We start from the raw sequence: 459,586 nt of genomic DNA, 5'->3' as shown, positions 1-459,586 counted from the left end.
TGGGGGTCACCGACCGCACCGACCCGCAGCAAAGCGTCGATGGAGGCACCCGCTATGTGCTGCAGATGCTGAACCGCCTGCCCGACAGCATCAAGGAACCGGACCGTACCTGGATGGCATTGGCGGCTTACAACGTCGGCCTGGGTCACCTGCTGGACGCCCGGCGTCTGACCAAACGCGGTGGCGGCGACCCGGATCTCTGGCTGGACGTGATGACCTGGCTGCCGAAACTCGCTCAGCGCGAATGGCATGAGCAGACTCGCCACGGCTATGCCCGGGGCTGGGAACCCGTTACTTATGTGCAGAACATCCGCAGCTACTATGACTGGCTGGTGCACCTCTTCCCGACGCCGAACGACCGCCCGGAGCGCAGCCCGATCTACCTGAACGTACCCCTCGCCCTCTGAACCGGGTGCCCCGGACAACACGCGTGCGTGCCATCGCCGCTCAAGTGCGCCGGCGTTCCCGGAAGAATGCCCGAAGCTGTTCCCCGGCCTGCTCGGCCAGCACACCCCCGGTGACCGCGATACGGTGGTTGTGCGACGGGTGCGAGACCAGATCCAACGCACTGCCCGCGGCCCCGGTCCGCGGATCCGGAGCGCCGAACACCAGGCGCGCGATGCGCGCATGGATCATCGCCCCGACACACATCGGGCAGGGTTCCAGGGTTACGTACAGCGTCGTTCCCGGCAGCCGGTAATTGCCCAGGATCCGCGCCGCCTGGCGGATCACGCGGATCTCGGCATGCGCGGTGGGGTCGTGTCGAGCGATCGGGGCATTGTGGGTCCGCGCCAGGCATACGCCGTCCTGCACCAATACCGCGCCCACCGGCACCTCGCCGGCGCGCGCACCGGCCTCTGCTTCCTGCAGCGCCAGCGCCATCCAGTCACGATCCGTGCCGGCGTCTGCCGGGCAAGTACCGGTTTCGGACATGCGATCCGGGCTCAGTTGCCGACCTGCTGCGCCAGTTGGCGCTCGAGGTCTCCCAGCAGCGCGCCCATCGCCGACGACAGCGCCGCCACCAAGGCCTCCGGTGACCGTGTCGCCAGAACCACCGGCTGCTCCAGATCCCAGAGCTTGCTGTCGGTACGGCCCTGCACGAATACGCGCAGGCCCGCGCGGGCCGTTCCTGTACCACTGCCTTCCAGATCTCCGTGCAGCGCAGTGACCAGCACGTCGACCTGCAGGGCCCGCGGATCCGCGCGGGCATCGGTGACCAGGGTTACCGGAGCGCCGGCCTGGGTCCAGCGTTCCCGCAGGATCTGCTCGAAATGCTCGCGCGGACTCAGAAACCATTCGTTGTAAAAGTCCGACTCGTACCGGTACGGTCCGAGGCGGTAGACCAGCCCCTTGCCGGCCACTGCCGGCGCAATGCGCACCGATCCCAGTTCGACTAGCACCGGCGCGCGTTCGACCGGTGCGGGGTCGGGAACCTCCAGCAGGAACCACGCGCGGTCGACGGCCGGCTGCTCGGGCAGCAGGGTGCACCCCGCCGCCGCAAGGGTCAGCCACAGGATCGCGGGAAGGCGAAACCAGCGTCCGGTCATCTCATGGACTCCTTTCGATCGCACTGCGGGGCGGGGGGCCACCGAAGATCGTTCCAGCCGGATTGCGCCGCGCGTCCTCGGTCAGCGAACGCAGCCCCGTGGTAACCGCCTGCAGGTCGCTCAGGGTCGCCTCCAGCTTCTGCTCGTTGGAGTCCAGCCCCCGGTCCAGGCGCGCCACGACCGCCTCGATCTGGGCCGCCAGGCTGCCGATATCGGCCCGCTCCACAGCCTCGCGCAGCGAACGCAGCGTGCTCCGGGTCTCGCCCGGGAGCGCGGCGACGTCCGGATCCTGCAGCAGGCGTTCCGCCGCAACCAGGACTTGGCGGCTCTGCTCCACCGTTGCCCGCAGGTGGCCGGCCAGATCCTCCGCATGCCGGGTCAGGGCCCGCGTATCCAGGTCCGCCACCGTCCGTTCCAGGGCATGCAATGCGGAGATGGTGCCGTCCACCATGCCCTCGATATCGAGCAGGTCGATCCGGCGCAGAACGTTCTCCGCGTACTCCAGGAACTGCAATGCGATGCTGGGTGCAGACGGAATATAGACGCCGTGTGGCTCCCAGGCGATCGGCAGCAGCGGGTGGGTTGCAGGATCCAGGAAGTCCAGTTCGAGGTAATTGATCCCGGTAATGCCCTGTGCGGCCATGCGCACGCGCAAGCCGGATTCAATGAAGGGTTCGAGCACATTCTCGCTGAACAGCGTTTCCCGGGTCGTGGACGCAAACCGGTCGGGCCGGAGCCTGCCTTCCACCAGCACGTAGCGCTTGCGCTCCACCGGCGACACCTGCTGCTCGTACGCCACCGAGGTAAAACCCAGCCGCGTGACCTCGCCGATGGTCACGCCACGAAACTTGATCGGGGCACCGACATCCAGCCCCTGCACCGAACCGTCGATATAGGTCTCCATCTCGATCGTGGGCCGCAGCAGGTTTCCCGTTCCCATCACCACCAGGATCACGATCAGCGTGCCGATGGCGCCGAGTATGAACAGGCCGAGCCGGAAATGCTGTACGGCACTCATGCTGATGACTCCTCCGTTTCCGCCCGCCGCAGGAACCGCCGTACCCAGGGATGCGTGCTGGTGTCGCGCAAGGCCCGGGGATCACCCTCTGCCACGATCGACCGCGTCGCCGCATCCAGCATAATGACCCGGTCGGCGATCGCAAAAATGCTGGGGAGTTCGTGCGTGACCACCACCAGCGTCATGCCCTGGCTCGAGGCCAAACGGCGGATCAGGACATCGAGCTCCGCCGACGTGATCGGATCCAGCCCGGCCGAGGGTTCGTCGAGGAACAGGATCTCCGGGTCCAGTGCCATCGCGCGCGCGATCGCGGCCCGCTTCTGCATGCCGCCGCTGATCTCCGACGGCATGAAATCGCTGTAGGCGGCAAGGCCGACCAGCTGGAGCTTGGCCCGGGCAATCCGGTTCATCGCGGCCAGCGGCAGCCGGGTATGCACCTCCAGCGGCAGGCGCACGTTCTCCAGCAGGTTCATCGACCCGAACAGCGCCCCCATCTGGTACATCACGCCGACCTGCCGCAGGATCGCTTCGCGCTCGCCCCCGTCGGCGCGGCCCATGTCGGCACCGGCGATCAGAATCCGGCCCGCCAGCGGTTGATAGAGACCGATCATGTGCTTGAGCAGGGTGCTCTTGCCGCTGCCGGAACCGCCGAGAATCACGAAAATCTCGCCGCGGCGCACGCTGAAATTGAGTTCCTGCATGATCACCATGGAACCGAAACCCATGGTCAGTCCCTCTACCAGAATGATCGCATCGCCCCGGTCCGCCATGGTCAGATCCCGAAATGGTAGAACAGCACCGCGAACAGCCCGTCGGCGACCACGATCAGGATGATCGCGCTGACCACCGCGCTGGTCGTCGACCGTCCGACCGCTGCGGCGCCGTTGCCCGTCTGCAGGCCGCGCAGGCAGCCGACACTGGCGACCAGCAGCCCAAAGACCGCGGCCTTGAACAGGCCGGAGGCCAGGTCGGTCAGGGTCACGGCACCGCTGACCTGATTGAAGAATGCCACCCAGGGGATCCCGAAGCCGCGCATCACCAGCGCCGCGCCGATCAGCCCGATCAGGTTGGCATAGAGCGTGAGCAGCGGCGCGACGAAGACCCCGGCGAGGATCCGCGGCACGACCAGGAAACGCACCGGGTCCAGCCCCATGGTCCTCAGCGCATTGATCTCCTCGTTTACTTTCATGGTCCCGATCTCGGCGGCAAACGCGGCCCCCGAGCGCCCGGCGAGCAGGATCGCCATCATCAGCGGTCCGAGTTCGCGCAGCAGCGAGATCGCGACGAGATCGGCCACGAAGATCTGCGCGCCGAACTGGCTCATCGCGATCGCGGATTGGAACGCGAGGATCACGCCGAGCAGGAACGCGATCAGGGAAACGATCGGAAGCGCCTGAAAGCCCGCAGCCTCGGCCACCTTCAGCGTATCGCCCCAACGGACCCGGTTCGGCTTCAGGGCCGCGAGCGTAAGCGCCCGGCTGTACTCGCCGATGAACGCGACCTGCTCGTGGATCTCGTGCCCCACCGCGGCCACGTACCCGCGCAGGCGCTGGGTCCAGGGACGCTCAACCACGCTACGGGCCGAACGTGTCGCCGCAGCTTCGCGGTAGGGGCGAAGGTGCCCCTCGATCGCGCCGTCGAGGCCTTCCATCCTGACGTCCACACCATGCTCCGCCCCCAGGTTCTCCACGCTGAACAGCAACGCGGCCCCGGCACCATCGCAATAGCGTACTTCCGACAGGTCGACCAAGAGGCCGCCCCGGGCAGCAAGACCGGCCGTCTCGCGCAGCACGCTCTCCCAGAGCGGGCCGACGCTGTAAGCATCCATCCGCCCGGCGAAGGCGATCCGGGCAGGCGGGCCCGGCTCGACGCGGTAACGCAGATTCGGGTTCGGATCGGGTTCGGGCCTGGGCATCGCTCGCTTCCGGGGATCAACCGTTCATAATGGCGCTCCCGGCCCGGGATTGCCGGAACCCGTGCCGCGAATCCGACTCAACAGGCAGGAGCCCCGAGGAATCCGCATGAACCGACCCGCGCCGGAACTGGATCGGCACGCTCTGCAACGCGTCGAAGACTCGCTGAACCGCGCACTGCTCGGCAAGCCGGAGGCGGTGCGCCTCGCCCTGGTCTGCCTGCTGGCCAACGGTCATCTGCTGATCGAGGACCGGCCCGGAGTCGGCAAGACGACGCTGGCCCACGCGCTGGCCCAGGTTCTGGGGCTGGACTACCACCGGATCCAGTTTACCAGCGATCTGCTGCCCGGTGACGTCGTCGGGGTCTCGGTCTTCGACCAGGCCCATTCCCGCTTCGACTTCCATCCGGGTCCGATTTTCGCGCAGGTGCTGCTGGCAGACGAGGTCAACCGCGCGCCACCGAAGACACAGAGCGCGCTGCTCGAAGCGATGCAGGAGCGGCAGGTCAGCGTGGACGGACGTACCCACCTCTTGCCGAAACCCTTCTTCGTGATCGCGACGCAAAATCCGGCCGAGCAGATCGGCACCCATCCGCTGCCCGAGTCCCAACTGGACCGTTTCCTGATGAGCATCGAACTCGGCTACCCGGAGGCCAGCGCCGAGCGGGCGCTGCTCGAGGGTTCGGCCACCACCGGCCCACTGGCGCCGGTCACCGCAGAAATCGGTCCGGCAGAACTGCTGGACTGGCAGCGCACCGTATCCGCGGTCACCGCACGTCCCGCGCTGCTCGATTACCTGCAGGCACTGCTCCGCGCAAGCCGCGATCCGGCACAGTTCCGTACCGGGCTTTCGCCCCGGGCCGGCCTCGGCTTGCTGCAGGCCGCTCGCGCCCATGCCCTGATCGACGGCCGCGCATTCGTCACGCCCGACGATCTGCGTGCGGTGCTGCCGCCGGTAGCGATCCACCGCATCGCCTCCCGCGAGGCCGAACCGGGCGCGGCCACCGTGTCCCGGCTGCTGGAATGCGTGCCCGTCGACTGATCGGGCGCGCGCGGGCACCCGGCCATCTGCGCGAGGATTTCGTCCGCTGGGTGACCCGGCGCCATCGCGCCGACGGCCGTTGCGCGGCGATCACCCGGGATCGCGTGTACATTCTGCCCACCCGGCATGGCTACATGCTGCTGGCGGTCCTGCTGGTGATGCTGCTGGGAGCCATCAACTATTCCAACAACATGGCCTTCCTGCTGACCTTCCTGATCGCGGGCGTCGGGCACAACGCGATGTGGTACACGCACCGTAACTTGCTCGGCCTGCGCGTAAGCGTGCTGCCCGTCATGCCGGTATTCGCCGGCCAGGTGCCCGAACTGGAGCTGCGCATCGAGGAAACCTCCGGCCGTTCCCGCGAGGCCCTGCAACTGGCGGTCGCGGAACACCGCGGCCTGCCCGCGCATCTTGGCGCCCTGGGCACCACGGACGTCGCCGTGGCACTCGAACGACGTCCCCGGGGCCTTTATCGCCTCCCGCGGCAACAGCTGTCGACGCGATTTCCACTGGGGCTGCTGAAAGCCTGGAGCTGGCTCAGCCTGGATGCCGAGATCCTGGTCTATCCGCAACCCGTGCAGCCGACGACCGTGTTGCCAGCATCCAACGGGGCCATGGGGCCGCACGAAGGGACATTGCGCGTTCCGGATGCGCCACCCGAGGACATCCGCGAATACCGGCCCGGAGACGCCCCCGGCCGCATCGTCTGGAAGGCCGTCGCCCGCACCGGCCGTCTGTTCGTGCGCGACTCGGGCAGCACCGATGCCCGGCCGATCTGGCTCGACTGGACGATGATCCCCGATTCCGAACCTGAGTACCGGCTGTCGGCGCTGTGCCACCTGGTGCTGGAAGCCCATGCAGCCGACGAATCCTTCGGGCTCCGCCTGCCCGGAACGGCGCCGCTGGGTCCGGGCACCGGGCCGGAACACCTGCAGCGCTGCCTGCGCGCGCTGGCGGTGTTCGGCCACCCGGGCGGAATCACCGCGTGAAACACCCGTTCACTCGACCGGCCGGATCGCGCACGGAACTGCTCGGTCTCTGGGCCACGCTCGCGGCGGTTCCGGTCGCCGCCCTTCCGCACGCCTGGGAACAGCCGGGCTGGGTCACGGCCTTCGTGCTCGGCGCGTGGCTCTGGCGGGCGGCGATCCATGCCGGAAACGCCCGTATCCCCGCCCCGTGGGTGATGGCCCTGCTGGTATTGGCCGGCGGTGCATTGACCCTGGCCGAATTCGGCACCCTGTTCGGACAGCAGGCAGGCACCGCGCTGCTGCTGGTGATGGTCGCGCTGAAACTGCTGGAGATCCGGTCCCGGCGGGATCTCGTGGTGACCCTGTTCCTGGCCTATTTCGTCGTGGTCACCACGTACTTCTTCAACCAGTCGATCCAGATCGGGGCCTACTCGCTGGTCTCGGCATGGCTGATCACCGCGGCGCTGATCCAGGTGCACGGCGAACGCAGGCTCGCGGTCACCCGGCTGGCCCGCACGTCCGGGGCGATGATCCTCCATGCGCTGCCGTTCATGCTGATCATGTTCCTGCTGTTTCCCCGCGTCCCGGGCCCGATCTGGGGCCAGCCCGAGCCGGACCGAAGCGCCGGGCAGACCGGTCTGTCCGATCGCCTCGAGCCCGGCGACATCGCACAGTTGCTGGAGAACGAGGCAACCGCACTGCGCGTGCGTTTCGACGGTCCGGTGCCACCCCAGAGCCAGCAATACTGGCGTGCGCTGGTGATGACCGCCTACGACGGACGCCGCTGGTACGCCGACCGGAACCGCCCGGAGATCCGCCCCGACGACCCGGAGCCGGCGGACATCGGGTACACCGCGACGTTGGAGCCGACCCGGGCGCGCTACCTGCCGGTACTGGAATACCCGGTTGGCCTACCGGGACACGCGCAGCTGCAGGACAACCTGCAGGTCACGACGAGGAACCGGGTCGACAGCCGCCTGCAGTACACGGCGTCGGCCCGCCTCGACGACCCGCCGGGGTGGCCCCTGGGGGCTGACGAACGTGCGCGGGCACTCGCCCTCCCGGCCGGAGCCGCGCCCCGGGCCCGTGTTCAGGCCGGACTCTGGCGCGCCACTCACGGTGACGACGACGCAGCGATCGTGCAGGAGGCGCTCGACCTCTTTGCAGGAGACCCCTACCGGTATACCTTACGTCCGCCCCCGCTGCAGGGTGACCGAACCGATGCCTTCCTGTTCGAGACCCGCGCCGGATACTGTGAACATTACGCGTCCGCACTGGCGGTACTGATGCGGGCGGCGGGAATTCCGGCGCGGGTGATCACCGGTTACCAGGGCGGGCGATGGATGGACACAGGCCACTACCTTCGGCTGCGCCAGGCGGACGCCCATGCCTGGACCGAGGTCTGGCTGGAGCAGCGTGGCTGGATCCGGGTAGATCCCACCGCAGCGATCGCGCCCGAGCGGATCGAGACCGGGCTCGGCGGGCTGTTCGGTGACGACGCCGACGCCCCGGCGTTTCTGCGCCGCTCCGGGCTGTCGTGGACCGCACACTGGCGGCTGCGCCTCAGCGACTGGCACGAGCTGCTCACGTTCCGCTGGGAAAGCCTGGTGTTGGCATTCGATCCCGAACGGCAGCAGGAACTGCTCGCGCGCTTCGGGCTCGACGCCACCGACTGGCGCAGCGTGCTGCTGGCGTTAGCGACCGCCTTCGGCGGGCTGGCGGTCGTGGCCGGCGTGGTCACCTGGCTGCGGCGGCCCCGCGGGACACGGGACATGGCGCAGCGTGCGCTGGATCGACTCTCCAGGCGGTTGGACCGCCAGGGTCTGCCGCGCCGCCCGGCAGACGAAACCGCCCAGCACTACCTGGACCGCGTGCGCCGTGAACACCCCGAGCTCGCCGAGCCCCTGTCACGCTTCTCCGAAGCGTATCTTCACCTGCGCTATGCGCCGCTCCAGCTTCGCGAGCGCGAACGGTACCAGGCGCAGCTGCAGCAGGCGCTGCGTGAAGCACGGCCGGGGGGCAAACACCGATCCCACTAGAAAAGGCGCCGCCGGGGTTTTGGCCCCGGCGGCGTCGCTCCCGCCGCTTCCCCGGACGCGGTCCGGGTCGTCAGGCTGCGTCGTGTCGGAAAATAAAGTGGTGTCGCGCCCGGCGCTCGTCCTGGCGGCGCGCCACCTTCTGCACCTCGGGACGGTTGGCGAATTGTGCCAACGTGATCCCGTCCAGGAAATCGTAGAGCTGCTGGCTCAGGTCATCCCAGAGTTCATGGGTCAGGCAGCGCTCGCCCTGCTGGCAGTCCTTCTGCCCCTTGCAGCGCGTGACGTCGACGGACTCGTCGACCGCCATAATGATATTGGCGATGCTGATCTCATCCGCGCGCTTGGCCAGCCGGTAACCGCCACCCGGCCCTCGCACGCCCTCGACCAGCCCCGCCTTGCGCAGCTTGGCGAACAGCTGTTCCAGATACGACAGCGAGATGCCCTGGCAGTGCGAGATATCGGCCAACGTGACCGGCCCGATGCGATCGTGGATGGCCAGGTCCATCATGGCAGTGACCGCGTAGCGGCCCTTGGTTGACAACTTCATAAACGTCGCCTCCGAGGATTGGCGAGGGTTGAGAGAACGCGTTACGTTTCCTACTTCGAATCCGTTCCAGCTTTCTTGACCATCCCGCTCAAGAATAATTCCACCATTTTTGCAGGCCCATGACGAAATCCCACATTTCCACCATGTGATCGTGACGGACGGCATGGGGCACCATGGTCGCCACTGACCCGTCCGATGCTGACGTCAAGGAAATCGGTAGGATTTGGAGCAACGAATCGTCAGGAGGGTTCCGCGCGGGTGAACAGCCAGGCACCCCGGCTTCTCCGCCCGGCGTCCGGGTCAGCGGGAGATCTCGACGATCGAGACCAGCGAGTTCAAGGGTACGCGGGCAAACAGCGTGATCATGTCCTGGTTGCGCAGGCGGATGCATCCGTGCGATGCAGGCGTCCCGATCCGCCCTTCCTCGTCGGTTCCGTGCAGGTAGATATAGCGCGAGAAACTGTCAACCTCCCCGCCGCGGTTCAGGCCGGGTTCCAACCCTTCGAGCCAGAGGATTCGCGAAGTGATCGCATCAAGTGCACTTGATGCGCCCGGATCCTGCAGGATCCGGGCGACGGTGCCGGTCGGCACGCGGCCGCGGAAGATCGTGCCGCAGGGCACGCCGTCTCCGATCCTGCGTGCCACCCGGTGCAGCCCGAGCGGGGTCTGCAGGCTCCCATCCCGGTTTCCGGTCCCGCGCGCCGCGGTCGAGACCGGGAACGTCTCGACCACCCGCCCGTCCTCCCAGACATAGAGGCGCTGTTCGTCGACACGCACGACGAGCACCGGCCGGCTCCAGCCCTGCGGCTCTCGGCCCAGCGCAGCGCTGACCACCTGCTCGAGCCAGCCGGTGCTCGGGGTGCTCGGTTCAGCAGCCGCCACGACCGGAGCCATCCCGGGCTGGCACCAACCACGTCCCTGCCGGCCTCATTTCTTGTTGGCCAGGTCCAGGACCTCACCAGCCACCGATTCGGATACCGTCCCCTCGCCGCGCAGGGACGCCAGGTAATCGAGATAACCGGGCGCGAGGCCGGTCACGTACTCGCCGGTGAATACCGAGCAATCGAAACGCTCGATGTCTCGATTCCCCCGCTGCACCGCCGCGACCAGATCGCCGAGATCCTGGTAGATCAGCCGGTCGGCGGCGATCGCGGTACAGACCGCGTCCTCGTCCCGGTCATGCGCGATGAGTTCGTCCGCGGCCGGCATGTCGATGCCGTAAACATTGGGAAACCGCACCGGTGGCGCGGCCGATGCGAAGTAGACCTTGCGTGCACCGGCCTCGCGGGCCATCAGCACGATCTCGCGCGAGGTGGTCCCGCGCACGATCGAGTCGTCGACCAGCATCACGTTCTTGCCCCGGAATTCGAGGCTGATCGCGTTCAGCTTCTGGCGCACCGATTTCCGCCGCGTCGTCTGTCCGGGCATGATGAAAGTGCGCCCGATATACCGGTTCTTGATGAACCCCTCGCGGTACTTGATCCCCAGTTCGTGCGCCATTTCCAGGGCCACGGTGCGACCCGTGTCCGGGATCGGCACGATCACGTCGATGTCGTGATCCGGCCATACCCTGCGGATCTTCTGTCCCAGCCGTGTACCCATCCGCATCCGGGCGCGGTGCACGAAAATGTTGTCGATCACCGAATCCGGCCGCGCGAAATAGACGTGCTCGAAAATGCAGGGCGTCAGCGCCGTGCTGGCCGAACAGACACGGGTCGAAACCTCGCCCTCGGGGGTGATGAAGATTCCCTCGCCGGGACCGAGATCGCGTTCGAGCTCGAAACCCAGCGACTCCAGGGCCGCACTTTCCGAGGCCACCATCCACTCGACCCCGCCCGCGGTCTCGCGCCGGCCGTAGACCAGCGGACGGATCCCGAACGGATCCCGGAACGCCACCAGCCCGCGGCCGGCGATCATCCCCACCACCGCGTAGGCACCCTCTGCCCGCCCGTGGACGCGCGCGATGGCGTTGAACACCGCGTCGGCGGTCAGACCGTCCTCGAGGAAACGCAGCAACTCCTGCGCAAACACGTTCAGCAGGATCTCGGAATCCGAGTCGGTGTTGATGTGCCGGCGATCCGTAGCGAAAAGCGCCTGTTTCAGTTCCCGCGCGTTGATCAGATTGCCGTTATGACCCAGGGTGATCCCGAACGGCGAGTTCACGTAGAACGGCTGCGCTTCGGCCGAACTCGAACTGCCCGCGGTCGGGTAGCGGACATGACCGATGCCCATGTTCCCGAGCAGGGTTCGCATATGGTCGGCATTGAACACATCGCGCACCAGGCCGTTGTCCTTGCGCAGGTGCAGACGGCCCTGTTCGTCGGAAGTCACGATGCCCGCCGCGTCCTGGCCGCGGTGCTGCAGCACCAGGAGCGCGTCGTACAGCAGCTGATTGACCGCCGCCGCGCCGACGACCCCTACGACGCCGCACATGGAGCCTCCCCGGGGCTGCACCGGACCCGAACAGCCGTCATGCCTCGACTTCCGTGTCCAGATCCCGAAGGCGTTCCTGAATTCCTTCGGGCAGGAGATCGACCAGCCATGCAACGAGGCGTTCGAATTCGGGCACCAGGCGGCTCTGCTGCCACCACGGTTCTTCCGGCACCAGCGTGAGCGAGGCGAGGAAGACCAGCAGGGCTACGATCAGCACCCCGCGCAGCAGTCCGAACACCACCCCGAGGGAGCGGTCCGTGCCGGTCAGGCCTGAGCCACGAACCAGCCGCATCGCGAGAACCCCTGCAATACCGCCGACGATCAGCACCAGGATGAACAGCGCCGCGAAGGCGATACCCAGGCGAAGGGTCGTGTCGTGGACGGCCTCCGGCAGGAGCACGGCCAGATCCCCCGCGAAGCGGATCCCGACCCAGATCGCCACGACCCAGGTCGCCAGCGAGAAGATCTCCCGCACGAACCCCCGGTACAGGCTGATCAGCCCGGATACGACGATGAGTGCGACAAAAACGAGGTCTATCCAGTTCACGCCATTCGACTCTCAATCTATCTGCGTGGTCCCGCGCGGGGACATCGAAGCCACCGCTCCCCCCGACAGTGGGCCGGGAAACGGCCGGTAGTCTACAGCACGCGGGCGGGAGTGCCCACGATCCCGCTGCCGGCGCATGCTTACGCGGCTACGGATGGGCGACGACGATGCCCGAAACATCCACCTTCGAGCGGATCTCGTCGCGCAGCCGCAACGCCTCGTCGCGCTGCACCAGGGGCCCGACCTTCACCCGCCACACCTCGCGGCCTTCCGGCCTCGCGCGCTCGACGAAGGTCGTGAAGCCGGCTTCGCGCAGCCGCTGTGCCTGCTCGCGTGCATTCGTCTCCCGCCCGAAGCTGCCGACCTGAACCGCCCAGCCCACGCGCTCGCGATCTGTCGCGACGGGGGCCGGAGCATGCGGCTGCCGAGCGGCGGCCTCAGGACGCGCAGGGAGCGTACCGGCAGCGGCGGGGGGAGGCGATGGCGGGCGCGCCGGGGTAGGTGCCAACGGCTTCGGCGCGGGGATGGCATCCTCCGGTGGACGCATCGCGTTGCCATCTGCTGCGGCGCGCGGAGCTGCCGGCGACAGGCGGGGTTCGACGAATGCCGGGCGTTCGGGGATCGGCCGTTCGAGGTCATGCATGGCCTCGAAGCCGGCACCGTCAAATACCCAGGGAAGCAGGAGCACCGCCAGAAAAATCAGGACAACGGCTCCAACCATCCGGTAACGCACGGGCGCTTCGGTCGTCATCGGGGAGTGTCAGCCACACCGGGAAGCGGCACGGCCGCCCCATGGAATTCGAAGAGCATGAATTTCACTGCAGGCAGGACCACGGTCATGGTAGGCGGGACCCCGATTCCAACGCTGGGCCGCCGACGGCGGCCCACACCAGCGGGGACCGCCAGTATACCGGTGCAAACCGATTTTTTCCGCGCCCCGCCGGAACCCGTTCACGTTCCCGTATCCGCTCCCGGGGCCTCGATCGCCAGGCATTCCGTCACGGCCTGCACGGTCAGGAACGAGCCGAACACCACCACACGCCCGTCAGGTCCGGCGCATTTCCGCGCGGCACGAACCGCATCGGCCACCGTATCCGCGTGCACGACTTCTGCCCCCGGCAGTGTTCGAAGTTCCTCCGCCAGGATCCCCGGATCGAGCGCACGCTCTCCCGGGATCCGGATCGGGATCCAGACGCCAGCCCGGGACCCCATCGCTTCGAAGATCACCCGACGCCGCTTGTCCGCCATCAGGGCAACGATCGCCACGGTCGAACCGGGCACCGGGTGATCCTGCAGGAAGGCGGCCAGCTCGCGCGCGGCCTGGCCATTGTGCGCAACGTCCAACAGCCATTCCGGACGGCCGGCAATGCGCTGGAGGCGGCCCGGCGGCACCGCCGCCATGCCCGTCCCCAGGCTCTCCAACGTCAAGCGGTCCTGGAGACCCAGCACGTGCAGGGCTGCCAGCGCCGTCGCGACGTTGCGCTGCCGGGCACCCGCCAACCCTGGCGTGATACCGAGCCCGAGCGACCGGCCCGATCCCAGCCAGGTCCATCGGCACCCGGGTGCGGCCGCGTCGAGTCCGAAATCGGCCCCCTGCCGATACACTGTCGCGTGCAGTTCGCGCGCGGTGTCCAGCACGCTCCGGGGCGGATCGGTCTCCCCCAGCACCACCGGGCGACAGGGTCGCAGGATCCCAGCCTTTTCGCGGCCGATCGACTCCCGGTCGGACCCGAGCCAGGCCTCGTGGTCCAGATCCACGCCGGTGATCACCGCGACATCCGGATCCCATAGGTTCACGGCGTCGAGTCGGCCACCCAGCCCAACCTCCAGGATCTGGAAATCCACCGGAGCCTCCCGGAACAGCAGCGCCGCAGCGAGCGTGCCGAACTCGAAATAGCTCAGCGACACCGGCCCGCGCGCAGAATCGATGATGTCGAAGGCCCGGCAGAGCTCGGCGTCGGTCGCCGACCGCCCGTCGATATTGACGCGCTCGTTGTAATGCAGCAGATGCGGCGAGGTGTACAGTCCGACGCGGAACCCCATCGAGCGCAGCAACGCGGCCAGAACCGTCGCTACCGTTCCCTTGCCGTTGGTGCCGGCAACGGTGATCGTCTTCGGGACCGAGCCGCTGCGAAGCCGAAGCGCATCGGCCACGCCGGTCAACCGTTCGAGCCCCGGGTCGATCGCCTTCGGGTGCAGGGTTTCCTGCCAGGCCAGCCAGTCGGTCAGCGTGGGAAAGCGCATGGTCCGCAACTATGCCTGCTCGTGGCCCGTTCCCGGGACACGGCATCGCCGCACACCGCACACCGGGACTCGCCGGACGGCTCCGGTACCGGGCCGACGCACGGGAACGGGACGCGAGTCGCTGAGGAACGACGTAGTCAGGCCGGCCCCTTCTGCTCGGACGCCTGCGCCTGCGTGTCCGCGGGCTCTTCCGGCGCCTCGGATCCTGGGCCGCTCGCGGGTTTGGATGTCGCGGCCGCCGCCGGCGAGATATGGTGCGTCAACATGGCGAGAAGCGACGCCAGCTGCGTGCGCATCTCGCGACGATCGACGATCAGATCGATGGCCCCGTGTTCGAGCAGGAATTCGGAACGCTGGAACCCTTCCGGCAGCGTCTCCCGCACCGTCTGCTGGATCACGCGAGGCCCGGCGAAGCCGATCAGTGCCTTGGGCTCGGCGGCGTTGAGATCCCCGAGCATCGCCAGGCTGGCCGAGACTCCCCCCATCGTCGGGTCGGTCATCACCGACACGAACGGCACCCGGGCCTCGCGCAGCCGCGCCAGCGCCGCGCTGGTCTTCGCCATCTGCATCAGCGAGAACAGCGCTTCCTGCATCCGCGCACCGCCGCTGGCGGAAAAACAGACCAGCGGAATCCGCTCCTCCAGCGCCCGGTCGACCCCCCGCACGAAACGCTCCCCCACCGCGGAACCCATGGAACCGCCCATGAAGAAAAAGTCGAAAGCCGCCGCCACCAGCGGGGCCCCCTCGAGTTCACCGCGCATCACGATCAGCGCATCCTTCTCACCGGTCGCCTTCTGAGCCGCGGACAGGCGATCACGGTACTTCTTGCTGTCGCGGAACTTGAGGACATCCGACGCCTCGATGCCCATGCCGATCTCCTCCCGCGGATTCTCGTCCAGGAAGATATCGAGGCGGCGCCGTGCGCCGATACGGCGGTGATGACCGCATTTCGGGCAGACGTCCAGGTTCCGTTCCAGCTCGGGCCGGTACAGCGTCGCATCGCAGCCCTCACAGCGGACCCACAGGCCCTCCGGCACCGTGCGCTTGCTCGCGTTGTCGGTGCGGATGCGCGAGGGCATCAACTTCTCGAACCAGCTCATGCGTCGTTCCCGTCTTTCACGATCCCAACCGGTGTCAGGCGCTGCTGGCCGGTGTGTTGGCCGAGCGGGCCGCGTCCATCGCTACCCGCATTTCGCGCACCGTCGCCGCCGCGGCAGCGCGGAAGCCATCCGGATCCCCCGGATACTGTTCCACCTGGCGCACGAGCGCGCTTCCGACGACCACCGCATCGGCCACCCGGGCGACCTTGGCAGCCGTGTCCGCGTCGCGGATCCCGAAGCCCACGCCCAGCGGCAGTCCGGTGAGCCCGCGGATCGAATCGAGACGGGCACCGAGCGCGTCGGCATCCAGTGCCTGCGATCCGGTCACGCCCTTCAGGGACACATAGTAGATGAATCCGCGTGCCGCGGCCGCGACGTGCCGCACCCGCTCGCCGGAGGTGGTGGGGGCGACCAGGAAAATGGGATCGATGCCGGCCGTTTCCAGCACAGCAGTCAGGTCGCCGCTTTCCTCGGGCGGCAGGTCGACCACCAGCACGCCGTCCACGCCGGCCGCGGCGGCCGCGGCGGCGAAGGCCTCGGCACCCATGCGTTCCACCGGATTCAGGTACCCCATCAGGATCACCGGCGTCCGGGTATCCTGCTGCCGGAATTCCCGGACCATTTCCAACACGCTGCGCAGGCTGGTGCCATGCGCCAGGGCCCGCTCGCACGCCAGCTGAATCACCGGCCCATCGGCCATCGGGTCGGAGAACGGGACCCCCAGCTCGAGCATCTCGGCGCCGGCAGCGACCAGGTCGTGCATCAACGGCACGGTCACCTCCGGTGCGGGATCGCCCGCGGTGATGTAGGGCACCAGGGCCGCACGGCCGGCGGCACGGATGTCGGCAAAACGCTTGGCAATGCGGCTCACAGATCGATTCCTTCGAGGCGGGCGATGGTGTTCAGATCCTTGTCACCGCGCCCGGACAGATTGATGATCAGGCTCTGGTCGGCACGCATCGCGGGCGCGATGTCCAGCGCATGGGCGATCGCGTGACTCGTCTCGAGCGCCGGGAGGATGCCCTCGGTACGGGTCATGCGGTGGAATGCACGCAGTGCCTCGTCGTCGGTCACCGACACGTAGCGGGCGCGCCCGATGTCCTTGAGCCAGGCATGCTCAGGCCCGACACCCGGGTAGTCGAGGCCCGCAGAGATCGAATGGGTCTCGATGATCTGGCCGTTGTCGTCCTCCATCAGGTAGGTCCGGTTGCCATGCAATACACCCGGCCGCCCGGCACACAGCGGTGCCGAATGATGGCCTGTGGCGATCCCCTCGCCCGCGGCCTCGACCCCGATCAGCGCGACCGACTCGTCGGCCAGGAACGGGTGAAACAGACCGATCGCATTGGAGCCGCCGCCGACACAGGCAACCAGCGCGTCGGGCAGCCTGCCGGTCATCTCCAGGTGCTGGGCCCGGGCCTCACGTCCGATCACCGACTGGAAATCGCGCACCATCGCGGGATAGGGATGCGGCCCGGCGACGGTGCCGATGATGTAGAAGGTATCGTCGACGTTGGTCACCCAGTCGCGCATGGCCTCGTTCAGCGCATCCTTCAGCGTGCGCGAACCGGACTGGACCGCGACCACCTCGGCCCCGAGCAGGCGCATCCGGTACACATTCGGCGACTGGCGCTGGATATCCTCCGCACCCATGTAGACCACGCATTCCAGCCCCAGCCGAGCCGCCACGGTCGCGGTGGCCACGCCGTGCTGCCCGGCACCGGTCTCGGCGATAATCCGATTCTTGCCGAGGCGCTTGGCCAGCAAGGCCTGGCCGATGGTGTTGTTCACCTTGTGTGCGCCGGTATGGTTCAGGTCCTCGCGCTTCAGGTAGATCTGCGCGCCACCCAGTTCCCGCGAAAGGCGTTCGGCATGATAGAGCGGGCTCGGACGGCCGACGAAGTGCGCGAGGTCGGCATCGAGTTCTGCGAGAAAGTCCGGGTCGTGCAGATAGCGCTCGTAGGCCGCCTGCAATTCCTCGAGCGCTCCCATCAGCGTCTCGGCCACGAACCGGCCGCCGTAGGGCCCGAAGTGCCCACGGGCGTCCGGAAAGGCCGCCCAGTCAATCGCCTGTTTCATTTCGCTCACGTTCCACCTGTCTCACCGACTGCACGAATTCCCGTACCCGGGCCGCATCCTTCTGTCCGGGCGCCGACTCGACGCCGGAACTCACATCCACGCCGTAGGGATCGGTCTGCGCCAGCGCAGCACCGACGTTGCCAGCGTCGAGGCCGCCCGCGAGCAGCCAGGGCCGTTCCAGCGCCGCCGGAATCGAGGCCCAGTCGAAACGCTCCCCGGACCCCCCGATCTTGCCGTTGCCATGACTGTCGAGCAGAAAGCCCCGAGCCCGCGGATGGGCATCCATCACCGGACGCGGATCGGCATGCTCCGCCATCGCCACCGCCTTCAGGTACGGAACCCCGAAGGACTCGCAGAAACGCGCCGGCTCGTCCCCGTGGAACTGCAGGAAATCCGGATGCACTGTTTTCAGCACCGCCTCCACGTCCGCATTCGCGGGATCGACGAACAGCGCAACGCTGGCGACGAACGGCGGCAACACCGAGACGATCGCGCGCGCCTGTTCCAGCGTCACCGCGCGCCGGCTCCGGGAATAGAAAACCAGCCCGATCGCATCGGCCCCGCTGGCCGCGGCGTTGAGAGCCTGCGAGAGGTCCGTGAGGCCGCAGATCTTGATCCGGTAACGCATGGTAGCCGCCAAGAGTACCAGAAAGTGGCGATCCCGCGGACAATCCGCGCCGCTCCCCTGGGTCCCGGCTCAGCCCGGATCCTGGCGGCCCACACCCTCCCCGAAGGTCAGCGGCAGAACCGGCCAGACCGGTGCCTGCCCGGCACCGGGCAGACGATGCACGGGATCATAATCCACGCCCACCAGGTACAGACCGCCAGCGGGCGCCGTCATGCCCGACGCACGCCGGTCCCGCGCCTGCATGATCTCGTGGACCCAGTCTGCCTCGCGCCGCCCCTGGCCGATCGGGATCAGCACCCCGGCAATGTTGCGCACCATGTGATGCAGAAACGCATTCGCGTGTACGTCCAGCACCACGTGCCGCCCCTGGCGGTGGACACGGATCGAATGGATGGTCTTGATCGCCGACTGGGCCTGGCAGGCAGCCGCCCGCAGGCTACTGAAATCGTGAGTGCCCACCAGGGCCTGGGCGGCCTCGTGCATCCGCTCGGCGTCCAGCGGATAGCGCCACCAGGCCACCCCCCGCGCTTGCAATGCGGGCCGCACCGACTGGTTCGCAATCACGTAACGATAGCGACGGCCCTGGGCCGAGAACCGGGCATGGAAGTTCCGCGACACCAGACGTGCCCAGAGCAGCGCAACCGGCTCCGGCAGACCCGCGTTGGCTCCCAGCAGCCAGTTCCGTTCGTCCCGGACCGCGGTGGTATCGAAATGGATCACCTGGCCCGTTGCATGCACACCGGCGTCGGTCCGACCGGCGCAGTGCAGATCCACCGGGTGCCCGGCCACGAAACCGAGCGCCTGCTCGACCGCGGCCTGCACGCTGGCTCCGTCCTTCTGCCGTTGCCAGCCGACGAACCCGCTGCCGTCATACTCGACTCCCAGCGCCCAGCGCTGCGCTTCAGCCGTGGCCCCGGGCATCAGGCCACCGGCCCGACTGCAGCACCCCGGAGCGCGATCGCCGACAGGGCGGCCACCCAGAGCAGACTCACCTGCCACACCAGCGCCGCGCGGGTCGTCGCCTGGTCCGTCCCGCCGTTGCGTGGCGCCGGCTCCGGCGCAGAAATACCCGATCCAGGCCGCCCGGTCAGGGCCCGGTCCAGCCCCGTGACCAGGAACTCGCGACCCGCCATCAGTCGGCTCCAGCGGCAGCCGCTGCAGCGCTCGCGAAACTCGCGATAGTGCCGATGCTGGTTTTCGAAGTAGTCCAGGGCCAGGAACAGGCGCCGGGCGAAACGCTCGCCCCGGAACCCCAGCGGTCGCAGCAGATTCAGCCAGCGCAGCAGCCCGGCGATCTGCGCCGGGCGGTCGAACGCAGAGGTCAGCCAGGCCACCCAGCAGACGACCAGTGCCAGCGCGGCAATGCGGATCGCCGCTTCCCCCAGACCGGGCAGCGACGGGAGCATCGCTCCCCATGCGGCATCCACCTGCGACGGGCCCTGCAACCAGCCGAAGAAGACGAGCAGCGACAAGTAGAACCATTTCAGGCGCCAGACCAGGCCCGCTGCACGCTTCCAGGGGAACCCGCCCGCCAGCCAGACGCCCAGCAGCACAAGGAAGCCAGGCAGTAGCGATACCGCCGCGGGGACAAGCACATTAGCCGAAATCAACACCACCCCCGCAATCGCCAGGCTTGACAGCCGGTCGGCGCGTGTCTCCGGCGACAGGTCGGGCGCCCCGGGGCCGGGTGCGTGGATCAGGGCTCTCATGCGCAGATCGCACTCCGCCGGGCCGACCTCACCGGTATTCGGGGAACCTCCGCATTCCCGCGGCGGCGTGCCCGGCCGGTGCGCCGGCTCAGTCGGCACCCTCCTGCCCGAGCCGTTGCCGGATCGCTTCCACCTGCTCCCGCTGCCTGTCCGTCGCCGCGGGCATGATCTCCTCGAGCAGGGCCAGCGCGCCCTCGCGGTCACCCAGATCGGCGAACGCTTCGGCGAGGCTGAGTTTCATGCCGACCTCGGAGGTGTCGTTCCCCTCGCCCTCGGCGGCCTCGGTACTAGCGGCCCCATCCCCCTCTTCGGCACCCTCCTGTGACGGCAGATCCAGCGCCGGGATCCCAGCTCCTTCGTCCCCAGCATGCGGTTCATCCGCCTGCCGGGTCGACGCATCCCCCAGTCCCTCAACGTCGAAACGGAGCAGGTGGGCTTCGTCCTCGTCGTTGCCCGCGCGCTGGCCCGTATCGGACTGCATTTCCGGGCTGGGGCCCTCGGCGGCATCGAACTCCACGCTACCGAAATCCGGCGCCGTGTTCCCTGCCGCCTCCGCAGCGCCGGTGCGCCCGGAACCGTCATCAACATCCGGCACCTCGGGAACGTGCTCCGCAGCGTCGGGCTGCCCGCCGAAGAATCGGGCCTCGACTGCCGCGACTTGCGCGCGCGCCTTCCCGTCCTCCGGTCCGAGCCGTGCACGCACATCTGCCGCAGCCTGACGTACCGCTTCGGCGTCGTTGTTCGCGGCGTGGGCATCGAGCAGGCGCATCCGGTACTCGAGCGTATCGGTCCCGCTCTCAACCGCTTTGTTCAGCGCCGTGATCGCCTGGTCGTTCATTCCGTACGCAAGGTAGAGATCGACATCGGCGAGCACATCGTCGTCGCCCTCGTCCACGTCGATCTCGCCGGACGGAACACCACCCAGCGTGGCCCGGTCAGCAGCCGGTGCGTCCGCCGGCGTACGCGTAGCCGCGGTGCCAATAGCCGCTCCTGCCAGCGCCGCCCCGGCGACCGTGCCGGCACGCGTCTCGCTCGGCTCCTGCAGTGCCCGCTCCGGTGCACCCGGGGCGCCGGCAGCCCGGGCCGCAGCGGGCACGGCGGGACTCCCGGCATCGCCTGCCGGCTGCCGGACCCGCACCGGGCGGAACAAGGCCAGCAACAGCAACAGGAACAGCAAGAGCATTGTGGCGGCCATCATCAACAGCAGCGGGTCGGCCAGGATCCGATCCCGCAATGCCATGTCCCCCGCTGGCTGGCCCGTACGCACGAACTCGGGGCCGGTTTGTTCCTGCAGCTCGCGCATCCGGCTTTCGAGCTGGGCCAGTTCGGTGCTGACCACGTTGAGCAACCGATCCCGTTGGGCCAGTTCCGTACGCAGTGCCACGAATTCCTCGCGCAACTCGCTCATGGCCGCCTGCTGGGAAAGCAATGCCTCCTCGAACATCTGGGAACTTGCCGCCCCGATCGGCTCGCCGAGACTGCCGAGGATCTCGAGCCGATCGTCAACGGCCCTCTCCATCCCGTCCATGTCGCCTGCCGGCAGCCCCTCCGCGAGTGTCGTCTCCACCGCCGGAGACGCATCTTCGTGCGCGCGAACCCGATCCGACTCGGGAGCTCTTTCGTCAGGCGCAGAGGGAATAGCTTCAGCTCCGGTGGGCGGGGCAGTCGTTACGGGCGACGACGAGCGTGGTGCCGTTCGCTCGCGCCACGCCTGGGTCTGGCGCCTGACTTCCGCCCTGGCAGCCTCGGCGCTCCGGGCAGCAACCTCCTCCTGCGTCGGCATTCTCAGCTCGACGTTCGCACGCAGTTGATTGATATCGCCATCGATGAATGCATGGGGATTGGCATCCAGGAGCGCCAGCATCGCCTGTTCCGGCGAGCCCCCGAAATACCCATGATTGCGCACGATCGATAGCAGTGTATCCCCCTGCCGAACCCAGTGAGTCGCCGCTCGCACAGGGTCTGAAGGTGCCGGCTGGTACGCTTGGGGCACGATCGGGGCCCTGCTACGCTCCGGCGCAAAGGCTACAGGCGGATCGAGCAACAGCGAGTATTCACGCAGCACCCGCCCGGCTCTCCAGCGCGCCTCGATCAGCACACCGAGATACGGCTCGCGCACCGGACGCTGCGTCGTCAGGCGGATGATCCGGTGCGTTCCAGAACCCTCGACCGATATCTCCAAATCGGTCGGAAGTGCCCCCCGAACCAAGCCCGCTCGGCGATGATCCTCCTCAGGCGCTAGGCGGAACTCGACGTCCTCGTTCGCCAATGTGCTGCCGTCCGCTGTGACCTGCGCCAGCAGCGGTTGATTCAGGAAGGACCGGACGTCGATCTCTCCGAGACTCATATTCGCCATGGACGGTCCAGCCACAAGCCAACAGCCCAAGGCTACGATGATTCTGCGCACGCCTATCCTCCCTTGCCACCACCCGGCACACTTTCAGCAGGACCGAAGGGCCTGATCTTGCGCCCGACTCCCTCCATCCCGTCCACAGATCAGCCGATGGAATCTCCAGCATCTACGATCAAAGGTATTCACGGACGAGCAATTCGGCTATCTGGATAGTATTCAGCGCCGCGCCCTTGCGTACATTGTCCGAAACGACCCACAGATCAAGGCCGCGGGGATGCGAGATATCCTCGCGGATCCTCCCCACGAACACGCCGTCACGCCCGCTGCTCTCGGTGACCGCGGTCGGATACCCCCCGGGACCCCGGGTATCCAGAATTTCGATCCCCGGTGCTTTCTCGAGCAGTGCGCGGGCCGCCTCGGCGCTGATCTTCGCGCGCGTTTCGATATGCACGGCCTCCGAGTGTCCGTAGAACACGGGTACGCGAACGGTGGTCGGGTTCACCATGATCGCATCATCCTCGAAGATTTTACGGGTTTCCCAGACCATCTTCATTTCTTCCTTCGTATAGCCGTTGTCCATGAATGCATCGATGTGCGGGAGCACATTGAACGCGATCTGCTTCGGGTACACGCTGCATTCGACCGGCTTGCCATTGAGCAGCGCCGCGGTCTGCTGGGCCAGCTCGTCGATGGCTTCCTTCCCGGTGCCGGACACGGCCTGATAGGTGGCGACGTTGATCCGCTCGATACCCACGGCATCGTGGATCGGCTTCAGGGCCACCAACATCTGGATGGTGGAGCAGTTCGGATTGGCAATGATGCCGCGGTTCCGGTACCGCGCGACTGCCGCGGGATTCACCTCGGGCACGACCAGCGGAATGTCGTTCTCGTAGCGAAACTGCGAAGTGTTGTCGATCACCACACAGCCCGCCGCTGCCGCCTTCGGCGCGTACACCGCGGAGACCGAGGCGCCCGGGGAGAACAGCCCGATCTGCACCTTCGCGAAATCGAAGGTGGCCAGATCCTCCACCACGAGTTCGCGGTTCCCGAACGCAACCGTCTTGCCTGCCGAACGCTCGCTTGCCAGCGCATGGACGTTGCCGACCGGAAATGCGCGCTCGGCCAGGATCGCCAGCATCGTTTCGCCCACCGCGCCAGTGGCACCGACGACCGCTACATCAAACTTTCTATCACTCATGGCCTTGCCATCCCAAGTTCAACCGTTATCTCAATTCATCGCCGCAACCAGTGCGTCGCCCATGGCTGCCGTGCCGACCAGTGTACAGCCTTCCGAGACGATGTCCGCCGTGCGCAGTCCCTGGTCCAGCACCCGCCCGACGGCCGTTTCGATCCGGGCCGCCGCCGCCTCGTGACCAAGGCTGTGGCGCAGCATCATCGCCACCGATAGGACGGTCGCGATCGGATTCGCCCGGTCCTGACCCGCGATATCCGGCGCCGAGCCGTGAATCGGCTCGTACAGCCCCGCGCGCTCGGCATTCAGCGACGCTGACGGCAGCATGCCGATGGAACCCGTCAACATCGCCGCCTCGTCGGACAGGATGTCGCCAAAGATGTTGCCGGTGACGATCACGTCGAACTGTTTCGGCGCACGCACCAACTGCATCGCGGCGTTATCAACGTACATGTGCGAGAGCTCCACCTCGGGGTAGTCGCGGCCCACCCGGATCACCACCTCGCGCCAGAGCTCGGAGACCTCCAGCACGTTCGCCTTGTCCACCGAACACAGCCGGCGCCCCCGCTTCATCGCGGCGTCGAACGCCACGCGTGCAATGCGCTCGATCTCGGATTCGCTGTAGATGGCCGTGTTGAATCCGACGCGCTCGCCGTCGCGTTCCTCGACGCCCCGTGGCTGCCCGAAATAGATGTCGCCCGTCAGTTCGCGCACGATCAGAAGATCGAGGCCGGCGACCACTTCGGGCCGCAGCGTGGACGCCTCCGCCAACTGTGAATACAGGATCGCGGGCCGCAGGTTCGCGAACAGGTTCAGATCGGAGCGGATTCCGAGCAGGCCCCGTTCCGGGCGCAGCGGACGATCCAGCGCTTCGTACTGCGGGCCGCCAACCGCGCCGAGCAGGATCGCGTCCGCCTCGCGCGCCATCGCGCGCGTCGTCGCCGGGTAGGGATCCCCGGCGGCGTCGTAACCGGCTCCGCCGATCAGCCCCTCGTCGATCTCGAGATCCAGTCCCTCGAGTTCGGCGACTCGATCCAGCACCTTCAGGGCTTCGTTCACGATCTCCGGACCGATCCCGTCACCCGGCAACACCAGAATTCTCTGCACGCTTCGAGCTCCTAAGTTCAACTGCCTGCTTTTAATGAAATCAAATGCAAACGCATCACAACGGGTCCGTGCGTCAACCCGTCCCGCGCGGACACCACCCCACATGCCGCATCGAGAGCGCCTCGGGGTATCCCCACAGTGGCCCCGAGGCGCTTGCCCCACCCCCGACACGCTGAAGGATGAAAACAAGCCACGGAAACACACGGCAATCCACTGACGAGGCATTGAACGCCCGTCATTTTACGCGTGATCCGTGTCCTGCCGTGGCAGCCTCTTGGGAAGTGCTGATTAAATCGTCATCGCGAGGAGCGAAGCCTTTAGCCGCGAGCGAAGCGTGGCGGGACGTGGCGATCCAAACGGCGTCAGTCCTCCCCACGCCGCCTGCATTATTCGCTGCGCTCACCCTGCGGGCCAGCCTTCGGCTGTTCAATGCGCTGCGCGCATTAATGTCGCGCTTCGCTCGCAATGACAGGACCCTTTGTTCAGCACTTCCCTTGACGTCAACGGGGCATCAGCCACGGTGCTTCCTCGCGCCGGCGCGCCTCGTAGGCGCGAATCCTGTCCGCATGCTGCAGGGTCAGCGCGATGTCGTCCAGACCTTTGAGCAGCCGGTGGCGACGATTCTCGTCGATCTCGAAGTGGAACACCGGCCCCTCCGGCACCCGGACCTGCTGCGCCCGCAGGTCGACCTCGAGCTGCAGACCCGGCTCGGACTGCACACGTCGAAACAGCTCATCGACTTCTCCCTCTTGTAAAACAACGGGAAGCAGTCCATTTTTGAAGCTGTTATTGAAGAAGATGTCCGCGAACGACGGCGCAATCACCGCGCGAAACCCGAAGTCGGTCAATGCCCAGACCGCATGCTCCCGCGACGAACCGCACCCGAAATTCTCGCGAGCCAGCAGGATGGTCGCGCGATTGAACGGATCCTGGTTCAGCACGAATTCCGGGTTCGGGCGCCGCCGCGCATGGTCGGAATCGGGCTCGCCCGGATCCAGATAGCGCCAGTCGTCGAAGGCATTGGGGCCGAAGCCGGTGCGCTTGATCGATTTCAGGTACTGCTTCGGAATGATTGCGTCGGTATCGACGTTGGCGCGGTCCAGCGGGGCTGCGATGCCGCTGTGCACGGTAAATGGTTGCATGGTTCAGTTCTCCAGTCGCGCAGGGTCGATGAAATGCCCGGCGACTGCAGCGGCAGCCGCCAGCGCGGGGCTGACCAGGTGTGTGCGCCCACCCTGCCCCTGCCTGCCCTCGAAATTGCGATTCGAGGTGGAGGCGCAGCGCTCGCCCGGTTCCAGCCGGTCCGCGTTCATCGCCAGGCACATCGAACAGCCCGGTTCCCTCCATTCGAAACCCGCGTCCAGAAACACCTGGTCGAGCCCCTCGGCCTCGGCCTGCTGCTTGACCAGCCCGGACCCCGGCACGACCATCGCGAGCTTGATACTGTCGGCCTTGCGCCGGCCGCGCACCACCGTCGCGGCCTCGCGCAGATCCTCGATCCGCGAATTGGTGCAGGAGCCGATGAAAACCTTGTCGGGGCGGATCCCGTCGACCGGAATCCCGGGCTCCAGCCCCATATACTTCAGCGCCTTGCGCATACCTTCGGCACGCACCGGATCCTTTTCCAGTGCCGGGTCGGGCACATTTCCGGACACCGGCACGACCATCTCCGGTGAGGTGCCCCAACTGACCTGCGGCTCGATCGCCGCGGCATCCAGTACCACCACCCGGTCGAACCGCGCGTCCGGGTCACTGACCAGCTGCCGCCAGACATCGGCCGCCCGTTCGAACAATTCGCCCGCGGGTGCCTGCGGCCGACCGCGTACGTACTCGATGGTCTTCTCGTCGACCGCGACCATCCCGGCCCGTGCGCCGGCTTCGATCGCCATGTTGCACACGGTCATGCGTCCTTCGACCGACAGGCTGCGGATCGCGGACCCGCCGAACTCGATCGCATAGCCGGTGCCACCTGCGGTTCCGATCGTTCCAATGATGGCCAATACCACGTCCTTCGCGGTCACACCCGGCCGCAGCTCGCCGTCGACGCGAACCAGCATGCTTTTCGACTTTTTCTGCCACAGGCACTGGGTTGCCAGCACGTGTTCCACCTCGGAGGTGCCGATCCCGAAAGCCAGCGCGCCCAGAGCGCCATGGGTGGAGGTGTGCGAATCGCCGCAGACCACGGTCATCCCCGGCAGCGTCGCGCCCTGCTCCGGACCGATCACGTGCACGATCCCCTGTCGCAGGTCGCGCATCGGGAAGAACTTCAACCCGAACTCGCCCACGTTGCGTTCCAGTGTCTCGACCTGGGTCCGGGAGACCGGATCGGCGATACCGGCATCCCGGTGCTCGGTCGGGACATTGTGATCCGGCACCGCCAGAACCGAGTCCGAACGCCAGAGTTTGCGCCCGGCCAGCCGCAGACCCTCGAAGGCCTGCGGCGACGTGACCTCGTGCACCAGATGGCGATCGATATACAGCAGCGCGGTGCCGTCCCCTTCCTCGTGGACGACATGCGCCTGCCACAGTTTGTCGTACAGCGTCTGACCGGACATGGTTTCTCCAGCGAGCATCGAACTTCGTATGATAACGTGCCACGCGGTCGTATGGCCGCAGCGCATCCAGGAATACCCCTCCCTCGGCACGGGGAGCGGTTTGGCGAGGGGTCCGCGCGCAGCCTGCGCGCGGTGCACCCGCCCCACCCACTCTCCGGCAAAGGGGGGGCGGCGAGGTACCGACCCTGGGGGGTCAGGTCGCGGTGGCGGGCACCACGTCGACGTCGACACCTGCAGCGACTCCCGCGCGGGACAGGGCGGTCAGCACCGCCTGGACCGCGGCGCCGGCGCTGTCCTCGGCGATCGCGGCACCCGCCGCGCGCTCGCCGTCCACGGTCAGCGCGACCGCCGCCAGCGCCTGGGCGCCGGTGCTGTGTTCCAGCGCATGCTCGTCGAACTCGACCACCTCGATCCGCACTCCGTACTGGCGTTCCAGCGCCACGACCAGCGCGGACACGACGCCGTCACCGCGGGCCGTGAGCCTTTGCACCACGCCGTGCTGCGCCAACTGGACATCGATCTCGACCTGCGCGCCCTGACGGTACAGCCGGTACCCCGTCAGGCTCCAGGACGCGGGCGTCTCCAGGTACTGGCGTTCGAACAGCGCACGCACCGAACGGGAATTGACCTCGGCCCCGCTCTCCTCGGCCTGGGCCTGCACCGCACGGGCGAATTCCGTCGCCAGCCATCGCGGAAGGGTGATGCCGTGATCGCGCTCCAGTACGTGCGCGACGCCACCCTTTCCCGACTGGCTGTTGATGCGTACCACCGCCTCGTACTCGCGCCCCAGATCGCGCGGGTCGATCGGCAGGTAGGGTACCTCCCAGGGCCCGCCCCACCGTTGCCGGTGGGCCATCCCCTTCCGAATCGCGTCCTGGTGGCTGCCGGAAAACGCCGTGTAGACGAGCTCGCCGGTCCAGGGATGGCGCGGGTGCACCGGCAGCGCGGTACACTCCCGGTAGACCGCCTTGATCGCCTCCATGTCGGACAGGTCCACCGTGGGATCCACCCCCTGGGAGTACAGGTTCATGGCCACGGTGATCATGTCCATGTTGCCCGTCCGCTCGCCGTTGCCGAACAGCGTACCCTCCAGCCGGTCGGCACCGGCCAGCAGGCCCAGCTCCGCGGCGGCCACCCCGGTACCCCGGTCGTTGTGCGTGTGCAGCGACAGTACGAAATCATCGCGCATCCGCACATGATCGCAAAACCATTCGACCTGGTCGGCGAATACGTTGGGTGTCGTGACCTCGACCGTCGCCGGCAGGTTGATGATCACTTTCTGGCCCCGATCGGGCCGCCAGATCGCGTTCACCGCATCGACCACCTCGACTGCGTAGTCGGGTTCGGTCGCCGAGTAGCTCTCGGGCGAGTACTGGAAGGTCCAGTCGGTGCCGGGATATTCGGCCGCGATGTCGCGCACCCAGCGCGCGCCGCTCTCGGCGATTTTCCGGACCCCCTCCCGGTCCAGCCCGAACACCTGTTCACGCTGCGCCGGGCTGGTCGAGTTGTACACATGCACGATCGCACGGGGCACACCTTCCAGCGCCTCGAAGGTGCGCCGGATCAGATCCTCGCGCGCCTGGGTCAGCACCTGGATCATCACCCCTTCCGGGATCCGCCCCTCCTCGATCAAACGCCGGGTGAACGCGAAGTCCGGCTGCGAGGCGGAAGGGAAGCCGACTTCGATCTCGGTGAGGCCGATCGCGACCAGCAGATCGAAGAACCGGAGCTTCTGCTCCACCGACATCGGCCGCTCCAATGCCTGATTGCCGTCGCGCAGGTCGACGCTGGCGAAGATCGGCGCACGCACGATGCGCCGGTCCGGCCAGCGCCTGTCCGGCTTCGCGATCCCGGGGGCAGGTGCATACTTGCGATGGTCGAAATCCGGTCGGTTCATGGCGATTCCTCTTGATGTCGTAGACCGCTGGCGGCATCTCGAGCGTGAAAGCTACCGAGCCAGCACCGTCAGTTCCTGTTCGCGAACCATAATATTCGATTGCGCGCGCAATCGGTTGTCCATTTTCTCCACGCAGCGAGCCATTCCGGCATAATATTGCGGAGATAATTTCAATGGCGACATTTCATGTCTACCCCTCCTCGAAATCCCAGACCGCACACGCTGGATCGCACCGATCGCCGGATCCTGGAAGCCCTGCAGCAGGACGCCGGCCTGTCGAACCAGGAACTCGCGGAACGCGTGGGCCTGAGCCCGTCCCCCTGTCTGCGGCGGGTGCGGGCACTTGAGGAAGCGGGCATCATCATCGGTCGGGTGGCGCTGCTGGATCCGAAGCGCCTGGGGCTGGAGCTCACCGCGCTGATCCATATCGGCATGGACCGCCACACGCCGGAACGCTTTGCCGCCTTCGAGGAGAGGGTCACGACCTACCCCGAGGTCCAGCATTGTTTCCTGATCACCGGGCAGACAGCCGACTACCTGTTGCAGGTGGTGGTCCCCGACATGGATGCCTACCAGGACTTCCTGCTGCGACGGATCACCCGGCTGGACGGAGTCAGCAGCGTACACTCGAGCTTCGTGCTGCGCCGCGTGGTTGACCGCACGGCCCTGCCCCTCAGCTACGTGCCGGGCTAAGCTTCATGGCCAGCGGCCACCCTGCAAGATGAAAAGGCGGGCCACGGAAAGCACGGACAGACACGGAAAAAGGATTCGATCCGTTTCATCTTCCGTGATTTCCGTGTCCTTCCGTGGCTGGATTTTCACGCCAACGATCATGTCTTCGGGGGTGAGGCACCCCGAAGGATGAAAATCGGACACGGAAGCACGCGGAAATTGAGCAAGATATTGAATACCTGTCATTTTCCGTGTTGTCCGTGTTCTTCCGTGGCTGTATTTTCACGCTAACTTTCATGGCCAGCGGCCACCCCGCAAGATGAAAAGACGAGCCACGGAAAGCACGGAAAGACACGGACAAGGGGTTGGATCCGTCTCATCTTCCGTGATTTCCGTGTCCTTCCGTGGCTGCATTTTCACGCTAACTGTCATGCCCTCGGCCGCGAGGCACCCCGAAGGATGAAAATACGATTATAAATCAGAGACATACGATTCTAGGGCGGCGTATTTTCACGCTAACTGTCATGGCGCGGGCAGCCACCCCCGATGATGAAAGAGGCGTAGGGCGGAAAAGGCCGAAGGCCGTCATCCGCTGTTCCCACGCCGGGGTTGCCCCGAGCGCCGGGACGGTGCGAATACCGAACCGCGGACGACACTGCCTTACGCCTACCGACCCGAGAGGCGCGAACGTGCGGTTCCGTCACGTTACCCCGCCGGGCACGGGTCAACTGCGTCCCGTGACCCGGCGGGGACTCGGTTCCCGATCATTCCATCGAGGGATTCCAGACCTCCCAGACCCTGCCCACCAGGTCGGGCCCCGGTTTCAGGGTCGGCTTACCGGGCTCCCAGCCCGCCGGCGTCGCTTCCTTGCCGCCGGATGCACGAACGACCTGGTAGGCCTGCACCTGGCGCACCGTCTCGGCGAGCTTACGGCCGACGGGGGGAGTGAGCACCTCCATCGCCTGAATCACGCCGTCGGGGTCGATGATGAAACGGCCCCGCAGCTCGATGCCCTGGGATTCGTCCCAAACGCCGTAGGCACGTCCGACATCCCCTGCCTGGTCGGACGCCATGTGGAACGGGATGCCCCCATCCACCATCTTGCTCAATTCATGTTCGTTCCAGATCTTGTGGACGAAGTGACTGTCCACGCTGACTGCAATGACTTCAACACCCAGATCCTGCAATGCCTGATATTGCGCGGCGACCGCCGACACCTCAGTGGCTCAGACAAACGTAAAATCACCCGGGTAGAAACAGAGCAGCACCCACTTGCCGGAAAAATCCGACAGCTTGACGTTCGTAAAACCGCCCTGGTAAAACGCCGGCGCGGTGAAATCCGGGGCCTTCTGCCCGACTCGTGCAGTCATTCTCGTTGCCTCCTGTGATGGGATGGATTCGGCTGGATCACCCGCTTCGGGAAGCGGGGAATCGGACACCGAGCCCGACACCCGGGCGCACCCGATCGGTTGCTCTTCCATACGACCTCCTCGACTCGTCTGTCCTGACAATAGGGGCACGAATCCAAAGGCATCACACCGCGGACGCTTCCGGGCACCGGCAGCGTCCGCGAATCGTGCCCCACTGCCCGGGGCGGACAGCCCCCCGGGCCTCTGGCAGTATGCTCCCGAATACGGCGTGGCTCAACGAACGCGGGAGCGGGTGACGGCTGCTCCCCGCGCGGAGCACGGAACGGCATCCGTGCCAACGGATGCTCGCAGGAAACGCCCGGGGCCGGCGGTCCGGATCGCGGCCGGGATGAATCGCTCCCGACACAGGTGCCGGGAGCTGACCCGTGGCACCGGGCGGGCGGCCGGTTCACCCGGTATCAGGCGGTATCCACCTGGGTCTGCAGCCAGAACTCGAGCAGCGCCAGATGCCAGAGCTTGGATCCCTGGATGCGCGTGAAGTGCTGGTCGGGCGCGTCGAGCAGGCGCTGCACGTAACCTGGTCGGTAGATGCCGCGCTCGCGTGCCGCCTGCGAACCGAGGATATCGCGCATGAACTCCAGGAACTCGCCGCGCACGTACTTCAGCGCAGGCACCGGGAAGTAGCCCTTCGGCCGGTCCAGCACCGCGTCCGGCAACCGCCCACGCGCGATCTGCTTCAGTACCTTCTTGCCACCGTCCCCGAGCTTCAGGTGCGGCGGCATCGCTGCCGCGGTCTCGACCAGTTCGTGGTCCAGGAACGGCACCCGGGCCTCGAGCCCGAAGGCCATGGTCATGTTGTCGACCCGCTTCACCGGATCGTCGACGATCAGCGTGGTCACATCGAGCGCCAGCACCGCGTCGATGAAGCTGTCGGCGCGATCGGTCTCCAGTGCAGCCAGTTCGGCGTGCAGCCAGTCGCCGGTCACGTCGCCCTGCGGCGGCCGGGCGAGCAGTTCGCGCATCTCCGGGTCGTCGCGGTCGAAATAGTGTTTACGAAAGCGCTCGGTCCAGCCGCCCGAACGCTCCTCGGCCATTTTCGGGTACCAGAAGTACCCCCCGAACACCTCGTCCGCACCCTGGCCCGACTGCACGACCTTCACGTGCTGGGAGACCTGCTCCGCGAGCAGGTAGAACGCCACCGCATCCTGCCCGAACATCGGCTCGGACATCGCCGCCACCGCCTCGGGCAAGCGGCGGAGCACCTCGCTGTTCGGAATCAGCGTGCGCTGGTGGTCGGTCGCATAGCGCTCGGCCACCGGGTCCGAATACTCGAACTCGGAGCCCTTCTCCTCCGGCTGATCCTCGAAGCCCACGGTGAAGGTACGCAGGTTCTGCGCCCCCTCCTCGGTCGCCAGCGCGACCAGCAGGCTGGAGTCGAGTCCGCCCGAAAGCAGTACACCCACCGGCACGTCGGCCACCTCCAGCCGCCGCCGGACCGCCCGGCGCAGCCCGGCCTCGATGCGTTCGCGCCATTCGTCGTCGTCGACCCCCTGTTCCGGGCGCCGCGCACAGAGCCGCCAGTAGCATTCCAGGTGTTCGTGGCCGTCGGCCTCGATCAGCAGGTAATGCCCCGGCTGCAGCTTGCGGATCCCGCGTAGCACGGTGCGCGGCGCGGGTACCACCGCATGCAGCGAGAACAGCAGATGCAGCGCCTCGGGATCCAGCGCGGTATCGACACCTCCGCTGTCCAGCAGTGCCCGGGTATTCGAAGCGAACCGGATCCCGTGGTCCGAGCGCGCAACGTAGAGCGGCTTGATCCCCATGCGGTCACGCGCGACCAGCAGCTTCTGGCTTCTGGAATCGAACAGCGCGAAAGCGAACATGCCGTGCAGCCGGCCCACCACCGCCTCGCCCCACTCCGCGTAGCCCCGAAGGATGGTCTCGGTATCGCCGGTGGAGAAGAAGCGGTGCCCGCGCCGTTCCAGTTCGGCGCGCAGCGTACGGAAATTGTAGATCGCGCCGTTGAACACCAGCGCGAGCCCGGTTGCGGGGTCGAACATCGGCTGGTGCGCACGCTGCGAGAGATCCAGGATGGATAGCCGGCGGTGCCCCAGCGCCACCCGGCCCGCGGCCCAGACACCGTCCGCATCCGGCCCCCGCCGTGCCAGCGCGGGCAGCATCCGCGCGACCGCATCCACGTCCGCGCGCCGGTCGCCCCAGACGAACTCACCCGCAATCCCACACATGACCCGCTCCGCTGCCGTGTCCCCAGAGTGTACCCAACTCGGGGCGACATGGATTCCCCTTCCAGAACTTGGCGGGATGCGCGCCGTGCAGGGGTTACAGTTCCGGCCGGGATCCGCAGCGCGCCAACGACCACCAGTCGGGAAACGCCTCGGCCTCGGGCGAGCGTTCCGCGAATACCGAGCACAGCGCCACCCCCAACCTGCGCGTGGCGGTGCCCGCCCGATCACGATCCGCGAACACCAGCGAGAACGGGAGCACACGGGCGGACCCGGCCTCGAGCGCGACGGCCACCAGGCTGCCCTGGTCCAGCGCCTGCCGGACGAGGCACTCGGGCAGCCAGGCGAACGCGAAACCCGCCTGAACGATATGCAGGGCCGTGGTCATGTGGCCAACCGTCCAGCACTGCTCCGTCCTCGACATGTCCAGTTCGGCCGCACCAATGTCTCTGGAATCGCGCACGGTCACCTCGCGCAATGACCGGAGATCCCGCAGCGTGAATATCCGGCCTTCCTGGGCCAGCGAATGCGCGGGATGGGCCACACAGATCATCCGGGTCTGACCCAGCGGTTCTCCTGGAAGGTCGGACGGAATGTCCGCACCGACCCACAGATCTACCCGGCCGGATCGCAGCAGTTCGGGACCTCCATCGAGCATGGTTTCGTGGACCTGAACACGCGTACCGGGGAACTCCGTCGCGAACCGTTCCAGCGCCTCGATCACCGCAGGCTGCGGCACGACCTGATCGACCGCGAGCTCGATCACCGACTCGATCCCTGCCGCCAGCGACAGCGCCAGACTTTCCATGTCCCGGGCCTCGTCCAGCAGATGCCCGGCGCGGCGCAGCAGTGCCTCGCCCACAGGGGTCAACTCCGCCTTGCGTCCGCGGACCTCGAGTAGCGCGACGCCGAGCTGCGCCTGCAGCTTCTGGACCGCGTGGTTGATGCTGGACGGGCTCTTGTGCACCCGTTCCGCGGCCTTCGCGAAACCGCCCGCTTCCACCACCGCCTTAAGCATGCGCCACTGTTCAAGGGTCACCTTGGGCATAATTGCGATCTCCGCTCGCTTGCACTCCCTGAGCCGAAGCTGGTGGCGCTGTGCCCGCGTCACCGATGCTTCCGCCCATTCATATCGGAATTACATTAAACACTAATATACCAGCAAAGCATACGCTGCATGGGCGCGGTGCAACCGCCACTCCCCACAGACATCGCTTCCTGCCGCCGCATCGGGTTCCGGCCGAACCGGGTGCCACCCCGGCGCTACGGCAGCGTCAGAATCAGGTGTCCCTCCTGCTGTGCGAAATCCAGGTACTTCAGCACACTCATTCCCAGCAGTACCTGATCGCTGCTCATGCCCGGGTTGATATGCCCCGACACGTTGCGCAGTACGAACGGCCCCAGCCCGAGTTCCCGGATGCGCGTGTGGCGGATATCCACCGGGCCGTTGGCCGTCAGCGCCCGGCCGCGGCTGCCGGGCCTCAGCCCCAGGTCATCGGCCAGATGCTCGGGTACCGATACCTGCGTCGCGCCCGTGTCGAGCAGGAACGTCACGGCCCCGCCGTTGATCGTGCCCGGAGCCAGGTACTGGCCCACGTGATTCCGGCGCAGCACCAGTTCCGTGCTCGCACCCTCGGCAATGGCGAGGTTCCGGTTCGGAAACTCCCTGCGCTCCAGGTAGTCGTCGAATACCCACCAGAGCAGCGCGAACACCACGATCCAGCCCAGGGTGATCACGGTCAGACGCAGTGGCCCGGAGCGCCGCGCGCTTCCCGCGCGCGCATATACGCCGGCCTGGACACCGACCGGCGTCGGTTCGACACCTTCGAACCGCGTGCGCTGTGTCCGAATCCAGGCATCGTGATCCCGTCGCCGCCGCGGATCGGACAAGACCTGGTAGGCCTCGTCGATCAACTGTCGGACATGCTCCGCCTGCTGCGGCTGGTCCGGGTGATTGTCCGGGTGCCACTTCCGCATCAGGGAACTCCACGCGGCATGAATCACTTCCGGACTGGCGTTCTCCTGGACCTGCAAGTTGTCGTAGTGGGTTCGAATGCGTCTCACCGGATTGCCTCTTCCTCTGGCCGCCGAGAGCGTCCCAGGAACCTCCCGTACGCGTTGAGACACGCCCGCCGGGTCGAAGTGCCGGCCCCGGATGCACGGGAGCGGCTCACGACCTCCTGTCGAGGTACTGCCGCAGGTCCGCCTCCAGCGCATCCCGGGCTGGCCGGGCCTGCTCGAAGATGTCCTCGAATCGGTGAAAATCGAGCACGCGCACGTCCTGGATATCGGGGCGCACCAGGAAATCGGGGGGTGACTTGCGCAGTTTCTCGCCCAGGATCGCCGCCTGCATGATCTGGAAGGTGTTGAATATGCTGTCCAGCGACGATGGGACCTCGGAACCGTCCGGGGTCCGCGTGCCCAGCACATCGACCGCAATCACCAGGTCGCAGTCGCCCAGCAGGTCGTACGGCAGCGGGTTGGTCAACCCGCCGTCGACCAGCAGCGTGTCCTGGTGGCTTACGGGCTTGAACAGGCCGGGCATGGCCATGCTGGCCCGTACCGCCGGCCACAGTGCACCGGACTCGAACACCACCATCTCGCGGGCCCAGAAGTCCGTCGCCACCACCCGTAGCGGGATCTCCAGTTCCTCGAACGCGGTCACGTCGGCGGTCTCTGCGAGGAACTCGGTGAAGGCTTCCGCCTTCACGAGCCCACCGCGCTCGAACCCCGGCTCGACGAAACGCAGCCAGCGTGTCAGCTCGCGGTCGAGCAGGGCCTGGAACCAGCTTTCGTCGCGTGCCACCGTGACGCGGTCGAGCGCATCGTGGATGTCTTGCGCGGACAGCCCGGCCGCGTAAAGCGAACCCATCACCGCGCCGATGCTCGAACCGGCGATCCGGTGCGGCCGCAGTTCGAGCATGTCCAGCACCTCGAACACCAGAATATGTGCCAGCCCGCGTGCACCGCCGCTGCCGAGCGCCAGGCCGATCCGCGGCTCGGGACGCGCTTCCCCCACCGCCACCCAGGGGGCCAATGCAGCCCCGAGCATCAGCGCCAGGGCCCTGCGGCGACCGCGTGAAAAGCCGTGCTGCATCATGGCATCGCTCTCCTCGAAGCTCGCGAGCATCCGGACCGCCGCAGACAGTGGCCGCCGCAAGGAAGGCCGGCCTGCTGTCCCGGCTCGTCGCGGGCGACCGACCCGCGCACTCAAGCCACCGCGGGGTCGGGATCGCGACCCCAGGTCTCGGATACCACCTGTCGGATGCACAGGATGACAGTATGCAGCGGCGCTGGCATCATTTGAACGCTATTCAAATCTCGGACACGACTCAATCCCAATGGGAACCCGGGAACGCAAGCTGCGGGAACGTACCGCCCGCGAGATGCTGTTCATCGAGACGGCACAGGATCTGATTCGCCACGACGGCCTGCTGAACCTGCAGATGTCGCGGCTGGCGGACGCCTGCGACTACGCGACCGGCACGCTGTACCAGCATTTCGCTTCCAAGGAGGATCTGCTGCTGGCGATCGCGACCCAGGACATGAAACGACGCGCCGCCGCCTTTGCGCGCATTCCGGAGCTCCCCCTCGGCACGCGTGACCGAATGCTGGCGGTGATCCTGACCGACATCGATTTCGGCCAGCGCCACCCGGACTATTTCCGCCTGATCCAGTACGTCAGCACCGAGGTGATCTGGGACAGCGCGTCACCGGAACGACGCCAGCAGCTGCTGGAGGAAGGTACGCCGATCAGCCTGGCCGTGGCGCGCATCGTCGCGGAAGCCGTCGAGACCGGAGACCTCCCGCGCCCGCCCTGGCTGCGCCCGGTCGAGATCGCCGCGGGGCCGTGGTGCCTGAACACCGGGATGCACACGTTGATTCATGCCCACGGACTGCTCGAGGCGTACGCGGTCCGCGAGCCGTATGACCTGCTGCTTTACCACAGCCACGCGCTGCTCAACGGCCTTGGCTGGCAACCGCTCGCGGATCTGGACAACCCCGATGCCCTTGCCCGGCGCAACGAGCAGGTCCGCGGCCTGCTGGACCGCAACCCCGTTTCCGAACCTCCGGCCCCGCCGAATTGACCCAGGCCGTCTACCTGCCACGGAGTCCCTGATGTCCAAACGCTTCGTTCTAATGCTGATCGCAGTGACGCTGGTCTTCGGCGGCATCTTCGGGTTCAAGGCGTTCATCGACAACCAGATCGACGCGTTCTTCGACAGTATGCCGATGCCGACCGCCACCATTACCGCCACCGAGGCGAAGATGGCCCGTTGGACGCCCGAGATCCGCGCAGTGGGTACCCTGGAGGCGGTACAGGGCGCGATGCTCAGCACCGAGGTCGGCGGAATCGTGCGGGAAATCCTGCTGGAGCCGGGGACCGAGGTCCTGGAAGGAGCGATGCTGCTGCGGCTGGATACAGAAACCGACCGGGCCGAGCTGGCGAGCCTGCAGGCGGCGGTACGCCTTGCCGAGCAGGAACTCCAGCGTGCCCGGCGCCTTGCCCAGGAGCGGAACATCTCCGAGGCCGAGGTGCAGCGCCGGCAGACCGAGGCCGAACAGGCGCGGGCCGCGGTTGCGGCGCAGCAGGCGCGCATCAACCAGAAATACCTGCGGGCGCCCTTCGACGGGGTGCTCGGGATACGGCGGGTGAACCTGGGGCAATACGTCTCCCCCGGCGACGGCATCGTGGCGCTGGAGTCGGTAGACCCGATCTACGTGAACTTCATGCTGGCCGAAAAGCGCCTGGGCCAGGTGCGGGCCGGCCAGCCGATCCGGCTGCAGGTCGATGCGTTCGCGGAGACCTTCGAGGGGCGAATCAGCGCCATCGAACCCCGGGTGCGTTCGGGCTCCCGGACCTTCGAGTTGCAGGCACTGGTTTCCAATCCGGAAGGCCGGCTGCGCGCGGGCCAGTTCGCCCGGGTCACACTGGCTTCCGGTGACGCGGAGGAGGTCATCGTCCTTCCACAAACTTCCATTCGTTTCAACCCTTTCGGAAATTCCGTTTTTGTCATTTATGAAGACGATGACGGCCTGCTCCGGGCCCGCGAGCGCTTCGTTCAGACCGGCGAACGCCGGGGCGACCTGATCCGCGTGACCGGGGGCCTCGAGCCCGGCGAGCGCGTCGCGAGCAGTGGCCTGCTGAAGCTGCAGAACGAGACCCCGGTAGAGATCACCGAGCAGGCACGTCCGACCGAGGACGCCGCGCCCGCCCCCGACAACGCCTGATCCCACGCGCCCCCTGCCCACGATTCCAACGGGATACGCCATGCGTTTCACGGATATTTTCATCAGGCAACCGGTGCTGGCCACCGTGGTCAGCCTGTTCATCCTGCTGCTCGGGCTGCGCGCGATCGTCGATCTGAACGTACGTCAGTTTCCCGAGGTCAAGAACGCGGTCGTCACCGTCAGCACCGCGTATATCGGCGCGGACGCGGACCTGATCCAGGGCTTCGTGACCACGCCGATCGAACGCGAGGTCGCGGCTGCCGAGGGCATCGACTACCTGGTGTCGACCAGCGTGCCCGGGATCAGTGTGATCCAGGCCTACCTGCGCCTGGACGATGACCCCAACCAGGCCCTGACCCAGATTGCGGCACAGGTGAACAAGGTCCGCGGCGACCTGCCGACCGAAGCCGAGGATCCGGTGGTGGAACTCACCGTCGGCGAGAGCATTGCCGCGATGTACCTGTCGTTCTTCTCCGACCGGCTCGCGAACAACCAGATCACCGACTACCTCACCCGCGTGGTGGAACCCGAGCTGTCGACCATCGCCGGTGTGCAGCGCGCCGAAATTCTCGGCGGCGAGACGTTCGCGATGCGCATCTGGCTCGATGCCGACCGCATGGCCGCCTACGGCGTCACCGGCCGCGACATCCGGGCGGCGCTGCAGGCGAACAACGTGCTCGCGGCGGTCGGACGCACCCGCGGGCAACTGGTCACGGTGGACCTGACCGCCGAAACCGACCTGTCCCGGCCTGACGAATTCGAGCGCCTGATCGTGCGCGAGGAAGAAGGTGCGATGGTACGGCTCGAGGATATCGCCACGGTCGAGCTCGGGTCCGAGAGCTACGACGTCTCGGTGCGCTTCAACGCCCAGAATGCGACCTTCGTCGGCATCGAACTCTCGCCCGACGCGAACGCGCTGGACGTGATCGCCGACGTGCGCGACGCGTTCCGCGAGCGCATCCGCCCGCAACTGCCCGAGGGCCTGAACGCCGAGATCGTCTACGACTCCACCGATTACATCGAGAGCGCGATCGAAGAGGTGATCGTGACCATCGCGCTGGCGCTGAGCATCGTGCTGGTGGTGATCTATCTCTTCCTCGGGTCGCTGCGCAGCGTCGCGATCCCTGCGGTCTCGATTCCCCTGTCGCTGATCGGCACCTTCCTGCTGATGCTGCTGATGGGGTTCTCGATCAACCTGTTGACATTGCTCGCGATGGTGCTCGCGATCGGGATCGTGGTCGACGACGCGATCATCATGGTCGAGAACGTGCACCGGCACATCGAGGACGGAATGCGCCCGTTCGACGCCGCGCTCCAGGGCGCCCGGGAACTCGCCTGGCCGATCGTCGCGATGTCGACCACGCTGATCGCGGTGTTCCTTCCCATCGGTTTCGTCGGCGGACTCACCGGCACGCTGTTCGTCGAGTTCGCGTTCACCCTGGCCGGCGCGGTGCTGATTTCCGGCATCGTCGCGCTGACGCTGTCGCCGATGCTGGCGTCACGCATCCTGAAGGGCCACGAAGGCGGCCGCCCGGGTGGCCGACTCGAGGGCTGGCTCGACGCGCGCTTCAGCGCTTTGCAGGCGCGCTACCGGCGCCGGCTACACGGCGCGCTGAACGAGCGCTTCACGCTGCTCGCCTTCGGCCTGATCGTGCTCGTATCCTGCTACTTCCTGTTCGTCACGAGTTCCAGCGAGCTGGAGCCACCCGAGGATCAGGGCTTCGTGTTCTCGGTCATGGAGGGCGATGCCTACCTGGGCCTGGATCTGGTCGAGCGCAATACCCGGCTGATCGACGGGTTCCTGGACGAGATCCCCGAGTTGCGGAACATCTTCATCGTCAACGGTTTCGGCGGCGGCGCCACGCCCAGCACCAACGAGGCGATCGCGGGCTTCGTGATGGCGCCCTGGGACCAGCGCGGGCGTTCGACGGGCGAGATTCTCGAGCAGGATCTACAGCCGCGCCTCGACACGATCCCGGCACTCAGCATCTTCGCGGTCGAACCGCCCTCGCTGCCGAGCCCCGGAGGCGGTGGCGCACCGGTCAGCATGGTGATTGGCTCCACCGGTCCGACGGAGAACCTCGGTGAATTCGCCGACGAGATCATCGACCGCGCGATGGCGAGCGGCCGGTTCATATTCATGGACTCGGACCTCGACTTCGACAAGCCGCGGGTGGACCTGAAGATCGACCGCGACAAGGCCGCGCAGATGGGCATCGACATGGCCATGCTGACCGCCGACCTGGCACCGCTGCTCTCGGGCGGCTTTACCGGCCGTTTCGCGCTGGACAACCGCAGTTACCGGGTGATCCCGCTGGTGCAGCGCAGCGAGCGCCTGAACCCCGACCAGCTCGGTGAACTCTACACCCGCACCCGGGACGGCGAACCGGTGCCGCTGTCGAATATCGTCACGCTGGAGGAGACCGTGGTGCCGCGGAGCCTGCGCCGTTTCCAGCAGCTGAATGCGGTCACGCTGTCCGGCGTGCCGCGCCCCGGCGTGACCCTCGGCGAGGCCCTGGACCTGCTCGACGGCATCGCGGCGGAAGTGCTGCCCACCGGCTACACCATCGACTACGCCGGCCAGTCGCGGCAGCTGAAGGCCGAGGGCGCACAATTCGTGGCCACGTTCTTCTTCGCGCTGATCGTGATCTACCTCGTGCTCGCGGCACAGTTCGAATCGTTCCGCGATCCGCTGATCATGCTGATGACCGTACCGATGTCGGTGGCGGGCGCGCTGGTGTTCATCAGCCTCGGGTTCACCTCGCTGAACATCTACACGCAGGTGGGCCTGGTCACCCTGATCGGCCTGATCGCGAAGCACGGCATCCTGATCGTCGAATTCGCGAACCAGTTGCAGAGGAAGGGGCATTCCATGCGCGAGGCGATCGAGGAAGCCGCCAGCCTGCGCCTGCGTCCGATCCTGATGACCACCGCCGCGACCGTGATCGCGATGGTGCCGCTGCTGCTGGCCAGCGGCGCGGGTGCCGGCTCGAGGTTCGCGATGGGCCTGGTGATCGCAAGCGGCATGACCATCGGCACGCTGTTCACGCTGTTCGTGGTTCCCGCGGTCTACCTGTATCTCGCCCGGGATCGCGCGGTGCCGGCTGTTTCAGGGGTCTCTGCGCCCGGCCCGGCCTGAGCGCGGCAAACACCCCGCGCCCGCGGATACGTCATCCGTTCGGCACCTTCCTGTATTTCCTGCAGGACCTCGGCCCGACTGCCGGCGTATCGTTGCTCCCGTTGCGTCCGCCTTTTGCTATGCTCCTGCTCCGGTGCCCGGTCTCTGGTCGGCGCGCCCCGACCGGACGGGCATGTCATGCGACCCGCCGGCAACCAGAACAATACGAGAGGAATGGAGATGTCAATGAAACGTCTGATCGCGGGTGTCGCGCTGCTGCTCGCAGCCCCCCTGATGGCCTCGGCCGATCCGGGCGACTCGCGCTACGAACCGATCGCGGAAGGAGCCGTGATCCACGATCACCAGACGGGCCTGCAATGGATGCGCTGCAGCCTCGGCCAGTCCTGGACGGGCCAGAGCTGCAGCGGGCGTGCCGATCGCTTTACCTGGGACCAGGCAAGGGACCTGAATACCGAGTTCGCCGGCAAGGATGGATGGCGGCTGCCGACGATGGACGAACTGCAGACGCTGGTCGAGTACCGGATGTTCAATCCGGCCATCGATCCCACGGCATTCCCCGAGACGCCGCCGTCGAACTTCTGGTCCTCCTCGGAGGCCGCCTACGACGCGTACTATGCCTGGAGCGTCCACTTCGCGAACGGCTTCAGCAACTGGCGCCACAAGCGCCAGCGCTTCGAGGCAAGACTCGTGCGCGATCCCGAGTGATGCAGTACCCGCACTGCGAGGCCATCACTCAGCAGCAGCCTGAACCGGACAGCCGGCGCTACGTTGGGCAGAATCGAAACAAGCGGGCCCTTTCCGCATCTGCCCATCGTGCTCCGGAACGTCTGGCCGCGCACCGCACCTACCGCACGGGTTACGAACCCCGAATTCGGTGACGTCATCGAAGCGGTTGGTGGGGGCGGCCGGAATCGAACCGGCACGGCCTTGCGGCCAGCGGATTTTAAGTCCGCTGCGTCTACCTGTTCCGCCACGCCCCCGAAATTGCCGCAGGGGCCATGCCGCACGCGGGGTTCGCGGGTGCCCTGCGTGCGGCATGGTAATGGAATCTCCCGCCAGTACCAACGCGCGCCACCGCGAATCCGGCTCAAGAGCCCGCCGATGAATGCCGGATTCACCGACCGTGAGATCGTTTCCACCGGGATCGCCGGGTTGGACACGGTGCTCGACGGGCTGCGCATCGGCGACAACCTCGTCTGGCGCGTCGACGACATCGACGACTACCGGCGCTTCGTACAGCCGTTCGTCGCGGCGGCCAGCGCACAGCGGCGCCAGATCATCTACCTGCGCTTCGGCCGGCATGCGCCGCTGGTGCTGCCCGGACCCGGGGTCCGGACCGTCACCGTCGACGCGACCGGCGGTTTCGAGGCGTTTACGCGTCAGGTCTACCAACTGATCACCGACCACGGACGCGGCGCATTCTACATCTGCGACTCCCTGTCGGACCTGCTATCGGCCTGGGCCACGGATTACATGGTCGGCAACTTCTTCCGCGTGGTCTGCCCGTACCTTTACGAACTCGACACCGTCGCCTACTTCGCACTCCAGCCCCAGAGCCATTCGCACACCACGCTGTCGCGGATCCGCGAGACCACGCAGGTACTGATCGACGTGCACCATGCCCGGGAGGAATGCCATATCCAACCGGTAAAGGTCTGGCGCCGCCAGTCGCCGACGATGTTTCTCCCGCACAGGCAGCAGGGCGAATGCTTCGTTCCGGTGATCGACAGCAGCGACGCCACACACCTCCAGGCAGCGCTTGAACACCGACACCAGCAGGCGAGCCAGCGCCAGCTCGACTGCTGGGACCGCATGTTCCTCGAGGCGACCGAGGCCAGCGCGCCGACCACCGATCCAGTTCGCCGAGTCGCGATCCTGGAGCATCTGCTCACGGTGCTGATCGGGCGCGAGGAACGCATCCTGCAGCTCGCCCGCCGGTACCTGACGCTGGAAGACCTGCTTACGGTGCGGGCGCGCATGATCGGCAGCGGCTACATCGGCGGCAAGGCCGTGGGGATGCTGCTCGCGCGGCAGGCGCTGCTGCACGCGGACCGCGAATACTGGGGCCGCCACCTCGAGCCGCACGACTCGTTTTTCCTCGGTTCGGACGTCTACTACTCCTACCTGGTGCACAACCGCTGGTGGCCGCGGATCATGCGCCAGCGCAGCCCCGAGGGCTATTTCGACGAGGCCCGTTCGCTGCGCGAAGGCATGCTGCGGGGCGAGATTCCGGGCGAGATCCGCCTCGAGCTCGAACGCATGCTCGACTATTTCGGCCAGTACCCGATTCTGGTGCGTTCCAGCAGCCTGCAGGAAGACGGCTTCGGCAATGCCTTCGCCGGCAAGTACGAAAGCGTTTTCCGGGTCAACCAGGGCTCGCCGGACCGGCGCCTGGAAGAGCTGGAGGACGCGATCCGCCAAGTCTACGCGTCGACGATGAGCGAGGACGCGCTGGTCTACCGGCAGCAGCGCGGCCTGGCGCAGATGGAAGAGCCGATGGCGCTGCTGCTGCAGCGCGTGAACGGGCGTTACCACGGCCGCTACTATCTCCCGGACGCCGCCGGAGTCGGCGTCTCGCGCAACACGTTCGCATGGGATCCGGACATGGATCCCGAGGCGGGGATGCTCCGCCTGGTGCTGGGGCTGGGCACCCGCGCGGTGGACCGGATCGAGGGCGACCATGCCTGCGTGGTCGCCCTCGATCAGCCGCACAAGCGCCCGTACCGCGAGCGGAGCGAGACCTACCGGTACTCGCAGCACACGGTCGACGTGCTCGACATCCTCGACAACCGCCCGCGCTCGCTGCCGCTGCGCCAGTTGGTGCAGGCCGCCGCGGAGCTTCCGCTGCGTTGGGTGGCAGAGCGCGACCGAGAGGCCAGCGAACGTTCGCGCACGCTGCCCGGAGGTGGCCCGGTCTGGCGGCTCACGTTCACCCCGCTGTTGCGGGAGACCGCGTTCGTGCCACTGATGCGGCGCCTGCTCCGCGAACTGGAACGGGCCTATGCTTACCCGGTGGACGTGGAGTTCACGGTGCACCTGGCCGCCGACGGGCTACCCTCGGTGAACCTGGTCCAGTGCCGGCCGCTGCAAACCCTGGGCGAAGGGCAGGCTGTGACCTTGCCGGACAGGGTCCGCTCGGCCAGCCTGCTGTTCGAGACCCGGGGGCGTTTCATGGGCGGAAACATCGACCAGCCGATCGCGCGCGTCGTGCACATCGACGGCCCGCGATACAGCGCACTGAGCGTTCCCCAGCGCTTCGCGGTGGCGCGGCTGGTCGGACAGATCAACCGCGCGGTCGCAGACCGCGACGCCGACCCGGTGCTGTTGATCGGTCCCGGCCGCTGGGGCACCAGCAGCCCGGAGCTCGGCATACCGATCCGCTTTGCAGATATCAACCGGGTGGCCGTGCTGGTCGAAGTGGCCGAACTGGGCGCGGGCATGATTCCGGACCTGTCGTTCGGCTCGCATTTCTTCCAGGATCTGGTCGAATCACGAATCGGCTACGTAGCCCTGTTCCCCCAGGAATCCGGAACCGATTTCCGCCCCGCCTGGCTCGACGCCCTGCCCGGCCACTGCCGGCTGCCACCTCCCGGCGACGAGGCCCGCGACCCCGCGGTTGCCGCCGCGGTGCGCGTCTACGACGTGCGCGGTCGGGATCTGCGGGTCGTCGCCGACGTCGTGCGGCAGCACTTGCTCTGCTACGCGAACCCGGCCGCCGGCGCACCCACCGGCTGACCCGTTCCGTGCCGATCCGGAACGCAGGGAAGCCCCTCGGCCGGAACTCACTCGGCGTAGCCGCCACCGGGAATTCCACCGATGGGCCCGCGGGCGAAATAGCTCCCGCGGCCGCGGGGAACGACGGTGACGCCCGACTCGCTGACCTGGAACCGCTGGCGGTCCGTGTCGGGATCGAAACCGATGCGCTCGCCGGGCTGGATGTGGTTGTGGCGGTCGACGATCACCCGGCGCAGCTTCGCCCCCCGGCCGATCCGCGTGTAGTCCATCACGATGCACTCGTCGAGTTCGACGTCGTCCTCAATCACGGCCTCGCGGCGGATGATCGAATCCCGGATACGCACGCCGTCGTGGACGACGCTGGCGGCCCCGAGCAGCGAATTGTGCAGTTCGCCTCCCAACACGCGTGCCACCGGCCCCTGGTAATTGCTCGAGAAGATCGGCCACTGGGGATTGAACATATCGAACACGGGTTCATCCCCGAGCACGTCCTTGTGGGCATCGAAATAGGCGTCGAGCGTGCCGACGTCGCGCCAGTAGACGCGCTGCTCGTAGGACTTGATCCCCGGCACCTCGTTGGTCGCGAAATCGTAGGCGAAGAGCCGGTGATCACGCAGCAGGCGCGGCAGGATATGCCCCCCGAAGTCGGTCTCGCCGTTGCGGTGCGCCTCCTCCAGCGCCGCCATCAGCACGTCGGTGCGGAAGATGTAGTTGCCCATCGACGCGAAGGCACGCTCGGAATCCCCCAGTATCGGGTTCGGATTCGCCGGCTTTTCCTGGAATGCCTCGACACGCCCGTCCGGATCCGCCGAGATGATCCCGAAGCCCCGGGCGTCGCGCAGCGGCACCGGCAGCGCCGCGATGGTCACATCGGCGTCGCGCTCCTTGTGGAAGGCGACCATCTGGCGGATGTCCATCCGGTAGATGTGGTCGGCACCGAACACCACGACCAGATCCGGAGCATGGGTCTCGATCAGCCCCATGTTCTGGTACACCGCGTCGGAAGTCCCCTGGAACCAGCTCTCGCCGCTCATCATCTGCGGTGGTACCACCGTGACGAACTGGTCCGGCAGCAGCGGCGAGATCGTCCAGGATTTGCGTACATGCTCGATCAGCGATTGCGACTTGTACTGGACCAGCAGGTAGATCGTGCGGATCTGCGAGTTCACCAGGTTGCTGAGCACGAAGTCGACGATCCGATAGCGCGACCCGAACGGCACCGACGGCTTGGACCGCGCGGCGGTGAGCGGCTGCAGCCGGGATCCCTGGCCGCCGGCCATGACGAAGGCGATGATTCGGTCGGTCTGCATCTCAAGCACTCCTTCGCGCCCGAGGGGACGCGTACCCTGGTTTCGTTGCACCGGGCCGGCCGATCCGCACCGGATCTGCCCGATGGCGCGAAGCCTAAGCGAACCCGGCCCGCGGAACCACCCAGAGGCCGGTTGACGCGAGTTGACTGTCATCGCCAGCGGCCACCCCCGATGATGAAAGAGGCGTAGGGCGGAAAAGGCCGAAGGCCGTCATCCGCCATCCGGCGCCGGGGTTGCCGCAGGCGCCGGGGAGGCGCGAACGCCGAGCGGCGGATGACGCTGCGCTTTTCCGCCCTACGGATCACCCCGGACGCGCGCCGCGGGTTCTTTCACGTTAACTACACCGACATCCCGGCACCGCAACCTGCCCCTCCGACCGAGTGGCTGCCGCTACGACCCGCCACCCCGGTCGCAGGCAGGCGATCGTCGGCTGCACCGTTCGGGGTGACGGCCGATATCGCGCAGATCCTGCAGGGTGAACTGTCCCTGCCGCAGCCGAACGAAGACTATGAGCAAAGACGTGAGCAAAGAGACTATGGGCTAATCGCCGCATTCAGGCTGTGGCCCGCATGCCACGACCCGGCACCATCGAAGGAGGACATCGCGATGAAGAAGATCCTCGGCGTACACAGCGCTCCGTCCCGGCACTGGGTCGGCGACGGATTTCCAGTGCGTTCAATGTTCTCCTACGAGCGCCACGGGCAGGCGATCAGCCCGTTCCTGTTACTGGACTACGCCGGCCCGATGCATTTTGCGCCGGGGCACCGTCCTCGCGGCGTCGGCGAACATCCGCACCGGGGGTTCGAGACCGTCACCATCGTCTACCAGGGCGAGGTCGAGCACCTCGACTCGACCGGCGGCGGCGGCCGGATCGGCCCGGGAGATGTGCAGTGGATGACCGCCGCCTCCGGCATCCTCCACCAGGAATTCCACTCGGAGGCGTTCACCCGCCGGGGCGGCACGCTCGAGATGGTGCAGCTGTGGGTGAACCTGCCGGCTACCAACAAGATGTCCGCTCCCGGATACCAGCCCTTGCTGGACCTGGACATTCCCGCGATCGACCTGCCGGAAGGAGCCGGAACCGTCCGGGTCATCGCCGGCCAGTTCGAAGAACACCGCGGCCCGGCGAACACGCATACGCCGATGGACGTCTGGGATCTTCAACTCGCGGCGGGTCACCCGCCGGTCCGACTCGCGTTGGCGGACGGCTGGACGTCGATGCTGGTGGTCCTGCACGGCAATGTGCGGATCAACGGCCAGCAGGACGCGGAAGAGGCCCAACTGGTGCTGCTGGACCGCGCCGGCGACGGCGTCGAACTCGAGGCCCGGACCGACAGCACCTTGCTCGTGCTCCACGGCGAGCCGATCGACGAGCCGATCGTCGGCCATGGGCCGTTCGTGATGAATACCACCGAGGAGATCCGCGAGGCCGTACGCGACTTCAGCAGCGGCCACTTTGGCCGGTTGCCAGCCTGATTGCCCGGCACCCGGCGGATCCGGGAATCGGCGTGCCGGCCGCTACCTGCCCACGTCGATCGCGCGGCCCTGTTCGTCGAACCAGTACAGGCAGCCGGGCTTCGCCTCCAGCGCGACCGTCTGGCCGGGTTCCGGCGTCGTCGCACCGGACAGGCGCGCCGCGACCGCCCCCTCGGTCGGACCGACCCCGCCGGGGAGGGTATCGACCATCCGGTCCCCGGTGTCCACGTAGACGATGCGTTCGTGCCCGAGCACCTCGACCGCGCGCACCAACCCCTGCAACTGCACCTCCCGATCCCTGTGTCCATCGACCAGGTCGAGGTCCTCCGGCCGCAGCCCAGCGTAACGCGCCCGCTCCGGAATGCCCCCGGTGGGGGTGACCCAGCGCCCTCCGAGGCGCAGCGCGCGGCCCGCTTCGCGTGCCGCGACACCGGGTTCGAACAAATTCATCGGCGGGCTGCCCAGGAAGCCCGCTACGAACAGGTTCGCCGGCCGCCGGTAGAGGTCAGCAGGCGCACCAAGCTGCTGGATGACCCCGTCGCGCAGCACCGCGACGCGGTCGCCAAGCGTCATCGCCTCAACCTGGTCGTGGGTGACGTAAAGCGTGGTGACCCCAAGCCGCCGCTGCAGCGCGCCGATCTCCGCCCGGATCTGCACCCGCAGGCGGGCGTCGAGGTTGGACAGCGGCTCGTCCATCAGGAACGCGTCGGGCTCGCGCACGATTGCGCGTCCCATCGCCACCCGCTGCCGCTGCCCGCCGGAAAGTTCTGCCGGACGCTTGTCCAGCAGGTCCTCCAGCCCCAGCACCCGCGCCGCCTCGAGCACCCGGCGCTCGCGCTCGCCCCGGCGCAGCGCGCGCATATGTAGCGGGAACTCCAGGTTGCCGCGCACCGTCTTGTGCGGGTACAGCGCGTAGTTCTGGAACACCATCGCGACATTGCGCGCCCCCGGGCCGAGGGCGTCGACCGCGCGCCCGCCGATCCGGATCGTGCCGCCAGTCGCGGGCTCCAGCCCCGCGAGCAGGCGCAGCAGCGTCGACTTGCCGCAGCCGGAGGGTCCGAGCAATACCAGCAGTTCCCCATCCCGGACCCGCAGGTCGAGGCCGGGAATCACCGTGTGGTCCCCGAAGGTCTTGCTCACGTCGCTGAACTCGACTTCCGCCATGCCGCTCCCCACTCAGCCCTTCACGCCGGTGGACGCAACGCCGCGAACGAACCAGCGCTGGAACACGACGAACAGAAGCACCACAGGCAGTACCATCAATACGCCGAACGCCATGATATCGCCCCACTGCAGCGGCGGCAGGGTATAAAAGCTCGCGATTCCCAGCGGCAGCGGGCGCACCGCCTCCGAGGTGGTCATCAGCAGCGGCCACAGGTACATGCCCCAGTGGAACAGGAACAGCACGATCGCGACGCTGGCGAAGGCCGCCTTCGCGTTCGGCAGAACGATCGCGAAGAAGGTCCGCAGCACCCCGGCGCCGTCGACGCGGGCCGCTTCCTCGAGTTCCCGCGGCAGGCCCAGAAAGAAACTGTAGAACAGGAAGATCGCGAGCGGATTGGCAACGAACGGGATCGCCTGCACCAGCCAGTCGTCGCGCCAGCCCAGCCACGACAGCTGGTAGAACAGCGGGATCGCGACCGCCTCGAACGGGATCACCAACACCGCCAGCACCAGTCCCAGCATCGCGCCGCGCCCCCACCAGCGCAGGCGCGCGAGCGCGTAGCCGGCAAAGGCGTTCACCACCAGCCCCAGCCCGACGATCAGTCCGTTCACGATCAGCGAGCTGGCGAGATACAGCTCGAATGGCACCCGCTCGAACACCGCCCGGTAGTTGTCGAGGCCGACCGTGTCCGGAAAGAACGCGCGCAGGGTGCCGGCCTCGGCCAGCACCTGCTCGTTCGGCTTCAGGCTGGCGACCAGCATGAACAGCACCGGCGCCAGGAACAGCAGCGTGAACCCCAGCAGCAGCGCGTAGGCCAGCAGCGCTCGCAGACCGGCCCGGCGCATCACGCAACCTCCCCGCGCTGGCGCAGCAGGCGGCGCTGGATCAGCGCGATGCCCAGGATCACCACGAAGAACACGACGCTCATCGCCGCGCCCATCGCCACGTGCCCCTGGTCGAACGCGGTGCGGACCATCTCGTGGATCACCGTGTTCGACGCCTCCTGCGGACCGCCCCGGGTCATGATCCGGACCTGGTCGAACACCCGGAACGACAAAAGGGTGGTCACGATCACCACGAACACCAGCGGATTGCGCAGCCCCGGCAGGGTCACGTGCAGGAACTGGCGCCAACGGCCCGCACCATCGACCGCGGCGGCCTCGTAGAGCTGGCGCGGGATCGCCTGCAGCCCGGCCAGCAGCACGACCATCTGGAAGCCCGCGCCCTGCCAGATCGACGTCAGCATCACCGCCGGCAGGGCCCAGAACGGCTCGTTCAGGAAATCGCGGGGCTCCCAGGCACCCAAGGTCACGAACCCCAGTGCCGCGTTCAGCAGGCCGTCCGGCCCCGGGGCGAAGATCAACACCCAGACCACCGCGACCAGCGACAGCGGGAACACCACCGGCAGGAAGAACAGCGTCCGGAACACCGCGCGGCCGGCCAGCGGCCGGTTCAGCAGCAGCGCCAACGCCAATCCCAGCGCCGTCTGTACCGGCACCACGACCAGCGCGAACAGCAGGTTGTTCAGCAATGCCCGCGCCAGCCCGGTCTCGGTGAACGCCAGCGTGTAGTTCGAGAACCCGACGAACTCGAGCGGCAACGGGGACGCCATGCGCAAGTTGCTGAACGACAGGACCACCGCCAGACCGAACGGCATGAGCAGGAACACCAGCAGGCCGGACAGTGCCGGGGTCATCAGCAGCCAGGCAGCGGCGCCCTCGCCGGGATGCCGGCGGCTCATCGCGCTGTCCCCGCGACTTCCGGGTAATGGCGGTTATCGCGCAATTCCCGGTCGATCCGCCGGGCCGCCCAGCCCAGTGCCTGGACCGGTTCGGCGCCATGCCGGATATCCTGGAACGCACGCGCGAACGCGTCGCTGATCACTGGGTACGCCGGTGTCCGCGGGCGCGGGCGCGCGTACCCTTCCTCCAACTGGCGGGCGAACAGCCGCAGCGGCCCCCCGGGCCCGTAGAGCTCCGACTTTCGCACTGCGCTGCGGGTCGCGGGAACGCCGCCGTTCGCCTCGCTCATCGCCAGCACTTCCTCGGGGCGCAACAGGAACGCGATGAACGCCAGCGCCAGCTCCGGATCCCGCGCGCGCCGCGTGATGCCCCACTGCCAGGACCCCTGCCCGGTCACCGTCGCCTCGCCCAGGCGCGGCAGCGGCAGCAGCAGCAGATCGTCGCCGAGTGCCGCGTGGTAGCCGGGGAAGTTCCAGTGCCCGCCCCACGCCAGCGCCACCCGGCTCCGGGTGAAGGCTGCGTCGTCGAGGTTGGGATCGACGCGGCCGCGCCGGATCCACGACTGGACCGCAGCCATCGCCGCGACCGACTCCGGCCCATCCAGCGTCCCGCTTGCCAGCCCACCCGGTGCTCGATCAACCAGGTCGCCACCGGCCGACTGCAGCAGCGGCGAGAACGCGTAACTGAACCACTCGCCGGTGTAGTTCAGCTTCAGGTCCAGCACCTGCCCGTCCGGGTCGTCCCGGGCAAGGCGTTCCAGCAGGGCATCGAACTCATCGCCGCTCCAGGCGTCGCCGGGGTCGTCGGGAATCCGCGCCCCGACCGCCCGCAGGCGCGTTCGGTTCCCCCACAGGCCGAGCCCGGAGTCGAACGTGCCGATCCCGTACAACCGGCCGCGGTAGGTGCCCTGCGCGGCGATCGACGGCAGGAGATCCTCACGCAGCCCTGCGGGCAGCAGGTCGTCCAGCGGCCTCAGGTGCCCCTGCCAGGCGTAGCTGTAGAGATACGGCCCGTCGAACTCCAGCAGATCCGGCAGCCGGCCCGCGAGCGCGGCAGCCTGCACCTGCCCGTTGTACGACCCCTCGGGAATCCAGGTCAGGTCCACGCGGACTTCCGGCCGCTCGGCCCGAAAGCGGTCGATCTGCGCTTCCAGCGTGCGCCGTTCCTCTTCGCGGCCCGCATGGGCCCAGATCTCGATCCGTTGCGCGGAGTCCGCGGCCATGCTTCCATGCTCACCATCCCGACCACAACCGGGCAGCAGCGCCACCGCCAGCACCAGCGCCAGAACCGGCAGCGCAGGTACGGGAAGCCGGAATACCGGGGCCAGAGCCGCACGGAAGTCCATATGGGTCATCGTCACACGCGGGTTTCCCGTCTCCGGTCGCGTTCCTTGATGGCATTGGCGCCCAAGGTACCAGAAGCGCGGTCAACGAAGTGGCGGCGCGTGCCGGGCGCGCGCCAGCCGCACGACCCGGTCAGGGTCCCAGGCCGCCGTAGCGAAGCACGCGATCGAGTTCCGCGTCGCTCGGTTCCAACCCGTACTGCTGCCTCAGGCGCCTGCAGATCTCGTCGCGGTCCCGCGGCGGCGGTTCCATATCCCGGATGAATTCGGCCACGTCCTCGACCACCGCCCACGGGTAGAGTACCCAGCGCCACTGGCGGATCTCTCTGGCGATGAAATCGGCGCGATGCCCGGTCTGGGCCTTCTGATGCAGCACTGCGCTGCGCACCTGCGCCGGCGCGAAGCCCTCGACGTGCGGCAACGCGGCATCCAGCGTATCGCCACTGTCGTTCACGTCGTCGACCACGAGCACCTGCGCGCCGCGCACATCGCCGGACAGCGGCACGGTGACCTGCGCCCTTCCGGCCTCGCGAGCCCCGGCACCGTAGTGCTCGACCCGCAGACTCAGCAGCTTTTCCACGTGAAGAAAGTCGCACAAAAAGCGTGCCGGCATGAACCCCCCGCGCGCGACCGCGACCACCGTGTCCGGACGAAACCCGCTGGCGAGAACGGCCTGCGCGAGGCGGTCGCAGGCCTCGACCACCTCATCGAGCCCCACCAGCTGGACCGGTATCACCGAGGGCTCAATCATCCGCGATCACCCGCACGCCCGCCGCCCCCATCCCCCGCAGCGACTGCTGTCCCCCTTCCGGGGTCACCGGCCGGGTTCCTGCCTCGATCAGGAGAACCTCGAAGCCCTCGCGTCGGGAATCACCGGACTCCGGCGGGGTTGAGATCTCGGTCATCATGCGCTGCCACCTTTCGAGATTGTACCTACTTCGACCTCCGCCCCCGTCGGGTCGGTTCTTTTCCCCTCACGCGCGATGCGGGACGTCAGGTACCGGACCCTGCCGCCACGACGGACGCGCGCACGGAGGCCTGGTGCCGCTGTAGCGCGGGACTGACCTCGACCGGATACCCGGGTCCCGCCGGCTGAACGCCCCGGATCGGCGTCGGCAGGCGCTCGACCTGCTCCCCGGCATGGGCTCGCAGCGCATCCAGATCGACCGAGACACCGGGCCGGCGCCGGCCGCCCTGCATCACCGGCTCGAGCAGCGGACGTCCCGGCAGATTCTCGTCGAAACGGGCGATCGTGTCCCCGGCAAGAACCCCGTCGCGCTCCTGCCGGAACACCTGCTTGCGCCCGGGCAGGATCGGCTTTCCGCTCGAGAGTTTCAGGCGCCCCTCGCCCGCGTACTCGGCGAGCTTGTAGGCGATATCGAGGTCCGGGGCGTCGCTGGAGATGCCCATGCTGGTGCCGACGCCGAAGCCGTCGATCGGCGCGCCGTCGCGCAGCAGCCCGTGAATCTCGTACTCGTCCAGCCCCCCGCTGGCGAAGATCTCGACCTGCGCGAGACCGGCGGCATCCAGCATCGCCCGCCCTTCGCGCGCCAATGCGCCGAGGTCGCCGGAATCCAGCCGGATCGAACGCACGCGAAAGTCGGCACCGAGTTCGCGCGCGAGTTCGATTACTCGCTGGATACCGCCGAGGGTGTCGTAGGTGTCCACCAGCAGCACGGTGTCCGGGTAAAGCCGTGCGAACGCCCGAAACGCCGACGCCTCGTCCGCGTGTGCCTGGATGTAGCTGTGCGCCATCGTGCCCAGCACCGGCACGCCATGCAACCGGCCGGCCAGGCAGTTCGAGGTGCCGGCGACACCGGCGATGTGGAAGGCGCGCGCACCCTTCAGCGCAGCATCCAGGCCATGCATGCGCCGGGCGCCGAAATCGACCACCGGACGCCCTTCGGCCGCGATCACCATGCGCGCGGCCTTCGAGGCCAGCACGGTCTGTACGTGGATCTGGTTCATCACCAGCGTCTCGACCAGTTGCGCCTGGGGCAGCGGGGCCACGATCTCGAGCAGCGGTTCGTTCGCAAACACCGGCGTCCCCTCCCGCATCGCGAACACATCGCCGGTAAACCGGAAATCGGCCAACCAGTCCAGGAAGTCGTCGCCGAAGCGACCCAGCGAAGCCAGGTAGGCGAGATCCTCGGCTTCGAAGCGCAGCGCTTCGAGCTGGCCGAGGACCGTGTCGAGACCGCAGGCGAGCAGGAAGTTCCGGCGCGCCGGCAGGCGGCGCACGAACAGCGTGAACACCGCATCCTGCTGCATCCCCTCGCGGAAGTAGGCCTGCAGCATCGTGAGCTCATACAGGTCGGTGAACATGCCCAGAGCGTCGCCGTACGCAAGGCTCGGGGCGGACCCCTGTGTGGTTTCGTGCGTCATCGTCGTGTCCGTTTCGAGGTCATCCGGGCGCCGTGGCCCGGAGTTCGTTGTCGGGTGCCACTGCCGTGTCACCCGGCGAGCATGGCATCGCGCGTCCGCTGATGGATCTCCATCGCCTGCGTGTCGCGCAGCACGAACCGCACCCGCTCGACCGATTGCAGCCCGGGCAGCGTGACGATCACCGTGCGCAAGGCGATCCGGGCCGCGGGCTCGAGCGGAAAGCCGAACGCACCGGTCGAGATCGACGGAAACGCGATACTCCGGGCTCCGGCGTCGTCGGCCTGCTGCAGCGCGTTCCGATAACAGGCCGCCAGCAGCTCGTCCGCCGGTTCATCGTGTCCGAACACTGGCCCGAGGCAGTGGACGACATGGCGGTTCGGCAGGCCGTGCCCGCCGGTGATCACCGCCTGCCCGGGCGCGATCGGCGCAAGAGGACGGCATTCCTGCTCCAGTCCAGGGCCCGCGGCGCGGTGAATCGCACCTGCGACGCCACCGCCCGGGCGCAGCTGTGCGTTGGCGGCGTTCACGACCGCATCCATGTCCGGTTGCTCGGTGATGTCCCCCGTCACGCACTCGATGCTGCCGGCGGGAATGGTCCTGGTCGTCATCGGCGCTCCCTCGATCGCACGGTGGTACCGTCGAAGGACGGCACGGGTTCGCTTCCCCGAAGATAGTCAATGGCCCGGCCACGTGTCACTCGGCCCGGCCGCGGCACCGCCGCCGGTGCAGTGCATCGCGGCACCTGCGCACGATCTATCCGATGGGTGATCGGCCGATCGAGCCCCCCACACCCGGTCCCTCGGTTGACGGTCGCGGCCGTGCGACCGCTAGAATGGCCGGGTATTTTCCAGGAGCCAGGTGATGAAGACGGTAGTGGTAACCGGTTGCAGCCGGGGGATTGGGCTCGAGTTCGTGCGGCAGCTGCTGGCGCGCGGTGACCGAGTCTTCGCGGGGGTACGGCGGCCCGAAAGCGCAACGGTGTTGATGAACTTGGCGGCCGCGGCCCCGGAACAACTGACGGTGCTCCCGCTGGACGTGACCCAGGCCACTCACCGCGCGAACCTGGCGGCCACGCTCGGCAGCCGGGGCATCGATCTGCTGATCTCGAACGCCGGCGTCTACGGCCCGGTTCCGGACCGGCTTGGCGAGACCGACGAGGACGGCTGGCTGGAGACCTTCCGCGTCAACGCGATCGCGCCGCGCCAACTGGTCGAGGCGCTGCTTCCGCAATTGCGCGCGGGGAACCGCCCGTGCATCGGGCTGCTGAGCTCCAAGATGGGCTCGATGGGCGACAACGGTTCAGGCGGCGTCTACATCTACCGTTCGTCCAAGGCGGCGCTCAACGCCGTCGGGGTCAGCCTGGCACGGGATCTCCGGGACCAGGGGATCCTGACACTCGTGCTCCATCCCGGCTGGGTGCTCACCGACATGGGCGGACCCAACGCCGAGATCACGGTGTCCGAATCGGTCACGCGGATGCTGGCGATCCTGGACGGAGCATCGGCGGACGACAACGGGCGCTTCATCGATATCGACGGCAGCACCATTCCCTGGTAGTGCCAACGCCCGCGCCGCACCTCACACGCTCAGCCCCCTCCCGGGCCGCGGCTCGACATCCGGAGGCTGCAGATCCGGAACTTCGGTGGACAGCTCGATTTCGACGGTCTCGCCCTGCTGCCAGTACCGCAGGCGGGCATCGTCTCCGGACGGGGTGCGGCGAACCATCTCCAGGAAGTCCATCGGCGTCTCGGGGACTTCTCCGTTCACTTCCAGGATCAGCGCGCCGGGCTCGAGTCCTTTCGCCGCGGCCTCGCCCGCCACGCGGCTGACCAGCAGCCCCGGCCTATCGGGCAACTCCAGCGCCTCGCGCAGGTCGGGCGTGACTGCGCCCACCGTGATGCCCAGCGCCGTGACCACCGGGTCGTCGGGCAGTGCCTCGAACCCGCGTCCGCGAGTGGCCACCAGCACGTCGGGCGACACCAGGATCTGCGCGCCGGTACGCACTGCAAGCGCCAACGCGTCGCTGGGGCGGCTGTCGACGTAGACCAGATCGTCCTGGTGTTCCAATTGCAGTTCCAGCAACCCGATGTAGGTGCTGCCGACCAGGGCATCGACCATCACCCGCTGAACCGACCCACCGACCAAGCGGATCACATCGGTCAGCAGGTCGTGGGTCATCGGCCTGGGCACGGGAACTTCCCGCAGCGCCAGCAGGATGGCCAGCGCCTCGTTCGCTCCGATGCTGATCGGCACCACGTCGCCGGAGCGGGGTTCGCGGAGCAGTACCACCGGGGAACCGCTGATGCTCTCGACACCGACGGTCGCCAGTTCCACCGGGATCATCTCCTCCAGCGGAACCGTGGGTTCGCGGGCGGCCACCTGAAACTGCACTGCCAACAGCACCAGCAGCAGTGCGACCACGACCGACCGGTCTCGTAGCGGGGTCATCATCGTCACCTCGGGATTCCGTTGTAGGTTTCTGAGTCTTGATTATCACGAAACCTCCTCAGCCAGTGCGACACCGCTCTGCGGCGGTCGTCATTGCGGGCGTAGCGCGGCACTGATGCGCGCAGCGCATTGAACAGCCGAAGGCTGGCCCGCAGGGTGAGCGCAGCGAATACTCCAGGCGGCGCGGGGAGGACCATCGCGGTCTGGATCGCTACGTCCCGCCACGCTGCGCTTGCGGGTAAAGGCTTCGCTCCTCCCGATGACGCTGGTTTCGAAGATGGCCCGGTCCAGCTTACGGAGCTTCCGTGATAATCAGATTCTGAGTTGCGACCGGCGTCCGATCGTTTCGTTCAAGGGCGGTCGCCCCAGTCACATGCCGGCCCCGAAGGTCGAGAAGGTCTGGCTCGCCACCACCCAGAGCAGATACCCACCGTACGCAACCAGCATCGCCGCCGCCAGGATGCTGATCGGCCGGATGCCGCGCTTTTCGGGTACCGGCTCGCCGAGGTTGCGCAGGCGTCGCTCGCGCAGGAACTGCCGCAGCCGCCACCAGGCGAAGGCGATCAGCACGGCCAGTGTCACGATCTTCCAGAACATCCGGATCAGTTCTCCCGGGAAAGTTGGCAATCAGCGCCGGTCATGGTCTCCCGCAGGTGCTGCGACAGGAACGCGGGGATCCGCCGCGCCAGGTAGCGCCTGCCTGTACGCTCCAGAAACCCCGCATGTCCGCCACGCCGATGGCATTCCAGGGTGACCGGCTCGGACAGATCCTCTGGGGCGGGCAGACCATCGGGCGTCATGAACGGATCGTTGGCCGCATGGATCAGCAGGGTCGGCACCCGGATTTCCCCGAGGACGTGGATGCTGCTGGCACGGTCGTAGTAGTCGTCCACATTGGCGAATCCGTGAATCGGGGCGGTGATGCGGGCATCAAACTGCCGGAAGCTGCGCATTTCGTCCAGTCCGGCGCACAGGTCGAGACGCGCGAGCACCCGGCATTTCCTGCGCCACTGCCGCTTCAATTCCTCCAGGATACGGCGCTGGTAAAGGCGCGCCACGCCGCGATTCAGACAGCGCTCGGCGATATGCAGCCGGTACGGCACCGAGACCACGACCGCGCAATCGAGCAATGCATCGGCACCATCACGCGCCAGCGCATGGAGCAGCGCACTTCCGCCCAGGGAAACGCCCACCGCGGCCACCGCCCTACGCGGATACCGGCGGCGCAGTTGCATCACCACCTCCCGCGGGTCGTCCCCCTCTGCCATGTGGTAGCCGCGCAGCTGGCGGTTCGGCTCACCGCCCGCGCCACGGAAATGCATCACGCCGGCCCAGAAGCCGTGGGCATGCAGCGCTCGCAGCAGCGAAACCGCGTAGGCCGAACGGCTGCTTCCGGCCAGACCGTGCAGCAGCAACACGATCGGTCCACCAGGATCGGGCCCCCAGTCCAGCGACAGGAAATCGTCGTCCGGCAGCGTGACGCGCTCCCTGCGCAGCATCGGCCGGCGCCCCCACACCAGCAGGTTGGGCACGATCGTCTGCAGATGCGCGCCGGGCAGCCACCAGGCTGGACGGAACGGCCGTTCCGAATCGGCTTGCCCCATCATGCCACGGCTCCGGCGTCCGGTCGGCCGATCCGGGCACGCGCCGAAGAAGGCCCGCCCGCGCCCGCTCTGGTGCGGTAGATCGACGCCCGCGTCACGGGCGCCACCCTGCCGGTCGCTCCGCGCCGCACTCAACGGTACTGGCGCAGGTACCACCACTCGAACGCGCGCTTGGCCCAGTGGAACATCGGGGTGGCCGGCAGGATCACGCTGCGCTTCTCGGTGCGCTTGACCAGGATCCCGCTGGTCCGGGTATCGACGATGCAGATCAGTTCGGTCTTGTAGGTCTGGCTGGGTGCCTTGTCGGCAAACTCGCCGAGCAGGTTCGCCACCGCGGCCTCGGCCTGCAGATCCGCCATGTGCGCCTGCTTCGGCAGCCAGTCCGGCCCGGGGAAACTGCCCGAGTCCCCCGCCACGTAGACCTTGTCCTGTCCCACCACCTGGCACAACTCGTTCGCTTGCAGCAGCCCACCCTCCGAGCGCGGGAGTTCGGTGTCGTCGAACCAGGCATTGCCGGTCATGCCGGGCATGAACACGATCAGGTCGGCGCCGAACTCGCCGCCCTCGGTGATCACCTTGTCCGCCTCAAAAGCCTTCAGCTTGTGCCCGAGATGGGTCTCGATGTCGCGGCGCTTCATCTCCTTCAGCAGACCTTCCACCGCCTTCGGCCCGAGGCGGTTTCCGGGTTTCGGTGCGGGCGTGAAGAATACGAGCTTGAACCGGTCCCGGTCGCCCCGCTTGCGCAGGTGCTGGTCGATCCCGAACATGAATTCGAATACCGGGCCGCCGCGCATCGCCGAGGGCTCCTTCGGATTCCCGGCGAAGCCGAAGGCGATCGTGCCCCCCTGCATCGCGGCGATGCGATCGCGGATCGCGACCGCCGCCGGCACCCCTTCGCAGGGAGTGATCGAGTGCTCGATGCCCGGCAGCTTTTTCAGGAAGCGGCCGCCGGAGGCGATCACCAGCCCGTCGTTGGGCACCTCGCCGGCATCGGTGATCACCACCCGGCCGCCGTCGCGCAAGCCGGTGGCCGAGGCCTGGTGGTAGTTCACGCCCATGCGCCTGAAGAAGGGGTTCAGATCCACCACGACATCCTCGGGACGGCGCAGACCGGTGGGGATCCAGATCGTGCTCGGGTAATAGACGAGCTCGGGCTTCGGGGCGATCACGTCGATCGTCAGCTCGCGGTCGGCCGCGCGCAGCTTCCGGACGGCGGTCAGGGCACCGAAACCGGCGCCAATCACGGTGATACGGGTCATCAGCAGGGTTCCTTGTGACTGCAACCGCTGCATTGTAGGGGCTCGGGTGCGCGCGGGGCCAATTCCACCGGGCGCCCGACGACGGTCTCGATCGTCCCGTCGCTGCATGGCCCTGCAGGCCTGAACGAACGCCGGTCGTCCGCTATACTCTGGCGCTTCTCCACCTGCAAGCCCATCCTGCGCATGCCGGCCGGCCTGCCAGCCGCTCGGGACCGCCTGAGCGCCATGAAGAGGCGCGTTACCAGGAACTCATGGCGCAGCACCATTACCATTAAGCTTGACGATCTACCCAAGATCGCCGAGACGCTGTGGTATGTCGCCACATAGCAGGGTCAGTGGCTGACCCTGCTCAGGTTGCCGGTGGTGCTAGCGCTGGCGGCCGGCACTACGCTGTTCGGCATACGCGGCTACAAGTCGATCGCCGAACGGGCGCAATCGCTGGGGCAGGCCGCGCGCAGGCGTTTCGGATGCCGGCGCGAGCACGGCCGTTACGTCGTACCCAGCGCGTTTGTGCGCCGCAACTGTCTGGTGCGGGTCGGGCCGCCGGTCAGCGAACACTCCTGGATTCAAAGAGCGATATCCGGCCACTCGGCCATGGGCACGGTCGCGCGCACCACATGCATGCCGGCCTCGGCAAAGCGCTGGAATGCGGCCTCGGCCTGGTCGCTGTAGTCGGCCCCGGGAACCACCACCGGAGAGCAGCAATCTTCCAGCAGGTAGACCCGGTGGGCGAGTCGCGCGTCCCCCTGGAGCACCTCCGACAGCAGATCGTCGATGGTCCAGGCAACGCAGTGGCTCTTCGCCTGGCCAGCGATAATGACCATATCGAACTGAAGCAGCCCGTCAATCAGCTCCTGCTCCTTTGCTGCGATGGGTTCGCCGTCAGGATCCGTAGTCACCTCCGGCCCCAGGACGGAGTAGTGCTCCGTGAGTGGATTGCGCCCCTTGACGCGAAAATCCGGGCGGCTGTGGCGGGCGACCCCGTGGAAAAAAATTGCCTCTTCCACCGCCGAGACCAGGGCATGGCTGATGCCGCCGAGCATGGCGTGATAGGGCCAGACGGTCAGTGCATATTTGCCGCGCGCCTCAAGGGTGCGGACGTAATGGGCCAGGTGGCGCTGACCATCCTCCGGGCTGATACCCAGCGTGGCAGCGAGTGCTTCGTTGAAGCGCCAACGTCCCTGCCTGATATCGTCGATGGCGATCTGGGAGAAGGGCTCCGGATGGCTACCAAATGCGTCGATCAGGAAGAGCGGATGGAAGATCTGGAATGCGGTATGGGTGTCGAGCGTCGGAACAATCTGGGTGATGACCCCCAGGTTGCGGTAGATAAACTGACAGAGGCGCCGGTTGTCGTCCACCGCGCCTTTGCCTGAGCGCCCCCCCACGAAGAGTTCGAACCCGGGAACACAGAAGGTGTTCTGTACATCCACCGCCAGCAAGGCCACACGGCGACGATCGCTGGCGGCCGAGGTAACCCCATGTCTGGCTGCCCACTGTTCGGCCTCTTCGGCGCGTTCACGATAAGGAACTCGCCAGACGGACTCGACGCTCTCGGGGTCGAAATGGGGCGGGATGGGCAGTTCTCGAATGGCCATCGAAGACTCCTTAGCTGGACGAAGCCGCTTCGCGGAGAACAGCAACTGCGCCGCGCGAATTCTAGAATGCAGCCCCCTCATCGCCGAGGGGATGTTCCAGCAAGAACTGTGAGGCTGCACGACCATGAGACCAGCAGCCCCGTCCGACTTCAACCGGCTGCACGAGAGCCACCTCAAGCACCACTAAGGGCCTCTAAGCACCTTAAGCACCTATGGAACGGGAGCGTACCGACAAGAAATCCGGTGCACACCGTCAGGAGGTGGTCCTGGGCATCACGAGTCGCTCACCGCAAGAAGCCTCACCCGAATGCGAACTGGCGACCAACGGCGGCCACAGGCGCTACATAAACGGACCTCCTGCATTTTCCCGGGTGTACCAGGACCCTGCGTCGAGTCTAGAATGACGCCGGTCTCGTCACTGAGGATCCCCCGTCGTGCAGGAACACCCGCTGCTCATCGGTGCGGCCGGTCATCCCGTGACCATCACCGCGCGAATGGCCAACCGCCATGGCCTGATCGCCGGCGCGACCGGCACCGGCAAGACCATCACGTTGCAGGTACTCGCGCAGGGATTCTCGGACATGGGCGTGCCGGTGTTCGTGCCGGACATCAAGGGCGACCTCTCCGGGATTTCCGCCGCAGGCAGTGCCAGCGAACGCGTCTACGCGCGCGCCCGTCGCGTCGGGCTGGACCGCCTCGAGTTCCGCGGCGCGCCCACGATCTTCTGGGATGCACTCGGCGAACACGGCCACCCGCTGCGCCTGACCCTCGCCGACTTCGGCCCGGTGTTGCTGAGCCGGCTGCTGAATCTGAACGACACCCAGACCGGCCTGATGCAACTCGTCTTCCGCGTGGCCGATGACCGGGGATGGCTGCTGCTCGATCTCAAGGATCTGCTCGCGATGCTCGCCTGGGTCCACGACCACCGCCGGGATCTGAACAGTCGCTACGGCACGGTCGCCCCCGCAAGCATCGGTGCGATCCAGCGTTCGCTGCTGGCTCTCGAGGCACAGGATGGCGAACGGTTCTTCGGGGAGCCCGCGGTGACGCTGGACGATTTCCTGCAGACCGATGCCGACGGCAGAGGCGTGGTCAACATCCTGCACGCCGAACGGCTGTACCGGAACAGCCCGCTGATCTACTCGACGCTGCTGCTGTGGCTGCTGTCGGAGCTCTTCGAGCAACTGCCAGAGGTCGGCGATCCCGACAAACCGCGGTGCGTGCTGTTTTTCGACGAAGCCCACCTGCTGTTCCGCGACACGCCGAAGTCGCTGGTCGACCGCATCGAGCAGGTCGTCCGGCTGATCCGCTCCAAGGGCGTCGGGATCTATTTCGTGACCCAGAGCCCGACCGACCTGCCCGAGCCCGTGCTCGGCCAGCTGGGCAACCGGGTACAGCATGCGCTGCGTGCCTTCACGCCGCGCGACCAGCGCGCGGTTCGCGTCGCGGCACAAACGTTCCGCCCGAACCCGGATCTGGACACCGAGGCCGTGCTGACCGAACTCGGCGTCGGCGAGGCTTTGGTGTCGGTACTCGATGCCGCGGGCCGGCCGACCCCAGTCCAACGCACCCTGATCCGTCCGCCCGCGAGCCGAATGGGTCCTCTGACGAATTCCGAACGCCGCGCGATCCTCGAAGGCTCGGTACTCGCGGGCGTGTACGATGAACCGCTGGACCGCGAATCCGCGTACGAGATCCTGCAACAACAGGCCGAGGCCGCGCTCGATGCGGAACGCACCGTCGAGGTCCACCCGCAGCGCCCGGCCAGCACACGCAGCCCGGCCCGCGGCAGCCGGCGCCGGGAGGGAATGCTTGCCGCCACGGCGCGGAGCACGGTCCGCTCGATCGGCACCCAGATCGGTCGGCAGATCGTCCGCGGCCTGCTCGGCTCGCTGACCGGACGGCGGCGGTGATGCGGGCTCGGGCCCGGATCTGTTCCCGGTACTGCCGGAATGCAGACGGACCCGAATGGGCACGGGGGTGCCCCGCTGCCGGGAGCGGGCCTTGACGGAAACCCCGGATCCGTGTCAAGAGAGCATATATTCCCGGCTGGGTTCCGCCGGATTCGGGCAGGTGCGACGAAATGAACGCACCCGGCCGGCACTGGCTAGCGTCGAACACCTCCGGCAATGCCCACGGCTGAACCAGGACAGAACATCGAGGAATCGGTATGCCAGGCTGGAGAGGTAGTATCCACGAGCTGCTGACTGAGGAGCAGCTCAAAACCATCGAGAAATCCCTGGCGGACGCACCCGCAGGTCTCTGCGTCGACAAGCGGGGGCTGCCACTGAACCGCTATCCGGGGATGCTCACCGACCTGGAGCGTAACGATCTGGACGGCTACAAGGTCGTGGCCTCCGAACGCCCCGTCACCGAACGGGGCATGATCCTGATCTCGATCACGCCGATTCCGGAAATGCCGAACGCACTGCTGCGCATCCGGACCGATGACGAACACCAGCAGGGAATCCCCGGCCGCGCGAATGCCTCCCGCCCGGGCCAGCGCGAGGAGGATCTGCAGAAGAAGACCACGTTCCACTTCAGCATCTTCGAGCCCGAGGCGACCCAGCGCCGCTAATGCGACGCCGCAGGAACGGTTCGGCACACGCCGCCGGAGGGGAACGCGGACTGGCGTTGGCCCTGGTTCTCCGGGCGGTCAGGCATGCGGATCGGCCGCACCATGAGATTCGGGTCGGGTGCTGCTGCCCATTCTCGTCTCCAGGGGCATCCTTCCTGGCCCTGGTTTTCGTGCTGCTGTTCTCCGGCGTGGCCTGCGCTGCAACCGGGCCTGCCCTGGCGGCGGACGGCAACTCCGCACTGATCGAGACCTTCCTGGACGACCGCGGCATCGTACAGGTTCGGGAGACGCTGGAGCTTCACGAGGCGGCCTCGGCAGGCGTACTGGAACGTGTACTGACCGCCCCGCCCGGCGCACGGATCATCCTTCGAAGCGCGGTCCGGGTATCCCCGGACGGCCGCGAAACCCCGCTGTCACCCCTCGACGTCCGAGCCGGGCCGAACGGTATCGTCGACACGCAGTCGCGGCTGCGCTGGGCCCTCGGAGATCCCGGTGTGAGTCCCGTGCGTATCCGGATCGAGTACGAACTCGCCGGAGTCCTGCACCCAGCATGGGATTTTCCCCGCGGGCCGGGGGTGCAACGCGCCCGCGACGCGCCGGGTCTGCATAACCCACTGCTTCGCGGGAGGGAAATGCTCGCCACCTGGCGTGATGTTGCGCATTGCCTGGAACGCTGCGTCCGGCTCGATCACGACATCCGGTTCCCGCCCGGGAACGGGCGACCCGTGGTCGACACCGAAGACATCACCTACCGTCTCGATTACGCTGGCGACTGGCGGCCCCTGTTCCCGGATCGCGATCCGACGATCGTCGCGGGCGATCACGGCCAGCGGGTGCAACTCACGTTCGACCACCTCGGATCCGGACCTCCTCCCGGGGTGGCCTTCGTGCCTGCGCTGATCCGCGTGGGATCCATCGTCGCCTTGCCGATCGCGGGGCTGGCCCTCATCCTGTTCTTCACGCTCGCCCGGATCCCGCGCTGGGCGCGGCGCCACATCATCGACCGGGAGCGGTTCGAACGCGAAGTCGTTGCCGTCCCGCCGGAACTGGTGACGACCTGGCTGCACGAGTACCCGCCGGAGGACGCGTTCGCACGAATGCTCGAACGCCTCGTGGCGCAGGGCCGGCTGGAAATGGAGGTTTTGCGACCGGGCACCGAGACGGTTCCGGCCCGGGTCCGGCTGCGCCTCCTCACGGACCCGGATACCCTCCATCCGCTCGAGAGCCAGCTATTGCAGGCGCTATTCGGAACCTCCGGAGAGCTCCGCAGCGACCTGCACCGGGCACGCCACCGCGGCACCGGTTTCGATCCCGACCGGATCACCGCGACCATCCTGCAGCAAACCGCCTTTGCCGGCGACGCAGCGCCGCGTCCGCGCCCGCTGCGCCCGGCCGTCACCGCTCTCCTGCTGGGCTCGGGCCTGGCGCTTGCCGCACTCGACGTCCTCCTGCACCGCCAGTGGCCGGTAGCACTGACGGCAGGCGTGCTGGGCCTGCTCGTGATGGCCGCGACGATGCCGACGCGGTGGTGGCACCCGCTTCGCAGTGCGCTGGCCGCACTCTACTGGCTGATTCCGCTGACCGTACTCACTGCCATTGCGGTGCTGATGCACCTGGCAACGGATAGGCCCCTGAGCCCGGCATCCAGCGCCGGGCTGGCGCTGATTCTGTTATCGGGCTTGCACCATTCGCTGGCCGGTACCCGGGGCTTCGACCCGGCCCTGGAACGACGCCACCGGATGCGTCAGGCTCGCGAATGGGCGCGACGGCAGCTGCAGAGCGCGCAGCCTGAACTGAGCGATACGTGGCGGTTTCACCTCGATGCACTGGGGCTGTCCCGGGAACTGCATCGCTGGCGCCGGCGGCATCTGCCGCGCGAGTCCGGCGATGCGCTCGAACCCGCGACTGCGCCGGCATTCTCCGCCGACCTGCCCACCCTGCCGACTCTGCCCGAGGCCTGGACCCGCGCCTTCCATGTACCGGTCCAGGACGACGACCGGGTACCCTTCTAGCGGCCCGTACGAGCCCACCAGCGCTCGCTCCGGCACACTGCAAAGCCCCCCTGCAAAGCCCCCCCTGCAAAGCCCCCCTGGTTGTTATAGGCTCCTGCGCTCGGTTCAGCCTGCCGCCCCCGTCGCTTCGCCCGAAGGGCGCCAGCACCATGATCGTCAGGCGAGCGTTCGGGCGGCGGTCTGTACCGGGTCCCAGACCGGGGAGAACGGGGGCGCGTAGGCGAGATCGAGGTACACGAGCTGTTCTGCGGTCATCCGCGCGCTGATCGCGCCGGCGAGGGTATCGATGCGCTTGCCGGCACCATTGGCGCCAACGATCTGCCCACCCAGCAGCCGCCCGGTATTGTCTTCGACGACCAGCTTGACCCGAACCTTGGCGGCACCCGGGAAGTAGTGCGCTCGGGTGCGCGCATCAATCGTCTTCGTCCGGTACGCGATCCCCAGGTCGCCCGCCTCCTTTTCCGAGAGCCCGGTGCGGGCGATCTCAAGCTCCCGGAAACGGGTGATCGCTGTGCCCAGGACCCCGGGGAACTCCTGGTCGCCCCCGCTCAGGTTGGTACCGGCGACCAGCCCGTGCCGATTCGCGATCGTGCCCAGCGCGACGAACGCTGGCTGCTCCTTCACCCGATGAAAGGACTCCGCGCAGTCGCCCGCGGCCCAGACACCGGGTGCCGAGGTCTGCATCCGCAGGTTCACGCGAATCGCGCCTGATTCGCCCAGCTCGATGCCGGCGTCCCGTGCCAGGTCCGAGTTCGGCCGAATCCCGAGCCCGACGATCACGATGTCGGCGTCGAGACGGCGCTTGTCGGTCGACACCGAAGATGCCCGCCCGTCACCGTCGGTGTCGATGCGTTCGAGCTTCTCGTTCAGGAACACATGCACCCCGGCATCGCGCATCGCCTCGACGATGCCCTCGGTCATGTCCGGGTCCATCGTGGTCATCACCTGCGGGGCCATGTCGATCAGCGAGACGTCGATTCCACGTTCGAGCAGGGCCTCGGCCATCTCGATACCGATGTACCCGCCACCAGCGATGACCGCGGTGCGCGGCGGGTGTTGCTCGATGTCTTCTAAGACCTCGATGCCGCTCTGCAGTGTCGACAGGCTGAACACACCGTCCGACTGCACGTTTGGCACGTCAGGGACGACCGGGGAGGCGCCGGTGGCGATCAGCAGGTCGTCCCAGGCCTCCCAGAAGCCTTCGCCCCGGTCGAGATCCGTGACCCGCAGTCGCTTGCCAGCGAGATCGATCTCGACGACCTCGTGCCGGATGCGCACGTCGATCTGCTGCTTTTCGCGGAAGACCTCGGGCCTGCGTGCAATCAGCCTGTCCGGGGAGTCGACCATCCCGGCGATCAAGTAGGGCATGCCGCAGGCGGCGTAGGAGGTGTGAGGACCGCGCTCGAAGACCACGATCTCGCGGCCGGGGTGTTCGCGCCGGACCTTGGACGCCGCGCTCATTCCGGCGGCATCGCCGCCGATCACGACCAGCTTTCGATTCTGCATTAAGGACCCTCCCGGTTGCGCGGAGTGGTGGTGACGCGCCGGCTGCGAAGCCGCCCTTGCCAATATCCGGCAGGATCGGCTGCAGCGATGCACCTCGGGTGCGGGCACGCTGGCACCCTCGCCTACCTTGTCCTCGGGCCCCGACCCTGCGCGGGAGGGGGCATCCATCAGCGTTTACACCTGTTGTAGCACCTCCCGGTACGTCTGTTCGGCGAACATGGAGACAGCCATGCGTACGGTCGGCATGCGCACACAGTTGTTGAAAACCTTCGGCCCATGCACGAACAGGATGTCTGGCTTCACGTTCACATGCGGCATGCCGCGCTGGGCCGCGTGGAGGCTTTCCCATTCGACCATCACCAGGTACTCGGCCGGGATCGTATAGCCCTCCCAGACCTCGGCGGTGCGCTGCAGCTTCGCGTCCGGCGTGTCCTTCATGCGTTCCATGATCGACTCGACGGTTGCATGTCCCGATCCCAGGGTCGAGATGCCCACCCGCTTCAGGATCTGGTAGCCGATCATGCCGTTGCTCTCGCGCAGCAACTCCATCGTCCGGATCTCGCCCTCCTCGAACTCGGCCTCCTTGCCAGGCCGGACGATATGCGTTGCGAGCACGGTGACGGTCTCTCCCGAATCCACTGCCAGGTGGCCGATGTCGCGTTCCTGCGCCCGCGCCTGTTCGAACTGGTTCAGCGAAACCAGCCTGGGCAGGTGGCTTGCGACGATCCGGTAGACCGGCTCCTCGGGTCCATCCAGCAGTACGTTGCCGCACTTATCGCAGGCGGTGACCACCACGTCCTCGAAGGTCTCGTGGAACTCCTCGTGCGCGTCCAGGGTGTCCCAGTAGGTGAACTGGTCGATCCAGATGTGCGAGAGCTCCTGCGTCATGTCGGTGCTGGCACCCCAGCGCATGCCCATCGGACAGCTCCCGGTCTGGCGCATCAGGTCGAACCCCCGGAAGCCGGGGGTCAGCGCGGTGGCCAGACACATCTCGGAACTGGCCTGACGCATCATGCGCATCAGGTTGGGGTTGTTCTCGACCAGTACGCGGTTGATCGCCACGTACAACGGAGATTCGGGCTCGGCGTCGAACAATGCCTTGATGTCCGTACTCATGATTTCCCTCGTGCCGGCCGCCACCGAGCTCAGCGCAGGTAGCGGGTATAGGTCAATTCGAACTCGTTCTGGTCCATCTGGATGAAACCCGTCTGGGGACCGGTGTTCGGATTGGTGCCGCTGACCCGCTCCTTCGGCGCATGCATGAACAAGCCGCTGATCTCGCTGCGGTCGTCGAGACGATAGCTCAGACCCACCGTGTAATGCCGGCGGGTCACACCCGGGGCCAGAATGTTGAACAGCGCCTGGGTGTCCGGGACCGGCTGATCGCCGTAGGCCATGCCTGCGCGCAGCGTCAGGTCCGGGTCGACCCGCCATTGCGCACCCAGCTTGTAGGCGGTGATGTCCTTCCAGCCGAAGCCGACCCCGTCGCTGCCGCCCAATGCGCCCGGTGCGATCGGCAGGTCGTTGGGATTGTTGATCGACTTGACGTCGGAATACAGGTAGCGCTGTACGTCGAAGGCCACCGTCACATCCGGCGTAACCTTGTAGGCGAGCCCGACGTTCCAGGTACCCGCGATGTCGAACTTGCCTTCCTCTGCGAACAGCCCGCGGTACTTGTCGAAGCGGCTCATCTTGAGCTTGCTCTGGTAGGACGCACCCAGGCTGAGCTCGTCGGTGATCTGGCCGAGCCAGCCGATACGGACGCCCGCACCGTAGGAATAGTCACGGCCGTTGTTGGTGACCTTGTCCGGGTGGATCGATACCGGACGGAACGGTTCGAGGCCGGTGGCCTTGAAGCCCTGGACGGCCAGGATCGGCGTGACACCGAAGCTGTGGTGCTCGTTCAGGCGACGCGAATAGCTGAGGCCGATCGCCAGTTGCACCAGGTCGATCCCGGTGGGAGAACTCGCCTGGAATTGCTCCGGCGCGTCCGGCGGCGCGAAGTTCTCGAATACCGCGGTCTTGTAGTCGGTGTTCATTCCGCCGTTTCCGGCTAGCGACAGCGTCAGGGAACTGTCCTCGTCGAGCACCCAGTTGCGGGCGAAGTTGGGAATCAGGAACCACTCCGATCCGCTCTTGATACGGCCGGGGGTAATAAAGGCAAACGGGGGCGATTCGAAGTTGTCGTCCGCGGTGTAGCTGCGGTTGGGATTGAACAGCGTGGCCCCCACCGCCCAGACGTCCCCGAGATGGACGAGGCTGGCGGGATTGGTCATCCCCGCCAGCGGATCCTGGGCCAGGGCCGTCCCGGCCCCCCCCATGCCCTTGCTCTGGGTTCCGTAACCGTAGCCGTAATACCCGAACGTAGCCTCCGCAGTCTGCGGGACAACCAGTACGCCCCCGAGCCCCAGCCCCGCCAGCGCGAGACCCAACGCGGTCCTTCGAATGGAACTTGCCACCAGATCCTTCCTCCTATGCATGCGAACTTCCTGATGTAGGCCGGCCGCGATCGGCGCCGGCGAAGTGCGTTGCTGCCGGTCCGCATCGCGGGCGACAGCTTCACGAAAAGCGAACATGGTTACCCGCGCGCCGGCCTGGATGTCAATATGCACCAGGGCAGGGTGTGCGCTACCCTGTTGTCCGGGCGGTGAAAATTGTTTGACGTTATCGGCGCCGCCCGCGACACTTCGGGCAACCCCGGGTAAGATAGCCAAGCGGTTCACGACTAGGGAAATACCGAACAAAGGACCCTTCATTGCGAGCGAGGCGCGGCACCAACACGCGTAGCGCGTTGACCAGCGGCAGCCTGGCCCGCAAGGGCGAGCGGCGCGGGTAATCCAAGCGGCGCCCACGAAATCAGTGCGTAGAGGATCGCCACGTCCCGCCGCGCTGCACCCGCGACCAAGGGCTTCGCTCCTCGCGATGACGAGTGTTCAGCGCTTCCTTAATGATGTCGCCGAACCGCCTCCCACGACCGACGGGAATTCCATGAATCGTCTGACCTTCACCCGACCTGACGACTGGCACCTGCACCTGCGCGACGGCGACGTGCTGCGGACCGTGTTGCCCGACAGCGCACGGCGGTTTGCACGCGCCATCGTGATGCCCAACCTGAAGCCACCGGTGGTCGACACCGAACAGGCCCGAGCCTATCGCGACCGCATTCTCGCCGCGCTTCCGGCGGGGGTTGCGTTCGAACCCCTGATGACCCTGTACCTGACCGAGGCCATGCCGGTCGAGGAAATCGTGCGCGCGCAGGCCAGCGGGATCGTTCACGGGGTGAAATACTACCCGGCGGGCGCGACGACGAATGCCGCCAGCGGGGTCGCCGACCCGCGACGCTGCTACCCGGTGTTCGAGGCCATGCAGCGCCACGGGCTGCCGCTGCTGGTGCACGGCGAGTCGATCGATCCGTCCGTCGACGTGTTCGACCGCGAAGCGGTCTTCATCGAGCGTACGCTGGAACCCCTGGTACGCGACTTTCCCGAATTGCGGATCGTGCTCGAGCACATTACCACCCGTACCGCCGTGCAGTTCGTCAGCGCCGCCCCGGCCTGGATCGGCGCCACCATCACCGCGCATCACCTGCTGCTGAACCGCAACGCGATGTTCCTCGGGGGGATGCGCCCGCACCACTACTGTCTGCCGCTACTCAAGCGCGAGACGCATCGCCAGGCGCTGGTCGCGGCCGCCACCGGTGGCAGTCCCAAGTTCTTCCTGGGCACCGACAGTGCGCCGCATCCTCGCCATGCCAAGGAGTCGGGCTGTGGCTGCGCGGGCATCTACACCGCGCACGCGGCCCTCGAACTCTACGCCGAAGTGTTCGAGGCGGCCGGCGAGCTGGAGCGCCTCGAGGCTTTCGCCAGTTTTCACGGTGCCGATTTCTACGGCCTTCCGCGCAACCGGGAGACCGTAACCCTGGAGCGGCAGGCCTGGGCGGTTCCGGACGAACTCCCGTTCGGAAACCGGCCCGGTGTACCGCTGCGCGCCGGAGAAACCATTGCCTGGCGGCTTGTCGACAGATAATACTGAACGCACATCGAAGCCCGCTGCTCTCTCAGGCGTTCCAGGAGCCCCGATGACGAACCCTACCGCAGGTCTCTCCGACGACGAACTCGACGAACTCGACGCGTTCTTCATGTCCCACGCCGTGCCCGAAGCGGCGATGGATCTGGCGATGTTGGACGGCTACCTGACCGCTATCGCGCTGAACCCGGAACTGATCCCGCCCAGCGTTTGGCTCCCGTGGGTCTGGGACATGGATGCGGGAAACGACGACCCGGCGTTCAACGACAGGGCGCAGGCCGAGTGGATACTGGGCCTGGTCATGCGCCACTACAATCACGTGCTGACGATGGTCAGCGCCGGGTTCCCGGAACCGATATTCGGCCAGCCTATCGCGGCGCAGGGCGGATCCTTCACCATCGTCGAGGAATGGGCGGAGGGCTTCGTGTTCGGAATGTCGACCTTCGCAGACCCCTGGTGGACACAGCTGCAGGAACAGGCGCCCGACCTGCTGGCACCGATCCTGCTGCACGGCACCGACGAAGGCCTCGAAACCCTGGAGGAGTTCACCGAGGAGACGGAGGCCCTGCTCCGCGACGCCCCGGATCAGATCGTGGAGAGTGTGCAACAACTGCAGGACTACTTCGCACCGTTTCAGAAACAGCTCGCCGAGCAGCGTACGAAATCCGTTCGACGCGCAGGGCCGAAGATCGGCCGCAACGACCCCTGCCCCTGCGGCTCCGGCAAGAAATACAAGAAATGCTGCGGGGCCACGCCTGATCCGGCCTAACGGCGAGGTGACGCGACAGACCCGTGTCGACGGGCGCCGCGTCCCGCACCACTTGAAGCGCTCGGCATCGGCGTAGCGCAGCGGGGATCGGTTCCCCTTCCCGATCCTCGCGCGGCCGTGGTCGAGGGCCGGTTTCCGGGATGGCTGGGCGGCCCCGGTTTCCCGGGCGGGTCGCAGCAGGCCTCGTTACCGGAAGCGGTCGGCGGCCTCCCGGAAGGCCCGGGTCATCTCGTCCCAGGCGGCCTCCATCCCGTCGCGCACCCGCCTCCAGGATTCCTCGCCCGCACGCTGCATGTCGCGGAGCCTTTCCTCCAGCGCGTCGCGCTGCTCCCGCATTTCCTTGAGCTGCGCATCGTATTTCAGCCTCATGTCGGCCTCGGCTTCCCGGGCCTTGGCCTCGAGTCTGGCGACCTCGGCGTTCCACTCGTCGATCCTGGCCTTCATCTTCTCGAGATAGGCGTCACGATCACTCATTAGCACTCCTCCAATATCATCCTGAACGTGAAAATCGCGCGTGGCGCGGTCGAGATCGCCCCCTCGCGCGACGGAGAGCGATCATCACGCTACGCGTCCACGTTCATCTCTCGCGGTGGAGCGTATCGTCATGATCGCTTGGCCGCCTGCACGCGGTTCCGATCCCAGGATGCGTCCAAACGCCGGAGCCGCTGGACTTCCCCGGTGCACTATCCTTCGTAACGATGGATCCCGGAAGCATAGTGCACCTGACGCGGGCCGTGACGGGAAGCGCACCACCAACGCCGGACAAAGCCGCCATGAGAACTCGATTGACCTGCAAGCCGGGCATCACAGCCGAACGCCGCTGCCTGCCGGAAGGCGCGGCTCGGGCCGATGCGTTATGAGCCCGCGATTCCGGCTCCTGCTGTTCCTTGGCGTCTTCGTCATACTGGCCGTGATGGCGCTGGTCTGGGGAATCGCGTTACAGGACGAGGACTGGGGGCCGACCCGTGTACGGGCGCTCGCCGAACGTTTCGAAGACCGCGCCTGGCTGCCGTGGGCCGTGTTCGCGGGCACCGTGATCGGCCTGCAGGTCGCGATTCCGCAGCTGGTGCTGGTGCCCGTGGCGGTCATCGTGCTCGGTCCCTGGTCCGGATTCGCAATCGCCTACCTGGGCACGGTGGCCGGCGCGGTCGTCGGCTACCTGGCAGGGCGCTACCTGGGGCGCCGCCCGGTGCGGCGCCTGTCCGGGCCCAGCATGAAACGCCTGAGCCGTTCACTGGCGCGGCGGGGGATCCAGAGCATGGTGGTCATCAACATGCTTCCTGTCGTGTCGCAGACGCTGATCAACCTGCTGGCAGGTACCACGCACATCCGCTTCCGCGATTTCCTGGTCGGCAGCGTGATCGGGATTCTGCCGCCAACGGCGATGGTCACGCTGGCGACGCACCTGCTGCTGCAGGTGGGCCGCATGCCGACCCCCGGCGAGGCCCTGGCACTGTTGCTGGCCGTGTTCCTGACCGCGATGCTTCTCTGGTACCTGACGCGCCGGGCATGGAACTGGCTGTACGGCGCCTGATACGCGGGCTGATGCCACCGGCGCCAGGCATTCCCGATCAGGACAACCGCCGGGCCAGTTCGACGTCCGCGGTCATCCCGTTACGCTCGCTGGCGGCGATCCCCCGCAGCAGGCGCCCGAGGATGTCCGTCCCGGTCATCACCCGCGGCTGTGGCCCCCACAGCAGCACCACGTCGTCCATCACGATGTCATCGCCCGCCTCCCCGGAATAAAGCCGAAACCGCGCAATCAGATCACCCAGCCTGCGCTCGCCGCTGCGCGCCAGGATCGGGCGATGGCAATGCCGCAGCGGGTTGAACCGCGCGGGTTCGAACATCGCTTCGCGGATGAAGTCGTTGGTGCTGAGCACCAGCCTCGGCTCGTTGCGGGCATCGACGATCACGGCCCAGCTCTTTCCGGAGCGATTCACTCGTTGCAGGAAGGGGTCGTCCGCGCGCGGGGAGATCGGCGGAAACACCGGATACGCACCGTCGAACTCGAGCTGAAGCACGCTGGACGGATCAACGGGTTCGCCTTCCGCGTCCAGCGGAACATCATCGAGCTCGAGAAAATTCAACGCCCCCTGGCCCTCCACCCGCGCAATCTCCGACTCGGTCGCCTCCATGTGCAGTTGGATCACCTGGCGCAGATCCCGCTCCGGGTAATAGCGCACGTTCTCGCCACCCAGCCATGCATCCAGGACCCAGGCAGTCGGTCGTGCCACCGGGTACAGCAGTAGCTGGTAGCCGCGCAGGACCGGCGCGAGCAGCGCAGCCATGCGCAGCGCGTTGCGGGTGAAATAGGACTGCGGGATGATCTCCGCAAAGATGGTGATTACCACGGTCGAAAACAGGAAGGCGACCACGCCGCTCAGGACCGAGCCCGAGAGCAGCGCCAGCAGCACGTTCACGCCGACATTGCCCCAGAGGATCGTGACCAGCGCGAAGTTGGAATCCTCGCGCAGATGCAGCACCCGCCGTGCACGGGGATCGCCCTTGCGCGCCGCGATTTCGAGTTCCAGCTTGCTCAGCGAGAACAGCCCCAGGTTGAGGCCTGAAAGCATCGCCGATTGCGACAGGCAGATCAGGATCCCGATCCAGGTCAGCAAAGCCATTGCTTCACCGGGCGTTGCCCCTTGTCCGAGACGCGACGCGACGCCATCAGCGGACCCGTGGCGGCGCCCGGTCTGCCACTCGCCGCAGTACATGCCCCACCAGTACGTGGGTAGCCCACCACAACACGGCACAGAACACCATGACCACCATCAGCCAGGCATGGGGCGACATCCACTCCTGCGGCTCGCCTCCCGGGCCCCAGACCCAGTTCACGTTCCGCTCGGGGCTGGAGAAAAGGAAACTCAAAAGCAGGATCGACAACCCGATCGGAATCCAGAGCTTCCAGGCCGCGCGGTCGTACCCCAGCCTCCACACCAGCCACAGCAGCACGAACGGCAACAGCAGGTGGTAGAGGGAGAGCAGACGCACGAACAGCGCGATCTCGGGGTTGTACATGTAATCGACGACACCCAGCGGCGTGGGACCCAGCAGCAGGAGGCTGCCGAGAAAATCGACGATCCAACCGAGTTCGGGCAACAGAACCGCCAGCAACACCATGCTTGCAACGCGCGCGCTCTCCAACCACGCCGCCAGCAGGCCACCGAGCAACGCCACGTTCGAGAGCCAGAGAAAATTCACGAGCCCGTGCTCCACGCTATACACGGGAACGAGCACCACGATAAAGGCGAGATAGGCAAGCTTGAACCAGAGCGGGATCATCGCATGCTCCACGGTGTGGCGCGCCAGGGCGCTGCGCGACCCACCACCGCGCTGGACGCAACACCAGGCGAACGACAAGACTCGAAGCGTAGCATCTCCCAGCCTCGTCCAGGTCAGTGCTGGGAGCCGGCGATCTCCTCGACCGACACCTTCATGCAGGAGGGGATCACGGGTGGACCGAACTGCGTGAACACGGGCACATCGGCTGCATCGCGGCCGTGACCGAGACACACCCGTGCGCCGCCCAGCGTCGCACGGGTCGGATCGAACACATACCACCTGCCGCCGACGAAGGCCTCGAACCAGGCATGCAGATCCATCGGCTCGAGCCCGTGCAGATAGCCGACGATCATCCGGGCCGGAATGCTCAGACTTCTGCACAGCGCGATACCCAGATGCGCAAAGTCGCGGCAGACGCCGTCGCCACGATTCAGCGCCTCCACCGCGGAGACTGGGGTCGGATCGGACTCCGCCCGGTAGGCCAGGGTGCGGCGGATCCAGGCCGAAATGGCGTGCACCTGGTCGTATCCGGGCAGGCAGTCACCTGTGATCTCGCTGGCGAGTCCGCCCAGCCTGTCGGACTCGCAGTAGCGGCTCGGCGCGAGGTACATCAGCGTCTCGGCGGGGAGATCCTGCACCTCCACGAACGGTGCCCCCGGGGCCTGCTCGACGCCACTGGGTACCTGGACGTCCGAACAGGCTTCCAGGTGGAACGATCCAGCGGGTGCCAGCAGGCGCTGGCAGCGGTTGCCGTACATGTCGGTGTATTCCGCGATCGGGAGGCCGGGCCAAACCGCATAGTGATCCCGGGCCACCCACTGCCGGGTATCGCTGTGCGGGCGCAACAACAGGATCATCGGACTCGCCACAGCAAACTGCATCTCCAGATGGCAACTCACGCGTAACCACATCTCTCGTTTCCTCTGTCGCACTGCGAGCCGGGGACACTACCGGCAATCCCCTGAGCCTGGCGCCACCGGCCAACACCCCCCGCCCCCGAAACCCTGCCGGCGGCCAACCGGACTGCCGCGGTGTCGAAATACCCTGTCCCGGGCGGACCCGCTCGCGGCCCGCGTCCCGCCGTCGTCAAGGCGCGGATTCCAGGACCGAATCGAGCGCGTGCGACCCCTCGGGCAGATACCGGGACCGGGCGACACGTTCCGCCAGCAGCCGCCAGTTCCGGGAGGCGTCGAACAGCTCCCGGAACAGGGGTTCCGCCTCTTTCTCGAACCCGGCGATCGCCATCGCCACGGCCTGCCAGAAAACCAGCTCCTCGTGGGCCGGGGCCATCGACACGGCCGTGGAGAACTCACACAACGCCGCGTGCACGTCGCCATTGCGCAGGTGATGGTCGCCCCGGCTGTTATGGTGAAACGCCTTCTTCAGGGTCACCAGCCGGTTCAGTTCCTGCAGCGGCTGCTCGTGGTCTTCGACCCGAAGATTGAACAGCACGTCGATTGCCGGATCCCCCGATGCCTCTGCACTGACGACGATGACCGCGGCAGAACGCCGGCCGCGCAGGTCGCCCCCCGCCGACTGCGCCGCCTCGAGCGAAACGATCAACCGGTCGACGAGTTCGCCGTCCGCCGCCTCGAAGGCCGCTCCCATCCGCTCCCAGATGCCGACCTCGAGCAGCATGTTCCCCAGACAGGCATACCCGTCCCCGGAGTGGTGACCCGCTTCCGGGATGCAGCGTTCACCCGTGTGGACCGCGACCCCGCCCAGGGTATCGGCTATCGCCGACTGGCGGTACTCCGCATGCGTGTCGCCGCGACGCAGCGCTGTCAGCGCCTCCTGAGCCGACGCCCCCTCGCGGATCAGCCGTAGGCCTTCCACCGCATAACGGGGTTTGGCAAAGGACTGGATGGTCATCGCGGCCACGCCGGCTTCCGCATGCGGGCTCACACTGCCGACGGCGAAATAATGCGACTGCACGGCCACCCCGAGCTGGCCGGTTTCCGTGTCGCGTGCCACCACCGAATAGGTCGCAACGGGCAGCGGCCCTGGCCCGAGTTCGGCACTGCCGAAGACTGCGCGCGGCGGGCAAACGTTGCGGACGGAGTGCAGGCGTCTCATCGGCCCAGCCTAACGATCATCGCGCCACATGGCACCCCGAGAGACAACAATCGCTTACCTGATTAGCAACGAGAGTCAGCCAGGATCACTCTCTGAGCCACCACCGGCCGTACGCTGAGGCTACACCTTGAGCGGAGGGTGACACCATGGCAAAAAATCCCACTGCCCGAAGCGGTCCTTGCAGTTGGCTGACTCTCATTGCTAATCAGGATCGCTTATGAAGCACGGCAATCGTTGCCTTACTCCATCCCCCGCAAGCGCGAGAGGACCACAATGGCCCCGCTCGGACGGCTCAATCACCAGATGCCGGCTCCAACAGACGCAGGCGCTGCGCGGCGATCCGCCCCACCGCCGCCGGCGAGAAGTTCGTGCGGATGGTCTCCCGCGCCGCCTCCCCGATGCGGACGCACAGGGCTGCATCGTCCACCAACCGGCGCATGCATTCGGCAGCATGCGCCACGTCCGGATCGGCCCAGTGGCTCCCCTTGGGGTAAGGGCCGGCCGAGCTCTCGAGGCGCTGCAACCGGAAGCGCACGGGCAGCGAATTCCAGGAGTTCATGAAGTCCATGTTGCCGGACCAGCCGGTAGCAATGACCGGCTTACCCAGATACATCGACTCCGCCAGTGCAAGCCCAAAGCCCTCCGAGCGGTGCAGGGAGACGAAGCAGTCCACCGCGTTCATCAAGCCGATGACCTGCGCGCGGCTCAGGTAGCCCGTGATGAGCCGTACCGACGGATCGTCCTCCGCCAAACGTCGCAGCTCGCCCAGAGTCTCGGGGTCGTGCTCGGCGTTGGCGAGCTTGATCACCAGCCCCACGTCCTTGGGCTGCTCACCGAAAGCCTTCCGGTACGCCCGCAGCACCGCCTGGGGGTTTTTCCGCGCGGCGATACTGAGCAGATCAAACTGGAACAGGAACAGAAACCGGTCCCGCGACAGGCCGACGGTATCGCGGTCTACAGGTGGCGGCTCGCCAAGGTCGATGGCATGGGGGATCCGCAGCACCGGCACCCGCAGCGCCCGGCCGATGGCCTCCTGACAGAAGCGCGAGGGCACCCAGACCTCGTCGAGCACGTCCGCAGAGGAGCGCCAGTGTTCCGGAAAATCCGGCAGCTCCCAGGCCCAATAGCCGATGTTGCGATGGCCGGCGAAGAATCCGGCGCCAAGGGTCTTGTGGGCCACCGGGACCTGGTCCGCGTTCACATGCAGCAGATTGATCCGGTAGACCTGTTCGTCGACCGGTTCGAGCGGCGGCTCCTCCTGCATCCGCGAGACATTGCCGACACGAAAATCCAGCGCAGCCACCGGGTAACCCGCTGCCTGCAAGGCCCGCAGCATGGTGCGGCCGGACTCGCCGACCCCAGAGGCCGCGTGCAGATAACCGAGGACATTGACCCCGCTCGGCAGCCTCGCACCGCAATCCACCGCGCCCTGCGCTGGGCCGCTCTCCGCGGTGCGGAACGCGTGCCGGACGAGCCAGCCATGCAGCAGATGGCGCGTGTTGTAGGGGACGAAGCGGCGCAGCATGGGCCGCGCCCGCCAGGCGATCCTGTAGGCGCCGGCGGCGATCCCTTTCATGGCCCTTGACCGCCGGGGCGCCACGCTTACCATCGGGGTCGTAACGGCCTGCTCCACCGCCGCGCCCCCCCCGTCACACTCCAGTCGCGTGCGAATCGGGCGGACGAACGGCTCGCCGATGCCTGCCTGCTCGGTGGCGCTGCGCACGAACCACTCCGCGAAAGCCGCTGCATGGGCCCCGAACACGTCGGGGAACGCTGCTTGCAGGTCGGGGCGCTTCTCGTACAACCGGTAGGCGACGCGGGTCACCAGCGGCGACTTGCGCCCTGCCAGGGTGGCCGGCTTGTTGAGCTGATGGATCACCTCGGAGGCCCCTTGCGCAGTGTACACGGGCGCCGACAGACGCAATTCCCGGCGATTCCGGCGGAAGATCTCGCGGGCCTCATCGGGTATCCGGATGCCGTTGGCGAACGTGGCGAAGCCATACGGAATTTTCGCGAAGTTGGCCGCGCCGTTCCCGTTGAGAGCCGCGACGTAATCCCGGACCAGCTCACGTACCGACGCAGGCACCGAGACCATAGTGAAGCGGTCCTGATGCTTGCTGAACACCTTGCCATCAATGCTCACCCCGGAGAAGTGGAAAAACAGCAGGGGGCGGCCGTCGACCCGGTAGCCCTCCGCGGTGCGCTCCACACGGCGGTGATTGATGTTCCAGTAGGCGACGTTCCAGCCCGGGTCCCGGTTGATGTAGACTTCCGGGAACATGCTGGGCACCAGTTCCATCCACTTCTGGTCCACGAACAGACCCCGCGGCAAATCTACCACGCACTCGCGCGCCAGCTTGCCCTGCCACCAGCGCAGCATCTCCATGCTGTCCTGCGCTCGACGCAGCGCGAGGAATCCAAGGTTGTAGGTGCCGCTGCGTAGGATCGCCAACTCATTGGGGTGGCGCCCGTCATCCAGCTGCCCCGTCAGGTGCGGGGTCAGCAGGATCTGGCACCGGTCGAGCAAGTCCAGAATCCCGTCCAGGGGAGCGTAGAAGCGGATGTCCGGATCGATGTACACGACTTTGTCGTAGCCGCGCTCGAAGAGGGCCTCGAACACGTACGGCTTGATCGCCGTATTCAACTCCAGGATCGTGTACTGAAAGATGAAGGCGTCCACGTCCCCCAGCGGCAGATCGCGGATATTCAGCAACTGAAACGGCAACTCCGCCGCGTTCACCCCCCCGGGCTCGTCACACAGGCACACCCAGCGGTCTACCCTCGGCGAGTGCTCCTGGACACTGCGCAGCAGGGTCAGGGCGAAGTGCAGGTAGTTCCTGGAGACAATGGTGAACGCGCAGGCGTCACTCGAGCGCCTGTCGGGAGTTTCTCGCATAATTTTCAACCGGATTCTGAGTCTGCGGAACCGCCCATCCCGAGGCGGCCCGGCGACCGCTGCAACGGATCGAGAAGTTCCTTTATGGAATCGATTTCCGCTCGATTCTCGGCGAGTTTGTCCACCAGGTAGCGGTGACCTTCATGGTGTTGGCCAACCAACTGCTCCAGGGAGCGGGTAAGGTGATCGAGCCGCTGATCGAGAGTTCTCAGTGATGCCTCGATGGCCCGCAACCGTGTGTCCTGACCGTTCAAATGGCGCAACAAGTCGTCGGCGTAGCGCCGGCTCACCTCAAGGGCCTCACGCAGACTCTCCTGCTCGCGCGCCGCCGCCCGATGGGATTCGCGCAAGGCCGCATCCATGGCCTGCAACCGTGTGTCCTGACCGTTCAAATGGCGCAACAAGTCGTCGGTGTAGCGCCGGCTCACCTCGAGGGCCCCACGGAGGCCCTCCTGCTCGCGCGCCGCCGCCCGATGGGATTCGCGCAAGGCCTCATGCGCGGTACTGAGTTTCTCACGCACGATTTCGAAACCGTGGCGGATCACAGCGGGCTCCAGCTTCGGCCACCATTTCTCCAGCAGGCGCTGCGCGCTCTCTTGGACACGATCGGCGTCCTCCCATACGCCCGACGTCGACGCGGCCCCGATGCGGTACGCCGCGCTCGATCCACCGAGGCGAACGAAGTCCCCGCGGTCCAGGCATTGCAACCAGAAGTCCCAGTCCTCGTGCAGATCCAAGTTCTCGTCAAAGCGGCAATGACCACGAATGGCGTTTGCCCGGAGCAGCACTGCGTTGATCGGGATGATGTTCTCCAGCCAAAGCCGGGAGGCGTCAAAGGGCTCGTCGAAGACGCCGAGATCTTCGATCCGACCCTCTTCAGTGGTCCGGATCCGGCGCACCCCCGAATAAGCGATCACTACATTGGACTGCTCCTCGAGCGCATCCACCAGCCGCTGGATATGGTTCGGCTCGTACCAATCATCCTCGTCCAGGAAGGCGATGTAGGCGCCCCGGGCCGCATCCAGCCCAGCGTTTGCCGCAGCACTTCGCAACAATCGCCTGTCGCCGCCCACCCGGCGGACGGGATGGGGACCCACCCAGTCGGAGCTGCCCAGATCACCTTGCGCGGCGGCATCAACCAGGACGACCTCAATCCATGGATAGGTCTGGGCCGCGATTGAGCGCAGCGCCTCGACCAACTGCGGCCGGCCGACGCTGCGGACAATCACGGACACCAAAGTGTCCGCCGCGACCAGCTGATTGCGCACGGGCCGCCAGGGTCGCAGCAGGGCTGCGTAGAGACCAGGCCGTTCCTGGCGCAATTCGTCGGCGCTGATGACCTGATACGCCTCCGCCGCCCGTATCCCCTTGGGGAGCGTGCAGGTTCGGAAGCAATTGAGGCCGTCGATGATCTGGCGGTCGTACGGCTGATACGCCAATTGCGAGGGAAAACAGGACGCCGCCCGCCGCTTCGTCTGGATGTGGCGGCTGATATCGAGCAGCCGGTTGGGCATCAGCGGGTTACCAATCTCATACTGCGCCAGATGGACCGGGCGCTGCACCCGGCGCACTGCCTCCATGGCCGCCAGTGCCATCGCCCGATAGTCCGGATGCACCTCATAGTGGGACGGCGCGTAGACCCAACCGGCCCGCTTTTCCTCGATCAACCCGAGCAGTAGCCGTACGAGGCGCTCGCCGTACTCGAGACGCCAATCCGGCTCGTTCAGAAACCGCGGCGCGCCATAGCCCAGTACCCGCGCGGCCGCCTCGGATTCCTCGCGGCGCAAGTGGATGTGGGCTTCCCGTGCAACATCGTCACCCTCCAAGGGGCGGCCGTTGGTAACGATAACGACGGAGACCGTGTCACCGGCCTCCAGATGCGAAAGGATCGCGCCCGCGCAGCCCAGCACCTCATCTTGCGGATGCGGGGCCAGGACCAGTGCATCGCCCTCGCCGAGCCGCTCCAGCGCCTGGTACGGCAGAATATCCCCCTCCCACATAGGGCGATTCCGGTGATCCGGGACATCAACCACTACCGTCCCCGAGGGCGCTTGCCATGTCCCCGATGGCTCCCTTCGGGTCGCTGAACATCCTTGTGCGCAAGGGTGGGACCACCGCCACACCGTAGCCGGCATAGGCGTCGCCCCAGGTGGTTGGCCAGAAAACCGGTACCGAACTGCACCAGGACAGGGAGCCTCTTCCGGGCATACCTGTGCACCACCTCCGGCGTGGCCGCCACCTGCGTCTCATCGGACAGGGACTCTGTTGCGACGCCGCTCTTCATGGTTGCTCACTGCTTCGATCTGTAGCCAGACAGCGGGGCATTATCGGTGTCTGGCCGCCGAACCTCAAGAACTGGCAGAATCTGAGCGAGAACCTCGCCTCCGTGCCTCGAAACGGCTGATTCAACCAACCGCCTCGACCGCTAGGGAAACACTGAACAAGGGGCCCTATCATTGCGCCCGAAGCGCGGCACTAATGCGCGTAGCGCATTGGACAGCCGCAGGCTGGCCCGCAGTGAGCGCAGCGACTAATCCAAGCGGCGCCCACGAAATCCGTACCTCATGGATCTCCAGGTCCCGCCATGATGCGCTCGAGGCTAAAGGCTTCGCTCCTCGCGATAACGAATCAATCTGGACTTCCCTAGTGGCTGCGGTATTGATCCCAATAGCCACATTAGTAGCGAGGTTGTATCGCGCTTCCTGCCTTGTGCTGGGAACCTGGCACTGAATACAGTGCGGTACCAGCACTTGCGTCCCGGTGTCGAACCGGTGAGAAGTGTTTACCGCTTCGTACAGCGCGAAGCGACGATGCAAGGGCACTTCAGATGAGCGAACGCAAGGTATTAAGGCTGTTCCCTGCTCCACAGCAGGAGCAGGATCTCGAAGGGCTTTATCTGGCAGACGCGATCGGACCGATTGATGCTTCCGGCCGGGCCTTCGTCTATACCAACTTCATCTCCAGCCTGGATGGCCGGATCGCGGTGGAAAACCCGCGCAAGGGCCGGCGCACCGCGCCGCCCGCGATCACCAACCCCCGGGACTGGCGCCTGTTCCAGGAACTCGCCGCGCGCGCCGATGCGCTGATCGTCAGCGCCGCGTTCCTGCGCCAGATTCCCGATCGCCAGTTGCAGGATAAGCTCCCGGTGGAACGCGACCCCCGGTTCCAGGATCTTCACGATTGGCGCAAGGCCCGGGACTTGCCGCCGCAACCCGCCCTAGTAGTCCTAAGCCGCAGCCTCGACCCGAACCTTGCCGAACGCTGCAGCCTGCTGGAGCGTCCCGTTTACTTCGCGCTGGGACGCAAAGCGGACCTGGGTAATCGCGAGGCGGTGGAAACAACCGGGGTGCGTATCCTGATCGCCGGCGACGGCGAGCACGTGGAAGGAAAGCCCCTGATCGACGCACTGGGACGCGAGGGGTTCCGGCGCATCTACTCGATGGCGGGACCACGTGTGCTACACGCCCTGCTGAAGGATCGCGTCCTCCACCGGATCTATCTGACCCACTTCCACCGCCTGCTCGGCGGCCAGTCCTTCGATACCCTGCTCGAAGGACTGGCGCTGGACCCGCCCGCAGCCTTTATTCCCCATACGCTGTACTACGATACCCTGGGCAGCGACGGGGTCGGCCAGTTCTTCGCCTCCTACGATATTCGCTGACCTCGACGATCGAGGATTCGCCGGTCGGTCATCGGCGAAGAGCGATAAGGGCCTCCCCCGCTTTCGGCGGAAGGCCGGGGATGCAGAAAGTCCAAGGCCTCGACAAAGCTCCACCGCCCCCGTCACAAGCGCCGCTGCAGAATTCGCAGATCCATCCAGCGCCCAGACTTGCGCCCGGCCTCGGAGATCGACCCGACGACCTCGAAACCCTGGTCGCGGTGAAATTTCAGCCCCACCTCGTTCTCCCCGGTCACACAGGCGATCAGGGAATGCACCCCACGCGCGCGACCCTCGTTCACCAGCGCATCCATCAGCAACTCTCCCAGCCCGTCGCCAGCCGCCTCCGGATCCAGAAAAATCGTGTGTTCCATGGTCCGGGCATAACCCTCGCCGTCGCGGAAAGGCGCGTAGGTCGCAAACCCGGTCACGGCACCGTCCTCCTCCGCGACCAGCCAGACTAGGCCCGCCGTCTCCCGTGCGTCGATCATCCGGGCAACCTCTTCCACCGGGTATTCGTGGTGGTCAAAGGTGAAAACGGTATCCCGGATCTGTGGATTCCAGATCGCCGCCACCGCCTCGGCGTCGCCCCTGTGCGCGTGTCGAATGATCGCGTTGCTTGCCACGCCGGCTCCGATTCCCGTTGAGATGCCCTGTGCACCCCCCCTTGCGCTGAGCATAGATCATCAGGGACTCGCTTCATCACCGTGGGGGCGCTGCCGAATGTCACTAGCATCGTTGCCCCGCCAGAACACAGGCCAAGCGAGAGAGGATGTGGCCGGGATATTACCGAACATCAAGACCCCTTCTGGCCGAGCTGCCGTTGCGCGACACTATCGACGCCTCGGACGGCCACCCGCAATGGAGCCTCCACGCACGCACCCCCAAGCCCGGAACCGGGATCCTTCCGGCCACTGCATGGAGAAATCAGGTGACCGTCGAAATCGCGCTGGTCTTCACTCTCATCGCCGCGGCGCTGTACCTGTTCGCCAGCGAGAAACTGCCGCTGGACATCACCGCGATCCTGATCATGGTCACGCTGATCGCCATCCCGCAGCTGTTCCACTCCCAGTGGCTGCTGGAACGGGGCGTCGACCTCCAGGCGGCATTCCCGACGGTCAGCGAGGGCCTCTCCGGCCTGTCGAGCACCGCTACCGTCACGGTGCTGGCGATGTTCATTCTGTCGGCCGGCATCCAGCGCTCCGGGCTGGTGCACGTGCTGGGCCAGCGCCTGTTTCCGATGGTGGGGAAATCCGAACTGCGCATGATCCTGATCATCGCGGCGCTGGTGGGGCTGATCTCCGGATTCATCAACAACACCGCGGCGGTCGCGGTGGCCATCCCGCTGGTCCTCGACATGGCGCGGCGGCTGAAACTGCGGGCCTCGCGACTGCTGATGCCGGTCAGCTTCTTCGGCATGCTCGGGGGCACGCTGACGCTGATCGGCACGTCGACGAACATTCTGGCCTCGGCGATCCTCGCGGACCACGAGGACTTCGGCCGCCAGATCGGCATGTTCGAGTTCACCCACCTGGGCCTGATCGTGCTCGGTGTCGGCCTGGTCTACTTCGTGACCATCGGCCGCTGGCTGATGCCGAAAAAGGACTTGGTCCGGCTGGGCGATGACGAGAACCGCTTCGTGATCGAACTGGGCGTCCCGGCCGACAGCCCGCTGGTGGACCAAACGCTGAGACAGTACAAATTTGCGCTCAAGGCATCGGTACAGGTGCTGAAGCTCGTCCGCGGCGACATCGTCCACATCAAGCGCGCTGAAGAAATCCGGGTACACCCCGACGACATCATCCAGGTCCATGCCGAGTTGCGGCAGGTAATGGATCTGATCAAATCCGACAAGGTCGAGGTTCTCTCGGTCTCCGGCGAGTCCAGCCGGGTGCGCAGCGACGGCAAGCTGGTGCGTGTATTGCTCCGCGACGCCCGGCGCTTCGAGGGCCGGGAGGTTCGTGCCGCGAAATTCTGGGACCGTTATCAGGCGCGGCTGATCGGTCTGGAAAAAGGGGCGCTGGAAGAGCGCCGCATTGCCGATGAGCCGCTGGAAGTCGGCGGGGTTGCCCTGCTGGAAATCTCGCGCACTGCGCTGACTCGCCTCCGAGATGCGGACGACCTGATGATCCTGGAGGAAAGCCACGATGAATTCGACCGCCGGCGCATGTGGATCGCCGGCGGTGTGATGGCCGCCGTGGTGCTCGGCGCGGCACTGACACCGCTGCCGATCGTGGTCACGGCACTGCTGGGCGTGGTGGCGATGGTCGCGACCGGCTGCGTCGACAAGGAGGACATGTACACCGGGGTGTCGTGGCCGGTGATCTTCCTGCTCGCGGGGGTGATTCCATTGGGCATCGCGATGACCAAGTCGGGCGCCGCCGACCTGCTCGCCGGGCTGCTGGCGACACACGCGGGCGACTGGCACCCGATTCTCGTGCTGATGGCGCTGTACCTGCTGACCACGCTGCTCACCGAACTGGTCAGCAACAATGCCTCGGTGGTGATTCTCGTGCCCGTCGCGGTCTCGCTGGGGCATATCCTGCAGATCGATTTCTTCGCGCTGGTGCTGGCCGTGATGTTCGCCGCGTCGACCAGCTTCCTGTCGCCGATCGGCTACCAGACCAACACGATGATCTACGGCACCGGCCTGTACCGCTTCACCGACTTCGCGAAGGTCGGTGCGCCACTGAACCTCTTGCTCATGGTGGTCACCAGCATCGGCATCTGGTGGCTGTGGCTGGTCTGACGCACCGGCCGGACGCCTCGATCGGAACCGCCGAACGAACGCTGCCCGCAGGGTGAGCCGCGGAAAATCCGAATGACGAGGAGCACCGGCCTGATGAAGTCTTCCTTGCCCGCGCAGAGCTGTGGAAACTCGGTACTGATCCACTCCCAGAGGGAATCTTCGGGATGCGTGCGCAAGCGCTCGACTGCCGCGGCAAACGCGCGGCCCGCCGCCTCGCCACGGAGCGCGCCGAGGATGAACAGCGCATGAAGCAGCGCTCGCCCTCGGGTACCGACAGCGGCGGATCGAAACGGAAGTTCCCCGCGTGCAGCGTCGCCCGGATTTCATCCAGCGCCCCCTCCAGCGCCTGCCGGGCTTCCTCGGGGAGTTTCTCCGGACTGGGGATACCGAAACCCGCTTCCACGCAGTCCGCCAGCGGCACCTCCTCCTCCGGCGTCAGCGCGCAGGCAGTGAGAAACCCGTGCATCGCGGTCTCGGTCTGCAGCGGCTCGACCGCGTGGGTGGCGAGTGTTCGTAGGTGGGATACGAGTGAAGGCACCGTCATCTCCCGTCTTGGATTTCCGCAGACAGTACACCCAAACAACCTCTCCGCGCTGTCGGGTTGAACGCACAATCACACGGGTCTAAACAATGGACAGGAGGAAGAACATCATGCGCTACATCTACATCGCCCTCATCATCCTTCTCACGGTCGTGGTGCTGGTATTCACCTTCCAGAACCTGGGCGCCGTGACCGTCCAGTTTCTGACCCTGCGCCTCACGCTGCCCCTCTCTGCCCTGATCATCCTCGTCTATTTTCTGGGCTTGGTCACGGGTGGTGCGGTCGTATCCCTGGTACGGTCCTGGATCCGCGGTTCGTCCGGAAAGGCGTCCGACCAGGCCAGCAAATCACAATAACGCGACCACCGCGGCGCCTCTGTGAATACCGCTCAGCCTGCGGTGTCCCGTATCCGGGGCTCCAGCGACGCCAGGGTCTGAAACACGGCATCGATCACGTTCTCCCTGCCCGCGAACAGTTCGTCCGGGCCGCCCGCGTGCAGGCTGCTGAACGGCGGCTCGTAGAGCGCGGAGGCGTCCATCACGCCGCGCGCGGTGAGCTGGTCGATCACCATCTCGACGAAGCGGATCTGCTGCGGCGTGAGGCTGCGGTCGTTCAGGAACCGGGAGAACGCCGCCTGGGCTGCCGTGCGGTCCAGGCCGACCAGACCGCGCACGAAATGGGCGAGCGACGGCGACTCGCTGCGGGCCAGCAGAGCCGAGAGCAGCGTCTCCCCGTCCTCCTCGCCGATCTCGACCAGCGTCGTTTCGAGCCCCTTCAGGTCCATTGCGGTCAGCGGCTGATTGGTCCGCAGGCGGCGGATCACGAGGTGATCCAGATGCTGGCGCAGGTAATCGTTGACCTTCTTCTCGTATTGCGCGCCGGTCATCTTCGGGATGGAAACCGCCTCCCCGTCCCGCACGCCCAGCACTTCGTCCTTGAAGTCGGTATAGACGATCGTGCGACTCTTCTTGTCGAGAAACGGAACCAGCCCGCGCAGGCGCAGGCGCAGCTCCTCCAGCCCTGCAAGCGAAATGCCTTCCCAGAACGCGCTTTCCTGCAAACCGGCAAGGTATTCGAGCTGGGCCGCGACCGCCGGAATCGTGGCCTTCTCCTCCAGCAGCATCGCGATCTCGACCACCCGCTTGCGGTGCGGCTCGAACGCGTTCTCGTCCGCCTCGACCAGCGCCAGTTGCATCCGTAGCGCGGTCAGATCGAACAGCCGCGACTCGATGTCGTCGGTCGCGATCTCCGACGGCAGGCCCGCGACCTCGCGCTGCAGCGTCTCGCGATCGGTTTCGCTCAGTCGCAGCGGGCCCAGTGCCGCGAGTGGCCCCTGGATCGGCAATCGCCACGGCCACCCGCTTGGCCCGCTTCTGCCGTCGCGCCGGCAGCACGATCCGCTGCTGTTCCTCCAGGGTGTCGAGCAAGACCCTGCACTCGACCGTCTTCGGCTTGCCGTTGGCGCGCAGCCACCCCAGCAGCTCACAGGCGGTGGCGGCTCGTTCCGTGCGGCTGAGCTGGGGATAGCGGGCGACCAGCCCCCGGATCAGATCCAGTTGCGGTTCCTCGACGACGTCGCAGCAAAAGCGCGGCAGGGGTGCGGACTGGGGCATCGCGTTTCCCGTGGGCGGTTGTCTCCAGCGCCACCCTACTCAACACCGCCGCAGATGTTCAGCGCCCGAACTCGGCTGGGACAAACGCGTAATGCTCCCCCGGATATCACCGTCAAGCACTGGACAGGCCTTTGGATACGATACAGCCCTCTGAACTGCGGAATACACCTCCACAGAAAGATCGTATCCGAGGCCAAGCTCGATCTCTTCATAGTAGCCGACAGCCTCACGAAGTTCGCGCTCAGCTTCAGGGTGAAAACGGAAGCTCATTGAGATTGCTCGCCCCAGATTTTCGCAAACACCTCTTCTCCGGGGACCGTCTCCACATCACCGGAACGAAACTCCTGTAGTCGCTCCTGCGCCACCGAAGCCCATTTTTTATCGATCCTGGATTCGGGCGGGTTGAGACTGCGCAGAAGCGAATCGACCACTAGCGCACGCTCTTCCACTGGGAGAGCCTCTGCTTCATCAATAAGGTCTTTGATCCTCATAGGCCACCTCTCACACTAGTTTTGTTACTGCCGAACGCCAGCGCTCAACCGCGCGAGGTACGAGCGTCGGATGGAGCGCCTTGTTGGGCATGATTTGGGATATGCACCGCTTCCGCATGCAGCTTCAGGCCCAGCGCTGCCATGACCTTTAGGATTGTATCGAACCCTGGAGTTCGTTCCCCAGAAAGCGCCTTGTATAGGCTTTCACGTGATACACCTGCATCGCGTGCCACTTGCGACATACCTCTCGCACGGGCAATATCACCAAGAGCCTTCCTGATTGGCAACGAGAGTCAGCCAGGATCACTCTCTGAGCCACCATCGGCCATACGTTGAGGCTACGCTTTGAGCGGAGGGTGACAGCATGGCAATAAAAGTCCCACTGCCCGAGCAGTCCCTGCGGTTGGCTGACTCTCGTTGCTAATCAGGAGAGCCTTTGCTATAAATGCGGCGTCACCTTCTGCCTCTTCCAAACAGGCCTCTAGATATGCCGCCATTTCTTCAGGCGTACGTAGATGCTCAGCAACATCGTAACGGGACGTAACTGTCTTTTTCATGGACTATCCTACAGATTGCGGGCAAGGCGTAGAGCGGTCTTGATGTCTCTTGACTGGGTCCTCTTATCACCGCCAGCCAACAGGATCACCAACTCACGCCCTTGCTGTTTGTAGTACACCCGGTAACCGGGGCCATAGTTGATTCGCAACTCAGAGACTCCTTCACCTACTTCCGCGGCGTCTCCAGGATTCCCTGCTGCCAAGCGCTCGACTCTCGCCAAAACTCGGGCACGAGCGCGCACAGCCGGTGCGGCGCCATGTGGCTGCGATTTTTCCATCGGCTCACAGGAGGTTGGCTCATGGCGACGGGAAGTCGCGGCGACGCGGAGCGTCGTTTCTGGGACCGTTGCCAAAATCTGCGTATCAAGCAAGGCGTTATGCCCACCGCAGTACGCTGGCACATACAGCGTGCGGAGCAGTTCATTCTGTCGGTTTCCGGACGACGCCTGGCCAATCTGTTTCGACAGGATATGGACAGTTACCCCGGTCGCCTGGGGCAGGATTCGGGGCTGCAACCCCAGCAGTTCCGGCAGGCTCTCGACGCTATACGGAATCTGCATAGCATCGTCGGCACAGAATGGGCCATAGATGTCGACTGGGCGTTCTGGCGCGATTCTGCCAGGACACTGGAAGAGCAGCACGCGACCACGGCACGGCAGCGCGCCCCGGGAATTCCGGGGAGCGTACACCGATATCGCTTTCTCTCACCAATTGATGCGCTCCCCAATTGATGCGATCCGGCTCGACTGAACACGAGTCGTCCCGGCCATCGCTCAGGCAATGGGTGTAGTGTTTCCGACAATGCATCATTCGTAGTGGCTCCAGAGCCGGAGGACTTTCACTACACGCTGCTCCTCGAGCACTTGGTACACCAGACGATGCTGGATATTGATCCTGCGTGAACAGGCTCCTGCAAGATCACCGACGAGCCTCTGGAACGGAGGCGGCTTTCGGTACGGGTCTTCCGCGATCAGCGCCAGTAATTCCTGGGCTTTCGGCTTCAGGCCGCTGGCGGCGAGTTTCTTGGCGTCCTTCTGGGCTTGCCTGGTGTAGACCAACTTCCATGTCACCAATCCAGTTCCTCATCGCATTGTTCAACCGGGGTATCCATGCCCTCGCGGATCGACTCGCGCATGGCAGGCACGGACAACAGGAACAGCGCCTCCTGAATGGCCGCCCAATCTTCCTCAGCCACCAATACCGCCGTGTTTCGTTTGCCAGTGATGACGATCGGCTGGTGGAACTCGGCGGCTTCGTCGATCAGCCGATACAGGTTACTGCGTGCTTCAGTGGCGGTAATTCCGGGCATGGCGCATCTCGATGCAGGTTCAATGGTCCAACAGGGTACGCTTTTCCGTACGTACGTCAAAACGAACGCTTACGGTGGGGCTCCGCGTACCCGGCCAACCGTTCTGCGCGATCCGGCGATCGAACTGATGTCCGTGACCGCGTAGGTACGTAGGTGGGTGACCAAGGTTCGGCACTGCACTCCGGGCATAGCCGCTCGCGCTGCTCAATCGATGTTTTCGTACACTGCCTCGATGGGCACATCGAGTCCGACACTGTCCAGCCGGAGCCTCTCTCCGGGCCGGACAGGGTAGAGCACCCAGCGGCCGTCCGGATCGGGGCGAAAGATCTCGATGCCCATCTCGTCGGGGTCGACGAGCACATATTCGCGCAGGCTTTCGATCTGCCGGTAACAGGCGAACTTACGGCCGATATCGAAGCTCGCCGTCGCCGGGGACAGAACCTCGACGATGAGACTGGGGTGGCGCTTCACCCGCCGATCTTCCGCATCCTCGGGGGCGCAGGTCACCATCACGTCGGGGTAGAAAGCGGCGTCCGCGGCCTCGACGCGAACCTGCACATCCGCCATGAACACCCGGCAGGGCTTGCCGTGCAGGTGCTGGCGCAGGAGGAGAGTCAGATTGATGGCTACCGTGTTATGCCGGTCGGTGCCACCGGTCATGGCGAACACCTCGCCTTCCAGGAACTCGTGACGACCTTCCTGCGTCTCTTCCCAGCGCAGGAATTCTTCGTGGGTCATCGGGATCCGGGGCGCCGCCTCAGCCATCTTTCCGTCCTCGCTCGCCTGGAACTGCAGTATCCCGCCAGCTATTGCCGGGGATCAATAGCCCTGGATTCCGGGGACAGTATGCTTACAGAATGTTCTCTCGCCGACTGTTGCTCTTTGGCACCGGCCATGCGAGCAGCCTCGACTGACCACGCATCACCCCGGCCATCGCACACGCAATCGCACTGTCCCCGGAACGGCGCTATGGCCGCTGCAGTGGGATGCCGTAATCGCTCCAGCGCCGGTCCGACGAGACCGCTACCAGCGCCTCGATACGTGCCTGCGCGATCATCAGCCGGTCGAACGGATCTGCATGAATACCGGGAAGCCTTGGCGTCTCGGTGACATGGGCATCATTGATCGCGAGCAGTGTCGCGCCTGCGCCAAGGCTCTCGTCACGAAAGCTGGCCGGATCGACAGCGAGCTTGCCTAGCCGGTGTTTGATCGCCACTTCCCAAATGCTTGCCACGGACACCACGCAGGGGTTTGCCCCCATGAGATCGCGCGTCTCCTGCCGCAAGCGCGAATCGCCCAGCAGCCACCACAAGATGATCCGGGTATCCAGCAGCAGCTTCACGGGAGGCCGAAGAGCCTGCCGACCTCTTCATCGACCTGCTCGCCAAACGCGGCATCGACATCGATGTGACGGTCTGCCCAGACCCCCCAGCGCTGCAACCCCGGAGCTGCCGCGCAGGAAACCAGCCGCACCTGGGCCTCACCGTGACTGGCGATGATAACCTCCTCACCCGCGACAGCCGCCTTTACCAGTTTCGAGAGCTGGTTCTTTGCTTCAAGCATATTGACTTGCACGGCCAGTCCTCCGCACCCAAGCTTGGAAGACTTGTCATCATGGCCAATCTGGCCAACCTGACCAAGGCATCCCCGCGGAAGCGTCCAGCCCCGGAGAGAGCAGCGTGGCATCCGACGTGGAACGTTCGTAGCGCCCGAGTATCCCTTGGCAACCCCAGAGTGGGAATGGCGGATGACGACCTTCAGCCCTACACGTCCTTCATGGTTCGGGGTGGCCGCTCGCGAGCATGACCGTTAGCCGAGTAGGCCGATAATCCGGCCGATGTCACGACGCAGGGGCGGAATCTTGGTCTGGACAATGTCCCAAACGATCTGATAGTCGATACCGAAGTAGCCGTGAATGAGGCGGTCCCGCAGCCGAGCAATCGGCCCCCACTCCACCTCGGGATGCTGTTCACGAAACTCGGCCGGCAGCTCCTTGCCTCTGGTCCGCACGACGACCGAAGGGGAAATACGCACGGTGCGACTCGGCTTCGTCTGGAGGGATGCAGCGCAGTCAACGCGAGTATATACTGCCATATATATTCTCCGCTTACGGGAAAATCGCCATGACTGAAACCCGACGTGTCAAGCTGTTCAAGAATGGTGCGAGTCAGGCTGTCCGCTTGCCGGCTGAGTTTCGTTTCGAGAACGAGGAGATTTACGCCACCAGGGACGATGCGTCTGGCGACGTCGTGCTGTCCACCCGGCCAGGGGCCAGGATCTGGGCTGAGTTTTTTGCACTGATACGGACCGTTGATATCCCGGACGACTTCATGGCAGAGCGTCCAATGAACATCGTTCCCCATGAACGCGACCTCTTTCAGGACGAAGCATGACCAGCGTTTTGCACATGCTCCATACGGATACGACGAGCTACATCATCAAGGGGCATTCGCCGGTCCTCGAGTCGAGACTCGCCGAAATACCGCCCGATCGGGTATGCATATCCGCCGTCACACGCACTGAGCTGATGTACGGCCTCAAGCGATTGGCACCCGCTCATCGGCTGCATCTGGCGGTGGGCCAGTTTCTCAAGATCGTGCGCGTACCTGCCTGGGGCGCTGACGCGGCGGACTACTACGCAGATATCCGATACCAGTTGACCCGATCGGGCCAGCCGATTGGTGAAATGGACATGATGATCGCTGCCCACGCGCTCGCTGTCGGCGCTGTATTGGTGAGCAACAACACCAGGCATTTCGAGCGCATCGACGCACCATTGGTGTTAACCAACTGGTTGCACGGGTAATACCCTTGGCGTCGCGGTTCAAGGCGACGGCAAGTCCGTGGTTCAACGCGCTTGCGTGTGCTCTGCACCGGCGCTGGCGTCTTGCCCATCACCGAGTACCCGGCTGAATCCGCCGGCGCCGGAGCTGGTCATCACCAGGTATCGTTTGGCCCGTGTCATGCCCACGTACAGCAGCCGGGCGGATTGCTGACGCCCCTCGTCACCGGCGTCCAGTTCTCCGATACCGATCACGATCACGCGCTCGAATTCCAGGCCCTTGCTGCTGTGCAGCGTCATCAGTGCAACGCTGTCGGCCTCGCTGTCGTACGCCTTCTTGCGCGCGCTGTCGCACAGCCATTGATGCGGTATGCCGTCGTGCTGCAGCCGGCGGGCGAGTCGTTCGCCCTGGGCATACCTGTTGTACAGAACCGCGACCTCCTGAAGGTTTACGCCGTTGGCCTGCCATTTGCGGAGGCACGCGGCGGCAAAGTCGAGTTCTTCGGCAAAATCGCCTTTGAAGATCGCGAGGTGGTCGGGCAGCAGGATTTCCCGGCTATCCTCCGGTCCTGCATTGGCGAACTGCTGGTGGGTGATGTTGGAGAGCACGGTGCCCCAGCCGTAGGGCTTCACCAGTTTGCCCTGATAGGGGCCGGCGTGATGACAGAGACTCGGGTCGCGGCAAGTTTGTCGCGGATCGTGGTTCGCGTGGTCGATGTGCAAGCGCAACGGCCGACGATGGTTTCTTGATGTGCATAAAGCACGTTTCTCCGTACAATGTGCACTATAGACACCCTGCCGAAGGAGATGCCGATGGGTAGTGTTACGGCTCTGGCTCCTCAGCGCGCGGAGGTCCTGCGCGAGGCGCTGGTCAATGCCGGCAAGGCATTGGGCCTGACCCAGGCGGAACTGGGCGCGGTGATCGGGCGCGGGCGCACGGACATCAGCAGGGGCAACGTCGATCCGGACAGCAAGCCGGGAGAACTGGCGTTGCTGCTGATCCGCTGCTATCGCGCCCTGTACGTGCTGACCGGAGGGGACGCCGGTGCGATGAAGCACTGGATGCACACGCCCAACCACCACACCGGGGGCGTGCCGGCCGAGCAGATCCGCTCGGTGCAGGGCCTGGTGGGCGTGCTCGAATACCTCGACGCGATCCGGGGCAAGATCTGAGATGCCCGATTGGGCGGCACGCATCGAAGCCGCACCCCGGGTGGCCCTGAAAGGAGAAGTCCTGCGCCTCGTCGAGAGCCAGGAGCAGGTCGCCACCAATCAACTGGTGTCCTCGCTGGAACGCCAGGCGGTGTTGGAAGAGATGCTGGAATCGACCAAACCGCCGCTGCGTCCGGGCACCGAGCGGCTGCATTACCTGCTGGCGACGCCGTTTCGCTATCCGCCGCTACGCCATGGCTCGCGCTTCGGTCGGCGCCATGAACCGAGCCTGTTCTACGGGGCGCTGGGCGAACGCACGGTACTGGCGGAAGCCGCCTACTACCGGTTCGTCTTCTGGTACGGGATGGCCACCCCGCCGCTGCGCAAGCTCGACACCCAGCACACGCTGTTTGCCGCCCGGTACCAGGGGCGTGACGGCATCCTGCTCCATCAGCCTCCGTTCGAGGACAGCACCCCCCTGCTCCGCCATCCCGCCGACTACAGCGCCACCCAGGCATTGGGCACCGCGATGCGCGAGGCCGGCATCGACCTGTTCGAGTACCGCTCGGCGCGGGATACGGAGGCGGGCCTCAACCTTGCGCTCTACCATCCGCGCCCGTTCACTCGAAAGACACCCACCCGGCAGGATGCCTGGCTCTGCCAGTTGACCGCCGAGCACGTGCGCTTCCGGAAAACCGGCGACGGTACGCTGCAGGATTTCGCGCTCGAGCAGTTCCTGCACTGCGGCCGCCTGCCGCTGCCGGCATGAGCGACCGGAAAGCTTCTCGAGCAGCCCGCCACCAAGGTAAATCCGGTGCCCGTCACGCCACCGGGCGACGGACTTCTTCCTCCAGACGGCACCCTCTCGGGCGCCGCATTCCTCTGGCACCTCCTGCGCCATGTCCTCCCCAAGGGCTTCCGGCGGGCAAGGAACTACGGCTTCCTGCATCCCAACCGCAAACGTCTGATCCACCTGCTGCAGGTGCTGCTCAGGTTGCGCCCCGTGCCGATGCCGGCGCCCGTGCGTGCGCGCCCGTGACACGTTGACCATCGGCAGCGACACCCGCCCGCCGAAAAGCTGTTTTCAGATCTCTGCCACCCACCCCAGAAACCGGGCTTGTCCAACAAACGGCTCAGATCGTCGCTCGCTTGGCTCACACGATCTAGTTTTATTCGTTAAGCGATGTGCTGCAAGGTATTGGCAAGATCGCGGCCAGCGGTAGGAGGAGGAAGGGGTTTTCCTTCTTGCTGATAGAGCTCGATGGCTTCATCTACGATCTTGCAGAGCTCCGCAAAAACTTGCTTTTCGTCAGGGCCGTGGCAACCCCCATAGAGCAGACCTGGGGCGCTACCCACAAAGCATTGATCCTCCTCGGACCACTCGACAATTTTGGCGTAAAGGGCACTTTCCTTCATTTCTGAGCCTCCTGGACCGCCTTCTCAACGGCCCTTATCTGGTATTTCTTGGCATCGTCTCCGAGTTTGCCAGAAATCGTCACAGGCTTCGACACGTTTGGATGGACGAAATTCCGGTGGCTCCCCTTGCCTCCACGATCTTCGAAGCCCGCTTGTTTAAGCGACTTAATCAGGTCTCTGACTTTTGGTGGCACGACGTCTCCCCAGCTGATTCATTCAATCGCACAACGACCAAGATCACCGGCGGCAATGGAGCGCAGCGGAATTGCCGTCCAGTGCAGCGCCTTGTGTACGCCCGACATGGGCATGAACTGATGGGGTGAAAGTCCCCTGTAGGAGCACCTGTAGTGTCCGAAGTACGGACGAATGTAACTACTAGACGACGGCAAGGGCAAACCCGTGAGGGGATGTCTGAAGGAAGTCCGAGCGCAAAGGTTCCGGTCAACAAAATGGGTGCCTTACAGCTTCGTGCGGATGCCGAGCACGTCGGGGAACTGCTGCGCCATCTTCACCAGAAAGGCGTTGAGGACTAGGGTGTGCAGGGCGAAGCCGTCGCGCACCGGCAGGTCGGTTTCCTCCGGCCCCAGGCTGTGTTCGGCCTGCGGGAACCGGCTGTACTCCTGGATGCTGGCGATGCGGCTGTGCAACGGCGTGCCGTCGGCGGTGCGCGAGGGCATGTGACAGTCCTGGCAGGACTGCGCGTCCGCGTCCGCGCCGTGCGGCAGCTCGCCGTCGGGCGTCTCGCCGGTGCGGTAGGCGCTGAAGGCCCACTCCGGATAGGTGGTCTGCTCGTAGGTATAGCCGATGATCTGTCCGGCCTGGAGGATCGGCAAGTGCACCGTGTGGCAGCTGCCACAGACCTCGGAGCTGGTGATGCTGGCGTGGTGCTCGGGCGTGTTGCCCAGCGCGTTCTCCATCGGCTTCACCCGCGGATCCTCGAAAGGCCCGATCAGGCGGTCGGGCGCGCCGACCGGGAAGCTGCCGGTGAAGGTGCGTGCGAAGCCGCTGTTGTGCGGGTTCAGCAGGGCCTGGCGCTCCTCGACGCAGGTGTTCTGAGGCTCCGCCAGCAGGCCGGCGGAATCGGGTCCCAGCGCCATGCGGTGGCAGGAGGTGCAGGAGATGCCGTCGCGCGCCAACATGCCGTAGTCGGCCAGCGGTGCGCTGGGGTTGCCGTCGGGCCAGGGCACGGCGTCGACCATGGTGCGGGTGACGTCCTGTGACAGTTCGCTCGGTAGATCAGGAAACCTTTCGTTTTTGTGCTACCCCCACATCAAATCACGCGGTCTCGCTCCGACGCGGACCTGAGGAATGCGTCTCGTCCGGATTCCGATTCGACCCAGCTGTGCGATACCCTGGCCAGACCAGGAGCAGGACGCTGACACCAGTAGGGCAATCGAGGGGTTCGCTGTCAATGGGTACGGGACCGTGCGTGTTCTGGTGACTGGGAGCACCGGCTTCATCGGGTCGCATTGCGTGGCGGAGCTCTTGGGACGTGGCCACGCGGTGCGGCTGCTGGTGCGCAACCCGGCCCGCGTCGCAAGGTCGTCGGCTCCGTTGCAGAAGGAGACACCGGCGTACAGCGTCGGTGACGTGTCGGACCGCGCTTCGGTCGAACGTGCCATGGCGGGCTGCGATGCGGTCCTTCATGCGGCCGCCGTCTATTCGCTTGATGTGCGTGACGCTGACGCCATGCGCCGGATCAATGCAGTCGGCACCCTGAACGTGCTGAACGCGGCCGGGGACCGCGGTCTGGATCCCATCATCCATGTGTCGAGTCATGTGACCTTGTCCCCGACGCACGACGGGTTGCTCACCGCGAATGCTGCGGTCGCGTCACCCTTGGGGGCGTATTCCGCATCCAAGGCGGACGCCGAGCGGGCGGCGCGAAGCTTGCAGGAACGGGGCCTTCCCGTCGTGATCGGCTATCCCGGAGCGGTGTTCGGTCCGCACGATATGCGACTGGGGGAAAGTACCCGATTCCTTTGTGACGTGCTCGCCGGTCGAATGCCGGTGATTCCACGCGGCGGCATTTGCATCGTGGATGTGCGTGATCTCGCGGCGGCCTTCGCTGCCATGCTGGAGGCTCGGCAAGGTCCCAGGCGCTACCTGCTCGGTGGCATTCAGGTATCTTTGGCCGGTCTGGTCGATCTCGTCGCGGAGGTTACCGGCAGGAGGATCCGCCGATGGGTTCTGCCGCCATGGGCCCTTCGTCCGGGTGTTCGGCTGGCTGGCCACCTGCAGCGCCTCCTCCCCGTCAGGCTACCTCTGAGCGAGGAGGGATTCGACACCGTCGTCCGGAATGCGCGGCCCGATGATAGCGCAGCCGCCTGCGACCTCGGATTCTCGCCACGGGATCTCCATGACACCCTTGCCGACACCTGCCACTGGGCGTACTGTCGCGGATGGATCTCGCGACACCGCGTGGGGCGGCTTGCGACAACACGTTAGCGATCCCTATGTGTTGCGATATGTCATATGCGATCTGCTTGGAACGCAGATGCAACAATCCTCTGATCGTTCAGGAGGGCGTGATGTCCCGACACGAGCCGGTTTCCCGATATCCTGGGGAGGACAAGGTTCTCCCGGAAACCCGAGCAGTATCCGCCATCATCATCCCGTTTCTGCTGGCGGCTTTTGTCATTCTCTTTCTCAGATCCGACGAGACCGAGCGCCTTTTTGCATGGCCGATCGGGCCCCAGATGAATGCCATGATGCTCGGGGCGACCTACCTCGCGGGCGTGCTCTATTTCACGGCCGCGCTTTTCGCCCGTCGCTGGCAGCAGATCAAGTTCGGCTTGATCCCGGTGGCTTCATTTGCCGCGTTGATGGGTGTCGCGACCATTTTGCATTGGCCCGCATTCAATCACAGTCATCCGACCACCTGGATATGGGTCGTTCTGTATGCCACGACGCCGTTCCTGGTGGTCGGGATCTGGATACGGAACACGCGCAGCGCGCGCCTGGGTCCGCCGCAGCCGGATGATCATACCTTACCGCCACCCGTTCGACTCCTCGTGGGCATTGTGGGGCTCGTCGGAGTGCTGGCCAGTTTGCTTCTGTTCGTTACACCGACCCTGATGATGGAGATCTGGCCCTGGCGTTTGAGTCCCCTGACCGCCCGTGTCCTGGCCGCACAGTTCGTGGTGTTCAGCCTGTTCGCGCTTGCGGCCTACCTGGATCCCCGCTGGCAATCCCTGCGCTACGTCCTGCGTGCTGAGTTGGCTGCGCCTCTGCTGTTCCTCGTAGCCATGGTGGCCTCATGGGACGACTTCGATACCGGCAATCCGCTCACCTGGGTCATTGCGTTCCATGTGGTGATCGTCTTCTCTATCGGCGTCCCTGCGATGTACCTCTACATGGAGGCGCGAGGCAAGAGGAAGTGAGTGGTTTCCCCGACGCCTGCCGAACTCGCTTTGATCGATAGAGCGCCCACGGCGCAAGCGCATCTAGCGAGTCTCGGGGCGGCCCCGCGGATCCCCGGCCCTGACGGCCGGGCCCGCGCAGGCGCGCCGGTACCAGACCTGGACGATTGCAACGCGAGACCTGACCCCATGCCTCGCAGGAATCGGGCCATCTCGTTGCATTAAGTGGGAGAGCAGTGAATGAGTGGCTGCCACGCCAAGGGCTGATCAGCGTCCGCGATCTGTGGATCAAGGCCCATGGTTACGCTTGATCTCCCCGTGTGCTCCTTTCTCATGAACCGCCCGGTGCGGGCCCGCATGCCGGGTGGTGTGCGGAGGGCGGGTTAAAGACCCGCCCTTACCCAATTGCACCTTGCTCTTCCCGCAGGAAGTTGGTGAAACGATTCCGATACATGTCCGATCACGGATGGTAAAATTTCACTTTTCCAGCTATTGCCGTGATACTAAGCTCTCACAGTCTTCTATATCTCCCTTCGGACGCACTCTGTTCCGCCCTTCAGATTTAGCCGCATACAAACACCGATCAGCGCGCCCAAGCAGATCTTCCGGACTCGAGTCGTGATCACGAATGGTCGCGATGCCAATACTTACCGTGACCTGAAATTGAGCTTCTGGACCACCAAATGCATGGGAGGCCACAGCCTGGCACAATCGCTCGGCCAGTTGGCGAGCCGGGCCCAAACCAGTCTCCGGCAAGACTATGACGAACTCTTCGCCACCCAGTCGCGCAAAATCGTCACTAACCCGAATTTCTGGAGCTACAATCTGCACGAACTCCTTGATCACTGCATCCCCAGTTGCGTGACCATAGCGGTCATTGATCTGTTTGAAGTGGTCCAGATCCATGATTAACACGCTAAGTAAATGATCCAGTCGCCGCGCCCCACCGAACTCTTTTTCCAGGGCCTCCATTATCGCTCGCCGATTGGCGATTCCCGTGAGCGCATCGGTCTTCGACATGCGCCGCAACTCTTCGGTCATGCGATGCAGTTCCGTCACATCACGGTAAAACCAGATACGCCCCCAATAGTCGCCTTCAGGACCGTGCAATCCGCGAGAGTGCCGTTCCAGGACTCTACCATCCTTCATGTCGATACGAACCCCGTGCTCCTCCTTATCCAGGTCCACGTACAGCTCCATTACCTTTTCAACGAATCCCGCAGGATCTTGTAGTTGATCGACAACAGCCTGCAGTGCCGCATCCTTGTCACGGGCATTCATAATTTCCTCGGGTATATCCCATATCTCCAGAAAACGGCGATTCCATGTCTTGATCCTGTTACTGGCATCTACTACTACTATGCCGTCCAGTGATTCATCCAGATAGGCGCTCATCACGGTGGATTGATAGCGCGCTTCCAGTTCCAAGTTCACCTGGGCACTGATCTCGTTAGCCGTGCCAAGTAGTCGGATAACGTTTCCCGCTTCATCAAAAAAAGGTACCAGACTCGTCTGCCAGAAAGTCTTGCCAATGGGAAGGTCCAGTGACTCGCGATAAGCAGTGACGACCTTGCTCTCGACACAGCCGCGATACCTGGATTTTACATCGACTGCCATCTCGGGCGAGAGCAACTCATCGATACTACGCCCGGCCACCACACTGTGTTTCATCCCGGTAAGCTGTTCGTGACGAGCATTGATAGCGGCCAGACGGAACTCACCGGCCGAGGCCACATCAATCACAAAAGCCGCGACACCAAGGTAATCCAGCATTTGGCGCAGTTCATCAGGTTTCCGATTTTTACCGATGTCCTTCATCTCAACCCATACTCAGGTTCGCTGAACGCCATATTACTCTCATTCTGTGGTGTAACGCCCGCAGCACGCGCGGCTTTGTAGTGTAGTGCCAGCACGGAAACCCTGCTAATTTTAAAATTGCTGGACCGCCGCAAATCCACGGGCGGCCGGAGTGCTCAGGAATCGCCAGGCTGAGGTTTGTGTTGGGCACCTGGATGAGAGTCGCTCGCAACGGGGGCGATTCGCGGGCACAGGAAGCCCTGGGTGTGGCCAGCCCTGTGCGATGTTCGGCGTCGATCAAGCCGCTTTGCGGTAGGGGCCACGTCGTCGTTTCTCCGCGTCCCGCTCCTGGCGCCGCAGGATGGCACCGAGGTGCTGGATGTTACGGGCCAGCACCGCCAGGCCCACGTACCGACGAAAGCCGTCGATCCCGTGATCCCGGCAGCGGTCCAGGCCGTGCACCTCCAGCGCGTTGATCGCCGACTCGACCGCGGCATGCTGCCGGCGCAAGGTCGCGAACTCGGGATCCCGCTCCCGTTCCGCTTCTTCCTGGGTGCACCGCCCCTTCTTCGGCAACACCACGGTCCCGACGATCTGGCGTAGCTCGGTCTGGTTGCTCGGGCTGTGGAACCCCTTGTCCATGCTCACCGCGCGCACCAGCGGGAAGCGGTCCCGGGTCTCCTGGACCATGGGCACCGCGACCGCATCGTCGGTGCAGCGTTCCATCACCCGGTGGTGCAGGATGAACCCGTCCGCCTCGACCATCACGCATACGCGCAGGCCCAGCTCCACCGGGACCCCCGCCTTGCCCTTGCTGATCCACTCCGTGTGCGGCTCAAACAGGGACCTGATTAGCAACGAGAGTCAGCCAGCCGCAGGGACTGCGCGGGCAGCGGCCTGCAGTGCGCCGCGGCAACCAGGAGGCGTCCCGGCAATGCGGCCAGATCAAAGCGCCGGTTGAACCGGTAGGCGAAAGCCGCGAGGTAGCGGGGGGCATACTTGGAGAACGCAAAGGCATGGTAACTCCCGCTCAGGCTGGTCTTCAGGTTGCCGAGCACTGTGTTGACCCAGTGGAATTCGGGCAGGTCCTTGGGTTTGCGCCCGGCCACGACCGTCGGTTGGTGCCGGCAACCGGCCATCGTGACCGCGTTGAAACACGCGAGACCATCGGAGTGGACCGTGCTGCCCGGGGTCAGATACGCGCGGGCCCACTCGGTGATGGCCTGGAAGCTGAACCCCGCCACCGGCGTCAGCTTGACCCGCAGGGGACGGCCCGCGTCGGTCAGCGACACCGCCGCCACGAACGGAACCTTGTTCTCCGAGCCTCGCCCGGCCTTGCCACCGGTCCGCTCACCTCCCAGGTAGGCGTCGTCCAGTTGCACGGTGCCGCTGAGCGTGTAGCGCTCTTCCCGCTCGGTCATCGCCTGCATCAGCTTGTGCTTCAGCGCCCAGGCGGTGGGGTAGCTGACGCCCAAGTGCCGTTCCAGCGCCAACGACGCGATCCCGGTCTTAGCCTGGCTGACCAGGTAGATGGCCAGAAACCATGTGGTCAGCGGCAGCTTCGTCCCCTGCATCACGGTGCTGGCGATCAGCGAGGCCTGATGCCGGCAGGCATTGCACTGAAACACCTTGCGCGGGCTGCTGCGCAGGACACAGTGCGCGTCACCGCCGCAGCGCGGACAGCGAAAGCCATCCGGCCAGCGGACCCGCTCCAGCGCCGCTTCGCACTGGGCCTCCGTCCCGTACTGCGCAAGGAACTCCGGCATCGACATCCCAGCCTGAAACTGGATCCGATTCTGTGCCATGGTGCCACCCTCCGCTCGACGTGTAGCCTCAGCGTACGCCCGGTGGTGGCTCACAGAGTGATCCTGGCGGACTCTCGTTGCTAATCAGGAACAGGGAAAACACCTTCTCCTCATGCGGGATGCGTTCGCCCTCCAGGATACGCCGGCGGATCTGGTCGATCTGGCGCCGGGCATGGTCGCTGAACACCGCAATCTCCTGCAGCAGCACGAAATTGGCGGGATCGACCGCGGCCACGCCCGCACCGGTCGCGGCTGAGCGCTGCAGGTGCAGCTCCGCCGCCGCCAGGTAGTCCCGGCACGCCTGCGCGATCGCCTCGGTCCGCGCCTGCTGCCGCTCCGGATCCTGCGAGGTCGAATGCCGCAGGCGCGTCAGCCGGCGGTAGGCGCGCTTGAACTGCCGCTGGTGGTAGGCATGCTGGCGCCACTCGGTCCGAGCGTTCGCCGCGGCCAACTCAGCACTCAGCCCAATCACCTTGCGAATCGCGTCCAGCAGCAGGTTGGTGTCGGTCGGGTAGTGGACATCGGTCTCCACCACGAACGAGTCACAGCGCCCGACGAGACCGTCCGCCAGGCTTTTTTTTAGCGCCCGGTGCCCGGCCCGTACCACCACCTGGTTGATCCGGTCCAGCACCTCGGGGGTGAACCGGCTCAGGTTGTCGCGCACCGTCTGCAAGCCGTACGACGTGTCGTCGTCCCAGCCACTGTGCCCGAGAAACTGCCGAATCGTCCGGTGCTCATTCGCCAGTTCCCGGATCCGGTCGTAATCGGCATTCAAGCCCAGGCGCAACACCCCGAGCACCAGCAGGTTCCACTGCGACATCCCCGGCCGGCCGTTCTCGACGTCGACCTTCTCGGGGCCCGTCTCGGTGCTGCGCTCGGGTACCAGCTCCTCCAGAATGGCGAAAACCTCCGCACGCACCTCCGGGGTCGTGTAGAGGTGCTGCAGTCCGCGCAGGATCTGGGGAATGTCATCGCGGGATCGGGGATCCAGTTCAATTCCGCCGATCGGGAGTTCTCCCAACTGCATTTGCGGTTCGATCACCTTGCGCATCGTGCTTTCATCCGGGGAAGATCGTGTTGGAAACCGAAGCGGGAACAGGCCACCGCCCCCGTCGTCGCGACCCGGCGCACCGGGACCCATTGCCGATCAGCATGTTACCGTCTCCACACCGCAGCGCAAGGCGCTACCTCCGGCTCCCGCTTCACGCCGCGACAATCGTCCACCCCATTGATTTTGCACGTTTTATTGGCTTCTCGTGCAGGCACTATATAACGGTACACTGGAATACGGAAACTTCAGTAGACATGCTTTCGATGGCCAACCTTCACAACCGTTACGACAAGAAGCTCATCTTCCACTTCATATATGATTCGGTACGCACCCTGTCTGATTCGGTACCGCTCTTGTCCTGAAAGCTTTTCACTGCCGACAGGGCGGGGATTTTCCTGCAGCCCCTCTATGCGCTGAAGAATGCGGGCAACATCTTTGTTTGGGATTGAACGAAGGTCTTTAGAGACAGATTTCTTGAATACAAGCTTATAGTTTGCCATGAGCCTTCAAATCGTCCAGCAAAGCCTCATAGCTCATGGTTGGCTCAGAACCCCGTTCCTCGAACGCCGCCAAATCTTCCTGATCCTCAGCCAATGCCGCACGAACAGCATCGTTGACGATATCTGATAACGATCGATGCGTATGCGCAGCTTTCAGCCGCAGCGCCGCGTGTAACTGAGGGTCAAAATAAACCGTAGAACGCTTCGATGTCTCGCTCATGGCAGTCTCCACATATGCTGACATCTTAGCACTGTAGCGTCATAACGCCACGGCGTCAAGGCTTGCCCGGCTAACTTTCATGCCCTCGGCCGCGAGGCACCCCGAAGGATGAAACTACGATTATGAATCAGAGAGATACGATTCTCGGGCAGCGTATTTTCACGCTAACGCAGAGGTGAGCCGCGGGCATCCGGCCATCGGCTCCACCGACGTGTTAGCTTATTTTCTCTTCGATGTCCTGCCCGAACCGCAAGCGGTTTCCATCAGGATCCTCAAGCTGTATCTCCCTCATGCCCCAAGGCTGGCTCACCGGCCCCTGCCCGAGAGTCACTCCGCGCGCCTGAAGCTCCTGCGCTAGCGCGTCCACATCCTCCGCATGAATATAGACGAACGCCCCAGCGCTGCTCTCTGGATGCTCGGTGAGGAAGAAGGTGACCGACCCACGGCTAATGGAGACAAACAACGGAAACCCTGGTTCGAACTGGTGCTGCCAGTTCTTCTGGAAGCCGAGTTTGTTGCAATAGAACTCACAGCTTCGCTCCGCATTGGAGATATGCAGCACTGGAACACTACCGAGCAGGTCCGTTGTCATAGTGCCTCTCCCTGAAAGCTCCGCCGTAGGGACACCGGTTACCCGGCGCCCCCGGCACAGTCCCGGACGTGCAGTTTTCCCGCATCCGGTTCCTCGGGCGTACTCGCTTTCGCGACGGACGATCCCTTACGTAAAGGCCACATGCGCGCGCTGTCTCTCCGTGGGGGAGCATTACGCTTTTGTCCCTAAAATTCTGACCTTCTGCGACCGATATTTCTGGAACACCCGGTCGAAAGTGCCGTTGTACAGCGCGCAGCGCAGGCGCAGCATGCCGTTGCCGTTTGCCACCAGGCACCGGAGCGCTTCAGCCGGGCGTGGCTGATGAACTTGTTGGCCGATTCGATCGCGCCGCTGCCGATCGGCAGGCCTTCGGCCTTGCAGGCGTCGTAGTCGATGCGCTGGCGGTGGTTCTGCAGGTAGGTGATGAGCTTGTCGATCTCGGCTCGGGCGAACGCATCGGCCTGGAGCCGTTGCAGGCCCCAGATCACCGCGTCGACCTGATTCGCGGCCAGCCGCGCCAGGGTGGCTTCCACCCATTCGATGGCCCGGGCGCAGTTCCCGTAGTGGGCATCGGCCACTTTGTGGACGTGTTCCGCGCAGTGGTAGTAGTCGAGGACCGGCCGGCCTTCGGGGAAGCAGGTCTCGAGCGTGTTCCAGACCCAGGCCGCGCCGTCGCCCAGCAAGGCGATGCGCACCTGGTCCTGCGGGATGCGGGCGGCGATCTGCTGGAGATCCTGTTTCATGGCTTCGGCATCCTGGATCTGGTGCCAACTGGCCAGCGGAACGATACGGCCGTCTTCCGGCGCCAGGTAGAGGCGCACGCCTTTGACCTCGCGCCATTTGCCCGGCCCGCGTTTAGTGTTGCGCTTGGCCCGGGACCGCGTCGGGGCATGGGCGCCGTCCAGCGCCACGACCAGCACCGGCCGGTCGTCGGGATCCTTCTTCGCCTGCGCGATGCGTCGGCGGATTTCCTGGCGATCGGGAATCACGGTTTCCAGGTCGGCGAGCTGCACCACCTGCTCGACCCGCTGATGCGCATGGCGGTTGCTGACCGGCACGCCGGTCAGATCGCTGACCAGCTCCGCCGCGCGTTCGTAGGGCATCTCGGTGGCCAGCTTGAGGACCTTTTCCTCGACGTCGTACTGGTGAAAGGCGCGGCTGAGTTCCATCGCCTGATCCAGCGGGTGAAAGCCGACCCGGCAATCGGTGCAGTAGAAGTAGCCGCGTTCCAGGTCGACCGGCCCCTGCAGGGTGTTGCAGCGCTTGGGATCCCGGCGCTTGCGCCGGATCGTTTTGCCGCAGCACGGACAGGGGGCCTGGCGCTGGTCCTGGAGATGGGCGTAGAGCGCATCGGCCAGCGATTGCAGCACGCCACCGAGCAGCTGCGGGCGGGTGCGGGTGAAATGCTGGCTCAGCTCCAGCAGCGTGGGCGGCTTTTCCTGTTCGAACAGGGGCCGCATCTGCTCCAGCCATTGATCGAGTTGTTCATGAGCCATGCGGCGGACCTCCTCCAGCGGGTCGAACTCCAGCACCCGTGCGGCAGCGCAGCCCATCGCCTAGCCCTCCCCGCGCAGCCAGCGCCGGCTGTGCCGGTGCAGGGGATAGAGCCACACGCTTTTGGGCGCGGCGCCATGACGGCGGTGGCGGCGGTCGTCGCGGCCGCGGCCGGTGGTCTCACCCAGCGCCATCCAGTTGGCGGCCCGATAGCAGGCGCCGCGAAAGCGGGAGTCCACCAGCGTTTCGAGCAGCCAGGGGGTGACACCATACTGCGCTGGCCAGTCCGCCACCACCTGCCGGGCACCCCGGGCCAGGAGGTGGCTCGCCAGGTTCGGGACCTGCACCCAGGGCAGGATCAGAAACCGGCTGTTGCACAGCACATGCTGCAAGCGTTCCTGGCGCTGCGCGTCGCTCCAGCCGATCCAGCGATCCCGGCCCTGCAGCCGCCAGGCGGGGCTCGAGTATTGCAGGCAGCCGACCACCCCCTGCGCGGACACGGCGAGATAGCGCAGATGGGCGCCAAAGGGAATGCGATGCCCCCGATAGTGATGCTGCTCGACCAAAGCGCGCCACTGGCGGCGCTGCTCGGCACTGGTGACCGCGTGCAGCTGCAGCGGACCGAGCGCCGCGAGCGGCCCCTGGATCGGCACCGGCGCCGGCCGGTCCTCGGTGGCGATCGCCACGGCCACCCGCTTGGCCCGCTTCTGCCGCCGCGCCGGCAGCACGATCCGCTGCTGTTCCTCCAGGGTGTCGAGGAAGGCCCTGCACTCGACGGTCTTCGGCTTGCCGTTGGCGCGCAGCCATCCCAGCAGCTCACAGGCGGTCGCGGCCAGTTCCGTGCGGCTGAGCCCGGGATAGCGGGCGACCAGCCCCTGGATCAAATCCGTGTGCGGTTCCTCGACGACATGGCCGCAAAAACGCGGCAGGGGTGCGGACTGGGGGCATCGCGTTTCCCGTGGGCGGTTGTCTCCAGCGCCACCCTACTCAACGCCGGCCCAGATGTCCAGCACCGGAACTCTGCCGGGACAAAAGCGTAATGCTCCCCATTCACGGTAACATGAGGTCTTATTCGCATCGAGTCCCATCGACAGCGCGACGTCCAGATCCGCATCAATCTTCCCCGACTTTCCGGACGAACTCCGCAAGCTTGGTATTGAACCGTTCTGGGACCTCCAGAAAAGGGAGATGGCCAATGCCATCTATGTACGACGTCTGCGCGTGCTCGATCAGCTCGGCGGCACTTTCAGACATTCCCAATTCGATGACCTGATCCTCGACGCCATGAAAGAGGAGCACCGGCACGGTGAGCTCGCGCCAATGCCTTTCGTAATCCGCCTCCCGACCGAGCAGCGCCTTGCGAACATGGCGCGGTGTCATCATGTTGTAGGCAATCAAGGTGCGAACCTCATCCTCGGACGGCGCGTTCACGAAAAAGCTATCGATAAAGTGCTTGGTCGCGTCGATGGCCGTACCCAGGTCCGCCGAGGTCATGGGCACCAGATGCTTGGTAGCTGGCCCGAACCACCGGGCTGCGTCATCCATGAGGATCGCACCGACGAACATGAGCCCGCCGATCCCTGCTTCACCGTAATAGGCCACGTAGTCGCCGACGACGCGTCCACCCATCGAAGAAGCCACGAGCACCGGATCCACCAGATCCAGGTTCTCGATGATGGCCGCCACATCACCGGCCCACCGCTTGCTGTCCCGATAATAACCCGCCTCCTCGGGCTTGTCCGACATGCCGTGACCACGCAGGTCGAAAGTGATCATCCGGAATTCCTTGGCAAGCTCCGGATCCTCAACCTGCTGCTCCCAGTTCATATGCGCCTGGCTAAATCCGTGGATGAACAGAATAGTCTGACCCTCCGAGTTGCCCCATTCCTGCACGGACAGCGTGACGTCATCCGGAGCGGTGACGCTATGCGGTGTATAGCTCTTCTCACCGGCACCGGAGGCATTTATCGTCGGCGCGGCAAGCGCCAGCCCGGCGACGAGAACGAGTGGAGGAACTGCTTTCATAAGCTTGCTCCTTGAAAGAAATCTAGTGCTTCGGGGCACGAAGCCCAACGTAGCGCTCAGCCGACGCTGAACCGCGCAGCGGTTGAGCGGTCGGCTGGAGCACCTTGTTGGGCGGGACTGGACGACAAGTACTCCTGAGCCGCGAAGTCATGCGACGGCAAGATAACGAGCTCCGGCAAATGCTGCTTGAGGTCACGTACCTTTTCATACGAGTCAATAAGTTGAGCCTTGTTTCCCGTACCAGGTAGTTGATCCTTCATCAGCAACTCCGCTTCGTACGCCAGGTCACCGATCAGCAGCACTGGTGCTCTGCCCTTGATTCTTGCCAGCATGGAAATCGACCCTGGCGTGTGCCCAGGCGTCGGCAGTAGGATCAGCGAACCGTCATTCATGACGTCATGACAGCCTCCAAACGGTGCCAGGAGAGGATCATGAGTGTGCTCGAAATCCACGACCTGCCACCGGGCGCCGGGACGCTGCACATGCTCCCCGAAGATGAAGTCTCTCTCCGGGTGAGGCCCGGAGAGTTGAGCCCACTCGTTGCGACTGACAAGAAGATCTGCCTGCGGGACCTCTGCAATGCCTCCGACATGATCAAAGTGCAAGTGCGAGACGACGACCTTGCGGACGTCGGCGGCGTCGAACCCCAAACCCGCAAGCTTGTTTGTTATCGTCTCCTCTGCTCGCATCTTGAGCCGAAACAACCTGCGCATAAAAAAACGCCCGATACGGCTATCCACATACGTCGGGTTCGTCAGCACGGCTGTATCCAGCCCGGCATCGAATAAAATCAAACCTTTGGGATGCTCGAGCACAAAGACGTTGAGTGGCACTTCGACCCAGTTGCGCGAGAACAGGACCCACCACATCTGCGGGAGTCTGGTTCCATATCGATGTTCCGTGTGGATGCTCCCGGTACCCGTAGAAAAAACGTGCAGTCCTCCAATAGGGCTATGTTTCTCGGTCATTCGTGACATTTCTCCCTATTCGCCCCCCCCCCCCTGATTTCGGGTGGGTCAATTGCGCCTCCGCCGTAGGAACACCGGTTACCCGGCGCCCCCGGCACAGTCCCGGACGTGCGGTTTTCCCGCATCCGGTTCCTCGGTCGTACTCGCTTTCGCGACGGACGTTCCCTTACGTAAAGGCCACATGCGCGTGCTGTCTCTCCGTGGTTCGGGGGAAGGCGACACCCAACCGCTTCAGCGCCCGATTGAACTGGGCCCAGGTGAAGCTGCTCCGCTTGCCACCGCGACGATTCAGCCACTTGAAGGCACAGCCGATCGCCCACTGGTAGAAGCTGTGCAACGCCTGCTCGTTGCTGCGCAGCCCATAGTAGTTGTAGTGCCCCCCCCAATCTCCGGTTCAACTCCCGGATGAACCGGCGCCCCGGCAAGTGCCGATGGCCCTTGATCCACTCCTTGATCCGCTGCTTGGCGCGTTGCAGACGCTTGCGCGCCGTGCGCTTCATCACCCGCAGGTCGCCGCGGCGATCCCGACTCCAGTACAGCTCGAAGCCGAGAAACGCAAACCGCCGAGGCAGCCCGGGATGAAATCGGCTGAAGCGCAGGATGCGGGTCTTCTCCGGTGCCACGGCCAGGCCGAACTTCGCCAGCCGTTTGGGCAGAACCCGGTAGAACCCCTCGGCTTCCTCGCGATACTGGAACGCGCAGACGTAATCATCCGCATAGCGGATGAGCAGCGCCTGGCCGCGACAACGCGGCCGCACCACCCGCTCGAACCAGAGATCCAGCGCATAGTGCAGGTACACGTTGGCCAGAATCGGAGAAACGATGCCGCCTTGCGGAGTCCCGGCGTCCGGGTGCAACACCTGCCCGTCCGTATCCAGAATCCCCGCCTTCAGCCATTTGCGAATCAGGTGCAGAAAGGCCCGGTCGTCGATCCGCAGGGCCAGCATCCGCAGCAGCCAGTCATGGTCAAGATGATCAAAGAAGCCTTGTATGTCCGCTTCCACGACATGCCCGAACCGGCCATATTGCAGATTGAACCCCAGGTCTCCCACCGCTTCCTTGGCGTCCCGACCCGGCCGATAACCATAGCTCACAGGCAGAAAATCCTGCTCGTAAATGGCCGTCAGCAGCTTGGCGCAGGCGAGCTGCACCAGCTTGTCTTCCAGAGCCGGTATCCCCAGCGCCCGTTCCTGGCCGTTCTCCTTGGGGATGTAACAGCGTCGGACCAGCTTGGTCCGGTAGCGCTTCGTCTTCAGGCGTTCCACCAGGTCCTGTATGCGGGTGTCGAGGTCCTGTCTCGTACACCTGCGCCGTCATCCGATCCACACCACTGGCCGCGTTCTTGTTCAGATCGCGCCAGCATGCGTGCAGGAGTTCGGCGTTCAGTTCCCGGTATAAATCCCGAAAACGGTGGTCCTTACGGGCGCGCGCCCGCATGGCTATTCCCCGCAGGGCGGTTGGCTCGTGTACTCCCAGTCCGTCTGTGTCCGGCATCGAGTTTCCTTTGCGGGCTACGTACTTCCGTGGGGTCCTTCGCCCTGTGGCCGGCTTTCCCGACCGCCGACTACTATGCCCCATAAGACACCCCAAGCGCATACGGACGCCTTCCAGCGCCCTCCCTGGTCCAGACTCCCATCCCACCGCTTTAGGCTTCGGTCTAACCCTGTCTCCGGGTTTCCCCTTGCGTGCCTCAATAACCGCATGCCCTGTCGGTGGCAAGTCCGTCCAGGAGCCCATCGGGGCTTCCCGAGTTCTACGACGTATCTCTTGCCTCGCAGCCACGACCTGTGGACTCCGCCGGACCTCCACACCCTCGCCTTGACGGGTGCTTCTGTGTTGCCTTCGGTGTGCGTTAAAACCCTCGGCGCCCGGAACTGAGCTTGTCGAAGCTGTACCAGCACTTCAGGGTGCGCGATCACCCCTGTGGCCTACAGGATTCTCTGTCTACGCTTAACCTGCCTTGTTCGTCCTCCTTTACTCCGCCACAGGTCCAAGACTCGATACGGGTGGGTGGCTAACCCTTACCCGACGGGGACTTCCACCCCGCAAGATACGCCGAGCTTTGCTCGGCGCGATAACACCACGCATCACCGGCAGCAAAAAGCAGAGCGAGGAACGAGCGACGCTTTTTGCTGTCCGAGTGCATGTGATTGTTAGCCCTTTATTATCTCTGAAAAACCTTCAATACCCGAAGCATCAAAGGGTGTTTTATATAGCTCATTAACCAACCACAGACCACTTTCCGCGATCTTCTGTTTTGGGGAATAGTTGCCAAGCCAGTTTTCTGATGGTCCACAGTTCTTGCACCATGAAACGGTAGAAATTATCTTTGATTCCATTTCTAGTCTTTCTGTCTTATCATTTACCTCAAACACGCAAAATGAGAAGTTGCTTTGAATATGCTGACTGACGCGAAATTCGATTGATTTTTGATACTCAAAGTCAATTAAATGTGCATACTTATCCTTGGCCTTTCTAGTCGTAAGATCCAATTCCCAGAACTCAAGAAACGGATCATTGCTCTGGTTGAGTAATGAGCGACCGATGTGTTTTCTAAAGATGCTCCTGTCCTTGTTCTCATTTAGAAAGTGCTGTTTAAGCCTAGAGCGGAGTTGCTTCTCTCCCGTATGAGTGCCTATTCTAACTATGCGCTCTCCACCATGGCCATGCTCCCCTTTTTCAAACAAGATATAGATTCCATTTACCGGGATATGTGATTCAGAAAAAGGGAAGTTATGCCTTTCAAGCTTTCTGGCTAATACATGTATGGCCTCACATTCCTTGCTCATGCAGTCAGATCCTTGAGGCGCTGGAGCTGTTCGCCAATTCGTAGCCCTTCGAGGGGGACAACAGCATTTTTGATGTGTGGCAACAAATATTTTCGATATTTATCGCCAGCAAGAAATATGAACTCCGCTTCTTCCAAAGAGGCAACGGACCTAAATTGCCGCAAGACGTTGTTTGCCCACTCTTTGATATCAGCGGTTCGCATATTGTTGAGTGTTTGCTCGTATGGCTCAAGTTCTCGCTCTAATTCCAAAAGCCCGTGTTTTGCGGAAAGAACATAGATTTCATTTGGGCTCAAACTATTTGCATATTTGAGATTGAGTTTAAAGAGCGTACTCACATACAGATCTCTTGCCTTTGCTCGATGAGGCAATTTTTGGCTTACACAAGAAATGAGAACTATTTTCTGCCTCATGGCATCACTTGATTGGGCTAACGCGCCGGCTCAGGCGACCGCAAAAGCGGCGGATCGCAATGCGCCGATAATGCCATATAATCCCGGCACACGCAGGGTAGGGTCCTGTTTTTCGGGCCCTGGCCCCAGGATACGTGGCGGTAACTCAGGGAGGAAACGTGGCCATGGAAACGCCCCGTCTACCGCGGCTGCTCGATCAGGTTCGCGAGCGCTGCCGTGTCAAGCATTACAGCCTGCGCACCGAGCATGCTTACGTTCATTGGATTCGCCGGTTCATCGTGTTTCACGGGAAGCGGCATCCGCGCGAGATGGGCGCTCCGGAGGTGGAGGCGTTCCTCAGTCACCTTGCGGTACATGAGAACGTGGCTCCTTCCACGCAGAATCAGGCACTCGCAGCGATCTTGTTCCTGTATCGTGAGGTACTCGGAACGGACCTCCCCTGGCTCGACGGCGTAACACGCGCGAAAAAGCCGCCACGGGTGCCGGTCGTGCTCACGCGCGAGGAAGTGCGTGCGCTGCTGGCGCGCCTTGATGGTGTCCACTGGCTCTTGGCCAGCCTTGATGTACGGGTCGGGGTTGCGGCTGATGGAGGCTTTGCGTCTGCGGGTCAAGGACGTGGACCTGGAACGGCGCGAGATCACGGTGCGCGAGGGTAAGGGAGCAAAGGACCGGCGCACTCTCCTGCCTGCATCGCTGACCGAGCCGCTGCGGGTGCAGCAAGGGCGTGTTCGGCTGCTGCATTCGGCCGACCGCTCCGAACGCCTCGCGCCCGTGTGGCTGCCACATGCGCTGGAACGAAAATACCCGAACGCGGGGCGCGAACTGGCCTGGCAATTCCTGTTTCCGGCAGCGCAGCCTGGAGTCGACCCGCGAACGGGGGTCAGGCGAAGGCACCATTTGCACGAGTCTGCGGTACAACGTGCCATCCGCTCGGCCGTGCGCGCGAGCGGAATTCTGAAGCCGGCCAGCAGCCACACGTTGCGCCATTCCTTCGCGACACATCTGCTCGAGGCGGGCTACGACATACGCACGGTGCAGGAGCTGTTGGGGCACAAGGACGTTTCGACTACACAGATCTACACGCACGTGCTCAATCGTGGCGGTCGCGGGGTCTTGAGTCCGTTGGATGCAGGCGGATGAAACCCAGGATGCACCGCGGTTCACGCTGCCGCCGTTCCTATCGGGGTCGCTTCGACGCTGACGAGCGGGGCTGGGCATGCGATGGTCTCATCCTTGAGCGAGGGACATTGTTGGAAATTTAGTCCGGTTTGCCGAGGGTGGCAAACACAGGCCTCCTGCGGTCACCGCCCACCTCCCGGCGTGGCCCTGACATGGCTCGCGACCGCGCCCGGCGTTCGGCTGCGGCGGGCGCCGGGAGCACCTGATGCAGCACTGGGTCGCCCGCAACCGGGCGTACCTGCGCGGAATGCGCGCGGCGCGCGTGCTGTTCGAGACGCGGGCGGCATGACCTGCGGTCAGGTACCGCGACTAGAGGACAGCAGGTTCTACCCCTCGTCGTTCGTCACTTCGAGCGGCGACTCACCGCCGCCTTGTACGCCGCCAGGCGGTCGCGTTTGTCGACCGCGATGACGATGACACCCATCTTTCTCCATGCACAAGGAGCCACGGCTGGCCGCACTGCCATCTTCAGCCATCTTGCCGGCTGCCACGCTCCGGCTTATGCTGGCTGGCCCCGCGGGTATCCCGGGCTTCAGGAGCCGATCGCATGGCCGAACCACAGCTTTCCGTGCGCAGCGCCAAGGCGCGCGAACTGGCCCACCGGCTGGCCCGCTACGAACGCCGCTCCGTGGCGGAAGTGGTGGAGCGGGCACTGGAGATGTACCAGGCCCGGCAGCTCGGCAACGAGCCGGCGCATGCCTTCTACGAGAGGCTGGCGCGAGATTGTGCGGCCGACATCGATCTCGAGGCACTGATCCGCGAGGAGCGCAAACCGCATACGGGCATCGACCTGTGATCTTCGCGGATACCAACGTGGTGTCCGAAACGCTGCGCAAGGCGCCGGATCGACATGTCCTGGATTGGTTGATTCGTTTCGACGCGGAGGTCGCCCTCCCGACCGTGACCATCGCGTAGATCGCCTTCGGAATCCAGAAGCTCCATCCGGACCAGCGTGCGGCACGCTTGGCGCGCGGCCTCGATGCATGGCGGACCCGGTTCGCCGACCGCATCTTTCCGTTCACAGAATCCGCGGCGCTCGCGTACGGGACCCTCATGGGTGAGGCCAGGCGCCACGGCCGCACGCTAACTGTCATGCCCTCGGCCGCGAGGCACCCCGAAGGATGAAACTACGATTATAAATCAGAGACATACGATTCTAGGGCGGCGTATTTTCACGCTAACTGTCATGCCGCCGGGCGCGCGGCACCCCCGATGATGAAAGATAATGGGCGTGCTGTCGCGTCGGGCTGAGGTCGCGATAATTCTTGATGGCGCCTGACCGCGCACGCTAACTCGACCCGCTGCCCTTCACTCGTACCCGGATTGCCTGGCATGGCCTGGAAGGGTCATGGACAGCGCACGCTAAAAAGAGCCGTCGAGTCCCGACAGGCCGTTGAAGGACGGCGCCCTTGGCGACAGCACATCGTGAAGGATAGTGCGTTTGCCCGAGGAGGTCAGCATGGACATTACCCCGATTCACCGGCGCGTTGTCGGTCTGGATGTGCACCAGAGCAAGATCACGGCCTGTGCGCTGATCGAGCAGCCCGATGGCAGTGTGGCGGTGGAGCACCGGGAATTCGGGGGTTTCAAGCGCGATCGGCGGGCGTTGGCCGAGTGGGTTCGCGGGTTTGACCCGAGGTCGTGGTGATGGAGAGCACTGGGATCTACTGGAAGAGCCCCTATGCGGCCCTTGAGCGTGTGGGCGTCATGGCCTGGGTGGTCAATGCCCGTCACGCCCGAAACGTGCCTGGCCGCAAGACCGACCTCTCCGATGCCCAGTGGCTGGCCACGCTGGCCCGTGCCGGTCTGCTGCGGGCTTCGTTCATTCCTCCGGCCGAGATCCGCCATCTGCGCCTGATCGCCCGGCAGCGCCAGAAGCTGGTCGGGATGCTGGCCGCGGAGAAGAACCGGCTGCACAAGGTGCTGACCGATGCCGGGATTCGCCTGAACGTGCTGGTCTCCGACGTACACGGCGCGTCGGCACGGGCCATGATCAAGGCCCTGCTCGCCGATGCCCCCATGCACGCGATCCTCGACCTCGCCGGCCGCCTGCGGGCTTCCCGCGAAGAACTGTTCGAAGCCCTGCAACCGGAGGAACTGAGCACCAGGCACCGCTTCGTGCTCAACGAGGTTCTGGCGCACATCGAGTACCTCGAGGCCATGATCGCCCGCTTCGAACAGGAACTGCTTGCGGGTCTGGCCCCCTGGGAACCGCAGGTGTGCCTGCTGGAAACCGTGCCCGGCATCGACCGCATTGGCGCCGCCATGCTGCTCGTCGAAATCGGCACCGACATGGCGAGCTTCGGCAACGCGGAACGCCTGGCTTCCTGGGTCGGCATCTGCCCCGGCAACCACGAGAGCGCCGGTAAACGCAAGAGCGGACGCACGCGCAAGGGCAACGCCTGGGTCCGTCGCCTGCTGTGCGAGTTCGCGCAAGCCGCCTCCCGCACCCGCTGTGCGCTCAAGGACAAGTTTTCGGCCTTGTCCATCCGCAAGGGACACAAGCGCTCCATCGTGGCCCTGGCGCACAAGCTCCTGCGCATCGTCTACGCCATGCTCAATCATGCGACCCCCTACCAGGACCGCACCGTCGATTACGAGGCTCTCGTCGTGCAGCGCAACGCGCCGCGCTGGCTGAAGATGCTGGAAAAGCACGGCTATCTCACCGCCACCTGAGCCGCCACACAGGCTCTTCGAGTCCCGCAAGCAGGTATTTGCGCACCGGCATGCGTCACGCCAGAATCTCGCTCGTCCCGACCTCGGGTTCTTTCACGCTAAGCGTACAGGATGGCATGATCGCGGCGATCACGATCGTCAACCGCGGCGTGCTGGCGACCCGGAACATCGCGGATTTCCAGATGATTCCAGAACTTGTACTGCTGAACCCCTGGGATTTCCGCTGACCTGGCCAAGAATCTGGGCACCCACCTTTCTTGATCCCCACCCGCCGTCCCGGGAAGCCTCCAGGTCATACTCCCACGGAAGTGCTTCGGAGCCGGAGGTAAGGACATGCGGCAACCCCGCTTCGCTCAGGTCAGCCTGAGCTACACCCCCCCCCCCTGGTACCACGTCGTGTCGCGCTGCGTCGAGCGGGCATGGGCATGCGATGGTCTCTTCCTTGAGCGGGGACGTTGAATGAGCGAGCCCGGCAGTCCGGGAGCTGCCATCAAGGGCTTCCTGCGGTCCTCGATCCAGCGGGAGCAGCGTGTCGTACCGCGCCGCTACGCGGCCTGGAGCGGCGGGCATGGAACTGTGCCAATGCCGGCATTTGCGTTCCAGTATCGACCGGGTGGAAAGTGCCGCTGGGAGATGGTGTTTTGGCAGGAAGCTCGCCTCTACCATGCATGCCGGCCTACGGCCCGCGCCCGCCGCGGGTTGAAGACTCCGAGCCGCCCAACCCCGATTCGTACCCTTGACTGATGGAGCACGATGCCGATACCCGAGTACTGGAAGCGCGCCTGCGCCGATCTTGCCGGGACTGACCCGGTGATGGCCGCGCTGATCGCGCGCTATCCCGACGCGGTGCTGACGACCCGTGGCGACCCGTTCCAGACGCTGGCGCGCGCGATTGTCGGGCAGCAGATTTCGGTGAAGGCCGCCGACAGCGTCTGGCAGCGTTTCGCGGCATTTGTGGTCTCGGTCCGGCCGGAGCAGATCGTGGCGCTGGAGCTGGAGTCGCTGGCGGCCTGCGGCCTGTCGCGGCGCAAGGCCGAGTATTTGCGGGATCTGGCCGGCCACTTCGTCGATGGCCGCATTCAGCCGGCGCGCTGGCAGGATATGACCGACGAGGCGGTGATCGCCGAGCTCGTCGATGTGCGCGGGATCGGCCGCTGGACCGCCGAGATGTTCCTGATCTTCAACCTGCTGCGGCCGGACGTCTGGCCGGTCGACGACATCGGGCTGCAGAAGGCGGTCGCGCTGCACTACCTCGACAATGAACGCCCCACGCCCCGGACCCTGCGGCGCCACGGCGAGCGGCATGCACCGTGGCGCACGGTTGCCACGTGGTACTTGTGGCGCAGCCTGGATCCGACAGTGGTGTTGTATTGACCCCCCAAATCGCAGAAGCACTGTAGGCCGAAGGCCGTCACTCAATGCGGAGGGCATCTGCTGCACACCGCATCGCTCCCATGTGGGCACAAGGCTGCCGAGTCGGTATCGCAGAAATGGCACAGCGTGAAGGCGTCACGGAGCCGGATCCGGCTGCTTCCGACGTCGATTCCGTACTCCCGCATCTGTTTCAGGACACGCGAAAAAGTCTCCGGCGTCATGCCGAGATAATTTGCAATCAGCTTTTTCTGGAACGGAAGATCGACATCCAACGTATCGTGCCCTGCTTCGATATGGCGCAGCAGGAAATAATATCCGACACGCTGCAAAGGGGTTTTCATGTTCATGCCATCGACCTGATGCATGGTGTTCTTGTAGTGCCGCGCGACGATTCTCAACAGGTTCGTCGCGAACTGTGCGTCATCGAGCACCTGGGCCTTCACGACTCGTTCCGGAATCATCAGCACGACAGAGTTCTCGACGGCCTCGACATTGATAGGCGACGGACCGCCCATGAACATGACGGCCTCCATGCAGCTGTCGCCAGGCTTCAGCATACGAATGGTCGCTTCGTTGCCATTGCTGTTGCTGCGGTAAGTTCGCAGCGCACCCCTGACGGTGACGTAGATGCTGGCCGGTGCATCACCTTGATGGACCAGGATGACACCGGCATCGATGCCATGCAGGGTCGAGTTCGCAATGATTCTTTCCAGGCTCTCCTCGCTGAGACCCTCGAAGATCTGCGGCTTGTCTTCGAACACTATGGTTTTGGAAAGGCTCGCCATTGTCATAAAACCCGTCGGTGATTCCTGTTTCGGCTGAAGACCACACCGCGTTGTGGCTGGATCGGAATCAAGCCAGTCCATCGCTGCACGCTATACACAGCCATCTGGCGCGGCACTCCAGGGATACGGACGGATTTTTCAGCGCCAGCATTCCCTCCACGGCCCATGCCTCGGGCATCGACCTCATCGGTAACCCGCGCGATGCCGGCTGTTGCGCCGAAAATCGCGCCGTCGTGGCACCGGAATCGGGCCGCTTGCCTTACGGGCTGGCACCCGCTGGCATCGCCGCCACCCCTCGCTCCCGTGGGAGGATCGAGGGTGGCGGGTTTGGTTGTAAGGGTAGCGCACCATTCAGCCGACTGGTCGGCATCAGAGCAAGCCGGCGGATCATTCACGTCGGGACCGATGCCACTGACGAGCACAGGGCGCGGGCCCAGGTCGTTTCCCGCAGCGCCCACTAGAGGGCCACGTGGAGAGCGGTTGGTCGGCGCCAACTACCCGTGCCGTCGGTCACCCACTTGCGGGAGCGTGGGCATGGCCGAGATCGAGCGAGTTAGCGATTGCGGTGATGGCCGTCCGGTACCGGGGGGCGTTCAGGTTAGCGAGCAGCACGGTGCTCGCCTGCAGGCGTCGGCAAGGCCAACTGCCTGGGGCAGGGGTCCCGGGTGCGGTGCCACACCGACCCGGGCCACCGCCCCAAGGTCAATGCCGCGCGCGATGAAAATGCACTGGCTGGGCCTGCCCCGTGGGGACAGCGGCCCCGTCGTGCGGACAGATCATCGAGTCGGCGCTCTCGCTATCGGTGATCGGCTCGCCGAAGGGTTCGGCTTTGACACCGAAACGCTGACACTCGTCATCGAGCAGTCTGTCCAGCCATGCGGCCAGCGTGCGGAACGGAGCGGCTGCGTCGTTCCGCTGCAGCCGCTCGCTTAGCACACCGGACCAGCGGCCAAGATGGTCTGAAAGAAAGCTGCGCGCCGCCGCTGCGGTGACGTCGGACGCTTCCACCCAGTCGCTGAGCTGGGCGTAGGCAAGCTTGATGAGCAAGGTGCCGTAGAATTCCAGTTCGGCGGCGAGGTGGTCGGGACGCTCCGGCTGGTCATCCCGGATATCGACGCCGAAAGCCTGGTAGAAGCCGCTGATGTCGGCAATCTCGGCCGCCGGACCCGCCAGGCTACCCGCCCCGCTGTACGCCGCCGAATGCAGCGAACACGGAGTCCGGCCAAGGAACAGGCGTCCGTACTCCGCCTGCAGCAGAGCAGCGTCGGCCTGCCGCCAGGCTGTCGCCACCGCGTCGATGGCATCGCGCTCGGCCGCTCCGCGTACACCGCGGCCCGCTCTGCCCAGCGACTCGAGGGATCGGCACAAAGCCTCGTACCCGCCGGAATCCGGGTAGGAAAACAGGGCGGCGAGCGTTTGGAAACGGTGGGCTCGGGTCAGAATATCCCCGACCTTTTCGTCCATCACGGCGTTCGGTTCGATGCTCATGGGCCATTCCTCGATCCGCAACGGAGTCCAGTTCGACCAGCTCTTGCGGGCGCCCACCTCGTTGTTGTTGCCATCCCACACGGCGAAGGCCACTCGGCTGGTATTTCCTGGCGTCAACCGATCGGGATCCCCCGGGCTCAGATACCGCATGGGTCGGGTAATGGCCACGCGCCAGGTTCCGTCTTCCCACACACCCCAGCCATCCGCCATCTGCAGTGGCCGAACCGTCAGCGTGCCCCAGCCTTCCGCCATCTGATCCAGAACCGGGCTCTCGAACGGCCTGGCGACCGGGTTGTCCAGCCCGAGCGCACCCGTATACGCGCGGGCGTCGGTGAGCCTCAGCACCTCGTCGGGGTAGACATCGACCAAAGCGTAAGGGTAGAGATCGCGTATGTCCGGTTCACCCTTGGCGAGATCCCGCTGCAATGCGGCCCGCCATTGAAGAATGTTCACCTGGGCACCCGCGTGACCCATCATAGGGCTGCTTTGCACCTCGCCCTGCACGGGGAACTGGACAGCCACTTGGTCACCGAAAGTATCCGAGACGATGGTGTCCCTCGGACCGGCGCTCGGCCATTCGATCAGCACACCGATCCACTGACCGTTGTGTGCCGCTCGCGCGGAGATTTCGGTCACCGCCGGCTGCAGGTGCCGTGGCGGGACCACCATCTGTGGCTGCAGAGGCACCCGCACCGACTCGATGCCCTCCCAGAACGCCGCATCGGGATCCTTCAGCGGCCCGTCGGCATCGACGGGAACGGCCCGAATCATGTCGGCGGCCATCGCCGTGGTGACGATCAGCGCCGCAGTCAGCGCCACCGCGCCGGAAGCCAATGTTTTCTGCCACATGAGCATGCCTCCTGTCAGGTCACGTTGGTGCGATAGGTGTCGAAGCGCGCGTCGTAGGCATCCCGCACATACGTGGGCTCGACCATCGGAACGCGCACCAGCTCGGCGCCCTTGTCGTCGTAGCCGATTACTTTGCCGCCCTCCAGCTTGAAGCGATGGATGATCGCCGAGGTGGCACCGAACAGCAGCATCGCTCCGAGCAGTTTGGGGTCCTCGTAGGCGCGGCGATAGGTCTCGATGGCCTGTTCCACGCCCCAGCCGAACATCTGCCGCAGGTAGCGCGGGGGGACGTGCACCGGCGGAATGTAATAGGTGTTCGGCTCGAGCCCGAACTGCGGATACAGCGGCTTGGCAACCTTGGCGAAGTGGATGATGTAGTCCAGCGGGTTGTCTTCGCGCGCCTCGTCCGGCGTGGTGATGAAGCCCTGGAGCCGGATCTTGCCGATACAGGTGATGGTGCACTGGGTTTGCCGATTGTTCTCGATCGCCGGGTAACAGCCAATGCACTTCTCCGAAACCCGGGTCATCGGGTTGAAGAACACCTTCTTGTACGGGCAGGCAGTCACGCATTCGCGGTAGCCGCGGCAGCGCTCCTGATCGAGGAGCACGATCCCATCCTCCTCGCGCTTGTAGATGACCTGCCGCGGGCAGGCCGAGAGACACGCGGGATAGGTGCAGTGGTTGCAGATTCGGGGCAGATAGTACATCCACTGCATGTGCGGCATCTGCATCCAGGCGCCCTGCCCCATCTCACCGGTGCAGTCGTCCTCGCCGATGTTCGGGTAGGCGTAGTCCTCATCCTTGGGTCGATACCCCAGCACGATCTCGCCGTCCGGCGCTGCCTCGAACAGGGTCTTGCCCTTGTACACGGCCTCGTTGACGTCCTGCACACCGTGGCGGTCGAGGATATTGACGTCCCAGCCCAGGGGGTAGTACCCGTAGGGCTTGGTTTCGACGTTGTTCCAGAGCATGTATTCCTGCCCGCGGCCGGCGGTCCAGGCGGTCTTGCACGCGACGGTGCAAGTCTGGCAGGCGATGCACTTGTTGGTATCGAGAATCATCGCAAACTGCCGCTTGGGCCGCACGCCTTCGAAGGGGTACTCCATCGTCCGCCCCAGCTGCCAGTTGTAAACGCTCGGCATAGCAAAACCTCCTCAGGACTGTTCTTTGTCGGATGCAAGGACGTAGGCGCCCTTGAGATATCGTTGCAGCGCCTCGCTCTCGGCCGCGGGTCGAAGCCCGAGGCTCACCGGCCGCCAAAGCCCTTCGCCGCCGATGCCGCCCGGTTCCGCCTTGGTGAACTTGGCCATGGACTCGCGCGGGGCACCGGTGACACAGTGCACGTCCGCGGCGAAACCTTGCCCCTGCACGTGGCTGAAGAGCCTGCGCCACACGAGGCTGTTGGTTTGGTGCGTAGGCTTGAGCCATGACCGGGTAAGGCTCTGGTGGCCGCCATAGCGGAACATGGCCTGGTAGTTGGTCTCCGGGCTCTTGGCGATGCCGTCCTCACGGCCCTCGTGCCCTTGCACGGAGCCGGGCGTCGCCATGTATCCGTTGAACCACATGCGGGTGATGCCTGGGGGCGTCCCCGGGTAGTAGCGGGCCCGGGCCATCAGTCGCGCGACCTTGTACGCGTCCTCCCGGCCCTCTTGCTGCCAGCCGCGGAAAGGGAGCTCTTCCGGATCTCCGTCGATCCAGACGTAATCGCCGTCGGCAATACCGAGCTCCTTCGCATCGGAGGGATTGATGTCAACGTACATTTCACTGGTGCCGGGCATGCGCTTGTCACGGCGGTAGATGTCCCCGAACGGTCCGAACAGCATCATCATGTAATCGGTGTCGATCGGAGTGGTGTGCGCGCCGTGCCGGTATTTCGGCGTGTGGAACACGTAGCGGTAGCCCGCTTCGATCAGCGGATGCTTCGATGCCAGCAGCGAGGCCCCGTCCATCGTCGTGTTGCGCATCTGCCGGTTCTGGTGGCTGCGGTCGTCGGCCGGGATGCCCCAGTCCGCCGGCCGCTTGGGCCGAATCGCCGGGTGCTCCTTGGCCAGGATCGCGCAGGGCTCGTGGAAGGTGGCTTCCGAAGGTTCCCGGTAGACCGCCAGGTTCTCGCCCGCCTCGATGAACTCGGGCTCGGGCCGGTAGAATTCCAGCCGCCCCGTTTTCGTGTACCAGGGTTTGGACTCGGCGACCTGTTCGTAGCTGAACACCCGCGGGTAAGTACGATTGTTCACCAGCGCCGGGATGCCGGCCCGTGCCAGCCCGTTGAGATGGTGGAACTGGTAACCGCGGAGGTTGGCGGAGTGATCGAGGATGCGCTGCAGATAGACGTCGACCCGGTTCTCCTCGACGAACCGCCACAGGTCCACGAAGCGCCGGTCTCCGGTCAGATCGCTCAGAGCGCGGCTCACCAGTAGATAGGTTTCCAGATCGTGCACCGTTCCGTAGGTGCGTCGCAGCGGGGTTGCCGGGAAGATTTGCAGAAAAGGATTGGTGTTGGACGCCGTCATGTCCGGATGCTTGAACTCCATCCAGGAGTCCACCCCGTAGACGATATCGCTGTATTCACACGACGCCGTCCACCACCAGTCGTTGTAAACGACCAGCTCGCACTTGGGAAGGGTGTTGTTCACAACATCGTAATGGCCCTTCTGGTTGCCCAGACTGGAGTTGGAGTTCGTTTGCCAGATGGCCTTGGTAGGGGTCGGGACATGATTACCCGTGGTAATCACTTTGTCGCCGGCCATCATGATGCGCTCGCCGTTTGCCCAGTAGTGCAGCGATTCGTAGCGCAGGGTGCTTCTCCGGGAAACCGGCCCCTCGGGATCGATCTGGACGTTGAAGGGATCTTCTCCCGTCCAGAGCCCGGCGCCGGAGAACAGGCTGACCCGGTAGTTGCCGGCGTAACTGCCGATGTTGCCACCATGCCGGCCGACGTTACCGGTGAGTGCCACCAACAGGAAGATCGCGCGGTCCTTGTTGTCGTTGTTCCAGAACTGGTTCGGACCCATGCCGCAGGGAACCAGCGTCTTTCCGGCATGTTTGGCGATATCCCGCGCGACGCTTTCCACGGATCCCCGCGGCGCCCAGGTGATCGCCTCCACCTGCTCCGGAGTCAGGTTGTCGTCGATGTACTGCCGGGTAAGATCGAACACCGGGCGCACCTCGACCGTCTTGCCATCGACGGTTCGGACACGGAAGCTCCCCTCCAGCGCCGGATCGATTCCCAGCTTGTCGAAGTGGTCGCCGAGCTGATCCGTACCAACGGCGACCGGCTCTCCCGTGGCCTTGTCCCAGACCACGAAATCGGAGAACTCACCTTTCAGCGCATGGGGGATATAGCGGCCGTTCTGCTGATGCACCGGTGGCTCCTCCTCCCCGGCACCCAGCACGTGGGTCCAGTTGTCCAGCTGACGTTCCACGTGGCCGGGAAAAACGTCCCGTGCCTTCAGACCTTCCAGTGTGTCCATGCGCACGAGTGCCGGCAGGTCGGTGTAGCGACGAACAAAATCCTTGTCGTAGATGCCCTCCCGAATGATGACGCCGGCCATGCCCAGGGCGAGGGCGGGATCGGTGCCCGGGCGGATGACCAGAACCTCGTCGCACTTGTTGGCCGTGGCCGAGTACTCCACCGTGACCGCCACGGTCTTCGCCCCCTTGAGCCGTGCCTCCGTGAGCCAGTGGCTGTCGGGCATTTTGGTGCAGATCCAGTTCATGCCCCAGACGACGATCATCTCGGCGTTGTCGGCGTCGTGGAACTCAAAGTCGTTGGTTTGATCTCCGCAGACCATGGTGTGGCCGGGCGGCAGATCGGTGTGGAACGAATATGAATCCCAGGCGCCGGCGCCCTTGGCCTCATCCGGTCCCACGCCGCGGACATGGTGATCGAGCAGGGCCAGGCTGTTGCCCATGCGGAAAGTGCCAAGCAGGCGCGCCGCACCCAGCTTGGCCATGCCTCCCCGCACTTTCATCGTGCGCGTGCCGGCCCCGTCCATCGCATCGATCATCGAGGGGTGGTAACCCTGGGCTTCCAGGTGGCGCCGCCCCTGCTCGCCGGAATAGGTTTCGGCGATACTCCGCAACGTCCGCGCGTGATAATCGGCGGCCTCCTCGTGCGACACCTTGACCCATGAATCCCAGCCGCGATTGAGGAAGTGCTTCGGAGGCATACCGGTCGTCGCATCCCGCGGGAAGCCCTCGTCCACCCAGTCCTTGAACCCCTTGCGCAGGAAGGCTCCCTTGACGCGACGGTCGCCATACAGACGCCGCGTAAGTACGAGCCCCTTTTGGCAGCAGCGGGGATCCCACCGCGCAGATGCTTGGTTCCCCTCCAGATCGGTCGCCTTGTGATAACCGTAGGTGGGCTCGATTCGTGTCAGTACCTTGTTCTTGTAAAAGGCGCGAAGCAGACAATTGTGCGTGTCGTTCGGCGCACAGGTAAAAACAAAAGAGCCGTCACTGCGGTAGATATCGCGATAGATGTGTTCCCAGTTCCTGTCCGGATAATGAGCAAGTGGATTTTCGACGCGTGTCGGCGCCAAATACCGGAACTGCGCCAGCACAGCCCCAGGTGTTGCGACGGCGCCAAATCCTGCCGCACCTGCAAGCTGCAGGAAATGCCGGCGCGACTTGGAAAATTCTTTGGACCGGTCACCCATGTCGACAGCCTCCTCCTCTGGATCTGGGAACCAGTAAAAGCGATACCGCAGCGGGGGAAAATGACTGCAATCAATTCTGCTTTAAAGTTCTTCTATTTCCGGGGCACAAGCCTGCCAAGCGGGGCGACACGACCGCCATATTCTTGCATTCTAATTTAACGCGAAAGCCGCGCATCTCTCCCCTCTCCCGCTTGCGGGACCCGGGGGCCATGAGAGTTAGCACGAGCCCGTCACTCTGCCTGCGCAGAAATGCCCTTGTGACGACCTCGCTGAAGGCTGCACTCGCCACGGCACCCGATCAATGCGACCCTTCCGAATGCCGCTGCGCGCAGCGGGGTACACATTCCCCCGTTGCGCGGCCTATGCTGATCGGGAGTGAACTCCGGGTTTGCGTCCGGGATCGCGTGGGCGGTGCACCGCTGCCTGCTGGTCCGCGATTCCGTGCGTCCGATATCACGCCCGGTTGCCGGGCCGGATCGCGAGGGCACGATGAAGCGGGATTCCAGTGTGAGCAAACCGTTAGCAGCGGTGCCGTTGCCGGGTGAGCCCTACCCGCTCGGGGCCACGTTCGATGGCAAGGGCACGAACTTCTCGCTGTACTCGGAGGTCACGGAGCGCGTGGAGCTCTGCCTGTTCGACGCGAACGGCAGGCAGACCGCCGCGCACGATCTGACCGAGGTCACCGCGCTGTGCTGGCACGCGCGCTGCACGAGGTGAACCGGCTCTCCGCGTTCTGACGCGGCGAAGACCTGCGGATAAATCCCGTGTCCTCGCCAATTCCTCAGACCATCGGAGCGAATGCTTCCGGCCGCCGCGCTTGTGCCCCCGGGCAGCGCTGTGGTAATTCTTTTCGCTTTTAGTCGCACAGGGAGTGTGCGTACGGCTGCATCGCTAGGGTCTGGATGTCCGGGTGCCACCGCCGGTGGCCTTGAAACCCGTGTTAGTCCGGCCCGATTGGGGCGGAGACGTATCCCTCCCCTCGATCGCACCGCGTTTAGCCGCCAACGGCCTCCCTGCGCATCCGGAAACGATCAGGCAAGGGAGTAGCGTCTCCATGGAAGGAACGAACCGGGCAGGTACGCGCGGGCAGGAAAAAACCTCGGCGGGTCAATCGGACGGTGATCGTGGTCCCGCGCGGCGGCGCGGATGGCGGTCCGCGGTCCATGCGCTCGCGCTGTTGCTGCTGATCCCCGCGTGGACCGTGGGCACCCAGGGCAACGAGGACTCGGATCCCATCGGCGCTGGCGTGCAGGAAGAGGATCGCGCCACCACGCCCGGCGCGTCCTTGTGGGTGGGAGCCACGGGCGGTGCCCTGCTCGTCGACGCGGTCGACGGGGCGATCCTCTTCTCGGATTACGGCACAGGGAAACTGAATGCCGTGGCCGTGGATCTGCGACGGGGGACCGCCTGGGCCTATGGCCGCGGCAGCCTGTATGCGCTCGATCCCGGCGGGCAGGTCTCGATGACGATCCCCGTTCACCATGGCGGCCGGGGAAATGCCAACCCAGTGCACCTCGATCTGGCGATCGACGAGGCCAGTGGCGACATCTGGCTGGCGCGTCTTGGCAGCTTGACGGTCTTTGACTGGCGGGGTGTCCAGTTGCTCCACCACCCGCTGGCGCAACCTCTGCGTGCCATGGCGCTGGATTCCGGGCGAAGGACTGCGTGGGTCGCAGGCCCCGACAGGCTCAGTGCCTGGACGCTGCAGGGAGAGCCTGCGGGAGAGGTGCTTCTGGGCGAAGGATTCGATGCCCGCACGATCGCATTCGATGCCAGCCTGGACGCTGTCTGGGTGGGCGGCGCAGGGGGTCTTCGCCGCTATGCGATCGACGGCACGTTGCAGTTCACGCAGGAGGGCAGCGACATCCGGCTTATCACAGCCGACCAGGCGGGGGCCCTTTGGGCAACGGATGGGACCTGGCTGTGGTTGCTGGATGCCTCGGGCCACGAGCATTTCGCCCTGCAGCCCCTGTACGGTACGGAAACGGTGCTGGCGCTGGCGGTCGATCCGGCGGATGGGTCGGCCTGGGTCGCGGGTGCCTCCACGCTGCAGCGGATCTCGGCCCATGGTGACTGGAGCGTCAGCCTGGATCTGCGTACACATCCGTCCTTTCGGGGCCGTGTTTGGGCATTGTCCGCTTATGCGGACGTGACCCCTCCCGAAATCGCGATCGTCGCGCCTGCAGAAAACAGCTTCGAGAACACCGCGAGACCGCCGATCGTGCTGCGGTACAGCGACGTGGGATCCGGGGTCGACCCGGACTCGCTTGCGCTTACGGTGGACCACAAGAATCTCCCGGCCTCCTGTGCGCACGCCGCCGACGGCGCGGAGTGCGTCCCTGAGTCGACCGTTCACGAAGGGGGGGTGACGCTGCGGGCGGTGGTTGCGGACCGTGCCGGCAACGTCTCCGCGTTCGCGGAGCGCCGGTTCACGGTCGACACCATCCCGCCGGTGATCACACTGACGTCGCCAGAGCCGGGTGGCTTCACCAATCAGGTGCAGACCCGGCTGCATGGGCTGGTCAGCGAACCGGTGGAACTGACGATCGAAGGCGAGGCCGTGGCGCTGGGGCTGGAGCACCGCTTTGATCACCCGGTGGAGCTGGTCGAAGGCCCGAACACATTGTCCTTCGTGGCGGTCGACCGCGCCGGGAACGTCGGCGAACTGCAGGCCACGATCGTCCTCGATACGGTGCCCCCGCTTCCGGTGGAGGCCGATCAGGTCCGGGTCGGCGATGTCAGCGCTGGCCAGGTCTCCGTGACCGGCGGCGTGGGCAGTGCCGAGGCGGACGCGCGGATTCATCTGCAGAACACGCACACCGGCGCTGTGGCCAGCAGTCCAGTCGCCGCCGACGGTAGCTTCGCGCTGATCGTTGACGCCTCACCGGGTGAGAGCCTTGAACTCGTCGTGGTCGACCGTGCCGAGAACCGCAGCACACCCGTCGTGCTAGATGTACCCGGTGTAACCGGCATAGACCAAGGCCTTCTGCCGCCGGATCCGGCCACGGTCGCCCCGGCTTTGGATGAAGGCGGCGTTCCGGAGCTGCTGGCCGCGACCGCCTTCCTCTACACCGGGGACAATCCCATTCAGCGCGGAGTGGTGCCCGGAACGATCACCGAGCATCGTGCGGCCGTGCTGCGCGGCAGAGTGACCGCGCGGGACGGGCAGCCGCTCGCCGGGGTGCGCATCACGGTGAAGGACCACGATGACCTCGGCCACACCCTCAGCCGGCTGGACGGCAGCTTCGACATGGCCGTGAACGGTGGAGGCCATCTCGCGGTGCGATATGACAAGCCGGGCTATCTTCCGGTCCAGAGGCAGGTCCGGGTGCCCTGGCTGGACTACGTCTGGGCACCCGACGTGGTGCTGATCCCTCTCGACCCGGCCGTCAGCAGCATCGATCTCGCGGCCGATGTACCGGTCCAGGCCGCCCGCGGCAGCGTGGTGAGCGACACCGACGGCACGCGGCAGGCCACGATCCTGTTTCCGCAGGGGACCACAGCGGAGCTGCGGTTTGCCGACGGCAGCTCGCAGCCCATCACGCGCATGAGTGTTCGCGCAACAGAGTACACGGTGGGGGAGAGCGGAGCCGCGGCCATGCCCGGAGAGCTGCCGCCCACATCGGGTTATACCTATGCCGTGGAACTCTCGGTGGACGAGGCGATGACGGCGGGAGCCACTGAGGTTCGCTTCGACCGACCGGTCCCGGTGTACGTGGAAAACTTCCTCGACTTCCCGGTGGGCGGGATCGTGCCCGCTGGCTGGTACGACCGTGACAAGGCGGCGTGGATCGCATCCGACAACGGCCGGATCATTCGGGTGCTCTCGGTCGAAGGCGGAGCGGCGGTGCTGGACGTGACCGGTTCCGGTGCCGCCGCCACCGAGTCTGAGCTTGCGGCGCTCGCAATCGACGCGCACGAGCGCCGCGCGCTCGCCGATCTCTATGCCCCAGGGCAGAGTCTCTGGCGCGTGCCGACCGAGCACTTCACCCCCTGGGACTATAATTGGCCCTATGGCCCACCTCCGGATGCAGAGCCGCCCCGGGTGCCCGAACCGGAGATCGACGAGCGGGAAGATGAGCCGGACTGCCGCAGTGGTTCAATCATCGAATGCCAGAACCAGGTGCTGGGCCAGTCGGTGCCTGTGGCCGGTACACCGTTCTCGCTGAATTACCGCAGCGACCGGGTTCCGGGGCGGCAGGCGGCGCGCAGCCTCCGCATCCCGCTCAGTGGCAGCCAGGTGCCCGCGAGCCTGCAGCGGATAGATCTGCAGATCGAGGTGGCCGGCCGGCGGTTCCACCAGAGCTTCGCCGGCCACCCGAACCAGGTCCACACGTTCGTCTGGGACGGCAAGGATGCCTTTGGCCGGGAACTGCCGTCCGCCCAGACGGCAACGGTGCGGGTCGGGTATGTCTATCGGGCTGTCTATTACGCTCCCGCGAATTTCTCGCGCAGCTTTGCGGCGACCGGCCTGGGCATTCTTTCCGGAGACCGGCGCCGCCATGAGATCACCCTCTGGCGCGAGTCCCGGCCGATGCTCGGTGCTGTGGACGCCCGGGTCCTTGGTCTCGGCGGCTGGAGCCTGAACGCCCATCATATGTACAGTGCACCCGACGCGGTGCTGTACAAGGGCGATGGGACGCGGCGCAGTGCGAAGGACGTGGGCGCCCTGATCACCACTGTGGCCGGAAACGGGAATGGCACGAATACCGGCGATGGCGGGCCAGCGCTGGAGGCCGGGATCAACGGTCCCTACGACGTCGCGATCGCACCGGACGGCTCGATCTTCCTGGCGGCCGGCGATCGGGTGCGCAAGGTCGACGTGCGAGGGGTGATTTCGACCGTTCCCGGGACCGCCGGCAACTCCGGCATCTTGAACGTCGCGGTGGATGCCGGCGGGTCCGTGTTCTTTACGCGCCGCAACGGCGGACCTCGAATCTTTCGGGCCAATCCGGACGGCACCGTACATCACGTGGCCGGAAACGGGTCCAGGACCTTTGCCGGTGATGGCGGGCCGGCCGTGAACGCGAGTTTCATCGACCCGCGCGGCATCGCGGTCGGTGCCGACGGCAGCCTGTACGTGGGCGACTTCCGCACACACCGGGTCCGGAGGATCGGGCCCGACGGGATCATCCGGACGGTCGCTGGCAACGGCGGCTCTGGCATCGGCGGGATCGGGGGGCCCGCGGTACAGGCACGCATCGACCGGACCTATGACGTGGCGGTCGGCCCCGAGGGAGACCTGTACATCGACTCGCACAATTACACGGTGTTTCGGGTGGGACCCGATGGCATCATCCACCGGGCAGCGGGCAGGGTCTGCAACGGCTTCAGCGGTGACGGAGGGGATGCGACATTGGCCTGCATGGGGCGTGTGAGCGCCGTCACGGCTGCGTCCGACGGTACGATCGCGATTGCCGACATCATCGACAATCGCCGCATCCGGTTGGTGACCCCGGATGGCATCATCCGCACCGTGGCCGGAACCGGACAGTCGGGATTCACCGGCGACGGAGGGCCCGCCGAGCGGGCCACAATCGGGGGCACCGAAATCAGCTTCGGCCCCGATGGCTCGCTGTACCTGGCCGATTCCAGTAACCGGCGCGTCCGGCGCATCGCGTCGAGCCTGGGCGGGACGTTGGGCGGCGCCCGTATGGTCGCTTCGCGGGACGGCAGCGAGCACTATGTTTTCGACCACACCGGGCGCCACCTGCGCACCGTAGACAATGTGACCGGTGCACTCCGTTACGTCTTCGGCTACGACGTTCGCGGGCTGCTAGTGCAGATCGAGGATGGGGATGGCAACCGGACAAGGATCGAACGGGATGCCACTGGAGACGTGGTCGCCATCGTGGGCCCCGATGGTCAGCGTACGGTGGTGTCCGTGGGGGCGCATGGGTACCTCGCTTCGGTCACGAACCCGATGGGAGAGTCGAGCCATTTCGCCTACCGGGCACGCGGTCTGCTGACGGGTCTCACCGATCCGCGAGGCTTCCAGTCCGCCTATACGTACGATGCGCTCGGGCGGCTCGCGGGCACCGGAGACCCGGCCGGCGGCGGTTGGAATATCACCCGCGGGGCCATCGCGAACGGCTATGAGGTCGGAATGACCTCGGCCGAGGGACGCGCCACCCGTTACCGCGTGGAGCAGACGCCGACTGGCAACCGAATGCGCGAGAACCTTCTCCCGGACGGGACCCGGGAAACGCTGGCGTTGAATACCGCTGGGCGGCGCATCTTCACCGCCGCGGACGGCACGTTGGCAGAGATCCTGGAGGGTCCGGACCCGCGCTTCGGCATGAGCAGTCCGGTGCCGTCCAGCGTGACGCTTCGCACGCCGAGCGGACGTGTCCAGCAGACCACGACGCAGCGCACCGCGATGCTGGGACAGGCGGGCGACCCCCTAAGCCATAGCGAACTGGTGGAGATTGTCACTAGCAACGGACGAATGACCCAGGCCCGTTTCAGTGCCGCGGATCGTGTGTGGTTCATCACAAGCCCGCAGGGGCGGCAGCGCAGCATCGAACTCGATGCGCGTAGCCGGATCCGGAGAGACACGATTGCCGGGCTGGCGCCTGTGGCGTACGAACGGGATGCCAGGGGGCGGCTGACCCGCATGATCCAGGGCGCCGCCGGGGACCGGGTCCATGCGTTGAGCTACAACGAATCGGGCCAGGTCGCGACGGTGTCGGACCCGCTTTCACGGACCCGAGGCTACGCATACGATTCCGCGGGCCGTATCGTTCGTGAGACGTTGCCGGACGGGCGCGAAATCGGTTACGTCTATGACCCCGCCGGAAACCCTGCGGCGCTGGTCCCGCCCGGACGTGAGGCGCACCTGTTCGAATACACGCCGGTGAATCTGGAACAACGGTACTTACCGCCGGCCCTTCCGGGCGTGGATACGATCACGCGGTACCAATACAACCGCGATCGCCAGTTGACCGCGATCGAGCGGCCCGACGGGCAGGCGTTACGGTTCTTCTACGATGCCGGCGGGCGCCCGGACAGCCTCCGGGTCTCCACGGGCGAGTACCGGTTCGGATTCCATCCCGAAACTGGACAGCTCGCATCCATTGATTCCCCCACGGGGATCGACCTTGCCTATTCCTGGGATGGCTTCCTTCCCTTGAGTGAGACCTGGGCCGGGACGGTCAACGGGTCGGTATCCCAGTCCTACGATCACAATTTCTGGGTCACGCAACGGTCGGTGAACGGCCAGGGCATCGCCTACCAGCACGACAGCGACGGACTCCTGATCGGGGCGGGTGACCTGAGCCTTGCACGCGATCCCGGAAACGGGAGAGTCATCGGTAGCAGCCTGGGCCTGGTGAGCACGGCACTCGACTACAATGCTTTCGGCGAGATCGTTTCGATCCGGGCGGCGGGCGCTACGGGCGTGTTAGCCGAGTTCGGGTATTCCCGCGACGCCGTCGGCCGTGTGATCGAGGAGACGGCTCTGATCGAAGGCGGCCTGACGAGGACCTCCTACTCTTATGATGTCGCGGGGCGGCTTGCGACGGTCTCCCGAGATGGCACTGCAGTGACGTACACATACGATGCGAACGGCAACCGCACGCACGTGAACGGTCTGCAGACCGCCGTCTACGATGGTCAGGACCGTATGCTGGCCTACGGGCAGGCGCAGTTCGAATACTCGGAGAACGGCGAATTGGCAAGCAGGACGGACGGCGGCGTGCAGACACGGTATGTGTACGACGAAGTCGGCAATCTGCAGCAGGTACACCTGCCCGGGGATCTGCGGATCGAATACCTGACCGATGGGCGCAACCGGCGGGTGGGCAAGCGGGTGAACGGCGCTCTCGTCCAGGGCTTCCTGTACCGTGACCAGCTGAATCCGATCGCGGAACTGGATGGCTCGGGACAGGTGGTCAGCCGTTTCGTGTACGCCGAGCACGCCCACGTGCCTGACTATATGATCCGCGATGACGCGACCTACCGGATTCTCTCTGACCAGCTCGGGAGCCCGCGCCTGGTGGTGAACGTGGGCACAGGGGAGGTGGTCCAGCGGATCGATTACGACGCCTGGGGCAATGTGCTGCAAGACACCAACCCTGGTTTCCAGCCCTTCGGCTTTGCAGGTGGTCTGCTGGATCAACACACGAACCTGGTCCGTTTCGGAGCCCGGGACTACGACCCCAGCACGGGCCGCTGGACCGCCAAGGACCCCATCCGCTTCGCCGGCGGCGACCCCAACCTCTACGGCTACGTCCTCAACGATCCTCTAAATTGGCTCGACCCACATGGGCTTTGGTCAGTAAGTTTAAATGCTTTTGCGGGCATTGGCGGGGGTGTCATATTTGGTCGCAATGATACTGGTACATGGTTTATGGGTGGGCAATTGGGAGTTGGGATTGGTGGGGGCGGTGCGCTTGATCCATTTGATCAAGGGCCGACAGGCGGGGCAAGGACGGATGGGCCATATGGTGCGGCATGCTCGACCCTGAAGCCCCCCTCAACCGGGTTTAGCGCGGGCGGATCCATTGGGATCGGCGGATCGTTTGGCGGCTCCAATTTCACTTATGGAGGTGGCGGTGGCTACAACTTTGATGGCACTGGAAGTTCTTATGGCGGACAGGTAGGGCTTAACTCAAGCCTGAACCCGATACACAGAAGAGGTCTCGGGCTCTCGGCAGGAGCAGCGGGTGTCATTAATGTAATAGGATGGTGGTAATACAGATGTCTATTATGATCAGCTCATTTCTCGAAATGCCATTTGCTCTAAAACTGATGTTTATCGCAGGCCTGCTTTCTCCTTTGCTAACTCTCGGCGCAACTCTAACGGGATCAATCATCCCGAGTGGTGATCCTGCGTGGCAGTACGGCGCAGCCAAGAACCTGTTCGAGTTATTCGTGATTGTTGGTCTTATGGTGCCTGCTTCCATCTCGGCTATACTTCTTGCCAGACGCTGGCGTAGCTCGCGGTTCTTGTTCGTTGCATCGTATTTTATTGCTTGTGTCGCCCCCTTTTCTATAGAATCTTTTCGTGAAGAATTGCACGATACAAGTGCGTATGTACTAGCGGCTATTTTTACAAGCGTCGTTATTCTTTTTTACATATTATTCTCTAGGCGTGTCAGGGTGTATTTTCAAACATCAAGTGAGCATGCATGAGTCACTCCCTTGCAATATACCTGAGCCCTGGATGGCCTGTTCCGCAGGGCTTGCAGGATCCAGCATCCGGCCCGTGCCCACCGGCCGCCGTACTTGTCGTTCAACTCGGCCGTGACGGGTATTTGAAGGAGTTTACGGGCACCGTCTACCCTTCCACCCGCCCGTCCGACACAATGCGCGTGCATCCGGACTTTTTCTACCGCGTCTGTCCCACCGCCTCGCTGGCAAGGTTCAGAAAAAGCCCTCCCAGATTCCGGGTTGATCCTTGTGTATGTGCCCTGCTCTTCGACCCCGGCGAGTCACGGACATCAAGCCCTACCGTGCCCGCGCTGTTGCCTGCCGCTCTCCCAATGGCGTCGGCGCCACAAAATGGCTTCTTCGAGGATCTATCACACAACCCGCACACCCCCTGTGTACGCTTCGCAGCCGGCGTCACCCCGCGCCAGTCGGGAGAGAAGTACGGCACGCGCGCCCTTAGATCCAGGCTTAGCTGATTCGGTGCTTCCGTGGGACGTGGCCGTTTCGGCGTTTAGACCAGCCTATAGTTCACGCTTCCGCAAGCCCCCTACGATCCCGAACGATCGCCTTCCCCTGTACTGCCCCGCATCCGGGGCTTTAGCAGCGTGAATCGTTGTGCCTCCTGCGTCGGCACAACCTATGCGATTCCGGTGTTGGTGGCAGGAGCCGTCTGGCAGGGCATGCATCCCTGTGTCCCCCGCCCTTCCGAGCCCTTTCGTGCGGGAGGGAGCGGGCGTTCCATCGCGCATTCCCCCGTTCGACGGCCTATGCTGATCGGGAGTGAACTCTGGGTTTGCGTCCGGGATCGCGCGGGCGATGCACCGCTTCCTGGTGGTCCGCGATTCCGTGCGTCCGATGTCACGCCCGGTTGCCGGGCCGGATCGCGAGGGCACGATGAAGCGGGATTCCAGTGTGAGCAAACCGTTAGCAGCGGTGCCGTTGCCGGGTGAGCCCTACCCGCTCGGGGCCGCGTTCGATGGCAAGGGCACGAACTTCTCGCTGTACTCGGAGGTCGCGGAGCGCGTTGAGCTCTGCCTGTTCGACGCGAACGGCAGGCAGACCGCCGCGCACGATCTGACCGAGGTCACCGCGCTGTGCTGGCACGGCTACCTGCCGGAGGTCGGGCCGGGGCAGCGTTACGGCTACCGGGTATACGGCCCCTGGGATCCGGACCGCGGCCACCGCTGCAACCCGGCGAAGCTGCTGCTCGATCCCTACGCCAAGGCGGTCGACGGCCAGGTGCGCTGGAACGAAGCGGTGTTTCCCTACCCCTTCGACGATCCCGAGGGGTCGGTGAACGAGGACGACAGCGCGGCGTTCGTGCCGAAGTCGGTCGTGATCGACCCCGCGTTCGACTGGGAGGACGACCGCCATCCCTGCACCCCCTGGCACGAGACGGTGATCTACGAGACGCATGTGAAAGGCTTCACCGCGCGTCACCCGGACGTGCCCGAGGCCCTGCGCGGAACCTATGCCGGGCTCGCCCACCCGGCCGCGGTCGAGTACCTGACCCGGCTCGGGATCACCGCGGTCGAGCTGATGCCGGTGCACCAGTTCATCCACTACGCGTTCCTGGAGGAGCGCGGGCTGCGCAATTACTGGGGTTACAGCAGCATCGCCTATCTCGCGCCGCACAACGAGTACGCCGCCAGCGGCGCGGACGGCGGCCAGGTGCAGGAGTTCCGGAACATGGTGAAGACGCTGCATCGGGCCGGCCTCGAGGTGATCCTGGACGTGGTGTACAACCACACCAGCGAGGGCAACCACCTCGGCCCGATGCTGAGCCTGAAGGGCATCGACAACGCGGCCTACTACCGCCTGATTGCCGACAACCCGCGCCATTACCTGGACTACACCGGCACCGGCAACAGCCTGAACATGCGCCACCCGCACGTGCTGCAGCTGATCATGGACTCGCTGCGCTACTGGGTGCTGGAGATGCACGTCGACGGCTTCCGCTTTGATCTCGCCGCGACGCTGGCGCGCGAGTTGCACGAGGTGGACCGGCTCTCCGCGTTCTTCGACGTCATCCAGCAGGATCCGGTGATCAGCCAGGTGAAGCTGATCGCCGAGCCCTGGGATCTCGGCGAGGGCGGCTACCAGGTCGGCAACTTCCCACCGCTGTGGTCCGAGTGGAACGGGAAGTACCGCGACACGGTGCGCGATTTCTGGCGCGGCGAGGACCAGACGCTCGGGGAGTTCGCCTACCGCCTGACCGGCAGCTCCGACCTCTACGAATCGTCGGCACGGCGCCCGCACGCGAGCATCAACTTCGTCACCGCGCACGACGGCTTCACATTGCGCGACCTGGTGTCCTACAACGAGAAGCACAACGAGGCCAACGGCGAGGACAACCGCGACGGCGCGGACTACAACCGCTCGTGGAACTGCGGCGCCGAAGGGCCGACCGAAGACCCCGAGATCAACGCCCTGCGCCGCAGGCAGCAGCGCAACTTCCTGGTCACGTTGCTGCTGTCCCAAGGCGTACCCATGCTGCTCGGCGGCGACGAGATCGGGCGTACCCAGCAGGGCAACAACAACGCCTACTGCCAGGACAACGAGGTCGCGTGGTACGACTGGGAGCAGGTCGACGAGGACCTGCTGGCGTTCACCCGCCGGCTGATCCGGCTGCGGCTGGAGCACCCGGTGTTCCGGCGCCGGCGCTGGTTCCAGGGCCGCGCGATTCATGGCGACACGGTCAAGGACATCGCCTGGTTCAAGCCGGACGGGGAGCAGATGGCGGAGGAACACTGGGGAGAGGGTTTCGCGAAATCGCTCGGCGTGTTCATCAACGGCCGTTCGCTGACCGCCCCCGGTCCGCACGGCGAGCGGATCGTCGACGACCGCTTCTTCCTGATCTTCAACGCCCACGATGACCCGCTCGACTTCGTGCTTCCGGGGCCCGAGTGGGCGGACATCTGGATCCTTGAACTGAACACGGACACCGGTTGGGTCGAAGCCGAGGAGACCGTGCCGGCCGGGGCAACGCTGCGGGCCGCGGCACGCTCGGTAACGGTGCTGCACTGTGTCTGCTGAATCCGTCATCGCGACCTACCGGCTGCAGCTGCACCCGGGGTTCACGCTCGACGACGCCGCCGGTGTCGTCCCCTACCTCGCGCGGCTGGGCATCAGTCACGTCTACCTGTCGCCGTTCCTGCAGGCGGCGCCAGGCAGCACGCACGGGTACGACGTGGTCGACCCGTCGCGGGTGAACGCGGAACTGGGCGGCATGGAGGCGTACGAACGGCTGTGCGCGACACTCGAGCGCGCCGGCATCGGGCAGATTCTCGACGTCGTGCCCAACCACATGGCAGTGGCCGGGGATTGGAACCCCTGGTGGTGGGACGTGTTGGAAAACGGGCCGTCGAGCCGGTTCGCCGGCTACTTCGACGTCGACTGGGAGGCGTCAGAGGAACGCTGGCCGAACAAGGTGCTGCTGCCGGTGCTCGGGAATCACTACGGGCGGATCCTGGAGGCGGGCGAACTGCAGCTTCGCTATGCGGATGGGCTGTTCACCCTGCATTACCACGAGCACCGGTTTCCGCTCGATCCGTCGTCGCTGGGGGATCTGCTGCATCGCGCGAGTGGCCAAAGCGGCATCGAACTCCTCGGCTTTCTGGCCGAATCCTGCACGCGCCTGCCGCGGCCGCAAGTCACCGCCCGCCGCGCGGTCGAGCGGCGCCGGCGCGATCAGGCGGTGATCCGCCGGCTGCTGGATGAGGCCTGCCGCAGCGACGCCGAGGCCCGGGCCGCGATCGATGTCGAGGTGGAACGGATCAACGCCGACCCGGACATACTGGACGCGTTGATCGACCGGCAGAACTACCGCCTGGCCTGGTGGCGGACCGCCCGGCAGGATCTCGGCTACCGCCGCTTCTTTGATATCAATGATCTAGCCGGACTACGTGTCGAAGAAGATGAGGTCTTCCAGGCCGTGCACGCCCTGCCGATCCGCTGGGTACAGCAGGGTATCGCCCAGGGCCTGCGCATCGACCATCCGGATGGGCTGCGCGATCCGGCGCAGTATTTCCACCGCCTGCGCGAGGCCTGCTCCGGCGCCTGGATCGTCGCGGAAAAGATCCTGGAACCCGGCGAGGCGCTGCCCGCCCACTGGCCGATCGCGGGAAGCACCGGCTACGACTTCCTGAACCGCGTGCAGGGCCTGTTCGTCGACCCACGTGGCGAGCCGCCACTGACCCGGCTCTACGAGGAGGTCACGGGCGAGACCGCCGACTTCCCGGCCCTGGTCTACGAGAGCAAGCGGCAGGTGCTGCGGGAACTGCTGGGGAGCGAGATCCATCGGCTGACGTCGCTGTTCGTCGCGGTCTGCGAACGCCATCGCCGGCACCGGGACTACACGCGGGACGAATTGCAGGAGGCTCTGCTGGAAGTCGCCGCCTGCTTTCCCGTCTACCGCAGCTACGTGGTCCCCGGCAGCGAGGCTGCGGAAACCGACGCCGCCTGCACCGGCGAGGCCATCGAGCAAGCCCGGGGCCGGCGCGAGACGCTGGACCAGGAGTTGCTGGATTTCCTGCGCAGGCTGCTGCTCCTGCAGATCGAAGGGGACCTGGAAACCGAACTCGCGCTGCGCTTCCAGCAACTCACCGGGCCAGCCATGGCCAAGGGCGTAGAGGACACCGCCTTCTACCGGTATCACCGCCTGGTGGCGCTGAACGAGGTCGGGGGTGACCCTGCCCGGTTCGGGATCTCGGTCCCGGACTTCCACCAGGCCTGCATGCAGGCACTCGACCGGCACCCGGAGGCGATGCTCGCGACTTCCACCCACGACACCAAGCGCAGCGAGGACGTGCGCACCCGCCTGCTGCTGCTCTCCGAAATGCCGGGCCACTGGGCCAGCCAGGTGCGTGACTGGTTCGGCCGCAACGCCCGCTACCGCTCCGGCGAATGGCCGGACGCCGGGACCGAGTACCTGTTCTACCAGACGCTGGTCGGTGCCTGGCCGATCGAAACCGACCGCGTGAGCACGTACCTGGAAAAGACCATGCGCGAAGCCAAGCGGCACACGCGCTGGACCCAACCCGATGCCGACTACGAGCAGGCGGTGCAGAAGTTCGCGGCGGCCGTGCTCGCGGATCCAGAGTTCCGGAAGGAACTCGAGGCCTTCGTCGAGCCGCTGATACCGGCGGGCCGCATCAACGGCCTGGCCCAAACGCTGCTCAAGCTCACGACGCCCGGTGTGCCCGACTTCTACCAGGGCACGGAACTCTGGGATCTCAGCCTCGTCGACCCGGACAACCGCAGGCCGGTCGATTTCGGGCAGCGAAGCCGCCGGCTGTCCGAAATCGACACCCTGTCGCCGGCCGAGATCCTCGCGCATGCCGATGAGGGACTCCCGAAGCTTTGGGTCATTCGGGGGGGGCTGGCGCTGCGCCGGCGATACCCCGAGTGGTTCGGCCCGGAAGGTCGCTACCAGCCGCTGGATGCAACGGGCGAACGCGCCGCGCACGCGGTAGCGTTCCTACGTGGCGCAGGCGCCGTGGTGCTGGTGCCGCGCCTGCTCCTCGGGCTCGGCGGCGACTGGGGCGACACCCGGCTGACGCTGCCGCCGGGACGCTGGCACAACCGCCTGTCGCACCAGACGATCGACGGCGGCAACCGCTCCGTCGCGGAGATCCTGGGCGGTTTCCCGGTGGGCCTGCTGGAACGCGAGGAGGCGGCGCGATGACCGTGCTGCGGGTCTGGGCGCCGGATGCCGAGCAGGTCGTGCTGGAGTGCGGCGGCACCGACACGCCGATGGCATGCGGGGACGGCGGCTGGTGGACGCTGGAAGCGTCGCCGCTTGCACACGGCGTCGACTACGGCTTCCGCCTCGATGGCGACGGCCCGTTCCCGGATCCGCGCTCCCGCTGGCAGCCCGAGGGCGTGCACGGGCCGTCGCGCTGGGTGGACCATACCCGCTTCGAGTGGAGTGACGCCGGCTGGCAGGCCCCGCCGCTGTCGGCGGCGGTGATTGCCGAAATCCACGTCGGTACCCTCACCCCGGCCGGCACCTTCGACGCGGTGATCGACCGGCTCGACCACCTGGTGGCACTGGGGATCACGCACGTCGAGCTGATGCCGGTGCAGGAATTTCCGGGGACACGGGGCTGGGGCTACGACGGCGTCGACTTGTTCGCACCCCACCACGCCTACGGCGGACCCGACGGACTGAAACGACTGGTCGACGCCTGCCACCGCCGGGGCCTGGCCGTGCTACTCGACGTCGTCTACAACCACCTCGGCCCCGACGGCAACTACCTGGCGCGATTCGGCCCCTACTTCACCGATGCCTACCACACCCCCTGGGGCGACGCGGTCAACCTCGACCGCGCGCACAGCGACGAGGTGCGGCGCTTCTTCCTCGACAATGCGCGGATGTGGCTGCGGGACTACCATTTCGACGGCCTGCGCATCGACGCGATCCACGCGATCGTCGATACCTCCGCGACCCACTTCCTCGAGGCGCTGTCCGCGGAGGTTCGGCGCCTGGAGGCCGAGCTCGGCCGCCACCTGGTGCTGATCGCCGAGAGCGATCTGAACGATCCGCGCACCGTGCGCCCGGTGGCGATCGGGGGTCACGGACTCGACGCCCAGTGGAACGAGGACTTCCACCATGCCCTGCATGCTGCGCTGACCGGGGAATCCGGCGGCTACTACGCAGACTTCGGCCGGCTGGCCGACCTCGCCCGCGTGCTCACACGCGGATTCGCGTACGACGGCGCGTACTCCCGCTACCGGCGGCGCAACCACGGGCGGGCCGCGACCGGCGTGCCGGGCCGGCGTTTCGTCGGCTGCCTGCAGAACCACGACCAGGTCGGCAACCGCGCCGCCGGCGAGCGCAGCAGCCACCTGCTGTCGCCGGAGCTGCTGAAGGTCGGGGCCGCGCTGGTGCTGACCTCGCCATTCGTGCCGATGCTGTTCCAGGGCGAGGAATGGGGTGCAACGACCCCTTTCCTGTACTTCACCGACCATTCCGACCCGGAACTGGGAGCTGCTGTGCGCGACGGACGGCGCAAGGAGTTCGCGGCCTTCGGCTGGGACCCGGAGGGCATCCCCGATCCCCAGGCGCGCGAAACCTTCGAGCGGTCGCGGCTGGACTGGGACGAACGCTCGCGGGCGCCGCACGCGGAGCTCCTTGAGTGGCACCGCAGACTCATCGCGCTGCGCCGCGGGCATCCGGCGTTCGCCGACGACCGGCTGGAGCCGATACGGGTACATTTCGACGACGGGCGCCGGTGGCTCGTCATGCTCCGCCCGGGTATCGTGGTGGCCTGTAACCTGGCGGGCGACGCGCAGCGGCTGGACTGCCCGGAGGCCGCCGGCTGCGGGGTGCTGCTCGGCTCGAACCCCGGCGTCGCACGCGAAGGCAGCACCCTGGTGCTGCCGGGTGAATCGGTCGCGGTGCTGTGCGACTGAGCCCACGTACCCTCGACGCTGGAAAACGATCCATCCGGTCACCTGTTGGAGGACACGATTGAGTGACGCTGATGCACCCCCGAGCTTGCGGGACGGCTATCTGCCCATCGAGGAACACGGGCTGATCGGGGACGGCGGCACGGCGGCGCTGGTCGGCCGCGACGGCGCGATCTCCTGGCTCTGCGTGCCCCGGTTCGATTCCGACCCCCTCTTCTGCGGATTGCTGGACCGAACGCACGGCGGCGCCTTTGCGGTGACGCCGGAGCCATTGACCGGCGCGATCCAGCGCTACGAGGCGGATACCGGCGTGCTGGTGACCGAACTGACGGGGCCCAATGGACGCCTGCGCGTGACCGATGCGCTGACCCTGCGCGCCGGGGCCGACCTGTCCGAGGACGTCGCGGCCGGCCGCGGGGAGCTCCTGCGGTTGATCGAGGTGATCCAGGGCCGGGTGCGCCTGCGTGTTCGCATCGAACCCCGGGGCGGCGCCGCGTGCTATCCGCATGCGGGCGGCCTCGGGCTGCGCTTGCCGCGCCGGCCGGAGCTGGAGCTCCATCTCGCGTCCTCGCTGCCGCTGGAAGACGTCGACAGCACCCACGAGCTCACCGCTGGCGTCCGGCATCACCTGCTGCTTTCCTGGGGCGCCCCGGGCCACCGGTTCCATCCGAAGTCGCCGGAGGAACTCCTCGCGGACACGATCGCGGTATGGCGGAACTGGATGCGCCACTACCGCTACGACGGGCCGCAGGAGCCCCTGGTGCGCCGCGCGGCCATCACGCTCAAGCTGATGGACCACACCGCCACCGGCGCGATGATCGCCGCGCCGACCTCGTCGCTGCCGGAGGCGATCGGCGGGCCGCGCAACTGGGACTACCGCTATGCCTGGATCCGCGACGCGGCGTTCTCTGTCTATGCGCTGGGGCGGATCGGGATGGGGCACGAGGCCGCGGGTTTCCTCGGCTGGGTGCTCGACGCGGTCGACCGTGCCGGCAGGCCGCGGGTGCTCTACGACGTCGACGGTCACCCGCCGCCTCCCGAGTGTCTGGACAGCGCCCTGGAGGGATACCGCGGATCGGCCCCGGTGCGCTGGGGCAACGCGGCGGCCGAGCAGCGCCAGCACGACGTGTTCGGCGAGATCCTGGACTGCGCGTATCGATGGGTGCGCTGGGGCGGCACACTCGACGCAGCGCTCTGGGCACGGCTGCGGCGACTCGTCGAAGCCGCAGCCGCGGAATGGCAGACTCCCGACCACGGGATCTGGGAGGTGCGCACCCCGGGCCGGCCGTTCACCTACTCCGCGTCGTTGTGCGCGGTGGCACTGGACCGCGGCGCACGGATGGCGCAAGGCAATGGACTGGAAGGAGACGCCGAACGCTGGCAGGCCGAGGCGGCGCGCATCCGCAACGCGATCCTGGAACACGCCTGGGATCCGCGGTTGCAGTCGCTGACCGAGCACCTCGGCGGCGGCGGAATCGACGCCAGCCTGCTGGCACTGCCGCTGCGTGGCGTCGTTCCCGCCGACCACCCCAGGATGGTGGCGACCACCCGGTCTGTGATACGCCGGCTCGGCGCCGGCGACGGTCTGTTGTACCGCTATCTCCCCGACGAGTCGCCGGACGGCCTGCCGGGCCACGAGGGCGCATTCCTGTTGTGCAGCTTCTGGCTGGCAGACAATCTCGCCGGGCAAGGGCGTCTCGACGAAGCCGTCGACCTGTTCGATTCGCTGTGCGCGCGAGCCAATCCGCTGGGCCTGCTGCCGGAACAGATCGATCCGTCGACCGGGGCCTTCCTCGGGAACTTCCCGCAGGCCTTCAGCCACATGGGGTTGATCTCCACCGGCATCAACTTGCGCCGGGCGCGAACGAACCGGGCCAACAGCTGACCCGGGGCCGCCCGGCCCCGAGCTTCGGCTCCCGCCGTCGGGGGATTGCGCCATGACCGCGCCACCTGATCGCACCGCGGTGCACCACCCGCCACCGCTGCCGGACCACCGCCTGCGGAAGCAACGTTGTGGAAACGGTGCTCACCCGCGAACGCCGGTAGCACGGGGCGTATCGATCCAACGCCATGGGAGCATTACGGATTTGTTCCAATGGGTGACGAACCTGCTCGGCGACCCCTGGTCCCGGCGCGCCTGCGGCGCGTTCGCGAGCAGGCTCGCTCCTACGCGGTCCAAGGCAGCGCTTATCGGTCTGCCTGGATGAGCCAGAACAATCCGGTAATGCTCCCAACGCCATCAGCCGCCCGGTTCAGCCCTTCTCCAGCTCGGAACGCACCTGCAGAAAGTGCAGGAGATCCTTCAGCGCCAGAATACCCACGATGCGATCACCCTCGGTCACGATCAAGCGGCTGACCCGGTGACCCTGCATGCGCTCGAGCGCCTCGTTCGCATCCTCGTCGGCAGACACGGTGGCACCTTCACCGGCCTCGCGACAAACCTCCCCGATGCGCGTGTCATCCCACGCCTCCCGGTCAACCTGCCTGGCCTCGCGCAGCCCCGCATGGCCCACGAGCCGGCCGCCGCGTTCCACCGGAAACAGGTCGAAGGCATGGTGGTAGACGTAGTGCTCGACGAAATCACGAATGCTGGTCTCGGCAGGCACCGTGACCGGGTCGGTGGTCATGAAACGGCGCACGCTACGCCCGGCCAGTGCCTGCTGCATGAGCAACTGGCGATAGCCGGCACCGGCGGCCGCATGCACGAACAGACCGATCAGGAACCACCACATGCCGCCGATGAAGTTGCCGGCCACAAAGCTCGCGATCCCCAGCGCGACCAGCAGCAGCCCGAACCCCTGGCCCATGCGCGATGCCCAGCGCGTCGCCCAGCGCAGATCCCCTTTCAGATGCCAGAGGGCAGCCCGAAGCACCCGCCCGCCGTCCAGCGGAAACCCCGGCACCATGTTGAACACGGCCAGCAGCAAGTTGATGAAACCCAGGTAGTACGCCACGCCGGCGAGATGCTCCGGCACGCCCACCGCGTGCATGCCGGCGCCGAGCAGGTAGAACGCCACCGCGAGAAACAGGCTCGCGATGGGCCCCGCGATCGCCATCCAGAACTCCACCCGCGGCTCCTTCGGCTCGCCGACCATCTGCGCCATGCCGCCGAACAGGAACAGGGTGATCCCGCGGACCCGGAGCCCGTAGCTGCGCGCCACCACGGAATGGCTGAGCTCGTGAAACAGCAGCGAGAAGAACAGCCCCAGCATGCCCACCAGGCCCATCAGCCAGTACACGGCTGGCGCCAGCTCCGGGTAGAAGTGGGGGAACAGGCCCTCGGCGAGCGACCAGGTGATCAGCAGGGCGAGAAAGAGCCAGGTGACATTGGCTCGTATCTCGAACCCCAGTACCCGAAACAGGCTGAAGCTTTCACCGAACATGCAGACTCGTGGCTGGCACCGAGGCAGGATCCGAGACTGAGCATAGCAGGACTCGCCAAGGCGCACGGGACCATCCTGGTCGGCGAATTCCTGGATCGGCACCTTCGATCTGAAGTTTCCGCTGAGCGGACACCGGCATCGCCTAGAAATCCCTCGGTCGAACGTTCCACGCCGTTCGGGCCAGGACACGTTCAGAAACAGCACCCCGTCAGAAACAGCACCCCGTCGTCAAGCCGGAAGTCCATCCTGGCCCCATCGGGTAGCGTCCGGGCCGCCTGTACCTCGATCGCATCAGGAAGCCCGGCGCGCTCGGCACGCAGCGCCCGTTCGTCGGGAAGGGGGTGCGCTACGGCGCGGACCGTGAAGGGACCGTGATCTTCGCCAACTTCATGCTGGAGAACAGCTGGTTCGCCGCCATGGACAGCGCGCGCCCACGACTTCGCCTTCAACAAAGCAGTGCGGCGGAGAGTCCCGGCTCGATCCCTCTCGCTCCGATCTCGAGCGCCTGCTGGATGCCCTGCAAGGCCATGGGGGTAGCTGCAGTCACACTGACAGGCAGTGAGCCCACGACCCGTCCACGGTGGCTTGAAGCCGTGGCGGCCGTCAAGGACCGCGGGCTGGCTGCGACCCCGGTGACCAACGGTGCCCTGATGACCGACGCAGGCATTTCGCGCCTGTCGGAGTTGCGGAGTCGCAGACTCCGGCGTGCTCGAGCTCAGTATCGATCCCGCGGATAACGAACGCGCTCCCGAGTGCCTCGCGTGCCGTGCCGCCTGGGTTATACCCGGGGCACTGCTGCGAGGCCGGTTCCCGGAAAATGCAAGGGCGTTGTCCCGTCAACCCTCCGACGCGCGTGTGCTCCCGGCAGGCGCCCCCGGCGCCAACCACTGGTATTTCGCCCGGTCCGGGATGATGTTCCGGATGCCGCCCCTGGGGTCTTCCACGTCTCCCGTGTAGCGCGGGATGAGGATGATGTGCAGGTGGTCGATGCTCCTTCCCGCCGCCCGGCCGTCGTTGTTGCCAATGGTGTAGGCATCGGGCCGCTGGTTCAGAAAGGGCGATTTCAGCACCGTTTCGATGTGGTCCTTCGGTCGCTCCCGCAGATAGTCGCGGTTCTGCATGTTCCGGTACAGGTCGTGCCTGTCGGTCGTTTCAATGGCCTGCCGGACTCCGTGAATGGCGTCGAAGTAGTCCGACTGCTCCGTTTCGTTGAGTTCGAACAGCGAGACCACGTGCCGCCGGGGAATGACCAGTGCATGCCCCGGATTCACCGGGTTGGTGTCGAAGATGCCGACGAACGAGCGGTTTTCGTAAATGAACGGGTCGGTCAAGCCGGCGGAAACGCGGCAGAAATAACAGTCCTGGCGAGGTTGGGCGTTGATCATCGGATAACCTGGGCGGCTTTGCATCAGAATAGAGGCGGCCGATTCTAGTGGATTCTCGCGCCGTTGTGCTCCATCCCCCGACCTGATTATCACGGACGCTCCGCAAATTGGAACGGGCCGTCATCGAAACCACCGTCATCGCGAGACCGGATTATCACGGAAGCTCCGCAAGCTGGAACGGGCCATCTTCGAAACCAGCGTCATCGCGAGGAGCGAAGCCTTTAGCCGCGAGCGCAGCGTGGCGGGACGTGGCGATCCAGACGGCGATGGTCCTCCCCGCGCCGCCGGGATTATTCGCTGCGCTCACCCTGCGGGCCAGCCTCCGGCTGTTCAATGCGCTGCGCGCATTAGTGCCGCGCTGCGCTCGCAATGACGACCGACGCAGAACGGTGTCGTGCTCGCTGCGGAGGTTTCGTGATGATCCGGCCGCCCTCAGCCTGCAGCAATCCGATTCCGGGGCCCCAGCGACGCCAAGGTCTGGAATACCGCGCTGATCACGCTCGAAGACGAGCCGCATCAGCAACGTCGGCGGACTACCCGGCGGCACGAACCAGCCCAGCGCCGCCAGCCGACATCAAGCCCGTGTCGCGTCAGAACGCAAAGCTGATCAGGTCAGGCGGATGGCGGGCTCGTCCAGCGCTGCGGCCTGTTCGCGCAGGGTCAGGATGTGGTCCTCCCAGTAGCGCGTGGTGTAGAAGACCGGGAAGGCCTGGACAAAGGCGGGATCATCGGCGCGGCGTGCAAGCCAGGCCGCGTGGCGCAGGATGCGCAGCGTGCGCAGCGGCGTGATCAGCGCCAGTTCCCGCGGGTCGAAGCGCACGAAGGTCTCGTAGCCCTCCAGCAGCGCCAGCATCTGGGCCGACATCTCCTCGGCGTCGCCGGACAGGAACATCCACAGATCCTGTACCGCCGGCCCGGTGCAGGCGTCATCCAGGTCCACGAAGTGAGGGCCGGACTCGGTCCACAGGATGTTGCCGGGGTGGGTGTCGCCGTGCAGGCGAATCATTGGCACGGGCCCGGCCTCGGCGATGCGGTATACGATGCGATCGAGGACATCCGCGCTGAGATCCTCGTAGACCGATTCCAGCTCGAATGGCAGACGCTCGCTAACGAGCACGTCCTCGCGCGCGATCTCGCCGAGTTCGGCGGCGTCCAGTCGCTCACGTGCATGGAAGCTCCCGGCGCGGCCGACGGCATGGATGCGGGCAATGAAGCGCCCGATGCGCACGAGATTCTCGCGCTGCTCCAGGTCAGGGCTACGCCCACCTTGCCGAGGGTACAGGGCGAACAGGAAACCCTGATGGCTGTGCAGCGTCTCCCCCGTCGCGTCGAGCAGCGGCGCGACGACCGGAACCTCCTCCGCCGCAAGTTCCAGCGCGAACCCGTGTTCCTCGCGGATAGCCTCCTCGGACCAGCGTCCCGGCCGATAGAACTTCGCGACCACCGGCACCGCGTCCTCGATGCCGATCTGGTAGACGCGGTTCTCGTAACTATTGAGCGCAAGCAGCCGTCCGTCGGCGCGCAGCCCGGTGGACTCCACTGCATCCAGGATGACCTCCGGCTTCAGGCTGGCATAGGGATGGCTGCTCATGGGGACAGTCTACGTGGCACGGAACCGGCTGCGCGACACACCCCTGCCCAGACCAGGTTGCGCGGATCGATTCAGCCCAACCGGCGATGCGCCCGCACTACCGGCACAGATGCAGCAGCAGTCGCCTGGCCGCGAAGCCCCGGACCTGCCGCCGAAACTGCTGTTCTCGGACGTCGAAGTGCGGGTGCTTGGCGACTTCACTCAGTCCCGGCGCCGACCACGACCCACGAGTCTCCAAGCAGCCGTCCGGGAAGTCGCCACCCTGGGCGGCTACACCAACCGTAAACACGACCCACCGCCCGGACACCAACTGATGTGGCACGGCTACGCCAAACTCACCACGATGTCCTTTGCCTACGCTTTGAGAGACCTGATTATCACGGAAGCTCCGCAAGCTGGACTGGGCCATCTTCGAAACCAGCGTCATCGCGAGGAGCGAAGCCTTTAGCCGCGAGCGCAGCGTGGCGGGACGTGGCGATCCAGACGGCGATGGTCCTCCCCGCGCCGCCTGGATTATTCGCTGCGCTCCCCCTGCGGGCCAGCCTTCGGCTGTTCAATGCGCTGCGCGCATTAGTGCCGCGCTTCGCTCGCAATGACGACCGACGCGGAGAGGTATCGCACTGGCTGAGGAGGTTTCGTGATAATCAGGTTGAGAGATGAAATCGGATGACGATGCCCTGCATCAATTGGTCTGCGCAACTTGTGGGTAAAGGGCAGACCTACCCGCCCGCCTCGATGGAAAGCACCGTGAACGCGCCGTCGATCCGGTCGGCGGTCATCCGCAACCGGTCGCCCGGGGAAACGCCCTGCAGCAGCGTCGGGTCGGCGACCTCGAACACCATGGTCATCGGCGGCATGTCCAGATTCGGGATTTCGCCATGCCTCAGGGTGATCTTGCCGGCGTCGGGGTTGACCCGGCGAACCTCTGCGTCGAACTTGGGTAATACAGTCTCGGCCAGCGCCGCGGAAGTCATCAGGACAGCCGTCATCAGCACGGTCTTGCGCAGAAATCGATGCATCGTGGGGTTCTCCTGTTCGATGTGAGTCGATGTTTCAGTGGGTATGAGCGTGTGCTGTGACCGTTTCTGCCTGATTGGCAGCGGCCGCGGAAGGCGGTCGAGTCACCGAGAGGTTCCCGACCATCCCCGCTTGATAGTGACCGGGTATGAGGCACGCGAACCGGAATTCCCCCGCCCGGTTGAAGGTCCACACCAGGTCGATAGTTTCGCCGGGGGGCACGTGCGCCATGTACGGCTCGTCGTGTTCCATGTCCGGGAACTTCAGCATCCACTCCGCGTGGTCGCGCAGCGACGCCTCGTCACCGATGACCAGTTCATGCATCAGGGCCCCGGCATTCGTGACGGACAGCCGGACGGTCTCGCCTTCCTTGAATGAGAGCTGGTCGGGCGCGAAGCGCATCTCGTCGGTCATCGTAACTTCGATCTGCCGGGTCGCCTCGCCAGGGTCGCCGGCGATGCCCCACGCCGTCTGCTCCTTGATCACAGGGCCGGATTCGCTGTGAACGGACCCCTGCTCACCGTGGGCCAGAACATCCGCGGAAAGGCCGATAAGCAATGCCAGCGGGGTAACGATCAACGCGCGTAGTCTCATGGTATCGCTCCGTAGAGTGTAAGAGTCGGGTGGTACAGGTTGGATGTCGCGGCAAGGTCACCGGTGTCCATGGGTGCCCACACCCGGTTTCCGGACCTGCACCTCCAATGCGGTCCGATGCAGATCGGGCACCTCACTCCGGTTCAGACGCTCCGACGCAAAGCGTTGCGGCTCGGGAAGCTCGCCCGTCCATTCATAGGCCTGGGTGCCCGCGGGCTGCTCGTACCAGCCCGGATCAGAGTAGTCACCCGGCTTCTGGTCACTTCGTACCTTGAGCGTGGTGAACATGCCGCCCATGCCGATCGGGCCGTGGGGTCCGAATCCGGCCATCATCGCCAGCGTCTCTTCGGGCAGCATCATATGCATGTCCTTCATGTCGTTCATGCCGCGTTCACCCATCACCATGTAGTCCGGCACCAGCCGCTGGATCCGCCCGACCAAGCCACGGTGATCCACCCCGATCATCGTCGGCACGTCGTGGCCCATCGGGTTCATCGCGTGGTGGCTCTTGTGGCAGTGAAAAGCCCAGTCACCCTCGGAATCGGCGAGGAACTCGAGCTGGCGCATCTGCCCGACCGCAATGTCCGAGGTGACCTCGGGCCAGCGCGAGCCCGGCGGGGTCGGTCCGCCGTCGGTTCCGGTCACCTCGAATTCGTGGCCGTGCAGGTGGATCGGGTGATTGGTCATGGTCAGGTTGCCGATCCGGATCCGGACACGGTCACCCAGGCGGACGTTCATCGAGTCAATGCCCGGGAAAGCCCGGCTGTTGAAGTTCCAGAGATTGAAATCCAGCATCTCGTTGACCCGGGGGACCACGCTGCCGGGATCGATGTCATAGGCGTTCAGCAGGAAGCAGAAGTCGCGGTTTACGTCCTCGATCCAGTCGTGCTTCTGGCGCGGGTGGGTGACCCAGAAACCCATCATGCCCATCGCCATCTGCACCATCTCGTCGGCGTGCGGGTGGTACATGAAGGTGCCCGGGCGCCTGGCGACAAACTCGTAGACGAAGGTTTTCCCGACCGGGATCGCCTTCTGGTTCACGCCGGCCACGCCGTCCATGCCATTGGGCAGGCGCTGGCCGTGCCAGTGGATCGTCGTGGGCTCGGGGAGCCGGTTGGTCACGAACAGCCGGACGCGGTCTCCTTCCACCACCTCGATGGTCGGACCCGGGCTCTGCCCGTTGTAGCCCCAGAGTCGCGCCACCATCCCGGGCGCGATCTCGCGTTCCACCGGCTCCGCGACCAGGTGAAACTCCTTCACGCCATGGTTCATGCGCGATGGCGCGGTCCAGCCGTTGAGCGTGACCACCGGGTTGTAGGGCTGACCCCGGTCCGGCGAGCGCGGAGGCGCGGTCTCGGCGGAGATCCGGATCTCGGGTTCCGGCAAGGCCGCGAGCGCCACCTTGCTCACACCGGCTGCGGCCACCGCTCCCAGTGCCGCACCACTGATGAATTCACGTCGGTTCATGGTTTCAGTGTCCTCCTGCGTCTGCTCTGCCCGCGACGCGGAGGCTGCCCGCGTCCGGCCCCGGGTATTCGGCGCCTGCAACCACGGCCTGCAGATTGGCATGTGCCAGCCAGAAGTCTCCCAGCGCTTGCACTGCGGCACTGCTGCGTTCCACGCGATCGCGAGCGCTCGCGAGCAGGTCCCAGGTGCTGTCGAGCATGCCGTTGTAGCGCAACAGGGTCTCCTCCTGGAGGTCCTCGCCAAGCCGCTGGTTCTCGTCGGCGCGGCGCGCAATGTCATATGCGACCTGGTATTGGTGGTAGGCCTCGCGAACCTGCGAACGGATGGTCACCGCGAGCGCCGCCGCCTCTGCCGCGGCACGCGCGGTCTTTTCCGCGTCGTGCCCACGGGGCAGCTGCCGACGCTTGAGCACCGGCGCTCCTTCGATCGGGTGGGCCAGTGGATCCCCGTTATCATTCCCCGCCGCTACCGCGCGAGAGAGCGCATCTTCCGCGGCCTCGGTCCACATCGACCAGGTGCGGGAACCGACAGCGCGCTGCGAACGCTCCGCCTCGATTGCCGCCAGGCGCAGCGCCGGGTGCGTACGCAGGGCCCGGGCCTCCAGGCCCTCGCCGCTCAACGGCTGCGTCGGCAGCGGCGGGAGTGCATCTGGCAGCGCGAAATCCAGGCCGTCGCCCCAGAGCCCAAGCTTGCGGACCAGTGCCTCGCGGGCACTCATCGCCTGCTGCCGCGTCTGGGCCAGCTGGATTCCGGCGTCGGACAGGCCAAGCTGCTCGCGCAGCAGCCGATCCTGTCCCCAGTTACCCACCCGGGTCATGCGTGCCGCGAGTTCTGCCGCAATCTCGGTTGCCTCGAAGGCCTCCCCGGTCCGGCGCAGACCCTGCTCGGCCGCCACCGCCTGGATCCAGGCCCGCTGCACGTCGCGGGCGAAAGCGGTCGCCGCGATGTCGGCCCGCGCCCGTGCCAGCGCATTCATGTCCTCGGTGGCGAAAAGGTCCGGGCGGTTGCCGAACGCGATGCGCACCGCCGCCGACATCGAGAGATGCTCACCGGCGGGCAGCGGCTCTGCGAACGACGGCGGCGGGTTCTCGGCCTCCCAGCGCAGGATATCGATGTGGCCGCGCGTGAACTCACCCACTGTTTCATTGGCGGTGCGCCAGTCCTCCTCCGCCATCGCCGCCTCCGGGATCAAGGGCGCGGGCAGTGTTTGCACCATGGGCGCGGGAACTACAGCGTCAGGGTCGTGAGGCTGGCTGCCAACCGCGAGCCCTGGGGCCGAACCGGCAGACAGCAGCAGCATCGGAACTGCAAGTCGTCGCATTTCTGCAGTGCTCCTTCGGATGGTGTCAGGATCGGGGCCGGGCTCTGCTACACTCGGCGTGCAACAGGCATCCGGTTCCAGCGCGCAAGAGCATGGCAGGCAGCGACTTACGGCAGGATGACCGCAGAATTACATTCGCGTCATGTTCGACCGGCCGAGTCGTTCGCGCCCGTTGCGGGCACAGCGCCAGAACACGGGTGCCAGGAGGCAGGCGGCTCGGGACAAGACCCGGTGCCAAGGCAGAGCCACCGCGGCACCCGCCACCCAGGCCAGTACCCGACTGATGTGCGTCACCGCAACCTCCCGAGCAGGCGGTCGTAGATCACGTGTGTTCGTGGATCGTTCAAGCGCATTTACCCGTCATCCGGAAAGATCCTTCTTGCGCCGGAGATACTCCTCGCGGTCGATCCGACCCTTGGCATACTCCTCGTCGAGCAGTTCACGTGCGCTTTTGGTGCTGCCGTCTGCGCCGCCACGGGATCCACCCCGAAACGCGGTGAGACCCCAGACCACCAGCAGAAAGGGGAGTAGCCAGAGGAGGAGCAATCACAGCCCTCCGCCGCCAAAGCCAAACCCGTGTCCGAATCCTTCTCCCATGCTTGCCTGCTCCAGGTGATTTGCCTGACCCATAGTGTGTTGAAATCTGTCGTCTACCGAATCCGGGCGCGCTTGAGCAGCATCGAGTTGCCGATCACCGAAAGCGAACTGGCGGTCATGGCAATGACGCCGATCATGGGATGCAGCAGGCCGACGGCGGCCATGGGGACGGCTACCACGTAGCAGAAGAAGGCCCAGAACAGGTTCTGCACGATCTTGCGAAACGTCAGCCGCGAGAGCCGGATGGCCTCGACCACCTTGGTCAACTCGCCGAACACCAGGGTGACGTCGGCGGCCTCGATGGCCACGTCCGCGCCGGCACCGATGGCGATCCCCCTGACCGCGACATTACATCTCTGTCAGCTTTCCACCATTCGCCGTGGGCGATGGCAGACTATGAGTCAGCCAGTACCACACCCCGGGGCCGCGGCGTGAAGATTCTGATCATCGAGGACGAGCCGAAGACCGGTGATTACCTGCGCCAGGGACTGACCGAAGCCGGTTTCGTGGTCGACCTGGCGCGCGACGGGCTGGAAGGGCTGCATCTGGCCACCACCGGCGAGCATGACCTGCTGGTGCTGGACGTGATGCTGCCCCGGATGGACGGCTGGGCGGTGCTGCAGGCGTTGCGCCTCGCCGGACGCGAGATGCCGGTCCTTTTTCTGACCGCGCGAGACCAGGTCGAGGACCGGGTGCACGGGTTGGAACTCGGCGCCGACGACTACCTCGTCAAGCCGTTCGCCTTTTCCGAGCTGCTCGCCCGGGTGCGCAGCCTGTTGCGCCGGGGCAAGACCAAGGAGCCGGAGGTGCTGACGGCCGCCGACCTCGAACTCGACCTGCTGCGTCGCCGCGCCACCCGCGCCGGCGTGCGTATCGATCTCACAGCCAAGGAGTTCGCACTGCTGGAACTGCTGCTGCGGCGCAGGGGCGAGGTGCTGCCCCGGTCGCTGATCGCCTCGCAGGTCTGGGACATGAACTTCGACAGCGACACCAACGTGATCGAGGTCGCAGTCCGGCGCCTGCGGGCAAAGGTTGACGACCCCTTCGAACCGAAGCTGATCCGCACCGTTCGCGGGATGGGCTACATACTTGACCCGGACGCGGCGGCATGAATCGGATGACAGGAGGGAGGCTGTCGCTGACCGCGCGCGTGGCGTTGCTGTTCGCGTTGTTCTCCGCGGCGCTGCTGCTCCTGGTCGGCCTCGTCGTGGAACGCTCGGTCACCCGCCATTTCATCGAGCTCGATGAACACGAACTCTCCGCGAAACTGGGCGTGATCGGCAACCTGATCGGGCGCACCACCTCGGAGGCCGCATTCGCCAGCCTGCCGCAGCGGCTCAGTGATGTGCTGATCGGACACGAGCTGCTCGAGGTACGGATCACCGATGGCGGGGGCCGCGAGCTGTACACGACACCGGGAGGCTTTGCGCCGGAATGGAGCGCGCAGGCCCTTCCTGCCGGTACCACGCTGGTCCGCGAACTGGGCGGTATCCGCTACGTCGGACGTCAGGAAACCTTCACCGCGCCCATGCCCGAGCCAACGGAGTTGCGCGTGCTGGTGGCGATCGACACCTCACACCATGTGCAATTCCTCCGGCAGATCCGACATCAGCTCTGGCTCGGCATCCTGCTGGCCGCCGTGCTGGCCGCAGGCCTGGGCTGGTTTGCGTCCTACAAGGGACTGGCGCCGCTGCGGCGAGTCACGCTGGCCGCCAGCGGGCTCTCGGCCGGACGGCTCGGCGAGCGGCTGCCGGAAGGAGACGCACCAGCCGAGATGCTGCAATTGCTCCGCGCCTTCAACGGCATGCTCGACCGGCTGGAGGCTGCGTTCCGTCGCCTCAGCGACTTCTCGGCCGATATCGCCCACGAGCTGCGCACTCCGGTGTCCAACCTGATGACCGAGACCCAGGTCGCGTTGTCGCGTGCCCGCAGCGCCGAGGACTACCGCGAGACGCTGCATTCCAATCTGGAGGAGTTCGAACGCCTGGCACGGATGATCGGGGACATGCTGTTCCTCGCCAAGGCCGACAACGGACTGTTACCGCGGCCCGCGGAAGCGGTCGCACTCGAGGCCGAGGCGCAGGCGCTGATGGAGTTTTACGAGGCACTGGCAGAGGAAAAGCGCGTCACGCTGCGACTCACCGGGGCTGCGACGGTCGTCGGCGACCGCCTGATGCTGCGCCGCGCGCTGTCCAACCTTCTTTCGAACGCGTTGCGGCATACACCCGCGGGCGGAACCGTAGAGATCCGGATCGCAGTTGTGGCCGGAGGCATCACGCGACTGTCGGTGAGAAATCCCGGGCCCACCATCCCGCCTGACCGGCTTCCGCTTCTTTTCGACCGCTTTCACCGCATCGACCCATCGCGATCCGCGCAGGGCGGGGGCGCAGGTCTGGGCCTTGCGATCACCCGCTCGATCATCGAAGCCCACGGCGGACGCATTGACGCCGAATCCGCCGAAGGCATCACCACCTTCTCGATCGACCTGCCACCAGGCCGGTGATCGTCCATGCCCGACACGGAGGAGACCGTCTTGACCATTCGAACCACCCTGCCCATCGGAATCGTCAGCATCGCGTTGCTGGCGGGATGCAGCGATCCCGGAACCCCCGGGACCGACACCGCCGCCGCTCCGGAACCCCAGGCGCAGGCACCAACGGGCACCCCGCCCGCCCAGCGCACCGAGTTCCGGATTCCACCCGAGACGTTCGAGCCCGATCCGGCTGCGGGATTTTCACTGTTCGCTACGCACTGCGCCGCGTGTCATGGACCCGAGGCACTGGGGACGGACCAGGGTCCGCCACTGATCCACCGCATCTACGAGCCCTCGCACCATTCGGATCTCGCGTTCTACCGGGCCATCGCGCTTGGCGTGCATCAGCACCACTGGGAGTTCGGCGATATGCCGCCGGTACCAGGTGTCACCGGGGAAGGCGCGGCACACATCATCGCCTGGATCCGTACAGAGCAGCGCGCGGCGGGGATCGAATGAGGCAACCGCCGCCACCTGGCATTGCGCCCTTTGGCCGCGGCAGCCCATGGGATTGATGCGTCCGGCCACCCTGCCGCGAGCCCGCTCGTCTCAGGGTGGCGGGGGTCTCCGCCACCGCGGCTTTCGCGCTTGCCAGGTTGCGACGAAGAAGGCGGGCGCAAACACCAGCACGAGAAACACCACCGCGGGCGACAGGCGTTCCAGCGCCTGGGACAAGCCCAGAAGCACTGCAAGCCAGGACAGGAGCGCGAACAGGATCCCGGCGACCAGCGTGAAGAGCGACACGAAGATCAGGTAGGCGGCCAACGGTCTTTGATCGGGATGCCGAATACGCCGTACCAGCGGAATGGCCAGGATAAAGAAGGCGATCCAGACGAAAAGTGCCAGGAAGAACGTTCCATTTTCCATCAGGGTATGCCTCGGTGTGTCGAGGGGAACCCGCAGCCTGCGGGCCTTGATATTTCCGGTGACCGCACCGGAATCGGAGAATCATTTTGCCCTCGATCAGGATGCGCGAGGCCGATCGCGGTTGCAAACGCAGCATGCGTCGACCCTGGCGGCCGGGGCCATTCCCGGCGCACAGGTACGGATGGCGCTCAGTACGGGGCTCCGGGCCTGCCGTTCTCTTCCAGATGCTCGAGTCTCTCGCGGGCGGCCTCCCGTCCCAGCGCAATCACCGGGGTGGCACGATGGAATTCGTGGACCATGCAGGTGTTCTTCGGGATGCTGATCACGAGGTCGGGGCGGAATACCGCGAGGTGATGCCGGGTGATGGCCGCCTGCATCGTTTCCAGCGAGCGCATCAGCACTTCCGAGAGCGCCATGCCCTGGGCCGCGGACGCACCGTTCATGCCGAGCGACTCGACATAACCGAGCATGCGCCGCAGCAGGCCGGAGTTGTCACTCTCCTCATCCGGGTCCGCTGCGGATTCATCGGGTGCCGGTCCGTTCACATCGACGACGATGGTCAGGTCCGTCAGCGTGCGCAGCGTCGGTGCCACCGGCACCGGGTTGAGCAATCCGCCGTCGACGAGCGTCCGGCCGCGGTAGCGATGGGGTGCGAAGACCGCGGGGATCGCGATGGAGGCCCGGATGGCATCGAACAGCGAACCGTCGCTCATCCAGACTTCCTTTCCGCGATGGATGTCGACCGCGACCGCGGTGTAGTTGATCGGCAGATCCTCGATGTCGCGCTCGCCGACCAGGTCCCTCAGCTTGCGTATCAGTTTGTCGCCGCGAATCAGCCCGCCTCCGGAAAACGACCAGTCGAGCAATCCGATGACGTCGGTCTGGCTGAGGCCCTCGACCCAGTCGGTATACGTCTGCAGTTCCCCCAGCGCGTGGATGCCGCCGACCAACGCGCCCATCGAGCTCCCCGAGATCGCATGGATCTCGTAGCCGCGGGCCTCGAGCTCCTGGATCACGCCGATATGTGCCAATCCACGGGCACCGCCCGAGCCCAGCACGAGTGAAACGCTCCGGGCAGCCTGCTCCGATTGCCGTGCCATCGTGCCTCCCTCGCTTGCACGTCTGCCGATTGTTCTCCTCCCTGGATCGCGGGTCCAGTCCCGATGGAATCACGGCATCGCGGTTCCGCCGGGACGTAGTGCCGGCACTCGCGCGGTCCACGGCGCCGTCCGAGCGCGCGCAGTCGTGGAAGACGAAGCGCTGACGTCCGGCCTCGGGATCCGCAGTTTCGGCTACGGTTTGCCAGGCTTTTGATGCAGCGCACCAAGACCGGCGTGCCAAGTGAGTATCGACGAACTTATCCGACACGCCGAGGAACGTGCGCCCACGGACCGCCGCACGAGCATCGGCAGCCTATAGGCAACCACACGCCCCCTCGCCCGCGATGGCGCGCCATCGCAGCTGTAAACAGTCGGAGGCTGCTGGCCACGGCTCTTAGACCGATGACTCGCCCAGATCCTCCAGCGCCGACTGCAGGCTCTTCACGATCTCGCGTTCGTCGGTGCCGTAGGTCTCGGGCGAGACCGGATCCCCGATGATCACCCGCACCCTCTTGCCAGGACGTGGGAAGTGCCGTCCCGGCGCCATCACCTCCCGCGTGCCCTCGATCCAGACGGGCACCACCGGTACCGGCTGCGCGGCCAGGACCAGCCCGATACCGGGGCGCAGGCGCTGGAGCCTGCCGTCCGGAGAACGCTGCCCTTCCGGGAACCAGATCAGGCTGTGCCCACGCTTCAGGCAGGCCGCGGCGAGGGCCAGGCTCCTGCGCGGTGCGGAACCGGGGTCGATTGGCAGGACGTGGGCCGTTCGGCTGAAGGCCCGGGAGAACCGGTTGGAGAACAGGTAGGCCTCCAGGCCGGCCCAGTACAGCGACTCGAGCTGCTGCCTGCTGAGGGCCGGCAGCAATGCCAGCGGGTCCACGAAACTCAGGTGGCGCGGTGCGATCAGGAAGGGTCCGTCGTCCGGCAGACGTCCTTGCACGTCGACACGCACCAACAGGCGCGACAGCAGCCGCACAGGCCCCAGCAGCGCGCGGCCGACGGAGCGGCGGGCCGGGCCGAGGGGCTCGAGATCCTTCCTCTGGTCATCGACGAGGAGCGACTCCGGATCCTCGAGCTGTTTTTTCAGTTCGCCCCTACCCTCCTTGGCTTCGGAAGCGCCGGCGGCCTCCTGCAGGAGCTCCCGGACCGTTTCGACGCGTTCGATCGCCGAGTCGTCGAGGTCGATCCCGGCGCGGTCCTGCAGCGCAAGCGTCAGGTCCACCCAGCTCAGTGAATCGATCCCAAGTTCCTCGGCGAGGCTACTGTCCGGGGTGAGACGGATATCGTGAAAACGCTCGGCCAAATAGTCCCAGGTACGTTCCGCGCCCGGGTCGGAAAGCAGCTGCTGATCCTCGGGGGCCATCGATTCCGGCGACACGGGCTCCGGACGCGCATCGGAAACGGTGTCTTCCTTGCCCAGTTCCTCGAACAATTCTTCGAGCTTGTGCCGGCGCAGCTTGCCGAGGCGTGTGCGCGGCAGGGGATCGAGCGCAACGCGCACCACGCCGGGCCGATGATGACTCGGCAGTTCCTTCGCCGCCTTCTTCACCGAGTCCTTGACCCGCTTCTCGAGGTCCTCGCCCGTGACCTCACGCAACAGACGGGACTCCGGAACCACGACCGCCGCCAGGCGATCGTCGTGCGCAAGAACGCCGGCCTCGCGGACCTCGTCGATGGCCTGAAGTGCCTCCTCCGCGCGTTCCGGATCGACGTTCTCGCCACCGGAAAGCACGATCATCGAGGATTCGCGACCGTGCAGGCGCAGGTAGCCGTCGTCGATCTCCCCCGTGTCCCCGGTACGAAACCAGCCATCGTTATCGAGGACCGCCTTGGTCTTATCCGGAAGATTCAGGTAACCCGCAAACACGTTCGGACCCCGGGCCATCACCTCGCCGCGCCCGTCCGAGGAGCCGGAATCATCGATGGCGAGCTCCACACCCGGAAGGGGAAGCCCTGCAGCCTCCAGCCGCAAACGGTCCGGCGGATTGTAGGCCAGGATCGGAGAGGTCTCGCTGAGGCCGTAGCCGGTGGCCACCTCCCAGCCCAGCGCCTGCAGGTTGCGTCCGAGGCCCGGATCGAGCGCAGCACCACCGGCGACTACCAGGCGCAGGCCCGGCGCCAGGCGATTGTGCAGGCCCTTGAACAGGCTCCGGCCCACGCGCAGGCCCAGCCGGTGGCGCGCGAGCTTCGACATACCCAGTATGAGGCGAAACAGGAGCGCCGGGATTCGGCCGCGTGCCGAGACCCGATCTTCCAGTGCCTTCCATACGGCCTCGTAGAGGCGCGGCACTCCGAGCATCACCGTCGCCTCGCCGTCGCGCAACGCGCGCACGATTTGGGGGCCCACCAGGGAGAAGGGCACGATGATCGTCGCCCCGATCGTCAGCGGAACCAGGATGCCGACCGTGAACGGATAGACGTGGTGGAACGGCAGCGGAACCAGGACCCGGTCCTGATCATCGGCGAGTTCCTGCGCGCACAACGCCTCGACGTTGCTGGTCAGGTTCCGGTGTGTCAGCGGCACGCCCTTCGGGGGACCCGTGGTCCCGGAGGTGTAGAAGATCACCGCGACATCGTCGGATTTCGCGACTGCCGCCGCTGGTTCGTGCTCGAAAAAACCTTCCCACGCATCCGAGGCATCCGCCGCGGCATCGATGAGATAGGTCCGTGCATCGCCCAGATCCTCCGGCAGGCGATCCCGGAACTTCGCGGTCGTGACGATGAATTGCGGCTCGGAATCGGTAAGGACATGCTCCAGATCCTCGCGCGGCATCTGGGTATCCAGCGGCACCACGACACCCCCTGCATTGATCACGCCCAGCGCGGCGATCACCCAGTCGGCGCTGTTGGGGGCGAAGATCACGGTCCGGCCACCAGGCTCCAGTCCAGTCTCCTGGAGGCCGGCCGCCAGGCGGCCCGCCCGTTCGAGCAGCTCGGCACGCGAAGTCGTGTCGAACGCGTCGCGACTCATTGCGACTACCGCCGCCTGATCCCCCGTCACCGAACGGGAAGACACGAGTTCGTCGATGGTTTGAGCATTCATCCTGGAACCTCCAAGGGGCGCCGCTACGCCGGCCGCTGCTTACCTGTCCTCTACGACACTGCCGAAATGCAGCCGCCGCGTAAACGTGAACGGGCGCGCTGCTCCCGTCCGGGGCGACCTGTAGGACGGCAAGGCACAGCGTCCTCCGCCGTTCGGCGTTCGCACCGTCCCAGCGCCCGCGGCAACCCCGCCGCCGGATCGCAGATGACGGCTTTCGGCCTCTTCCGCCCTTCGCTTCGTTTACGTTCAGGGGTGCCCGCACGCGGCGTGACCGTTAGCACGCCGCATGGGGCTCTCCCGTGCCCAAGCGATTCTCGTCACGCACGCGCTCGTCCGGCTTCAGCAGCCGGAACCCGCAGCGGTCACCAGGGGCCAGCTCACGGTAATGACCGCGGTAGGCCACGGTGATCGAACGAGTGGTGTACGCTCCACTGCGGATCTCCAGCCGATCGTGGTCGGCCTCCACTTCCAGCGTCTGGTTCCGGTAATGCAGCCGCAGCTTCACGCAGCGCAGTTCGGGAGGGAACGCGGGGTCGAAGTGCAGCACGTTGCCTCGCAGGCCGATGCCGAGATAGCAACGCTGAACCAGGTCCACGCTCCCGGCCATCGCGCCGACGTGAATGCCCTCGGGGGTCGTGCCGCCCTGGATATCCGCGATGTCGCTGTCCAGGACGCGCTGGAAGAGATTCCAGGAATGCGATCGGTCGGACCGCGCCATCACCCAGGAGTGCACCAACTGGCTCAGGGTCGATCCATGTGACGTGCGCGCCAGGTAATACTGGACGTTTCTCGGAATCGTCTCCGGATCGAACGGGTAGCCGAGCTGCTCGAAGAGCAGTGCAAGCTCCTCGGCCGAGAACAGGTAGAACAGCATCAGCACATCGGCCTGCTTGGAGAGCTTGTAGCGGTTCGGTGAATCGCCTTCGGCTTCCAGGATCCGGTCGAGGCGCTGGATGTCGCCGTATCTTTCCCGATACCCGTCCCAGTCGAATTCCTCGAGGTCTTCATAGCCCTCGAACTGGCTGATGATCCCGTTCTGGTGCATCGGCACGCGAAGCTTCCGGCTGATCTCGTCCCAATGCTCCAGTTCTTCATCGTCCAGACCCATGCGCTCCCGAAGCTCCCGCCAGCGCATCTCCGGCAGCACGTCGATCGCATCACGCGCCCGCGTCAGCACCCAGGCCGCCATCACGTTGGTGTAGGCGTTGTTGTCCACACCGCCTTCGGCCTCGGGGTCAGCGTCCGGGTAGGCGGTATGGTACTCGTCCGGCCCCATCACGCCCTTGATCTCGTAACGATCCAGCGCGGAGTTGTACACCGACGCGCTGGCCCAGAACCGTGCGATTTCCAGCAGCATCTCCGCCCCGTAGAAGTTCATGAATTCGTGGTCATCCGAGGCCTGGAAGTACTGCCAGACGTTGTAGGCGATCGCCGAGCTGATATGCCGCTGCCGGTGGGAGATGTCCGGGAGCCACCGGCCTGACGCCGGGTTCAGGTGCAGCCGCTGGGTTTCCTCGCGACCATCGCTGCCACTCTGCCATGGAAACATCGCCCCCCGGTAGCCGGCCTCCGTGGCCGCCTGCCGGGCTTCACCGAGGCGCCGGTGGCGATAGCGCAGCAGCGCGCGCGTCAGCATCGGAATGCGCAGATTCAGGAACGGGAAGATGAACAGCTCATCCCAGAAGATGTGTCCGCGGTAGGCCTCACCAGTCCAGCCGCGGGCGGGGACACCGGCATCGAGATCCACCGAGTGCTTCGAAGCGGTCTGCAGCAGGTGGAAGATGTGGACGCGCAGCTTGAGTTCGGTGGCGGGCGCCCCGTCATCGTCGAGGGTGATATCGCACTCGCTCCACAGGTGTCTCCAGGCCATTTCGTGCCGCGTACGAATTGCGTCGAAACGGCCGGCGCGTCCGAGCGCCCGCAAAGCCTCGATCCCCGGCTCCGAGATCGCCCAGTCGCGGGACGAATACAACGCTGCGATTTTCTCCACCCGGATCGTTGCCCGCTCGGGCAGGTCAAGGACGATCTCCTGTGCCACGCCCCGGTCGTCGGTCAGCGTGCACCGCTCGGCATCGATCTCGAAGCCGTCCCGATAGATGCGGGTACAGGCGGCCTGCGCAAGCCCGAGCAGCGACTGACTGGTGCGCGTGCGCAGAAACACGGTGTTTTCGCCCCGATGGTCCGCCTCGATGATCTCGAGATGGCGGTTTCCGAGGCCCCGGTAACGTGCGACGCCATCGTTGACCACGCCGCCGTCGAGGGAGGAGCGCACGGTGATCGGTCCCGACCAGTCCTCAGCGGTCACCTCCACGCAGAGCGCAGCGATATGGGGCGAGGCCATGCTGACCAGCCGGCATTCACGCCATACCGTCATTCGACCCTGCGCATCGCGAAAACGAAGGTTGCGCAACAGCAGCCCGCGGACAACATCGAGTTCCTGTTCAACGGAGAGGATCTCCGTGTCGTCGAACCGGAACCAGTTGCCGTCGCCGACACGAAAGGTCAGCGGCAACCAATTCGGCAGATTGACCAGATCCTCGTTTTCGATCCTGCGGCCGGCGACGTCACTGGCCAGGCGGTTGTAACCGCCGGCGAGGTAGGTACCCGGGTAGTGCACATCATCGGCTTGCGCATAGGCCGCGGCGCCGCGCGTCGCGCAGTACCCGTTGCCCAGCGTGCAGAGCGCCTCTCGAAGCCCCTCCTGCTGCGGCCGGTAGCCCGAGTAACGAAGCGACCACTCCCCTTTCTTCAGCTCGCGCATCGTCGCTGCCCCGGGCGCCTGCGCGGCCTGGAAGCCGGTCAGCGACTGCAGGAGGCGTTTCACCCCCCGGACGTCGCCCACGGCGTAGTCGGCTGCGGTAGGGCGGCTTTCGTCGTGACGAACCGCGACACAGATTCCCTGCCCTGCGAGCGTCCGGAACGCGTCCTCGTCGGTGAGATCGTCGCCGACGTAGACCGGAACGATCTCGGCGCCCTGGCCGTCGAGTTCGCTGAGCACCCAACGCACGGCCTCGCCCTTGTTCCAGTGGATGTCAGGGCCGATGTCGAGGACCTTCTTGCCGCGCCCCAGACGCAGCTTCGGGTGTTTCTCCAGAACCTCGCGAACGGCGGAAGCGAGCCGATCCACGTCGGCGGACGCGACGCCGCGGTAATGCACGGCGATCGAGAAACGCTTGCGTTCCAGCGAATGGCCGTCGATATAGGCCAGCCGCTCCTCCAGCGCCTGTTCCGCCGCATCGAGTTCTGGCAGGAACTCGCGGCCCTGCTCCAGCCCCGGACTGACACCCCTCGGCCCGGCGATCTCGAAACCGTGGCTGCCCGCCAGCCAGACACACTCGAGCGCAACCAGTTCACGCAGTTTCCCCAGATCGCGTCCACTCACGATCACCACGGGGCAATGGCGGGCGAGTGACGCGACCGTCGCGCGCATGTCCTCGGCCAGGAACGCCCTGGTGTGATCGTCGACGATGGGCGTCAGAGTGCCGTCATAATCCAGAAAAACCGCGGGACGCCCGGTCTTCAGACGGTCGAGAAGCTCGTTTTCATGATCCAGGGCGCAGGGCAGGGTCTCGAGCGTGCGCAGCTGCAGGCCTTCCGCGCCGCTGTAGCGAAGCTCGCCCAGGTCGCGGACCACCCGCTCGGCGCCGGCCTGGAGCAATTGCTCGGCATGATCGTCACGAGACACGCCGATCACGGGCCAAAAACCGCCGCGCACGCCCGCTTCGACACCGATGCCGGCGTCCTCGAAGACTGCACAGGCCTCGGGCCGGACCCCCAACCGCCGGGCCGCCTCCAGCAACATGGCCGGATCCGGCTTCCCGGGGATACCGAGCCTCAGCAGGTCGTTCCCGTCCACCTTCACGACGAAATACCCGCCGAGGCCGGCGCTGCTCAGCACCGCCTCGGCATTGCGACTGGAGGAGAACAGCGCGGCCGGGACACCCGCGCTGCGCAGGGCATCGAGCAGCCTCAGGGTTCCCGGGCACGGCCGCACTCGGTTCTCGTCCAGCCAGGCGTGGAAATACTGATTCTTTCGCTTGCCGAGGCCCGCGACGGTCTCCGCGTCCGGCCCATCGTTGTCGGTACCGGCCGGGAGTTCGATGCCGCGCGAGTCGAGAAAACTGCGGATACCCTCGGCACGGGGCCGTCCATCCACGTGCCGGCGGTAATCGTCGCCCACATCGAAGGGTTCGAACGCTTCTCCGCGTTGCTCCGCGCGCGCCTCGAGAAACCCGTCGAACAGGCGCTTCCAGGCAGCAGCGTGGGCCTGCGCCGTGTCCGCCACCACCCCGTCCATGTCGAACAGCGCGGCATTGACCTTCGCCCTCCATTCCGCCCGGTTGCTCATCGGGGCCTCCGGCTACATGGAATTGCGCTCCGGATCGCGGCGATGATGCCGCAGAAGCCGGGATTCCGCGCCGTCACCGGCACAGCGCTGGCATCCAGGCGCCAGCCTGCGCATTGACAGACTTCGCCTGAACCCCAGTCTCTTGCTGGGACCCCTGGTGCAGCTGCGAACGGCGTTACACGCACGGCCCCACGGCCCGGACAAGCGGTTGCACTTCCGGGGCCACCCGCCACCGGCGGTCAGGGTTTCCTGACATCATTGTAGCCCACCATCGGAGGGGTTCCGTTGAACATCTCTGAGATGCCCCGCAACCTCGGGACGGCTATCTGCCGATCGCGGATCACGGGCTGATCGGCGATGGTGCGAGGACCGGCACGCCACCGCGCTGTCAGTGGCGCGGCAACAGCCCGCACGGCGGTTGGCTCCCGAATCCAGTGGGCGAGACACCCCTGACCCTGCGCACCTTCCTTCCACTGCTGAACTTCACGCGAGCCATCGCAGTTAGAGGCCCGCCGTGTGACCCGAGTCAGGCTGCGTCTACCTTGTTCACGGCCCCATCCCGCTGGCGCCGTCGAACCAAGGCCTTCTCGGCCTCGACCACCACGAACACCACAAGCCCGAAGGCGATACAACGCATCCACGCCTGTGCGTCCAGCGGCTCGGTCCCGAACACGACGTTCATGAACGGTGCATAGGTGAACAGCAGCTGCAGCACGATTGCAATGCCGATCAACAGCAAGGCGACGCGGTCACCGAACAGCCCGTTCAGTGTGTACGACGGTGCGCAGAAGAAGCGGGCGCTCAGCAGGTAGAAGATCTCGCCTACCACCAGGACGTTCACCGCAAGGGTACGTGCAAACTCGAGCGTACTGTCGGCACGCGCCTGCTCCTGCTGGAACAGCAGACCCGTGCCGAGCAGCAGCAGGCCACCGACGACGACCACGCGCCACAGCATGAAGCCCGTCAGCAGCGGCTCGTCGGTGCGCCGGAGCCGACGCTACCGCCGGCAGCCCCTCGGGAATCGAGGCGACCGCGATTGTCACCACCGCCAGCAGCATCTCGCCCCAATCGCGGCCCCAGACCAGCACACCGACAAGGAAGGCGCCGCCTGAGAATAATATATCTGTGATTTATGGCGTGAAAATACGCCGCCCGAGAATCGTATGTCTCTGATTTATAATCGTAGTTTCATCCTTCGGGGTGCCTCGCGGCCGAGGGCATGAGAGTTAGACCGGTAGTTGACCCCCTCTGTCAGGGCTTGGACGCACGCGTCCCAGTTCTCGCGGTCAGGAGTCGTCCTCCAGGCTGCCGCGCCAGGCGAGGTGAACCGTGTAGACGCCAACCAACACCGAGGCCAGGCCGGAAATCACGAAAATGTGGCCGGGTTTGGCACCCAGCGGCCCGGTGAGGATCCAGAACAGCACGGGTGCCACGAGCATCGCGGAAAAGGCCAGGAAGTTGCTTGCGGCGATGAAACGGGCGCGCCTCCTCGCGGGACTTTCATTCTGGAGGTAGGCGGAGATCGGCACGATAAAGAAACCCGCGCCGATTCCTAGCAGAAAGGAGAGGACCAGAGTAGCGGCATAGCTGTCGCCCGCGAGGAAAAGGAGGACGCTGAACACGCCCGCGGCAAGCATCCCCGCGGGCACGTGCCGCATCTCGATCCGGCCACCGGCCAGGTGGCCTGCGAGGATGCTGCCGACGCCGATGCCCACGGCCAAGAGCGTGAGGATGATGCCAGTGCGCATCTCGCCCACCTGCAGCTGCAGCTCGGCGAACATCGGTACGTTAAGCTGGTACAGGGTCCCAAGTGCCCAGAACCAGGCAATACCCGTCACGACCAGGAACAGCACGCGGAAACGACGTATTTCCCCGATGGCCGCCGCAACATCGGCGAATGCATTCAGACGGAAGGGGGCCGGATCACCCCCGGCCCTGGTATGGGGCACAAACAGGCTCGACACCAGACCCACAAGGGAGAGGAGCACGATCACCGTCGCAGGAATCCACAGCGCGTCTCGGGCCCATTCCATGATGAATCCAGCGAGCGCGGTCCCCAGGATGATCGCGAGGAAGGTCCACAGCTGCATGTGGCCATTGGCCCTCGAGAGCTCCTCCTCGCGCACGATCTCCGGGAGGATTCCGAACTTCACCGGACTAAAGAACGTGCTCTGCAGCCCCATCAGGAACAGGGCGACGAAAAGACCCGGCATATGGTGCAGCGTCAGCATCAGGGCCGCGGTCATCAACACCACGGCCTCGGCCACCCGGGTGCCGACAATGACGGCCTTCTTGCTGAATCGGTCCCCGACGTATCCCGCATACGGCGAAAACAGCACGAAAGGAAGCAGGAAGATGAAGCCGATCAGGCTGTAGTAGAACGTCCCATTCCCGTCGGCGACGTATACGCGCAGTGCGAGGAAGATGAACACAAGGCGGAAGAAATTGTCGTTCAGGGCATTGATGAACACCGTGATCATCAATGCCGCGAAACCGTTTGTCCTGATGTCCGAAGAGCCGGCCATGCAGTAGGTCCTCATCAGGCATGCGGTTACCGAAACCGGGCGGGATCCACCGGCGGGTCATCAATCATACGGCACCCCTGCCCGGTCCACCCCGGTTCCCTTTCCTGCCCAGAGGCATGCGCCCTCTCGGGATGATCACGGGGTACTCGTCGCCAGGGCCTGACAGAGGTCACAGCGCTTTGCTGGTTCGACCACCGCCCAGACGTCGGGGCGCCGCGAAAAAATTCACGCCTGGCCTTCCTGCACCTTGCCCTTCAGGATCTCGCGGATCCCCTCCACCTCCAGGGTTTCCTGCTCCTTCAGGGCCTCGGCAAGCGTTTCGAGCGCCCCACGGTGTTTCTCCAGCGTCTCCCGCGCGCTGGCCTCGATGTCACCCAGCAGTTTTCTGATCTCCTCGTCGATCGCGGCTGCGGTGGACTCACTGTGCTCGCGCTCATGGCCGAGTTCCCGACCGAGAAAGACCTCCTGTTGGTGCTGGGGAAACGACACGGGACCGATGCGCTCGCTCATACCCCAGTGCGCAACCATTCTTCGCGCCAGGCGCGTGGCCTCGCGGAGGTCGTTTTCCGCTCCATTGCTCACCTCGTTGAAGACGATCGATTCCGCCAGCCGCCCGCCGAACATCACTGCGATCTTGGCGCGCAGATAGGACTCGCTGAAGTTGTACCGTTCCTCCTCTGGCACCTGGGCCGTCACCCCGAGGGCGCGCCCGCGGGGGATCACGGTGACCTTTTCGAGCGCATCGGCCTTGGGCAGCAGGTACGCCAGAAGAGCGTGTCCCGACTCGTGGTACGCAACGATCTGGCGATCCCGATCCGACAGTCCGTGCTCGCGGGTTTCACCGACAAGGATGCGGTCCCGGGCATCGGAGAAACAGGCCCAGTCCACCTGCTTCAGCCCTCTGCGCCCGGCGAACAGCGCCGCCTCATTGGCGAGGTTGCGAAGTTCCGCACCCGAGAAGCCGATGGTTCCCGCGGCAAGGCGGTCGAGGTCCACGTCATCGGCAAGCGGGATCGACTTCGTGTGCACCTTCAGGATATCCCGGCGCGCCTCCCGGTGCGGGTTCTCCAGGGTAATCTTGCGATCGAAACGGCCGGGCCGGAGCAAGGCCTTGTCCAACACGTCCGGCCGGTTGGTCGCGGCGAGCACGACCACGGACTCATCGCCCTCGAAACCGTCCATTTCCGACAGGATCTGGTTCAGCGTCTGCTCCCGTTCATCGTGTCCGCCGCCCATGCCAGCGCCGCGGGAACGCCCGATGGCGTCGAGCTCGTCGATGAAAACCACCGACGGCGCCTCCTCCTTGGCTCGCCGGAACAGGTCCCGAACCCGGGAGGCCCCCATACCCACGAACATCTCGATGAACTCGGAACCGGTGATGTTGAAAAACGGAACACCGGCCTCACCCGCCACCGCCCGGGCGAGCAGCGTCTTGCCGGTGCCGGGTGGGCCCATCATCAGGATTCCGCGCGGAATCTGCGCCCCGAGCTCCTTGAAATGAGAGGGGTTCTTCAGGAATTCCACCACCTCAATGATTTCCTTCTTCGCGTTCTCGGATCCGGCCACGTCATCCATGCGGGTGTCGCTATCCTCGCTGTGTACCCGTTTCGCGGTGGACTTCCCGAATCCGAACGGACCACCGCCCCCGGCCATCGCCCGCTGCTGCACGCGGCCCCAGAACCACACCAGCAGCGCCAGCAGCAGCAGAAATGGCAACGCACGAACCAGCATCTGCTGCCACCACGGCGGTTCCACGGGTTCCGCTGCGATATCGATGTCGAATTCCTGCAGCTCTTGCAGCAAGGCCTCGCCCGCCAATTCGGGACGAACCGTCTCGAACGAGCCGGGTTCGTCCACCTCCAGCGCTTCGCGGCCGGCCTCCGTCAGTCGGCCCCGCACATCCTGCCCGCGCAGGGTCACTTCCCGAACGTGCCCTTCCTCGATCGCGCGTAGAAACTCGCTGTAGGTCAGGACCGTGTGGTGGGGCTGCTCGCGCTCGTCGATCCAGTGCAAAACCAGGAGAATCGCGAGCGACAACCAGACGAAGATCAGCCATTTCTCCCATACGCCGTTGCGGGTACCCTTGCCATCCCCGGCGCCCCCGATCCAACCGCGCCCCCGACCGCCTTTCGATTCCTCTCGTGAGTCTCGCTCGCGTCCCTGATTCATCGTGGTGGGTTTCCTCCCGCGGCCCCTATAGGGGATTGTTCCTATACTCATAGGTCAATCGTCATTCCGCCATGTTCCATTCTCCTCCGGATCGGACCCGCGCGTTCATCCGGCTCTCGGGCCCCGGGTGCTCGGCCAGCTGTCGCAACTTGCCTGCGTGGGAATGATCCCGACGCCGATCAGGCCCGGCACCGGGATGGCGGCCATGGGATCCGAGAGATCAGGGGACACCGGTGCTCTCCGGCTGGTCCCGCCACAAGAGAAATGCACCATGCCCCAACTGATCCTGCTGCGGCACGGAGAGAGTTCCTGGAATCGCTCCAACCTCTTCACCGGCTGGAACCGACGTCGACCTGACCGATACCGGCAGCCAGCAGGCGGCCGATGCCGCCGCAGCTCGACCCGAAGGATCCCCGTTTTCCCGGGCACGATCCGCGGTATGCGGAGGTACCGCGAAAGTGGCTGCCGCGCGGCGAGAGCCTGGAGGACACCGTGTCACGCATGAAACCGGCGTGGGAGGGGCCCCGTGGTGCAGGCCCTGAAGAAGGGCCACACGCCGCTGGTGTCGGCACACGGCAACTCGATCCAGGGCATGGTGAAGATGCTGGACGGGATCGCGGACGCGGCCATCCCCCACGTGGAGATCCCGGTTGGCGTACCGCTCGTCTACGACCTCGACCAAGAATTGCGGCCGAGGTCGAGCCGTTATATCGGCAACCTGCCGAACGGTGCAGAGTTACCGTGCGACATTGCCCGCCGTATGGAAGCGGCTGAGTGATCCGGTTCGGGGTCGGGGGGTCGGGGGGCTCGGGCCGGTGCTCCATTTTCGGGACGCCGTCCATCACCGTGATCGTTCTTGTCGGCATGGGGCGAGTCACGCCACTTGGAAATCATCGAACCTTCGAAATCCCGGAGACGTTCCCTCGCCTTCGCAAGGCACTGCTCCACTAGATAGAACCCCTTTCCCTTCACTTCGTCAAAGCTCAGGAGCTCATGGAGCTGATAGTCGGCGTCGATCTCGACCTTCCCTCATCTTTAGCATGTTGAACGGATCGGCACCGATGATGAAAACGTTCTGTGCCACATCGACTCCTGAAGGTGTGATGTCATGCAGTAGCGGCTACTGTGTGCCGGAGGGTCTAGCTGCGGCCGCGGGATTGCGCTGGATCCTGATCGAATACGGCGCCTCAAGGCTTGATTACTGCGAATATCCGAGTTTGCCGAGCAACATCCACGGCATCCGCGTCCCTCGGTTCAGCGCCAGAGTGCCGTAGCGGCCCTGACCCGGCCGCTACACAGGCGGGTCTGGTTCTCGATCTCAGGGTCCACGAATCTTGTCGACCGTCACACCCATCGGCGCCCGCACGGGGCCGTCGGCCGTCCCGTCGCGGCTTTCCGGCCGGAGCCATGGCCGCCCGTCAGTCGAGTACGAAGGTTACCTTCAAATCGACCCGGTAGCTGGTGATCTTGCCGCTCTCCACCCGGACCTTCTGCTCCTTGACCCAGGCACCACGGATTCCGTGCAGGGTCTCGGACGCTCGCTCGATTCCCTGGCGGATCGCATCTTCGAAGCTCTCGGTGGATTCCGCCGTGATCTCCGTCACCTTTGCTACAGTCATGGTCGTTCTCCTCTTCTCGCTGGCACTCTTGAACGCCGGAATGCGTCAGCCACGTCTATCGCGCAGCTCCGGACGTATCCAGGCCGAGTGACGGGGCATGGTTCCATCCCGACACCGCGAACGACGGTTGGCGTGCGCAGCGGTCGACCCAGCCTCTTGACCCGATACTCACTGGAATATAGTGGGGTTATGGGCGTCCAGCCACCGGCGTCCAGCCACCGGCCGGGGCGTGTGCTTTCCCTGGAAAAGGCGTGTGGTCGACCCGTGTGGGCGGATGCCGGCAACGGTGCCATCCGATGTTCAGGCGCGGGGCCGGTCTGCCGGCGGCTGCCACGGCCACCGGCCCTCGATCTCGAGGAAGAGCGAGAAACTGAGCACGATTCGCAGGAAAATGATGATGGCTAGGCTCCCCAACGCCTCGAGGGTCTGATCGACCACCACCGTCCGAATGATATCGCCGGCGATCAGGAATTCCAGACCCACCAGGATCGAACGCCCCAGACCCACCCGGAATTCGTGGTAGGCGTGCCCGCGTTCGTCATCGATCCAGCATTGACGCAGAAACCGGCCGATCGCGATGACACTCCCGATCACGATCACCAGGACGCCGATGCCCTCCAGCGTCCAGCCGATGGCCCCCACAGTGGTCTTGAAATGTTCCAGCATGGCCCGCTAGTGGTGCTCCGTATCGCCTCGCCGCCAGCCGATTGTCGCATCCGGACAGGCGCCGTTGCACGCGCCGGCACCGCGGCCCGGCAGGAGATCGCACACGTCGACCTGCCCCGGGGCCGTGATACTGTGTCTGCGGACCGTCGTTAGCGGTCCGCGCACCTCCCGGAGGACATGAAGCCATGCAACTCTATCGCTGCCAGTCCTGCGGCCACCGCCTGTACTTCGAAAACGTCGTCTGCACACGCTGCGGACGCCCGCTGGGCTTTCTGCCGGACCGTCTTGAGATCTCCGCCCTTGAGCCGGAGGGCGGCAACGTCTTCACCGCGCTGGCGGCACCGCCGGGCGGACCGCGTTACCGGCTGTGTGCCAATTCCGCCGACTACGGGGTCTGCAACTGGATGGTGCCGGAGCACGAGCAGGATGCCCGGTGCGCCTCCTGCCGCCTCAACCGCACGATTCCGAATCTGGACATCGCTGGCAACAAGAACCTGTGGCAGACACTGGAATCCCAGAAACGGCGCCTGGTCTACAGCCTGATCCGGCTCGGTCTTCCGGTGCAGCCGAAGTACCGGGATCCCGCGGGGCTCGCGTTCGACTTTCTCGCCGACAGCGAGCCCAGTTTCCGCGAGACCGGCGCGGTTATGACCGGCCATGCCAACGGCTTGATCACCCTCAATATCGCGGAGGCGGATCCGGTCACGCGCGAGCGGATGCGTCGGGACATGGCAGAGCCGTACCGGACGATCCTCGGACATTTCCGGCACGAATCCGGCCATTACTATTGGGACCGGCTGGTCCGGGATACCCACTGGCTAGGTGAGGTACGGGCCGTGTTCGGAGACGAGACCATGGATTACACGCAGGCACTGGAAACCCACCACGCACGGGGCGCCCGCGCGGATTGGCAGCAGCGCCATGTCAGTGCGTATGCCAGCAGTCATCCCTGGGAGGACTGGGCCGAAACCTGGGCACACTACCTGCATATCGTCGACACGCTGGACACGGCGCGGCACTTCGGCGTGACCGTCGGTAACGGCCTGGACGAGACCGGGTCACCGCAGACAGCGCCGGCCTTCGACGCCTACGCGCCGGGCGACTTCGCGCCGATTCTCGAGCATTGGCTGCCGCTGGCCTTCGCGCTCAACAACCTGAACCGAAGCATGGGCCACGCCGATGCCTACCCGTTCGTCCTCGCCCCTCTCGCGATCGAGAAGCTGAAACTGGTGCACCGCATCGTTCAGGATCCACTAACTGTCATGGCCAGCGGCCACCCTGCAACATGAAAGGGCGAGCCACGGAAAGCACGGACAGATACCAACAGGGTTGGATCCGTTTCATCTTCCGTGGTTTCCGTGTTCTTCCGTGGCTGTCATTAAAGCCGGAACGCCCCCGCGCAGGTCGGATCGCAGACCCCGATCAGCGCATGAACACATGCCCTTCCTCCTGCTGCAGCCGAATGATCTCCGCGTCGGCCATCGGCACCACGCGCACGAAGCCGTGCATGTCCTCCGGCTCGAAGCCTCGCGCGCGCGCCGCTGCGCGGCATATCCGGAACTCGATCGGTCCCGCCTGCGTCAGGCTCTGCGCGCGGCGCATCAGCTCCCCGTACTCGCCGTAGTTCTCGATACCGAAAAAGCGGATCTCGTCGCCGTGCAGCACCAGCACGATCGAGGCATCGAACGGATCGGCCTCGTAGACATTGTTCAGAAAGCTGACCCGGTCGAGAATCCGCTCGAATCGATCGGGGTCACCCTCGGCCACGTCGTACACGACCTTCTGGGGTGCGTACTCGATCGCTTCGGCACTCGCCTGGCCCCAGGGCGCCTGCCCCTCGCCGGCCTGCAGAGAGGGGGTCCCCAGCCCCAGTACCAGCATCGTTCCCAGAAACCAGCGTGTTGCCTGCCACATAGCGTCCTCCTGCGTGTTGGGTTGCTCGGTCCCCCGCCACGGGCCCGCGAATGCCACGACACATGGTCTGCACCGGACCCCGGTTCCCTGGCGTGTGGGTACAGCCTGTCGACGCCGCAACGAATCCCCGCATTCCCGATCCTGGTCCGGCGCGGCGGCACCTATAATCAGACTACCCGCCCAGCCGATCGCAGGCTTCTGCAACCACGACGAGGATCATGGATACCACGACCGCGGATTCCGTGCTGGCCAGGCTCGCCGATGACGAGGGCAGGGATCTCGCCGACACCCTCCGGCTGCTGGTGGACTGGCTGCGCCCTGCGCCGCACCAGCGCCACCTCGCAGCCCCGGTAATCGCGCGGATCGAGGAGCTCGTGGTCGCCCTGCGCGCGGATCCCGGACGGCGCCAAGTGCTGCGCGAACGCCTCGAGCAGGGTCTGGAATCAGCCCGACACCTGACCCTCTACACGGGCATCGGCCTGTTCTCCCGTCGCGGTTTCCTGCGAGAACTCGTCGAGCGGATGTACGAGCGGGTGAACCCCAGGCCGATGGAGCGCCGCGACCTGAAGGACGTGCTCGCGTATGTGTTTCACCAGCCCAGCGACGCGGACTGGGTGTCCGCGCTTCCCGACGATGCCTGGTGGCGGCTGTTCGAGGCACTTGGCTGCGGCGCGGAAGAGCATCCGGTCGTGCTCCAGCGAGCGCGTGACGAGATCCTCTACGCCCTCGAGATGCTCTCGATGTGGATCGCCGCGGAGGAACTGGAGCCCGAGCTGCTGCGTCTCGATCCGTCGATCGCCGAACGCAACTCCGCGTTCGTGGCACAGCAGCGGGAACTCGGCCGTTTCATCGAGGCGTACCGCGCCTGGCTCACCGACCCCTCGCTGGCACGCCACGACGACCGCCATGCCCGGGTGCTACTCGACCAGTGTCGGGAACAGATCGCCCGCCTGCGCCGCCGTGCAGTCACCCGCGGCAGCAGCGTCTCGCTGACTCACTTGCTCGAGCGGCTGGATCAGACGCTCGCACGCATCGAACGGCTGCTGGACATGCTCGACCCGAGCGACCCGACGGCTGCCCGCAGCGCCTGGGCGACCCTGTTCCGGGAATTGGTCGCCGCCAACACCCGCCGCTACAGCGTGCGCACCCTGTGGCAGGAAAACATCGGTCTGCTCTCGCGCAGCGTGACCCAGCGGGCCAGCGAGACCGGCGAGCACTACATCACCCAGAACCGCGCCGAGTACCTGGAGATGTTCCGTTCGGGCGCAGGCGCGGGCCTGATCATCGCGCTGATGGCGCTGATCAAGATCCAGGTCGAGGCGCTCGATCTCGCCGCCGGGGCCCAAACCTTCTGGGTCAGCATGAACTACGGCCTGGGATTCGTTCTGATTCACATCCTGCATTTCACGGTCGCCACCAAGCAGCCGGCGATGACCGCCGCGCGCCTCGCCGCCGCGATCGAAGAAAGCGACCGCGGCACCGCCAGCCCGGCGAAGCTGGCCGACCTGCTGATCCAGGTGGGCCGCTCGCAGTTCATCGCGGTGCTGGGGAACGTGAGCATCGCATTGCCGGTGGCGGTTCTGGTCGGGTGGCTCTACGCCCTGGCACTGGGATCGCCCGTGCTGACACCCCAGGGCGTCGAATACCAGCTCCATCAATTGAGTCCCGTGGCCGGTCTCGCCCTGTTCCATGCGGCAATCGCGGGGGTATGGCTGTTCGTCGCCGGCCTGATCTCGGGATTCTTCGACAACCGCTGCGCCTACCTGGAACTCCCCGATCGACTGCGCGGCCATCCGCTGCTGCGCCGGCTCCTGTCCGAGCGCAGGCGCGACCGCCTGGCCAACTTCGTGGCGCACAACTATGGCGCGCTGTTCGGCAACTTCTTGTTCGGGGTGCTGCTCGGCGTAACCGGCTACATCGGCTACCTGCTCAGCCTGCCTCTGGACATCCGCCACGTCGCATTCGCCTCGGCGAACCTGGGCTATGCCACCGCAGTGCAGATGCCGGGTGTGTTCGAATGGCTGTTCTATCTGGTGCTGGTGCTGCTGATCGGTGCGGTGAACCTCTGGGTCAGCTTCGGGCTCGCGCTGTATGTCGCGCTGAAGGCCCGCGGCACCCGCATTGGCGCACTGGACCGGGTGCTGAAGGCCTACGCGCGTCGCATCCGCGAACGCCCGCGGGAATTCCTGCTGCCGCCGGCCCAGGTGCGGGAAGCGAGCGACGCGTCGGGGAAAGACCGCCAGGACTGAAACGGGAGCCATCATGAACCTCGAGAAGGTGATTTTCGGATTCTTCATCATTCTGGCGCTGACGCTGAATTTCGGCTTCGTGCTGGGCGAGATCGACAACCCCGCACACCACAACGTCTACGAGCTGTTTGCCGCGATCGTGGTGAATCTCGTCGCCACGCTGCTCAAGTTCGGCGACCGCACGCAGACCGGTGCGCTGCTGCTGGCGACATCGCTGGTGGCGATCCTGCAGCTCTTCGCGGCCGCGGTCGTTTGGGGCTACGCGGTGAACATCAGCGCCACCGGCCTCGACGCGATGATGATGGCCAGCATCGTCTCGCTGGCCGCGGGCGCGATGATCGCGAATGTCATCTCGGTCGTGTTGCTGATCGCAGACACCATCGTGCTGCGCCGCTGAGCCCGCCATGGACAAGGTGCTGTCGTTGTTCCTGCGGCGGATGCGCGCGCCGCTGCTCGCGCTCACCGCGGCCTACAGCATCTCGGTCACGGGACTGGTGCTGATCCCGGGAATCGACGATCAGGGAGAGCCCTGGCGCATGGACTTCTTCCATGCGTTCTACTTCGTCAGCTACATGGCCACCACCATCGGCTTCGGCGAGATTCCGCATGCCTTCAGCGAAGCGCAGCGGATGTGGACCACGGTCACCGTCTACCTCTCGGTGATCGCCTGGCTGTACGCGATCGGGAAAATCCTGACCCTGGTGCAGGATCCGACCTTCAAGCTCGCCGTCTCGCAGCAGACCTTCGACCGCAGCATCCGCCGACTGCGCGAACCATTTTTCATCGTCTGCGGGTACGGCGACACCGGATCGCTGCTGGTCCGGGCACTGCTGCGCCGGCGCAAGCGCGTGGTGGTGATCGACCGCAACCCGGACTGCCTCAACGACCTCGCGCTTTCGGACACCGACATCTTCGTCCCAGGCCTGATCGCCGACGCCAGCGTGTCAGCCCGGCTGCAGTCGGCGGGGCTTTCCAATCCACTCTGCCAGGGCGTGGTCGCGCTCACCGACAGCGATGAGGCGAACCTGAAGATCGCGATCACGGTAAAGCTGCTGAATCCCATGCTGCCGGTGATCTGCCGCGCGGAAAGCGCCGACACCGAGCGGAACATGCAGTCCTTCGGCACCGACCAGGTGATCAACCCCTTCCACACCTTCGGAGACCGGCTGGCGCTGGCACTGCACTCCCCGGCGCATCATTTGCTGCATCAGTGGCTCAGCAGCGTACCGGGCAGCGATCTGCCGATGCCGCTGTATCCGCCGCGCGGGCGCTGGATCCTCTGCGGCTTCGGCCGCTTCGGCAAGGCGGTGCACGCGGGACTCTCCGGGGAGCAGGTCGAAGTGGTCGTGGTGGAGGCGGACCACGAAGGCACCGGCTGCGCCGAGGACTGTGTGCAGGGGCGCGGCACCGAAGCCGAGACCCTGCGTGAGGCCGGAGTGGCAAGCGCCGCCGGCATCGTTGCCGGCACCAACAGCGATACCAACAACCTGTCGATCCTGATGACCGCGCGCGATCTGAGCCCCGAGCTGTTCATGGTCGGCCGCCAGAATTCCGACGGCAACGGGGCGCTGTTTGCCGCGGCCGAGCTCGACCTGGTGATGCGGCACAGCGAGACCATCGCCGAGGCGATCCTGTCGCACCTGACCTCGCCGCTGCTGCCGCTGTTTCTGCGCCGATCGCGAGATCAGGACAGCGACTGGGCGAACGAACTGATCAGCCGAATCGGCGCCGTCACCGGTGAAAGAGTACCGGCGGTCTGGGCGGTGCGCCTGGACCGGGACACGGCTCCGGCACTGCTGGAACGGCTGCGGACGGCGCCGGTCACGCTGGGCGAATTGCTGTCCCACCCGCACCAGCGCGAGCGCCGCCTGCCCTGCCTGGCGCTGATGCTGCGCCGGGGCGCGGACCGGCAGCCGCTGCTGGCGCCCCAAGACAGCGAGACCCTCGGCGAAGACGATGAAATCCTGTTCTGCGGCCGCGGCGAGTCGGCGGCCCGCATCGCCCGCGAACTCCAGGACCCGCATGCTCTCGAATTCCTGCTGACCGGCCGTGACCGCCCACAGGGCTGGCTATGGCGCCGTCTGGGCAGTACCCCAAGGCCCGGGGCGGGTGGTACCTTACCGCCTTCCTGAATCAACCTGGGAGTTATCCGAGATGTCCAGCGTACTCATCAGCGTGATGGTCGGCCTGCACGCCCTGTCGGCCGCCGTCTGGGTCGGCGGCATGTTTTTCGCCTACATGGCGGTACGCCCGGCAGCCGCCAAGCTGCTCGCGGTACCGGAGCGCACCACGCTCTGGCAGAACAGCTTCGCCCGGTTCTTCCCCTGGGTATGGGGCATCGTCGTGATCCTGCTGGCGACCGGCTTCTGGTTGATTTTCGGGGTGTACGGCGGCATGGGGAATGTCGGCGCCCATGTGCACTGGATGCTGCTGCTCGGACTGGTGATGATGGCGATCTTCGCCCATATCTACTTCGCTCCGTACCGGCGCATGCGCAAGGCCATCGCCGCGCAGGACTGGCCCGAGGCCGGGCGCCGGCTCGGGCAGATCCGGATGTTCATCGGGATCAACCTGGTGCTCGGCCTGATCACCATCGCGCTGGGCACCGGCGGGCGGTACTGGTAGCGCCCACCACGCCTGGCGGCGGATCCGTCAGGGCTCGCATCCACGCCCAGCACCATCGCGAGGGTACCCCTGAACCCGCCGGACACGGCGTAGCGCGCACTGATCCGTGCGCGCCGCCGGTACTGCGCATAAGACCCGGGATTCCGGCAACGGCGCAGGCGCAACGCCGGGCGACGGCAACGCGGGCCAGGGGTGGCTTCGCGGGCACTCAGCCCGTACGCTGCCGGTCGCCTGCGCGCGCGGAGCCGGTGGCGGCAGCGCTGCCATCGCCCGGCAGCCCGAGAGCGGCAAGCACCACACACCTCGCCGCGTCCGCCAGTTCGCGCCGGGTCGAGTGTTCGGTGACGGGCAGCGGGGGCAACAGATGAACCTGCACTACCGTGCGCGGCCGGCAGAGGATCCGCCACGCGTGGACCAGGAACCATTCTCCATCCACAAAGGCCGCCGCTGGCGGGGAGCCGTCGGCGCCGCGTTCATGCTCGAGCGCCACCGGCTGCACCGGGGTACCGGTTGCCACCGCCGCCGCAAACAGGCGCGGATGAAAGCGCCGCACCTCGGCACCGGTCGAGGTGGTGGCCTCGGGAAACAGCACCACGCGCTGGCCGCGGGACAGTGCCTCGGACATGTCCCGCACGATCTGCGAGGCATGGTGTGCGCCGCGATGGATGAACAGGGTACCGTTGCGGCGGGCCAGCCAGCCGATCAACGGCCACCGGGCGACTTCCGCCTTCGAAAGGAACCGCACGTCCATCACTGCACCCAGCACCGGGATGTCCAGCCAGGACACGTGGTTGGACACCACCAGTGCCGGACCGTCCGGCGGCCGTCCATCGACGCGGATCTCGACCCCGGCGAGTTCCATCGCGCGCCGGTACCACCGCCACCGGACCTCCGCCATCCGCGCCTCGCCCGCCGGGCCGAACCCGTATCGCAGGCTCAGCCAGAGCCCGTACAGCAGGTACACAAAGATTCTGAGCAGCCTGTAACTGCCCCGCAGCTTGCTCGCCATGGATCCCCCGGTGGCGGCCGGAATCGGCCCGCGCAGGAAGTGTCGATGGTAACGCTGCACGGGCGTCGTGACACCCACATGATGAACCCAATACGGCGACCCGCGCATGATCGCTCGCGGACTTGCCAATGCCCGCAAGGCACCGCACGCGATCGCCCTCCGGCGCCTGCCCCGGCCCCAATCCCCGACCATGCTGTGCCCTGCCAGCACGACCTACGCTGCCGGCGGGCGGACCGGGGAGGCACCACCCCGAGTTGTGCCGTCGCGCACCACGCCCGGCACCCGACCGGCCTCGGCGCTGGGCGTGCCCGCCCTCAGCGTGCCGCGGCCTTCAGCTTGGCGCGGATGTCGTCGGTCAGCCACTGGGCTTCGGCATGCGCGTCGCGGGTCGCCGGGCTGTTCATCCACCCGAGTTTGACCCGACGACCGTCGCCGAGCCACAGGCGCAGGTAGAAATACGGGGTTTCCGGCGAGGGGGCGATCACGGGTTCGACCCGGGCGATATCTTCGGGGGCGTACTCCCGCCAGCGACCCAACCCCGCGAACCGGTTCCGGACCAGCACGCGTCCCGGCTCGATCACCAGCCGAGTCGAAGCCGTCCACATCTGCAGCGTGATCAGCGTCAGCACCAGGGGGAATAGCCATCCCCACAGCGAGGATGCGGCGATCACGCTTCCGGGGACCTGGCTGTAGCCGTAGCCCGCGAACACCAGCAGCGTGACGACGGTCATCACCATCGCTGCCCGTCTGGCCCTGCCGGGGGCCCAGTAGTATTCGGTGGCGCCCGCATCCGAGGCCATGATGCGCAAATCCAGCGCCGCGGCCGGATCGAAGGCGGGTTCGCGCTCTTCGCGCGATTCGCCCTGCCGCGAGTCGGACGCCCGTCGCGTCTCGGTAACAAACACCGGAACATCGAAGTGGGCGTGATAATCGACACCAGGCACTGACGCAGCGACCTCGACGCGCCAGAGGGTGCCGTCTTCGGAACCGAAGACCGTGGTCGGCTGTCCGTCGTGTGGAATCGGGAAATCCACCGGGATCACGACCCCGCCCTCGCGCCCTCGCGACAGTTCCTCGGTACCGAGTTCGCGATCCTGCTCCCACAGCTTCCGGTAGTGGGTTCGGCGCTCCTTGCCCGAGCGCTCGGTGGTGCGCTGGTAGTTCACCAGGCGCAGGGTCACCCGTTCACCGGGCTGCAGTTTCAGCCGGGTATGCACCTGCCCCTGCAGGCTGCCGCCGATTCCCCCTGGCGGCGCACCCAGCTCGAAGGTCGAGACGCCATAGCGCAGGTAGCTCAACGTGACGTGGACTGCACCGCCCAGCAGAAACAACCCGATCAGCGGGAACACCAGGATGAACAGTGCTGCCCACTCGCCGGTTTCGAGCCCTTCGCGAACGACCAAGTACGTAGCCGGAAACGCGACCGCGTTCCAGATCAGCGCCGCCACCCAGAGGCCGAGCCCACTCTTGTCGCTGTGCCGAATGCGCCTGCTTGCCCAGTCCGCGCGCCACATCCACGGCTGGCCGGGATAGCGCCGTTCCACGGCGCTGCGCGTAGCGCGTGCCGCCTGCCGAGCCCGCCAACCCACGAACCCCGCTGCCAGCCCGATCACCACGACTCCAGCCACGATGGCTTCGAAAATTCCGGGACCGCGGGTTCCGAAGAATCCGCCGGAGAATCCCAACCACAGTGCAGCCACCGCCGGCAGAGACGCCAGGACGAGCAGGCCGATCAAGAATTTCCTGTGCCGAAGCTTCGCGGTTCCAGGATCCGCGCCAGGCCGCATACGCATCTTTTTTCTTCCTTTCGTATCTGCCGGTCGGCTGCCAACGTCCTTCGCTGGCGGTCTTCGCGCCCATTTGGCCGCGCCAGCATGCCCCGCCTGCGGTCCCCGGCGACGACCGCGACCGGCCGACCCGCGCGAGTATCGCCGATCGTAGCGCTGAACGAACGGTTTGACAGCGATTGGCCAGCAAAGAGATGCACCAGCGCTTGCGCGGTGGTCCGATCCCGGACGGACAAGGCCCGGCACCGGGGTGACCTCCGGTCAGGGCAACGGGCCGGTATACGGTCCGGTCTCGGTGGGCAGCTCTTCGGCATCCCAGAGCCGGATACCACCGGCGACGTTCACCACGTCGGAAAAACCCATCTCCTCGAGCACCACCGCCGCGAGTGCCGAGCGGGCTCCGGTCGCGCACAGCAGCGCCACCGGACGATTCCGTGCCTCGCTCAGCGCCCGGATCCGATGGCGGCTGCCGGGTTCGGCCGCCCCCTCCAGCAGGCCCCGGGGGATCAGCAGCGACCCCGGAACGTGCAGGCGCCGGTACTCGTAGGGTTCGCGCACGTCCACGACCAGCCAGGGCTCGCCGGCCTCGATGGCTGCGTGCAGATCGCCGGGCGTCATCTCGCGGATCCGCGCGCGGGCCTCGGTAACCAGGTCCGCCAGGGTTCTGCGGGCCTTCGCGGGCCTGGAAGGTCGGGACCGGGTCGTCACAGTGCCGCCAACAGCGACTCCAGATCGTACTCCGGCGGTGCGCAGGCCGTGCCCCGACAGAGGTAGGCGACCACCCGGTCGGGCGCGGTGGGATGGCCGCACTTCCCCGCCAGCGCCGGCGGCAGGCCCTGCCCGTTCGTGGGCAGCGCGAACGTCCATGCCGGCGGCCGCCGCTCTCGGATCGCACGTTGCCAGCTGGCGGTCACCGCATCGGGCCCGCGCAGGATCACCAGCGGCGGCGGATCGCGGTGCAGATCGAGTGCCCGCAGGAGGCTCATGTGTCCGAGCGGGGACTCCTCCATCATCGGGCCGGCATTGGTGAGCGTGCGCTCGACCGCGTCGAGGTAACGCGGTTCGACCAGCAGGTATCCGAGCTGCAGCAAGGCCTGCGCGGCAACGCCGTTGCCGGCGGCGATTGCGTCGTCCGCGTATACCTTCGGGCGCTGGATCAGCGCCTCGTGGTCGACTGCCGTGTAGTAGAAACCGCCGTGCGCAAGATCGGCGAAGTCGCCCAACAGCCCGTCGGCCAGTGTCACCGCCCAGTCCAGCCACTCGGCACGCCAGCGTACGCGCAGCAGGTCGAGGCAGGCCGCCAGCAGCAGCGCGTGATCGTCCAGGCAGGCGCGCGGCATCGGGGTGTCCGCCCCTTCGCGGTAGCTCGCATACAGCCGGCCGTCCCGCCACAACAGCCTTCGCACCGCCTGCAGCGCGGTTTCGGCATGGTCCAGCCATTCCGGCTCGTCCAGCGCTTCCCCGGCACGTACCAGGCCCGAGATCATCAGCGCGTTCCAGGCACCCAGGATCTTGTCGTCGCGGTGCGGACGCTCGCGCCGTTCGCGCGCCTCGAGCAGTCGCTCCCGAGCCGCCTGCAGCAGCGCCTGCGCGGTGTCGGGTGCCAGATCGAGCGCCGCCGCGGCCGCGTCCGGTTCCTCGGCCTCGCGCAGGTGCCAGCGGCCCTCGAAGTTCGGCGGGTGATCGAGGCCCCAGACCCGGCTGGCCAGGCGCCACTGCTCGGGTTCCAGCAGCCCCTGCACCTTCGCGCGTTCCCAGACGTAGAAGCGGCCTTCCTCCCCCTCGGAATCGGCATCGAGGCTCGAATGGAACGCGCCGGAGCGATCGTGCATCTCGCGAAGCAGCCAACCCACGGTCTGGTTGGCCACACGCCGGGCACGGGCATCGTCCTGCACCGCTTGCCGCGCGTACAGATCCAAGAGCGGTCCGTTGTCGTAGAGCATCTTCTCGAAGTGCGGGATCATCCACTGCGCGTCGACCGAGTAGCGGTAGAAGCCGCCGCCGATCTGGTCGAACACCCCCCCGCGGGCCATCGCAGTCAGCGTCTGCTCCAGCATCGCCCCGGCTTCGGCGTCACCGTGACGCGTCGCATGCCAGGCAAGCCATTCCAGGGTCGCCGGATGGGGAAACTTGGGCGCGCCGCCGAAGCCGCCGTACTCCGGGTCGTAGTGGTGCCTCAGCTCCGCGCGCGCCCGGTCTAGCAGGCCGGCGTCGGGAATCGTGCCGCCTTCGGGGTTGTACATTCGCGTCATCGCCTGCTGCAGCGCAGCGTTCTGCTCGGCGATCTGCTCGGGATGTTCCTGCAGGAAATCGGCGACACGCTCGAGCACGTCGACGAACGCGGGAAGGCCGTGGCGGGCGCGGTCCGGAAAATACGTTCCGGCGAAAAAGGGCACCTGGTCCGGGGTCAGAATCACGGTCAGCGGCCAGCCGCCCGGACGCCGGGTCAGCAGCATGTGCGCATTCTGGTAGATCCGGTCCAGATCCGGCCGTTCTTCGCGATCGACCTTGATGTTCACGTAGCGCGCGTTCATCACCCGCGCGGTTCCCGGATCCTCGAACGACTCGTGCGCCATCACATGGCACCAGTGGCAGGCCGAGTACCCGATCGAGAGCAGGATCGGCCGCTGCTCGTCGCGCGCCGTACGCAGCGCCTCCTCGCCCCAGGGATACCAATCCACCGGGTTGTCCGCATGCTGCTGCAGGTAAGGGCTGCTGGCCCGGGCCAGGCGGTTCATGGGGCTCCTCCGGGTCGTCTGGTGCGAAAAACGGATCGCCTTCGGCGCAGGTTCGGTTTAGACTGCGACGTTCCACCAGCCATCGCAAGCGCCCATGCCCGTCCACCCGTTTATCGATCCGGTCGCGATCACCCTGGGTCCGTTCCGGCTCCACTGGTACGGGCTGATGTACCTGGTCGGCTTCCTCGCCTTCTGGTGGCTGGGCACCCGCCGTGCTCGACGCCCGGATTCCCTGCTGACGCCCCACCAGGTCGGCGACCTGCTGTTCTGGGGCGTGCTGGGCGTAATCGTCGGCGGGCGTCTGGGTCACGTATTCATCTACAACTTCGACGGCTTCCTGCAGGACCCGCTGATGCTGTTGCGGCTGTGGGAGGGCGGCATGGCCTTTCACGGCGGCCTGATCGGGGTACTGCTGGCGGTCGCCTGGTACGCCCACCGTCTCGGCGTGTCGTTCCTGCGGCTCGGCGACTTCGTCGCACCGCTGATTCCGATCGGCCTCGGCGCCGGGCGGATCGGAAACTGGATCAATGGCGAGCTCTGGGGCAAGCCCACAGACCTGCCCTGGGCGATGGTCTTCCCGGCCGCGGACTACCTGCCACGCCACCCGTCGCAACTCTACCAGGCCTTCCTGGAAGGCCTGGTTCTGTTCACCGTGCTCTGGTTGGTGTCGCGCAAACCGCGGCCGACCGGCCTGATCTCGGGGCTGTTCCTGGCGCTATACGGAAGCTTCCGGTTCCTGGTCGAGTTCGTCCGGGTGCCGGACGCCCACATCGGGTATCTCGCGTTCGGCTGGTTGACCATGGGACAGGCCCTGTCGGCGCCGCTGATCCTCATCGGGCTGGCGCTGATCCTCTGGTCGCGCCGAACCCCCGGACAAAGGGCCACGGCATGAAGCCGTATCTGGATCTGGTCCGCCATATCATGGACCATGGCGTGGATCGGCCCGACCGCACCGGCACCGGCACGCGCTCCGTGTTCGGCCACCAGATGCGCTTCGACCTTGCGGCGGGATTTCCGCTGGTCACCACCAAGCGCACCCACCTGAAGTCGGTGATCCACGAGTTGCTGTGGTTCATTCGCGGCGACACGCGCCTGGACTACCTGCACCGTCACGGCGTGCACATCTGGGATGAATGGGCCACCGACGACGGCGGCCTGGGTCCGATCTACGGGGCACAATGGCGCCGCTGGCCGACCCGGGACGGCGTCGTGGACCAGCTCGCGGAACTGGTCGAGCAGCTGCGCCTGCGACCCCATTCCAGGCGGATGCTGGTGTCGGCCTGGAACATCGCCGACCTGCCAGACGAGGCCCACACGCCGCAGCAAAACGTGCGCGCGGGCCGGATGGCGCTGGCTCCGTGCCACACGCTGTTCCAGTTCTACGTGGCCGAGGGCCGGCTGTCCTGCCAGCTCTACCAGCGCAGCGCGGACGTGTTTCTGGGCCTTCCGTTCAACATCGCCTCCTACGCATTGCTGACTCTGATGCTGGCGCAGGTGACCGATCTAGCGCCGGGCGACTTCGTGCACACGCTGGGCGATGCGCACCTGTACCTGAACCACTTCGAGCAGGTGCGCGAACTCCTCGAACGGGCACCGCTGCCGCCGCCGACCCTGCATCTGAACCCCGAGGTCCGCGACCTGTTCGCATTCCAGTTCGAGGACTTCCGGCTGGAGAACTACCGGAGCCATCCCGCGATACGTGCACCGATCGCGATATGAGGGATCCAGATGGGATCGATCCGAGACTGGAGATCATCGTCGCGATGGATCCGGACCGGGTGATCGGGCGCGACAATGCGCTCCCCTGGCACCTGCCCGACGATCTGCGCCATTTCCGGCGCTTGACCACCGGCCACACCGTGGTGATGGGGCGCCGCACCCACGAATCCATCGGTCGGCCACTGCCCGACCGGCGCAACCTGGTGTTGACCCGCCAGCCCGGATGGGCCGCCCCGGGGGTGGAGGTCTTTGCGGCCTTCGAGGAAGCCCTGGCAGCGGCGGACTCCGGCCGCGTGTTCGTCATCGGCGGTGCGGAACTCTTCAAGGCGGCGCTGCCCCGCGCCGCAGTGCTGCACCTGACCCGGGTCCACGACCGCCATCCGGGGGACGTCCGGTTCCCGGCGTTCGGCGACGACTGGACGCTGGTCTGGGAGGAGGACCACCCTCCGGACGAGCGCCACTCCAGCGGCTTCACGTTCCAGCGCCTGGAACGCAGCGCCTGAACAGCGAGTCTCAATACTGCTGCGGACGGGAAGGCACCCTGCGGCCGAGAACCCGACGGCCGCGTGACCTTCCGGCGCCCGATGTTCTACCCTGCCGATGTGGCGAAACGGGCAGCTCGCCCGGTGGCTCGCCGCAAGGAGACGGAGATGCCCTACCTGGCCTGGTCCGACGAGCTCGACACCCACATTCCGGAACTCGACGCCCAGCATCGCGTGATGATCGACCACGTGAACCGGCTGGGCGCGGCAGCATCCTCCGGCTCTTCAAAACAGGTTCGGGAAGCGATGGACGCGCTGGCCGACTGCGTGCACCAGCACTTCGAGTTCGAGGAACGGGTGCTGGAGATGATCGACTTCGCGGGGTTGGAGGAACATCGCCAGACCCATCGAGAGATCCTGGCGGAACTCGACGATTATCGCGCCCGCCTCAATGCCGCGTCCCCCGCGGAAGCCGAGGAGTTGGTGGACACCCTTGGTCCCTGGGTCGTCGAACACATTCGCCACGATGACGTGGACTTCGGGCCGACCGTGCGCGAATGGCTCCGCGACGCCGCCCCGCCTGACGACCCGTTCCGGAAACTGGTCGGCGATACCTGAGGCCGCCCGCACCGACCCCCGCTTCCCACCGCGGGGAGCGCCTTTGTTGCCGCTGCAAGGACGAAGCGGCGGGCGGCGAACCATGTCAACCGGGCACGATCGCCCGCGAGTCGCCTACCGCCCATGCCGCGGGCGTCTCCCCGACGATGAAAGACGTGCTGGCGCGGAAGAGGCCGAAAGCCGTCAGCCGCCAGCCGGCGTTGGGGATGCTGCGGGCGCCTGGGCACTGCGAACGCCGTGTGGCGGATGACGCTGCGCTATTCCGCCCTACGGGACACCCGGAACGCGACGCGGGTTCTTTCACGCTAACGATCATGTCTTCGGGGGTGAGGCACCCCGAAGGATGAAAATCGGACACGGAAGCACGCGGAAATTGAGCAAGATATTGAATACCCGTCATTTTCCGTGTTGTCCGTGTTCTTCCGTGGCTGTATTTTCACGCTAACTGTCATGCCCTCGGCCGCGAGGCACCCCGAAGGATGAAACTACGATTATAAATCAGAGACATACGATTCTAGGGCGGCGTATTTTCACGCTAACTCGCCTTCGGCCCCCGCCAACGGATGCCCCCCGGCAGAAAGTTCAGCACGACGAAGGCCAGCATCGCCGCCACCACGATGCTGGGGCCGGTGGGCGTATCATGCGCGAACGAACCCCAGATCCCAGCCAGTACGGCCAGCACACCGAAACCGGCGGCGAACAGCGCCATCTGCTCGGGAGTACGCGCGAAACGCCGTGCGGTAGCGGCGGGGATGATCATCAACGACGTGATCAGCAGTACCCCAACCACCTGCATCGCGCTGGCGATCACCAGCGCGATCAGCAACATCAGGCCGAGCCGTACCGGCAGGACCGGCACACCTTCCACCCGCGCGAGTTCCTCGTGCACGGTGATCGCGAGCAGCGGGCGCCACAACGACAACAAGAGTACCAGCGCCAGCAACCCGCCGATGGCGATGGCGAGCAGATCTCCGCGGCTCACCGCCAGGATGTCACCGAACAGATAGGCCATCAGGTCGACCCGCAGGCCCTCGACGAACGCGACGGCCACCAGGCCGAGCGACAGCGCACTGTGGGCCAGGATCCCCAGCAGCGTATCCGATGCCAGTTCCTGCCGCCGCTGGAGAAACACCAGGATCACGGCCACTGCGACGCAAACCAGCGTCACCAGCAGGTTCAGGTTCAGCCCCAGCAGGAAGCCCAGTGCAACCCCCAGCAAGGCCGAGTGGGAGACGGTATCGCCGAAATACGCCATCCGGCGCCAGACCACGAAGGCACCCAGCGGCCCCGCAACGACGGCGACCATCACACCCGCGAGGATCGCCCGGGTCAGGAAATCATCGAGCACGATCGGGCCCCTCTTCGGATCGGTCCACCGGGTGCACCTCGCCGGCAAGATCGTGCACGTGGTTGTGATGGTGGGTATAGATACCAATTCCGCGCACGCTTGCATCGGGGAACAGGCGCTGGTACTCGGGATGCCGGCTGACTTCCTCCGGCCTTCCGGTGCAGCAGACATGCTGATTGACGCAGACCACCACGTCGGCGGCGCCCATCACCAGGTGCAACTCGTGCGAGACCATCAGCACCCCGCATCCGGTCGCCTTGCGCAGACGGTCGATCAGGTCGAACACCTCCCCCTGCCCAACCACGTCCACCCCCTGCGCCGGCTCGTCCAGAACGAGCAGATCCGGATCGGAGAGCAGTGCCCGAGCCAGAAGCACCCGCTGCATCTCGCCTCCGGAAAGCGTCTGCACCGGTGCATCGAGCAGACCGTGTACGCCGACCTGCCGCAACACCTCGCGCAGACGGACCAGCGGCGCACGATGGCGGAGCGTCAGGAAGCGGCGCACCGACAATGGAAGGATGGGGTCCAGTTGCACCCGCTGCGGCATGTAGCCGATCCGGATCCCGCGACGGCGTACCACCCGGCCGCCGGTGGCAGGCCAGAGACCGAGCAGCACCCGCAGCAGGCTGGTCTTGCCCGCGCCATTGGGACCGATCACCACCACCACCTCGCCGCTGCGGACGGTCAGGGAGACGTGGTCCAGAATGGATCGACCTGTGCGTTCCAAGCTGAGCGCGACGCCTTCGATCAGAGGGGTGCCCTCGGAAATCGGTCCCGTTCGCGCGTACCGGCTAGCCTGGCTCATATTGATATAGTATAACGTTTTCTGTGCGCCGTCGCGGGTCGGCGTGCACCTTCCCACAACCCCATCGATGGAGACCCTACAGCATGCAAATCGGCAAACTCCCGGGAATCGGGGCCATCGTGTTCGCAATCGCGCTGGCCACATCGACAGTTCAGGCCGAGACACGGACCGTAGTTGCATCCATTCTACCGGTACACAGTCTGGTCGAGGCACTCGTCGACGGTGTGCACGACTCTGAGCTGCTGATGCCGGCAACCGCCTCGCCGCACGGCTATGCCATGCGCCCGTCAGAGGCACGGAGGCTGCAGAACGCGGACCTGGTGGTCTGGGTCGGTCCCGACCTCGAGACCTTCCTCGAACGTGCGCTCGCCGGACCGCGCGAAGGGCGCAAGGTGATCACCCTGATGGAGGATCTGGAGCTCGCGTTGCTGCCCACCCGCGAAGGCGGGGTCTGGGAGGCACACGCACACGACCATGGGCACCACGACCATGGGCACCACGACCATGGGCACCACGACCATGAGCACCACGACCATGAGCACCACGACCATGGGCACCACGACCATGGGCACCACGACCATGGGCACCACGACCATGGGCACCACGACCATGAGCACCACGACCATGAGCACCACGACCATGAGCACCACGACCATGAGCACCACGACCATGAGCACCACGACCATGAGCACCACGACCATGAGCACCACGACCATGGGCACCACGACCATGAGCACCACGACCATGAGCACCACGACCATGGGCACCATGACCATGGGCACCACGACCATGGGCACGGGGAAATGGATGCGCATGTCTGGCTGTCACCGGAGAACGTCCGACGGATCGCGATCGGCCTGGCCCGTGAACTGGCGACCTGGGATCCGGCCAATGCACAGGCCTTCGAACGCAACCGCGACCGCCTGCTGGACCGGATCGACGCGCTGGATTCGGACCTGCGCGCACAGCTCGAGCCCGCCCGTGACCGGGCATTCATCGTGTTCCACGATGCCTACCAGTACTTCGAACACCACTATGGACTCCGCGCGGCCGGATCGATCACCCTGGATCCGGCGCAGTCGCCCGGGGCTCGCAGGGTCCAGGAACTGCAGAACCGGATCGCCGAAGATGACGTCGTCTGCCTGTTCACCGAGCCACAGTTCCGACCGGCGCTGGCACGCATGCTGGTCGAGGGCCGCCCCACGCGCCTCGGTGAACTCGATCCACTGGGGAGCACGCTCGAGCCGGGTCCGGACGCCTGGTTCCAGTTGATGCGCCAGCTCGGGGACGACATGAGCCGCTGCCTCGAAGCCCCTGCCTCCTGAGCCGGAAGCGGCGTAGGCCGGGCCGACGCTGGGCAGGAGGCACGACACCCGGGGCCGGGGCGGCCCGGCCATCGAGGCTGCCCCGGGGACGTCGGGCCTTTCCCGACCGCCGCGTTGTCGTGCCTGCGGCACAACCTGCCGAAGGGATCCTTAGCGTTCACCACCGCGGAACGCGCTGCGCCTTGTCTCTGTTACAACACGACGAGCAACCAGACGACCACCGCATTCACGAAACTGAGCAACACCGCGGCGGAACCCATGTCCTTGGCTCTTGCGGAAAGCGCGTGCAGTTCGCCCCCGAAACGATCGATCGCCGCCTCGATCCCCGAGTTGAGCAGTTCCACGATCAGGATCAGGATCAGGCTGCCGAGCAGCAGCGCGCGCTCCACACCGACATCGGTCAGCAGAAAGGCCGCCGGGACCAGCACCAGACACAGCAGCAGTTCCTGCCGGAACGCCTCTTCGTGGCGGAACGCCGAGCGAAGGCCGTTCCAGGAGTAGCCGAAAGCCCGGAGGATGCGGACCCACCCACGATGATTGCCGTACGCCATGCGCCGATTCCGTCCCCTGCCCTGCCCTGCCCACTGCGAGGCAAGACACCCCGCAGTCAAAAGCCACAGCATAGCGCGCCTGCAGCCCGACCGCGTTACGCCCCGATGACAGCCGCCGGAGCAGAACTCAGGCGTCGGTACCCGTTCGCGGGCGGGCAGCCTCCTCCGAGGCCTGTTCCTCGCCAACCTGGTAAACCACGTCCAGGCGCTTCGCGGCTGCGACCTCGTTGAAACGCCGATTCGGCAGCCGGTGCGGGGCCCCCTTGATGGCGTCGATGTCCACCCGGGACTCGTCGAGCACCGCGACCATCGCGGCGACGAAGCCATCCAGCGTCTCCCGGGATTCGGTCTCGGTGGGTTCGATCAGCAGGCACTCGGGCACCAACAGCGGGAAATACGTGGTCGGCGCGTGGTAGTCGTGATCGAGCAGGCGCTTGGCCATGTCCATCGCGGTCAGGCCGGTCTCCCTCGCCTGCCGCTTCAGGGTGACGATGAACTCGTGGGTCGCGCGCCGTTCGGGAAACGCGAGATCGAAGCCCGCGCGCTGCAGCTCCGCCATCAGGTAGTTCGCGTTCAGCGTCGAGTACTCGGCGACGCGGATCATGCCTTCGCGCCCGAGCATGCGCATGTACACGTACGCGCGCAGCAGCACTCCCGCGTTCCCGGCGAACGCGGACAGCCGCCCGATGCTCTCCGGGAACGCGTCCTCCAGGCCCTGACGGTAGATACCCGCGTCGTCGCGAATCACGACCGGCACCGGCAGGAACGGCAGCAGCCGGGTGCTCACACCCACCGCACCGGCACCCGGCCCACCTCCGCCATGCGGCGTCGAGAAGGTCTTGTGCAGGTTCATGTGGATCACGTCGAAGCCCATATCGCCGGGACGCACCTTGCCGAGGATCGCGTTCAGGTTGGCGCCATCGTAGTACAGCAGCCCCCCGGCATCGTGAACGATCGCCGCGATCTCGTGGATGTGCCGTTCGAACACCCCGAGCGTCGACGGGTTCGTCAGCATGATCCCAGCGGTCTGCGGCCCGACCGCGTCGCGCAATGCGTCGAGATCGACGTCGCCGCTGGCATCGGTCGGGATCTCGCGTACCCGGTAGCCACACATGATCGCGGTCGCCGGATTGGTGCCGTGGGCGGCATCGGGCACGATGATCTCGCTGCGGGCATCGTCACCGCGCGCGCGGTGGTAGGCTCGGATCATCGCCACGCCGGCGAACTCGCCCTGCGCACCGGCCATCGGCGTCAGCGACACCCCGTTCATTCCGGTCACCTCGCGCAGCATCTCCTGCAGCTCGAACATCGTCTGCAGAAAGCCCTGGCTGTGCTCCGGCGGCGCCAGCGGGTGCCGGTGCAGGAACTCGGGCAGCATCGCGAGGCTGTTGCAGGCACGCGGGTTGTATTTCATCGTGCACGAACCCAGCGGGTAGAACTGAGTGTCGATCGAGAAGTTCTTCTGCGACAGCCGCGTGTAGTGCCGTACCACGTCCATCTCGGAAACGGCTGGAAGCCCGGCCGGGGACTGCCGGCGCAGGGTGTCCGGAATTCCGGTGTCTACCCCGGTGCTGCGCGGTGCCTGGGCAGTGGCGGCCCGCCCCGCGCGCGAGCGATCGAAGATCAGGCTGGAGTCATACTGGGTCATGCGACAGATTCCGGTGTGATGGTTCCCGACGGTCACGGGAAGCCGTGTATCGAAAGGACGAGCCCGTCGGCTGGCGGCGGATCATCGACCGTCCCGGCGGCCGATGTGCCGACGACCGGCAGGGCGCCGCTGGCATCGCTGGCGTCGCCCTTCAGGGGCACTTCGGCGGCCATCGCGGCGTTCCAATGGGATGGGTGCGGACAGCATCATACGGCCCCGGTCGCGCGTGCCGCAGCCGCCGCGAGCCGGTCAAAATCGGCGTCGGTCTTGGTTTCGGTCGCACAGGCCAGCACGCAGCCGCGCAGGTCGGGATAGTCGTGTTCCAGCGCATACCCGCCCAGCACGCCCTCGCCCGCCATGCGCGCGAGGATACCCGTCGCGTCCGGACCGAAATCGAACACCCGCTCGTGGAAATGGTGGCCCTCGAAGCGGGGCCGGATTCCCACTTCCGCCAGGCGCTCGCCGAGCGCGCGGGTGTGGGTCCAGCAGGCCTCGGCGACCCGGGTCAGCCCCGCGTCACCCAGCAGGGCCATGTGGATCGTCGCTGCGGTGACCACCAGCCCCTGGTTGGTGCAGATGTTCGAGGTGGCCTTCGAGCGGCGGATGTGCTGCTCACGCGCCTGCAGCGTCAGCACGAAGCCGGGACGGCCGTCGGCATCCTCGGTGCGACCCACGATGCGCCCGGGCATCTGGCGGATGTGCTCGCGACGTGTGGTCATGAAGCCGAAGTACGGGCCGCCGCTGGACAGCGGCGCTCCGAGCGGCTGACCCTCACCCACCACGATGTCGGCGCCGCGGTCACCCCACTCGCCGGGCGCTTTGAGCAGGGCCAGCGACACCGGGTTGACCACCGCGATCACCGGCACGCCGCGGGCCTCGGCCCAGCGGGTCAGGTCGTCGACGTCCTCGAGTACTCCGAAGAAATTGGGCTGCGCAATCACCAGCGCGGTGATGTCGTCCTGCTCGAACCCCGCCAACCGCTCGGGATCAATGCCACCGTGGCGCTCGTCCCAGGGCAGTTCGGTGAGTTCAATGCCCTGGTTCCCGACAATCGCACGCACGACCGCGCGGTAGGCCGGATGCAGCGCACCCGGCACCAGCACCCGGTTGCTCTTCGAGCGCCGGTTGATGCGCACCGCCATCAGCACGGCTTCGGCCAGCGCCGACGCCCCGTCGTACAGCGACGCATTCGACACTTCCATGCCGGTCAGCCGGCTGATCATCGTCTGGTACTCGTAGATCAGCTGCAGCGTGCCCTGCGAGGCCTCCGCCTGGTACGGGGTATAGGCGCTGTAGAACTCCCCGCGCGTCGCGATCTGCCAGACGGCTGCCGGGATATGGTGCTCGTAGGCGCCGGCGCCGATGAAGCTCAGCGGCATGCCGTCGCGCCCGGCCCGATCCCGCATCAGTCGCGCGATCTCCATTTCCGCCATGCCCTCGGGGATTCCGGACAACGGTGGGGCCCGCAATTCCGCGGGGATCTCGTCGAACAGGTTGTCGATCGACGCCACGCCGATATGTTCCAGCATCTGGCGGGTATCGTCTTCGGTGTGCGGGATGAAAGGCATGGGCAGTTTCTCGGGCAGATTCGGGGGTCGGTTCAGACACGCCCGGGGCAGCCCGCGGATGCAGCACCCGGCGCCCGGGTGCGCGTCGGGTCGCAGCGCTGCGGATCCGGGGCCGGACCGCGGGACGGCAGGTTCATTCCTCGCTGGCTACCAGTTCGGCATAGGCGTCGGCGTCCAGCAGTGCATCGAGGCCGGCAGGATCGGTGGGCTGGACCCGAAACAGCCAGCCCTCTTCGAACGGCGATTCGTTGACCCGTTCCGGGCTGTCGGTCAGTTCCTCGTTGACTGCCACCACCTCGCCGGACACCGGTGCGTAGACATCGGATGCGGCCTTCACCGACTCGACGGTCGCGCAGGGTTCACCGGCCTGCACCTGCGAACCCGGTTCCGGCGCTTCCACGAACACCAGGTCGCCCAGCAGCGTTTGTGCGTGATCGGTGATCCCGACGGTCAGCGAACCGTCCTCCTCCTGGCGCACCCACTCGTGGCTCTTGCTGTATTTCAGATTCGTTCTGGTTTCGGTCATCTCGAATTCCTCGGGTAGCTTGAACAGTTGCGGTCCCGGCCGGGTGCCGTCCGCCGGGGCGCGGAACGGGAGTCGCTCTCAGCCGATCTGCGACTTGCCGTGGCGTACGAATACCGGCTTCACCACCCGAACCGGATGCGGCTTGCCGCGCAGATGGGCGGTCAGCGTCGCGTTCGCGGAAGCCGCCGGAATCCGGGCCAGCGCGATGGACACGCCGAGTGTGGGCGAAAAGCTGCCGGAGGTCACCACGCCATTCCCGGCCTCGGTTTCGATACGCGTGCCGCCGCGCAACACGCCGCGGCCCTCGAGCACCAGGCCGACCAGCTTCTCCGGCACACCCTCGGCCCGCTGGCGTTCGAGTGCCTCGCGCCCGATGAACGCGCGGTCCTCGGGCTCCCAGGCGACCGTCCAGCCCAGATTCGATACCAGCGGCGTGGTCGTGGTATCCATGTCGGTGCCGTAGAGATTCATGCCGGCCTCCAGGCGCAGGGTATCGCGGGCCCCGAGACCAACCGGGCGCACGCCCGCGGCGAGCAGCGCCTCCCACAGGGACTCGGCCGTCGCGGCCGGCAGCATGATCTCGAAGCCGTCCTCTCCGGTGTAGCCGGTCCGGGCCACCATCCAGTCGTCGTTCCAGACCGCGCTGAACGGCCGCCGCTCTCCCGCCACGCGCAGGTCGCCGGGCAACAGCGGCAGCGTCCGGGAGACCGCATCGGGCCCCTGAACCGCCAGCAGCGCGAGTTCCGCCCGGACCTCGATGCGAACCGTCGCAGGGTCCGCTAGCGCCCGCATGTGCGCGATATCGCCCTCTGCCGTCGCGGCATTCACCACCGCCCGATAGCTCTCATCGCCCCGCAAATACACGATCAGGTCATCCAGGACCCCGCCCTGCTCGTTCAGCATGCAGCTGTACAGCGCGCGCCCCTCGGACTTGAGCTTCGCGACGTCGTTCGCGAGCAGCCGCCGCAGGAAGTCTTTGGCCCCGACCCCCTGGATGTCGACGACCCGCATGTGCGAGACGTCGAACACCCCGGCGGATTCCCGCACGGCGCGGTGTTCCTCGAGCTGGGAACCGTAGTGCAGCGGCATCTCCCAGCCGGCAAAATCGACCAGGCGCGCACCGGCGCGCTGGTGGGCGGAATGCAGGGCGGTGGTTTTCAGGGTCATCCGGACTCCTTGCAGCATGGCATCGATCGCAACGAAAAGGGCGGCCGACAGCGTTCGCCATCGGCCGCCCCTCTGTCCTGAAACCTGAGAGTTTGCGTTGCAGGCAACGCCCCCTTCGGTGGGCCGCATGCGGCCGCTCTCCAGAGTCTGCCTGAGTACACCTCCCCGGTCCTACAGCCTGAGCGATTCCGGGCGGACGTTGCGCCTTCGGCGGTCATCCACGATACGGATGACTCTCTTCCAAGGAGGTGCGGCAGCGGGGTGCACCCGCAGCCGGCAGTTGCGGCAAAGTCTAGACCAATACGGCGCCATCGCGAAAGCCTGCCCGATCGCCATGGGCATCCACTTGCCCGGCATTCATCGCAGGCATCCGCAGGATTGCCGCTTAAGTCCCTGAGGCATTAACACATCTGTCACTTTTCCACAGTACCTGTGGATAACTCTGTGGAAGAGTTGTCGCCAATCCCCTGCAGCCCCTATGGCTGCTCGACTGGAATCAAACTGGCCAAAACTTGACCAAAATACGCAAGTAACTGTTTTTTCGTTAATTCAAAGGCCTCTAATGCTGCTCTGCGAAAACCACCGGCGACCCTTACTGCAGATCCACAAGTGACTCCGAGGATGTGCATAAACAGGAATTGCAAGCCCCGGAAACCGGCATCTTTCCGAACGAAGAACAGCCGATATGTGCCGATTACGCGGCCCCGCGATTCGCGGCTACCCCACCGCTCAAAGCCCGAGTGCGCGCAGCGCGAAGAAACGCTTCAGCAGGTCTCTACGGTCGGTCTGCCGCACACCGGCCGCCCTCAGTGCGGTCACGACCGGCTGGCGCGACCCGAACAACCAGCGCAGGCCTTCCATCGCCCGCAGCATCGTCTCGTTCTCGAGACGCCGGCTGCGGGTATATTCGCGCAGCGCATCGGTGCCGGCCGGATCGCCACCGGCTTCGTTGGGCAGCGCCTCGAGCAGCGCCTGCACGTCGGCGAACCCCAGGTTCAGCCCCTGTCCGGCCAGCGGATGGATGGTATGAGCGGCGTCGCCGACCAGCACCAGTCGCCCGCGTGCATAGTCCTGCGCCTGCCGGCCCACCAGCGGGAACAGGTGGCGTGGCGACACCGACTCGATCGTCCCGAGCCGCCCGCCGAACGCGTCTTCCAGCGCCCGGGCGAAGGCGTCGTCGTCGAGCGCCATTACCGCCTCCGCCGCGTAGTCAGGCTGGGACCAGACGATCGAGCAGCGACCATCGGCCAGTGGCAGGAACGCGACGATCGCGTCGTGATCAAAGCGCTGCCACGCGGTGTCTTCGTGCGCGAACCGGGTACCCACCGTCGCGACCACACCGCTGGCGTGGTACGGCGTGCGGCGCACCGCAATCCCGGCGCGGGTCCGCAACGGCGACTCGCCACCGTCGGCGGCCACCAGCAGACGCGTTCTCAGCACGTCGCCCCCCTGCAGGTGCAGGTCGACCCGGTCCGGGCGCCAATCGATGGCCCGCCAACGCGTCTCGGCACGCAGATCAGCCCCGTTGGCCTCAAGCGCCTCCCAGAGGCTCGTTTCCAGCGCCAGCAGTTCTACCGTCCACCCGAGCGCGGGCACGCCGAGATCGTCGGCATCGAAGCGGATCGCCGCGGTACTGTGCGCATCCCAGACCTCCATCCGGTAGAAGGCATGCCCGCGCCGGTCCAGCACCGCCCGCGCAACGCCGAGATCCTCAAGCAGGCGCATCGAGGCCGCGTTCAGGGTCGCGACCCGGGTCACCGGAGTCCCCCGGGGGAACCGGGGCCGCGGCTTGCGCTCGACCAGCGCCACCCGCCAGCCGGCCTGCAGCAGCCCGAGGGCGGTAGCGGCACCCGCGGCGCCACCACCAACCACCACACAATCGAATTCCCCGCTGCGCCCAATCATGCCGGCGCCCCGCGCGAACGACCGGTCGCTCCGCGCCGCGCCGCCGCCTTCCGCGCCGCAGGCAACGCGCGCAGGAGATGACGCGGCTGCGGTTGCAGGCCCATCGCCTGGGCGGCGAAGAATCGCCGCAACGGTTCCAGGCGGTCCAGCGCCAACATGCCGGCCCCGAGGACATGTGGCATCAGCCCCCCGTCCGCCAGCATGCCACGAGCCAGGAAATCGGTGGCAGCGGCTACCCGGTCGATGTCCGACTCGCGTGCGGCGGCGTAGGCCGCAAGCACCTCGCGGGCACCCGGGTCATCCGCGCGCAGGATCCCGGCAGCCAGTGTGGCGACGTCGCGCAGCGAAAGGTTCAATCCCTGCCCGGCAACCGGGTGCAGTCCGTGGGCCACATTGCCCACCAGGGCCAGGCGTTCAGCGTACAGCGACCGGGCCCGCACCTGCTCGAGCAAAAAGCGGCCGACCCGACCGGCCGCCTGCAGGCGCCCGAGGCGCCAGCCAAAATGCCCCTGCAATTCCGCGACGCGCTCGAACTCGGAAAGGGCCTGACGCCGGTCACAGACGTCGGTGGGCGCCACCCAGATGACGTTCATCCGATCGTCGGACTGCGGCAGCAGGGCCAGCGGCCCCTCGGGCGTGAAGCGTTCAAAGGCGCGCCCCTGGTGCGCACGCGCCGGCCGCACGTCGAACACGAGTGCATCGGCATCGTAGCGTCGGCGCAGCACGTCGATTCCGGCGGCGGCGCGCGCGGCCGAACGGATGCCGTCGGCCGCCACAATCAGGCGGGCGCTGATGCGCTGATCACCATCGGCGCCGGCCACCACGGCCTGCCGGCGTCCCCGCTGAGCCGGCGCAAGACTCTCGAACCGGGTCTCTTCCAGCAAGCGGACACCGGCTCGGGCCAGTTCACCGGCCAGAACCGCGTCGATGCGAGCGGCGGGCACGACCTGCCCCAGCGCCGAAACTCCCTGGCTGTCGGCGTCCATCGACACGGTGCCCAGAGTGCCCTGGCGGCTGACGTGGACCTCGCGGATCGGCGTCGCGAACGGCTTCAGCGCCGCCCAATAGCCGAGATCCTCGAACAGTGTCACCGAGCCTGCGGACAGCGCGTATCCCCGGGTGTCCGGGTTCGAACCGGCGTCCGGGCGCAGCCGCCCGCGCTCGGCGAGCAGTACACTGCGACCGGCGCGCGCGAGGATGCAGGCGAGCAGCGCCCCGACCGGACCCGCACCCACCACCAGCACGTCGCTGCGCAGCATGCCTGCAGCCATCAGCGCATGCCGGGGCCGGCCGCTGCCGGGGCGGCCGCGCAGCAGGCCTCGACCGCAGCCACCGTCTTCGGGCAATCGGCACTCAGCACCTCGTGCCCGGACCGGGTGATCGCGACGTCGTCCTCGATGCGGATGCCGATGCCGCGGAACCGCTTCGGTGCACTGGCGCGCGGGCCGAAATACAGGCCCGGTTCCACCGTCAGCACCATGCCGGGTTCGAGCAGACGCCAGGCCTCGCCGATCCGGTAATCCCCGACGTCGTGCACGTCGAGCCCCAGCCAATGCCCGGTCCGGTGCATGTAATACGGCTTGTAGGCCTCCTTGCGAATCAGGTCTGCGGGCCGGCCCTTGAGCACGCCGAGCGCCTTCAGGCCGCGGGTAAGCACGCCCACCGCCGCGTCGTGCGGATCGTTCCAGTGGTTGCCGGGAACCGCCTTCGCGATCGCGGCGGCCTGGGCCTCCAGCACCAGTTCGTAGACTTCGCGCTGGGCGGAGGTGAACTGTCCCGATACCGGGAAAGTGCGGGTGATGTCCGACGCGTACCCCTGGTACTCGCAGCCGGCATCAATCAGCAGCAGGTTCCCGTCGCGCAGCGTGGAACGGTTCTCGACATAGTGCAGGATGCAGCCGTTCTCCCCGCCGCCCACGATCGAGTGATAGGCCGGTTCTGCTCCGTGGCGGCGGAACTCGTGCAGCAGTTCGGCCTCGACCTCGTACTCGGCCATCCCGGGCCGGCAGGCCTGCATCGCCCGGACATGCGCACCCGAGGAGATGTCCGCCGCATGGCGCATCATCCGGATCTCGCTGGCCTGCTTGAACAGCCGCTGCTCGTGCAGATGGTGCTCGAGCGCGACGAATTCGCGCGGTGCCCGTACCCCCGCACGCACCTTCGCGCGGACCTGGTTGACCCAGCCGAACAGGCGCTGATCCAGCGCCTCGCTGTGGCCGAAGGGCGCGCACAACGTGATCCGGTTTTCCATCAGCCCCGGCAGAATCTCGTCCACGTCGCCGATCGGGAACGCGCAGTCGGCGCCGTAGCCGGAAACCGCCCCGTCGGGCCCCGCCCGGCGACCGTTCCAGGTCTCCATGTCCGGATCACGGTCACGGCAGAACAGTACATATTCCCCGGCCTCGCGCCCCGGCACCAGCACCGCAATCGCCTCCGGCTCGGGGAACCCGGTCAGATAGAGGAAATCGCTGTCCTGCCGAAACGCGTATTCGACGTCGCGGTTGCGCAGACGCTCAGTGGCCGCCGGGATGACCGCGATTGCCTGGTCTCCGAGTGCGCGCATCAGGCGCTGGCGGCGACGGACGAAGTCCTTCGAAGGGATCTGCGGTGTCTTCATTGCATCGGAATCCGAGTCCGAGGTGCGGCAGGGGCGAACTCGTCGGCCAGCAGCATGACCCCCACGCGCACGTATTCAGCAAGTTCCGCCAGCGCCTGCTCGTGCTCCTCGGTGGCGTCGGGCTCCGGAGCAATGCGCGCGATCTCGGCAAAATCCCGGAGCAGCTCGGCCGCCTGCGGCGAAGGCGCCTGTCCGGTGGGTCGCGGCGTCTGTCCGAAACCGCCGAGAAAGCCATCGACCCATTCGCCCAGCGCCCGGGTACGCACCTCCAGCTCGGCGTCGTCACCCGGTAGCATCGGCTCGAAACTCAGTTCGGCGTCGTTGAACGCGCGCAGCAGATCGAGCCGCAGGGCTTCCACCGCTCGCGGCAGTAGCCCTGCCGCAGCCGTGCTCAAAGACTGCGCCTCCCCCAGCGCCCGCTCGAGCGTCGTACCCGTCGCCCCGGGGTCGGCAACCAGACATCCGGTCAGCAGACCATGAGCGGTCGGTGCCGAGCACGGCAATCCCGCAGACCGGAGCAGTTGTTCCAGCCCGTCCAGGTCGGACTCCCGCGGCGCGGTCATTCAGAAGGCCTCCAGACGTGCTTCGTAGGGAAACAGCAGCAAGCGGTAAATTCGCTCGCCGAACTGCATGTGCGCAAATTCGGGTTCACCAAGCCGGATCTCCGAACTGCCGCTCGCGGAGACTGCCCGCAATCCGAAATGGCGGCCCTGGATCAGATCCTCCAGCAGGCGCTCGAGTTCATCGCGTGCAATGCTGCCGGTGTTATCCACGATGCGGCAAGGCCTGCCATTGTGTGCGATGGCATCGATCACGGTGGCTCCGGGGCCTGGCGGCGGTATCTCGGTCATCCTGCGGCCGTGTTCCGGGTTCGCTGACCCGTCGTGTCATTGTCGCTGGCACGCCGGGTACCCGCAACTTGGCCATCACCCGCGAACGCCGCGATCCCGACCGTGCATGCACGCGGTTCTTCGCGGAATCCGCGAGCCTGTTGGCATTTGCCGCAATCCCAGTTGACGCTCCGCCGCCGCCGCTCCTAGACTCGCGGTACTGCAAGCCTCCTCAAGCAAAGCCACCCAACCGAGGGCCGGGAACACATCATGGACACCACCCATCCCACCGAGGTGGACACCGCCGTTGATCGGCTCGAGAAGGCCGTTGCCCTGCTCGCCGACCGCTACGAAGCGCTATACGAGGAAAATCAGCTCCTGCACGAGCAACTGCGGCAGTTGCGCGCAGAACGCTCGGCCGCCAAGGAACGCACCGAACAGGTCCGGCACCGGGTCGAGGGCATGATCTCGCGCCTGCGTACCATGGAGCATCCCGAATGAACCGTCCTGCCGAACCGGTCCGCGTGAGCATCCTGGGCAAAGAATACCAGGTCGCCTGCCCCCCCGAAGAACGCGCCGATCTCTACGCCTCCGCCAGCCTCCTCGACGAGCGCATGCGCGCCGTACGGGATGCTGGCCGGGTGGTCGGCGCCGACCGCATCGCGGTGATGGTTGCGCTGAACCTCGCACACGAAATGCTCCAGTGCCGCCGTGACCTCGAGCGCTTGGAGACGCGGACCCCGGAACGCCTGAAGGCACTGGCCGAGGCGGTCGAGAAAAGACTGGGGGACACTGCACGAAACGGCACGAATGGTTCATAATGCGTACTCGGGCGTGTTCCTGCGGCGTTCGTGAATGGCCTGGTGGTACCCTTGAGCCTAATCGTCAACCACGGGAATCAGGCACTTTCGGGTGGTTGTGCATGTCCGCCTTGAGCGGAAAGCCTGTAAACCCGCAGTCCTTTCCCACCTGAACCACTGGTTCAAGGTCGATGGCCACCACGGCGCACGCGGTGCACGCCCCCCCGAATTCGGATCTCCCGCCCGCTCCCATCGAAACCCGGGAGGGCGCGGATTCGATCCGCCGTCGGCTGCGCCGCGAGCGCGCGGCGCTGTCCGATGCCTGCCTTCGGGAACATTCCCGGTCGATCTGCGAACATGCCCGTCGCTGCCTGCGCTGGCTGCGACCGGGCACACTCGCCGGCTATTTCGGCATTCGCGGCGAGATCGACCTGACCCCACTGCTAATCCAGCAGGCAAGGGCCGGCGTGCGCATTGCGATGCCCGTGCTCGACCGCCACCGTACCGGCCGCATGCATTTCCGCAGCTGGCATCCCGGCGAGGCGCTCTGCCGCAACGCATTCGCCATCCCGGAGCCTTGCCCGGCGGCGCGGCGCATCTGGCGTCGGGAAATCACTGCGGTGCTGGTGCCGCTGGTGGCCTTCGACGCGCAGGGACATCGCATCGGCATGGGTGGCGGTTACTACGACCGCTACTTCGCCCGCCGCCGCCTCGGCCAGAGCCGCCGGCCGCGGCTGATCGGCGTCGCCCACGACTTCCAGCAGGTCGCCGGCATCGCAGCGCAACCCTGGGACGTCCGGCTCGACGGCGTGATTACCGAATCCGGCTGGCAGTTCTTCTCAGCGGACTGAATCACGCCGATTTTCGTCTCGCCGCGCGCGGATTTCGCCCCCATCCCGGCGGTTTCTGGTAGACCATCGACCCGGATACCATGACTTCCCCGCCACCCACAGCGACCGAGGAAACCCGATGGGCTACTGGCTGATGAAGTCCGAACCCGATGTCTTTGGCATCGACGACCTGGAACGCGTCGGCGTGGAGCCCTGGGAAGGCGTACGCAACTACCAGGCGCGCAACATGATGCGCGACGAGATGAAAACGGGCGACCTGGCCTTCTTCTACCACTCGAATACCACGGTTCCCGGCATCGTCGGCGTACTGCGGATCCACCGCGAAGGCTACCCGGACGACGCTGCATTCGATCCGGATCACAAGTACTACGACCCGAAGAGCGACCCCGACAACCCGCGCTGGTACCGGGTCGATGTCGCGTTCGAGGAGAAATTTTCCGAAGTGATTCCGCTGTCCTGGCTGAAGCAGCAACCCGAGCTCTCCGACAGTCCGCTGGTACGCAAGGGCAACCGCCTGTCGATCCTGCCCATCACCGAGGCTCAGTGGCGGTTCATCATGGACCATGCTCACCGCCGGTAGACCGGACCAGCCGCAGCGTGCCAGAACGCCCTGGCGCAATCCGAAACCGGGCTCCCCGGAATCCAGGCGCCGGATGATGGCGACCACCCTTTTCTACCTCCCGCACATCCCCCACGCCCAGCGGTTGCGGCTGGCGCTGGGCGCAAAGCGATTGAACCCCGCACTCCGCCGGCTGGACTGGTTCGACGACGAGACTTTTTTCGAGCTGGGGATCGCCCGTCAACCCTGCGTGCTCCAGACCCCCGATGGCCGCGTGCATACCGACAGCGCGGAGGTGCTGGCCGCCATCGACGACTTGTTCCCTGACTCTCCCCCGCTGCGGGAAGGACTGATCACCGAGGCTGCCTGGGCCGCGCTGCTGGACTGGCGGCAGTGGGTGGACACAATCCTCGAACGCCTGTACGCACCGCTGGCTCCGGGCTTCCACGGCATCGGCGACCAACCCGACGCGATGGCGGACTTCAGGGCATGGACACGGCATCGACTCGGCGCGGGGCTGGAGGAACTGGCAAACGACCGGTATGCGGGCTACGCCCGCTTCGCCCGACTGAGCCGGCTGTCCGAACTTGCCCGGCACCTGGCGCGCGAACGCTTCTACCTCGGCCGGCTCAGCGTCGCGGATTGCCTGCTGGCCGCCGACCTGTATCCGCTGCAGATGCACGATGGCATCCACCTGCCGATCAATCTGCTGTACTACCTGAACCGGGTCGAGGAGGCCTGCGGAGTCCGGCTCGACCACGACCGGATCGCAGCGTGAACCCCGACCCCATCGACCGGAGGCAGCAACACGATGACCCTGGAACGACTCCTTGCCTACCTCGACCGGCACCTCGATCACCGCTTCCTGGACGGTGGCGCCGCCGCCACTCTGGCGAAGGCCCGCGCGGGCACGCACTGCGACCCGATTGCCGCCGAGATCCTGGCGGCGCTGATGGACGGGGCTGGCGCCGACAGCCCGGGTACCGAACTCGACCGTGCCTCGGCGGTGAAGGCGATCGGGCCGATACGCCTGAAGTACATGCACGACGACGCCCCGGTCGAGGGCTTTCGACTGGTCGAGAAGACCGTCGTGACCATCGACGCCGCCTACAACGAAGAGGCCCTGGCCGCCAGGAAACACTGAGAGCCCCCTGCCGTCGAGCACAGCCACTTGAATCACTGTCGGACGTTGTGCCTTCGGCACAACCTACGGCAACTGCGGTAGGGCGGAAAAGGCCGAAGGCCGTCATCCGCCGAACGGCGTCCGCGCCGCAGGATGGCGGATGGCAACTTCGTTCTTCCGCCCAGGTCACCCCGAGACGGGAGCAGCGGGTTCTTTCATGCTCACGCCCGCGGCGCTACGCGCCTGCGCCGGCAGCCAGTTCGCCGGGGCCGGCACCGGGTGCGGGGAGCACCAGTCGGAACGCCGTGCCTTGCGGACCCGAATCGACGAGGGTCAGGTCGCCGCCATTGTTGCGGGCAAGTTCCCACGCGATCGCCAGCCCCAGTCCCCCGGTCTTGCCGGCCACCGGCGACTTTTCAGCGAACAGACAGGGAAGCATGGCTTCCGGCAGACCCGGCCCGTTATCCCGTACCACGATGGTCGTCCAATCGTTACCGCTGTTTCCGGTCAGCAGGATTCGGGTGCTGCCGGCCCCGATGGCATTGCGGATCAGGTTCATCAGGATGCGGAAGATCTGGTCGTAATCGGCGTCCAGCTCCATGGTTTCCACATCCGGGGCCTCCAGCCGTACCGCCGCGACCTCTTCCGGCCCGGCGGCTGCGTGTAGCTCGGAGACCAGATCGCCCAGCGTGAAGCGTTCGCGCCTGGGCTTCGGCTCGCTGGCGCTGCCGGCCTCCAGGGTTCGCTCACACATACCCAGGGCGCGATCCACGGAGCGGGCAATGATCTCGGCGCTCTGCCTGACCAGGGGATCCTCGTGCCGTCGCAGGCGATCGCTCATCAGCCGCGAGGCCACCATCGTGTTACGCAGGTCGTGAGTCACCTTGCGGATGGAACGACCGAGCTCCGCGAGTTCCGCATCCCGGCGGTCGTGCACAATCGCCAGCACGAACGGGCGGCCGGCGATCCGCACCAGCGTCGCGCGCACCTGGGCGGGAATGAGTCCGCCGCTCTTGACGCGGCAGGCGAGGTCGTCCGCGACCCATCGGCCTTTGTGCTTCACCGCGGACAGGAACGCATCCAGCCGGGGAATCTCGTGCGGATGGATATCCGCCGGCGTAAGGGCTGCGAGTTCATCAGCGCTGTAACCCAGGAACAGGCAGGCCGCATGGTTCGCACCAACGATCGCTCCCTGTTCGGGGTCGATCAGCAGTGCCGGGTCGTAGAGCTCCTCGAACAACTGCGCCACGGCGTCGGTTGTGTTCACGCTGAGAGACTGGCTGGAAAGCGAGTCGATGAGGATCATTGAGCGCCGGCCGGTTTCGAGGCGGGCCCAGCGTAACCCCGACCCCGAATCCGCGTCCAGCAGGCCACCGCGCCGCGGCGCCAGCGGGCCATCCTGCGCGCAGACCCGATGGCCGGATCAGCAACACCCGTACGCCATCCGGCACAAACAGGAACACGGTGTGGCCACCGCCGCTGTGCGCCAGCGGGACTGCGTTGCCATCGCAACGCAGTCAGCGGTATTCCGGGTCGATCCGGGTGCGCGCCAGGTTGTTCGCATAAGTGGCCAGGGTGAAGGCAGCGACCACGGCGATGATCTCGAGCAGCTCCTCGAACGCCAGCCCCCGTTCCTTCAACAGCGCCACTTCTGCCTGTCCCAGGCACCCCGACTCGGCCACCAGGCGCCGTGTCGCAGCCACCAGCAGACGATGACGTGGATGGTCGGGTTCGAACCCATGCAGCACGGCCTCGATGCTGCTGTCATCGACCCCGCACGCGCGTGCCTCCTTCGTCATCACGCCCCGGCAGTAGTTGCACTTGTTGTGCATGGCGACTTCGAGAGCCACTACTGCCTGCTCGTCCCGCGCAAGGCACCCATGCCGTTCCAGCGTTTGCTCGAAATACACGAAGGCGTCCAGCGCGACCGTGCTGCGCGCGAGCATCCGATACAGGTTGGGTACGGTATCGTCGAAGACGTCGGCCACCTCCCGCAGGATCTCGTACGGTTTTCTCTCAGCCACGTTACAAGCCTCCAGCGCATCGAGCCCTCGCCCTGAAGCGTCGCCCAAACGCGGCAACCACGCCATCGGTAAAAACCGCTAGCCCGTCCAGCACCGGACACCAGATGCCGCGTCGCGATCCGCGTGGCGCGTGGGCTCACGCAGTCGTCAGGGGCCGGTCCTCGTGGCGGGGTTGCGTTGCTCGCCGGCCCCGGCGGTCAGCAGGCGCAGGATCAGTAGCGCGAAGTCGCGCTGATGTTCGGGACTGTCCAGCACCTGCATCGAGAGTTTTTCGTGGTCGGTCATCGCGTCGAGCACGGTGTCGGTAACGCGTTTCGGGAACAGGCCATGCATCACCTGGTCCGGGCTGTGGTTCTCGACCTGGGCCATCACGGCGTCGTCGCGGCGGATGCGGTCGGCGATGCCGTTGGCGAACTGGAGCTTGTCTGCGTCGCTGACTTCGGCGCCGAACAGTTCGTTGAGCTGGTCGATGATCTCGGAAAGGCGTTTCTTTTCCGGGTCGTGGGGCTTGCCGGAACCGACGTCGGTGACGGGCTTCAGCCCGCTGTAGTCTCCGCCCTCCTCCGCCAGATTCAGACGATGTTCGGCGCGCTTGTTCAGCCGGTAGTGGGTCAGCTCGAGTTCGTCGACGTCGATCGGGTCTTCTTCCAGGTTCTCGATGCGCAGCAGCGGGTGCAGCGCACGGGCGTACACGCAGAGCTGTTCCAGCTCGCGGTCGTCGAAGTCGACGATCTGTGACAGGAACTCGTAGCTGCGCACGAAGCTCTGCAGGTTCTTCCGAAACAGGTCGAGCTCGTCTCGGGTGGTGTGGGCGTCCTTCAGCTCCTGTTCGGCGCGGTGGAGGCCGGCCTTGTCGCCGTTGCGCTCGGCGAGCGCCTGCGCGGCCTTCCAGGCCTGGATCCGTTCCAGCACGGCCTTGTACCGGGTCGTATAGCGTTCCTTTGCCGGCTGGCAGTAGTAGCTGAGTTGGCTGGCGCCGGCCTTTGGATCGAAGAAGGCGCGCGCGAAGTTCTCGACCTCGTCCCAGTGGTAGATGCCGGCGGCGTCGAGGCTCTTCTGCAGGTCGTACACGACATTGGGGTCGGAGACATCGGCCAGCTCGGCCTTGTTGTAGTACGGGCGGAAGGCCGCGAGAACGTCTTCTGCGTCGTTGAAGAAGTCGAGGACGAAGGTATTCTCCTTGCCCGGAAAGATGCGGTTCAGGCGCGAGAGGGTCTGCACGCAGTCGACGCCCTGGAGTTTCTTGTCCACGTACATCGCGCAGAGCCTGGGCTGGTCGAACCCGGTCTGGAACTTGTTGGCGACGATCATCACGTTGAATTCGGCGGTATCGAACGCCTCGGCCAGGTCGCGGCCCTTCAGCCCCGGGTTCAACAGCGCGCTGGTCTCGGTCACCTCCTCGGGGATCACGTCGTCCGGCAGTACGGTGCCGGAGAAGGCAACCAGCGCGTGGATGCCCGGGTAGCCCCGGTCCTGAATGTACTCGCGCATCGCCAGCATGTAGCGCACCGCCTCCTGGCGGCTGCCGGTCACCACCATCGCCTTCGCCTGGCCGTCCAGCAGATGGCGCACGTTGGCGCGGAAGTGCTCGACGATCACCTCGACCCTTTGCGCGATGTTGTACGGGTGCAGGCGCACCCAGCGGGCGATCCTGGTCGACGCCTTGCGCGACTCGACCTCCTGGTCGTCGCCGTGCGGGTGCGCCAGCTTCCAGGCGGTCGAGTACGTAGTGTAGTTCTTCAATACGTCGAGGATGAAGCCTTCCTCGATCGCCTGACGCATGGAGTACAGGTGGAACGGCTCGGGCTTGTTGTCCTTTGATGCCGGCCGCTCCGGGTTCGGCGGGCGGCCGAACAGCTCCAGCGTCTTCGCCTTGGGCGTGGCGGTAAAGGCGTAGTAGCTGATGCGCTCGGCCGGCTTGCGCGCGGCCACGGCTGCGTCAAGCAGCTCCTCGGCGCTGATCTCCTCGTCCTCCGGCATGTCGGTGCCGAGGATCGCTTTCAGCTTGGTGGCGGAGGAGCCGGTCTGCGAGGAATGCGCCTCGTCGGCGATCACCGCGTAGCGCCCGGCGGCCAGGTCAGGGCGCCTGTCCAGCGCGTCGAACAGCGCCGGGAAGGTCTGGATGGTCACGATAATGATGCGCGTCTGCTCGGCCAGCGCCCCGGCCAGTTGCTCCGACTTACTCTGGCTGCCGACATCGCGGGTGATCGGCCGCACCACGCCGTGGGCGTGGTCGAACTGGTAGATCGTGTCCTGGAGCTGGCTGTCCAGCACCGTGCGGTCGGTGACGACCACCACCGAGTTGAACAGCTTGCCGCCCGCGTCGTCGTACAGCGCGGCGAGCTGGTGCGCGATCCAGGCGATGGAGTTGGACTTGCCGGAACCGGCGCTGTGCTGGATCAGGTAGCGCTGCCCCGCGCCTTCCTCGCGCGTCGCCTCGATCAGGCGGTTCACCACGTCCCACTGGTGGAAGCGCGGGAAGATCAATGCCTCCTTCTTGCGGCGCTTGCCGTGGAAGTCCTCCTCGGTCTTCTGCTCCAAATGCAGAAAGCGGCCGGTGATCCGGAGCCAGGCATCCGGCTGGAACACGCGCTGCCACAGGTAGCCGGTCGCGTAGCTGTCCCGGTCCGGTGGTGTGGGGTTGCCGGCGCCGCCGTCCTCGGTGCCCTGGTTGAACGGCAGAAAGACCGTATCCTTGCCGTTCAGGCGGGTGGTCATCGCCACCTCGTCCTGGCTGACCGCAAAGTGCACCAGCGCCCCGCGCCTGAAGGTCAGCAGCGGTTCCAGCTTGCGGGTGACCGGATCCTTCACCGGGCGGTCGAGCCGGTACTGGCGCTTCGCGTTCTCCACCGACTGCTTGAACTCGCTCTTCAGCTCCAGCGTGGCGGTGGGGATGCCGTTGACGAACAGCACCAGATCCAGCCGCGGGTTGTACTCGCCGCTGCGCGCATGCGGCGAGTACGAGACCTCCGGCACCACCCGCAGGCGGTTGGCACGGTAGCGCGCCACGGACTCGGGGTTCATCTCGTGGTCGGGCCGGAAGCTGCACAGTTCCAGCTTCACCCCCGGCGTCTTCACCCCGTGGCGCAGCACCTCCAGCGTGCCGCCACGCTCCAGCTCGCGCGTGACCGCGCGCACCAGGGCCTTCTGCGGATCCTGCGGGTTCTTGGCGGCGAACTTCTCCCAGCGCTGCGGCCACGCCTCCTGCAGGTAGGCGACGAGATCCTCGGTGTACAGCGCATCGGCGGCGTCATAGCCGCTGGCCGGAGCGGTCAACCAGCCATCGGCGGTCATCGCGTCGATGATGTCCTGCTGAAACCGGGCTTCCCTGCTGTCCGCCATCATGCACCCCGTTCAATCTGCCCCTGTGATCAACCGGCAGCAGTCACAGCGGTTCTCGCGTCTTCTGGAATCGCGGATCGAAAAGACGCAATCGGTGAGGCGCCTCGGCGAACCCGCCGGGGCCTTTTGTTTTCCGGCCCCCACACTCCCCCGGCCCGCTCAACCGGCCTCGCGTTCCCAGGCGTAACGCACCTTCAAATCGTTCATCTGGTGCCACTGCAGCAGCCCTTCCTTTTGCAGCCGGCCGACCACAATACCCGGGGCGATGCCGATTTTACGCGCAAATTGCACCACGGCGGCCGGCGACAAACTGGAGCCTGTCAGCTCGCGCCAGCTGGCCGGCGGAATCAGGTGATTCTCGGCAAAGGTGTCGGCTTCGCGTTCTTCCTTGCCATCGAGCTCGCCTTCCATGTCCACGAAGGCCACGCGCTTGCCGTGCAGCAGCAGATGAGCGGCCTCATGAAAGAACGAAAACCAGAGATGGTCGTTGGACTTGTGCCGCAGACTCAGTGCAATCAGTGCCTTGTCGGGACTCAGCCAGCGCGCGGCACCACTGACCGGGCAGCCCCGGGGCGCCTCGACAAACACGACGGCAACCCCGGCCCTGCGACACTGTTCCACCAGCGAGGGCACAAAGGCCTCCGGGCTGGATTCGCTGGTCAGCGCCCGCGCGTGTTCGAGCGCCGCCTCGAACCGTTTCCGATCGAAGGGTTCGCACTCGATCCTGGCCGCCAGCCGCTCCGCCTGACGGAACCACGCCCCTACCGCCGGCCCCTTGCGCTCGAAGGTCGGCGACGCCCGGAACGCCGCAGCCCCCGTGGCGTAGCGCTCGCGCCAGGCATCCACCGAGGCCACCCCAAAGAATGCGAGGCACTCCGCCACCTGCTGACCCTTGTTGGAAAAGCGCCGGATCCAGCCGAGCCGGACCATCTCGCCCACCGGTAACTCCTGCAGCCAGGAGGCCTGCGTCGCCAGAGCCTTCAGCTCCTGCTGCCGCGTCAGCGCCTCGCGATATTGCGCCTCGCGTTCCAGCCAGAAACGCGCGTTACCGCCCAGCACCCGTTCCAGACGCAGCGCGGTCTCTTCGGTCAGCGGCACCTTCCCCTTGATGAGCTGGTTGACGTGCTTGGGACTGTAATCCATCCGCTGAGCGAACTCGCGCTGCGCCCAGCCCTGCTCTTCCAGCAGGTCGGCGATGGTCTCTCCGGGCGGAGAGACCCAGTCCGGCACTCTGGCCTGCGCAAATTCAGTCATGGTAATCACCAATCCATACAACAACGACGCGATCCACCGCCGCCCACGCGATCCCGCCGTCCGGCATCCGCGGCCAGGGTTGCTCCGCGGGCTCGAAACACAGCCGGACCTTCTTGTTCAGAGATACGGCGAACCAGCCCTCGCGGTCGCCCTTCAACGGGTGCGGATGCCCGGCCACCAACTCGGTCGGATTGCTCACAGCGAACAAATCCGCCAGACGAGCGCGCAGCTTGCGTGCGCAGTCGTGTCCGAGTTCCTTCCGCGCCTTGCGTTCCTGCAAGCACAGGGCCTCCAGTCGCGCGTCCTTGTATTCGAGTTCCACGCCGGGATCCGTCCTTGATCATAGACATGTTTACCCATTCGGTAAACCATTTTAAGCGGCTAAAGCCGCGATTCGCTCGTTCGTTCTCGTTTTCCGCCACCCCCTTGTGCCACGGACCCAGCTAGTGCGTGCCGCCCCGGGTGTTACCGTCGAACGGCCTGTTGGCGGCTTCCGCCTGGAGGCGCTCGACCAGCCACAGCTTGATGATGGACTGGCGGGTCACGCCAATGCGCGCCGCCTCACGATCCAGCGACTCCACCACCCAGGCGGGAAGGTCGACGTTGATGCGCTTCTGTTCCTGATTGACGCGACGCGCCGACGCGAGGTCGAGCTCGCCCACGATGTCTTCCTGCCCGTCGTCGAATTTCTTGTCGAAGTCTTCAGCTTTCATAGAGCTCAACCTCCTTCCTGCGGGAGCACCTGACGGACATCCGGCGAACGCGGCTTTCCCCTGCAGGTAACGGCAGCCGCGCCGTTGCCCATTATTGCTCTTCAGGGCTCGCGGCCACGCTCACTACCTGGTCCTGCCATTCGCCGTAGGTCTGGCCGGTCTCTTCGTGTTTCCATTCGGTGCGGCCGTTGGCCGCCCGTCCCACCACCATGGCCGCGGCGGCGCTGGGGCTGGAAAACGCGTAGTCGCGGGAGAATCGCAGCAGGCCGCTACCATCCTCGACCAGTACGCCCTCCTCGCGCAGTTGCTGGTGCAGGCGCTGGTAGTGGTGCCCCGGAGCGACCCACTCCGCCCGGGCCTGCGACCCTTCCAGCACGAAGAACTCGCCCTCAGCGTCCTGTCCGTGGGCCGTGATGCCGTATTTCGGGAAGCTCAGGCGGAATCGCGGCGAGGCCGCCGCTTCGCCACCGTCACCGGCGACGCCTTCCACCGCCTCGCGGGAGGGCGTGCGGCTGGCGTCGCGCAGGAACTCGAAGCCGAGCACCGGGAGTACCGTGCGGATCTGTTCCAGGAAGAAGGCCATGTCGGCCTGATCCGCCTCGGGCAGACCAATGTAGTCGTGGCGGGTGCCGTTGAGCAAGATGCAGCGGCCGACGCGATGGGCCTGCTGGATCAGCAGGCTCTCCAGGTACTTCACGTGAGCCTTGGTCAGGTTCTGGTCCTTGCTCGTGATCAGGCAGACCTTCTCCCAGAAGTCCTTACCGCCCTGCTCCTCGGTGCGGTTGTGCTGCTTGAGCCGCTTGGCGACATCATCCGACTCACCGATGTACACCTGCGGGCGGGCGCTGTTCTCCGCATCCGGTCCCACCAGAAAGTACACGCCGGTGCGCCCGCACTCGGGCCGCTGCACCAGCTCGCTCAACTTGCCGCGCGGCCCGGTGAGCACATGCCCGGTCCAGTTCATGATCTCCGCCGTCAGCAGCCCGTGCGGCGTGCCGTCGACCAGGAACAGGCGGATGCTGCGCCCCTGAGTCATGCCGCACCGCCCTGCGCCGAATACCCGGCCGGCTCCTCGGCAGCCATCGCCAGCTCCGGCTCTTGCGTCTCGAGCCCGGCCAACCAGCCGCGAACGTCGATCTTGCCGGTGACGGCTGCGGAGATGAGTGCGGAGCGCCGTTCTTCAAGGGCACCTATCAATTCCACTACATCAGTTTCAAGTCGGTCGAGATCGGCCAGCACTCTGTGTAGATACGACGCTATTTCGCCCTGCTCTTCGACTGGAGGGAGAAGGCAGAAGCTATCACCTATCCGATCCTGCCCAATGTTTGGGTCTTTCCTTGAGCTCTCGGCCCCCACCATCCAGTAAGGGCGGTAGAATTGGAGATACCGATGCAGGTAGCTTGCGAGATGTTTTTTGCTAGGTAGAAATGCGCACAAAGCCTGATTTATTGCGGCATCAAAACCAAGCAGACCATTCTTTCCTATCGTCCCATCTCCCCCATACATAGCGATAAGGACAGACCCTTTCGGCACGACTCTGCAGGATGTTTCTATTAACGCCTTTTCCGTTACCGATACTTTATACTCAGCAATCACGCCATCGTTTAGATCCAGACTCCTTAGCCATGGAATATCTCCACCGAAATATTCTTCGTAGCGCGATGAAGAGGGCGTCCCTCCACTAGTAGTAAAAAAGTGCCACTTTATTTTCCCGACCCTCCAATGTGCCGGCACCTCACCCAGCCATTCGACGCCGGAGTCCTTCATGGGCACGTTGGGGTCGAGGCCCTTGGTGACGGCGTGGGAGATTACCGCCAGCCGCTTCTCCTTCAGCAGCTCGATCAGCCGCCGCTGCTCCTCGATCAGCGCATCGATCTTCCCGGTCTCGTGGTCGAGGAACGCGGCGATTTCATCCTGCTCATCGCGAGGAGGCCAGGCGATGGCGAACTCGCGGAGAAAATCGTCCGGAACGCGCTTTTGCCCGCCAGCCCCGTACATATGGGATTCGCCTAGCCAGCGGAATGGCTCCGAAGTGACGACACGGAACAGATAGGTACTCGTGGTGACCGGGCCCCGTGGCCGAAGCACGGTCAGTTCTGTCGTGCCAAGCCCGACTCCATTGGTCAGGCCGCGCATGATGGCGGCCTTACCGTTCTCGAAGCAGGGAGTGATCTTCGCCACAGCCACGTCGCCTTCTCGGACGTAGGTGTAACCGTCAATCACATCCTGCAGCGCACGGGTCTGGTCGAGGACCAGGGAACCATCGTCTCCCACGGACTCCATCGGGATGAAACTTACCGGCGTCTCTGCCGGCAAGGATCGAATCTCGGATTTCGACGGGTTCAACTGCGCCACGTAACGCAGCCTCTTCACCTCCCAATGCGCCGGCACCTCGCCCAGCCATTCGACGCCGGAGTCCTTGTATCGCGGGTAACGGGGAAAGGTCATCGGTCTATCCCGCCCAGCTCACAGAGGCGGCGCCCCAGTTCGCTCCAGCCTTCGGAATTCGAGAGATCGAGATTGTCGGCTGACTCGTCGCCAGTACTCAGGTCCAGCCCATGCCACTCTCCGATCTGCCGGTCCAGATCAATGTCGAGGGTGATCTCGCGATCACCGGATCGCCATTCGAGCTGAACGCCGCCTTCGGCCGTCGGATAAATCCAGGGCATGGGGAGTTCATCGGGGTAGTACGTCTCGAATTGCCGTGTCAGCCAGCTGAGCCCCGAAGCAGATGGCGCCCGCCCGTGTGTGCCATCCAGCCATCCATGCGACAAGGAACGAAACGGGCTGAAGGCTTCCCAGTAACGACCGGGCGGTCGGCTGGAAGAGACCGTCATGACCAAATCCTCCGGACACAAAAAAACCCGCCGATTTGTGCGTACCCGAAAACGGGCATAGGCATGGCAGGTGTGTTGCATAACAACTCCTGATTATCACGGAAGCTCCGCAAGCTGGACTGGGCCATCTTCGAAACCAGCGTCATCGCGAGGAGCGAAGCGACGTGGCGATCCAGAGGGCGATGCCGCCCCCGCGCCGCCTGGATTGCCGCGCTTCGCTCGCAATGACGACCGACGCGGAGAGGTATCGCGCTGGCTGAGGAGGTGTCGTGATAATCAGGTAACAACTGACACGCGCTACACCGAGTCGTCAACTGCTCAGCGCGCCGGCTAATCGCTGACTGGCTCCGGATTGCCGCCCTCACCCCGACAGCTCCTCGATCATCTGCTTGATGCGGGTGGTGACAGCCTTCAGGTCGGCGTCGATCTCTTCCAGCGGGCGTGGGGGCTGGAACACGTAGAAGTGGCGGTTGAAGGGGATTTCGAAGCCGACGATGCCGATCTCGCCGTCCTGTTCGTCGCGTTTGTCCTGGTCGATCCAGGCATCCGGTACGTGCGGCTTCACCTCGCGCTCGAAATATTCGAACACGTCCTCGCCCAGCGGGACGTTCTCGGTGTCGCGCAGGTCGCTGTCCGGTTCCGGGGTGCCCTTCTTGTCGGTGCAGATGTCGGCTTCGGGGTCGCGCTCGCTCAGGGCGGTCCACAGCGCCTTCAGCGCGGGTGCGGGCAGTTTCACGTCCAGCGCCTGCAACTGGGCGGTCAATTCGCTCAGGAAGGCCTCGCGGTGGGTGTACACGCGCTCGGCGTCCAGCCGTTCGCAGGCGGCCTGCACGCCCAGGCGCGTGGTCGCGCCGAGCTTCTGGATCGGCTTTTCGGCCAGCATGCGTTCGATGCGCTCGGGGCTGGCCTGGAAGTTCAGGCGCAGCGGCCGCTCAACCGTGATGCGGCGGTAGCCGAAGGCATCGACGGGGAAGATCTTGCTGTTGTCGCTCTCCCCGAACGCGCCGTAGCTGCGCACGATCGCGTCGATATTGGCGTCGTCGATGTACTGGCGCTTGGAGCCGAGCGACTTGCGCATCTTCGCGTAGCGTTGGGTGGCGTCGATGAGCTGTACACGGCCACGGCGCTCGGCCGGCTTGCGGTTGTTCAGCAGCCAGATGTAGGTGGCGATGCCGGTGTTGTAGAACATGTCGGTGGGCAGGCCGATGATGGCCTCGACCATGTCGTGCTGCAGCAGGTAGCGGCGGATTTCGGACTCGCCGCTGCCGGCGCCGCCGGTGAACAGCGGCGAGCCGTTGAGGACGATGCCGATGCGCGAGCCACCCTCGCGCGGGTCGCGCATCTTGCTGACCAGGTGCAGCAGGAACAGCAGCGAGCCGTCGGACACGCGCGGCAGGCCGGGGCCGAAGCGGCCGTTGAAGCCCTGGTGCTGGTGCTCGTCGGTCACCTGCCTCTGGACCTTCTTCCACTCGACGCCGAACGGCGGATTGGCGAGCATGTAGTCGAAATGTTCTCCCGCGTGCTGGTCGTCGGAGAGGGTGTTGCCGAGCCTGATGTTCTCGACTTTCTGGCCCTTGATCAGCATGTCCGCCTTGCAGATGGCGTAGGACTCGGGGTTCAGCTCCTGCCCGTGCAGCGACACGCTCACGCCCTGGCTGATCTGCTGGATGTACTCGTCGCTCTCGGAGAGAAAGCCGCCGGTGCCGGCGGCCGGATCGTACACGGTGACGATGCCGTGCGGCTTGAGCTTGTGATCCTGCCCGGTGAGTACCAGCGAGGTGGTCAGGTGCACCACGTCGCGCGGGGTGAAGTGTTCGCCGGCGGTTTCGTTCGAGCTTTCCGCGAACTTGCGGATCAGTTCCTCGAACACCAGCCCCATGCCGAAGTTGGACAGCCGCGCCGGACGCAGGTCGATCGCGGCGAAGCGCTGCACGACCTGGTACAGCAGGTTGTTGCTGGCGAGCTGCTCGACGTAGTCCTCGAAGTGAAAGTGGTCGAAGATCTCGCGAGCATGACTGCTGAACGCCTCGATGTAGCTCATCAGGTCTTCGCCCGGCTGCGTATCCGACAGACTGGCCAGCGACAGCGGCGATGTATTGAAGAACGGCTGATCGGCCGCGCGCAGCAACAGCAACTCGCGCAGGGAATCCGACTTGCCTGCATGCTCCCGGGCCTCCGCGAGCACCGCGTCCTTGGTCGGCTCCAGCACGCACTCGAGCCGCCGCAGCAGCGTGAACGGCAGGATCACCCGCCCGTACTGCGACTGCTTGAAGTCCCCCCGCAGCAGATCGGCCACCGACCAGATCCACGCCGCGGTCTCCGAATGGTTCTCCGTGTTCAAGCCCTGCTCCCCTGTTCGTTCTTCACTGTGCCCAAACCACGAACCCGCGACGCACTACCGCGTCGCCGTTCAGGCTCCGAGGTGGGCGGTCCTTTCCAGACGTTTTCCGAAGCGAGTCGAAATCCAGGCCTTGCAGGTTTACCTCGGGGCGACACTGACCACCGCGTGCGGGTGCCACCGAGCCTGGCGTGCCCCCGATCGCGCGTCGGAACGGCCGGTTGATCCTGCGCGGGCGTTACCGTCCCGATGCGGCGAGGTTCCAACGGGCCGACGGCGACGTTTCCGGCCCGACCGTTGGCGGGGCACCAACCGCCCCCGCTACGGCCGGAAACCCCGGATCAGCGGCTGGAAGGCGGCAGGCGCGCCCCCGCCGGCGCCAAGCTGTTCGAGACCGGTGCCGGACCTGACGTAGTACCGCGGTGCGCCGAAGCCCTCGCCGGCAGGAAGGTGGCCCGGCGATCCATCGCGGGCATCCCTCGAACACATCAGCGCAGGAACAGGGGGTAGGCCGGGTTGTCGGACTCGTCCCACCACGCATACCCTAGCTCGTCCAGGAAGCGCCGGAAGCGTTCGCCATCAGCTTCGGGCACCTGCATGCCGACCAGCACGCGGCCATAGGCGGCACCGTGGTTGCGGTAATGGAACAGGCTGATGTTCCAGTTCGCCCCCATCCGGGTCAGGAAGTTCAGCAATGCCCCAGGGCGCTCCGGAAATTCGAAACGGTACAGCGTCTCGTTGTCCACATGGCTGCCGTGGCCGCCGACCATGTGCCGCAGGTGCAGCTTCGCGACTTCGTTGTCGGTCATGTCGAGAATCGGGTAGCCATCCGCGCGCAGCCGGTCCAGCACCTCCTGTTTCTCGGCGTCTCCGCGCTCCAGCTTCAGGCCCACGAACACCTGCGCCTCGTTGTCGTCGGAATAGCGGTAGTTGAACTCGGTAATGCCGCGCCGGCCGATCGCCTTGCAGAATCGGCGGAAGCTGCCCGGCCTTTCGGGAATGGTGACCGCGAACACGGCCTCGCGATGCTCGCCGATCTCGGCCCGCTCCGCCACGTGGCGCAGGCGGTCGAAGTTGATGTTCGCACCGCTCAGCACCGCCGCGAGCCGCGCGTCCTTCAGTCCTTCCCGCTCGACGTATTTCTTCAGGCCGGCGACGGACAATGCCCCGGCCGGCTCCGCGAGCACGCGGGTATCATCGAACACGTCCTTGATCGCCGCGCAGATCTCGTCGGTGTCGACCAGCAGAACCTCGTCCACGTGCTCGCGTGCCAGCCGGAAGGTCTCCTCGCCGACCTGCCGCACCGCGGCACCATCGGCGAAAATGCCGACCTGGTCCAGCGTCACGCGGTAGTCCTGGCGCAGCGCCTCATACATCGACGGCGCGTCCTCGGGCTCGACGCCGATGACCCGGATATCCGGTCGCAACCGTTTGATGTACACGGCCATTCCAGCCACGAGCCCGCCGCCGCCCACGCAGACGAACACCGCGTCCAACGGATCGGGATGCTGGCGCAGCAGTTCCATCGCGACCGTGCCCTGACCGGCGATCACCGCCGGGTCATCGAAAGGATGGATGAACGTGTAGCCGTGCTTCTCCTGCAGCATCCGGGCATGGGCCGAAGCGTCGTCGAAGGAGTCGCCGTGCAGCACCGTCTTGCCACCCAGGCGCCGCACCGCATCGACCTTGATGCCGGGCGTGGTCACCGGCATCACGATCACCGCCTTGATCCCGAGACGAGACGCGGCCAGCGCGACGCCCTGCGCGTGGTTTCCGGCCGATGCGGCGATCACGCCGCGCGCCCGCTGCTCGCCGGACAGCTGCGCGATACGGTTGTACGCCCCGCGGAGCTTGAACGAGAAGACCGGCTGCAGATCCTCGCGCTTGAGAAAGACCGACGATCCGATGCGCTCGGACAGACCGGGCATCCGGTCCAGGGGCGTTTCCCGCGCGACGTCATACACCCGCGCGGTGAGGATGCGTTCCAGATAAGGGTATGTCATCGACATCACGATACCATGCGGCAGCCGCCGGCCAGTACCGCTTGCCGGCGCCCTTGGACAGGAGCAGGCCCGCTGGGTATGCTCGTTCGGTTCGAACGACCTCCGGATGGGACCATGACACAGGACGAAATGAAAAAGGCCGTCGCCGAAGCGGCCGTCGAGTTCGTGCAGGGTGGCTGGGTGGTGGGCGTGGGCACCGGTTCCACGGCCAACCACTTCATCGACGTACTCGCACGCATGAAGGGCAAGATCGACGGCGCGGTCGCCTCCAGCGAGGCCAGCGCCGAACGCCTGCGCGGGCACGGAATCGAGGTGCTGGACCTGAACAGCACGGGCCCGCTGCCGATTTACGTCGACGGCGCCGACGAGGCCACGCGCCACCTGCACCTGACCAAGGGCGGCGGCGGCGCGCTCACGCGCGAGAAGATCGTCGCGGCGGCTTCGGATCAGTTCGTCTGCGTGATCGACGAGACCAAGCAGGTCGACTACCTCGGAGCATTCCCGCTGCCGGTCGAGGTGATCCCGATGGCCCGCAGCCATGTCGCCCGCATACTCGCCGGCATGGGGGGCAACCCGGTTCTGCGCGAAGGCTTCCGCACCGACAACGGCAACGTAATCCTCGACGTGCACGACCTGCGGATCATGAACCCGGTGGAACTCGAGAGCGAAATCGACCACATCGCCGGCGTGGTCAGCAACGGCCTGTTCGCGCGCCGGCCGGCCGACGTGCTGCTGGTCGGGACCCCGTCCGGGGTACAGACGATCACCGGCTGAACTTGCGCCCGCCGCGATCCGGCGTTTGCGCTTACAACCATCCCGCGTCGGCCGCGTCGGCACGGCCGCAATCGGTCTGATCGTCCCAGGTCAACGACCTGTAATCGAAGTCGCCCTCCAGCAACGGCTTCACGACCATGAAATACGGCGACAGATCGAAGTCCCGCGGCGCGAACAGGCTGTGATGGCGTATGTGCAGGATCTCGCGCACCCCCTGCCCGCAACGTCTTCGATCCTCGTCGTCGAGGATCTCGATGCGCGGCAGGATCGGGTAGCGCACGCTCTGGAACGCCTGGGCGATCAGCGTGGTGCAGATGGCCCGGGTGGGGTCGCCGCTGCCCAGGGCGAGCATCTTCCGGCGCATGAACGTCGGCACCGGCGGAATCGGCAACAAATAGCGCGCAAGATCGACAATGTTCTTCAGGTCGTACGCGAGCCCCAGCCGCGCAACCGCGTACTGGACCACCGCCTCGCGGTCCTCGGGGCGCAGGCCGACCGGCCGGCAGATGCGGGTATTGAGATGCTTGTAAGTTCCCAGCGGAACGGCGATCACCCCGCGCTGGAGGTCGGCCTCGATCAGGGTGGGCGCGGTCTCGGGATCGAGCCCCTGGCCCATCACGTCCCCCACGTACAACGCCGCGTGCGACCACGTCGACTGGGTCAGGTACTTGATCGCGGTGCTGACCCGCGTATCGCCCTCGACCAGCAGCACGTCCGCCGGCTGCAGTACCCGATGGATCTGTTCCGAAGAGATGCTGGTGAAAGGCACATGCCGGCTCAGGGGCTGGTTCAGATAGCTCGCAAGCCAGCGGCCAACGGTTCGAAGCGGGTTTTTCATGGCTCGACCTCTTCAGAGCTTCCACCCCGGAGCGCCTCGCCTGACCGGTCCCGCGGACCGGGTCGCGAGGGCACTCAGTGCCGGTCGTAGAGGGACTCGACCACGTCCCCGTAGCGGTTCAGGATCTCGTTGCGGCGCAGCTTCAGGGTCGGTGTCAGCAGACCGTTCTCCAGCGTCCAGGGCTCATCCATCAGGGCGATCCGGTGCAGTCGAACATAGCCCGGGAAATGCGCGAGCCGCGGCTGCAGCGCCTCGAGCGCGCGTTCCTCCACAGCGGGATTCCGGCGCAGGGCCCTCGCGCCTTCGTTGGCTGATCGCACCGCCGGTTCCAATCCGGCCGCCCGCGCCAGTTCCGGGAGGGCCGCTTCCCGGAGCACCACCAGTGCGCCGAGATACGGGCGGGAATCCCCCACGACCAGAACCTGCTCGACCAGCGGGCTGCCCGCAAGCGCCTGTTCGACGTCGGCCGGCGCCACCTTCTCGCCGTTGGACAGAACCAGGATGTCTTTCAGGCGGCCTGTGATCGTGATGTGCCCCCTGGGCCCGATGCACGCGCGGTCGCCGGTGTGAAACCAGTGATCGCCGTCGATCACCTGCCGTGTCGCATCCGGGTTGTTCCAGTAACCCATCATTACAGACGGGCTGCGTGTGAGGAGTTCGCTTTGAGAGCCGACCCGCACCTCGACGCCGGGCAACGCCGGGCCCACCGTCGTGGGTTCGTTGTCCTCGAGCCGATTCACCGAGATGACCGGGCTGGTCTCGGTCAGACCGTATCCCTGCACGATCGGAACCCCAAGGCTCAGAAAGAACCGGCCGACTGCCTCCGGCAACGGCGCACCGCCGCTGATGGCGAAGCGCAGACGGCCGCCGAAACGGACGCGCACCCGTCGCGCGACCAACCGGTCCAGCAGCGGATGCAGCAGCCCGTCTGACCAGCGCCGGCGCCCCCGGCCCTGCTCGTGCAGGAACGCCTCCCATCCCGAAGCCAGCGTCCAGGCGAACAGGCGCTGCCGGAGCCTGGGACCGGCCTCGACCCGTTCAAGGATTCGTTCCTGCGCGCGTTCGAAGATCCGCGGCACCGCGACCAGGATCGTCGGCCGCACGGTCAACAAATCTTCGGCGAGCTGCGAAATCGAGCGCGCGTAGGCGACGGTCATCCCGGCCGCGATCGGGGTGTAGTAGCCGACGGTGCGTTCCAGGGCATGAGAGAGCGGCAGGAACGAGAGCATCCGGTCACGGCTGCTGACCTGCACCGCCCGCAGGCAGGCTTGCACGTTGAACAGGAAGTTCCGGTGCGAGAGCATCACGCCCTTCGGCGGCCCCGTCGTTCCCGACGTGTAGACGATGCTCGCCAGCGCCTCCGGCCGGGTGTGGCCGTGCGCGACCTCCCCGGCCACGTCGGGCAAAAGCCGTCCGGCTAACGAGAGGTTCGCAGGGCGCGGACCCTCCGGATCCCGCAAGGCGACCACGGCGTCGAGCGTCTCCAGCACCGTGCGGATCGTCTCGAGCGCCCGACATTGTTCCTCGCCCCCGATCAGGAGCATGCGGGCCCCGGAATCCCGGAGGATGAATCCCACGTTCTCCGCGCGATCGCTGGTGTACAACGGGACCGTCACCAGCCCCAGACCGAGCGCGGCCTGGTCGAATACCGCCCACTCCCGGGAGTTCTCCAGCATCATCGCCACCCGGTCGCCGGGTTTCAGCGCCAGGGAACGGAGCAGCTGCTGCCAGCGGGCCACGTCGGCTGCGAAGTCCTGCCACGTGAAGCTGCGCCAGGTCCCGAGTGACGGGTCGAACTGCAGGTGTGCGGGCGCGTCGGGACTGCGCCGCACGCGTTCGCGCAAGACCGCGTCCAGCGTCGTTCGCGGCCCGAGCGCGATGGACGCCGCATCCCGGGTGCGCTCAGGGAGGTGCAGCTCCCTCCTCCCCGGGCCCTGCCCGGTGAACAGGCCGACCAGAGAGCCCAGGTGTTTCATGGGTCCCCTCCGGTGTTCAGGGCGTCCCATCCCGGGTCCGGGCTGAAGCGGTCGCCGAGACGCTGGCGCAGCGCCAGCAGGCGCTCGTGCAGCCCGCGTGGCCCGCTCTCCCGGATATGGCGCAGCGGTCCGCCCCGGAAGGGCGCGAAGCCGGTACCGAACACCACACCCGCGTCGAGCTCGTCCGCCGAGGCCACCACGTCCTCGCGCAGGCAGGCCACCGCCTCGTTCAGCAGGCGCAGAATCAGACGATCCTGCTGTTCCCGCGTGAAGCCGGGTGCCCTCGCTCCACGCGGGCGCGTCAACGGCCAGTGATAGTAGCCCTCGCCGCTCTTGCGCCCCAGCTGACCGGCCGCGACCCGCCGCCGCAACGACTCGGGCACCGGCGTCCTCAGGAGCCCGGACATCTTCTCGGCCACCGACAGGCAGATATCGAGGCCCGCGGTGTCCGCGAGTTCCAGCGGGCCCATCGGCATGCCGAATGCGGTCGCCGCACGGTCAACCGTCTCGGCACGCACCCCCTCTTCGAACAGTGCCACGGCCTCCAGCAAATATGGCATCAGGATGCGGTTGACCAGGAAGCCCGGGTTGCTGCGCACGGGCACCGGCACCTTGTCGAGGTGGCGGGCCAGCGACTGGGCCGTGCGCACCGCTTCGGGGTCGGTTTCGCTACCGTGGATGACCTCCACCAGCGGCATCTTTGCCACTGGGTTGAAGAAATGCAGGCCGACCAGTCGCCCCGGTGCGTCCATCCCGGCGGTCAGGGTTTCCAGCGTGATGCTCGATGTATTGGTCGCGAGGAGGGCCCCTGGCTTCATCTGCGGGAGCGCCTGCCGATAGACCGCCTGTTTCGCTTCGACGTTCTCGACAATCGCCTCGAGGACGACCTCGGCGTGGCGCACGCCGTCCCCCGCCACGTCCGGGATCAGGCGGTCCATTGCCTCGCGCACACGCAGCGGGTCGCGCAGCTTCCGTTCCAGGAACTCCCGGCCCCGCGCCAGGGCCCGCGCCAGCGGTTCCGGCGCCTGGTCCTGGAGACTGACCCGGAGGCCGTGCGACGCGGCCCAGGCGGCGATGTCGCCGCCCATGACCCCGGCGCCGATCACGTGCAGGTGACCAGGCCGTGGCGGCGGGTGATCGCCGGCACTCCTGAGCCGTTCCCGCAACAGAAACAAGCGCATGAGATTCTGCGCGACTCGCCCGGTCAGCAGCTCCGGCACCGTCTCGATCTCGCCCCGGAGTAACGCCTCACGTTTCCCGGCGTTTCGGCGCCAGTGATCGATCAGCGCGCCAGGCGCCGGGTAGTGCGCCGGGTCCGCGTGTCGGCCCGCGGCACGCCGCATCCGCGCGGCCGCGAGCGAGCGCAGGCCGGGCCAGCCGGCCACCTGCTGCCAGCCGGTGGCCCTGCGCCGGCGCGGCGGGCGTTCGAGCAGCCGACGTGCCGCGGTCTCGAGATGACGCCGCGGCACGCAGTCGTCCACGACGCCGAGCTTCCGGGCGGCCCGGCCGGATACGCTGCGACCGCTCAGCATCAGGTCCATCGCGGCCAGGTGGCCCGCGCGCTCGATCGCGCGCGCCGTGCCGCCGAACCCCGGGAAGATGCCGAGGCGGATTTCCGGAAAGCCGATCCGGGTCTCCGGTTCCGAGGTCGCCACCCTGGCGGTGCAGGCCAGCGCCAACTCGAGGCCGCCCCCCAGGCAGTAGCCGTGGACCATGGCCACGCTCGGGAACGGTAGACGCTCGAGGTGCTGCAGGATCTCGTGCGCACGACGCATCAGGGTCCGGGCCTGCCCCGCGTCGCGCAGCTCTGGAAACGTCTTGACGTCAGCGCCTGCGACGAAGCCGCCGGCCTTGGCCGAGCGGATCAACAGGCCCACGAGCGGTTCCCGCTCGCAAAGCGTCAACGCCTGCTCCAGCTCTTCGAGCGTTTCGGTCCCGAGGGTATTGACCGGCGTCCCCGCCTGATCGAAGGTCAGCCAGGCAATCCCGTCGTCCGATCGGTCCAGTGTCCAGTGTTTCATCAGGATTCTCCCGGTACGCCCGCGTCTGTTCGTTCGAGCAGCACCGCACCACCCTGCCCGCCCCCGATGCAGAGGCTGGCCACGCCGCGTTGCGCGCGGCGCGCCTCCAGCGTGCGCAGCAGATGCCAGGTGATCCGCGCGCCGCTGCTGCCCACGGGATGTCCCAGGCTGATCGCACCACCGTCGACGTTCAGACGCTCGGGGTCGATCGGGACCATGGGTTTGTCCCGCCCGAGTTCGCTTCGGCAGAAGTCCGGGTCGACCAAGGCCCGCAGACAGGCCAGCACCTGCGCCGCAAACGCCTCGTTGATTTCCCAGTAATCGATCGCCGGGATTTCCAGCCCCGTACGCGACAGCAGCCGCTCGATCGCATACGCGGGGCCGAGACCCATCTGGGCGGGGTCCAGGCCGGCCCAGGCGACATCCACGACCCGGGCCCGGGCAACGAGTCCGTGGCGTTCGACCGCGTCCGCCGAGGCCAGCAGCATGCAGGCTGCCCCGTCGGTGATCTGGGCCGAGTTTCCCGCGGTGACGCTGCCGTGAGGCCGGTCGAACGCGGGATGCAGTTTCGCGAGGTTCTCCAGCGAGGAATCGGGCCGCAGCCCGTCGTCCCGGTCAACGATCCGACCCTGGTGATAGAGCGTCACGAGTTCCGGAGCCATCCGGCCGGAATCGACCGCAGCGCCAAGACGCCGGTGACTCTCCACCGCGAACGCATCCATCTCGGCACGGCCAATCCCGAAGCGGGCAGCCAGAACCTCGGCCGTCTGGCCCATGCTGAGACCCACGACCGGGTCCGTCAGCCCGCGCAGCAGGCCGATCACCGGCTTCAGGTGGCTGGGGCGCAGCCTCGCCAGTTCCCGCAACCGGCCCCATACGCCACGCGTCCGGCTGAAGCGGCCGAGCCAGGCCACCATCTCCGGACGGTACAGCACCGGGTGATGGCTCATCGCCTCGGTACCCCCGGCGAGCACCAAATCGGCCCGCCCCAGCGCAATATCCTTGGCTGCGGAGTCCAGCGCCTGGAGTCCGGAGGCGCAGTTGCGCTGTACCGTCCATCCGGGTACACGATGGCCGCAGCCAAGGCGCAGCGCGATGACGCGCCCGATATTGGCCTCGTCCGGCCCAGAGGCCACGCAACCGAATACGACTTCGTCGAGATCGGTCGCCCGCAACGGCTGGCGCAGCAACAGCGCCCGTCCTGCAGCCACCGCGAGGTCCGAGGCGCGAAACGCTCCCGGCGCGTCGCGGACCTTGAGGTAGGGAGTGCGCAAACCATCGACCAGGTAGACCGGGCGTGCGCCTGACCCCGTGGTGAGTGTCGTCATCGTCCTTCTCCGCTCGTCGTGCGAATGGCGCTCAGGCGGCTTTCCGGTTCAGCACCTCGGGATTGATGCACCCGCCTGTGCACCGCCGCTTGGCCGGTGCCGCTCGAAAACGCTGGGAAATCGTCGACCTGCACCAGTTCATCGACCAATGCCTCGTGCGCGTTCAGTGCCTGCCAGTCGGATTCCGGGATCAGCCCACGCTCGAACGCCTCCTGCGCCAGCGGCAGCCGGGCACGGGCCTGGAGGCCGTGCTCGCGGCGCAGCGCGGCCAGCCTCCGTTCCAGGGACTCCAGCGCTGCGGCCTGCTGGAAGGCGGTTTCGAGCAGGCGTGCCGGCGCCTTCGGATCTGGTGGCACGAACAGCCCTCGGGTCAGGCGGTCACGGGCCTGCGACGGCGCGAGCAGAACGCCCGCGGCTTCATGGTCGGCGCGGTCGGCCGGCGCGGAGAACACCATGCCAGTCGGAAAACAGAGCACCCGGAGCAACGCCGCCAGTGGCCGGCTGGGCAGGTTGCGGTACAGCGAACGCAGGCTTTCCTGCATGCGGTACAGGCTGTCCTGCAGTGCCCAGCGCACCAGCGGATAGTCCTCGGGCGGCTCGCCGTCGTCGTGGAAGCGCTTCAGCACCGCCGACGACAGGTACAGTTCGGAGAACACGTCGCCCATGCGCGCCGACAGGCGTTCGTGTCGCTTCAGTGCCCCACCCAGCGTCATCATCGCCGCGTCGGCGGCCAGGGCCAGGGCCGTGCTCATCCAGGTCAGCGTCTGGTAGTAGCGGCGCGCACGGCTCGCCGGTGCCCGGGCGAAACGCCCGCGGCTCAAGCCCAGAACGAGGCTGCGACCCACGTTACCCAGCAAGAAACCGACGTGTCCGAGCAGCGCGCGGTCGAATTCCCGCAGGCCCTGTTCGGAATCGGGGTGGTGGACTGCCCGGAACTCCTTCAACACCCAGGGGTGGCAACGGATCGCACCCTGGCCGAAGATGATCATCGAGCGCGTCAGGATGTTCGCGCCCTCGACGGTGATCGCGACCGGAATCGCCTGGTAGGCACGCCCCAGCAGGTTGCGCGGACCCAGGCAGATGCCGCGCCCGCCCTCGATGTCCATCGCGTCGTTGATCACCTGACGGTATTTCTCGGTCAGGTGATATTTCACGATCGCGGAGGCGACGGCCGGCCGCTCGCCCTGCTCCAGCGCCGCCAGCGTCAGCAGGCGTGCGGCCTCCATCTGGTAGCCGCGACCGGCGATGCGCGCGAGAGCCTCCTCGACCCCCTCCAGGCGGCCGATCGGCAGGTTGAACTGGCGGCGCACCCGGGCATAGGCGCCGGTAAACCGGGCGGCGCTCTTCACCGCGCCCGTCGACAGCGCCGGCAGAGAGATCCCGCGACCCTCGGAGAGCGACTCCACGAGCATGCGCCAGCCCTGACCGATCCCCGCCTTGCCCCCGATCACCTGCGTGAGCGGCAGAAAGACATCGCGCCCCCGATTGGGGCCGTTCATGAACGGGATGTCCATGGGGATGTGCCGGCTGCCGATCTCGATACCCGGGGTGTCGCGCGGCACCAGCGCAACGGTGATGCCCCGGTCGACCGACCCTCCCAGCAGGCGGTCGGGATCGAGGCAGCGAAACGCCAGGCCGATCAGGGTCGCGACCGGTCCCAGCGTGATGTAGCGCTTGTCCCAGTTCAGGCGCAGACCCAGCACCTCGCGCCCCTGCCACATGCCGCGGCAGACGACACCGGTATCCGGAATCGCGCCCGCGTCCGACCCTGCCTTCGGCGAGGTCAGCGCAAAGCACGGGATCTCCTCGCCGCGGGCCAGACGGGGCAAGTAGTAATCTCTCTGTTCGTCGGTCCCGTAGCGCAGCAGCAGTTTCCCGGGCCCCAGCGAGTTGGGCACCATCACGGTCACCGCCGCGGTCACGCTGCGGGTGGCGATCTTCATCACCACCGCCGAGTGCGCGGCGTGCGAAAACCCGAGCCCCCCATAGCCCTTCGGAATGATCATCCCGAAAAAGCCACGCGAGCGGATGAATGACCAGGCCTCGGCGGACAGATCGTGATCGTGGTGGGTCACCTGCCAGTCGTCGACCATCCGGCACAATGCCTCGACCGGACCGTCCAGAAACGCCTGTTCGTCGGCCGCGAGCTGCGCGGGGGGCGTCTCGAGCAGCCGCTCCCAGGCAGGTCGGCCGGAAAACAGCTCCGCGTCCCAGCCGATCGTGCCCGCCTCCAGCGCCTGCTGCTCGGTTTCCGACAATCTCGGCAGCACGGTGCGGAAGCGGCGCAGTAGCGGGGCCGTGAACCAGCGCCTGCGCACACCGGCATTGGCGGCGACGCCGACCAGCGCCCATCCGGCCAGCAGTGGGATGGTCAGCGGATTCAGCGGATCGAACACCGCGAGCAGACCGATTGCGACCAGCGTCAGAAACGCCCAGACCCAGGTCCATGCCGGTGCGCTGCGGTAAAGCCAGAACGTGATCAGGATCAGGACCACCAGTGCAGTCAACGTCAGCAGCATCGCCGTTCTCCTACCCGCCTCATCCGTTCGGCCACCGGCACAAATCCGGGCATATCTGCATTCAACCATCACCCAGTCGCTGCGGGAATACGCGAAAGCCGCAGCCCGAACGGTGCTCCGTCAATCGTTTGGACGGCCGGAAGACCCACTCCATTTCATAGCCTTTTCATAGCCTTTTCGTAGCCATTTCCACGGATGATGTCGGCCGATGGATGAACCAGACTGGGAGGACACGCCCATCGTGCGTTGCACGCTTCACATGCGCCCGCACCCCAAGAGGCCCATCATGACGAAGACTTTTCTGGTTCTGCTGAGCACCGTGTTCCTGTTCGGATGCGCCACCCACGGTGGCCAGCACCACGGAACCAGTCATCATCTGGTCACCACCGCCGCCGTGTCCGGCAGCCACCATCGCGTCGGACTGCACCATCGCGCCCGTCACCATTCCGGCCGGGCCCGTCTCGGACATCGCCACGGACACCACCATGGCCACCGCTCGGGGCTGCACAGAAGCCACCCTGGGTTCCACCGCGGAATCGTCTTTCCCGGCCACCGCGCCGCCTCGCACCCGCAGCTGCGTCACCGTTACCGGCACTAGCAGCCCTGTCGGACTTGAGCTGCTAGAGCGGCCAGATCACGACCTGGCTCCCCGTTGATGCACGGGTTTCGGTTCCGCGGTTACCCGACACAGGCAGCGCGGGCATCGTGGTGTTCGACCACTCACCCGGCCCGAGCAGGACTGCCGATCATCTTGCACGCGGAACCCGCCCTTCGAACACTTCTGTCACGCGCACTGCTCCTGGCGCCGCTTACACCGCGGCAGTGCCGGAAAGCCCGGCCGATACCACCGCTTTCAGCGATGATAGACGGCTTGGGAACCGACAGCCCGGTTGGAGAACCGGAGGATGCATCAGGATTGAGGCCGACTGCCGCCGGTTCCGAAGCTGCGGGAACAACACACACGCGTTTACGCAATGCCGCGTATCACCTTTGTGCCCGCGGTTTCATATCCTGAATCCGAATCCCCGCAGAGGAGGAAATGGCGATGAGGCAATCACCTACCTGGATGCCCCGTGCTCCCGTTTTTCTCGCCGCAGTGCTGGCACTACTGCTCAGCGCCGGGCTCCAGGCGGCGGGTAGTCCGGCACCGAAAGTCCTGGCCGTGCTGATGTATGCGGACTGGTGTCAAAGCTGCAAGATTCTGGATCCGAAGCTTCAGGCGGTGCGGGCAGAGTTTAACCAGAGCGACATTTTGTTCCTGCGCTTCGATTTCACCGACGAGGGGACCACCCACCAGTCGAGCATGCTGGCGCAGACGCTCGATCTGGGCGAACTCTATGAGAGAAACGGCGGAAGGACTGGCTACATGGCGCTCGTCGATGGCGCGACGGGCGCGATCGTGACACTGATAACCGCGGGGCACTCCGAAACGGACATCCAGAATCTCTTGCGCGAAGTCGCGGGGGGCTGACACTCGGCTGGCGCGGTGTTCCGCGCCGCCTGCTGTCACCGCCTGCCCGGTGTTGGGCAGGTTCGAGATCCGGAGTGATGCATCGTTCGCGTACTCACGGTGACGGCAGGCGTGCCAGCGGTGCCAGAACCCTGCCCCGGCTTCGCGGGCGCCCGACACTTCCGCCCTGGAGCATGGACCAGACCGTCAAAGCCCGATCAGCGCGGCATGGAGCCCGTCGGCGCGCACCCGGGACAGAAGATCCACGGGACGCACCCGGCCAGGTTCGTAGTCCACCACCAACAGGTGGCGGCGGCGTTCGTGCATGCAGACACTGATCACGCCTTCATGCAGCGAAAGCGCCCGCTCCATCTCGTGGATGCGGTCACTGTTTAAGTCTTCGTCGATATGAATCAGCACGTCCGCTTGGTTCATGGCAATCGCCTCTCGTGTGTTGTTGGGCACTTCGAACGATCTCCTCCTACCCGATGCATCAGGAACGATGCCGAAGGGTGTCGAGGCTCAGCATCGTGTCCGAATCCCGCAGCAGGAATAGCGCCACGCAGGCCGCCAGCATGGGCCAGGCGGCGAAAAAGAGCAGGTTGTCGAACGCCGCCAGGTACTGCTGCCAGGAGGAGAACGTCGAGACTGCATGCATCGCGAGCACCAGTCCGTAGGTCCAGGCCCGGTACAGCCCGGCCACGAAACCCAGCACCACGATGAGCTGCAGTACGCCGATCACGGCCAGCGCACCCGCGCCGAGGCCTTCCAGATGATAGAAATGCTCAAAGACCCGCGCCGCGTGATCCGGTGCCACGAACTTGTCCAGTGTCCAGACGAACATCACGACGAAGACTCCGAGACGCAGCAACAACAGTGACACCCTCAGCCGTTTCTGCAATTCCATGACCATCGTTCCCCCTCGGTTTTCGATGCACTCGCTTCAAGGAAAGACCCAAAGGCCGGGGGGCGCACTACGTAATATCCGATAACCGCAGCGTGTCGGGTCGTTCGAAAGCTGCGCCCCTGCAGCACCGGTTCCTGCGTCGCCGGAACGGCCTGCCCCGGAACGATGAGTCGTCCACGCAGGGGGATCGCCTGCGTCGATGTGCGCAAGCGGTGCGCCGTCACACCGTCTGTTCGTGCGCACCCGCGCACGAGGTGCCCCCGGACCCGGGACCCCGCACGCTCGCAGCCTCGGAACCTACGAATTCTTACGTAGGGATCTGCGATCGCCCCGGTGATTAACTGTTCTCGACGAAACGATTGGTCACCGCCGCTCCGCGTGATGCGGCAGACCGGGAAGCCAAACCAACTGAACGGGATACGACAAAGATGAAACGATTGGCTCGCTGGATGCATGACGCGCTCAACAGTACACGCAGCGTGGACTTTCTCGGACCCCTCGCGCTGCGCCTGTACCTTGCGCCAGTGTTCTGGGCTGCCGGCACCAACAAGCTGGACGGGCTGCTGCCGAACGCGGGAACCGTATCCTGGTTCGGCAATCCGGACTGGGGGCTGGGCCTGCCGATGCCGTGGCTGATGGCCTTCCTCGCCGCCTATGCCGAGGTCCTCGGGGCGATCGCGCTGCTGTTCGGGATCGCCATGCGCTGGTTCTCGATCCCGCTGATGATCACGATGGTCGTCGCGGCTGTCACCGTGCACTGGAAACACGGCTGGCAGACGATCTCCGACCCGATGATGTGCCTGTTCAACTGCGGTGCGACCGAGGAGGCCGCGGTTCGGCTGGATCGGGCCCGCTCGATCCTTCAGGAACACGGTAACTACGACTGGCTGACCCAGAGTGGTAGCTTCGTGATCCTGAACAACGGCATTGAAATGGCCGCCACCTACTTCGTGATGCTGCTGGTGCTCTTCTTCTACGGCGCCGGACGGTATCTGAGTGTCGACCATTACGCGGCGCGCTGGCTGCGCCGAGACTGAACAACAACCAGAAGCCGCATGCAAGCGGACGCTTCAGCAACACCGTTCCGATCACCTATGATCGTCACATTCGAAAGGAGAATCACATGAAAGACCATCTCTTCAATCGCAAGACCCTCGCCGCCACCATCGGCACCGCCGCCGTCGGCCTCGCAATGGGCAGCACGCCGCTGTTTGCCGCGACCGACCTCGGCCAGGGCTATCAGGTCAGCCAGTCCTCCACGGCGCTGCAGAAGCTCGCTCAGGGCAGCTGCGGCGAAGGCACCTGCGGCGGCGCTTCCGGCGAGAAGGAAACCGAGGGTAGCTGCGGCGAAGGTCGCTGCGGCGGTGCCTCGGACGACAATGGCGATGACAAGGACACGGAAGGCAAGTGCGGCGAAGGACGTTGCGGCGGCTAGGACGACGTGATCATCAGGGCCGCCATCGTGTGATGGTCGCGCCCTATCGTCATCGCGAGGCACGCAGTGACGTGGCGATCCAGGCGGAGTCTGGATCGCCACGGGCCTTCGGCCCTCGCGATGACGGGCCACGGGCCTTCGGCCCTCGCGATGACGGGCCACGGGCCTTCGGCCCTCGCGATGACGGGCCACGGGCCTTCGGCCCCCGCGATGGCATATCTGAGGATACGGCAATTGCCGGCTTAACCATCACGGTGGCACTCACGACGACGGCTTGGAATCAGTTACTTATGGAGTCAACGCCTATGAATCACCGGTCGGAAGTGCGTGGCGCGGGGCTGGGTCTGCGGCGGTCTCTGCTGAGCCCCTTCGCGCAGGCGCCCGGATCCCGCGACCGGGTCGATTTCCTCGAAGTCGCCCCCGAGAACTGGATGCATCTCGGTGGCGCCCTCGGGCGAACCTTCCGCGAGTGGACCGAAGCCAAACCCTTCGTCTGCCACGGGCTATCGTTGGATATCGGCGGGCCGCGGCCACTGGACCGGGACTTCTTGCGGGACCTGCGCAGTTTTCTGGACACCCACGGGATCCGCGACTACACCGAGCATCTGTCCGCCTGCGGCGACGAGTTCGGCCATCTGTACGACCTGATGCCGATCCCGTTCACCGAGGACGCGGTACGCCATGTCGCCGAGCGGGTCGGCGTCGTGCAGGATCTTCTGGGCATGCGCATTGCGCTGGAAAACGTCTCCTACTACGCGCAGCCCGGGGCGGAGATGAGCGAGGCGGAGTTCGTGACTGCGGTCATCGAGACGGCCGACTGCGGCCTGCTACTGGACGTGAACAACATCGTCGTCAACGCGATCAACCATCGCTACGATCCGCTGGATTTCCTCGACCGCGTGCCGCTGGACCGCGTGCGCTACCTGCATGTCGCCGGGCACCACGAAGAAGCACCCGACCTGCGCGTCGACACCCACGGGGCCGACATCTGCACCGACGTCTGGGCATTGCTGGACGAGGTCTACCGGCGCCTGGGACCGGTGCCGACCCTGCTCGAGCGCGACTTCAACTTCCCTCCGCTTCAGGACCTGCTCGCCGAAGTCGCCCGCGTGCGCGCAATGCTCGAGGCAAGCGAAGCGGTCATGGAGGAACGCCGCCGTGCCTGAACTGGACTTTCGCGAAGTGCAGCGCCGATTCGCGGCTCATCTGCGCGACCCCGAACGCCATGCCCCACCCGCGGGTATCGAGGAGCGCCGCCTGGCGATCTACCGGCGGCTGTTCATCAACAACATCGAGGATCTGCTCGGACGGGCGTACCCGGTGTTGCGCAGCCTGCACGGTTCGGAACGCTGGGCACGGCTGACTCGCGACTTCTATCGGGAACACGGATGCCACACACCGTACTTCCCGCGTCTGGCCGAGGAGTTTCTTCAATACCTGAGCACGGAACGAACGGCGCGCGAAGACGATTTTCCTTTTCTCGCCGAACTCGCCCATTACGAACGCGCCGAGGTGGTCGTGGCGCAGCACGAAGATGACCCCGACCATGCCACCGGCAGCACGATTGATCCTCTGGGCGATCCCTTCACCGAGGTTCCGGTACTCGCTACCGCCGCGCGCTTGCTGGCCTACGAATACCCGGTCCAACGGATCGGCCCCGACTTCGTCCCGGCCAGCCCCGGCGAACACCCCACATACCTGGTGGTGTTCCGCGACCGCGACTTCCGTACCGGGTTCATCGAGCTCAACCCATTGAGCGCGCGCATCCTCTGGTACGTGCAGAACGATCCCGCGCCGGGAGCCGAACTGGTGCACCGGGTCGCCGCCGACTTCGACCTTGCACCCGGCGAAGAGCTCCTGCGCAGCGCCGAGGAACTGCTGCGGCACTGGCTGCAGCGCGGTGTACTCGCGGGAACCCGTACCGATTCCCCGGCGACCTGAGCCTGCCGCCTGCTCTGCGGGCGCGAACGGCAAGGTGCCGCCGCCCAGCCGCACCACCGAATTGCAGGCTGGAAGAGGCTGTAGGGCGTGATCCGCCGGGCTTACGGGAGACGAAGGCTTGCCACCGTTCCCAGCGCAGCGCGCATCTCGTTGATGCTCGGCGGCTTCGCGTCCCTTGGTTCGCCGTAGATACCGGCGCAGGTCAGCCGTCGGACGTCGGGCTGGTTCTCGCTGGCGAGCCAGAGATGGTAGCCCTGCCAGGTTCGGTTGTAACCGGAATCCCCGCCAATTCCTCCGCCCAACATGGCCACCTCGACCGACGGCTGCGATTGCGCGACCGAGGCCGACGTGCGCTGGACACGGCGGACGACGAACCGCCCCGCTTCCACGGTCTGAACGCGGTTTCGATCGAGGGTGTTGATCTCGAGGTTGCAGCTGGTGTTGTACCAGTCACGGCCCGGTGCCACCCGGCCGCGCACGAACCACACCCGCGTGGTGCCCGGCGGAATCGCGACCGGCTGATGCAGTTCGATCACCGAGCCCTCGGGCACCAGGTAGTAGGGGGAGGCGGGGTCTTCTTTCACGTCGACGAGGGCGCACCCGATCAGACCGGCCGCCAGCCCGATGGCAATGAGCGTCTTGAACATCGTGACCTCCTGACGAAGCACCCGCGATCACGCGTTGGCCCGGGATTGCGCGACTTCCCGCGCGGCCTCCGACGAACCGGGAGCCTGTACCTTGAGTTTGGGTCGCTCCAGGTCCGAAGTACAGCAGGGATACGCTTCCCGCGCCATTGCCGCAAGCACCTGGTGGGGGTGCTCCCAACACCGGGCCGTGAGCGTGGGGAGGGCGATGGGCCCTTACCGCAGCCGCCGCCCGCACCGCTGTGTTGTCGCCGAGTGGGGCTTCTCCGAGGCGATGGTGCGGGACCGTATACCGCGCGTTGGTGGACGGGCCCGTCCCACGGCGACCGGGCCTCGCCCGGGGTTCAAACAAACAGATTGACATCGGCCTTCTGGGCCACGGGCAGGAAGCTCGCGGCACCGACCCAGTCGGTGATCTCCGGAATGAAATCGCGTTTCTGCATCCCGAACAGCTCGACCGTCATCTGGCAGGCGATCAGCTTGACCTCCGCCTCGACGCAAAGATCGCGCAGTTCCTCGATGCCCGCCACGCCCTTGTTGCGCATGGTCTTCTTCATCAGGCCCGTTGCGGCCGCCTGAAAGCCGGGGGTCGACATCAGCAGCGTAGGTACGTGCAGATTCGTGCTCTTGAGCCAGTCGGGGCCGAACGGCAGCTTCAGGGGCATCGCGGGGTTGCCCATCGGAGACACTTTCAGGTCCAGTTCCTTCCTGAGCAGGTTCAGGCCATAGAAGGTAAAGAAGATGGACACCTCCCAGCCCAGCGCAGCTGCCGTGGAAGCGAGAATGAACGGCGGATACGCCATATCCAGCGTACCCTTGGTTGCGATCAGCGTCATGCTGGGGACATGCGAAGCCTCGCGTTCGGCCATCTTTTGCTCGAAACGACGGTCGAACCAATCGTCGAGGGCGGCGGGATCGTTCGGATTGGGCGCAGGGGCCGGGATTGCAGTGGCGTTCATGACGGTACCTCATCGATTGGGATTGGGATCGTGTTCGTGGAACTCGGAAAGGGCTTGCGGTGCGTTGGGGGCCGGACCACGGAATCATTCAATCGCGCGGCCCGGTCCCGCACCGATGCGGGGCCGGGCGGTACGCGTTACGGTCGATTAGCCACCCACGCCCACCTCATACCAGGGCGTGGGGTTGATCGGGCAGCGGTAACGAAACCCCTCGTCGGTGATCGTGACCCGGCTGGTCCGGGTCTCGCCCGGATCCAGGGGGAACATGTCGAGTTGCTCGTGGGTCCGGCCCGACTGGATCTGGAAGCCGACCAGCTTCCCGGCCTTGTTGGTGACCACGAAGTCGTAGGTTCCGGGCTTCAGGCCCGCCAGGGTTTCCTGCGCAGCAAAGTAGCCGTTGTACTGGTCGAGGTGAATCGTGGTGATGCCGTTGCTCGTCTGGGGTGTACCGGCGGCGGCCGTGCCGCCGAGGGCGAGCGCGAGCACCACGAGGGCGAAAAACTGGAGGATGGGTTTGCTGTACATGGTGAGTCTCCGTCAGTCTGGGTGGTCATCAATGCCATCGCACTTGCATCAAGCGGCGACGGGTCCCATTGTCGACCGGACACGCGACACGATATATGTCCTGAAATCGCTGATTCATGTCAGAAAGTCTTGAAGACGACCTTCTCCCGGAGATCCTCGCCGAGTACCGGCTGCACGCGAGGGTGTGGGCGAACCCGCGCGTCTGTGGGGCCTGGCGCCTGAATACGACGGGGCTGCACCGCGCCGGATTTCACCTGGTTGCCAGCGGCAGGTGCTGGCTGCACCTCGCGGATGGACAACCACCGCGCGCGCTCGGGCCCGGGGATCTGGTGTTCCTGCCCCGGGATACCTGGCACGTCCTCAGCCCCGAGATCGAACTCGACGACTACGACACCCGGCTCGAAACCGAAGGCGATGGGCCGAGAACCGAAATCATTTGCGGCGCGGTGGAGTTCGACGATCCGGCGGGGGAGAGCTTGCTGCATGCCGTGCCCCCCTGCGTGCTGATCCGCGCCAGCGAAGGACACCAGGATTTGCGCCTGCAGCTGCTTGCACGACTGATGGCGACGGAATCGCAGGCCGAAAGCCCCGGCAGGCAAACCGTTCTCGACCGGCTCTCCGACGTATTGCTGATCCTGGTGCTGCGCCATGTCATGGCCGCAGGCCAGGTCCGGGCGGGTCTGCTCGCGGGCCTCGCAAACCCGCAACTACGGCGGGCGCTGGTGTGCATGCACCGCGACTACCGTCACCCCTGGCAACTGGACGAACTGGCTGCGCGGGCGGGTCTCTCGCGCAGCGCTTTTGCCCGGCAGTTCCTCGAGGTCGTCGGCGACACGCCGATGAACTACCTCGCACACTGGTGCATGCACCAGGCAGAGCTGCTGCTGCAGGACCGGCGCCGCTCGGTCGCCGAAGTGGCTGAAACGTTCGGCTACGCGTCGGAAGCCGCGTTCCGGCGAGCGTTCAAGCGCATCCGCGGTCGCGGCCCGGGCGCGGTGCGCCGGCTCGCCCCAAGGAAGCCGGAGTCACCAACCGCCGGGGTGGATCCCCGGAGGAACCGCTGAACGCGCGTCAGCCCGAGGAGCAAATGGCCTGCAGCCGCAAGCACGGCGTCGCCAGTTCCAAGGCGAACTCGACATGCGGCGGAGCCTGTGGGCCGGGTCTGATGAACGGCTTCGACACGAATGGATACGAAGCACTCTTGGCGCTTACCTGAACCGGGTTCAAGGGAGCCTCCCTCCGGCACGGGAATCCTCGCCTCACGATCCGGCCTGACATTCCGGACCTTCGTCCGCAACCCGTATCCGATTACGACCGTCGTGCTTCGCCTTGTAGAGCGCACGATCTGCGCGCTTGAACAGCGCAGCGGACCCGTCATCCGGCCCCAGCCATCCGGCAACTCCCACGCTGGCGGTAATCGGTGCAACGCCCTCTGGCCTCGACATTTTCCCGATCCGTCGGCGAATTCGTTCTGCCAGGCGCCTGGCGGAATCCATTCCAGTGGCCGGTACCAAAACCGCGAATTCCTCACCGCCCCAGCGGGCCACCGTGTCCACCCCTCGTGCTTCGGCGCGCAGCGATGCAGCCACGGACCTGAGCACATCATCACCGACAGCATGGCCGAAACGGTCGTTGACCCGCTTGAAGTGGTCCAGATCGACGATCAGCAGCGACAGAGGTTCACCATACCGGGCCGAACGCAGAATCTCGCGTTCCAGTTCCTGGTCGAATGCCCGACGATTGGGGAGGTCGGTCAGCGAATCGGTGAACGTCAGGCGTTCCACCTCCGCAGTGCGCCGCGCCAGTTCACGATGGGCCTTCGCGAGCATGCGTTCCTTCGCCGCATATTCATCAGTGAGACGGAACAACTCCACCCGGAGGTTCCGGTCCGCTGCGATATCCCGCTCACATGCCACCAGTAACTGGTACCCCACTCGATACACCGTTCCCAGCCAGGTGTCCGAGTCACAGTCCACGTTGCCCACGGTCATCAGTCCCCGATACACCAGACCGGTCCCGGCCTCGTCGGCCATGCCGTTCAGCTCCGCGAGTCCCGGATTCACGAACACCACCGCCGGATCCCTGCCGTCGGGCATGCTTTCCAGCAGGTGCCGGAACCCGCGGTTCGCCTCGACGAGCGTGCCGTCGGCCTCGAACAAGGCCAACAATGTACTGATGGAATCGTTGAGGAAGCGCATGACCTGCGCGCGCGGTGTAATCGCACCCACGAGCCTACCGATCGTCACGGCCCGAGATCCGGAACCGACGCAACGCTCGGGTAGCACCCGTCCAGACCCAGACGCGGACACAAGAACCCGAGACCGGTAAGCCCCGGTCCCCCGGCAATGATACGGGGAGGGCCCGAACCCAGTCGCTCCCGAATCCCGGCGACCACGTCCTTCAGTATCGGAATCTGCCGTCCAAGCGACAACGACAACGCCACCAGATCGGGGCGGGTACTCTCCACATGCCGCACCAGGTCTCCCGTCGGCGTATCCCCGCCGAGAAACTCTACGGACCAGCCCTTGAGCTCGAAGGCATCCGCGAGGATGCGCAAGCCCAGTTGGTGGTAGTTGCTGGCCACACAGGCCAGCAACACGGAGCGTGGCACCGGATCCGCGAACGGCGCGTTCACGAACTCCCGCACCAGAAGCTTCTGAATGACTGCGCTCGCCAGGTGCTCCTGGGCGACACTGATCTCGCGCCGTTGCCACATCTCACCAATGGCGCTCATCACCGGCTGCACCAGCCCTTCCGCCATCCGAAGGTAACCACATTGCCGGGTGACTCCGGATACGATCCCGGACGCTCGAACCGCGTCTCCGGCCACCAGTGCGGACATCAGTTGCTGCCGCGTCGCGGGAGCCACATCGCTGTCGGTCGAGTGTGTCGGCGCAATACCGCCCGCTGCATCCGCCGATGCCACCCCGCCGCTCGCCAGTGACTGTATCCCTGCGGCAAGGATGGGCGCCACTTCAGCCCACTGCTCGCTGCTCAGCCGCTTCCTGAGCACGGAGGCCAGCCCCTCGACGGAGAGCTCGACGGAATCACCGGGAACCCCGTAGCTACGCATCAGATCGACCAGCCACGAAAGGTAATTCACAAACGGGCCCGGATCCCCCACCGCGACAGCACCCAGGAGAAAGTCCAGGTGCCAGTTCAGGTCCGCGCGGCAACGTACTCGCCCCGCCTCGCCCCACGGTGCGAGGTGCTCGCCAATCCGGTCGTAGATGTACCGCGTGCCGTGATCCAGTGCTTCGGCACGAAGGTTTTCGATCGCCCGCTCGACTCCGGAGGGAAGTGTGTCCATTCGGCCACTCACTCGGCGACCAGTTCCATATACGTCAGGCTGCGGCTGCCGGGCTCGAGTTTCAGCCCCCTCGGCATCCATGCATGCGACTCACGCAGATGGTCGGCGTGCCAGCGCTCGAAGCTCTCGCGGTCACGCCAGAAGGTGATCAACCAGAACTCGTTAGTCCGCTGATCGGGGGTGAGCACTTCAAGGCGAATGAAGCCCGGGTGTGCGTCCACCAGCCTCGGTCGTTGCCGGAAGGCCTCACGAACCATTCCTTCCTGGCCCGCAATCACGCGAAACCGGCTCATTGCAACGAACATGGCGCATACTGCCTCACGCAGGGCACGTCAGAATCACTCGCCTACAACACTCCGCCGAATACTAGCAGAACCCACGCGATCGGGCCGAAGCCAGAGCGCTGTGCAATTCTTCGTGTGCGTCCGGTCGCGCCATCGACCAACGCGAGCATCGGCGCCGCCACAACACCAGCTTGGAAGATCGATGGACACGAAGCAGTCGTGGCGATTACCTAAGGGGCGCTGATTCATTCGTCATCGCGAGGCCTGATTATCACGAAACCTCCTCAGCCAGTGCGATACCTCTCCGCGTCGGTCGTCATTGCGAGCGAAGCGCGGCACTAATGCGCGCAGCGCATTGAACAGCCGAAGGCTGGCCCGCAGGGTGAGCGCAGCGAATAATCCAGGCGGCGCGGGGGGGACCATCGCCCTCTGGATCGCCACGTCCCGCCACGCTGCGCTCGCGGCTAAAGGCTTCGCTCCTCGCGATGACGCTGGTTTCGAAGATGGCCCAGTCCAGCTTGCGGAGCTTCCGTGATAATCAGGTCGCGAGGAGCCCTCGTCCGGGCCCAGCCACCCGGCGACATCCACACTGGTCGTAATCGACGTTCCCCTGGCACAGACATTCTTGCGATATGGCTTGCTTCGTATCCGTAGATTCCACAATTGACCTGTTCGGAAGATGGTGTTGTTGTTCCTCTTAGGTGTGGATTCATGCGGACGATGCCCGCCAAGGATCCAGATCGCGGTTCTGCGATCGGCCCTTCCGCGTCCAGAGGCTGTATGAGCATTGATTTTCTGCACAGCATTCGGCTGCAACTGGCGATCCTGCTGCTCGGCCTGGTCGCGGTGGTCGTAGCCAGTTCGGGCTATGCCGTGCATTCGGCTCAGATGCGCCAGCAGGAACAGGTGGTGCTCGCCACTGCCGCCCGCCTCGAACACGCCTCGCACCTGATGCGCGAGCAGGCGATGAACTACCTTGCCACCCCAGCCCGCGACTACTCCACCTACTTCAGGGACGTGAAGCTCTACTACCAGGATCTCCTGGCACACCGGGAAACCCTGGACCAGAACCTCGGCCCTGACGGGCGCCTGCTGGCGGCGAGGGATGGGCTCGGGACCGCAGACCACCCGGCTGTCCTGCAGGCGGCCCGGGTCTGGGCGGATTTTCGCACCGGTCTGGACGGGGCCTTGGGGGACGTGCCCGAGGAGCCGCGGCTGGAGTGGGGTGCAGAGTACGTGATCGAACACGCTCCCCGGCTCGAGGAAGCCACCGCGGCGCTGCATCGGGCCTTCGAGGAGGCCGCCCGAGCTGGCCTGAACTGGCAGCGGCGCCTGGTGCGTGTTGCGGTCATCACCGCCTTGTTGATCATGCTGGGCGCGGTGTATTGGCTACATACGCGGGTGCTCCGCCCCTTGCATCACGCGGTGGGAGCCTTCGAGCACGTTTCCCAGGGGGATTTCGGCCATCAGGTACCGGTGCCAAACCGCAACGAGATCGGCCTGATGGTCGAGTCCTTCAACAGCCTGTCCTATCGGCTCCACGCGTTGTTTCAGCTGATCGACAAGGTACAACAAGCCGAGGATCCCGAATCCGTACTGACCTCAGTATGGCACGAGCTCGAAACCTTCATCCCGCTCGACTGGGCAGCGCTGTTGAGCGTCACCCCGGACCAGTCGGCCGGTGTGCTCGAGCACGCAGTCCTCGACGGGCGTTCGACACCCCCGAGTGAGCGCTACTTTCCGCTCGCCAACAGCCAGCTCGACGCCGCGCTGGCGGCCAAAACCCCCCTGCGTATCCCGGATCTGCAGCAGACCGGTGGCGGGGTTCCGATGGCAGCCTTCGAGCGCACCCTCATCGAGCAGGGCCTACGCTCCGTCCTGCTCCTGCCGGTCAAGGGCACGCACCAGCACACGGGCCTGCTGGTACTGGCGTCGCGCCAGCCCAACGCCTACCTGCTCTCCCACCAGCAACTGATCACCAACCTCGCGGGGCTGATCGGCCACGCCCTGCAGAAGACGGTGGCCATGGAGAAGCAGTAGAAGTTGAGTGCCGGCCAGCGTTCGGCGAATCTGGCGCAGAGCCGCGCCGGAGAGTCGACATCGTGCAAGGCCATTCGGCAACGCCGGGGATGCAGGGCGAAGCATCCGCTCATGAGCGGTCTACGAATCTTGCTCGTCGAACTCGGCTCAGCAGCAACCGCCTATCTCCGACAGCCTGCCAGGCTTGCCGTTTTCGGGCATCTGGTTCATGCGCCGAGACCCACCACTTGTGGGGCGGCCACCACCATGGATGCAGGCCAACCCCTTGCGGGATCCTTCCGCTCTTGTATTAGGCTTGCGCCATGCAAGCCGAAAGGACAGCCGCCATCCCCGACCTCGGCCCGGGTGCACTCTGGCCGCAGCTGCTCGCATGTGAGCGGCATGCCCTGGCCCGCGGTGCCCTGCAGCCGATCGAAACCGAGCAGAACCGGCTAGAACGCGACGGCGTGACCTGGCTATTGCGCCGGGTGTCGAGCCTGGCGCGCAAGGCGAAGGACAGGGAATGCGGACACGCCCAGCGCAACGCCAGACCGCCGAATCCGTTCCTGCCACCCGAGCCGGACCTCACCATCGGCGCCGTGGGACCCAGACACCTGTGCATCTTCAACAAATTCAACGTGATCGAGCATCACATCCTGCTAGTCACCCGGGAGTTCGAGCATCAGGAATGCCTGCTCACGCCGGCTGACCTCGCCACGCTGGCCTATTGCCTGCGCGAACGGGAAGGGCTGGGCTTCTACAACGGCGGCAGGGTGGCCGGTGCCAGCCAGCCACACAAACACCTGCAGTGGATCCCGCTGCCGCTGGATGACACCCGCCCAGCCGTACCCATTGCGCCGCTGCTGGATGCCCGGGACGCGCCCGGGCGAATTGGGCAGTGCCCGTCCCTGCCGATCCCGCACGCCTTCGTGCGCCTGGAATCGGCTGCACTCGATGCACCCGAGGCCCTGTACCGGTACTATGCCGGATTGCTGCAGACCCTCGGCTTCGAAGCGCTCAACCTCGGCGGCGAGATCCGCCAGTCCGCCCCCTATAACCTGCTGCTGACCCGCGACTGGATGCTGGCCGTGCCGCGCACCCGGGAACACCATGCAGGCATCTCCGTTAATGCACTGGGCTTTGCCGGTTCACTGTTCGTGATGCAACCCGAACAGCTCGACCAAATCGCGGCGGCCGGTCCCCTGGCGCTGCTCCAGGCGGTGACGGCCTGATCGCCAGTGCGCGATCAGGCCGGCAGCCACCATACACTGTGTCTTATGATCTCAGCCCTCAGTCCTCTAGCGCCGGTTTGGACCGACCCCGAGAACCGATGCTCCTGGCGCAGCAACACGGCCACCTGCGCGCCGGGGCTTGAAGCCTGCCGCATGCACCGAGGCGCCCGTATCCGAGCGGAGGGGGGCGGGCCGACATGGCCAGATCGGTAGCGGGATTCCGGTGCGGGCGACGGTTCGCATGGGGCCGCGGGGGCCCTGTTGGCGACCGGCGCCCGAACATCCGCGGGGAGCCTCGCAGAGCACCGCATTGTTCTGTATCGCTTGACGCATTCGTGCCCGCATCGGGAGCTGGTGTACAGCCATGTGGTTCCCGCTATGGCTTCACTCTTGGCGCCTGGGGCTGGATACTCGCCGTCCTGCTGATTGTGCTGGTCTTCCGCGCTGGTGCGGCACAACCCGCTGACGGCGAGTGGTCCGTCTTCGGATACGGAGGGCAGTGGAGCGCCAACAACATTGGGTCCATCCTGCGCGGGCGAACCGAGTTTCAGGATACCTACGTCGGAGTGGCGGGAGCGAGCCGCACCCTGTACGGGTTCCGGGAATCACTGAGTCTGGAGCTGGAAGCCAACGCCGGCGTCCACACCGGGCTGCAGCATCACTCGGAGGTAAACACCGCGCTGCTCCTGCGTTGGCGGCCATTCCCCTGGAACCGGTATCTGAACACTTCGGTTGCCTTCGGGCTCGGCCCATCGTATGCCTTCCGCACGCCGGAAGTGGAACAGCATCCCCGCCGTCCCGCTGCGCGGCTGCTCGTGTTCATGCCAGTGGAGATCACGTTCGCCCAGCCCCGCACCCGGAATCCCCGGTGGGAACTGCTGGTTCGAATTCACCACCGGTCCGGGGCATTCGGGCTTGTCAGCGACGCCAGGGGCTCCAATTTCGTCAGCGCGGGAGTCCGCTATCGTCTTGGGGATGACGCGGATCTCAATTCGCGTGAAAGTCGCGACCATGCCCGCGCGCCCCGGTAGAGCGTGCCTTGCACGCGAACGCGCCGCACGCGTGCCTGGCGCTGGCGGCCAACGGCATGACAGTTAGCCCCGGACGGCTGAGCCACACCCCCGTCAGCCACCCATCACCGGCCCGGGCCGGAGCAGGCGTTCATGGAGCAACGTGACTACGTTGCAGCACCATCGGCGCCCTGGTCACCCACTGATTTCATCCCGGTCAGACAGTCCGTTTCTCAAGAGTATGCACCGCCGCCGTGGGCAAAGTCCGGATCGAGCGAGTGGACCCATCAGACGAGCGTTCGCACGGCATCTCCGGGGATGCGCCTCGCGGTCGGCGGGTGATTTGCCGGCGTCGATCCACTATCCTGCGCGTGCTCAACACGTTTCGAGGAGTCCTCATGCCTTTGATCAAGCCCTTCCCCGGCCTGCGCCCGGCCCCGGGGCGCGCCACCGAGGTGGCGGCGCCGCCGTACGATGTCATGAGCGCCGAGGAGGCGCGCGCGATGGTCACGGGTCGACCCTGGAGCTTCCTGCACATTTCGCGCCCGGAGGTCGACCTGCCCGAGGACACCGATCCGTACGCGTCTCAGGTCTACGCCAAGGCCCGCGAGAACCTCGACCGCATGCTGAGCGAACGCGTGCTGGCGCGCGATCCGGAGCCGCACTACTACGTGTACCGCCTGACGATGGACACACACGTACAGACCGGGCTCGTCGCCGCCGCGTCGGTCGACGCCTACGACAGCGACCGTATCAAGAAACACGAGTTCACCCGGCCGGTGAAGGAGGACGACCGCGTACGCCAGATCGAGGCGCTGACCGCCCAGACTGGCCCGGTCTTCCTGGCCTATCGCAGCCAGGCCGGGATCGACACGCTGCTCGCGCGGCTGAGCGCGGATACCGCCGAGGTCGACGTCACGCTCGACGGCGTGCGTCACGAACTCTGGGCGGTGGCCGATGCCCCCGTCATCGAGGACCTCACGGCAGGATTTGACGCCCTCGACGCGCTCTACGTGGCCGACGGCCATCATCGCTCCGCCGCGGCGTCGCGCGTGGCCGCAACGCGCCGCGCCGGGAACCCGGCGCATACCGGCGACGAGTCCTACAACTACTTTCTCGCCGTCATCTTTCCCCATGACCAGCTACGCATCATGGACTACAACCGGGTGGTTCGAGACCTCAACGGCCTGGAGCCGGAGACCTTCCTAGAGCGCGTGGCCGAGCGCTTCCGGATCGAGCGCAGTGCGGAGCCAGTGCGGCCCGCGCGCCACGCCGAATTCGGCATGTACCTCACCGGTACGTGGTATCGGCTCACGCTCGACCCGCGCCATGTCCCGGAGCAAGACCCCGTACGCCGCCTCGACGTCAGCCTCCTGCAGGACAACCTCATCGAGCCCATTCTCGGTATCGCCGATCCCCGGCGCGACGAGCGCATCGGCTTCGTCGGTGGCATCCGCGGGCTCGAAGGACTGGTGCGCCACGTCGATGACGGCGACATGCAGGTGGCCTTCTCCCTCTTCCCCACCCGTATGGAGGATCTCATGGCCGTCGCCGACGCCGGCGAGGTCATGCCCCCCAAGTCGACCTGGTTCGAGCCCAAGCTGGCCGACGGTCTGGTCTCCCACGTGCTGGACTGACTCGAGGGCCCCCCTGCCCCTCCGTCAACGCCTTGGGTCACTGTAGCGCGTCAGGAAGTACGCGATGGTCTCTGTGCGGATCTTGATGGAGCCAGAAGGCCGGTTCTCGTCGATGTCCTTGAAGCAGAAGTAGGGGGTTCCGGAGCGCTCCACGATCTCTTCGACGGCGGTGTAGACCGGGGCGTCGTGGCCGCACTTGAAGCTGGAGAGCTCCACGGCGACCAGGCTGGGATGGCGGGCGACATACTTCGCAGCCCAGAGCTTGCGCGAGCTGTTCTCCGAATAACTGTTCTTCCAGACATCGGCGATCTCCAGCGGAGAAGCGATCTCGCCGGCGCGGACCTCGGCGCCGAACAGCCGCTCCAGGATGTCGGGGTCGGTGGGCAGGGCATCCTGCCAGAGGACGGGGTAGCCGTGACGTTGCAGCTCGTCGACGATCTCGTGGTGCACGCCGGGGTCGTTGTGATAGGGGCGAGCGAGCACCACCACGCCGATGCCGCCGTCGCGTTCCAACTGGTCCAGGGTCTCGCGCTGGCGCCGGCGCAGGTCGACGTACTGGTCCTCCATCGCCCCTAGCCCCTGGTCCACTGCGCGGCGAGACTCCTCTTCGGTGATGCCCAGTTCCTCGCCCCAGTCCCATACCATCTGCCGGGCGCACAGGGCCGGCTCGTCCAGATTGAGCAGGGTCTTCTTGAAGCGGATACCCCGTTCCCGGAACAGGTCGCCCTCCTTTACGAATGCGGCGTGGGTGGCCTCGGCGGTCGCGACGGCGGTGGGGCACGCGCTGGAGGCCTGTATCCCGTGCAGGTGGCTGGGAAAGCTCTGGACCATGGGGAAGAAAATGTGTGTGAGCGGCCGGTTGCGGCGGTGCTTGCGCACCAGCAGGTTGTGCACGTGGGCGATGCCCAACTTGCTGGGGTAGCAGGGGTCGATGGCGCCGCGCTTGGCTCCCTGCTTGTAGAGCTCGGCGTCCGTGTAGTCGGAGAAGACCAGATTGCGGAAAGGCACCCCCAGGCTGGTGAAGTAGCCGATGAAGAAGGGGGCGTGGGAGTAGAGATTGAGCACCCGCGGGATCCCGATGCGCACGACCTCGCGGCGCTCCATGGCCGCCCGGCGCGCCAGTTGCCGGCGCCGCAAGGGGTGGAGCAGTGACGGACACGGCAGCGGGTCGGCCACATCGTCCACCTTCACCTGGCGGAACATCTGGCGTGCAGCAATCTCCACGAAGTTGGGCGCGCGCTCCTTGGCGGCATCCATCGCCGCCTTGATGCGGCGCATGTGCTCCACGTCCTCCACCTCGCCCTTTTCGCAGGTGGCGACGATGAGCCGCTCCCGGCCGCGGCCCGTGACCACATCGATGAAGGTGCGCAGGCACTGGTTCTTGCAGAAGTTGCAGCGGGTGGATTCGTCCCGGCGGGCGGTGTAGTCGATCTCGCGGCTGCGTTCGAGCCCGATGAACTCGGTGCTGCGCCCCTCGCGCCATAGCCGCCGCGCCTCCAGGGCGGCACCGATGGCGCCGGACTCCCCGCAGTGGCGGTGGACGTGGATCTCGCACTCGGCACCCTGCTTGCGAAAGCGCTCCCGGAGGAAGTCCACCTGCGCCTTCACCGCCGCCAGGTTGCGCTGGGTGCCACCCTGCAACACGAACTTGCGCCCGAGCAAGGCGGGGTTGGGGATCTGCGCCACGTAGTGCCAGATGTTCTTGGGTAGCACGGCGGCCAGCCCGGCCATGATCTCGTTGGCCTGCCAGCCGCGGCGCTGGAAATCGACGATGTCCGACTGCATGAATACCGCGCAACCGTAGCCGAACTCCGGCATGGCGTCGGCGCTGAAGGCAATATCGGCGTACTCCTCCACGGGGAAGCCGAAGCCGCCGCCGGTGGCCTGCAGAAAGTAACCGTTGCCGGCGGAGCACTGGGTGTTGAGCTTGAAGTCGCGCACGCGGCCGTCCTTGAGGAAGATAAGCTTGATGTCCTGACCCCCCACATCCACCACTACATCCGTATCGGCGTAGTGGTGCAGGCACGCCTGGGTGTGGGCTACCGTCTCCACCAGCGCGGTGTCGGCCTTCAGCACGCCCTGCAGGATATCCTTGGCGTAGCCGGTGGTGCCGGTGCCAAGGATCTTCAGTGCCGCACCGGCGTCGGCCACCTGGCGGTGGAGGCGATCGATGATCTCCACCGTGTCGGCGATGGGGTTGCCCTGGGAGAGGCGGTACGCCTTCGCCAGCACCTGGCCGTCGGTGTCCATCAGCACGCCCTTGGTGGAGGTGGAGCCGCCGTCGATGCCAAGAAACGCCTCCACCATCTGGCCGGGCCGGAAGGTAGCCGGCTGCCAGGGTTCGGGCCGGAACTCGTGCAGGAAGGCGTCCAGCTCCTCGGTGCCGGCAGCCAGACCGCCGCGTCGACCGCCCTCGCCACGCGCTGCCCGGCGGCCGTGCTCGAGCTGCCAGCACAGCAGATCGGTACCGTGGTAGCGGCCGATGTCCGCGTCGTCCGCCACCTCCTGCCGGCCGAACAGGGTGGCGCCGAGGGCGGCAAAGTACTCGGCATTCTCCGGAGTGATGATGTAATCGTCGGGATCGCCCTCCGGGTCGGGCAGGGCGACGTTGCGCTCCTGCCACAGCGCCTTCAGGTTGTGCCGCCAGCACTCCTGCAGGCCAGTCAAGAAGGTGTTGGGACCGCCCAACAGCAATACCGAGGGACGCAGGGTGTGGCCGCGGGCAAGCACCGAGAGGTTCTGCTGGATGATGGATTCGTAGAGCGACGCCATCAGGTCGCCGGCCGGCACCCCCTGCTTCTGCAGGGAGTTGATGTCGGTCTCGGCGAACACCCCGCACTTCCCGGCCACCGGATGGAGGGTTTGGCCGCGGTAGGGCATCCCCGGCAGAACCTCCGGCGGGATGTCGAGCTTGGCGCGGATTTTGTCGATGACGGCGCCGGTGCCGCCGGCACACTTATCGTTCATTGAGGGGATCTTCTTCTTGCCGCGCTGGCCGAGATCCTTGTAGATGATGATCTTGGCGTCCTGTCCGCCCAGCTCCACCACGCTCTGCACCTCGGGGTACAGCGCCTCCACCGCCAGGGAGACGGCGTTGACCTCCTGCACGAACTTGGCACCGATCAGGTCCACCAGCGCGCCGGCACCGGAGCCGGTGGCGAAGAGCCGAAGGGCCGTGCGCGGCGTGTCGGGGAAGGCGGCCTCGATGGCCTGCAGAAAGTCGAGCACGGTCTCCGCCTGGCGGGTCTGGTGGCGCCGGTAGTCCTGCCACAGGGTGGCATCCCGCGCCGGGTCCACTACCAGCGCCTTCACCGTGGTGGAGCCCACATCGAGGCCGATCATCAGCCCCTCGGGGTACGCCTCCGTGGGCCGAAAGGGCTCGTTGGGCGGCACAGGGCGCTCGGCGCCGGGGCGAGCGATGAAGCGTACCGGCAAGGTGTCGCCCTCCGCCGGGCGCGAATCATGATCGCATGCTTCTGCGCCGCAACAGCTCATGCCGTCGTCGCCTCCCGGCGCGGAACCCCATCCCGATCCATCAGCGCCCCCACATGGAGCACGAAGTTCGCCGCGCGACCGATCACCCCAGGGTAACGGGGCACGCGCTGGATAGGATCACGCAGCGCCGGGCGCACCGCCACATAGGCGCGGATGGACTCCAGCGATCGGCCAGCGCGCGTTACGGCCTCCTCGAACTCGCGTTTGCATTGCGACTTCGCCTCTCCCAGCGACATCTGCACCCGGGAGTAGGCATTGATGCTGCCCTCGCCGGAGGTCTCCACCGGCAGGTAGTTGAGCTCCGGGTAACGGGCCATCACCGCCGCCTGGGCGCCATCGGACTGGGTGGAGGGCATGCAGCCGAAGGGCTTGAGCGACAGCGTCATGTGTGCGAGGGAGCGGCTGAAGTAGTAGATGTTCTTGGCCACCTCCAGGTAGCCCTCGCCGCCGCTGGCGCGGATGTTGTAGAAGGGGTGGCCCACCCGCTGCATCTCCAGCTGGTCTGCCAGGGGCTGCACGGTCCCGCCCAGCGCCTCACGCATGCGGTGGTACTCCCGCGCCAGCAGCCGCTCGCCGGCGCTCACCAACAGGCGGTCGCGGGCGCTGCGCATGCGGTGGCCCAGGCGCGCCAGGGGCCCTCCGTCCGCCAGACCGGCCCGGTCGCCCAATGCGACACGGCGCTGATGCAGCAGGTAATCGATCCAGGTGGCCACCGGCTCTACCAGGACCTCCGCCCCCTCCCGCTCCAGGAAATCGAACATCTGGAAGTTGCCGTCGCCCTCGGTGGTCTGCGCCCAGAATTCCCCGGTGACCTTCACCACCGGTTTCGGGCGGATGTAGTCCACCTCCACCTCGGAGGCGACGATCTCCCGGCAGCGGCGCAGCGGCGCCAGGTGGGCGTCGCCGCGCACGCGCTCGAGCAGCCTCTGGATGTCCCCCGCGCGATCGATCGGCAGCAGCGCACGCAGGGCGCGCGCCGGGAGGCCGGGGCGAACCCGGTGGTCCCGCTCCCGCAGCGCGTCCTCGCACACGGCCAGGCAGCGCTCCCGCGCCCGTGCCACGGCCTCCGATTCGATGGCGTAGGGGCGCAGGTGAAAGAACAGCGCATTTAGCAGGTCACCCATGAAGACAGCGTCGAGCAGCGTGGTGAAGAGCTGCAGATTGACCTCGAAGCCATCGCCGGCAGTGCGCTGCTCGCCGGCACCGGTCTGGTCGAAGATCAGAACCCGGAAGCCGTCGAAGCCGGCGTTGCGCAGGGCGAGCCGATACTCGGCCTCGTCCATGCCGAAGCGGCACGGCCCGCAGGTGCCCACGGTAACGAAGGCGTGGTCGGCGAGGATGCGCTCGGTGGGGAGCCCCTCCTCGTCGCGCAGGCGCACCAGCTCGTTGATCAGATTGCCCACGGTGAAATAAGTGGGGTTGCACTGGCCGTTGTTGCCGTACTCCTTGCCGGTCTGGAAGTCCATCTTTTCCGGCACCCGCAACGGCCGGGCCCGATAGCCGAGTCCGTTCAGGCCGGCGGCCATCAGCCGATCGTGAGCTGTCGTGAGACCGTTGAACAGCAGCGTCACCCGTTGGCGCTCATCACGGGTGAAGGCATTCTCCGTCGGCCGCTTGAAGTGCGCTGTAGTGCTCGTCATAGCCGAAGGCCCCGGGCGGGCAGCGCCGCCCCAACCGTTCGCTGCGCTTGATTTCGAATACTAGTCTAGATCGTTGACGACAACTTACACAGACTTGGCCGCGTTCGTGCCAGCATGTACGCTGGGCCCTGACGATGTTGCCTTGTTCGCAAATGATTGATTTTACACCGTGGGCACGTTTGTTTCTCAAGAGGTTCGACGGTCGGACGTGCGACACCAAGAAGCGCTCGCTCGGAGAGCGAAGGCTCCGCAGCCTTCCTCGACTGGCTCGTGCGGCAAGGGTCGCTATCGGGAGACGCGTCGCCGAGCGAACCAGGTTCGGGCGAAACAAGCACGGGCACCCGGCTCGGGCGAACTGTACGGCGAAGCGCGCGCCGGAATGCGTCACACGGTGCTGGTGCCACCCCCTGCTCTCACGGCAAGCCCGGCCTGCGAACAGCGGTTGACTGCCGACGGCCTCTTTTCCTGCGCTTCATTCATCGTCCGTCGTGGCGGGCCGTGCCAAGGCAGTTGGTTCGCGAGAGCGGAACGAACCATGGTCTGCCCCATTGGTTGGACAAAGCCCGGTCGCCGGGAGATACGCATAGCGGCTCCATTCGATGGCTCACCTCCGCGGCTTCCATTGATGCCGGCGATGAACGTGGCGTAACCCGAATCGCCGCCTTGTTCGCCGTCGAGCGAAGCTCCGAGCGCGAAGAGCCAGGCAAGCGAGTCGTCTTCGGTCGCCAGAAAGCCGTCGAGGCTGCTCGCGGTATAGTAGATCGTCTTCATCGCGGGGAATCTCAGACGCCGTGGTAAAACCGCACGGCGCCCGACCCAAAGTTTCGTGCTTCGGGAAACCGGTGGCACTCGCGGGCTTCCGGGATGCACCGAGCATTGGTTGCTGCACCCGAAACAGCGTCCTGATTATCAATCAAGTCGCCGCAAGTGGCGACATACAGCGAAATGGGAAGCCATTGATGGGCTTGGGTGTGGGATTCGTGGTGCTGGCGGCGTTCTTCTGGGGGTTGTCAGGCGGGATCGGCGGCATCCTGATGGCCGACGGCTGGGACGCGTTCGTGGTGTCGTTCTACCGGGGCGCAATCGGCCTCCTGTTCGTGCTTGCCTGGCTCGCCTGGCAGCCGCGCGGTAGCGGGCTGGCGAGTGGTCGGCTGTGGATCTGGTCGGCCGTGGCCGGTCTGGGGGTAGCGGGCAACTTCGCGTTCTATTTCGTGAGCATCGCGCACGGCAGCGTGGCGGTGGCGGCGACGCTGATGTACTGCGCCCCGGTGTTTGTCTACCTCGTATCCTTCGCCCTGAAGCTGGAAACCCCCACCGCGCTCAAGCTGGTGGCGATTGCGGTGGTGATGGTCGGCATTGTGCTGCTCACCCAGATCTACGATACCGACGCGGGCGGCGTCACTCTCATTGGCGCCGGGGCGGGCCTGCTGGCCGGACTGTCCTACGCGGTGTTCATCTTCGGCTTCAAGTACGCCGGTTCGCACGGCAGTCCGCAGGCGGTGCTTTCGATTGCCTTCGGGGTGCTCGTCATCCTGCTGATGTTGCCCGGGGATAACACACAGATGGTGGCCGCACTCAGCACACCGGACTGGCCGCTGTTCGCAGCGCTTGGCGTGTTCGGAGCGGGCTTGTCGTTCGCTTTCTACATCAACGGGCTCAGGCATACGGCGCCGGCCGTGGCCTCCATCGTGGCCATGATCGAACCCGTCACAGCAACGCTGTTCGGTGTCGCGCTGCTCCATGAAAGCCTGGCTTTCGTTCAAACGGTCGGGATGGCTCTCATCCTCGTCACGGTGACCGCGCTCAGTGTATCCTCGCGCGCCGCACCGCCCGCGCTTGTACGGGAGCGGGACTCCGAGTAAGCCCAGGATCCGCCTTTCGGGCGCCGTCACCGGGCCTTCGGGGAAGATACTGGCACCTGGTTCGCGTAGTCGGGTTGCTGATGGTACGAGTGTGGCAGGACGTGGCGATCCAAACGGCGTGAGTCCTCCCGACGCCAGATGGATGATTCGGTGGGCACACAGGGTGTGCGCACCTGCGGCTGTTCAATGCGCTACGCCCATGAGTGCCACGCTACGCTCGCGATGACCACCGAGACGGAGCGCTGTCGTGCTCGCTGCAGAGGTTCCGTGATAATCGGCCTCCCATCCCCGGCCTGGGGCAGGCGTTCACGCAGAAACGCGACGGCGGCGCGGTACGTAGGCGCGTTGGTAAATTGCTGATTTCACTGCACCGTGCTAGCATGCATCTCAAGAGGCACGACAGTTGATCCTCCTGACGTCTCTTGGACTTCTCGCTACACTCGACCTTGGGCTGTCGGGTGCGCTGAGTGCATGCGTCCGGAGCTTCGCCCGCAATGACAACCGCCGTGAAGCAGCGTTTAGCTCGCTGCGGAGCTTCCCTGACAATCAGGAAACAAGGGTATCAACGATGCAGAAATGGGTTTCCGTGCTGTGGCCTTCCTTCGTGATGTCGGCGGTGGCAACCACCATCGTTTTCCTGTTCCTGAGTCCCGCGCAGCTCGCGCAGAGCGGTGGACCCGCGCTGACGACGCTGGGCTATTACTCCGTCACCTTCCTGTTTCTCTGGGCGACCACTGCGGGGACCACGCTGATCTCGTATTTCTTCCAGCGCCCGCCCGAGAGCTTCAACCCGGACTGAACGGAACCAGAAACGGCTGCCCGCTGCACCCGCCGCTCCCCCGATGGCGTACCAACAAGGAAGCGAGGTGGCGGTAACGCCGCACTGTTACCCGACCAGGGGTGAGTTCCATCCCTTCTGCGCGGATGATGCGTCAACCGGTGCATGCAGACACCGTGGCCTCGCCTCCGAAGCCGAGGCGTCCGAGACACGCGGGATCCTGCGCCAGCTGCCGCGCAACGAGGTACCCCGCGATCGTCCAGGTCTGGTGCCGGCGCGCCTGCCGTCCGACCAGGCGACCACTGCGGCCATCGTAGTACTCAGCCCACTCGTCCCGGACGAGCCGGGATTCGGCGGACTCGAGCGCGGATTCGATCAGATCTGCGTCGCCGGTGCGGGCACAGGCCGCGGCCAACAGCCACAGCAGCACCGGCCAGTTGCCACCGTTGTGGTAGGACCAGGCGCGGTTTTTCGGATCCATGCCGGTCAGCGCCACCCAGTCGCTACCGTCCAGCGCCGGATATGCGAGTTTCAGCGGCACATCCCCCACGAGGTCGTCGCGCCGTGCACGCAGCAGTTGCATGAACGCCACGGACTGTGCGTCCGACGCCAGGCCGCTCGCGACGGCCAACAGATTCCCCTGCGCGAAATAGCGGTAGTCCATTCGCCCGGGCCCCAGGTTTCCCGCGAAGTAGCCACCGGTTTCCGGCAGCCAGTCCATCAGCCAGTGCGGAATGGTCTCGGGGTAGATGTTGAACTTGTTCACCGCGCGCTCGCCGTATTCCTCGACCCCGTAGCGGTAGATGCGATTGACCTGGTCGAGATCCAGCCAGTAATAGGTGCGGATGTGGTAGGCAAGATGACCTCGCCGCTTGCGCACCGCGTCGATGTAATGGGCGTTCTCCTCCACGTCGGCCAGCAGGGCCTCGGCCGCCGTCAGCGCCGAGTAAAACAGCGCCTGCACGTCGATCGGATAGCCGTAGACACCCATCCGGCGGTCGATCATGAACGATCCGTCCGGCACCAGCATGGTCGGAAACATGTCGAAACGGGCGGTCAGGCACAGGTCCAGCACCCCGCGGATCGCGCGCTGCACCTCGTCGCGCCGCGCCAGCGCCGCGTCGTCGGTGCTGTTCACGTAGGCGTGCAGGATCATCAGCCACCACAGGCCGGAATCGACCGGCGGTACCCGGGCAATGGCCTGTTCGCCGAAATCGGCCACCACCTGTTCCCCCTTCTCGCCCGCGACCACCTTGAAGCTGGCCGGCATCAGGCCTTCGCCCGGCTGGAAACAGTCGAACTGGCGCTCGGTCTGCTGCAGGCGGACCATTTGCAGCAGGAAGCTGGCGACGATCTCAGGCTTCCCCGCGAGCAGGTAGGCATAGGCGGAGACCGCGAAATCCCGGGTAAACACCTGGTCGTAGTTGACCTCCTGCACGATGGTGTCGCGCGCGGCGACGGTACCCACCGGCCCGCCGTCCAGGCGCACTACCGACGCGTCTAGCAGCTTCCACGCACTGTCCCTGACCGACTCGTTCATTGCTGCCCCCCTCTGATCGCGCTGATAACGACGCCGCCAAGACTACCAAACCCGGGAGCTCATGGAGCCTCATCCCGGTCACTGGATCACGATCAGCTTGCGTACCTGCATGTCCCGCAGCGTGTGGGGAATGCCGCCGACACCAAGGCCGGACTCGCGCAGCCCGGCGAAGGGCATCCAGTCGACGCGGAAGGCGGTGTGGTCATTGACCATCACCGCCGAGGCGTCCAGGCCATGGGCGGCCTGCATCGCGGTGGCCATGTCGCGGGTAAACACCGCCGCTTGGAACGCCCAGCGCAGCCCGTTGGCCCGGGCCGCCGCAGCGTCGAGATCATCGAACGGGTAGACGCAAACCACCGGGCCGAAGACCTCGTCGGTGCTGACCCTGGCATCCGGGGCCGGATCCTCGAGCACGGTGCAGGCATAGGTGCTGTTCGACCGCGCCTCGCCGCCCGCGAGCACCCGCGCACCACCGGCCTCGGCCTCGCGCACCCAGTCCTCGACCCGCTGTACATCGGCCTCGCGGATCAGCGGACCCACCTCCGTATCCGGAAGCGTCGGGTCGCCGATCCGCAGCCGGTCCGCCGCATCGGCCAGGCGCGCCGCGAACTCGCCGGCGATTGCGCGGTCGGCGAAGATGCGCTGCACCGACACGCAGACCTGGCCGGCGTGGTAGAACCCGCCTTTCGCGAGCCTGGGGATGGCGGCATCGAGATCCGCGTCGGCGACAACGATCACCGGCGCAGCACCGCCGTGCTCCAATGCACAGCGCGTACCCGGCGCCAGCATCGAGCGCAGCTTCCAGCCGACCTTCGCGCTGCCGATGAAGCTCAGGAAACCGACCCGTGGATCGGTCACCAGGCGCATCGCCACGTCGAGATCGCGGGTCATCAACGCCTGGCACCATTCTTCCGGCAACCCGGCCTCGCGCAGAATCCCCACGAAGCGGAAGCACGACAGGGGCGTATCCTCCGCGGGCTTCGCAATCACCGGGCATCCGGCGGCCACGGCCGGACCGACCTGGTGCGCGATCAGGTTCAGCGGGTGGTTGAATGCGCTCACGGCCACCACCACGCCGATGGGCTCGGGCATGGTAAAGGCGTGCCTGCCGGCGGAGGCTGTGTTGATATCCATCGGCACCACCTCGCCGCCGTCGGTGCGCAGGCACTCCACGCACAGGCGGATGCTGTCGATCGACCGGGCCACCTCGACCCGTGAATCGATCAGCGGCTTGCCTCCCTCTCGGGCCGCCTCCAGCGCCAGTGCTTCCGCGCGCTCGTGCAGGATCTGCGCGGTACGCTCCAGGATCTCGATCCGGCGATGCACCGGAAGCCAGCCGCGGCGGTCTCTGAACAGCCGGTACGCCGTGTCCAGCGCCTGCCCGACCCCAGCCTCGCCAACCGTCTCCACCTCGGCGATCGGCATCCGGTCGAACGGCGCGAACACCGTCAGACGGCCGGCGCGCTCGTGTTCGCCAGCAATCAGGGATTCGAAGAGCTCGGGCATGGGCACCTCCATCAGGCCTGCGTTACTGTAAAACAACCACACTTGTGGAGCGGGCAATGAATAGCACGGAAGAGCGCAGAGGCTGTGCAAGTGTTCCGGCCGCCTTTGCTCGGTGGAATCGAAGCACACTCCCGAGCGACAATTCGCGGCCCCCGTGGGTTGCGTTGCGCCAAGCGCCGACTGTCTTGGCGGTCCAGATAGGGTGTTTGTTCGCACAAGCCGATTCTTGCGGAATACTTGCACAGCCTCGCAGCGTCATCCGCCGTTCGGCGTTTGCACTGCCGCGGCGCCGGCTGGTGGATAACGGCCTTCGGCCTCTTCCGCCCTACGCGTTTTTCATGGTCGGTAGGCCGCTCGCGCCATGACCGTTGGGAGCGATACAGGAACCTCAGATCGCGCGGCTCCGGGCCTTGATCTCCTGGTTCAGAATGCGGTCGTTGTCGCTGTAATCGACCGGCACATCGATCACGTGCAGCCCGGGCGCCGCGAGGCAGAAAGCGATGAGTGGCCGCAGCGCATCCGCGGACTCGACTCGATGGCCGTACGCTCCGTACGCCTCTGCGTAGCGCACGAAATCGGGGTTCCCGTAGGTCAGGCCGTAATCGTCGAAGCCCATCGCGGCCTGCTTCCAGCGGATCATTCCGTAGGCGTCGTCGCGCAGCACCAGCACCACCAGGTTCAGCCCCAGGCGCACCGCGGTCTCGAGTTCCTGCGAGTTCATCATGAAGCCGCCGTCGCCGCAGACGGCGATCACAGGATGGTCCGGATACACCATCTTCGCGGCCATTGCCGAAGGCAGCCCCGCGCCCATCGACGCGAGCGCGTTATCCAGCAGCACCGTGTTCGGCTGCCGTGCGCGGTAGTTGCGGGCGAACCAGATCTTGTAGATCCCGTTGTCCAGCGCGACGATCCCGTCGTCGGGCAGCGCCGCGCGGACGTCGGCCACCAGCCGCTGCGGATAGACGGGGAAACGCGCATCGTCCATGCCCTCGCGCGTGTGAACGTCGAGGTGCCGCCGCACTTCCATGAACCGCGAGAAATCCCAGTGCGGCTGCGGCCTGACGGCTTCGGTCAGGCGCTCGACACTGCGCGCGATGTCGCCGATCACACCCTGATGCGGGTGATACACCGCGTCGATCGCGGCCGTCACGTAGTTCACGTGGATCACCCGCGCCGTCCCGGCCCGGGCGGCCTCCTCGACGTGTGGCGGGGCATTTTCCGGGCGGCCCATGATGAACGGGGGCTTTTCCACCACATCGTGACCGACGTTGATGATTAGGTCGGCGGCCTCGACCGCGCGGTGCAGGAAATCGTCGCCGGAGAGCGCGGCATTGCCCAGAAACAGCGGGTGGCGCTCATCGACCACGCCCTTGCCCATCTGCGTGCTGAAGAACGGGATGCCGGTGGCTTCGACAAACGCCGGGAGCGCGCGGCAGGTCTGGCGCCGGTTCGCACCGGCGCCGATCAGCAGCAGCGGCTGCCGTGCCGCTTCGATCATTTCCACCGCCGCCGCGATCGAGCCGTCGCTGGCCCAGGGGGCCTCGAAGCGGCTGCGTGGGATCACCGGCGCGTCCGTCTCCTCGCGGGCGATATCCTCCGGCAGTTCCAGGTGAACCGCCCCGGGCCGCTCGTCCTCGGCCCGGCGGAAAGCCTCACGCACCCGAGCGGGAATGTTGGCACCGCTGCTGATCTGGCGGGTGTACTTGCTGATCGGGTGCATCATGTCGACTACATCGAGGATCTGAAACTCGCCCTGCTTGCTCACCTTGATCGGCTTCTGGCCAGTGATCATCAGCACCGGCATCCCCCCGAGCTGCGCGTAGGCGGCGGCAGTCACGAGGTTGGTGGCCCCGGGTCCGAGCGTGGCCAGGCAGACTCCGGTCCTCCCGGTCAGCCGCCCGTAGGTGGCCGCCATGAAGCCGGCCGCCTGCTCGTGCCGGGTCAGAACCAGCCGTATCGACGAGGCCCGCAGCGATTCGAGCAGGTCCAGGTTCTCCTCCCCGGGAATCCCGAAAACGTACTCGACACCCTCGGATTCCAGGGCCTTCACGAACAGATCCGATGCCTTCATAAGTGGCTTACCCTGTCGTATTGCCGCATCGTGCACGGGAGGTGCGGATCCCCGCGGGGATCCTCGCTCCGGGTCAGGCAATGGCGCGGCATGAAACGTTCCGGGTCGGCTTCTTCCAGATGCACGGCGAACGCCTCCGGCGCCTTCGCCGGGTCGCGCAGCACCCCGGCCGTCAGGTACGGGTAGATCCGGTCGTAGCGCCGGATTTCCGACTGCGTCACGCGCCGGTAGATATGGGTGCGGTTGAGCTCCGAGGTATGAAACAGGCCCGCGGACGCGATCAACTCCGCGGTGGCGTGCACCGTCTTGGCCTGGAACTGCGCCACGCGCTGTGCCTTGTCGGCGACGACCAGGCCCCGGTACAGCCGCGGATCCTGCGTCGCGACACCGGACGGACAGCGGTTGGTGTTGCAGATGAGTGAGTGCACGCAGCCGAGGGCGAACATCATGCCGCGCGCGCTGCTGCACAGGTCGGCCCCGACCGCGAGATTTTTTACCAGGTGAAAGCCGGTCAGGATCTTGCCGGACGCGATCACCCGGATCGAGGAGCGCAGGTCGAAACCGGTCAGGCAATCGTCGACGAAGGCCAGTGCCTCGCGCAGCGGCATGCCCACCGAGTTCGCGTACTCGAGCGGTGCGGCCCCGGTACCGCCCTCCCCGCCGTCGACGGTGATGAAATCGGGCACGATTCCCGACGCGACCATGGCCTTGCAGATCGCGACGAACTCGCTCTTGCGCCCGACCGCCAGTTTGAACCCGACGGGCTTGCCACCGGAAAGCTCGCGCAGCCGGGCGACGAATTCGAGGAGCCCGAGCAGCGAGTCGAACACGCTGTGCGCGGGCGGCGATTCCACCACGGTGCCGGGTTCCACGCCCCGGATCGCGGCGATCTCCGGGGTGTTCTTCTCCGCCGGCAGGATGCCGCCATGCCCCGGCTTGGCACCCTGCGAGAGCTTGATCTCGATCATGCGCACCGCGGGCCACGCCGCCTTTTCCTCGAACAGCTCGCCGGAGAAGCGGCCGCGCGCGTCCCGGCAGCCGAAATAGCCGGTGCCGATCTGCCACACCAGATCGCCGCCGTGCTCCAGAAGGCAAGGTGCGAGCCCGCCCTCGCCGGTGTTCTGCGCAAATCCACCGAGGGCCGCGCCGTGGTTCAGGGCCAGGATGGCGTTCGGACTCAGCGCGCCGAAGCTCAGCGCCGAGATGTTGAAAATGCTGGCCCGATACGGCTGGCGGCAGTCCGGCCCGCCGACGTCGACCCGCAGGTCCAGCACGTCGGAGGCGCGAATCGCCGCTACCGAGTGGCCGATCCATTCGTAGCCGTGACGATAGACATCCACCCGGGTGCCGAACGGCACCGTCTCCAGTTCCCCCTTGGCCCGCTGATAGACAATGCTGCGGAACATGCGGTTGATCGGAACACCGTCGGTGTCGGACTCGACAAAGTACTGGCGCATGAACGGGCGCAGCGTCTCCATCAGCCAGCGGGCGCGCCCCAGTAACGGGAAGTTGCGCCGGATCGAGTGGCGCGTCTGGAGCACGTCGTACGTTCCCAGTGCCAGCAACGGCACGATCAGGACCGCGGCCCAGGCCACCGGCGGCCAGAACCACCACCCCACCGCAAGAAGCAGCAGCGAGGTTCCGGCAAACACCAGGAATCCGATGTACACACCGACCCTCCAGTCCGTCGATTCTGCGCCGCGTTCCCATCGATGCCACGGAACGCTCGGGTCGCCCAGTGGGCCCTGCGCCCGGAGGACCCGTAATCGGCAAGCACCGGGACCCGACAGTGTCGTGCCCGAAAGCGCCTTATGAACCATGCAGGATAGGGACCCCGATCCCGCCGGAACATACGGGTTACCACGAGGTGTGCGCGACCGGGCGGGTCCGCGAGATCTCCCGCACACGCCAGTGACCATTGATCCGTCGGTTGCGGCGCAACGCTGATCGTCCGTTCTACCGACCGGCCCAATCCCGGGCAGTGGGTTCGTTCACGTTCACACCTTCGATTGCAGTACGATCACCGAGCGTTCGGTCCCGTACAGCTGCCGCGGCCGGGGTTCGTAACATTACGTACCCAACGGGACCGCGGTTGCGGCTATTCTGCGCAGACGAGGCCCACGACACCGCGTGTTCTGGAAGACACCGCTTCACGGGGCACTTCGATATGGCGGCGCGCATCGCCAACGGGCGCGCAGCGTGCGCAATCCTGGATTGGAGATCCGATGCCCATGCCCGATGTCTCGTTCGCACTGCTAACCGGCACGCTGGTGGCGCTGGCGGTTGCCAGCTTCATGCTCGCACCGCGCGCGCGCACCGCCGAGGGCTTCTTTTTCGGGACCAGTCCTGCAGGCGTGGCACCCGGCGTCTGGACGCTGACCTTTTCCCAGGTCACGACCTGGATCTTCGCCCGTTCGCTGCTGAACGCGGCGATCCTCGGGTATTTCTTCGGCATTGCCGGGGCCCTCGCCTATACGGCCTACTACCTCTCGTTCCTGACCGGAGCCTGGATCGTCGACCGGCTGCGTTTCGAGCGCGGTGCCCGGAACATCCAGGGTTTCCTGCACCAGCGCTTCGGCCGCATCGGCACCGGCAGCTTCAACTTGCTGGTCGGCGTACGGCTGGTTTCCGAGGTCTTCGCGAACCTGCTCGTTGTCGGGATCGTGTTCGGGGCCACCGGCAGCCTCGCGTATACCGTGGCGATCCTGGCCGTCGCGGGCGTAACGCTGGGCTACTCGATGCTGGGCGGGCTGCACGCTTCGCTGCGTACCGACGTGCTGCAGTTCGGGATCCTGACGGCGCTGCTGATCGTGTTGTTTGCCATGATGCTGCTGGTTCCCGAGTTCGCCCCGGGTGCCATCCTGGCGAGCAGTCCGGAACTGGTCAGCCCGGGCTGGATCCTGCTGTTGGTCGCGCTGATCCAGGTTCCGAGCTACCCGCTGCACGATCCGGTGATGATGGACCGGGGCTTCCTCGCGGACCGCGCCACCACCCGCCGCAGCTTCGTTCACGCGTTCTGGATCTCCGCGCTGCTGATCCTCGCCTTCGGCCTGCTTGGGGTATTCACCGGCCTGCACCGCTCCGGCACCGAGGAGTTCCTCGACACGCTGACCCGCCTCCTGGGCCAGCCCGCGGCACTGCTACTCGGCATCGCGCTGGTGGTTTCCGCCGCGTCCACGATGGACTCGACCTTCGCCAGCACGGCGAAGCTCACGGTGATCGACATGAACCTGGGCCGGCGTTCCAGCACCCACGGCCGCGTCGCGATGGCCCTGTTCGCCGCGGCGGGCCTGCTGATGGTGTTCTTCGGCACCCAGGATCTGTTCGCAGCGGTCGCGGTCAGCGGCACGGCCGCGCTGTTCCTGACCCCGGTGATCGTCTGGAGCATCGCGTTCGATCGCGAGGTGGCTCCGGCGGCACTCGTGGCCGCGGTCGCGGCCTCCTTGACCGGGGCCGTGCTGTATTTCCTGGAGAGTTCCGGACACGTCGCCTGGATCGAAGCGCTGACTGGGATCGGCCACGATTACAGCAAGCTGCTGCTGCTCAACCTGGTGGCGCTGACCGTCGGCTTGACGGCGTTCGCGTTGGGCGATCGGGGACCGGCCCGGAGGCCCGTGTGAACCCGGTGCCGGGACCCCTCGCGCTGCGCGCCCGGTCCTGCACCACCGGCTACCGTACCCGGGCCCGCGACCTCGCCCGGCTGGAGCCGCAACGCGCGGAAGTCGCCTACATCATCGGCGGGCTCTACGGAAACCTCGAGGCGCTGGATGCGATCGAGGAACTCGCCGCACGCGAGACCGCGGCGGGCGGACCGGCACCCCTGCTGTGCTTCAACGGCGACTTCCACTGGTTCGATGCCTCGCCCGAGTGGTTTGCCGAGATACAACGCCGGGTGCTCGTCCACCGCCCCTGCCTCGGCAACGTCGAGATGGAGCTTGCCGACCCGCAGCCCGGGGCCGGCTGCGGTTGCAACTATCCGCGCTCGGTCCCGGAGGACACCGTGAGCCGCTCCGATGCGATCATGGCCCGGCTGCAGCGACTGGTGCACGATCACTCGCTCGATGTATCCGTGCTGCGTCCTCTTCCGCGGCAGTTGCGCGTCGAAGTCGGGCCGCTGCGAGTCGGCGTGGTGCACGGCGACCCGGACAACATCGCTGGCTGGGGGCTCGAGCTCGCGGCGATGCCACCCCCGGGAAGTCTTTCGGCGACTCTGGAGACCTGGTTCGACGAGGCCGACGTCGATGTGCTGGCCAGCAGCCACACCTGCCGATGCTTTGCCCAGGCTTTCCCGGGATCGCGCGCGGTGTTCAACAACGGTGCGGCGGGAATGCCCAATTTCACTGGCGACCACCGGATCGTGATCACCCGCATTGCGCGCCGCCCACCCACGCTGCCCGCAGGCTCGGAGGTACTCTATGCCCGCGATTTCGGCAGCATCACCGTGTCGGCGCTGGCACTTCCATGGGATCGCGAAACCTTCCTTCGGCGCTTCGACCGGGTGTGGCCCGCAGGGTCTCCCGCCGCCCAGTCGTATCGGCAGCGCATCCGCCGGGGGCCTCCGCACATTCGAGAAGAAGCTAAACGGCTGGCGCCGTCCGCAGACCAAAGAATCCTGGCCAAGGCTGCGGCGATTTCACGCCGATGAACGCAGGGCATGTCCCCGTCACCATGGTTCCAGACCAGCCACGCCACGCCACGCCACGCAAGGGAGAACACCATGTTCCAGCGAATGATCGCGCTGGCGTTCGCCACCCTCGGGCTGAGCGGGTCCGTTCAGGCGCAGCCCGCCGTGGATGGGCTGATCGTGCTGCCCAGCCCGCATGCCGCGGGCCAGGCCTTCGGCAGGGCGTGCCCTGTGTCAGGGCGCGACCCGGCTCGACATCGGGTCACCTGATCCCTCGACCCGACCGCCCACCCCTAGCAGCCAACGGATGGCACTGCGCTCTCATCCTCCCTCCAAGCCGCCCCAATCGGGATCAGCCGCTTCGTTCACGTGAACCTGGGTAGCAGATGATACGAGCCGTTGCCCCGTTGGCGCGGATTCCGGGCTGCGGTTTTCACGTACGCATTCGTGCGTAGTGCCTTGTGGCGGCTGAACTGCTTTAGTCGTGTTCAGCTCACCGCGAAATCTACCCGCCAGCCGGAACGGGGCACCCGGACCCAACCCGGGAGGAACGGACGTCCTGAACCCCGGGCACGCAGACGTGGGAAGACCGCCCAACCCTGGATGTAAGGAGGCAACAATGTTGAATCGACCCGTTTCGCGTCGTTCGGTTCTGCGCGGCGTCGTCGGCCTCGGCGGCATGGCCCTGATCGGGTGTTCCGGTCCTATGGTGACCGGCAACGGTCCGGCACCGCGTTTTCCGGTGCTTGCGGGACAGCGCCATGCGCCGCTGGCGCTGGATGTCTATGCGGGCGACCTCCGGGAAGCCGGGGTGGCTCGCGACGCAATCCCGCGAATCGAAAACCCCGAGTTCATCAGCGCCAGCACGGGCAGCGCGTGGCTCGACGATGACGACATCGTCTTCGGTTTCGTCCACGCCGGCGATGCCCGGGCGTACCCGCAGCGGATCATGGTCTGGCACGAGGTCGTGAACGACACGGTCGCGGGATTGCCGGTCGCGATCACCTACTGCCCGATGGTGGCGGATATCCTGTGCATCGAACGAGGTACCGAGGTATTCGCAGTGTCGGGCAAGTTGGTGAACAGCAACCTCACGATCTACGACAACCAAACCCTGTCGTACTTTCCCCAGATGTTCGGAATCGCGGTCAAAGGCGAGCACCATGGTCGCGCACTGGTCGAGCGTCCGGTCGTCTGGACCACCTGGGGGCAATGGCGTGCACTGCATCCGGAGACGCGGGTCATGGCCCAGCCGACCCAGTGGGGACGCGACTACAACCGAGACCCCTACGGCAGCTACAACCCGGTCTCCGGCTACTACGCCGAGCACGAACCGCCGATGTTCACGCCGATCAACAGCGATGACCGCGCACCGCCCAAGGCGATCTTCGTCGGCGCCCGGATGTCCGACCGCGCGGTGGCGTTCAGCCTGGACCGGCTGCGGACCGAAGGACGACTCGAAGTCAACGCGCACGGCGAAGACTTCACCGCGCTCTACGACTCCGCCCTCGATACCGGCTATATCTATCGTGGACGCATGTCACGGACGCCGGCATTGTCGGGCGGGTTCCCGGACCGGATTGCCAGCGGTGCAATCGACGGAACCGAGCCGGTGAACGGCTTTCAGGCCAACTGGTTCGCCTGGGCTGGGTACTATCCGGACGTGGTGGCGGTGCTCTGAAAGACTCACACCCGCGACGGGGGATCCGGTGCTCGCCACGGGCACCGGATCCATCACAGGCTGTCGATCGCGGCGAACTGCCAGGGCATGAGCAGCCCCAGCCATGAAAGAAGCGTAGGTACTCCGTGATCGGTCAAGCCGCGCAGGTTGTGCCGACGCAGAAGGCACAACGACCGACGCAACCACAGCCCCAGACCCCGAACCACCGCCAACGCCCACGACGTTGTGCCGGTGGCACAACCTACGGGACATTGGCAGATACACAAGGCTGGAAGAAGCCGAAGGCCGACATCCGCCATTCGGCGCCTGGGTGGCGGCGGGTGGCGGCGGGTGCCGGAGCGTCGCGGGCACCGGGTGCCGCCGATATGGGCCTGGCTACCGATCCGCTGTCCCACCTCCCGAATACCCCGCCGCGCGACGAGTACGCCCGCTGGGATCGAACTCCGACCTCGGGCGCGCGCCTCGCCATCCATCATCATCCAGCCGACCGGAAATCCGCTCGGAATAAGAAAACACATATATGTTTCATAGGGTTCGGTTTTCCCCTAGCAAATCTTACGGAGGGTCATTCCGGTCTGCAGATGGTTCAATTGTATTCAAGTTCATCGTAGATGGACGGAAGCACAGCTGACCGGATGCAACAGATCCGGCCAGCCCGCAAGACCCACAGCCGACTCGATGGAGATGACCATGAAACACCTCAAGATCGTTGCACTCGCCGCACTGTTGATGCCTGCGATGGCCGCAGCGCAGTGGTCCACACACGGGGCCAACGGCCTGCCGATTCCGGGTGCCACCGACCACCCGGGACTCGCAGGGATCGTGACTTCGGGTGGCAAGCCGGTTCAGGCCTACTACCAGAAGAACCAGCCCGTACCCGGGGCTGACGATCATCCCGGAATGACCGGGACGGTCCCCAGCGCCGGGAAGCCGGACCAGCCGTACTACACGAAGGACCAACCGATCCCGGGTGCGGGCGATCACGCTCCGCTCGGCAGGACGCGCATGTGAGCCGTGCGTGTGCCCCGGCCGCCCCGACCCACCGGGCGGCCGGTGGCTACCGGCCACGACAGGAGCCCCCAAGTACGGTCGACAGGCCGCTCACGTGCGGCTGATGGTCAGTGCGGCAACTTCCGGTCCTCCAACGTTCGTGGTACCCGCCCCCCGAAGCGGGCGGCTTGCACGGGCACCCGCGTTCGCAACCCGCTGCCCTTGCCTACGTGTTCTTGCGTAGGGTCTTCTGTGGTCGGGTATGGCCTACTGTCACCAAGCTCATCATGAAACGTACAGGCCGTACAGGCCAAGTAGTAGCGACAATCGGTCAAGGCCACGATGAGCGGCCGTTTCGGCGACATCCAGCCATCGACACGGCGAAAGAGTCGAGAGAGTACGAAAGCAGCATGGCAACCGCTTGTTCGCCGCACCTAGCCGAGAGGGCCTGACCATCCCCATGACAGACCGGGGAGAAACCACCATACAAGACGACCATAACGCACGGCTCAAGGAGATCCCGATGAAACATCTGAAGACATTCGCACTTGGCGCACTGCTGTTTCCCGCGATGGCCTTCGCCCAGACGGCCAGTGCGGATACGTACTACCAGCCCGGGCAGCCTGTCCCCGGAGCGGACGACCACCCGGCACATAGCGGATCCATGCCCAGCCGCGGCAAGCCCGACGAGCCGTACTACCGGAAGGATCAGCCGATTCCCGGCGCCGATGACCACCCGGGGATGACCGGGGAACAGGAGGCTGGCGAACCCACGGGCGATTACTACGACCGCGGTCAGCCGATCCCCGGTGCGGGCGATCACCCGTCATTCGACCGGTAGGCGCACCATTTACCCCGCCGATGAACACCTGCAGGCCAGCGGCCCCTGAACCACGGGCCTGACACCCTGCCGATTCGGGATCCCATCGAGTATCCAGGGTCTCGCAATCGGCTGGCCTGCGGGGCGACCACTCGCCCCACCGCACGGGATAGACCTCGCAGACCCGGTGCGCGGGCCCGGATCCGCTGTCTTCGGCTGGCAGCACACTTCCCGCCGGCTTGCGGAATATCCGCGCGAATCAGGATATCGAATGCCGCCAGTGCGATCGAAGCGGGCACTCCGGAAACCGAACGAAGGAACCGCGCCTCCCGTTCCTATTGCCGCCGCCCCCTAAAAAAAAAAAGGGTGCCCCGAAGGGCACCCCAGCGCTGCAGCAGCAATGGCCGCTTAGAAGCTGTGACGCAGGCCGATACCCAGCTGGGTTTCTTCTTCGGCACCACCGAAGGTGCTGCTCACCTCGTCGTCATACCAGACGTTAGCGAACACCTCGGTGCGGTTGCTGAAGTGGTAGCTGGCGCCAACGGCGAAGTTCGTCAGGTCATCGACAGGCCCGTTGTCGAAATCGCGGTACTGCACCGCGGCACGCAGCGACACCTGCGGGGTCACCTTGAAGGTCACCGGCAGGGTCACGACATCGGCGATGTCGTCGATATCCTGGTACAGCAGGCCAACGGTACCGGCGCCGAAGTCGTAGCTGCCACCGATCTGCCAGTTGGTGTTGCCCGGAACGATCTGCTTGCCGCCGCCCTGGAAGAGACCGAGGCTGTTCGCATCTTCCACTGCGGCAGACACAAAGATCGGACCCTGCTTGTAGATCGCGTTCAGCGCGTAGTAGGACTTGGCCTTAACGCCCATGGGCTCGACCGTGGCGGAAACGGTCAGGCCGTTGAAGCTCGGCGTGGTGTAGTGCACGCCCTCGGCACGCCCCCAGCTGAACGGACGGTTGTTCAGGTCGGCCAGCGTATCGGTGAAGGCCCGGAACGGCAGGGACGCCAGCTTCATGGCGCTGTCGCTACGGCCAAGCAGCACGCGGCCGAAGTCACCCTGCAGGCCCACCCAGGCCTCTTCGTTCATGGAATAGTTCTGGTTCGCGAACGAGGTGTTCTTTCCACCGAAATTACCCTGGAGGCGGAAGATACCCTGCATGCCGCCACCGAGATCCTCGGCACCCCGCACGCCAAGACGCGTGCCTTCGGTCGAGTGGACCAGGTTGCGATCGTTTCCATCCTCGATGGCACCGACTTCGTACTTGACCTGGCCGAACAGGGTGGTGTCGGCGGTGGCGATGGCCGGAGCAGCCACGAAGGCGGCGACGGCAACAGCGAGAAGTTTCTTGTTCATGACGTTGTCTCCCAGGACAGTTGAAAACAGGTTTGAAACACGGTTAGCGGGTATCGCTCAATGCCATTCCGTGAATGACAGGTGTTTTATATACGCTACGGTGTCGCATTTCAACCCTTTTCTGATAAAAAAGTGACACCGAGGGGGTGTTTGTCTCTCATGCGCAACACTTTGACCCCGAAATCGACCGTTTCGGGCCGGACAACCGTGGTCGACCCGATCGCGGCCAGCGGCATCGCGCCAGCGCAGCAACGCACCGGTAGCGCCCCTAACGAACCGCCGCGGTGCACTCACCCCGGGCCGTGGCCCGCAAGCGGGGGAGCGAGCAAGCCCCTTACCCTCCCGCGGGGAAAAGGCCGAGGGGCACGCATACGGCCCACCCCGCTCACGGTCGCCGCGCAAACTCCAGGGCGCGGGCGGCCACCCCCGATGATGAAAGGCAATCGACCAGAGTGCTTCGGCGGTGCGTTGGCGCTTGGGGTGGCCGCTACGCTGGAATCCACCGTGTGCGAACGAGCCTCGCTCGCGAAACGGCGTTGGGGTGGCCGCCAGCGCCAGGGGCGCGCCTGCGGCGCGTTCGCGTGCAAGGCACGCTCCCACGAGGGGCCCGGGCATGGTCGCGACCTTCAGGTTAAAGGTACGTCATCACCGCCCAGGCGAGCGCCTGCAGCACCAGCCAGGCGTAGATCGCCGCGACGACGTCGTCCATTACGATCCCGACGCCGCTGTGCCAGTGCCGGTCGAAGTAGCGCGCCGGGAACGGCTTCACGATGTCGAAGAACCGGAACAGCAGGAACCCGACCAGCACCCAGACGAGCCCGGCAGGGGCGAACGCCAGCGTGATCAGCATGCCGGCCCATTCGTCCCAGACGATGCCGGGGTGATCGTGTACTCCCAACCGCCGGGCACTCTCCCCGCAGATCCAGAACCCGGACACCGTGACCAGTGCCACCACACCCAGATAGGCCCAGTCCGGAAGCCCGATGATGGCAAAATACAACACCAGCGCCGCCGCCGACCCGAACGTGCCGGGCGCCCAGCGCGCGAGCCCGCTCCCGAAGCCGAACGCGAGCAAGTGTACCGGATCCCGGAACACCAGGGATGCGGGCGGATGGGGCGGTCGGGGCATCGGCAGCTCCGGCAGTTGGCGTGCCGGGCTTTATACCCTACCCCAATGCAGGCGTTAAGCCCGCCGCGGCCGAACACCGGGCCAGAAAACGCCTGCCCGCGCCGAAGCCGAGCATAACGTGAAAGAATCCGCGTCGCGCCCCGGGTGGCCCGTAGGGCGGAATAGCGCAGAGACCGTGAAAGAATGGGCACCGATGCTAGGGAGCAGGCGTGAAACGCACTGGGACGAACGGAGCCGCGCGTGGACGGTGCGAGCCGCTAACGGTCCCGGCCATGGGCCACGGGTCATCGCGACCCCAGAACGGCTGGCAGAGGCGCTCGAGGAGCCCGTACCAAGCCGCAAGAAAGCCGCGCGCAACGCCCCGCGCCTGGCAGTAGGCGATGAAGGCCGCAACCCCAGGATGCTGAGCACGCGGCGGAAGTTGTAACTGTGCACGATCATCGCCATCTCACCGCGCACCTTGTCAAACCCCCGTACCAGGAAGTGGTCCCACCCCAGCCAGCGCTTCAGGGTTCCGAACGGGTGTTCGCAGAGCGCCGCGCGCTGGCGCATCACCTGCGGCGCCGCCGCCATCCGTTCCCGATGCCGCTCCACCGCCTCGGCGTGCTCGGAGCGGAGAATCTCCCGACGCTTGCCGGCCGGCGGCAGGCACTGCGCCTTCAGAGGACAGGACTGGCAGACCGACGCGCGGCTGCGATAGCGCCGGTAGTTCACGCCGTTACGGGTATCCGGCTGGCCGTACGGATGCAGGGCTTCCCCACCCGGACAGCGGTACCGGTCCTGCTCGGCGTCGTAGACAAACTCCCGGGCGCTCAGACGGCCGGCCCGCTCGGCCGCACCGGTCTTCTCCGGAACCGGCACATACGGCACGATGCCCCGCGACGCGCAGGCCGCGATGTCGGACTCGGTGAAATAACCGGCATCCGCCAACACCTCGAGCGGCTGTGCGGCTTCCGTGGTCTGCCCATCGAGCAGCATCTGCCGGGCCTGTTCCGCCATCGGCACCAGTTGGCCCAGGTCGTTTCCGGCGTTGGTGACCTCGTGGGTCAGGATCAGGTGGTGCTGGTCATCGACCACGCTCTGCACGTTGTAGCCGGTCACTTTCTGCCCGTTCTTGCTCAGGCGCCGGGCGTCCGGATCGGTCCGCGAGATCTGGGTCTCGCCGGTCCGGGCCAACTCCTCGAGTTGCTCTCGCCGGCGCTGCGCGCGCGCCTGCAGATCCGCAAGCTGCTGCGCGCTGACCGTTGTCGCTTCGGCCGCCGCTGCGTCGGCGTCCCTCGCTCCAGCGCTGCCAAGTAGCCGTCGATGTCCTGTTCCAGTGCGGCCAGCTCCGCTTCCAACTGCTTCTTGGTCTTGACGCTGGCGGCACTCGCATTGCCGTGGAAGAAGCTCCCGTCCACCCCCACCCGGGTCCCGCTGATCAGCCCCAGCTCCCGGCACAGCAGCACAAACTCCCGGTTCGCCGCCTTCAGTGCCGCGGCGTTGTTCTTACGAAATCAGCGATCGTGTGATAGTTTGGGCGCAGCCCGTTCAGCAACCACATCACCTCGAGGTTGCGGCGGCACTCGGCCTCCAGACGCCGGCTGGAATGCACCCGCTCCTGATAGCCATAGAGATACAACTTCAGCAGATCGCCGGGCGCGTACGCCGGCTGCCCCACCGTGAGCGCACCCCCGGCATGCCGAAAGCCCAACCGCTCCAGGTCCAGCATCTCCACGTAGGCCGCGATCGCCCGCACCGGATGGTTCGCCGCCACGTAGTCGTCCACGCACGCCGGCAGCAGCAGCGGCTGCTCTCCCGACGGCCCTTCCTTGTACCGCCGCGACCGGGGCAACGGCGGGCGCGGCTCCGGACCGGCCGCCGCCGGGGGTCCACCGTCCTCCGGGGACGGCCACAGGGTCAACGCTTCCGGTGGTGCAGACTCAGGCTCGCTCAGCATCGGCTTTCCTCAATCGCCCCATGCACGTGGGGGGGGGCATCACAGCGTGCGCCAATTCTACCAAGCCCCCACCCCCGAACCCGAGACTCGGGGCGAATACTTTCACAGTCTCGCAGCGTCATCCGCCACTCGGCGTTCGCACCTCCCCGGCGCCTGCGGCAACCCCGACGCCGGCCGGCGGATGACGGCCTTCGGCCTTTTCCGCCCTACGCCTCTTTCATCCTCAGGGATGGCCACCCGCGCCATGAGAGTCAGTGCCGGACGACAGCCGCTGCGCGTGCGCATCCCGCCTGGGCCGAACGGCGCATCGGTCTCCCCGGCGACCGGGACGGACTGCATGCGAACGGTCCAGAGCTTCAGTCCGGACGAAAGTGGTCGAACCCCCGTTGCGCGAGCGGAATCGGGGTTCCCGACGCGTCCAGCACCTGGATACCCCCGCCCTCGACGAACTCCCCGATCACCGTCAGCGGCAGTTGCAGCGCGGCCGCGAGCGGTCGCAGTTCGCCCCGCTGCCGCGCCGGCCAAGCGAACAGCAGTTCGTAGTCGTCGCCACCGGACAACGCCGCGGCCAGGGACGGCCCCGACGGCCAGTCGGCCAGCAGTGGATCCCGCGGCAAATCATCTGCGCTCAGGCGTGCGCCGCAGCCCGAAGCCGTGCACACGTGGCCCAGATCGGCCAGCAGGCCGTCCGAGAGGTCGATAGCGGTGCGCGTGCGCCCGCGCAGCGTTCGCCCCAGCGCCAGCCGCGGTTCGGGCCGGAAGAAGCGCTTGCAGCGGGAATCCTCAACCGCGGGCGGCTCCCGCCTTGCAGCACGCCGCTGCTGCTCCAATTGCAGGCCGGCAAAGGCTCCTCCCAAGGATCCGCTGACGACGACCAGGTTGCCGGGCTGGGCACCGGTGCGCCGTAGCGCCGCGCCGGCCGGCACCTGCCCCAGCACTGTGACGCTGATCGCCAGCGGCCCCCGCGTGGTATCCCCCCCGATCAGCGGCACGCGCAACTGTTCGGCAAGTGCCCCCCAGCCCGCCGCAAACTCCTGCAACCAGTCGGTATCCACCCTGGGCAGCGTCAGGGCCAGCAGGGCCCCCAGCGGCTCCGCGCCCATCGCCGCGAGATCGCTCAGCGCGGCGGCAAGCGCCTTGTGCCCGACCGCGGCAGCCGGCTGGTCTTCGAAGAAATGAGTACCGCAGACCATGGTATCGACGCTGACAGCAAGCTCCTGCCCCCGCCGCGGTGCCAGCAGCGAACAGTCGTCGCCGACGCCGAGGGCAATCCCCGGCCCGCGATCACGCCCGGTGAAGAACCGGTGGATCAGTTCGAACTCGGAGAGCAGGCGTTCAGACATGGCACGGTAGCGTTCACGTGAAAGAACCCGGGTCCCGTCCCGGGCGACCCGTAGACCCGTAGACCCGTAGGGCGGAAGAGCGCAGCGTCATCCGCCACACGGCGTTCGCAGTGCCCAGGCGCCCGCGGTACCCCGGGCGCCGGCTGGCGGATGACGGCCTTCGGCCTCTTCCGCCCTACGCCTCTTTCATCGTCGCGGGTGGCCGCCCACGCCATGACAGTACGCAGCGCACCGCGTCCGCGGCTCGCCGGGCGGCACGGCATGCGCATCGACGGGATGCCTGCATCGCGCGGCATTCAGGAGCCACGGGGCTTGCCGCGCGGCGCCGGCCTGGCGGCGCGCTCGGCACATCGAAGATCGCGGGACAGTGCATCGAGCACCCCGTTCACGAACCGGTGGGACTGCTCCGCACCGAACTTCTTCGCCAGATCGACCGCCTCGTTGATTACCACGCGATACGGCACATCGAGCCGATCCGACAACTCCCAGGCACCGAGCCACAGCAGTGCGTGCTCGATCGGGTCGAGCTGCGCCAGCGGCCGGCCACCAAGCGCTGGCGCGAGCAGCCGGTCGAACTCGGCGGCCCGAGACGTGACACCCATCAGGATTTCGCGGAAGTATTCCGCATCGGCGCGCGCGTGTTCCTCGTCCTCGCGGAACTCGGCCAGGATATTTCTGGGATCGTCCTGCGTCAGCTGCCAGGAGTACAGCGCCTGCATCGCGCGCCGCCGGGCTGCCCGGCGGGCGTGGATCTGCCGCTGGTGATCGTGTCGACTCAAGGGAATACCACTTCCTGCTGGTTCAATCTGCTGATTCAATCCGGCACCGGTGACCGACCAGGGGTCGGCGGCCGGCAATTGCGGGCGCCCAACCGGCACCCCGTCGCCTGCGGCCGGCCGGCTGCCCCCGGGGCATCCCCCGGCGCTCGCTTCCAATCAATCCGCGGGCCGCAGCTGGGCCATCAGGCTGACCATCTCGATCGCCCCCAGCGCCGCGTCGACTCCCTTGTTGCCGGCCTTGGTGCCAGCGCGCTCGATCGCCTGTTCGATCGAGTCCGTGGTCAATACGCCGAAACTGACGGGAAGGTTCTCGGCCAGCGAAACCATCGCCAGACCCTTCGCCGCCTCGCCCGCGACGTAGTCGAAATGCGGCGTCGCGCCACGGATCACGCAGCCGAGCGCGACCACCGCGTCGAACTCGCCGGAACGCGCCATCGCCTGCGCCGCGAGCGGCAATTCGTAGGCCCCCGGCACGCGAACGATCGTCATCTGCGCGTCGGCCACGCCGTTGCGCCGCAGCGTATCGACCGCGCCCTCGAGCAGGCGCTCGACGATCAGGCTGTTGAAGCGGGCCAGCACCAGGCCGTAGCGGGCCTCGCCGGCGGCGGTAAACCGCCCTTCGAGAGTCTTGATGTTGTGCATGAAGCTGTCCTTGATCGAATCCGACGCCGCGAGGAAGCGCGGCATTGTACCACCGCGTTCCCCCCCATGCCCCGGTCGGATCGGCCGCGAACACCGCGTCCGCGCGCCCCGCTGCTCCCAAACCGGGGCCAGCGCGGCAGATCGTGTCGTCGCTGTCACCGATTCGTCATCGCCCGGTCATAAGCCTGACAGCATCGGGGCGCATGGTGCATGGGTATGAACTCAGCACTTCTCAAGCCCCGCCCCGCGCGCGACCTCGCAGCCGACGCCACCGGGCCTCGCCTGCGGGTCTGTGTGGTCACCGAAACCTGGCCGCCCGAGGTCAACGGCGTCGCCATGACCATCCACCGGCTCGTCGCCTGGCTTGGCGGGCGCCATGACGTGACCCTGGTGCGGGTACGCCAGCGTGGGACGGACGCGGGCCTCCAGATTCCCGGGGTCGAGACCGTGCTGATGCCCGGGGTGCCGGTGCCCCGCTATCACGGCCTGCGGATGGGCACGCCGTCGGTGGGCCGACTGAAGGCGCTCTGGCGCAACGACCGCCCGGATGTCGTACACATGATCACCGAGGGTCCCCTGGGCTGGTCGGCGGTACGCGCCGCCACGGCCCTCGGCATTCCGGTGGTGAGCGATTTCCACACCAACTTTCACCAGTACGCGACCCATTACGGGCTCGGCCTGTTCCAGCGACCGGCACTGAGCTATCTGCGCGGACTGCACAATCGAACCCGCCTGACCCTGGTGCCGACGCGGGCGCTGGCCGACGATCTCGAACGCCGCGGTTTCCGGCAACTGGACGTGCTGTCCCGGGGAATCGACACCGAGCGTTTCAGCCCGTCGCGGCGGCGCGACGAACTGCGGCGATCCTGGGGCGCCGGGCCGGAGGATCCGGTGTTGCTGATGGTCAGCCGCATCGCGCCGGAAAAGAACCTGCCGCTTGCGCTGCGCGCGTTCGACGCGGCCCGCGAGGGCGTCCCTGGCACCCGTATGGTGGTCGTCGGCGACGGGCCCGCGCGGGCCGCCCTGGCGCGAGCGCACCCGGAGGTTCTGTTCGCCGGGATGCGGACCGGAACCGACCTGGCCGAACACTACGCCTCGGCTGACATTTTCGTTTTTCCGAGCCGCAGCGAGACCTTCGGCAACGTGACGCTCGAGGCCATGGCCAGCGGCCTGGCGGTCGTCGCGTTCGACTATGCCGCGGCGCGCGAACACCTGGCGGACGGCCGGAACGGCCGGTCGCTCCCGACCACGGACGATCCGGGCTTCATCCAGGCCGTCGCCGACCTGGCCGCCGATCGGCGGGAAACGCGCCGGCTCGCCGCAGCGGGCCGCGGCACCGCGCTGGAGATCGACTGGTCGCAGGTCTGTATCCGCTACGAGGCGCTGCTGCGACGCGCCACGGAGAATCCGGATGATTGAACGCCCGCTCACGCCGTCTCCCACGCTGGCACGCATGCGCGCGCTGGACCTGACACTGTGCCAGTGGCTGAACCGCGCCAACCGGCGCGAGGCCATCGGCCGCTTCTTCGCACTGTTCAGCCGCCTCGGCGACGGCGTGTTCTGGTACACGCTGATGCTGGCGCTGCCGCTGGTCCACGGATTCGGTGCGTGGACCGCCAGCGTGCACATGGCGCTGACCGGGCTGGTCTCGCTGCAGATCTACAAGTGGCTCAAGGCCAACACCAGCCGCTCCCGGCCGTTCATAGTCAGCGACCGCATCGTCCGCCGGGTGCCACCCTTGGACGAGTACAGTTTCCCCTCGGGCCATACGCTGCACGCGGTCGCGTTCTCCATCGTGCTGCTGAGCCACTACCCGGAATGGTTCTGGATCGTGGTGCCGTTCACCGTATTGGTGGCCGCATCGAGGCCGGTGCTCGGGCTGCACTACCCCAGCGATGTGCTCGCCGGCGCCGTGATCGGTGCAGCGGTGGCGTCGCTCTCGGTGCTGCTCTTCGCCGCACTGGCCAGCTGAGCCGACACGCCGGCACCCTTAATTCCAGCCCCTCCGGCGGCGAGCTGGAGCGCACGCAGCTGCGGCATCTTCTTCTGCTGGTGATCCTGCATCCGGCGCAGGATGTCGTCGAGCACACGCAGCGCGGTGACGATAAACGGTCCCTTGTTCAGCATCACGCATTCGGCGCGCACCGACATCGCGGCGTCGCTCAACTCCGGACGGGATGCCGAACCCGTCTTCGCAAGGCTCTCGAGCACCTGAGTGGCCCAGACGACAGGGACGTGGCCGGCCTCGGCCATCCACAGCAGTTCCTCCTGGATCTCGGCGAGGCGCTCGCCCCCGATCTCCACCGCGAGGTCGCCACGCGCGATCATGATCGCCAGCGGATGCCTGCCGATGGCACTGAGCATGATATCCGGCAGGTGACGCAGCGCTCGTTCTGTTTCGATCTTGGCGACGATGCCGAGGTCGCCGGCGCTCCTGCGTTTGAGTTCCTCCATCAGGGCGCGCATATCGGAGGCGGTTTGCACGAACGAGAATCCCACCAGATCCCCATGGCTCACCACGAAATCGAGGTCCGTGAGATCCTTTTCGCTCAAAGGCCCCAGCTGCAACTGCGCACCGGGAAAGTTGATGCCCTTGTCGGCCTTCAGGCGAAACCCTTCCGGTGGCGCGTGGGTGACCTTCAGCAACGCCGACCGTGAATCCGATTCGACCACCACGGCGCCGAGCTTGCCATCGTCGATCCAGACGGCCTGACCGGGCGACAGGCATTTGAGCACGCTCGCGGCCGTCACGCCGATCCGCGCCGGCTCGACGACCCGCCCGTCGGCGTCGAGGCGCGCGGGCCGACCGGGCAGTTCGGGCCTGGTCAGGTTCAGTGCGTCGCCGAGCTGCAACACGATCCGCATCGGCCGGGTCCGGTGCCCACCCAGGTACACCGGTTCGGCATCAACGGGCGCCCAACGGCCGTTCGCCCTGCGCATCAGGCGCATCGAGGTTCCGGGGCCGATCACCGCGCGCCTGGGACAGCGCGCGAGCCAGGTCGAGTCGTCCAGTTCACGTTCGACGATCAGTTTGCGGGTCTTGCCTCGAAGGTCGCTGAACGACAGCCGATCCCCCGGCGAGAGCATCGCCAGCACCCGAGGGTCGACGGTCATCGTCGGCGGCTGGCCGCTGGCCGGCGGTTCCACCGCGGTCGCCGACTCGGGCGCCAGCCTGACCGCGACCGGCTTGCGCCCACCGGAAAACGCGTCGCGCTGCGGGCGCAGTTGCGTTGCCGCGGGCTCGTCGGCCAGCGGACCGGTACGGACCTTGTGCCCCGCAAGGTCCATGACCACGCGGCAGTCGCGACCGACGACCCGCTGCGCCTGGCGGATATTGTCGATCATGCGCCGCCAGACCGCCGGGCTGTCGTGCGCACAGTTGATGCGGGCGCAGTCCATACCCGACTCGAGCAGCGCACGAACCAGCTCCCCGTCCGATGCGGCCGCGGTGGGCATGGTCACCATCACGCGCGCCGTCCGCCCAGGCCTGGGCAGACCGAACAGGGTCCGTGTGTTCAACGCAAGCAATTCGTTACCGGCATCGAAACCCGGTGCGGGCGGCGGCTCGAGCATCGGCTCCGGCTCGGCGCAAAGGCCCGAGAGCACGCGGATCACCTCGTCGATACTGGCCAGCACATGCGCTTCGACGCGACCAAGCGATGACAGCCCCTTCCGCGCCAGGCGCAATTGTAGCGGGCGCAGGTCCCGGCAGCGCATTGCGAGATACTGCGCGAGGTTGCACGCGCTTGCCGGGAAGTCTCCGCTTTCTTTCCGCGCAGCGAGTTCCTGCAGGCGCGTGGCTGCGCCATCGACGACCTGCTGGCGCAGCGCGTGCATTTCCTCGAGGAGCGCGCGGTACTCACCGTCGACGCCAGGCTGGTCAAGATTCGTCATGGCCCGGGCTTATACCAGCGCTCCATGACGCCGCGATGACGGCACGCGGGTGGCGCCCATTCCTCGAGAGCCCATTCCTCGAGAGCTGCTTCATCGGGCGTTCACGCAACGATCAACCCCTTGTCACAAGCGTTCGGCACACTCTGGGGTTCATTCACCCCCAAGGGCATGCGCATGCCGCACCTGGCCGAATACGGTTCCCGGACCCCGGCTCCCCGCCAGCCGCTGCTGGTAGCAGAGATCGCCGCGACACCGGCCGACGTGCTGGCGTCCCAGCAATTGCGCTTCAGCGTGTTCGCGCAGGAGATGGGCGCCCGATTGGCCAGCGCGGATCAAGGCATCGACCGTGACCGCTACGACGATTTCTGCCAGCACCTGCTGGTCCGCGACGCAAGCACGGACGAGGTGGTCGCCAGTACGCGCATCCTCAACTCCGACGATGCCCCGGCAGCCGGCGGCTTCTATTCGCAAGACGAGTTCGCGCTGGGCAGGATGAACGAACTGCCCGGCCGCGTGATGGAGGTCGGGCGAACCTGCGTGCACGCCGATTACCGTACGGGCCGGGCGATCAACGCACTCTGGACCGGGCTCGCCGGTTTCATGACCGCCCATCGATTCGACTTCATGATGGGCTGCGCCAGCATCCCGCTGCCACAGAACGATCCGTCGGTCCACGCTCTGCTGCACCAACTCTACGAGAAACACCTGGGGCCGCCCGAGTACCGGGTGGTACCGCGGCATCCGGTCCCGCAGCTGCAATGGCGCGCCGGTACGCCGGCAGATCCTCCGCCATTGTTGAAGGCGTACCTGCGCCTCGGCGCGTGGGTTTGCGGCGAGGCCTGCCACGACCCGGACTTCGGCGTCGCCGATGTGTTCATCCTGCTCGACGTGCGCCGGGTGCCCGACCGGTACCGCCGACACTTCCTGCGAGGACCGGTGCCGTTCAGCTGACACCGACCGGATCGACCCGCATCGGCAGCGCAGGCCGGTCACGATCCAGATCGGGTTCGTGCCGCGCGCGCCTGCGCGGATGGCGGGCAGCGCGGCCGGTTTCACGATACCCTGTAAACCCGGCCCGGATCGGAATGCCTCCGGTCAGGGGTGTTGTCGATCCTCGCCCCCTGCCCTGCGCCGATGGAAACCCATGCGTGTCCTGATGCTGTCGGATGTGTATTTTCCCAGGATCAATGGCGTGTCCACGTCGATCCAGACATTCCGGCGCGACCTCCGGTCGATGGGGCACGAGGTCGACCTGATCGCACCGGCGTATCCCGGCACGGAGCGCGAGACCGAGCCCGGTTCAGAAAAGGTTCAACCGCACGCCATGCCCCGGTAACGCGCCCGAACGACGCTAGCGCGGTCTGGACTGACGGAGCCGCGCGATGCGCTCACTCGACTGCCGTACCGCCTTCGTGTCGGACGTTCATCTCGGCACCCGCGACTGCCGCGCCGACTACCTTCTGGACTTCCTGCAGCGCCTCGACTGCGAGCGGCTGGTGCTGGTCGGCGACATCTTCGATCTTTGGGCGATGCGCCGGCGGGTGTTCTGGACGACGGCTCAAGCAGCAGTCCTCGAACACGTGCTGGCACTGGCGGACCGGGGCATCGACGTCGTCTACATTCCCGGCAACCACGACGAGGCCCTGCGCAGCCTGGTCGGCAGCGAAATCCGCGGGGTGCGCATCCTGCGCGATCTCGAACACCGAACGGCCGACGGGCGCCGGTTCCTGGTCAGCCACGGAGACCAGTTCGATGCCGAGGTCCGTCACAGCCGGCTCCAGCATCTGATGGGCGACCTCGGGTACCAGGTGCTGCTGCGGCTCGGCCGCTGGGTCGACCGATTCCGACGGCTGCTGCGACTTCCGTACTGGTCGCTGTCGGCCTGGGCCAAGACCCGCGTCGGGCGAGCCCGCGACTACATCGGCCGCTTCGAGGCGGCCGCGTCGCGCGTCGCGCGCGACCGGGGATTCGACGGCCACATCGTCGGCCACATCCACAAGGCCGGGATCCATTCCCGCGACGGCGTGCTGTACTGCAATACCGGCGACTGGGTGGAGCACTGTACCGCGCTGATCGAAGACCACGGCGGGTTCCTGCACCTGGTGCACTGGTCGGACCACGTCCGGCTGGACGCCAGCGACACGGTGCAGACCGCTTGCGACTCGCAACTGCCGCCACTGCCCCCCGAACTGGCCTGGCTCGGCGCGCTTCCGGATCCAGTCACGCAGCGGCCCTGAATCGCTCGCTGGCTGAGGGATTCGTCCAGCCCCGAGGCATGGCCGGTGCCGGCGCGCCCACGTCGTTTCGCAGTCTGCCTACGCGGCGCCCGGAGGACGGCCGATTCGTTTCGTCTGCCAGCCACCGAGGCAAGCACTCCTCTCTGGAAAACCTCCAGCCACCTCCTATACTCCTGACTTACGGGGTTTTCGCGGCAGCGGCGGGGGTTTCTCCGAACCGTCGCCGCTCTGCCCTGTAACGAACCGCGGGCCGGTTCCACCGGCGAGCCGCCGGTCCGGCCGACCACAATGAGGGCACAAGCCCCGCCGCACCGAGTTGCGAGGAGGAGGAGTCGATGCAAGTCACACGACGAACGTTCTTGAAGATATGCGCGGCGGGGATGGGCAGCTCCACCCTCGTCGCGCTGGGCTTCTCGCCCACGGAACTGCAGGCCTCGGTGCGCAGCTTCAAGCTGGCGCGCACGACCGAGGCCCGCAGCACCTGTCCCTACTGCTCGGTGAGCTGCGGGGTGATCATGTACAGCCTGGGAAGCGGCGCGAAGAACGCCCACCCGGCGCTGATCCATATCGAGGGCGACCCGGACAACCCGGTGAACCGCGGCACGCTATGCCCGAAGGGTGCCGGCCTGATCGACATGATCAAGAGCCCGAACCGGGTGCTGTACCCGGAAGTGCGCGAACCAGGTTCGAACGAATGGACGCGGATTTCCTGGGACGAGGCGCTCACGCGCATCGCGAAGCGGATGAAGGAAGACCGCGACGCGAACTTCGTCTCCCGCAACGACAACGGTGAACTGGTCAACCGCTGGAACACCACCGGCCTGCTGGCCAGCTCCGCCGCCAGCAACGAGGCCGGCTACCTGACCGCAAAGACCGCGCGCAGCTACGGGATGGTGACCGTCGATACCCAGGCTCGCATTTGACACGCTCCGACGGTGGCCAGTCTGGCCCCGACTTTCGGACGTGGCGCAATGACGAACCACTGGGTCGACATCAAGAACGCCGACCTGATCATCGTGATGGGCGGCAACGCCGCCGAGGCGCACCCCTGCGGCTTCAAGTGGGTTACGGAGGCGAAGGCCAACCGTGGTGCGAAACTGATCGTGGTCGATCCGCGCTTCACCCGCTCCGCCGCGGTTTCGGACTACTACGCTCCGATCCGCGTCGGCACCGACATCGCGTTTCTTGCCGGCGTGATCAACTATCTGCTGACGAACGACAAGATCCAGCACGAGTACGTGCGCCACTATACCAACGCACCGTTCATCGTGAAGGACGAGTACCAGTTCGAAGACGGACTGTTCTCCGGCTACGACGAGGACGACCGGCGCTACGACCGGGCAAGCTGGGGGTACGAGATGCGCGACGATGGCTTTGCGCGCGTCGATTACAGCCTGCGTCACCCGCGCTGCGTGTTCCAGCTGATGAAAACGCACTTCTCGCGTTACACGCCTGAACTCGTCAGCCGGATCACCGGCACCCCGGAAGACCGCTTCCTGCACATCTGCGAAGCGATCGCCGAGCATTCCGCGCCCGACAAGGTAATGACCATTCTGTACGCACTTGGCTGGACGCAGCATTCCAAGGGCTCGCAGAACATCCGCACCATGGCGATGATCCAGCTGCTGCTGGGCAACATCGGCATGCCGGGCGGAGGCGTGAACGCGCTGCGCGGCCATGCGAACGTGCAGGGCATCACCGACATGAACCTGGTCACGACCAATCTGCCGGGCTACCTGAACCTGCCGAACGACCAGCACCAGGACTTTGGCGAATACATGGAGCTGAAGGCCCTGAAGCCGATCCGTCCCGATCAGATCAGCTGGTGGCAGCACTACCCGAAGTATCACGTGAGCCTGATGAAGGCCTGGTACGGCGACGCGGCCAGCGCGGACAACGACTTCGCCTACGACTACCTGCCGAAGATCGACCGGCCGTACGACGTGATGCAGATGTTCGAGCTGATGCACACCGACCAAATGAACGGGTTCATCTGCCAGGGGTTCAACCCGGTCGCGGCGGTCTCGCACAAGGCGAAAATGACCCAGGCGCTTTCGAAGCTGAAGTACTTGGTGATCATCGACCCGCTGGTCACCGAGACCTCCGAGTTCTGGCGCAACTTCGGCAGCTACAACGACGTCGATCCCAGCCAGATCCAGACCGAGGTGTTCCGCCTGCCCTCCGGGCTTTTCGCGGAAGAAGACGGCACCTTCACCAACTCGGGCCGAGTCATCATCTGGAAGGAGAAGGGCGCGAACCCGCCCGGCGAAGCCAAGCCGGACCGCGAGATCATCGCGCGCCTGTTCCTGAAGATCCGCGAAATGTACCAGGCGGAAGGCGGCGCATTCCCGGACCCGATCCTGAACGTCTCCTGGCCGTACAACAACCCGGAGGTGCCCGATTCCGGCGAACTCCTGCGCGAGATCTCCGGAAAGGCGGTCGCGGACGTCCGCGATGCCGATGGACGCATCACGATCCCGGCCGGACAACAGGTGGCCGGGTTCGCGCAGTTGCGCGATGACGGCAGCACCGCCTGCGGCAACTGGCTGTACAGCGGCGCATGGACCGCGACGGGCAACATGGCCGCAAGGCGCAGCACCGCAGACCCGTCGGGCCTCGGCGTGTACCCCGAGTGGGGCTTCGCCTGGCCGGCCAACCGCCGGATCCTGTACAACCGCGCGTCGTGCGACATGGACGGCAGGCCCTGGGATCCGCGGCGTGCGCCGGTGGCCTGGGACGGCCAGCGCTGGAGCGGGCCGGACATCCCGGATATGCGCCCGAACGCGGCACCCGAAGAAGAGGTGATGCCGTTCATCATGACGCCGGAGGGCACGGCGCGCCTGTTCGCCGGCATGAACGAGGGACCGTTCCCCGAGCACTACGAGCCGTTCGAGTCCCCGCTCGGGTACAACCCGCTGCACCGCGACAACCTGAAGGCGACGAACAATCCGGCGGCACGGGTCTTCGCGCAGGACTGGGCGAGTTTCGGCGACGCCGACGAGTTCCCGTATGCGGCGACCACCTACCGGCTCACCGAGCACTTCCACTTCTGGACCAAGCACGCGCAGTCCGCCGCCGTCACCCAGCCGTCCCAGTTCGTCGAGATCGGCGAAGCCCTGGCGCAGGAGAAGGGGATCCGCAGCGGCGACGACGTGGTGGTGATGTCCAACCGCGGCGAGATCACCGCCACCTGCGTGGTGACCAAACGCATCAAGCCACTCAATGTCGACGGCAAGGTCGTCCATACCGTGGGAATCCCGATCCACTGGGGCTTCGCGGGGCTGACGAACAGGGGCTACCTGGCCAACGTGCTGACCCCCTACGTGGGTGACGCCAATTCGCAGACGCCCGAATTCAAGGCGTTCCTGGTCGACATCGAGAAAGCCTGAGGAGGTGCGCCATGTCATCACTGCAATCGCTTGATATCACCGCACGCTCCGCCACGAACCGGACCCCTCCCAGTATCCGGGAGGAGGTCGAGGTCGCCAAGCTAATCGACATTTCCAAGTGCATCGGCTGCAAGGCGTGCCAGGTCGCGTGTGCGGAATGGAACGACCTGCGCGAGGAAATCGGCACCAACGTCGGTGTCTACGACAACCCGCTGGACCTGACCCCGAGCACCTGGACGCTGATGCGCTTCGCGGAGGTCGAGCCCGAGGAATACGAGTTCGAGTGGCTGATCCGCAAGGACGGCTGCATGCACTGCGCCGACCCGGGCTGCCTGAAGGCTTGCCCGGCCCCCGGCGCGATCGTGCAGTACGCGAACGGAATCGTCGACTTCGTTTCCGAGCACTGCATCGGCTGCGGATACTGCATCGCGGGCTGTCCGTTCGACATCCCGCGGATCTCGCCGAAGGACAACCGGGCCTACAAGTGCACCCTATGCTCCGACCGCGTCGCGGTGGGCATGGAGCCGGCCTGCGTCAAGGTCTGTCCGACGGGGTGCATCACCTTCGGCTCCAAGGAGGACATGAAGAAACATGCCGACGGCCGCATCGCGGATCTGAATTCCCGCGGCTACGACCAGGCCGGGCTGTACGACCCGCAGGGCGTGGGCGGCACCCACGTGATGTACGTGCTGCAGCACGCCGATCAGCCGGAGCTTTACCAGGGACTGCCGAAGGATCCGAAAATCAGCGCGGCGGTCGATTTCTGGAAGGGACTGGCCAAGCCGTTCAGCCTGGCGCTGCTGGGCATCGCGAGCCTCGGGGCCTTCGTACACTACTTCGCCGTGGGCCCGAACGACGCGGAGGAAGACGAGGACGAAGACGACAAGACCCGGTCGGCGGCCGCCACGGACAAGGAGGATTGAGCCATGAGCGCCAAACCCAAACTGATCCAGCGCTACACCTCTAGTGACCGGGTGAACCACGGGCTGCTGGCCCTGAGCTTCATTCTCGTCGCGATGTCCGGAATGGCATTCTTCCACCCGTCGCTGTACTGGCTGTCGGCGTTCTTCGGCGGCGGCGAGTGGGCCCGGGTTCTGCACCCGCTGCTGGGCGTGGCCATGTTCGTGTTCTTCTTCATTGCAATGGTCAAGTACTGGAAGCACAACCTGCTGACCGGCAACGACTTCAAGTGGTTGGGGCGGCTCGGCGACGTGATGAAGAACCGCGAGGAGAACCTGCCACCGATCGGCAAGTACAACCCGGGCCAGAAGCTGTTGTTCTGGACCCTGGTGGTGACGATGATCCTGTTGCTGCTGACCGGCATCGCCTTGTGGCAGCCCTGGTTCGCCCCGCTGTTCCCGATCGGGGTGGTCCGCGCCGCGGCGGTGATCCACGTGATCAGTGCCGTGGTGCTGCTGCTCGGCATGATCGTGCATATCTACTCCGCGATCTTCTGGATCAAGGGATCCACACGGGCGATGCTGCGCGGCACGGTCACCGAGACATGGGCGCGCAAGCACCATCCGCTGTGGTACGAAGAAATGACCTCGGGGCAGAAAAAGTGAGTGCAGTCATTCAACCGGGCGAGATCCGCCCACCGGCGCAGGAAGCGCCTTTCGTGCGGCCCGCCGACCGGAAACACGTCTTCCGGCGACGGGCCGACCGCCTCCTCCAGCTGGCGAGCGATCACCCGCTGGAGCCGTTCCTGATGTTCGTGGCCTCGGTCGCACGGGCACAGCAGAACGCGCTGGATCAGCTGGACGCCGCCAGCGTGTCGCTGCCCCCGGAGCTGTCGCTGGCCGAGCAGCGCCGGCGCGGCGAACCGGTTTTCAGCGCATGGTCATCGCGGCTGGAACCGGTCTGGCATGAAGTGCTGACCGGGATCCTGGCCGACGTCGAAACCGCTGCGCCAGCGCCGACTCGGGCCGCGATCGACACACTGCGCGGCATGGACCGCGCGGAGTTGGGCACCGTCGCGCGGCAAGTGCTCGAAGGGAATCTGGCGATGGCCGATCCTGCACGGACGCCGTTGATCGCGGCGGCACTGCAGGTCTACTGGACACATCTGGCCACGGCCCTGCCCGTGGAGGACTTCGGCGTCATCCGGTCCGACCCGGAACCCCACGCGGGCCATTGTCCGCTCTGCGGCAGTGCCCCGGTCGCGAGCGTCGTGCAGATCGGCGGCACGCAGCAGGGTCTGCGCTACCTGCACTGCTCCCTCTGCGAGAGCGAATGGCACCTGGTGCGGGTGAAGTGCTCCAACTGTGACGCGACCACCGGACTGGAATACCTCGGTCTGGAAGGCGACAAGGGAGCGATCAAGGCCGAGACCTGCCACGAGTGCCACAGCTACCTGAAGATCTTCTACATGGAAAAGGACTTCGAAGTTGACGCGGTCGCCGACGATCTCGCGAGTCTCGGGCTGGATCTGTTGCTGGCAGAGGAAGGCCACCTGCGCAGTGGGCCGAGCCTGTTCTTCATTCCCGGCGAGGAATCCGCCAACGCCAGCTAGTGGACCATGCTGGAAATACATCGCCCGACACGCCGGCGCTGCGTTGGGCCGGTTTGAAATGGGTTGGCTATCCCTGCAGGTGCTCCGGCGCGCCTCGCCGTGCTTCGTAGGCACCGAACTTCCCGCATGCCTTACCTACCGAATCCCGGGTCACGCACGCAACTCACACCGGGGCCATCCTGGGCCATCCTGGGACCGAATTCGTCATTGCACGCCGCGGGATGGACGCTACCGGTGAAGGGCGTCGCTGGAACGCTGGCGGCCCGAGGGCGCACCGACGCGCATGCCGCAGGTGGAAGGCAGACGAAGACACTTCCATTCGATCCTATCGAATGGAAGGCGACAATAATATTTTCATCTTCCTATTTTTTCGATTCACTTACCAGTGCATTGATCTGGATCACAGCTTTCGGCGTATTTCGATCCGGCTAGTGCCTCCTATTGACCTGGATCAAGAAACGACCCCTTACGAAAGCGCGCAATGCGGGGGTCCATCGACGCAGAAGCGAGGATCACGCGCATGCCATCGTTCTTCGAGAATCCAGTCAGCCGCCGCGCCTTCCTGGCAGGAACCGGTGCGCTGGGTGTCGCAACGGTATTTCAACTCAACCCGATCACACAGGGCCTGGTGCGGGCCGGGCTTGCCCACGCCGCGGACGCGGTCCCGGGTTCCGGCAAGTGGGTCCCGACCGTCTGCCAGGGCTGCACCACCTGGTGCATGAAGGAAGCCTACGTGCAGGACGGCCGCGTATTCCACGTGCGCGGCAACCAGCACTCCAAGATCACCGGCAAATCCGGCTGCGTGCGCCAGAGCATGGCGCTTACCGAACTTTACGACCCCGACCGGGTGCGCTACCCGATGAAACGGACCAATTCGAAGAAGGGCCGCGGGGAGGATCCGGGCTTCGTGCGCATCACCTGGGAAGAGGCGATGGACACTTTCGCCGAGAAGCTGATAGAACTGCGGCGCAAGGGCGAACCACACAAATACATGACCACCCGCGGCCGCTATGGATTCATGAGCGGCGTGATGCTGGCCAACATCACGCGGATCATCGGCTCGCCGAACGCCATCACCCACTCGGCCATCTGCGCCGAGGCCGACAAGTTCGGTCCCTATTTCATGGAAGGCAACTTCGGCTACCGCCAGTACGACATCAAGAACAGCCGCTACCAACTCTGCTTCGGCGCCGACCCGATCGCCGCCAACCGCCAGGTCTCCTTCGCGACGCGTGAATGGGGCAACATGCTCGATCAGGCGAAGGTGGCGATCGTCGACCCGCGCTTCTCCTCCAGCGCGCAGAAGGCCGACGAATGGTTGCCACTCAAGCCCGGAACGGACTCAGCGCTGGCGCTGGCACTGGCGCACGTGATCCTGGTCGAGGGCCTTTGGCACAAGCCCTTTGTCGGTGACTTCTTCGACGGGCAGAACCGCTTTGTCGCGGGCCAGACGGTGGACCTGGAAACCATGATCGAGCCCGAGGAAGCCGCCGCCGCGGAGCCCGAAGCGACCCAGGTCAACGAAGGAGACTCGGCGGAGGGCGTGACTGCAGAACCCGCAGCTTCGAGACCGACCGCCGTTCCCACCTTTAACGAGCTCTACACTCACGGTCTGGTGCAGTGGTGGAACCTGGAACTCAAGGACCGAACCCCGGAGTGGGCGGCCGAAATCACCGACCTTCCGGTCGAACAGATCGTACGAGTCGCCCGTGACCTTGGGGCGGCGGCTCCGAACGTGGGTATCTGGCTCTCGCGCGGGATGCACATGAACACCCGTGGCGCGTACAGCTCGATGTGCGGGCACGCCCTGGCCGGCCTGCTTGGAGCGGCCGAAAACGAGGGTGGCAGCATGCGCTTCAGTTCGCGCCCGACGGCGTCGCTGCCGGATGGTGCCGCGTATCGTGATGATCTGGCCAAGGCCGGGCTCGCGATGGAGATGATCGACCGGCGCGGTCGCCTGGAGTTTCCGGCGCTGGCCCGCGGCCGCTCCGGCGGTGGCGTGATCAGCTCCCAGCCGGCCAACTCGATCCTCGAGGAAGACCCCTACGGCATCGAGATCCTCTACGCGAGCTGGAACAACTTCGTCTATGCACAGCCGCATGCCCAGGAGTGGGAAGAGGCGATGAAGAAGGTGCCCTTCCAGGTCCACTCCACGCTCAACCTCGCCGAACAGTCGATGTTTGCCGACATCATCCTGCCGGCGTCGCACAGCATGTTCGAGCGCTGGAACGTGGTAGCCAACTCCGGCAACGGCTACGGCGTCGTCGGCATCCAGCAACCGATGGTCAAGGTCGGCGACATCCGCCAGGACGAGTCCGAGATTCCCTGGCTGCTCGCCGAAGCACTGGATCGCAAGGGCTTCAGCGCGCCCTTGGAGTATCTGAAAAACGAGTTCATCGACCCGGAGACGGGAGCGCATCCCAGCAACGGCGACGAACTGGGCCTGATCATGGTCAAGATGATGACCAAGCCCTTCTGGGATTTCAAGTCCACCGTCGGTGGTACGAAGTTCAACAGCTGGGACGAATTCCTGAAGGTGGGCATGTGGACCAGCGACCATTATCCGTTCCAGTCGCGCTGGGGCAACATGGGCACGAAGACGGGCAACTTCGAGTTCTACTCCGAGACTCTGAAGGAAGCGCTGCAGTCGCACGCCGACCGGCACAACACCGACATCGAGCATGTGCTCGCCACATGCAACTACGAGGCGCGCGGCGAACTGGCATTCATTCCACATTACGAACATCCGTTCCGGCACGGCAGCGAGGACGAGTTCCCGATGCTGTTCGTCGACCACAAGCACAAGCTCAACCGCGAAGGTCGCGGCTGCAACCACTACTGGTATACCGGCGAGCGCGATGTCGAGCCGGGCGACCTGAAATTCGGCGATGCCGCCAAGATCAATCCGGTCGATGCGGAACGCCTGGGCATCCAGACCGGCGACACGGTCCGCCTGACCTCGGTCTCGGGCAGCATCACCTGCACCGCGAGCGTCTGGGAGGGCGCACGCCCCGGTTGCGTGGTCAAGGCCTTTGGCATGGGCCACTGGGCCTATGGTCGGCATGTGTCCACGGACTTTGGGCACTCGGCGATCGGCGGCAACAACAACAACGAACTGATCCCACGCGACTTCGACCGCCTGTCCGGATCCTCGGTGTTTTCCGGCCAGATTGGCGTTCGTGTCGAGAAGGTCTGACAGCCGAAAATTGCCAGGAGAGTTCAGTCATGGGATATGGAATGGTGATTGACCAGCAGCTCTGCGTCGGCTGCGCCGCTTGCACCATCGCGTGCAAGATCGAAAACAACACGCCGGTCGGCTTCAACTGGTGCGACAAGATCACCCGCACCAGCGGGAAGTTCCCTGCCGTGCGCTACGAATACATCTCGACGATGTGCAACCACTGCGACAACGCGCCCTGCGTGAAGGCTTGCCCGACCCAGGCGATGTACAAGAACCGAGACACCGGCCTGACGCTGCACGACCCGAAGAAGTGCATCGGCTGCAAGGCCTGCATCGTCAACTGCCCGTACGGCGTGATCAGCTTCAACTGGGAAAGGCCGCACAAGGACTGGGCCGAGAGAGACCGTCTGGCCGAGGGGTGCTTCTCTCCCCGGGAGATGGTCGAGGAAGTCGGAGGCGAAGGCTCTCCGCACGGCAACCCGGAGCGCGGAACGACCTACCCGGTTGTCCGTCCGGCCGGCACGGTGGAGAAATGCACGTTCTGCGACCACCGGCTGGCGAAGGGTCTGGCCCCGGCCTGTGTCGACGCCTGCCCCTCGGGTGCACGGCAGTTCGGGGACATCGACGATCCGAACAGCGAGGTAAGCAAGCTGGTTGCGAAACACGGAGGCAGGGGGCTGCGTGAAGAACTGGGCACCCGGCCACGGGTGATTTACATCCGTGACTACAAGCCACAGCGCCGTTTCGAACCCGCTCGCCCCGCCGGCGAGAATCAAGGAGCGTGATCCATGAACTCCAACGTCAGTGTGAAAGATTTTCTCACACCCACCTGGACCCTGATCGCCGTTGGACTGGTAGCGGGCGGTGCTGTAGGGCTGTACGAGATGTTCTTTGGCCACCTGTTCGCAACCAACAGCGCATTGGTCTGGACACTACCGCTGATCACCTACATCTTCCTCGCGTTGATGAGTACCGGGGTCTCGCTGGTGCTGGCCTACGGGCTGATCATGGACGATGAGGCCATCACGCGGCATACGCGGGCCCTGCTGATCTTGGCCATCGGGATGCTGGTCGGAGGCTTCACCGCGCTGGCCACGGAACTGGGCTCGCTGCTGAACATGGTCTGGATCCTGCTGTCGCCGAACCCGAGTTCGCCGATCTGGTGGATGGGCACGCTGTATTCCATCGAACTGGTATTGCTGTTCGTGAAGCTGGTGATGGACCTGAAAGGGCGCCATGGGGTGTTCGACCTGCCGCTGGCCTGGGGCACGCTGCTCATCGCTGCCGCCGCGGCGATCACTATCGGCGCGGTGTTCGGCACCGTGATCGGGCGTCCGGACTACCACGGGGCCTTCCTGTCGGTGGTCACGCTGGTCTCGGCGCTGGTCAGCGGCACGGCCGCGATCGTGCTGCTGCGCCCGCAAAGCACGCTGACCGAGACTGTCGGGCGCATCTTCCGGCAGACCGCGCTGCTGCTCGCGGCGCTGTTGCTGATACGCGTGGCCTACGAGGCACACAGCACCGTTGCCGGAATGCTCGGTTGGGCGAGCATCTCGATGCTGGCGCCCTTCATTATCGCGGCCGCGCTGCTGCATCTCGCCCCGCGTCTGCTCGCGCTGCTGGCCATCGTGGCCGTGCTCTGGGTGCAATACAGCTTCATCATCACCGGGCAGCTCGTGTCGCTGGGGCCGACCGCTGACTGGTACGGCGCGGTCCAGTCCTATCGGCCGAACCTGCCGGAGATCCTGATCCTCGTGCTGGGTATCGCCGTCGCCGCCGCGCTGATCAAACTCGGCGAACAGTTCCTGATGAATGACCGGAACCAGGCCACGAACTGACCTGCGTCCCCTGCCCCCTCCCTTCCCCGGCCCCTCTCCCGCAAGCGGGAGAGGGGCCGGGGGTGAGGGTGAGTGCACCCGCAGCCAGGCAATGCACTTCCCCCTCCCCAGCCCCCGTTCCGGGAGAGGGGTTTGCGGTGTGTGCCGCCATTGTCATCGATCGCATCCCACGGGATACTCGGGCGATGAACGTATCCGCACCCGCTCGAACCGCGCTGCTGACCGCCGCAGTGCTCGCACCGCAGTTCGGGACCACTGCAGAAACGAACGATCTGACCCTCGCCAATGCCCTTTCGGCCTACCTTGCCGACCGCCCGATCGAGAACTACCTGCTGCAGCCCGAAGCGCTCCCGGCCGACCAGACGCCTTCGGGGCCTCCTGCGCCCGAGAGTAGTCGAGCAACTGACGACGCAGTTGACTACCTGCGGCCGGTTTTCAGCGCGCAGCGATCGCGAGGCAAGCACGATGCGCCCCCCACAGTCTCAGACCCATCGGGGACATTACGGGCACGAATACCATTGGTGCGACCATTTCGCCGATGAAGACGAAGCTTACCATCACCCTGCTGGGACTCTTGATCTTGCCCGCGGCCATTTGGCTCGTGATCGCGCTGCTGCCGGATCCCCCGTACGAGCGTCTGAACAACGCCGCACTGGAACAGAAGGTCCGGGACGGCGCGATGATCATCGACATCCGCCGCCCGGACGAGTGGCGCGAAACCGGCGTGATCGAGGGCAGCTACCTGGTCACCGCGTTCGACGAACGGGGGCACCTGACTCGCGAGTTCCCCGCTCTGTTCGGCCAACTCACCGATCCGCAACAGCCGGTGGTGCTGATCTGCCGCACCGGCAACCGCACCGATGCGCTGGCCCGGCTGCTGATGGAACAGGCCGGCTACCAGCAAGTATACAACGTCTCGAGGGGCATCACGTCGTGGATCGCGGCAGGCGGCGAGGTAAAGCCCTGTTCTGTGCGCGGCACCGACCTGCGCTGCTAGCCGCCCATGCGGAAAGTGCTGTTTCATCCGTCATCGCGCGGAGCACAGCGTGGCGGGACACGGCGATCCATAACTGGCCTCCAGCTTCATCGCCTTCGCCGCGACCCATCTGGTATCCCTATTCTGCGCCGGCCGGCTGGTGGATCGCTTCGGTGCGCACCGCTTGCGGCGTTGGCACCTCGCTCCCCTGTTCCTGGCGCTTCTGGCCCTGAACCAGGAAGGGCTCTGGCTCGCGCCGATCGAACTTGGCCTGGCGGGCCTCGGCATAAGTGTTGCGAATACGCTGATGGGGGTGATCTGGACCGAGCTCTACGGCACCACACATCTCGGAGCAATTCGTGCGGTGGCGCAGGCCGCGATGAACTTCGCAACGGCCGCGGCACCCGTCACGGTCGGCGTGCTGCTGGACTTCCAGTGGTCGATGGAGGCGGCCGCCCTGTTGCTGGCGGCCTATGCGGTATTGGCCTCCGTGTTGGCATGGTGACATCTGCGCCGGTAAGGTTACGCGCCCGAAAGCCCGACCGGCCCTGTCATATCTGAAATCACACACCATCCAACCCCGGCACAGCGCGAAGAAGAAGCGCGTCTGGCCGAGGTCACCCGTCGCCTGCAGCGCTCGCTGCAGGTCGCGAACACCCGCCTGCAGCACTACGCCCGCGACATCCAGGAGCAGAAGACCGACCTCTGGGAAATGCGCGACGAAATGGACCCCATCGAGAAGATCGCGGTCCGCGAGTCGATCGAACAGGCGGTGCGCAGCGGGGACGAACACTCAGCCTCGAGCCTATCCAGCCCACGCCCCGCGTCTGCCAATCCATTGTAGGGAATGACGCCGCGCAGCAACTGTCTCGTGGCGTCTCTGACGTCATGGCACCGTTCCTGGCATCAGTTCACCAAAGCCACCGACTTGATCAGCGCGTAGACGTCCGCGCCAGGTTCCAGGGCGAGTTGGTCCACGGCCCAGGGTGTGACCTCGGCCAGCAGTAACTGACGGTCCGCGGTGCGGGTGGCCACCACACAGCGGCCCGCACGGGGCGTATCGATCCGCTCTACGCGCACCTTCAGGTGATTCTGGATGCTGATCCGCCGCGGGTCATCCAGCGCCAGGCTGACGTCGCGGGCCAGGATTCGCACCCGGATGGCCTGGCCCGCGGGTTCCGCCCCACCGTTCGGAAGCCACAGCCGAGCCGTCTCAGCTCCGAACGGCCGCAGCCCGTGTTCGTTTACCGGGCCGAGCGGGCCTTCCAGCACTGATACCGCTCCCTCTTCAGCGAACAGCGGCGAATCGGGGCGGGCGAGCGCCTGGCGCAACGGCTCGCTGCATTCGACCTGGCCGTCGCGCATGAAGACCACACGGTCGGCGAGGCGCTCGACCTCGTCCGGCGCGTGGGTGACCAGCATGATCGGGACGCCGGCCTCGCTCGCCATACGCGACAGGAAAGGCATGATCTCGCGCTTGGTCTGGGTGTCCAGTGCTGCCATCGGCTCGTCCAGCAACAGGAGTTGCGGACTGGTCAGCAGCGCCCGGCCGAGCGAAACGCGCTGGCGCTGGCCGCCGGAGAGCTGGTCGATCGGGCGGTCGAGCAGATCGTCGATGCCGAGCATGTCGGTGGCCTCACGCAGCTGCAGCCGCCGGGCTTCCCGCGGCGTGCGGTTGTAGCCGTACAGCAAGTTGCCGCGCACGGACAGGTGCTGGAGCAGGCTGTGCTCCTGGAACACCAGCCCGATACGACGCCTGTGCAGCGGCATGAACTGCCGCCCCTGCTGCCAGACCCGCTGGCCAAAGCGGACCTCGGCACCGCGCACCTTCTCCAGCCCCGCAATGATGCGCAGCAGCGTCGTCTTCCCGCAGCCGGAACGCCCGAACAGGGAGGTAACACCCTCGAGGGGCAGATTGATGTCGACATCAAGCGTGAAGCTGCCTCGATCCAGACGCACCCGCACCGACAGCGTCATACCTTCGCCACCTCGAAGCGGCGCGTGATCGTGTAAACGACGAACAGCGTGAAGAAGGCGAACGCCAGCAGAATTGCCGACAGGCGGTGCGCGGCCTCATAGTTCATCGCCTCGGCGTGATCGTAAATCAGCACCGACAGAACCTTGGTCTCCCCTGGAATGCTGCCTCCGAGCATCAGGATCACGCCGAACTCGCCGACCGTGTGGGCGAAGGTCAGAGTGGCGGCGACCACGAAACCGCCGCGGGTCAGTGGCAGGATCACGGTGAAGAAACGGTCCCACACGCCGGCGCCGAGGCTGCTCGCGACCTCGACCGGGCGCGGCCCGAGATTCTTGAAGGCCTCGGTCAGCGGCTGCACCGCGAAAGGCATCGAGTACAGCACCGAAGCCACCAGGATGCCTTCGAAGGTGAATGCGAGGTGATGCAGGCCGATGGACTCGAGCGCTCCCCCGACAAACCCCCGCGGACCGAGCACGATCAGCAGGTAGAAGCCGAGCACGGTCGGGGGCAAGACGAGCGGCAGGGCGACGACGGCCTGCACCGCCACCCGCACGACCGAGCGCCCGCTCGCCAGCCACCAGGCGATCGGGGTGGCAATGATCAGCAGGATGATCGTAGTGTACAGGCAGAGCTTGAACGTCAGCTCAATCGCCTGCCAGTCGGCCGGTCCGAGTCCCAACATACCGTTACCCTCTGCCCCGAAGCGTAGGGCGGAAAAGGCCGAAGGCCGTCATCCGCCGAAGGGCGCCCGGGATAGCCCCTGGGTGTGGTGGTGACGATGGAGGCCGCATGGTGGATGACGCTTCGCCCGTCCGCCCTACCCGTCACTGTCGCTGCCGGGCATCACGAAACCGTAGCGTTCCATGATCTCGTGGGCTTCGTCGATCTCCATGTAGCGGGCGAAGCTCTTCGCGGCGTCGTTCTCCTTCGCGCGCCTGGTGACGATGTAGGCCTGGCTCAACGGATTGTGCAGCCCGTCGTCGATCAGGTAGTAGGGGTGCATGGCCAGCGACGGAAACCTGGCCAGCGAGAGCGCGATGATCCCGACGTTGGCGGCCCCGGATTCGACCATCTGAGCGGTATGGGCGATGTTCTCGCCGAAGACCAGCCGCGGCTGCACGGCTTCCCACACCTCGACCGATTCCATCGCCTCCTGCGCACGCAGGCCATAGGGCGCGTGCGACGGCTGCGCGATCGCGACGCGGCGGATCCTGGGATCGGTCGGAAGATCCTCGAGCCGGAGTTCGGACGCATCGAGCGTATTGCTCCAGATCACGATCCGGCCGATGGCATAGACCTCGGGTTCAGTGGCCGTGAGGCCGGCCTCCTTCAGACGTTCGGGGAACGCGATGTCCGCTGAGAAGAACACATCGTAAGGGGCACCGTTCATGATCTGGGTCGTCATCTTCCCGGACGAACCGTAAATGACGTTGAACTCGTGATCCGGATGCTGCTGGCGGTAGAGCTCCGCGATGTCGTCCAGCGCGAAACGCAAATCCGACGCCGCCGCGATGGTGAACCTCTCCGCATGGGCCGCGCTCGCGAAGACGATCGCGACGGTGGCGAGAACAAGCAAGAACGGGTTTTTCATCGCTCACTCCTCGGTTTGGCAGCAGTTCGGTGGTTAGGGAGTTATCGCACCAGCCTACGGACACGTGTCGCTTGCTCTGTATGGGATCAATCCGAGACGGCGAGAACCACGTGGGGGGCTTTGATCAGGGCACAGACCCGGCCGCCCTCTTTCAGCCAGCCCTCATTCACGGCGTCCATGGTCACGATGGACGTGAGCGTCCTGCCGGCGGAGAGATCGAGCTTCACCTCCGCATTCACCGCACCGGGCTGGACCCGGCTCACAATTCCACAGAGACGGTTGCGGGCGCTGAAGCGCATCCCTTCGACGTCCTCGCACAGAATCACGAACGAGGCCTTGATCAACGCCTGCACCTCGCGCCCCTCCCGCAGCAAGTCCAGGGACTGCGCCGCCTCGTGCGTGACCACCGAGGAAATCTCGATCCCACCCCCAATGTCGACGGTGATCACGTCGTTGACCGCCCCCTCGGTGAAGCGGGCCACCTTGCCCTGGAACTGGTTTCGTGCCGATGTACGCATGGCCATTCTCCTGATGAAGCTCCAGCCGTCCGGAGGCTCCTTCAGGCCCAGGTGTGCCAGTTGCTCGCGCATCACGTCGATGAAGCGCTGGTACTCGTGTTCCGCGGCCCGGTACTGGCGAGTCACCCGTTTTCCGTACTCCGTCAGCCGCGTGCCACCGCCGTGCCGGCCGCCGACCTGCCGGATCAGCAGGGGCTCGTCCGCGAGGTTGTTCATCGCGTCGATCGCATCCCAGGCGGTCTTGTAGCTCATGCCCATCTTCCGGGCAGCGGCCGAGATCGAGCCCGTGGCGCCGATCTGCTCCAGCAGTTCGATGCGCCCGAGGCCAAGGAAACCCTTGCCCTCAATGTTCAGCCAGAATCGGCCGTCGACGTCCGGTCTCACGATGCGGCTCCCCGACCCAGCTCGTTATGTTCAAGTGACTATACCGGACCCGTACCTACACCGTCAGTGGGCAGCTCCTCTTCGTTGCGGTCGACAAGTTCATCGACAGCTTCGACTACCGCGAGCCGGTGCATCACGTGGTGCTGGATCTGCGCCCCGTCTCGCCCTGGGACAGTTCAGCGGTGGCGGCAACCGACGAGGTGGTCCGCAAGTTCCGCCGCAACGGGATGGAAGTCGAGGTCATGGCCCCGCTGGGTGCGGGGCGCGAACGGCACGACCGGCTGGCGCAGCACGACAAGGGCGTGGCTCTCAGCGCGGGCGGGGGCCACCGAGGCGATATTCCAGCCGAACCCGCGCCAGGCCGCGCGGGTTATCGCCGTGGCCATGTGCTACCTTCCCATAAGGGGAACATCCCGGCTGCGGGTTGCGGGCGCCCGAATGGACGCACCCAGGGTGAACGGCACGGCGCATTTTGGGGGACATCATTTCGCGATGAAGTCATCGGCCTTCCGGGGTGAAGCCCCGCCACGCCCGCCGCTGCACCTATGCCACTACCCCGGATCCCGGGAGATCCCGGCCCGCACCCTGGACAACAGGGGAACCCGTAGCCGCGAAACGACGTGACAAAGGCCCGTCAGAGGCCGACAGGTACACGGCGTTCCCGCGATTTGACCACCGATGGAGGACTTGCACGATGCTTTCGATGGACACGCTGAACCGCCAGAATCACGAGATTGCCGAACTCACCAAGGTGCTGGCACACCTGATCCGGGAGCGCGAACTCTGCGATACCGCAATCGCAAGCAGCCTGCTCGACCGTTACGTCGCGCGCGTGCAGGAACACTTCGAGCGCAACAACACCCAGATCTATGGCGAATTGCTGACTCACCAGGACGTCGCGGTCAACAACACGGCCCGTCGCTTCCTCGAGGGCGAGAAGGAAATCAAGAAGCTGTTCAACGATTTTGTCGGCCATTGGTGCCGTCGCGGGCTGCATATCGACAACCACGAGCGCTTCACCTCCGAGGCCGAGGACATCTTCCGGCTGGTCTCCCGGCGCATCCAGGCCGAGTGCGAGGAACTCTACCCGCTGGCGCGGCGCGTCGACCAGGGAACTGGGATGGCGCAACACGCCTGAGGGCGCCCGCCGCCGCATTCGCTGTTCGGGCACTCGAACCGCGGGGTGACCCCCCCCGGCTCGCCCGGCGAACACCCAACCGGTACGGCGAGACGAACGCGCGCCGCGCCCGTCGGACACGGCGTCCGACGGGGTGTCGTTCAATCCGTCAACGAGGACCTATTCCACGTTACCCGCACGCCAGCGCCGATTGGTCGGGAACTCCTCGTAGGCCCGGATCGGGGCGTAGTCCATGGTCGTGCTCAGGCGGTGCAGCCCCACGACCGCTTCGATGCGGATGATCTGCTCACCATATCTCGTCAAAGAACAGGAGCGTCGGGGCCCAGTGGATGTCCAGTTCCCGTCCCCAATCGCGCGCGGTGGTGCGGATTCCCGCTGGCGCGACCACCGGTGTCTCGGCATCCAGATCGAGTCGCACCGCGTCGAAGCGGTCGAAACTCGAGATCAGTCTAGAGTACAGCTGCTGACTTCGCAGGTATTCCTCCCGTTTGCCCCGGCACCTGCCGCGCGGAGACGCCCGGCACCGACCCGTCGCGAGGCCCTCAGCTCATTGCCCGAGACTGCTCAGGAAACGCGGCGGGTCGGCGAGGAAGCCGGGCTGGGGTGCGTTCATGCCTTGCCCCTTCCTGATTATCAGGGAAGCTCCGCAAATTGGAACGGGCCGTCATCGAAACCACCGTCATCGCGAGGAGCGAAGCAACGTGGCGATCCAAACGGCGTTAGTCCTCCCCGCGCCGCCTGGATTATTCGCTGCGCTCACCCTGCGGGCCAGCCTTCGGCTGTTCAATGCGCTGCGCGCATGAGTGCCGCGCTACGCTCGCAATGACGACCGATGCCGCACGGCGTCGCACTCGCTGCGGAGGTTTCGTGATAATCAGGTGCCCCTTTCCTCGCCACCGCAACACGAGGCAGCCGGAGTGATCCTGAACTCCCGCGCCGGCTGTGGCAGTCCTGCCCAGCGCGCGAGTTCGCTTCGGGTCGGGTAGCGGCCGGTCAGCGCCAGCCATCCATCGACCAGCACTACCGGAAGTGCCTCCTCACCCGAACGCTCCAGGATCCGGCGCACGACCTCGTTCTCCACGGAGGCCATCGGCTGCGAGATTGATTCGATCGATTCGCAGGCCGCTGCGCGCGGCCCCGGCCACGTCGAACGCGCGGCAGACTTGCCGGGCGGAAGAGCGCAGGGCATCCCCCGAAAGGCATCACCAGCCCCCCTGTGCCCACGACCACCGCGGCGCCAAACGGCTTTGGCCTCTTCCGCCCTACGCTTCACAGCCTCTCTACACCGGACACCGGGGCGCTTTCCTGGCCGCCGCTGGCCCCTGCGTCATGAACGTCAACGTAGGAACTGCAGCCACCCCGACAGCCCGAGCAGCGTGACCAGCAGCACCGGCGGGGTGATCACAATGCCGATCAGGAAGTACTGTTTCCAGGTGATCACTATGCCCTTGCGCGCGAGCACGTGCAGCCACAGAAGGGTCGCCAGGCTTCCGATCGGCGTGATCTTTGGGCCGAGGTCGGAACCGATCACGTTCGCGTAGACCATCGCCTCCTTCACCAGTCCGGTAACATTGGCGTCATCGATCGACAGCGCCACCACCATCACTGCCGGCATGTTGTTCATCACCGAGGAAAGGAACGCGGCGATGAACCCGGTCGCCAGCGCGGCCGCCGTGACGCCGTAGTCGCCCACCCAGTCCAGGATGCGCGCGATGTCGGCGGTCAGCCCGGCGTTGCGCAGGCCGTACACCACCAGGTACATGCCGATCGAGAAGATCACGATCTGCCAGGGGGCGGTCTTGAGCACCCGCCTGGTCGAGATCACGTGGCCGCGCGCCGCGACCACGAGCAGGATCGCCGCGCCCATCCCAACGATCGCCGAAATCGGCACCCCCTGCGGCTCGATCACCAGGAAGCTGAACAGCAGAAGCCCGAGCACCCACCAGCCGGCCCGGAACACCGCCGGATCCTTGATGACCTCGTGCGGCCGGCGCAGCTGCGTGTAGTCGTAGCGCAGCGGAATCTGGCTCCTGAAGAACAGCATCAGCACCAATAGCGACGCCGCCACCGACATCACGTTCACGACCACCATCACGGTCGCGTACTCGACGAAGCCGATGCCGAAGAAGTCCGCCGACACGATGTTCACCAGGTTCGAAATCACCAGCGGCAGACTGGCGGTATCCGCGATGAAACCGGCTGCCACCACGAACGCGACCGCGGCCACCGGGCTGAACCCCAGTGCGCGCACGATCTCCAGCACAATCGGGGTCAGCATCAGCGCCGCACCGTCGTTCGCGAACATCGCCGCCACCGCCGCACCGAGCAGCACGATGAACGCGTACAGGCGCAGGCCGTTGCCACGCCCCCAGCGCGCGACGTGCAGCGCGGCCCATTCAAAGAACCCCGCCTCGTCCAGCAGCAGCGAAATGATGATGATGAACACGAAAGTCAGCGTGGCGTTCCAGACGATGTCCACCACGATCGGCACGTCCGAGAAACTCACCACGCCGGTCGCCAGCGCGACCGCGGCGCCCCCCAGCGCGGACCAGCCGATCCCGAGCCCCCTGGGCTGCCAGATCACGAGCGCAATGGTGACCACGAAAATGACCAGGGCGGTCAGGAGCATGGCGGATCCTTCGGCGGGAGGTGGAGGGAGCGAGAAGTGCGATGGTCGATGCAGTCAGTCGTGGCGTAGGAACGGATTGCAGCATTCCGGGTGTGCACGCAGGCAGCGCAGAAGGTCCAGCCGCGAGATCATCCCGACCAGGCGGCCATTGTCGAGCACCGGCAGGGACTTCACCCGGTGCTCGATCAGCAGCCGGGCGGCGACGGCCATGTCATCGGACGGAGCCACAAAGGCAGGATTACGGCTCATTACTTCGGCCGCTGTCGCGCCCTCGGCCGGGTTTGGCTCCGGCCCGTTGGGGCGGAAAACGGATTTGTAGAAGGACTCGCGCCAGAACGACCCCCGGTCCTCGACGCGCGCGTCGGCGACCCGGTGAATCAGGTCGCCGGTGGTCACCATGCCCAGCAACACACCGTCCGCGTCCACGACGGGAACGCCGTTGACGCGCCGTTCGACCAGCAGGTCGACGAGCGCATCCACCGGCATTTCGGAGGGCACCGTAACCGGGGCGGGGGTCATCAGTTCGCGAACGCGCATCGGACTCTCCTGGCTAGTGGCGATACCCACAGGGAGCCTCGGGGTGCCGAGCCTGCCCCACAGGATTTTAGGAGTCCGGGCTGATGCCCGGCAAACCGACCGGAAACAGGGACCGCTCGCCCCCTTCTACCGCTCATCGGATGCATCCGACGGCGACGAGCATCGAAAGGCCGGAATCGAGGATTGCGGTAAGCACACCGCACCACAAGCGAGCGCCGTTGCCCACCGACGGCCTTTGGTTGACCCAGATCATGATCGCGATTCTGCCGCCAACCGATGCTGGCCGCTGGAACCGAAGGGCGCCGGTCGTCAGAATGAGGCAGGCAACCGCCGAGGAGATGCCGATGCGCCGTGTGGAACGCGTGCTCGTGTTGCTGGCCGCCCTGCTCTCGCTGTTGGGACTCCCCGCGACGGCAGCGGCCGATTCCCCGGAAACCGGGGCGCGGATGTACGTCTTCTGGTCCGAGACCTGCCCACATTGCATCAACCAGAAGCCTTTCCTGCGCGAACTGGAACAGCGCTACCCGGAACTGACTGTCGACGAACGCGAGATCTCGCGGACGCGGGAGCATCATCGCCTCTTCATCGGCCTCGCGCTCGCTCACGGTATCGATCCCGGATCGGTGCCGACGATCTTCCTCGGCGGAAAGGCATGGATCGGCGACGGACCCGATATTCGCCGCGAGATCGAGGCGACGGTGCAGTCCGAGATTGCGCAAGTGGCAACCGAGGCGCAGCGCGCCCCAGAGGCAGCGGCGATCGAAGCGATTCCGGAGCAGCGCCCCGTCTCGGCCGTTCCTCCGGCCGCGCGCAACCTCGACATCCCCCTGCTCGGGTCGGTGAATCTCAGCGTGCAGCCCGTGGTGCTGACAACGGCGCTGATCGCCTTGATCGACGGGCTGAATCCCTGTTCGCTCTGGGTACTGGCCCTGCTTCTGGGATTGGTGATCCACTCCGGATCGCGCGGGCGCATCGCGCTGGTGGGCATCACTTTCCTGACCACCACAGCCCTGATTTACGGAGCATTCATCGCGGGCGTGTTCAGCGTGCTCAACTATGTGCTGTACCTGACCTGGGTGCAGTGGCTGGTGGCCGCGTTCGCGCTGACCTTCGGGTTGGTGAACATCAAGGATTACTTCTGGTTCCGTACCGGCCCCTCGTTCACCATTGCCGAGAGCCACAAACCGGGCATCTACAAGGGTATCCGCGGCCTGATGGACCGGCGTCTGACCGGCCTGAGCCTGCTCGTGGCCACGATCGTGATGGCTGCGGGCATCGCGCTCGTCGAACTCCCCTGCACCGCCGGTTTCCCCGTGGTCTGGAGCGGGATCGTCGCCGACCAGAACATCGCCGGGCTGGCCTTCCTGCTGCTCCTGGGCATTTACCTGTTGATCTACCTGCTGATCGAGCTGGTCGTGTTCGTCGCCGCACTCGTCACGCTGCGAATGGGCCGGTTCGAAGAGAGCCACGGACGGGTGCTGAAACTCGTCGGTGGATTGATCATGGTCGCCCTCGCGCTGGTCCTGGCGCTGAACCCCGAACTGATGAACGACGTCGGCGGTACGCTGCTGGTATTCGCGGGCTCCCTATTGCTGGCAGGAATGATCATCCTGGCGCACCGGCGCTTCGCCGCGGCCTGAACGACGTCCCGGCCAGCATCAAGCGAAGCGACTCCCGTCGCGCGCATGCGAGACGAATCCGCTGGGACCGGATTTCGAACAGCCCAAGACTGGTTCCAAGGGCGCAGGGCGGGATGCCCGGAACAACAGGGCGCAGGGCGGAGATGAGGGCGAGTGTAACCCGGCGCTGCACTGCGCCTCCCCAGCCCTCGCCCACAAGTGGGGGGAGTTCTGGCCGCAGAAGAATCCGCGGTGCCGGGTGGGGGCGCGACTCCCGGGGACAAGCTCAGTCGACTTCCCAGGCGATGGTGCCGAGCACCGTGAATCCGCCGAACGCGTCCGGCTCGACGACGACTATGTCGCCCGGCTCGGTCTGCCGGAACGTGATGGTGTTGATGTTGCTCCGGTGGGTCACCATCACGAGGTTCCCATCCCCCTCGAAATCCCCCATCCGCTCGCGGACGTCCTCCATCAGGAATTCCGCGTCATCCGCAGGCAGAGCTTCCGCGAGGTTCAGGGCGTTCCAAGCCTCGTATCTCCCAAAGGCCAGCTCCCCGGTCTCACGGGCACGGCAATACTGGCTGCTCAGCACCCCATCAACGGCCACTTCATGGTCCTGGAACCGATCCCCCAACACCCTTGCCTGATCACGCCCGGCCTCCGTCAGGTTCTGCTCCTTCGAGCAGTCACCGTCCTCGGCCAGGTTCATCGAGACCTCTGCACTCGCCTCCTCGGTCGCGGCGTGCCGAATCATTACGACCTTGCCGCCTTCGGCGAGGGCGTTCCACAGAACCCCTTCCTCACCGGCAGCAACAGCTCCCGCCGCCAACATCAGGGTTGCAGCCGCAACCAACGATCCGAGAAACGGGGGCGTCAACGAACGTTTCATAAGAATTTTCCTCTCTTGGCGGATGATGTTTGCCGACTGCTGGGTCCGCATGGTGACGGTTGGCGGGAGCCATATCGGATCACGTCTCATGATCCGCGGCGATGCGCTCCGTGCTCACCAGGGGCGCCCCCTTCCTTCGGACGGTCGCGCCTTCACGCCAAAACTCGCCCGCGTTGTCCCGGCCCTTCTACCATGCAGCCATTAGGGTAATGGGACGCACGAGTGAGCAGACTATTCCGCAACGCTCGCCAACCTCCCGCCCCGGATTCAAGAGCGAACGAGCAGTCGGGGATGAACACTGGCAGCCTGTCGGACTTGGTTGCCCGTAGCGAGCCGCGTGGGAGAGCGAGGGAATTTTTTCATGATTTCGAGGCGCATGGTGGTTCTCTCTAACGAGAAATCAGAGACAAATGCACCGCTCTTCCCACCGGCGCAGTAGCAGCAGCCCAAGTCCGACAGGCTGCCAGGAACAGGAACAGAACGGGGTCACCTCACCCAGTCCTACCGCCGTGGAACGCGCCGCCACCTTCGAGCGGCCCCGCACGTAGCACCGTACCTGCTCCGGACTCACAAAAGGCGCGCATCCACCCCATGATGTAGATCACTACGACCAACAGGAAGAAGATCTTCGGATGTCCATCACGAAGAAACACAGTGCGGTCCCGAAGCGCGTCTCGGCCGACAAGCCCAGCACGCCGTAAGCGAGCCAATCGACGAACCATTGGAAGGAGTCAGTCATCATCGGCGCTTCCTGGAATCGGTGTGTGCGCGGCGGGGTGCATCACCACCCGGTCGTCATTGGAGTGCGCCAGAGTCGCCGGCCGGATGTGGACCTGCCTGCCGGGAAGGATATCGGCGAGGAATTCGTCCATACTCGTGCTCCCTTCCGGAAGCCGGCCTGCCGACGCGCGGCACTGCGGTGCCCGGAGTGCCAGAGGTGCCGCCTGGCGGCGCACCCTCCGGCAGCTTTGGCGGGCGCGCCTCGACACCAACCCAAGAGAGGATTCCGCAACGATGCATCTTCGAACCACCACCCCATTCAAGTGGGCCGCGTTGCTCGCCGGCCTGCTGCTGTTCGCCACCGCCGCCAAGGCCGACCGGCCCGGCTTCCTCGTCGACTCGACCTGGCTCGAGGACCACATCGATGACCCATCGCTGGTGCTCCTCGAGGTCCGCTACTACCCCAGCCGGTACTTCAGCGTCGGCCACATCCCGGGGGCCCGGCAGGTCCAGCGCTTCGCCGACCTCGGCGACAATCACGCGGTGCCGGTGATGCGCTACCCGTCCATGGAGGCGTTCCAGGAGACGCTGCGCGGCTGGGGCGTGAACGACGATTCGCTGGTCGTCATCTACGACGACTCGCGTACCGCGCTGGCCTCGCGGATCTACTTCCTGCTGGATCTCTACGGCTTCGACATGGAGCGCGTGAAGATCATGGACGGCGCCACCACGGAATGGGAGGCCTTCAACGATCTCTCCACCGAGCCCCCCGAGGTCACCCCCGGCAACGTGACCCTGGAGCCCGCCCGCGAAGGGCTGGTGATCGAGTGGACCGACATCTACCGCGACGTGTACTCGCTGCGCAACCCCAACATCGTGCTGCTCGATGCCCGGCCGGAAAACCAGTACACCGGCGAGGTGATGAACGGCGCGGTCCGTGCCGGACACATCCCGGGTGCGGTCAACGTCGAGGGCCTGCAGGGCACCGACGGTCAGAAGTGGCGCCCGCTCGACCAGGTCGCCGCGATGTACGCGGACATCCCCAAGGACAAGACCGTCTACGCCTACTGCCACGACGGCTTCCGCAACACCATGGCCTACATCCAGCTCAAGGCGCTGGGCTACGAGGACGTACGCCTCTACAACGGCGGCTGGGCCCACTGGGGCAACGAATTGTCGCTGCCGGTGGTGATGGGTGACGAACCCTGGGACGCCGCGCACGCCCTTTGAGCGGATGAAGACAACAGGTAACCCGGGCGGGATTCTAGCGATCCTGCCCGGGTTCTTGCGCAGAAGGCGCCGTTGGTTCCCGATCCGGCAACCCGGAGGGCGCAAGAACGCAGCGTCATTCGCCGCGGTACCGGGGAATGCGCCAGGGGTCGGAACAACCAGGGGTCGGAACAACCCTGACGTGAGAAGGGCGGATGACAGCCTTCGGACTCTTCCTCCCTACATGGAGCGAATACCGCCGTTGCGCGGACCGCGCCGAGCGGGGTTAGCCCTTGTCGGGTTCCAGGGCCGGGATGCCCAGGCGTTTCATGCGTTCCCAGAGGTTCTTGCGGCTGATGCCCAGGGCCTCGGCGGTTATCGTGATGCGGCCTTCATTTGCGGCCAACGCCTTCTCGATGTAGCCCCGCTCGCAGGCGCGCAGGTAGCCGTGAAGGTCTGCACTGCCAAAACCCTCCACCTCCACGGGCCCGGTGATGACATCGTCGAACAAGGCCTCGAGCATCAACTGGTCACCGGCGCTCAGCACGCACGCGCGCTCGATCGCGTTCTTCAGTTCACGGACGTTGCCGGGCCATTCGTGGGTCAGCAGTGCCTGCTCCACCTGCGGCGATAGGTGCTTGACCGGCTCACCGCCACGCCCGCCCGCTTCCGCGAGAAACCGGCGGGCCAGCCACGGAATGTCGTCGCGCCGCTCACGCAACGGCGGGATGCGCAGGTGAATCACGTGAATGCGATAGAACAGGTCCTCACGGAACCGCCCCGCCTGCACCTCGGCGCGCAGATCCCGGTGCGTGGCGCAAATCAGACGGAAATCCACCTCCCGGCTGCTGCTGCCGCCCACACGCGTGACCTGACGGTCCTGCAACACGCGCAATAGCTTGACTTGCATCGCCAGCGGCATGTCGCCGATTTCGTCCAGGAACAGTGTCCCGCCATGGGCCTGTTCGAAGACGCCCGGACGGCGCTGCAGCGCCCCGGTGAACGCGCCCTTCTCGTGTCCGAACAGTTCGGCTTCCAGCAGGGACTCGCTCAGTCCGCCACAATTCACGGCCACGAACGGGGCACCGGCGTCCTCGCCCAGGCGGTGCAGTTCCCGGGCCACCACTTCCTTGCCCACGCCCGATTCGCCGGTGATCAGCATCGTGGTCGCATGGCGCGCCAGCCGTGGCAGCAGGCCGGCCAAGTGGCGCATTACCGGTGACACGCCCAGGCGCTCCCCGGCTGCATCGGAAACCATGGGTTCCAGGTAGCCCTGAAGCCGCTCGACGAGCACGTCAAGGTCGAAGGGCTTGGTGATGTAATCGGCCGCACCCTGCTTGAGCAGCCCCACCGCGCGGTCGATGGCGCCAAAGGCGGTGATGAACAGCCATGGCGGCATCGCCACACCCTCGGCGCGCAGTGACTCGAACAGCGCATCGCCCGTTCCGTCCCGCAAGCGGATATCGCTGACGACCACTGCGTATTCCCGGGTTCGCAGCGCGGCCCCGGCACTGGCAATGTCCCGGAACCAGTCGTGTTCCAGCCTCTCGAGAGCAAAGCGGTCGCAGAGCGACTCTCCCATGATCGGGTCATCCTCGATCAGGCAAAGCCGTGGTGCCGGCATCATGCCGCCGCCCTCGCCGGCGGCAGGAACACGTCGAAGCGCGTGGTGCGATCATCGCCGCTCTCCACCTCGATCCGCCCGTCCATCTGGCTCACCAGCTGATAGGTCACCCACAGCCCGAGGCCGCTACCGGAGGGCGAACCGCTCACGAAAGGCTCGAACAATCGCTCCATCTGCTCACGGGGAATCGGGTCGCCACGATTGACCACGCTCATCTGCAACCCGTCCCCCTCACGTCGGAGGCTGCAGCGTACGGTGGCACCCGGATCGCTCGCCTGGACCGCGTTCAGCAACAGGTTCATCAGGATCTGGCGCACCTGCGATGACGGCAGGTCGAGACGTCCCTCGATCCGGTTGTCCCATTCGATCTCCACCTTCCGCTGCTGGGCATCGGGACTCACCAGTGTACGCACATCCTCGAGATCCTGCGGTTCCAGCGCGTGGCTGGTCACCCGGGCCTCGACCAGCAGGGCGCCGACCGTATCCCGGATCTGGTTCAGGCCCCGATCCAGCAGCGACAGCGTCCTTGCGGTGAGCGGATCCACATCGCCGTGCCTGCGATGCGTGCTGATCGCGTTGAGCATGCCGCCCAGCGGATTGTTGATCTCGTGCGCGATTCCGGCGGTGATGCGCCCCACGGTGGCCAGGCGCTCGCTGGCCAGCATGCTCTCCTCCAGCGCCTGCTTCTGGCGCAACTGCGTCAGCAGCCGCCGGAACTCCCGCCCGAGGTCACCGATCTCGTCCCCGGAGTTCGGCAGGTCGCAGGCCTCGTCCGGCGGGAGACGTTCGCGCATCTGGCTCATGCAGTGCGACAGGTGCACCAGCGGCTGCACCACCCGCCGTCCCCACCACCAGGTCAACGGCAGCAGCAACAGCAACATCACCAGCAGCACCAATCCCGCACGGGTGACAATGCTCAGGAATCGCGGGATCAGCAGTGCACGCGGGTACGCAAGAGCCAGGCTGCCCAGGATCATGCCGTCGAAATGGACCGGCAGCTCGAACAGGAAATGATCCGCCCCCCGGGGGGTCAGGATGCGGAAGCCCTCGTCGTCCCGAATCCCGCCCCCGCTGCGCAGGTAGGCGAACGGCGGATCGAGCTCCCCCACCGGGGTCCCCAACCGGTAGCGCCGCGGCTCGGTGGATACATAGACCCGCTGGTCCGCGTCCAGGATCAGCACCGACTCCACCGCCAGCGGCCAGGGATCCTCGGGATCGAAGGGTGCGTTGATCAGCGCGTGCGCCCGCCAGAGGTCGTCGTGCAGCAGCGGCTGGACCAGGGTGGCCGCGAGGAGGCGCGCGGTGCTCTCGGCCGTCTCGAACAGATCCTGCCGGCCCTGCTGGTATTCGCGCAGCAGGATCGCGCCGGTCAGCAGGAGCGCGGTGGTGAGCACCAGCAGCGAGGCCTGCAGCGGCAGGCGGTAGCGCAGGCTCAGGTTGCGCAGCATCAGGTCAAGCACGCTGGAGTTCCTCGGCCATGAACAGGATCTCGTCGTAGTCGCTGCGATCCCCCTTCGCGAAACCGCTGAGGCCAAGTTCCGTGAGCAGATCCCGGCCCTGAGCGTCCGCGTGCATGCCCAGGAACACGCGCGCAAGCAATGCGTAGCGATCCGGTGCCAGGTGGATGCTGGTGACCAGTGGAGGAAACGCGAACTCGGGAGACCGTTCGATCACGCGGGTGCGCCTGGTGATCTCCGGGTGCAGTCGGTTCAGCATCTCCCAGACGAAGCCATCGACCGCACCCGCCTGGGCCAGGCCCACCGCCACCGCCTCGACCACATGTCGGTGCGACCAGGTGAAGAACGTTCGGCGGAAGAATTCCTCGGGACGCAGGTCGAGCATCGATAGCACGTACTGCGGGAACAGGTGGCCGGAGTTGGACAGCGGATCCGAGAACGCGAAGATCCGGCCTTCGAGATCGGTCAGGCTCCGCGACGTGAGGTCCTCGTCCCAGACGAGGATGTAGCTCCGGTACAGCGGCCGTCCCTCGACCAGGGGTACGGCCAGGAGCCGCAGCCGATCGGCATTCAACGCGTACGGATAGCCGCACAGCCACGCCACGTCCAGTTCGCCGTGCAATACGAGTTCGGTGACCTCGCGGTAACTCGCCCGCTGCACGAACTGAACCGGGGCTTCCAGCCGCCGTTCCAGGTACTGACGCCAGCGCTTCAGGAACTCGACCTGGTCGTCCAGAAAAACCGGCGTCAGCCCGATCCGGAAGGTCGACCGCTCCTGCCCTGTATCCGCGCCCAGAATCGCCGGCAGCAACAGGCCCGCTGCGAGGACATCACGCCGATTCATCGCTGGAAGGGCCCGGCGGGGCGTCTTCGAAAATCCGCGCACCGGTCAGGCTCAGGGCAACGCTCTGCAATTCGACCCGCTCGTGCGGACTGTGCGGGTGCAGCACCCAATGGTTCTCGGGATCGCGCCGGTAGAGGTCCAGCGCCCCCGTGATGGGGTCGATCAGCAGGTATTCCCGCAAGCTCGGCAGCAGCCGGTACGCGGCGAACTTCGCCCCCCGGTCGAAGGCCTCGGTACCGGGGGAGAGTACTTCCACCACCAGCACTGGAGCAGCCTTGTAGAGGCCCCGGGCGCGGTCGGCCTCATCGCAGGTCACCATTACGTCCGGGTAGAAGAAGGCGTCGGCCGCCTCCACGCGCAGCTTCATGTCGGAAATGAAGCTGCGGCACGGCCCGCCGCGCAGGTGTTCGCGCAAGGCCGACGCCACGTTGAGCGTAATCGTCACATGCCCGTCCGAGGCCCCGACCATCGCGAAGACCTCGCCGCGGAAGTACTCGTGCTTCTCCTGCTGCTCACCCTCCCAGGCCAGATAGGCCTCGGCATCCATCCAAACCGCCTGTTGCACGCCCATCGAAGCACCCCGCAAACGCACACCTCCATTCATGGTAGCGCATGCACGATGGACACGGCCGAGTCACCCCCGGTTCGAAGCGCGCGTGCACACGAACCCACAGCCGGCGCCTGGCGCAACCCCGCGGTCGGTCGTCCAGCACCGTTACTACGCGGTAACGATTGACCTCGAAGCGCAAGCCCGGCCTCGTTACCCATCGGTAACCGCAGGTGCCGGGCCGGCCCACAAATCCTGCCCCGAGCCTACAAAAATCCTCTGCAAATCCGACAGTTTTACGCATCCGACCGATGCTGGGCATGGCATTTGCTGCTGACTTCGTCGAACCCAAGCCCGCAGGGGCCCGAGCCGAATCGATCACCAATGACCGACCCCCTTCGACAAGCCCAGTACACGCGGCTGCATCCGGAACGCACGCTCTGGCTGAATGCCCGGGAGTGCCTGGCGCTGCGCTTTCCGCATGCCGGCTGCAACGCCTGCGCGGACCAGTGCCTCCTGGGGGCGCTATCTCTGGCTGCCGATACCTGGGCACTCGCCGACGGCTGCGTCGGCTGCGGCCGCTGTGCAGCCCGCTGTCCGACCGATGCGCTCACGATCACCGGCTTCGACCGGGACCCGGCCACGCCGCGACCGGGTGAACCGCTGTACGTCGACTGTACCCGCGTACCCGCCGCGAGCACACCGGAACGCGGCCTGCGCGTACCCTGCCTCGGCGGGCTGGGCACGGATGCCCTGCTGCAACTGGTTGCACGCAGTCCAGCGGGTGTCCGACTGCTGGACCGCGGGCTCTGCGTAGGATGCCCCGCCGGCGACGATCCCTGCCCCCCGGTAACCGACGCGCTGGAGACGGCCAATGCCCTGCTCGCGGAGGTATCGGCGTCGCCCGAACCCCGCATCGCAGTCGAAGCCCGTATCTTGCAGGCAGCACCCCGGTCCCCGGGACCTGCAAGCGACCTCCACCGCAGTGGCGTAAGCCGGCGCGGCTTCTGGAAAGCCCTGGCTTCGGAGGGCGTGCGCGTCCGGTATGCCGGGAACGAACCGATACCTCCGGCCAGCATCGGCAATGCACCGCCACCGGATGGGCGCGCCCGGGTCACCCCACGCAAACGTCTGGCCCTGATCGCCCGGCTCAGGGCACTGGACGAAACGCGAACCCGACCCCTCCCCGCCGGTCTGCGTCCATCGCTGGCCATCGCGGGAACCTGCCGGGACCACAGCCTCTGCGTGCGCCTGTGCCCCACCGGCGCGTTGGAGATTCAGGAATCCACTTCCCGGAAGTCTGTCCACTTCGAACCGGACCGCTGCATCGAATGTGCCGCCTGCACCCAGGCCTGCCCGGAAGGCGCCATCGCCTGGCAGCCAACGGCGCACGACTTCGCCACCGGACCGCGGACCCTGATCACACACGGGACCCGGACCTGCTCCGAGTGCGGCGCCGATTTCGTCCAGCACGGGAGGGACGAGGACGACGGGGCACTGCCAAGCTGCCCCACATGCCGGAAGTCACGGCAGCTGATGCAATCGGTCTTCTCGGACCTGTTTGCCAGCCGCAACGGCTGAGCCGAACCGGGGGCAAGCGGACCCACGCAATGCACCGCCAAGACACTCAAGGGAAATCAATGAAAAACGATAGCACCACAACGACACGGCTTTCCGGCCACACAACCATCGGCTGTTGAGGAGAGAACCGCGATGAAGCTATTCGAAACCCTGATGAACCGGCGGCGCTTCCTGAAGACCAGTGCCGCGGCGGGTGCGGCGGGTGCGGCCGTCGCCGGCATCGGTGGCCTGCCTGGGCTGACCCCGGTCAAGGAGGCCCACGCCCAGCCCGTGCGCGGCGAGACCCGAGTCACCAAGAACATCTGCGGCCAGTGCCCGGCGCGTTGCGGCATCGACGTCTACACGACCGCCGGGCGGGTGCACGCGATCTACGGCGACCTCGGCAACCCGATCGCCAACGGCAAGCTCTGCCCAAAGGGACACCTGGGCACCTATTTCCTCTATGACCCGGACCGGTTCAAGGGGCCGATGAAGCGCACCAACCCGCGCAAGGGCCGGGACGAGGATCCCGGTTTCGTGCCGATTTCCTGGGACGAGGCGCTGGACACCATCGCGGCGCGGTTGAACGACCTGCGCGACCGCGGCGAGTCCTTCCGCTTCGCGCATTTCTACGGCCGCGGCTGGGGCGCCTCGGACGCGGGCCTCTATGGAGATTTCGGGAAGCTCTATGGCACGCCGAACTCCGCGATCGGCCATGCCTCCATATGCGCCGAGGGCTCCAAGCGTGCCAAGCAGGCGACCGACGGGAACAACTCGTATAACTCCTACGACTACCGGAACACCAACTACATCCTCAACTTCGGTGCCGCCTTCCTCGAGGCCTTCCGCCCGTACAACTACCTGATGCAGGTCTGGGGCCACATGCGGACCAAAAGCCCGCAGACGCGCGTCACGACCGTCGATGTGCGGATGAACCCGACGATGGCCGCCTCTGACCGGGCGGTATACATCAAGCCCGCGACCGATGGCGCCATGGCGCTGGCGATCGCCCACGTGATGCTGACTGAAGGGCTTTGGGACCAGGAGTTCGTTGGCGACTTCCGCGACGGGCGCAATGCGTTCCGGGCAGGAAGGCCGATTCCCCGGGGCAGCTTCGAGGAGCGCTGGGTCCGCGGTATCGAGGAGTGGTGGAACGACGAACTGAAGGACCGCACGCCCGAGTGGGCCGAGAGCATTACCACCGTCCCGGCACGCACCATCGTGACGGTCGCACGCGAGTTCGGGACCACGCGCCCGGCAATGGCGATCATGGAACGGGGGCCGACCTCGCATACCAACGGCACCTACAACGGCATGGCGATCCACGCGCTGAACGCCCTTTCGGGCTGTCTGTTTGCCGAGGGCGGCATGTATTACCAGATGGGCCCCTCCTACGGCCCGCTGCCGGTGAATTCCGACGACTTCATGGACGACTATGCGAAGGAGATCCGCGGCAAGTATCCGCGCATCGACAAGGCCGGCACCGCGGAATGGCCAATGGCCGGCACGATGATCCAGGAAACCGCAGAACACCACCTGAAGGGCGATCCCTACAAGCTCGACACGGCGATGTTCTTCTACACCAACCCGATCTGGACGGCGCCGGACCCGAAGGTATGGGAGGAGGCCCTGAAGGACGTGTTCATCATCGACACCTCCCCGTTTCCCGGCGAGACGGCGATGTACGCGGACATCATCGTGCCGGAACCCACCTACCTGGAACGGCTGCAGGATTCACCCACCTACCCGTTCGAGGGCTGGCCGATGGCCGCGCTGCGCGTCCCAGCCGTCGACCCGATCTACGACACCAAGCATTTCGGCGACACGCTGATCGAGATCGGCAAGCGGATCAAGGGGCCGACCGGCGATTTCTACAAGGCGCTCGACAACGTGGAAAATGTGCTCCGCCACCGCGCGAAGGGCTTCGAGAACGACCCGGGCGACAATGGTGTACGGGACTTCGAGAGCTGGAAGGCAAAGGGGGTCTGGTACAAGAAGCCCTACCACTGGCGCCAGTTCCGCGGCGAGTTCTACGAATGGGACGGAGAAGGCTACAACCGGCAGATGACGCCGGAGGAGGTCAAGGAAAAGCTGATCAAGACTCCTTCCGGAAAGTTCGAATTCAAGTCAGGCTTCCTGGAGGCCCATGCCGATTACATCCAGCGTGAGCTGGGCGTTCCGGCGCGCCGCGTCGGGCTGCCCCAGTGGGTGGAACCCACTTCCTCCGGCGAGGGCGATCTGTACTTCGTCACCCCGAAGACGCCGATGCATGCCGAGGGCCGCAGCGGCAACATCCCGCACGCGATCGCGCTGATGCAGCCGGTCGCCGGCGGCCGGACGACCGTCTACCTGGAAATCCACCCCGAGACCGCCCGCGCCCGCGGCATCCGCAACGGCGACAGGGTGCGTATCCGCTCCAACCTCGGATTCGTCGAGGCGTACTGCCGTTACGTGGCCTCGAACCGGCCCGACACGCTGGTGATGCCGATGGAACACGGCCACTGGGCGCAGGGCCGCTGGGCCCGCGGGCGCCTGCCCGGCCACTCCGGCGAAATCACCGAGAACGTCTCCGACCCGATCTCCGGCCTTGCCAGCTACTACGCCGGCATGGTCACGGTGGAACGGGCCTGACCCTGCACGAATCGAGAGGAGCTGAATCATGGCGAAGTGGGGAATGGTCATCGACCTGGACAAGTGCACGGGCTGCCAGGCCTGTACCACCGCATGTTCGATGGAGAACAACACCCTGCCGGGCGAGAACTGGCAGGACGTTCTGTATTACCACGAGGGGCAGTACCCGAGCGGCCAGATGAAGTGGCTGCCGCGCCCCTGCATGCAGTGCGAGAACCCGTCCTGCGTGCACGTGTGCCCGACCCGGGCGACCTACAAGGACATGGACGCCGGCGGCATCGTGTTCGTGGACTGGAACAAGTGCATCGGCTGCAAGTACTGCATGATCGCGTGCCCGTACGGCGTCCGTTTCTATGCCGACGAGAAACCGCTGCTCGAGCCCGACCTGCGCGCGATCTTCCCCGGCGAGGGTGGCCAGCTCTGGAGCCCGCCGTACCAGAACCCGGAGGAGGACTGGCGCCGCGGCATCGGGGTTCAGCCTCACGGCGTGGTATCCAAATGCACCTTCTGCTACCACCGGGTCAGCAAGGCGCCTCCAGGCACTCCTGATCTGGACGAGGACGATCCGATGCTGAAGGAGTACGTGCCGGCCTGCGTGCGCACCTGCCCGCCGAAGGCGCGCTTCTTCGGCGACCTGGACAACCCGTCCAGCCAGGTGAACCGGCTGATCGGCGACAAGCACGGGGTACGCCTGCTCGATCACACCGGCAACCGCCCGCAGGTCTATTACCTGGGCGCCGGCGCCGGCATCCCGGCCTTCACCCCCAAGACCAAGAGCTGAGGGAGATGAGAAATGAGTAACGAAGCCGTACTGCAGGACGCTCCCCGGGGTGGCGGGATGCCGATCCTGACCCTCCTGATTGCGCTGATCGCCATCGGTCTGGGTGTCTATACCTCGCTGCCGCTGTTCAGCGAGGGCCATGCCGCTTTCAACACCAGCAGCAACGTTGTCTGGGGTCTGCCAGTGGTCGCGTATGTGTTCCTGGCCCTGTCCTCGACCGGGCTGGCGATGGTGTCCTCTCTGGCAATGGTGTTCGGGTGGAAGGACTTCTACCCGATCGCCAAACGCTGCTTGTGGCTCGCGGTCACGGTACTGATCGCCGGTTTCATCTCCCTGGCGCTCGAACTGGGGCATCCCTTCCGCATGCTGTGGGCGATCCCGCTGAATCTGCAGATTCAGTCACCCCTGTTCTGGATGGGCGTCTGGTACCTGATCGCGCTGATCTTCATGATCGTGAAGCTGGCACTCCTGCACCGGGACGAGTGGAGCACATCCCGCAGCCGGACCGTCGGCATCGCCACCTTCGTGTCCGAGAGCCTCGCTGCCGTCACGTTGGCACTGGTGTTCGGGATGATGGCCATGCGGCCCTACTGGTACGGCAGCTTCGTGCCGGTGTATTTCCTGGTGACTGCGGCGTTGAGCGGCGTGGCGTTCGCCACCCTGTTCGCCTTCTTCGCCCATCGCCTCGGGACAACGTCGATGTCCGCACGTATGAAGCACCTGATGACAGACCTGATGCCGAAGATCTTCGCGGCGCTGCTGGGCACGGTACTGGTGCTGGCTGTCGCCCGGGTGATCACCGGCCTTTGGAGCAACCAGCCCGAAATCAGCCTGGTGACCCGGCACTTCGTCGATTCACCGTGGTTCCACGTGCAGTTGTGGCTGGGCATGGTCCTGCCCTTCATCCTGCTGCTGATGCCGAAGCTGCGGGTGCAACCTCTGATCCAGGTCCTCGCCTCCGTGCTCGTCCTGCTCGGTGTATTCATCGGGCGCTACGAGTACATCGTCGGCGGCCAGCTGATTCCGCTCTGGAAGGGGACCTGGTACCCGGATCTGATCGCCTACACCCCGTCGCTGACCGAGTGGGGCATCGTGATCTTCGGAGTCGGGGTCGGGCTGCTGATCTACGCGGTCGGTACCTGGATGTTCCGCCTGGACGACGCGCCGGCGGACGCCCGCTAATGCTCATGGGGCCACCCCTGACCATGAAAGGCAATCGACCCGAGGGCTGGTCTCCGGGGCGCGTTCGCGTGCAAGGCACGCTCCCACGGGGCACGGGGCACGGGGCACGGGCACGGGGCACGGGCACGGGGCACGGGCACGGGGCACGGGCACGGGGCATGGGGCATGGGGCATGGGGCATGGGGCATGGGGCATGGGGCATGGGGCATGGGGCATGGGGCATGGTCGCGACGTTAACGCTAGCTGTCATGGCGCAGGCCACCCAGACCATGAAAGAAGCATAAGGCGGCAGACCGCATCGTCATCCGCCGCGGGGGAGGGGATGCACAGAGGCTCGGGGCAGCACCGGGGTCCGAACGGCAGATGACGGCCTTCGGCCTCTTCCGCCCTACGGGTGGGCGGAATCGGGAGCACGGATCTCTCACCTCAACCAGACGACCTGACAGCTATCCGAAGGAATGCACATGAGCCTTAACGCAGCTATCGAAATCCAACCCAGCTCTGACCTGGGCGACCTGACCGCTGGGGACCCAGACAAGCTGCTTCCAAGGGCCGAGACCTACCTGTGCCTGGCCCGCGCATTCTTGCCACCGTCGACACCGGGCATGCTCGAGGCCTTGCGCCAGGATCTGCTGGAAGACCTGACAGGACTCCATGCCGAGCTGCCAGCCTCCGCGGCGACACCGGCCCGGATCGAGAAACTGCGTACCGCACTGGCCGAAATCCCGGACGATGAGTCGCTGCTCCGAGAATACAGCCGCCTGTTCCTGACGCCACCCGCCCCGGCCATGCTGAACCTCGGGTTCTACCTGGATGGCGGCATCATGGGCGGATCGACCCGGCAGATGGAGGCGTACTACCAGCGTCACGGGCTCGAACGCGACCCGAATTTCCGCGACCTGCCGGACCACCTGGCGCTGAACCTCCAGTTTCTGGCCTGGGTGCTCGCCAGTGCCGCGGAATTCGCTGGCAACGACGACGCTGCCGCGCTGCAGGCGCTGCAGGACGCCCGCAACCTGATCGCACGCTTCACCCTTCCCGGGGTCAACGCACTGGCCGGCAAGATCCTGCCGGCACTCGACTCACATGGCCTGGGCCCCACGTATGCCGAACTGACACGCTTCGTTGCCGACGTGCTAAAGCGGGATCTGGCATTTCTGTCGGAACGGCCGCCCGCCCCCCCGCCTTGGGAATCGACTGCCGATCCCGAATCGGAACAGGAACAGGAACAGGAACCCGATGCTGCGGCGGACAGCAATCCCGACGCCCGCCTCGACTGCCGCATCTGCGGGAGCACGTTCGTCGCCGGGGCGGCCCTGACCGGCATGATCGCCCGCCTCGAGGCCCAGGGCCTCGCGACCGAACACCTGTCGGTATGCCCGGATTGCCGAGCGGACACGATGGGAATGCGCTCCCTTACACCACCGTCGCCGAAGCGATAACGCCTTGTCCCGTCGGAGACCCGCCACGCTGGCACCCGCCGTGATCCTGCTGCTCATTGCAGGCCACGTGTCGGCCGGCCTGGATATCGACCCGTACCTGCCTCCGGTCGAGCCGGACCTGACCGACGAGGAGCGCGAACGCCGCCAGGAGGCCGTGCAGCGACAGATCGAAGAGGCACGGCGACGCGCCGAGGAGCAGGCGCGGCAGGAGGCCGAGGCCCGCCGACAACGGGAAGCGGAGCTCGCAGCACGCCCCTACCCCGTGCGCCTGACCGAGGCACGCTGCCTGGGCTGCCACCGCATGGACGACCTGCTGGAGCGCCCACGGACGCGCCTCGGATGGGAGCTCGTGGCACTACGCATGCAGCGGTTCAATGGTGCGCACCTGGAACCCGGCGACCGCGCGGTGATCGCCGCGCATCTCGCGCGGACGTATCCGGCGCCCATCTACCGCAGGGTGGTGGAGCCCCTGATCCTGATCGCGATCCTGCTGGTGCCCTTGGTGGTATGGTGGCAATGGCATAAGCGCCGCCGCCCCGAATCCCGTTGAGATCCCCACAGGAGCCCACCTGATGCACATCGTCACGGACAGCGTCGTCACGGTCCGCTACCGCTTCAGCGACGAGAACGGCGAGACGGTGGACGACAGCGAACGCAGCGGCCCGATGGTCTACCTGCACGGCCGCGCGAGCGTGCTGCCCGCAATCGAAGCGGCACTCGCTGGCCAGCGGAAGGGCTTTGCCAGCTCACTGACGCTGAGCCCGGACCAGGCGTTCGGCGCCCACCGCCCCGAACTCGTGTTCGAAACCGTGCGCGAGAACCTGCCCCCCGGTACCAAGCTGGAACCGGGGACACCGCTGTACAGCGGCACCGGCGACCGCCCGGCCTTCCAGCTTCGCGTCGTCAGACTGACCCAACGCGGCGCTCTGCTCGACGGCAACCATCCGCTGGCGGGGAAAACCCTGCGGGTCGAGCTTGAGGTTCTCGACCTGAGACCTGCAACCACCGAGGAACTGCACTCCGGCCGGGTGGCCGTGCCGTCAACCTGACCACACCGAAGTACAGTCAACGTGGAGCACCTGATTGGGGAGCGGTAGCATGAAGCCTTCCATCGCATTAGCAGGAACACCGAGAGACGATCCAGCAGATCGTGGCCCGTCACCATGCCCGCAATCCCCGGATGTTCGGCTCGGTGCTACTCGGGGAAGACATCAAGGGAAGCGATCTGGACATCCTCGTCGACCCCACTGAGGAAACCTCGCTGTTCGACATCGGTGCGATCCGCGCCGAGCTGAGCGACCTGCTCGGTGTCGAGGTGGACGTGCTGACACCAGGAGTTCTCCCGGACCGGTGGCGAGACGACGTCCTGACCCGGGCACGCTCGCTGTGACCCGGCGCGACGCGCTGACCCTGCGAGATTACCTGCAACCTATTCAGCAGGCTCTGGAACGAATCGATCGATCCCTGCGGAAGATCATACAATCGTCCCGCAATCACTTCGGCACGGTCGGGGATGCCGCGCAAACGACCACGGGAATACCGCCGCCCGGTGTCGCGTCCCTCGTCGGACGCCACGACAAAGGGAAGGATCCATGCACCGCTCACTGTTCACCCTGTTCTTCAGCAGCGCGCTGGCGCTACTTGCGTTTTCCACCGCGACCGTTCAGGCGGACACCGATCGGTCGATCGACGAGATCCTGAAGCCGCTCCAGTTGACCGACCGGGTCTACTACTTCTACGGCTCCATCGAAGGACGCTCGCCACTCAATCAGGGTATGAACAACAACGTCGGCTTCGTGGTCACGGACACCGGGGTCGTCATGCTGGACAGCGGACCCAGCGCAAAGGTCGCCGAGCGGATCGCGCAGGCGGTCGCCGGTGTCACGGAACAACCGATCACGCACGTGATCAACCTCGGCAGCCAGGATCACCGCTGGCTCGGCAATGGCTGGTTCCGTGATCAGGGTGCGGAGATCGTGGCACTGCACCGGACCGTACAGACCCAGCCGGAGTTCGGACAGTCCCACCTGCAGCGCTTGATCCGGACGCTTGGCGAGGAAGCGATGGCCGGCACCGAACCGGTGTCGGCAGCCGAACCGGTCGATGCCGACGAGCACCGCCTGGAGGTCGGTGGCGTGACATTCGACCTGCTCTTCGTTGCGAACGCGCACTTCCCCGGCGACATCATGGTGCACCTGCCCGACGAGGACGTGGTGTTCACGGGCGATTTCGTCTACACCGAGCGCATAATGGGCATCCAGCCGAACAGCGACCCGGTCGGCAAGCTCGAGAACTTCCGCAAGCTCGAGGAACTGAACCCCGCAATCGTCGTTCCGGGACACGGGGCAGCCACTGACCTGGCCACGGCCCGGCGCGACGCAGGCGACTATCTCGAGGTCATCATCCGCGAAGTGCGTACCGGACTCGAGAACTGGGAGACGCTCGACGAGACCGTCGATCGCCTCGCCGACCTTCCGGAGTTCCAACACCTGCTGCACTACGACAACTGGCACCGGACCAACGTGAACCGCACCTACCTCTTCCTGGAAGCCGAGTAGCGGACCCCACGGCTCGGATCAACCCGGCGGCTCCAGACGTTTCCCGGCGCCGCGGTGGGCGCAATGCGGCACTCCGCGTGGCGTGTCCGGTAGCACAACGCCCCTCCTGATTATCACGGAAGCTCCGCAAGCTGGACTGGGCCATCTTCGAAACCAGCGTCATCGCGAGGAGCGAAGCGACGTGGCGATCCAGAGGGCGATGGTCCCCCCGCGCCGCCTGGATTGCCGCGCTTCGCTCGCAATGACGACCGACGCGGAGAGGTATCGCACTGGCTGAGGAGGTTTCGTGATAATCAGGACGCCCCTTGAGCCGACGCGCGTCATCCAGTTCGGGCAAGCGCCGGGGATGCTGGGTCATTCCCTCACGGGTGAGCGCCACGATCGCATTTTCCGTCGGCCGGGTTCAGTACGAGAAGCCGAGTGGGCCGCCCCCGAACCCGGTTCCCAGCAACGGGCCGTCCTCGGGCAAACTCCCGGGCGACTGGCACGACCGGCGAGCGTCGTGTAGCGTTCTCTGAATCAACTCCGCGTCAGCCTCCGATACGTGCCGCGTGACGGCCGAGGAGAACCGATGAATCCGCCTGCCCCACCCCGAGAACCCGTCGACGACGCGAATACCGCCACCCGGCCACGCCCGCCCTCGGTCGACCGGCTGCTGGCACACCCCGATGCAATCGACCTGCAGCAGCGGCATGGCCGGCAGCCCGTGCTCCTCGCGCTTCGCGCCCGCCTCGACGAACTCCGGGCCCGCGACACACGGGATCCTTCCGACTTCGAGCCGCCGCGTCTGCTCGCCGGGGTTCGCTCCCGGCTCGAGCGCGACGCTGCGCCGCGCCTCCAGCGGGTCTTCAACCTGACCGGCACGGTGCTGCACACCAACCTGGGCCGTGCGCCGCTGCCTGCCGAGGCGGTGAATGCGGCAGCGCTGGCTGCGGCCGGCTCCTGCAACCTGGAGTTCGACCTGGGCCGGGGGCGGCGCGGCGACCGCGACGACCTGATCAACGACCTGATCCGGGAGCTCACCGGAGCCGAGGCCGCCACGGTGGTCAACAACAACGCGGCCGCGGTGCTGCTGGCACTGAACACGCTCGCGCTGCGCAAGGAGGTCGTGATCTCGCGCGGCGAACTCGTGGAGATCGGAGGCGCGTTCCGCATTCCCGAGGTGATGAGTCGCGCCGGCTGCCGGCTGGTCGAGGTCGGCGCGACCAACCGTACCCACGCGCGCGACTTCGAGGCGGCAATCGGCCCGCGTACGCGCCTGTTCATGAAGGCGCATACCAGCAACTACGCAATCGAGGGGTTCACCGCCGCGGTTGCCGAGAACACGTTGGCACGGATCGCCCACGACCACGGCCTTCCGTTCATGATCGACCTTGGCAGTGGCACCTTCGTCGACCTGGCGCAATGGGGACTGCCCCACGAACCCACCGTGCAGGAAGCCCTGCGCAACGGCGCGGACGTGGTGACCTTCAGTGGCGACAAGCTGCTCGGGGGTCCGCAGGCCGGGCTGATCGTCGGCCGCGCCGATCTGATCGCCCGTATCAAGAAGAACCCCCTCAAACGGGCGCTGCGCGTCGACAAGATGACGCTCGCAGCACTCGAAGCCGTGCTGCGGATTTACCGCGATCCCGACCGGCTGACCCAGCGGCTCACGACGCTCCGCCTGCTGACCCGGCCACAGGCTGAAATCCAGGTCCTCGCGAAGCGCCTGCAGCCGTTGCTCGCGACCGCGTTCGGGGAACGGTTTACGGTGACGCTGCAGGCCTGCGCGAGCCAGATCGGCAGCGGCGCGCTACCGGTGGACCGGCTGCCGAGCGCCGCGCTGGTCCTGCGCCCGCACCGATCCGGACGCGGATCGGGAACCGCGCTGAAGCGGCTCGAGCGGGAACTGCGCGACCTGCCCTCCCCCGTGATCGGCCGCGTCCACGATGGCGCGCTGTGGCTGGACCTGCGCTGCCTCGAGGACGAAACGGGCTTTGCGGCCCAGCTCGCCGGCGCGGAGGCCCCCCGGCCATGATCGTCGGAACCGCAGGTCACATCGATCACGGCAAGACGGCGCTGGTCAAGGCCCTGACCGGGGTCGAAGCCGACCGGCTGGCCGAGGAACAGGCACGCGGGATCACGCTGGACCTCGGGTACGCCTACCAGCCGCTGGCATCGGGCGAGGTGCTCGGCTTCGTCGACGTGCCGGGCCACGAGAAGCTCGTGCACAACATGCTGGCCGGCGCAACCGGCATCGACTTCGTGCTGCTGGTGATCGCCGCCGACGACGGCCCGATGCCGCAGACCCGCGAGCACCTGCAGATCCTCGAACTGCTGGGCCTGAATCGCGGCGCGGTCGCTCTGACGAAGACCGATCTCGCCGATGAGGCACGGCTCGACGCCCTGCAGGGCGAGATCCAGGCTTTGCTGGCACCGACCGGGCTGGCCGGGGCGCCGGTGTTCCCGGTTTCGGCGCTGACGGGGACCGGTGTCGACGCGCTGCGCACCCACCTGCACGCGAAGGCAGCGGCGATTCCCCCGCGACCGGCCGCCGGCCGCTTCCGCCTCGCCATCGACCGGCGCTTTACGCTGAGTGGTTCGGGCACCGTGGTCACCGGCACCGCGCACGCGGGCCGGGTGCGGGTCGGCGACGAGTTCGTGCTATCGCCGTCGGGCCAGCCGGTGCGCGTGCGCGGCATCCATGCGCAGAACCGTCCAGCGGAAACCGGCGCCGCCGGGCAGCGCTGCGCGCTGAACCTGACCGGGCCGGGGCTGGAGAAGGACGCGATCGCGCGTGGCGACTGGGTCTTGCATCCGGAACTGCACCGGCCCACGGCCCGGATCGACGCGCGGGTGCGCGCGCTCGCCGACGCACCCAAGGCACTGCGGCACTGGAGCCCGGTACACCTGCACCTGGGATCCGCACGCCTGATGGCCCGCGTCGCGGTACTCGAGGGCGATGCCGTCGAGCCGGGCAGCGAGGGCTTCGCGCAGCTGGTGCTCGAAGGCCAGACCCACGCGCTGCGCGGCGACCGCTTCGTGCTGCGCGACCCGTCGGCGCGGCACAACCTCGCGGGCGGGGTCGTGCTTGACGACCGGCCGCCTGCCCGCGGCCGCCGGCGCCCCGCCCGCATCGCGCTGCTGCGCGCACTCGCGTTGGACGACCCGGCCGAGGCACTGGCGGCAATGCTGCCGCATGCCGAGCGCGGCCTGAATCTGCGCGATTTTGCGCGCATGTGGAACCTGGAGGACGCCTGGGCCGCGGCACAGGCAGCCGGCACAGGGCTGCGCGCGGTGGAAACGCCCGCCGGCCCGGTCGCGTTCGCCCCTGAACACTGGGACGCGCATCGCCTGCGCACGCTGGCGATGCTCGCGGAGGAGCACCAGCGGCACCCGGACCGCCTGGGCCCGGACCGCGAAAGGCTGCGCCGCCTCGCGGCACCGCTGCTCGAAAGGCCGGTGTTCGGGACGCTGCTGGACGAGATGACCGCCGCGGGCGAGGTCGTGCTGAATGCCCCGTGGATCCATCTCCCCGGACACCGGGTGATGCTCGCACCCACCGACGAGCGCATCTGGCTCGAGGACATCCGGCCGTTGCTCGGCGTCACGCCGTTCAACCCGCCCCGGGTCCGTGACATCGCCCGGGCGCTGCGGCTCGAAGAGGACCGCGTGCGCCGGCTGATGCGCCAGCTCGCGGGGATGGGCGAGGTCTACAAGGTCGCGCACGACCACTACTACACGCGCGCCGCGGTCGCCGACCTGGCCGCGATCGCCCGCGAGCTGTCCGAGCTCGAGGGCAAGGCGCTCGCGGCCCCGTTCCGGGACCGCATCGGCACCGGCCGCAAGGTGGCGATCCAGATCCTCGAGTTTTTCGACCGCATCGGCTACTCTCGCCGGGTCGGCGACGAGCACCGGATCTTTCCGGACTCGCTGCTGAGGCTGCGGTAAGTGATCGCCGTGCAACACGGCGGATGACGCTGCGCTATTCCGCCCTACAGGGCCAAAGTCGTAGGGCGGAAAACGCCGAAGGCCGTCATCCGCCGAAGGGCGCCGGGGCTTCTCCGGCGCAGATGTACGCGCGGACCTGGGGCAACCCCGCCACCGCGCGGATTTTCGGGCCGATGCTGCCCCCGGCAGGCGTCGGCTCAGTCGCCCGTGTGGCGCAAGACGTGGTCGGTGAAGGAAGGGCTTCGTGCCCGGTGGTGCGGCCGGTCTTCAAAACCGGTTGGGGCCGTCAGGCGGTCCCGGGTGGGTTCGACTCCCGCGCCCTTCCGCCAACCGATTCTCCCGACCTGGGATGTCCGGGCGGACATCGGTCAGGTCGTCGCCGGTCCGGCGCGAGTGCTTGATCGAACAGCAGCCCGGGAAACCCGATTCGGTCCGTGGATCGCGACCTTGTCTGCAAGGAATTCCCGCGCCTTTCGATTCCCGAGTGAACCACCACCGAGGAGCGACCCATGCAACGATTCCTGACCGTCCTGCTGACTGCCGCCGCCCTGCTCGCCGCCGGCTTTGGAAACGCCAACGCCGATACCCAGCATCCGCAACGCCTGATCATCACCGCGATTCCCGACGACGGCGACGCCGACCGCATGCGCGAGAACTTCGGCGCGCTCGCCGCCCACCTGGGCAACGCAGTCGGCATCCCCACCGAGTACATGCACGTCGAGAACTACGCGGCCAGCGTGACCGCGCTCGCGACCGGACGCGCCCACGTCGCCTGGCTCGGGGCGGTGACCACCGCGCAGGCGATGATGCAGATGGGCGAGGACAACCTCGTCGTTCTCGGCACCCGCGACATCGACAAGGGCTTCGTCACCTACTTCGTCGCGCATCACGGCTCCGGCATCGAACCGGTGGCGAATCTCGGCGAACTGGCGAGTGCCGCGCAGGGCCGGAACTGGACCTTCACGTTCGGCAGCCGCAGCAGCACCTCGAGCCACCTGATGCCGCGCAAGTTCTTCATCGAGCAGGCGGGCCTGCCGCCCGAGCGCGTGTTCCGCACCGTGGCGTACAGCGGCAGCCACGATGTGGTGATGCAGATGGTCGCCAACGGCACCTACACGCTCGGCGCGATGAACTACGCGTCCTGGGACAAAGCCAGCGAGAACCTGCAGCAGCAGGCGCCGGTGGTCTACGAAACGCCCGAATTCACGAACTACGCGCTGGTCGCCCGCGCTGATCTCGGACCGGAACTGATCAGCCAACTGCGCGCCGCCCTGCTCGACACCGACAGCACGCCGGAGGGACGCCAGATCCTCGGCTACCTGAAGGCGGGCGAGTTCATCGATGCCGACCTGTCCGAGTGGTTTGACTACCGCGACCTGCTGGAATCCGGAATCGGCGTCGGCGGCTGAACCAACGCCGAACGGCGGATGACGCTGCGCTCTTCCGCCCTACAGGGCCAAAGTCGTAGGGCGGAAAAGGCCGAAGGCCGTCATCCGCCGCTCACACGCCCAGGTTGCGATGGGCGCCGAGGTAGCGCGAGCGCCGAACGGCGGATGACGCTGCGCTATTCCGCCCTACGAGTCACAGGGACGCGAACAGTGCAGTCTTTGCACAGTAGCGGCATTCCGGGGCACGAGGCCGCCCGGCGGCACCGGCACCGGAAGCTGCGGTGGCCGGTCCGACAGGTACAGGCGATGCAGAACGTGGACAGCCTTTCCGAAAACCGCACCGCGCCCGAACCGGTCGGCCGAATCGACGTCTTCCGGCTCGACGGGGTCGCGCGCACCTTCGGCGGCCAGCCGGTACTCGCGGACATCGACCTGCGGATCGCGCAGGGCGAGCGGGTCGCGATCATCGGCCCATCCGGGGCCGGCAAGACCACGCTGTTCCGCCTGCTTTCGGCGGTGCTGAAGCCCAGCACGGGCCGGGTGCTCGCGCTGGGACACGACACGCGTCGGCTGCGCGGGCGCGCGCTGCGCCGCCTGCGCCGGGACATCGGTGTGCTCTATCAGAACGACAACCTGATCCCGCACCTGCGCGTGGTACACAACGTGCTGATGGGGCGAATCGGGCACTGGGGGCTGGCCCGGACGCTGCTGTCGCTGTTCTGGCCGCAGCAGCTGCCCGCCGCGCGTGCGGCGCTGCAGGCGGTGGAGCTTCCCGGCAAGCTCTGGTCGATGCCCGGCGAGCTATCGGGTGGCCAGCAGCAGCGCGTGGCGATCGCGCGGTTGATCGTGCAGCGGCCGCGGGTGATGCTGGCCGACGAGCCGGTCAGCCAGCTCGACATCCGCCTCGGACGCGAGATCATCGGCCTGCTCGCCGGCGTTGCCAGCGAACTCGGCGCGACCCTGCTGGTGAACCTGCACACGCTGGAGCTGCTGCACGAGCATTTCGACCGGGTGATCGCCCTGCGCGACGGACGCCTGTTCTGGCAAGGAACGCCCGATGCGATCAGCCGCGACCTGCTGCGCGAGCTCTACGGGGCCGAATACCGGGCGCTGAGCCTGGACCAGGTCGTGCACGACCGACCCGTTCCCGTGCAGTCGGGGGAGCCGCCCGGATGAGCAGCGTGCTCGAGTTGCCGGGTGCAGGACGTTACGCCCGGCGCCGGCCCTGGGGCCACTTCGTCGGCCTGGTGGTGATCGCACTGCTGGTACTGGCCTCGTTCACCGCGGCCGAATGGGATTTCACCGCGCTGATCGACCCGGAGGAACGGGCCCGGGCGCTCGGGCGGATGGGCGCGTGGCTCGCCGCGTTCGGCTCGCCGGACTTCAGCCACGAGTTCCTCGCACGCAGCTGGGGACTCACGCTGGAAACGCTGTCCGCGGCGGTGCTCGGCACCGCGCTCGCAGTGGTCTTCGGCTTCCTGCTCGCGATGGCGTCGTCGCGGGCGGTCGCGGTGGGCGAGGAACGTGCGACCGGATGGCGCCGGAACTTCGCGCTGCGCAGCCCGTCGGCGGCATTGTGTTCGCTCGCCCGCCTGGTGCAGGACGTGCTGCGCGCGGTTCCGGACTTCGTCTGGGCGATCATCCTGGTCGCGCTGATCGGGCTCGGCCCGCTGACCGGGGCGCTGGCACTCGCGCTGAACATCTCAGGCATCCTCGCCAAGGTCTACAGCGAGCTCTGGGACAGTGTCGACGAACGCCAGTACGAGCAGGTGCGCGCCAGCGGCGCCGGTCGCATCAAGGTGTTCTTCTACGGCATCCAGCCGCTGGCCTCGCGGGCGGTGCAGAGCTTCACGCTGATGCGCGCCGAATGCGCGATCCGCAACGCCGCGGTGATCGGCGCCGTCGGCGGCGGCGGGCTCGGTGCGGAGATCTGGTACCAGATCCGCTTCGGCGCCTGGGACAAGGTCAGCACCCTGATCCTGTTCACGCTGGCGCTGACGCTGACCGCCGACCTCGCGAGCAACTACATCCGCCGGCAGCTGCGCAGCGACCCGAACCACCCGCGCGCGATCAAGGCGCGCTCGGTGTTCGCCGATCTCTCGCGGGCCTGGATCGGCACCGGCTTCGCCGCGCTGATCGTGGTGTGGTCGGTCTGGTTCATGGGCTGGGGCAACACCGCGGGCCCGAACGGCACCGCGAAGAACTTCCTGGAGCCCGCCGGCGAGATCCTGTCCGGCGAAGCCTGGAGCAAGCTCTCGTTCTTCGAGCGCCTGCTGCGCCCGGACCTCGACCTGCCGGCGCTGGGCCTCGGCGACCCGGTCAAGGTCGAGGCCAGGGAAGCCGCCGGACAGACGGTGTCGCTGTTCAGCGAGTACCCGCCCTGGCAGTTCTACCGGCCCGCCGCCTGGGTTGCATGGGAACAGCAGCTCGACCAGTGGTTCGTCTGGCGGGTGATCAAGTCGTCGACCGTGCCGCTTGCGATCGCGATCGTCGGCACGCTGCTCGGCGTGCTGGGCGCGATCGCGCTGACCTACCCTCACACGCTCGCCTTCCAGCTCGAACCCGCGCAGTTCACCGGGGAGACCACGCACCCGCTGGTGCGTGCGATCCGCTTCGTCCAGCTCGTGCTCGCTCGCGCCACGGGGCTGATCTCCCGCGGCGTGCCCGAAGTGATGTGGGCCTTCCTGTTCATCGCCTTCTTCGGCCCCGGGCTGGTCGCCGGGACGATCGCGATCGCGATCCACACGATGGGCGTGCTGGTGCGCGTGTTCAGCGAGAGCGTCGACAACATCCCCTACCGCCGCTTCGAGCAGGGCTTCGCGGGTTCACGCGTCACCTGCTTCGGCATGGTCGCCGCCCCGACTTGCCTGGCGCGAGTGGATGACCTACAGCTTCTTCCAGTTCGAGAGCAACGTGCGCACCGCGGTCGTGCTCGGGCTCGTCGGCGTCGGCGGGCTGGGCTTCTACTTCAGTTTCAACTTCGAATGGTTCCGCTTCGAGAAGGCCAGCACCTACCTGCTGATGATCATCGCGCTGACCATCCTGATCGACCGGATCTCCCGCTGGCTGCAGCTCTCGCGGGTGAACCGGTGAGCGACGCCCCTGCGGACTTTCTCCCCTCTCCCACTCGCAAGAGAAGCTCTGAAAATGTACGAGGTATCGATGCATGACGACTGACGAGATCACCCATTCCACCCGGCTGACCTCCCTTTCCCACGGAGGCGGCTGCGGCTGCAAGATCGCACCGAATTTGCTGCAGGAAGCACTGTCTGGCATCGTGATGGGGTTCCCGCACGCAGACCTGATCCAGGGCAGTGCCAGCGCGGACGACGCCGCCGTATTCCGAATCAACGACGAACAGGCGCTGGTCGCAACCACTGACTTCTTCATGCCGATCGTCGATGATCCGTACGACTTCGGACGCATCGCCGCGACCAACGCCCTGTCCGACATCTACGCGATGGGCGCGACGCCCACACTGGCGCTGGCGATCGTCGGCATGCCCGTGGACAAGCTTCCGCTCGCCATGATTCGCCGGGTCATGGAAGGCGGTGCAGACGCCTGTCGCGAGGCCGAAATTCCGCTTGCCGGCGGCCACTCGATCGACTCGGTCGAACCCATCTACGGCCTGGCCGCAGTCGGGCTGGTACATCCGGATAGGCTGAAGCGCAACGACCGCGGCCAGCCCGGCGACCGGCTCGTGCTGGGCAAGGCCCTCGGGGTAGGTGTGCTCGGCAGCGGGGTCAAGGAGGGCAAGCTCGACGCCGACGGCTACGAAGCCCTGATCGAGACGACCACCCGTCTCAACCGCCCGGGGGTCGCCTTCGCCGGCATGCCCGGCGTGCACGCGCTGACCGACGTCACCGGCTTCGGCCTGCTGGGCCATCTGCTGGAAATGTGCCGGGGTTCCGGCTTGGGCGCGCGCGTCGACTTCCTCCGCCTGCCATTACTGCACGACGCCGTGACGCTGCTCCAGCAGGGCGTGGGCCCCGGTGCGATCGGGCGCAACTGGCAAAGCTACGGACACGAGGTCAATCTCGACCCGGCACTGCCCGACTGGGCCGGGCGGATCGCCTGCGACCCCCAGACCAGCGGTGGCCTACTCGTGGCCTGTGCTCCCGAGGACACCGCCCGGGTCCTGTCGATTTTCCGTGAAGAGGGATTCACCGACGCGGCGGTGATCGGCGAACTGGTGGCGGGTGCGCCCCGGGTGGCATTGCGATTGGGCCGTGGTGCTCCGGAGTGATTCCGCACGACGGGTGGCAGCAACCAGGCCATCGCGTACCGGACGTCGGTCGGGTACATCGAGGCTGGCGCGGCACAGGGCAACGGCAATGCGGATGGTAAGAACCCTGCACGCGAATGCTGGAACTGTTTCGCGGCATCCCCTACTGTTCTGCAAAGCGACGGAGGCTTGAGCCGATCGTGTTGCCCACCGGGGGTTCCGGTCCCCGTCGAGCCGTTCGCCGCGTTCACCGAGAAGTGCCCGTCCAACATGAGCACCCCTGCTGCTTCCGCATCGGAACCTCGATCCGAAGTCGGACGCGGCACGTTGGAGCCGTTCTCAAGGCCCTCGCCAGTGCCATGGGTTCAGCATGCGGACACCCATCGGCTCGAAGTCAGCCGTGTTGCGGGTCACCACCTGCATGCCGTGCACGAGCGCGGTCGCAGCGATCAGGCCATCGCGTATCGGGTGTGGGTCCGGCACATGAAGGCCGGCGCTGCGCAAAGCCACCGTGATATCGACCGGGAGAACCCGGCCGTCGAATGCTGGCAGTACGTGTCCGCTGAACCAGGCGCGCAGCACAGCACCTTGCGCCGCGTCCCGACGTTCGGCAAGCAGGATGCCAACCTCGATCTCCTGAATCGTGATCGCGGACAGATACAGGTCGGCAGCGTCCACGTTGTCGGCCCATGCAGCGACGCAGGAATCGGCCTTTCCCGCACGAACCTTGCGCAGCTCCGAGACAACGTTGGTGTCGAGGAGGAACATCAGGACAGATCGGCGGCTCGTGCCACATCGCGCGCCTCGCGTAGTTCCAGATCCACCTCATCGGCACCCGGCATGGCCAGCAGGTCGGCAATCTTGCGCTGTCCGGCCGTCAAACGCCGGTATTCTTCAATGGTCAGCAGGACATGCGCGGGACGGCCGCGGTCGGTGATGAACACTGGACCCTGGCTGGCAGCCCGCTTGGCCTCGCTCGCGCGCTGATTGAACTCGCGGCTGGAGAATGTCGTGACGATCATCCGCAACCCCCGGTTTTAATGTCACTACGTTACTACCCATGACCGTGCCGCACAAGCCGGGGTTCGCAGACGCTCGAACCGTTGCGTGGCGTCTCCTCGAAGCGGGCCCTGCCGAGATTGCTTCTTCCTGAGTGGCGATCTCATCCATGAAGCCCATGGCAAGAACATCAACGGACTCTGGACGTCAATGTGCAGCTGCCCGAAGCGCTGCAATGCACACTACTATGTACATTCCTGCCTATGGGCCTGACCCCGGATTCGATCACCGCCGTGCTGGTCAGGCTCGATTCCCGTGCAGCCACCTTCCAGGTGCAGAGCTACGTCAACAACTTCCGGGCGGAACCGCTGCTGCCCATCCTGCCTGGCGTCGCACTGCACGAACTCTGGTCCCTGATGGGTGTTGCCGAGCATGCGCTGCTGCTGGTCTCCACATTCGTGGTCATCGTGGGCCTGATCGGCATGCTGGCGGTGATGCTCGCCGGCCTGAACGAGCGGCGGCGGGAAATGGCGATCCTGCGCTCCGTGGGGGCCCGCCCGCGCCAGATCTCCCTGCTGCTCGCATGCGAAACCCTATTCCTGGCGGTCGCCGGGATCGCCATGGGGATGGCGCTGCTGTACCTCTCGCTGTACGTGGCGCAGCCGATCGTGCAGGCGCACTACGGCATTCACCTAGCGATCGCCCCACCGGGCACCCACGAAACTCTGCTGCTGTCGCTGGTTCCTGGCCGCGGCCTTCGCAGTGAGCCTGATCCCGGCCCTTCGGGCGTACCGCACGGCGTTGGCCGATGGACTCGTTCCGAAGATCTAGTGAACATTACCCCCGCGAATCGGGAATGACATCACGGGTGGTTGGCCCTGTCACCCCTGCCTGCAGTTGCCAACCGCGGACCCACCAGACAGGGAGCCCAGCTCCCCCGCCCCGTGTCCAGCCGCCAACGGATCCGATGCAGTTGCGCGCAGAATACGCCGCAACGACCCTTCGAGTTCCCGGATCGGACACTCGAACTCGAGAGAGCGGCAGATCCCCGGAATGCCGGCGTACGGAAGGCGCTGGACGTCGAGCGAAGCCGGACGGTCCAGCGTGTCCCGACGGTAGTGCCTCGCCCGTCCCCAGTGACCGCCCGCTTCTGGTCGGCTTGGGATCTCCATGGCCGGTAGTGGCAGTAGTCGGCCCTAACCCGTCACCAGACCGTTTCGGCGCGAACGACCGGTTCCAATATAATTGAGGTCATTCAGAACACCCCGTACCCTCCGTTCGCGATTCACCGGGTGTAAGGCTCGGGCCGCAACGCCCTGGCCGGCTTTCGCCGGCTGGGTTTCCGCGGCCCGCCTTCCGAACCGGACCTGCGACTCTCACCGCATCCGGCTCTCCATGTGTTCATGCCGACAGCGCCCAGGGTGTAAGTATCCTGGCCCCGCGGTACGCAGCGGCCAGGGTCGGCCGTTGCCCATCGGTGCAGCTTGGTCTGCATCGCAAGTACCCGTTCCCGTGCGGTTTCCCACTCAAGGTCTGGTGCGCCGGTATTCACCAGCGGTCTCCTTGCGATGTCAAATCGCTGCGAACACACTGGAGCCCTTCGCCATGTACGCGGCTTTCCCGCGCTCGGACTACTACGGCCCCTCCGCCCCCTACAGACAGCGTCAGCGGGCAACGCGCTTCCCCTTCGTCGCGGACGACGGTCTGGACTGCCTGTAGGGTTCCCACGTTCACTTTCCGCCGTTCACAAGGTGAGGTGCCCCGCTATACCCCCGCAGCTTCGCTGCCGCTACGCCGCAGGCTTTCACGGCAGCCTCCCGGCCGGCGACATCTTGACCGACGAGGGAGTTCACCACGACACAGTCGTGGCTGCGCGCTGCAACCCAGCCCATATCCGTCAGGTTGGAGCTGTTGGTTCTCTCTTGAGAGGTTTTACGCCACGGGTTCACTTTCGTTACACCTTCCTCGTTTGCTCGCCGGACCCACGGCATCTGACGATGCTGCCGCGTCCCGGCTTTGTCAGGGCTGCTTGCCACCCTTACTGGCGTTCCCCAGTTCGGGCTGCCCTCAGCTTGTCCTCGGCTGTTGCGACAGCCGAGTCGCGACGGTCTCGCACCGTCGCACGGTCAGAAAGCGCCTCGTGGCGCTCAATGCCTCAGCACCAAATCACTTTCCCCACACTCAGTAGCGTGCGATCCGACAGGACATCCACACCTGCTCCCGATCTAAAACAATCATGCACCCTTAATCCTCCTGCAACGTGCGATGCTTCCACTACGCGCCGCGGAACCGGAATCCTGTACCCCCTAAGGCGCCAGAACGCCGAACTTCACAAAAGACACAACCGTTCCGCCATCCCTGTCCGCCGCCAGTATACGCCCACATACTACCCCGGACGCCCCGCTCTTTCGCCCTGATCCGGCCCCTTCGCGACCCGGTCAACAGACACACAATCTTACTCCCCAAGCCAACGTTCCTGGATCACGCCCTATTGCGTAAATCGCCCCTACCGCGAGGCTATGCTAAATTTACGAGTCTTCCCGGAGTCAAGTTCTCGCTGAATGTGTCTTGCCGACGGTCCGCCGCCCTCGTTGGTAAATCTTGCCCCGGCCTCGCCCCTACCGAACGCATGGACACCGGCGATGTTGCCTTTCTCTGGACCACTAGCAATTACCACCGGAGATCCCGAATCACCCTTCCAACCCCGACACCTTGTGTACACAATTGATCCGGTGACGGTCCCACGGCATCCCCAATCCATTGTAATAAAACTGCCTTCATTCACATGGGCGGCATAGCCAGCCCGCACTACCCTCACACTACCGTCTGCACGTCCCAGATCCCGAAGGGCGCCTTCCGAAGCGAAGGTCAGCCCGTATTTGATTCTCCACGGGATATCGCTACCTTTATACGTCAAGATCGCCCAGTCATTTCCCCAATCCGCTGTCCACATGTTCTGAGCGGTCTCAACCTCAAAGGATCCTGTTATGATTTCCGATTCACGCCCATAGACAGCCGTATAAGACCTTCCGTCGGGCGAAACAATTCCCTCGATACCGAGGTATTCCCACGACAGCCGAATCGACTGAGCCCAACCTTTCTCTCGGTCATGAAGACAGTGTTGTGCGGTGAGAATCCGTCCGTCGCGAATTGCAGCGGCCGTGCAAAACCCTTCTGTACCATCCTTATACTGAGAAGTAATTCGAAATAAATGACTAAAATGCTGCAAGGAATTTTGCGACTCCAACGAACCAAAAGGATGCCATGATCCGATGCGCGGCACGATAATCCTGACGCCGTCGTCGTCAAATCTTCCGTCCACACCCTTCTTCCCTTGAGTAAGCGAGTTCAGCCTCGCAACTTGGGACGAATGCTCTTTCTGCACATCATCAATTCGACTAATATGCGAAGTTAAGATTTCTGACGACCATTGGGTGAATAACTGCCGCCCCTGCACGGGGTCAAATCGATTGACTTCCCGCACCCCGTATGCCGCCACGGCTCCCATCAGTACAGTTCCGATTAACGCAGATCTCTCCGCTCTCCTGCGTTCCTCTTCCGCCTTCGCAATCTGCTCACTAATCCACGCTCGGTCGGCTTTCTGGTACTGCGCCACACTTTCCTCAATCGACTTGCTCGCCTGTTGAATGAGAGACACAGCACCCGAAATATCTTGATCCAAAACCGACGCAGGAGCCAGCTTCGTCATCGCGCGCACAGTAAGATACTTCGCAGGCAGAAGGGATTCCTTGGACAAATAGGGGCGCGACGTGCTGCGCGAATAGGGGTAATGTGGGCTCGCAACCGCCCTAGTGTATAACGATTGAACGCAGTGATCATAGGCCGCAAGCTTCGCATTAACTAGGTCGCGAACATCGGTATCACGCTGGAAGTCATTCCAGAGAAGCGTAAGGGATTTTTCATCGCGTTCGTTACATTCCGACGACACCTTATGTATGTATGGGATAGATTCACTCAACCCTGCTTTCCGTAGCATTGAATACTGGTCGTCTGTCAACTTCTTCGGAAACGCGGTCGCAAACTCGTCATAGTTTAGCCTCGTTAGGCGAGCCCCCATTGCCGCTAATTCGGCGACCAAATCCAAGTTTCCCTTTCGAGCTGCCGTGAGAATCAAGCGCTGGCCCAATTCCTCGTTGCGCTGAAACATATCGGTGGGCCATTGCTGTGGTTCCCGGGCTGCCAGTCGGTCCAAAGGATGAGAGTTATGAATCGCCAATTCCAAGGGGGTCTTCCCATCGGCGCATGGCCGAGAGAAGATAGACGGATTGGCGTACATGGCTTGGTGGCTCTCTGAGAATGGCTCGCCTACCCGTTTGCAGAGAACGGCAAGCTGCTCGGCTTCGGGTGAAATGCTCCATAGCCTGCGTTGAACCGAAGAATCCATTCGGGTGGCGCTTTCCAACGTCTTGCGGGAGACAGGGCCTTTCGCACCGTTGTCTAAGAGAAGGACTACGACTGCCCCGTTGGAATTCGCTACAGCGTTTTCCAATGGAGATACCGGATCACGTGCCGAGCCATTGGGGTTGGCGCCGCGTCGCAGAACATCGGCCACGCTCTCTTCGTCATGAACCAGAAGTGACAGCACCGATCGTCCATCCTCGCATGATAGTGGCGGCCTAGAACCGGTCCGCAGTGCCAACCAAGCAACGGCTCTAGAAGAAAGACTGGATGCCTCGCAGAGCATCAACCGTTGCGCACGAGGAGTCAAGGTGCGACCCAGCAGTGCGTGTGCGGTCGGGTCTTCGCTTTCCGCCAGCCATTCAATCGCGTCCCAACGTTCCAGTTTATCGTTCGGCCGATATTGCTGGACGATGTTCAATGCCTCTGCTGAGCGCGCCTTAGCTGCGACCTCCAGAATCGTGTTCGTCGTACCTGGGCAGTTCCGAGGGAGATTTTTGGCGGCTTTGGCGAACTCGGAAAGAAGTTCACCGTTGGGAACGCCCGTCACGAGGCGATGACAAAATGCTTCAACGTAGTCTTTTGAATTAATCCCTTGACCAGCAATACTCGCTCGCAGGGCTCTAACAGACTCCGAAGTCCCTTCGTTCAACGCGAGTTTAGCAATCGGGACGCCAGTGCTTGATACCTTTCTTGGATCTGCCCCCAGAACTAAAAGGGTATCCTCCGCATCTAGGTGGTTAACTACAGAAACCTCTAGGGGAGTCCTGCCATTGGCAGCCGAGCGGTTTACGTCGAATCCAGACTGAATTAAGACCTGCGGATCATTGTTGCTGACGACTGCCGCCAAGATCAGGGGTAGTCCACTGCATTCTAGGTCGAGCGGCAGATACATGTCTTGAAAGTCACTGATATCCCAGCGAACTTCGTTTGGCTCCCCAAAGACCCTGCATAAGAATGTGTGGAATTCTTCTTCCTCGAACGCATCGAGTCGAGCGCCGTGTTCGAACAAGACCTCTAATATGTCGGGATTTAGTGTGGCGCTCGCATTGTACAGCGGGAGCGCACCACTTTGATCTCGGAGGTTAGGGTCGGCCCCTTTGTCCAAGAGCAGTCGGACTACCGCTACGCTTTGCCGTTCAATCCCTACGTTGAGAAGAGAATTGCCCGACGACGTGTTAGAGTTCGGATCCAACCCACTTGCTAGGGATAACCGAAGGGTATCTTCAGAAAAGCCGGAGGCCACCATTAGCTGCGCGCATCCGAAAGAGTATGACCCCACCAAAAACGCCAGAACGACCGTAGCCAATCTGTGTAACAGCACAGGCCTAGGCGGCGTTAGATGGTTGCAGCGAGATCGCACCCGCATTGGCTCAGGACGGTCGTTCTTGTTTCCCTCTACACCTGTCGTGTTCTGCATCGCCCCCCTCCCGCCACAAAAGATGAATGCATCTTCCATAGCACCAATTCCCGACCTTTTCACTAGGAACACTTCTCATCGTACGCGGGGCCGCCGTAACCCATCCTCGTCCAAGATTCGCGGTAATCCGTTTACGTGGCTCCAAGCCTTTATGTAGAACGAGAGCCAAAAAGGGCGAAACCCCCAAATGGGGGTATCGGGATCCAGAGGGCGAGGACGCTCGTCGCACTGGCGCCCAGGCCCAGGGCGTCCTTCGGACCAGTGGGCACACGGGCGAAATCCTTTTCGCTGTCCCTTCGAAAGGCATAGGCATGCGCGTCCGATGCGGGACGCCGCGTTGCACACCACTTCGCCGGTATCGCCGGTGGGGAACTTCTGCTATATTTAAGCCAACAGCGGGGCACACGACCGAAAGGATCTTCAGCGATCTGCGAGTCGCGCTACCCAGCAATCGGCATGGCTTTTTTGGTGGTGACATGCACGACGGGAGGAAGACTCGTGTTGCGCCAGAACGCTCTCAACACGGTGATCGACGACATCTATCAGGCCTCCGTCGTCGGCGACTGGCAGCGTGTCTTGCGACCCGTGCTGGAGTTGACCGGCAGCTCGGCGGGCGCCTATCTGGGGATCCACAAGCCGTCGAGGGAGATTGCTTTTTGCGAAGTCCTCGACATCCCCGAGCCAATGCTGCGTGAATACGATGCGGAGTTTATCCGTCGTGATCCCCGCGTGGTGTATGCGATCAAACATCCTGAGATGCACATCAACCACGACGCGCAGCACATGACCGAACGGCGCCTTTGGAAAAGCGAGTATTTCGAGTGGTTGGCGGGTTACCGCTTCCGCTACTACCTGAGCCTGCAACTGCTGGACGAGGTCGACTTAACCTGCCATTGCAGCATTCAGCGGCACCCGAGTGATGGTCCGGCGTCACCGGAACAGCTTCGGGCGGCCAAGCTTCTACTGCCACACATGCGTCGCGGCCTGATGCTGTACCGCGCCGTGTTGCAGCAACATGGGGTCGCCACCACAGCACTGGGCCTATTGGAGACGAAGTCGGATCCGGTCTTCCTGTGTGCTCCGGACGGGCGGATCGTTTGGCGCAACCGGGCGGCCGCGAAGTGCCTGAACACACGGGAGGTTCCACTCATGGAGAACGACGGCTGCCTACAGCCAAGGGTTCGCCAACAGTTGGCTTCTTGGCGCAACTGGCTCGCTCAGGCGGCACGTGCTGCCGAAGATCCTTTCGCGAATATCCAGCCACATTTCGCGCTGCGCCGCCCAGAAACAGACACGCCGGGTGCCATCGCGACGAGACCGTCATGCCGAGCCACGGTGCACCCCCTGCCCTCTCCCGCAACCCTGTTTCCGGATCTTCGTGCACCGCGACTCGCCATCACTCTTCAGCCCGCCCAGCGCGACGTGACTGTTGATTCGGCGATGCTGCACGAACTGTTCGGGCTCACGGCCCGCGAGGCGGACCTAGCCTTGCAGATCACCCACGGACGCACCGTCGCCGAGGCTGCTCAGGCTCTGGGTATCACCAACGAGACAGCTCGCGGCTATCTCAAGCGTGTGCTGCACAAGACCAGCACGCGGCGGCAGGCCGAACTTGTTGGGCTGTTGGGTTCGCTCGGCATCGGTGCGTTTACGGGTGGTGGCCGCTCGCAAGAGAAGGATGGTGGTTCGCCACAGAGGGTGTGATTGAGGCGTCCCAGGAAGATCGGTTGGGGCGGTCTCCTCCGGCAGGTTCGGCCCCCGGTTGTAGCGCACCTAACCAGAGGCAGGAGAGCCGGTCTGGGTTTTTTGGACAGGTCGATAAGTGATGGGGCCGTCGGTATCTTTGGCGCAGCCGCGCCTGGAGAAGACCATGAGACGACCCCGATGCAACCATTCCCCGCAGTTCAAGGCCAAGGTCCCCTTGGCCGCCCTGCGTGGTGACAAGACCCTGACCGAGCTCGCCGAGCAGTTCGACGTGCACCCCAACCAGATCACCCAGTGGCGCCAGCAGGCGACGGAGAACATGGCTGCGGCCTTCGACCGCGGGGCCGGTGATGCCGCAGCCGAAAAGACCCTCAAGGAGCTCCACGCGAAGATCGGGCAGTTGACCCTGGAAGTGGATTTTTTGGAGCGGGCGTCCGGCAAGGCTCGGTGGCCGGGCGCAAGGCGATGATCGAGCCGGAACACCGGCTCAGCATCACGCGCCAGTGCGCGCTGCTGGGGCTGTCGCGGTCGAGCGTCTACTATCGGCCGGTGCCGGCACCGGCGGAGGACCTCGCGCTGATGCGCCGGCTCGATGAGCTGCACCTCGAGCATCCCTGGATGGGCTCGCGCAGCCTGTGCGACCAGTTGCAGCGGGACGGGCATTCCGTGGGCCGGGATCGGGTACGCCGGCTGATGCGGCGCATGGGGCTGCATGCGCTGTACCGCCGCCCCAGAACCACGATCCCGGACCAGAGTCACCGGATCTACCCGTACCGGCTGCGAGGCCTTCGCATCGACCGGTCCCACCAGGTCTGGGCCGCCGACGTGACCTATTTGCCGATGGCCCGGGGCTTCCTGTACCTGGTAGCGATCATGGACTGGCATTCGCGCAAGGTGCTGGCCTGGCGCCTGTCGAACACCTTGACCGCGGACTTCTGTTCGAGGCCCTGGAGGAGGCCCTGTGGCGTCACGGCACCCCCGAGATCTTCAACACCGATCAGGGCAGCCAGTTCACCAGTGAAGCCTTCACCGGCATGCTCCGGGACGCGGGCGTAACCATCAGCATGGACGGAAAAGGCCGCTGGATGGACAACGTCTTCAATGAGCGGCTGTGGCGCTCGGTCAAGTATGAGGAGGTATACCTGCATGCCTACGCCAACCCGGCTGAGGCCCGGCAGGGGCTGGACCGGTACTTCCACTTCTACAACCAACGCCGGACCCATCAGGGACTCGACCGCAGGACCCCGGATGAGGTTTACTTCCAGACCAATGGGCTGAGGGAAGCAGCCTGATATCCGATGACCGATGACCCTCACTTATCTTTCCCGATCGGTTGTCCAGCCCAACCCGACCATCTCTTTTTTCCACGAGGGCCGAGAGCCACTTGTGCCCCAATGGTCATGGGCTGGTCGAAGGAGCCCCCGTTTGGGGGTTGTACCAGCCCGAGAACAGTGCCAAAACATGATCAGGGCGGCACGTGACTTGTTGCGCTGCTGCGCCGAGCCTCCCACACAGGCAAGTTGGAAGAAACAGACCGTTCTTCATTCTTGAATTGTGCTGGGGCTATTTGTGAACCCGGTGTTGTAAAGGAGAGCGCCACATGATTCGATCATTAACTGTTGTTGCGATGCTGTCACTAACTGCAGCCCCTGCTCTTGCACAACAAAGGTGTCCTGCGGGAACTATGGGATGCACCGTGGATAACGCTGGTTATCAGATCCAAAATCGCGTCAACCAAGGAGCGAGGGATGTCTGGACTGGTAGCAGTCCATACGGCCGTGCCGGTGAGGTCGGCCGGACAGTTCGAGACTGTGTTAACTGCGGATTGGAGGCGCTTGGCGATGGAATCAACAGGGCAACAGGTAGCGGAAGCGGCAGTGCGAGCCGCGGCAGAGGTCAAGCGATACAATAGGTGTGAAATAACTATGTATACATTCGCGAAAATCTAGGAGCAAAACCCCCAACAAGGTGAGCACGGTTCGTGAACGGTCCGTGCTCACCTTGTCCAACACACGCGGCAGGTGAAGTGGTCGGTCTTGACGGATATCGTCTCCTGAGAAGAAAGCAGTTCAGATTGCATGCCGTAATCGCTCAGGGCTTCCGCCGGGCCGCAGGTTTAGAAGGGACCAATAGAGCGATCGGAACCACGGAAGGGGCGTCGGTATATCGAGGCGCAAAAAAGCTGCGATCGCTCGCAGCAGCAGGCGCAGGTTCTGACCGGCCGCGCACAGAATCCCATGCATCGCGTCCCCTGCCGTGCCCTTTACCCGGTTGCGGCCCATCAGTCCGTCTACCTTCCTGCGCGCGATAAGTGCCTCGATCACGCTGCGCCGGAAGCCCAGCGCACACCGCAGATATCCGCGCTCGGCTTTACCACACACTCTTCCCTCAATTCCATGCACCACCAAAAACACCCGCCGTCAACGTCTTGGTGCCCAGTTCGTCAAATCCACCCTTAGTCCTCGTTGACGCTGTTCTCTAGACCGCGCGTTGAGTTGCATTTCCGCATCAAAACGTGTCGACTCCCACGAACAATAACTCAAGACCGGTCGTTCGAATCCGTATACCTCTAAGAGCCACTGCTCAAAGCTTGTCGGTATATTGGGAACATCGATAAGACTACGACCTTCGTACACTCCGGTAAAATAGACCACCGACTGAGTCGCGCTGCCGGACTCGCACCAGATGAAAACACCGCCGGCGGCCGCGGATCTAGACATCAAAGTGATGAAAAACGCAACGCCAATTCCCAGGAGTCCAAGTCCTCTGGTTCTATTCGTTCTCTGTCTCATTTTTCTTCTCTGGCCTCCTCGTAACGCGACAGTTGCTAAGCTAAATGGCGTTCCACTAACAGCGGGATGCGGTGGCGTAGGGAACGTAGTGACTTTCGAAAGCCGCCTTAGTACTGTTTACTTCTTCGGAGAGCCCCAGCGCGGTTGAGTCCATAGATCGGTGGCGCTACTTATTCGGCTGTCGGAACTGCCACTCCCCGCTCTCAGATACGTAGGCGAAAGGCATTGCAAAGTGGGTTTACCAATAGCCGGTTTAGTAGCCCCTCAAACACGTTGGATTAGCGAGACGCAAGTCTGCGGCTTGCTGCCAGTGGGCGGTGGCATCGCCACCCAGAACGCGTTCCTCGAACTCTAGGGCACCGACGGGTTGGTGTTCAGCAGCAGCGACTGCTGTCATCAGCAATAGACCCGCTAACGCGGTTGCGGCAGGGACTCGTCGTCGGGTCGTCTTATTTATCATATTTCCACTGACCTCATTTCGATTTTTTCAATCGGTTGGCCCAGCAACAGGACCTCAACTGCCCTATTGTGGCGTCTTCATATTCAGGTTAATCAAATCCGAATGCACGTATCCGTACTGCTACCCACTGAGAGATCCCAGGATAGCCCTGCCACATCAGAACCCCGGTATCGTTGTGACCGGATTGAGTCGCTGCGATGACTCTATGTAAAGCGAGGTCCAAAATGGGCGAAACCCCCAAACGGGGGTATCTGAATTCAGCAATCGGAAAAAACTGGGGCGGAGCAGCATCCTTTCCCGAAACAGATCAACCACCACGCGCAAGACGTGATCGCATCGCTTCAACCCGAAGCGGGGTCAAATCGTGTTGAGCGAGCCAAAGACTTGCTCGAAGGATGTGGACGCATAAACCTCGTAATGGCCTCGCCCCGACCAAACGTGGGCTCGAGCTCTCGGCAACGCTTCGGACAGCCGCACACCGTGGTTCACGGGGACGTTGCGATCTGCATCTCCGTGCCAGATGTCCACTGGCTGCGTAACTTGAGACAAGTCGAATCCCCAAGGCGCGGCGATGAGGGCGAGGTCTCGAGCGGTGCCCCCAACGCCCTGGCACAATCCTTCAATGAGCGCGCTGGAGAAATCTGTGCGGGCTGCTGGATCAGCGAAGACGGCCACATCCGCGGTCGGCAAGCTCTCGAGGAGTTGTTCAGCGAGCGCGCTCGGGTCCGCGGCTATTGGCGCAAGCGCTTCGGCCAAGACCTCATACCCTGCACGCCCGAGCATCCAAATTTCCTGGTTTTGCACGGCCATGCCGTCGAGAAATTCCGGCCCCGTGAACGGAGCCGGACATCCGACCACCACAACCCTGTCTACATGAGTCGGTAGCGCGGCAGCTCCGGCGAGTGCGAAGACTCCACCCCCAGAAAACCCAAGGAGGCTGAACCGATCCAAGCGCTTTCGCAGCGTGTTCGAGATCCTCTACCCAAGCGGCCACCGATTCGAAGTTCTTGGGATCCGACGCCCCATACCCGGGGCGCTCGATGGAGATGAGCCGAACGTTGAGATGGGTCAACAAGGCTTCGTGATGCGCGAACTCGACGCACGCGCTCGGAATCCCGTGGAGATGCACCACTGGCGAGCCTTGATCAGGGCCCAACTGCCGCACACGAACATTTCGTCCATCCGGCATGGTAACTAGTGAACACGTCTGCATGCACGAATGCCCTTTTCTATCGACAGGGTCTCGGAGTTGCGCTAGAAGATACTAGCACCCACCTGGCGCATTCCGATGGGAATCACACGGCCATCCAGCGAGCCGAAGCGGCTCAGTGACGTTATCGAGGCCATCTACGATGGCGTCCTCGATTCATCTCTTTGGCCAAAGGCAATCGAGCCCGTGCGTGCGTACGTCCATGCGGACTCAGCGTTGCTGCGGGTCTACGGGAAGCATTGGGGGTCGGTTCTTCAGTCGATGAGCACAGGATTCGATCCCGCCTTTCAGGAAGCCTATCGCCTGGATTTCATTCATGAAGATCCCATCGTCCCGGTCCTGGAGGCGCTTCCGCCAGGGAAAATGGTCATTCTCGATCAGGAGCTTCCGTTCTCGCAGTTGCAACGGACACGCTTCTACCAAGAGTACATGAAGTCCCAGGACAAACGTCATGTCCTCGGTGGTCCTTTGCTTCGTGTGGGGGACTCCAGCGTAATGATCGGCTTCCAGCGGGCTCACGACGCCCCGGCCTTCACGCTCCGCGAGCAACAGCGCGCGCAGGCACTGGTGCCCCACTGGGTGAGGGCTCTCAAGCTCGCGGATCGCCTCCGCCGAGAGCAGTTGCATGCAACAATCAATGAGACCCTGTTGGGAGAGGCGGCGCCAGGCTTGCTCCTGTTCGACGCCGATGGGCGTGTGGTTTTCCAGAACCCCGCGGCACAAGGCCTGCTGTCACGCCAGGAACAACTCGTTATGCGCAATCAGCGATTAAGCACGAGAAACCGGCAGCTACAGAGTTGGCTGGATACAGCCCTCATTGTAAGAAACCGCAAAGACCGGCCGCATGCTTGGGAGGGCTCTTCTGCACGTTTCACAAATCCCGATCAACGTGAAGATCTTGCGTTGGCTCTGCTTCCATGGCGGGGCGACGTGGCCTTGGCACATAGTTTCACGGAAGCAGTGACGGCGGGCATCCTGACACCGCTCCGACCACCGGGGTCTTTTTCTGTACCCATGATTCAAAGCCTATTCAGTCTGAGCCTTGGCGAGGCACGGTTGGCCGAGGCTTTGACACGAACCGGATCTCTGGCCCAAGCCGCCGCGGAGCTTAGGATCCAGATTTCTACCGCAAGAGATCGTCTCAAGTCGGTCTTCCGAAAAACGGGGTTCGATTCTCAGGTCGCCCTGGTCACTGCCATTCTGCGGAGCCCCGCGCATTTGCATTCGGCTACATGAATCTGATCTGCGGCAAGCAGAGCGCGAGCACGGTGTTCCAGATTGCAACGGTAATACAGCGCCTCTTTGGCACATGGGTCCAGAAAGACGTTGGTCCAACGGCGGCTTTCAGAGGACTTCCCGACGCTTGCAGACCTGGTTGGAGTGACCGTTCAGGGTCGCGAACGGTCTGGCCCCAGCCGCACCCGCTTTCCGCAGCTTCACCCACGAGGTCCGTTACCCGTGCTACCCGCCTTGGTGCCCCCCCCTGAGCCGGCCGTCAGCGGCTCCACCGCTTCCGTTGACATCGCGTTCACTTCGCTTTCGGTTGACGCAAGTTCTTCCCGCCTCGTACCTTAGCCATACGGACCGGATGGTTGACAAAGAGGCTCAACTGCCGATCCGGATCAGGAGTTGTCCGTGCACACTTGGGCGCTTGAGTCTTCGCAAACCGATCACCGGCCCGCCTTATGGGCGTGTGTACCCGGAATCAAAACAAAATAATATAGGAATGGAGGAACCCGATGTTGAGCAAGAAACCCGCCGTTGCACTCGTGTCAATACTGGCCGCCAGCGCGGCGTCCGCAGACTGGACCCTGAACAACGCCAAGTCCGCGCTGTTCTAGACCGTTCGCCGCGTTTTCCGGTGTTCTCCGAGTTTCAGGGCGCCTCCTATCCGGAGCGCTACAACATTCTCTGCCAGCGGCTGATGCAGGAGCAGCTCTACTCCGCAGCCTCGATCATTGCGTCAGCCCGTACGGCTTCCGCTGATGGCGCGTACGTCGAGCTAAATGGCATGACCGGGCTGCGCACCTTCGTGACGGAGCTGGCCGGGCACATTGCGGCGGAGGCGGCGCGGTCATGACTGTAGACCTTGCCTGTTTCGCCAACCGCCGGCGGTGCGTTCCTCTTGCGGTACGTACCCCGCCGAATATCGGGGGCTGACCATGCTGGACGCGGCAATCCTTCCGGCCATCACGCATGTGTCCTTGCCGGCCCGGTACGATATCGATTTCAAGATCAATGGGCTTCACGTTCGGCATCTGGCTCACCCGGAGAAGGTGATCGACGCAACAGTCGCGCCCTTCCGGTCGCGCGGCGCAAACTGCCGCCGTGTTCTTGCGACTGGCGAGGACGGGAGCCAACACGTCATCGAATTTGCCGCTTTTCGCGATACCTACGATCTTCTGATTACCGGCAGCGTTCGGGCGCAGAGCGGCGCAACCGACGGCACGAAGCTCGTTCTGGAATCGGCGCGCTTTCGCCAGCCGCCTTCCCTACTCGCGGATTTCGCACATATCCGGGATGAAGTTTACCGTGGCTGGCTCTCAGGTATCCGGTACAAGCGCGCACTGCCCGCCCTCGACGGACAGCCGGCACAGGACGGCCTGAGACTTCCCCAGATCGGGGCGCTGCACGCCATCGCTTCGCATTGGACGCTCGGTGCCGATCCTGCGGTGCTGGTCATGCCCACGGGTACGGGCAAGACCGAAGTGATGATCGCTGCGCCGCTCGCCGCGCAGAGCGAGCGCGTTCTCATCGTCGTTCCGACTGACGCCCTGCGGCAGCAAACCGCCGACAAATTCCTCTCATACGGACTGCTCAAGAAGATCGGCGTGATCGATGATATCCCATTGCCGGTTGTGGCAGCGCTGTCGTCGCGGCCGGACCGGGCGCATTTTGATGCGATCAGGGCCTGCAACGTCTTGGTTACCACGATGAGTTCGATCGGCCTTGCGGACCCGGACACGCAGCGGGAGTTCGCGAGCCTGTTTAGCCACATCTTCTTCGATGAGGCGCATCACATCGAGGCGGCCACGTGGAAGCGCTTCCGGAACCACTGCACTGCGGCGCACACCCTGCTCTTTACGGCAACGCCTTTCCGTGAAGACGGCAAACCGATTGAAGGGAAGATCATTTACAATTTCCCCCTGAGCGCTGCGCAGGATCAGGATTATTTTAATCCAATCCGCTTTGTTGAGGTGTTCGAGCCGGATGAGCGGCAGTCGGATTTGAAGATCGCCGAAGCGGCGGTTGCGCGTCTGCGTGAAGACCTGGCCGCCGGATACGATCACATTCTCATGGCGCGGGCCGGAAAGATCGAAGATGCGGAAACTATCTACCGCACGATCTATGCGCGCCACCACGTCGACCTGAACCCCGTTCTCCTTCACAGCAGATCGCGCGGCAAACGCGCCATTCTCGACGCTATTCGCGGTGGCCAGCACAGGATCATTGTCTGCGTGGACATGTTTGGCGAGGGATTTGACCTTCCGAACCTCAAGATCGCCGCCCTCCACAGCATTCACAAGAGTCTCGGAATCACACTTCAGTTCGTCGGCCGGTTTGCGCGCACGTCGTTGCGCATCGGCCCCGCGACATTCATTGCCAATACCGCCGAAGACGGTGTGCCCGAAGCGTTGGAAAATCTCTTTCACGAAGACGCGGACTGGAACCAGCTACTAGCCGATCTTAGCTACGACGCAATCGATCCGCAGGCAAAACTTTCCGAGTTGGTGGCCAACCTGGAAATCGTCGGCGCGGGACAAGAGCTATTGGAAATTTCGACGCTGGCGCTGAGGCCGAAGATCAGCGCGCAGGTCTACCGGACGACAGAGTTCCATCCCGAGCGCTACGAACAGGCCTTTCGAGCGAAGCAGCGTATCTACCAGCCGCAGATCAGCCGCCGCGACAACATGCTCGTTCTCGTCGTGAACCAGCGCGAAAGCATCGACTGGACCGATTCCCGCGACATCGAGACCGATAGCTGGGACTTGGTATCACTTTAGCTGCCTGAAAAAAGTGGCACAGGGGGCTGGCGTCACGGCGCATCTGCTGGTAGCGTGTGGTGCCCATGGGACAGAGCGACAGGGTGCTGCTGCGTTACCGAGGCCGCGATGTGCGTGCCGAGGATCTCGCGACGATTCGCGCGCAGATCGCGCAGGCGGCCACGGCACAGGGAGCGGCCCGCGGTCGCAGCGCGATCGCCCGACGACTGTGTGAGGGGTGGGACTGGCGGCAGGCGAACGGGGCGCTCAAGGAGTACGCCGCGCGGGATCTGCTGCTGCGCCTGGAAGAGGCCGGGCACATTCAGTTGCCGCCGCGATTGCGGGAGAAGAACAATCACGCGGTCCCGGATTATCGGCAACGGCCGCTGTTCGAGGAGCGGCCGCTGGCCGGGCGGGTGGATACCTATGGGGCGCTCGAGATCCGCGCGGCCGAGGGGCCCGAGCGCTACCTCTGGGATTATCTGGTCCATCACCACCATTACCTGGGGCGTCCCAAGCTAGTGGGCGCGTACCTCAAGCAATTGGTGTGGCTCGACGGGCAGGTGGTGGCCTGCCTGGGTTGGGCCAGTGCCGCCTGGAAGGTCGATTGTCGGGACCGCTGGATCGGCTGGACGCCCGAGCTGCGGCGCCAGCGTCTGGTCGGGGTGGTGAACAACGTCCGCTTTCTGATCCTGCCGTGGGTGCGTGTAGAGCATCTGGCCTCGAAGGTGCTGGGGCAGTCGCTGCGCGGGCTTGCCGCCGCGTGGCAGGCCCGGGTGGGGCAACGCATCGTGCTGGCGGAGACCTTCGTCGATCCGGCGCGCTTTGCCGGCACCTGCTATCGGGCGGCCAACTGGCAGTGCCTGGGCCAGACCCGGGGCCATGCCAAGCGCGGCAATGCCTACCGGGCACATGCCGTGTCCAAGGACGTCTGGGTGCGGCCGCTGACGCGCCGCTGGCGGCCGGCGCTGCTGGAACCATGACCCGCGAGGAGGCCTGTGCGCTGCTCGACGGGCCGCGCGAGGTGGCCGTGGCCAAGATCCTCGAACTCGCGCACAAGGCCGAGCAGTGGGACCGGCAGTCGGCCCCCGACGCAGACCCGCTGCAACCCTCGGCGACGATCGCCTCGTTCCAGAAGCCGGCGGCGCCACGGCGCCGACGCAAGCCCGGGCGCAAGGCGGGTCATCCCGGGGCTTGCCGGCCGGTATCGGAGACCATCGATGCGCAGGTGGAACACCAGCTCGAGACCTGTCCTGACTGCGGACACCCGGTCGGGCCCGCCGTCCGCTCCCACACCCGCCTCATCGAGGATCTGGAACCGGGAACCGTCAAGACCTGTGCGCACACCGCCCACGGCCACTGGTGCGGCCATTGCCGCAAGATCGTCACGCCCACGGTCACCGCCGCGCTGCCGCGCGCGACGCTCGGCCTGAACCTCGTCATCTACAGCGCCTGGCTGCATTACCGTCTCGGCATCAGCGTGGGCAACTTGGTCACCATTCTCCAGCAGCTGTTCGGGCTGCGCGTCAGTGCCGGCGGACTCACCCAGTCCTGGATCCGGCTCGGCCAGACACTGGCGCCTTATGGGGTGCAGCTGGAACAGGCGATCCGCCAGGCCGGTGTTCTGCACGCCGACGAAACCGGCTGGCGGGTCAACGGCACCACCCACTGGCTCTGGGCCTTCTGCACCGAAGACCTGGCCTACTTCCGGATCGAACGCCGGCGTAATGCCGAGGTGGTGTATGCCGTTCTGGGCGAAATCTTCGACGGCCTGCTCGTGTGCGACTTCTACGCTGCCTACAACGCGGTCGAGACCTGGGCCAAACAACGCTGCCTGTTCCACTTGTTCGCCGAACTGCGCCGGGTCGATCAACGCAATACCTCGATTCCCTGGCGCGACACCCGGCGCCGCATCCAACGCCTGTTCCAGGATGCGATCCGGCTGAAGCTGCGCCGCCCCGAACTGGAACCGAGCGTCTACCAACGCCGCAAACGACGCCTGCACCAACGCCTCGACGAACTGATCGCCACCTCGTTCCAGGATAAAGATGCCATGCGCTTGGTCAAACGCCTGGGCAACTTCCGCGGCGAACTGCTGACCTTCCTGGATCATGATGACCTGCCGCCCACCAACAACCGCGGCGAGCAAGAGATGCGCAAGCCCGTGCTGACCCGCAAGGTCTGCCAGCAGAACCGCTCCGAAGCGGGTGCCGAAACGCACGCCCTGCTGCTGTCCCTGTTCCGCACCGGCGAACTGCAAGGACACGAGCCGCTTGCCTTCGTGCGCCGTCTGACCGAGGCTGCCATCGCTGGGAAACCCCTCGAACTCGTCCGGCCCGCACCGGCCGCCCAGGCCGCCTGAGACACCCCACCCCTCGGCGCATCCGGCGCCAACCGTTTCAGGCAGCTAAAGTCATACGGGACTTGTACATCGCCTATTTCGATCCCAAGCAGAAACTACTTTACATCCACTCTTCGCGCAAGGGTAACGCAACCGAAGGACTCGCAAAGGCCATTTCGCATGAGCCTATCCTGATTCACGGCGAAGAGGTGTTCAAGTCCTTTGGTGGACTCAAACGCCTAATCCTTCACAGCGTCGGATTGTCGAGCCGGAGCAAGAACGTCCGTTACCAGATGTTCGCAGGCCTCGACGTGCGCAATGCGATCGACCCCGTCCTCCAACAGGACAAAATGAAGTCAAATGTCACCGGCGTCGGCTACGAGGAGGGCAGGCGGCGGACGGTCGGGTGCTCACGCAAGGGAAAAATCTGGTCGATGTCGTCCGGTTCGCTCGCGCACTGGCGGAGCTGGTGTGATGAAATCCGCGTCAAGCTGACGAACGCCGACGCGCAGCCGAACGACTTTCTCAAATACACCCTCGTACCCTCGGCGGTGAACGAGCTGCCGGATGTCCCCGCCCTATTGGTGGACTGGCCGGACCAGCTATTCGAGTCATCAAATTTCCGGTTCGAGGTTGCGACGCAGGGCGGCGGTTCGCACGATTTTCACGATTGCCAGCTCGACCTGCTTGAGTGGGATGCGGGAAACAGATTCAGGTTTGCGCTGCGAGCCGGAGAGGACGTGGAGAGCGTTCTCGAATTGGCCATTCAAGTTCCAGCGGAAGGCGAGAGCACGTATGTCGTCAATCGCATTGGCGGGACTGCCGTGGAAGTTCAGGCAGCCGGCCAGCGCTGGGACGTTGCGGCCTTCTTCAATGCGAATCCGCCGCTCGTGAGGCTGTCGGACGGATCACAGCTTGCGGGCAACATCCTGCTCAAACCGCGGGAGGATTTGGCGGACACCTATGACCGCGACCTGATCCAAACACTCGGTTGGGATGGGATCGACCTTACAGCAGAAAGCCGATGGAAGGACGGCCAGCTTCGCGGCAATTCCATCCAGCAGCGTTTTATAGAGCACCTGGAAGCGGGTCTCGCCACCTTCATCATCGATGATGACGACACCGGCGAGAGTGCGGACATCGTGGCAATTGAAGAAACTGCCGACACGATCAGGGTTTATCTCTGGCACTGCAAGTACGCGGGAGGCGCCGACGTGGGCCGGCGCGCCGGCGACCTTTACGAAGTGTGCGGTCAGGCGCAGAAGTCCGTGAAGTGGACATGGAACCTCAACACGCTCGTTAAGCACCTGGTCAAAAGAGAGACGGAGCACCGGCGAGGCAGGCCGACCCGGTTCATACGCGGCACGGCAGGTGAGCTGGTCACCTTGCGCAAGGGCGCGCGGCGCAAGTTCGTTACCTTCAGGGTGGGCATTGTTCAGCCGGGCCTGTCCCGCCGCGTCGCTCCAGCCGAACATCTTGCGATCATAGGCGCGACCAACAGCTTCATTCAGACGGTGACAGATCATCCGCTTCTGGTTTGCGGAAGCACCTGAGCTGCGGCATCGCGACTAAAATCCGTACTTTTCCTTTCGTAGCTGGAACGCTCGTTCACCGCCTTCCATGATCCGCTTTATAGCCTCGCGGACATGCGGCACGTCGATGGCGCCCTCGCCAGCGATTTTGCCGAGCGACTGGTCGCCGGCTTTGCGGTAGTCGCACCACACCACCAGTTCGGCATCGTCGTTCACCACGAGGTTCGCGTTATGGCTTGCAAAGCGATCTGGCGAAGGATAGGAAATCCAACCGCCTTCGCCGCAAGATCCCTTCGCCCCGGGGCATGTCAAGTCGCAACGAAGCCCCGTCGGAGCCGCGTCGGCAGCCTATGCAGCCGAAATCGGCCCACCAAGGGGTGGCGAGACGGTTTTTCCGGTGGGCGATGGGTTGGGTTGTAGAAAGCTGGCAACGGCGGGGCCGGCAGCCCAGGGGGGCTGCTTTACCAGGACACCCGCTGGTCGTGCTCGTACTCCGGCACGGGCTGGGCGTAGGGATCGCCAGCGGAACCTGCCTCGGCAACGATGGCATGCTCCGTAGCGTCCTCGTACCACTCCGGCGGTGCCCGCGCCCCGACGGTAAGGGGCTGCGCATTCCGGCGAAGGTGACCGCCGATTCCGCTGATCGTGACCGGCTTGCCCATCGGTAACCCGCTGGAGCGGGTTTTTTACTTGGAGCGGTCACGATCCGTCAACGGGGCGGTGCGCTTGCGCATGGATTCCCCGGTGAGGGCGATGCGGTGCGCACCGTGCAGGAGCCGGTCGAGGATGGCGTCGGCGAGGGTCGCTTCGCCGATGTACTCGTGCCAGTGCTCGGTGGGCAGTTGACTGGCGATCAGGGTCGCCCGGCGGCCGTGGCGGTCTTCGATCACCTCCATCAGATCCTGGCGCTGCGAGGCGGTCATTTTCTGCATGCCCCAGTCGTCGAGTAATGTGGAGCTAAACATTACTCGACTTATGTGCAGCGGTTAGTAATGTGGAGTCCCGCAGCCAGTCTCTGGTGTGACGCGGGCTTTAGCCTCGGCGACTCCACATAAGATCGTCACAACCTCCTCAGCCATCCGATCAGGTCGACTTGGGTCCGAGCCCCGCTTGCGGCGGGAGGAGCCAACGCTTCCGGAAAGACCTGGGCAAGCGCGTGGCGCTTCAAGTCCAGATCGGCGCGTGCGTACTTCATCGTTGTGTTGAGTGTGGAATGTCCAAGCCATTGGCTGATCGTCGCGAAGTCGACGCCCGCCTTGAGCAAGTAAATCGCCGTGGTATGGCGGAGCGAGTGCGGGTGGATCCGCTTTTCCTTCAAGGTGTTTGCGGTGGCCGTACTGGCCGCGACGTACTTGTTGAGCAGATAGCGGACGCCGAAACGTGTGAGCTTGCCACCGCGCCGGTTCGTGAACAGCGGTCCATCAGTCGTTTCACCTCTCGCTGGGTGCTGCGCCAGCGCTTGCATCAGAGTCGCTGTAGAGGCCCAGATGGGGCAGATGCGCACCTTGCCGCCTTTGCCGTGCAGTCGGACTTGGTATGGTGGCTCAGTTCGAACATCGCTCAGCTTGATGTCGAGCACCTCCTGGACGCGGGCTCCGGTATTGAGCATCAGTGCGAACAGTGCGTAGTCGCGCTGCCCCGTCTCGGTAGAACGGTCAATTTGCGCAAGGACCGCTTCAGTCTCCGCCGATTCCAGATACTCGATCGGCGCGTTCCTGGCGCCTCGTTTAAACGGTAGCCCCAGCACGCGCTGCATCTCAGCGAGATGCTCGGGCGACTCGGTCGCGAGGAAGCGAGCAAAAGTGTGCAGCGCGGCCAGCCGGGTATTGCGCGTGGCGATGCTGTTGTGGCGTTCGATCTCGAGGCTCATCAGGAACTGCGCCACGTGTTCAGCAGTGAAGACATCGAGATCGAGATCCTCAAGGTGACGGCCACAGTGCGCGGACACGAACCGCAGAAACAGGATTAAGGCGTCGCGATAGCTGCGAAGGGTGTGCACACTCATGCCACGCAGCGTTGGCAGATACTCGCGGAAGAACTTCTCGACGCATAAGCCGAGCTGGTTGGGGCGGATGCGCTTCATGATGTCCCTCCGCTGATCAGATGACCGAAGTGAGCCTCGAAGCGATCGCTGGCGGCCGCGGCGATATCCGGCATCCACTTCAGGTAGTAGGCTGTCGAGACAATCGACACATGCCCCATGTATATCGCGAGCTTCGGCAAGTTGGACTGCACGTCGGCGCCCTGCCGATACCAGCGCAGCAGCGCGCCCACGGCGAAGCTGTGGCGAAAGTCGTGAACCCGTGGCTGACGCCCGTCCGGACTCTGGACATTGGCGGACCGGATCAACAGGTGCAGGCCGCGGCTCAGGCCGGTGCCGGTATAGGGGCGCAGGCCACCTTTGCAGTTGCAGAGCAGCGGCGAATCGGGCGACGTACTTAACGGTGGCACCAGCCGCTGGCGCAGATAAACGCGAAGCTCGCGCCAAGCGTCGGGCGACAGCGGCACGAAGCGGGACTTGTGGAATTTCGACTCGCGAATCCGCAGTACGCCCGCTTTCGGATCGGCATCGGCCACGGTCAGGCGCAGCAACTCTCCCCGGCGTAAGCCAGCGCTATAGAGCAGAACGACAGCCAGCCGCAAGACCGCAGGTAGAAGCGGCGAGCCCGGCGTCGGCTGTTGGTGCTCAGCAATGGCGAGCATCTCGGCCACGGCATCCGGGCCAAAGATCACCGGTGCGCAGTGCGGGCACGGCGGCGGGAAGAGATGGATGTCCGGTACGAAGCAGTTCGGCTCGGTGCGTTGCCGATAGAGGCAGAAATTGCGCACCTCACGCTGGCGGTTCCGCCGGACGTTAGCGGTCAGCCCAGCGAACGACTTGCACCACGCGTTGAACAAGTTCTGATCAATATCCGCGGCCCCGCGGTCGTGCATCAACTGGAGCAGCGATACGAGCACTCGCTCTACACCGAGATAGCTACGCCCGAGCGCGCGCTTCCACTGCAAATAGCGGTCGACGATGGGGTCGAGGGGGGTGCCGGGACGCGGGGGTGCATTCATGCCCGGCTCCTGATCCTAGCGGTCGCCAGTGATGGTAGCGGCAGCCCCACCTCGCGCAGCGCCTTGGTCTGTAGCCTCAGATAGACGCAGGTGCTCTCCAGGGTATGGTGGCCGAGCAGGTCACCAATCGCCTTGATGCCGACACCATGTTCGAGCAATCGCATCGCAAAGGCATGACGCAGGCTGTAGGACGAACTGCCCTGTAGGGGCAATCCGCTCTGCCTCGCGCGCTTTTCATAGACGTCGCACAACGCCGTGTGCTTGATCGGACCGGCGGGCGAGCGTCCACGCAGGAAGAGTTGCGGGAGAGCGCTGCCCGGTCGTCCACACCGGAGATAGCGCTTCAGGACGCGAAGCGCTTGGTCGGACAGTGGCAGCACAAGCACCGCGTGGGTCTTGCACTGCTCGACGTGCAGCGTTTTGTTCGCCCAATCGATCGCGGTCAGCGTCAAGGCCACGACCTCGGACGGGCGTAGCCCGTAATACGCCATCAAATAGAGCATCGCGTGGTCGCGGCAGCCGAGCGGATCGGAGCGGTCAATCGAGTGCAGCAACTTCCGAACGAGATGCCAAGCCAACGCGCGCGGCGGCAACTCGTCTCGATAGCAACGCGGCGTATCGATGATGTCGAGGCGCGCGCGCAGTTCGCCCCGGTCATGACAGAACCGGAGGAAGGCACGCAACCGGGCGATCGTGTGCTGGAGAGACTGACGCTTGACCCGCTGCCCGGCGGCGGCGACAAACTGTTGGACCGTCTGCGCGGACAGTTCTTGGAGTGAAGCGTCGGCCGGCACGGCCTCGGCAAGAAAGGTTGCAGCGCTCGCCAAGTGCTGACTGGCCGTGCTGGCAGCTAACCCGCGCGTCTCCAGCAGATGATGCCGGTACGCATCAAGAAGGGGCGCAAACCGGTTGCAATCGGGCTCGACGATCAGCCGGCCACGGGCAGCGAGGAAGCGTTCGAATGCGCGCCGAGTTCCGGAAAACAGGGGTTGCTGGCGGCTCGCCGCAAACATCGTGGTGAGTTCGGCGATCGAGAACACGGCATCGGGCGTGACCGATCCGCGGCCTTCGAGGACCTGCTTCAACCTGCGGACATGGTCATGCGCCGGATCGTGCGCGTAGCCGGTGGACACCAGCCATTCGGCAAAGCCTGCGAGCCAGTCGGCGACTGGCGATTCGAGATAGCGCCGGTGATACTTGGGGAAGAGTGAGGTAAGCATGGTGGCCTCCACGTTCATTGGGGTGGAAGACCACGGTACGCCTCGGTCACCGAATTAATGTTGAGTGCCGATACGGCGATACGTTGCCACTCGCGGCGTGTACTGGCTACTCCACATAACTGGCCGCTGCACATAAGTCGAGGATCAGCAGCTCGGTCTTGAGCAGTTGCTGCATCACGCGCGGGTAGGAACCGTCGCCGTGGGCGATGCGCAGTTGCTCGAACAGCGCCGGCAGGCGCAGGTAGCGCACCGAGAGCCCCTGCCGGCAGGCCTGATTGCCGAAGGCGCAGGCGAGCCAGGTCTTGCCGCAGCCGGTGGGACCGGTCAGGCAGAGGTTGTGGGCCTGACGCACCCAATCGAGTTGCGCCAGTGCCGCGACCCGCGGTTTCTCCAGCCCGCGCGGGTGGCGATAGTCGATGTCCTCGATGCAGGCGTGGACCCGCAGCCGGGCCGCCTTGAGCAGGCGGTCCAGGCGGCGGTTCTCCCGGTGCAGGATCTCCCGCTCCAAGAGCAGGGCGAGGCGTTCTTCGAAGGCCAGCTCCTGGGTGACTGGCTGTTCCCGTTGCTGGCGCAGGGCGTCGATCATGCCGGTGAGGTTGAGCTGGCGCAGTTGGTCGAGGGTCTGTTGTGCGAGCATGGCGAGTCTCCTCAGTGGTAGTAACCGGCGCCGCGGACGTTGGCGTGCAACGGCAGTTCACGTTGCCCATCGCGGTCCGTGTCGAGCGGCTGCTGGTCGAGACCGTTCTTGAGGATCGAGGCGATGCTCTGGTAGCTCACGGTGCGCACCGCGAGCGCCCGCTGGCAGGCCTTCTCGAGGCGCTGACGGCTGTACCGGCGACCGAGGTTCAGCAACCCCAGGCAGGCGCGGTAGCCGTGTTCGGGATGCGGCCGGCCTTCCAGCTGGCGGGTGATGACCTCGGCCGTGCACGGGCCGATGTCCTGGGCCCAGCGCAGGAACCGGCCGGGTGACCAGTCGCGGTGCGCCTGGTGCGACTTGGGCATGTGCTCGAGGCAGGTGGAGAAGCGGCCCTGGCCGGTACGGGGGTGCGTGGCGACCCGCTGGCCCTTGTGCAGGACCTCGACCGTGGTGGCGGTCAGGCGCAGCTCCAGCACCTGACCCACCAGGGCGTGGGGCACGCTGTAGAAGCGCCGATCGACCTCGACATGGTAGTCGATCCCGGGCTTGGCCTTGCGCCACTCGGCGTACACGTACTCGGTGGTCGGCAAGGGCTTGAGGGCGGGACGATCGAGCTGCTCGAACAGGTCCTTGCGGCTCTCGCTGCGCCGCTGGAAGGGACGCTCGTTGAGTGCCGGCAGCAACGCGGCGATCGCACGGTTCACCTCGGCCAGCGCGAAGAAGGTGTGATGGCGCAGACGCGCCAGGATCCAGCGCTCGACCACCTGCACGCCGACCTCGGCCTTCGCCTTGTCCTTGGGCTTGTACGGCCGTGCCGACAGCACCGCGGTGCCGTAGTGCGCGGCCATCTCCGCGTAGGTGGCGTTGATCCCGGGCTCGTAGCGGCAGGCCTGGGTGACCGCGGCACGCAGGTTATCCGGGACGAGCAGTTGCGGCACCCCGCCGAAGAAGCGCAGCGCGCGCTGGTGTGCGGCGATCCAGTCCGGCAGCGACTGGCTCCAGGTGGCCTCGGCGTAGGTGTAGCTCGAAGCCCCGAGCACTGCGACGAAGACCTGTGCCTGGCGTATCTCGCCGGTGGCGCGGTCGATCACCTCGACCGTGGGCCCGGCGTAATCGATGAACAGCTTCTCGCCCGCCCGGTGATGCTGGCGCATGCTGCGCTTCTGCGCCGCTCGCCACTGGTGGTAACGATGGCAGAACTGGCTGTAGCGGTAGGCCCGCTCGCCGTGCACGGCGGCATACTCGCTCCACAGCAACTGCAAGGTGACGCCCTTGCGCTTGAGCGCCTGATGGAGGCCGAAGTGGTCGGGCTCGGCGAAGGCCGCGGGCTTGGCCACGGGCGGGAACAGCAGCCCCTCCAGCCGGGCCTCGTCCAGGTCGGCGGGCAGGGGCCAGGTCAGCCCGTGGGCGGCGGCCAAACTCACGTACTTGCTGACCGCACCCTTGGAGATCCCGCAGGCCTGGCCGATCTGGGCGTGGCTGAGCCCGCCGGCGTGTTTCAGACGCAATACCTCGGTGATTTTCTTCATTGGAATCCTCGCTGCCGGCACCGCTCACCCCCTGGTTCAGAAAAGGACGCGGTTATGCCGGGAAAAGTGAAAGAATTCCAGCGAGTTGAATGAGATTCCGGGGGAACGTGACCGCCGTTCCGGGAACGTGACCGCGAATTCCGGGCAAAAGCCCGGAATCGGTCACGTTCCAACGGAATCACTGGTCACGTTGCCCCGGAATGGCCGGTCACGTTCCGGCGGAATGAGCGGTCACGTTGGTCCGGAATACGCAGGGGCGGGGTGGCGGGTTCGCCGATGTGCTCCAGGATGGCCCGAACGTCCACCGCCTCGGTGACGAAGCCGATAATCCGGATCTCGGCCCCGCACCGCGGGCAGGTCAGCGGGAACGCCTCGTAGATGCGCGCCAGCAGCATCGCCCAAAGGTAGCGGGCGGGAGACCGCCGGATCGTCTCGGGCGGATCCTTCGCTGCGGTTTTCACCGCCCGGTGGGGTGCCAGCACGGGCGCCATGGCCGCGGGCGCGAAAGAGGTGACGGCGGGGCGAAGCGGTGAGTTTGGGGCGAGTACGCCGTAGTACCGATGGCGATGCTGCCGGGGCGGTGGAACCCCGACTGATCATTTCCAGCGGCGAGAGGAGGACGGGAGCAGTAGCGCGGCAGACGTTCCAAGCCGTGTCGATCGTCAGCCTCGATGCACACGCTCGCGTCCAGCGAGAACCCGCCGCCGTGTGGTACTCGATCGCATTCAGAAAAATGCGCGGGGCACTGTCGACCACGACGACGGATGGGCAGCGTCGGCTTCACACTCCAAAGGGGGTACTGATCTGTTGCCGGCGACTGTCTGGAAAGGGTCGGGATGAGACAACCCGTCGGCGGCAACACGATGCTGTTTCGTTACCTGACGGGCACCTCGTGGCTGCGGCTCAGGGCTGAAGGCGGTGTGACTGATCGAATTTGCCGGCCCAAGAAAGGGTGCCGCCCGTGCTTGGGCAACCACCTGCCTGATCCAGTCGAGGATCCCGGCCTCGTTCGCGCGGATGTCGTCGGGTGAGATCAGCTGACTGATGCAGGGCGACGCCCCTGCACCCGTTTGCCGCTAGGCGGCCTTGCCGTGGCGCGCACGCCAGAGATCGTAGTCGAGCTGCATTCCCGCCCAGACTTCGGCGCGTCCGCCACGTTCCACACCCAGCCAGCGTTCGATGCGCAAGGCCATCTCGGGCGAAATGCCCGCGTGACCGTGCAGCACACGGGACAGCGCCGCCCGCGTGACACCCAATTCCCGGGCCGCAGCCGTCACCGACAGGTTCAGCGTCGGCAATACGTCATCGCGCAGGATCTCTCCGGGATGCGGCGGATTGTGCATCGTCATCGTGACTCTCCTCAGTGATAATCCTGATAATCGACCAGGATCGCATCACCGTTTTCGAACTTGAAGGTCAGCCGCCAGTTACCGCTGACCGAAACGGACCAATGCTGCGACAAGCTGCCCTTCAGCGGGTGCAAAGACCAGCCTGGCAGATTCATGTCCGGCGGGCCGCTGGCCCGGTTCAGGACAGCTAGTTGGCGCGACAGCTTTGCAGCATGCCCATTCTGGATGCCGGCCTTGGAGCCGGTCTCGAAGAATCGCTGAAGACCCTTGTGCCGAAAGCTCTTGATCACCCCGATGATCGTATAGCAATGCTATACATCGTGCAAGGGGCCGCCCGCTCCTACCCTGGTTCCTGAGCGCGGCCTCACTGCTGCCGATGCATGTGAAGCGCCACGAACGAACGCGGGAATCAATCAGGCAACCATCTAGCGTTTTCCGGAGGCAAGCCATCGTGAACCAGGCCGTGCTGGAGCGGCCGCTCGCGTGGCCACTCCAGCCGCTCACGACGGGCGCCTGTGAGACTGCTCCGGGTCGACTCCAGTCAGTCTGGTAGCGGAATGAATTCCTCCTCGTCACCCGGCACCAAGGGATAGCGTCCTGCGCGCCAATCGGCTCTCGCCTGCTCGATGCGTTCCTTCCGGCTCGAGACGAAGTTCCAGTCGATGAACCGTTCTCCCACTGATTCGCCGCCGATCAGGGCAATGCGCGCGTCGGTATCGGCTTCGACGACAACGCTCCAGGCTGGGTACAGGACCGCCATCGAGTGCTCGGGAAGGATCCTGCGACCGAGGCGCAGTGCACCGCTGACCACATACAGCGCGCGCTCGGAGGTCTTGGGCAGGGTCAGGCACTGGCCCGCCTTCAGGCGTGCTTCCACGTAGAGGGTGTCGGCAAAGGTTCTTACCGGCGAGATCACGCCGTAGGCGGAGCCCATCATCACGCGGAGCGGCACGCCATCAACCGTGCACATGGGAATGTCGGAACTCGGGTAGTGGTGGAAGGCTGGCTCGATCTCCTCGTCTGCCTCGGGCAACGCGAGCCACAGCTGCAGGCCGTGCAGCCGGTGCGCGGTGCCGGTGACCTCCGGCCGTTCGCGCTCGGAATGCACGATACCGCGCCCGGCGACCATGAGGTTGATGTCGCCAGGTACGATCGGCTGCACGCTGCCGAGCGAATCGCGGTGCAGAATCTCGCCTTCGAACAGGTAGGTCACCGTGGCGAGGTTGATGTGCGGGTGAGGGCGTACCGTGATGCCCTGTCCTGGCGGGAAGTCGGCCGGCCCCATGTGATCGAAAAAGATCCAGGGGCCGACCATCGTGCGTTTCGCGGTAGGCAGCAGCCTGCGCACCGAGAATCCGCCCAGATCCTTTTCACGTGCTTGCAGCAGCATCTCCACTGCCTCTTCGCCACGTGCCGATTCGCGGCCGTGCTCGCCCTGCCGATCCGTGTCGCGCATCGTCATGTCGGCCTCCATGGTGGTGGAGGGGCTTGCTGCCCCTGCGTGTTGGCACTCCTGCCTGCCCTGTGATCATAGCCGAGCCACCTGGAGTGAATCCCTCCGCAGCCTCCTGCAACTCTCTGTGGTTCATTGCGGGTTGGAACCGTCAACCTGGAAGGTCATCAGTGCGCCCAACTGGACGGGTCGCGGGGAAGCCGCCCGTCCGGGTCGTTCACGGTGACCGAGTTGCCATCCGTAGTCGGCCCGGCACCTTGCCCGGTGGGCCGCCCCCTGCCGAGAACTCCGGGTCGGTTCACCACCCGAGATGGCGCAGGTGGATGCCTTCCCAGTCGATCGCGTCACCCGGCATCAACGTGACCGGCGCAAGGGCGACAGACCCGGCGTCGACAGGCTCGAGGAACAGGCGCACGCTGCCTTCCGGCGAGAGTTCAAGCAGGTAGATCCTCAGCCCGGCCGCCGACAACTCCCCGACCTGCCAAGGCCACAGTGCGACGCGGTTACGTCGGGGCCCCCACTGCCCGTCCCGCCAGAGAATCTCCACGGGCGCCGCCACCGGCTCCGGTTCCGGCGGGTGCCGGTCCAGGTCGTCCGAAACCCACAGGCGCACCGTTCCATCGGGCACAGGGAGCCGTTCACGCGCGTCGAACCACGCGGTCACGGCAGCCTGCGGCACGTCCAGCTCGTGACCCGCCAGCTCCAGCCGAAACTCACTGATCGCCGGGAAGACCCGGCCGAGTTCCCGTATCAGGATGTTGGCCCCGTTCCAGTCACGTTCCGTGGAACGAACCTCCGCGGCGGTGACCGGGCTCGGACTCTCGACACAGCGCCCGATCCAGATCCGATCGCCCAGCGTCCGGCCGCACAGCTCCCCGGTTCGGATGTGCGGCGGCAGACTGTGCAGGAGGCCGTCCAGGTCCATCTGGTCGGGAAGCGGGCTCAGCCCGGCGGCATCGTAGTCGATCTTCAGTGCCTGCGCGCCACGTTCCGCACCGGCCTGCGGCCAGTCCATGGATGCCAGGATCTGGTCATCCCGATGGACCTCCAGGTATACGCGGTCGACGTTGACGCGCTCGACCAGGCGATCGGCACCTCCCGGCTGCATACGCCCAGCGTCCCCGGCCAGAGCGCGAAGCGGCGCGAGCTCGCGGTGGTTGCCACCCGACCCGTGCTCGGGCCAGGCAACGAACAGGGAGAGCACGCTGCCGTCGTGCTCGAAATGCATGCTCGCGCCATCGGGCAGCGTGCGGCTCGCGAGTTCCTCGACCGCTTGGGGAAGTCCGGCGCGCTCGGCCTGCAACGCGCGTTGTTCCTGCAATACGCCCTGGATGGGCAGACCGGCAAGGCTGGCGAGGGCCGCCACCGCAACTCGAGCAAGGAAGCGTCCGCGCCCCTGTGCCAGCCAGTGTTCACCCGGGTGCCGGTAGAGCACGGCAAAGGCCACAGCCGGCAGCCACCATCCCAGACTGATGATGATCCCAAAGCCGATACTGTCCCAACCGGAGACACCAATCGCGGCGCGGAACCAGTACACGACGCTCAGGAACACCGCTACCAGCGCAACTGCCACGAGATCGCCGAAGGATCGATCCAAGGTGGCGAGCGGCACTCGGGCGAAAACGAGGTTGGTGGCCGCGGCAAGACCGATCACACCCAGAAACACCGCCAGCAGACCCTCGCGCAGGATGGCTGATGGCACCAGGGCCGCAAGCGTCGCAAACACGAGGATGAGAACAATCGGATAGAGCCAGGTCGAACCGTGGCTGCCCCGGAGCCTGGCAGAATCTGGATTCATCGCCTTCACGCTGCCCATCCCGTTCGCGCACGCAGCGAGACCATAGCCCGGTCGACGAGCCACGGGAAGGCGGTGAACGACCGAACGGGCCGGACCACCGTGACAGCTCGCTCGGCTCCCGCTACAGTCACGGTCAATTTCGTGCCCAGGCGGCCTCCGGTACCACACGCTTGGTCGCGGATCCCGCGGTTTCCGAAGGAGTCATGATGGCCATTCCCCTGCTCCCGAGCACTTCCCGCGTCCTGAACATCCTCGCTGCTGTGGTGCTTCTGTTCGCTGGCACCACCGCGCAAGGCGGCGAGGCCACCTACGCCGATCCGGCCGGGCACTTCACCCTTGCCCATCCCGACGATTGGAAGGTCGCCGGCAGCCCGGGAGAGGTGGAGCTTTACGGAGACCGGATCGCCTCCTCCATGCGATTCATTGTCCACCCGCTTGAGGGCTTGCCAACGCACGATCCCGACACACTGATCGAACTGATGCTGGAAGGCATGTTGACGACGTATCGCGATGTGGAACGCACCGGCCCCAAGACGGCCACCCTCGCGGGGCAGACGATGACGCTGATTCAGTTCCAGGGTATGTCCACCCGGCCGATCACAGTCGCGCGGGAGGGCGCGCTGTACCTCACCACCACCGGGACGCACCTCGTCGCCGCCGACTACAGCATTCCGCAAGCGGCGGCCGCCGAGATCCTGCCCCAGGTCGAGGCCGTACTGGAAAGCTTCACGCTGGCCGACGGAAATCCCGGCCTGTAACCGGCTGGAACCCCATCACGGCCGCACGCTCGGCCCCGTTGACGGACCGCGACCGCTCCAAGCAAAAAACCCGCTCCAGCGGGTTACCGATGTGCACGCCGGTCAGGATCAACGGAATCGGCGGTCACCTTCGCCGGAATGCGCAACAGTGCCGTTCCGCCGAGGGTGTCGGGTTCCAGGTGGTGACCCTGTGAGCGGCCAATCCCGCGTCATGTTAACGCTCATGGCCTCGGGCCACCCCTGACCATGAAAGGCCATCGACCCGAGGCTTGGTCTCCGGGGCGCATCGGCGTTTGGGTAAGCCGCCACGCTGGAATCGACCGCGTGGGAGCGAGCCTCGCTCGCGAAATGGCGTTGGGTGGGTCGCCAGCGCACGGCGCGCCTGCGGCGCGTTCGCGTGCAAGGCACGCTCCCACAGGGGGCGCGGGCATGGGCGCGACTTTCACCGCCCATGCAGATCTACGCGGAGATGATGCCGATGCTCCAGTCCGGAACGTTCGACGTCGCCCATCTCGATCCGTGGCTGCGCGGGTATGCGTTGGCCGAGGGGTGATGCAACGCCGTAACAGCGGCATCAGCGGATGTAGGCTGCGGTCGCGTAACGGCGCATCATCCGGTGACTGTTGAAGTCATAGGCATTCTTCGCGATGGCCCCCTGCATCACGCGAATCCATCCCTGCCTGTCGCCATGGAACTGCGGCAGCACGTCATCGCGCAATGCGTCGTACAGGGTCTGTCCGTCGTCGTGGTTCGCCTCTACAGAGGTCCGCGAACTCACTGCCCAGCCGGTCACGCCCTCGATACAACCCTCCGTCCACCAGCCGTCGAGCACGCTGAGATTCGGCACACCGTTCAGGGCCGCCTTCATGCCGCTGGTACCCGATGCCTCCAGCAGGCGAGGCGGGGGGGGGGGGGGGGCAGCGAGACATCGATTCACGAGGTCAGGGGTGCCCGAGGCGCATGTCGTGGTTCGGCAGGAACACCTTGCGGATCGCCGGGAACTGCGTGGCGTTCATCATGCGGTCCTCGGGATAAGGGCTCTGCCGCGGTATCCGGGCGGTGCGCCTTGGCGGCCATGGGGCTCGCGGCCGCCGTTCGGCTAATCCGTGGCTGCGGTCACGCGGGTCGGATCGACTTCAGACGCGGGCTCCGAGACCGGCTCCCGGCGACAGTACAGAACGGTGGAGTACCCCAGAACATTGGCGCGCGCGGACCAGACGACCTGCAGGCCGGTCCGGCGCAGAAAGTCTTCCCGGTCCAGTTCGGCGCTGTAATTCACCAGCCGGTGCAGCGGCCGCAGCGCCACCTCGGCCCAGCGGATCAACCTCGATTCCGTTCGGAAGTGATTCACAATCACGACAGCTCCGCCCGGACGGCAGACCCTGACCATCTCCGCGACGACCCGTTCCGGTTCCGGCGTCACCGACACAACGTACATCGCGACAACCGAATCGAAGCTGGCATCCGCAAGTTCCAGCTTCCGCGCGTCCATCACGCGCAGTTCCGGTCGGGGCTCGAGAAGGCTCCGAGCCGCCCGACGCCGCGCCTTGTCGAGCATTTGGGGTGCGATGTCGATCCCGACCACCTCCACCCCCCGTGGATACGCGGAGAGTGACAGGCCCGTACCAATGCCGACTTCCAGCACCCGGTGGCCCGGATTCAGGCCCATGCCCCGGATCGCCGCTCGTCGCCCCGGCTCCAGGACCTTTCCGTAGAACGCATCATAGAGGGGCGCGAATGCCCGGTAGGCTCGGCTCACCTGGTCGCTGGATTGCATCGGCGCTCCTCTGTGTACGGTTGGCCGGGCTGCTGATGAGCTCGCGGTGGCCGGGCTGCGCGCCTGGGCTCCGCCCGGCACCGCGTACATCGTTCCGCGCACGCCTGCTATTGCGCTACCAAGCGGCCTTCGACAGACCGGGTCACCGGGGACGCATTCTCGAACTCGTCCATCGGGGCGTCGAGCATCAGGGTGTCCTCGCAGAAGTTGCCGGCCCGCGCGCAGGCTTCGGCAAAGGACTCGTAGAAATCACCGCCGCGGGCCAGGAGGTCGTTGGTCACGATCCGGTACGTTTCGCCGAGCGACAGCAGAGTACCGGCCACATCGACGGACGTGACCACCCCACCCGTACGAAGCGCATCGGGGCAGGGCGCAGGCGGCAGGACCGGCGGGTCGGGCTGGATGTCCGCGACGCTCGCATTGCAGTAACGAACGGTCATTCCGGCAACCTGGGGCCAGGCGCCCGTCGAACGGATTGGGTTCTCGTCTGGGTCGCAGGCCCAGGTGAGCCCGCTGCCCCGGGCCCTTCGCGCGACGCGGCCGATCCGCTACGCCTTCTCTGCGCCCTTGACGACCGCCTCCATCTCGCTCAGCTCGATGTGGCGCACGTCGCGGCCTTTCACGAAGTAGATCGTGTATTCGCACATATTCCGGGCATGGTCGCCGGCACGCTCGAGCGCACGCGACGCGTAGGTCAGATCCAGGATCCGCGTGATGTTGCGCGGATCTTCCATCATGTAGGTCGCGTTCTGGCGCAAAATCGCCTCGTGGTCATGATCGATCGCGAAGTCCTGGCGCACCACTTCCAGCGCCGCGCTCGCATCCATCCGCGCGAAGGCATCGAGCGCGTCGTGCAGCATCGTCACCACGCGCTTCCCCATCGTGTCGATATCCCGGAAAAGCTGCTTGCGCGGCCGGTCGCTGTCGGCCTGCCGGATCGCCATACGCGCGATCGCCTCGGCCAGATCGCCGATGCGCTCGAGGTCGGTGATGGTCTTGATCACCGCGACCACCAGCCGAAGATCCATTGCCGCCGGCTGGCGCCGGGCGAGGATTTCGACGCAGCGCTCGTCGATGCTGACTTCGAAGCTGTTGACCCGCGAGTCGTTCTCGGCAACCTCCTGCGCGACCTGGGTGTCGCCATCGATGAAGGCTTGCAGCGCGTTGCCGAGCTGGGTTTCGACCAGTCCGCCCATCGCGAGCACGCGGTTCACGACCTCCTCGAGTTCGGCGTCGTACCGATGCGAGTAATGACCGCCGATGCGCTTGTTGTCCATCCCCACCTCCCGTTGTCGTCAGTATAAACGCCAAAAACGTACGCCCGCGGCCCGAGCGACCGGTAGACCCGTAGGGCGGAAGCACGCAGCGTCATCCGCCACACGGCGTTCGCAGTGCCCAGGCGCCAGCGGCGCCGGATGCGGATGACGGCCTTCGGCCTCTTCCACCCTACGCCCCTGCGCAGCGCCCCCGGTCGCCGGTCAGCCGTAGCGACCGGTGATGTAGTCCTCGGTCGCCTTCTGGCTCGGGTTCGTGAACAGATGCATGGTGTCCGCGTACTCGATCAGTTCGCCCAGGTACATGTAGGCGGTGTAGTCGGAGACGCGCGCCGCCTGCTGCATGTTGTGGGTCACGATCATGATCGTGTACTGCTGCTTCAGTTCCTCGACCAGTTCCTCGATCTTGGCGGTCGAGATCGGGTCCAACGCCGAGGTCGGCTCGTCGAGCAGGATCACCTCGGGCTCGATCGCGATCGCCCGCGCAATCACCAGTCGCTGCTGCTGGCCACCGGACAGGCCGAACGCGTTGCCCTGCAGCCGGTCCTTCACCTCGTCCCAAAGGCCCACGGCCTTGATCGAGCGCTCGACGACTTCGTCCAGCACCCGCTTGTTCTTCACACCCTGCAGACGCAGACCGTAGGCGACGTTTTCGTAGATCGTTTTCGGGAACGGGTTTGGCTTCTGGAACACCATGCCGACGCGTCGGCGCAGCTCCGCGACGTCCGCGCCCCGGCGGTAGATGTTCTCGCCGTGCAGGTTGATTGCGCCCTCGATTCGGCAGCTATCGACCAGATCGTTCATGCGATTGAAACAGCGCAGCAAGGTCGACTTGCCGCAACCCGAGGGTCCGATGAACGCGGTGACCCGTTTCGCCGGGATCTGCATCGTGATCTGTTTCAGCGCCTGGCTGTCGCCGTAATACAGGTCCAGGTTTTCAACCGTGACCGCGATTTCCTCGTCGGCCAGCGAACGAACCTTGCGGGTCGTACCTTCGAACAGGCCGGAGGCCATGCTGGTCGCGGCGGGGCTTCTCTGGCTCATTTGATTCTCCATCAACATAACGATATCTCTTGCGGGAGCGGAAAACCCGACCTTCAGTCGCTTTCCGCGCGGTATTTCTCGCGCAGGTGGTTTCGAATCGTGATCGCCGTCAGGTTCAGAACCAGGATCAGCAGTACCAGGATCAGCGCGGTCGCATACACAAGCTGCTCGGCGGCTTCGGCGTGCGGGCTCTGGAAGCCGACATCGTAGATGTGGAAGCCGAGGTGCATGATCTTGCGCTCCAGGTGGATGAACGGGAAGTTCCCGTCGATCGGCAGCGTCGGCGCGAGTTTCACCACGCCGACCAGCATCAGCGGCGCGACCTCGCCTGCGGCTCGCGCAATGGCCAGGATCAGCCCGGTCATCATCGCCGGAGTCGCGAGCGGTACCACGACTTTCCAAAGCGTTTCACCCTTGGTCGCGCCCAGCGCCAGCGAGCCTTCGCGGATCGTCGACGGGATGCGCGCAAGCCCTTCCTCGGTCGACACGATCACCACGGGCAAGGTCAGCAGCGCAAGCGTCAGCGACGCCCAGAACAGGCCTGGCGTGCCGAAGGTCGGCGACGGCAACGCCTCCGGATAGAACGTTCGGTCGATCGCCCCGCCCATGAAATACACGAAGAAGCCGAGGCCGAACACCCCGAACACGATCGACGGCACACCGGCCAGGTTGTACACCGATATGCGCACGGTCTTCAGCAGCGGACCCTGCTTCGCGTACTCGCGCAGGTAGATCGCGGCGAGAATTCCGAACGGCGTCACGATGATCGACATCACCAGCACCATCACCACGGTGCCGAAAATCGCCGGGAAGATGCCGCCTTCGGTGTTCGCCTCGCGCGGATAGCCAAAGATGAAGTCGAAGAAGTCCTGGACGTAGAACCAGACCTTCGCCGGGACCGACATGTTGTTCGGCTGCCAGGCCTTGACGACGTCGGCGACGCGGAGGGTGACTTCGCTACCGTCCGCCGCCCGCATCACGATGCTGTCTCGCGCGGCTTCGTCGTAGAGCTGGTTCAACCGTTTTTCGAGTTCCGCATACTGCACCTGCAAATCCTGCCGGCGCAGATCGAGTTCGGCCTGGTATTCGTCGGTCAGCGTGCCGCGAAGTTCCGCGCGCCGCTGGTCGAGTCGCACCCGCTCGATCTGGAAGTTGATGCGGCCGATCGCGCCGCGCTCGATGCTTCGAATCTCGCCCCAGAGGTCGCTGACCCGGCCGACCCGCTCCTGGAATTCGTCCCAGAGTGCGTCGCCGACCGCGACGGTGCTGCCGCGCTCGAGCAGGCGCAGGGGCACGCCGTAGAAGTCACCCCATTCGCGCCGTTCCAGAACCGCCATGTTCTTCGGGTAGCGCCATTCGCCCATGAAGTCGTCGACGAAATAGGCGAAGTCGCGGCCGGTCACGTCGCGATTGCCCAGCTTCAGCAAATGCCGGGTGACAACCAGCTGGTCCTCGGGGATCGGCACGCCAGCATCGCGCATCGCCGCACCGGTCAGCGTCTCGGAACGGCGCAGCTCGCCGACCACCACGACCGGATCGGTCCCCGGCAGCTCATAGGTGGTCTCGACGACCGGATGCGGCCAGAACGCGCCGAAGCCACGCACCAGGATCAGCGCGATCAGCCCGAACACCATCACCATGCTGATCGTGACCGCGCCACCGTTCAGCCAGATCCAAGGGGAGCCGCTTTTCCACCACTGTCTCATTTCGTCATCCTCGATCCGGATCTGGCTTTAGAGCGACGCATAGCGCTTGCGCAGCCGCTGGCGAACGATTTCGGCCGCGGTGTTCAGCAGGAAGGTGAAGACCAGCAGCACCAGCGCGGACAGGAACAGCACCCGGAAATGCGTGCTGCCCACCGCGGTCTCGGGCAACTCGACCGCGATGTTGGCCGCGAGTGTCCGCATGCCTTCGAACAGGTTGAAGTTGACCACCGGGCTGTTGCCCGAGGCCATCAACACGATCATCGTCTCGCCGACCGCGCGGCCGAACCCGATCATCACCGCGGAGAAGATCCCCGGGCTCGCGGTCAGCAGTACCACGCCGGTGACCGTCTGCCACGGGGTCGCACCCAGCGCCAGAGAGCCGTTGGTCAGGTGCCTGGGCACGTTGAAGACCGCGTCCTCGGCGATCGAGAAGATCGTCGGGATCACCGCGAAGCCCATCGCCATGCCGACGATCAACGCGTTGCGCTGGTCGTACGGGATCCCCACGTCGGTGAACCACTGGCGCATCGAGCCGTCGAAAAACGCGACCTCGATCCAGGGGCTGCTGGTGACCACGATCCAGCCGGTCAGGATCACCACGGGCACCAGCAGCGCCGCCTCCCAGCCCGACGGAACCAGACTCTTGACCCCCTGGGGCAACCGCGACCACACGAATCCGGCGATCAGAACGGCCAGAGGGAACAGGATCACTCCCGTGATCAGGATCGGCAGATTGTTTTCGATATAGGGAGCGAGCCAGATTCCGGCCAGGAAGCCGAGGATGACCGTCGGCAATGCCTCCATCAGTTCGATCGACGGTTTCACCACACGCCGGATCGCCGGGGCCATGAAGTAGGCAGTGTAGATCGCGCCCATGATCGCGAGCGGCGTCGCCAGCAGCATCGCGAACAGCGCCGCCTTCAGCGTGCCGACGGACAACGGCACGATGCTCAGCTTGGGTTCAAACGCGTCGTCGGCCGACGACGACTGCCAGATGAACTCGGGCTCGCCACGGCCCTCGTACCAGACCCGGCCCCAGAGCGCGCTCAGCGTCGTCTGCGGATGCGGATTGTCGATCGCCAGCACCCGCAGCACGTCGGAGTCTTCGGTTTTCACCAATGCCCGCCGGTTGTTGGGCCCCATCGCGAGACGCGCGACCGGAACATCCGACACCGACTTCATCGCCAGCGTGACGCTGGAGGTGGCGAAATGCAGGCCAACGCTGCCATCCTCGGCCCCGGTCAGGAATCCCTTGCGGATGGACTCGGGCTCGATGAAGGTGACTGGGGCATCGTGACCCCGGAAGCTGCGGATGAACGTCATGTGCGACTGGCCGGACTCTTCGTCCCGGACCAGGAACCACTGGCGCACGCTGCCGTCCGAGCCGCCAACGATCAGCGACCGCGAGCCGACCAGAAACTCGGAAGCGGTGACCCGGGCGCCGTCGCCTACCAGTTCGATTTCCTCGATCAGGACCGGATTGTTCCGATCGACGATATTGAAATTGAACAGGTGTCCCCGATCGTCGATCACGAACACGTTGCGCAACGTTTCCGGCAGCAGGATCTGCCGGACCGGGCGGCCGAGCGAAGGGAGGTCGTAGTCCGATCGGCGGATCTCGACCTCGCCGGTCATCATGTTGCGGCGCGTCGAAAACAGCGCCATCGCGATCTCGCCTTCCTCGGTGCCGCCGGCGACGATGTAGCCGCCGCGTCCTTCGACCACAGCGAGCGCCGAGTAGTCCTCGACCAGGCCCGCACCGATGCGGATCGGTTCGTCACCGAGTGGATACGACAGCTCCGGATGGATATGCCGAACGCCGCCCACGAAGGTCTGTGGATAGTCGACCTTCACCGGCAGAACGCCGCCGTCCGAATAACCGAACACGAACAGGCTGCGGCGGCTTTCGGCGCGATCGAACGCGGTGATCCGTTCGCCCTCGGGGGTGGGCACTTCGAGGCGCTCGAGCACTCCGCCGGTATTGGCGTCGAAGAAGGTAATCGTCCCCGACTTCGAAAAGCGCGCACCGATCTGCTCGTAGCGGTCGAGCGTCAGGTGCAATGTGGGTGCTGGGACCTCGTCGCCCGGCACCGTGTATTCGGTTTCGACTCCCACGCTCACGGGCTTGAGCAATGGGAACGTCTCGTAGAACAGATAGATGAAGATCAGTGCCAGCGCGAAGATGACGCCGAGTCCGCCGGCGCCGACTCCGTAGCGCGAGAATCCATCCCGAAACGCCCGAATCTTGCGCAGCTTCTGTCGGCGTTCCGCATCCGGAAGCAGAGAACCTTCCGGAAGAGCGGAGTCGTTGGTCACAGCAGACATGATCAACCTCTGGTGATTTACTGATACTCGGAGATAGCAATGGGCCCTGGCACCAGGGGTACCAAGGCCCATTGCGGGTTACCGGACTGTCCTCAATCGAGGTTGAATTCCGTCCGGAACCGTTCCGCGGCATTGGCCGACAGCGTCACGTAGCCGTCACGGTGCACGACGCCCTGGCCTTCCTTCGACAGCACGAGGCGGAAGAACTCGCGCTCGAGCGGATTCCAGCCGCTCTCCGGGTTCTGGTTGGCCGCGATGTACAGGAACCTCGCCAGCGGGTAGTCGCCGCTGGCGGCATTGTCGCCGCTGGCCTCGAAGCCGTTCAGCGGCACCACGCGCACGCCGGCGGTACGGTAGCCGATACCGGAATAGCCGATGCCACCCAGCGTCTGCTCGACGCCGCGCACCACCGCGGAGGAACCCGGCTGCTCGTTCACGGTTGCCTTGAAGTCGCCACCGCACAGCGCGTTCTCGCGGAAGAAGCCGTAGGTGCCGGAGACCGCGTTACGGCCGAAGATGGTGATGTCGCGGTTGGTCCAGCCACCGGTCAGACCGACGTCGCCCCAGGTGCTGATGTCACTGTCGTGACCACAGGCACGGGTCGCCGAGAAGATCGCGTCGACCTGTTCGACCGAAAGGTTCTCGACCGGGTTGTCCTTGTTCACGTACACCGCAATCATGTCCACCGCGACCGGAACCAGCGTCGGCGGGTAGCCGTGGCGGTCTTCGAACGCACGCATTTCGGAATCCCGCATCGGGCGGCTCATCGGACCGAAGTTCGAGGTCCCCTCGGTCAGCGCCGGCGGGGCGGTCGAGGTACCGGCACCCTGGATCTGAATGTTCACGTTCGGGTAATGGTTCGCGAATTCTTCGGCCCACAGGGTCATCAGGTTGTTCAGCGTATCGGAACCGACCGAGCTCAGGTTTCCGGAAATGCCGGACACGCGCTCGTAGCTCGGCAGGTTCTCGTCGACGTCGGCGGTCGCCACGGAAACGGAAACGCCCAGGGCAGCGACAACGCCCAGGACCAGGGATTTCTTCATCGTCATGATCAGGATTCCTCAGTTGGAATGGTCGTCACGAACTGGGCTGGCTGAGAGGCCGGTGCCTTCCATTCGCGGCCGGCAGTATGAAAGCGCTCGGTCACAACTATATGAATGCGAGATGACAACTTTGTGACGACGCCGGACCGGTGACGCTGCTATCGGGCGGCCAGGGGGAATTCGGGCGCACGCTGCACATCATGGATCTGCAGATCCAGGCGCCGGAATTCGTTCGCGCTTCCGGCACCCTCGATGACGCTGATACGGGCCGGGGTCAGCGCTCTTTCGATCCAGCGCCAATCGCCGAGCTCGACACACACGGTTGCACCCGTTTCCGGATCGTGGAGTCCGATGGCCCGCGGGCGTTGCATCGAGTCGAAGTCCAGCGTCACGCGGCTTCCCGTTTCGGGCAACACCCCCTCCCATGCCGAGCCCTCCTCGATGACCTGCCACTGCACGCCGCGGTCGACGAACCAGCACCAGGGCGCAAGCGCACGTTCGCCAAGCGCCTGTGCCCGAAGCGCAAGCGGGGACGGACCGCACCCGGGGCACTCGATCCGGAACAGCCCCAGCCACCAGTAGCTGCTGGAGATTCCTCTACCGTCGACCCGATGGATCTCGACGATCCAGCCGAACCGTCGCAGGCCGACCCGCCGGATCTGCGCCCAGCCGCCGCAGGGAAGAAGGAAGCTCTCGGCCGACACCGGCCGGTCGCGATCGTCGCTGTCGTAGCGCAGGCGCCCGGACGCATGTATCACCAAGGGGCCGAGCCCAACACCCCGACCCACCAGCGCGGTGACCAACCGGCGGGGCAGTTCTCCACGAACATCTCCGAACCGGGCCTGCATGCCGTGGCGCACCTGTTCCTGCGCGAAGTCCGCCACCGCCGACAGATAGTCCGCCTCGACCTGCAAGCGAATTCGCCGTGCGCGCAACCAGAGCAGCGTCAACGCCAACACGACGCCGACGGCCAACCCAAGCAGCCACGGCACAACCATCCACAGAGCGCTTGCGAAACCGGTCACGAGCCCGCCGACTGGTTCCGCGTCAGCGCAGGCCGGGAACCGGGCGTTCCCATTCCTCGAGCTCACGCGGTGGATCGGGCATCACGATGGCGAGCAGCTCCAGCTCGAAGACCAGCGTTTCCTCCGGGCCGATCCGGCCACCCCCGGCGCGCCCGTAGGCGAGTTCCGGCGGCACCACCAGCCGCAGCCGTGTCCCCACCGGGATCGACACCAGCGCTTCGCGCCAACCGGCAATGGTGCGCTCGATCGGCACAGTGGCCGGCTCGTTGCGGCGCCACGAGTTCTCGAACTCGCGGCCATCCAGGTGCCAGCCACGGTAATGCACCCGCACCCAGTCGTCCTCGTCCGGCACCGCACCCTGCCCTTCCCGCAGTACCTCGACCTGAAGCCCGTTGTCCCAGACGACCACTCCAGGCCGCCGCACGTTCTCGGAGCGGTAGGCCAATCCCTCCTCGGCGTTCATTTCCGCAAGCAGGATGCGCTCTTCGATCTGTTCCGGGGTCAGCCCGCAGGAGCGGGCACCCAGAAACACGAACACCAGTGCCAGCAGGCTGATCAGGATGACCTTGAGCATCGGATCACCGCCTTGCGACCGCCCAGTCGACTGCGCGCTGCCGCGCCTCGCGCAGCGCTTCAGGGGTGAGCTGTTCCTCGAGCACGAGACGGATCCGGTTGCCGAGGTCGTCGCCGTCCGCCGCGGACAGACTGGCCCACTTGGTTGCGCTGACGGGGTCGGCCTCGACGCCCCGCCCCTCGGTGTACATCAGCGCGAGCCAGGCCTGCATCCTGGGGTGCCCCTGCTCGGCGCCAATCCGGGTGTATCGAGCCGCCGCTTCATCCTCGACCGGGTGGTCGCCGATTCCCTCGATATAAAGCCGGGCCAGAAAATACGCGGCGAGCACCTGACCCTGCCGCAGCGCATCTTCGAGCAGTTCCCGTGCCTCGAACACCCGCTCGGGTGCGCGACCACCCTGCGCATCGGCGATCAGCACCGAGGCCCAGGCAATCTGTGCCGGGGCGTAGCCGGCGTCGATCGCGCTCCGAAACCACCTCTCGGCCTGGACGCGGTCGCGGTCCACACCCTGGCCGCCGAGGTACATCCAGCCGAGCTTCACCGCGAACTCCAGCGCCCCGGCCTTTGCGGCGCGAGCGTACCATTCCGCGGCGCGTTCGCCGTCCTGCGGCACCCCCTTGCCCTCCTCGTGCATCCAGCCGAGGGTGCTCATCGCGGTGGGAGAACCGGCCTCGGCCGCTTCGGTTAAAGCCTCGCGCGCCGCATCCCAGTCCGGCGGATCGAGCGCAAGGTAGGCATGGGCCCGCGTCTCGGCAGCGTCCGGTTCGGCAGCCGATGCCGCAGAATGCAGCGCCCCAACGCCGAGAGCGGCGATCAGCCCCGGCAAGAAAAGCCGCCGAATACTCCGGCGGGTCCAGTCGATCAAGTTACGGCACATCGATCATTCTTCCATTCAAGAAAACGAACCTGCAGGGCACGAAAACGCAGCGGCATCCACCACGCAGCGTCGGCACCGCCCCGGTATTGCCGATGGTGGATCACGGCCTTCGGCCTCTTCCACCCTACCCCGGGGCGCGAGTGCAATGGGCATCCGGTCATGGTCCGGCGCCGGCATGCTCACGCTCGGCAAGGGACTGGCGCAGCAACTTCGCCGGGAACACGCAGGTGAACCGGCTGCCCTGGCCCGGCGTGCTGCGGATGCGCAACTGGGCCTCGTGCCGCATCAATACGTGCTTCACGATCGCGAGTCCGAGACCGGTGCCGCCGCGACTTTTCGAGCGACCGTTGTCGACGCGATAGAAACGCTCGGTCAGACGATCGATGTGCCGCAGCTCGATGCCGATCCCGGTGTCCTCGACCTCGAGGTATCCGGCCTGATTATCGGATGACCAGCGCAGCGAGATCCGACCGCCCTCCGGCGTGTAATGGACGGCGTTGAACAGCAGGTTTGCGAAGGCGCTCCGGAGTTCCTTTTCGTTGCCCAACAACAGCAGCCCGGGCGTGGCCTCCAGTTCCAGCTGGTGCTGGCGCGCGCCCGAGAGTACACGCGCCTCGTCGATCAGGCCCGGCAACAGCGCCGGAACATCCACCCAGCGTCCGTTGCGGGGTGCGCCTCCGGTTTCGAGCCGAGCCAGCAAGAGCAGATCGTCGACCAGGTGCTTCATCCGTTCGGCCTGCTCCTGCAACAGGCGCACCGACCGGCCAAGCTCCGGGTTGCCACCGACCTCCTCGTCGAGCGTCTCAGCCACCCCGTAGACTACCGACAACGGCGTGCGCAGCTCATGTGAAACATTGGCGACGAAGTCGCTGCGCATGGTTTCGAGCCTCTTCATCGCCGTGGTGTCCCGCGCCAGCAGCAGATAGCGCTTCCTTGCGTAGGGGATCAGCCGGATTTCCAGCCAGATCCGTGCATCGGCTGGCGATGGCAGCGAGAGGCTGTGCGCTTCGTGCACGTGCTGCGCCAGAAACGACACGAACTCCGGGTGGCGCACGATGTTGGTGATCCGCCGCCCCTCGTCGCGCGGCCATTGCAACCCCAGCAGGTCCAGTGCGGCCTGGTTGCACCACTCGATGGCATAATCGCCTCGCAGCACCACGGTCGCGTCCGGCATCGCCCTGATCGAGTCGCGATAGTTGCGGACCAGATTGCGCCGGCGCTTGTCCCGCTCCCGGCTGCGGCGGCGCATTCGGTACAGTCCGTCGAAGATTTCCCCCCACAGCCCCAGCGACCGGGGCGGATCCAGCTTCCGGGTCAGGCGCAGCCAGCGCTCCAGGCGCCGCAGGTTATGGAAGTTCCAGGCCAGTGCCGCAAGCGCACCGAGCAGAAACACCAGCAGCCATTGCGCGGTCCACCATCCGATCAGAAGCAGACCCAGCAGTGCCAGCGCCGAGCGGGCCAGCCACAGGGGCCACGGATTTCGGGGGATCATCGCTGGCCGAATGCCGGTTGCACCGGGCGATTACCCGAGCACACAGGAACGACGCCCGCGCAATGCGCCGGGACGCGGTTCAGGGCTGCCTGGAAAAGCGATATCCGGCACCGCGGATCGTTTGTACCAGGGCATCATGACCGGAACCCGACAATGCAATCCGCAGGCGACGGATATGTACATCGACCGTGCGCTCCTCGACGTAGACGTTGGTACCCCATACGTTATCGAGCAATTGCCCGCGCGTGAACACTCGATCCTGGTGCGTCATGAAAAAATGCAGCAGGCGGTACTCGGTCGGGCCGACTTCCACGTTCGCGCCATGGGCGGTCACGCGGTGGCTCACGGGATCCAGTCGCAGCCCGTCGACCTCCACCGGCTCGTCGCTGCTGGTCGGGGTGGTTCGGCGGAGTACCGCCCGTATGCGCGCGATCAGCTCCCGCGGGGAGAACGGCTTGGTCACGTAATCGTCGGCACCGACTTCGAGACCCTTGACACGATCCTCTTCCTCTCCGCGCGCGGTGAGCATGATGATCGGGATGTTCCGGGTGTGCGGAGCACTCTTGAGCGACCTTGCCCACTCGACCCCGCTGACATCGGGCAGCATCCAGTCGAGCAGGATCAGATCCGGCAACTGCTGCAGCAGTGCCGCGCGCGCCTCGCGCACGTCGGCCGCCTCGATCACGTTGAATCCTGCCTTCTGCAGCGGGACGGCGAGTACCTCCCTGACCGCCGCGTCGTCCTCCACCAGGAGGATGTCGAGTGCCATGATCGTCTTCCGGTCTGTAACGTACCGGCATTAGATAACAGGTACGTTACACAAATTTTACAACGAGCACCCGACCGACTGCGCGCGGCTATCGCCGCACCATCGCCTGCGACACGATCTGCGCGTCGGACACGCTGGGCCTGCTGATCGTGTTCCCGGGGATCGCGCCGCGGCTTCCCGACGCAATCGGCTGGTAGCCAGTACAGGCGCGAACGCAAGCCGCTCGGGCAGCCGCGGCCCCGTGGTCACCAATAGCGATGTGGGCCGCGGCTGGGCAATTCCGTATCGCAGCCGGCCGTTCATGCAGTCGTGGCACCAAAGCTGCTAGCGTGACCGGGTGTGCAACCGGAGGCATCGCATTGCCGTACAACGAACAGAGCATTACCTCGGTCCGGCGCTGGTCGCCCAAGACCTTCAGCTTCACCACCACGCGCCCCGAGGGATTCCATTTCGAGAACGGCCAGTTCGTGACGCTGGGCCTGCGGCGCGAAGGCAGGCTGATCCCGCGTGCCTACTCGATCGTGTCCGATCCGCGCGAGCCGGACCTCGAGTTCCTGAGCATCCACGTGCCGGACGGCCAACTGACCAGCCAGCTCGCCGAGCTGGAGGTCGGAGACAGTGTCTGGATCAACAGCAAGGTCACCGGCTCGCTGACGCTCGATCACGTGCTGCCCGGCCGCAACCTCTACCTGCTGGCCACCGGGACTGGAATCGCACCGTTCATTTCCCTGATACGGGGCGATCAGGTCTTCGAGCATTTCGAACGGGTGATTCTGGTGCATAGCGTGCGTACCGCGCCGGAGCTCAGTTACCGACAGGAGATCGAACACCGGGCCGGCGACCGGCTGCGCTATGTGCCCACAGTGACCCGAGAGGCGCACGCGAACAACCGGCGCGGTGCCGAACTCTTTCGCAACGGCGAATTGTTCCGGATGCTGGATCTGCCGCCCGCAGACCCGGACCAGGACCGGGTGATGCTCTGCGGCAACCCGGACATGAACCGCGAGATGACCGATTTCCTGAAGGCGGCAGGCTGGACGATGACCAACTACAAGGGCGTCGGCAACTTCACCGTGGAACAGGCCTTCGTCGGAACCCGGGCCGGCGACTGAGGGCAGGCGCGCGTCTCAGCAGGCCCGGACCAGGCCGAAGAACTGCCGGTCCGCGGTGAGGATGTGCCGCAATACCAGATCCTGTGCCAGGAATTCGACCAGCGTCGCCACCGAAACCGGGCCGTTCCGAACCGCCGCCTCGACCTCGCGCGCCCGGCGCAGCAGTGCCTGATGCGCCTTGCTGTGCCCTTGCAGGCCCGGGAACCCGCAGTCCTCCAGAATCCGCTCCTCGTGCCCGAAATGCCGCTCGACCTCGCGGACCAGGGTTGACACGGCGTCGGCCAGCCGATCCGGCTCGGAGCGGGACGACAGCGCCTCTGCCAGTACCCGGTTCGCCAGTTCGAACAGCCGGCGATGTTCCGCATCGATCACCGGATGGCCCGAGGCGTAGTCGCTCTCCCAGACCAGTTCCACGAGCGATCGGGTTCGGGCGGATCCAGCAGCTGGATCCGCTGCCGGACGCAGCGGGTCGACGACCACCCGGTCGCGTCCCTCGGCTTTCGCGCGGTACATCGCCCGGTCGCAGCGGTCAAACCATTCATCGCTCGAGCCCTCGGGCAGATACTCGGCAACGCCGAGGCTGACCGTGACCGCACCCACCACCGGAAAGGGTTGAGCAGCAACGACCTGGCGCAGGCGCTCGGCCAGGACCGCGGCGCCAACAGCGTCGGTTTCGGGCGCCAGCACCACGAACTCCTCGCCGCCCCAGCGATAGAGCCCATCCGTGAGCCGAAGCACGTTCTGCACCCGGCCGACCAGTTTCTTCAGCACCTCGTCGCCCACCGAGTGGCCGAATCCGTCGTTGATCCGCTTGAAATGATCCACATCGAGCAGGATCTGGGAGAGGGGCTGACGATACCGCGCAGCACGCGCCGTCTCGGATTCGACCGTTCGTTCGAGGTGCATCCGGTTCCAGGCGCCGGTCAGACGATCTTTCGTGCTCAGGCGTTCCAGCTCCCGCAGCCGTTCCTGCAGGATCTCGACGGCCCGATCCCCGTTCTCGAGGATCAGCATCAGGCGATCGCCCAGCGGCAGCACGAACGCACCGACCCTTTCGCCGTCGCCATTCGTGTTTGGCAAGGTCACGTTGGACGGCGCGTCGCGCGCGGCCAGCCCCGCGATCACCTCCGGGGTCAGCGCCTCGGTATCCATCTCGGCCGAGAACCGCCGGTTGACCAGATCCACCGAACCGGCACGATGTACCACGGCCACGGCCAACGGCAGGTCCATCAGGGTATCGATGGTGCTGTGATCCTCCAGCCAAGTGCTGACGGACATCGCGAACATCCTCCGATCGGTGGATCCAAGGCGACGGCCCATCCTCCATTCTCCATTTCAGCGCCGTTCGAGGGACAGCATAACGACCCTGCGCACGTGATCCGCACCTTGGGCACAGGCTACACCTTAACGCAAGAAGGCCCGCACTGCTCGGGGGTACACGGCGCGGCCCGTTCTCGCGAAAGTCTCTGGCGAGCGGAGCCGTTCGCGCCACCCGACAATGATGCGCGGGGCACCATGACAGAATTGCCGCAGGTTGTGCCGACTCAGGAGGCACAACAACCCACGCCGCCAGCACCCTCGCCACGCGGCAGCCGGCGCTGCAGCGCCGGCCCGAACGCAAACAGCAGCGTCGCGAACAGCAGCAGCCAGGGCACGATCCCCCGGAACGCCGCGTCGGTCGTGGCCAGCAGCAGAACGGCCCCCGCGGCCCCGCCCCCGGTTGCGAGCAGTAACACCGCGCGCAGCGACAGGCCCGCCGGCGCGCGGATCAGGTTGCGGTCGCTCCAGGCACTGGCGATGTACCCCGGAAGCAGCGCGGCGGTTCCGGTGGCATTCGCGGGCACCGGCGGCACGCCGACGAACACCAGCGCCGACAACGTGATAAAGCTCCCGCCTCCCGCGAGGGCATTGATGCTTCCCGCAAAGAACGCGGCCACCGTGACCAGCAGCAGCGGGCCCCACTCCAGCGCCATGTCCTCACCTGCCCGGATTCGGGCCCGGCACCACCCGCTGGCAGCAATCCGGGACCGGCACCGGGTGCGGGCTCAGGACGGCAGATCCCGCGACTTCACTCCGTCCACCGGCCGGTCGCTGACCTCGGCGCGGTAGAACCACTCGTTGCCCGGAAGCGCTCTAGGGTTCGGAAACACGATGAAAGCATCGGCCGGCGAGCGGACCACCTCGCCATCCGCGCGAACGCCGATGGCCTCGCCCGCACAGACCCGGTCGAAACTCTGCCAGGGACGTGCGAATCGGTCGTCCGGATGGTCCCGGTCGATGACCTCGACCAGACGCAGAATCTCGAGGTCGGCACGGGGCGGCGGCGGGGGCAGATCCAGCATCTCAAGGTGCGCCAGCGCCGCCAGGATCGCGCGATAACCCACCTCCGGGGCCTCCGGATCGTCATGCTGGCCACATTCCAGTGTCACCCCGTACCCCCCGTGGCCGCGCATGTACTCGGTGGTCCCGATTCCGTAACTCGGATCGGTGCTGAGCATTTGGGCGCGCAGGCTGGCATTCGGATTGCGCATCCGCCGCGCGACACCCCGCGCATAGGTATCGAGCCAACCCTCGACGACCCGTCGCGGCCCCAGGCGCCGCACCAGCGCCTCCTCTGCCGCGGCCTGGCGGAACGGCTCGAGGCCGGACGCGTTGTCCTGCGGACCGAGCATCACGAAGGGTTCACCCGGAGTGTGGAACGAGTGCAGATCCAGCAGCACGTCGTGCCGGGCGAGCAGCGGCGCAAGCCGGTTCGCAACGCGATCTTCGAAGTCTTGCGGGTCTGTGGTCACCCGGAAATTGCGGTTCAGGTTGCGCTCGCCCATGCGTTCCCCGCGCTGGTACGCGAGCGGATTTGCAACGGGGACCAGAGTCAGCGTGCCGCGCAGCAGCTGCCGTTCGACACGTTCCAGTTCACCGGCCAGACGCAGAATCGCACGGGGACCGCAGGTTTCGTTCCCGTGCACCGCTCCTAGCACGATCAGACGCGGCCCCTCGTGCAGACCCTCGTAGGCCATCGTTCGCAGCATGGTCGGCGGGGAAGTCGCGGGGTTCGATACCATCGGAACACTCCATCAGCAGTCGTGACGGCGGGCACCCGGCCCGCCTGCAGGCGTCATGATAGCGGCTCCTTCCCCCGCAGTGCCCGGGCAAGCCACTGCATACACTCGGCGACCGGCAACGGGCGGGCGAACAGGAATCCCTGGCCGGTACGGCAACCCCTTTGCAGCAGGAAATCACGCTGCGCCCGGGTCTCGACGCCTTCTGCCACCAGCTCCAGGTGCAGGTTGCGGGCCATCGCGATGATCGCAGAGGTGATCTCCTGATCGTCCGGATCGTCCGGCAGGCCGTCCACGAACGCGCGGTCGATCTTGACCACGTCCACCGGGAACCGCTTCAGCGCCGCAAGCGACGAGTAGCCGGTTCCGAAATCGTCGATCGCGACGCGAACGCCGAGATCTCGGAGCGCGACCAGCACCCCGGTTTCCGGCCCGCCGCCCTCCATCAACGTCGTCTCGGTGATCTCGAATTCCAGCTGCTCTGGCGGGAACCGGGTCTCGTCCAGGATCTCCCGGATCCGGCCGAACAGACCCTTGTGACCCCATTGGACCGCGGACAGGTTGACTGCCAGCCGCATCGCGGCCCCGCCGGCATCCAGCCAGCTGCGCCCCTGGCTGCAGGCCTCACGGAGCACCCAGTAGCCCAGCGGGATGATCAGACCGCTGTCCTCCGCGATCGGGATGAACTCGCCCGGTGGCACGATCCGCCCTTCCGCGCTGCGCCAGCGCACCAGCGCCTCGACCCCCACCGGGGTACCGGTCGCGAGTTCCACCTGGGGCTGGTAGTGGAGCAGCAGTTCGTCGCGCTCGATCGCACGGCGCAGCCGAGCCTCCATACTGAGCCGCAGATTCGCCGACCGGGTCAGCGCCTCGGTGTAGAACTGGTAGGTGTTGCGGCCCTGCGACTTCGCCTGGTACATCGCGGCATCGGCATGCTGGATCAGTTCGGTCACCGTGGCGCCATCGTCCGGAAACAGGCTGATGCCGATGCTGGCGCTGACGAACAGTTCGCGGTCGTTCTCCATCGCGAACGGCTCCTCCAGGAGTTTCAGCAATACATCGGCCAATTGTCCCGCGGCATCGGGATCACCCAGCTGCTCAAGGGTCAGGAGGAACTCGTCGCCGCCCAGCCGCGCCAACGTGTCCTGGTCCCGCAGGCGCCCCGAAAGCCGCTGGGCGACCTTGACCAGCAGGCGATCCCCCACCGGATGGCCCAAGCTGTCGTTGATGGTCTTGAAGCGATCGAGATCCAGAAACAGCACCGCCACCCGATCGCGGTTGCGGCGCGCCCGTGCAATCGCCTGCTCCAAGCGGATCTGGGCCATCAGGCGGTTCGGGAGATCGGTCAGCGGGTCGTGATGCGCCAGGTGCTCCAGTTGTTCTTCGGTCCGCTTGATCTCGCTGATGTCGGTAAACACGCCCGTGTAGTGGATGGGCCGGCCGTGCTCATCGAGGACGCGGCTGATACTCAGCCACTGCGGATAGACCTTGCCGTCGCGCCGCCGATTCCAGATCTCGCCGCGCCAGTGCCCCTCCGCCTGCACGGACTTCCACAGGGCCGCGAAGAACTCCGGGCCATGGCGCCCGGATTGCAGGAAACGAGGATTCCGGCCGACGACTTCCGCCTCGGGATACCCAGTGATCTGCGTGAACGCGGGGTTGACCGAGACGATTCGCGGCGACAGATCGGTGATCATCACGCCGTCCCGGGTGCTCTGGATCACGGCCGCGGCCCGACGCTGCCCCTCGGCGGCCCGCCGGCGTTCGATCGCGGCACCGATGCTTGCCGCCACGATCCGCAGAATGTGTTCCTCGACACGGCCCCAGGCCCGATTGCGGGTCACCGCGTCGAACCCCAGGAACCCCCAGAAACGCCCCTCGACCAGGATCGGAACGACCAGCATGCTCGAGATCTCCTGGGGCTCGAGCCACTGACGCTCGTTTGCGGGAAAATCGCGGACGTAGCCCTTGATCAACTCGCCCTTGCGCAGATGCTCGTACCAGCGCGGCAACGTCTTGACCAGATCGACGTTCTGCAACTCGGGGTTCTGCAGCTGGGGCGTCACGCCCTCGCGCACCCATTCGTGCCGCTGACTGCAGATTGGACGTTCCGGGCTGCAGGCGTCGTGCGATTCGAACACATACACCCGATCGGCTCCTGCAATCGATCCCAGCGCGGCCAGTGCCTCCTCGATGACCGCCGCGACATCCTCCTCGCGCAGCAGGTTCAGCGTCATCGCCGCGACGATCTGGAGCGCATGCTCACGTTCGCGCAGCGCCTGGGCGGAACGGCTCTTGTCCACCGCCAACCCGGCGATGCCGGCAAACTGGCCCAGCACCTGTTCCTCGCGGTCGGTCGGCCCGCGGCGTTCGCTGCCGAATGCGGCCAGCGCACCGATGACCTGCCCGTTGCCATCCTGGAACGGTATCGCCCAGCAGGTCCGGCAACCCGCTGCCAGCGCCGCCGAGACGATCGCCTGATCGATCGACGCGTCGTCCAGGTCATCGAAGTAGACCGGCTCGCCGCTGGCGACCGCCAGCGCGCAGGGCCCTGGCGTGCTTTCCGCCATGTGCACGACCAGCCCTTCGGGCAGGCTCGGGGCTGCACCGAAACGAAGTGTATCTTCATCGTCCGCGTCCCCCAGCAGGATCGCGGCCCGCAGCCCCGGATATACGGCCTCCAGCCGCGTGCAGATCGAGACCAGCAGATCCTCGAGGGCACCACCCGACACCAAGTCGCTGAAGACCTGCACCCGAGCCTGTTCCAGCAGACGGTCGGCGACTTGCGCGGTAACGTCCACCAGCACTCCCTGCAGCAGCATCGCTCCGCCTTCGGCATCCCGGATGAGCGAGGTCTGGTCGTCGATCCAGAGCCAGTGTCCGTCGCCGTGCTGCAGCCGGTATTCCTGTCGCCAGCGGTCCGGACCCTGCGCCAGATGCCGGGACACGGCCGCCGAGACCCGCGCACGATCCTCGGGATGGATCAGGTCGACATGGTTCAACCGACCCGTGGCCAGATGCAACGGGTCGTGGCCCCATGCCCGGATGTTGTCGCTGACGAAGGTCACCGGCCAGCCATCGGACGCCTGCCATTCCATACCGACCACCGGAGAACGATCAATGAGCTGGGCCAGCCGTCGGGCGTCACGGGTGACCTCGGCCTGACGGACCAGAACCTGCCGCACCAGCACGAACAGCAGCAACGCGGTCACCGCAACGAAGAACCCGCCCTTCAGACTCTGCAGGCGGCCGAGACGCACGGCATCACCGTTGGCCAGCAACAGCAGCAGGTGGTCGGAAAACAGGATCCAGAGCAGCGACACCAGCCCGTATATCCCTGCGACCAGAAGGGCCATCCGTAGTGCTCGCCGTTCATCACCGCGCTTCATTCTGCCCGCCATCCCTTCGGTCCATGCTGCCCCTTTCCCTCCGCGGACTACCCCGCCGGGCAACCGCATGCGCGGCACCCGCCGAGCAAGTACACTCCCACATCGACCCCGGAGACACGACCACGGAGTGTTACCCTGTTGGTCCGCTCCGGGCGATTCCTCCCAGGCGGAGCCAGACCCCTGACATGTTCAAGAATATCGGAAAACAGCCCCGAGGCACCCGTTTCCCCCGTGCCGAATTGCTGGCCGGGCTCAAGCGGAATGCCGATGGCCTGATCCCCGCCATCGCACAGCAGCACGACACCGGCGAAGTGCTGATGATGGCCTGGATGAACGACGAGGCCCTCGAGGAAACCCTTGCGACCGGGCGTGTGTGCTATTTCTCGCGCTCCCGCGGGCGCCTCTGGCGCAAAGGCGAGAGCTCGGGTCAAGTGCAGCACCTGAAAGCCCTGCACATCGACTGCGACGGCGACACACTGCTGCTGCGGGTGGACCAGACCGGGCCCGCCTGTCATACCGGGCGTTCCAGCTGCTTCTTCCTGCGAGTGGACGGCGACGAGGTCGTGATCACCGCGAACCCGCTGATCGACCCGGAGACCCTGTACGGCGGCACCGGGAAAACGCCGCCCGGGGCCACGTCCGGAGGGTCGAAATGACGAAGACCCTGTTCCTGCACAACACCCTGGGCGGAGCGCTCGAGCCCTTCGTTCCCGGCGACCCGGAACGGGTCACGATGTATGTCTGCGGGCCGACCGTATACAACTTCGTACACATCGGCAACGGCCGCCCGATCGTGGTGTTCGACGTGTTGTTCCGCGTGCTGCGGGCGCTGTACGGGGCGGATCACGTGCTCTACGCGCGCAACATCACCGATGTCGACGACAAGATCAACCAGGCCGCGGCCGAAAACCACGAGGACATCGGCGTGCTCACCGCGCGCTACGCGCACGCATTTCACGAGGACGTGGCCGGGCTGGGCGCCTTGCCACCGACGCTGGAGCCGCGCGCCACCAAGCATATCCCGCAGATGATCTCACTGATCGAGCGCCTGATCGCGCGCGGGCACGCCTACCTGGCGGACCACCATGCCCTGTACGCGGTGCATTCATACCCCGGGTACGGGCGCCTGTCCGGCCGCAGCCTCGACGACATGCGCGCCGGTGCCCGCGTCGAGGTGGCGGAATACAAGAAGGATCCCGCGGACTTCGTGCTCTGGAAACCGTCGAAGCCCGGCGAGCCCGCGTGGGAGAGCCCCTGGGGCCCAGGCCGGCCGGGCTGGCACCTGGAGTGCTCGGCGATGATCGAGACGCACTTGGGCGACACAATCGACATCCACGGCGGCGGGCATGACCTGGTGTTCCCTCACCACGAAAACGAGATCGCGCAGGGTTGCGGCGCCCATGGCGTCGAATACGCGCGTTTCTGGGTCCACAACGGGCACGTGACCGTCGACGGCGAGAAAATGTCCAAGTCGCTCGGCAACTTCCGTCTGCTGCGCGAACTGCTGGCGGCCTACCCCGGTGAAGTGCTGCGGCTGGCACTGCTCGCCCGACACTACCGGGCACCGCTGAACTTCTCCGAGCGCGGCCTGACCCAGGCGCGCAACGCGTTGAACAGCATGTACCGGGTGCTGCGCGACCATGCCGGCACCCCCGCCGCCGAGGCGGACGGACGCGAGTCACCGGTCTTCGAGGCCTTGCTCGACGACCTGAACACCCCTGAGGCCATCGCCGAACTGCACCGCATGGCCGACGCACTGGCCAGCGCGACGTCGCCGGACGAGGCCGCCCGGCGCAAGGGGGAACTCGTCGCTGCCGGTGAGACGCTGGGACTGCTGCAACAGGATCCCGGCGCCTGGTTTCACGCGGGAGCCGACACGGGTCCGGATGCCGAGTGGATCGAGCAGCGCATCGCTGAGCGGCAGGCCGCGCGCAAGGCACGCGATTTCGCACGCTCGGATGCGATCCGCGACGAGCTCGCAGCCGCCGGGGTCCAGCTGGAAGACACGGCGGAGGGCACGCGCTGGCAGCGCACGGAGGCGGTATCAGCCGAAGAATCATGAGCCGGCGCGGGCTGCGCCCCCCAAGCCCCGGCCGCTGGCTGACGTTGGCGGCGCTGCTGCTCGCGGCGGGCCCGGTGCAAACGCATCCGCATGCCTGGATCGACCTGCGGGTCAGCCTGCACTTCGAACCCCGGGGTGACCTGCGGGCGATGCGGCAGGAATGGATCCTGGACCCCACCTACAGCCACCTGCTGCTGCAGGACATGGAAGCCTCCCATCCAGGACTGGATCTGGACACCGCACTGGACGAGATCGGCACCCGCATGCTCGCGGATCTGCGCGACTACGACTACTTCACCGAGATGCGCCGCGCCGGTGATCGGCTGGCCATCCCCGATGCCCGCGAAGGGCGCCTGGAGTGGCGTCAGCGGCGCCTGCATCTTTCCTTCGAGCTGCCGCTGCAACAGCGGCGCCCGGATGCGGAGACGCCGCTCGAATACCGGGTCTACGATCCCGGTTACTGGATCGAAGTGCTGCACGACCCGGATGATGTGATCCATCTAGACGGCGGGCAGGGATGCACCACGCGGATGGATCCGCCGCGCCCCGAGCCCTGGCTGGTCGGCTATGCCGCGACGCTGGACCGCAAGCAGCGCACCCCGGTCGAGGATCTCGGCCGGGCATTCGCCGAACGCGTGCTGATCCTCTGCGACTCCTGACCACACGATCCGATCCACGGTAGCCCGATGCGACGCTGCAAACGCTCACCACTTTTCTCCGGCCATCCACTGCCCGCGTTGATCGGGGCAGCATGGCTGCTGCTGTTTGCGCTGCTTGCACCCATGCCGGCCGTGTCCAGCCCGTTCGCATCCGCTGCCCCGGAAGCGACCGAGCAGCAGGCCGGGGTCATGGAACGCGTATCCGGCTGGATCATCCAGACGCAGCGGAACCTGCACCGGCAGCTCACCGGGGTGCTGCACCAGCTGGACGAGGCGCCCACCGCGCGCACCGCCGGGGCGCTGATCCTGGCAAGTTTCCTCTACGGCATCTTCCATGCCGCCGGCCCCGGACATGGCAAGGCCGTGATCAGCACCTACCTGCTGACGCACCCGCACACGCTGATGCGGGGCATCGGGCTGTCGACCGCAGCCGCACTGATGCAGGGCGTCACAGCGATCGTCGTGGTGCTGATGCTGATCGGTGTGCTCGGCTGGCTCGCACGCGACGCGATGGGCCAGGTGCGCAGCCTGGAGCTCGCGAGTTTCCTGCTCGTGGCACTGCTCGGCCTTTGGCTGATCGCCCGCGCGCTGCGCGCGATCTGGCGCTTGCGGCGGGAGGCGCGGTCCGCTGGTGTCGGCCTGCCGGTCGGGGCTCCACGGGCGACTCCCGACAAGGACGACCCTTCCGCTCCACGGTTCGCGCGCATCGCCCCGGACGAGACCGGTCCTTCCTCAGCACCCCGGCTGGCTCCGGCCCCGGGCGGCCCGGGCCATGTCCATCACCCGGGTTGCGGCTGCGGCACACCGCACCACGTCGACCCGACCCAGCGCGGCCCCTGGTACGCGACGGTGTTCGCGGTCGGGATTCGCCCGTGCTCGGGAGCGGTGCTGGTAATGGCCGTGTCGTATCTGCTCGGCATCTGGGCCGCGGGGATCGCGGCGGTGCTGGCCATGTCGCTGGGCACCGCGATCACGGTATCGGTCCTCGCATTCCTTGCGGTCCAGGCCCGGGACTGGACCCGGCGCCTGCTGCGCCCCACCCCCCTCTCCGGACTGCGCTACGCTGGACCCGCGGTCGGCCTCGCCGGCGGCGCGGTGATCTTCTTCGTCGGCTGGACATTGTTCCAGGGCACGCTCGCGATCGAACCCGTGCGCCATCCGCTGGGACTCTGACCCGTCGGCTGGCAGCAGTGGCGTTCCTGTAGCACTATGGGCGCCTCCAGCCGCGAACGGCGGAGACACCCGGCACCCGACAGCGACCACAGGAGCACCATGACCACGACCGTGATCACGCCGGAGCGCGCGGGCAGCCTGGCGGGGCTGTTCCGGGAACGCGTCGAGGCCAGCCCGCACAAGGTGGCCTACCGGCAGTTCGACGCAGCCCGGGGCTCCTGGACGCGAAGCACCTGGGCCGAAATGGCGTGCGAAGTCGGGCGCTGGCAGATGGCCCTGAAACGCGAGGGACTGGAACCCGGCGACCGGGTGGCGATGATGCTGCGCAACTGTCGCGAATGGATCACGTTCGACCAGGCAGCGCTGGGGCTGGGCCTGGTCACGGTTCCGCTGTACACCGACGATCGTCCGGACAATGTCGCCTATATCGTCGAGCAGGCCGGGGTGAAGCTCCTGCTGCTGGAGGACAGGACGCAATGGCAACGGCTGCTGCCGGTGCGGGACCGGCTACAGACGGTCACCACAATCGTCTCGCTGCGCGGTTTCGATGACGACAGCGTCCCCGGGGACCCCCGCCTGACAGCCGCTGCCGACTGGCTGTTCGGACTCGAAGGTGACCTCGTCACGCGGCTGGAGGAACCGGACAGCCTCGCCACGATCGTCTATACCTCGGGAACCACCGGGCGCCCGAAGGGCGTGATGCTGTCCCACCGCGCGCTGCTGTTCAATGCGCACGCGGCTTCCCGGTGCGCGCCCCTGGGGGGCGAAGACGTCTTCCTCTCGTTCCTGCCGCTGTCACATACGTTGGAACGCACCGCGGGGTGTTTCCTGCCCATGGTCGTCGGCGCGGAGGTGGTGTTTGCGCGCTCGATCCCGCAGCTCGCCGAAGACCTGCGGGTCGTGCAGCCGACGGTGCTGGTGTCCGTGCCGCGCATCTACGAGAGCGTCTACGCGAAGATCCAGGCCGGCCTGAAGCAGAAATCGGCTCTGGCCCGGCTCCTGTTCCGAACCACGGTCGATGCCGGATGGGCGCGATTCGAACACATCCAGCAACGTGCCGGCTGGTCGCCCCGCCTGCTGCTTTGGCCGTTGCTCGGGCGCCTGGTCGCGCACAAGGTACTGGAACGCCTGGGCGGGCGCCTGGAGTACGCCGTCTGCGGCGGTGCGCCGCTGCCCCCGTCCATCGCTCGCTTCTTCATCGGACTGGGGCTGCCGGTGTACCACGGCTACGGACTCACCGAGGCCAGCCCGGTGGTCACGGTGAACCGTCCCGATGAAAACCTGCCCGCGTCGATCGGCAAGCCGCTGCCGGGCGTCGAGATCCGGATCGGCGAGCAGGACGAACTGCTCACCCGCAGTCCCAGCGTGATGCTCGGCTACTGGCGGGACGACGAGGCCACCGCAGCCACGATCGACCCCGACGGCTGGCTGCATACCGGCGACAAGGCGCGGATCGACGCACAGGGCTTCGTGTTCATTACCGGGCGCATCAAGGACATCATCGTGCTCGGCAACGGCGAAAAGGTGCCGCCCGCCGACATGGAAATGTCCATCCAGCTCGACCCGCTGTTCGACCAGGTACTGGTGATCGGCGAGGGGCGTGCGTTCCTGTCCGCGCTGGTGGTGCTCGATGCCGCCGCCTGGCGCGAGTACGCACGCGAGCTCGACGTGAACCCGGACGGTGACGACGACCTTCGCAGCCGTTTCGTCGAACGCAGTCTGCTGGCACGCGTGCAGGCACAGCTCAAGGACTTTCCCGGCTATGCGCGGATCCGGCGGCTGACGGCATTGCGCGAGCCCTGGACGATCGACGATGGCCTGCTGACCCCCACGCTGAAGATGAAGCGCGAACGCATTCTGGCCCGCCACCGGGACGACGTGGAGCGGATGTACGCGGACTACGCGGAAAGCTGATCTTCTGAAGCGCGCCAGAACCGAACGGGTGGTCCAGCGATTCAGCGTGCGAGTACCCGGTCGATGCGCGCCACGGCCTCGGCGAGGCGCTCCCGAGGCTGCGTGTACGCGACCCGGAGATGGTCGGCGCCGCTGCTTGGACTGAAGTCGGTTCCGGGCGTGAGCGCGACCGCGGCCTCCTGCAGCAGCCGGGCGCAGAGTGCATCGGAGTCGAGGCCATGGCCGGTGCTGTCGGCGTAGATGTAGAACGCGCCCCCGGGCCGCGCGCGCACCGGCAGCCCCAGCGACGGAAGGGTCGACAGCAGGAAGTCGCGGCGATCACCGAGTTCCCGCACCTGGGCCTGCAGCAACGCCTCGGTCTCGGGATCGAAGGCCGCGAGCGCCGCCTCCTGGGCGAGCGTCGACGGGGCCACGAACAGGTTCTGCGCCAGCCTGCGTACCGGCTCGGTCCAGGTCTCGGGAACGATCATCCAGCCCAGCCGCCAGCCGGTCATCGCGTAGTACTTGGAAAAGCTGTTCAGGATCAGCGCGTTCGGCGCAACTGCGAGCGCGGTCTGCGGCGGACCGTCGAATACCAGCCGGCTGTAGATTTCGTCGACGATCAGCACCCCGTCGCGGGCGCACACCGTTTCCGAGATCGCGGCGATCTCGGCAGCGGGCAGCAGGGTGCCGGTCGGGTTCGACGGTGATGCGAGCATCACCGCCCGGGTCTCCGCGCTCCAGGCCGCGGCGATATGTCCCGCGGTCGGCTGAAAGTCCTGTTCCGCAGTGACCGGGAGCAGCTCCGCGCGCGCACCCAGCGCATGCACGAACTGGCGGTTGCAGGCATAGCCCGGGTCAGGCAGCAGCACGCCGTCACCCGGGTCGGTTCCGGCCGCGAGCGCCAGCAAGATCGCCGCCGACGCACCCGCGGTCACTACCACCCGCTCGGGATCCAGGTCCAGCCCGAACCGGCGCCAGTAGTCGTCCGCGATCGCCCTGCGCAGCGCCGTAGTGCCGTGCGCAGCGGTGTACCTCGTGCGGCCGGCGGCGAGCGCCCGCTGCGCGGCGGCCACGATCGGTCCGGGCGTCGGGAAATCGGGTTCGCCCACCTCCAAGTGGATCACGTCGGCGCCCGCCGCCTCGCGCTCCTGCGCCTGCGACAGAATCTGCATCACCCGGAACGGTTCCAGCGCCTGTGCTCGCGCGGACAACGTCGTCATCGGTCGCCCTCAGCGCCGCTTCACGTGCCGAAGCAGCCGCTTGCGCTTGCGCTGCTGGCGTTCGGTCAGCACGTTCCTGCGCCCGGCAAACGGGTTCTTGCCGCTGCGGAACTCGAGGCGCAGCGGCGTGCCGACCAGCCCCAGGTGCGTGCGGAAGAAATTTTCGAGGAAACGCCTGTAGCTACCCGGAAGCGACTCGGTCTGGTTGCCGTGGATCACGATCACCGGCGGATTCTGGCCGCCCTGGTGCGCGTATCGCAGCTTGATGCGGTGGTGCCCCACCAGCGGCGGTGCATGCTCGGCCACCGCCGACTCGAGCAGACGCGAAAGCCGCGGCGTGGACAGCTCGGCGAACGCGCTGGCGTAGGCCTCGCGCACGTCTTCGAGCAGGTGGCCGACATTGGTGCCGTGCAGCGCCGAGACCAGCCGCATGCGCGCGAAGCGCAGAAAGCCCAGCTTGCGCTCGAGGTCGACGCGCACGCGTTCGCGCAGATCCGGTTCCAGCCCATCCCACTTGTTCACCGCCAGCACCAGCGCCCGGCCCGCATCCAGCACCATGCCCAGCAGGTGCGCATCCTGATCCGCGATCCCCGCCTGCGCGTCGAGCACCATGATCACCACGTGCGCCGCCTCGATCGCCTGCAGCGTCTTGACGACACTGAACTTCTCGACCGTGTCCTGCACGCGGGCCCGGCGCCGCACACCGGCGGTGTCGATCAGCGTGTAGTCCTGGCCGTCGCGCTCGAACGGAATGAAGATGCTGTCACGCGTGGTTCCCGCGATCGGCGTCGCGACAACCCGTACCTCGCCCAGCAGCCGGTTGATCAGCGTGGACTTGCCGACGTTCGGGCGGCCCACCAGCGCGACGCGGATCCCGGGCCAGCGGTCCAGCGCCTCGTCGGAACCGGGAACGGCGGCCCCGGCCACTTCTCCAGCGTCCGCAACCAGCGTGTCGCGCACGCGCTGCATCAGCCCAGCGACACCACGCCCGTGCGCGGCCGCAATCGGTACGATGGCACCCAGACCCAGAGCATGGAACTCCGCGGTCGCCGAGTCGATGTCGAGTCCGTCGGTCTTGTTCGCGACCAGGAGGGCGCGTGCGCCCTGAGCGCGGAGATCGCGGGCGATCGCCTCATCCTGTGCGGTCAGGCCCGCGCGCGCGTCGACCAACAGCAGCACCAGGTCGGCCTCGCCGACCGCCTGCCGCGTCTGCTGGGCCATCGCCGCGTCCATCGCGTCGTCGTCGCCCGAGAGTCCGCCGGTATCGACGACCATGTACGGGAAGCCGCCGACGCGGCCGATCCCGTACTGCCGATCACGCGTCAGGCCCGGGAGATCCGCGACCAACGCGTCCCGGGAACGGGTCAGCTGGTTGAACAGCGTGGACTTGCCTACATTGGGTCGCCCAACCAGGGCGATCACCGGTATCATCGCAAGGGTCCGGAGCGCCGGGTCGGACAGCCCGGCACCGGAAGCGATCTCAGTCATCGCCGACGCGCGCACGGACCGCACTGAGTTGGCCATTGGCGGCCAGCACGTACAGCACGCCGTCACGCAGCACCGGCCGGCTCACGATCGCCCCCGAACCTGGACGGGTGCGTGCCACGATGCCGCCGTCGCGGACGCTGAGCCAGTGCAGATAACCCTGGTAGTCGCCCACCACGGCTTGGTCTCCGACCACCACCGGCGCGGTCAGGCCGCGCAGACGCAGATCCCGCTGCTGCCAGAGATCGCCGCCGTTGCGCGGATCTAGGCCCCAGACGTGACTGTCGCTCGCCGTCATCACCAGGGTCTCGAGTTCGGGATCGATATCACCACCCTGATAGGACGAGAACTCCCGGGCCCAGATCAGGTCACCGCTGTCCAGCGCCACTGCGGCCAGCCGGCCCTGGTAGGTGGCAGCGAAGGCCACGCCCCGGTACAGCGGGATGTGGCCGTCGGCATCGATCAGGCGTTCCAAATCCGAACGCCCCGACGGTACCGCCAGCGTCGCCTCCCACAGCGCGTTCCCGCGCCCGGCCCCGAGCATCATCATGCGCCCGTTGTCGAAACTCGCGAGCACCCGCCCGGGCAACATCAGCGGCACCTGGGCACCACGCAGGCTCAGTGCGGGCGTCGTCCGCAGCACGGTCCACTGGGCGGAACCCGAGGCCGCATCCAGCGCATGCAGACGTCCATCGTTGGTACGCGCGACCACCAATCCGCCGGCCACCTCCGAGATCCCGAGCACCTCGCTCGAGAGTTCGGCACGCCAGATCTCATCGCCATTGTCGAGGTTCAGCGCGATCGCCTCGCCGTCCAGCGTGCCGACGACGGCGACGCCGCCGCCGACACCGACCCCGGACGAGATGCGCACATCGCGCAGCCGCGTCTCCCAGCGCGGGCTGCCCGAATCACGGTCCAGCGCGGTCACACGCCCCCTGGCATCGGCGGCCACCACCAGACGGTCGGTCACGCCCGGCTGCACCTGCCAAAGGTAGCGGTCACCACTGCCTCCGATCGAGCGCGACCATAGTGTTACCGGGTTACCCAGCGCCGCGAACTCCGGTAGCGGAGCGGGCGGTTCGGTCGTATCCCTGGACCACAGACCACAGGCCGCCAGAGACAGGACCAGCACGGCCGCCAGCGAAAGACGCAGCGCAACGGAGATCATGGCGTCGGGTTCCCCTTATGCGGACAGTTCATCGAGCTTCAGGCGGAGATATTCGGTATTGTGCCCTGCCGCGAGGGCCTCTTCGTAGAACTCCCGCGCACGCTCGGTTTGCCCGCGGGCCCGGGCAACGTCACCGTGGAGTTCGGCCCGCAGACCGGCGAACGGCTCGTCACGGATCTCGCCCAGCAGCGCCTCGGCCTCATCGAACCGTTCCCCAACCACCAGGTGCCGGACCAGGCGCAGAGTGACCACCTGCCGGTAGCCCTTGTCGCGGGCGGCCTCCCGTGCCTGTTCCAGGGCATGGATCGCGCGCTGGTCATCCTCCTGCCGTACCGCCAGATCGGCGATCAGCGACCACCCCATCGCGGCATACGGGGTACGGCGCCCCTTCTCCACCAGTTCCGTGGCCAGGGCGGAAGCCTGCGCATGCTGGCCGGCATTGACATGCGACAGCACCGCCATGTAGATCTCCGAAGCAACCTCGGCCTTGGAGGCCTGACGGTCGGTCCACCAGTTCCACCCGAACAGTCCGGCGATGCCGAGCACCAGCCCGCCGATCACGGCCGCACCGTTGTCCGACCACCATTTCTTGATGGCCTCCGCTTTTTCCTCGTCGGTGAGGTAACTCATCGTCTGTTTCCTCCGGAGTGATTCCGGTTCATCGGTCCAGCCGGGCCTGCATCAGGGCGGCCAGGTCGTCCTGGGACACGGTCAGTTGACCCGCCCCGGGATCGCGCAACGCCTTGACCACAGCGGTACCGGCAGCGATTTCGTCCGGTCCGAGGATCACCGCGTAGCGAGCGCCGGTCCTGTCCGCCTTCTTCATCTGCGCCTTGATGCTGCCGCCACCGCAGTTGAGCACCAGACGCAGCCGGGGCAGCGTATCTCGCAAGCGCTCGGCCAGCACCAGCGCCTGGATCCGGGCATCGTCGCCGGGTACCACAAGATAGATGTCGGGGCCTTCCGGCGCCGGCGCCGCGGACTGCCCGGTCAGCAGGCTGACCAAGCGTTCGAGGCCCATGGCCAACCCGATCGCCGGAGTAGCACGCCCGCCCAGCTGTTCGACCAGGCCGTCGTAGCGCCCTCCGGCACAGACAGTCCCCTGCGCACCAAGTTCGTCGGTGATCCACTCGAACACGGTATGGGTGTAGTAATCCAGGCCACGGACCAGCCGGGGGTTATGGGTGTACGCGATCCCCAGCGCATCCAGATGCGCACGCAGCCCCTCGAAGTGTGCACGCGAGTCGGCGTCGAGATCGTCCAGCAGCGTCGGCGCCTCGCGTGCGATTGCCGCGGTATCCGGATGCTTGCTGTCGAGCAGACGCAGCGGGTTCTCGTGCAGGCGCCGCAGCGCTTCCGGATCCAGACCGTCCCGGCGCGCCTCGAAATAGCCGATCAGGCGTTCCCGATACCGAAGCCGGCTCGCCGGCGTACCGAGTGTGTTGAGCTCGAGGCGCAGGTTCCGGAGACCGAGCGCTTTCCACAGCCGCGCGGTGAACGCCAGCATCTCGGCGTCCACGTCCGGCCCCTGCAACCCGAAGACCTCCATGCCTACCTGGTGGAACTGCCGGTAGCGCCCCTTCTGGGGCCGCTCGTGCCGGAACATCGGCCCCTGATACCAGAGACGCTGTACTTGGTTGTGCAGCAGGCCATGCTCGATGCCTGCGCGCACGCAGCCCGCGGTGCCCTCCGGCCTCAGGCTGAGCCGGTCGCCGTTGCGGTCCTCGAAGGTGTACATTTCCTTCTCGACGATATCGGTGACATCACCGATGGAACGCGCGAACAGTTCGGTGAACTCGACCGCCGGAAGGCGGATCTCCTGGTAGCCGTAGGCATCGAGCAGCGCACGGAGCCGCCCCTCGAGGTGCTGCCACACGTGGACGGTTTCGGGCAGGGTGTCGTGCATCCCCCGGATCGATTGGATCGCCTTCATGGTTGGCAGCTCCTACCACCCCCGGTACGGGTGCGGGCGACCATCATTCGACTTCCACGCTGAATCGGGCGGTGCGGTCGCCGCGCGTGTGCGGCGCCAGATCGAGGGGCGCGGCGTCGCGCACCAGGCGCACGCCCGGTGCGTTGCCCAGCACCACCCGCGCCGGCAGTTCCACGACCACGCGCTGCTCGTCGCCCGCATGGTAGATACCGCGAAGTTCGACGCGGTCGGATGCCGAACGGACTTCCACCCACGAGGTGTCCTCGAACATCAGGCTCAGAACGGCGCTCTCCGTGTCCGGCCGCGCCACAGCGGGTTCCAGCGCTTCTGTCACCGCCGTATCCGGTACGGGCACTTCCGGCGAAGGCGCGTCAGTCTCGACCCCGGGGGGCGTCGCGGGAGCCGGGTCGGTGCCCGCGGGCTCCGGTTGCCGTGGTGGCGCGACCGTTTGCGGCGCTGCCGGGGAGCGCGCGCCCGCCGGCGCGGGATCCTGAAGCGGCGGAGCGGTCTCCAACTCGGCAGACGGTGCAATCGGCCCCGAAAGCGGCTCCAGAACCAGGGGCTCGGTCACCGGGCCCGGGGGTCGTCCATCCTCTCCCCGGGTGACGCCGATGCCTTCGTCCGAGGGCACTGCCGGGGCAGGCGATACGCCGGCAAGGGGCTCGTGGTCGGGCGCCACCGGTTCAGGCGGCGCGGACGCGAACCGGGACGGAATCTCGCCAACCCAGGTCACGAGGCGGGCCAGCGGATTCGTTCGTTCCGGCTCGCCCTCGGTCCAGGCATAGATGCCGAGGCCGAATGCGGTCACAAGGATCGCAGCCACCATCGTGTACCAGACCGCCCCGCTGAGCCCCCAATGCCCGGAAGGGTTGCGCTGCACCGTGGGCCGTACCACCGGGTCGGCATATCCCATCCCCTCGTAAGCCCGGATCCAGCCCTCGGCGTCGGCCCCCAGTTCCCGTGCAACCGCACGCAGGTAGCCGCGCACATACGCCGGGGGAATCGAATCGAAGCGGTTGGCTTCCATCGCCTCGATGATGCGTCGTGACAGGCGGGTACGCATCGCAAGGGTCCCAACGTCCAGCCCGCGACGTTCGCGGGCGCCGCGCATGCCCGCGCCCGGACTGCCGGCAAGGGGGTCCTGATCTCCTGTCGGTGGCGTCGGCTGAGGCACGCGGGTATTCAACCCACCTACCGCCGGTATGCCCGCGTCGGATGCGTCGGGAGTCGGCACCCGGTCCCGCTTGCTCCGGTCTGCGGAAAGCCCGGTCACGACCGCTGCGGCATACTCGTCCTCGCTGCGCGGGTTGCCGCTGTGCAGCCGCGTGCCGGCGGACAGGTCGCCCGTGTCGTCGACGTCGTCGAGATGCCCGAACACTGGCTCCTTCTCCCTGCGTTCAACCACGGCCCGGTTCCTCGCGCAGGAGTCTTGCCGCCTCGTCGCTGTCCCGGAAGTCCCGCTTCAGGCGGTCGGCGCAGCGCCGCGCATCCTCGGCATTGCCCAGCTGCCTCTCGGACTGGTAACAGAGAAGCAGCGACTCCGGCGTCACGATCCCCTGGGCCTCGAGCCGGGACAGGAACGCCCGGGTCTGGAACGGCCGCCCGTCCTCGAAAGTCAACAGCGCCAGTTCGTACAGGGCATCCGGGAATTGCGGATCGATCCGGAGTGCTTCGCGCATGCGTTCTTCCGCTCGTTCGGTGTCGCCGGCACGCGCATGACATTTCCCTGCGTTCAGTAGCGCGACAGCGCGCGCGGAATACGACGGGTTGGCGGTCGCCCGTTCCAGCAATTCGAGGCCCTCGCGAACCTCGCCCTGGCGGCAGAGCAGATCGCCCAGGTTGGTCTGCACATAGGGGTCGCGGCGATCCAGCGACAACGCGCGCCGGTAATGTTCCTCGGCAGAGTCCAGCGCCCCCTGCCGTTCGCGCAGCGAGGCCATGCCCAGATGCGCCAGTGCGAGGTTGGGATTGAACTGCAGCGCGCGATCCAGCGAGCGCTGGGCCTGGGTCAGCTCGTTCTGACGTAGGTAACTGATCCCCAGCTCCGCGTTGATCTCTGCTGCCCGACGCTGGTCCACCGAGGCCTGCGGCTGCAGTCCCGCGCAGCCTGCGAGCAACCCAGCGGCCAGCAGCCAGGATCCGGTGGCGAATGCCCGGCCGCCCGACCGTAGCGCGTGCAGCCGGCTCATGCGCGGACACCCATCGGCTGCGGAAGATCCGCGTGGAGCCGGATCATGCGCGCTCCGCGTCCGCTGCGGTCGGCGACCTCGCCGACCAACTGCCCGCAGGCTGCATCGATGTCGTCGCCGCGCGTCCGGCGCACGATCGTCACGAAACCGGCATCGTCGAGCAGCTTCTCGAACACGCGCACCGCGTTCGACGACGGCCGAACGAACGGAGAACCAGGGAAAGGATTAAACGGGATCAGGTTGATTTTACAAGGAACATCCCTGAGCAGCGCCATCAACTCCCGCGCATGCCTGGGCTGATCGTTGATCCCAGCCAGCAGCACGTACTCAAAGGTCACCCGATGGTGCCGTGCCCCGTCACGGGTATAGCGCCGGCAGGCATTGAGCAGCTCGTGGATCGGATACTTGCGATTGATCGGTACCAGGCGGTTACGCAGGGCGTCGTTCGGCGCATGCAGGCTCACCGCCAGCGCCACGTCGGTGGCCGCACCCAGGCGATCCAGCGCCGGCACCAGGCCCGACGTGCTCACCGTGACCCGCCGCTTGCTGAGCCCGTAGGCGTTATCGTCCAGCATCAGGTCGATCGCGTCGACAACCGCATCGAGGTTCGCCAGCGGCTCCCCCATGCCCATGAACACCACGTTGGTAACCGCCCGCGAGCGGCCTTCCGGAACCGGAACACGCTGGTTGGCCAGCCACAGCTGCCCGATGATCTCGTGCGCGCTCAGGTTGCGGTTGAACCCCTGCTGCGCGGTCGAGCAGAACGTACAGTCGAGCGCACATCCGACCTGCGAAGAGATGCACAGCGTTCCGCGGTCGTCTTCCGGGATGTAGACGGTCTCGATAGCGTTCCCGTCCGCCAGACGCAGCACCCACTTCACCGTACCGTCATCCGAGCGCCGCTCCAGCGCGATCTCGGGCAGTTCGACAGCCGCCAGCAGACCAAGTTGCTCGCGCAGCGTCTTGGAAAGGTCGGTCATTGCGGCAAAGTCGGTGACGCCACGCTGGTGGATCCATTTGACCAGCTGGGTCGCACGAAACCCGCGCTCACCCCAGCTCTCGAACTGGCCGGCAAGGCGCTGGCGCGGCATTCCCAGCAAATTCAGTCGGTTGGCGGGCGATACTGACATGGCTTCTGTTCAGGCAGCGAGAGCGCTAGTGTAATGCACCGAAGGCTCGAGCGCATTCGCGGCCACCGGCAGACGGTGCTTGACCGCCAGACCCGCTGGCCGTATCCGACCGGACCCCGGGGTACATACCGCCATCAGGGACCCGGGGCCTCTTCCCGCTAGCGGGTGCGTGGACAAATGGCGCTGTCGTCGAAAAAGAAGGCGATCTCGGTCTTCGCGGTATCCGGGCCATCGGAGCCGTGGACTGCGTTCTCGTCGATGCTGGTCGCGAAGTCCGCCCGGATGGTTCCCGGGGCCGCTTCCTTCGGGTTGGTGGCGCCCATGATGTCACGATGCCGCCGAATCGCATCGTCACCTTCCAGCACCTGCACCATCACCGGACCCGAGATCATGAAATCCACCAGATCCCGGAAAAACGGGCGTTCCTGGTGCACCGCGTAGAAGCCCTCGGCCTGGTCGCGGCTCAGGTGCAGCATGCGCGCGGCCACGATCCGCAGCCCCCCCTTCTCGAACCGGCTGTAGATGTCGCCGATCACGTTCTTGGCGACCGCGTCGGGCTTGATGATGGACAGGGTACGCTCCTGGGCCACAGGTGATCTCCTCGATGGTGTTTGAAAACAAGAACCCGCCAGGCGGCGGGTCCATAACGCTGCAATCGCGGCGTAGTCTAGCGGCAGCCCGGACGCAGGGCAACGAACCGGACGCAGGCAGGCCCCGAACTCGCGCGAGGATGCGTTGGAACGGGTTATGACCGACGTTATCGGGACTTGGAGCCAGTGTCGGCCGAGGCCGCGATCGGAATGGCCGCCTGGCCATCGCCGGATTCCGGTACACGTTCGCGCGCCGCGCGCGCCTCCCGATACCGGTGCAGCACGTCGGCCAGCGAGCGCTCGCTCAGGAAGCTTTCGACCTGTTGGCTCAAGTCAGTCCACAGGTCATGCGTCAGGCACTGCGAGCGATGGGTACAGTTGGCCTGCCCTCCGCAACGGGTCACGTCCACCGGTTCGTCAACCGCCAGGATGATCTCGGCCACCGTGATCGCGTCGGACCGGCGACTCAGGCGATAGCCGCCACCGGGCCCCCGGCTGCTGCTCACCAGCCCCTTGCGCCGCAGGCGCGCGAAGAGCTGCTCGAGGTAGGAGAGCGACAGGTGCTGCCGCCTGGCCACGTCGGCAAGGGACACCGGCCGCTGCTCCGCATGCATCGCGACATCGAGCATTGCAGTCACGGCGTAACGTCCCTTCGTGGTCAGTTTCATCGCGGTCACGCACTCCGGTATCCAGGCAGAGAATGGTACCGAATGGAGTCGATCAGGTATTTCCCGAGGTCTTGCGTGGGGGAATTTCGCACTCCTCGGGTTCAAGCCCCTCGAGATCGCAGTTGGAAATCGGATGCAGTTCTTCATCGGCCCCGATGTCGATCCCCGCCTTTTTCAGCGCTTCACAGGCGCGTTCCATCCGCTCGTCGACCTCGTGCAGGTGATCCACGATCCGGTGAATCGCGTTGGCCACCGGGTCCGGCATGTCGCGGGTCAGACCGTAGGCATCGAAACCCATCCGGTCGGCCATCGCCTTGAACCGAGGATTCGGCTCCGGCCGTGGACCGAGCACCCGCGCGGGGATCCCGACGGCCGTTGCGTCGGCGGGCACGTCTCGCAGCACCACCGCGTTCGACCCGATCCGCGCCCGCGTCCCGATGTGGACCGGCCCCAGCACCTTCGCGCCGGCACCGATCACCACGCCATCGTCCAGCGTCGGGTGACGCTTGCCCTTGTCCCAACTGGTCCCGCCGAGGGTCACCTGGTGGTACAGCGTGCAGTCGTCGCCGATCTCGGCGGTCTCCCCGATCACCACACCCATACCGTGGTCGATGAAGAAGCGGCGCCCGATCCGTGCCCCGGGGTGAATCTCGATGCCGGTAATCAGGCGCCCGACGTTTGCCAGCACCCGGGCCAGCCAGCGGAGCTTCCAGCGCCAGAGTCCGTGGGCGAGACGATGCACCCAGACGGCATGAAGGCCGGGGTAAGCCGTGAACACTTCGAACGAGTTCCGCGCGGCCGGGTCGCGAGCGAATACACACTGGATGTCTTCACGTAGCCGCTGGAACATGGGGAGCGCCATCGCAATCGGGACAGGATTCTACGATATCACGACCCGGTTCGCGGGCGTCCTCCACCGCGTTCCGTGTGCGTCAGGATCCCGCGCAGGATGCGCACCTCGTTGGCCGTGAGACCGGCACGCTGATACAGATGCCGCAACCGGCGCATCAGGTGGCGCGGTTTCTCCGGATCGAGGAATTCGATCTGCACCAACACCCGCTGATAGTGCTCGAACAGGGCCTCCATTTCGGCCTGCGTCGCGTGGCGTTCCACGCCGCCGCCGGGCGCGCTGCCGGAATCTCCCACCAGCGCCGCGGTCCGGCAGGCGTACGCCAGCACCTGGACGGCGGCCGCAAGATTGAGCGAGCTGAAACCTGGGTCGGTGGGAATCTGCACAAGCGCGGTGCAGCGATCCAGTTCGGCGTTGGTCAGCCCGCTGCTTTCCCGGCCGAAGACGAGCGCCACGGATCCCCCGGATGCACGGGCGATCAGTTCCCGCGCCGCCGGCTCGGGATCGAACACCGGCACCGAATGGCCGCGCCGCCGGGCGCTGGTTCCGACCACCCAGACGCAATCGGCGACCGCATCCTCAAGCCGCGTCAGCACCCGGGCCCGCGCCAGCAGGTCGTCCGCGCCTGCCGCCAGTGCTGTCGCCTCGGCTGCGGGGAAACGCTGCGGATCCACCAGTACCAGATCCGACAACCCCATGGCCTTCATCGCCCGGGCCACGGAACCGATGTTACCCGGGTGCGATGTACCCACCAGCACCACACGGATGCGGCCGAGTTGATCCTCCATGGCGCCGTACACTCCCCCTGTTACGTGATCCGGAAGGGTTCATCGGGGCTACCGGCGCCGGGATGCCCCGCCCCGCGGCGGAGATCCGGATGACGGTCCCGGTGCGCGGCCGGCGGGACAGCGCATGGTCGCGGGAGCGGCGAGCGCCGAACGACGCGCGGCGCCACAGCCCAGAAATGGTACGCCGAGATGCGAACGCCACGGGCCGGCGGCGTCCTGACTGCTGCACCGGAACCGCTGCAGCGTCGCGAATCCCTGAATCGAACGCCCCCGCCCGGGACCGGAACGCCAGTTGGCCGCACTCAGTCGTCGGCCAGGGGCCGCGTCGGTCCATCGCCGGCACGGGGGCCACTGGCAGCAGCGGCCCCCAGCAGCGACTTCAGCGCCCGCGTGAAAGCCTGCGCGGCCTCCGGACCGTCGATCGCCACGACCTGGTCCTGGGCCCACTTGCGGTTGGTCGGGCCAAGCACATCGGTGACCCGGTCTCCGAGCACGCAGAGCATCGAAAACCCGGGGCCTTCCTGCTCGCTGTAGCTGCACTCGGCATAGAGGCCCGTGCGTTCGTTCAGCTTGTCGATGAACTGCTCCCGGTATTGCCCCGGCCCCTGGGCATCGCTGCGGTTCTCATCGACCAGCCCCGACAGCCGCAGCGCCATCGCCGTGATGAAGCGGCCGCGCTCGTCGTCGTCCAGCCGCTCGTAGGCCACGCGATCCGCCACCAGCACCAGGAAGGCGACGAACTCTTCGATGATGTCCAGCCGCTGGGCCCGCGACGTCGTCTCGAACCCCTCGTTTTCGAGGTTCAGCACGCCGTTGCAGGCGGCGCGCCACGCGTTCGACGCAGCCGCGGTCGCCAGATCCTCAAGACTGCGCTCGCGTCCGCCCTGCTTCCACCGCCCCCTCAGGCGCAGGCTCATGCGGCCTCCCGCAACCGGGCGTGGACCCCGTCCCAGAACTCGATTCGCGCCTCCAGCGCAGTGCCGGCCGCAGCTCGGGCCTCGGCGAGCCTGGTCGGGTCCCCGGCGCACAGCAGATCCAGCATCCGCAGCGACATCGGCCCGTGAAAGTCCTCGTCGAGGTGGATGTGCCGGTTGAGATAGAAATGGAACTGCGGGGCCGCGCCGGACCCGACCCCCATCTCGCGCAGGAAGCTGCGGAACATCCCCGGAATCACGTGTTCACGCCCGAGGGCCAGCGCGGCGGCCACCACGTGCGGCTTGCCACTGGCGATGAAGTCAAAGGTGGAACGCATGAAACGGGCCGCCGGTTCCGGTGCGATCCCCGCAGCCAGCGCTGCATCGATCCCCCGTTCCGAGGCCATCGCCACGAATCGCCGCGGGCGTTCGGGATCCGCACCAAGTTCCTCCATCGCTTCACAGTACAGTTCGAAGTGACTCATGTGGCGGTCCACGCCGCCGGGACCCGGCACCGCGTCGGACTCCTCTTCCAGCACGAGTTCGTTGATGAACCGGCGTACCGCGGCATCTCCGCTTGGCGTCCACGGCTGCCGCACTGGTGCCAGATGCCCTTGCAGGTACTTGATCAGGGACATGAAATCCCAGACCGAATAGACATGATGTTCCATGAAATGGCGCAGCGCATCGAGATCGCGCAGACCATAGACCGGATGCTCGTCGAGGCGCTTGCGCAGCGGCTCGAGAACCTTCGGGTCGAAACCGGTAGGCTGGGGCATGGGGATACCCTGGGCGGTGGGCATTGCGGGGCAAGACGGCAACGTGGAGGTGCCGGGAACACGGTGGATGCGGCCCGGTTGCATACCGTCCGCATCCATCCGGTCGGAACTCAGCGGTGCGAGCCCTTATCCTCGTGGGCAATATCCACCAGCTGCATCGCGATGTCGCGATAACGCTTGTGGTAGCCATGAAGGGGATGACCCTCGGGCGCAATGTAGTAGTCGACCGGATCGACACCGTTCTGGTGCTCGTATTCCATGAAACGCTTCTGCATTTCCAGCATTTCCTTGATCAGTGCCTGCTTATTGCTCATGGTTGCGTGTCTCCAAGGTGGTGGGGTGGCAGTCGCACAAACCCCGTGGCCAGCGCGACTCTAACACCGGCCGACGGGGCGCTTAACCTCCCTTAGGGGATAGGTCGCCGGCGCGGGGTTGCGTCAGTATCCGCCCTTGCGCCGGCTCTCGGGCAGGCCGGCGATACGGCCACCCTGCTTGCTGGGATCGAGCGGGAAGAGGTCATAGACGGTCTTGGCATCGACGCTCTTGTCGCTCCAGAGCTGCTGCATGGCCTTGACGATGGTCCGCGTGTTGGGCTGGTTTTCGCCATTGTTGACGTACTCGTCGCGAAGGTAGCGGATCAGGTCCCAGTGCCGCTGAGTCAGCGTGATGCCTTCCTTCGCGGCGATGGCTTCCGCAACCTTCTCGCTCCAGTCCGACAGTTCCTCGAGATACCCGTTCGCGTTCGTGGCGATGGTGTTGCCATCGACTTCCAGACTCATCTGGTCTTCCTCCCTTGACTTCGGTCATACAGGTTTCACGGTGGGTTCGGGATCCGTCCCCGGGAAACTCCCCCGGGCAGCCCCAGATCCCGGATACTGCTACTGCGTTGAAACCGCCGGACACGCATGCCGAGGCCCGGCGGAGCATGCCTCACAGATGACGGGCACCCCGGTTATCCCGCCCCGGGAACCGGCGCAATGTCCTTGTGCCCGATGAACAGGCCACAACCCAGCGCCTGATCGGATCCGACGCCGCTGCGCTGCAGTCGCAGCGACGACTGGGCGTCGAGTTCCGCGACCATCAGGCTGCGCGTGTGCAGCAATCCGCCCGGCACCCGCAGCACGTGACTCAGGCCACTCAGCAGCTTGGAAGCCGGCACGCCGATGCGCCCCAGTTCGGCCGCCATCTCGGCAAGGAACGCCGGCTCGTCCTGTTCCGGATCCGCAACGACGTGGCGGGCGAACACCACCGGCAAGGGTTCCAGCGGAATCACATTCATCGGCCCCACGCCGATCCCGAACCCCGACACCTCGAGCGTCCGGCCGATCAGCGTCGCGGCCTCGTCGACGCGCGCCACGGGCACGCGCAGCCGCAGCCGGGCCCGCCGGGACAGGTGCAGCAGGTCGCGCTCCGGATCCTGCGGACGCATCCACCCGTTGCCGGACTCCGCGCCGTGAATCAGATGCACGCCCGCGTGGTCCTCGGTGCCCAGCCAGGGCAGCAGCTCGAGCAGCGCCGAAGACAACGCATGCGCATGATCCAGAGGCAGGCGGGGGCAGTCGATCCGATACGCGACGTCGACGACGTCACGCAGCCCGGCGAGTTCGTCCCGCGGCGAATCGTCCCAGAACATCCCGGCTCCCATTCAGCCGCTCGCCGAGGTAAAGGCCGCCTCGATGCGCTCCTCCCAGTCCATCGGCGTGTCCGGGAACGGGGGCCGCACATCGGAACTCAGGAAGCGTTCCCCCTCGCGGGCACGCTCACGCACGAGTTCCAGCAGCTGTTCGAAGGATTCGAGATCCTGGTTCTGCATCAGCATCTCGCTCAGCCAAATCATCGCAATACCTCAGGTTTCCGCCACACGGTCCAGGAATCGGACACGGTAGACCAGTCGCTGCCGGCCGCCCTCCGCATCGTCCCGGAACCCCGTACGGTTGTGCAGCACATTATTACAAAGGAGTCCCTCGCCGGGTGCGAGCCGGCACCGGAACACCGGAACGTCTTCCGACTCGAGCATCTGCGTGATCCGAGCGGCCGCCTCCCGCGTCGTTGCGTCGTCGCGCCAGCGCACGTTCCGTCCGCGCGCGGTATAACGCATGTGCAGCGCCCCAGTCGCCGGATCCACGCTGAACACCGGACCGGTCCGCTCCGGACGCAGCACCTGCCCATCCTGGACATTGGCGGGAATCGTCAGTGCCTCGGGGTGCATCAGCGCCGCCAGGTACTCGGGATAGCGGTCGCGCAGCGCAATGTACAGCATCTCGTGGTCGACGAGTCCGTTCTCGCCACCTTCAGCCGCATCGCGTGCGCAGTGCAGCAGCATCGCGCGGATGGTCCGTGCCGACTCGTTGTAGTAGCCGTCGCAATGCCAGCTCAGCGGGCGATCGGTATAGGGGATGTAGTCGGCCTGGTGACCATTGCCGTCGCTGACCTGCAATTCGCTGACCCCGTCGTCGTCGGCACACAGGTGCTCGTCGACGCGCTCCAGCCCCAGCGCCCGCCCGAACGCACGCACCGACCCTCGGTCGGTGCCGGGCGCCCGGCACCGGTAGATCACCATGTTCGCCCGCTGGATCGCGTCGGTCAGCGCCGCGCGTTCCCCGGCGCTCGGGCGGGCGATGTCTTCCACGTCCACCGTCACCGCGCCCAGCGCTTGCGGAAAGCGGCGCAGCTTGTCGGCCCGCCAGCGTCGATAGGCTGCATCGTCACCGAGGTCAAAAGGCCTCCCGGCGGGCGCAGCGTGCTGGTGTTGAGGTGTGGCACTGGTCATCATTTGTTCGACGCGTTATGGTCTTCTGGCCGCACATCGAGCCGACCATCGGGCGCGGACCTCCCGAAAGCAGGACGCGGCCTGCGGTGGGCGCAGTGTAGTGCGCTGCAGGATCACCACAACTATCCTTCCGGGATAGAGGGCTTTCCGGCGGGCGGATGGCGCCCCGACCCCGCCGCCGACGCGGAATTGATGCGGGCCGGGCGACCCCGTCGCGACGCCTCGACACCGCGCCTCGGCATTCCCCGGGCCCCGTATATCTCGGGAGGGATAGAGCCCCCCCATTACCCTCCCCCATGAGTAGGATGTTTTCGCCGCTCGCTGGATCCTAGAGTAACCGACCGTGTGACGAGGGATCCTCGCCGCGGGATCGCCTCCGCAGTGGCAAAAGCGGCCAAGCCGAACCCTCGACGACGGGCTCGAACCGGCTAAACTATCGCAACGTGTCGACCCGAGTGACTCGAGCCGGCCCGCATCCAGAACCCGAACAAGGAGACCGCCATGGCGAACCAACATCATCCGACCCCCATGCTCGACGAGTTGGAAAACGGCCCCTGGCCGAGCTTCATCTCGGGAATCAAGCGCCTTCGTGACGAACATCCGGATGACCGGATCAAGAACGTGAGCAACGACCTGCTGGGTCAGCTCGAGCATTCCTACGAAACCCGCAAGGGCTACTGGAAGGGCGGCACGGTGTCGGTATTCGGCTACGGTTCCGGGATCATCCCGCGCTTCTCCGAGGTCGCCAAGTCGTTCCCCGAGTCGCGCGAGTTCCACACCGTGCGGGTACAGCCGCCGGCCGGCAACTTCTACACCACCGACATTCTGCGCCAGCTCGCCAACAGCTGGGAGAAGTTCGGGTCGGGCCTGGTGACCTTCCATGGCCAGACCGGCAACGCGATGTTCATCGGCGTGAACACCACGAACACCCAGTCCTTCTTTGACGAAATCAACGAATACGGCTTCGACCTCGGCGGCGCCGGCCCCTGCGTGCGTACCGGCATGTCCTGTGTTGGCGCGGCGCGCTGCGAGCAGTCCTGCGCGAACGAGCAGCGCATCCACCGCACGCTGCTGAACCGCTTCACCGACGACGTGCACCGCCCGTCGCTGCCGTACAAGTTCAAGTTCAAGGTGTCCGGCTGCCCGAACGACTGCGTGAACGCGATCGAGCGCTCCGACTTTGCGGTGATCGGCACCTGGCGCGACGACATCAAGATCGACCAGGAAGAGGTCAAGAACTTCGTCGCCGAGTACGGCCGCGACAAAGTCCACCTGGACGTGATCAACCGCTGTCCCAGCAAGTGCATGACGCTGAACGAGGACAACACCCTGTCCATCGACAATGGCAACTGCGTGCGCTGCATGCACTGCATCAACGTGATGACCAAGGCACTGTCCCCCGGGGACGACCAGGGCGTGACTATCCTCGTCGGCGGCAAGCGCACGCTGAAGATCGGCGACCTGATGGGTACCGTGATCGTGCCGTTCATGAAGCTCGAGACCGAAGAGGACTACCAGGGTCTGGTCGAACTCGCCGAGAACATCATCGACTTCTGGGCGGAGAACGGACTGGAACACGAGCGCTGCGGCGAGATGATCGAGCGCATCGGCCTGGTGAACTTCCTGAAGGGCATGGGCCTGGAGGCCGACCCGAACATGGTCAACCATCCGCGCCTGAGCTCCTACATCCGCATGGACGAGTACGACGAGGCTGCGGAGAACTACCTGCGCCACAAGATGGAACAGCGGCAGGCCGCCGCGGGTTGATCCCGCGGTTCTCCACCCTGACCGAACCCAACGCATTAGAGAGATAGCGGGAGTAATCGATGTCACAACCAGCCATGCGTCCGCCGATCGAATCCGGTTGCCCGGACGGTTTCCAGTACATGCATCCGGTGATGCGCCGCAACTTCGGCATGTGGAAGTACCACGAGCATCCCCGGCCCGGCGTCCTGCTTCACGTTTCCGACATGGGCGAGAAGATCTGGACCGTCAAGGCCGGAACCCAGCGCATCCTTGACGTGTTCACGCTGCGCAAGCTTTGCGATATCGGTGACCAGTACGCCGACGGCTACGTGCGCTTCACCATCCGCTCGAACCTCGAGTACATGGTCGCCGACGAGGCCAAGGTCGAGCCGCTGATCAACGCACTGGAAGATGCCGGGTTCGTCGTGGGCGGCACGCGCAACTCCGTATCGATGATCTCGCACACCCAGGGCTGGCTGCACTGCGACATCCCCGGCACCGACGCTTCCGGCGTGGTGAAGGCGATGATGGACGAACTGATCGACGAGTTCCGCAACTGCAACATGCCGAACCGCGTGCACATCACCACCTCGTGCTGCCAGATCAACTGCGGCGGCCAGGGCGACATCGCGATCAACGTCCAGCACACCAAGCCCCCGAAGATCAACCACGACCTGGTGGCCAACGTCTGCGAACGCCCGTCGGTCGTCGCCCGCTGCCCGGTCGCCGCAATCCGCCCGGCACTGGTGAACGGCAAGCCGTCGCTCGAAGTCGACGAGAAGAAGTGCATCTGCTGTGGCGCCTGCTACCCGCCCTGCCCCCCGATGCAGATCAACGATGCCGAGCACACCAAGTTCGCGATCTGGGTCGGCGGCAACCACTCCAACGCCCGCGGCAAGCCGACGTTCCAGAAGCTGGTCGCGTCCGGGATTCCGAACAACCCGCCGCGCTGGCCGGAGGCCACCGCGATCGTGAAGCGGATCCTGAAGGTGTACCAGGAAGACGGTCAGGACTGGGAGCGCATCAACGACTGGATCGAGCGCATCGGCTGGCCCGCGTTCTTCGAAAAGACCGGGCTGCCGTTCACCCGGTACCACATCGAGAACTGGCGCGGCGCGCGCAACAGCCTGAACGCGTCGACCCACATCCGGTTCTGATCCGGGCCGAATCCCCGACCCGGCAGAGGTTGAACCGGCGGCCCCCAGGGCCGCCGGTTCGTCAACAGGCTCAACAGGAATGCACCGAATGAAATACGGAATTCTGGTCAACGAGGGCCCGTATCAGCACCAGGCCTCGGACACCGCCTACCAGTTCGCGAAGGCCGCGCTCGACAAGGGCCACGAGGTCTTCCGCGTGTTCTTTTATCATGACGGCGTGAACAACGGCACCCGCTTCGGCGTGCCACCGCAAGATGACCGCAACATCACCACGCGTTGGACCGAAATGGCCGAACAGCATGGTGTCGACATGGTAATCTGCATCGCCGCCGCACAGCGCCGCGGTCTGCTCGATGAGGGCGAGGCCAAGCGTCAGGGCAAGGACGGTGACAACATCGCCCCCGGTTTTCGGATCTCCGGCCTCGGCCAGCTGATCGAGGCAGGGATCCAGTGCGACCGCCTGGTGGTGTTCGGCGACTGACACCGCAACGGGCCGACCCGCACCGGCCGGCTTCGTGCTGGTGCGCCCGCATCCGGGGAGCCGGCCACGCAACCATCATCATCGAAGGTAGAACGAAATGTCAGAACCTTGGGAAGAAGAAGGTCCAGGCACGATCAAGAAGTTCATGTACGTGAACCGCAAGGCACCGTACGGAACCATCTATGCGCTGGAATCGCTGGAAGTCGTGCTGATCGCAGCCGCCTTCGAACAGGACGTCAGCATGGTCTTCCTGGACGACGGCGTGTACCAGCTGAAGAAGGGGCAGGAAACGCAGGGAATCGGGATGAAGAACTTCTCGCCCACCTACCGCGCCCTGGAGGGCTACGACGTCGAGAAGCTCTACGTCGAAGCCGAGTCACTGGCCGAACGTGGACTCTCCGAGGATGACCTGCTGGTCCCGGTCGAGGTCATGGGGCGCGAGGCCCTGACCGAGCTGATGGAAGAGCAGGACGTCATTCTGAGTTTCTGAGGGAGTTGTCATGAGCATGCTGCACACCGTCAACAAATCGCCGTTCGAGCGCAATACCCTCGCGTCCTGCCTGGGTCACGCGAAAGCCGGTTCCGACATCCTGCTGATCGAGGACGGCGTCTACGCGTCCGTCCGGGGTACCTCCCACGAGGATATGGTCCGTAGTGCCGTAGGTCAGCACAATGTATTCGTCCTCGGGCCGGATCTGCTCGCCCGCGGCATGAACCCCGAACAGCTCATCGAGGGCATAGCGGTCGTGGACTACGGCGATTTCGTCGACCTGACCGCAAAGCACGACAAGGTTCAGGCTTGGCTCTGAGTCCGGACCGGTCCGCACATCCATCCGAAACGCAAGCAAACAGGAGTCTCTCATGCCAATCGAAGTCAACGGCAAGACCTACGAAACCGACGAAGAGGGCTACCTCGCCAACCTGAACGACTGGAACCCCGACCTGGCCACCGCGATGGCCAAGGCCGACGGTGCCGACCTCGACGAAAACCATTGGGAAGTCATCAACTTCCTGCGCGAGTACTACGAGGAATACCAGATTGCCCCGGCCGTCCGCGTGCTGACCAAGGCGATCGGCAAGAAGCTCGGGCCGGACAAGGGCAACAGCAAGTACCTGTACGAGTTGTTCCCGTACGGCCCCGCGAAGCAGGCCTGCAAATACGCCGGGCTGCCGAAGCCGACCGGCTGCGTCTGAACCATCTGCACGACCCCTCCGGGTGGGGTCCCACCCCACCCGGTTTTCCTGACCCGGAGGATTGCCCGTGTTTGTCACCGTGCTCTTTGCCCTGCTCTTCTATGCGGCCACGGCCATTTTTCTGGCCGGGATCGGCATGCGCATCGCACGTTATGCACGGACACCGGCACCGCTGAAGATTCCGACTACCCCGGCGCCGACGACCCGTGGCGGTGTCGTGCTGCGGATGGTGACTGAAGTCGTGCTTTTCAACAGCCTGTTCAAGGCCAACAAATGGATCTGGATCTTCGGCATCGTGTTTCATGTTGCGCTTGCACTGGTGCTGCTGCGCCACCTGCGCTACTTCCTCGATCCCGTGCCCGCCTGGGTCGTGATGATTCAGCCCTTCGGCAAGTATGCCGCGTTCGCGATGGTGCTCGGACTCGCGGGACTCTGGGCCCGACGGGTTTTCGTGGAACGCATTCGCTACATCTCCTCGCCGTCGGATCACCTGATGCTGGCGCTGCTGCTGGGCATCGGCCTGACCGGCCTCGCGATGACCTACCTCTGGCACGTCGACATCACCGCGGTGAAGCTGTTCTTCACCGGACTGATGCGGTTCGACTTCAACCCGCTCCCCGCGCACCCGATGCTGCTGCTGCATCTGCTGCTGGTCGCCGGGCTGATGATCATTTTTCCGTTCAGCAAGCTGCTGCACGCGCCGGGCGTATTCTTCAGCCCGACCCGCAACCAGGTCGACAATCCGCGCGAAAAGCGCCATCTCACGAACGTGAAATGGATGGTCCGGAGCGAAAAACCCGCGGCGAGCGCGGATCAATAACCCGAACGGCGCCCCTTAGACAGGAACCCGCACGATGGCCAATTTCGATACCCCGGAACTCACCGAAAGCGATACCGTGGAGATCCCCGCACTGAAAAGCGGGGTCATGTCCCACAGCAAGCCTTTCGTTTCGAAGGAACAGTTCCAGGAACCGCTCGGCTTCCCCGGCGAGCTGGTCGACAACTGGAAGGACGTGGCGGTCAACAAGCTCGGCGAGCTGCTGCAGACCAACCGCGCGCTCCAGGTGTTCATGGATTCCTGCGTGAAATGCGGCGCCTGCACCGACAAGTGCCACTACTTCCTTGGCACCTCCGATCCGCGCAACATGCCGGTCGCCCGCCAGGATCTGCTGCGCAGCGTCTACCGCCGCTACTTCACGCTCCCGGGGAAGTACTTCCCGAAGCTGGTCGGTGCGACCGACCTGACCGAGGACGTGCTCGACCAGTGGTACAGCTACTTCCACCAGTGCTCGGAGTGCCGCCGCTGCTCCGTCTATTGCCCCTACGGAATCGATACCGCCGAGATCACGATGGCCACCCGCGACATCATGAACGCGGTCGGCAAGGGCCAGAAATACAGCAACGAGATCATCGGCAAGGTCTTCAAGATCGGCAACAACCTTGGCCTGCCGCAGCCCGCGCTGGAAGACACCCTGCTCGGCCTCGAGGAGGACGTGAAGGATGACACCGGCATCGACGTGCGCTTCCCGCTCGACGAGAAGGGCGCCGAAGTCCTGGTGGTCACGCCGTCGGCCGACTTCTTCGCCGAGCCGCACATCGACGGTCTGATCGGGTATGCGAAGGTCTTCCACGCCGCCGGCATCTCCTGGACGTTGTCGTCGCACGCGTCCGAGGCCGCGAACTTCGGTCTGTTCATCGGCTCCGGCGAAAACATGAAACGCATCGCGATGCGCATCCGCGAGGCAGCGCTGGACCTCGGCGTGAAGCGCATCGTCTTCGGCGAGTGCGGCCACGCCTGGCGCGTGGCCTACAGCTACCTGAACACGCTCGCCGGTCCGTTCGACTTCCTGGATCCGCGCTACCCGGTGCCGCAGCACATCTGCGAGTTCACCTACGACCTCATCCAGCGCGGCGTGCTGACGCTGGACAAGAGCCGCAACGACCACCGCCGGGTGACTTTCCACGATTCCTGCAACGTCGCCCGTGCCTCCCGCATGGGCGACATGCCGGGCGGGCAGTTCATCATTCCGCGCGAGATCATCAAGGCCACCTGCAACCATTTCTACGACATGGCGCCCGACACCATCGGCGAAGGCACGTTCTGCTGCGGCGGCGGCGGGGGTCTGCTGACCGACGACCTGATGGAACTTCGGGTCAAGGGCGCACTGCCCCGCATGAATGCACTGAAAGACGTGGTCGACGAACACGAAGTCACGCACATGGCCGCGATCTGCGCAATCTGCAAGAGCCAGTTCAGCAAGGTGCTGCCCTATTATGGCTTCCAGATGGACCAGATCGTCAGCGTCCACCAGCTCGTCAGCGACGCCCTCGTTCTCGACGCCAAACAATAACCACGAACCGAAGCACAGTCGGGCCATGGCCCGATTCCACAGGAGACACGGCATGGCAACTTCAAGCGAAGACATGAAACTGACTTTCCGGAAGTTCCGCGACGGCGACCACGAGCGCCGCGACTGGAAGGAGGCCATTTTCGAGGGCGACCATTCCCACAAGTGCCCGGTCTACGTGCACCGCACTCCGCCCTGCCAGGGCTCCTGCCCGGCGGGCGAAGACATCCGTGGCTGGCTGCAGATCGTCCGCGGCATCGAGAAGCCCGCGGGCGACATGAGCTGGCAGGAATACGCGTTCCGCCGCGCGACCGACGCCAACCCGTTCCCGTCGGTGATGGGCCGGGTCTGCCCCGCCCCCTGCGAATCCGGCTGTAACCGCAACGAGGTCGAGGACTTCGTCGGCATCAACTCGGTCGAGCAGTACATCGGCGACACCGCGCTGGACGAAGGCTTCACCTACGATCCCGCGCCGGCGCTGTCGGGCAAAAAAGTCGCGATCATCGGCGGCGGCCCTGGCGGCATGTCGGCGGCCTACCACCTGCGCCGTCGAGGCCACGCGTCGACGATCTTCGACGACCACGAAGAGCTGGGCGGGATGATGATGTACGGAATCCCCGAGTATCGCGTTCCCCGCGACCGGCTGCGCGCGGAGATGAACCGCATTCTGGCGCTCGGCGACATCGACCTGCGTCTGAACACCCGTGTCGGTAAGGACGTCTCGATGGAAGACGTCGAGAAGGAATTCGATGCCGTCGTCTGGGCCGTCGGCTGCCAGACCGGACGCCCGCTGCCGGTTCCGGGTGCGAACGCGCCGAACTGCATCGCCGGCGTCCAGTTCCTGTCCGCGTTCAACACCGGCCGGCTGAAAGTGCTGCCCACCGACAAGATCGTCTGCGTGGGTGGCGGTGACACCTCGATCGACGTCGTGTCCGTGGCCCGCCGCCTCGGCAAGATCGAGACCGACAACCCGGTCGACAATCCGGAAGACGCGATCCACGGCTACGTCGCGCACGACTCCGCGACCGCCGCGGTGCGCACCGGCGCCGAGGTCACGCTGACCTCGTTGTTCGCGAAGGAGAAGATGACCGCAGCCGAGCACGAGGTGCAGGATGCGCTGCGCGAGGGCGTGACGATCCTCGACGGCGTGATCCCGGTCGAGGTCGTGCTGAACGACAAGGGCCGCGCGACCGGTCTGAAGATGGCCAAGTGCGAGTTCGAAGGCAACACGCCGAAGCCGATCGACGGCACCGAGTTCGTGCTCGAGGCGAACCTGATCATCTCGGCGATCGGCCAGGGCGGTGACCTGACCGGCCTCGAGGCACTCGACAACGGCCGGGGCTTCATCAACAGCGACAAGTTCTACCAGGTGCCGGGCAACGAAGGCCACTTCGTGATCGGCGACATCATCCGTCCGCACCTGCTGACCACCGCCATCGGCCATGGCCGCATCGCCGCGGACAGCATCGATCACTACCTGCGCCACGAGGAGCCGATCAAGCGCCCGCGCGTCGACGTGCACCACTTCAATCTGCTCGGCAAGCTGAAGGAGACCGGTCTGACGCCCGAGGACTACAGCGGCGAGCAGCTCCGCGGAACCTCCGACAGCCGGTTCGCGGTGCACAACTACGAGGACCGCTCGGCGCACGAGATCATCTCGCACGAGAAGCTGTTCAAGGGCCACTTCCCGTTCACCCCGCGCAACCGCCGCCAAGAGCACGGTCCGGACGCCAGCGAAGTCATCGGGCATTTCGAGGAGCGAATGAAATCGCTCAGCACGGAAGACGCGCAGGCCGAGGCCAAGCGCTGCATGAGCTGCGGCATGTGCTTCGAGTGTGACAACTGCGTGATCTACTGCCCGCAGACTGCGGTATACCGGGTGCCGAAGAAGGAGTCCGCAACCGGCCGCTATGTAGCGACCGACTATGCGAAGTGCATCGGCTGCCACATCTGCGCCGAGGTCTGCCCGACCGGCTACATCGACATGGCCATGGGTGAGTAACGTGCGGCGCAGATTCACCCCGTTTGGCCTTCCCCTGCCAGCCCTGGTGCTGGCAGGGCTGGCCCTGACGCTTGCCGCCTGCGGCAAGGTGGAAGTCCCGGCACCGGAACTGCTCGCGGAAGCCCGTGGCGATCAATGCGTTGAGGACACCGACGTGATGCGCCGGGATCACATGAAGATCCTGATGCACGAACGCGACGAGGCGAAACGCTTCGGCCGGCGCAACCCCGACCACAGCTTCGTCGGCTGCATCGACTGCCACGTGTCTCCGACCGCAAGCCGTGACGACCCTTCGACCCACTTCTGCCTGGCCTGTCACCAGTTCAACGCGGTGAAGATGGACTGTTTCCAGTGCCACACCGACCGGCCGTCGGACAGCGCGCCGATGCCGCGCCAGAGCGCGGACGCCGACGGCCTGCTCGAAGGCCATCTCGCGGCGCAGGATGCCGGCGGGCCACTGTCCGTCCAGGAGATATCGACACCATGAGCAACGAGAGCAGCGCGAAACTGTCGCGACGGCAGTTCATCACCGGCGCCGCCGCGGCGGTGGCCGGGCTGACCGTCGCCCCAGGCGTCTTCCTGCTGAAACCCGCGGACGCCGCCAGCCCCAATTCCGATAAGCCACGCTGGGGACTGCTGATCGACACCAGCAAGTGCGCCGACGGCTGCACCGCCTGCGTGCGCGCATGCCACGAGGAAAACGGCGTGCGCAGCCTCGGCCGGCCCAAGACCGATGCCCAGTGGATCCGCAAGGTGAACCTGACCGACCAGGCGTCGGGCCACGAGCACTCGCTGCCGGTGATGTGCCAGCACTGCGAGCACCCGCCCTGTGTCGATGTCTGCCCGACCAAGGCGTCGTTCATCCGGCCGGATGGTATCGTGCTGGTGGACAAGCACACCTGCATCGGCTGCCGGTACTGCATGATGGCCTGCCCCTACAAGGCCCGCTCGTTCATTCACGAGCCGCTGACCGATCAGAAGCCACACGCTCCGCGCGGCAAGGGCACGGTCGAGAGCTGCACGCTGTGCGTCCACAAGGTCGATCGCGGAGACGGGACGACCGCCTGCGCCGAGGCCTGCAACCGGGATGGACACGGCGCGATGGTGTTCGGCGACCTGAATGACCCGGACAGCGAGATCTCGCAGCGGCTGAAGCAGTACGGCAGCACCGCCATCCGAGCCGACCTGCGCCTGAACCCGGGCGTACGCTATCAGGGAATCTGAGACCGATGAGTCAGACCACAATCAAGACCCATTTCCGGGAGATCGAAGGGCGCAGCCCGCTGTACCTGGCGTTACTCGGCGGCCTGCTCGTGCTGGTCGGGCTCGGGCTCCTCGCCGCGTTCATGAAGGGGACGTACGGGCACCACATCACCGGCATGAACAACCAGGTGGTCTGGGGCCTGCCCCATATCTTCGCCATCCTGCTGATCGTGGCGGCGTCAGGGGCGCTCAACGCGGCCTCGTTCGCTTCGGTGTTCGGACGCGTCGTGTACAAGCCTCTGGCCCGCGTTTCCGCGTTGCTTGCGATGACGCTGCTGATCGGCGGCCTGGTGATCCTCGTGCTCGACCTCGGCCGGCCGGACCGGCTGATCGTCGCGATGACGCATTACAACTTCAAGTCGATCTTCGCCTGGAACATCTTCCTGTACACGGGCTTCCTCGCCATCGTCGCGGTCTACCTCTGGTTCATGATGGAGAAGCGCATGAACCGCTACGTGCCGGTCGCCGGCTATGCCGCGTTCCTCTGGCGGCTGATCCTGACCACCGGTACCGGCTCGATCTTCGGATTCCTGGTCGCGCGCGAGGCCTACGACGCCGCGATCCTCGCGCCGCTGTTCATCGCAATGTCGTTCTCGCTGGGCATGGCCGTGTTCATCCTGGTGACCCTGGCCAGCTTCCTGGGCACCGGCCGCCCGCTCGGTGACCTGGTCCTGCGCCGCATGAAGAACCTGCTTGGAATCTTCGTCGCTGGCGTACTGTACTTCGTGCTGGTCTATCACTTGACCAACCTGTACGCGACGCGGCTGCACGGCATCGAGGCCTTCGTGCTGCTGCACGGGGGCATCTACACCTTCCTGTTCTGGTTCGTGCAGATCCTGATCGGCAGCCTGATCCCGCTATTGCTGCTGTTCCACCCCGTGTGGAGCCAGTCGCGCAAGGTCATCGCCGCGGCGTCCGGCCTGGTGCTGGTCGGCGGCTTCGCCCAGCTGTACGTGATCGTGGTCGGAGGCCAGGCCTATCCGCTCGAGCTGTTCCCCGGCTACGACATGAGCAGCGCATTCTTCGACGGCGTGGTCGCCGGCTATACGCCGTCGCTGGTCGAGTGGATGCTGGGCATCGGCGGCACCGGATTCGCGTTCCTGCTGTTCGCGATCGCGCTGAAGTTCCTGCGCTTCCTGCCGACCAGCCTCGCCGACGACAAGGTCGATCCGCACGCTGCCGGCGTCTCGACCGCGACGCGGCCGGCGACCGCCGGGGCATGACCCCGGGCGGTGCGCCCGCGGCGAGCCGCTGAGCATGGCGCGAGTGCTGATCTCCGCCGCGCACAAGTCGTCCGGGAAGACCACGATCTCCACCGGCCTGTGCGCGGCGCTCGCCGCGCGCGGGCATCGGGTGCAGCCGTTCAAGAAGGGCCCCGACTACATCGATCCACTGTGGCTCGGCCGGGCCGCTGGCCGGGCCTGTGTCAATCTCGATTTCAACACCATGTCGCACCAGGAGATCCGCGAGGCCGTCGGCACCCGGACCGACCCGGACGATATCGCGCTGATCGAGGGCAACAAGGGGCTGTACGACGGGCTGGACCTCGAGGGCTCGAACAGCAATGCCGCGCTCGCCCGGCTGCTACAGGCTCCGGTGGTGCTGGTGATCGACAGCCGCGGCATGACCCGGGGCGTGGCTCCGTTGCTGCTCGGTTACCAGGCGTTCGAACGCGACATCCGCATCGCCGGCGTAATCCTGAACCGGGTCGGCGGTAGCCGCCACGGCTCCAAGCTGCGCGCGGTGATCGAGCACTACACCGACATCCCGGTGCTGGGCATGGTCTCCGCGAACGCGGACCTTCAGATCCTGGAACGTCACCTCGGTCTGATCCCGAGCAACGAGCACGCGACGGCCGACGCGCAGATCCAGCGCCTCGCACGGGCGATCGCAACCGAAGTCGACGTCGAGCGGATCGGCGCGCTGGGCCAAGAGGCTCCGCCTCTGCCCCGTGCACCCACCGCGGCCACCGGATCCAGCGGGGCGCGTGTCCGGATCGCGGTCGCCCGTGACGCGGCCTTCGGTTTCTACTACGCGACCGATCTCGAGGCACTCGAGCAGGCCGGCGCGGACCTACTGTTCTTCGACGCATTGCAGGACACGGCGCTGCCGCCGGCAGACGGCCTGTTCATCGGCGGCGGGTTTCCCGAGAGCCGCATGCGCGAACTCGAAGCCAACGCATCGATGCGGGAGTCCGTGCGCACCGCGATCGAATCCGGCCTGCCGGCCTACGTCGAGTGCGGCGGACTGATGTACCTGGCCCGGGGCATCACCTGGAACGGAGAACGCTGCGCGATGGCCGGCGTATTGCCCGGCGAGGTGGTGATGCATGCCCGGCCCCAGGGCCGCGGCTATGTGCGCCTGGAAGAGACCGGCCAACTGCCCTGGCCGCCCGCCGATGCGGCGCCCGGCGTCACCGGCGCCGCTCCGTTCGCGTTCGGCGCGCATGAGTTTCATTACTCGGCACTGGAACCGATGCCCTCCGATACCGTCTATGCCTACCGGGTACTGCGGGGGCACGGGGTCGACGGCAGCCACGACGGCATCGTGTACCGCAACCTGCTGGCCAGCTACAGCCATCTGCGCCACAGTGCGCAGAATCCCTGGGCCGACCGTTTCGTCGCCTTCGTACGCGACGTGGCCGCGGGCCGACCGGGGCGAACCCACAACGGAACAAGGAGCAACGCATGATCACGATCACCCCTGCGGCTGCGAAGCAGATCAAGGAGTCGGCCCAGCAGAACGGCCTTGAGGGGGCCTCGCTGCGCCTCGCGGCGAAACGCACCCCGGACGGCGGCATCGATTACGGCATGGGCTTCGAGGAACACGAGAAGGACAGCGATCTGACGTTCAAGAGCAGTGGCGTGAACCTGGTGATCGAACCGGGCAGTGTCGAACTACTGAAAAATGCCGTGCTCGATTACGTCGAGATGGAACCCGGGGAGCACCGCTTCATCTTCATGAACCCGAACGATCCGAATTACAGTCCGCCGGACGGACTCAACGCCCCGCCGCTGAAGGACTGACGTCTGCCGCGGGACGCGGTCCCGCGATTCACCCCCGGCACGGTGCACCAGCCGGCGCCGGGGTTGGCCGCCGCCACCGACCGCGGAACGCGCTCGGGAGCCGTCAGACCTCCGCCCACATCCGCATCAGGTTCGCGCGGATCCGGCCGGTCCGGCGCGTCAGTTCGCCCTCGGGGTCGCTTTCGCGGAGAGCGTCCTCCACCTGCTGGAGATCGAACAACAGCCGCCGGCGTTCCGGCTCGCGCACCATCGATTCAGCCCAGGCCACCGCGACCAGCCGCTCGCCGTGGGTGACCGCTGCCACCCGGTGCAAGCTCGATGACGGGTAGATCACCGCATCGCCAGCCCCCAGTTTCACCTGCCGCTCGCCGAACTCGGTTTCGATCACGAGTTCGCCGCCGCCATAGGCGTGCGCCTCGTTCAGGAATACCGTTACCGAGACATCGGAGCGGTAGCGGCCGCCCTCCGGCCCCATTACCGGATCGTCCACATGCGGGCCGTAGCTCATGCCCGGTCGATAGCGCGCGAAGAACGCTCCGGACAGGCGCCGGGGCTGCGCCGCCGCCTGGAACTGCGGGTGGTGGTACAGCGGGAGCAACACCCACTGGTTCAGCTGCGCGATGCGCTGGTCTTCCGGATCGGCCTCCTGGTTCTGCTTCACACGGCGCGCGTCGCCGCCCGCCGAGACCCGACCGTCGACGAACGGCATGTCCGCCAGCAGGGTCCGCACGCGCTCGAGTTGTCCGGCATCGAGAACCTTGGACAGGGTGATCAGCATCGTCGCTCTCCGCGGTGGTGCCGAGGACATGCCGCCCGGCGCTGCAAAATGCGGCTCAGGTCCGAACCCGCAGGTCCGGCTGCAACGCCTCCAGCTGGTCGTCCTCGACCGGCCAGGTGTTCGGGGCCTCGTCCAGTAAGCGGCGCGCGACGGCCAGCCAGTGTTCGCGTGCCGGGCCCACTTGAGCCTTCAGCACCGCCAGCGGCGCACCGTCCACCCAGCGGTCGTAGGCGGCGCGCAGCTGCGGGAACAGCAGCGCGCGCATACCCGTCAGATTGGCGAAGTAGAAGTGAATGGCGCCATCCGTCCCGTCGTCCAGCAGCGCCGGGAGTGTGGTCAGGCAGTCGGCCAAGTGGTCCCGCACTGCCCGGGCTACGACTTCGCCCCGGCTGCCCGCGACCTCCAGCACGCGTTGCTGCCAGCCCGGCCCCAGCCGCTGCCCCGCGAGCACCTCGCCGACCTCGTGCCAGACAGCCGACTCGACCTCGCTGTCGGTCATTCGCTCCAGCGTTTCGGGCTCCGCCGCGTCGTAGCCGTAGGCGCGAAGCGCACGCGCCAGCGGATCGTCCGCCGGCGCCCCGCGCATCTGCCAGGCCTCGACCGTCTCGAACAGTAACCGGCGCACCGACTCGCGGCGCACGAAAATCAGATCCCCGCGCGACATCGCCGGAGGCGCCGCCAGATCACGCGCGGTTTCCTCGCCGACCACGTAGACCCGGTAGCCGTCGAAATCCTCGCGCCGCAGCAGCGCGCCCAGGAAGAACAGCGGACGCGCCCCGCGCCCATAGCCCGCCCCGTACACCAGCCCGTGCGGATCCAGGCGGCGGTTCACCGCATCCTGATCGAACGGGTCGTGGCGTGCCGCACCGAGCGGCAGAGCCCCTGGGGAAAGCCCTTCCAGCTGTTCCCAGCCCTGCTCGCGGCGGCTTACCCAGTCGCCCACCTCTTGGTGATTCAGCGCGGCCGAGAACGGCAGGCGCCGCTCCCAGCGGTAGAACTCGCGCATCTTCAGCAGGTACGTGCACAGGGAATAGTTCCCCGCATGCTGGGCGTCGGCGATGTCGCAGTTGCGCTGCACCGCCGCGCGCAGTTCGCTCAGCCCTTCCCCGGAAAGCACGGATTCGAAAGTCGGTTGGGTCATCGGTGACTACGCCCCTGCTGTTGGGCCCCGGTCTGCGCGCACGTGCCCATACCCCGCTTGCCTGCTGCGGCTGCCAGTGCACGCGCCCGGCGGCGTTGCGGCACCCGGAAACGCCCTGCGCAGGCCCCGCCAGGCACGCGGGCTCCTGTGCACCCCGCGCCCCGCTGCACAGAGGTTCAGGGTCGTCCCGCCACGGCAGGGGGTATGGTCACAAGTGCTGGACGTATTCTGACCGATGGCCCGGAGCATGAAAACCCACCCCTGCCGCCAGTGCGTGTTCCACCCGACACCGTCTTCCGTCGTCCTGGTCACCGTCGTCCTGGTCACCGGAAGCCGGCGGGCGATCCGTGTGGGTTTCGCGAAGATTCTGCGGAAACTCGCTAGAATCCCGGCCCATGAACGCCCATCCTGCTGCGGCGGCCCGCATCCAGGCGCGCGTGCGCTGCATCACTTTCGATCTGGACGACACCCTCTGGCCGGTGATGCCTGCGATCCACCGCGCCGAGGCGCGCTTCTACGAATGGCTGCAGGGACACGCCCCGCAGGTCTGTGAATGCTATACGCCGCAGGCACTGATCGACGCGCGCAGCCGTTTCATGCAGGCCGCACCGGCATCGGAGCGCCACGACCTGACCCGGCTGCGCAAGCGCTGGCTGCGCGCCCTCGCGCTGGAGACCGGCAGCAGCCCCGCACGCCTGGAATCGGAAGGCTTCGAGGTCTTCTGGGAGGCCCGCAACGAAGTCGACCCTGACCCCGAAGCCGCGTCGGTGCTGGAAACGCTGTCCCGCCATTTCCGGATCGGTGCCGTCAGCAACGGCAACGCGGACGTGTTCCGCACCTCGCTCGGACCGTACTTCGATTTCGCCTTGCCGGCGGCCGAGGCCGGTACTGCCAAGCCGGACCCTGCGATCTTCCGCGCGGCCGCCCGCCGCGCGGGGGTCCGCCCCGAATCCATGCTGCACATCGGCGACGACGCCGTCTGCGACGTCCTGGGTGCGCGCAACGCCGGACTGCATGCGGGCTGGTTCAACCCCGGCACCGAACCCTGGGCGCACCGCGAGGCCCGGCCGGACATCACCTTCGGCCGGCTGGGCCAGATACCGGTCCGGCTCGGATTGATCAGGCCTGCGCCGTTGCGGCCATAAGCCGCTCCAGCCGGTCGACGTCCTCCGGGGTGTCCACCCCGGCGGGCACCGGCGCATCGACGATCCCGACCTGGATCCAGGCGCCGATGGCCAGCGCGCGCAGTTGCTCGAGCTGTTCGATCCGCTCCAGCGCCGCGGGCGGCTGCTCGGTCAGCTGCCGGAGGAAGCCGACCCGGTAGGCATAGAGCCCCAGGTGCCTGCGCGCCTGCGTCAGGTCGGGGCTGTGCCCGGCGTGCGCGGCCTCGCGGTCCCAGGGAATCGGCGCCCGCGAAAAGTACAGCGCCCGACCGGCGGCATCGGTCACCAGCTTCACCTGGTTCGGATCGCGCAGATCGTCGGCGCTGCGGATCGGAACCCCGAGGGTCGCCATGTCGGCGCCGGGATGACGCGCGAGCAATGCCGCGAGTTCGTCCAGAAGCGTGCCCGGTGTCAGCGGCTCATCGCCCTGCAGGTTGACCACGCAGGTCTCATCGGGCCAGCGCTGCTGTGCCGCGACCGCCGCGATCCGGTCGGTTCCGGAGGGTAGTTCCGCCGGCGTCCAGCAGGCCTCCGCACCACTGGCACGGGCCACGTCCAGCACACGGGCGTCGTCGCTGGCGACGATGACGCGCTGCGCGCGGCTCTCGCGCGCACGCGCGACGACATGGGCGATCAGCGGACGCCCAGCGATCGCGACCAGCGGCTTTCCGGGCAGCCGGCTGGACGCCATCCGGGCGGGAATCACGACGATGAAGGGCTCGGCGCTCATGCCGCTCCCGGAGCCAGCGCCGTGCCCGCCGCCCTTGCGTTCACCCGTGGCCGGCATCACTTCCCGCGCCAGCGCTTCTTCTCTTCTTCAGACAGTACGCGGGCTTCCTCCTCGAGCATCACCGGGATGTCGTCCCGAATCGGATAGGCCAGTCCAGCCGCCACCGAGATCAACTCGTTCGCTTCGCGGTCGTAGTGGAGCGGTCCCTTCGTGACCGGGCAGACGAGAATTTCGAGCAAACGCTTGTCCATCGTGATTACCCCAGGTATTTCAGCCGTATCATGGATTCCAGGCGCCTCAAGAGCGCCGGTTCGAAGGCGGGATCGGGCCGCGCCGACACCGGCCAGTACCAGTGGCGCTCATCGGCAAACTCCCGGCATTTTACGGCATCCTTCTCCGTCATCAGTACCGGGTGCTGGTCATCGAAGTCGATGTCCCGAGCGTGAAAGCGGTGGTGGTCGGGGAACGGGTGCCGGATCACGTCAACGCCCGCGGCCTCCAGCGCGGTGAAAAAGCGCTCGGGATCGGCGATGCCCGCCACCGCGTGGGCCGGCCGGCCGGCAAACTCGCGCTGCGGACGCTGGACGCCATGCCGGCCCACGCTCGATACCGTGCCCGGCGTTTCCAGGCGCATCGCGTACTCGCCGCCCTGCGGGCTGCCGCCGGTGACTACGACGAAATCGGCACACGCGACCGCGGACCCGGGTTCGCGCAGCGGCCCTGCAGGCAGACACAGGCCATTCCCCAGGCGGCGTTTGCCATCCAGCATCAGGATGCTGATATCACGCGGAAGCCGGTGGTGCTGCAGGCCGTCGTCCGAGATCACTACGTCCACTCCCTGCGCCGCGAGTGCACGCGCGGCACGCACCCGGTCCCGGTCGACCCAGACGGGCACGCCGGTGCGGCGGGCCAGCAGAATCGGCTCGTCACCGACCGCCGACGGGTCCGCACCAGGGTGCACCGGGAGACTCGCGTGCGCGTTGCGGCGACCATAGCCGCGGCTGACGATGCCCGGCCAATAGCCGGCCCGCTTGAGACTCTGCGCCAGCCAGGCGGTCATCGGCGTCTTGCCGCTGCCTCCCACGGTCAGGTTGCCGACGACGATCACCGCCTTCAGCGGCAGCACCACGTGGCGCTGGGTGTCCTCGAGCCGGCTGCGCCGCCAGCCCGCGAGCCCGGCATACAACAGCGACAGCGGAAACATCGCGGCCGCGAACGGTCCGCGATGACTCCACTGGCGCCACAGCCACTGCTCTACCATACCCAGACCCGGTCCATCAGTGCCGCCAGGTTGCGATCGACCTGGCGCCGCTCCGTCCAGAAGCGGCGCCGCGCCGCATCGCCGAGGCCGCGCCTGCGTTGTGTGTCGCCACGCAGTGTCTGCCAGTGGGCGAGCACGCGCTCCGGCTGCACGAGCGCCGACACCGGCAGATCCGCGATCGGCGACGAGACACCCATGCTGACCGCGGAACCCGCGGCCAGGGCCTGCCACAGCGCGCCACGCGACGCGCCCGCAAGGTGGATTCCATCGGCGGCACTCGCCGCAGCGGCCCACCAACGCCGGTCGTCCAGATGCACTACCGTCCCGCCAGGCAGCGGCCGCCGATCCCAGCTGCTCGCTGCCAGCGTAGCCGTAGCCGGGGCGCCGCCGTCTTCCAGGCTGACCAGCAGGATGTCGTCGGCCAGCGGGGCGGCGCGCCAGTGGGCCCACCAGGCGTCCCAGCCGGCGCTGTCGCCATGCCACCACCAGAGTCGGCGCGTGCCCCCGCCCGCGAGCGTGCGCAACACTACGTCGGCCCGGGCCTCGGCGAACCGGGCCTGCGGATCCGCCGCCGGCAGCAGGTCCTGCACCGCCCCGGATCCCTGCCAGACACGGTATTCCGTGGCGGACAGTGGCCACGCCGCGGTTACCCTCGTCCGCGCCGGGCCGGTGCCGATTGCGGCCACCGGCGCCGACAACCGCTGCAGCAGCGTTTCCGGAGGTGCCGATTCCGCCAGCAGGACGCCCGCGGGCCGGAACCGGGCCAGGACGCGGCGCACCACCCGCGGCCGGTCACTGGGCCCGTAGCCGAGACCGACCCGAGGCCAGGACCGCAAGAGGGCGCGCAACAGATCGGGATCATCGCGTTCGAAGGTCAGCACGATGCGAACGTCACGGCGCCGGTCGCGCACCGCCCCCAGCAGTTCCACCCCCAGTTGCAGTGCCTCCCGGCTGGCCCCTGCCTTGATCCAGATCAGTCGACCGCGTCCCTCCGGCGGGCTCAGAAAGCCCAGCCGGGCGCGCGCCCGGCGCCGGTCGCCGGCCCGGTGATCGCGCCATGCCGCGCGCCACACCGGCCAGAACCGGGTCCCGTATCCGGGATCCGCCACGACCACCGACTCTACCCCGCCTCGGCTTCGCGGAACTGGAGCCGGTACAGGTGCGTGTAGATGCCGTCGCGGGCAAGCAGATCCGCATGCTGCCCCTGTTCGACGATGCGTCCCGCATCGAGCACCAGGATGCGATCGGCGTGTTCGATCGTCGACAGGCGGTGGGCGATGATCAGCGTCGTTCGGGTATGCATCAGATTGGCCAGGGCCGCCTGCACTTTGCGCTCGGACTCGTTGTCCAGCGCCGAAGTCGCCTCGTCCAGGATCAGCAGCGGCGCGTCCCGCAGCAGGGCCCGAGCGATGGCCAGCCGCTGCCGCTGGCCACCGGACAGCAGTACCCCGTTCTCGCCGATTTCGGTATCGAACCCGTCCGGCAGCTGCTCGATGAAGTCCAGCGCATGCGCCGCCGCCGCAGCCTCGCGGATCTCGTCCAGGGTCGTTCCGACGCGACCGTAGGCGATGTTGTTCGCGACCGTGTCCGCGAACAGCGTGACATGCTGGCCCACGTAAGCGATCTGGCGGCGCAGATCGCGCAGGCGCAGATCGGAGAGATCGTGGCCGTCCAGGAAAATCCGCCCCCGGGTCGGCTGGAAGAACCGCGGCAGCAGGTTGACCAGCGTCGTCTTGCCGCTGCCGGAGCGTCCGACCAGCGCCACATTCTCGCCGGGCTCGATCGCCAGGTCGATGTCCTTCAGCACGTCCGGGCCACCGGGCTCGTACCGGAAGCTCACCTGCTCGAAGCGCAGCGCCCCGCGGGCACGCTCCATCGGGGTATGTCCGGTATCGCGCTCCGGCACCTCGTCGAGCACGGCGAAGATGTTCTGGCCAGCCGCGATGCCCCGCTGCAGGGTCGCGTTGATCGTGCTCAGACGCCGGATCGGGGTCAGCAGCAGCAGCATCGCGGTCAGGAACGAAACGAAGGTTCCGGCCGTGACCTCGTCCCCGAGGGTGTCGGAAGTCGCCATCCAGATGATAAAGGCCAGCACCAGTGCAACGATGAACTGGATGATCGGCACATACGCTGCCTTGACGCCCTCCATGCGCATGTGCAGCCGGCGGTTGCCTTCGTTGATCCCCTCGAAACGTTCGCGTTCGAAGGGTTCGCCGCCGAAGATCCGAACGACCCGATGGCCCTCGATCACTTCCTGGGTCACGTGGGTCACGTCGCTCATGTTGCCCTGGATACGGTGCGACAGGCGCCGGAACTGCCTCGTGACCACGTTCACCAGCAGCACGACCGCCGGCACGATCACCAGGACGGTCATCGTCAGCGCCGCACTGAGGTAGAGCATCCAGGCGAGCAGCACCAGAATCGTCAGGCTGTCCTTCACCAGCACGCTGAAGCCATCGGTCGCGGCACTGGCCACCTGTTCCACATTGTAGGTAAGGCGGGAAATCAGCTCGCCGCTGGACTGGTGCTGGAAGCGCTGCACCGGCATCACCAGCAGACGCTCGAACAGTTCCGTGCGCAGGCGTTTCACGACTTGGCGGCCGACGTAGCGCATCGAGTAGGTCGCACCGAACTCGGCGACGCCGCGGACCGCAAACAGGCCGATCAGCAGCAGCGGGATCCAGCGCGAGAGCTGGCTCTCGTCGGCACCAAAGGACTCGTCCATCAGCGGCTTCATCAACGCGGCGAACCCCGCCTCGGTCGCCGCCATGATCACCATCGTGACCGTGGCGGTAATCAGCAACGGCCAGTACTGGAACGCGTAGGACAGCAGGCGCCTGTAGACGCGCCACCCCGTGTCGTAACCTGCCCGCTCCCGGTCAGTCATCATCCGCAACCCGGCCGATGGTCGCGATCGAGACCGCAGTGATCCCGAGACGGCCGACCACATCCAGCGCGGTAACCACCGACTGATGGCTGGCATGCGCATCGGCCCGGATCAGCACCGGATCCCCGGCCCGGTCGCGCAGCACCTGCTCCAGCATCCGTTCGAGCGTCTCCGGACGGCGGTTCACGAGTTCCTGCCCATCGACGTAATACTCCCCGGTCGCATCGATCAGTATATCGATCCAGGCACGCTCCGCGAGCGCCGGCTCGCGGTCGGCCGACGGCAGCTGCAGCTGGATGTCGGCGTGTCGGTCGAAGGTGGTCGAAACCATGAAGAAGATCAACAGCAGGAACACCACGTCGATCAGCGGTGTCAGGTTGATCCCCGCCTCGTCGTCCCTGCGCCGCCGGAAATTCACGCACCGACCCCGACCGAGGCGCTGCGCTCGCCGTGGATCACCTCGACCAGTTTCACGGCCTCCATTTCCATCTCCAGTACGAGTTCATCGACCCGCCCGCGGAAATAGCGATGAAAGATCAGCGTCGGGATCGCAACGCCGATGCCCGTCGCAGTGGTCACCAGGGCCTGCGAGATGCCCCCGGCCAGATCCCGGGGGCTGCCGACCCCGACGTCGGTAATCACGGTGAAGACCTCGATCATGCCCACCACCGTGCCCAGCAGACCCAGCAGCGGCGTGATCATCGCGATCGTGCCCAACGTATTCAGGAACCGCTCGAGTTCGTGCGCCACGCGCCGGCCGGTTTCCTCGATGGTTTCCTTCATCACCTCGCGCGAATGGTTCTGCGCGGCCAAGCCGGCCGCGAGCACCTGACCCAGCGGCGAGCGGGCACGCAGGCGCTGTAGCTGGATCTCCCCGCCGGGGCCGCTGCCCCGAATCTGTTCCCAGACCGTCAGCAGCAGGCCACGCGGCACCACCCGGGCACGGCGCAGCGACCACAGGCGCTCGAGCACGATGGCCAGCGCGATTACCGAACAAAGCAGGATCGGCACCATCAGCCAGCCACCTGCCTTCACGATCTCCAGCATTCGGATCTCCCAAGAACACGCACAGGACACCGACGCCGGTGCCCCGATCCATCACCGACCCGGCACGCAGGCCGTAGACCCCTGCATGCAACGGTACCGGAACCCGTCCCGGCGCCGGGCGATGGTGCGTTGCAGAGTCAACTGCGGTGCCGTCGCGGCACCCGGGCGCAGCGCGCAGACGCCATGCTCTGGCGTCCGGAGTGCTGATGATACCCACTGCCCCGATCCCACGAAACTCGACACCGGGATCACTCACGGGTGAACAGCGCCATCGACTCGACGTGCGCGGTATGCGGGAACATGTCCATGATCCCCGCGGCCTCGAGGCGGTAACCGAAATGCTGCACCAGTTCGCCCGCGTCGCGGGCCAGCGTCGCCGGGTTGCAGGACACGTAGACGAGCCGCGGGATCGCGCGCGGCCCCAGCGCCTGCACGACCGCCGCGGCGCCGGCACGCGGCGGATCCAGCAGCACCCGGTCGAACGACTCCTGCAGCCAGGCCGCATCGGCCAGCGCCGGGTCATCAAGGTTGGCGCGCCGATAGCGGGTGTTGCCGATTCCCTGCGTCTCGGCATTGGCACGCGCCCGGTCGAGCATCGCCGCATCCCCTTCCACGCCCAGCACCTCGTGCGCCCGGAGCGCCAGCGGCAGCGTGAAATTGCCCAACCCGCAAAACAGGTCCAGCACGCGCGACTGCGGTGTCAATGCGAGCAGATCGATCGCCCGGCGCACCATGTCCCGGTTGATTCCGGCGTGCACCTGGATGAAATCCAGCGGCTGGAAATCCACGTGCAGCCCGAGTTCCGGGTGGGTGTAGCGCAGCGCTGCGTCAGGGCCGGCGTGAAAGTGCACGGTACCGGGTCCGCCGGGCTGCAGGTACAGTTGTACGCCCTCGGCATCGGCAAACGTGGCCAACCGATCCCGATCCTGTGCCGACAGTGGCTGCAGATGGCGGAACACCAGTACGGTGGTGCCGACGTCATCCACCGCGGCCTCGATCTGGGGAATCCGCTCGCGGGCATCGAGTCCGTCGATGAACTCCCGCAACTTCTCGATCCGCCCTCCGAGCGCCGGGTGCAGCACCGGGCAGTCGCGCATGTCGGCCAGGTAGCGCCCGCCCCGTTCGCGGAAGCCGACCAGGGTTCCGCCCTTTTTCGCGACATACTTGACCCCCAGCCGGGCGGTGCGCCGGTAGCCGAGATCGGCCCCGGTCAGCGGTTCCAGCCGGCGCTCGGGCTGCACATGGCCGATCCGCGCCAGCGCCTCGAACAGGCTGCGTTCCTTCAGGCGCCGCTGCAGCGCGATGTCGGCATGCATCAGCCGGCAGCCGCCGCAGATCCCGAACCAGGTGCAGCTTGGCTCGACGCGCTCGGGCGCGGGTTCGAGGACCGCTTCCAGGCGCGCGATGTCGAAGTTGCGCTTGCGCCCGGTCTGCACCGCGCGCACCCGCTCGCCGGGCAGCGCACCGTCGACGAAACAGGCCTTGCCCCCGCGCCGGCCGACACCCTGCCCGTCCAGGGTCAGATCCTCGATCACCAGTTCAAAGGGATTGTGGTCGATCTTCATGTACTTCAGGAAACGGGGGATGCGCCGTCCCAGGCAGCGAGAAAAGCATCGAGGTTCGGGCGTCCGGCCGTGGCGAGGTAGTCGCGCAGCTGCGCTTCCCGGCGCCCGTGCATCTCGGAGCTGAGCCCGCCGCGCATCCGTTCGAAGCGCAGGTAGACCAGGTAAGTGTTCAGTACGTCATGTTCCACGTAGTCGTGGATGCACTCGCGGTCGCCGTCGCGCCAGGCAGGCCAGACCTGGCTGCCGTCCATCCCCAGCTTGCCGGGAAAGCCCAGCAGCGACGCGATCATGTCCAGCCCTGCGCAGGCACGGGCCTGGTAGGCGGCGAGCACGTCCATCAGATCGACATGGCGCCAGTGGAAACGGTTCAGGTAGTTGTTGTACCGGAAGCTGCGATCGTCGTCGCCCTGGTCCCAGTAGCGCGGCGCCTGCACGCCGTGCAGCAATGCCCGATAGTGCAGCACCGGCAGGTCGAAGCCGCCGCCGTTCCAGCTGACCAGCGTCGGCGTGCGCTTCTCGATCACGTCGAAGAACTGGCGCAGCACCTCCGCCTCGTCCTCGGTATCGCGCCCGAAGGCCGAAAGTTTCATCTGGTCGCCGCCCTGATACAGCACTCCGATCGACACGACCCGGTGCAGCGGGTGGGCCAGGAACTCCGAGCCGGTCTTGATCCGGCGCAGCGCGAACAGGGCCTCGGCCACCTCGGCGTCCGACAGACCGTCGAAATCGTGCAGCCGCCGGCCTCCCTCGATGTCGGGAACCGTCTCGAGGTCGAAGACCAGCACTGGCCCGCTCATGCGGGGAACACTCCGGTCGAGATGTAGCGGTCGCCCCGGTCGCAGACGATCGCCACCACGGTGCCACCCTCGACCTCCGCGGCCACGCGCAATGCCGCGGCGACCGCGCCGCCCGACGAAACGCCGGAGAAGATCCCCTCGTCGGCCGCCAGGCGGCGCATCGTGGTCTCGGCATCGTGCTGGCTCACATCCAGCGTACGATCGACCCGCGCGGGCTCGAAGATCGAGGGGAGATATTCCTTCGGCCAGCGCCGGATTCCCGGGATCGAGGATCCTTCGGTCGGCTGCACACCGACGACCTGCACCGCGGGGTTCCGCTCCTTCAGGTAGCGCGAGGTGCCCATGATCGTGCCGGTGGTGCCCATCGAGGACACGAAATGCGTGACTTCGCCACGGGTGTCGCGCCAGATCTCGGGGCCGGTGCCATGGTAATGGGCGTCCGGGTTGTCGGGGTTCGCGAACTGGTCCAGCACGCGGCCACGGCCTTCGCGCGCCATTTGCTGGGCCAGGTCGCGGGCGCCCTCCATGCCCTGCTCACGACTGACCAGCACGATCTCGGCGCCAAAGGCTTTCATCGCGGCACGCCGTTCGGCGGACATGTGCTCGGGCATGATCAGGAGCATCCGGTAGCCCTTGATCGCGGCCACCATCGCCAGCGCGATCCCGGTGTTGCCGCTGGTCGCCTCGATCAGCGTGTCGCCCGGGTGGATCTCGCCGCGTTCCTCGGCCCCCAGGATCATGTTCAGCGCCGGACGGTCCTTCACCGAGCCCGCCGGGTTGTTGCCCTCGAGCTTCACCAGCACTGTGGACGGAAGGCCCGCTGCAAGGCGCTGCAGGCGCACCAGTGGCGTATTGCCGACGAACTGTTCCAGCGTCGGATAGGAATGGGGGCTCGAATGCGTCATGGTGCGACAGTATACCGGCATCGACGCCGACGCGAGGCGTGCGCCTACGACGTGGACTCGGCGTCCGTTCCGCCTTCCACGACCACGAAGGCCTGGGCGTATTCGTGCTCGTCGCTGATGCTGAGATGAATACGGGTCACGCCCAGGCGCGCCGCGGTGCGCGCGGCCGCACCCGTCAGTTCGAACTCCGGCCGCCCCCTCGCATCGTGCGCGACGCGCACCTCGTGCAACGCCATGTCGCGGCCGATCCCACAGCCCAGGGCCTTGGCCAGGGCCTCCTTCGCGGCAAACCGGCGGGCGACAAACGCCTCCGGACGCATCACGGGCAGCTCCGCCTGCTCCTGCGGATGCAGCACCCGCTGCAGCAGCCGCGCCCGGTGGCGCTGCAGCATCGAACCGAGGCGTTCCACCCGGACCACGTCGGTCCCGACCCCAAGGATCATCGCAGCGGATGCCCGGACACGTCAGTTCCCACTGCGGCGCGCGGCATCCATGATGCTGCGCATGTGACTCACCGCCTCCGGAAGGCCCGTGAACAGCGCGCGCGCGATGATCGAATGGCCGATATTCAGCTCGTGAAACAGCCGATGGGCGGCAATCGGCCGCACGTTGTCGTAGTCCAACCCGTGCCCCGCGTTGATCACCAGTCCCATCTCGTAGCCGGCGCGCGCCGCATCGAACAGGTCGTGCAGCAGCCGTTCGCGATCGTCCGCGGTCGTGGCGTTGGCGTAGGCGCCGGTGTGCAGCTCGACCACCGGCGCACCGATCGCGACCGCAGCCTCGAGCTGGCGGATATCCGGCTCGACGAACAGGGATACCTCGATTCCAGCGGCGGTCAGCGGCTGCACGAACGGGCGGAGCCGCTCGCGCTGGCCGTGTGCGTCCAGACCACCCTCGGTGGTGAGCTCCTCGCGCCGTTCCGGCACGATGCAGCAGGCCTCGGGCCGCAGCTTAAGCGCAATGGCCTGCATCCCCCCGGTCGCCGCCATCTCCAGGTTCAGCGGCCGCAGCAGCCGCGGCTTGATCCCGAACACGTCGTCGTCCTGGATATGGCGCCGGTCCTCGCGCAGGTGCAGCGTGATGGAATCGGCTCCACTGGCCTCGGCGAGACGCACCGCGTGCATAAGATCCGGATAGCGTGTCCGGCGCGCCTGGCGAATGGTGGCGATGTGGTCGAGGTTGACCCCGAGCCGGAGGTGGCCGGGATCGCTGGCGGTGGCGGAACGCATGGGGCAGTCTTCCTGTGAACGTGAAAGATACAGCCACGGAAGAACACGGACATCAGGAAAAATGAAGGGTATTCAACGTCATTTCGGTGTGTTTCCGTGTTCATCCGTGGCCCGAGGTCATCCCTCGGGGTGGCTCGCGCCCCAGGGTATGACAGTTAGAGCAGACGGCGGGTGTGGATCTCCCGGCCGTCCAGGTGTGCATCGATCAGGCGGCGCATGAAATCACGCGCCGCGCGCTGGGCATTATCGGGGACGCCGGCACCGCTGGCGAGCGCGAGCAGTACCGCGCCCGGCACCGCACCGGGGCTGTTCCAGGGCAGCGGACCGCTCAGCCCCTGCTCGGGCCGGTAGGCGTAGTGCGCGGCCGGATTCACACCCTCCGACGCGAGGTGCTCGAGTCCCGAATCCACCAGGCACAGCAGCGACCACTCCGCAACGCGTAACGGATGCTCCGGTCGATCGGCGGTCAGCAGGCCGCCATAGGCCTTCTCCAGTACGGCCACGATCCCGCCTTCCCCAGCATCCCGGGGAATCAGTCGGAGCACCAGTTCGTTCAGGTACAGTGCGCAGACCAGCGCGCGCCCGGCCAGCGGGAACACCCGCCGCTCTTCGCCCACCGCCAGGTTCGGCAGTTCGCCGCGCCCGCGCCACGCCACGTCCAGCAGCACGAACGGCCGCAGGCTTCCGGTACGGCCGCGCGCCAGCACGGTGACCCGCCCGGCGCTGGCAGTAATCAGTTCCAGGACGCGGCTGTTCTCCCGAAACGGGCGGGCGTGCAGCACGAAGCCCGGCACCAGTTCCCTTTGCCCGCCGGTCACCGCGTTTCGTCGATGCCCAGTTCGCGCAGCGCGCGTTCACTCTGCGGCCAGCCAGCCTCGACGCGCACGGTCAGGCGCAGCATGATCTTGCGTCCGAGCAGCGCCTCCAGTTGCTCACGGGCGGCCTGCCCGACCCGTTTCAGCATGTGGCCACCCTTGCCGATCACGATCCCCTTCTGGCTGTCGCGTTCGACCAGGATCAGCGCATCGATGTGGGTAATTCCAGGGCGGTCCTCCCAGCCTTCCACCCGCACCGCGACCGCGTAGGGAACCTCCTGCCCGAGGCGTTCGAGCAGGGCCTCGCGGATCATCTCCTCGGCACGGAAACGCTCAGAGCGATCGCTGAGCTGATCCGGGTCATAGAGGAACGGCCCGGGCGGCAGATGCCGGCGCAACTCGTCGACCAGCCCCTGCAGGTTCTGACCGGTCCGTCCGGAAAGCGGCACCACGCCGAGGTAATCGTACTCCAGCGCCCGTACATCGATGAACGGCAGCAGCGCGGACTTATCGGCGACGCGGTCGACCTTGTTCACCACCAGCAGCGCGGGCCGGCCCGAGGCCTGCAGCAACCTCAGTACGTGCTCGTCGCCAGCGTCGAAGCGCAGCGCTTCGACGATGAAGCAGACGACATCTGCCTCTCCCAGTGCCTGCACCGCGGTCCGGGTGAGCAGCTGGTTCATCCGCTTCCGGGGCTCGACATCGATGCCCGGCGTATCCATCAGGACCATCTGGTCGGCACCCTGCGTCACGATCCCGAGGATCCGATGACGCGTCGTGTGCGGCTTGCGCGTGATCGCGGCCAGCTTCTCCCCGACCATGCGGTTCATCAGGGTGGTCTTGCCAACGTTCGGTCGCCCGACCAGGGCCACCAGCCCGCAGCGTGTAGCGTTCGTTTCCCGATCCGTCATCGCAGCGGTTCCCGCCGCAGCCGGTCCAGCGCCGCCTCGGCCGCCGCCTGCTCGGCCCGGCGTCGGCCGGAACCGGCGCCGCGCTGTCCCCAAGACTGGCTCGGCAGCCAGACCTCGACCACGAACTGGCGCCGGTGATCCGGACCGGACACCTCCAGCACCCGGTATTCGGGCAGGGCCTCGCCACGCCCCTGCAGCCACTCCTGCAGGCGGGTCTTCGGATCCTTCAGGGACTCGGCGCTCGGCAGGTGGGCCAGCCGCTCGGCATAGAGCCGCAGCACGAACGCGCGGGCTGCCTCGAAGCCCGCGGCATGGTAGGTGGCACCGATCAGCGCCTCGAGCGTGTCGGCGAGGATCGATTCGCGGCGCTGGCCGCCACTTTTGCGCTCCCCTTGCCCGAGCGTCAGCGCCCCCTCCAGACCGGCACCGCGCGCGAGTTCCGCGAGCGCTGTCCGGTTGACCAGCGCCGCGCGCAGGCGTGTCAGGTCCCCTTCCGGGGCGTCGGGCAGGCGTTCGTACAAGGCATCGGCGATCACCAGACCCAACACCGCGTCGCCGAGGAACTCCATGCGCTCGTTGTGACGACTACCGGCGCTGCGGTGGGTCAACGCCTGCTCCAGGGCGTCACCCGCACGCAGCGCCTCTGGAAGCAGGCTGCGAAAATCGCCCGCACCGATCGCTGCTGCAGGGCGCGCGTGTGATCGAGACTCAGCCCGGGACAGTGGCATTGGCAACGCCGTGTGCACGCAGGGTCATGGTCAGGGCGCGAGGGTTTCGCGGCGGTTGAAATTGGCCACCAGATCGAGGTTGCCGAAAAACGGCCGGCGCACCTCGTAGGACAACAACATGTAGCGCCCGCCGCCATCCTCCTCGAACGTGAAGTTTTCGCGCTCCACGTTGTCGTAGATCGAATTGATCGTGAAGCGCCGCTCGATTTCGTTCCAGATCTGGTGTGGAGTGCGCTCCGCGGCACCCGGTGTCTTCGCGACGTCGATCACGATGCTGCGCACCGTCCAGTACTGCATGTAGTCCTTGCCCATGGTCAGAACGAAAGTCCCGATCAGCAGGGCAAACAGCAGAAGCGCAATCACCGTCAGCACACCGGCGCCCTGCATCTGTCGTCTGCTTGTCATCATTGCGGCCGCCCCCGCCGTCTCGAGTCAACGAATCCGATTGCCGATCCGGGAAAAGTCCCAGTGCCCGCCATTGTAATCCCAGTTCAGCCAGATGAAGAGCGCGCGGCCGACCAGCAGATCCTCGGACACGAAGCCCCACATCCGGCTGTCGTTGCTGTTGTCGCGGTTGTCGCCCACCATGAAGTAATGCCCTTCGGGAACCCGCACCGAGCCACTGAGCCCCGGGCTGCCCTCCCACATCAGGATCTCGTGCGGGGTGTCACCAAGGTGTTCGCGGTAGCGCAGTGCGCCGGTCATCATGCTTCCCGAACCTACGCCGGTATATGTGCCGAGCCGCTCGGTTTCCTGCGGCTCGCCGTTCACGTAGAGCGTGCGATCGCGGAACTCGATCACATCGCCCGGCACGCCGATCACCCGCTTGATGTAGTCCTCGGCGGGATTGCGCGGGTACTTGAACACCGCGACATCACCCCGTTCGGGCTTCCCGCTGTCCAGGATCACGCTGCGGGTGACGGGCAGGCGCACGCCGTAGGAGAACTTGTTCACCAGGATGAAATCGCCGACCAGCAGCGTCGGCATCATCGACCCCGACGGGATCCGGAACGGCTCCGCGACGAAGGAGCGCAGCACCAGCACGATCAGCAATACAGGAAAGAACGAGCGCGAGTAGTCGACGTACCACGGCATGCTCCTGCGCCGGTCGACGCTGCCCAGCCGCCGGAGCACGGCCCAGCCCAGCCAGATCAGCCCCGTCACCAGCGTGCCCAGCACCAAAATCAGCTCCAGGCTGAACGTCATAGCATAACCCTGTTGTGGTGAACGAACCCGCTGTCCCAGGGAACCCGCGCTGCCCAGTGGATCACCCCTGCTTCTCCCCGGTCGACAGCACGGCCAGGAAGGCCTCCTGCGGCACATCGACGCGGCCGATCTGCTTCATGCGGCGTTTGCCCGCCTTCTGCTTCTCCAGCAGCTTGCGCTTGCGGCTGACATCGCCGCCGTAGCACTTCGCAAGGACATTCTTGCGCAGCGCCTTCACCGTCGAACGGGCGATCACCTTGGAACCGATCGCCGCCTGGATCGCGACCTCGAACATCTGGCGTGGGATGATGCCACACATGCGCTCGGTCAGTTCGCGACCGCGCGTCTGGGCCTGGTCGCGGTGCAGGATCACCGATAGGGCATCGACCCGCTCGCCGTTGATCAGAATGTCGACCCGGACCAGTGGTGCCGCCTGGAAACGCAGGGGCTGATAGTCAAAGGAGGCATACCCCTTGGTGGAGGACTTGAGGCGATCGAAGAAGTCCAGCACCACCTCGGACATCGGCATCTCGTAGGCGAGTGCAACCTGCCGCCCGAGGTACTGCATCTTCGTCTGGACGCCCCGCTTCTCCTGGCAGAGCGTCATCACCGCGCCGACGAATTCCTGCGGCACCAGGATGTTGGCCAGGATCACCGGTTCACGGATCTCCGCCACCTCGTTGGCAGGCGGAAGTTCCGACGGATTGTGCACCGGCACCACTTCGCCGTCGGTCTTCTCGACCTCGTAGACCACCGTGGGCGCGGTAGTGATGAGATCCAGGTTGTACTCGCGCTCCAATCGCTCCTGCACGATCTCCATGTGCAGCATCCCGAGGAAACCGCAGCGGAATCCGAATCCCAGCGCCTGCGAGGTCTCCGGCTCGAACTGCAGGGAGGCGTCGTTCAGGCGCAGCTTGTCCAGGGCGTCGCGCAGGTCGTTGAAGGCCTCGGCGCTGATAGGGAACAGCCCGGCGAAGACGCGCGGCTGCACCTCCTGGAAACCCGGCAGCGGGGTGGTGGCCGGGTTCTGCGCGTCGGTGAAGGTGTCGCCGACCTTTGCCCCGGTGATGTCCTTGATGCTCGCGATCACATAACCGACATCGCCGACGTCGAGGAACGGCCGGTCCACCGGCTTCGGGGTGAACACGCCGACCCGGTCCACTTCGTAGGCACGTCCGACCGACATCGCGATGATCCGGCGCTTTGCGTGCAGCTGGCCGACCTTGACCCGTACCAGCGCCACCACGCCGAGGTAGTTGTCGTACCAGGAGTCGATGACCAGCGCCTGCAGCGGAGCGTCCGCACGGCCTTCCGGCGGCGGGATCCGACGCACCAGTTCCTCCAACAGTTCCGGCACGCCTGCCCCGGTCTTCGCAGAGACCTGGATCGCGTTCGCCGCCTCAATACCGATCACGTCCTCGATCTCAGTCGCGACCCGGTCGGGCTCCGCGGCCGGCAGATCGATCTTGTTCAGTACCGGCACGACCTCCAGGCCCTGGTCGATCGCGGTGTAACAGTTGGCGACGCTCTGTGCCTCGACACCCTGGGACGCATCGACCACCAGCAGCGCACCCTCGCAGGCGGCGAGCGAGCGTGAGACTTCGTAGGAGAAGTCGACATGCCCAGGTGTGTCGATGAAGTTCAGCTGGTAGCGCTGGCCATCAGCCGCGTCGTAGAACAGCGACACGCTCTGGGCCTTGATGGTGATGCCGCGCTCGCGCTCGAGATCCATCGAATCCAGCACCTGCTCGGCCATTTCACGCTCGGTCAGCCCGCCGCAGACCTGGATGAGTCGGTCCGCGAGCGTCGACTTGCCATGGTCGATATGCGCGATGATGGAAAAGTTGCGTGTCAGTCGGGTCTCAGTCATGCCGGGTCAGCTCGTCGATCAGTGCGGACGTATCGAGGTAGTGGCAGCAGAGGATCTCACCGTCCACCGCCAGCACCGGGACCTTCGCATTGAAACGGGCCACCAGGCGTGGATCTTCATCGATGTCGATACGCTCAAGCGCGAAAGTATACCGGCTTTCGAGCACGGAAAGCTCTGCGTGCATCTGCTCGCAGAGTCCGCAGCCTTCCCGGAAGTACAGCGTCAGGCGCGGGACCTGCTGGCAACCGGTCCCGCCGGAATCGGGCATGGTCAGCCGCCCGCGGGCCCGGGCTGCCGCCGGCGGGTTCCGGCAGCGCCCCGGTACGGCCCGGCGATCACGGGTTGGGAATGCGCAAGGCGATGAACACCGGGTTGCCGTCGCGGTGGATCAGCACGGCAACCGAGCGGCCCGGCTCTGCCGCGTTCGCCTTTTCCTCGAGATCTTCCGGCGAACTCACCGCCTCCCCCGCGAACTGCGCGATTACGTCGCCGGCGGCGATCCCGGCGGCGCGCGCCGGGTTGCCGGTGACCCCGCGCACCCGGACCCCGGTCTCGCCCAGACCTAGCGCCGAGCGCTCTTCGGCACCCAGCGGCTCGATCTGCATGCCGAGCAGGGTCTGAGGTTCGGTGGCACGCGGCGGCATCCCTCGACCGGCCGCAACCTCCTCGGGCAACGCATCGATCGTGACCTCGATCACGATCTCCTCACTGCCGCGCCGCACGTCGACCTCGACCTCGGAATCGACCGGGGTACGCCCAACGATCGGCGGCAGAGCACTCGAGCGCGGCACGTCGATGCCGTTGAAACGCAGGATCACGTCACCGGTCCGGAATCCCGCCCGCTCGGCGGGGCTGTTCGGCTGCACCTGTGCGACCAGGGCACCCGTGGGGCGCGACATGCCGAAGGAATCGGCAAGTTCGCGCGTCACCTCCTGGATCAGCACCCCCAGCCAGCCGCGAGTCACCGTGCCGGTCTCGCGCAGCTGCTCCGCGACTTCGACCGCCATCTCGATCGGAATCGCGAACGAGAGCCCCATGAACCCGCCAGTGCGGCTGTAGATCTGGGAATTGATGCCGACGACCTCGCCATCCAGATTGAACAGCGGCCCCCCCGAGTTTCCAGGGTTGATCGCGACGTCGGTCTGGATGAACGGCACGTAGTTGTCCGAGGGCAGGCTGCGCCCCTTCGCACTGACGATGCCGGCCGTCACCGAGTGATCAAAACCGAAGGGCGAGCCGATCGCAAGCACCCACTCGCCGACCCGGAGCCGTTCAGAGGAACCGAGTTTCAGCGTGGGAAGGTCATCGGCGTCGATCTTCAATACCGCCACGTCACTCTGGGGATCGGAGCCCACGAGTTCCGCCGTGAATACGCGCCGGTCCGACAGCCGGACCACGATCTCCGAGGCCCCTTCGACCACGTGATGGTTGGTCAGAATGTAACCGTCCGCCGTGTAGATGAACCCGGAGCCCAGCGATGCGCGCTCACGTTCGAAGGGCTGCGGCATACCCCGTTCGCCGAAAAACCGTTCGAGCAGGTCGCCAAAGGGCATGCCTTCGGGGAGCTCGGGCATCTCTCTGCCTCCCTCGGCGGACGCGCGCTCCCGTGTAGAGGAAATGTTCACGACTGCCGGACTGTATTCCTCGGCCAGCGGCACGAAGTCCGGGAGCTGGCCCGCGGCTACCGGGGCCGAGAACGCGATCAGCACAACCGCAAGTACAAACCAACGATAGATTTTCATATTCACCTTCAGGGTCCGTTGAGTACCAGTCTAGAGGGCGGGCAGTGGCCCGAGTTCCCGAACCCGGGAAACTGCCGCGTGCAGTGGTCGCAGGACGGCGGCATCGCCGCCGTGCCGGACGACGCCCACGTATCCCTCGCTGTACGACGACCGGTCGGCCGTCACTTCCCGCCCGGAACCTGCGTCCGGACGGACTCCACCCCCAGCAAAATCGGTTCGAGTCGCCGGCCCTGGCCGCGCAACCAACGCCGCACACCGACAAGCCCCGCCGCGAATCCCGCCGCGCCCGCGAGCACGAGCCAGCCTTCCGCAATTGCCGGCACGGCCCAGCCTGCAGCCACCGGGACAGCGATCAGCCCGAGCAGCGGCAGCAGGTACATTGCGAAGGCACTCGAAACGAGGGCACGGTCCTCGACCCCCAAAATCACCCGATCACCGCTGTGCAGGCCGTGCTGATGATTGGGCAGCCGCAACTCCAGCGCCCGACGCCCGAGCACCTCAGCCAGCACACCATTGCCGCACCCGCTGCGCGCCGAGCAGGAGCCGCAGGTCGATTGGCGCTGCATGCGGACGGTGGCCCACTGTGCGTCGGCCGCCAGGACCACACCCCGCTCCTCGATCCAGGCCGTCATCGGCAGAACGATCAGGGCCCCGGCCCCGCACCATCGTCACCCAGGTAGCGTGCAGACCCGGCGATCCATTCCACCGTCTGCCTCGGCACCTCGCCCACCACCGTCAACTGGTGTCCAGCCAGCGGCCTGGCCACGGCGTGCGTCGCCCCGGAGCGCGTCGCGCCCTCGAAGGTTTCCGACACCTCGCCGGACACGTCGACATAGACCGACACGGTTGCCAGACCGTCACTCAGCACAAAGTGCAGCGACGGCGGCGCATTTGGGCCGAAAGAGCGCTCGGTCGCGATCACCGGCGCAAACCCCGGCGGAAGGTCCTCGAACAACCACTTCTCGTGGGCCGCCTCCTGCAGCGCATCCTCGGACGGAACACGTACATCGATATGCCGCGCATCGCATCCCCGCGCCTGCAGGGCGTCCTCGAACACCACGTCGAGGAACTCCAACTCGGTGAAGACCATCCGCTCCAGCAACTGTCCGCTGGCGTCGATCAGTTCGCTCAGTAGCGGCAACCCGGTTTCGCGATGCAGGCAGTACTTGTGACTGTAGCGCAACTCGTCCCGGGCCTTCGCATGCAGCAGGTAACAGGGGAAGCCGGCGATGCGGTCGAACCCCGGCGATTTCAGGTGATAGCGGTCATTCGCCCGGACCAGCGCCCCCGCGATTGCAGGGGGCCATTGCGGCGCTCCTTCACCCGCACCCTCACCCTCGGCGCGAGCGCCTTTCAGGACGCTCAGCCGGTCTACCGACCGGACCACCTCGCGGGCGGAACCGGTCAAGGTTTGGAGACGTTCCCGGTAACCGCCCTCTTCGGCCGCATGCACCACCCGGACGGTATCGATCCGGTCACCCCGCTGGAACACGAAAGTCCCTTCGTAGCTCTGCAGGTGCAGGCTTTCGGTCATGCGCTCCAGCCAGCGGACCGGATCGCCCTCGTCACCGACGGAGGCAGCCGGCAGGACCAGAAGAAGCATGACCGGGAGGTTGCGTACCCAGCCCCACATCCGCCGCTACTCGCCGTCCACTGAGTTACGAACCCGGGCGAACGCCGAGGATCCCGGAGCCACCAACTCGGCATGATTCTCGAGGTAGCGCGCGAAGCGCGGATCCGGCGCCACACCGCCCTCATTCTCCGCGGCCAGCGCTTCCGGCTCGGCATCTTCGGTAGTTGCGACCGGTGTATTCTCACCTCCGCCCACGACCATCTGCAGGCCCAGCAAGGTCACCATCGCTACCGCTGCCGCGACACCGGCGCCCGCAACCGGCCTGACCCAGCGTGCACGCGAGTTGCCGCCGGCTGCCACACGGATCGGTGCCTCGTCGGCGAGCTCGTCGCGGATACGATCGACGAAATCCACCGGCGCCACCTGGCGCAGGCCTCCGCGCAGACCATCCCCGATCAAGTGGTAGCGCGCCCAGGTTCCACGATCCCCGTCCGACTTCAACAGCTCACCCACCAGCCGGCGGGTTTCGAACGCATCGGTCTCGTTGTCCACCAGCGCGGAAAGACGCTCGGCTTTGCTCACTTGCTTGTTCATCATCGCTCGCTCAATCGTTTAGCAGCGGACGCAGGGTCCGGTCGATGGCTTCTCTGGCTCGAAAGATGCGCGAACGGACGGTCCCGATCGGACATCCCATGGTCTGGGCGATCTCCTCGTAGCTCAGCCCTTCCAGTTCGCGCAGCGTAATCGCGGTTCGCAGGTCGTCCGGCAAACGCTCGATGGTGCGTTGCACCGCTGCCTGTATTTCCTCTGACAACAACTCCCCTTCAGGGGTTGCACTGTCCTTGAGCGCCGAATTGCCACCGATCTGCTCAGCGTCCTGGGCGTCCACCTCCGCTTCAGGCCGCCGCCTTCCCTGGGCCACGAGGTAGTTCTTCGCGGTGTTGATCGCGATCCGGTACAACCAGGTGTAGAAGGCGCTCTCGCCCCGAAAATTCGCCAGCCCCCGGTAGGCCTTGATGAAGGCCTCCTGCGACACGTCGAGTGCCGCCGCATGGTCGTGCACGTAGCGCCCGACCAGATTGATGATCTTGTGCTGGTACTTGAGGACCAGGATGTCGAATGCTGCCTTCTCGCCACTCTGAACGCGCTTGACCAGGGCCTCGTCGGAAGCCTTCTCGCTCATGCGGAGACTCCCGCCCGGAGCCCGGACTCCGGTAATCTTGGCTGCATGGACCCTGTAACCATGGTGAAGTTCGTCTTGATTGCCCCAAGCGTCGCGGCACGCGGTCGGCTGCCGGCAAAACAACGCCGGAACGTTACCTGAGCCATGGCCGCAACACAAATGGATCCGCCGGTCGAGCGCTTCGACGTGCTGATCATCGGAAGCGGCGCCTCGGGCCTGACCGCGGCACTCCATCTCGCACCGTTCCGGCGCGTGGCCGTGCTCAGCAAGGGGCCTGTGGACGAGGGCAGCACCCGCTACGCGCAAGGGGGCATCTCGGCGGTGCTGGACAAGGCCGACTCCTTCGATGCCCACATGGCCGACACCCTCGACGCCGGCGCCGGCCTGTGCGAGATCGATGCCGTGCGCCGCACCGTGGCCGCCGGTCCCGAGGCGATCCAGTGGCTGCTCGGACTCGGCGTGCCGTTCACCCGCGAGGCCCACGAGGGGCGCAGCCGCCTGCACTTGACCCGCGAGGGCGGGCACAGTGCGCGACGGGTCGCCCACGCGGCCGACGCCACCGGCCAGGCGATCGAGGACACCCTGGTACACACCCTCCGGGAGCGTCCCCGGATCGACGTGTTCGAGCGGCACATGGCGGTGGACCTGATCGTGCACCGCGCCGGCGGCAGCCCCCGGGTCATCGGCGCCTATGTGCAGGATGGCACCACGCGGCAGGTGCAGACCGTGTTGGCACCGGTCGTGATCCTCGCCACCGGCGGCGCCAGCAAGGTCTACCTGTACAGCTCCAACCCCGACGGCGCGACCGGGGACGGAATCGCGATGGCCTGGCGCGCCGGCTGCCGGGTTGCGAACATGGAATTCATGCAGTTCCATCCCACCTGCCTGTTCCACCCCAGGGCCAAATCCTTCCTGATCTCGGAAGCCGTGCGCGGCGAGGGCGGGCACTTGCTCCTGCCCGGCGGCGAACGGTTCATGGAACGCTTCGACCGGCGTGCGGAACTGGCGCCGCGCGACATCGTCGCCCGCGCGATCGACCACGAGATGAAGCGCCTCGGCATCGACTGCGTGTACCTGGACATCAGCCACCGTCCACCGGAATTCGTGCGCGAGCACTTCCCGACCATTCACCAGCGCTGCCTGGAATACGGCTTCGACATGACGACCGAACCGCTGCCGGTGGTGCCGGCCGCGCATTACACCTGCGGCGGGGTGATGGTGAACCGGCACGGACAGACCGACCTCCCGGGGCTCTATGCCGCGGGCGAAGTCTCCTACACCGGGCTGCACGGCGCCAACCGGATGGCGAGCAATTCACTGCTGGAATGCCTGGTCTATGCGCGGGCCGCGGCCGACCACATCCTGTCCGTTCCGGATCCGCTGCGGCCGGAGTCCCTGCCGCAGCCGCCGAACTGGGACGAATCGCGGGTCACCGATTCCGACGAAGAGGTCGTGGTGTCCCACGACTGGGACGAACTCCGCCGGCTGATGTGGGACTACGTCGGGATCGTCCGCAGCCTGGACCGACTGCTGCGTGCGCAGCGGCGCATCCGGGTCCTGATGGAAGAGGTACACGAATACTACAGCCACTACCGCATCACGCCCGACCTGATCGAACTGCGAAACCTCGTGCTGGTCGCCGACATCATCGTGAAGAGCGCGCTGGAACGACGGGAAAGCCGCGGGCTGCATTACGTCCGCAATTATCCGGAGCGCGATCCGGCACTCGACGGCAAACCCACGGTGCAGACGCCGCCATCATCGGCGGCGCACCATCCGGCCTGATCCTCAAGATGCGGCACAACGCACCCGGCGGCACGCAACGCGCTTCTTCGATTCAGTCCCTCGCGAGCCAAGGAACCCGGGCTCACACTGACTCACCGAAAGGATCGCGGGATCGCGATCCACACACGGCCCGATGCGCTGGCGGGCAAGGGCAACAAATCCGCCCGCTCACCCCGCCGGGCGAATGTCACTGCAGTGAACCCGTCTATCTACTCCGCCTCGGGCCGGCCAGCCGGCAACCGGATGAAGTGCTCGCGGTAATGACGCAGTTCGGCGATCGAGTCCCGGATGTCCTGCAGTGCCTGGTGCGTGGCCTCTTTGTTCGAAGATGCGAGCACCTGCGGCGCCCAGCGCCGGGCGAGTTCCTTCAGCGTACTCACGTCCAGATTGCGGTAATGGAAGTACCTCTCGAGATCAGGCATACACCGGGCCAGGAAACGGCGGTCCTGGCAGATCGAGTTGCCGCACATCGGCGACGCATTGCGCGGCACCCATTGCTTCACAAACTCCAGCGTCGCATGCTCGGCGCCGAGCTCATCGGTCATGCTGTCGCGCACGCGTTGCATCAGTCCGGAGGCCCCGTGCGTTCTGCGGTTCCAGTCGTCCATACGCACCAGCACCGCTTCCTGCTGGCGCACCGCGATCACCGGTCCCTCGGCGAGCACGTTCAGATCCTTGTCGGTGACGATCGTCGCAACCTCGAGAATCAGGTCCGAATGGGGATCCAAACCGGTCATCTCGAGGTCTATCCAGATCAGGTTATCGGCATTCTGGCCCATGCGCTCTCCCTCGAATCGTTCGCCAGTCTATCATTCAGTGCCGGATCCGGGATCGGGTCCGGCACGCCCACTGCAAAGGAGAAGGTCCTATGCGTTATCTTGGAACCGCACTCGGTACACTGTTCGTCGCGACCACCTTCGCCGCGCCGTCCCAGGCCAGCGACGTCGGGCTAGGCGAGAAGCTGCACCAGGAGAACTGCGTGTCGTGCCATGTCAGCATGGTTGGCGGCGACGGATCGGAGCTATATACCCGCCACACCCGCGGCGTGGAGTCGTTCGATTCGCTGGTCACACAGGTGAACCGCTGCAACGTGAACCTCGGGACCGGCTGGTTCGACGACGAGGTCGAGGCCGTCGCGCACTATCTCAACGAGAACTACTACCAGTTCTGAGCGCCGGGAGGGCCTGTAATGAGCGACCTGAAGAACCGGCATTGCGAGCCCCCGGAACGATTCCCGGGGCCGATGAGTCCGGCCGACCGCGATGCGATGCTGAAACAGCTCCACCCCGAATGGAATCTGGATAGCGACCAGGGACCGATCTCACGGCGGCTGCGTTTCGGCAATTTTCACGAAACGGTTGGCTTCGTGAACGCGGTCGCGTGGATCGCGAACCGCGAGGACCACCATCCCGATCTCGAGGTCTCCTATAACCAGTGCGTGGTTCGGTTCACGACCCACGCGGTGAACGGGCTGACACTGAACGACTTCGTCTGCGCCGCACGCATCGATGCGCTGCTCGAGTAGACCGAGTGCCGGTCGCCCCGGGAGTGGGCCTCGTGCGGCGCGGTCGCTGGCACGATGGCGCGGCTACCCGGCCCGGGGAGCATTGAAGCCTTCCCCGGGCCGGGCACCGCTCGGGTGATGTGCATGGCTACGCGACAGCCCGGAAAGCACGCGGCCTCAACTACCGCTCCGCTGCGGGTGATCGCACGCTATGGCAGCGAAGTGGACGTGCTCGATACCCGGCAACGGGTGCAGCAGCGTGCACGACTGCGGCGCAAGACCGACGATGTGGTCTGCGGTGACCGCGTCTTCCTCGAGGCCACGGAAGCCGCAGTTGCGCGGCGTGCGGACCGTCACAACCAGTTGACCCGCCGCGACGTTTCGAACCGGCCCAGGACCATCGCAGCGAACATCGACCGGGTGTGGATCGTGATCGCGCCGCGCCCCGAGGTGCCGTCGTTCCTGGTCGACCGGTTTCTGGCCGGCATCGTCAACCTCCCGGCACAGCCAGGAATCCTGGTGAACAAGTGGGACCGCGCCGACCTGCAACGCCCGGCGGCCTTCGACGCGTTGCTCGAGAACTACCGCTGCCTGAACCTGGACCTGCTGCGCGTCAGCGCACACACCGGGTACGGGCTCGATCGGCTCCGCACAGCCGCTCGCGGCCACAGCAACATCCTGGTCGGGCAGTCGGGAGTTGGCAAGTCCTCGCTGATCCAGGCGTTGCTGCCGCGCGAGGAACTGCGGATCGGAAATCTGGGGCATTCGGGAGAGGGCCGGCACACGACCACCACTGCACGCTGGTACGAGGCCGAGGGAGGGGCATGGATCGACTCCCCCGGAGTCCGCGACTTCACCCCGGAAATCAGCAGCACCGCGGAGCTGGTGCGGGGTTTTCCCGACCTGGCCGCTTTCGCGGAACGCTGCCGGTTCCGGGATTGCACCCACCGGGCCGAACCGGGCTGCGCGGTCACGGTGGCCGTCGCGGACGGCGGCCTGCCCGCACACCGGCTGGAGGCCTGGCACGAGTTGTTGCAGGAGATCGGCGCGGGCGGGCGCCTTATGCCGGGGAATCGCGGCGCACGCCGTTGACCCCACCGGAGCGCGGCCGCGTCAGAAATTCAGCCCCATCTCGAAGCCGACCACCGACTGGCTGCTACCCGCGCCGCCACGGAAACCGAGGCCGTCGCTCAACCAGTCGTCCGACGACGAACTCAAGCCGTAGTCGTCGTAGAACACGCTCAGCGACATTTCGGTCTGGTTGCTGAAACGCAGTCGGCTGTCCAGGCTCACGTAACCCGCGCCGCGACCGGAGTCGCCGCGGTGGCCGTACAGCGGGCTGGCCGCGTCGCCTTCGCCGAGCAGTGGATAGCGCACACCGACGCGAACGCGGCTGCGCAGGCTACCGGATTCATAGGTCGGGCCGGTGCTGAAATCAGTGACCATGAACGAACTGCGATCACCGAGCCCCTGCTCGAGGTCGAACGGCTGATCCCAGGTCGGTGCGTACATGCCCAGGCCCAGATCGACACCGTATCCGAACCCGCTGCCACCGAACCGGTGCCGATAGCCGCCGCTGGTCTCCAGCGACCGCTCGGCAAGGCCGGGCGCCGCCGCGGACGGCAATCGTGTGGAACGCACTTCCAGGTTCAGCGCAGAGCCCTGCTGCACGTCGTTCCGGAACCCGGGACGCAGCCGGTCCGCCGAGGTAAACGCATCGAGATTCGTACGGGCGTCGGCGCCAGGGGTGTAACCGAGCGAATACAGCGAGCGGGAGTCGGCATGCACGGCGCCCGAGGCCAGCACGAACGGCAACACGCCGAGCACCAGCCGAAGCGCGAAACGGGTTGTTCGATGGCATGCGTTCATCTGTCGTGTTCTCCCTGCAGGACGAACGTCACTCCGGAGCGCCCTGCACCTCAAGTATAACCCCTTTTTGGTCAGCCCGGGGGCCAGGACAGCCGCCGCCCCCCCAGGACATGCAAGTGTATATGGTAGACCGTCTGGCCTCCGTCCGGGTTGCAGTTCGTCACCGTCCGGTATCCCGATTCGGCGAAACCCAGGATTCTGGCGACCTCCGCCCCCGCCAGCATCAGGTCGCCGAGGATCGCGCGGTCCGACTCCGAAGCGTCGTTCAGAGTCGCGATGTGGCGGCGCGGGATCACCAGCGCATGCCCGGGCGCCTGCGGATTCAGATCGTGGAACGCGAGCACCGTGTCGGTTTTCAGGATGATCCGCGCGGGGATCTCGCCGGCCACGATACGGCAGAATACACAATCGCTCACGCGTCACCTTTGCAGTTGGGACGTCCCAGGGACCCGGTTTTATATCAATATTCGCGCCGGCCCGACAAGGCATGGGCGAGCGTGCCGGCGTCCAGGTACTCCAGTTCGCCCCCGGCCGGCACGCCCTGCGCGATCCGCGTGGCTCGCACGCCGTGACGTGCAGCCATCTCGGCGAGGTAGTGCGCGGTCACCTCGCCTTCCACCGAGGCATTCGTGGCCAGGATGAGCTCGCGCACGGGTTCATCGTGCAGCCGCTGCTCCAGCCGGTCCAGCCCCAGTTCCGAAGGGCCGATGCCGTCGAGCGGCGAAAGGCGCCCCAGCAGCACATGAAACACCCCGCGGAAATCGGTAGCCGCCTCGATGGCCAGCACGTCGCCCGGGGTTTCGACCACACAGATCACACCCGGGTCGCGCGAGGGGTCGAGGCAGCGCGCACAGGTATCGGCAGCCGTCAGCGTGCGACAGCGGGAACAGTGTCCGACCGTGTCCGCAGCCACCTCCAGCGCTCGGGACAGCCGGCGAGCTCCCGCTCGATCGCGTTCCAGCAGATGCAGCGCCATCCGCCGCGCCGACTTGTTGCCGACACCCGGCAAGCAGCGCAGTGCCGCGATCAGTTCCTCGAGGGCGGGCTCGGTCGTCATCGCTGCACGAGCAGCACCAGCGGCCCGGGAAGCGGGGTCAGAACGGCAATTTCATGCCGGCGGGCAGACCCATCCCGGCCGTCAGCCCGGCCATGCGTTCCTGCGCCGCCGCCTCGGCCTTGTGCACGGCGTCGTTCACCGCTGCTGCCACCAGGTCTTCGATCATGTCACGATCATCGTCGAACAGGCTGGGGTCAATGGTCACCCGGCGCACTTCGTACTTGCCGGTCATCACGACCCGGACGAGACCGCCACCGGCCTGACCGTCGATCTCCATATTCGCAAGCTCAGCCTGCACCTTCTGCATGTCTTCCTGCATCTTCTGGGCCTGTTTCATCAGGCCGCCCAAACCACCTTTCATCATTTCCTGCTGCTCCTGCTCAACGGCATGTCGAAGCCTGTTTCATGGAAATCGCGCGACACCGAGCCGCCGCGTGCCGCCATCCTACGACGCCGGCGGGGCGCCCGCGTCGGGGCGGTCTTCCTCTTCCGCCACGACCACCCGGGTCACCTCCGCGCCGAAGGTTTCCTGCAACGTCTGAATCACCGGGTCGGCACGGAGTTCCGCCTCGGCCCTAGCGTGACGGTCGGCCGCGTCCGCCGCAAGCCTGGCCGCCGGGGTACTGCCCGACGGTGCCGCCTGCTCACGGAGCTCCAGGCTGACCTGGTACCCGAGCACCCGGCCCAGCGCCTCTGCTACCCGTGCACGGGTTCGCGCCGTTCCCAGCATGCGGTGGGCAGGCTGAACGGCAATCACCACCCGTTCGGATCCGCATTCGAGCAGGTCGGCATGCAGCGCCAGTTCGCGTGCCGGTCCGGCGGGAAGCGAACCGGCGAAGGCATGCCAGTCCAGCCCTGCCGCGACGCTCGAACCCGGGTCAGGCGCCGTTCGCTGTGCCTCGGGTGCAGGCCCCTGCTGCGTGATCGCATGCGAATTCCCGGCCTTCGAAGCCGGTGCAGCGGCGGTCTCACGGGCGACCCGCTCGCGCACACCGCTTTCGGACCCGCCCGCGCGGGGGGGCGCCCCGGGCGCCCCGGCGACGGGTGTGACCGGCGTTGGCGATCGCGCCGGCGTACCGGTCGCGGCGCGCGCCGCCCCCCGCTCCGGCGCCGCCCCGAACGCGGGCGCCGCCCGACCGGCGCGGCGCGTGCCGGAATTCCCCGCACTGTCGCCCACTTGACTGTCGCCCCCTTGCACGTCCGGCGCAGGCCGGAAGGCCAGCATGCGCAACAGCGTCATCTCCGCCCCAATCCTGGCGTCCGGCGCGTACGGCAGATCACGCGCCCCGTGGAGCAGGATCTGGTAGGCAAGCTGGATGTCCTCGGGCGCCTCGCGTGCCGCGGCCTGCTGCGCCCAGCGCGACGCAGGGTCGTCCGGCGTGCCGGCAGCAGCCGCGCCCGGTTCCTGCAGCAGCACCTGCTGCACCGCCACGCCATGCACCAGCGCCGCGAGTTCCTCGAGCAGCCGCGCCCAGTCCGGGGCCAGTGCATCGAGCTCCCGCAGCAACCCGAGCATGCGTGCCCCCTGCACCGCCCAGACCACGTCGAGGAGTTCGGTCAGTCGCGACCTCGGCAACAGGCCGATCATGTCGCAGACCTCGGACTCGCCCAGCTCGTCGCCGGAGTACGCAATCGCCTGGTCGGTGAGGCTCAGCGCATCGCGCATGCTCCCCTCGGCGGCTTCTGCCAGCCGCAGCAACGCACCCGGTGCCGCGGCCACGCCCTCCGACGCCAGAACGCGTTCCAGGTGCTCCGCGATCAGCGCCGCCGGCATCGGCTTCAAGTTGAACTGAAGACAGCGGGAGAGCACGGTCACCGGCAGCTTCTGGGGGTCCGTGGTCGCCAGCAGGAAGATGACGTGCGGCGGAGGTTCCTCGAGCGTTTTCAATAGTGCGTTGAAGCTCTTTTCGGAGAGCATGTGCACTTCGTCAACGAGGTACACCTTGTAACGCCCCGATACCGGCGCGTACGACACGTTGTCCAGCAGTTCCCGCGTGTCGTCGACCCGGGTGCGCGACGCCGCGTCGACCTCAATCAGGTCCAGATGCCGCCCCTCGGCAATCTCCACGCAGGGCCGGCACTGGCCGCAGGGCGTCGCAGTAACGCCCGTCTCGCAGTTGAGGCATCGGGCCAGGATGCGCGCAATGGTGGTCTTGCCGACCCCCCGGGTACCGGAAAAGAGGTAGGCGTGGTGGATGCGTCCGCTGCTCAGCGCATTCACCAGCGCCCGCACCACATGCGGCTGGCCCACCAGGTTCTCAAACCGGCTGGGGCGCCATTTTCGGGCCAGCACCTGATGACTCATCTTGTTTCCGGAACCCCCGGCCTGCGCGGCTGAACGTGCGCGAAAGGGCGGCGGCCCGCACCCGCCACACCCCGGCGCCCGAGTCGGCTGCTACCGTTGCTCCCTTCCGGGCCTGGCGGGGTTCACAGCCTATCGTCGCGGGGGGACCGACACGGACCACCATAACGCATGTGCCCGCAAGAGCGGGCGAACCCGAGAGCTTCCCGGTTTCGCGCGTTCCCGTCAAATGCCACCAGCACTGAAACCGGACATCCCGCCCCAGCGCAGGGCACCACACTTGCCCCGGAGTGTTAGTTCACGACTATCTTACCGTTCTTTTTATTTGATTGGAGGTATCGCCATGCAGCCCGTAGTCTGAGCCTCGTTCCAGCCACGGCTGGACCCGAAAGATTTCGAACCCATACCGTTCATTCGATTGAGGAGACATCACCATGACGCTGCAAGCACGCGAAGGTCAGCGCGTACCCGAAGTCACATTCCGCTGCCGCAAGGACAACGAGTGGAACGACATCCGCTCCGCAGACATCTTCAAAGGCCGCAACGTCGTCGTGTTCGCGCTGCCGGGCGCTTTCACGCCCACGTGTTCCTCGGCCCACGTTCCCCGCTACAACGAGCTGGCGCCGGTCCTGAAGGCGCAGGGCATCGACGAGATCGTCTGCATCTCGGTGAACGACGGCTTCGTGATGGAGGCCTGGCAGGCGGATCAGTGCGCCGAACGCATCACCTTCATTGCCGACGGCAACGGCGAGTTCACCGACGCGATGGGCATGCTGGTGGACAAGTCCGACCTCGGCTTCGGCAAGCGCTCCTGGCGCTACTCGATGCTGGTGCGCGACGGCGTGATCGAGAAGCAGTTCATCGAACCCGACGAACCAGGCGACCCGTTCGTGGTCTCCGATGCGGATACCATGCTCGAGTACCTGGCGCCGAATGCTGCCCGGCCCAAGGACGTGGTGCTGTTCACCAAACCGGGCTGCCCGTACTGCAAGGCCGCGAAGGACGACCTGCAGCAGGCCAGCATGGATTTCGAAGAGATCGTGCTCGGCCGCGACGCCAGCCTGCGCAGCTTGCGGGCCGCAACCGGCGCGATGACCGTGCCTCAGGTCTTCGTGAACGGCGAGCGCATCGGTGGCTCGGAAGAGCTGAAGGTCTGGCTGGACCGCGCGCGCATCCGCCCCGCGGCCTGAGCCGAAGCGCGCCGGGACCCGCGTTTCCGGCGCGCCATCCCGGCCTTTGGGCCGCCCGAGCGCCACTCCGGTAAAATGCCGGCGAACCATTGACACAGGTGCCCCGCGACCCGGGGCACGCTCATTCGCGAAGTCCAACGGGAGCCCACATGGAACAGTACGACATCATCGTGATCGGCGGAGGCAGCGGTGGTCTCGCGGTCGCCGAGCGGGCCGCCGGCCACGGCGCCCGCGTCGTGGTCTTCGACCCGAAGCCCCTCGGCGGCACCTGCGTGAACGAGGGCTGCGTGCCCAAGAAGCTGACCTGGTACGCCGCCCACCACATCAGCCACGCCCGCCACGCTTCGGAATTCGGCGTGGATCTGCAATCCTCGGGCCTCCGCTACCCGGATCTGGTCCAGCGCCGGCACGCGTTCCTGCGCATGCTGAACGACTACTGGTCCGGCTACCTGGAGCGCCTCGGCGTGGACTACGTGCCGGAACGGGCACAGCTGCTGGACGAGCGCACGGTCAGTGCCGGCGGCAAGGAGTACCGCGGCGAGCGTGTGGTGATCGCCACCGGCGGCGAACCCATCGTTCCGCGCATGCCCGGACATGAGCTGGGTGCGACTTCGGATGATTTCTTCCAGTGGGAGGATCTCCCCAGGTCCATCGCGATCATCGGTGCCGGCTACATCGGGCTGGAGATGGCCGGCATGCTCCGCGCGTTCGGCGCGGAGGTGACCGTGATCGCGATGGAGGACCGGGTGCTGGAAATGTTCGACCCGATGGTCAGTCACGTGCTCGAACGGCATCTGGAGGAACAAGGCATCGAACGCCGTCTGGGGGCCACGGTGAAGGGTCTCGCGGGCGAAACCGGCGCCGTCCGCGTGCAGATCGCCGACGGCAGCGAAGCCGGCCCGTTCGAACGGGTGCTCTGGGCGGTCGGGCGCTCGCCAAGGACCCGCGACATCGGGCTGGAGTCGGTCGGCGTGGAACTGCGTCCGAACGGGACCGTGCCGGTGGGCGAGTGGCAGGAGACGAACGTCCCCGGCGTGTTCGCGCTCGGTGACATCATCGGCAAGGGGCCGCTGACCCCGGTCGCGATCGCCGCCGGCCGGCGGCTCGCGGACCACTGGTTCGCGCCGGAACGCGACCCGGTCCCGGTCGACTACAGTCAGATTCCCACGGTGACTTTCACCCACCCGCCAACCGGTGCAGTAGGCATGACCGAACCGCAGGCGGTCGCCCGGTACGGCGACCAGGTGCACGTGTACGAGACCGAGTTCGGTGGCCTCGCGCGGGCCTTCGCCGAGGGTGACATCGCGCCGATCTCGATGAAGCTGGTCTGTGCCGGCGACGACGAGCGGGTGGTCGGCATCCACATGGTCGGCGACGCAGTCGACGAGATGCTGCAGGGCTTTGCGGTCGCGGTGCGCATGGGCGCGACCAAGCGCGACTTCGACCTAACCATCCCGATCCACCCAACCAGCGCCGAGGAACTCGTCACGCTGAAGGTGTCCCGCCCCGGCCAGAGCGACCCGGTCGCGAACGCCGCCTGACGGCCTCGAACCCGTACCGGCCGAGAGAGGGTCCGTTATGGGCCTGCGGGGTCGCGCTTTCCCGGGCAACGCTTCACGGCGCCTGATCCCACAAAAGGGGACCGTGCACGGTCCCCGCTGCGTGACGGCAGATGACGAGGTTCGACATCGCGGCACTGGAACGGGCCTATGCTGGAGCCCGGCAGAACGCCGGCCAGGGCGGCGGCACACCGACGCTCCGGTGCGGAGCGTCCCGTCAGGGACGGGCGAACAGGCTGTCGTCTTCGCTCGCGTCGGCACGGCTGGTAGCGTGCTCCGAAGTACCGTCCGAATCGCTCGCCACCAGGCGGACGACCAGCGCAGCGATGGCAACTGCCGCAACAACACCGATGAGGGTAAAATTGTCGAAGTACATGATGACTTCTCCTGTAAGGGTTCCGCTTCGCTATCGAGGCAGGCCGCTTCTCCGGCGATCGGCAGCCGCGCCAGGGGCGGCGCGCCACCCGATTCGGGCCGAAGGCATCCTGCACAGGCTCCACCATACGGGTGCCCTGTTGCATAAGAATGTCCTGTTGTTCTGACTTTGTAACAGTGTGTTTCACCCGCAGCGCCGCGGCCGAAAGATGCGCACAATAGGCCCATGGAGACGACAACCCCCGCCCGCATCCTCGTAGTCGACGACGACCCGGGTCTGCGCGACCTGCTCCGGCGCTACCTGGAGGAGCAGGGCTACGAAGTGGTGGCCGTGCGCGACGGCGTCGAGATGGATCGTGCGCTGGCAGACGCGGCCTTCGACCTGCTGATCCTCGATGTGATGCTGCCGGGCGAGGACGGCCTGTCGCTGTTGCGCCGCACGGTGAGCCGTCAGGCGCTGCCGGTGATCATGGTTTCCGCGCGCGGCGAGGATGTCGACCGCATCGTCGGTCTCGAGGTCGGGGCCGACGACTACATCGCCAAGCCGTTCAACCCGCGGGAGTTGCTTGCCCGGGTGCGCGCCGTGCTGCGGCGGCACTCGGCCGCAACCGAGGACGAGGCCAGCGGGGAGCCGGAAGGAATATACCGCTTCGGACCCTTCGAGATGCACGTCGCCTCGCAGCGCCTGCTGCGCAACGGCGAAGAGGTACCCCTGACCACGGGCGAGTTCACCCTGCTGCGGGTACTGACCGAACACCCCCAGCGCGTGCTGGACCGCAACACCCTGCTGGACCTGATCAAGGGCTACGAGCACCAGCCGTTCGACCGCAGCATCGATGTTCGGGTCGCCCGGCTGCGACGCAAGATCGAGGACGACGCCAGCCATCCGCGCTACATCCGCACCGTCTGGGGGCGCGGCTACCTGTTCGCCCCCGATGGCAACGAGGTTTCCGAATGAGGTGGCTGCAGGCCGTCTCGCCCAGCTCGATCTTCGTGCGCACCACCGGCATCCTGCTGGTCGCCTTCCTCACCTTTGCGGTGCTGATCCTGGGTACCGTCGCGCACTTCACCATCCTGCCTCTCGCACGAAGCGCGGGCGACGACCTGGCAGCGCTGATGCTGCTGTCGGCGCGTAGCTGGGCGGAGATCCCTCCCCCGGCCCGACGTGAATTCAACGACCGCCTGCTCCGCAATCACGGCCTGCGCATCACGGACCTCAGGGAAACCCTGCCGCCGGCAGACAAGCTGCCCGCCCCCTACCTCGCGTTCGTGCAGGAATCCCTGTCGCGCCGGGTCGGCTTCGACGTGCCGCTGCGTCCGCAGCAGCGCGATGGCGAGCGATGGTACTGGGCCGACCTGTCCATCGGCGGCCAGAACCTGCGCATCGGGCTTGCCCACGACCGCATCGTGACCCGGCGCCTGGAAGGCGTGCTGACGGTCGCGGTCATCACCGTGCTGCTGGTGTTGATCACCTCCATATTCATGGCTGGCGGCACCACCCGGCGCATACGCCGCCTGTCGGCCGCGGTTGCCGATGTCAGCCAGGGACAGCTGCCCGAACCCCTGCCCGAGAAGGGGCCACGCGAGGTCCGGATGCTGGCCCGGAACTTCAACACCATGGCACACGAGGTACGCGAACTGCTCGCGAACCGGACCACCCTGCTGGCCGGCGTATCCCACGACCTGCGCACGCCGCTCACGCGCATGCGACTGTCGCTGGAGATGCTGCGGGAAATACACGACCCGAAGCTGATCGATGGCATTTGCGACGATCTCGAGGCGATGGACCGGATCATTCGGCAGACACTGGCGCTGAGCCGGGATCTGGAGACTCGGGAGGAACAGACCGTCGACCTGGTCGCGCTGCTGGAACAGATCATCGCCGATGCCTGCCGCAGCGAAGGCGACATCAGCTGGAGCAGCGCACCCGCGTCCTGCAGCCGGCATCTGAACCCGGTGGCACTGCAGCGGGTGCTCGCCAACCTGGTCGAGAACGCGGTCCGCTACGGCGAAGGACAGCCGGTCGAGGTGGCGCTCGAGTGCGCGCCGACAGTCGTCATCCGCGTGCTCGACCGGGGCCCCGGTATTCCCGGCGACCAGCTCGAGGCGGTGTTCCGCCCGTTCCATCGGCTGGAGGCCTCGCGCAGCGCCCAGACGGGAGGCAGTGGCCTCGGTCTCGCGATCACGCGCCAGCTGGCCAAGGCCAACGGCTGGGACGTCTCGCTGCATCCCCGCGAGGGCGGAGGCACCGAGGCCCGTGTGGTGCTGCCGAACACACGCAGGTGACGCAGTCGCCGCCGCTGATGCTGAGTTCACGACCCTCGGGATCGTTCGCCGGCAGCGCCCGCGTACGGTCCGCCAACAGGTCGATCAGCGGCTCCCCGAGCAGGAAGACCCAGGGTTGCGTGTTGTGGCTCGACGGGGCAAGCACCGCCTGCCCTACCAGCGCGACGGCATCCTTGTCCCAGGGGGTCAACTCCGCCATCTTCAGCCCTCCGCCTGCCCGTATCCCGTTACCGTAAAACGATAACCCGATTCGAACCGATGTTCCGCAGCGTGCTCATCCGCGCGCAAGCGCGACGCGAAGACCTGCGCCAAATGCAGCAGCATGATCGCCCGGTGCGCGATATGCAGTGTTCCAGAGAACAAGTACCCTTTCGGAACGCCCGTTCCACAGCCGATCACTGCAATAGCATGGATATTGCTTAGAGCCGAACGCTGGCCAGGTGTAGCCACGGCGCGCCCCGGGCACGGTGGCCGTACCACCCCGAGCGCTGGCGGCGCCCCCATCGCCGACGCGAACGCCCCAAACAGCGCGCCGTGGACACCTGCCGGCACCTGCATCCACCATGACCGAGGAGAATTCACCGATGCATCTCCGATCAGGATCACCCGGACTGCTGTACAGCCTCGTGCTGGTGCTGGCAACGATGGGCAGCCCTGCCGTCACTGCCCATCATACTCCCGGCCACCACGGGTCCGCGCACGCGGACTGCGACTGCCCGCCTGGAATCGAGCTCGACGCGCCGGCGTGGGTGCGGCTCACGCCCCCGGGCGTGCCCAATAGCGCCGCCTACATGACGCTGCGCAACACGACCGACGCCGATATCCGGATCCTGGCAGGAGAATCCCCCGCCGCCCGCGTCACCGAACTGCACGACCATGTGCAGGATGCCGAGGGCGTGATGCGCATGCGCCAGGTGGATGCCATCACCATCGCCGCGCAGG

The 459,586-nt window shown here is 65.9% G+C and carries 404 protein-coding genes, 2 tRNA genes, 2 other RNA genes, 19 pseudogenes and 2 riboswitches (2 of these 429 running past the window's edge); of the genes and pseudogenes, 162 read left to right on the top strand and 265 right to left on the bottom strand.

Features of this window, described 5'->3' with window-relative positions:
- A protein-coding gene (gene mltF / locus TVNIR_RS05765; RefSeq protein WP_015258047.1) for a membrane-bound lytic murein transglycosylase MltF crosses the window boundary here: on the top strand, positions 1-407 show its 3' end. 1,054 nt of this gene lie to the left of the window's left edge; 407 of the gene's 1,461 nt are visible here — the last part of the coding sequence; its start codon lies off the left edge, out of view; its stop codon occupies positions 405-407.
- Between the two features lie 40 nt (positions 408-447).
- Here mltF and tadA read toward each other — a convergent pair whose 3' ends face one another.
- The 5 genes from tadA to TVNIR_RS05740 are packed head-to-tail and all read right to left on the bottom strand — an operon-like array spanning position 448 to position 4,480.
- Entirely contained in the window at positions 448-933 is a 486-nt protein-coding gene (gene tadA / locus TVNIR_RS05760) for a tRNA adenosine(34) deaminase TadA (RefSeq protein WP_015258046.1), read from the bottom strand.
- 11 nt (positions 934-944) lie between these two features.
- A complete protein-coding gene (locus TVNIR_RS05755; RefSeq protein ID WP_015258045.1) occupies positions 945-1,547 on the bottom strand; it encodes a PqiC family protein in 603 nt (200 codons plus the stop codon).
- Between the two features lies 1 nt (position 1,548).
- Positions 1,549-2,565 carry an MlaD family protein gene (locus tag TVNIR_RS05750; RefSeq protein ID WP_015258044.1) on the bottom strand — a complete coding sequence of 339 codons (1,017 nt, stop codon included), beginning with the start codon at positions 2,563-2,565 and terminating at the stop codon, positions 1,549-1,551.
- A complete protein-coding gene (locus TVNIR_RS05745) occupies positions 2,562-3,335 on the bottom strand; it encodes an ABC transporter ATP-binding protein (RefSeq protein ID WP_015258043.1) in 774 nt (257 codons plus the stop codon). The genes TVNIR_RS05750 and TVNIR_RS05745 overlap by 4 nt, the downstream gene beginning before the upstream one ends.
- Positions 3,336-3,337: 2 nt before the next feature.
- Entirely contained in the window at positions 3,338-4,480 is a 1,143-nt protein-coding gene (locus TVNIR_RS05740; protein ID WP_015258042.1) for an ABC transporter permease, read from the bottom strand.
- Between the two features lie 106 nt (positions 4,481-4,586).
- Between TVNIR_RS05740 and TVNIR_RS05735 the strand changes: the two genes are divergently transcribed.
- The 3 genes from TVNIR_RS05735 to TVNIR_RS05725 are packed head-to-tail and all read left to right on the top strand — an operon-like array spanning position 4,587 to position 8,526.
- Positions 4,587-5,519, top strand: coding sequence for an AAA family ATPase (locus tag TVNIR_RS05735; protein WP_015258041.1), 933 nt, complete (start codon positions 4,587-4,589; stop codon positions 5,517-5,519).
- Positions 5,501-6,508, top strand: coding sequence for a DUF58 domain-containing protein (locus TVNIR_RS05730; RefSeq protein ID WP_015258040.1), 1,008 nt, complete (start codon positions 5,501-5,503; stop codon positions 6,506-6,508). Before TVNIR_RS05735 ends, TVNIR_RS05730 begins: the two co-directional genes overlap by 19 nt.
- Positions 6,505-8,526 (top strand): transglutaminase TgpA family protein, encoded by a 2,022-nt coding sequence (locus TVNIR_RS05725; protein ID WP_015258039.1) that lies wholly within the window; start codon positions 6,505-6,507, stop codon positions 8,524-8,526. Before TVNIR_RS05730 ends, TVNIR_RS05725 begins: the two co-directional genes overlap by 4 nt.
- Positions 8,527-8,596: 70 nt before the next feature.
- Here the strand turns inward: TVNIR_RS05725 and iscR are convergent, their stop codons facing one another.
- The 18 genes from iscR to TVNIR_RS05635 form a co-directional block, all read right to left on the bottom strand.
- A complete protein-coding gene (iscR, locus tag TVNIR_RS05720) occupies positions 8,597-9,073 on the bottom strand; it encodes a Fe-S cluster assembly transcriptional regulator IscR (protein WP_015258038.1) in 477 nt (158 codons plus the stop codon).
- Between the two features lie 300 nt (positions 9,074-9,373).
- A complete protein-coding gene (locus TVNIR_RS05715; RefSeq protein WP_043739433.1) occupies positions 9,374-9,967 on the bottom strand; it encodes a L,D-transpeptidase in 594 nt (197 codons plus the stop codon).
- 33 nt (positions 9,968-10,000) lie between these two features.
- Positions 10,001-11,506, bottom strand: coding sequence for an amidophosphoribosyltransferase (purF, locus tag TVNIR_RS05710; RefSeq protein ID WP_015258036.1), 1,506 nt, complete (start codon positions 11,504-11,506; stop codon positions 10,001-10,003).
- 37 nt (positions 11,507-11,543) lie between these two features.
- Positions 11,544-12,053 carry a CvpA family protein gene (locus TVNIR_RS05705; RefSeq protein ID WP_015258035.1) on the bottom strand — a complete coding sequence of 170 codons (510 nt, stop codon included), beginning with the start codon at positions 12,051-12,053 and terminating at the stop codon, positions 11,544-11,546.
- Positions 12,054-12,201: 148 nt separating this feature from the next.
- The gene (locus tag TVNIR_RS05700) at positions 12,202-12,804 is read right to left on the bottom strand and encodes an SPOR domain-containing protein (RefSeq protein ID WP_043739432.1); all 603 of its coding nucleotides are present in this window, start codon (positions 12,802-12,804) and stop codon (positions 12,202-12,204) included.
- A gap of 200 nt (positions 12,805-13,004) precedes the next feature.
- Positions 13,005-14,297 (bottom strand): bifunctional folylpolyglutamate synthase/dihydrofolate synthase, encoded by a 1,293-nt coding sequence (locus TVNIR_RS05695; protein ID WP_015258034.1) that lies wholly within the window; start codon positions 14,295-14,297, stop codon positions 13,005-13,007.
- Positions 14,298-14,434: 137 nt separating this feature from the next.
- Positions 14,435-15,397 carry an acetyl-CoA carboxylase, carboxyltransferase subunit beta gene (accD, locus tag TVNIR_RS05690; RefSeq protein ID WP_015258033.1) on the bottom strand — a complete coding sequence of 321 codons (963 nt, stop codon included), beginning with the start codon at positions 15,395-15,397 and terminating at the stop codon, positions 14,435-14,437.
- A 34-nt stretch (positions 15,398-15,431) separates the two neighbouring features.
- A complete protein-coding gene (gene trpA / locus TVNIR_RS05685) occupies positions 15,432-16,268 on the bottom strand; it encodes a tryptophan synthase subunit alpha (RefSeq protein ID WP_015258032.1) in 837 nt (278 codons plus the stop codon).
- A complete protein-coding gene (gene trpB / locus TVNIR_RS05680; RefSeq protein WP_043739430.1) occupies positions 16,265-17,476 on the bottom strand; it encodes a tryptophan synthase subunit beta in 1,212 nt (403 codons plus the stop codon). Before trpB ends, trpA begins: the two co-directional genes overlap by 4 nt.
- Positions 17,460-18,104 (bottom strand): phosphoribosylanthranilate isomerase, encoded by a 645-nt coding sequence (locus tag TVNIR_RS05675; RefSeq protein WP_015258030.1) that lies wholly within the window; start codon positions 18,102-18,104, stop codon positions 17,460-17,462. Before TVNIR_RS05675 ends, trpB begins: the two co-directional genes overlap by 17 nt.
- 69 nt (positions 18,105-18,173) lie before the next feature.
- Positions 18,174-19,025 (bottom strand): tRNA pseudouridine(38-40) synthase TruA, encoded by an 852-nt coding sequence (gene truA, locus TVNIR_RS05670; RefSeq protein WP_015258029.1) that lies wholly within the window; start codon positions 19,023-19,025, stop codon positions 18,174-18,176.
- Positions 19,025-19,813 carry a hypothetical protein gene (locus TVNIR_RS05665; RefSeq protein ID WP_015258028.1) on the bottom strand — a complete coding sequence of 263 codons (789 nt, stop codon included), beginning with the start codon at positions 19,811-19,813 and terminating at the stop codon, positions 19,025-19,027. Before TVNIR_RS05665 ends, truA begins: the two co-directional genes overlap by 1 nt.
- An 88-nt stretch (positions 19,814-19,901) precedes the next feature.
- Positions 19,902-22,169 (bottom strand): FimV/HubP family polar landmark protein, encoded by a 2,268-nt coding sequence (locus TVNIR_RS05660; RefSeq protein WP_043739427.1) that lies wholly within the window; start codon positions 22,167-22,169, stop codon positions 19,902-19,904.
- 169 nt (positions 22,170-22,338) lie between these two features.
- On the bottom strand, positions 22,339-23,364 hold the full coding sequence (locus TVNIR_RS05655; RefSeq protein WP_015258025.1) for an aspartate-semialdehyde dehydrogenase: 1,026 nt from the start codon (positions 23,362-23,364) through the stop codon (positions 22,339-22,341).
- A gap of 30 nt (positions 23,365-23,394) precedes the next feature.
- Complete coding sequence (gene leuB, locus TVNIR_RS05650) at positions 23,395-24,465, bottom strand: 3-isopropylmalate dehydrogenase (RefSeq protein ID WP_015258024.1); 1,071 nt, start codon at positions 24,463-24,465, stop codon at positions 23,395-23,397.
- 500 nt (positions 24,466-24,965) lie between these two features.
- Positions 24,966-25,607: a 3-isopropylmalate dehydratase small subunit gene (gene leuD, locus TVNIR_RS05645; RefSeq protein WP_015258023.1), complete on the bottom strand. Its 642-nt coding sequence runs from the start codon at positions 25,605-25,607 to the stop codon at positions 24,966-24,968.
- 3 nt (positions 25,608-25,610) lie between these two features.
- Positions 25,611-27,020, bottom strand: coding sequence for a 3-isopropylmalate dehydratase large subunit (gene leuC / locus TVNIR_RS05640; RefSeq protein WP_015258022.1), 1,410 nt, complete (start codon positions 27,018-27,020; stop codon positions 25,611-25,613).
- 193 nt (positions 27,021-27,213) lie between these two features.
- Positions 27,214-28,917 carry a 2-isopropylmalate synthase gene (locus tag TVNIR_RS05635; RefSeq protein ID WP_015258021.1) on the bottom strand — a complete coding sequence of 568 codons (1,704 nt, stop codon included), beginning with the start codon at positions 28,915-28,917 and terminating at the stop codon, positions 27,214-27,216.
- Positions 28,918-29,103: 186 nt separating this feature from the next.
- Between TVNIR_RS05635 and TVNIR_RS05630 the strand changes: the two genes are divergently transcribed.
- Positions 29,104-29,610, top strand: coding sequence for an Lrp/AsnC family transcriptional regulator (locus TVNIR_RS05630; RefSeq protein ID WP_015258019.1), 507 nt, complete (start codon positions 29,104-29,106; stop codon positions 29,608-29,610).
- Positions 29,611-30,353: 743 nt separating this feature from the next.
- Here TVNIR_RS05630 and prxU read toward each other — a convergent pair.
- The 5 genes from prxU to TVNIR_RS05600 all read right to left on the bottom strand — a co-directional run bounded on the left by prxU (position 30,354) and on the right by TVNIR_RS05600 (position 36,332).
- A complete protein-coding gene (gene prxU, locus TVNIR_RS05625) occupies positions 30,354-31,070 on the bottom strand; it encodes a thioredoxin-dependent peroxiredoxin (protein WP_248843767.1) in 717 nt (238 codons plus the stop codon).
- A 347-nt stretch (positions 31,071-31,417) separates the two neighbouring features.
- Complete coding sequence (locus TVNIR_RS05615) at positions 31,418-33,205, bottom strand: N-acetylglutaminylglutamine amidotransferase (protein WP_015258017.1); 1,788 nt, start codon at positions 33,203-33,205, stop codon at positions 31,418-31,420.
- Between the two features lie 94 nt (positions 33,206-33,299).
- Positions 33,300-34,250 carry a LysR family transcriptional regulator gene (locus TVNIR_RS05610; protein ID WP_015258016.1) on the bottom strand — a complete coding sequence of 317 codons (951 nt, stop codon included), beginning with the start codon at positions 34,248-34,250 and terminating at the stop codon, positions 33,300-33,302.
- A gap of 215 nt (positions 34,251-34,465) precedes the next feature.
- A complete protein-coding gene (locus TVNIR_RS18880) occupies positions 34,466-35,266 on the bottom strand; it encodes a TIGR02281 family clan AA aspartic protease (RefSeq protein ID WP_015258015.1) in 801 nt (266 codons plus the stop codon).
- Positions 35,267-35,372: 106 nt separating this feature from the next.
- Entirely contained in the window at positions 35,373-36,332 is a 960-nt protein-coding gene (locus TVNIR_RS05600) for a patatin-like phospholipase family protein (protein WP_015258014.1), read from the bottom strand.
- A 211-nt stretch (positions 36,333-36,543) separates the two neighbouring features.
- Here TVNIR_RS05600 and TVNIR_RS05595 point away from each other — a divergent pair, with 211 nt between their 5' ends.
- From TVNIR_RS05595 to TVNIR_RS05580, 4 genes are all read left to right on the top strand, one after another.
- Positions 36,544-37,290: a TetR/AcrR family transcriptional regulator gene (locus TVNIR_RS05595; RefSeq protein WP_015258013.1), complete on the top strand. Its 747-nt coding sequence runs from the start codon at positions 36,544-36,546 to the stop codon at positions 37,288-37,290.
- Between the two features lie 31 nt (positions 37,291-37,321).
- Positions 37,322-38,434 carry an efflux RND transporter periplasmic adaptor subunit gene (locus TVNIR_RS05590; RefSeq protein WP_015258012.1) on the top strand — a complete coding sequence of 371 codons (1,113 nt, stop codon included), beginning with the start codon at positions 37,322-37,324 and terminating at the stop codon, positions 38,432-38,434.
- Between the two features lie 40 nt (positions 38,435-38,474).
- Positions 38,475-41,573, top strand: a complete 3,099-nt coding sequence (locus TVNIR_RS05585; RefSeq protein WP_015258011.1) for an efflux RND transporter permease subunit — start codon at positions 38,475-38,477, stop codon at positions 41,571-41,573.
- Positions 41,574-41,792: 219 nt separating this feature from the next.
- Positions 41,793-42,278 carry an Lcl C-terminal domain-containing protein gene (locus TVNIR_RS05580; protein ID WP_237251760.1) on the top strand — a complete coding sequence of 162 codons (486 nt, stop codon included), beginning with the start codon at positions 41,793-41,795 and terminating at the stop codon, positions 42,276-42,278.
- 188 nt (positions 42,279-42,466) lie between these two features.
- Here TVNIR_RS05580 and TVNIR_RS05575 read toward each other — a convergent pair.
- A tRNA-Leu gene (locus TVNIR_RS05575) sits at positions 42,467-42,553 on the bottom strand.
- 121 nt (positions 42,554-42,674) lie between these two features.
- On the opposite strand from TVNIR_RS05575, the gene TVNIR_RS05570 reads away from it, so the two are divergent.
- Positions 42,675-45,308: a PEP/pyruvate-binding domain-containing protein gene (locus tag TVNIR_RS05570; protein ID WP_043739424.1), complete on the top strand. Its 2,634-nt coding sequence runs from the start codon at positions 42,675-42,677 to the stop codon at positions 45,306-45,308.
- A 47-nt stretch (positions 45,309-45,355) separates the two neighbouring features.
- Here the strand turns inward: TVNIR_RS05570 and TVNIR_RS05565 are convergent, their stop codons facing one another.
- The gene (locus tag TVNIR_RS05565; RefSeq protein WP_015258007.1) at positions 45,356-46,618 is read right to left on the bottom strand and encodes a glucose-1-phosphate adenylyltransferase; all 1,263 of its coding nucleotides are present in this window, start codon (positions 46,616-46,618) and stop codon (positions 45,356-45,358) included.
- Positions 46,619-47,224: 606 nt separating this feature from the next.
- Between TVNIR_RS05565 and TVNIR_RS05560 the strand changes: the two genes are divergently transcribed.
- Entirely contained in the window at positions 47,225-48,094 is an 870-nt protein-coding gene (locus TVNIR_RS05560) for a pirin family protein (RefSeq protein WP_043740266.1), read from the top strand.
- Between the two features lie 42 nt (positions 48,095-48,136).
- On the opposite strand, the gene TVNIR_RS05555 is transcribed toward TVNIR_RS05560, so the two are convergent.
- The 8 genes from TVNIR_RS05555 to TVNIR_RS05525 form a co-directional block, all read right to left on the bottom strand.
- On the bottom strand, positions 48,137-49,258 hold the full coding sequence (locus TVNIR_RS05555) for an ABC transporter ATP-binding protein (protein WP_015258004.1): 1,122 nt from the start codon (positions 49,256-49,258) through the stop codon (positions 48,137-48,139).
- A 12-nt stretch (positions 49,259-49,270) separates the two neighbouring features.
- A complete protein-coding gene (locus TVNIR_RS05550; protein ID WP_015258003.1) occupies positions 49,271-50,104 on the bottom strand; it encodes a carbohydrate ABC transporter permease in 834 nt (277 codons plus the stop codon).
- Positions 50,104-51,000 (bottom strand): carbohydrate ABC transporter permease, encoded by an 897-nt coding sequence (locus TVNIR_RS05545; protein ID WP_015258002.1) that lies wholly within the window; start codon positions 50,998-51,000, stop codon positions 50,104-50,106. Before TVNIR_RS05545 ends, TVNIR_RS05550 begins: the two co-directional genes overlap by 1 nt.
- The gene (locus TVNIR_RS05540; RefSeq protein WP_237251795.1) at positions 50,997-52,355 is read right to left on the bottom strand and encodes an extracellular solute-binding protein; all 1,359 of its coding nucleotides are present in this window, start codon (positions 52,353-52,355) and stop codon (positions 50,997-50,999) included. The genes TVNIR_RS05545 and TVNIR_RS05540 overlap by 4 nt, the downstream gene beginning before the upstream one ends.
- Before the next feature lie 121 nt (positions 52,356-52,476).
- Positions 52,477-53,094: a phosphoribosyltransferase gene (locus tag TVNIR_RS05535; RefSeq protein WP_043739421.1), complete on the bottom strand. Its 618-nt coding sequence runs from the start codon at positions 53,092-53,094 to the stop codon at positions 52,477-52,479.
- Positions 53,087-53,251 (bottom strand): hypothetical protein, encoded by a 165-nt coding sequence (locus TVNIR_RS19675; protein WP_015257999.1) that lies wholly within the window; start codon positions 53,249-53,251, stop codon positions 53,087-53,089. Before TVNIR_RS19675 ends, TVNIR_RS05535 begins: the two co-directional genes overlap by 8 nt.
- 85 nt (positions 53,252-53,336) lie before the next feature.
- Complete coding sequence (locus tag TVNIR_RS05530) at positions 53,337-54,728, bottom strand: nicotinate phosphoribosyltransferase (RefSeq protein WP_015257998.1); 1,392 nt, start codon at positions 54,726-54,728, stop codon at positions 53,337-53,339.
- 68 nt (positions 54,729-54,796) lie between these two features.
- Positions 54,797-55,336, bottom strand: a complete 540-nt coding sequence (locus TVNIR_RS05525; RefSeq protein WP_015257997.1) for a macro domain-containing protein — start codon at positions 55,334-55,336, stop codon at positions 54,797-54,799.
- A 253-nt stretch (positions 55,337-55,589) separates the two neighbouring features.
- On the opposite strand from TVNIR_RS05525, the gene TVNIR_RS05520 reads away from it, so the two are divergent.
- Positions 55,590-56,285, top strand: a complete 696-nt coding sequence (locus TVNIR_RS05520) for an SDR family oxidoreductase (protein WP_015257996.1) — start codon at positions 55,590-55,592, stop codon at positions 56,283-56,285.
- Positions 56,286-56,306: 21 nt separating this feature from the next.
- On the opposite strand, the gene TVNIR_RS05515 is transcribed toward TVNIR_RS05520, so the two are convergent.
- From TVNIR_RS05515 to TVNIR_RS05490, 5 genes are all read right to left on the bottom strand, one after another.
- Positions 56,307-57,179 (bottom strand): bifunctional nuclease domain-containing protein, encoded by an 873-nt coding sequence (locus TVNIR_RS05515; RefSeq protein WP_211263180.1) that lies wholly within the window; start codon positions 57,177-57,179, stop codon positions 56,307-56,309.
- A gap of 366 nt (positions 57,180-57,545) precedes the next feature.
- On the bottom strand, positions 57,546-57,773 hold the full coding sequence (locus TVNIR_RS05510; RefSeq protein WP_015257994.1) for a hypothetical protein: 228 nt from the start codon (positions 57,771-57,773) through the stop codon (positions 57,546-57,548).
- Positions 57,774-57,778: 5 nt separating this feature from the next.
- Positions 57,779-58,783: a YheT family hydrolase gene (locus TVNIR_RS05505; protein WP_015257993.1), complete on the bottom strand. Its 1,005-nt coding sequence runs from the start codon at positions 58,781-58,783 to the stop codon at positions 57,779-57,781.
- A 128-nt stretch (positions 58,784-58,911) separates the two neighbouring features.
- Entirely contained in the window at positions 58,912-60,039 is a 1,128-nt protein-coding gene (locus TVNIR_RS05500; protein WP_043739419.1) for an NAD(P)/FAD-dependent oxidoreductase, read from the bottom strand.
- A gap of 566 nt (positions 60,040-60,605) precedes the next feature.
- The gene (locus TVNIR_RS05490; RefSeq protein ID WP_015257991.1) at positions 60,606-61,637 is read right to left on the bottom strand and encodes a cysteine hydrolase family protein; all 1,032 of its coding nucleotides are present in this window, start codon (positions 61,635-61,637) and stop codon (positions 60,606-60,608) included.
- Between the two features lie 434 nt (positions 61,638-62,071).
- On the opposite strand from TVNIR_RS05490, the gene TVNIR_RS05485 reads away from it, so the two are divergent.
- The 3 genes from TVNIR_RS05485 to TVNIR_RS05475 all read left to right on the top strand — a co-directional run bounded on the left by TVNIR_RS05485 (position 62,072) and on the right by TVNIR_RS05475 (position 66,227).
- A complete protein-coding gene (locus TVNIR_RS05485; RefSeq protein WP_015257990.1) occupies positions 62,072-63,550 on the top strand; it encodes a helicase HerA-like domain-containing protein in 1,479 nt (492 codons plus the stop codon).
- A gap of 257 nt (positions 63,551-63,807) precedes the next feature.
- Positions 63,808-64,215, top strand: a complete 408-nt coding sequence (locus TVNIR_RS05480; RefSeq protein WP_015257989.1) for a hypothetical protein — start codon at positions 63,808-63,810, stop codon at positions 64,213-64,215.
- A gap of 56 nt (positions 64,216-64,271) precedes the next feature.
- Positions 64,272-66,227, top strand: a complete 1,956-nt coding sequence (locus TVNIR_RS05475; RefSeq protein ID WP_237251759.1) for a hypothetical protein — start codon at positions 64,272-64,274, stop codon at positions 66,225-66,227.
- 156 nt (positions 66,228-66,383) lie between these two features.
- Here the strand turns inward: TVNIR_RS05475 and TVNIR_RS05470 are convergent, their stop codons facing one another.
- The 3 genes from TVNIR_RS05470 to TVNIR_RS05460 form a co-directional block, all read right to left on the bottom strand.
- Positions 66,384-67,733, bottom strand: a complete 1,350-nt coding sequence (locus tag TVNIR_RS05470) for an FAD-dependent oxidoreductase (RefSeq protein WP_015257987.1) — start codon at positions 67,731-67,733, stop codon at positions 66,384-66,386.
- Positions 67,734-67,907: 174 nt separating this feature from the next.
- Complete coding sequence (locus TVNIR_RS05465; RefSeq protein ID WP_083499370.1) at positions 67,908-68,849, bottom strand: sulfur oxygenase reductase family protein; 942 nt, start codon at positions 68,847-68,849, stop codon at positions 67,908-67,910.
- A 29-nt stretch (positions 68,850-68,878) separates the two neighbouring features.
- Entirely contained in the window at positions 68,879-70,192 is a 1,314-nt protein-coding gene (locus tag TVNIR_RS05460; protein ID WP_157092202.1) for an OmpP1/FadL family transporter, read from the bottom strand.
- Between the two features lie 529 nt (positions 70,193-70,721).
- On the opposite strand from TVNIR_RS05460, the gene pyrC reads away from it, so the two are divergent.
- Complete coding sequence (gene pyrC / locus TVNIR_RS05455; RefSeq protein WP_015257983.1) at positions 70,722-71,759, top strand: dihydroorotase; 1,038 nt, start codon at positions 70,722-70,724, stop codon at positions 71,757-71,759.
- Positions 71,760-71,811: 52 nt separating this feature from the next.
- Positions 71,812-72,528, top strand: a complete 717-nt coding sequence (locus tag TVNIR_RS05450; protein WP_015257982.1) for a UPF0149 family protein — start codon at positions 71,812-71,814, stop codon at positions 72,526-72,528.
- A gap of 186 nt (positions 72,529-72,714) precedes the next feature.
- Here the strand turns inward: TVNIR_RS05450 and TVNIR_RS05445 are convergent, their stop codons facing one another.
- A complete protein-coding gene (locus TVNIR_RS05445; RefSeq protein ID WP_015257981.1) occupies positions 72,715-73,002 on the bottom strand; it encodes a sll1863 family stress response protein in 288 nt (95 codons plus the stop codon).
- Positions 73,003-73,384: 382 nt separating this feature from the next.
- Here TVNIR_RS05445 and TVNIR_RS05440 point away from each other — a divergent pair, with 382 nt between their 5' ends.
- Positions 73,385-74,062 carry a TVP38/TMEM64 family protein gene (locus TVNIR_RS05440; RefSeq protein WP_015257980.1) on the top strand — a complete coding sequence of 226 codons (678 nt, stop codon included), beginning with the start codon at positions 73,385-73,387 and terminating at the stop codon, positions 74,060-74,062.
- 37 nt (positions 74,063-74,099) lie between these two features.
- Here the strand turns inward: TVNIR_RS05440 and TVNIR_RS05435 are convergent, their stop codons facing one another.
- From TVNIR_RS05435 to TVNIR_RS05410, 6 genes are all read right to left on the bottom strand, one after another.
- Positions 74,100-75,155, bottom strand: a complete 1,056-nt coding sequence (locus TVNIR_RS05435) for a DUF21 domain-containing protein (protein WP_043739414.1) — start codon at positions 75,153-75,155, stop codon at positions 74,100-74,102.
- Between the two features lie 46 nt (positions 75,156-75,201).
- On the bottom strand, positions 75,202-75,816 hold the full coding sequence (locus TVNIR_RS05430; RefSeq protein ID WP_015257978.1) for a hypothetical protein: 615 nt from the start codon (positions 75,814-75,816) through the stop codon (positions 75,202-75,204).
- Between the two features lie 113 nt (positions 75,817-75,929).
- Entirely contained in the window at positions 75,930-76,727 is a 798-nt protein-coding gene (locus tag TVNIR_RS05425) for a transglutaminase domain-containing protein (protein WP_043739410.1), read from the bottom strand.
- A gap of 175 nt (positions 76,728-76,902) precedes the next feature.
- A complete protein-coding gene (locus TVNIR_RS05420; RefSeq protein ID WP_157092201.1) occupies positions 76,903-77,892 on the bottom strand; it encodes a DUF1028 domain-containing protein in 990 nt (329 codons plus the stop codon).
- Between the two features lie 292 nt (positions 77,893-78,184).
- Positions 78,185-80,788: a glycosyltransferase gene (locus TVNIR_RS05415; protein ID WP_015257975.1), complete on the bottom strand. Its 2,604-nt coding sequence runs from the start codon at positions 80,786-80,788 to the stop codon at positions 78,185-78,187.
- A gap of 5 nt (positions 80,789-80,793) precedes the next feature.
- The gene (locus TVNIR_RS05410; protein WP_015257974.1) at positions 80,794-82,788 is read right to left on the bottom strand and encodes a PIG-L family deacetylase; all 1,995 of its coding nucleotides are present in this window, start codon (positions 82,786-82,788) and stop codon (positions 80,794-80,796) included.
- A gap of 827 nt (positions 82,789-83,615) precedes the next feature.
- On the opposite strand from TVNIR_RS05410, the gene TVNIR_RS05405 reads away from it, so the two are divergent.
- On the top strand, positions 83,616-84,449 hold the full coding sequence (locus TVNIR_RS05405) for a RibD family protein (protein ID WP_015257973.1): 834 nt from the start codon (positions 83,616-83,618) through the stop codon (positions 84,447-84,449).
- Positions 84,450-84,571: 122 nt separating this feature from the next.
- On the opposite strand, the gene TVNIR_RS05400 is transcribed toward TVNIR_RS05405, so the two are convergent.
- Entirely contained in the window at positions 84,572-85,072 is a 501-nt protein-coding gene (locus tag TVNIR_RS05400; RefSeq protein ID WP_015257972.1) for a GNAT family N-acetyltransferase, read from the bottom strand.
- A 146-nt stretch (positions 85,073-85,218) separates the two neighbouring features.
- Between TVNIR_RS05400 and TVNIR_RS05395 the strand changes: the two genes are divergently transcribed.
- A complete protein-coding gene (locus TVNIR_RS05395; RefSeq protein WP_237251758.1) occupies positions 85,219-87,195 on the top strand; it encodes an SLC13 family permease in 1,977 nt (658 codons plus the stop codon).
- On the opposite strand, the gene TVNIR_RS21225 is transcribed toward TVNIR_RS05395, so the two are convergent.
- Positions 87,158-87,739, bottom strand: a complete 582-nt coding sequence (locus tag TVNIR_RS21225; protein ID WP_418081273.1) for a UPF0149 family protein — start codon at positions 87,737-87,739, stop codon at positions 87,158-87,160. The two genes, TVNIR_RS05395 and TVNIR_RS21225, sit on opposite strands and share 38 nt — an antisense overlap.
- A 107-nt stretch (positions 87,740-87,846) precedes the next feature.
- On the opposite strand from TVNIR_RS21225, the gene TVNIR_RS05385 reads away from it, so the two are divergent.
- Positions 87,847-88,092, top strand: coding sequence for a LapA family protein (locus tag TVNIR_RS05385; protein ID WP_015257970.1), 246 nt, complete (start codon positions 87,847-87,849; stop codon positions 88,090-88,092).
- 32 nt (positions 88,093-88,124) lie between these two features.
- Here TVNIR_RS05385 and TVNIR_RS05380 read toward each other — a convergent pair whose 3' ends face one another.
- From TVNIR_RS05380 to TVNIR_RS18860, 5 genes and pseudogenes are all read right to left on the bottom strand, one after another.
- On the bottom strand, positions 88,125-89,081 hold the full coding sequence (locus tag TVNIR_RS05380; protein WP_015257969.1) for a type I restriction-modification enzyme R subunit C-terminal domain-containing protein: 957 nt from the start codon (positions 89,079-89,081) through the stop codon (positions 88,125-88,127).
- A 534-nt stretch (positions 89,082-89,615) separates the two neighbouring features.
- Positions 89,616-89,840 (bottom strand): addiction module protein, encoded by a 225-nt coding sequence (locus TVNIR_RS05375; RefSeq protein WP_043739403.1) that lies wholly within the window; start codon positions 89,838-89,840, stop codon positions 89,616-89,618.
- Positions 89,841-89,884: 44 nt separating this feature from the next.
- Positions 89,885-90,127, bottom strand: coding sequence for an addiction module antidote protein (locus TVNIR_RS18870; protein WP_211263151.1), 243 nt, complete (start codon positions 90,125-90,127; stop codon positions 89,885-89,887).
- A 150-nt stretch (positions 90,128-90,277) separates the two neighbouring features.
- Positions 90,278-90,397, bottom strand: a pseudogene (locus TVNIR_RS20500) (helix-turn-helix domain-containing transcriptional regulator); the annotation flags it as partial.
- 8 nt (positions 90,398-90,405) lie between these two features.
- A complete protein-coding gene (locus TVNIR_RS18860; RefSeq protein ID WP_083499367.1) occupies positions 90,406-90,675 on the bottom strand; it encodes a type II toxin-antitoxin system RelE/ParE family toxin in 270 nt (89 codons plus the stop codon).
- A gap of 21 nt (positions 90,676-90,696) precedes the next feature.
- On the opposite strand from TVNIR_RS18860, the gene TVNIR_RS05370 reads away from it, so the two are divergent.
- Positions 90,697-91,128: a hypothetical protein gene (locus tag TVNIR_RS05370; protein WP_052316617.1), complete on the top strand. Its 432-nt coding sequence runs from the start codon at positions 90,697-90,699 to the stop codon at positions 91,126-91,128.
- Positions 91,129-91,203: 75 nt separating this feature from the next.
- Here TVNIR_RS05370 and TVNIR_RS05365 read toward each other — a convergent pair whose 3' ends face one another.
- From TVNIR_RS05365 to TVNIR_RS05340, 6 genes are all read right to left on the bottom strand, one after another.
- Entirely contained in the window at positions 91,204-91,467 is a 264-nt protein-coding gene (locus tag TVNIR_RS05365; RefSeq protein WP_015257968.1) for a Txe/YoeB family addiction module toxin, read from the bottom strand.
- On the bottom strand, positions 91,464-91,706 hold the full coding sequence (locus TVNIR_RS05360) for a type II toxin-antitoxin system Phd/YefM family antitoxin (protein WP_015257967.1): 243 nt from the start codon (positions 91,704-91,706) through the stop codon (positions 91,464-91,466). The genes TVNIR_RS05365 and TVNIR_RS05360 overlap by 4 nt, the downstream gene beginning before the upstream one ends.
- Positions 91,707-91,910: 204 nt before the next feature.
- Entirely contained in the window at positions 91,911-92,471 is a 561-nt protein-coding gene (locus TVNIR_RS05355) for a Uma2 family endonuclease (protein WP_043739400.1), read from the bottom strand.
- Between the two features lie 202 nt (positions 92,472-92,673).
- Positions 92,674-93,048: a type II toxin-antitoxin system VapC family toxin gene (locus tag TVNIR_RS05350; RefSeq protein WP_015257965.1), complete on the bottom strand. Its 375-nt coding sequence runs from the start codon at positions 93,046-93,048 to the stop codon at positions 92,674-92,676.
- Positions 93,045-93,269, bottom strand: coding sequence for a type II toxin-antitoxin system Phd/YefM family antitoxin (locus TVNIR_RS05345; RefSeq protein ID WP_237251756.1), 225 nt, complete (start codon positions 93,267-93,269; stop codon positions 93,045-93,047). Before TVNIR_RS05345 ends, TVNIR_RS05350 begins: the two co-directional genes overlap by 4 nt.
- A 246-nt stretch (positions 93,270-93,515) precedes the next feature.
- The gene (locus tag TVNIR_RS05340; RefSeq protein ID WP_211263150.1) at positions 93,516-93,740 is read right to left on the bottom strand and encodes a HepT-like ribonuclease domain-containing protein; all 225 of its coding nucleotides are present in this window, start codon (positions 93,738-93,740) and stop codon (positions 93,516-93,518) included.
- Between the two features lie 89 nt (positions 93,741-93,829).
- Between TVNIR_RS05340 and TVNIR_RS05335 the strand changes: the two genes are divergently transcribed.
- On the top strand, positions 93,830-94,099 hold the full coding sequence (locus TVNIR_RS05335; protein WP_015257962.1) for an antitoxin: 270 nt from the start codon (positions 93,830-93,832) through the stop codon (positions 94,097-94,099).
- Positions 94,096-94,512, top strand: coding sequence for a PIN domain-containing protein (locus TVNIR_RS05330; RefSeq protein ID WP_043739396.1), 417 nt, complete (start codon positions 94,096-94,098; stop codon positions 94,510-94,512). The genes TVNIR_RS05335 and TVNIR_RS05330 overlap by 4 nt, the downstream gene beginning before the upstream one ends.
- A 42-nt stretch (positions 94,513-94,554) precedes the next feature.
- On the opposite strand, the gene TVNIR_RS05325 is transcribed toward TVNIR_RS05330, so the two are convergent.
- A complete protein-coding gene (locus TVNIR_RS05325; RefSeq protein WP_237251755.1) occupies positions 94,555-95,211 on the bottom strand; it encodes a 3'-5' exonuclease in 657 nt (218 codons plus the stop codon).
- A gap of 90 nt (positions 95,212-95,301) precedes the next feature.
- Here TVNIR_RS05325 and TVNIR_RS05320 point away from each other — a divergent pair, with 90 nt between their 5' ends.
- The 3 genes and pseudogenes from TVNIR_RS05320 to TVNIR_RS20160 all read left to right on the top strand — a co-directional run.
- On the top strand, positions 95,302-95,661 hold the full coding sequence (locus tag TVNIR_RS05320) for an MbcA/ParS/Xre antitoxin family protein (protein ID WP_006748086.1): 360 nt from the start codon (positions 95,302-95,304) through the stop codon (positions 95,659-95,661).
- Position 95,662: 1 nt separating this feature from the next.
- Complete coding sequence (locus tag TVNIR_RS05315) at positions 95,663-96,409, top strand: RES family NAD+ phosphorylase (RefSeq protein ID WP_015257960.1); 747 nt, start codon at positions 95,663-95,665, stop codon at positions 96,407-96,409.
- A 90-nt stretch (positions 96,410-96,499) separates the two neighbouring features.
- Positions 96,500-96,676: pseudogene (locus TVNIR_RS20160) on the top strand (transposase); the annotation flags it as partial.
- Positions 96,677-96,816: 140 nt separating this feature from the next.
- Here the strand turns inward: TVNIR_RS20160 and TVNIR_RS18855 are convergent.
- The 3 genes from TVNIR_RS18855 to TVNIR_RS05300 form a co-directional block, all read right to left on the bottom strand.
- Positions 96,817-97,056: a hypothetical protein gene (locus TVNIR_RS18855; protein WP_083499366.1), complete on the bottom strand. Its 240-nt coding sequence runs from the start codon at positions 97,054-97,056 to the stop codon at positions 96,817-96,819.
- Complete coding sequence (locus TVNIR_RS18850) at positions 97,053-97,250, bottom strand: type II toxin-antitoxin system HicA family toxin (protein ID WP_083499365.1); 198 nt, start codon at positions 97,248-97,250, stop codon at positions 97,053-97,055. The genes TVNIR_RS18855 and TVNIR_RS18850 overlap by 4 nt, the downstream gene beginning before the upstream one ends.
- 264 nt (positions 97,251-97,514) lie before the next feature.
- Positions 97,515-98,255, bottom strand: coding sequence for a hypothetical protein (locus TVNIR_RS05300; RefSeq protein ID WP_015257958.1), 741 nt, complete (start codon positions 98,253-98,255; stop codon positions 97,515-97,517).
- A gap of 238 nt (positions 98,256-98,493) precedes the next feature.
- Between TVNIR_RS05300 and TVNIR_RS05295 the strand changes: the two genes are divergently transcribed.
- Both TVNIR_RS05295 and TVNIR_RS05290 read left to right on the top strand, forming a co-directional pair.
- Entirely contained in the window at positions 98,494-99,504 is a 1,011-nt protein-coding gene (locus TVNIR_RS05295) for an NAD-dependent epimerase/dehydratase family protein (protein WP_211263149.1), read from the top strand.
- 83 nt (positions 99,505-99,587) lie between these two features.
- Positions 99,588-100,439, top strand: coding sequence for a hypothetical protein (locus TVNIR_RS05290; protein ID WP_015257956.1), 852 nt, complete (start codon positions 99,588-99,590; stop codon positions 100,437-100,439).
- A gap of 468 nt (positions 100,440-100,907) precedes the next feature.
- Here TVNIR_RS05290 and TVNIR_RS05285 read toward each other — a convergent pair whose 3' ends face one another.
- The 14 genes and pseudogenes from TVNIR_RS05285 to TVNIR_RS18825 all read right to left on the bottom strand — a co-directional run bounded on the left by TVNIR_RS05285 (position 100,908) and on the right by TVNIR_RS18825 (position 114,072).
- Positions 100,908-102,236 (bottom strand): sensor domain-containing diguanylate cyclase, encoded by a 1,329-nt coding sequence (locus tag TVNIR_RS05285; RefSeq protein ID WP_083499363.1) that lies wholly within the window; start codon positions 102,234-102,236, stop codon positions 100,908-100,910.
- Between the two features lie 276 nt (positions 102,237-102,512).
- Positions 102,513-103,061: pseudogene (locus TVNIR_RS05280) on the bottom strand (transposase); the annotation flags it as partial.
- A gap of 5 nt (positions 103,062-103,066) precedes the next feature.
- Positions 103,067-104,020: an IS1595-like element ISTni3 family transposase gene (locus TVNIR_RS05275; protein WP_015257952.1), complete on the bottom strand. Its 954-nt coding sequence runs from the start codon at positions 104,018-104,020 to the stop codon at positions 103,067-103,069.
- 88 nt (positions 104,021-104,108) lie between these two features.
- Positions 104,109-105,071, bottom strand: a pseudogene (locus TVNIR_RS18845) (ISNCY-like element ISTni4 family transposase); the annotation flags it as partial.
- A 245-nt stretch (positions 105,072-105,316) separates the two neighbouring features.
- Positions 105,317-105,571: a type II toxin-antitoxin system RelE family toxin gene (locus TVNIR_RS18840; RefSeq protein WP_083499362.1), complete on the bottom strand. Its 255-nt coding sequence runs from the start codon at positions 105,569-105,571 to the stop codon at positions 105,317-105,319.
- The gene (locus TVNIR_RS05265) at positions 105,558-105,791 is read right to left on the bottom strand and encodes a hypothetical protein (RefSeq protein ID WP_058933121.1); all 234 of its coding nucleotides are present in this window, start codon (positions 105,789-105,791) and stop codon (positions 105,558-105,560) included. Before TVNIR_RS05265 ends, TVNIR_RS18840 begins: the two co-directional genes overlap by 14 nt.
- 214 nt (positions 105,792-106,005) lie before the next feature.
- Complete coding sequence (locus TVNIR_RS05260) at positions 106,006-106,383, bottom strand: bleomycin resistance protein (protein WP_043739386.1); 378 nt, start codon at positions 106,381-106,383, stop codon at positions 106,006-106,008.
- Positions 106,384-106,568: 185 nt separating this feature from the next.
- The gene (locus tag TVNIR_RS18835; RefSeq protein ID WP_015257950.1) at positions 106,569-107,936 is read right to left on the bottom strand and encodes an ISKra4-like element ISTni1 family transposase; all 1,368 of its coding nucleotides are present in this window, start codon (positions 107,934-107,936) and stop codon (positions 106,569-106,571) included.
- Between the two features lie 3 nt (positions 107,937-107,939).
- Positions 107,940-108,761 carry a Druantia anti-phage system protein DruA gene (locus TVNIR_RS05250; RefSeq protein ID WP_015257949.1) on the bottom strand — a complete coding sequence of 274 codons (822 nt, stop codon included), beginning with the start codon at positions 108,759-108,761 and terminating at the stop codon, positions 107,940-107,942.
- Between the two features lie 229 nt (positions 108,762-108,990).
- On the bottom strand, positions 108,991-109,902 hold the full coding sequence (locus TVNIR_RS05245) for an alpha/beta fold hydrolase (RefSeq protein ID WP_052316615.1): 912 nt from the start codon (positions 109,900-109,902) through the stop codon (positions 108,991-108,993).
- A 56-nt stretch (positions 109,903-109,958) separates the two neighbouring features.
- Positions 109,959-110,771 (bottom strand): N-acyl homoserine lactonase family protein, encoded by an 813-nt coding sequence (locus TVNIR_RS05240; protein WP_052316614.1) that lies wholly within the window; start codon positions 110,769-110,771, stop codon positions 109,959-109,961.
- Positions 110,772-110,866: 95 nt separating this feature from the next.
- A complete protein-coding gene (gene ltrA / locus TVNIR_RS05235) occupies positions 110,867-112,135 on the bottom strand; it encodes a group II intron reverse transcriptase/maturase (protein WP_015257946.1) in 1,269 nt (422 codons plus the stop codon).
- Between the two features lie 888 nt (positions 112,136-113,023).
- Positions 113,024-113,659, bottom strand: coding sequence for a GIY-YIG domain-containing protein (locus tag TVNIR_RS18830; protein ID WP_083499359.1), 636 nt, complete (start codon positions 113,657-113,659; stop codon positions 113,024-113,026).
- The gene (locus TVNIR_RS18825; protein WP_083499358.1) at positions 113,656-114,072 is read right to left on the bottom strand and encodes a DUF6884 domain-containing protein; all 417 of its coding nucleotides are present in this window, start codon (positions 114,070-114,072) and stop codon (positions 113,656-113,658) included. The genes TVNIR_RS18830 and TVNIR_RS18825 overlap by 4 nt, the downstream gene beginning before the upstream one ends.
- 164 nt (positions 114,073-114,236) lie before the next feature.
- On the opposite strand from TVNIR_RS18825, the gene TVNIR_RS21380 reads away from it, so the two are divergent.
- From TVNIR_RS21380 to TVNIR_RS05215, 6 genes and pseudogenes are all read left to right on the top strand, one after another.
- On the top strand, positions 114,237-114,728 hold the full coding sequence (locus tag TVNIR_RS21380; protein ID WP_015257945.1) for a phage integrase N-terminal SAM-like domain-containing protein: 492 nt from the start codon (positions 114,237-114,239) through the stop codon (positions 114,726-114,728).
- Positions 114,658-115,212, top strand: coding sequence for an integron integrase (locus tag TVNIR_RS21375; protein ID WP_083499357.1), 555 nt, complete (start codon positions 114,658-114,660; stop codon positions 115,210-115,212). The genes TVNIR_RS21380 and TVNIR_RS21375 overlap by 71 nt, the downstream gene beginning before the upstream one ends.
- Before the next feature lie 586 nt (positions 115,213-115,798).
- Entirely contained in the window at positions 115,799-116,047 is a 249-nt protein-coding gene (locus TVNIR_RS05225) for a type II toxin-antitoxin system VapB family antitoxin (protein ID WP_015257943.1), read from the top strand.
- Positions 116,048-116,710: 663 nt separating this feature from the next.
- Positions 116,711-117,927: pseudogene (locus tag TVNIR_RS05220) on the top strand (IS110 family RNA-guided transposase).
- Between the two features lie 333 nt (positions 117,928-118,260).
- Positions 118,261-118,356, top strand: a pseudogene (locus TVNIR_RS21220) (Type I secretion system protein TolC); the annotation flags it as partial.
- 324 nt (positions 118,357-118,680) lie between these two features.
- Positions 118,681-119,301, top strand: coding sequence for a DNA-3-methyladenine glycosylase family protein (locus TVNIR_RS05215; RefSeq protein WP_015257940.1), 621 nt, complete (start codon positions 118,681-118,683; stop codon positions 119,299-119,301).
- 41 nt (positions 119,302-119,342) lie between these two features.
- Here TVNIR_RS05215 and TVNIR_RS05210 read toward each other — a convergent pair whose 3' ends face one another.
- From TVNIR_RS05210 to TVNIR_RS05195, 4 genes are all read right to left on the bottom strand, one after another.
- On the bottom strand, positions 119,343-120,167 hold the full coding sequence (locus tag TVNIR_RS05210; protein WP_211263147.1) for a Crp/Fnr family transcriptional regulator: 825 nt from the start codon (positions 120,165-120,167) through the stop codon (positions 119,343-119,345).
- 621 nt (positions 120,168-120,788) lie between these two features.
- Positions 120,789-122,423 (bottom strand): ethylbenzene dehydrogenase-related protein, encoded by a 1,635-nt coding sequence (locus tag TVNIR_RS18800; RefSeq protein WP_015257938.1) that lies wholly within the window; start codon positions 122,421-122,423, stop codon positions 120,789-120,791.
- A gap of 14 nt (positions 122,424-122,437) precedes the next feature.
- Positions 122,438-123,565 carry a 4Fe-4S dicluster domain-containing protein gene (locus tag TVNIR_RS05200; protein ID WP_015257937.1) on the bottom strand — a complete coding sequence of 376 codons (1,128 nt, stop codon included), beginning with the start codon at positions 123,563-123,565 and terminating at the stop codon, positions 122,438-122,440.
- Between the two features lie 12 nt (positions 123,566-123,577).
- Positions 123,578-127,081, bottom strand: a complete 3,504-nt coding sequence (locus TVNIR_RS05195; RefSeq protein ID WP_015257936.1) for a molybdopterin-dependent oxidoreductase — start codon at positions 127,079-127,081, stop codon at positions 123,578-123,580.
- Between the two features lie 489 nt (positions 127,082-127,570).
- Between TVNIR_RS05195 and TVNIR_RS05190 the strand changes: the two are divergent.
- The 7 genes and pseudogenes from TVNIR_RS05190 to TVNIR_RS05165 all read left to right on the top strand — a co-directional run.
- Positions 127,571-127,780: pseudogene (locus TVNIR_RS05190) on the top strand (glycoside hydrolase family 13 domain protein); the annotation flags it as partial.
- A 355-nt stretch (positions 127,781-128,135) separates the two neighbouring features.
- A complete protein-coding gene (locus tag TVNIR_RS05185) occupies positions 128,136-135,776 on the top strand; it encodes an NHL domain-containing protein (RefSeq protein WP_083499356.1) in 7,641 nt (2,546 codons plus the stop codon).
- A 5-nt stretch (positions 135,777-135,781) separates the two neighbouring features.
- On the top strand, positions 135,782-136,216 hold the full coding sequence (locus TVNIR_RS19660) for a hypothetical protein (RefSeq protein ID WP_157092197.1): 435 nt from the start codon (positions 135,782-135,784) through the stop codon (positions 136,214-136,216).
- Between the two features lie 912 nt (positions 136,217-137,128).
- On the top strand, positions 137,129-139,270 hold the full coding sequence (gene glgX, locus TVNIR_RS05180; protein WP_043740239.1) for a glycogen debranching protein GlgX: 2,142 nt from the start codon (positions 137,129-137,131) through the stop codon (positions 139,268-139,270).
- Positions 139,260-141,920: a malto-oligosyltrehalose synthase gene (gene treY / locus TVNIR_RS05175; RefSeq protein WP_015257931.1), complete on the top strand. Its 2,661-nt coding sequence runs from the start codon at positions 139,260-139,262 to the stop codon at positions 141,918-141,920. The genes glgX and treY overlap by 11 nt, the downstream gene beginning before the upstream one ends.
- Entirely contained in the window at positions 141,917-143,650 is a 1,734-nt protein-coding gene (gene treZ / locus TVNIR_RS05170; protein WP_015257930.1) for a malto-oligosyltrehalose trehalohydrolase, read from the top strand. The genes treY and treZ overlap by 4 nt, the downstream gene beginning before the upstream one ends.
- A 58-nt stretch (positions 143,651-143,708) precedes the next feature.
- On the top strand, positions 143,709-145,532 hold the full coding sequence (locus TVNIR_RS05165; RefSeq protein WP_043739372.1) for a glycoside hydrolase family 15 protein: 1,824 nt from the start codon (positions 143,709-143,711) through the stop codon (positions 145,530-145,532).
- 367 nt (positions 145,533-145,899) lie between these two features.
- Here the strand turns inward: TVNIR_RS05165 and TVNIR_RS05160 are convergent, their stop codons facing one another.
- Positions 145,900-147,030: a site-2 protease family protein gene (locus TVNIR_RS05160; RefSeq protein WP_043739369.1), complete on the bottom strand. Its 1,131-nt coding sequence runs from the start codon at positions 147,028-147,030 to the stop codon at positions 145,900-145,902.
- Positions 147,031-147,362: 332 nt separating this feature from the next.
- Here TVNIR_RS05160 and TVNIR_RS21215 point away from each other — a divergent pair.
- Positions 147,363-147,489, top strand: a pseudogene (locus TVNIR_RS21215) (VOC family protein); the annotation flags it as partial.
- A 377-nt stretch (positions 147,490-147,866) separates the two neighbouring features.
- On the opposite strand, the gene TVNIR_RS05150 reads toward TVNIR_RS21215, so the two are convergent.
- The gene (locus TVNIR_RS05150; RefSeq protein WP_015257927.1) at positions 147,867-148,415 is read right to left on the bottom strand and encodes an HIT family protein; all 549 of its coding nucleotides are present in this window, start codon (positions 148,413-148,415) and stop codon (positions 147,867-147,869) included.
- Positions 148,416-149,022: 607 nt separating this feature from the next.
- Positions 149,023-150,006, bottom strand: a complete 984-nt coding sequence (locus TVNIR_RS05145; protein WP_015257926.1) for a serine/threonine protein kinase — start codon at positions 150,004-150,006, stop codon at positions 149,023-149,025.
- On the opposite strand from TVNIR_RS05145, the gene TVNIR_RS20485 reads away from it, so the two are divergent.
- On the top strand, positions 150,005-150,454 hold the full coding sequence (locus TVNIR_RS20485) for a hypothetical protein (protein ID WP_237251753.1): 450 nt from the start codon (positions 150,005-150,007) through the stop codon (positions 150,452-150,454). The two genes, TVNIR_RS05145 and TVNIR_RS20485, sit on opposite strands and share 2 nt — an antisense overlap.
- Before the next feature lie 271 nt (positions 150,455-150,725).
- On the opposite strand, the gene TVNIR_RS05140 is transcribed toward TVNIR_RS20485, so the two are convergent.
- The 6 genes and pseudogenes from TVNIR_RS05140 to TVNIR_RS05115 all read right to left on the bottom strand — a co-directional run.
- Positions 150,726-151,025 carry a copper-binding protein gene (locus tag TVNIR_RS05140; RefSeq protein WP_015257925.1) on the bottom strand — a complete coding sequence of 100 codons (300 nt, stop codon included), beginning with the start codon at positions 151,023-151,025 and terminating at the stop codon, positions 150,726-150,728.
- 34 nt (positions 151,026-151,059) lie between these two features.
- Positions 151,060-151,617 (bottom strand): cupredoxin domain-containing protein, encoded by a 558-nt coding sequence (locus TVNIR_RS05135; protein ID WP_043739361.1) that lies wholly within the window; start codon positions 151,615-151,617, stop codon positions 151,060-151,062.
- Between the two features lie 57 nt (positions 151,618-151,674).
- Positions 151,675-153,084: a multicopper oxidase family protein gene (locus TVNIR_RS05130; protein WP_015257923.1), complete on the bottom strand. Its 1,410-nt coding sequence runs from the start codon at positions 153,082-153,084 to the stop codon at positions 151,675-151,677.
- Between the two features lie 4 nt (positions 153,085-153,088).
- Positions 153,089-154,300 carry a TolC family protein gene (locus TVNIR_RS05125; RefSeq protein WP_237251752.1) on the bottom strand — a complete coding sequence of 404 codons (1,212 nt, stop codon included), beginning with the start codon at positions 154,298-154,300 and terminating at the stop codon, positions 153,089-153,091.
- A 465-nt stretch (positions 154,301-154,765) separates the two neighbouring features.
- The gene (locus TVNIR_RS05120) at positions 154,766-154,951 is read right to left on the bottom strand and encodes an SHOCT domain-containing protein (protein ID WP_237251751.1); all 186 of its coding nucleotides are present in this window, start codon (positions 154,949-154,951) and stop codon (positions 154,766-154,768) included.
- Between the two features lie 104 nt (positions 154,952-155,055).
- Positions 155,056-155,337 (bottom strand): annotated as a pseudogene (locus TVNIR_RS05115) (heavy metal translocating P-type ATPase); the annotation flags it as partial.
- A 96-nt stretch (positions 155,338-155,433) separates the two neighbouring features.
- Here TVNIR_RS05115 and TVNIR_RS05110 point away from each other — a divergent pair.
- From TVNIR_RS05110 to TVNIR_RS05100, 3 genes are read left to right on the top strand one after another with little or no spacing between them, the layout of a single operon-like run.
- A complete protein-coding gene (locus TVNIR_RS05110) occupies positions 155,434-156,114 on the top strand; it encodes a heavy metal response regulator transcription factor (RefSeq protein ID WP_015257919.1) in 681 nt (226 codons plus the stop codon).
- The gene (locus tag TVNIR_RS05105; protein ID WP_015257918.1) at positions 156,111-157,505 is read left to right on the top strand and encodes a heavy metal sensor histidine kinase; all 1,395 of its coding nucleotides are present in this window, start codon (positions 156,111-156,113) and stop codon (positions 157,503-157,505) included. Before TVNIR_RS05110 ends, TVNIR_RS05105 begins: the two co-directional genes overlap by 4 nt.
- Before the next feature lie 30 nt (positions 157,506-157,535).
- Positions 157,536-157,994: a c-type cytochrome gene (locus TVNIR_RS05100; protein WP_015257917.1), complete on the top strand. Its 459-nt coding sequence runs from the start codon at positions 157,536-157,538 to the stop codon at positions 157,992-157,994.
- Positions 157,995-158,084: 90 nt separating this feature from the next.
- On the opposite strand, the gene TVNIR_RS05095 is transcribed toward TVNIR_RS05100, so the two are convergent.
- From TVNIR_RS05095 to ftsH, 7 genes and pseudogenes are all read right to left on the bottom strand, one after another.
- Positions 158,085-158,402, bottom strand: coding sequence for a hypothetical protein (locus TVNIR_RS05095; RefSeq protein ID WP_015257916.1), 318 nt, complete (start codon positions 158,400-158,402; stop codon positions 158,085-158,087).
- A 188-nt stretch (positions 158,403-158,590) separates the two neighbouring features.
- Positions 158,591-159,502 (bottom strand): patatin-like phospholipase family protein, encoded by a 912-nt coding sequence (locus TVNIR_RS05090; RefSeq protein ID WP_043739354.1) that lies wholly within the window; start codon positions 159,500-159,502, stop codon positions 158,591-158,593.
- Positions 159,503-159,896: 394 nt separating this feature from the next.
- Positions 159,897-162,545 (bottom strand): AMP-binding protein, encoded by a 2,649-nt coding sequence (locus tag TVNIR_RS05085; RefSeq protein WP_015257914.1) that lies wholly within the window; start codon positions 162,543-162,545, stop codon positions 159,897-159,899.
- A gap of 274 nt (positions 162,546-162,819) precedes the next feature.
- Positions 162,820-166,893: a trehalose-phosphatase gene (gene otsB, locus TVNIR_RS05080; protein ID WP_015257913.1), complete on the bottom strand. Its 4,074-nt coding sequence runs from the start codon at positions 166,891-166,893 to the stop codon at positions 162,820-162,822.
- A gap of 526 nt (positions 166,894-167,419) precedes the next feature.
- Positions 167,420-167,875: pseudogene (locus tag TVNIR_RS05075) on the bottom strand (cation transporting ATPase C-terminal domain-containing protein); the annotation flags it as partial.
- A 304-nt stretch (positions 167,876-168,179) separates the two neighbouring features.
- Positions 168,180-169,418 (bottom strand): MFS transporter, encoded by a 1,239-nt coding sequence (locus tag TVNIR_RS05070; protein WP_015257912.1) that lies wholly within the window; start codon positions 169,416-169,418, stop codon positions 168,180-168,182.
- 225 nt (positions 169,419-169,643) lie between these two features.
- Positions 169,644-171,638, bottom strand: a complete 1,995-nt coding sequence (gene ftsH, locus TVNIR_RS05065) for an ATP-dependent zinc metalloprotease FtsH (RefSeq protein WP_157092195.1) — start codon at positions 171,636-171,638, stop codon at positions 169,644-169,646.
- Between the two features lie 475 nt (positions 171,639-172,113).
- On the opposite strand from ftsH, the gene TVNIR_RS20475 reads away from it, so the two are divergent.
- Positions 172,114-172,365 carry a hypothetical protein gene (locus TVNIR_RS20475; protein WP_052316612.1) on the top strand — a complete coding sequence of 84 codons (252 nt, stop codon included), beginning with the start codon at positions 172,114-172,116 and terminating at the stop codon, positions 172,363-172,365.
- A gap of 640 nt (positions 172,366-173,005) precedes the next feature.
- On the opposite strand, the gene TVNIR_RS05055 is transcribed toward TVNIR_RS20475, so the two are convergent.
- Both TVNIR_RS05055 and TVNIR_RS05050 read right to left on the bottom strand, forming a co-directional pair.
- The gene (locus TVNIR_RS05055) at positions 173,006-173,206 is read right to left on the bottom strand and encodes a dodecin family protein (protein ID WP_015257910.1); all 201 of its coding nucleotides are present in this window, start codon (positions 173,204-173,206) and stop codon (positions 173,006-173,008) included.
- 300 nt (positions 173,207-173,506) lie between these two features.
- The gene (locus TVNIR_RS05050; RefSeq protein ID WP_015257909.1) at positions 173,507-173,872 is read right to left on the bottom strand and encodes a DUF1622 domain-containing protein; all 366 of its coding nucleotides are present in this window, start codon (positions 173,870-173,872) and stop codon (positions 173,507-173,509) included.
- A gap of 185 nt (positions 173,873-174,057) precedes the next feature.
- On the opposite strand from TVNIR_RS05050, the gene TVNIR_RS05045 reads away from it, so the two are divergent.
- The gene (locus TVNIR_RS05045) at positions 174,058-175,161 is read left to right on the top strand and encodes a zinc-binding metallopeptidase family protein (RefSeq protein WP_015257908.1); all 1,104 of its coding nucleotides are present in this window, start codon (positions 174,058-174,060) and stop codon (positions 175,159-175,161) included.
- A gap of 133 nt (positions 175,162-175,294) precedes the next feature.
- On the opposite strand, the gene TVNIR_RS05040 is transcribed toward TVNIR_RS05045, so the two are convergent.
- Positions 175,295-175,786, bottom strand: a complete 492-nt coding sequence (locus TVNIR_RS05040; RefSeq protein ID WP_006748047.1) for a DsrE family protein — start codon at positions 175,784-175,786, stop codon at positions 175,295-175,297.
- 218 nt (positions 175,787-176,004) lie between these two features.
- Here TVNIR_RS05040 and TVNIR_RS05035 point away from each other — a divergent pair, with 218 nt between their 5' ends.
- Genes TVNIR_RS05035 through TVNIR_RS05020 form a run of 4 tightly spaced genes read left to right on the top strand, consistent with a single transcriptional unit; the run spans position 176,005 to position 180,660 of the window.
- Positions 176,005-178,035 (top strand): site-specific recombinase, encoded by a 2,031-nt coding sequence (locus tag TVNIR_RS05035; protein WP_015257907.1) that lies wholly within the window; start codon positions 176,005-176,007, stop codon positions 178,033-178,035.
- A gap of 13 nt (positions 178,036-178,048) precedes the next feature.
- Entirely contained in the window at positions 178,049-178,432 is a 384-nt protein-coding gene (locus TVNIR_RS05030; protein ID WP_006748045.1) for a DUF6394 family protein, read from the top strand.
- A 7-nt stretch (positions 178,433-178,439) separates the two neighbouring features.
- Complete coding sequence (locus TVNIR_RS05025; protein WP_015257906.1) at positions 178,440-180,167, top strand: NAD-binding protein; 1,728 nt, start codon at positions 178,440-178,442, stop codon at positions 180,165-180,167.
- 22 nt (positions 180,168-180,189) lie between these two features.
- Positions 180,190-180,660 (top strand): CopD family protein, encoded by a 471-nt coding sequence (locus TVNIR_RS05020; protein ID WP_015257905.1) that lies wholly within the window; start codon positions 180,190-180,192, stop codon positions 180,658-180,660.
- A 208-nt stretch (positions 180,661-180,868) separates the two neighbouring features.
- On the opposite strand, the gene TVNIR_RS05015 is transcribed toward TVNIR_RS05020, so the two are convergent.
- From TVNIR_RS05015 to TVNIR_RS05000, 4 genes are all read right to left on the bottom strand, one after another.
- Entirely contained in the window at positions 180,869-181,669 is an 801-nt protein-coding gene (locus TVNIR_RS05015) for a lysophospholipid acyltransferase family protein (protein ID WP_043739349.1), read from the bottom strand.
- Between the two features lie 314 nt (positions 181,670-181,983).
- Positions 181,984-183,405, bottom strand: coding sequence for a hypothetical protein (locus TVNIR_RS05010; protein WP_015257903.1), 1,422 nt, complete (start codon positions 183,403-183,405; stop codon positions 181,984-181,986).
- A gap of 312 nt (positions 183,406-183,717) precedes the next feature.
- Positions 183,718-184,074: a rhodanese-like domain-containing protein gene (locus tag TVNIR_RS05005; RefSeq protein WP_015257902.1), complete on the bottom strand. Its 357-nt coding sequence runs from the start codon at positions 184,072-184,074 to the stop codon at positions 183,718-183,720.
- Positions 184,075-184,160: 86 nt separating this feature from the next.
- A complete protein-coding gene (locus TVNIR_RS05000; protein ID WP_015257901.1) occupies positions 184,161-186,194 on the bottom strand; it encodes a thioredoxin domain-containing protein in 2,034 nt (677 codons plus the stop codon).
- A gap of 94 nt (positions 186,195-186,288) precedes the next feature.
- On the opposite strand from TVNIR_RS05000, the gene lgt reads away from it, so the two are divergent.
- The 4 genes from lgt (at position 186,289) to TVNIR_RS04980 (ending at position 189,013) form a co-directional block, all read left to right on the top strand.
- On the top strand, positions 186,289-187,086 hold the full coding sequence (lgt, locus tag TVNIR_RS04995) for a prolipoprotein diacylglyceryl transferase (RefSeq protein ID WP_015257900.1): 798 nt from the start codon (positions 186,289-186,291) through the stop codon (positions 187,084-187,086).
- A complete protein-coding gene (locus TVNIR_RS04990) occupies positions 187,083-187,913 on the top strand; it encodes a thymidylate synthase (RefSeq protein ID WP_015257899.1) in 831 nt (276 codons plus the stop codon). Before lgt ends, TVNIR_RS04990 begins: the two co-directional genes overlap by 4 nt.
- The gene (locus TVNIR_RS04985) at positions 187,910-188,416 is read left to right on the top strand and encodes a dihydrofolate reductase (protein WP_015257898.1); all 507 of its coding nucleotides are present in this window, start codon (positions 187,910-187,912) and stop codon (positions 188,414-188,416) included. Before TVNIR_RS04990 ends, TVNIR_RS04985 begins: the two co-directional genes overlap by 4 nt.
- Before the next feature lie 147 nt (positions 188,417-188,563).
- Entirely contained in the window at positions 188,564-189,013 is a 450-nt protein-coding gene (locus TVNIR_RS04980) for a bacteriohemerythrin (RefSeq protein ID WP_157092194.1), read from the top strand.
- Positions 189,014-189,548: 535 nt separating this feature from the next.
- On the opposite strand, the gene znuB is transcribed toward TVNIR_RS04980, so the two are convergent.
- Together znuB and TVNIR_RS04970 are read right to left on the bottom strand one after the other, a co-directional pair.
- Positions 189,549-190,361 carry a zinc ABC transporter permease subunit ZnuB gene (gene znuB / locus TVNIR_RS04975; protein WP_015257896.1) on the bottom strand — a complete coding sequence of 271 codons (813 nt, stop codon included), beginning with the start codon at positions 190,359-190,361 and terminating at the stop codon, positions 189,549-189,551.
- Positions 190,351-191,166, bottom strand: a complete 816-nt coding sequence (locus TVNIR_RS04970) for an ATP-binding cassette domain-containing protein (RefSeq protein WP_043739347.1) — start codon at positions 191,164-191,166, stop codon at positions 190,351-190,353. The genes znuB and TVNIR_RS04970 overlap by 11 nt, the downstream gene beginning before the upstream one ends.
- A gap of 83 nt (positions 191,167-191,249) precedes the next feature.
- Between TVNIR_RS04970 and TVNIR_RS04965 the strand changes: the two genes are divergently transcribed.
- A complete protein-coding gene (locus TVNIR_RS04965; RefSeq protein WP_043739344.1) occupies positions 191,250-192,491 on the top strand; it encodes a zinc ABC transporter substrate-binding protein in 1,242 nt (413 codons plus the stop codon).
- A gap of 191 nt (positions 192,492-192,682) precedes the next feature.
- Here TVNIR_RS04965 and TVNIR_RS04960 read toward each other — a convergent pair whose 3' ends face one another.
- The 11 genes from TVNIR_RS04960 to TVNIR_RS04915 all read right to left on the bottom strand — a co-directional run bounded on the left by TVNIR_RS04960 (position 192,683) and on the right by TVNIR_RS04915 (position 203,324).
- On the bottom strand, positions 192,683-193,042 hold the full coding sequence (locus TVNIR_RS04960; protein ID WP_015257893.1) for a diacylglycerol kinase: 360 nt from the start codon (positions 193,040-193,042) through the stop codon (positions 192,683-192,685).
- Positions 193,043-193,169: 127 nt separating this feature from the next.
- On the bottom strand, positions 193,170-194,690 hold the full coding sequence (gene gcvPB / locus TVNIR_RS04955) for an aminomethyl-transferring glycine dehydrogenase subunit GcvPB (RefSeq protein ID WP_015257892.1): 1,521 nt from the start codon (positions 194,688-194,690) through the stop codon (positions 193,170-193,172).
- A gap of 32 nt (positions 194,691-194,722) precedes the next feature.
- Positions 194,723-194,863, bottom strand: a complete 141-nt coding sequence (locus tag TVNIR_RS19650; protein WP_015257891.1) for a hypothetical protein — start codon at positions 194,861-194,863, stop codon at positions 194,723-194,725.
- Positions 194,864-194,896: 33 nt separating this feature from the next.
- Positions 194,897-196,258 carry an aminomethyl-transferring glycine dehydrogenase subunit GcvPA gene (gene gcvPA / locus TVNIR_RS04950; RefSeq protein ID WP_015257890.1) on the bottom strand — a complete coding sequence of 454 codons (1,362 nt, stop codon included), beginning with the start codon at positions 196,256-196,258 and terminating at the stop codon, positions 194,897-194,899.
- 133 nt (positions 196,259-196,391) lie between these two features.
- Positions 196,392-196,784: a glycine cleavage system protein GcvH gene (gene gcvH, locus TVNIR_RS04945; protein ID WP_015257889.1), complete on the bottom strand. Its 393-nt coding sequence runs from the start codon at positions 196,782-196,784 to the stop codon at positions 196,392-196,394.
- Between the two features lie 78 nt (positions 196,785-196,862).
- The gene (gene gcvT / locus TVNIR_RS04940) at positions 196,863-197,951 is read right to left on the bottom strand and encodes a glycine cleavage system aminomethyltransferase GcvT (protein ID WP_043739341.1); all 1,089 of its coding nucleotides are present in this window, start codon (positions 197,949-197,951) and stop codon (positions 196,863-196,865) included.
- A 62-nt stretch (positions 197,952-198,013) separates the two neighbouring features.
- A riboswitch (glycine riboswitch) is annotated at positions 198,014-198,105 on the bottom strand.
- A gap of 2 nt (positions 198,106-198,107) precedes the next feature.
- A riboswitch (glycine riboswitch) is annotated at positions 198,108-198,204 on the bottom strand.
- Between the two features lie 476 nt (positions 198,205-198,680).
- Positions 198,681-199,856 (bottom strand): FAD-dependent oxidoreductase, encoded by a 1,176-nt coding sequence (locus tag TVNIR_RS04935; protein WP_043739338.1) that lies wholly within the window; start codon positions 199,854-199,856, stop codon positions 198,681-198,683.
- On the bottom strand, positions 199,853-201,127 hold the full coding sequence (locus TVNIR_RS04930; protein ID WP_157092193.1) for an FAD-dependent monooxygenase: 1,275 nt from the start codon (positions 201,125-201,127) through the stop codon (positions 199,853-199,855). Before TVNIR_RS04930 ends, TVNIR_RS04935 begins: the two co-directional genes overlap by 4 nt.
- On the bottom strand, positions 201,127-202,473 hold the full coding sequence (gene pepP / locus TVNIR_RS04925; protein WP_015257885.1) for a Xaa-Pro aminopeptidase: 1,347 nt from the start codon (positions 202,471-202,473) through the stop codon (positions 201,127-201,129). The genes TVNIR_RS04930 and pepP overlap by 1 nt, the downstream gene beginning before the upstream one ends.
- A complete protein-coding gene (locus tag TVNIR_RS04920) occupies positions 202,470-203,036 on the bottom strand; it encodes a UPF0149 family protein (RefSeq protein WP_015257884.1) in 567 nt (188 codons plus the stop codon). The genes pepP and TVNIR_RS04920 overlap by 4 nt, the downstream gene beginning before the upstream one ends.
- Positions 203,037-203,324 carry a hypothetical protein gene (locus TVNIR_RS04915; protein ID WP_015257883.1) on the bottom strand — a complete coding sequence of 96 codons (288 nt, stop codon included), beginning with the start codon at positions 203,322-203,324 and terminating at the stop codon, positions 203,037-203,039.
- Positions 203,325-203,573: 249 nt separating this feature from the next.
- Between TVNIR_RS04915 and TVNIR_RS04910 the strand changes: the two genes are divergently transcribed.
- The 7 genes from TVNIR_RS04910 (at position 203,574) to TVNIR_RS04885 (ending at position 206,657) form a co-directional block, all read left to right on the top strand.
- Positions 203,574-203,804, top strand: a complete 231-nt coding sequence (locus TVNIR_RS04910; protein ID WP_015257882.1) for a hypothetical protein — start codon at positions 203,574-203,576, stop codon at positions 203,802-203,804.
- The gene (locus TVNIR_RS04905; RefSeq protein WP_015257881.1) at positions 203,801-204,124 is read left to right on the top strand and encodes a cell division protein ZapA; all 324 of its coding nucleotides are present in this window, start codon (positions 203,801-203,803) and stop codon (positions 204,122-204,124) included. Before TVNIR_RS04910 ends, TVNIR_RS04905 begins: the two co-directional genes overlap by 4 nt.
- Positions 204,125-204,137: 13 nt before the next feature.
- Positions 204,138-204,323, top strand: a non-coding RNA gene (ssrS, locus tag TVNIR_RS18780) — 6S RNA.
- Positions 204,324-204,354: 31 nt separating this feature from the next.
- Positions 204,355-204,954, top strand: a complete 600-nt coding sequence (locus TVNIR_RS04900; RefSeq protein ID WP_157092334.1) for a 5-formyltetrahydrofolate cyclo-ligase — start codon at positions 204,355-204,357, stop codon at positions 204,952-204,954.
- 118 nt (positions 204,955-205,072) lie between these two features.
- A complete protein-coding gene (locus TVNIR_RS04895) occupies positions 205,073-205,534 on the top strand; it encodes an EVE domain-containing protein (protein ID WP_015257879.1) in 462 nt (153 codons plus the stop codon).
- 73 nt (positions 205,535-205,607) lie between these two features.
- Positions 205,608-206,291: a glutathione S-transferase family protein gene (locus TVNIR_RS04890; RefSeq protein WP_015257878.1), complete on the top strand. Its 684-nt coding sequence runs from the start codon at positions 205,608-205,610 to the stop codon at positions 206,289-206,291.
- Between the two features lie 33 nt (positions 206,292-206,324).
- Positions 206,325-206,657, top strand: coding sequence for a hypothetical protein (locus TVNIR_RS04885; RefSeq protein WP_015257877.1), 333 nt, complete (start codon positions 206,325-206,327; stop codon positions 206,655-206,657).
- Between the two features lie 214 nt (positions 206,658-206,871).
- On the opposite strand, the gene TVNIR_RS04880 is transcribed toward TVNIR_RS04885, so the two are convergent.
- The 11 genes from TVNIR_RS04880 to ilvA all read right to left on the bottom strand — a co-directional run bounded on the left by TVNIR_RS04880 (position 206,872) and on the right by ilvA (position 221,147).
- The gene (locus TVNIR_RS04880; RefSeq protein ID WP_237251750.1) at positions 206,872-207,903 is read right to left on the bottom strand and encodes an ATP-binding protein; all 1,032 of its coding nucleotides are present in this window, start codon (positions 207,901-207,903) and stop codon (positions 206,872-206,874) included.
- Between the two features lie 250 nt (positions 207,904-208,153).
- Entirely contained in the window at positions 208,154-208,660 is a 507-nt protein-coding gene (locus TVNIR_RS04875) for a carboxymuconolactone decarboxylase family protein (protein WP_015257875.1), read from the bottom strand.
- 147 nt (positions 208,661-208,807) lie between these two features.
- Positions 208,808-212,002, bottom strand: a complete 3,195-nt coding sequence (locus tag TVNIR_RS04870; protein ID WP_211263179.1) for a type I restriction endonuclease subunit R — start codon at positions 212,000-212,002, stop codon at positions 208,808-208,810.
- Positions 212,003-212,161: 159 nt separating this feature from the next.
- Complete coding sequence (locus TVNIR_RS04865) at positions 212,162-213,256, bottom strand: helix-turn-helix domain-containing protein (protein ID WP_043739334.1); 1,095 nt, start codon at positions 213,254-213,256, stop codon at positions 212,162-212,164.
- Entirely contained in the window at positions 213,249-213,578 is a 330-nt protein-coding gene (locus tag TVNIR_RS04860; RefSeq protein WP_015257872.1) for a type II toxin-antitoxin system RelE/ParE family toxin, read from the bottom strand. Before TVNIR_RS04860 ends, TVNIR_RS04865 begins: the two co-directional genes overlap by 8 nt.
- 121 nt (positions 213,579-213,699) lie before the next feature.
- Positions 213,700-213,969, bottom strand: coding sequence for a type II toxin-antitoxin system BrnA family antitoxin (brnA, locus tag TVNIR_RS04855; RefSeq protein WP_015257871.1), 270 nt, complete (start codon positions 213,967-213,969; stop codon positions 213,700-213,702).
- 91 nt (positions 213,970-214,060) lie between these two features.
- Positions 214,061-215,005: a GIY-YIG nuclease family protein gene (locus tag TVNIR_RS04850; protein WP_015257870.1), complete on the bottom strand. Its 945-nt coding sequence runs from the start codon at positions 215,003-215,005 to the stop codon at positions 214,061-214,063.
- A complete protein-coding gene (locus TVNIR_RS04845) occupies positions 215,002-216,417 on the bottom strand; it encodes a restriction endonuclease subunit S (RefSeq protein WP_015257869.1) in 1,416 nt (471 codons plus the stop codon). Before TVNIR_RS04845 ends, TVNIR_RS04850 begins: the two co-directional genes overlap by 4 nt.
- Positions 216,414-216,806 carry a hypothetical protein gene (locus tag TVNIR_RS19645; protein WP_157092192.1) on the bottom strand — a complete coding sequence of 131 codons (393 nt, stop codon included), beginning with the start codon at positions 216,804-216,806 and terminating at the stop codon, positions 216,414-216,416. Before TVNIR_RS19645 ends, TVNIR_RS04845 begins: the two co-directional genes overlap by 4 nt.
- 361 nt (positions 216,807-217,167) lie before the next feature.
- Positions 217,168-219,147 carry a type I restriction-modification system subunit M gene (locus TVNIR_RS04835; protein ID WP_015257866.1) on the bottom strand — a complete coding sequence of 660 codons (1,980 nt, stop codon included), beginning with the start codon at positions 219,145-219,147 and terminating at the stop codon, positions 217,168-217,170.
- Between the two features lie 485 nt (positions 219,148-219,632).
- A complete protein-coding gene (ilvA, locus tag TVNIR_RS04830) occupies positions 219,633-221,147 on the bottom strand; it encodes a threonine ammonia-lyase, biosynthetic (protein ID WP_043740226.1) in 1,515 nt (504 codons plus the stop codon).
- 114 nt (positions 221,148-221,261) lie between these two features.
- Between ilvA and rpiA the strand changes: the two genes are divergently transcribed.
- The gene (rpiA, locus tag TVNIR_RS04825) at positions 221,262-221,921 is read left to right on the top strand and encodes a ribose-5-phosphate isomerase RpiA (RefSeq protein WP_015257863.1); all 660 of its coding nucleotides are present in this window, start codon (positions 221,262-221,264) and stop codon (positions 221,919-221,921) included.
- Positions 221,922-221,952: 31 nt separating this feature from the next.
- Here the strand turns inward: rpiA and TVNIR_RS04820 are convergent, their stop codons facing one another.
- The 5 genes from TVNIR_RS04820 to TVNIR_RS04800 form a co-directional block, all read right to left on the bottom strand.
- Complete coding sequence (locus tag TVNIR_RS04820; RefSeq protein ID WP_015257862.1) at positions 221,953-222,759, bottom strand: C40 family peptidase; 807 nt, start codon at positions 222,757-222,759, stop codon at positions 221,953-221,955.
- 74 nt (positions 222,760-222,833) lie between these two features.
- Positions 222,834-224,735, bottom strand: coding sequence for an AMP-dependent synthetase/ligase (locus TVNIR_RS04815; RefSeq protein ID WP_015257861.1), 1,902 nt, complete (start codon positions 224,733-224,735; stop codon positions 222,834-222,836).
- Positions 224,732-226,756 (bottom strand): 3-hydroxyacyl-CoA dehydrogenase NAD-binding domain-containing protein, encoded by a 2,025-nt coding sequence (locus TVNIR_RS04810; RefSeq protein ID WP_015257860.1) that lies wholly within the window; start codon positions 226,754-226,756, stop codon positions 224,732-224,734. The genes TVNIR_RS04815 and TVNIR_RS04810 overlap by 4 nt, the downstream gene beginning before the upstream one ends.
- Positions 226,756-228,084 carry an acetyl-CoA C-acetyltransferase gene (locus TVNIR_RS04805; RefSeq protein WP_015257859.1) on the bottom strand — a complete coding sequence of 443 codons (1,329 nt, stop codon included), beginning with the start codon at positions 228,082-228,084 and terminating at the stop codon, positions 226,756-226,758. Before TVNIR_RS04805 ends, TVNIR_RS04810 begins: the two co-directional genes overlap by 1 nt.
- A complete protein-coding gene (locus TVNIR_RS04800; protein WP_015257858.1) occupies positions 228,081-230,603 on the bottom strand; it encodes an acyl-CoA dehydrogenase in 2,523 nt (840 codons plus the stop codon). Before TVNIR_RS04800 ends, TVNIR_RS04805 begins: the two co-directional genes overlap by 4 nt.
- Before the next feature lie 286 nt (positions 230,604-230,889).
- Here TVNIR_RS04800 and TVNIR_RS04795 point away from each other — a divergent pair, with 286 nt between their 5' ends.
- Positions 230,890-231,201 (top strand): hypothetical protein, encoded by a 312-nt coding sequence (locus TVNIR_RS04795; RefSeq protein WP_157092191.1) that lies wholly within the window; start codon positions 230,890-230,892, stop codon positions 231,199-231,201.
- Between the two features lie 441 nt (positions 231,202-231,642).
- Positions 231,643-232,074: a thioredoxin domain-containing protein gene (locus TVNIR_RS04790; protein ID WP_083499353.1), complete on the top strand. Its 432-nt coding sequence runs from the start codon at positions 231,643-231,645 to the stop codon at positions 232,072-232,074.
- A 186-nt stretch (positions 232,075-232,260) separates the two neighbouring features.
- On the opposite strand, the gene TVNIR_RS04785 is transcribed toward TVNIR_RS04790, so the two are convergent.
- On the bottom strand, positions 232,261-232,488 hold the full coding sequence (locus TVNIR_RS04785) for a hypothetical protein (protein WP_015257856.1): 228 nt from the start codon (positions 232,486-232,488) through the stop codon (positions 232,261-232,263).
- A gap of 58 nt (positions 232,489-232,546) precedes the next feature.
- Complete coding sequence (locus TVNIR_RS04780) at positions 232,547-232,960, bottom strand: hypothetical protein (RefSeq protein ID WP_015257855.1); 414 nt, start codon at positions 232,958-232,960, stop codon at positions 232,547-232,549.
- A 428-nt stretch (positions 232,961-233,388) separates the two neighbouring features.
- Here TVNIR_RS04780 and TVNIR_RS04775 point away from each other — a divergent pair, with 428 nt between their 5' ends.
- The 4 genes from TVNIR_RS04775 (at position 233,389) to TVNIR_RS04760 (ending at position 236,336) form a co-directional block, all read left to right on the top strand.
- Complete coding sequence (locus tag TVNIR_RS04775; RefSeq protein ID WP_015257854.1) at positions 233,389-233,997, top strand: HvfX family Cu-binding RiPP maturation protein; 609 nt, start codon at positions 233,389-233,391, stop codon at positions 233,995-233,997.
- An 86-nt stretch (positions 233,998-234,083) separates the two neighbouring features.
- Positions 234,084-234,395 (top strand): HvfA family oxazolone/thioamide-modified RiPP metallophore, encoded by a 312-nt coding sequence (locus TVNIR_RS04770; RefSeq protein WP_006748004.1) that lies wholly within the window; start codon positions 234,084-234,086, stop codon positions 234,393-234,395.
- A gap of 305 nt (positions 234,396-234,700) precedes the next feature.
- A complete protein-coding gene (locus tag TVNIR_RS04765; protein ID WP_211263146.1) occupies positions 234,701-235,561 on the top strand; it encodes an HvfB family MNIO-type RiPP peptide maturase in 861 nt (286 codons plus the stop codon).
- Positions 235,554-236,336: an HvfC family RiPP maturation protein gene (locus tag TVNIR_RS04760; RefSeq protein ID WP_015257852.1), complete on the top strand. Its 783-nt coding sequence runs from the start codon at positions 235,554-235,556 to the stop codon at positions 236,334-236,336. Before TVNIR_RS04765 ends, TVNIR_RS04760 begins: the two co-directional genes overlap by 8 nt.
- Before the next feature lie 101 nt (positions 236,337-236,437).
- Here TVNIR_RS04760 and TVNIR_RS04755 read toward each other — a convergent pair whose 3' ends face one another.
- The 3 genes from TVNIR_RS04755 to TVNIR_RS04745 all read right to left on the bottom strand — a co-directional run bounded on the left by TVNIR_RS04755 (position 236,438) and on the right by TVNIR_RS04745 (position 238,464).
- Positions 236,438-236,983, bottom strand: a complete 546-nt coding sequence (locus TVNIR_RS04755; RefSeq protein ID WP_015257851.1) for a hypothetical protein — start codon at positions 236,981-236,983, stop codon at positions 236,438-236,440.
- A 341-nt stretch (positions 236,984-237,324) separates the two neighbouring features.
- Positions 237,325-237,849, bottom strand: coding sequence for a sulfur carrier protein DsrE2 (gene dsrE2, locus TVNIR_RS04750; protein ID WP_157092333.1), 525 nt, complete (start codon positions 237,847-237,849; stop codon positions 237,325-237,327).
- A 237-nt stretch (positions 237,850-238,086) separates the two neighbouring features.
- A complete protein-coding gene (locus tag TVNIR_RS04745; RefSeq protein ID WP_015257848.1) occupies positions 238,087-238,464 on the bottom strand; it encodes a hypothetical protein in 378 nt (125 codons plus the stop codon).
- A gap of 116 nt (positions 238,465-238,580) precedes the next feature.
- On the opposite strand from TVNIR_RS04745, the gene TVNIR_RS04740 reads away from it, so the two are divergent.
- The gene (locus tag TVNIR_RS04740; RefSeq protein WP_043739318.1) at positions 238,581-239,528 is read left to right on the top strand and encodes an AraC family transcriptional regulator; all 948 of its coding nucleotides are present in this window, start codon (positions 238,581-238,583) and stop codon (positions 239,526-239,528) included.
- A gap of 195 nt (positions 239,529-239,723) precedes the next feature.
- Here TVNIR_RS04740 and TVNIR_RS04735 read toward each other — a convergent pair whose 3' ends face one another.
- The 3 genes from TVNIR_RS04735 to TVNIR_RS04725 are packed head-to-tail and all read right to left on the bottom strand — an operon-like array spanning position 239,724 to position 242,067.
- A complete protein-coding gene (locus TVNIR_RS04735) occupies positions 239,724-240,710 on the bottom strand; it encodes a GGDEF domain-containing protein (protein ID WP_015257845.1) in 987 nt (328 codons plus the stop codon).
- Positions 240,707-241,774: a cobalamin-dependent protein gene (locus TVNIR_RS04730; protein ID WP_015257844.1), complete on the bottom strand. Its 1,068-nt coding sequence runs from the start codon at positions 241,772-241,774 to the stop codon at positions 240,707-240,709. Before TVNIR_RS04730 ends, TVNIR_RS04735 begins: the two co-directional genes overlap by 4 nt.
- A gap of 8 nt (positions 241,775-241,782) precedes the next feature.
- Positions 241,783-242,067, bottom strand: a complete 285-nt coding sequence (locus TVNIR_RS04725; protein WP_169794288.1) for an antibiotic biosynthesis monooxygenase family protein — start codon at positions 242,065-242,067, stop codon at positions 241,783-241,785.
- Positions 242,068-242,838: 771 nt separating this feature from the next.
- Here TVNIR_RS04725 and TVNIR_RS04720 point away from each other — a divergent pair.
- From TVNIR_RS04720 to TVNIR_RS04705, 4 genes are all read left to right on the top strand, one after another.
- Positions 242,839-244,098 (top strand): HAMP domain-containing protein, encoded by a 1,260-nt coding sequence (locus TVNIR_RS04720; protein WP_015257842.1) that lies wholly within the window; start codon positions 242,839-242,841, stop codon positions 244,096-244,098.
- Between the two features lie 302 nt (positions 244,099-244,400).
- A complete protein-coding gene (locus TVNIR_RS04715) occupies positions 244,401-245,309 on the top strand; it encodes an ATP adenylyltransferase family protein (protein ID WP_015257841.1) in 909 nt (302 codons plus the stop codon).
- A 566-nt stretch (positions 245,310-245,875) separates the two neighbouring features.
- Positions 245,876-246,340 carry a hypothetical protein gene (locus TVNIR_RS04710; protein ID WP_015257840.1) on the top strand — a complete coding sequence of 155 codons (465 nt, stop codon included), beginning with the start codon at positions 245,876-245,878 and terminating at the stop codon, positions 246,338-246,340.
- 377 nt (positions 246,341-246,717) lie between these two features.
- Positions 246,718-247,956 carry a DUF1015 domain-containing protein gene (locus tag TVNIR_RS04705; protein ID WP_043739313.1) on the top strand — a complete coding sequence of 413 codons (1,239 nt, stop codon included), beginning with the start codon at positions 246,718-246,720 and terminating at the stop codon, positions 247,954-247,956.
- A 24-nt stretch (positions 247,957-247,980) separates the two neighbouring features.
- Here TVNIR_RS04705 and TVNIR_RS04700 read toward each other — a convergent pair whose 3' ends face one another.
- The 3 genes from TVNIR_RS04700 to TVNIR_RS20155 form a co-directional block, all read right to left on the bottom strand.
- A complete protein-coding gene (locus TVNIR_RS04700) occupies positions 247,981-251,298 on the bottom strand; it encodes a BadF/BadG/BcrA/BcrD ATPase family protein (protein ID WP_043740211.1) in 3,318 nt (1,105 codons plus the stop codon).
- 149 nt (positions 251,299-251,447) lie between these two features.
- Positions 251,448-253,091 carry an activator of (R)-2-hydroxyglutaryl-CoA dehydratase gene (locus tag TVNIR_RS04695; protein WP_083499350.1) on the bottom strand — a complete coding sequence of 548 codons (1,644 nt, stop codon included), beginning with the start codon at positions 253,089-253,091 and terminating at the stop codon, positions 251,448-251,450.
- Between the two features lie 384 nt (positions 253,092-253,475).
- Positions 253,476-253,862 carry a hypothetical protein gene (locus TVNIR_RS20155; RefSeq protein WP_015257836.1) on the bottom strand — a complete coding sequence of 129 codons (387 nt, stop codon included), beginning with the start codon at positions 253,860-253,862 and terminating at the stop codon, positions 253,476-253,478.
- A 188-nt stretch (positions 253,863-254,050) separates the two neighbouring features.
- On the opposite strand from TVNIR_RS20155, the gene TVNIR_RS04685 reads away from it, so the two are divergent.
- Together TVNIR_RS04685 and TVNIR_RS04680 are read left to right on the top strand one after the other, a co-directional pair.
- The gene (locus TVNIR_RS04685; RefSeq protein WP_015257835.1) at positions 254,051-254,953 is read left to right on the top strand and encodes a DMT family transporter; all 903 of its coding nucleotides are present in this window, start codon (positions 254,051-254,053) and stop codon (positions 254,951-254,953) included.
- 568 nt (positions 254,954-255,521) lie between these two features.
- Complete coding sequence (locus TVNIR_RS04680) at positions 255,522-255,752, top strand: hypothetical protein (RefSeq protein ID WP_015257834.1); 231 nt, start codon at positions 255,522-255,524, stop codon at positions 255,750-255,752.
- Between the two features lie 133 nt (positions 255,753-255,885).
- On the opposite strand, the gene TVNIR_RS04675 is transcribed toward TVNIR_RS04680, so the two are convergent.
- The 4 genes from TVNIR_RS04675 to TVNIR_RS04660 form a co-directional block, all read right to left on the bottom strand.
- Positions 255,886-257,271 carry a glycoside hydrolase 100 family protein gene (locus tag TVNIR_RS04675; protein WP_043739311.1) on the bottom strand — a complete coding sequence of 462 codons (1,386 nt, stop codon included), beginning with the start codon at positions 257,269-257,271 and terminating at the stop codon, positions 255,886-255,888.
- A gap of 78 nt (positions 257,272-257,349) precedes the next feature.
- Positions 257,350-258,777 carry an aldehyde dehydrogenase family protein gene (locus tag TVNIR_RS04670; protein ID WP_015257832.1) on the bottom strand — a complete coding sequence of 476 codons (1,428 nt, stop codon included), beginning with the start codon at positions 258,775-258,777 and terminating at the stop codon, positions 257,350-257,352.
- 388 nt (positions 258,778-259,165) lie between these two features.
- Positions 259,166-260,848 carry an acetolactate synthase large subunit gene (locus TVNIR_RS04665; RefSeq protein ID WP_015257831.1) on the bottom strand — a complete coding sequence of 561 codons (1,683 nt, stop codon included), beginning with the start codon at positions 260,846-260,848 and terminating at the stop codon, positions 259,166-259,168.
- The gene (locus TVNIR_RS04660) at positions 260,845-262,518 is read right to left on the bottom strand and encodes an FMN-binding glutamate synthase family protein (RefSeq protein WP_015257830.1); all 1,674 of its coding nucleotides are present in this window, start codon (positions 262,516-262,518) and stop codon (positions 260,845-260,847) included. Before TVNIR_RS04660 ends, TVNIR_RS04665 begins: the two co-directional genes overlap by 4 nt.
- Before the next feature lie 555 nt (positions 262,519-263,073).
- Here TVNIR_RS04660 and TVNIR_RS04655 point away from each other — a divergent pair.
- The 6 genes from TVNIR_RS04655 to TVNIR_RS04635 all read left to right on the top strand — a co-directional run bounded on the left by TVNIR_RS04655 (position 263,074) and on the right by TVNIR_RS04635 (position 268,984).
- Entirely contained in the window at positions 263,074-264,468 is a 1,395-nt protein-coding gene (locus TVNIR_RS04655; RefSeq protein WP_237251749.1) for an SLC5/6 family protein, read from the top strand.
- Positions 264,465-265,493: a metallophosphoesterase family protein gene (locus TVNIR_RS04650; RefSeq protein WP_015257828.1), complete on the top strand. Its 1,029-nt coding sequence runs from the start codon at positions 264,465-264,467 to the stop codon at positions 265,491-265,493. The genes TVNIR_RS04655 and TVNIR_RS04650 overlap by 4 nt, the downstream gene beginning before the upstream one ends.
- Before the next feature lie 72 nt (positions 265,494-265,565).
- Complete coding sequence (locus TVNIR_RS19635; RefSeq protein WP_015257827.1) at positions 265,566-265,742, top strand: hypothetical protein; 177 nt, start codon at positions 265,566-265,568, stop codon at positions 265,740-265,742.
- Positions 265,743-266,091: 349 nt separating this feature from the next.
- Positions 266,092-267,153 (top strand): DUF3179 domain-containing protein, encoded by a 1,062-nt coding sequence (locus TVNIR_RS04645; protein WP_015257826.1) that lies wholly within the window; start codon positions 266,092-266,094, stop codon positions 267,151-267,153.
- 690 nt (positions 267,154-267,843) lie between these two features.
- Entirely contained in the window at positions 267,844-268,164 is a 321-nt protein-coding gene (locus TVNIR_RS04640) for a hypothetical protein (RefSeq protein ID WP_015257824.1), read from the top strand.
- A 502-nt stretch (positions 268,165-268,666) separates the two neighbouring features.
- Entirely contained in the window at positions 268,667-268,984 is a 318-nt protein-coding gene (locus tag TVNIR_RS04635) for a hypothetical protein (RefSeq protein ID WP_015257823.1), read from the top strand.
- Between the two features lie 387 nt (positions 268,985-269,371).
- On the opposite strand, the gene TVNIR_RS04630 is transcribed toward TVNIR_RS04635, so the two are convergent.
- The 4 genes from TVNIR_RS04630 to TVNIR_RS20460 all read right to left on the bottom strand — a co-directional run bounded on the left by TVNIR_RS04630 (position 269,372) and on the right by TVNIR_RS20460 (position 273,393).
- Positions 269,372-270,325 carry a porin gene (locus tag TVNIR_RS04630; protein WP_015257822.1) on the bottom strand — a complete coding sequence of 318 codons (954 nt, stop codon included), beginning with the start codon at positions 270,323-270,325 and terminating at the stop codon, positions 269,372-269,374.
- A 631-nt stretch (positions 270,326-270,956) separates the two neighbouring features.
- Entirely contained in the window at positions 270,957-271,454 is a 498-nt protein-coding gene (locus TVNIR_RS04625) for a phosphatidylglycerophosphatase A family protein (RefSeq protein ID WP_015257821.1), read from the bottom strand.
- A 54-nt stretch (positions 271,455-271,508) separates the two neighbouring features.
- Entirely contained in the window at positions 271,509-272,630 is a 1,122-nt protein-coding gene (locus tag TVNIR_RS20465; protein WP_052316611.1) for a transposase, read from the bottom strand.
- 292 nt (positions 272,631-272,922) lie between these two features.
- A complete protein-coding gene (locus tag TVNIR_RS20460) occupies positions 272,923-273,393 on the bottom strand; it encodes a transposase (protein WP_015257819.1) in 471 nt (156 codons plus the stop codon).
- A gap of 54 nt (positions 273,394-273,447) precedes the next feature.
- Here TVNIR_RS20460 and TVNIR_RS20455 point away from each other — a divergent pair.
- Positions 273,448-273,645 (top strand): annotated as a pseudogene (locus TVNIR_RS20455) (hypothetical protein); the annotation flags it as partial.
- Between the two features lie 104 nt (positions 273,646-273,749).
- Here TVNIR_RS20455 and thiL read toward each other — a convergent pair.
- The 3 genes from thiL to ribH form a co-directional block, all read right to left on the bottom strand.
- A complete protein-coding gene (thiL, locus tag TVNIR_RS04605; RefSeq protein WP_015257818.1) occupies positions 273,750-274,736 on the bottom strand; it encodes a thiamine-phosphate kinase in 987 nt (328 codons plus the stop codon).
- A 296-nt stretch (positions 274,737-275,032) separates the two neighbouring features.
- Positions 275,033-275,515, bottom strand: coding sequence for a transcription antitermination factor NusB (gene nusB, locus TVNIR_RS04600; protein WP_257720612.1), 483 nt, complete (start codon positions 275,513-275,515; stop codon positions 275,033-275,035).
- 156 nt (positions 275,516-275,671) lie between these two features.
- Positions 275,672-276,157, bottom strand: a complete 486-nt coding sequence (gene ribH / locus TVNIR_RS04595) for a 6,7-dimethyl-8-ribityllumazine synthase (RefSeq protein ID WP_043740204.1) — start codon at positions 276,155-276,157, stop codon at positions 275,672-275,674.
- Between the two features lie 282 nt (positions 276,158-276,439).
- On the opposite strand from ribH, the gene TVNIR_RS04590 reads away from it, so the two are divergent.
- Positions 276,440-277,576 (top strand): glycosyltransferase family 4 protein, encoded by a 1,137-nt coding sequence (locus tag TVNIR_RS04590; protein WP_211263178.1) that lies wholly within the window; start codon positions 276,440-276,442, stop codon positions 277,574-277,576.
- A 34-nt stretch (positions 277,577-277,610) separates the two neighbouring features.
- On the top strand, positions 277,611-278,129 hold the full coding sequence (locus tag TVNIR_RS04585) for a phosphatase PAP2 family protein (RefSeq protein WP_043740202.1): 519 nt from the start codon (positions 277,611-277,613) through the stop codon (positions 278,127-278,129).
- On the opposite strand, the gene TVNIR_RS04580 is transcribed toward TVNIR_RS04585, so the two are convergent.
- The gene (locus TVNIR_RS04580; RefSeq protein ID WP_015257813.1) at positions 278,042-280,051 is read right to left on the bottom strand and encodes a pyruvate kinase; all 2,010 of its coding nucleotides are present in this window, start codon (positions 280,049-280,051) and stop codon (positions 278,042-278,044) included. The genes TVNIR_RS04585 and TVNIR_RS04580 overlap by 88 nt on opposite strands.
- A gap of 168 nt (positions 280,052-280,219) precedes the next feature.
- Between TVNIR_RS04580 and TVNIR_RS04575 the strand changes: the two genes are divergently transcribed.
- The 13 genes and pseudogenes from TVNIR_RS04575 (at position 280,220) to TVNIR_RS04515 (ending at position 294,689) form a co-directional block, all read left to right on the top strand.
- Positions 280,220-281,002, top strand: a complete 783-nt coding sequence (locus TVNIR_RS04575) for a GNAT family N-acetyltransferase (RefSeq protein ID WP_015257812.1) — start codon at positions 280,220-280,222, stop codon at positions 281,000-281,002.
- Between the two features lie 193 nt (positions 281,003-281,195).
- A pseudogene (locus TVNIR_RS04570) lies at positions 281,196-281,369 on the top strand (glycosyltransferase); the annotation flags it as partial.
- A 64-nt stretch (positions 281,370-281,433) separates the two neighbouring features.
- Complete coding sequence (locus TVNIR_RS04565; protein WP_015257811.1) at positions 281,434-282,288, top strand: UDP-2,3-diacylglucosamine diphosphatase; 855 nt, start codon at positions 281,434-281,436, stop codon at positions 282,286-282,288.
- A gap of 335 nt (positions 282,289-282,623) precedes the next feature.
- The gene (locus TVNIR_RS21370; protein ID WP_015257810.1) at positions 282,624-283,211 is read left to right on the top strand and encodes a molybdopterin-dependent oxidoreductase; all 588 of its coding nucleotides are present in this window, start codon (positions 282,624-282,626) and stop codon (positions 283,209-283,211) included.
- Between the two features lie 12 nt (positions 283,212-283,223).
- Positions 283,224-285,677, top strand: a complete 2,454-nt coding sequence (fdnG, locus tag TVNIR_RS04555) for a formate dehydrogenase-N subunit alpha (protein WP_083499348.1) — start codon at positions 283,224-283,226, stop codon at positions 285,675-285,677.
- 11 nt (positions 285,678-285,688) lie between these two features.
- Positions 285,689-286,600, top strand: a complete 912-nt coding sequence (gene fdxH, locus TVNIR_RS04550; RefSeq protein WP_015257808.1) for a formate dehydrogenase subunit beta — start codon at positions 285,689-285,691, stop codon at positions 286,598-286,600.
- 3 nt (positions 286,601-286,603) lie between these two features.
- Positions 286,604-287,242, top strand: coding sequence for a formate dehydrogenase subunit gamma (locus TVNIR_RS04545; RefSeq protein WP_015257807.1), 639 nt, complete (start codon positions 286,604-286,606; stop codon positions 287,240-287,242).
- Positions 287,239-288,189: a formate dehydrogenase accessory protein FdhE gene (gene fdhE / locus TVNIR_RS04540; RefSeq protein ID WP_015257806.1), complete on the top strand. Its 951-nt coding sequence runs from the start codon at positions 287,239-287,241 to the stop codon at positions 288,187-288,189. Before TVNIR_RS04545 ends, fdhE begins: the two co-directional genes overlap by 4 nt.
- 520 nt (positions 288,190-288,709) lie before the next feature.
- Positions 288,710-291,385 carry a molybdopterin-dependent oxidoreductase gene (locus TVNIR_RS04535; RefSeq protein WP_015257805.1) on the top strand — a complete coding sequence of 892 codons (2,676 nt, stop codon included), beginning with the start codon at positions 288,710-288,712 and terminating at the stop codon, positions 291,383-291,385.
- Between the two features lie 29 nt (positions 291,386-291,414).
- Positions 291,415-292,155: a 4Fe-4S dicluster domain-containing protein gene (locus TVNIR_RS04530; protein ID WP_015257804.1), complete on the top strand. Its 741-nt coding sequence runs from the start codon at positions 291,415-291,417 to the stop codon at positions 292,153-292,155.
- 3 nt (positions 292,156-292,158) lie between these two features.
- Entirely contained in the window at positions 292,159-293,208 is a 1,050-nt protein-coding gene (locus TVNIR_RS04525) for a polysulfide reductase NrfD family protein (RefSeq protein ID WP_015257803.1), read from the top strand.
- Between the two features lie 538 nt (positions 293,209-293,746).
- Positions 293,747-294,205, top strand: a complete 459-nt coding sequence (locus tag TVNIR_RS04520) for a rhodanese-like domain-containing protein (RefSeq protein WP_015257802.1) — start codon at positions 293,747-293,749, stop codon at positions 294,203-294,205.
- A 139-nt stretch (positions 294,206-294,344) separates the two neighbouring features.
- A complete protein-coding gene (locus TVNIR_RS04515; RefSeq protein WP_015257801.1) occupies positions 294,345-294,689 on the top strand; it encodes a permease of the major facilitator superfamily in 345 nt (114 codons plus the stop codon).
- A gap of 401 nt (positions 294,690-295,090) precedes the next feature.
- Here TVNIR_RS04515 and modC read toward each other — a convergent pair whose 3' ends face one another.
- From modC to TVNIR_RS04495, 4 genes are all read right to left on the bottom strand, one after another.
- Positions 295,091-296,161, bottom strand: coding sequence for a molybdenum ABC transporter ATP-binding protein (gene modC, locus TVNIR_RS04510; protein ID WP_015257799.1), 1,071 nt, complete (start codon positions 296,159-296,161; stop codon positions 295,091-295,093).
- A complete protein-coding gene (modB, locus tag TVNIR_RS04505; protein WP_015257798.1) occupies positions 296,158-296,844 on the bottom strand; it encodes a molybdate ABC transporter permease subunit in 687 nt (228 codons plus the stop codon). Before modB ends, modC begins: the two co-directional genes overlap by 4 nt.
- A 135-nt stretch (positions 296,845-296,979) precedes the next feature.
- Positions 296,980-297,753, bottom strand: a complete 774-nt coding sequence (gene modA / locus TVNIR_RS04500; RefSeq protein WP_015257797.1) for a molybdate ABC transporter substrate-binding protein — start codon at positions 297,751-297,753, stop codon at positions 296,980-296,982.
- Between the two features lie 86 nt (positions 297,754-297,839).
- A complete protein-coding gene (locus tag TVNIR_RS04495; protein WP_015257796.1) occupies positions 297,840-298,655 on the bottom strand; it encodes a TOBE domain-containing protein in 816 nt (271 codons plus the stop codon).
- A 44-nt stretch (positions 298,656-298,699) separates the two neighbouring features.
- Here TVNIR_RS04495 and TVNIR_RS20450 point away from each other — a divergent pair.
- Both TVNIR_RS20450 and TVNIR_RS04485 read left to right on the top strand, forming a co-directional pair.
- Positions 298,700-298,978: pseudogene (locus TVNIR_RS20450) on the top strand (STAS domain-containing protein); the annotation flags it as partial.
- Between the two features lie 371 nt (positions 298,979-299,349).
- Positions 299,350-299,793, top strand: a complete 444-nt coding sequence (locus tag TVNIR_RS04485; protein ID WP_015257794.1) for a hemerythrin domain-containing protein — start codon at positions 299,350-299,352, stop codon at positions 299,791-299,793.
- A gap of 159 nt (positions 299,794-299,952) precedes the next feature.
- On the opposite strand, the pseudogene TVNIR_RS20445 reads toward TVNIR_RS04485, so the two are convergent.
- The 4 genes and pseudogenes from TVNIR_RS20445 to TVNIR_RS04470 all read right to left on the bottom strand — a co-directional run.
- A pseudogene (locus TVNIR_RS20445) lies at positions 299,953-300,217 on the bottom strand (thioredoxin); the annotation flags it as partial.
- A gap of 450 nt (positions 300,218-300,667) precedes the next feature.
- Positions 300,668-300,883 carry an arsenic metallochaperone ArsD family protein gene (locus TVNIR_RS04480; protein ID WP_052316609.1) on the bottom strand — a complete coding sequence of 72 codons (216 nt, stop codon included), beginning with the start codon at positions 300,881-300,883 and terminating at the stop codon, positions 300,668-300,670.
- A gap of 246 nt (positions 300,884-301,129) precedes the next feature.
- A complete protein-coding gene (locus TVNIR_RS04475; protein ID WP_015257790.1) occupies positions 301,130-302,422 on the bottom strand; it encodes an arsenic transporter in 1,293 nt (430 codons plus the stop codon).
- A 54-nt stretch (positions 302,423-302,476) separates the two neighbouring features.
- Complete coding sequence (locus TVNIR_RS04470) at positions 302,477-302,959, bottom strand: CBS domain-containing protein (RefSeq protein WP_015257789.1); 483 nt, start codon at positions 302,957-302,959, stop codon at positions 302,477-302,479.
- A gap of 344 nt (positions 302,960-303,303) precedes the next feature.
- Here TVNIR_RS04470 and TVNIR_RS04465 point away from each other — a divergent pair, with 344 nt between their 5' ends.
- Entirely contained in the window at positions 303,304-304,599 is a 1,296-nt protein-coding gene (locus TVNIR_RS04465; protein WP_043740187.1) for a glutaredoxin family protein, read from the top strand.
- Positions 304,600-304,864: 265 nt separating this feature from the next.
- On the opposite strand, the gene TVNIR_RS04460 is transcribed toward TVNIR_RS04465, so the two are convergent.
- Entirely contained in the window at positions 304,865-305,557 is a 693-nt protein-coding gene (locus tag TVNIR_RS04460; RefSeq protein WP_237251743.1) for a histidine phosphatase family protein, read from the bottom strand.
- 641 nt (positions 305,558-306,198) lie between these two features.
- Positions 306,199-306,339, bottom strand: coding sequence for a hypothetical protein (locus tag TVNIR_RS19625; protein ID WP_015257784.1), 141 nt, complete (start codon positions 306,337-306,339; stop codon positions 306,199-306,201).
- A 142-nt stretch (positions 306,340-306,481) separates the two neighbouring features.
- Here TVNIR_RS19625 and TVNIR_RS04455 point away from each other — a divergent pair, with 142 nt between their 5' ends.
- Positions 306,482-307,417 (top strand): sulfurtransferase, encoded by a 936-nt coding sequence (locus tag TVNIR_RS04455; RefSeq protein ID WP_015257783.1) that lies wholly within the window; start codon positions 306,482-306,484, stop codon positions 307,415-307,417.
- Between the two features lie 265 nt (positions 307,418-307,682).
- On the opposite strand, the gene TVNIR_RS04450 is transcribed toward TVNIR_RS04455, so the two are convergent.
- The 4 genes from TVNIR_RS04450 to TVNIR_RS04435 are packed head-to-tail and all read right to left on the bottom strand — an operon-like array spanning position 307,683 to position 311,892.
- The gene (locus TVNIR_RS04450) at positions 307,683-309,023 is read right to left on the bottom strand and encodes a sigma-54-dependent transcriptional regulator (protein ID WP_015257782.1); all 1,341 of its coding nucleotides are present in this window, start codon (positions 309,021-309,023) and stop codon (positions 307,683-307,685) included.
- Positions 309,020-310,480, bottom strand: coding sequence for a sensor histidine kinase (locus TVNIR_RS04445; RefSeq protein WP_015257781.1), 1,461 nt, complete (start codon positions 310,478-310,480; stop codon positions 309,020-309,022). The genes TVNIR_RS04450 and TVNIR_RS04445 overlap by 4 nt, the downstream gene beginning before the upstream one ends.
- Positions 310,473-311,321, bottom strand: a complete 849-nt coding sequence (locus tag TVNIR_RS04440) for a substrate-binding domain-containing protein (protein WP_015257780.1) — start codon at positions 311,319-311,321, stop codon at positions 310,473-310,475. The genes TVNIR_RS04445 and TVNIR_RS04440 overlap by 8 nt, the downstream gene beginning before the upstream one ends.
- Positions 311,308-311,892: a Uma2 family endonuclease gene (locus TVNIR_RS04435; RefSeq protein ID WP_043739304.1), complete on the bottom strand. Its 585-nt coding sequence runs from the start codon at positions 311,890-311,892 to the stop codon at positions 311,308-311,310. The genes TVNIR_RS04440 and TVNIR_RS04435 overlap by 14 nt, the downstream gene beginning before the upstream one ends.
- A gap of 360 nt (positions 311,893-312,252) precedes the next feature.
- On the opposite strand from TVNIR_RS04435, the gene TVNIR_RS04430 reads away from it, so the two are divergent.
- From TVNIR_RS04430 to selD, 16 genes are all read left to right on the top strand, one after another.
- Positions 312,253-313,449, top strand: a complete 1,197-nt coding sequence (locus TVNIR_RS04430) for a 4Fe-4S dicluster domain-containing protein (protein WP_015257778.1) — start codon at positions 312,253-312,255, stop codon at positions 313,447-313,449.
- Positions 313,450-313,581: 132 nt separating this feature from the next.
- Positions 313,582-316,059: a molybdopterin-dependent oxidoreductase gene (locus TVNIR_RS04425; protein ID WP_015257777.1), complete on the top strand. Its 2,478-nt coding sequence runs from the start codon at positions 313,582-313,584 to the stop codon at positions 316,057-316,059.
- A 28-nt stretch (positions 316,060-316,087) separates the two neighbouring features.
- On the top strand, positions 316,088-316,840 hold the full coding sequence (locus TVNIR_RS04420) for a 4Fe-4S dicluster domain-containing protein (RefSeq protein ID WP_015257776.1): 753 nt from the start codon (positions 316,088-316,090) through the stop codon (positions 316,838-316,840).
- A gap of 12 nt (positions 316,841-316,852) precedes the next feature.
- Positions 316,853-318,022, top strand: a complete 1,170-nt coding sequence (gene nrfD, locus TVNIR_RS04415) for an NrfD/PsrC family molybdoenzyme membrane anchor subunit (RefSeq protein ID WP_015257775.1) — start codon at positions 316,853-316,855, stop codon at positions 318,020-318,022.
- A 464-nt stretch (positions 318,023-318,486) separates the two neighbouring features.
- Entirely contained in the window at positions 318,487-319,464 is a 978-nt protein-coding gene (locus tag TVNIR_RS04410; RefSeq protein ID WP_043739301.1) for a TorD/DmsD family molecular chaperone, read from the top strand.
- A 4-nt stretch (positions 319,465-319,468) separates the two neighbouring features.
- Positions 319,469-320,014, top strand: coding sequence for a hypothetical protein (locus TVNIR_RS04405; RefSeq protein WP_157092188.1), 546 nt, complete (start codon positions 319,469-319,471; stop codon positions 320,012-320,014).
- A gap of 22 nt (positions 320,015-320,036) precedes the next feature.
- On the top strand, positions 320,037-320,513 hold the full coding sequence (locus TVNIR_RS04400) for an FKBP-type peptidyl-prolyl cis-trans isomerase (protein WP_015257771.1): 477 nt from the start codon (positions 320,037-320,039) through the stop codon (positions 320,511-320,513).
- A gap of 101 nt (positions 320,514-320,614) precedes the next feature.
- On the top strand, positions 320,615-320,854 hold the full coding sequence (locus TVNIR_RS04395) for a nucleotidyltransferase family protein (protein WP_237251741.1): 240 nt from the start codon (positions 320,615-320,617) through the stop codon (positions 320,852-320,854).
- Positions 320,855-321,056: 202 nt separating this feature from the next.
- Entirely contained in the window at positions 321,057-322,022 is a 966-nt protein-coding gene (locus TVNIR_RS04390) for an MBL fold metallo-hydrolase (RefSeq protein WP_015257770.1), read from the top strand.
- A 571-nt stretch (positions 322,023-322,593) separates the two neighbouring features.
- On the top strand, positions 322,594-324,039 hold the full coding sequence (gene selA / locus TVNIR_RS04385) for an L-seryl-tRNA(Sec) selenium transferase (RefSeq protein WP_015257768.1): 1,446 nt from the start codon (positions 322,594-322,596) through the stop codon (positions 324,037-324,039).
- Positions 324,036-325,952, top strand: a complete 1,917-nt coding sequence (gene selB / locus TVNIR_RS04380; protein ID WP_015257767.1) for a selenocysteine-specific translation elongation factor — start codon at positions 324,036-324,038, stop codon at positions 325,950-325,952. The genes selA and selB overlap by 4 nt, the downstream gene beginning before the upstream one ends.
- 233 nt (positions 325,953-326,185) lie before the next feature.
- Positions 326,186-326,281, top strand: a tRNA-Sec gene (locus tag TVNIR_RS19620).
- A 180-nt stretch (positions 326,282-326,461) separates the two neighbouring features.
- Positions 326,462-327,361 (top strand): phosphate/phosphite/phosphonate ABC transporter substrate-binding protein, encoded by a 900-nt coding sequence (gene phnD / locus TVNIR_RS04375; RefSeq protein WP_015257766.1) that lies wholly within the window; start codon positions 326,462-326,464, stop codon positions 327,359-327,361.
- A 285-nt stretch (positions 327,362-327,646) separates the two neighbouring features.
- Positions 327,647-328,516: a phosphonate ABC transporter ATP-binding protein gene (locus tag TVNIR_RS04370; RefSeq protein WP_015257765.1), complete on the top strand. Its 870-nt coding sequence runs from the start codon at positions 327,647-327,649 to the stop codon at positions 328,514-328,516.
- On the top strand, positions 328,513-330,510 hold the full coding sequence (locus tag TVNIR_RS04365) for a PhnE/PtxC family ABC transporter permease (RefSeq protein WP_015257764.1): 1,998 nt from the start codon (positions 328,513-328,515) through the stop codon (positions 330,508-330,510). Before TVNIR_RS04370 ends, TVNIR_RS04365 begins: the two co-directional genes overlap by 4 nt.
- A complete protein-coding gene (selD, locus tag TVNIR_RS04360; protein ID WP_015257763.1) occupies positions 330,507-331,586 on the top strand; it encodes a selenide, water dikinase SelD in 1,080 nt (359 codons plus the stop codon). Before TVNIR_RS04365 ends, selD begins: the two co-directional genes overlap by 4 nt.
- A 318-nt stretch (positions 331,587-331,904) precedes the next feature.
- Here selD and TVNIR_RS04355 read toward each other — a convergent pair whose 3' ends face one another.
- Complete coding sequence (locus TVNIR_RS04355; RefSeq protein WP_006747960.1) at positions 331,905-332,333, bottom strand: type II toxin-antitoxin system VapC family toxin; 429 nt, start codon at positions 332,331-332,333, stop codon at positions 331,905-331,907.
- Positions 332,333-332,587: a type II toxin-antitoxin system Phd/YefM family antitoxin gene (locus TVNIR_RS04350; protein WP_006747959.1), complete on the bottom strand. Its 255-nt coding sequence runs from the start codon at positions 332,585-332,587 to the stop codon at positions 332,333-332,335. Before TVNIR_RS04350 ends, TVNIR_RS04355 begins: the two co-directional genes overlap by 1 nt.
- Positions 332,588-332,776: 189 nt before the next feature.
- Between TVNIR_RS04350 and TVNIR_RS04345 the strand changes: the two genes are divergently transcribed.
- A complete protein-coding gene (locus TVNIR_RS04345) occupies positions 332,777-333,424 on the top strand; it encodes an ABC transporter permease (protein ID WP_237251739.1) in 648 nt (215 codons plus the stop codon).
- 1,646 nt (positions 333,425-335,070) lie between these two features.
- On the opposite strand, the gene TVNIR_RS19615 is transcribed toward TVNIR_RS04345, so the two are convergent.
- Positions 335,071-338,232, bottom strand: coding sequence for an ankyrin repeat domain-containing protein (locus TVNIR_RS19615; RefSeq protein WP_335338130.1), 3,162 nt, complete (start codon positions 338,230-338,232; stop codon positions 335,071-335,073).
- Between the two features lie 672 nt (positions 338,233-338,904).
- Here TVNIR_RS19615 and TVNIR_RS04340 point away from each other — a divergent pair.
- The gene (locus TVNIR_RS04340) at positions 338,905-340,107 is read left to right on the top strand and encodes a helix-turn-helix transcriptional regulator (protein WP_157092187.1); all 1,203 of its coding nucleotides are present in this window, start codon (positions 338,905-338,907) and stop codon (positions 340,105-340,107) included.
- Between the two features lie 166 nt (positions 340,108-340,273).
- Positions 340,274-341,399: pseudogene (locus TVNIR_RS04330) on the top strand (IS3 family transposase).
- A 2,317-nt stretch (positions 341,400-343,716) separates the two neighbouring features.
- Here the strand turns inward: TVNIR_RS04330 and TVNIR_RS04325 are convergent.
- Positions 343,717-344,310 carry an alpha/beta fold hydrolase gene (locus tag TVNIR_RS04325; RefSeq protein ID WP_169794286.1) on the bottom strand — a complete coding sequence of 198 codons (594 nt, stop codon included), beginning with the start codon at positions 344,308-344,310 and terminating at the stop codon, positions 343,717-343,719.
- 520 nt (positions 344,311-344,830) lie between these two features.
- Here TVNIR_RS04325 and TVNIR_RS04315 point away from each other — a divergent pair.
- The 6 genes from TVNIR_RS04315 to TVNIR_RS04290 all read left to right on the top strand — a co-directional run bounded on the left by TVNIR_RS04315 (position 344,831) and on the right by TVNIR_RS04290 (position 352,446).
- Positions 344,831-345,805 carry a helix-turn-helix transcriptional regulator gene (locus TVNIR_RS04315; protein WP_157092186.1) on the top strand — a complete coding sequence of 325 codons (975 nt, stop codon included), beginning with the start codon at positions 344,831-344,833 and terminating at the stop codon, positions 345,803-345,805.
- 490 nt (positions 345,806-346,295) lie between these two features.
- Positions 346,296-346,649 carry a PaeR7I family type II restriction endonuclease gene (locus tag TVNIR_RS20440; RefSeq protein ID WP_269465090.1) on the top strand — a complete coding sequence of 118 codons (354 nt, stop codon included), beginning with the start codon at positions 346,296-346,298 and terminating at the stop codon, positions 346,647-346,649.
- An 82-nt stretch (positions 346,650-346,731) separates the two neighbouring features.
- Complete coding sequence (locus TVNIR_RS04305; protein ID WP_015257756.1) at positions 346,732-348,573, top strand: DEAD/DEAH box helicase; 1,842 nt, start codon at positions 346,732-346,734, stop codon at positions 348,571-348,573.
- Between the two features lie 65 nt (positions 348,574-348,638).
- A complete protein-coding gene (locus TVNIR_RS04300; RefSeq protein ID WP_043739288.1) occupies positions 348,639-349,535 on the top strand; it encodes a Druantia anti-phage system protein DruA in 897 nt (298 codons plus the stop codon).
- Entirely contained in the window at positions 349,532-350,914 is a 1,383-nt protein-coding gene (tnpC, locus tag TVNIR_RS04295; protein ID WP_015257754.1) for an IS66 family transposase, read from the top strand. The genes TVNIR_RS04300 and tnpC overlap by 4 nt, the downstream gene beginning before the upstream one ends.
- A 62-nt stretch (positions 350,915-350,976) precedes the next feature.
- On the top strand, positions 350,977-352,446 hold the full coding sequence (locus TVNIR_RS04290) for a hypothetical protein (protein WP_015257753.1): 1,470 nt from the start codon (positions 350,977-350,979) through the stop codon (positions 352,444-352,446).
- 15 nt (positions 352,447-352,461) lie between these two features.
- Here the strand turns inward: TVNIR_RS04290 and TVNIR_RS04285 are convergent, their stop codons facing one another.
- The 13 genes and pseudogenes from TVNIR_RS04285 to TVNIR_RS04225 all read right to left on the bottom strand — a co-directional run bounded on the left by TVNIR_RS04285 (position 352,462) and on the right by TVNIR_RS04225 (position 363,471).
- A complete protein-coding gene (locus tag TVNIR_RS04285) occupies positions 352,462-352,641 on the bottom strand; it encodes a hypothetical protein (protein WP_015257752.1) in 180 nt (59 codons plus the stop codon).
- A 245-nt stretch (positions 352,642-352,886) separates the two neighbouring features.
- Positions 352,887-353,087 (bottom strand): hypothetical protein, encoded by a 201-nt coding sequence (locus TVNIR_RS04280; RefSeq protein ID WP_015257751.1) that lies wholly within the window; start codon positions 353,085-353,087, stop codon positions 352,887-352,889.
- Positions 353,088-353,111: 24 nt separating this feature from the next.
- Positions 353,112-353,375, bottom strand: a pseudogene (locus TVNIR_RS04275) (ATP-binding protein); the annotation flags it as partial.
- Positions 353,376-353,485: 110 nt separating this feature from the next.
- Positions 353,486-354,508: a tyrosine-type recombinase/integrase gene (locus TVNIR_RS04270; RefSeq protein WP_043739284.1), complete on the bottom strand. Its 1,023-nt coding sequence runs from the start codon at positions 354,506-354,508 to the stop codon at positions 353,486-353,488.
- On the bottom strand, positions 354,505-355,485 hold the full coding sequence (locus TVNIR_RS04265) for a tyrosine-type recombinase/integrase (protein WP_015257747.1): 981 nt from the start codon (positions 355,483-355,485) through the stop codon (positions 354,505-354,507). Before TVNIR_RS04265 ends, TVNIR_RS04270 begins: the two co-directional genes overlap by 4 nt.
- Positions 355,482-356,705: a tyrosine-type recombinase/integrase gene (locus TVNIR_RS04260; protein WP_015257746.1), complete on the bottom strand. Its 1,224-nt coding sequence runs from the start codon at positions 356,703-356,705 to the stop codon at positions 355,482-355,484. The genes TVNIR_RS04265 and TVNIR_RS04260 overlap by 4 nt, the downstream gene beginning before the upstream one ends.
- A gap of 106 nt (positions 356,706-356,811) precedes the next feature.
- A complete protein-coding gene (locus TVNIR_RS04255) occupies positions 356,812-357,342 on the bottom strand; it encodes an ATP-binding protein (RefSeq protein WP_015257745.1) in 531 nt (176 codons plus the stop codon).
- Positions 357,343-357,353: 11 nt separating this feature from the next.
- Positions 357,354-358,871: an IS21 family transposase gene (istA, locus tag TVNIR_RS04250; RefSeq protein ID WP_015257744.1), complete on the bottom strand. Its 1,518-nt coding sequence runs from the start codon at positions 358,869-358,871 to the stop codon at positions 357,354-357,356.
- A gap of 254 nt (positions 358,872-359,125) precedes the next feature.
- Positions 359,126-359,571: pseudogene (locus tag TVNIR_RS20435) on the bottom strand (IS91 family transposase); the annotation flags it as partial.
- A gap of 376 nt (positions 359,572-359,947) precedes the next feature.
- Complete coding sequence (locus TVNIR_RS04240; protein ID WP_015257742.1) at positions 359,948-360,220, bottom strand: HigA family addiction module antitoxin; 273 nt, start codon at positions 360,218-360,220, stop codon at positions 359,948-359,950.
- Between the two features lie 11 nt (positions 360,221-360,231).
- Positions 360,232-360,510, bottom strand: a complete 279-nt coding sequence (locus TVNIR_RS04235) for a type II toxin-antitoxin system RelE/ParE family toxin (protein WP_015257741.1) — start codon at positions 360,508-360,510, stop codon at positions 360,232-360,234.
- A 251-nt stretch (positions 360,511-360,761) separates the two neighbouring features.
- On the bottom strand, positions 360,762-361,676 hold the full coding sequence (locus tag TVNIR_RS04230) for a pirin family protein (protein ID WP_043740166.1): 915 nt from the start codon (positions 361,674-361,676) through the stop codon (positions 360,762-360,764).
- A gap of 295 nt (positions 361,677-361,971) precedes the next feature.
- Positions 361,972-363,471 (bottom strand): hypothetical protein, encoded by a 1,500-nt coding sequence (locus TVNIR_RS04225; protein WP_157092184.1) that lies wholly within the window; start codon positions 363,469-363,471, stop codon positions 361,972-361,974.
- 206 nt (positions 363,472-363,677) lie between these two features.
- Here TVNIR_RS04225 and TVNIR_RS04220 point away from each other — a divergent pair, with 206 nt between their 5' ends.
- Positions 363,678-364,229 carry a hypothetical protein gene (locus tag TVNIR_RS04220; RefSeq protein WP_015257738.1) on the top strand — a complete coding sequence of 184 codons (552 nt, stop codon included), beginning with the start codon at positions 363,678-363,680 and terminating at the stop codon, positions 364,227-364,229.
- Between the two features lie 574 nt (positions 364,230-364,803).
- Here the strand turns inward: TVNIR_RS04220 and TVNIR_RS04215 are convergent.
- From TVNIR_RS04215 to phoU, 4 genes are all read right to left on the bottom strand, one after another.
- Positions 364,804-365,097 (bottom strand): hypothetical protein, encoded by a 294-nt coding sequence (locus tag TVNIR_RS04215; protein WP_015257736.1) that lies wholly within the window; start codon positions 365,095-365,097, stop codon positions 364,804-364,806.
- A gap of 231 nt (positions 365,098-365,328) precedes the next feature.
- Positions 365,329-366,006, bottom strand: coding sequence for a class I SAM-dependent methyltransferase (locus tag TVNIR_RS04210; protein WP_043739279.1), 678 nt, complete (start codon positions 366,004-366,006; stop codon positions 365,329-365,331).
- Between the two features lie 107 nt (positions 366,007-366,113).
- Complete coding sequence (locus TVNIR_RS04205) at positions 366,114-366,446, bottom strand: extracellular glutamate-binding receptor (RefSeq protein ID WP_015257734.1); 333 nt, start codon at positions 366,444-366,446, stop codon at positions 366,114-366,116.
- A gap of 108 nt (positions 366,447-366,554) precedes the next feature.
- Positions 366,555-367,283 (bottom strand): phosphate signaling complex protein PhoU, encoded by a 729-nt coding sequence (phoU, locus tag TVNIR_RS04200; RefSeq protein ID WP_015257733.1) that lies wholly within the window; start codon positions 367,281-367,283, stop codon positions 366,555-366,557.
- 66 nt (positions 367,284-367,349) lie between these two features.
- On the opposite strand from phoU, the pseudogene TVNIR_RS21115 reads away from it, so the two are divergent.
- A pseudogene (locus TVNIR_RS21115) lies at positions 367,350-367,504 on the top strand (DNA helicase UvrD); the annotation flags it as partial.
- Here TVNIR_RS21115 and pstB read toward each other — a convergent pair.
- The 9 genes from pstB to phoB all read right to left on the bottom strand — a co-directional run bounded on the left by pstB (position 367,485) and on the right by phoB (position 378,135).
- Entirely contained in the window at positions 367,485-368,324 is an 840-nt protein-coding gene (pstB, locus tag TVNIR_RS04195; protein ID WP_248843766.1) for a phosphate ABC transporter ATP-binding protein PstB, read from the bottom strand. The pseudogene TVNIR_RS21115 and the gene pstB overlap by 20 nt on opposite strands.
- Positions 368,325-368,377: 53 nt before the next feature.
- Positions 368,378-370,030 carry a phosphate ABC transporter permease PstA gene (pstA, locus tag TVNIR_RS04190; protein WP_015257731.1) on the bottom strand — a complete coding sequence of 551 codons (1,653 nt, stop codon included), beginning with the start codon at positions 370,028-370,030 and terminating at the stop codon, positions 368,378-368,380.
- Between the two features lie 27 nt (positions 370,031-370,057).
- Positions 370,058-372,355, bottom strand: coding sequence for an ABC transporter permease subunit (locus TVNIR_RS04185; protein WP_043739276.1), 2,298 nt, complete (start codon positions 372,353-372,355; stop codon positions 370,058-370,060).
- A 92-nt stretch (positions 372,356-372,447) separates the two neighbouring features.
- A complete protein-coding gene (locus tag TVNIR_RS04180) occupies positions 372,448-373,404 on the bottom strand; it encodes a PstS family phosphate ABC transporter substrate-binding protein (RefSeq protein ID WP_015257729.1) in 957 nt (318 codons plus the stop codon).
- A gap of 152 nt (positions 373,405-373,556) precedes the next feature.
- Positions 373,557-374,396: a hypothetical protein gene (locus tag TVNIR_RS04175; RefSeq protein ID WP_083499518.1), complete on the bottom strand. Its 840-nt coding sequence runs from the start codon at positions 374,394-374,396 to the stop codon at positions 373,557-373,559.
- Positions 374,397-374,445: 49 nt separating this feature from the next.
- Positions 374,446-374,997, bottom strand: coding sequence for an FKBP-type peptidyl-prolyl cis-trans isomerase (locus TVNIR_RS04170; protein WP_015257727.1), 552 nt, complete (start codon positions 374,995-374,997; stop codon positions 374,446-374,448).
- Positions 374,998-375,001: 4 nt separating this feature from the next.
- Positions 375,002-375,874: a tetratricopeptide repeat protein gene (locus tag TVNIR_RS04165; RefSeq protein WP_015257726.1), complete on the bottom strand. Its 873-nt coding sequence runs from the start codon at positions 375,872-375,874 to the stop codon at positions 375,002-375,004.
- 157 nt (positions 375,875-376,031) lie between these two features.
- Positions 376,032-377,366, bottom strand: coding sequence for a phosphate regulon sensor histidine kinase PhoR (gene phoR, locus TVNIR_RS04160; protein ID WP_015257725.1), 1,335 nt, complete (start codon positions 377,364-377,366; stop codon positions 376,032-376,034).
- A gap of 79 nt (positions 377,367-377,445) precedes the next feature.
- Positions 377,446-378,135 carry a phosphate regulon transcriptional regulator PhoB gene (phoB, locus tag TVNIR_RS04155; protein ID WP_015257724.1) on the bottom strand — a complete coding sequence of 230 codons (690 nt, stop codon included), beginning with the start codon at positions 378,133-378,135 and terminating at the stop codon, positions 377,446-377,448.
- A 359-nt stretch (positions 378,136-378,494) separates the two neighbouring features.
- Between phoB and TVNIR_RS04150 the strand changes: the two genes are divergently transcribed.
- Positions 378,495-379,247, top strand: a complete 753-nt coding sequence (locus TVNIR_RS04150) for a ferredoxin--NADP reductase (RefSeq protein ID WP_043739274.1) — start codon at positions 378,495-378,497, stop codon at positions 379,245-379,247.
- Between the two features lie 15 nt (positions 379,248-379,262).
- Here TVNIR_RS04150 and TVNIR_RS04145 read toward each other — a convergent pair whose 3' ends face one another.
- The 4 genes and pseudogenes from TVNIR_RS04145 to TVNIR_RS04130 all read right to left on the bottom strand — a co-directional run bounded on the left by TVNIR_RS04145 (position 379,263) and on the right by TVNIR_RS04130 (position 385,662).
- Positions 379,263-380,525, bottom strand: a complete 1,263-nt coding sequence (locus TVNIR_RS04145) for a diguanylate cyclase (protein WP_157092183.1) — start codon at positions 380,523-380,525, stop codon at positions 379,263-379,265.
- 278 nt (positions 380,526-380,803) lie between these two features.
- A pseudogene (locus tag TVNIR_RS04140) lies at positions 380,804-381,220 on the bottom strand (TSUP family transporter); the annotation flags it as partial.
- A 72-nt stretch (positions 381,221-381,292) separates the two neighbouring features.
- Positions 381,293-382,309, bottom strand: coding sequence for a M14 family metallopeptidase (locus TVNIR_RS04135; protein ID WP_015257720.1), 1,017 nt, complete (start codon positions 382,307-382,309; stop codon positions 381,293-381,295).
- A 53-nt stretch (positions 382,310-382,362) separates the two neighbouring features.
- Positions 382,363-385,662 (bottom strand): bifunctional diguanylate cyclase/phosphodiesterase, encoded by a 3,300-nt coding sequence (locus tag TVNIR_RS04130; protein ID WP_237251738.1) that lies wholly within the window; start codon positions 385,660-385,662, stop codon positions 382,363-382,365.
- A 218-nt stretch (positions 385,663-385,880) separates the two neighbouring features.
- Here TVNIR_RS04130 and hisI point away from each other — a divergent pair, with 218 nt between their 5' ends.
- The 5 genes from hisI to TVNIR_RS04105 all read left to right on the top strand — a co-directional run bounded on the left by hisI (position 385,881) and on the right by TVNIR_RS04105 (position 391,503).
- Positions 385,881-386,351, top strand: coding sequence for a phosphoribosyl-AMP cyclohydrolase (hisI, locus tag TVNIR_RS04125; protein ID WP_015257718.1), 471 nt, complete (start codon positions 385,881-385,883; stop codon positions 386,349-386,351).
- Positions 386,348-387,757 carry a cysteine--tRNA ligase gene (gene cysS, locus TVNIR_RS04120; protein WP_015257717.1) on the top strand — a complete coding sequence of 470 codons (1,410 nt, stop codon included), beginning with the start codon at positions 386,348-386,350 and terminating at the stop codon, positions 387,755-387,757. The genes hisI and cysS overlap by 4 nt, the downstream gene beginning before the upstream one ends.
- On the top strand, positions 387,754-388,416 hold the full coding sequence (locus TVNIR_RS04115; protein WP_015257716.1) for a DUF1007 family protein: 663 nt from the start codon (positions 387,754-387,756) through the stop codon (positions 388,414-388,416). Before cysS ends, TVNIR_RS04115 begins: the two co-directional genes overlap by 4 nt.
- A 27-nt stretch (positions 388,417-388,443) precedes the next feature.
- Positions 388,444-389,589, top strand: coding sequence for a nickel/cobalt transporter (locus TVNIR_RS18730; protein ID WP_015257715.1), 1,146 nt, complete (start codon positions 388,444-388,446; stop codon positions 389,587-389,589).
- Between the two features lie 99 nt (positions 389,590-389,688).
- A complete protein-coding gene (locus TVNIR_RS04105; RefSeq protein ID WP_043739270.1) occupies positions 389,689-391,503 on the top strand; it encodes an AMP-dependent synthetase/ligase in 1,815 nt (604 codons plus the stop codon).
- 41 nt (positions 391,504-391,544) lie between these two features.
- On the opposite strand, the gene TVNIR_RS04100 is transcribed toward TVNIR_RS04105, so the two are convergent.
- The 19 genes from TVNIR_RS04100 to TVNIR_RS04010 all read right to left on the bottom strand — a co-directional run bounded on the left by TVNIR_RS04100 (position 391,545) and on the right by TVNIR_RS04010 (position 407,969).
- Entirely contained in the window at positions 391,545-392,705 is a 1,161-nt protein-coding gene (locus TVNIR_RS04100; RefSeq protein WP_015257713.1) for an aminotransferase class I/II-fold pyridoxal phosphate-dependent enzyme, read from the bottom strand.
- Between the two features lie 9 nt (positions 392,706-392,714).
- Positions 392,715-394,136: a ribosome biogenesis GTPase Der gene (der, locus tag TVNIR_RS04095; RefSeq protein ID WP_043740150.1), complete on the bottom strand. Its 1,422-nt coding sequence runs from the start codon at positions 394,134-394,136 to the stop codon at positions 392,715-392,717.
- A 49-nt stretch (positions 394,137-394,185) separates the two neighbouring features.
- Positions 394,186-395,358 carry an outer membrane protein assembly factor BamB gene (gene bamB, locus TVNIR_RS04090; RefSeq protein WP_015257711.1) on the bottom strand — a complete coding sequence of 391 codons (1,173 nt, stop codon included), beginning with the start codon at positions 395,356-395,358 and terminating at the stop codon, positions 394,186-394,188.
- Positions 395,359-395,373: 15 nt separating this feature from the next.
- Positions 395,374-395,988: a YfgM family protein gene (locus TVNIR_RS04085; protein ID WP_015257710.1), complete on the bottom strand. Its 615-nt coding sequence runs from the start codon at positions 395,986-395,988 to the stop codon at positions 395,374-395,376.
- Between the two features lie 28 nt (positions 395,989-396,016).
- A complete protein-coding gene (gene hisS, locus TVNIR_RS04080) occupies positions 396,017-397,291 on the bottom strand; it encodes a histidine--tRNA ligase (RefSeq protein ID WP_015257709.1) in 1,275 nt (424 codons plus the stop codon).
- 43 nt (positions 397,292-397,334) lie between these two features.
- A complete protein-coding gene (locus tag TVNIR_RS04075; protein ID WP_157092182.1) occupies positions 397,335-398,696 on the bottom strand; it encodes a helix-turn-helix domain-containing protein in 1,362 nt (453 codons plus the stop codon).
- On the bottom strand, positions 398,689-399,480 hold the full coding sequence (gene pilW / locus TVNIR_RS04070; RefSeq protein ID WP_015257707.1) for a type IV pilus biogenesis/stability protein PilW: 792 nt from the start codon (positions 399,478-399,480) through the stop codon (positions 398,689-398,691). Before pilW ends, TVNIR_RS04075 begins: the two co-directional genes overlap by 8 nt.
- Positions 399,477-400,610, bottom strand: coding sequence for a dual-specificity RNA methyltransferase RlmN (rlmN, locus tag TVNIR_RS04065; RefSeq protein ID WP_015257706.1), 1,134 nt, complete (start codon positions 400,608-400,610; stop codon positions 399,477-399,479). The genes pilW and rlmN overlap by 4 nt, the downstream gene beginning before the upstream one ends.
- Positions 400,611-400,768: 158 nt before the next feature.
- Positions 400,769-401,200 (bottom strand): nucleoside-diphosphate kinase, encoded by a 432-nt coding sequence (gene ndk, locus TVNIR_RS04060; protein WP_015257705.1) that lies wholly within the window; start codon positions 401,198-401,200, stop codon positions 400,769-400,771.
- A gap of 167 nt (positions 401,201-401,367) precedes the next feature.
- Positions 401,368-401,868, bottom strand: a complete 501-nt coding sequence (locus TVNIR_RS04055) for an Rrf2 family transcriptional regulator (RefSeq protein WP_043739266.1) — start codon at positions 401,866-401,868, stop codon at positions 401,368-401,370.
- A gap of 52 nt (positions 401,869-401,920) precedes the next feature.
- Entirely contained in the window at positions 401,921-402,718 is a 798-nt protein-coding gene (cysE, locus tag TVNIR_RS04050) for a serine O-acetyltransferase (RefSeq protein WP_015257703.1), read from the bottom strand.
- 38 nt (positions 402,719-402,756) lie between these two features.
- Entirely contained in the window at positions 402,757-403,506 is a 750-nt protein-coding gene (locus TVNIR_RS04045) for an RNA methyltransferase (RefSeq protein ID WP_015257702.1), read from the bottom strand.
- Positions 403,507-403,808: 302 nt separating this feature from the next.
- Entirely contained in the window at positions 403,809-404,423 is a 615-nt protein-coding gene (locus tag TVNIR_RS04040) for a hypothetical protein (RefSeq protein ID WP_015257701.1), read from the bottom strand.
- Complete coding sequence (locus tag TVNIR_RS04035) at positions 404,420-405,199, bottom strand: DUF3050 domain-containing protein (protein ID WP_015257700.1); 780 nt, start codon at positions 405,197-405,199, stop codon at positions 404,420-404,422. The genes TVNIR_RS04040 and TVNIR_RS04035 overlap by 4 nt, the downstream gene beginning before the upstream one ends.
- A 110-nt stretch (positions 405,200-405,309) precedes the next feature.
- Positions 405,310-405,513, bottom strand: a complete 204-nt coding sequence (locus tag TVNIR_RS04030; protein WP_015257699.1) for a hypothetical protein — start codon at positions 405,511-405,513, stop codon at positions 405,310-405,312.
- A gap of 123 nt (positions 405,514-405,636) precedes the next feature.
- The gene (locus TVNIR_RS04025; RefSeq protein ID WP_015257698.1) at positions 405,637-405,978 is read right to left on the bottom strand and encodes a TusE/DsrC/DsvC family sulfur relay protein; all 342 of its coding nucleotides are present in this window, start codon (positions 405,976-405,978) and stop codon (positions 405,637-405,639) included.
- 173 nt (positions 405,979-406,151) lie between these two features.
- Complete coding sequence (cas6, locus tag TVNIR_RS04020) at positions 406,152-406,832, bottom strand: type I-MYXAN CRISPR-associated protein Cas6/Cmx6 (RefSeq protein ID WP_015257697.1); 681 nt, start codon at positions 406,830-406,832, stop codon at positions 406,152-406,154.
- Between the two features lie 12 nt (positions 406,833-406,844).
- Complete coding sequence (locus TVNIR_RS04015; RefSeq protein WP_015257696.1) at positions 406,845-407,036, bottom strand: hypothetical protein; 192 nt, start codon at positions 407,034-407,036, stop codon at positions 406,845-406,847.
- 9 nt (positions 407,037-407,045) lie between these two features.
- Positions 407,046-407,969 carry a TauD/TfdA family dioxygenase gene (locus TVNIR_RS04010; RefSeq protein ID WP_015257695.1) on the bottom strand — a complete coding sequence of 308 codons (924 nt, stop codon included), beginning with the start codon at positions 407,967-407,969 and terminating at the stop codon, positions 407,046-407,048.
- A 501-nt stretch (positions 407,970-408,470) separates the two neighbouring features.
- On the opposite strand from TVNIR_RS04010, the gene dsrA reads away from it, so the two are divergent.
- From dsrA to TVNIR_RS03940, 14 genes are all read left to right on the top strand, one after another.
- On the top strand, positions 408,471-409,736 hold the full coding sequence (dsrA, locus tag TVNIR_RS04005) for a dissimilatory-type sulfite reductase subunit alpha (RefSeq protein ID WP_015257694.1): 1,266 nt from the start codon (positions 408,471-408,473) through the stop codon (positions 409,734-409,736).
- A 59-nt stretch (positions 409,737-409,795) separates the two neighbouring features.
- Positions 409,796-410,872: a dissimilatory-type sulfite reductase subunit beta gene (gene dsrB, locus TVNIR_RS04000; protein WP_015257692.1), complete on the top strand. Its 1,077-nt coding sequence runs from the start codon at positions 409,796-409,798 to the stop codon at positions 410,870-410,872.
- A gap of 88 nt (positions 410,873-410,960) precedes the next feature.
- Positions 410,961-411,353, top strand: coding sequence for a sulfurtransferase complex subunit TusD (tusD, locus tag TVNIR_RS03995; protein WP_015257691.1), 393 nt, complete (start codon positions 410,961-410,963; stop codon positions 411,351-411,353).
- A gap of 97 nt (positions 411,354-411,450) precedes the next feature.
- Positions 411,451-411,843 carry a sulfurtransferase complex subunit TusC gene (tusC, locus tag TVNIR_RS03990; protein WP_015257690.1) on the top strand — a complete coding sequence of 131 codons (393 nt, stop codon included), beginning with the start codon at positions 411,451-411,453 and terminating at the stop codon, positions 411,841-411,843.
- A gap of 10 nt (positions 411,844-411,853) precedes the next feature.
- Entirely contained in the window at positions 411,854-412,162 is a 309-nt protein-coding gene (gene tusB, locus TVNIR_RS03985; RefSeq protein WP_211263144.1) for a sulfurtransferase complex subunit TusB, read from the top strand.
- Positions 412,163-412,214: 52 nt separating this feature from the next.
- Positions 412,215-412,547, top strand: a complete 333-nt coding sequence (locus TVNIR_RS03980; protein ID WP_015257688.1) for a TusE/DsrC/DsvC family sulfur relay protein — start codon at positions 412,215-412,217, stop codon at positions 412,545-412,547.
- A 67-nt stretch (positions 412,548-412,614) separates the two neighbouring features.
- Positions 412,615-413,367 carry a respiratory nitrate reductase subunit gamma gene (locus tag TVNIR_RS03975; protein WP_015257687.1) on the top strand — a complete coding sequence of 251 codons (753 nt, stop codon included), beginning with the start codon at positions 412,615-412,617 and terminating at the stop codon, positions 413,365-413,367.
- Positions 413,368-413,401: 34 nt separating this feature from the next.
- Positions 413,402-414,898 carry a sulfate reduction electron transfer complex DsrMKJOP subunit DsrK gene (gene dsrK, locus TVNIR_RS03970; protein WP_015257686.1) on the top strand — a complete coding sequence of 499 codons (1,497 nt, stop codon included), beginning with the start codon at positions 413,402-413,404 and terminating at the stop codon, positions 414,896-414,898.
- A 52-nt stretch (positions 414,899-414,950) separates the two neighbouring features.
- Positions 414,951-416,897 carry an NAD(P)-binding protein gene (locus tag TVNIR_RS03965; protein WP_015257685.1) on the top strand — a complete coding sequence of 649 codons (1,947 nt, stop codon included), beginning with the start codon at positions 414,951-414,953 and terminating at the stop codon, positions 416,895-416,897.
- Between the two features lies 1 nt (position 416,898).
- Positions 416,899-417,384 (top strand): sulfur reduction protein DsrJ, encoded by a 486-nt coding sequence (locus TVNIR_RS03960; RefSeq protein WP_237251737.1) that lies wholly within the window; start codon positions 416,899-416,901, stop codon positions 417,382-417,384.
- Positions 417,381-418,121: a sulfate reduction electron transfer complex DsrMKJOP subunit DsrO gene (gene dsrO, locus TVNIR_RS03955; RefSeq protein ID WP_015257683.1), complete on the top strand. Its 741-nt coding sequence runs from the start codon at positions 417,381-417,383 to the stop codon at positions 418,119-418,121. Before TVNIR_RS03960 ends, dsrO begins: the two co-directional genes overlap by 4 nt.
- Before the next feature lie 5 nt (positions 418,122-418,126).
- Complete coding sequence (nrfD, locus tag TVNIR_RS03950) at positions 418,127-419,383, top strand: NrfD/PsrC family molybdoenzyme membrane anchor subunit (RefSeq protein ID WP_015257682.1); 1,257 nt, start codon at positions 418,127-418,129, stop codon at positions 419,381-419,383.
- Positions 419,384-419,417: 34 nt separating this feature from the next.
- The gene (locus tag TVNIR_RS03945; RefSeq protein ID WP_043739263.1) at positions 419,418-420,851 is read left to right on the top strand and encodes a cobyrinate a,c-diamide synthase; all 1,434 of its coding nucleotides are present in this window, start codon (positions 419,418-419,420) and stop codon (positions 420,849-420,851) included.
- Positions 420,848-421,186, top strand: coding sequence for a HesB/IscA family protein (locus tag TVNIR_RS03940; RefSeq protein WP_015257680.1), 339 nt, complete (start codon positions 420,848-420,850; stop codon positions 421,184-421,186). Before TVNIR_RS03945 ends, TVNIR_RS03940 begins: the two co-directional genes overlap by 4 nt.
- A 103-nt stretch (positions 421,187-421,289) precedes the next feature.
- On the opposite strand, the gene TVNIR_RS03935 is transcribed toward TVNIR_RS03940, so the two are convergent.
- Positions 421,290-421,964: a Fe2+-dependent dioxygenase gene (locus TVNIR_RS03935; protein ID WP_015257679.1), complete on the bottom strand. Its 675-nt coding sequence runs from the start codon at positions 421,962-421,964 to the stop codon at positions 421,290-421,292.
- Positions 421,965-422,019: 55 nt separating this feature from the next.
- Positions 422,020-423,105 (bottom strand): Sfum_1244 family protein, encoded by a 1,086-nt coding sequence (locus tag TVNIR_RS03930; RefSeq protein WP_015257678.1) that lies wholly within the window; start codon positions 423,103-423,105, stop codon positions 422,020-422,022.
- A 395-nt stretch (positions 423,106-423,500) separates the two neighbouring features.
- Between TVNIR_RS03930 and TVNIR_RS03925 the strand changes: the two genes are divergently transcribed.
- Positions 423,501-424,250, top strand: coding sequence for an HAD family hydrolase (locus tag TVNIR_RS03925; RefSeq protein ID WP_015257676.1), 750 nt, complete (start codon positions 423,501-423,503; stop codon positions 424,248-424,250).
- Here TVNIR_RS03925 and kdsB read toward each other — a convergent pair.
- The 24 genes from kdsB to rpoE all read right to left on the bottom strand — a co-directional run bounded on the left by kdsB (position 424,225) and on the right by rpoE (position 444,717).
- Complete coding sequence (kdsB, locus tag TVNIR_RS03920; protein ID WP_043740146.1) at positions 424,225-424,998, bottom strand: 3-deoxy-manno-octulosonate cytidylyltransferase; 774 nt, start codon at positions 424,996-424,998, stop codon at positions 424,225-424,227. The genes TVNIR_RS03925 and kdsB overlap by 26 nt on opposite strands.
- A gap of 56 nt (positions 424,999-425,054) precedes the next feature.
- Positions 425,055-425,249, bottom strand: a complete 195-nt coding sequence (locus TVNIR_RS03915) for a Trm112 family protein (protein WP_015257674.1) — start codon at positions 425,247-425,249, stop codon at positions 425,055-425,057.
- A gap of 5 nt (positions 425,250-425,254) precedes the next feature.
- On the bottom strand, positions 425,255-426,265 hold the full coding sequence (lpxK, locus tag TVNIR_RS03910) for a tetraacyldisaccharide 4'-kinase (RefSeq protein ID WP_418081347.1): 1,011 nt from the start codon (positions 426,263-426,265) through the stop codon (positions 425,255-425,257).
- Entirely contained in the window at positions 426,253-427,374 is a 1,122-nt protein-coding gene (locus tag TVNIR_RS03905; RefSeq protein WP_015257672.1) for a glycosyltransferase N-terminal domain-containing protein, read from the bottom strand. Before TVNIR_RS03905 ends, lpxK begins: the two co-directional genes overlap by 13 nt.
- A gap of 5 nt (positions 427,375-427,379) precedes the next feature.
- Positions 427,380-429,146, bottom strand: coding sequence for a lipid A export permease/ATP-binding protein MsbA (msbA, locus tag TVNIR_RS03900; protein WP_015257671.1), 1,767 nt, complete (start codon positions 429,144-429,146; stop codon positions 427,380-427,382).
- Positions 429,139-429,564 (bottom strand): ExbD/TolR family protein, encoded by a 426-nt coding sequence (locus tag TVNIR_RS03895; protein ID WP_015257670.1) that lies wholly within the window; start codon positions 429,562-429,564, stop codon positions 429,139-429,141. The genes msbA and TVNIR_RS03895 overlap by 8 nt, the downstream gene beginning before the upstream one ends.
- The gene (locus tag TVNIR_RS03890) at positions 429,561-430,193 is read right to left on the bottom strand and encodes a MotA/TolQ/ExbB proton channel family protein (RefSeq protein ID WP_015257669.1); all 633 of its coding nucleotides are present in this window, start codon (positions 430,191-430,193) and stop codon (positions 429,561-429,563) included. Before TVNIR_RS03890 ends, TVNIR_RS03895 begins: the two co-directional genes overlap by 4 nt.
- Before the next feature lie 248 nt (positions 430,194-430,441).
- Positions 430,442-431,758 (bottom strand): 23S rRNA (uracil(1939)-C(5))-methyltransferase RlmD, encoded by a 1,317-nt coding sequence (gene rlmD / locus TVNIR_RS03885; protein ID WP_015257668.1) that lies wholly within the window; start codon positions 431,756-431,758, stop codon positions 430,442-430,444.
- A gap of 5 nt (positions 431,759-431,763) precedes the next feature.
- The gene (locus tag TVNIR_RS03880; RefSeq protein WP_015257667.1) at positions 431,764-432,555 is read right to left on the bottom strand and encodes a 3'-5' exonuclease; all 792 of its coding nucleotides are present in this window, start codon (positions 432,553-432,555) and stop codon (positions 431,764-431,766) included.
- Entirely contained in the window at positions 432,552-433,460 is a 909-nt protein-coding gene (gene cysM / locus TVNIR_RS03875) for a cysteine synthase CysM (RefSeq protein ID WP_015257666.1), read from the bottom strand. The genes TVNIR_RS03880 and cysM overlap by 4 nt, the downstream gene beginning before the upstream one ends.
- A 44-nt stretch (positions 433,461-433,504) precedes the next feature.
- The gene (locus TVNIR_RS03870) at positions 433,505-433,903 is read right to left on the bottom strand and encodes a holo-ACP synthase (RefSeq protein WP_015257665.1); all 399 of its coding nucleotides are present in this window, start codon (positions 433,901-433,903) and stop codon (positions 433,505-433,507) included.
- Between the two features lie 21 nt (positions 433,904-433,924).
- Positions 433,925-434,689 (bottom strand): pyridoxine 5'-phosphate synthase, encoded by a 765-nt coding sequence (locus tag TVNIR_RS03865; protein ID WP_015257664.1) that lies wholly within the window; start codon positions 434,687-434,689, stop codon positions 433,925-433,927.
- 155 nt (positions 434,690-434,844) lie between these two features.
- Positions 434,845-435,507, bottom strand: a complete 663-nt coding sequence (recO, locus tag TVNIR_RS03860) for a DNA repair protein RecO (RefSeq protein ID WP_015257663.1) — start codon at positions 435,505-435,507, stop codon at positions 434,845-434,847.
- On the bottom strand, positions 435,504-436,415 hold the full coding sequence (era, locus tag TVNIR_RS03855; protein ID WP_015257662.1) for a GTPase Era: 912 nt from the start codon (positions 436,413-436,415) through the stop codon (positions 435,504-435,506). Before era ends, recO begins: the two co-directional genes overlap by 4 nt.
- Positions 436,412-437,143 (bottom strand): ribonuclease III, encoded by a 732-nt coding sequence (gene rnc, locus TVNIR_RS03850; RefSeq protein ID WP_015257661.1) that lies wholly within the window; start codon positions 437,141-437,143, stop codon positions 436,412-436,414. The genes era and rnc overlap by 4 nt, the downstream gene beginning before the upstream one ends.
- 30 nt (positions 437,144-437,173) lie before the next feature.
- Positions 437,174-437,551, bottom strand: a complete 378-nt coding sequence (locus tag TVNIR_RS03845) for a DUF4845 domain-containing protein (protein WP_418081250.1) — start codon at positions 437,549-437,551, stop codon at positions 437,174-437,176.
- Between the two features lie 24 nt (positions 437,552-437,575).
- Positions 437,576-438,349, bottom strand: a complete 774-nt coding sequence (gene lepB, locus TVNIR_RS03840) for a signal peptidase I (protein ID WP_015257659.1) — start codon at positions 438,347-438,349, stop codon at positions 437,576-437,578.
- A gap of 61 nt (positions 438,350-438,410) precedes the next feature.
- Entirely contained in the window at positions 438,411-440,219 is a 1,809-nt protein-coding gene (lepA, locus tag TVNIR_RS03835; RefSeq protein WP_015257658.1) for a translation elongation factor 4, read from the bottom strand.
- Entirely contained in the window at positions 440,212-440,487 is a 276-nt protein-coding gene (locus TVNIR_RS03830; protein WP_015257657.1) for a glutaredoxin family protein, read from the bottom strand. Before TVNIR_RS03830 ends, lepA begins: the two co-directional genes overlap by 8 nt.
- 67 nt (positions 440,488-440,554) lie before the next feature.
- Positions 440,555-441,961: a DegQ family serine endoprotease gene (locus tag TVNIR_RS03825; RefSeq protein ID WP_015257656.1), complete on the bottom strand. Its 1,407-nt coding sequence runs from the start codon at positions 441,959-441,961 to the stop codon at positions 440,555-440,557.
- 161 nt (positions 441,962-442,122) lie between these two features.
- Positions 442,123-442,593, bottom strand: coding sequence for a SoxR reducing system RseC family protein (locus TVNIR_RS03820; protein WP_015257655.1), 471 nt, complete (start codon positions 442,591-442,593; stop codon positions 442,123-442,125).
- Positions 442,594-442,604: 11 nt separating this feature from the next.
- Entirely contained in the window at positions 442,605-443,594 is a 990-nt protein-coding gene (locus tag TVNIR_RS03815; RefSeq protein ID WP_015257654.1) for a MucB/RseB C-terminal domain-containing protein, read from the bottom strand.
- Positions 443,595-443,600: 6 nt separating this feature from the next.
- Positions 443,601-444,128: a sigma-E factor negative regulatory protein gene (locus tag TVNIR_RS03810; RefSeq protein WP_043740140.1), complete on the bottom strand. Its 528-nt coding sequence runs from the start codon at positions 444,126-444,128 to the stop codon at positions 443,601-443,603.
- 10 nt (positions 444,129-444,138) lie between these two features.
- Positions 444,139-444,717, bottom strand: a complete 579-nt coding sequence (rpoE, locus tag TVNIR_RS03805; RefSeq protein ID WP_015257652.1) for an RNA polymerase sigma factor RpoE — start codon at positions 444,715-444,717, stop codon at positions 444,139-444,141.
- 144 nt (positions 444,718-444,861) lie between these two features.
- Here rpoE and nadB point away from each other — a divergent pair, with 144 nt between their 5' ends.
- A complete protein-coding gene (nadB, locus tag TVNIR_RS03800) occupies positions 444,862-446,502 on the top strand; it encodes an L-aspartate oxidase (protein WP_015257651.1) in 1,641 nt (546 codons plus the stop codon).
- Positions 446,503-446,711: 209 nt separating this feature from the next.
- On the opposite strand, the gene orn is transcribed toward nadB, so the two are convergent.
- The gene (gene orn / locus TVNIR_RS03795; RefSeq protein WP_015257650.1) at positions 446,712-447,281 is read right to left on the bottom strand and encodes an oligoribonuclease; all 570 of its coding nucleotides are present in this window, start codon (positions 447,279-447,281) and stop codon (positions 446,712-446,714) included.
- 89 nt (positions 447,282-447,370) lie between these two features.
- Here orn and TVNIR_RS03790 point away from each other — a divergent pair, with 89 nt between their 5' ends.
- The 3 genes from TVNIR_RS03790 to rsgA all read left to right on the top strand — a co-directional run bounded on the left by TVNIR_RS03790 (position 447,371) and on the right by rsgA (position 449,098).
- Entirely contained in the window at positions 447,371-447,673 is a 303-nt protein-coding gene (locus TVNIR_RS03790; protein ID WP_015257649.1) for a c-type cytochrome, read from the top strand.
- An 18-nt stretch (positions 447,674-447,691) separates the two neighbouring features.
- The gene (locus TVNIR_RS03785) at positions 447,692-448,027 is read left to right on the top strand and encodes a 4a-hydroxytetrahydrobiopterin dehydratase (protein WP_015257648.1); all 336 of its coding nucleotides are present in this window, start codon (positions 447,692-447,694) and stop codon (positions 448,025-448,027) included.
- A 117-nt stretch (positions 448,028-448,144) separates the two neighbouring features.
- Complete coding sequence (rsgA, locus tag TVNIR_RS03780) at positions 448,145-449,098, top strand: ribosome small subunit-dependent GTPase A (RefSeq protein ID WP_083499340.1); 954 nt, start codon at positions 448,145-448,147, stop codon at positions 449,096-449,098.
- A 21-nt stretch (positions 449,099-449,119) separates the two neighbouring features.
- On the opposite strand, the gene TVNIR_RS03775 is transcribed toward rsgA, so the two are convergent.
- From TVNIR_RS03775 to ffs, 6 genes are all read right to left on the bottom strand, one after another.
- The gene (locus TVNIR_RS03775; protein ID WP_015257646.1) at positions 449,120-449,875 is read right to left on the bottom strand and encodes a hypothetical protein; all 756 of its coding nucleotides are present in this window, start codon (positions 449,873-449,875) and stop codon (positions 449,120-449,122) included.
- A 71-nt stretch (positions 449,876-449,946) separates the two neighbouring features.
- Positions 449,947-450,291, bottom strand: a complete 345-nt coding sequence (locus TVNIR_RS03770) for a histidine triad nucleotide-binding protein (protein ID WP_015257645.1) — start codon at positions 450,289-450,291, stop codon at positions 449,947-449,949.
- 44 nt (positions 450,292-450,335) lie between these two features.
- The gene (gene recR / locus TVNIR_RS03765) at positions 450,336-450,932 is read right to left on the bottom strand and encodes a recombination mediator RecR (protein WP_015257644.1); all 597 of its coding nucleotides are present in this window, start codon (positions 450,930-450,932) and stop codon (positions 450,336-450,338) included.
- 37 nt (positions 450,933-450,969) lie between these two features.
- Positions 450,970-451,296, bottom strand: coding sequence for a YbaB/EbfC family nucleoid-associated protein (locus TVNIR_RS03760; protein WP_015257643.1), 327 nt, complete (start codon positions 451,294-451,296; stop codon positions 450,970-450,972).
- Between the two features lie 81 nt (positions 451,297-451,377).
- Positions 451,378-453,237, bottom strand: a complete 1,860-nt coding sequence (gene dnaX / locus TVNIR_RS03755; protein WP_015257642.1) for a DNA polymerase III subunit gamma/tau — start codon at positions 453,235-453,237, stop codon at positions 451,378-451,380.
- Between the two features lie 55 nt (positions 453,238-453,292).
- Positions 453,293-453,389, bottom strand: an RNA gene (gene ffs / locus TVNIR_RS18725) — signal recognition particle sRNA small type.
- A gap of 279 nt (positions 453,390-453,668) precedes the next feature.
- Between ffs and TVNIR_RS03750 the strand changes: the two genes are divergently transcribed.
- Complete coding sequence (locus TVNIR_RS03750) at positions 453,669-454,424, top strand: glutathione peroxidase (protein WP_015257641.1); 756 nt, start codon at positions 453,669-453,671, stop codon at positions 454,422-454,424.
- Positions 454,425-454,573: 149 nt separating this feature from the next.
- Complete coding sequence (gorA, locus tag TVNIR_RS03745) at positions 454,574-455,965, top strand: glutathione-disulfide reductase (RefSeq protein ID WP_015257640.1); 1,392 nt, start codon at positions 454,574-454,576, stop codon at positions 455,963-455,965.
- A gap of 235 nt (positions 455,966-456,200) precedes the next feature.
- On the opposite strand, the gene TVNIR_RS19985 is transcribed toward gorA, so the two are convergent.
- The gene (locus tag TVNIR_RS19985) at positions 456,201-456,359 is read right to left on the bottom strand and encodes a hypothetical protein (RefSeq protein ID WP_015257639.1); all 159 of its coding nucleotides are present in this window, start codon (positions 456,357-456,359) and stop codon (positions 456,201-456,203) included.
- A gap of 225 nt (positions 456,360-456,584) precedes the next feature.
- On the opposite strand from TVNIR_RS19985, the gene TVNIR_RS03740 reads away from it, so the two are divergent.
- Positions 456,585-457,316 (top strand): response regulator, encoded by a 732-nt coding sequence (locus TVNIR_RS03740; RefSeq protein ID WP_015257638.1) that lies wholly within the window; start codon positions 456,585-456,587, stop codon positions 457,314-457,316.
- Positions 457,313-458,644: an ATP-binding protein gene (locus TVNIR_RS03735; protein ID WP_015257637.1), complete on the top strand. Its 1,332-nt coding sequence runs from the start codon at positions 457,313-457,315 to the stop codon at positions 458,642-458,644. Before TVNIR_RS03740 ends, TVNIR_RS03735 begins: the two co-directional genes overlap by 4 nt.
- Positions 458,645-458,845: 201 nt before the next feature.
- Here the strand turns inward: TVNIR_RS03735 and TVNIR_RS20145 are convergent, their stop codons facing one another.
- On the bottom strand, positions 458,846-459,094 hold the full coding sequence (locus TVNIR_RS20145; protein WP_211263143.1) for a hypothetical protein: 249 nt from the start codon (positions 459,092-459,094) through the stop codon (positions 458,846-458,848).
- A 134-nt stretch (positions 459,095-459,228) separates the two neighbouring features.
- On the opposite strand from TVNIR_RS20145, the gene TVNIR_RS03730 reads away from it, so the two are divergent.
- Positions 459,229-459,586: the 5' portion of a copper chaperone PCu(A)C gene (locus TVNIR_RS03730; protein ID WP_015257635.1), read on the top strand. Its footprint extends 230 nt past the window's final position; 358 of the gene's 588 nt are visible here — the first part of the coding sequence; its start codon is at positions 459,229-459,231; its stop codon lies beyond the right edge, outside the window.

Source organism: Thioalkalivibrio nitratireducens DSM 14787, from assembly GCF_000321415.2.
GTDB lineage: Bacteria > Pseudomonadota > Gammaproteobacteria > Ectothiorhodospirales > Ectothiorhodospiraceae > Thioalkalivibrio > Thioalkalivibrio nitratireducens.
This window is presented reverse-complemented; position numbering and strand designations above follow the sequence as displayed.

Excerpts from the sequence above, each read along its gene's own strand:
- TVNIR_RS04370 (WP_015257765.1), top strand. The coding sequence starts at position 327,647 with ATGCAGAACGTGGACAGCCTTTCCGAAAACCGCACCGCGCCCGAACCG.
- TVNIR_RS04435 (WP_043739304.1), bottom strand. The coding sequence starts at position 311,892 with ATGGGCGTGCAACAGGCGGTTTGGATGGATGCCGAGGCCTATCTGGCC.
- TVNIR_RS05470 (WP_015257987.1), bottom strand. The coding sequence starts at position 67,733 with ATGCAGAATCGAAAGCTGGTCGTGATCGGCGGCGATGCCGCCGGAATG.
- TVNIR_RS04180 (WP_015257729.1), bottom strand. The coding sequence starts at position 373,404 with ATGACGATGAAGAAATCCCTGGTCCTGGGCGTTGTCGCTGCCCTGGGC.
- TVNIR_RS04365 (WP_015257764.1), top strand. The coding sequence starts at position 328,513 with ATGAGCAGCGTGCTCGAGTTGCCGGGTGCAGGACGTTACGCCCGGCGC.
- TVNIR_RS04980 (WP_157092194.1), top strand. The coding sequence starts at position 188,564 with ATGCCCTACCTGGCCTGGTCCGACGAGCTCGACACCCACATTCCGGAA.
- TVNIR_RS05095 (WP_015257916.1), bottom strand. The coding sequence starts at position 158,402 with ATGGAAAATGGAACGTTCTTCCTGGCACTTTTCGTCTGGATCGCCTTC.
- treZ (WP_015257930.1), top strand. The coding sequence starts at position 141,917 with ATGACCGTGCTGCGGGTCTGGGCGCCGGATGCCGAGCAGGTCGTGCTG.
- TVNIR_RS04770 (WP_006748004.1), top strand. The coding sequence starts at position 234,084 with ATGAAAGACCATCTCTTCAATCGCAAGACCCTCGCCGCCACCATCGGC.
- TVNIR_RS05000 (WP_015257901.1), bottom strand. The coding sequence starts at position 186,194 with ATGAACCGCCTGGCCCGGGCCAGCAGCCCTTACCTGCAGCAGCATGCG.
- TVNIR_RS04185 (WP_043739276.1), bottom strand. The coding sequence starts at position 372,355 with ATGTCTGCTGTGACCAACGACTCCGCTCTTCCGGAAGGTTCTCTGCTT.
- TVNIR_RS05300 (WP_015257958.1), bottom strand. The coding sequence starts at position 98,255 with ATGGTCGACGCCGTGCCCTGGCCCGACGGCAACCCCAGCGCACCGCTG.
- TVNIR_RS04785 (WP_015257856.1), bottom strand. The coding sequence starts at position 232,488 with ATGAACCAAGCGGACGTGCTGATTCATATCGACGAAGACTTAAACAGT.
- dsrB (WP_015257692.1), top strand. The coding sequence starts at position 409,796 with ATGTCACAACCAGCCATGCGTCCGCCGATCGAATCCGGTTGCCCGGAC.
- TVNIR_RS04815 (WP_015257861.1), bottom strand. The coding sequence starts at position 224,735 with ATGAAACACCTGGGCTCTCTGGTCGGCCTGTTCACCGGGCAGGGCCCG.
- TVNIR_RS19625 (WP_015257784.1), bottom strand. The coding sequence starts at position 306,339 with ATGGACGAATTCCTCGCCGATATCCTTCCCGGCAGGCAGGTCCACATC.
- TVNIR_RS05735 (WP_015258041.1), top strand. The coding sequence starts at position 4,587 with ATGAACCGACCCGCGCCGGAACTGGATCGGCACGCTCTGCAACGCGTC.
- TVNIR_RS05480 (WP_015257989.1), top strand. The coding sequence starts at position 63,808 with ATGCCAGGCTGGAGAGGTAGTATCCACGAGCTGCTGACTGAGGAGCAG.
- TVNIR_RS04740 (WP_043739318.1), top strand. The coding sequence starts at position 238,581 with ATGTCAGAAAGTCTTGAAGACGACCTTCTCCCGGAGATCCTCGCCGAG.
- TVNIR_RS04870 (WP_211263179.1), bottom strand. The coding sequence starts at position 212,002 with ATGGCGGACAGCAGGGAAGCCCGGTTTCAGCAGGACATCATCGACGCG.
- TVNIR_RS05425 (WP_043739410.1), bottom strand. The coding sequence starts at position 76,727 with ATGTGGTTACGCGTGAGTTGCCATCTGGAGATGCAGTTTGCTGTGGCG.
- TVNIR_RS04775 (WP_015257854.1), top strand. The coding sequence starts at position 233,389 with ATGAAACGATTGGCTCGCTGGATGCATGACGCGCTCAACAGTACACGC.
- TVNIR_RS04985 (WP_015257898.1), top strand. The coding sequence starts at position 187,910 with ATGAGGGATCCAGATGGGATCGATCCGAGACTGGAGATCATCGTCGCG.
- TVNIR_RS04960 (WP_015257893.1), bottom strand. The coding sequence starts at position 193,042 with ATGGCGTACGGCAATCATCGTGGGTGGGTCCGCATCCTCCGGGCTTTC.
- TVNIR_RS03820 (WP_015257655.1), bottom strand. The coding sequence starts at position 442,593 with ATGACGGCCTGGATCGAGGAGCGGGGTGTGGTCCTGGCGGCCGACGCA.
- TVNIR_RS18840 (WP_083499362.1), bottom strand. The coding sequence starts at position 105,571 with ATGGCAAACTATAAGCTTGTATTCAAGAAATCTGTCTCTAAAGACCTT.
- TVNIR_RS04765 (WP_211263146.1), top strand. The coding sequence starts at position 234,701 with ATGAATCACCGGTCGGAAGTGCGTGGCGCGGGGCTGGGTCTGCGGCGG.
- cysE (WP_015257703.1), bottom strand. The coding sequence starts at position 402,718 with ATGTTCCAGCGGCTACGTGAAGACATCCAGTGTGTATTCGCTCGCGAC.
- TVNIR_RS05520 (WP_015257996.1), top strand. The coding sequence starts at position 55,590 with ATGAAGACGGTAGTGGTAACCGGTTGCAGCCGGGGGATTGGGCTCGAG.
- TVNIR_RS04745 (WP_015257848.1), bottom strand. The coding sequence starts at position 238,464 with ATGTACAGCAAACCCATCCTCCAGTTTTTCGCCCTCGTGGTGCTCGCG.
- TVNIR_RS05315 (WP_015257960.1), top strand. The coding sequence starts at position 95,663 with ATGCCCGATTGGGCGGCACGCATCGAAGCCGCACCCCGGGTGGCCCTG.
- TVNIR_RS05395 (WP_237251758.1), top strand. The coding sequence starts at position 85,219 with ATGTGGCCGGGATATTACCGAACATCAAGACCCCTTCTGGCCGAGCTG.
- TVNIR_RS05360 (WP_015257967.1), bottom strand. The coding sequence starts at position 91,706 with ATGCCCGGAATTACCGCCACTGAAGCACGCAGTAACCTGTATCGGCTG.
- TVNIR_RS04400 (WP_015257771.1), top strand. The coding sequence starts at position 320,037 with ATGCACATCGTCACGGACAGCGTCGTCACGGTCCGCTACCGCTTCAGC.
- TVNIR_RS05105 (WP_015257918.1), top strand. The coding sequence starts at position 156,111 with ATGAATCGGATGACAGGAGGGAGGCTGTCGCTGACCGCGCGCGTGGCG.
- TVNIR_RS03880 (WP_015257667.1), bottom strand. The coding sequence starts at position 432,555 with ATGAGCGGGCCAGTGCTGGTCTTCGACCTCGAGACGGTTCCCGACATC.
- TVNIR_RS05740 (WP_015258042.1), bottom strand. The coding sequence starts at position 4,480 with ATGCCCAGGCCCGAACCCGATCCGAACCCGAATCTGCGTTACCGCGTC.
- TVNIR_RS05410 (WP_015257974.1), bottom strand. The coding sequence starts at position 82,788 with ATGTGGGAGGGGGATATTCTGCCGTACCAGGCGCTGGAGCGGCTCGGC.
- TVNIR_RS04165 (WP_015257726.1), bottom strand. The coding sequence starts at position 375,874 with ATGTGCCGTAACTTGATCGACTGGACCCGCCGGAGTATTCGGCGGCTT.
- TVNIR_RS03925 (WP_015257676.1), top strand. The coding sequence starts at position 423,501 with ATGAACGCCCATCCTGCTGCGGCGGCCCGCATCCAGGCGCGCGTGCGC.
- nrfD (WP_015257682.1), top strand. The coding sequence starts at position 418,127 with ATGAGTCAGACCACAATCAAGACCCATTTCCGGGAGATCGAAGGGCGC.
- thiL (WP_015257818.1), bottom strand. The coding sequence starts at position 274,736 with ATGTCTGAACGCCTGCTCTCCGAGTTCGAACTGATCCACCGGTTCTTC.
- TVNIR_RS04905 (WP_015257881.1), top strand. The coding sequence starts at position 203,801 with ATGAACCGTCCTGCCGAACCGGTCCGCGTGAGCATCCTGGGCAAAGAA.
- TVNIR_RS04135 (WP_015257720.1), bottom strand. The coding sequence starts at position 382,309 with ATGGTATCGAACCCCGCGACTTCCCCGCCGACCATGCTGCGAACGATG.
- TVNIR_RS04040 (WP_015257701.1), bottom strand. The coding sequence starts at position 404,423 with ATGAGCCTGCGCCTGAGGGGGCGGTGGAAGCAGGGCGGACGCGAGCGC.
- TVNIR_RS19660 (WP_157092197.1), top strand. The coding sequence starts at position 135,782 with ATGTCTATTATGATCAGCTCATTTCTCGAAATGCCATTTGCTCTAAAA.
- phoR (WP_015257725.1), bottom strand. The coding sequence starts at position 377,366 with ATGATCCCCCGAAATCCGTGGCCCCTGTGGCTGGCCCGCTCGGCGCTG.
- istA (WP_015257744.1), bottom strand. The coding sequence starts at position 358,871 with ATGAAGAAAATCACCGAGGTATTGCGTCTGAAACACGCCGGCGGGCTC.
- lgt (WP_015257900.1), top strand. The coding sequence starts at position 186,289 with ATGCCCGTCCACCCGTTTATCGATCCGGTCGCGATCACCCTGGGTCCG.
- TVNIR_RS04255 (WP_015257745.1), bottom strand. The coding sequence starts at position 357,342 with ATGCTCGCACAACAGACCCTCGACCAACTGCGCCAGCTCAACCTCACC.
- TVNIR_RS05185 (WP_083499356.1), top strand. The coding sequence starts at position 128,136 with ATGGAAGGAACGAACCGGGCAGGTACGCGCGGGCAGGAAAAAACCTCG.
- lepB (WP_015257659.1), bottom strand. The coding sequence starts at position 438,349 with ATGACGTTCAGCCTGGAGCTGATTTTGGTGCTGGGCACGCTGGTGACG.
- der (WP_043740150.1), bottom strand. The coding sequence starts at position 394,136 with ATGATACCGGTGATCGCCCTGGTTGGGCGACCCAATGTAGGCAAGTCC.
- TVNIR_RS05085 (WP_015257914.1), bottom strand. The coding sequence starts at position 162,545 with ATGAATGCTCAAACCATCGACGAACTCGTGTCTTCCCGTTCGGTGACG.
- TVNIR_RS05335 (WP_015257962.1), top strand. The coding sequence starts at position 93,830 with ATGACTGAAACCCGACGTGTCAAGCTGTTCAAGAATGGTGCGAGTCAG.
- TVNIR_RS18830 (WP_083499359.1), bottom strand. The coding sequence starts at position 113,659 with ATGAGCAAGGAATGTGAGGCCATACATGTATTAGCCAGAAAGCTTGAA.
- TVNIR_RS04565 (WP_015257811.1), top strand. The coding sequence starts at position 281,434 with ATGCGCTCACTCGACTGCCGTACCGCCTTCGTGTCGGACGTTCATCTC.
- TVNIR_RS05345 (WP_237251756.1), bottom strand. The coding sequence starts at position 93,269 with ATGCTTGAAGCAAAGAACCAGCTCTCGAAACTGGTAAAGGCGGCTGTC.
- cas6 (WP_015257697.1), bottom strand. The coding sequence starts at position 406,832 with ATGTTCTGGGACGATTCGCCGCGGGACGAACTCGCCGGGCTGCGTGAC.
- TVNIR_RS05555 (WP_015258004.1), bottom strand. The coding sequence starts at position 49,258 with ATGGCGGAAGTCGAGTTCAGCGACGTGAGCAAGACCTTCGGGGACCAC.
- tusC (WP_015257690.1), top strand. The coding sequence starts at position 411,451 with ATGTCAGAACCTTGGGAAGAAGAAGGTCCAGGCACGATCAAGAAGTTC.
- ribH (WP_043740204.1), bottom strand. The coding sequence starts at position 276,157 with ATGCACAACATCAAGACTCTCGAAGGGCGGTTTACCGCCGCCGGCGAG.
- TVNIR_RS05130 (WP_015257923.1), bottom strand. The coding sequence starts at position 153,084 with ATGAACCGACGTGAATTCATCAGTGGTGCGGCACTGGGAGCGGTGGCC.
- TVNIR_RS05450 (WP_015257982.1), top strand. The coding sequence starts at position 71,812 with ATGACGAACCCTACCGCAGGTCTCTCCGACGACGAACTCGACGAACTC.
- TVNIR_RS05035 (WP_015257907.1), top strand. The coding sequence starts at position 176,005 with ATGGATACCACGACCGCGGATTCCGTGCTGGCCAGGCTCGCCGATGAC.
- TVNIR_RS19650 (WP_015257891.1), bottom strand. The coding sequence starts at position 194,863 with ATGGCCGCCGAAGTGCCCCTGAAGGGCGACGCCAGCGATGCCAGCGGC.
- TVNIR_RS03815 (WP_015257654.1), bottom strand. The coding sequence starts at position 443,594 with ATGTGGGGCTGGGTACGCAACCTCCCGGTCATGCTTCTTCTGGTCCTG.
- TVNIR_RS03965 (WP_015257685.1), top strand. The coding sequence starts at position 414,951 with ATGGCAACTTCAAGCGAAGACATGAAACTGACTTTCCGGAAGTTCCGC.
- TVNIR_RS04725 (WP_169794288.1), bottom strand. The coding sequence starts at position 242,067 with ATGAGCCGGTTTCGCGTGATTGCGGGCCAGGAAGGAATGGTTCGTGAG.
- TVNIR_RS04885 (WP_015257877.1), top strand. The coding sequence starts at position 206,325 with ATGACCCTGGAACGACTCCTTGCCTACCTCGACCGGCACCTCGATCAC.
- TVNIR_RS05600 (WP_015258014.1), bottom strand. The coding sequence starts at position 36,332 with ATGCTCGCGAGCTTCGAGGAGAGCGATGCCATGATGCAGCACGGCTTT.
- tusD (WP_015257691.1), top strand. The coding sequence starts at position 410,961 with ATGAAATACGGAATTCTGGTCAACGAGGGCCCGTATCAGCACCAGGCC.
- pstB (WP_248843766.1), bottom strand. The coding sequence starts at position 368,324 with ATGAGCCAGAGAAGCCCCGCCGCGACCAGCATGGCCTCCGGCCTGTTC.
- TVNIR_RS04780 (WP_015257855.1), bottom strand. The coding sequence starts at position 232,960 with ATGGAATTGCAGAAACGGCTGAGGGTGTCACTGTTGTTGCTGCGTCTC.
- TVNIR_RS04715 (WP_015257841.1), top strand. The coding sequence starts at position 244,401 with ATGCAAGCCGAAAGGACAGCCGCCATCCCCGACCTCGGCCCGGGTGCA.
- TVNIR_RS05045 (WP_015257908.1), top strand. The coding sequence starts at position 174,058 with ATGCAACTCTATCGCTGCCAGTCCTGCGGCCACCGCCTGTACTTCGAA.
- TVNIR_RS05195 (WP_015257936.1), bottom strand. The coding sequence starts at position 127,081 with ATGGGTGACCGGTCCAAAGAATTTTCCAAGTCGCGCCGGCATTTCCTG.
- selB (WP_015257767.1), top strand. The coding sequence starts at position 324,036 with ATGATCGTCGGAACCGCAGGTCACATCGATCACGGCAAGACGGCGCTG.
- TVNIR_RS04700 (WP_043740211.1), bottom strand. The coding sequence starts at position 251,298 with ATGATCGGCCTCGATGTGGGCTCCACCACGGTGAAGGCGCTGGTAGTG.
- TVNIR_RS05700 (WP_043739432.1), bottom strand. The coding sequence starts at position 12,804 with ATGACGACCGAAGCGCCCGTGCGTTACCGGATGGTTGGAGCCGTTGTC.
- TVNIR_RS04670 (WP_015257832.1), bottom strand. The coding sequence starts at position 258,777 with ATGCCCGAGCTCTTCGAATCCCTGATTGCTGGCGAACACGAGCGCGCC.
- TVNIR_RS20485 (WP_237251753.1), top strand. The coding sequence starts at position 150,005 with ATGGGGACAGTCTACGTGGCACGGAACCGGCTGCGCGACACACCCCTG.
- TVNIR_RS03775 (WP_015257646.1), bottom strand. The coding sequence starts at position 449,875 with ATGAACGCATGCCATCGAACAACCCGTTTCGCGCTTCGGCTGGTGCTC.
- TVNIR_RS04455 (WP_015257783.1), top strand. The coding sequence starts at position 306,482 with ATGCATCTTCGAACCACCACCCCATTCAAGTGGGCCGCGTTGCTCGCC.
- TVNIR_RS05125 (WP_237251752.1), bottom strand. The coding sequence starts at position 154,300 with ATGGTGCAAACACTGCCCGCGCCCTTGATCCCGGAGGCGGCGATGGCG.
- pilW (WP_015257707.1), bottom strand. The coding sequence starts at position 399,480 with ATGAGCCGGCTGCACGCGCTACGGTCGGGCGGCCGGGCATTCGCCACC.
- TVNIR_RS04890 (WP_015257878.1), top strand. The coding sequence starts at position 205,608 with ATGATGGCGACCACCCTTTTCTACCTCCCGCACATCCCCCACGCCCAG.
- TVNIR_RS05750 (WP_015258044.1), bottom strand. The coding sequence starts at position 2,565 with ATGAGTGCCGTACAGCATTTCCGGCTCGGCCTGTTCATACTCGGCGCC.
- TVNIR_RS03890 (WP_015257669.1), bottom strand. The coding sequence starts at position 430,193 with ATGCTGGAGATCGTGAAGGCAGGTGGCTGGCTGATGGTGCCGATCCTG.
- TVNIR_RS04645 (WP_015257826.1), top strand. The coding sequence starts at position 266,092 with ATGTTGAATCGACCCGTTTCGCGTCGTTCGGTTCTGCGCGGCGTCGTC.
- TVNIR_RS04820 (WP_015257862.1), bottom strand. The coding sequence starts at position 222,759 with ATGAAAAACCCGCTTCGAACCGTTGGCCGCTGGCTTGCGAGCTATCTG.
- rnc (WP_015257661.1), bottom strand. The coding sequence starts at position 437,143 with ATGCCACTGTCCCGGGCTGAGTCTCGATCACACGCGCGCCCTGCAGCA.
- era (WP_015257662.1), bottom strand. The coding sequence starts at position 436,415 with ATGACGGATCGGGAAACGAACGCTACACGCTGCGGGCTGGTGGCCCTG.
- TVNIR_RS05510 (WP_015257994.1), bottom strand. The coding sequence starts at position 57,773 with ATGTTCTGGAAGATCGTGACACTGGCCGTGCTGATCGCCTTCGCCTGG.
- TVNIR_RS05385 (WP_015257970.1), top strand. The coding sequence starts at position 87,847 with ATGCGCTACATCTACATCGCCCTCATCATCCTTCTCACGGTCGTGGTG.
- TVNIR_RS04520 (WP_015257802.1), top strand. The coding sequence starts at position 293,747 with ATGAAGACGAAGCTTACCATCACCCTGCTGGGACTCTTGATCTTGCCC.
- TVNIR_RS04475 (WP_015257790.1), bottom strand. The coding sequence starts at position 302,422 with ATGCTCCTGACCGCCCTGGTCATTTTCGTGGTCACCATTGCGCTCGTG.
- TVNIR_RS05020 (WP_015257905.1), top strand. The coding sequence starts at position 180,190 with ATGTCCAGCGTACTCATCAGCGTGATGGTCGGCCTGCACGCCCTGTCG.
- TVNIR_RS04010 (WP_015257695.1), bottom strand. The coding sequence starts at position 407,969 with ATGACCAGTGCCACACCTCAACACCAGCACGCTGCGCCCGCCGGGAGG.
- hisS (WP_015257709.1), bottom strand. The coding sequence starts at position 397,291 with ATGAAGGCGATCCAATCGATCCGGGGGATGCACGACACCCTGCCCGAA.
- TVNIR_RS05225 (WP_015257943.1), top strand. The coding sequence starts at position 115,799 with ATGGCCGAACCACAGCTTTCCGTGCGCAGCGCCAAGGCGCGCGAACTG.
- TVNIR_RS04795 (WP_157092191.1), top strand. The coding sequence starts at position 230,890 with ATGACGAAGACTTTTCTGGTTCTGCTGAGCACCGTGTTCCTGTTCGGA.
- phoB (WP_015257724.1), bottom strand. The coding sequence starts at position 378,135 with ATGGCACTCGACATCCTCCTGGTGGAGGACGACGCGGCGGTCAGGGAG.
- phnD (WP_015257766.1), top strand. The coding sequence starts at position 326,462 with ATGCAACGATTCCTGACCGTCCTGCTGACTGCCGCCGCCCTGCTCGCC.
- TVNIR_RS05540 (WP_237251795.1), bottom strand. The coding sequence starts at position 52,355 with ATGACCCATATGGACTTCCGTGCGGCTCTGGCCCCGGTATTCCGGCTT.
- accD (WP_015258033.1), bottom strand. The coding sequence starts at position 15,397 with ATGAGCTGGTTCGAGAAGTTGATGCCCTCGCGCATCCGCACCGACAAC.
- cysM (WP_015257666.1), bottom strand. The coding sequence starts at position 433,460 with ATGACGCATTCGAGCCCCCATTCCTATCCGACGCTGGAACAGTTCGTC.
- TVNIR_RS04470 (WP_015257789.1), bottom strand. The coding sequence starts at position 302,959 with ATGCGCGTTCGCGAACTGATGACCCCCGCCCCGGTTACGGTGCCCTCC.
- TVNIR_RS05030 (WP_006748045.1), top strand. The coding sequence starts at position 178,049 with ATGAACCTCGAGAAGGTGATTTTCGGATTCTTCATCATTCTGGCGCTG.
- TVNIR_RS05055 (WP_015257910.1), bottom strand. The coding sequence starts at position 173,206 with ATGACTGTAGCAAAGGTGACGGAGATCACGGCGGAATCCACCGAGAGC.
- TVNIR_RS04685 (WP_015257835.1), top strand. The coding sequence starts at position 254,051 with ATGGGCTTGGGTGTGGGATTCGTGGTGCTGGCGGCGTTCTTCTGGGGG.
- lepA (WP_015257658.1), bottom strand. The coding sequence starts at position 440,219 with ATGACTGAGACCCGACTGACACGCAACTTTTCCATCATCGCGCATATC.
- fdxH (WP_015257808.1), top strand. The coding sequence starts at position 285,689 with ATGTCATCACTGCAATCGCTTGATATCACCGCACGCTCCGCCACGAAC.
- TVNIR_RS04800 (WP_015257858.1), bottom strand. The coding sequence starts at position 230,603 with ATGCTGCTGACGTTGACTGCACTGGTGGTCCTGATCCTGATCACGTTC.
- TVNIR_RS03865 (WP_015257664.1), bottom strand. The coding sequence starts at position 434,689 with ATGCGTTCCGCCACCGCCAGCGATCCCGGCCACCTCCGGCTCGGGGTC.
- tnpC (WP_015257754.1), top strand. The coding sequence starts at position 349,532 with ATGACCCGCGAGGAGGCCTGTGCGCTGCTCGACGGGCCGCGCGAGGTG.
- purF (WP_015258036.1), bottom strand. The coding sequence starts at position 11,506 with ATGTGCGGCGTCGTAGGGGTCGTCGGCGCGGCGGCGGTCAATCAGCTG.
- TVNIR_RS21225 (WP_418081273.1), bottom strand. The coding sequence starts at position 87,739 with ATGACGGTGCCTTCACTCGTATCCCACCTACGAACACTCGCCACCCAC.
- TVNIR_RS04665 (WP_015257831.1), bottom strand. The coding sequence starts at position 260,848 with ATGAAGGCATCGGATCTGTTCGTGAAGGCCCTGGAATCCGAGGGTGTC.
- TVNIR_RS05590 (WP_015258012.1), top strand. The coding sequence starts at position 37,322 with ATGTCCAAACGCTTCGTTCTAATGCTGATCGCAGTGACGCTGGTCTTC.
- TVNIR_RS21375 (WP_083499357.1), top strand. The coding sequence starts at position 114,658 with ATGGAGGCTTTGCGTCTGCGGGTCAAGGACGTGGACCTGGAACGGCGC.
- TVNIR_RS05290 (WP_015257956.1), top strand. The coding sequence starts at position 99,588 with ATGTCCCGACACGAGCCGGTTTCCCGATATCCTGGGGAGGACAAGGTT.
- TVNIR_RS04300 (WP_043739288.1), top strand. The coding sequence starts at position 348,639 with ATGGGACAGAGCGACAGGGTGCTGCTGCGTTACCGAGGCCGCGATGTG.
- gcvPA (WP_015257890.1), bottom strand. The coding sequence starts at position 196,258 with ATGCCTTTCATCCCGCACACCGAAGACGATACCCGCCAGATGCTGGAA.
- leuC (WP_015258022.1), bottom strand. The coding sequence starts at position 27,020 with ATGTCCGGTCAGACGCTGTACGACAAACTGTGGCAGGCGCATGTCGTC.
- TVNIR_RS03870 (WP_015257665.1), bottom strand. The coding sequence starts at position 433,903 with ATGATCCTTGGGGTCGGGACCGACGTGGTCCGGGTGGAACGCCTCGGT.
- phoU (WP_015257733.1), bottom strand. The coding sequence starts at position 367,283 with ATGGACAACAAGCGCATCGGCGGTCATTACTCGCATCGGTACGACGCC.
- TVNIR_RS04655 (WP_237251749.1), top strand. The coding sequence starts at position 263,074 with ATGCCCATGCCCGATGTCTCGTTCGCACTGCTAACCGGCACGCTGGTG.
- kdsB (WP_043740146.1), bottom strand. The coding sequence starts at position 424,998 with ATGAGCGCCGAGCCCTTCATCGTCGTGATTCCCGCCCGGATGGCGTCC.
- TVNIR_RS04575 (WP_015257812.1), top strand. The coding sequence starts at position 280,220 with ATGCGCATGCCGCACCTGGCCGAATACGGTTCCCGGACCCCGGCTCCC.
- TVNIR_RS05285 (WP_083499363.1), bottom strand. The coding sequence starts at position 102,236 with ATGAAGGACATCGGTAAAAATCGGAAACCTGATGAACTGCGCCAAATG.
- gcvH (WP_015257889.1), bottom strand. The coding sequence starts at position 196,784 with ATGACCGAAACCAGAACGAATCTGAAATACAGCAAGAGCCACGAGTGG.
- TVNIR_RS20440 (WP_269465090.1), top strand. The coding sequence starts at position 346,296 with ATGGAGGAACCCGATGTTGAGCAAGAAACCCGCCGTTGCACTCGTGTC.
- TVNIR_RS04480 (WP_052316609.1), bottom strand. The coding sequence starts at position 300,883 with ATGGCCTCCGTGGAGAACGAGGTCGTGCGCCGGATCCTGGAGCGTTCG.
- TVNIR_RS05275 (WP_015257952.1), bottom strand. The coding sequence starts at position 104,020 with ATGGCACAGAATCGGATCCAGTTTCAGGCTGGGATGTCGATGCCGGAG.
- TVNIR_RS04030 (WP_015257699.1), bottom strand. The coding sequence starts at position 405,513 with ATGAGCAATAAGCAGGCACTGATCAAGGAAATGCTGGAAATGCAGAAG.
- TVNIR_RS05695 (WP_015258034.1), bottom strand. The coding sequence starts at position 14,297 with ATGCGCTTTCCCACGCTGACCGACTGGCTGGCCTGGCAGGAAACCCTG.
- TVNIR_RS05545 (WP_015258002.1), bottom strand. The coding sequence starts at position 51,000 with ATGAGCCGCCGGCATCCCGGCGAGGGCGCCGCTGCCTGGCTGCTGATG.
- recR (WP_015257644.1), bottom strand. The coding sequence starts at position 450,932 with ATGACGACCGAGCCCGCCCTCGAGGAACTGATCGCGGCACTGCGCTGC.
- TVNIR_RS05415 (WP_015257975.1), bottom strand. The coding sequence starts at position 80,788 with ATGCGAGAAACTCCCGACAGGCGCTCGAGTGACGCCTGCGCGTTCACC.
- TVNIR_RS04465 (WP_043740187.1), top strand. The coding sequence starts at position 303,304 with ATGCGCCGTGTGGAACGCGTGCTCGTGTTGCTGGCCGCCCTGCTCTCG.
- TVNIR_RS04015 (WP_015257696.1), bottom strand. The coding sequence starts at position 407,036 with ATGATTTGGCTGAGCGAGATGCTGATGCAGAACCAGGATCTCGAATCC.
- TVNIR_RS04730 (WP_015257844.1), bottom strand. The coding sequence starts at position 241,774 with ATGGACACACTTCCCTCCGGAGTCGAGCGGGCGATCGAAAACCTTCGT.
- TVNIR_RS04035 (WP_015257700.1), bottom strand. The coding sequence starts at position 405,199 with ATGCCCCAGCCTACCGGTTTCGACCCGAAGGTTCTCGAGCCGCTGCGC.
- pepP (WP_015257885.1), bottom strand. The coding sequence starts at position 202,473 with ATGAAGACACCGCAGATCCCTTCGAAGGACTTCGTCCGTCGCCGCCAG.
- TVNIR_RS04220 (WP_015257738.1), top strand. The coding sequence starts at position 363,678 with ATGGCCATTCCCCTGCTCCCGAGCACTTCCCGCGTCCTGAACATCCTC.
- TVNIR_RS04705 (WP_043739313.1), top strand. The coding sequence starts at position 246,718 with ATGCCTTTGATCAAGCCCTTCCCCGGCCTGCGCCCGGCCCCGGGGCGC.
- TVNIR_RS04205 (WP_015257734.1), bottom strand. The coding sequence starts at position 366,446 with ATGACCGTTCGTTACTGCAATGCGAGCGTCGCGGACATCCAGCCCGAC.
- TVNIR_RS05660 (WP_043739427.1), bottom strand. The coding sequence starts at position 22,169 with ATGGCGAATATGAGTCTCGGAGAGATCGACGTCCGGTCCTTCCTGAAT.
- TVNIR_RS04865 (WP_043739334.1), bottom strand. The coding sequence starts at position 213,256 with ATGACTGAATTTGCGCAGGCCAGAGTGCCGGACTGGGTCTCTCCGCCC.
- TVNIR_RS05025 (WP_015257906.1), top strand. The coding sequence starts at position 178,440 with ATGGACAAGGTGCTGTCGTTGTTCCTGCGGCGGATGCGCGCGCCGCTG.
- TVNIR_RS05090 (WP_043739354.1), bottom strand. The coding sequence starts at position 159,502 with ATGGCACGGCAATCGGAGCAGGCTGCCCGGAGCGTTTCACTCGTGCTG.
- TVNIR_RS04805 (WP_015257859.1), bottom strand. The coding sequence starts at position 228,084 with ATGACGACACTCACCACGGGGTCAGGCGCACGCCCGGTCTACCTGGTC.
- TVNIR_RS04425 (WP_015257777.1), top strand. The coding sequence starts at position 313,582 with ATGAAGCTATTCGAAACCCTGATGAACCGGCGGCGCTTCCTGAAGACC.
- TVNIR_RS05570 (WP_043739424.1), top strand. The coding sequence starts at position 42,675 with ATGAATGCCGGATTCACCGACCGTGAGATCGTTTCCACCGGGATCGCC.
- TVNIR_RS03750 (WP_015257641.1), top strand. The coding sequence starts at position 453,669 with ATGACGCTGCAAGCACGCGAAGGTCAGCGCGTACCCGAAGTCACATTC.
- nadB (WP_015257651.1), top strand. The coding sequence starts at position 444,862 with ATGGCCGCAACACAAATGGATCCGCCGGTCGAGCGCTTCGACGTGCTG.
- TVNIR_RS05210 (WP_211263147.1), bottom strand. The coding sequence starts at position 120,167 with ATGGACTGGCTTGATTCCGATCCAGCCACAACGCGGTGTGGTCTTCAG.
- TVNIR_RS05015 (WP_043739349.1), bottom strand. The coding sequence starts at position 181,669 with ATGGCGAGCAAGCTGCGGGGCAGTTACAGGCTGCTCAGAATCTTTGTG.
- rlmN (WP_015257706.1), bottom strand. The coding sequence starts at position 400,610 with ATGTCAGTATCGCCCGCCAACCGACTGAATTTGCTGGGAATGCCGCGC.
- TVNIR_RS05595 (WP_015258013.1), top strand. The coding sequence starts at position 36,544 with ATGGGAACCCGGGAACGCAAGCTGCGGGAACGTACCGCCCGCGAGATG.
- TVNIR_RS04145 (WP_157092183.1), bottom strand. The coding sequence starts at position 380,525 with ATGTCCGTCAGCACTTGGCTGGAGGATCACAGCACCATCGATACCCTG.
- truA (WP_015258029.1), bottom strand. The coding sequence starts at position 19,025 with ATGCCCGGGGCCACGGCTGAAGCGCAGCGCTGGGCGCTGGGAGTCGAG.
- dsrK (WP_015257686.1), top strand. The coding sequence starts at position 413,402 with ATGGCCAATTTCGATACCCCGGAACTCACCGAAAGCGATACCGTGGAG.
- TVNIR_RS21380 (WP_015257945.1), top strand. The coding sequence starts at position 114,237 with ATGGAAACGCCCCGTCTACCGCGGCTGCTCGATCAGGTTCGCGAGCGC.
- TVNIR_RS05715 (WP_043739433.1), bottom strand. The coding sequence starts at position 9,967 with ATGGCTCCGGTCGTGGCGGCTGCTGAACCGAGCACCCCGAGCACCGGC.
- trpB (WP_043739430.1), bottom strand. The coding sequence starts at position 17,476 with ATGAAACAGGCGATTGACTGGGCGGCCTTTCCGGACGCCCGTGGGCAC.
- TVNIR_RS05430 (WP_015257978.1), bottom strand. The coding sequence starts at position 75,816 with ATGATCCCGCTCTGGTTCAAGCTTGCCTATCTCGCCTTTATCGTGGTG.
- TVNIR_RS04115 (WP_015257716.1), top strand. The coding sequence starts at position 387,754 with ATGAGCCGGCGCGGGCTGCGCCCCCCAAGCCCCGGCCGCTGGCTGACG.
- TVNIR_RS05355 (WP_043739400.1), bottom strand. The coding sequence starts at position 92,471 with ATGGCTGAGGCGGCGCCCCGGATCCCGATGACCCACGAAGAATTCCTG.
- TVNIR_RS04025 (WP_015257698.1), bottom strand. The coding sequence starts at position 405,978 with ATGAGTCTGGAAGTCGATGGCAACACCATCGCCACGAACGCGAACGGG.
- otsB (WP_015257913.1), bottom strand. The coding sequence starts at position 166,893 with ATGAGCAACCGGGCGGAATGGAGGGCGAAGGTCAATGCCGCGCTGTTC.
- TVNIR_RS04440 (WP_015257780.1), bottom strand. The coding sequence starts at position 311,321 with ATGAATCGGCGTGATGTCCTCGCAGCGGGCCTGTTGCTGCCGGCGATT.
- TVNIR_RS05530 (WP_015257998.1), bottom strand. The coding sequence starts at position 54,728 with ATGACGCACGAAACCACACAGGGGTCCGCCCCGAGCCTTGCGTACGGC.
- selD (WP_015257763.1), top strand. The coding sequence starts at position 330,507 with ATGACGACTGACGAGATCACCCATTCCACCCGGCTGACCTCCCTTTCC.
- TVNIR_RS19985 (WP_015257639.1), bottom strand. The coding sequence starts at position 456,359 with ATGTACTTCGACAATTTTACCCTCATCGGTGTTGTTGCGGCAGTTGCC.
- TVNIR_RS03935 (WP_015257679.1), bottom strand. The coding sequence starts at position 421,964 with ATGCTGATCACCCTGTCCAAGGTTCTCGATGCCGGACAACTCGAGCGC.
- TVNIR_RS18825 (WP_083499358.1), bottom strand. The coding sequence starts at position 114,072 with ATGAGGCAGAAAATAGTTCTCATTTCTTGTGTAAGCCAAAAATTGCCT.
- TVNIR_RS18860 (WP_083499367.1), bottom strand. The coding sequence starts at position 90,675 with ATGGAAAAATCGCAGCCACATGGCGCCGCACCGGCTGTGCGCGCTCGT.
- TVNIR_RS04410 (WP_043739301.1), top strand. The coding sequence starts at position 318,487 with ATGAGCCTTAACGCAGCTATCGAAATCCAACCCAGCTCTGACCTGGGC.
- TVNIR_RS04390 (WP_015257770.1), top strand. The coding sequence starts at position 321,057 with ATGCACCGCTCACTGTTCACCCTGTTCTTCAGCAGCGCGCTGGCGCTA.
- TVNIR_RS04210 (WP_043739279.1), bottom strand. The coding sequence starts at position 366,006 with ATGCAATCCAGCGACCAGGTGAGCCGAGCCTACCGGGCATTCGCGCCC.
- TVNIR_RS04270 (WP_043739284.1), bottom strand. The coding sequence starts at position 354,508 with ATGAAGCGCATCCGCCCCAACCAGCTCGGCTTATGCGTCGAGAAGTTC.
- TVNIR_RS05500 (WP_043739419.1), bottom strand. The coding sequence starts at position 60,039 with ATGACCCGTATCACCGTGATTGGCGCCGGTTTCGGTGCCCTGACCGCC.
- TVNIR_RS04755 (WP_015257851.1), bottom strand. The coding sequence starts at position 236,983 with ATGTTCAAGACGCTCATTGCCATCGGGCTGGCGGCCGGTCTGATCGGG.
- TVNIR_RS04920 (WP_015257884.1), bottom strand. The coding sequence starts at position 203,036 with ATGACCGCGCCGCGGGAGTCCGACCTGGACGGGCTGGAACAACTGCTC.
- TVNIR_RS05135 (WP_043739361.1), bottom strand. The coding sequence starts at position 151,617 with ATGAGACTACGCGCGTTGATCGTTACCCCGCTGGCATTGCTTATCGGC.
- TVNIR_RS05260 (WP_043739386.1), bottom strand. The coding sequence starts at position 106,383 with ATGACAACGGACCTGCTCGGTAGTGTTCCAGTGCTGCATATCTCCAAT.
- TVNIR_RS04525 (WP_015257803.1), top strand. The coding sequence starts at position 292,159 with ATGAACTCCAACGTCAGTGTGAAAGATTTTCTCACACCCACCTGGACC.
- TVNIR_RS05755 (WP_015258045.1), bottom strand. The coding sequence starts at position 1,547 with ATGACCGGACGCTGGTTTCGCCTTCCCGCGATCCTGTGGCTGACCCTT.
- rsgA (WP_083499340.1), top strand. The coding sequence starts at position 448,145 with ATGTGCATGGCTACGCGACAGCCCGGAAAGCACGCGGCCTCAACTACC.
- TVNIR_RS05745 (WP_015258043.1), bottom strand. The coding sequence starts at position 3,335 with ATGGCGGACCGGGGCGATGCGATCATTCTGGTAGAGGGACTGACCATG.
- orn (WP_015257650.1), bottom strand. The coding sequence starts at position 447,281 with ATGGGCCAGAATGCCGATAACCTGATCTGGATAGACCTCGAGATGACC.
- glgX (WP_043740239.1), top strand. The coding sequence starts at position 137,129 with ATGAAGCGGGATTCCAGTGTGAGCAAACCGTTAGCAGCGGTGCCGTTG.
- TVNIR_RS05245 (WP_052316615.1), bottom strand. The coding sequence starts at position 109,902 with ATGAAAGCAGTTCCTCCACTCGTTCTCGTCGCCGGGCTGGCGCTTGCC.
- TVNIR_RS04630 (WP_015257822.1), bottom strand. The coding sequence starts at position 270,325 with ATGAACAAGAAACTTCTCGCTGTTGCCGTCGCCGCCTTCGTGGCTGCT.
- TVNIR_RS05040 (WP_006748047.1), bottom strand. The coding sequence starts at position 175,786 with ATGTGGCAGGCAACACGCTGGTTTCTGGGAACGATGCTGGTACTGGGG.
- TVNIR_RS04810 (WP_015257860.1), bottom strand. The coding sequence starts at position 226,756 with ATGAAACACTGGACACTGGACCGATCGGACGACGGGATTGCCTGGCTG.
- TVNIR_RS04635 (WP_015257823.1), top strand. The coding sequence starts at position 268,667 with ATGAAACATCTGAAGACATTCGCACTTGGCGCACTGCTGTTTCCCGCG.
- TVNIR_RS04970 (WP_043739347.1), bottom strand. The coding sequence starts at position 191,166 with ATGAGCCAGGCTAGCCGGTACGCGCGAACGGGACCGATTTCCGAGGGC.
- TVNIR_RS04935 (WP_043739338.1), bottom strand. The coding sequence starts at position 199,856 with ATGATTGGGCGCAGCGGGGAATTCGATTGTGTGGTGGTTGGTGGTGGC.
- TVNIR_RS05730 (WP_015258040.1), top strand. The coding sequence starts at position 5,501 with ATGCGTGCCCGTCGACTGATCGGGCGCGCGCGGGCACCCGGCCATCTG.
- modC (WP_015257799.1), bottom strand. The coding sequence starts at position 296,161 with ATGACGCTGTCGGTGCGGGTGCGTCTGGATCGAGGCAGCTTCACGCTT.
- TVNIR_RS05580 (WP_237251760.1), top strand. The coding sequence starts at position 41,793 with ATGTCAATGAAACGTCTGATCGCGGGTGTCGCGCTGCTGCTCGCAGCC.
- TVNIR_RS19635 (WP_015257827.1), top strand. The coding sequence starts at position 265,566 with ATGTTCCAGCGAATGATCGCGCTGGCGTTCGCCACCCTCGGGCTGAGC.
- TVNIR_RS04580 (WP_015257813.1), bottom strand. The coding sequence starts at position 280,051 with ATGACGAATCTTGACCAGCCTGGCGTCGACGGTGAGTACCGCGCGCTC.
- TVNIR_RS04175 (WP_083499518.1), bottom strand. The coding sequence starts at position 374,396 with ATGGTTGTGCCGTGGCTGCTTGGGTTGGCCGTCGGCGTCGTGTTGGCG.
- TVNIR_RS04910 (WP_015257882.1), top strand. The coding sequence starts at position 203,574 with ATGGACACCACCCATCCCACCGAGGTGGACACCGCCGTTGATCGGCTC.
- TVNIR_RS05560 (WP_043740266.1), top strand. The coding sequence starts at position 47,225 with ATGAAGAAGATCCTCGGCGTACACAGCGCTCCGTCCCGGCACTGGGTC.
- rlmD (WP_015257668.1), bottom strand. The coding sequence starts at position 431,758 with ATGAAGATCGACCACAATCCCTTTGAACTGGTGATCGAGGATCTGACC.
- TVNIR_RS03980 (WP_015257688.1), top strand. The coding sequence starts at position 412,215 with ATGCCAATCGAAGTCAACGGCAAGACCTACGAAACCGACGAAGAGGGC.
- TVNIR_RS04215 (WP_015257736.1), bottom strand. The coding sequence starts at position 365,097 with ATGAAGGCGGCCCTGAACGGTGTGCCGAATCTCAGCGTGCTCGACGGC.
- cysS (WP_015257717.1), top strand. The coding sequence starts at position 386,348 with ATGACGAAGACCCTGTTCCTGCACAACACCCTGGGCGGAGCGCTCGAG.
- TVNIR_RS04625 (WP_015257821.1), bottom strand. The coding sequence starts at position 271,454 with ATGCCCCGACCGCCCCATCCGCCCGCATCCCTGGTGTTCCGGGATCCG.
- TVNIR_RS05435 (WP_043739414.1), bottom strand. The coding sequence starts at position 75,155 with ATGGCTTTGCTGACCTGGATCGGGATCCTGATCTGCCTGTCGCAATCG.
- TVNIR_RS05265 (WP_058933121.1), bottom strand. The coding sequence starts at position 105,791 with ATGAGCGAGACATCGAAGCGTTCTACGGTTTATTTTGACCCTCAGTTA.
- modA (WP_015257797.1), bottom strand. The coding sequence starts at position 297,753 with ATGAAAAACCCGTTCTTGCTTGTTCTCGCCACCGTCGCGATCGTCTTC.
- tadA (WP_015258046.1), bottom strand. The coding sequence starts at position 933 with ATGTCCGAAACCGGTACTTGCCCGGCAGACGCCGGCACGGATCGTGAC.
- gcvPB (WP_015257892.1), bottom strand. The coding sequence starts at position 194,690 with ATGACCCAGTATGACTCCAGCCTGATCTTCGATCGCTCGCGCGCGGGG.
- TVNIR_RS18800 (WP_015257938.1), bottom strand. The coding sequence starts at position 122,423 with ATGTGGCAGAAAACATTGGCTTCCGGCGCGGTGGCGCTGACTGCGGCG.
- ftsH (WP_157092195.1), bottom strand. The coding sequence starts at position 171,638 with ATGAGTATAGGAACAATCCCCTATAGGGGCCGCGGGAGGAAACCCACC.
- msbA (WP_015257671.1), bottom strand. The coding sequence starts at position 429,146 with ATGACTGACCGGGAGCGGGCAGGTTACGACACGGGGTGGCGCGTCTAC.
- TVNIR_RS04420 (WP_015257776.1), top strand. The coding sequence starts at position 316,088 with ATGGCGAAGTGGGGAATGGTCATCGACCTGGACAAGTGCACGGGCTGC.
- TVNIR_RS04545 (WP_015257807.1), top strand. The coding sequence starts at position 286,604 with ATGAGCGCCAAACCCAAACTGATCCAGCGCTACACCTCTAGTGACCGG.
- TVNIR_RS04850 (WP_015257870.1), bottom strand. The coding sequence starts at position 215,005 with ATGACTCAGGGGCGCAGCATCCGCCTGTTCCTGGTCGACGGCACGCCG.
- TVNIR_RS05375 (WP_043739403.1), bottom strand. The coding sequence starts at position 89,840 with ATGAGGATCAAAGACCTTATTGATGAAGCAGAGGCTCTCCCAGTGGAA.
- TVNIR_RS04230 (WP_043740166.1), bottom strand. The coding sequence starts at position 361,676 with ATGCGCGACACGGATCGGCAGGGCGAGCACGGCCGCGAATCGGCACGT.
- leuD (WP_015258023.1), bottom strand. The coding sequence starts at position 25,607 with ATGCAACCATTTACCGTGCACAGCGGCATCGCAGCCCCGCTGGACCGC.
- TVNIR_RS05160 (WP_043739369.1), bottom strand. The coding sequence starts at position 147,030 with ATGTTCGGTGAAAGCTTCAGCCTGTTTCGGGTACTGGGGTTCGAGATA.
- TVNIR_RS20460 (WP_015257819.1), bottom strand. The coding sequence starts at position 273,393 with ATGCTGAGCGAGCCTGAGTCTGCACCACCGGAAGCGTTGACCCTGTGG.
- TVNIR_RS05565 (WP_015258007.1), bottom strand. The coding sequence starts at position 46,618 with ATGCAGACCGACCGAATCATCGCCTTCGTCATGGCCGGCGGCCAGGGA.
- TVNIR_RS05445 (WP_015257981.1), bottom strand. The coding sequence starts at position 73,002 with ATGAGTGATCGTGACGCCTATCTCGAGAAGATGAAGGCCAGGATCGAC.
- TVNIR_RS04930 (WP_157092193.1), bottom strand. The coding sequence starts at position 201,127 with ATGGCTGCAGGCATGCTGCGCAGCGACGTGCTGGTGGTGGGTGCGGGT.
- TVNIR_RS05420 (WP_157092201.1), bottom strand. The coding sequence starts at position 77,892 with ATGAGACGCCTGCACTCCGTCCGCAACGTTTGCCCGCCGCGCGCAGTC.
- TVNIR_RS04485 (WP_015257794.1), top strand. The coding sequence starts at position 299,350 with ATGCTTTCGATGGACACGCTGAACCGCCAGAATCACGAGATTGCCGAA.
- TVNIR_RS04240 (WP_015257742.1), bottom strand. The coding sequence starts at position 360,220 with ATGACGATGCACAATCCGCCGCATCCCGGAGAGATCCTGCGCGATGAC.
- TVNIR_RS05215 (WP_015257940.1), top strand. The coding sequence starts at position 118,681 with ATGCCGATACCCGAGTACTGGAAGCGCGCCTGCGCCGATCTTGCCGGG.
- TVNIR_RS05675 (WP_015258030.1), bottom strand. The coding sequence starts at position 18,104 with ATGCGTTACCGGATCAAGATCTGCGGCCTCACGGACCTCTCGCAGGCT.
- TVNIR_RS05465 (WP_083499370.1), bottom strand. The coding sequence starts at position 68,849 with ATGAGTACGGACATCAAGGCATTGTTCGACGCCGAGCCCGAATCTCCG.
- TVNIR_RS05665 (WP_015258028.1), bottom strand. The coding sequence starts at position 19,813 with ATGAGAGCCCTGATCCACGCACCCGGCCCCGGGGCGCCCGACCTGTCG.
- TVNIR_RS05050 (WP_015257909.1), bottom strand. The coding sequence starts at position 173,872 with ATGCTGGAACATTTCAAGACCACTGTGGGGGCCATCGGCTGGACGCTG.
- TVNIR_RS04350 (WP_006747959.1), bottom strand. The coding sequence starts at position 332,587 with ATGATCGTCACGACATTCTCCAGCCGCGAGTTCAATCAGCGCGCGAGC.
- TVNIR_RS04130 (WP_237251738.1), bottom strand. The coding sequence starts at position 385,662 with ATGGCCCTTCTGGTCGCAGGGATATACGGGCTGGTGTCGCTGCTCTGG.
- pyrC (WP_015257983.1), top strand. The coding sequence starts at position 70,722 with ATGAATCGTCTGACCTTCACCCGACCTGACGACTGGCACCTGCACCTG.
- TVNIR_RS03735 (WP_015257637.1), top strand. The coding sequence starts at position 457,313 with ATGAGGTGGCTGCAGGCCGTCTCGCCCAGCTCGATCTTCGTGCGCACC.
- brnA (WP_015257871.1), bottom strand. The coding sequence starts at position 213,969 with ATGAAAGCTGAAGACTTCGACAAGAAATTCGACGACGGGCAGGAAGAC.
- TVNIR_RS03740 (WP_015257638.1), top strand. The coding sequence starts at position 456,585 with ATGGAGACGACAACCCCCGCCCGCATCCTCGTAGTCGACGACGACCCG.
- TVNIR_RS04640 (WP_015257824.1), top strand. The coding sequence starts at position 267,844 with ATGAAACACCTCAAGATCGTTGCACTCGCCGCACTGTTGATGCCTGCG.
- TVNIR_RS03915 (WP_015257674.1), bottom strand. The coding sequence starts at position 425,249 with ATGGACAAGCGTTTGCTCGAAATTCTCGTCTGCCCGGTCACGAAGGGA.
- TVNIR_RS04355 (WP_006747960.1), bottom strand. The coding sequence starts at position 332,333 with ATGTTCCTCCTCGACACCAACGTTGTCTCGGAGCTGCGCAAGGTTCGT.
- gorA (WP_015257640.1), top strand. The coding sequence starts at position 454,574 with ATGGAACAGTACGACATCATCGTGATCGGCGGAGGCAGCGGTGGTCTC.
- TVNIR_RS04305 (WP_015257756.1), top strand. The coding sequence starts at position 346,732 with ATGCTGGACGCGGCAATCCTTCCGGCCATCACGCATGTGTCCTTGCCG.
- TVNIR_RS04105 (WP_043739270.1), top strand. The coding sequence starts at position 389,689 with ATGACCACGACCGTGATCACGCCGGAGCGCGCGGGCAGCCTGGCGGGG.
- TVNIR_RS04100 (WP_015257713.1), bottom strand. The coding sequence starts at position 392,705 with ATGACGACGTTGTCCGCGCGAGCACAGGCGCTGGAACCGTTCCGGGTG.
- TVNIR_RS05525 (WP_015257997.1), bottom strand. The coding sequence starts at position 55,336 with ATGACGACCAGGACCATTCCCGCCGGCAGCATCGAGTGCGTGACGGGG.
- dsrO (WP_015257683.1), top strand. The coding sequence starts at position 417,381 with ATGAGCAACGAGAGCAGCGCGAAACTGTCGCGACGGCAGTTCATCACC.
- TVNIR_RS18730 (WP_015257715.1), top strand. The coding sequence starts at position 388,444 with ATGCGACGCTGCAAACGCTCACCACTTTTCTCCGGCCATCCACTGCCC.
- TVNIR_RS19675 (WP_015257999.1), bottom strand. The coding sequence starts at position 53,251 with ATGATGACCGAGATCTCAACCCCGCCGGAGTCCGGTGATTCCCGACGC.
- TVNIR_RS04045 (WP_015257702.1), bottom strand. The coding sequence starts at position 403,506 with ATGGAGGATCAACTCGGCCGCATCCGTGTGGTGCTGGTGGGTACATCG.
- TVNIR_RS05515 (WP_211263180.1), bottom strand. The coding sequence starts at position 57,179 with ATGATGACCCCGCTACGAGACCGGTCGGTCGTGGTCGCACTGCTGCTG.
- TVNIR_RS05070 (WP_015257912.1), bottom strand. The coding sequence starts at position 169,418 with ATGGCCGGCTCTTCGGACATCAGGACAAACGGTTTCGCGGCATTGATG.
- TVNIR_RS03785 (WP_015257648.1), top strand. The coding sequence starts at position 447,692 with ATGAGCGACCTGAAGAACCGGCATTGCGAGCCCCCGGAACGATTCCCG.
- TVNIR_RS04450 (WP_015257782.1), bottom strand. The coding sequence starts at position 309,023 with ATGATGCCGGCACCACGGCTTTGCCTGATCGAGGATGACCCGATCATG.
- TVNIR_RS04460 (WP_237251743.1), bottom strand. The coding sequence starts at position 305,557 with ATGAGACGTGATCCGATATGGCTCCCGCCAACCGTCACCATGCGGACC.
- selA (WP_015257768.1), top strand. The coding sequence starts at position 322,594 with ATGAATCCGCCTGCCCCACCCCGAGAACCCGTCGACGACGCGAATACC.
- TVNIR_RS05635 (WP_015258021.1), bottom strand. The coding sequence starts at position 28,917 with ATGAACCGACCGGATTTCGACCATCGCAAGTATGCACCTGCCCCCGGG.
- TVNIR_RS05440 (WP_015257980.1), top strand. The coding sequence starts at position 73,385 with ATGAGCCCGCGATTCCGGCTCCTGCTGTTCCTTGGCGTCTTCGTCATA.
- TVNIR_RS04790 (WP_083499353.1), top strand. The coding sequence starts at position 231,643 with ATGGCGATGAGGCAATCACCTACCTGGATGCCCCGTGCTCCCGTTTTT.
- TVNIR_RS04265 (WP_015257747.1), bottom strand. The coding sequence starts at position 355,485 with ATGAATGCACCCCCGCGTCCCGGCACCCCCCTCGACCCCATCGTCGAC.
- TVNIR_RS04280 (WP_015257751.1), bottom strand. The coding sequence starts at position 353,087 with ATGGGCAAGCCGGTCACGATCAGCGGAATCGGCGGTCACCTTCGCCGG.
- TVNIR_RS03825 (WP_015257656.1), bottom strand. The coding sequence starts at position 441,961 with ATGAAAATCTATCGTTGGTTTGTACTTGCGGTTGTGCTGATCGCGTTC.
- TVNIR_RS04315 (WP_157092186.1), top strand. The coding sequence starts at position 344,831 with ATGAGCACAGGATTCGATCCCGCCTTTCAGGAAGCCTATCGCCTGGAT.
- TVNIR_RS21370 (WP_015257810.1), top strand. The coding sequence starts at position 282,624 with ATGCAAGTCACACGACGAACGTTCTTGAAGATATGCGCGGCGGGGATG.
- TVNIR_RS03790 (WP_015257649.1), top strand. The coding sequence starts at position 447,371 with ATGCGTTATCTTGGAACCGCACTCGGTACACTGTTCGTCGCGACCACC.
- TVNIR_RS04695 (WP_083499350.1), bottom strand. The coding sequence starts at position 253,091 with ATGACGAGCACTACAGCGCACTTCAAGCGGCCGACGGAGAATGCCTTC.
- TVNIR_RS19615 (WP_335338130.1), bottom strand. The coding sequence starts at position 338,232 with ATGGTGGCCTCCGGCTTTTCTGAAGATACCCTTCGGTTATCCCTAGCA.
- TVNIR_RS03760 (WP_015257643.1), bottom strand. The coding sequence starts at position 451,296 with ATGATGAAAGGTGGTTTGGGCGGCCTGATGAAACAGGCCCAGAAGATG.
- TVNIR_RS20155 (WP_015257836.1), bottom strand. The coding sequence starts at position 253,862 with ATGAAGACGATCTACTATACCGCGAGCAGCCTCGACGGCTTTCTGGCG.
- TVNIR_RS04720 (WP_015257842.1), top strand. The coding sequence starts at position 242,839 with ATGAGCATTGATTTTCTGCACAGCATTCGGCTGCAACTGGCGATCCTG.
- TVNIR_RS05490 (WP_015257991.1), bottom strand. The coding sequence starts at position 61,637 with ATGGCCATTCGAGAACTGCCCATCCCGCCCCATTTCGACCCCGAGAGC.
- rpiA (WP_015257863.1), top strand. The coding sequence starts at position 221,262 with ATGACACAGGACGAAATGAAAAAGGCCGTCGCCGAAGCGGCCGTCGAG.
- TVNIR_RS04530 (WP_015257804.1), top strand. The coding sequence starts at position 291,415 with ATGGGATATGGAATGGTGATTGACCAGCAGCTCTGCGTCGGCTGCGCC.
- TVNIR_RS04055 (WP_043739266.1), bottom strand. The coding sequence starts at position 401,868 with ATGAAACTGACCACGAAGGGACGTTACGCCGTGACTGCAATGCTCGAT.
- iscR (WP_015258038.1), bottom strand. The coding sequence starts at position 9,073 with ATGAAGTTGTCAACCAAGGGCCGCTACGCGGTCACTGCCATGATGGAC.
- TVNIR_RS04585 (WP_043740202.1), top strand. The coding sequence starts at position 277,611 with ATGCGCGCGCTGGACCTGACACTGTGCCAGTGGCTGAACCGCGCCAAC.
- pstA (WP_015257731.1), bottom strand. The coding sequence starts at position 370,030 with ATGAGACAGTGGTGGAAAAGCGGCTCCCCTTGGATCTGGCTGAACGGT.
- TVNIR_RS05005 (WP_015257902.1), bottom strand. The coding sequence starts at position 184,074 with ATGACGCCCGGCGATCTGCACGCAGCCATCGAGGCCGGCGAGCCCTGG.
- TVNIR_RS05585 (WP_015258011.1), top strand. The coding sequence starts at position 38,475 with ATGCGTTTCACGGATATTTTCATCAGGCAACCGGTGCTGGCCACCGTG.
- TVNIR_RS05140 (WP_015257925.1), bottom strand. The coding sequence starts at position 151,025 with ATGCATCGATTTCTGCGCAAGACCGTGCTGATGACGGCTGTCCTGATG.
- TVNIR_RS04085 (WP_015257710.1), bottom strand. The coding sequence starts at position 395,988 with ATGAGTTACCTCACCGACGAGGAAAAAGCGGAGGCCATCAAGAAATGG.
- TVNIR_RS03940 (WP_015257680.1), top strand. The coding sequence starts at position 420,848 with ATGATCACGATCACCCCTGCGGCTGCGAAGCAGATCAAGGAGTCGGCC.
- TVNIR_RS03845 (WP_418081250.1), bottom strand. The coding sequence starts at position 437,551 with ATGATGACAAGCAGACGACAGATGCAGGGCGCCGGTGTGCTGACGGTG.
- TVNIR_RS05535 (WP_043739421.1), bottom strand. The coding sequence starts at position 53,094 with ATGATTGAGCCCTCGGTGATACCGGTCCAGCTGGTGGGGCTCGATGAG.
- TVNIR_RS04845 (WP_015257869.1), bottom strand. The coding sequence starts at position 216,417 with ATGACCTTTCCCCGTTACCCGCGATACAAGGACTCCGGCGTCGAATGG.
- TVNIR_RS04535 (WP_015257805.1), top strand. The coding sequence starts at position 288,710 with ATGCCATCGTTCTTCGAGAATCCAGTCAGCCGCCGCGCCTTCCTGGCA.
- TVNIR_RS05240 (WP_052316614.1), bottom strand. The coding sequence starts at position 110,771 with ATGTGGTGGGTCCTGTTCTCGCGCAACTGGGTCGAAGTGCCACTCAAC.
- nrfD (WP_015257775.1), top strand. The coding sequence starts at position 316,853 with ATGAGTAACGAAGCCGTACTGCAGGACGCTCCCCGGGGTGGCGGGATG.
- TVNIR_RS04895 (WP_015257879.1), top strand. The coding sequence starts at position 205,073 with ATGGGCTACTGGCTGATGAAGTCCGAACCCGATGTCTTTGGCATCGAC.
- rpoE (WP_015257652.1), bottom strand. The coding sequence starts at position 444,717 with ATGAGCGAGAAGGCTTCCGACGAGGCCCTGGTCAAGCGCGTTCAGAGT.
- TVNIR_RS04965 (WP_043739344.1), top strand. The coding sequence starts at position 191,250 with ATGCAAATCGGCAAACTCCCGGGAATCGGGGCCATCGTGTTCGCAATC.
- hisI (WP_015257718.1), top strand. The coding sequence starts at position 385,881 with ATGTTCAAGAATATCGGAAAACAGCCCCGAGGCACCCGTTTCCCCCGT.
- TVNIR_RS05145 (WP_015257926.1), bottom strand. The coding sequence starts at position 150,006 with ATGAGCAGCCATCCCTATGCCAGCCTGAAGCCGGAGGTCATCCTGGAT.
- bamB (WP_015257711.1), bottom strand. The coding sequence starts at position 395,358 with ATGATCTCCGTTGCGCTGCGTCTTTCGCTGGCGGCCGTGCTGGTCCTG.
- TVNIR_RS05655 (WP_015258025.1), bottom strand. The coding sequence starts at position 23,364 with ATGAGTGATAGAAAGTTTGATGTAGCGGTCGTCGGTGCCACTGGCGCG.
- TVNIR_RS18835 (WP_015257950.1), bottom strand. The coding sequence starts at position 107,936 with ATGGGCTGCGCTGCCGCACGGGTGCTGGAGTTCGACCCGCTGGAGGAG.
- TVNIR_RS04915 (WP_015257883.1), bottom strand. The coding sequence starts at position 203,324 with ATGACCGAGATACCGCCGCCAGGCCCCGGAGCCACCGTGATCGATGCC.
- TVNIR_RS05200 (WP_015257937.1), bottom strand. The coding sequence starts at position 123,565 with ATGCCGAGCGTTTACAACTGGCAGCTGGGGCGGACGATGGAGTACCCC.
- TVNIR_RS03830 (WP_015257657.1), bottom strand. The coding sequence starts at position 440,487 with ATGCCCGATTCCGGCGGGACCGGTTGCCAGCAGGTCCCGCGCCTGACG.
- TVNIR_RS03810 (WP_043740140.1), bottom strand. The coding sequence starts at position 444,128 with ATGAACAAGCAAGTGAGCAAAGCCGAGCGTCTTTCCGCGCTGGTGGAC.
- ilvA (WP_043740226.1), bottom strand. The coding sequence starts at position 221,147 with ATGACATACCCTTATCTGGAACGCATCCTCACCGCGCGGGTGTATGAC.
- TVNIR_RS05505 (WP_015257993.1), bottom strand. The coding sequence starts at position 58,783 with ATGATGGGGCAAGCCGATTCGGAACGGCCGTTCCGTCCAGCCTGGTGG.
- TVNIR_RS05615 (WP_015258017.1), bottom strand. The coding sequence starts at position 33,205 with ATGTGTGGGATTGCGGGTGAGTTCGTCTGGGGCGACCGGCGCGCGGAC.
- TVNIR_RS18855 (WP_083499366.1), bottom strand. The coding sequence starts at position 97,056 with ATGAAGGAAAGTGCCCTTTACGCCAAAATTGTCGAGTGGTCCGAGGAG.
- TVNIR_RS19645 (WP_157092192.1), bottom strand. The coding sequence starts at position 216,806 with ATGACGGTCTCTTCCAGCCGACCGCCCGGTCGTTACTGGGAAGCCTTC.
- tusB (WP_211263144.1), top strand. The coding sequence starts at position 411,854 with ATGAGCATGCTGCACACCGTCAACAAATCGCCGTTCGAGCGCAATACC.
- TVNIR_RS03930 (WP_015257678.1), bottom strand. The coding sequence starts at position 423,105 with ATGACCCAACCGACTTTCGAATCCGTGCTTTCCGGGGAAGGGCTGAGC.
- TVNIR_RS04675 (WP_043739311.1), bottom strand. The coding sequence starts at position 257,271 with ATGAACGAGTCGGTCAGGGACAGTGCGTGGAAGCTGCTAGACGCGTCG.
- TVNIR_RS05630 (WP_015258019.1), top strand. The coding sequence starts at position 29,104 with ATGTCTACCCCTCCTCGAAATCCCAGACCGCACACGCTGGATCGCACC.
- TVNIR_RS04260 (WP_015257746.1), bottom strand. The coding sequence starts at position 356,705 with ATGCTTACCTCACTCTTCCCCAAGTATCACCGGCGCTATCTCGAATCG.
- TVNIR_RS04430 (WP_015257778.1), top strand. The coding sequence starts at position 312,253 with ATGACCGACCCCCTTCGACAAGCCCAGTACACGCGGCTGCATCCGGAA.
- TVNIR_RS05610 (WP_015258016.1), bottom strand. The coding sequence starts at position 34,250 with ATGCCCAAGGTGACCCTTGAACAGTGGCGCATGCTTAAGGCGGTGGTG.
- modB (WP_015257798.1), bottom strand. The coding sequence starts at position 296,844 with ATGTTGGGACTCGGACCGGCCGACTGGCAGGCGATTGAGCTGACGTTC.
- TVNIR_RS05330 (WP_043739396.1), top strand. The coding sequence starts at position 94,096 with ATGACCAGCGTTTTGCACATGCTCCATACGGATACGACGAGCTACATC.
- TVNIR_RS04990 (WP_015257899.1), top strand. The coding sequence starts at position 187,083 with ATGAAGCCGTATCTGGATCTGGTCCGCCATATCATGGACCATGGCGTG.
- dsrA (WP_015257694.1), top strand. The coding sequence starts at position 408,471 with ATGGCGAACCAACATCATCCGACCCCCATGCTCGACGAGTTGGAAAAC.
- gcvT (WP_043739341.1), bottom strand. The coding sequence starts at position 197,951 with ATGACCCTGAAAACCACCGCCCTGCATTCCGCCCACCAGCGCGCCGGT.
- TVNIR_RS04680 (WP_015257834.1), top strand. The coding sequence starts at position 255,522 with ATGCAGAAATGGGTTTCCGTGCTGTGGCCTTCCTTCGTGATGTCGGCG.
- TVNIR_RS05405 (WP_015257973.1), top strand. The coding sequence starts at position 83,616 with ATGAGCGAACGCAAGGTATTAAGGCTGTTCCCTGCTCCACAGCAGGAG.
- TVNIR_RS05150 (WP_015257927.1), bottom strand. The coding sequence starts at position 148,415 with ATGATCAACGCCCAACCTCGCCAGGACTGTTATTTCTGCCGCGTTTCC.
- TVNIR_RS03945 (WP_043739263.1), top strand. The coding sequence starts at position 419,418 with ATGGCGCGAGTGCTGATCTCCGCCGCGCACAAGTCGTCCGGGAAGACC.
- TVNIR_RS05550 (WP_015258003.1), bottom strand. The coding sequence starts at position 50,104 with ATGCGCCGGGCCGGTCTGCGAGCGCTGCTGGCCTACGCGCTGCTGCTG.
- TVNIR_RS05370 (WP_052316617.1), top strand. The coding sequence starts at position 90,697 with ATGGCGACGGGAAGTCGCGGCGACGCGGAGCGTCGTTTCTGGGACCGT.
- TVNIR_RS04170 (WP_015257727.1), bottom strand. The coding sequence starts at position 374,997 with ATGCTCAAGGTCATCCTGATCAGCCTGCTGGCACTGGTGTTCGTGTTT.
- TVNIR_RS05320 (WP_006748086.1), top strand. The coding sequence starts at position 95,302 with ATGGGTAGTGTTACGGCTCTGGCTCCTCAGCGCGCGGAGGTCCTGCGC.
- dsrE2 (WP_157092333.1), bottom strand. The coding sequence starts at position 237,849 with ATGGCCGAACGCGAGGCTTCGCATGTCCCCAGCATGACGCTGATCGCA.
- dnaX (WP_015257642.1), bottom strand. The coding sequence starts at position 453,237 with ATGAGTCATCAGGTGCTGGCCCGAAAATGGCGCCCCAGCCGGTTTGAG.
- TVNIR_RS04225 (WP_157092184.1), bottom strand. The coding sequence starts at position 363,471 with ATGAATCCAGATTCTGCCAGGCTCCGGGGCAGCCACGGTTCGACCTGG.